Source organism: Mesorhizobium oxytropidicola (assembly GCF_056174625.1).
On the sequence record NZ_CM149692.1, the window covers coordinates 2,903,096 to 3,343,783 of the forward strand.

Here is a 440,688-nt window from a genome sequence, read left to right on the forward strand (position 1 = left end):
GGCACGGCAGTTTTCGAATGCCCGGCGCGGCGGGCTGGCCGCCGACCAGGGAAAGCAGGGTCAGCCCGGCCTCGCGCCCGAGGGCGGCGAGGTTCATGTCGACCGAGGTCAGCGGCGGGCGCGTGGCTTCGGCGACAATCTCCCAATTGTCGAAACCGATGACGCCGACATCGCCGGGAACGGCGAGGCCGCGCTCGCGCAAGGCATCGATGACGCCGCGCGCGATCTGGTCGTTGCCGCAAAAGACGGCGTCCGGGCTTTGGCTTTTGCCATCGAACAGCTGCGCCACCGCTTCATGTCCCCAGGCTTCCGACCAGGAGCCGAGCAGCGGCTCGGTCACCGGCAAGCCGTTTTCGGCAAGCACGTCGCGATAGGCCTGTGCGCGGGCATGCACCACGGCAAAGCTCGCCGGGCCGCTGACATGGGCGATGCGCCGGCGGCCAAGCCGGCAGAAATGTTCGACGGCCAGCCGCGCGCCGCCGGCATCGTCCGAGACGAAGGCGACGGCGTCGGGGTCGGGCTGGGTGAAAGCATAGATCACCGGGATGCGCAGATTGGCGAGATCGACGGGCAGATGGCGGTCGATGCGTTTTCCCGTGGCGATGATGCCGTCGACGCGCTTGTCGAGCATGGCCTCGACATGCAGCTGGCCGAGACGCGGATCCTCCTCGACATTGCACAGGAAGACCGAGACGCCATTGTCGACCAGCGCGTCCGAAATGCCCGACATCAGCGGCAGCGAGAAGCGGCCATAGGTATCGTTGGTGAGCAGGCCGACGGTGAAGGAGCGGCGCCTGAGCAGGCTCTGCGCCAGGCTGTTGGGCCTGAAGCCCAGGCTGCGCGCCGTCTCGCGGATGCGCTCGCGCGTCTCGGCGGTCATGCGCCCCTGGTCGTTGAGCGCCTTCGAGGCTGTGGCAACGCTGACGCCGGCCCGCGCCGCCACGTCACGCAAGGTGACGGGCTTGGGAAAGACCGGAACAGGGTGATCGTCCGCTGCCATCGCGCCGAGGAATCCTTAGTTGGGAAAAGGTTTTCTCTTACAGGCCGGAACAAGGCCCGGCCACTGGCCGAGCCCGATCGAAACTGTTTGGAAAAACCTTTTCTCAAGTCAAGCTAGGCCAGATTGGGGGAGTGTTCAAGGGGAAAAGTGGCGAAGGTCTGTCTGTGGGAAGAGAAAGGGCTGAGGCTGGCAAGGCCCGGGGGGCCTCGCCCCCACGGGACTGGCTTCGGCATGCACACATTTCCAGGCAGCTGGTCTTTGGCGATAGCGTGCATGGCGGCTTGGCGCATGCATTGTCTTATGCTGCGCTGGTCGACCCCCACTCCGTCTCGGCTTCGCCGAGCCACCTCTCCCCGATCGACGGGGTAGAGGAAAGGCGCCAGGCTTTTTTGCCGTCAACGCTCGTCCAGCAAGGCTCCCTTCCTTTCCCTCCGGAGGGGGGAAAGGTGGCGCTGCGAAGCAGCGACGGATTGGGGGAACCACGTGGCAATCAAGCCTCGGGCCGATCAGTCACGCCAATCACAGAAGATGCGTGCATTCCGTAGCCACTCCCGTGGGGCGAGGAACCCAGGGATTGTCAGCGAAGTCTTAAGGGCTGTTGCGCCATGGTGGTCGCCCGCCAGGAGTCCCACCATGCCCGATACCTCATACGCCCCGAAAGGCCCGGCACGGCCCGGCAAACGGGCAGGGCACGACAGCGCCGACAAACGGCACCCCGATGCTACCGCCATCGCTCGCCTCAAGGCGGAACTCGCGGCCCAGGCCGCCCTCATCGCCAGGCAGGAGGTTTCGCTGGCGCATAGCCGCAAGATCTTCGACCGCGCCTCGGCCGCCGCGCGGATCGGCGTGTGGGAATGCAGCCTGCCCAGCGAACAATTGCACTGGACCGATGTGGTCTACGATCTGTTCGATTTGCCCCGTGGCGCCACGCTCGACCGCAGCGAAATCATCAAGTGCTATCCGGCAGAGTCGCGCAAGGCGCTGGACAGTTTGCGCAGCCGCGCGATCGCCGAGCGCAGCGGCTTCACGCTCGACGCCGAGATCACCACCTTTGCCGGACACAGCCGCTGGATTCGCATCACCGCGACCGTCGAGTGCAAGGCTGATGTGCCGGTGCGCATCTTCGGCATGAAGCAGGACATCACCGAGGAGAAGATCCTGTCGGACCGGATGCGCTATCTCGCCGAATTCGACGCCATGACCGGGCTTGCCAACCGCGCGCGCTTCCAGGCGCGGCTGGCGCAGGCGGATGCCAGCCGCCCGCTCGGCGCGCTGCTTCTGATCGACCTCGACGGCTTCAAGGCGGTCAACGACACGTTCGGCCATGTCGTCGGCGACGAGTGCCTGAAGGCGGCGGCCGAGCGGCTTGCCGAAGGCTGCGGCGCGGCGGATCTGGTGGCGCGCGTCGGCGGCGACGAGTTCGCGGTGCTGCTTGGGTCGCATCTCGACCGGGCTGCCGTTTCCGGCGTGGCCCGCGAGATCATCGAGAGGGTGGGCAAGCCGGTCGTGGTGCGCGGCCAGTCGCTGCGGCTGGGTGCCTCGGTCGGCATTGCCTTTGCCGGGTCGGGCGCGCCCTGCGATCTGTTCGCGCAGGCCGACACCGCGCTCTATGCCGCCAAGGCGGCGGGCCGCAACACGTTCCGCATCTTCAAGGCCGAGGCCGGCGCGAAAGGCCGCAGTGCCGCGGCGTGAGGGGCTGCAGGCTTTCAGGAAAGCCGGAGCGGCTTCCCGCCCTGAAGTTCTTGAGAACAAAGAGTTAAGGCTGAGGGTTGATGTTTTGCATCACCCGTTGGGTCGCGGCTTGCCGGTCACCTGTGCCCGCGCGGATCGGCGTTTCAACTCCCGTGGCGCCGCGCGTTCCTTTTGGGTTTCGGTGGCGCAGTGCCTGCCGAACAGCGGTGCCGCGACGACGCCAGGCGACATTTCGCAAAGTGCCGACAGAAGAACCTTCGGGCTTAACTTTTCCGCAACCATTTGCCCGTTAGGTCGACCGCAATGGCCTCGTGGCGGAGCGGCTACGCTGGAGACGGCAAATCTCTGAAGCCTCGGTTCGATCCCGAGGCGAGGCCTCCAAAATCATTCAGCTGAGAAGCTGCGTCGAACCTTCGAGAGCGAAGGCGACGACCTGCGGACTTGCATCTTTGGTGGCGTGGGCCGGGATATCTCGGCGCCATCGTCTCAGGCGGCGCAGAGCCGACGTTAAAACCACCTATTTGCATTTGGCATGCAGGGCGCCCGCGAAAAGAGTGCTATGGAAGGGCGCGAGCTTGCTCGCTCCGATTTTCCCCGACATTCGAGGTTATTTCGTGCGTGAACCGCCACTGCTGCCGGTCTTTGGAAAACTCGGTGTCAAGACACGTGTGGCTGTTCTGGCCGCACCTGCCTCGTCGGCAAGCATCGTGCCGCGTTTGCGTGAGCTTCTGGCCACGCATGGCGGCATGGCGCTGAAGCTGTCGGTGATCGCCTGGACGATGCTGGTCCTGGGTGCGGTGTTTTTCATGATGCAGGGCTGAAACGCATGGCCAACCGCTACGCGCTGCGCATGGATCTCCCCCAGAGCTGGGCCATCATCGATGTCTTCACCGGCCAGCCGGTCGAAGTCCGGCAAAGAGTGATGGTCGGCATGACCTCGCGCGACGCCAACGCCATGCTCGATCAGATGAATGTCCGCGACATCAAGCGCCGGGAGAGGGCGGAGCGCAAGGATTGAACGTTCCGGCTGCCGGCTCAAAGGGTGCGCCAAGACCCACCGAACCAAAACCAGAGGATTCCCGTGAGAGCGAGCCTGAGGCAAAAGATACTGGAGGTTTGCGACCGCAAGATCTCCGAGAAAGGGCCCGCCGTCGGCGTGTCGTTCTACGCGTTTTTCGCCAACAGGAATGACGACCCCGAACTGCTGATGGAAGCAGCGGAATGGTGGATCAGAACCCACCGCCTCGATCATTTCGAAAAGGCCGCGAAGATACGCACGATGATCGAGGGCATCGAGGTTTAATCTTTGTTTCTATGCATGTCGTTGTCTCAAAACCGGGGTCACTTTTGAGCGACATGCATTGGGCTGATCAGCCGAAGTCGGCGGCCGTGAGCACATACATGCTCTTGCGGGTGCGGTCGTAGGCCTTCGACGCCACGCCGCGGATGACGCTGCTCTCGGTGTCGAATGTCGCGAGGTAACCTGCCTCGTTGGCCGCGGTTGCCGGCTGCATCCGGGTCATCGCGTCGGCGGCGACCGAGAAGGAAATCTGGAACATGCCGTCATGGCCGACGAAACGGATGCGCTTGCCGGCTTCGTCATAGCTGCGGCTGCGGTTGGGGAATGTCAGGCTCATGTCTTGACCTCCGTTGTGGCGGCCTTCTTGGTCGCCCGCTTCTTCTTCGGCGTCGGGTTCAAGGCTTCGGCGACACGGTCGGCCTCTTCCTTGGCCAGCCGCAAAATCCTGAGCTTCGCCGTTTTGATCTCCCTGGCCTTCGCTTCGGACATGTATTCGGCGGTTGCCTTGTTTTTCTCCGCCGTCTTCTTCTGCTTGTCGACGAAGCGGGCTTCAGCTTTTTCCATGATCGTCTGATTGCCGTCGGCCATCGAACAAATCTCCCTTGCGTTTGAAATCGTGAAAGTGAACTTGTCCGATAAATAGGCGCTTGATCGGCAAAATTCAATTTTTTGAATTATTTATGCCATTCGCGATATCACGAAATCGCCGGTCGAAATAATACTTTTCAATATTTCATCGGGTCCGCGAATAATTTTTGGCACTCCTATCTATCGAGTGCCAAAGCGCCTATATGGGGGAAGCGGCCGCCTAAGCTGGCCCCAGAAAGAAGTTTTCATGAAGTTTCGGCCACTCCACGACCGCGTCGTCATCCGGCGCGCCGAAGGCGATATCAAATCCAAGGGCGGCATCATCATTCCCGACAATGCCAAGGAAAAGCCGCAGCAAGGCGAAGTCATCGCCGTCGGTCCCGGCGCACGCGACGAAAACGGCGCGCTTGTGCCGCTTGACGTCAAGGCCGGCGACCTGATCCTGTTCGGCAAATGGTCGGGCACCGAGGTCAAGATCGACGGCGAGGACCTGCTGATCATGAAGGAAGCCGACATTATGGGTGTCATCGACAAGAGCGAGGCAGCCACCGAGAAGACTGTCGCCGCCAAGAAGGCTGCCTGATCAGCGCGCCGCGTGTCCTTCGGGACGCGCAAGGACGCTCAGAGATTGATCATGGAGGCTCTGCCTTCATCAACCGAACTGGATAAAAATCATGTCTGCCAAGGAAATCAAATTCGCCACCGACGCGCGTGACCGCATGCTGCGCGGCGTCGAGATCCTCACCAATGCGGTGAAGGTCACGCTCGGCCCCAAGGGCCGCAACGTCATCATCGACAAGGCCTATGGCGCGCCACGCATCACCAAGGACGGCGTCACCGTGGCCAAGGAAATCGAGCTTGCCGACAAGTTCGAGAACATGGGCGCGCAGATGGTGCGCGAAGTGGCCTCGAAGACCAACGACCTTGCCGGTGACGGCACCACCACCGCCACGGTGCTGGCCGCCTCGATCCTGCGCGAAGGCGCCAAGCTGGTTGCCGCCGGCATGAACCCGATGGACCTCAAGCGCGGCATCGACCAGGCGGTCGCCGCCGTCGTCGTCGAGATCAAGGCGAAGGCCAAGAAGGTCAAGTCGTCGGCCGAGATCGCCCAGGTCGGCACCATCGCCGCCAATGGCGACGCCACCGTCGGCGACATGATCGCCAAGGCGATGGACAAGGTCGGCAATGACGGCGTCATCACCGTCGAGGAAGCCAAGACCGCCGAAACCGAACTCGACGTCGTCGAAGGCATGCAGTTCGACCGCGGCTATCTCAGCCCGTATTTCGTCACCAATGCCGACAAGATGCGCGTCGAGCTGGAAGAGCCCTATGTGCTCATCCACGAGAAGAAGCTCGGCAATCTGCAGGCAATGCTGCCGATCCTCGAAGCGGTGGTGCAGAGCGGCAGGCCGCTGCTGATCATCTCGGAAGACGTCGAAGGCGAGGCTCTGGCCACGCTGGTCGTCAACAAATTGCGCGGCGGCCTCAAGGTCGCGGCCGTCAAGGCGCCTGGCTTCGGCGATCGCCGCAAGGCGATGCTGGAAGACATCGCCGTGCTGACATCGGGCCAGATGATTTCCGAGGATCTCGGCATCAAGCTCGAAAACGTCACCATCGAGATGCTCGGCCGCGCCAAGCGCGTGCTGATCGAGAAGGACACCACCACGATCATCGACGGCGCCGGCACCAAGGCGACGATCCAGGCACGTGTCGCCCAGATCAAGGGCCAGATCGAGGAGACGACCTCCGACTACGACAAGGAAAAGCTGCAGGAGCGGCTCGCCAAGCTGTCGGGCGGCGTTGCCGTCATCCGCGTCGGCGGCGTCACCGAGTCGGAAGTCAAGGAAAAGAAGGACCGCATCGACGACGCGCTGAATGCAACACGCGCGGCGGTCGAGGAAGGCATCGTGCCCGGCGGCGGCGTGGCGTTGCTGCGCGCCAGGTCGGCGCTTGCCGGCCTGAACGGCGCCAATGACGATGTCACCGCCGGCATTTCGATCGTGCTGCGCGCGCTCGAAGCGCCGATCCGCCAGATCGCCGAGAATTCCGGTGTCGAAGGCTCGATCGTCGTCGGCAAGCTCACCGACAGCAAGGACCACAATCAGGGCTTCGACGCCCAGAACGAGACCTATGTCGACATGATCAAGGCCGGCATCGTCGACCCGGCGAAAGTGGTGCGCACCGCGCTGCAGGACGCCGGTTCGATCGCCGCCCTTCTGATCACCGCCGAAGCTATGATCACCGACATTCCCGCCAAGGATGCCGCACCGGCGGGTGGCGGCGGCGGCGGCATGGGCGGCTACTAACGATTCAGCCGGTCTGCGGGGTGGCTTCATCGAAGCCGCCCTCCAGGCCTGATCTGAATCAGCCACGCCGGCTGCTCACTGAAGTTAGTTATTATCGCCGGGGGATTTCTCCCGGCGCGCAGGCCTCTAGCCCAGGAGACGGATCCATGATCACGTTCGTGCAGAAGCCACAGACGGTCGTAACGACCGAAACCACCGAGGAAAGCCGCTTCGACCGCATCCGCAGGATTGCCGCCGACAAGCACAAGAAATCCGATTCAGACACGGCGACGCCACCAAAGAGCGAGCCCAAACGCCCGATGTAGGGTGGTTGGCGGCGCCCCGATCAGGGCGCAACCTCCGATCGGCGGAAGCAGCCGGTGGCGTGATCGTTGACGACCGAAGGCCTGCATCCATCCTGCCTCTCCGTCAACCGATACTGCGGCGAACCGGCGCCACGGTCCACAGTGCGCTGGTCGATCATCGCATGCCCCGGGGAATGCCCCATCTCGGTCACGATGCCGCCTGCAGCCTTGCGGCCGGCCTCGGCGTGCCGGATCGAATCAGCCAGAAGATGCCATTCAGCACGCGCCGATGATTGACATGCGGCGCGGGCGCATCCGGCGCACCTGCGAGAGTGCGCTGGCGGCACCGGTCGATCCCGTGTCAAACCGCAAGATCGGTCGAGCGTGACATGTGCGGCAGCGCCTATCTGGTGTTGCCACGGAGAAGAGACGTTGAAGGCGGCGCTTGAAAACTACCATGCCAGGATGCAGCGGGTGATGGATTACATAGACCAGCACCTGGATGGCGATCTGGATCTGGAAGCGTTGAGCGGCGTCGCGGCGTTCTCGAAATACCATTTCCACCGGCAGTTCACGTCAACCTTCGGGGTGTCCGTGCATCGCTATGTCCAGCTCGCCCGCCTGAAGCGCGCTTCGTACAGGCTTGCCGGGAGCGAAAGCGTCACCGACATAGCGATGGATGCCGGTTACGACGCACCGGATGCCTTCGCCCGCGCCTTTCGGCAACGGTTCGGACAATCGCCTTCGTCGTTTCGGAAGTCTCCCGACTGGGGAGCGTGGCTCATGGCCTTCGGGCCTTTCGACAAAGCAAGGAACACGCTCATGCAGATAATCTTTGACCACGACGACGTGACGATCCGCGAAGTGCCGCCCACACCGGTGGCGATCATGGAGCATCGGGGTGACCGGGCAACACTCCAGGACACCATCCAGCGGTTCATCGCCTGGCGCAAGGCGGCGGGCCTGTCGCCCGAGACAAGCCCGACCTTCAACATTTTCCGTTCCGAAAGGGAGCCGGCGATCCCTGCCGATTACAGCATGGATATTTGTGTCGGGACCGATCAGCCGATCGATCCGAATGACAAGCAGATGAAGGCCGGTGTGATCCCCGGCGGACGCTGCGCGGTGCTGCGCTACCCCGGCAACACCAACAATCTCGAGCCCGCCGCCCTTTACCTTTATCGTGAATGGCTTCCGGCCAGCGGCGAGGAAGTGCGCGACTTTCCGGTCTATTGCCAACGACAGCTATCCCGCCTCCCGGACGGGCCGATCCACGAAGTGGTCGTTGAGCTTTTTCTGCCCCTGAAATAGCTCCAGCACCACATAGCGGGTCAACGGCGCGAGTTCGATGTCGCGGGCCGAGCCGGAATCGAGCCAGACACCTTCCTGTCGACAGCATCGGCCTGTCCGGTATTGTCATTATATTAGCCAAAGCGCATATTCGTCCGGCAGTGGGCCCTTGGCCGCCAACGCGTCCAAGGGCGCCTGCAATTGTTCCGAAAAATAAATCGCTCCGTGCCGCTCGAATTATGGAGCAGCACGAGACAATGACATTTGGAGGAAATACCCATGAAAGTGACGATCTTGGCAAACTATGCGCCTCATGCCGCCAAAGGATTGATGCAAGGTTCGGACAGGCAGGCTGCGGTCAAGGCGCTTTTTGAAAGCGTTGGCGGCAAGATGACCAGCGTGATGTTCACGCGCGGCATCTATGACGTCGTTGTCAATGGCGAGGTGCCGGACCAGTCAGCGGGGATTGGCATGTCCCTTGCGGTGCGAGCGAGCGGCTCGCTGACAGAGATGGTTGTCCTGGAAGAACTCGACATGAAGGCAGTGCTCGCGGCCGCCAAGAAGGCTGCCGGCGCGTACAAACCCGCCGGCTGATGGACTTGCCTTCTTGATCAAGGCAGCACGGTTCGATGCCGTGCTGCCGAGTGTCGGACAGGGCATGTTCTTCCGACTTTCGCGGCGACTGGAATTCAAGCTAGTATCGTCCGGTGGTCGTTTGGTGCAGAGAGCTTGCTGAAACGCAACCGCGATTCTGAACACGGAGACAAGCCATGTTTGCGGCCAAGGCCATCGACACCTCGGACAAGGCCGCATTCTACCGCGACCTCGCTGCTCAGCTGAAAGCACTGCTGGAGGGCGAGAGCGACTCGATCGCCAACGCCGCCAACACCGCGGCGCTGATCTTCCAGATGGTGCCCGACCTCAACTGGGCCGGCTTCTATTTCCTCGCCTCGGACGAGGAACTGGTGCTGGGACCTTTCCAGGGCAAGCCGGCCTGCGTGCGCATCGCCGTCGGCAAGGGCGTGTGCGGAACGGCGGTCGAGCTCGGCACCTCGATGCTGATCAAGGACGTGCACGATTTTCCCGGCCACATCGCCTGCGACGCCGATTCGCGCTCGGAACTGGTCGTGCTGCTCGAAGATGATGAAGGCGTCTTTGGTGTGCTCGATCTCGACAGCCCGCTGCCTGGGCGGTTCGACCAGGCCGACCAGGCGGGCATCGAGACGCTGGCGGCGATCTATGCGGCGGCGAGTTCTTTCGAGGATTGAGCGCTCGCCATTGAGATAAAGCGTCGGCGCCGTAGGGCGCTGCCTCGCAAGCCTACCGCTCCGCCTTCAGCGCACGATCGAACGCCACAGCCGCCATATCAATCAACTGCGCGTGAATCTCGCCACGCGATCGACCACCACCGTCATCGCACAGGGGATCACCGATCTCTTCGGACACGATGATCGCCGCCGCACCGGGCTTGCACGCGCCGAACATGCTGTAGTGGCTGGCATCCTCGATCGTCGCGTAGCTGGCATTTGAAACCGCTTTCGCGATCCCGGAGGCGTCGGTGGTCGCCGGGATTTTTCCCGGCCGGCCGAGATTGACGATGGCGACCGGAATGCTGATGCCGGCGAAGCTTTTGGGGTCAAGGACATCGACCGGGGCGGGATCGATCGCCATGGCGAAGCGGATGCGGTGGTCTGCGTTGTCGCGGCCGGCGCGCCGCAGATCCATGGCGTGGAGATCGACGCCGCTTTGCCTGACCCACTGGCACAGCGAAGCATTGAGCTGGTCCGTATCGCAATAGGCCGCCAGCAGCTCGGGGTCGACACGGGCGCCGGCGATTGCGAGTGCCGTGTTGCCACCCATGGAAAGGCCGAGAACGCCGACTTTGCCTTGCTCGAGGTGATCGCCGAAAAAGCCGTCCTTGCCGATCGCGTCCAGCGTTGCCGTAAGGTCGGCGGGTCGCAGCCAGAGTTTCATCGTCTCGACGGCGGATCTGTTCTTCCCGCCATTTCCCGAGTGCGTCGGCGCGGCAACGATAAAACCCTGCCTGGCCAAGGGCGTTGCAATCCAGCTCAGCGCCTGCGGGGTCCCCGCCAGGCCGGCGCCGTGCGACAGCAGGATCAGCGGAAATTTTCCACCTGATATCGGCGCATCGCGCATGGCTGACGTGCCGATGAAAAGCTTGCTGTCGCCAAGGTCGACCGCCTCGCCACCTGGCTGCGCCGGGTACCAGACCGTCACGTCGAGATCGATGCCGCGCTCCTTGGACGGGGCGGCGAAGTGGCGAACGCCGACGGTGTCGCCGGCGATGCTCGCGTTCAACATCAGCATCGTCGAAACGAGAATTGTGCAAAGCATGGTCCAGAACTTCATTGAGATCTCCGTTGCCGAAACGCCTGCGCCAAGGCTGAGGGCTGGAGGTTTGGCGCCCGGGCGGTTCGGTACTGTGTTCATGCCGCGATATCGGCGGATACGAACGCAGGAGAGACCTCGATCATGATCGAGGACGTGCTTGATCGCGATTGAGGACCACCGCGGAACGGCGTTGCCGTGGAGCGCTGCCTCCAAGTCTTAAGCGAACTTCACCAGCATCAGGCTGAAGCAGCCGATGAACAGGAAGGCGGAGAAGGCGAGCACCAGCGGCCGCAGGCCGCGCGAGCGTAGCTGCGAAATGTCGGCCTGCAGGCCCATGGCGGCGAGCCCCATGGTCAGCATGATGGTGGTGGCGAGAGCCATCGCCGACTTCACTTCGGCTGGCACGGTGACCAGGCTGTTCAGCGCCACGACGGCGACGAAGGCGGCGACGAACCACGGCATGGGCGGCCGTGCAGCAGACTGGTCGCCGCTCGTCTTGCGCCGCGCCATCAGGCCAAGCGCGATGACCATCGGCGCCAGCATGGCGACGCGCGTCAGCTTGGCCACGGTGGCGATCTCGCCGGACTGGGTGCCGTTCTGGAAGCCGGCGCCGATGACCTGCGCCACCTCATGGATCGAGGCGCCGGCCCACAGGCCGAAGGCGTGCTGGTCGAGGCCAAGCGTAGGGGCCAGCAGCGGGAAGCCGAGCATGGCGACGGTGCCGAACAGCGTGATCGAGGCGACGGCATAGGTGACGTCCTCGTCGCGCGCATCGGTGACGATGTTGGTGGCTACGATGGCCGAGGCGCCGCAGATCGAGGTGCCGGCGGCAATCAGCTGCGCAAGCTTGCGGTCGACGCCAATCAGCCGGCCGAGGGTGATGGTGAAGAGGAAGGTGGCGCCGAGCGTCGCCGCCACGATGCCGACGCCGCCGGCGCCGATCGAGACGACCTGGCCGAGCGTCAGCTGGAAGCCGAGCAACACGATGGCAAAGCGCAGCAGGCGCTTTTGCGAGAAGGCGATGCCGGCCTTGGCGTGCGCCGGGGTGCCAAGTACGTTGGAATAGACCATGCCGGCGACGACGGCGAGGATCATCGGGCTGAACAGGGCGAAGCCGGAGACATTGTGCGCCGAGAAGGCGACGGCCGTGATCATCGCCACCAGCACGATGCCCGGAATGACGCCGTTCCACATCGAATCGAGGCGCTTGCGGCCTGCGGCCAGATCGGCCGGTATCAGGCTTTTCGGAATATCGTTCGCGATGTGGGTCAGGGAAGACAATGCAATTCTCCAAGCGAGCACCCCGGGAGAATGCCATTCCTGAAACGATCTTTCCAACGAATTGTTGTGGTTGGAATGATCGATTTTTACGAACGATTGGGGCTAAAGGTCGTACGAACCCTCCGGCTACAGCAATTCTTGCCACCGTCGCGCGCCATGAACCACGCGTACAATTTCCGCGCCATCGTCGATCTGGCGATAGAGGATTAGGTAATTTCTTACAGGGAAGGTGCGTAAGCCCGGCCGCACTTCTGGTCGGGCAACACCCATTCCCGGCATATCGGAGATGCGCTGGCAATGGGCATGGATCTCATCATACCAACGCAACGCCGCCGAGGGACTGTCCTCGGCGATATAGAGCGCGATGGCTTCGATATCCGCTTCGGCTTCCGGTCGTAGGCGAAGCGTCATCGCGACGTGCGCTCGGCGATCCTTGCATCGAGCTTGCTTTTGATCCGGGCGAAAGCCTCGCCACTGTCGACGGCGTTGCCGCTTGCCATTCCTTCATCCCAAAGCCGGCCCAACTCGTCGACGGCCCGGTCACGCTGCATCCGACGAAATTTCCATTCGCGCAGCGCCTCGCGCATGACTTCGCTCGCCGAGGCGTATTCGCCCGCCGCGACAACCTCGCGCATCATGGTTGCCATTTCAGGGGTGAGGGCAACGCTCACTTTCTCGACATTGGCCATCTGTGTGTTCTCCTACTGCGCAAAGTAGGCAAGTTTACCACCGCCTGCAAGAAGGAGGCATTCACCTACATCAAAGCTGGGCTTCGATCGCCGCCTTGTCGATGACCGACCAGACATTCCTGATCCTGTCATCCAGAAATTCATAGAAGACATTCTCGCTGAAAGAGACCTTTTTGCCGTTGATGGGGAGATCGAAGAAGGTCCCCTTTGGCGTACAGTTGAACTGCAGGCGGCTGGCGATGAAGGGTGGATCGGCGATCAGCAGCTGGACGTCGAAATAGAGGTCCGGAATTTCGCGAAAATCCCGTTCCAGCATGGAGCGGTAGCCCGATAGCCCGACGCGGTCGCCATTGTAGTGTACCTCGTCATGAACGAAGCGATGCAGTCGCGCCCAATCCTGATTGTTGAGACAGTCGATGTAGCCTCGATAGAGGTCGGTCTCGGTCACGGCGATGGCTCCGCATAGATCAGGCTTGATCGCGAAGATAGAACGACCGCGAATACAGTCCAGACGTTCTAGCCCCGATAGCGCAACGCATCGACCAGCAGCGAGAAGGCAGGCGTCGCTTGGCGACGGCTGGGGTAATAGAGGTGGTAGCCGGGGAAGGGCGCGCACCAGTCGGCCAGCACCCGCACCAGCCGGCCGTCGGCCAGCGGTGCGCGCACCTGGTCCTCGGGCAGATAGGCGAGGCCGAGGCCTGCGAGCACGGCATTCATGCGCAGCCCTGCCGTGTTGAAGATCAGCTGGCCCTCGACGCGCACTTTCAGCTCGCGGCCGGCTCTTTCGAATTCCCAGGCATAGAGCCCGCCATAGGTCGGCAGGCGCAGATTGATGCAATTGTGGGTGGTCAGGTCCTGCGGCACGCGCGGCTTTGGCCGCCGGGCGAAATAGGCCGGCGCGCCGACCACCGCCATGCGCATGTCGGGGCCGATGCGCACCGCGATCATGTCGTGCGCCACCTGTTCGCCGAGCCGCACGCCGGCATCGTAGCGCTCGGCGACGATATCGGTCAGGCCGTAGTCGACGATGATCTCGACCTTGATGTCGGGATAGTCCGGCAAAAGCCGGGCGATCGCCGGCCACAGCACCGCGTCGGCGGCATGCTCGCCGGCGGTGATGCGGATGGTGCCGGCGGGCTTTTCACGCAAGGCGCTGAGCGCGGTGAGCTCGGCCTCGATCTCGTCGAGCCTTGGCCCGACGGAGCGCACCAGGCGCTCGCCGGCCTCGGTGGGCGACACGCTGCGCGTGGTGCGGGTGAGCAGCCGCACGCCCAGCCGCTCCTCCAGCGCGCGCACCGTGTGGCTGAGCGCCGATTGCGAGACGCCGAGCTGTGCCGCCGCCCGGGTAAAACTTTTTCGCGCGCAACCGCCAGGAAGGCGGTCAGCTCGTTGAGATTGTCTCGCGGCATTGATGAGAATTCCTCATAAGTACATGCCGGATATAGCACCTAATCCAGACCAATCGCAGGGGCTAAATAGACGCCATCACATAGACACCATCATGGGCGGCTGCCCGAAGTCGGCGGCCCCTCAAGCCAGTGGCAGCGTCCTGCCCGGCGTGAAGAAGGAAAAAGACCATGGATATCAAGCGAAGCGGCTCGCAAGCCTCTGGCAAGGGCCCCGGCGACTGGTTCACCGGCACGGTGCGCATCGATCCGCTGTTCGCGGCCATTGCGCCGGCCCGCGCCGCCGGCAATGCCGTTACCTTCGAGCCCGGCGCGCGCACCGCGTGGCATACCCATCCGCTCGGCCAGCTCTTGATCGTCACCGCCGGCTGCGGCCGCGTGCAGCGCGAGGGCGGGCCGATAGAAGAAATACGGCCGGGCGACGTGGTTCGCTTCGAGCCCGGCGAAAAGCACTGGCATGGCGCGGCCCCCACCACCGCCATGACCCACATCGCCATCCAGGAAGCGCTCGACGGCAAGGCCGTCGACTGGATGGAGCATGTCAGCGACGCGCAGTACAAGGCCTGATCGCCGGAGCCAGAAAAATGTCCACGCCCGCCACCGCACCGCACAAGACAGCCATCCTGGCGATCATCCTCGTCAGCTATGTGATGATCGTGCTCGACACCTCGATCGTGCTCACCGGCCTGCCCAGGATCCACCAAGGCCTCGGCTTCACCGATGCCGGGCTGGCCTGGGTGCAGAGCGCCTATACGCTGACCTTCGGCGGCTTCCTGCTGCTCGGGGCGCGGGCGGGTGACATTCTGGGGCGCCGGCTGATGCTCATCGTCGGTCTTGGCCTGTTCACGCTTGCTTCGCTGGCGATCGGTGCGGCGCAATCGGCGGCCTGGATGATCAGCGCGCGGGCGATCCAGGGCCTAGGTGCCGCCATCCTGGCGCCTTCGACGCTGGCGCTTCTGCAGACCACCTTCGCGGAAGGTCCCGAGCGCACCCGCGCCGTGTCCTACTACAGCGCGGTGGCCGGTGTAGCGGCCAGCGTCGGCCTGGTGCTGGGCGGCGTGCTTGCCGACTGGATCTCCTGGCGCGTCGGCTTCTTCATCAATCTGCCCATCGGCATTGCCATGATCATCGCCGCGCGCAAGTACATCGTGGAAACCGAGCGGCGCGCCGGCGAACTCGACGTCATTGGCGCCCTGACCTCGACCGTCGGCATGACGGCACTTGTCTATGGCTTCATCCGCTCGGCCGACACCGGCTGGACAAATGCCGGTACGATCGCGTCGCTGGCAGGTGCCGCGCTGCTGCTTGGCGTCTTCGTCGTCAACGAATGGAAGGCGAAGCAGCCGATCATGCCGCTCAGGCTGTTCGTCAGCCGCGAGCGTGCCGGCGCCTATGCCGCCCGCATCCTGTTCCTGGGCGCCATGATCGGCTTTTTCTTCTTCACCACACAGTATCTGCAAGGCGTGCTCGACTACAGGGCGGCGCTGACCGGCATGGCCTTCCTGCCGATGACCATGGTCAATTTCGCCGTCGCGATGGTTGTGCCGCAGTTGACGCGCCGGTTCGGCAATGGCCGGCTGCTGGCCGGCGGCCTTGCGCTCTGCCTGCTTGGCATGGCGTGGCTGAGCCGCGCCTCGTTCGACACGGCCTATTTGACCGGGGTGGCGCTGCCGATGGTGCTGATCGGCGCCGGGCAAGGCCTGACGCTCAGCCCGCTGACCACATCAGGCATTGCCGGTGTCGCGCCTGGGGATGCCGGTGCCGCCTCCGGCGTCGTCAACGTCGCCCATCAGCTCGGCAATTCGCTCGGCCTCGCCGTCCTGGTTGCGGTGGCGGCGGTTGGCGCCGGTGCACTCGATGGCAGGGAGCTGCTTGCCTATCGCTTCGGCACCGCGCTCACCGCCGGCTCGGCCATGCTGGCGCTGGCGCTGCTGTTCGTCTGCGCCCTGATCGTGCGGCCCCGCAAGGCGGTGCAAGCGGTGGCGACCGGGGCGAACGCCTGAAGGCTGGACGCGGGCCGGCGACCCTCAACAAGAATCGAAAAGGATCAAGACAATGCAAAAGCGCACACTTGGAACAAGCGGCCTCGAAGTCTCGGCCATCGGCCTTGGCTGCATGGGGATGAGCCAGTCCTACGGGGCTCCGATGGAGACGGCGGATGCTGTCCGCTTGATCCGCTCCGCCTTCGAGCGCGGTATCACCTTCTTCGACACGGCGGAGGTCTATGGACCGTTCAAGAACGAGGAGGTCGTCGGCGAGGCGTTGCAGCCGATCCGCGACCAGGTGGTGATCGCCACCAAATTCGGCATCGACATCACCGGCACAGCCGGACATGAGGGCATGGACAGCCGGCCGCAGCATATTCGCGACGTCGTCGAGGCCTCGCTCAAGCGGCTGAGGACCGATCGCATCGACCTTCTCTACCAGCATCGTGTCGATCCGGTCGTCCCGATCGAAGAGGTGGCGGGCACGGTGAAGGAGTTGATCAGCCAAGGCAAGGTCAAGCATTTCGGCCTCTCCGAAGCCGGCGTGCGCACGATCCGCCGCGCCCATGCGGTGCAGCCGGTCGCGGCCCTGCAAAGCGAATACTCGCTGTGGTGGCGTGAACCCGAGGAGGCGATCCTGCCGGTGCTCGAAGAGTTGGGCATCGGCTTCGTGCCCTTCAGTCCGCTGGGCAAGGGTTTCCTGACCGGCGCCATCGACGCCAGCACGACGTTCGACAGCAGCGACTTCCGCAACACGGTCCCGCGTTTCGCAGAAGAGGCCCGCAAGGCCAACCAGGCGCTGGTCGATGCGATCGTCGCAATCGCGGCGCAGAAGAAGGTGATCCCGGCACAGGTCGCGCTCGCCTGGCTGCTGGCGCAAAAGCCCTGGATCGTTCCGATCCCCGGCACGACGAAGCTCAATCGCCTCGAGGAGAACATCGGGTCGACCGCTGTCGCGCTGACGGCGGACGATCTTGCCGACATCGAAAACGTGGTCTCGGCGATTGCCGTGCAGGGAGAGCGCTATTCCCCGCAACAGGCGGCACGGATCGATCGCTGAGGCGCAACCGGAAGGAAAATCCCATGACCGACAACATCAAGGACAAGGTCGTCGTCATCACCGGCGCCAGCAGCGGGCTTGGCGAAGCCGCCGCACGGCTTTTGGCGAAAGAGGGTGCGAAGCTGGTGCTGGGCGCGCGCCGCCTCGACCGGCTCGAGGCGCTGGCCGCCGAGTTGTCGCTTGGCAAGGACGCGATCCTTTCAACCGACGTCACCGATATCGGCCAGGTCCGGCGGCTCGTCGACCACGCGGTCAAGACGCATGGCCGCGTCGACGTCATCATCAACAATGCCGGGCTGATGCCGCATTCGCCGCTGGAGCGCGGCAAGGTCGAAGACTGGGACCGGATGATCGACGTCAACATCAAGGGTGTGCTCTACGGCATCGCCGCCGCACTCCCGCATATGAAGACGCAGAAGAGCGGCCACATCATCAATGTGTCGTCGGTCGCCGGCCACAAGGTAGGGCCGGGGGGCGCCGTCTATGCCGCGACCAAGCACGCTGTGCGCATCATCTCCGAAGGGCTGCGGCAGGAAGTGAAACCCTACAACATCCGCACCACCATCATCTCGCCGGGCGCCGTGGCGACGGAGCTGCCCGACAGCGTGACTGAACCCGATGTCGCCGAGGGCGTGCGCGCGCTCTATGACCGCGTGGCCATCCCCGCCGATTCCTTCGCCAGGACGGTGGTGTTCGCCATGAGCCAGCCCGACGAGGTCGACATCAATGAGATCCTGTTTCGGCCGACGGCGCAGGAGTATTAAGGCCAGCTCGACCGCTGGCTTGACAGCAGCGCTCCTGCTGCTCCAGCTTGGCGTCATGTTCGCCCTCGCGCCCACCCACACCAAGCGACGCCGCCGCCCAGTGCGGAGCGGCAAGCTGATTGCGTGACGACGAAGGCCGGCAGGATAGATCCGGTTCGTTCGTTTCCAGCCTCGCCCGCGACAACGCCGGCGGGGTTTTTCATGCCTGGAGTCTTGTGATGACAAACAATTCCATCCGGTTTCGGCCGGCCGAACCCGCTGATGCCCCGGCCATCAGGGACATCGTTCGCGCCGCCTATGGCAAATGGGTGCCGGTGATCGGCCGCGAGCCGCTGCCGATGCGCGCCGACTACGACAAGGCCGTTGCCGAGCATCCCTTCGAGCTCGCAGTCGCGGACGGCCGCATTGTCGGGATGATCGAAACCATGCTGGCCGACGATCACCTCTGGATCGAGAATGTCTGCGTCGCGCCGCAGGCGCAGGGCAGGGGTATCGGCCGGCTGCTGCTGGAGCGGGCCGAGCAGAAGGCGCTAGAGGCCGGCCGCCCGGAGTTGCGCCTGCTGACCAATGGCGCCTTCGCCGCCAATGTGTTGTTGTACAAAAGCCATGGCTATACGATCGACCGGGAGGAGCCATTCATGGGTGGCATGACGGTCTATATGAGCAAGGGATTGACGCGATAGCGGGCAATCGGAGGCATGGATACGACGATGGCGGCCAGGGTCAAATTGAAGCAACTTCCCGGGCCGTACGCGATTTCGCGGCTCGGAGCGGGCGACAGCATTCCCGGCTGGGCGGACGGGCCGGGCTTCGTCAGCATCACCAGGACCGACGACGAGCTTTCGATCACGTGCCTGCAGGATCGTGTTCCAGGCACGGTCAAGCACGATGGTGACTGGGTCGCCTTCAAATTGCAGGGGCCTTTTGCTTTCGACGAAACCGGCATCGTGCTGTCGGTCATCCAGCCGCTGTCAGAAAACGGGCTGGGCATCTTCCTGGTGTCCACCTTCGATGGCGATCATTTGCTGGTGAAGGCGGCGGATCAGGATGCGGCGAGACAGCATCTGGTCGAGGCGGGACACACGGTGCTGTAATTCATCCCACGCCATCGAAAACGGCTGGGTTCTCTGGCCCAACGCCTCTGGCTCAATCACTGGCGCGCTGGCTCAACCACTTCGGGGGTTGCGTTTGACAGCGGCGTTTGTGCATCGTTATCACTAGCTGGATATCACGGCCGCCGGAACGGCCACGCGGCACCCCCAAGGAGAAAACCATGTCACACAATTTGCAGTTCTATATCGATGGTGCGTGGGTCGATCCTGTTGTGCCCAACACGCTCGATGTCATCGATCCGTCGAACGAGGATGCCTTCGCGCAGATCTCGCTCGGCTCCAAGGCCGATGTCGACAAGGCGGTGGCCGCCGCCAAGCGCGCTTTCCAAACATTCGGCTTCACTTCGGTGGAAGAGCGCCTCGATATCCTGAGCCGCATCATCGCCGTCTACAAGAAGCGCAGCAAGGACCTGGCGCTTGCCGTGTCGCGCGAGATGGGCGCGCCGCGCCAGATGGCGCTCGACAGCCAGGTCGGCATTGGTCTGGCGCATCTGGCCAAGATGGCGGAAGTGCTCAAGACTTTCCAGTTCCGCCACGTCAAGGGCAGCGCGCTGATCGCCAAGGAGCCGATCGGCGTCGTTGGCCTGATCACGCCGTGGAACTGGCCGTTGAACCAGATCACCTGCAAGGTGGGTCCCGCGCTCGCCGCCGGCTGCACCATGGTGCTGAAGCCGTCCGAGATCGCGCCGCTCGACGCCATCATCTTCGCCGAGATCATCGACGAGGCCGGCGTGCCGAAGGGCGTGTTCAACCTCGTCAACGGTGACGGCCCCGGCGTCGGCCAGGCACTGTCCAGCCATCCCGACGTCGACATGATGTCGTTCACCGGTTCGACCCGGGCCGGCATATTGGTGGCCAAGGCCGCCGCCGACACGGTCAAGCGCGTGCACCAGGAGCTGGGCGGCAAGTCGGCCAACATCCTGTTCCCGGATGTCGACCTGGCCACCGCCGTCACCAAGGGCGTCGCCGGCTGCTTCAGCAATAGCGGCCAGTCCTGCAACGCGCCAACCCGCATGTTCGTACCGCGCGACCGTCACGACGAAGCGGCGGGCTATGCGAAGGCGGCAGCGGAGAAGTTCGTGGTCGGGCCGGCCGACGGCGCCAACACCAAGCTTGGCCCTGTCGTCAGCCAGGTCCAGTTCGACAAGATCCAGGACCTAATCCAGGCCGGCATCGACGAAGGTGCGACGCTGGTCGCCGGCGGCCCCGGCCGCCCGGCCGAACTCAACCGCGGCTATTACATCAGGCCGACCGTGTTCGCCGACGTCACGCACGACATGCGCATCGCGCGCGAGGAAATCTTCGGGCCGGTGCTGGCGATCCTGCCCTACGACACGGTCGAACAGGCGGTCGAGCAGGCCAACGACACTGTCTACGGCCTGGCCTCCTACATCCAGGCCAAGGACATCCAGAAGGCGCGCGACGTGGCGGCACGCATGCGCTCGGGCAATGTCTACATCAACTACCCGACCTGGGACGCCGGCCTGCCCTTCGGCGGCTACAAGCAGTCGGGCAACGGCCGCGAATACGCCGAGTATGGCCTCGAGGATTTCCTCGAGATCAAGGGCATCGCGGGGTACGAGGCGGCGGAGTAGGCGCGACGCGGTTCGGGCCGGCGGTAGTGCCGGCCCACTTCATCTGTTTGGCATCCGAGGCCGCCATCTAGGAATTGACGTGGCGGCTTTATCGAACTTTGCTTGCGGCCAACTGCCGAGCATTTATGATGGTGTCGCGGAAATTCTTGGTTTTCCACACGAACCGCGGATGAGCCGGAAGCTGGAAAAGTCAGAGCCCGACGAGAGTCTCTACCAAGTCTTTGTCGACGATAATTTCCATTATCGTGACGAGAGCCATCGGTATTTGGACGGACAATTCGCAACCTATGATGAGGCGGTGGCGCACTGCCGTGCCATAGTCGACGGCGAACTGGAAAATGCTTTCAAACCGGGAGCAACTGCCGAACAGCGGTTTGAGACATACAGTCTGTTTGGCCTGGATCCGTTCATCAAGACGCCGCCCGGGCGACGGGTCGATCCGCCTTTTTCCGCTTGGGATTATGCAAAGGAGCGGTGCGGAATCCTGCCTCGCGACGCTGCCATTCCAGAAGCCTGATTTTCAGCGCTTCTTGCCAATTGGCAAATACATGCTATATCTCTGCCAATAGCAGAGGTGAGCAGCATGCAGCTTCAGTCCATCGTCACCACGCCGGCCACGGTTGGGTCAGCCATTTCGGAAGAAGAGGCGGGCGCACTGGCGCGTACCACGGTCAATCTGTTCAAGGCGTGGAACCTCACCGATCTGGAGGCCTGCATCCTGCTCGGCGGCATGTCGGCGCGCACCTGGGCGCGTTGGAAGGAGGGCGGCATCGGCCGGATCGACCGCGACCTGCGCACACGCATGGCGCATCTGATGGGTATCCACAAAGGCCTGCGCTATCTTTTCACCGAGCCGGCGCGCGGCTATGCCTGGATCCGCAAGCCCAATGCCATTTTCGGCGGCCAGTCGGCGCTCGACCTGATGCTGCGTGGTGAAATCTCCGACCTTGCGGCGATGCGCGAATGGCTCGATGCGGAGCGTGGCGCATGGTGAGTGGGCTCGCGGTCCGGCGCCGCGTCCACTGGCAGCAGACGTTTCGCATCATCCGCTCCATCCATCCGCCGATCGACCTGTTCGAGGACATTGCCGATCCGCGCGACTGGGAGGCGCTGGCCTCGGTGGAGGAGAAGACCAATCCGCGCATCCGGCTGGAGATCGGCGACCTCGGCAAGGTTACGGCCGCAAGGCGGGTGTCCGGCCCCGGCGCCAGCTTCGTCATGGCGCCTTTCGTGCATTGTTCGACGCTGCGGCCGGGCCGTTTCTCCGATGGCAGCTACGGCCTCTATTATGCCGGCGACAGCGAGGATGTGGCGCTGGCCGAAACCATCCACCATCACCAGAATTTCATGCGCGCCACCAATGAAGATCCGGGCTGGACGGCGGATTTTCGCGTGCTGATCGGCAGTGTCGACCGCGACCTCGACGACGTCAACGCCGTGCCCGGCGTACTCGAACCCGATGATTACACCGCCTCGCAGGCGGAAGGGCGGGCACTTCGTGCCGCCGGCAGCGACGGGCTGGTGTGGAACAGCGTGCGCATGCCTGAGGGCCAATGCATCGGCATCTTCTGGCCCGACGTCATCCCCGTCCCGGTGCAGGGCCGGCACTACAGCTACCACTGGGATGGCAAGCGCGTGGATTTCGTGCGTCAGCACGATACCGGCAAGGTGCTGGCGGTCGTGTGACTGCGAGTGCTTCGTCGCCGATCTCAGCTGCGACCTCGCCAGCGGCGACGACGCTTGCGTTCTATATCTTGCTCCGTTGCGAGACCTTCTGCTGGAACTCGCCGCGGGGGCAGTCTGTATCGAGCCAAATGGACCGAGGATATTCATGACGAATGGACGCGGAACCTCGCTAAAGACCGGCCAGACCTTAAGCCGGAGCAGATAGCGAGGACGCGCGACCTGATGAACCGCTCCGTGCCGGATTGCCTGGTCGAAGGCTATCAGGAACTGATACCAAGTTTGACACTCCCCGATGAAAATGACCGGCATGTCCTGGCAGCAGCTATCGTTTCGGCAGCCGATGCCATTGTCACTTTCAATCTGAAGGACTTCCCTAAGCCGGTTCTCGACAAGTACCTGTTGGATCTGATCCATCCCGACGAGTTCATCTTCAATCAGTTCGGGATCAATGATGCCGCTGTTCTGGTGTCGGTACAGCGATGCCGTCTCCGTCTCAAGAATCCACCGAAAACGGTTTCCGAGTATCTGGATACGCTGGAGATGCAGGGTCTGCCAAAGACTGTGAGCCGTCTCCGCACCTATGCGGGAGTTATTTAGCCCGCTTGCTGCCAACGTGCCTTGCGGTCTGGCAGCGCTCGAACAGACGCAGCCTTTTCCATTCTCGTTCGCTGCGGGCGCATATTCAGATTCTGCGCCATACAGGATAGCGGCTTTCTAAGATCACCCCAAAAATGGCATAGATTTCCTGCCATATCGGCTCCACCCGATCTATATATCGGTTGAGATCGATGCAGGATGTAGATGGACAACGACATCATATTGAAGGCGCTGGCGCATCCGTTTCGGCGCGATGTGCTGGCGTGGCTGAAGGAGCCTGAACAGCACTTCGCCGCGCAGGCGCATCCGCTCGAAATGGGCGTCTGCGCCAGCCAGTTCGACAATCGCGGCCTGGCGCAGTCCAGCGTCTCGGCGCATCTGGCGACACTGGCTTCGGCCGACCTCGTGACCACGCGGCGGGTCGGCCAGTGGGTGTTCTACAAGCGCAACGAAGAAACCATCGCCGCCTTCCAGGCCGCCTTGTCCGATCTCTGACGATCCTCCCCCATCCTACCCCCGAATGTATGAAAGGCATTTCTCATGGCTACCCTCTTTGATCCCCTGCGGGCCGGCGATCTCGCGCTGGCGAACCGCATCGTCATGGCGCCGCTGACGCGCAACCGCTCGCCCAATGCGGTGCCCGGCGACCTCTCGGTGACCTACTACGGCCAGCGCGCCACGGCCGGGCTTATCGTGACCGAAGCCACCGCCATCAGCCATCAGGGCCAGGGCTACGCCAACGTGCCCGGCCTCTATGGCGCGGATCAGCTTGCCGGCTGGAAGCGTGTCACCGACGCCGTTCACAAGGCCGGCGGCAAGATCGTGGTGCAGCTCTGGCATGTCGGACGCATCTCGCACACGACGTTGCAGCCCGGCGGCGGCAAGCCGGTGGCGCCGTCGGCGATCAGGGCAAACTCCAAGACTTTCCTGGTCAAGCCGGATGGCAGCGGCGAGTTCGCCGAGACCTCCGAACCGCGTGCGCTCGATGCCGCCGAACTTCCCGGCATCGTCGAGGATTTCCGCCGCGCCGCCAAGGCGGCGATCGAGGTAGCGGGTTTCGACGGCGTCGAGATCCATGGCGCCAATGGCTATCTCATCGACCAGTTCCTGCGCTCGGGCACCAACCATCGCACCGATAATTATGGCGGCTCCATCGAGAACCGGACGCGATTCCTGTTCGAGGTGGTCGACGCGGTCACGGGCGCCGTTGGCGCCGGCAGGACCGGGATCAGGCTGTCGCCGGTGACACCCGCCAACGACACTTCGGATGCCGATCCGCAGCCGCTGTTCAACCATGCGGTGGCGGGCCTGGGCAGCCGCGGCCTGGCGTACGTCCATATCGTCGAAGGCGCGACCGGCGGCGCCCGCGACTTCAGCCAGGGCGACAGGCCGTTCGACTACGAAGAACTGAAGGCCGCCTATCACAAGGCCGGAGGAAACGGCGCCTGGCTGGTGAACAATGGCTATGACAAGGAACTGGCCGAAAAGGCTGTCGGGGACGGCTATGCCGACCTTGTCGCGTTCGGCAAGTTGTTTATCGCCAATCCCGACCTCGTCAGCAGGCTGAAGCGGAACGCCGGACTGAACGATCCGGACAAGACGACGTTCTATGGCGGCGACGCCAAGGGCTATACGGATTATCCGACGGCGGCCTAAGCCGCTCTCCCCAAGTAGCCTACCCACAAGGCAGCCGGCTCCCGACGGGGGAGCCGGCCAGCCATCGCGCTATGCGCGATCGGATGAACATCTGGCCGGGACGCACGGGCGTGGAACCGGGCCTGGCTGAGCGGATTTCTTTTTTGCGGTGACTTGCGGCGATCAGGAATTTGCCTGATCAAGTCGGTAGAGGGCCAACAACCGGCAATTGTGCTTCAAAACTGCTGACATGATGCTTCCCAGATTCCTGCGATCGATTGTAAAGGCGCGGCAACCTCTCGCGGGTCTGGCCATCCTGCTGTCGCTCGGCGCTCCCGCCCTGGCTGCCGACAGCCGTATGGATGTCTGCGCCAATGACAAGCTTGCCGCGCCCAACCGGATCGTCGCCTGCACCAATGTGATTGAGGACAAGGCGACCTCGGCAAGCGATCGGGAAATTGCCTATTTCGATCGCGGCAACGCGTTGGACGCGGCCGGCGAATATGATCGCGCCCTGTCGGATTACGACAAGGCGATCGAACTCGATCCCAAGGACGCCGATGCCCTCAACAATCGTGGCCTGACCTGGAGCCACAAGAAGGACTATGACCGGGCGCTCGCCGACTACAGCAGGGCGATAGAGCTCAATCCGCAATTCGCTCTCGCATATGGCAACCGAGGCCTGATCTGGCACAGCCAGAAGCGCGACGAAGACCGCGCGATCGCCGATTTCAAAAAGGCGATCAGTCTCGAACCGCAAACCAGCGATGTCTACAACCTTCTCGGCAATGCGTATCTGCGCAAGGGCGACTATGACAGCGCCATCACCAGCTACAGCCAGGCGGTGTTTCTCGATCCCGAGAATCCCGACCAGTATTTCAACCTTGGACTGGCCTGGACCTCCAAGGGCAATCCGGAACGCGCCATAGCGGACTACAGCCAGGCGATCAGCCTCGACGCGAAGCATGTCGATGCCTATCGCTGGCGCGCCGACGCCTGGGTCAAGCGGGGCGACACCGATCGCGCCATGGCAGACTACGACGAGGCCATCAGGATCGATCCGAGTGACGCCGAGACCTTCCGCAATCGTGGTGATTTGTGGTTCGGCAAGAAGAACTATGATCGTGCCATCGCGGATTACGGGCAGGCCATCGATGCCGATCCCCGGGATGCGGTAGCCTATAATGATCGTGGCTGGACGTGGTCGCAGAAGAACGACGCCGAACGCGCCATAGCGGATTTCGACAAGGCGATCAACATCGATCCGACCTATGCCAAGGCCTACAACAATCGTGGCCTGGCGTGGTCGGACATGGGCGATCTCGACCGTGCCATATCGGACTACGATCAGGCGATAGCCGCCGATCCCAAATATGCGCACGCCTATGACAACCGGGGCCTGGCCCGGGTTGCGAAGGGGCAATACGACCTCGCCATAGCAGACTACAATCTGGCGATCCTCATCGATGACGGATATGCCATAGCCTACAAGAACCGTGGCTGGGCCTGGGCCCGCAAGCGCCAGTTCGACTATGCCATTGCCGACTACGACAAGGCCATCACCCTGGTTCCGGACTATGCCAGTGCCTGGACTGGGCGGTGCCACGCCTGGATTTACAAGGGACAATATGATCGCGCCATCAGAGACTGCGATCAGGCGATCCATATCTTGCCCGACAGTGCCAGCGCCCACGACACGCGAGGCCTCGCCCGGCTCTACAAGGCCGACTTTGCCGGCGCTTTCGACGATTTCGATGAAGCGGTGCGCCTCGAACCGAAATTCGCGGGCGCCTACCAGAACCGCGGTATTGCCGCGTTATACTTTCGCTCGGCCGCCAGCGCGCAGGCCGATCTCGAACTGGGCGCCCAGATCCGGCCGAGGGATGCCTATTATGCGATCTGGGCGGATCTTGCGCGGCGGCGCCACGGGCAGCCCAGCATCCTTGCGGACGCCAAGCTCGACATGACCAAATGGCCGGCGGCAGTGGTTCGTCTGCTGCTCGGCCAGCAGACGCCGGAGGCCACGCTGCTGGCCGCCGACAATCCGGACGCGACGAAGGAAAGCGAGCAGGTCTGCGAGGCGAATTTCTACACGGCGGAATTCTTGCGGCTGCAACATCGCGACGAGGAGGCCTTGCGGCTCTACCGCCTCGCGCTCGCCGGGTGTCCTCGGGATTTCATTGAGTATACCGCCGCCACCAACGCGCTGCGCGTCATGGGCAAGGCGCGGTGAGGGCGGTTCACCGCTTCATGGACGCGCGCCGCGCTGTGGCATCTGGCCGAGGAAACATACCTAGTCCCCATGGCGGGCCAAGTGAGGCAATGACAGACCACCTTGTCGGCGACTGGAAGGTCCGCCGCACCATGATCGATTTCCTGACCGGCGCGACCCACCGCTTCGCCGGCGACGCCGTGGTCACGGAAGATGCCTTCACCGAGCGTGGGCTCATGCGGATCGGCGCCCATGAAATGCCGGCAAGCCGGCGCTACCGGCTCGAGCCGGGCGAGGCTTCGATGCGCATCCTTCATGCCGATGGAAGCGACTTCATCGAACTGGAGCCGAAGGCGGCGCAGGCCGTGCGCCATCTCTGCGGCGCCGATCTCTATGTCGGGCGCTTCTTCTTCGCGGACGGGACGAATGGGCCGAGGCGTGGCGCGTCAAGGGGCCGCGCAAGAACTACGCAAGCCTTGGGTGGTTTTATCGACAGCACGATCCATCGTGTCGCCTGCGCGAAGAGCATGGGGTAAAAGTTCGCGCGCTGGAGAACGCTCTCATTGCCGGGGAAGAATTTGGGCACCCATTGCGTTCGACAGCACTGCATTCCTGAGCAAGATGCGAGCCAAGCATGCCAGGTGAGCGCCGCTAACATAGGTTCGAGGGCGCAGAAGGGAAAACCCTAAGCCGCACGCCCTCAATGCCTGAGAATCTTGCTCAGAAACGCCCGGCTGCGGTCGGTCCTGGGATGTGAGAAGAATTCGTCGGGCGTGCCACTTTCGACGATGGCGCCGGCGTCCATGAACACCACGCGCTGGGCGACCTTGCGGGCAAAGCCCATCTCGTGCGTCACCACCATCATGGTCATGCCTTCCTCGGCGACGGCCACCATGACGTCGAGCACCTCGGAAATCATCTCGGGATCGAGCGCCGAGGTCGGCTCGTCGAACAGCATGATTTTCGGCCGCATGCCGAGGCAACGCGCGATCGCCACGCGCTGCTGCTGGCCGCCGGAGAGCTGTGCGGGATAGGCATTGACCTTGTCGGCCAGCCCGACCTTGGCCAGCAAGTCGCGCCCGGCCTTTTCAGCTTCGGCGCGCGGGATTTTGCGGACATGGATAGGGGCCAGCGTGACGTTTTCGAGCGCGGTCTTGTGCGGATAGAGGTTGAAGGACTGGAAGACGAAGCCGATCTCGGTGCGCAGCTGCGTCATGTTGGTGGCGGCGTCGCCGAGGCGCTGGCCGTCGACGACGAGGTCGCCGTCCTTGATCGTCTCCAGGCCGTTGATGCAGCGGATCAGCGTGCTCTTGCCCGAGCCGCTCGGCCGCAGACGACGACCACTTCGCGCGGCTCGACGCTGAGCGTGATGTCCTTCAACACATTGAGCGCGCCGAACCATTTGTTGACGCCGCGAAAGTCGATCATGCCGGTTTTGGCTAAGCCGGCTTTGGTCTGGGTTGGTTTGGTCATGTTGGCCGCACCTCTGGGGTTCGATGTCACAGCTGCACCTCGCCATGCGCCGCGCCCATGCGGCGTTCGAGCCGGCGGGCCAGCATGATCAAGGGATAGCAGACGATGAAATAGCCGACGCCGACAAGGAAGAAGACCAGCAGGCCATTGGGCACACGTTGCACCACCAGCCAGCCGACGCGGGTGAGGTCGGTCAGGCCGATGGCCGAGACGACGGAAGAGTCTTTGATCAGCAGCACATATTGCCCGACCAGCGGTGGCAGCACGATGCGCATCGCCTGCGGCAGCACCACCTGGCGCATGCGCTGCCAGCGCGACAGGCCGGATGCCAGCGCTGCCTCGACCTGGCCTGTCGGCACCGAGCGGATGCCGGCGGCGACGATCTCGCAGATGAAGCAGGCGGCGAGATTGGTCAGCGCGATGATGCCGGCGGTGAAGGCATCGAGCTCGATGCCGAATTCCGGCAGGATGAAGAAGATCAGGAAGATCTGCACCAGGAACGGCGTGCCGCGGATCAGGTCGACCCAGGCGCCGATGACACCCGAGAGCAGCCGGTTGCCACCGGTGCGCAAGATGCCGAGGCCGAAGCCGAGCAAGGTGCCCGCCACCAGGCTGATCAGCGACAGCACCACCGTCATGCCGAGGCCGCGCAAGGCGAGGGGATAGGAGCCGGCGAGGCTGAGGAATTGTTGCCAGATCATGTGCGCGCCCCCGCCGTGCCGAGCCAGCGGCTGGAGAGAACGGCCAGTCCCTTCAGGCAATAGTAGAGCAGCAAATAGAAGGCGGCGATGGTGACAAAACCTTCCGCCGGCATGAAGCGGTCGGAGGCGAGCAGTTGGCCGGCGCGCGTCAACTCGGCAACCGAGATCAGCGACAGCAGCGCGGAATCCTTGACCAGCACGATCGCCTGGCCGAGCAGCGGCGGGATCGTCACCTTGAAGGCTTGCGGCAGGACGACCAGGCGCATGCGCTGGACATAGGTCATGCCGGAAGCGACGCTCGCCTCGACCTGGCCGCGCGGGATCGACAGGATGCCGGCGCGAATGATTTCAGCGATATAGGCGCCGCTGTTCAAAGATAGTGCGAGGATGCCGACGACGAGTTCGGGCAGGACGAAGCCGAGCCGGGGCAGGCCGAAATAGAGGAAGTAAAGCTGCGCCAGCAGGGGCGTGGCGCGCACGGCGTCGATATAGGCCTTGGCCGGCGCGCGAAACAGCCAGCCGCGCTGCAAGTTCATGGCGCACAGCACGATGCCGACGACGAGTGCGCCGACAAAGGACAGCGCCGACAGCCAGACGGTCGTGACCAGGCCCTGCCCGAACAAAGGCAGGTATTCGACGATGGTGCGGAAACTGAAATTTTCGAGCATGGCTGTGCGGCGGTGAGAGGTGATAGCGAATAGGGAATAGCGAATAGCGAGTAGGGAGCAGCGAAGCGTGGCCGGAACGGCCATTCCCTATTCGCTACTCCCTATTCGCTACTCGCTAATTCCTCAGTGATCTTTCTTCCAGGCGTCGGAATTCACCCAGTAGTCGAGGTTCTTCTGCAGGCGGCCGTCGATCGTGACCTGGTTGAGGAACAGGTTCATCCAGACCAGCAGGTCCGGCTCGTCATAGCGGGTGGCGAAGGCAAGCGGTTCCTTCGACAGCAAGTCCGGCATGATGGTGAAGCTGCCGGCCGGATAGGCTGTCGACTGGCCCTTGACCGCCGAGACGTCGTTGACGCCGCAATCGGCCTGGCCGTTGTTGACGGCGTCGAGCAGCAGCGGGCCGCCGCCCTTGTAGCTCTTGATGTCGGCATCGGGGAAGGCGGTCTTGGCTTCCTTCTCGCCGGTGGCGCCGAGCAGCACGGCGATCTTGGTGCCCTTGGCCTTGCAGTCCTCGGTGGTCTTGAACTTGCTGTCGGCCTTGGTGAAGACGGTGCTGCCCGTATACATGTAGGGCGTGGTGAAGGCGACCTTCATGCCGCGCGCCAGCGTCGGCGTCATGTCGGCGACCAGCAGATCGGCCTTGCCGGACAAGAGCGCCGGGATCAGGCCGTCCCAGTCGAAGTCGAGGAATTTGATTTTAACGCCCATTTCCTTGGCCATCAGCTCGGCCAGTTCAACCGAACTGCCGGTGCGTTCGCCATTGGCGCCGACTAGCGAGAAGGGCGGTCCCTGCGTTTGCACGGCGACGCGCAATTCGCCGCGCTTGGTGATCTCGTCCAGCGTTCCGGCACTGGCGGCAGCGGTCAAGCCCGCGAGCGCAAGTCCGGCGATGAAAAGTCTGGCAATCTTCATTTTGGCATTCCTCCCTGTTGTCGTTTTGTTGTTTTGCCCGAGGGTTTCCTTGGGCGCTTTTTGAGCGGCGGCGCCGTTTGGCGGCGGGCCGTTCGAAAATCCTCAGTCCCAGGTCACCGTCTCGGCAACCTTGATGCCGCGTTTGGCCAGCGCGTCGAAAAAGGGTTCGTCGGGCACATGCAGCAGCGGGTTCAAAAGGCCCGGTGTGGTGATCTCGCGCCGCGCGAGCATCTGCGCCACGATGCTGGCGGGGTAGCCGACGCCGAGGCTCATGCCGAACAGGCCGGACACCAGGTCGCGTTCGATGATCAGATCGGATGTCACCGTCTTGGCACGGCCATCTTCGAGGCCGGAAAAGACATTGCGCATCACGCACAAATCCTTTTCGCCGGGACCGTATTGCAGTTGCGGGCCGAGCAGCCGGCCGAGGAATTCGCGCGGGCTGTTGGAGGTGCCGGGCACCTTGTCCTCGGACAGGAAACCGAGCTCCTTCAGCGGCGCCCAGAAGGCCGACCATCCCGGCCAGCGCAGCGTGTAGCGGCCGGAGCGCTGTAGGCCCTTGGCGGCCGGAAGCATCTCGACATAATGCAGCGCGTCGCCATTGGGGAAGGCTTCCAGCCGGCCAAGGCCGGCGACCTCAATCTCATGGATGAAAGCACTGTCGTGCTGGCGGGCGGCGGGCACTTCGACGCGCTTGCCGTCCTCGATCATCACGCTGTCGCGGTTCTGGCTGACCAGAACCATGTCGAAGTTCCAGCTCACCTTGTAGCAAAGCGGCTTGGCCATCGCCTTCGGCTCGGGAATGCCGCCGCAATAGGAATCGATTGACGTGATGGCGTCGAACTGCCTTGCGGCGCGGGCGTAGAGCACGAGGTCGATGCCGGGGTCGAGCCCGCATTCGGTCATGATCGAGACACCGGCCTGTTCGGCTTCCGGCGCCAGGTCGGCGATGGCCTTGCCGTAATTGGTGGTGACCAGCGGTGTGCGGGTGGCGATGGCGGCTTGCACTGCCTCGCGCATCAATGGCTGCGGCAACAGATCGATGACGGCGTCGGCGTTAGCCAGCACGCTCACAAGTGCCGGTCCGATCGCGCCTTCAGGCACGACGAAACGCACGCGGGAAAGGTCGGTCAGATCAGCCAGCCGGGCCGCACCATCCGGCGCGGTATCGACGCAGGTCACCTCCTCGACACCGCTGGCGACGAGATCGGCGATGGCCGCCCGGCCTTGCAGGCCGAGGCCGCCGAGAACCGCGATCTTCATGCCGGCTCCTTGCGCGCGTCTTCAGACCAGCAGCCTTCCGGCAGGCTGACCCATTTGTTGCAGGACGCCATGACGACGAAGGTCTCGCTGCGCATGACTTCGCCCGGCTCGCCGGCACCGGGGATCAGCTCGCTGGTGACACGGTAGAGATCGGCGACGTCACCGGCCACCGTCACGTCGACGATGATGTCGAAGCGCCCGGTGACCACCGAAGCCGAGTTGACGAAGGGCAGTTCGGAAATGCGCTGCGCCAGCTCGCGGGCCCGGCCGCGGCCCTGGGCATTGATGCCGACAATGGCCGAGATCAGTTCGGGACGCTCGGTCAGGTTCAACAGCCCGACGATCTTGAGCAGGTTGCGGTCGAGCAGGTTGCGCAGCCGCGAGCGCACCGTCGGCACCGAAATCGCCAATGTCTCGGCGAGGCGGTTGATGCCCGGCTGGGCGTCCTGCGACAGCTGTTTGACCAGCCGTCGATCGGTCAGATCGAGATGTTCCCGCAAAGTTCCTGTCTTTCACAAATGAGAAAAATTGAACGATTTTTCTTTCTTATGTGAAAAGACCTTATGGTGTATTTTTAATAACAGCAAGAGAGAGTTGCTGAGAAGCACGATCAGGCTTGTGCGGTGGGCCGAATGACGATCTCGCCCACATCGACCTCGGCCGGTTGCTCGATCGCGAAGGCGATGGCTCGGCTGATCGCATCGGGGGTGATGGCGATTTCGCCCATGCGTTTTTCGATCTCCGCCTTGACCTTGGGATTGGTCATCGAGTCGGCGAAGTTTGTCTGGACGATGCCCGGCGATATGTTCGTCACGCGCAGCTTGGGGCCGGCTTCAAGCCGCAGGCCTTCGGCGATCGCCCGAACCGCATTCTTTGTTCCGGCATAGACCGCCATTGTCGGGCTGATCGTCAGCCCGGCTGTGGAAAGAAGGTTGATGAAGTGGCCAAAGCCCTGGCGGCGGAACACCGGCAGGGCGGCAGCGATGCCATAGAGCGGACCCTTGATGTTGATGTCGATCATCTCCTCCCAATCCTCGACGCGCAGTTCATCGAGGAGCGAGATCGGACCGATGCCCGCATTGTTGATCAGGACATCGATCTTGCCGAACCTGTCGCAGGCAAGGGCAACGAGCTTGGTGAGATCCTCACGGTTCTTCACATCCATTGCCAGGAATGCCGCCTTGCCGCCCGCGCTCTCGATACGATCGACGAGCGCCTCAAGGCGATCGGAACGCCGGGCCCCGAGCACCATCCTGGCCCCACGCCCGGCCAGCAGAAGCGCGGTTGCCTCGCCCATGCCGCTGCTTGCACCCGTGATTGCGATGACTTTTCCCTTTATTCCAGACATGATTGTCTCCTTTCACGATCTAATATTGTGAAAGGCGTCTGGATTATCTATGCTTGAAACTCCATTGTTTCGTCGCGATCGTCCAATCCTGCCATGATCGATCCCCTATCCGACGTGCTCTCGCTTCTCGACATCGCGAGCGCGCGTTGCACGCGTCTCGAAGTGGGCGGGCGATGGTCGTTTCGTTTTCCGGCGAAACCCGCGCTGAAGTTCGCGGCTGTTCTTCGTGGTCGATGCTGGATCGCATTGCCGGAGGAGCAACCTTTTCCGCTCGGCCCCGGCGATACTTTTCTGCTGGCCAACGCCCCTGCCTATGTGATCGCCAACGATCTTTCCATGCAGCCCGAAGACGGGATGTCGTTCTTCGACTGGGAGCATTCGAATGTCGCCCGGCACGGCGGTGATGAAACGGCGCTGGTCGCGGGAAGCTTCGTGTTCGAAGGCGGCAATGCGCAGCTCCTGCTCGATGCCCTTCCCCGATTCATGCACATCCCTGGAAGCGATCGGGCAGCGACGATCCTGCGCGGCTCGCTGGCGGTGCTCGACGAAGAACTCGATGCGGCGTCGATGGGCGCGACGCTGATGACACGCCGCATGGGCGACATCCTGCTCGTGCAGACGTTGCGGGCTTACGTCGCCAAGGAAGGCACAAGCAGCATGGGCTGGGTCGGCGCGTTGACCGACCGACGCATCGGCGCTGCCCTCAGCCTGATCCACAATGATCCCGGCCATGGCTGGACAGTCAATGAACTTGCCACGTCCATCGGCATGTCGCGCTCCGGCTTTGCGCGTTATTTCAAGGAACTCGTCGGCATGGCACCGCTCGACTATCTGACTCGTTGGCGGATGCATCGCGCACGGGACGCCATGCGTCGGTCCGGGGCTTCGGTTGGCAGTCTGGCGCAATCGCTCGGCTACGCCTCCGAAAGTGCTTTCGGCAATGCATTCAAGCGCGTGTTCGGGCGTTCCCCGACGCAGCTCCGGCAGGCCGAAAACGCGGAGTAAACGTCGAGCTGTAGTTGGGTCGCCCACTGCTCGTCCTCGAGCTGCCGGGTTCAGGCCATGGCCGCGGCCAGCAGCTTTGCCTGCGGCGTCAGCTCGTCGAAGCTGCGGGCGCAGAGGTTGAGCTGGCGCGTTGCCCAGTCGTCGCTGAGCCGCAGGCTGCGAAGCCGGCGGGCCGAGCGGCACTTTCCGGCACGATGGCGATGCCGTTCAGGCGAGCTCAGTGGGCTCTGGCGTGGCGCGCAGGCGGCCGATATCGCGCAGGGGTGGCGCACCGAACAGGCGGGCATATTCACGGCTGAACTGGGAAGCGCTTTCATAGCCGACGGAGAAGGCGACGCCGGCCGCATCGCCTGACGTGGCGAGCAGGCGCCGGCGCGCTTCATTGAGGCGGATGCGCTTCTGGTACTGGATCGGCGTCATTGCCGTGACCGCCTTGAAGTGGCGGTGGAACACCGAGGCGCTCATGCCGGCTGTCCGGGCGAGATCCTCGACGCGGAACGGCTCGGCATAGTGGGCGCGGATCCAGCCCAGCGCGCGGCGAATCTGTGACAGGCGGCTGTCGGCGCCGGCAATCTGGCGCAGCATGGCGCCTTGCGGTCCCTGCAGCAGCCGAAACAGGATTTCGCGTTCGAGCAACGGCGCCAGCACGGGGATTTCGGCCGGATGATCGATGAGCTCAATCATGCGTAGCCACGCATCGACCAGCGCCTCGTCGGCCCGGCTGACGGCAAAACCATGGCCGATCGGCGCCTCGGCCACGGGCGGCATGTCGAGCAGCAGCGAGGCGATGAGCGTGGTGTCGAAGGCCAGGCTGACGGAGAGGTAGGGATGTTGCGGGCTGGCCTGCACAACCTTGCCGACAGCTGGCACCTCGACCGCGGCGATGAAGTAGCGGCCGGCATCGTAATGCAGCAGCTGATCGCCGATCATGACGGATTTGGCGCCCTGCAAGACCAGGCAAAGCCTTGGGTCGTAGAGCCCCGGCAACGGCCCGGTCGTCGCCTCGCCCTTCATGATGGCGACGCGGGGAATGCCGGTTTCGGTCAGCCGGCCGCGCGCATGGCGCATCACCAGCGCTTTGAGGTCGTCGAGCGATTTCATCACAGCCTGTAGATCGCATCGGCGCGGCCGGCAATCAAGCTTCCGGCAGGAATAGGCAAGAACTCACCAGTTTTCGGCACGCGGCGGCCAGCGGTCCGCACCATCTCTGCCGCAGACCAACCACGGATCAAACTGGAGATGGAAATGACCGACAAGACCGCATTGGTGACCGGTGCCAACAAGAGCATCGGCTACGAAACCGCGCGCCGGCTGGGCGAAGCCGGCTACAGGGTTTGGCTCGGCAGCCGCGACAGGGAGCGCGGCGAAGCGGCGGCAGCCGAGCTCAGGCAGAAGGGCCATGACGTGCGCGTGCTGGATATCGACGTCGCAAGCGACGCCAGCGTCAAGGCGGCCGCCACGCGCGTTTTGCAGGAGGACGGACGTCTCGATGTGCTGGTCAACAATGCCGGCGTCCTCGGCTCAATGCTCGCTCCCAGCGAAGAGCCCATAGCCATCATCAAGGACGTCTACGAGGTCAATGTGTTCGGCCCGATCCGCACCACTCAGGCCTTCCTGCCGCTGCTCAAGGCAGCTCCGCGCGCCAATGTGGTGATGGTTTCCAGCGGGCTGGGGTCACTCGGCGGGTTGACCGATCCGGCCAATGAATTTTATGCGATCAATATCCTTGGCTACAACAGCTCCAAGACGGCGCTCAACGCCGCCACCGTTGCGTTTTCGAAGGAGCTTGCGGCGGCTGACATCAAGGTCAATTCGGCCGATCCCGGCTATACCGCGACGGACTTCAACGGACACACTGGCTACCGCACGGTGGAGCAGGCGGCCGAGATCATTGTTCGCCTGGCGACCCTGGACGAGAACGGTCCGACCGGCGGCTATTTCTACGATGAGGGTCCGTTGCCCTGGTGAAGGCCCGGCAGGCCATCCGCCTCGGTTCAGACCAGGGCCGCGGCCAGCAGCTTTGCCTGCGGTGTCAGCTCGTCGAAGCTGCGGGCGCACAGATTGAGCTGGCGGGTCGCCCAGTCGTCGGCAAGCCGCAGGCTGCGCAGTTTGCGGGCCGAGCGGCGCGCCGCACTTTCCGGCACGATGGCGATGCCGGCGCCTTGCGCGACCAGCAGGCAGACATTGTCGAGGCCAGGCACGCGGATGCGGATGTGCAGGTGGCCGCCGAGGCGGGCGGCCTGGCGGGTGATGTGCTCCTGCAGCGCGTGGCCGAGGCTGAGGCCAACAAAGGATTCGCCCAGGATGTCGGCGAGGTTGACGGCATGGCCTTCGAGGCTGGGCCAGTTCCGCGCGGTGATCACCACCAGCCGGTCGATGAAGAACGGTTTCTGTTCGAGATGCGACAGGCCGGCCCAGGTGGCGGCAATGCCGAGATCGGCGGCGCCGCCCGCCACCGCTTCGGCGATTTCGTGGCTGGGGCGTTCGTCGAGATCGATGTCGATGCCGGGATGCGCGACGAGGAAGGCGGGCAGGATGTCGCGCAGCAGCTCGGCCGTGGCGGCGGTGTTGGCCATCAGCCGTACACGCGCCCGCAGGCCGCCAGCATAGGCGCCGAGATCGCCGGCCATCGCCTCGATCTGGTTCTGCACGGCGCGCGCATGATGCAGCAGCGCCTGGCCGGCAGCCGTCGGCACCACGCCGCGGCGGCGGCGCTCCAGCAGCGGCGCGCCGAGCCGATCCTCCATGCCCTTGATGCGGGCGCTGGCAGAGGCCAGCGCCAGCCCGGCGAGTTCGGCGCCATGGGTGATGCTGCCGCGCTCGGCCACCAGCAGGAACAGCCGGAGATCGGTCAGATCGAAGCGCATCTTTTTGTTCCCTGCAAACAGTCTCGCAGCTCGGAAAGCCGACTGACTTCGACAAAACAGCCTTCGCCCTAGCCGAAGGCTGACAGCGCAACTTCCACATTGTGCGTGAGCCGCATGTCCGTCAAATCTTTTGCGATGGAGATATGCGATGAGTGACAAGGCCTCAGGCCGGCAAGGGCTCGGTATTCTTGAAAGCGCGGCGATCGTGCTGGCCGTCGCTGTGGCTTCGCTTGCCATGGCGCAGGCACAGCTCGGGTTGCGGGGATGTACGAGAACGGCGGCTTCAATTAGCCCCGATGCCGCGCCGGCGAAACCCCGACCAGATGCCGACGCGACGGACATGCTGCTGCATGACTGATCCCGTGGTGAAGGTGCGGTCATGCTGAGTGCCGGCATCACCGCCTGGATCGGCGCCGTCTTCTTCGCCGCCGGCTTCGTCAAGGGCGTCGTCGGCATGGGGTTGCCGACCGTGGCGATGGGGTTGCTGGCGGTGACGATGCCGCCGGCCGAGGCCGCCGCCTTGCTGCTGATCCCGTCGCTGGTCACCAATCTCTGGCAGTTGTTTACCGGTCCATCTTTCGGCGGCCTGTGCAAGCGGCTGTGGACGATGATGGCCGGCATCATGCTCGGCACCGTCGCCGGGGCAGGGGTGCTGACCGGCGCACATGCGGGCGCGGCCTCTGCGGGGCTCGGCGCAGCACTTGTGCTTTACGCCATTCTCGGCCTGCTCAGGCTTGGCTTCATCACGCCGGCGCGCCACGAGACCTTGATGTCGCCGCTGGTCGGCGTGGCGACCGGGCTGGTCACTGGCGCCACCGGCGTCTTCGTCATCCCGGCGGTGCCCTATCTGCAATCGCTGCGGCTGGAGAAGGAAGATCTCATCCAGGCGCTCGGCCTGTCTTTCACGGTCTCGACGGCGGCCCTTGCCATCGGCCTGTTCAGGACGGGCGCGCTGACGTCGCCGACGGCGCAGCTGACAGGGTCGATCCTGGCGCTGCTGCCGGCGCTGGCCGGCATGTTCATCGGCCAGGCGCTGCGCCAGACGATGAGCGTCGAGACTTTTCGCTCGGTGTTCCTTGGCGGGCTGCTGGTGCTGGGGGCGTATCTCGCGTTGGAGGCGCTGTGGTGAGGTTGCCCTCACTCGGCAATCGACCTGATAACCCGCGCCGGGTTTCCACCCACAAGCGTGTTCGGGGGAACGTTCTTCGTGACCACCGAGCCCGCCGCGACAACAGAGTTTTCGCCCACCGTCACGCCACCGATCACCGTCGCGCCGGCGGCGATCCAGACGTTGCGTTCGATGACGATCGGCTTTGCGGTGGTGAAGGCGCGCCGCCGTGACGGTTCGAGCGGGTGGCCTGAGGTGATGAGGCTGACATTCGGCCCGATCAGCACATCGTCGGCAATGTCGAGCCCGCCAAGATCATAAAACGTGCAGTTTTGGTTGATGAAGACATTGCGGCCGACGCGGATGTCAGCCCCGCCGGTCGTGTAGAAGGGCGGGATCAGCAGAAAGCCGTCATCCACTTGTCTGCCGATGAGCTCGCTGAACAGGGCGCGGATCTCGTCCGCGTCGCTGAACGTCAAACGGTTGAGGCGGGCGGTGATCGTCATCGCCCGTTTGACGTCCGCCAGCATGGCTGCCGATTCCGGCGTTCTCCCGGCGATTATCCTGGTGCGACTGTCATCCGCCATTCGTTATTTTCCTCCGGGCGCGGTCGAACGAATGGCGAAGGCGGCACGGTTGTGTTGCTTCCCGATCGGCACTTCTTGCCACGTGATGGAGATCACGCGAGGGTCTGACCGGCCTTGGCGGCGCGGATAAGGCGATTGGTCGGGGAGGGCAGGTTTTCAAGCAGGTCGAGGATGCGCAGGCTGTCCCGTTCTGACAGCGTAAGATGTTCGGCTCGTTCGATCGCAGCCTGGGCGTCACGCAGTGCGGAGCGCGTAATGAACTCGGTCAGGCCGACATTCGACAAGGCCGCCGCACGGGCGATCATGGCTTTCGCTTCGGGCGCAATCCGGAAATCGATTCGACCGTTGTCACTGACGTTGCGGGGCATTGGTAGCTCCTTTGCCTAGATACGCAGTATGGATTGAATCCGTACAATATGAACCCCGTCGCCTTGACCTTCGGGCATATGAAGAGCGCCGGGTCTATTACCGAACCACCAGCACCGGGATTGTGGTGTAGGACAACACTTCCGCCGTCTGGCTGCCGAGAAGCAGCTTGCCCAGCCCGCGGCGGCCATGCGAGGCCATCACGATCAGGTCGCAGCCTCGCGCCTGCGACAGTTCCAGGATCGCCTCGGCGGGCCGTTTGTCCTCGACATGGATCACCTCGGCGGACACGCCGGCCGCGTCGGCTGAAGCCTGGCACTTGGCCAGAACCTCCTTGCCGTATTTGCGCGCCTCTTCCTGATAGGTGGCCAGTTCATCGCCCGCGGCAAAGCCGGCCATGGCGCCGCCCCAGGCGAAGATCGGGAATTGTTCCGAGACCGTGACGAAGGTGACGGTGGCGCCAATGCTTTTTGCCAATGTGAGGCCATGGGCAACGCCCTTGTCGGCCAGTTCCGATCCGTCGGTGGCGATGAGCAGATGTTTGTACATGATGGTCTGACCTGTTGTGCAAGGGCCGGTGCCCTTGGGGTGGCGGGAGCCTTGATGCGGCTCATCCTGATATAGTTGCGCTGCCGGTCTGCTCACAGGGCCAGCTTGATGCGGATGAAGGCCAGGCAAGGACAGTTTGGGAACTCGCGCCAATGTGAGGCCATTCCGGTGCAGCCTGCCATCAGCGATGCGGTCACCGGTCTGCAAACATTGCCGATCGCAAACGATTGGCCGCCGAGCATGCCCGGCGGCCAATCGTGAAACGCTATGATCCTCGGTTTAGATCGGCTTAGAATGGTGCCGCCGGCAGCTCCTGGGTGCCTTCGAGCTTCACGGCCTGGAGTTCGTTCGTGTCATAGCCAAGAGCCCGCAGGATGGTGGGAGCTACCTGCGTCGTCTGCACCAGAGCCGGCACCGACTTCGGCGTGAGCGAAGGAGCGCTGATGAGAAGCGCCACGTTGCGGTCGTTCGCATTGGCGCCACCGTGCTCGGCAATCTTCGAGCCGGATGTGTAGACCACGCCCGGATTGACGGTGGCTATGAAGTCGGGCGTACGGCTGTCGGTGGCCGGATCCTGATAGGCGAGAGCAAGCGCATTCGGCGGCTGGATCTGGGCGATGCCTTCAGCCTTGCTCGATTTCTCGAGATAATCCTGCGCGGCCGCGAGGTTTTTCACCCTGTCTTGCGGTCTGAGCCAGATCAGCGCGGCGTCGTCGGCGATGTGGAAGGCATAGCCCGGTGTCTTCGTATAGGGATCATCGTCCAGAGGCTGGAACGTTGTTGGGTCGATGGGCGACTGGCCATGCTTCGAGGCAAGTATGATCAGGGTCGAATTGGCGAGTTTGTTGTCCTTGAGTGCGACCATCAGTTCGCCGAGAGCACCGTCGACATAGGCGAGTTGCCCGGCAAGACCATTGCTCGGCGCGCCGCTCGCGTCCAGATAGCCGCCGACCAGACCGGCCTCGTCGCCAGGACCGGCCTTGGGAAGCTTCTGGCCTACGCTCACCGCCTGGAAATTCATGCCGAAAAGCGTCGGAACCGCCGCGGGATGCGCGCCGGTGCTGTCGAGGCCTTTGATTTCGTTGATCACCGCATGGACCCGCGCTTCATCGAAGTCGCGCTCGGCCTTGAAGCTGCCCGTCGTCTTGACCTTCGTGCCGGGAATCAAGCTGTCCTGTTCCAAGGCGTAGAGATCGTCGACGCCTTTGCCCGAAGGTCCGTTCAGCCATTCGTAGGCCGGGTGCTTGTCGGACCAGGCCGTGCGGCCGCCATGCGCTTTCACGATTTCGAAGACATTGTTGACCCGCACGAAATCATGCGGATAGACCACCGAGCATTTGCCGTTGATCAGCGTCATCGGCAGCTTTGCCGGGTCGATCTGACTGCGGTAATCGCCCGGCTTGCCACCACCATCAAGGCGCGTCGAATCGACGTCGATGTTCTCGGCGAAAGCCACCTCGGCGCCCGGCTCGCCCTTGCAATCCGAGGCCGGTGCGAAATAGGTGCGGTCGTAGCTGTCGTCGTAGAACACGCCCGTCGATTTCGGTGTGCCGCCGGTTACCTGTGCCACAAGGCCAGGAAACGAGTCGGACGGGGCGCTGGCGAGCGCATTCGGATAGAAGATCCCGGTATGGGCGAGCGCGGCGAGCGAGCTTGTCGGATTTGCGGCGACATAGTTTGCCAGATCGAGCGCATGAAGCCCGTCGACGCTGATGAGCAGTACATGCTTGTAAGGCGCGGCGACGGCGCTGGTATCAGACAGCGCGCCAGCCAACGCCGCCGACAGCGTACCCGCAGCCAGCGCCAGAGATAGCATTTTCATTGAAGTGTCCCTCGTCTCGCGACCCCCGCGATGGATCAAGGTAGGCGAGCGGACATGACAGGTTCATGAAAACTCGGTGGCAGGGACCTTACGGATTGGTAAGCCAGCGGTGATGCACCTGTGATGGCCGGGTGGGTCTTTCGCAGTGTTGTGCCGATCGCTACAGCTTGGCCTGACACCAACGAAAGGCCGAGCGTATGAGCAACGCATTACCCCAAATCCACCTGGTCCGGCATGGCGAAACGGCGTGGAGCCTTTCGGGGCAGCACACCGGGCGCACCGACATGCCGCTGACGCCGGCCGGCGAGGCGGCCGCGCGGGGCGTGGCGGAGCGGCTCAAGGGCCTGTCGTTCTCGGCAGTGTGGTCAAGCCCCTCGCAGCGCGCCTACAACACCAGCGTGCTGGCCGGCTTTGGCGCGACAAGCGTCAGAAACGACGATCTGCAGGAGTGGGACTACGGCGCCTATGAAGGGCGCACCACCAAGGAAATCCTGGCCGAGCGGCCGGGCTGGAACGTCTTTCGCGACGGCTGTCCGCAAGGCGAGATGGCGGCCGATGTCGGCGCCCGCGCCGACAGGATCATCAGGCAGCTTCGCGACGCTGGTGGCTCGATCCTGATCTTCTCCAGCGCGCATTTCCTGCGCGTGCTCACCGCCCGCTGGCTCGGCCTGCCGCCGGAAGGCGGGGCGCTGTTCGTGCTCGATACGGCGAGCACCAGCGTGCTCGGCTACGAGCATGATCCGAGCGAGCCGGTCGTGCGCAAATGGAATATGAAATAGCGGCAGCGGCGCGCAGGCTCGGCGCGGAAACGCCCGTCCCTTCGTCATCCACGGGCGGAGCAAGGAGCGAAGCGACGCGGCGCAGACCCGAGGATCCATGCCGGGACTCTGAAGCGCTGCAACGGTGCAGAATTCTGCTCCGCTGAACCACTCGATCAAGGTCGCGGCATGGATCCTAGGGTCTCCGCGACGGAGCTTCGCTCCTGCTTCGCCCTAGGATGACGAACACGGGGGAAGGCTCCCGCTAATTTCAGACGTCTGGCGCTGCACGAATTTGCGCCTTGTCTCTATTTATCGAACTTCCGGATCGCCTCGGCGGTGACCGGCGTGAAGAAATTCACCAGATTGCCGTCGGGGTCGCGAAACAGCAGCGAGCGGTTGCCCCAGGGCATGGTGGTCGGCTTCTGCACAGTCGTGTCCCTGATGAAATCCGACAGCCTGGCGAATTCGGCATCGACGTCGCCGACGCGGAATTCGAGGATGGCGGTGTGGTTGTCCGCGGGGCGGGCTATGTCGCCGCCGAACAGCATCAAGGTGCGCGTGCTGCCGATCGCCAGCGTGCAGGAAGGTGTCGCCAGTTCCGCGAAGTCCTCCGTGTAGACCGTCACCGGCATGCCGGTGATCTCACCGTAGAAGCGCACGAGGCGCTGAACGTCTGACGTGATGATGCGGATAGAGACGAAATTCATCGCAGGGCTCCTTGATCGCTGAAGCCGCGGCCGGGCTTCCCGACCGCTCTATAGGCCAGGCCTCCTGCCAGCTTTCTGTCAGGAGAGAGATGCAATGATTACGCCTCCGGTTCGGACCAGCTCTCCTGCACCATTGGCGGCAGGCCGAAGGCGGCGAACAGGCCAGGGCCGAGCGGGGCGACATAGACCGTCAGCGAGGCGATGCCGCCAGCGGCCGGCTCGATGACATGCAGCGATTGCGCGCGCCATTCCAGCTCCTCATGGCGCCGCGCATAGATGGCGACGGCGGGCTGGCCATTGGCCCGTGTCGCCACGGCGCGGTAGCCGGCGTAATTGCCCCACACGGTCCTGAAGAAACCGTGGATCGCCTGGCGGCCCTGGTACCAGTCGCGCCATGGCGGCATGTGGTAGGTGGCGTCCTCGCGCAGCAGGGCGACGAAGCCGTCGAGATTGGCAGCCTGCCAGGCCCTGATATAGCGTTCGAGCAGCAGGCTTTCCTCCGGGTTGGGCTGCGACCGCTGCAAAGGGCGTCCCCCGGGATAGCGCTCGCCGAGCGTCGCGCGCGCCCGCTGCAGGGCGCTGTTGACCGAGGCGGTCGAGCCGCCCAGCAATTGCGCGGTCTCCAGCGCCGACCAGCCCAGCACGTCGCACAGCAGAAGGGATGCGCGTTGCCGGGGCGGCAGAAGCTGGATGGCGGCGACGAAGGCAAGGCGGACGGCCTCGTTTGTCTCGTAGCGCGCGTCCGGGCCGGGCTCGCTATCGGCGATATCAGGCAGCTCGGCGTCGGGGTATGGCTCCAGCCACGAAAGCTCGGCGGCCGGCCCGGCGGCGGCACGCCCTTCCGTTGGCGGCCGTGCAGGTTCTTCGAGGATGCGAGGCGCCGTGGCCCGTGCCTTGATGGCGTTGAGGCAGGCGTTGGTGGCGATGGTGTAGAGCCAGCCGCGCGGCGAGCCGCGCCCATCGAATTGCGCGCGGCCGCGCCAGGCTTTGAGGAACGTCTCCTGGACGAGATCGTCGGCCTCATGCAGCGAGCCCATCATCCGGTAGCAATGCAGTTTCAGTTCACGGCGGTGGGCCGCCGTCAGGCGCTCGAAGGCAGGCCGATCGAGGATCGGCCTGCCTGTCGGGCTCAGCGGCTCAAGCGGGCCGGGAGCGTCTGTCATGTCGAGCCTGCCAAGCGCGCAATTTGCCGGAATTCGCCTCGCATCCTGCGCGCCTCATGCCGCCGCGGCAAGGCCGCTGCCGCTCACCGTGAAGGCGGTGCCCTGCACCTTGCCGCCGGCCAGCGCGACCACGGCGCGTCCGACATCGGCGGGCGTCTGCACATCGCTCAAGCTGGCCAGGAAATCCGCCGGGCTGATGCCGAGATAGGCGGAAATGCTCGAAATGCCGCGCTGGCCGACGCCGGTGCCGGCCATGATGCGCATCGGCGCCAGCGCCATGAAGCGCAGGCCAAGGCCAAGCCGGTCGGCTTCCTTCTGGCTGTGGGCGGCAAGGAACATCTGCATTTGCTTGGCGCCGGAATAGCCGCCGGAGTTCGGCGGTCCGCCGCTGAATGCGGCGCCGCTGGAGATCAGCACCACGCGGCTGCCCGGCTTTAAACGGCCCTGCAGCGCTGCCCTGCAGAACAGGAACGATGCCTTGACGTCCGTCTCCCAATTCGCCGAAAAATCGTCCCAGCTCTGGTCCTGGATGCAGGCCGACGGAGCGAAGGCGCCGGCGCAGATGACCAGCACATCCGGCGGCAGCGCGGCGAACACCGCGTCAGGCGCGGCCTCCTGCGTGGCGTCGGCGGCAAGCGTCTTCACGCCTGACGCTTCCCAGGCGAGCTCCTTCAACGCTTCCATGCCGCGCGCGATGGCAAGCACGGTTGCGCCTTCGCCGAGCGCAGCTTCCACGATCGAACGGCCGACACCCCGGCTGCCTCCGACCACGACGACATTTTGACCTTTCAACGATTGCATGGCTCACCTCGCTTCTCCGGCTGCCGGAACCATTCCAGCGCCTAATGATCAGGACAGCGCGGGCGGGTGGAAATCATCGGTGCGGGGGTAAAATCTTTCGCGGGGCGCCTGTCAGGCGGCTCTCATTCGTTGGTAGTGTCTCGGTTTGAATTTCGGCTGTGGGTGGAAGGCGTAGCCAAGCAATTCAGCGATTAACTGGGATTTGTGGCGGCGTCTGCGTTTTGGAAGATTTGACGCACACTGGTCCGCCTTTACCGGGCCACGCACAGTCCCATTCCGGTCCGAAGCCGAAATTTCCTTGCGTCTGTATCTCTCGCGTTTGCATCGGAAAAATCGACAGCGCAATAACTACGACTGCCAACAACACCAACACCAATAGGATGCCAGTAGCGTCTCCTGGTCGTAGCGGAGGCAGATAGATTTCGCGCCCAAGTACCTTCACGTCGATTCCTACCGACCGAAATTTGCCATCTATAGCTGGGACCTGCCGAAATAAGCTTCAAGAAATAAGATCGCATTTGAACTGCCGCAAAGGCTTGTGGGGGTGAGTCTTTTCTAGGTCACAGTCTTCGTTTGTATGGCCCACGCTTGCCCGGCTTAGGCGCAACAGGGTCGCTTCTGGCCCTTAGGCCCGGTGGGCATTTAGGAGGCTTTCTTCCGCTTCAAGAGAGTCACCAGCACTGTGCGCATTGACGAGTGCTCTGCGCTGTCGAGATCAACAATCCAATCATCATTGAGCTTGTGCCAAGGGAAGTTCGCGTTTCGCAACGCCTGTCGAAACGCTTTCGGATCGACACCGACGGCTCGGGCCATATCTGCGGCATTTGTCGGCTTGGCCATGAAACCTCCCATGCTTTGCGCTAAGCATATAGGTGTATGGCGCGGATCGCGACAAGCGCGGCGTCAAATTTCAAACTGAGACACTACCCATTCGTTCGCTGGTTTGCCAAAGATCTGCTTGAGGCGATAAACTGGACGGCCCATCGCCGATCTCTTGGGCGCACCAATAACCTGGGAGGAATGTACGATGACGACGCTGTTCGTGAGACATACCGTGTCCGACTACAAGGCCTGGCGCAAAGTCTATGACGGGTTCGCGCCGGTTCAAAAGGCCAACGGCGTGAAGGCCGAGACCGTCTATCAGGCGGCGGACAACCCCAATGACGTCACCGTGACGCATGATTTCGCCAGTGTCGGCGAGGCGCAGGCCTTTATCAAAAACCCAAAATTGAAAGAAGCGATGGCGAGCGCCGGCGTGGTCGGCGCGCCAAGCATGTGGATCACCAACAAGGCCTGATGGGCCGCTCCATCTCCTGTTCCGCCGCAATTCCAGACGGAAAATGAGCCGGGCCGCTTGCGGCCTGGCGGGCGGGACGCTTGTTCATCCGGCGAGCAGCGCCAGTTCCTCCGGCGTCAGATGCCGCGCCGTGCCCTTGGCGAGGTCGCCCAGTGGCAAGTGGCCGATGGCGATGCGGATGAGGCGCTTGACCTCGATACCGTGCGCGGTGAGCAGGCGGCGGATGTGGCGGTTGCGGCCCTCGTCGAGCACGATCTCCAGCCAGGCGGTACGGCCGCCGCTGCGCAAAAGCGCGATCGAACTGGCGGTCAGGGTCTCGCCATCGACGGTGACGCCCGCGCGGAGTTTGTCCAGCATCGTTTCATCGGGCACCGTGCCGACCTGGACGTGATAGGTCTTGGGCAGATGCGAGGCCGGGTCGATCAGCCGGTTGGCGAAGTGCGTGTCATTGGTCATCAGCAGCAGGCCTTCGCTGGCCTTGTCGAGGCGGCCGACGGGCGAGACAAAGGGCAAATCGAGCCCTTCGAGGCAGGCATAGACGGTGTCGCGCTGTTGTGGGTCGTCGCGGGTGGTGACCAGCCCGCGCGGCTTGTTGAGCATGACATAGACCTTGCGCTCGGCGACCAGCTTTTCGCCATCGACGACGATACGGTCGCAGTTCAGGTCGACGCGCAGCGTGGCATCGCGCACCACCTTGCCGCCGACGCGCACACGGCCGTCGGCGATCAGCACCTCGGCCTGCGTGCGCGAGCACAGGCCGAGCTTTGACAGCGCGCGGTTCAGGCTGACGCCGGGGGACTTGCCGGGCCTGCCGGTGGGTGGTGGTCTTGATGCCATGCTGATCCGGTCGGTTGCATCAGACAGATGACACGGGCCGCGATGGCTCTGCAAGCCGTACACTGATTGCACTGAGGCGGCTGGCCGCTCAATCCCGCCCGTTGAAAAACGCCGTCAGCACCGGCGCATGCGCGGCGGGTTTCAGCATGTGGTTCTGGCCTGCCAGTGTCTTGTAGCGGGCATTGGGCAGCGCCTGCGCCAAGGCCTTGTTGCCATGGCGCATCCAGGGCGGGCTTTTGCCACCATCGGTCACCAGTGTCGGCACACTGAGCGCGTTCCAGCGGGCGGGGTCCAACGGCTTGCCGAGCTGGTCGCCGGCGACGATGGCGCCGTCATAAGGCAGCGTATGCGCCACCGCTTTGAGTTTGCGCCAGATCGGCGTCAGTCTCATGACCGCGATCAGCAGGCCGGGCATGCCGACCGATTTGAGAAAGGCGCTCACGGCGTCGCCGCGCCTGTTGTCGACGATGGCCTGCCGGATCGATACCCAGTCGCCTTGCGTGGTCGCGCGGCTGTCGTCGACGATCAGCGGCGCTTCGTAGAGCGCGAGCCTGCTGATGCCGGGCAGGCGGGCTGCCGCCATCAGCGCCAGCATGGCGCCGGAAGACATGCCCCAGACATGGGCTTCACCGCCGGCCGCCCGCAGCACGGCCGCGATGTCATCGACCTCGCGCTCGACCGCGTAGGGCGCGGTGTCGCCGCTGTCGCCACGGCCACGGCGGTCGTAGCGAAACACGGTGAAATCGCCTTCCAGCGCCTTGGCCAGCGGGCCGCTCGGCCCCATGGCGCGCGAGCAGAGCGCGCCGTCGATGAGGATGAGCGGATGACCCTGGCCCCGCCGCTCGCAGGCGATTGGCGTGCCATCCCGCGACAACACGGCTTGCGTCGTCGGTTTCGCGTTCTCAGCCAGCATGGTTTACTCCCTTGCCTATCAACTGTTCCAGCCGGTCGAAGCTCTGCACCCAGCCGCCGCGCATGCCGAGCGCCAGCAGGCGTTCGCGGTCGGCGGCAGTCGCCAGCGTCACCTCGAAATGGACATGGGTGCGTGCGCCGCTGGCCGTGAAGCTCACCGTGTGGCGGCTCTGGCCCGGCGGCTTGCCTGCCCATTCGCGGATTTCAGGATCCGGTTCGTCGCAATAGCTCAGCCTGACATTCTCGACGATCTCGAGATAGCTGCCCTGGTTGCGGTAGAGCGCGCCACCGGCGGTCAGCATGTCGATGCGCCAGCGGCCGCCGACGCGCAAATCGAGCGCGCAATGAGAGATGGTGCAGCCCCTGATGCCCCACCACTGCGCCACCAGAAGCGGATCGGTCCACAGCCGGAAGACGCGTTCGACCGGCGCGTTGAAAATCCGCTCGATGGCAAAGCTGCGGTCGGCGGTTGCGGGCGCGCTCATTCCGGCCTGTCCGCGCCGCGCCGCAGGAGGTCCTCCATGCGGTCGAAACGGTCTTCCCACAGCTTGCGATAGTCATCCAGCCAGCGGTCGATGTCGCGCAGCGGTTTGAGTTCGATGCGGCTGAGATGTTTTTGCGCCGCCCGGCTGCGGGTAACCAGGCCGGCCTGTTCCAGCACGCCGACATGTTTGGAGACGGCGCGCACGGTGAGCGCGAAAGGCTGCGCCAGCTCGGCAACCGACGCTTCGCCGTCGAGCAGCCGGGCAAGGATCGCCCGGCGCGTGGGGTCGGCGAGGGCGGCGAACGTGTCGTCGAGGGAGATTTGAGTGGCCATTATGGAACCATCTAGTTCTGGAACTAAGTGGTTCTATAAAGGAGTAAGCCCACTACGTCAATGGGTTCTGATTGGCCTATGTTGTTGTGCGCAATGCGTCCCCTTGCCGGGAAAAACTGTCGCCCGGCAATGGGGTGTTCAAACGCTCAGGCGGCTGCCTTCTCGTCCGCAATGCCGTTCAGCACGGCGAGCGCGTCGGCCGGCAGGTCCAACTCCGCCGCCGCGAGGTTCTCGCGGAGATGCCCGACCGAGGAGGTGCCGGGGATGAGCAGGATGTTGGGCGCGCGGCGCAGCAGCCAGGCGAGCGCCACTTGCATCGGGGTCGCGCCGAGTTTCCTGGCAACATTGGCCAGCGTGTCCGACTGCAGCGGCGTGAAGCCGCCGAGCGGGAAGAACGGCACATAGGCGATGCCGTCGGCGGCAAGAACATCGATCAGCGCGTCGTCGTCGCGATGCGCGATATTGTACTGGTTCTGCACGCAGACGATGTCGGCGATGCCGCGCCCCTCAGCGATCTGGGCGCGGGTGACGTTGCTCATGCCGATATGGCGAATGAGGCCCTGGCGCTGCAATTCGGCGAGCGTGTTCAACTGCGGCTCGAGTGATCCTTCGGCGGGGCCGTGGATGCCATGCATGGAGCGCAGGTTGACCACCTCGATCACATCAAGCCCGAGATTGCGCAGATTGTCGTGCACGGCCTCAGTCAGTTCCTTGGGCGACATTGCGGGAAGCCAGGATGCATCGGCGCCGCGCCGGGCGCTGACCTTGGTGACGATGGTGAGGCCGGCAGGGTAGGGGTGCAACGCCTCGCGGATGATCTGGTTGGTGACGTGCGGGCCATAGAAATCCGATGTGTCGATATGGTCGACGCCGCTGGCGATCGCCTCACGCAGCACGGCAAGGGCTGCGTCGCGGTCCTTCGGCGGGCCGAAGACGCCGGGTCCCGCCAGCTGCATGGCGCCGTAGCCGAGGCGTTTTACGGTGCGGTCGCCGAGTTTGAAGGTTCCGGCCTTGCTGATGTCGGTCATGGTCTCATCTCCTGTGGATCGGCCCAATGTAGACAAAGCGCGCCTGCGCGATAATATGGTGCAATCGGCACAGCCTGTGCGGAAAGGCGAACAATGGCGACGGATCTCGGCGACCTCCAGGCGTTCATGGCGGTGGCGCGCGCCGGCGGTTTTCGCGAAGCCGCCCGGGTGGGCAGCGTCAGCGCCTCCAGTCTCTCAGAGACGGTGCGGCGGCTGGAAACCGGGCTTGGCGTGCGGCTCCTCAACCGCACCACGCGCAGTGTCGCGCCGACCGAGGCCGGCGCGCGGCTGCTGGAACGGCTTGGCCCGGCGCTCGGCGAGGTCGAGGCGGCGCTCGACGTGGTCAACGGCTTTCGTGGCCGCCCGGCCGGCACGCTGCGGCTCAACGTGCCGGTCGTCGCGGCCAAACTGGTGCTGCCGCGCCTGTTGCCGCCCTTCCTCGCCGCCTATCCCGACATCCGGATGGAAGTGACCGCCGAGGACAGTTTCGTCGACATACTGGCGAGCGGTTGCGACGCCGGCATCCGCTATGACGAGCGGCTGGAGCAGGACATGATCGCCGTGCCGATCGGCCCGCGCCGGCAGCGCTTCGCCACCGCCGCCGCGACGCTCTATCTCGACCGGCACGGCCGGCCCGAGCATCCGCGCGACCTGCTCGATCACGCCTGCCTGCGCGGGCGCTTCGCGAGCGGCCTGACGCCGGCCTGGGAGTTCGAACGCGGCGGCGAGGTGGTGAGCGTCGAGCCGAGCGGGCCGCTGCTGGTCAGCACCGGAACGGCCATGGCGCTGGCGCTTGAGGTGTCGATCGCCGGCGGCGGCATCGTCTCGCTGTTCGAGGACTGGCTGCGGCCCTATTTCGACGATGGCCGGCTGGAGCCGGTGCTCGAACCCTGGTGGCAGGAGTTTTCCGGCCCGTTCCTCTACTACCCCGGCCGCCGCCTCACGCCGGCGCCGCTGCGCGCCTTCATCGACTTTGTCGGCACGATGCGCTGGGGGTGAGGTGTGGAATGGTAGCGAAGCGCCTCGAGAACCAGAGCGAAGGCAGGTGAGGGCTGGCGGCGGCTGGGATAGTAGAGATGATAGCCCGGGCGTGGTGCGCACCAGTCGTCCAGCACGCGCAGCAGCCGACCGGCGGTGATCTCAGGCTCGACCAGGTCCAATGGCAGGTAGGCAAGCCCCAACCCGTCGAGCGCTGCTTGTCGTATCAAGCTTATGGAATTGAACACGGCGCGACCTTGGACGCGGGCCTTCAATTCTCGGCCATCGTTGCGAAACTCCCAGATATAGAAACCGCCATGCGTCGGCAGACGCAGGTTGATGCATTGGTGTTCGGTGAGCTCCTGCGGTGTGTCCGGCAACGTCCGGCCTTCGAAGTAAGCCGGTGCCCCGACCACCGCCTGTTGGAAATCAGGACCGATGCGCATCGCGATCATGTCCTTGTCCACCTGTTCGCCAAGTCGCACGCCGGCGTCGTAGCGCTCCGCCACGATGTCGATCAAACCATAGTCCGAAATGATCTCGACATTCACATCCGGGTATTGCGGCAGCAACCGCGCCATGGCCGGCCAGAGGATGGTTTCAGCGGCGTGCTCGACGGAATTGATCCTGACCCTGCCGGCCGGCTTGTCGCGCATCTCCGCCAGTGCCTGGATGTCGCGCTCGATCTCATCGAACCTTGGCCCGATGCTGCTCAGAAGCCTCTCACCGGCCTCCGTCAGGCCGACGCTGCGGGTCGTGCGGGTCAGAACCCGAAGGCCGAGCCGCTCCTCCAGGGTGCGGATGGTATAGCTCAATGCGGACTGTGACACGCCGAGCCTGGCGGCTGCCCTGGTGAAGCTCTGCTCCCGGGCGACCGCGATAAAGGCCAGCAGGTCGTTCACGTTCTGCCTTCGCATTCATCAATCCCATTTCTAAGTCCATGCCGATAATACCATCTAATCCCATTCGTCAGCAGGGGTTATCTAACCCCGGCAACGAAGGGATTTCGCAACATGAGCAAAGTTTGGTTCATCACGGGCGCCGGGCGAGGCATGGGCCTGCATATTGCCAAGGCTGCCCTGGCCGCCGGCCATCAAGTTGTCGCTAGCGGCCGCAATACAGACAAGGTGGCCGGGGCTGTCGGCCAATCCGACAGGCTTCTGGTCGTCAGGCTGGACGTCACCAGCATCGCCGACGCCGAGACGGCGGCAAAGGCCACCATCGAGCGCTTTGGCCGCATCGACGTCCTGGTCAACAACGCGGCCAGCTTCCAGGCCGGCTATTTCGAGGAACTGTCGCCTCGGCAGATGGACCTGCAACTGGCCACGAGCCTGGTCGGCCCGATGAATGTCACCCGCGCTTTTCTGCCGGCGATGCGCAAGCAGGGATCGGCAGGATCATCTCGATCTCGTCGACGGCGGGCCTCGTGGGTTACGAATTCTGCACCGCCTATTCGGCGTCCAAGTTCGGTCTCGACGGCTGGATGGAAGCGCTGCAGATCGAGGTCTCGCCGTTTGGGATCGAGACCATGATCGTCAATCCAGGCTTCTTCCGCACCGAACTTCTCACCGAGGCATCGACCAGATATGCCGATCTCGCCGTCGCGGATTACAGCGCGCGCCGTGCGCAGCAGGAGGCCTTCTGGACAGGGGCGAACGGCACACAGGGTGGCGACCCCGCAAAACTGGCGCAGGCGCTGATCACGCTGGACAAGGAGGCCGCGCTTCCCCGGCGCTTCCTGGCCGGCGCCGATGCTATCGCCACGGCTGAACAGAAGATTGCGACATTGCAGCAACAGATCGAAACCTATCGCGCGCTTTCAAGCTCACTGGCGATCGACGGATAATCGCTGCTGCGGGCGTCAACCGCGTCGGGTCGAAATCGATTCAACCGACGCGCTTAAGTGTCTGTTTTATGGATGAATCTATGCCATTGTGGAAAGTCTTGGCCCGCTTCTGGCGGCGGTGGGCTACCCCTGGAGACACTCACCCGTCCGCACATCCAAACAATCCAAACCCGGTCCGTAACACTTTGTTTTCTTGCCCGGCGTATCCACGAGGGCAGCGTCGCTGATTGCCGACGCACCCTCGACGCATGAAGGAAGGGGGACGAAGCATGGGTTCGCCCTGGTCTGAATTGCTGGCCAATCTCGCGGTCGTTGCGATGTTCGTTTCGGTCTGGATCCACACGCATGTGTGGCTGGACCGCAGGCCGGCCGCGGTAAAGGCGGCGGCCTTCGGCCTGCTGATGGGCGCCGGCGCCATCGTCCTGATGCTGACACCAATGCAGTTGCAGCCAGGCGTTTTTATCGATCTCAGGGCGACGATGGTTGGCCTTGCCGGCTTCTTCGGCGGTCCTGTCGCCGGCATCGTCGCGGGCGTGACGGCCGGCGCCTTCCGCACTTTCGAGGGCGGCATCGGCGCTTTCGCCGGCGCGGTGGGGATCGCGGCGACCATGCTGGTCGGCATTGCCGGCAATCTTGCGCTCAGGGGCCGCGCCCCCGCCATGCGCGATATCATGATCCTGGGTGCCGCGACGGCCTGCGGATCGCTGCTTGGCCTCAGTGTCCTGCCGCGGTCCGTTATCGAGACGGTCCTGCCAAAAGTGGTGTTTCCCTCGACATTGCTCATCTTTGTCTCCGTGGCGATGTCGGGGCTGGCGATCTACCAGGAGCGGCGGCGCCTGGAAGCGCTGCAGTCGCGGCGCATCTTCAAGGCCGTGGTCGAGACCTTGCCTGATTGCCTCAACGTCAAGGATCTTGAGGGCCGGTTCATCGCCGCCAATCCGGCGACCGCCGCGCTGATGCAGGCGGCCAACGCCAAGGCGCTGATCGGCAAGACGGATTTCGATTTCTTTCCCAGCGAAACAGCGCAGGGATTCCGCGAGGACGAGCTTGCGGTGCTGGCGTCCGGCGTCTCCTCCACCATCGAACAGCACGTGCACCATGCGGACGGCACCGATGCCTGGCTGGCGACGCTGAAGGCGCCGTTTCGTGACAGGACCGGGGCCGTCATCGGCCTGATCACGCACAATCGCGACATCACCCAGCGCAAGCAGCTGGAAACCGAACTGGCCGAAAGCCAGGCCAGGCTCGGAGACGCGCTGACGCATATGGCCGACGGCCTGGTGATGTTCGACCCCGAGGACAGGCTGGTGCTGTGCAACGCCCAGTACCGCGCCATGTTTCCGAAGACGGCGGACTTGAGGGTACCCGGTGCTCACCATCGCGACATCCTGCGCGCCTCGGTGGCGCGCGGCGAAAGTGTCACCCCGCCCGACGCGGTCGAGGCGTGGATCGCGGATATCATGGCCCTGCAGACATTATCCAGCCACCGCCAGGTCCAGCTTGCCGACGGGCGCTGGCTCGATGTGCGGACCCGGCCGACCGGCGATGGCGGCAGCCTGAGTGTGTTTTCCGACATCACCGAGGCCAAGCAGGTCGAGGCCGAATTGCTGGCGGCCAATGAGAAGCTGAACCTGCTGGCGCATCGCGACGGGCTGACCGAACTGTTGACGCGGCGGGCCTTCGACGACGCGCTGGCGCGCGAATTCGCGCGTGGCCGGCGCAACACGACGCCGCTCAGCCTGCTGATCATCGATGTCGACTGGTTCAAGCGCTTCAACGACCATTACGGCCACCCGGCGGGCGATGAATGCCTGCGCGCCGTCAGCCGCTGCATCGAGGCGACGGCCCGCCGGCCGGCCGACGCGGCGGCCCGCTATGGCGGCGAGGAGTTCGCGCTCGTCCTGCCGGAAACCGATGCGCGGGGCGCCTTCGTCATCGCCGAAAGCCTCAGGGGCAAGGTGCGCGACCTCGGGCTTGCGCATGCCGGCAGCGAAAAGGGCATCGTCACCGTCAGCATCGGGGTCGGCACTTTTGACGGCAGTGCCGCGATCGAGATCGCCGATCTCTTGCGGCGCGCCGACGAGGCGCTCTACGGCGCCAAGGCCGCGGGGCGCGACCGCGTGCATGGCTGGCGCCCGCACCTCAGCGAACCACGCCCGACCGCTTCCCGGCGCAAGGCGTGAGCCCTGGCTGTCACGGCAGCGTCATGGTCGGCTGCCATTAATCCATAAATCTGGATAGATGGATTGATGGACAAGACAATTGCATTGCTGGCGCTCGCCGCGCTCGGCCAGGAAACCAGGCTGGAAGTGTTCCGGCTGCTGGTTCGGGCCGGAGCCGAGGGCGTGCCGGCGGGCGAGATCGCGACAAGGCTGGGTACGGTGCAGAACACCATGTCGGCGCATTTGAAGATCCTCGGCCAGGCTGGGCTGGTGCACGCCGAACGCGAAGGCCGCAGCATCCGCTACACGGCCGACATGACCGGGTTTCGCGATCTGCTGGCCTATCTGATGGAGGATTGCTGCAACGGCGCGCCGGAGCTTTGCCAGCCGATCCTCGGGGCGGTGACCTGCAAATGTTGAGGTTGACATGACAGACCTTCGACGCCGTCTCGCAGCCGAAGCGCTGGGCACCGCCATGCTGGTCGCAACGGTGGTCGGCTCGGGCATCATGGCCAGCCGGCTGACGGGTGATGTCGCATTGTCGCTGCTCGGCAACACCATTCCAACCGGCGCCATGCTGGTGGTGCTGATCACCACGCTGGGGCCGGTCTCCGGCGCGCATTTCAATCCGGCCGTCACGCTGGTTTTCGGGCTGCGGCGCGACATCGGCTGGCCGGCCGTGCTGGGCTACATCGCTGTCCAGATTCTCGGCGGCCTCGCCGGCACGCTGGTCGCGCATGCCATGTTCGACCTGCCCTTGCTGGAGGTCTCGGCGACGGTGCGCAGCGGGCAGGGGCTGTGGCTGGCCGAACTGGTCGCGAGTTTCGGACTGGTTTTCACCATCCTTGCCGGCCTGCGCTTCCGCAGCGACGCTATCCCCTGGCTGGTCGGGCTCTACATCACATCGGCCTATTGGTTCACGGCCTCGACCTCGTTTGCCAATCCGGCGGTGGCGATTGCCCGCGCCTTTTCCAACACGTTTGCTGGGATCCGGCCGCTCGATGTGCCGGCCTTCATCGCCGCGGAACTGGCGGGCGCGCTGCTCGCCATGGCGCTGGCCGGCTGGCTGCTTTCCGAACCCAAGCCCGTGCCAGAAATGAGAGCCGCGCAATGACCATCACCATCTACCACAATCCCGCCTGCGGCACCTCGCGCAACACGCTGGCGATCATCCGCCAGTCCGGCGAAGAGCCGGAAGTGATCGAGTATCTGAAGAACCCGCCGTCGCGCGAAAAGCTAATCGAGCTGATCGCGGCAATGGGAATGACGCCGCGCGAGTTGCTGCGCGAAAAGGGCACGCCCTATGACGAACTCAACCTCGGTGATCCCAAATGGAGCGACGACGAGATCCTCGATTTCATGCTGGCGCATCCGATCCTGATCAACCGGCCGATCGTGGTGAGCCCGCTCGGCGTCGTGCTGGCCCGGCCGTCCGAAGCAGTGCTCGATATCCTGCCCAATCCGGATATCGGCCCGTTCACCAAGGAGGACGGCGAGGTCGTTGTCGACGCGAGTGGCAAGCGGGTCGTCTGAAGGCTATTTCGATATTATTCGAAATAGGGCTTGACGATTCCCGCCGCCGGCCGCATGCTATTTCGATGAAACTCGAACAAGCAGCGAAGCAATTGGAAGCGCTCGGCAATCCGACGCGGCTGAACCTCTATCGTATCCTGGTGCGGGCGGGTGAAGCGGGCCGGCCGGTCGGCTTCCTGCAGGAAAGCCTCGGCATCGCCGCCTCGACGCTGTCGCACCATCTGCACCGCCTGATCCTGACCGGACTGGTCAGCCAGGAGCGGCAGGCAACGACGCTGATCTGCCGCGCCAACTATCCCATGATGAACGATCTCATCGGCTTCCTGGCCGACGAATGCTGCGCCGATGCCGCTTGCAACCCGGCAACAGGTGACGCAGCGGCCTGATTTTTTGCCTGTTATTTCGATAATACCGGAAGGATAGAAGCTATGGCCAAGCACAACGATCTGCCCATCGCCGTCATCGGCGCCGGTCCGGTTGGCCTGGCGGCCGCCGTTCATCTGATAGCCCGGGGCCTGCCGGTAAAGCTCTATGAGGCCGGCAGCGGTGTCGCCGCCAATTTGCGCGATTGGGGCCATGTCCGGGTGTTCACGCCTTGGCGCTATTGCGTCGATGAGGCGGCCAGGACGTTGCTCGAAAGCCATGGCTGGCGGATGCCGGACGCGGAAGCCTTTCCCACCGCCGACGAACTCGTCGCGCACTATCTCGAGCCGCTCGCCAGCCAACTCGCGCCGGCGATCGAAACCAATGCACGCGTCATTGCCATATCGCGCTGGGGCGCCGACAAGGTGCGCGGCAGCGAGCGCGCGACGCGGCCCTTCATGCTCGTGGTCGAAACCGCCGATGGCACAAGACGCGATAGTGCCCGCGCGGTCATCGATGCCTCGGGGACATGGCGCACGCCCAATCCGCTCGGTGCCGGCGGCATCGCGGCGGAGGGCGAGGCGGAGTTCGCCGACCGCATCGCTTACGGCATCCCGGATGTTCTTGGCCGCGACCGCGCGCTTTATGCCGGCCGCACGACGCTGGTTGTCGGTTCCGGCCATTCGGCCGCCAATGCCTTGCTCGACCTTGCCAGGCTGACGGATGAAGTGCCCGGCACGGCCTTCATCTGGGCGGTGCGCGGCACCGACCTCGTGCGCATCTATGGCGGCGGCGATACCGACCAGCTGCCGGCGCGCGGCGAACTCGGCGCCGACGTCCGCGAGCTCGCCGAAAGCGGCCGCGTCCAGCTGGTGACCGGCTTTGCGACCCTTGCCATCCGCGAGCATGACGGAAGGCTGATCGTCGAAGGGCAGGGCGAAGAGGGCTTGGCTCAACTCGGTCCTGTCGACCGCATCATTGCCGCGACCGGGCAGCGCCCGGATCTGTCGCTGACAAGGGAGCTCAGGCTCGATCTCGATCCTTGGCTGGAGGGCGTCAAGGCGCTCGGTCCGCTCATCGATCCCAACGAGCATTCCTGCGGCGACGTGCCACCGCATGGCCACCGCGAACTCAGCCATCCGGAGCCCGGCTTCTACACGGTCGGCATCAAGAGCTATGGCCGCGCGCCGACCTTCCTGCTGTTGACCGGCTATGAACAGGTGCGCTCGGTCGCGGCGGCGCTCGCCGGCGACATGGCGGCGGCCGACGCCGTGCAATTGGTGCTGCCCGAAACCGGTGTCTGCACGGTGCCGGCGGGCCGCGCTTCGCAGGGTTGTTGCGGCGGGCCGGCGCCGGCGGCGATCGATGCCTGCTGCGTGGCGGATGCCGATGCCAAGGCAGCCGGCAAAGGCGGCTGCGGTTGCGCTGGCAAGATGGAAGCAGCGGAGTGAGTGACGCCAAGATTTCCCGCTTCCGCCATCTGGGCGCTGGGCGCCACGCAGATCGTCGGCTACGGCACGCTGTATTACAGCTACAGCATCCTGGCGCCGGCAGTGGCGGCGGAACTTGCCTGGTCGCAGCAATGGGTGTTCGCCGTGCTGTCGGTGTCGCTGCTGGCGAGCGCCATACTGGCGCCGTTCGCGGGCAGCCTGGCGGACCAGGTCGGGGCAGGGCGCCTGATGGTGCCGGGATCGCTGGCGGCAGCAGGCGCGTTGCTGTTGTGCGCGCTGGCGCCCGGGCGCGCCGGCTTCGCGCTTGGCGTGCTGGCCATGGAGCTTGCCTCCTGCTTCGTGCTCTACAGCACGGCCTTCGTCGCCATCGTGCAGCTCGGCGGCGCGCGCCGCGGCATCACCCATCTCACCTTGATCGCCGGCTTTGCCTCGACCCTGTTCTGGCCCTTGACGACGCTGCTGCATCATCACCTCGGCTGGCGCGAGGTGCTCATTCTCTTTGCCGCGCTCAACGCCTTTATCTGCCTGCCGATCCATTGGTGGCTGGCTCGCCTTTCGGGCCGCATCGGCAAGGCACGGGAGCGGATCATCCCGGTCACATCAGGCCTGTCAGGGCCGGTGCCCGGCCGGCGATGGTCGCTCCTGTTCGTCCTGGTGCTGGCCGGATTTGCCATAGAGGGGTTCATGCTTTCGGCAATCCTCGTGCAGATGGTGCCGCTGCTCACTGGTCGGCCTCGGCGGCGCCTCGGTGCTGGTCGCAAGCCTGTTTGGCCCGTCGCAAGTGGCGAGCCGGCTGGTCAACATGCTGTTCGGCCGGGGCCTGACACAGACATCGCTGGCGCTCGGCGCGACCGCCGCCCTGGCCGGCGGCCTTGCGGTGCTGCTTGTGGTGGCGCCCTCCGTTCCCGGCGCCATGCTGTTTGCCGTGCTTTTCGGCTTCGGCTCGGGCCTGATGAGCATTGTCGGCGGCACGCTGCCGCTCGAATTGTTCGGCCAGGAGCGCTACGGGTCCTATGTCGGCTGGATCACGGCGGCGCGCCAGTTCAGTTCCGCTTTCGCCCCGTTCGGCCTGACCTTGATAATATCGGGCATCGGCGTTTTCCCGGCCTTGTGGCTCAATGTCGTGGTCGGCCTGTTCGGCATCGCCGCTTTCGCCGCCGTCGCACTGATCAGCCGGCAATCGCGCAAGGGTGAGGAGAGCGGCACGGCCGCGGTCGCGCCGCACGCGGCTGGATGACCGTTGCCGGTGCTCCGTCGGTAACGGAGGCGTTGCCTTTGGCGGCCTGCCGGTCAAAGCTGCCCCGCAGCGCAATTTCTAGAGCGTCCGCCCATGACTGGAATGTTTCCCGCCACCTCCATGCCTGACCGCGATTGGTGGGAGGCGCTTTGGCCAGACCCGTCGGGTCTCTTGCTGTCGTTGGGCGCCGAGCCCGGCATGACGGCTCTGGATCTGTGCTGCGGCGACGGCTATTTCACCGCTCCGCTTGCGAAAATCGTCAGTGGTCGCGTCTATGCGCTCGACCTCGACCCGGAAATGATCGTGGCGGCCAAGGCCGAGGTGAAGCAGCTCGGCGTTTCGGTCCTGAAGTGGATTGTCGCGGATGCCGGCGAAGTCGCGGAACTGATCCCTGAAAAGATCGATTTCGTGCTGATCGCCAACACCTTCCACGGTGTGCCCGATCAGCCGGCGCTCGTCCAAGCCGTGGCCCGTACGCTCAAGCCGCGCGGCCTGTTCGCGCTCGTCAATTGGCATCAGCTGCCGCGAGAGCAGACGACCGTGCTGGGTCAGCCGCGCGGCCCCAGGACGGAGATGCGCATGTCACCCGAAGCTGTGTCGGTGGTTCTGGAAGCTGCTGGTTTCCGGCTTCTGCGAATGGTTGATCTGCCGCCGTATCACTACGGGGCGGTGTTCGAACACAAGGGATGATGCGGAAGCCCGGATCGGCCGCTACCCCAGGGTGAACGCGCCGATGCTCCGGTAGAGGACATAGCCCGCAACGACAAAGATCAGTGCGGCGAAGATGCGGTTGAGCGCGTTCTTGTAGGACGCCAGGCGCGTCGCCGCCAACATGCCGATCAAGCCGCCGCCGATGCCGCCAAGGATGAATTCCCCGGCCAATTGCCAGTCGACCATTCCCGATTGTGCGTAGTTGAAGGAGGCCATGCCCGCCATCGCAACCGCCACGGCACCGCCCAGCACGAAGGCCAGGCTCGGATCCCACGCGCCAAAGACATCGAGAAAGCCTTGGACGCGGACAGGATCGAGCATGCCCGACACGGCCAGGCCAAATCCGAAAAGCGTGCCCGCGGCCAAAGCGGCGACAGGCCGTAGTTTGCTGTGTCTCACAAGACGGCTCCGCGAAGAAGCGCGACGGCCGCGATGCCGTTCGCAAGGAATGTCAGGACCGCGGCGATCGAACGTGGCGAGAGCCGGGCCAGCCCCATCACGCCATGACCGCTGGTGCAACCCGAGCCCATCCGGGATCCGAAGCCGACCAGCAATCCCGCAAGCATGACCAATGGCAGCGATGCCGTCACGGCCACGGTTGGCCAATGATGAAAGGCCGCGAAGTACACCATCGGGCCAAGCAGCAATCCGGCGACGAAGGCGGCGTTTGTCCGGACATCGATGCCCTGGACCATCCTGCCGACAATCCCGCTTACGCCGGCGATCCTGCCGTTCAGGATCAGCAGGATGGCGCAGGAAAGACCGATAAGGGCTCCGCCAAGAAGGGATACGAGATAAGAGGTCATGGCCGGCCGTCCGAACAGAAGATCGTGTAAAGTGCTGCAACCAGTTGAGCGGCCTTCTCGGCGGTCAGCCGGTAGAAGATCTGTTTGCCGTCTCGCCGCGTTTCCACGATGTTGGCGTCGCGCAAAACCGTCAGTTGCTGGGAAAGGCTCGGCTGGTGGATGTCGAGCATTTCTTCCAGCCGGCTGACCGAATACTCGCCTTCGACAAGGGTGCAGACGAGCATCAGCCGCATTGGATGCGCCAGTGTCTTCAGCAAGGCCGCCACTTCGCCAGCGCGCGATTCCATGGCGGCGGGCGACATCTTCACCGCATCAGACTGGATCTCGCTCACCACACGGCTCCTTGCAACGCATCGAGGGGAAATTTTAGATAGCGCATACCGTTTGCTTCCGGCTCCGGCAGACGCCCCGCCTGAATGTTGACCTGCAAGGCATGCAAGATGAGTTTCGGCATCGGCAGCGTTCGGTCACGCGCCACGCGCAATCCGGCAAAGGCCTCTTCGTCCACATCGGCCAGGTGTGCATTGGCGCGCTTCTGCTCGCCGACCGTGCTTTCCCACTTCGGCGCGCGTCCGCCTGGCTGGTAGTCATGGCCTGTAAACAGGCGGGTTTCATCCGGAAGCTCCAGGATCCTCTGGATCGATTTCCACAGGATGCGCGCGTCCCCACCTGGAAAGTCGGCACGAGCCGTGCCGCTGTCAGGCATGAAGATGGTGTCGTGAACAAAGGCCGCGTTGCCGATCACGTAGGTGATCGACGCCAGGGTGTGACCGGGCGAAAACATGACGCGCGCGGCTATGGAACCGACCTTGAACGTGTCGCCATCCGAGAACAGCCTGTCCCATTGCGAGCCGTCGACACGAAGTTCGGGCCAGTTGTAGATGCCCCGCCACAGGCGCTGGACATCGACCACCGGCGCTCCGATCGCGGTCGGGGCGCCCGTCTTCTGCTTCAGATACTGCGCGGCCGACAAATGGTCGGCATGAGGATGGGTGTCGAGTATCCATTCGACACTCAACCCGTTCTCCGCAACATAGGAAAGCAGCGCGTCGGCGTTGCGCGTCGTGGTCGCTCCGGACTTCTCGTCGAAATCGAGAACCGGATCGACAATGGCGCATTTTCGGGTGCCCGGATCCGAAACCACATATTGTACGCTTCCCGTCCGGGGATCGAAGAACCCCTTCACCTCCGGTCGCAGTTGCCTGTGCGCTTCGAACCATCGCGACGCCGCCGACAGGTCGATGCCGAGTTTCAAGCCGAGAGCCGCGATATCCTGGGATGACATACGGCCATCGAGTGCCTCGCTCAGTACATACAGGGTCAGGGCGCGCGTGCCGGTCTTGCAATGCGCAAAGACCGGGCCGCCGGCATCGGCCATGGCCGCCTGGAAGGCCCACATGTCCGCCTCGGTGATGGTCGGCATGGTCACGGGTATGAAGGCGTAGGAAACATCGGCGTGACCAGCCGCTTCCCGCTCGGCGGCGTTTCCGGGCTGGGAGGCCTCTTCCTCGTCAGGACGGGCGTTGATCATTCCCGCAAAGCCATGGAAGGCAAGCGACCGGATTTCGGAGATCGAGGGCTGGGGACCGACGCTCAACACGTCATTTACACGGATCATGGTCATCTCGGGCACCTGTATTCCTATCAATATACAATTGCATATAATGTATAATGAAAGCTCGCACAAGGTGCCTGCCTGGAAATTCGCGGCCGGGTTGCCGGCCTGACGATCTTCTGTCATATTCGCCATATGCAAAAAACTTTTTTGCATATGGAAAATGTGGATCGTGATCGGAGACTTCGAATGACCCAAGCCCAAGCCAATCCGGCGACCGCCGCGCTGGCCGAGCGTGGTCGCGGCCGTGTCGCCTGGATCCGTTCGCGCATGGCGATGCTGGCCACGCTGCGTGAAGAGTTCCGTGCCAGCCGCCCCTTCGCCGGCAGGCGCATCGGCATGTCGCTGCATATCGAGCCGAAGACGGCGGTGCTGCTCGAAGTGCTGGCCGAAGGCGGCGCCGAGATAATCGGTACCGGCAATCACGGTTCGACGCAGGATGATGTCGTCGCCTTCCTGCAAAGCCAGGGTATCGGCGTGTTCGGCCGCCGCGCCGATACGCTCGCCGACCATCACGCCAATCTGGCGCGGGTGCTGGATGCGGAGCCCGACATGCTGCTCGACAATGGCGCCGACCTTGCCGCCGGCATTGTCGAGCGGGGCAGGGCGGCGTCCATCCTTGGCGGCACCGAGGAGACGACGTCGGGCGGCGACCGGCTGCGTGGCGAACTGGCCGGCAAGGTGCCGTTCGCGTCCATCGTCATCAATGACAGCCCGCTGAAGGCGATCGGCGAGAACAAGCACGCGGTCGGCCAGTCGGTGGTCGAAAGCTTCATGCGCGTCACCAATCTGATGATCCCAGGCCGACGCTTCTGCGTCATCGGCTATGGCTGGTGCGGGCGCGGCATCGCGCAGTATCTGCGGGCACTCGGCGGCCGCGTGGCGGTCGTCGAGGTCGACGAGATCAAGGCGCTGGAGGCCGCTCTCGACGGCTACCGGGTGGCGCCGCTGGCCGACCTGGCGCCATGGGCGCAAGTGTTCATCACCGCCACCGGCCGCGCCGGCGTGCTTCCCGCCGAGGCGATCGCCGCCATGCAGGATGGCGCGGTGCTCGCCAATTCCGGGCATTTCCCGTGGGAGATCGACACTGAGGGTCTCGCCGCCATGACCACCGCCACCACCGATCTCGACGGCACGTTGCGGCGGCTCGATCTCGCCAATGGAAGGCATGTCATCCTCGTCGCCGAGGGGCGCATGTTCAACCTTGCCGGCGTCGAGCCAAAGGGCAATTCGATCGAATCCATGGATATCGGCTTCATGCTGCAGGCGCTGTCGCTGGAGCGGGTGGTGAAGGGCGAAAACCTGGCGGTGGGCGCGCAGCCGGTGCCAGACGACATCAACCGGCGTACCGCCCGGCTGATGATGGCTACGATGGGGGCGGCACGCTGACTATACTTGCCCGTAATTCCTGATTCTGGTGCTGGAAAGCTTGCATGGCTGGCAAAATTGCTGACGCGCCGGACTATTCGGTACCGGCCCTGGACAAGGCGTTCGACATCATCGAACTCCTGGCCGAGCAGAAGGACGGGCTGAACCAGGGTCAGATTTCCGAGGCGGTCGGCCGCTCGATCCACCAGATCTACCGCGTGCTGCAGGCGCTGGAGCGGCGCGGCTACATTTTCGCGATCGCCCGGCCGGGCTCTATTTCCTGTCGCCGCGCCTGTTCGAGCTGGCGCACCGGCACGAGCCGCTGCGCGGCCTCGTCCAGGCGGCGCTGCCGTCGATGCGGCGGCTGTCCGACGCGACCCAGCAATCCTGCAATCTCGGCGTCAACAATGCCGGACGGGTGCTTATCCTGGCGCAGGTGGAAAGCCCGGCGGCGTTCGGCTTCCGGGTGCGCGTCGGCGCCGAGTTTCCGCTGTTTGCCACCGCCACCGGCCGCACGCTGATGGCGTTCCAGCCGCAGGACAGAGTCAATCAATGGCTGCAAGCCTCTGGTATCCCTGATGAAAAGGCCGACATGCGTGAGGCGCTTGCCCGCATCCGCGCCGCCGGCCATGAGGAGGTGGCGGACGGGCTGCAGCCGGGTGTCATCGATCTTGCCTTTCCCGTCATCGGGCCGTTCGGCCAGTCGGTCGCAGCACTCACCGTGCCCTATGTGGCGACCAGCTACAGCATGCTCGACCTTGCCACCGTACGCCGCCACGCGGCGCAGGCGGCGCAGGAGATCGCGCTGGTGCTGGCGCCCGAGCCATCAGGCCAAAGCGCGCCGTGACCGATCCATCCGCACCGATAGTCAAAACCATCGCAATCGATACCGAACCGGCCAGAGTCTGGCAGGTGCTGACGACGCCCGCGATGATTCCGCAATGGATGTCCGACGAGGACCTGACCGTCAGCCTTGAGGGACATGAAGGCGGCGCGATCGTGATCAGCGGCCTGCTGCACGGCACGCCGTTCGAGAACCATGGCACTGTCCGGGCCTTCGAGCCGCAGCGGCTGTTCGCCTACAGCTACTGGAGCACGCTGTCGGCCTCGCGCCTCGCGGACGCGCCGGAAAACCACACGCTGGTCAGCTTCGCCCTGACGCCGGCTGACGGGGGCACGCAGCTGACCCTGACGCTCAGCGACTTCGCCGAACCGGCAATCCGCCCGCATGCCGATCTCTACTGGGGGCCGACCTTGCAGATCCTGAAGGCGGTGTGCGAGCGGCCTTGAAGAGGGGCGCCATCGCAGCGCCGCAGCCCAGCCTTTACGCCCTGGGGCGCTTTGCCAGCGCGCGGATACGGTCGGCGACCTTGCTGTCGACCGGGTTGTAGACCGTCAGGTTCAAATCCGGCCTGCCGTCGACCGCGAAGGACGAGTATTCCAGCTCGATGTCACCCAGTTCCGGGTGCTTCAGGAGCTTTGTTCCGTCGCCATGGGCAAGCACGTCGTTCTCCTGCCACAGCTTGGCGAACTCGGGGCTGCCGCTGCACAGTTCGTCCACCAGCTGCGTCACCTCGGAGACCGCGCCGGCGCGCGCTGCATCGGCTCGGAAGGCGCCGACCACGAAACGGGCGAGGTTTTGCCAATCGTGCTGCTTGGCGCGGATGTGGGGCGTGAGGAACATGAAGCGCAATATGTTGCGCCGGCCGGCGGGGATGGTGCCATAGTCGGTCAGCACGATCTCGGCGGCGCGGTTCCAGGCGACGACGTCCCAGGTCGCGGTCTTGACCAAAGCCGGGCTGGCCTCGAGCGTGTCGATGAGGCGCTGCAGCCGGGGGCTGACGCCCTCGTCGCCCCGGTAGCGGACCTCGGGCGGACGGCCGAGCCCCAGCATGAAGAGATGTTCGCGTTCCGCCTCGGTCAGCAGCAGCCCCTTGGCGATGCGGTTCAGCACATCGGCCGAGGGCGCGCCGCCACGGCCCTGTTCCAGCCATGTGTACCAGGTCGGGCTGATGTTGGCGCGCTGCGCGACCTCTTCGCGGCGCAGCCCCGGCGTGCGCCGGCGCCCGGAAAATCCGAACGAGGCGGGATCGAGCCGGGTGCGCCGGTCTTTCAGGAAGGCTGCGAGCGAACCGGGGGAAGGCATCTGTCAGGCACCCTGTTAAAGATTATACCATGATAAGATCACTACTTTAATGGAATAATAGACCGTCGATATTACGCAGGCAACCGCAGGAGATTTGCATGCGTATCTTTCTCACTGGCGCGACCGGCTTCATCGGCTCGGCCATCGTTCCCGAACTCATCCAGGCCGGCCATCAGGTGGTCGGCGTCACCCGCTCCGACGCCGGCGCCGAAGCGCTGGCTGCCGCAGGCGCCGAGGTGCATCGCGGGACGCTTGAAGAGCCCGAGGGTCTGCGCGACGGCGCGGCCAAGGCGGACGCCGTGATCCACACCGCCTTCGACCATGATTTTTCGCGCTTTGCCGAGAATTGCGAAAAGGACAAGCGTGTCATCGCCGCCCTCGGTGCCGCCCTTGCCGGATCCGACCGGCCGCTGGTCATCACGTCGGGTGTCGGCATGGGCAGCCCCGGACATGGCCAGCCGGCGGTCGAGGACGTCTTCAACGCCAGCCATCCCAATCCGCGCATCGCCTCGGAACTCGCCGGCAATGCCTTGCTGGAGGCCGGCGTCAATGTGTCGGTGATGCGCCTGCCGCAGGTCCACAATCCGGTCAAGCAGGGGCTCATCACGCCGCTCATCGAGATCGCGCGCCAGAAAGGGGTCTCGGCCTATGTCGGCGAGGGCCGCAACCGCTTCTCCGCGGGCCACCTGCTCGACGTGGCGCGGCTCTACCGGCTTGCCGTGGAAAAGCGGCAGCCCGGCGCACGCTACAACGCCGTCGGCGAGGAAGGCGTCGAGGTGCGCGCCATCGCCGAGGCGCTTGGCCGGGGCCTCAATTTGCCGGTCGTTTCGATCGCGCCGGAAAAGGCGGCGGAACACTTTGGATGGATGGCGATGTTCGCCCCCGTGGACCTGCCGGCCTCCAGCGCGCTGACCCAGGCCCGGCTCGGCTGGCACCCGACCGGCCCGACGCTGATCGCCGATCTCGACGCCATGCGCTATTGAGGCGCCGCGGCCTCAGCCAGGGCTGACGGCGTAGCGCAGGTGGATGAGCCCATGCGCCAGCGTTTCGCAGCTTGTCAGCGACAGTTGCATCTTGCCGGCGAGGCCGCTTTCGCCGAACTCGACAAAACCCTGGTTTGCCGCCCGCGCGTCGAGCGCGGGCGCGACGAGCAGGCTGAGTTCATCGACAAGCCCCGCCGCGAAGAAGGAGCCGTTGATGCCGGCGCCGCCTTCGAGCAGCAGCCGGCGGATGCCGAACTCACGCCCGAGCACGTCGAGCATGGCGGCGAGATCGATCTCGGCCGTCTCCGACACGATGTAGGACACGCCGTCGGCGGCGAGCTCGGCCAGATGGCTGTCGGCAACGTCACGCCCAAGCAGCACCACGACATGGTCGCCGCCGACATCGGGCTTGGCGAAGTGCAGCTTGCCGGAAGCATCGAGCGCCACGGCATAGGTTCCCGCATCGCGTTGCGCGAAATGATGCGGCCGCTCGACCTTGCCGGCATGCGCCGGTGGGTGCGCGGCGGCCTTGCTCATCTCGGCCATGGTGACGCGGCCGACGATCCAGGCGTCGCCTTCGAGGTCCCCATGGATCTGCTCATAAAGACTTGACCACTCGGCCCGGGTCCCGTCCGGGCTGGTGGTGTAGCGGCTGGGGTGGAGACTGCCGTCGAGCGAGGCGAGCATATGGCAGATGATGTGCGGCTTCATGCAATTCTCCAGGGATGGGCTTGGGCGTGGTTCAAACTAGGGCCGTGGCCGGAGAATGGAAGCCAGATAGCCCGGCTCCATCAAAATTCCGACAATTCCGATAATTGGCTCCCCAGCTCTGTTATATCGATGTTGCACAAATGGTTGACCCTGGGTTAGCATCCTCAGGCTGATGCCGATGGGAGGCAGTTTTTGCAACGGCGGTCAGCTGGAGCGGCATGCGCGGTCCCGCGCAAGGAGGATGCTCCAACACTTTGAACCGACGCATGATCCCTTCCCAAGACCGATCCGGTCTTGGGGATTGTGCGTTCTTGTGGAGGAGGATCAACCATGAACAGACGTGAATTCCTGATGACGTCCGTGGCCGCGGGCGCGATGGTGCTGGCCGCGCCTTCGGCATTCGCCGAGGACAAGCTCACCATACTGGGCTCGGTGCCCAATCTCGGCTTTCCGTTCTTCGTGCACATGCTGAACGAGATCAAGGCGGAAGCCGCCGCCCAGGGCGTCAACTTGACCGAGAGCGACGGCCAGAACTCGGCCACCAAGCAGACCGCCGACATCGAGGCGGCGCTGGTGCAGAAGGTCAACGCCATCGTGATTTCGCCGCTCGACGTCAACGCGCTGGCGCCGGCCATCGAGGAAGCGGTCAAGGCCGGCGTTCCCGTGGTGACGATCGACCGCCGCGTCGACGGTGTCCAGGGCATCCTCGCCCATGTCGGCGCCGACAACGTCAAGGGCGGCGAGGCGGAAGCCAGCGCCATGGTGGCGGCGTTTCCCAATGGCGCCAAGCTGTTCCATCTGCAGGGTCAGCCGGGTGCCGGTCCCGCCATCGACCGCAACAAGGGCGTGCACAATGTGCTCGATCCGCTGAAGGACAAGTACCAGATCATCTTCGAGCAGACCGCCAACTTTGCGCGGGCCGAAGCGCTGTCGGTGACGGAAGCCGGGCTCGCCGCCAACGGCAAGCCTGACGCCATCATCTGCGCCAATGACGACATGGCGCTCGGCGCGCTCGAGGCCTGTGCCGCGCGCAACTTCACCGACGTCAAGATCTATGGTTTCGACGCGCTGCCGGAAGCGCTGGTTGCCGTGCGCGACGGCAAGCTTGCCGGCACGGTCGAACAGTTCCCCGGCCAGCAATCGCGTACCGCCGTGCAGATCGCCGTCGCCTACGCCAAGAACAAGACCGAGCCGAAGGAGAAGCTGGTGCTGTTGACACCGATCGTCATCGGCAAGGACAATCTCGACAAGGCGGAGAGGTTGAGCGAGACGAAGTAGGACTGATTGGTAAGGCCGGCGGGACAGCGCCCCCCTCAGGACAGAGGGGGGCGCTGTCCCGCGACCTACCACAATCCGGGGAGCAACCCTTGCAAGCTGAAGCCGCCCTGCTCGCCGTCGAAGGTGTCACCAAGCACTTCTCCGGCGTCACCGCGCTGAGCGATGTCTCGCTCGATATCCGTCCCGGCGAAATCCTCGGCCTGCTCGGCGAAAACGGCGCTGGCAAATCGACGCTCTTGAAAATCCTGTCCGGCGTCATGCCGCCGTCCAGCGGGCGCATCCTATTCGACGGCGCCGATTACGCGCCGTCCAGCCCGCAGGATGCCAAGCAACTCGGCATCGTCACCATCTACCAGGAGCTCAGCCTGATCCCGACGCTGACGGTGGCCGAGAACATTTTCATCGGCCGCGCGCCGACAGGTCCGCTGGGACTGGTCAACTGGCGGCGAATGGAGGCGTCGTCGCGAGAAATCATCGCTCGCGTCGGCCTCTCCATCGATCCGATGACGCCGGTGTCGGCGCTGTCGGTGGCCGAGCAGCAGCTGGTTGAGATTGCGCGTGCGCTGTCGCTGAAAAGCCGGCTGATCATCATGGACGAGCCGACCTCGGCGCTGACCGAGACCGAGGTGCAGCGGCTTTTGTCGATCATGGGCCGGCTGCGCCAGGACAACGTCGCCATCATGTTCGTCACCCACCGGCTGGAGGAGGCCTCCGCCATCTGCGACCGCATGACGGTGCTGCGCGACGGCCGGCTGGCCGGGCATCTCGACCGCGACAAGGGACGACCGATCCAGTTGCCGCGGATCATCGAAAAAATGGTCGGCCGCGCGGCTTCCGAACTCTACGCAAGGCCTGCGCAGCGCGCGGTGGCGGGCGATATCGTTTTGTCGGTGCGCGGCTTGCGCACCGTGCGCGATCCCGAGGCGCCGCATGCCATCGTGCTCGACGGTGTCGACATCGACCTCAAGGCCGGCGAAATCCTCGGCGTGGCCGGGCTTGTCGGTTCCGGCCGCACCGAGTTGGCGCGTGCCATCTTTGGCGCCGACCGCATTGCAGCGGGATCGATCACGCTGGACGGCAAACAAATCGCGCCGGCCTCGCCGGCCGATGCCATCGCGCTCGGCATCGGCCTGGTGCCGGAGGACCGCAAGCACCAGGCGATCTTTGCCGCTTTGGGCATCCTGCCGAATTTCTCCGTCGCCTCGCTGGGGCGCTTCAGCAATGGCTTCGGCTTCATGGCCGAGCGGCGCGAGCGCGATGCGCTGTCCGGGTTCCGCAAGATGCTGTCGATCCGCATGGCCTCGGCCGAGCAGGCGATCGAGGGCCTGTCGGGCGGCAACCAGCAGAAGGTGATCCTGGCGCGCTGGTTGGCGCGCGATCCGAAAGTGCTGATCGTCGATCAGCCGACGCGCGGCGTCGATGTCGGCGCCAAGGCGGAGGTGCACCAGATCCTGGTGCAGTTGGCGGCACGCGGCATTGCGGTGATGATGATCTCGTCCGAACTGCCCGAAGTGCTGGCGGTGTCGGACCGTATCGTCACCATGCGCCGGGGCCGCATCACCGGTGAGATGCCGGGCGTCGAGGCAAACGAGGAAAAACTGATGGAACTGATGGCGCTCGACAAGCAGGATGCTCTTGGGCAAGACGCGCTTGGGCAGGATGCGGAGGGATAGGCACGATGAGCATCGCCGAAGAGCAGAACCAGCGCGGCGGCGCGACGATCGCGCGGTTGCTGATGAGTTTCGGGCCGCTGCTGTTCCTGGCGGCGCTGGTTGTCGTCTTCACCGTGCTGAAGCCGAGCTTCATCGACCCGATCAATCTGTTCAACATCACCCGGCAAATCTCGATCACCGGGCTGATCGCGCTCGGCATGACCTTCGTCATCCTCACCGCCGGCATCGATCTCTCGGTCGGCTCGCTGCTCGCCTTCTGCGGCATGGTCGCCGCCGTCGTCGCCAAGGGCGGCACCGCCAACACGCTGTCGCTGTCGACCTCAGGCACGCAGGGCTATGGCTGGTTCGCCGCGCTGCTGGCCGCCGTCATCGTCGGTGCTGCCGCCGGCGGCGTGCAGGGGCTCGCCATCACCAGGCTGAAAGTGCCGCCCTTCGTCGTCACACTGGGCGGGCTGACGGTGTTTCGCGGGCTGACGCTGACCATCTCCAATGGCGGGCCGATCTCCGGCTTCGACGCCTCGATGCGCTGGTTCGGCACGGGGCTGATCGGCCCGGTGCCGGTGCCGGCAATCATCTTCGCCATCGCCGCGATCCTGTGCCACATCGTGCTGCGCTACACGCGCTATGGCCGCGCTGTCTACGCCGTCGGCGGCAATGCCGAGGCCGCGCGGCTATCGGGCCTGCGCGTCGACCGCATCCTGGTTTCGGTCTATGTCATCGTCGGCTTCTTCGCCGGGCTCGCGGCCTTCGTGCTGTCGGCGCGGCTCAATTCTTCCGAAGCGGTCGCCGGCATCGGCTACGAGCTGACGGTGATTTCGGCCGTGGTCATCGGCGGCACCTCGCTGTTCGGCGGCATCGGCTCGGTCGGCGGCACGGTGGTGGGCGCGGCGCTGATTGGCGTGCTGCAGAACGGGCTGCAGTTCAACAATGTCTCGTCCTACACGCAAAGCATCGTGATCGGGCTGATCCTGATCCTGGCGGTGGCGTTTGACCGGTGGTTGAAGTCGCGGGTGAGGCGGTAGGACAGAGGGGGGTGCCTCGCATCAGCGTAGGTCATTTTAACCCGGCAACTTCTCCTCAATCACCCGCGCCGAATCCGGCTCCAGCTGCCCGGTATGATCATACCGCAGCACCACCACCCAGTTGAAGACATCATCAGGCCATTTGCCGTTCGGCAGCAGCGCCTTTGGGTCGGCGCCGAAAGCCTTGATGAGTTTGGCCAGCTGGCCGTGATGCCAGGCGATCAGGATCGACTTGCCGTGGCTTTCAGTCGACAGCGCGGCGACGAGGTTCTGGACTTCGTGGTCGGCGAAGCGCTGGTCGATCGGCAGTTTCAGCGCCTGGCTGAGCGGCGTCAGCGTCAGCCGTTCGCGCGCGCTGCTCTTGGAATCGGCACTGGCCACCAGCATATCGGGCCGGAAGGCGACGCCGTCGAGTAGGAAGGGCTGGAAATAGGCGACATAGGCCTGGGCGCGGGCTTCGCCCTCGGGCGACAGGCCGGGGCCGCTGTCGGGCTTTTCGCCATGGCGCACGATCAGCACCGTGATGTCGGCAAGCCCGGTGGTTGTGTCGCCGGCGGCGTGCGCGGACAGAGCAAGCGCCATGATCCAAAGGGCGGCGAGAACAAGGCGTTTCATGGTGTGTCCTTCCGGCGGGTTTCGAAGCACCAATCAGCGCAGCAATCCGACGGAATCAGGGCCGGTCAGGCCAGCCGGATGGTCAATTGCAGGCGGCTCAAGCCGCTTCGAGCGCCCACAGGCGATGGCCGTAGCGGCGGAAGAAGCGCGCCACGAGACGCTGCTGCCTCGCCCTGACGAGGTCGGGCAGGCGCCGCTCCTGGCGCCAGCGCGGCATGTTGCGCCAGCAGGCGATGAAGCGGGCGGTGTCCTCGATGGCTTCGTCCGCCGACAGCGCCGGGCCGATCGCGGCCAGGAACAGCGGCTCCGACTGCTTCAGCGCGTCGATGACGGCCTTGCGCCGGAAATGATCCTGGCGGGCCTGCGCGATGCCGTTGCGGCGGATCGCCTCGAAGGCTTCGAGCAGGGCAGGGCTGTCGCCGGTGTAACCGCAGGCGCGGGCGAAATCGGCGGCATCCATCGTGGCTCCCGGGTCTGATGCGGCAATTCCTTGCCGACTCACATTTGCGAGTTCATATAAGCGTAACTCAAAAATACATTGAAGGGAAACTTCTGGAAAAGTGTTGAAACTGCGACTCGACTCCCAGCTCAAAACGCAGGAATATACGAACAAATCAGGAACAAACGGGGTGGGGGCAATGGCATTGCCGGGCAGGAAACCAGTTATCGCGCATGTCGTCTCGATATCGGTCGAATGCGCCGATTGCGGCCGCAACAGGTGGTGGAAACCGGATGAGCTCCGGCGTTTCGGGGTGACGGGCAACACGCCGCTGGCGGAACTTTCGGGCCGCATCGTCTGCTCGGCCTGCCGCGCCGACGGGCTGCCGGGCACGGCGATCTCGATCCAGGCCGCCTTCGTCGACGAGCGCCAGCGCGTGCGCAGCGAGGCGCAGATGCTGAGCGACCGGGAGGTGTTGGTGGAGGGGGCAAGGCGGGCTTGAGGGGCATGCGCCTTGGCCACGCTCGGATCTCAATAGGCTCTGCCACGTCGTTGCCGGAAGCACTAAAAGACTAACTTAATGCTGGCTTAGAACTCTCGAGAAGAGAGATCTGATATCATTCTGCCGCCTTACTCCTCGCGCACACCGGTCTTTGCGGCTAAGTGTTCAGAGATGTCGAGGAAACCAAAAAACAAGACCGGATGGATTCGCCCACGTAAGGAGTTAGAGCAGGCCTTGACTGACCAGATCGCCTTGTTGCGGTCGTCCTGCTCTGCTTACGACCAGGGCCAACATGCGGAAGCGGGGAGACTTGCCACTTCGGTGTTTATGATTGTTCACGACGGATCTCCACAACAATGCTTGCTGACACAGCTTTCGCTCCGCGCCGGACTCGGATTCTCAAGCTATGCCACTCCCATAAACCTCGCAAACCAGCTTCCGGACGAGCCTTTGGCGATGATCAGGTTTGTCGGTGGTGCAAAAAGCAGCTGGATACCGACTTTGGACGAAGGCCCAATGGCAGAAAAGAAACTGCAATTTCATGAGTGGTGGGAGAAGGAGCTGGTGTTTCGCTCCCCGAGCGGCGCTTCAATGAATCGACGGCGATTGGTCTTCGCGTTGCGAAATCAAGATGGTGGCGGACACCTTGACCCACAGTTGACCGATGAAGCCTATGTCGAATTCTCTCGCCATCCTGTTTGGTTTGAAAATCCTGAAGAGATGACGATAATGATGAACCAAGCGGGAAGGCCGGGATACACTCCGCTCCGCCCACTCCCGCATCTGCCCTCAATGCGGCAGATTGCTTTCGAGCTCGACCGCACGCTTACTCTGGCGGGAATTGCCTAGTGCACTTGGCGCCAAGTGAAGGTGCGGAGACATATCAATGATTTTGCGCGCCATGGTGGGGCGCTGGCGCCGTTTTTTACCGTCTCTCCCTATTGGAGAAGGAAGAGGCACCCCCTAATACCCAGCAGTTCCTTCAGCGGTATAACCCGCCAGACATGCTTGATCGCGTAGCGGTTGAAGGTCAGCGTTTTCGGCGGATTGTACTGCTCGACCACCAGCTCGCCCGCCGTGCGTTTGACCAGCTTCTTGACGAAGGCCTTGCCGTTCTTCTCGTTTTCTTCCGGGAACGTCTCGATCACCACATGGTCGCCGGGCACGGCGTCGCGGCCGCCGCAATAGATCAGGTCGCCGGGTTCGTAGCGCGGCACCATGGAGTCACTCAGCACATGCAGCGCGAACACCTTTGGCAGGTTGCGCACGCCCGGCGGGCGCTGGACGTAGCCGGCGGGCTCGCCGTTGAAGGTGAAGTCGCCGTCGTCGCCGCCGACCGCGGCACCCAGCACCTCGATATCCATTGAGCCGGCGGGCATCGGGCCGGCATCGGTGACGATCTCGGCATCGGCCACCGGGCCGGCATCGTCGAGGAAGACGACCTCGCCTTTGCCCAGCGCAACCGGGTCGACGCGCAGGAAGGCGGCGGTCTTCAACAGGTTCTCGGTCTTGGGCAAATTGCGCCCGGTTTCCCAATTGCCGACGGCAGCGACATCGGTGTCGTTGTGCTCGGCAATGTGGCGCATGACCAGGCCGCGCTGCTTGCGCGCCTGGCGTATCGCCGCCCCGACCTTGATCGACAGTTCCGTTTTGGCCATGGCGCCCATGTGAGCGATGAAAGCGGCTCTCGTCTATGAAAGAATGGCTTGCATCTATTTTTGAGTTATGCTTATATCTGGCCATGCAAAACCTGTCCAGCTTTGATGGCGCGGTAGCGCCAGCCTCCCGTGAGGCAAACAGGGCGACCGAAGTCGCCAGCCATTCCCTTCCGTCCCGGCCGTCCTCCCCGGCCGGGACGAAGCCCGAGCGCTTTGATGCCTCGGGTCCGGTCCGCCCATCAGCGGCGGCCGGAACGGCCGGAGCCGCCGCTCCCCTCGGCTCCGGCCCCCCATTCGACCGGCACGCTGCCGGTCCCTATGCGCGCTCCTGCATCCGCACGCAGACCGTCATCCTGTTCGAGCCGATGACGGGCAGGGCGGTTTCCGCCCCCGACAGGAAGACCGCCGAGGCGCGGCTGGCGCGCCTGGCCGCCGGGCACTCGATCCGCTCCGGCTGATCCGGCCCGCGCGCCGGTTTCCGAACCGAACACCCTGACCGTGGCCCGGACCGGGCACGAACCCTGACGCCTGGCCGACGGCGCGCTCTCGAGTGCTGCCGAAGGCGGACCCCTGGATGGAGCCTGGACATGGCAAGCTATAGCGACGCCGAACTGCAAGAGATCGCCCGCTGGCTGAAGGAGGGGCTTTCGGCCTCGAGGATCGCCGCGGCGTTCAGCGCGCTGCGCGGCAGTCCGGTCTCGCGCAACGCCATCATCGGCATCGTCCACCGCAACGCCATGCTGGGCGCGATCGGCTTTGCCAATGGTCGGGGGATGCCGCCGGCCGCGAGACAAGCTGCCGGCGAACGGACAGTGCGCAAGCCGGCGGGAGCAAAGCGGGCAAAGGACAAGGCCAACGGCAAGGCGGTTGCGGAAAAACGCACCGGCGTCCATGCCGCCGAGGACACCATCCCGCGCAAGAACAAAGCCCGGGCCAGGCGCGACGCTTCGCCGGCCTGGCTGCCGCCGCGTCTGTTCGTGCGCGAGGTGGGGGTGCTGATCGCCGATGGCGAAGCCTACCGTTTCAAGGTGCCGGCACCGCAGCGCGGACCGATCGGCCGCCAGCCGCATGGCGTGGCGATGCGCCTCATCGACTGCCTGTTTTCCCGCTGCCGCGCGCCGCTGGACCTGACGCTGGAAGAGGATACGGACAATTCGGTTGCCGAAGAGGGGGACGCGCCAGGCGGCCGGCCCGGCGCCGACATGCTGTGCTGCGGCATGCGCACGAAGGCGCTGAAAAGCTACTGCAGCTACCACCAGGCGCGGTTTCAGAGGCGGGTTTGCGCGTGAGCCTATTTCGGTATCTGCCGGCCCTGTTTGGGCATGCGGCTTTGCACGCTGCGTGGCTCCAGCCGCATGGCCGGGCCAGCTTCGGCAACCAGGATGCCTGCGACGCGGGCAAAGCCGGTGAACACTTTCATCGCGTCGGATTCGGAAATCTGCGCCGCGATCGCGGCACTGCAGGCGTTGAGCGCGCTGCGATAGACATGGCCGCGCCGATCGATCGGCCAGCGTTGCAGGAAGTCGGCGGCATCGCTGACGCTGTCGATCTCCTCGACATGTCCGTCCATGCTTACTTTGAGCGGCGTCTTCATCGTACCCACGGCGTTCACCCTCGATCTCGGCGCGGCTTTCAAGCCGACGCTTATAAACGCGCGAGGCCGCCAAGCGGTTGCATCGCCTTCGCGCGGGCTTCACGGGTTGGCGGCGGCGTCGAGCCAATCATGCGCCCGGCTTCTGCGCTTGGCCACCAATATTCCCTGTTGCCGGGCGGCCTTGCTGAAGGCTTCGAAGGCAGTGCGCGGGCAGCAACTGCCCTCGACGACCGCCAGCCTGACCAGCCTTGCAGCTTCGATATAGGCGGGTGCCGTCTTGTCGGGCCACTGGTGTCGCAATGCCGCCTCGGCGTCGGCCACCGAGCCGACCAGCATGGTCTTGTTGTCGCAAAAGCGCAGCGTAATCGGCACGAACGCCGTCATCGGCAAACCTCCCTCTGGCATGGTCGCGTCATAACGTGCGGGTCTGCGGCTGGTTCCATTAGCGTGCGTGCAAGCAAGGGGCAGACATGAGCGAGCGGCCCTTCATGCAGCTCTACGTCTCCGATTTCGTCGGCGACACGTTGCAACTCTCCACCGAGCAGATCGGCGCCTACATGCTCATGCTGATGGCGATGTGGAACGCCGGCGGCCGGCTGCCCGACGACGACGCCAAGTTGGCGCGTGTGGCGCGGCTGTCGCTCAAGAGATGGCGTGCCATCAGCGGCGATCTGTTGACCTTCTTCGAGCGCGAGGCGGGCGAGATCGGCCACAAGAGGCTGACCAAGGAACTGCACAAGGCGCTGGTCAAAAGCGAGGCGAGGGCCGCCGCTGGCGCCCGCGGCGGCGCCGCCACCGCCTTGAAAACAAAGGCGCCTGGGGCGGCAAATGCCGGCGCTTTGCCGCGGCATTTTCCAGACTCCAGAAACCAGAGTGAAAAAGCTTCCGCTTTTTCAGGCGAAAACAACCGGCATCTTTCGGCGCAAGGAGAACGAGAGGCGCTCTCTCGCGACAACACGCAGCGTTCCTCATCGCGTGCAGCCAGTCCGAAAAAACCGCCCGGCTGGCAGCGGCCGAAAACCCATACCGACGCCGCCAACGCCATCATCGAGGAGATCCGCAGCCATGACCGCAGCCGAACTGCAGCAGGCGACGAAGGCGCTGGCCGCGATGTTCGCATGCTTCCCGCAATCCGCCCTGACTGACGTCGAGATGCAGATGCGCGGCTATCTCAGTGCTGTGCGCGACGCCGAACTTGCCGATCTGCAAACCGCCATCCAGCGCTTCGTGCGCGGCGAGGTGAAGAGCGGCAACGCCCAGTTCTGCCCATCGAGCGCCCAGCTTTGCATCGAAGTGCGGGAGCGGAAAACGATGCGCGAGCTGATGGCGCGGCGGGGAGCGCAAGTACCGACGAAGCAGGTGACGGGATGATCGGACAGGTCGGCGGGACAGCGCCCCCCCTCTGGCCTGCCGGCCATCTCCCCCACAAGGGGGGAGATTGGCAGCGTCGCCCGCGCCGCTCTCCTTGCAACGCTGGCGATTGGCGAAGGCCGCGAGGCATTTCGATCTCCCCCCTGGTGGGGGAGATGGCCGGCAGGCCAGAGGGGGGCGCTGTCCCGCGGCCCTCTCCAACCAAAACCACCACACCCCAACCCAAGGAGCCTCCATGCCCAAACAGGCCAAACCCGCCAAACCGCAGGCCCCCAAACTCCCCAAGGGCGAGGCAGAGCAGGTGCGCATCCGCCGCGAGGTCGGCCATGATTTCGCGCTCAGCGACGACGCCTTCGGCCGCAAGCGGCTCAACGCCGGCACGGCCGAAGCAAGGCGCGTCTACGAAGTGTCGAATGACGGTTACACCTCCACCGGCGGCATCGTGCGGGTGCGCAATGTGGATCCGTTGCTCGGCATCACCTCGCTGTCGCGCCAGCAGCGCGAGGCCGGCCAGCGCTACCGCGACGACTTTCAGTGCAGCCAGCAGGCCAGCGTGAAACCGATGCGCTGGAGCGAGCGCGTCGACGGCGGCCGCCTTGGCGGCGGCATCGCCGACAGCGTGCTCGACGCCGGCCGCGCGCATGCCGCGGCAACGAGGGCGCTATGCCATTGGGAGGTCGCGGCGGTGGTGCAGAAAGTTTGTTGCGCGGGTGACTCGATCAAGAGCCTGGCGGAACAGATGGGCGAGGGAAGGGATGTGGTGACGAAGCTGCTGAAGGTCGGGCTCGACCTGCTGGCGGTGCATTATGGGATGATGATGGGGCGGTGAGGGGCCCGCGAAACAATCCGACCGGCAATGCCGGCCGGATCAGTTCACAAGTTCAGTTATCCGCAGACGCGGACTTCCTCGATGATCCTGTGATGATGGCGCCAGTGATTGATCACTTCGATGTGGCAACGGTGGTGGTGCCGGTGGAAATAACGCGGCCTGTAGCCGTCATCGTAGGGGTCGTAGGGGCTGTAGACGTAACGGCCGCCATAGTCCCCATAGCCATCATAATAGTCATTGCCGTAGTAGTCGTTGTAGCCGCCGCCGATGCCGATAAAGACGTGACTGCGGGCGTTGGCCGGGGCGATCATCGCCGCCGCCGAAGCAATGGCGATAACCGAGGCAAGCAGGAGCTTCTTCATGGCTACCTCCTTCTCAAGGTCGATCTAATATAACCCCCGAGGGGCGGTCCCGTTCCATGGATTTGCAAATGGACTGGCTACCGAGCCCAATCCACGTCGATCTCGGTAGGTTTTGGTAGCCGAAACCGGCGCAGCACCAAGAGGCCGGCCACGAAGGTTATGATGTGCATCAACAAGCCGATATGCAGCCAAGGTTTGGCCGCCTCCAAATTTCCACTCCAGTAGTGCTCTAAAAGGAACAGCATCGTATTGGTAAAGACGACGTACAAGGCAAGTTCCAAGAGGAAAATGCCGGTGAACACGAGAAACCTTGGCCAGAACGCTGTCCTTGGCGCAATCGCGGCTACGATAAGCGCAATGAGGAATCCTAGGACAAGCGGAGCCATCGGGTTCTTTGCCACATGGACGTGAAACACATAGGCGACCTGGGTGACGGCGACTGATCCGATAAACGGGGCCAGCGCCAAGGCAACAAGATTGACCGCCAGCCGCTTCAACAAGTCTATCCCGCCCATCCTAGACACCTATTTTGATCCCAGACGTGTTGAAATTTTTCAGAATTGATTCCGGCCCGAAACTGCTCCCAATCAATCGCAAAACCAAAAACGTCTCAAGGTCATCAGTATAAAGCGCATGCGTTTCGAAGAGCCTACTACCCGCCAACCCGGCCCGAGCGTGGTGACGCTTGAGCGCTATGTGGCGAAGTTGGCTAGGGGTGGCTGAGCGGCTCTTGCCTTCTCCCCCTGTGGGAGAAGGTGGATCGGCGCGCAGCGCCGAGACGGTTGAGGGGTGGGTGACGGAGTGCCGTCCTCGCCAAGCTGGAGCACCCCTCATCGGACCTCGCTTCGCGAGGCCACCCCGGGGCGAGCCACGGGTCTCGCCCGCCCTTCAGGCCCCGCAAGGGGAGAAGGAAGGGCGCTCACCCCCTAAAACAGCGCCTTCTCCAGCGGCGCCTCCAGCGTCTCGGCAAATGCCGTCGCCAGATGGTGTCGGTCGCGAAACGCCAGCCTGCCGCCGATGAAGACGTGGCACTGGGTCGGGCCGCAGAAGCGGTCGGTGAGGTCGACATAGAGCGTGTCGGGCACGCTTTTGACCACGGCGCGCTCTTGCGCGGCGGCGCTGTCGTTGGCGGCCTGCGCCCGCGGCGTGTCGCAGCGCGAGGGAGCGTCGCGCCACCATAGGGCACGCGCCACGCAGGAGTCCGCAAAACTGTCGCCGATCGGCGTGTCGCGGATGACGGCGGTCTCGACGCCGGCCTGGCTGAAGGCCTGCAAGGTGGAGCGCAGGCCGGCTTGCCAGCGCGCGGTTTCGGCCTTGCGGCCGGCGGCGGGCATGTCGCGCGTCAGATTGCCGATCGAGAATTCCGAGATCACCACCAGGCGAGGCTTGCGGCGGATGATGTCGGCGATTGCCTGTTCGCGCCAGGCGTCGCATTCGGTGTAGTCGCGCTTCAGCACCGCGCTGAAGGTCGGCAGGCGCGAGGCGCGGCATGAGGATTTGAGGTAAGTGACCACTTTGGTGTCGTTGCGTCTGGCCGCCTCGACCAGCGGCGTCGACCAGTGGTCGGCGTGCGAATCGCCGAACAGCACGATGGTGTGGGCGGCGTCCGCCGCGCCGAAGGTGCAGGGTTTCGGCTTCACCGTGTGGAAGTCGAGCAGGCAGTTTTCGTCGGTGGCGCGGGCGGTGGAAGGCTGTTCGGCCGCCTGTTCGATGCCGCGCTGGGCCGAGTCGATATTGCCTGTGGCGAGATGCGCATTGGCATAGGCCACCGCCATGCCGACGCCGGTCAGCGCCAGCGCTGGAACCAGCGCCCGAACGCCAACGGTCAGCCAGCCGCCGCGCCGCGCCGGGTTCTCGATCAGACGATAGGTGAGGAAGGCCAGCGCCAGTGCCAATGCGCCGCAGCCAAGGCGCTGCGGAATGGTGAGATCCGGCGCCAGCATGCCGGCATAGACGATAACAGGCCAGTGCCAGAGATAGAGCGAATAGGAGAGCGCGCCGATCCATTGCAGAGGCGGCAGCGACAGTGCTGCGGCGGGCGTGATGGCCTGCCAGCTGGTCGGGCTGGCTGTCTGCTTATCGTGTTCTTCGCCGGCGCCGCTCAGCAGCACCAGCACCGTGCCGGCGACCGGCAGCAGCGCGTACCAGCCGGGGAAGGGCAGGTCTTCGCTCAGGCAGAGATAGGCGACGGCGATCAGCGCCAGGCCGAGCCAGCCCTGCGCTGCGCGCAGCCATGCGCGGTTCCGCAACAAGGTCGCCGGCGCCAGCGTCGCCAGGCCGCCGGCGGCGAACTCCCAGGCGCGCAGCGGCGAGAAATAGAAGGCCCAGGCCGGCGAGAGGCTGGTCAGCCACAGGCAGGCGGCGAAGGAGGCGAGGCCGGCGACGCCGATCACCACAACCGCCATGCGCCGGCCGGGATGCAGCCAGGCGGCGAACAGCAGCAGCGCCGGCCAGACGAGATAGAACTGCTCCTCCACCGACAGCGACCAGAAATGGATGAAGGGGTTGCTGGCAGCGTCCGAAGCAAAATAGTCGAACGACCAGCGCAGCAGCCACAGATTGATGGCATAGGCCGAGGCGAACATGGCGCCGCGCGAATAGAGCGCCTGCTCCTGCGGCGCCAGGATGAAAGTGCCTGCGGCGAGTGTCGCCAGGATGACGAACAGGGCCGCCGGCAGAAGGCGCCGGGCGCGCCGCGCATAGAAACGCCAGAGGTCGAGCCGGCCGGTCTCGGTGATCTCGTGCATCAAATGCGTGGTGATCAGCCAGCCGGAAATGACGAAGAAGATGTCGACGCCGGCAAAACCGCCGGGCAGGGCGGTGAGGCCGAAATGATAGGCAACGACGCCGCCGACCGCCAGCGCGCGCAATCCCTGTATATCAGGCCGGAACGATGCCGCCACGATAGCTCCTTCGTTGTGCCCAGCCCGCCGCGCATGTCGGCCCGGTCAGCCGATATCGCAATGCAGCATTTCTTTCGCAGTGCAACATGGCCAGAACAAGGAAGCGGACAAAATCGCAGGATGTCTCGACCCACGACGGTGGCACGGCCGCGAATGCGGGCCGACGATCACGAAACCTTGTCGGGCGTTTGCTTGACAAGCAAGGGCTTCCATAGCGACCTGCGCGGGCAACTCCTGGGGCATTGGGGCATTCCATGAAGAAGACTTACGAAAAGCCGGTTCTCGTGAAGCGCGAAAAACTGTCCGCCGTCGTCGCGTTCGTTGCGTCCGGCCCGGTCTGAGCGGGGATTTTCGCCGGCCCGTTCGTGGTGACAATGCGACAGGGCGGGCTTTCCGGTCGCCGCCACCCGGCTGACATCTCGATCGCGGCTTGGCGCATGCCGTCCAGCCGGCCTGCAAGCTGCGGCTCTATGCGCTTCCGGGCCGCGATTCTCCACGCATGGGCGGCGCTGCCGCCCGTGCACCGCGCGCGGCATAGAGGCCGGCGGCGGCCGCCGCCATGACCAGGCCGGCAAAGACCATCAGCTTTTTGTGGCGTCGCGCCCTGTGGGCCGAAGGCGACGGCATACATGGTGCGGCCGGGAATGAAGGTCAAAAGCCCGGTAATGATCAGGCCGAAAATGTAGGTGCCCTGCATGATGCGGCGGTGGGCGGCAATGTTGCCGCCGCGCGCGGCGCGCACGCCGCGCCACAGCATCACCAGCACCAGAACCGACAGAAGGTGGATCGGGCTGAACGGCCCCCAGAGCCGGATCGTCCAGATGAACAGGCCGGAGGCGGCGACCGTCGCCATCAGCGCCACCCAGACGCGGCCAAGCGCCCGGTGCAGCCGGTCGCCCTTGGTGCGCCGGAGTTGCACGGCGCCGAGCAGCAGCGCGGCGATGGCGATCAGCGCATGGAGCTGGATGACGGGCGAAGCGTGGAGCAAAGGGCTGAGCGACATCGGTGTTCTCCGCGAGAGGGCGGATTATGGCCGAGAGGGCGCCGGAGCGGCAAGGGCGCCGGGAGTTGACCAGAGGTGCCGGGGTCCGGCCGATTTGAAACTTCCCCGGCTCCGTGATTGCTCCGCGCCGGCTGCCTCAAAAAAAAGCCCCACCAGCAGGGGGCCGGCGGGGCATGATCGGAGGTCTGCGATCGCCTTGGGAAGGCGATGCCGGCAGCAACGAGAACGCCGCGCGAAAAGTTTCACTGTTTCCGCGCCGGATTGCCGATGGCTGTCGAAACCGGCCTCAGCCGGCTGCTGCCCGTCGGCCCTGGCCGCGCCGGGCCAGAAGGTTCGCCACCACCAACAGCACGATCGACAGCGCCATCATCAGCGTCGCGGCGGCGGTGATGGCGGGCGAGAGTTTTTCACGCAGGCCGATGAACATTTCGAGCGGCATGGTGCGCTGGCCGGCACTGGCCAGGAACTGCACCACCACCACCTCGTCGAAGGAGGTGACGAAGGCGAAGGCCGCGCCCGAAAGCACGCCGGGCAGGATCAGCGGCAGCATCACGCGGAAGAAAGCGGTCAGCGGTTTCGCGCCGGAGATGGCGGCGGCGCGCATCAGATTGCGGTCGAAGCCGGTGAGGCTGGCGCCGACGGTGACGACGACGAAGGGGCTGGCAAGGGCGGTATGCGCCAGGATGATGCCGGCATAGGTGCTGGCGAGGCCAACGCGGGCGTAGAACAGATACGAGCCGACGGCGGTGATCACCACCGGCACGATCAGCGGCGAGAGCAGCAGCGGCATGACGATGCGGCGGCCGGGAAACTTCTCGTTGGACAGTGCGATGGCCGTCAGCGTGCCGAGCGTGGTGGCGATCAGCGTCGTGCCGAAGGCGACGATCAGGCTGTTGCCGATCGCCGACTGCCAGCGCTGCGTGCCCAGCACCACCTCGTACCAGCGTGTCGACAGGCCTTCGAGCGGGAAGATGAAGAAGGCGCCGCTGTTGAAGGAGAGCGGCACGGGAATGAGGATCGGCACCAGCAGGAACAGGATGACCAGTCCGCACCACAGCCAGAGCAGCGCGACGCGGATGCGTTCACCAGGGGTCGGATAGGGCGACAACAGCATGGCTACACCATCTTCAGGCGGTCGAGGCCGAGGATCCGGGCGAAGATGCCGAACAGGGCCAGGGTGAAGACGAGCAGGATGAAGCTCAGTGCGGCCGCCATCTCCCAGTTCAGTTCGACATTGACGTAGTTGGCGATGAAATTGCTGATCAGCTGGTCGCTGGCGCCGCCGATCAGGGCGGGGGTGATGTAGTAGCCGAGGCACAGGATGAAGGTGAGCAGGCAGCCGGCCATGACGCCCGGGAAAACCTGCGGGAGATAGACGCGCCGGAAGGCGGTGAAGGGTTTTGCGCCGAGCGAATAGGCGGCCTTCATCTGCGAGGGCGCGATGGTGCGCATGACGGAGTAGATCGGCAGCAGCGTGAACGGCAGCTGGATATGCGTCATGGCGATGATCAGGCCGATACGGCTGTACATCAGGTCGAGCCGCTCGGAGGCGATGCCGAGCCACAGAAGCAGGTCGTTGACGAGGCCGAATTTCTGCAAAAGCACCGTCCAGGCCGCGGTGCGCACCAGGATCGAGGTCCAGAACGGCAACAGCACCGCCACGATCAGGATCGCCGCCAGCCCCTTCGGCACGCTTGATATGAGATAGGCCAAGGGGAAGCCGAGCAGCAAGGTGGCAAGCGTCACCGCTGCCGCGACGAAGAAGGTGCGCAGGAACACTTGCAGGAAGATCGCCTGTTCGGGTGGCACGCGCTCGATGCCGCCATCGGCGTTCCACCTGAGATCGAGCGCGCTCAACAGATAGAACGAGGTGATGGCGTGGGTGCCGTTGGCGATCACCGGCCAGGTGCCGGGCGCCGACCAGAAGGGCACGGCTTTCATGATGTCGAGCGGCGGCTTGCCGCCGGCGGCTTCGAGCTGGCGTACGGTTTTCAGCACCTGGCTGCGGGCGCCGGGCAGGCGGGCGTTGAGCGCCTTGGCCAGTTCGTAGGCGGCGCCCTTGGCCTGGTTTTCGCTGAGATCGGCGGCGAGCGCGATGAAGGCGGCATCACCGGGCAGGCCCTGGCCGTTCCAGTCGGCAAGGGCCACGCTGGTGCGCGGCAGAGCGTCGGCGATGGTCGGGTCGTAGACGGCGCGCGACAGCAAAAGCACGATCGGGATGCCGAAGCTTAAGGCGAGAAGCAGGAGCAGGGGGGCAGCCAGCGCCAGCGTGCGCAGCCGGTCGCCGAATTCGGCGCGCCGCAGCGCCGCCGACACCGACCTTGGGTCAGCGTCGGCGGCTGACCGGCCGCGGGCCAGCGCGGGCCGGTCGAGTTCGCTGGGCAGCAAGGCCGACATCCTTACTGGGCCAGCCAGGCGTTGAAGCGCTTGACCAGGTCTTCGCCATAGTCGCCCCAGAACTCGGTGTCGGCGACGAGATAGGCGCCGGCAAGATGGTCGGGGGCATTGGGCAATTTCGGCAAGGCATCGGCCGCGACGAAGGAGGCAGCGTCGGTGCGCACCGGCCCGTAGGTGATGTAGCTGGCGAGCTTGGCGTTGTTTTCCGGCTTCGAGATATAGGCGAGGTATTTGTAGGCGAGATCCGGGTTCTTGGCGCCCTTCGGAATGGCGATCATGTCGTATTCGAGGATCTGGTTGTTCCAGACGATCTTGAACGGCTTCTTGTCGGTGTCGATGGCGTTCTGGATGCGGCCGTTCCAGGCGGTGGTCATCACCACTTCCTGCGAGGCGAGCAATTGCGCCGGCTGCGCGCCGGCATCCCACCAGACAATGTCCTTCTTGATGGTGTCGAGCTTCTTGAAGGCGCGGTCGACGCCTTCCGGCGTCGCCAGAACCTTGTAGACGTCGGCGGGTGCGACGCCATCGGCCATCAATGCCCATTCCAGGTTCTGCGCCGGGAATTTGCGCATGGCGCGCTTGCCCGGGAATTTCTTGGTGTCGAAGAGGTCGAGCACCGAGGTCGGCGCTTCCTTCAGCACGGTCGGGTCATAGGCGAGGATGTCGCCGTAAGCATCGAGCCCGACACCGCAATCCAGCGCCGAGCCTTCGATGAATTTGTCGCGCGGTCCGATCTTGGCATAGTCGAGGCGCTCCAGGATGCCTGCGTCGCAGCCTTGCAGCACGGTCGCGGTTTCCACCGTCACCAAATCGATCGGCACGTTGCCGGTGTCGACCATGGCTTTGACCTTGCCGAGATCGCCGAGATATTCCTGCTCGAGGATTTTTGCGCCGGTCTCCTTGCTGAACGGCTCGAACCAGGCCTTGCGCTGGGCGTCCTGCCAGGCGCCGCCGCTGGCCATGATCGACAATTCGTCGGCGAAGGCATGGCCGATGGTGAAGAGTGCGGTGGCCGCTGTGAATACGAGCAGCCGGGTCTTTGCGATTTTCATTTTTTCTTCCCCTGTTTTTGAGATGGACCTGTTCTTGAGATTGCTGGTTCAGGACGGCCCCGCCTTGGCGGCCGAGGAATCGGCAGGAAAGGCGCGGCAGTCACCCGGCGCGCAGGACACTGTGACGGCCTCGCCATTGGCCATGGTTGCCTCGGGGCCGACCTTGACGGTCAGCACCTGGTCGTTTCCGAGCCTGGCGAGCAGGCGCAGATGGTCGCCGAGATAGATGCGGCCATCGACGGTCGCGGGCAGGGCGTTGCCGCCGGCCGGCGTCAGGCTCAGCCGCTCCGGGCGGATGGCGACGTGGCAGGCAGTACCTTGCGCCACGCCGATGGCGAGCGCGGTAAGCTCGCCGCCGCCGGTCAGCCGCACGCGGCATTGCTGGCCGGAGACGCGGTCGACGACGCCTTCCAGCGTGTTGTTCTCGCCGATGAAGCTCGCCACGAAGGAGCTTTGCGGGGCGTTGTAGAGATCGTCGGGCGAGCCGAGCTGGGCGATGGCGCCATTGTTGAAGACGGCGACGCGGTCCGACATGGTCAGCGCCTCGCTCTGGTCGTGGGTGACGTAGACGATGGTGACGCCGAGCATGGTGTGGATCTGCTTGATCTCGAGCTGCATGTGCTCGCGCAGTTTCTTGTCCAGCGCACCGAGCGGCTCGTCCATCAGCACCAGGCTCGGCTCGAACACCAGCGCGCGGGCCAGCGCCACACGCTGCTGCTGGCCACCGGAAAGCTGCGCCGGCTTGCGGTCGCCGAACTGCTTCAGCCGCACCATGTCCAGCGCGCGCGCCACACGGGCCGCGATATCGGCCTTGCTGACCTGGCGCACGGACAGCGGGAAGGCGACATTCTCCTCAACGGTCATGTGCGGAAACAGGGCGTAGTTCTGGAACACCATGCCGATGTTGCGCTGGTAGGGCGGCAAGCGGTCGACCGGCCTGCCCTCCAGCGTGATGGTGCCGCTGGTCGGCCGTTCGAAACCGGCCAGCATGTTGAGCGTCGTCGTCTTGCCCGAACCGGAAGGGCCGAGCAGGGTCAGGAATTCGCCGCGCGCGACGCCGAGGTTGAGCCGCGTCACCGCGAAGGCGCGGCCGTCATAGGATTTCTCGACATCGACGAAATCGACGAAAGCCGGGCCGGCGGCAGGCGCTGGCGATAATGCGGCCAGGGCGCTCATTGGACGCGATCCCGAAACGCAGCGGCTGAAACACTATGCGGCTTGTGATGCATGGTTCCGTCCCATTGGATGCCCGCGTCTCGGCGGGTCATTCAAACTTGTATGCTCACACAATCTATCTGAAATCGAGCATAGATGCATACAACTTTGACCGTCAAGCCGGTATTTGCCGCGATTGTGTGATATTTTCAGCTGGGAAAGCCGAATTCATGTCACACAAGTGCTATTGTCCGGCGAATTGTCTTATGCTAAGCCCACGACGAAGCCGAAAGCCCCGAATCCATCCAGCATGCTCAGCGATCTCCGCCTTACCGAGGATGAAAGTCCGGTCTATCGTCGTCTGGCCGACGCGATCGCCGAGCGCATTGCCACGGGCACGCTGGCGGTCGGCGACCGGTTGCCGCCGCAGCGTGACATTGCGCGCGCGCTCGGCATCAACGTCACCACGGTGACGCGGGCGCTGGCGACGCTGCAGCAGCGCGGCCTGCTGGAGGCGCGGCCGGGGCGGGGCACGACCGTGGCGGCCAGGCAGGCGGCCGAGCGGCCCGGCTTCGTCTCGGCGCCGAGCGACGAGAGCGGCATCATCGACCTCTCGGTCAACCGGCCCGCCACCTCGGCCTATCTCGACGCGCTGGCGGTGTTGTTGCCGCGCCTGCCCAGGGATCCGCACTATGCCTCGCTGCAGGACTACCATCCGCCGGAAGGGCCACTGTGGGCGCGCGTGGCCGTCGCCGACTGGCTGAAGACCGTTGCCGGCGATGGCGACCCCGGCCGCGTGGTGCTGGCGGCCGGCGCCCAGCACGGGCTCGACTGCCTGCTTGGCGCGGTGACCAGGCAGGGCGAGGTGGTGCTTGCCGACGAGGTGACCTATCAGGGCATCAACGCGCTCTGCCGGGTGCATGGGCTCGATCTCAGGGGCGTCGCCATGGATCGCGGCGGCATGCGGCCGGATGCTTTCGACGCCGCCTGCGCGCAGCTGCGCCCCCGCGCGGTATTCCTGGTGCCGACGCTGCACAATCCGACGACCATTACGCTGAGCGAAGCGCGCCGCCACGAGCTTGCCGCCGTCGCGCGCCGCCACAATGTCCTGATCATCGAGGACGACGTCTACCGGCCGCTGGCCGACGAGGCCTTGCCCTCCTTCGCCAGCCTGGAGCCGGAGCTGACGGTGCATATCGGCGCGCTGTCGAAATGCCTGGCGCCGGGCCTCAGGCTTGGCTTCGTCATCGCGCCACGCGCCATTGCCGGCCAGGTCGCGGCGGCGCTGCGCATCAATTGCTGGAGCATCAGCCCGCTGACGGCGCTGATCGGCGCACGGATGATCGAGGACGGCGCGGCAGCGCGCATCATCGAGGTGCAGAAACACGAACTGCGCCAGCGCCAGGCGATCCTCAGCGAAATCCTCGGCCGCTACGATGTGCAGAGCCAGCCGAGCGCCACCCATGCCTGGCTGCGCCTGCCCGAGCCTTGGCGCGGTGCCGGCTTTGCCCGCACCTGCCTGGAGCGCGGCGTGGCGCTGCTGCCGGGCGACGCCTTCGCTGTCGGCCGCGAACCGGTCCAGCATGGCGTGCGCATCAATGTGGGTGCTGCGCGCTCGCAGGACGATCTGCGCACCGCGCTGACCACCATGGCCGAGCTGCTGTCGGCCGGGCACCTGCAGCTGCCGGGTTTTGTCTGATGCCTGCCGCCCAAAAGTGCGCAGCGGTTTTGGGACAAGGACAGGCATGGGGGAACAGCAAGTGACAGCTTCGAAGAGTGTCGAGATCGCCGTCATCGGCGCCGGCGTGGTCGGGCTGGCGACGGCGCTGCGCCTGGCCAGCGACGGCCGCGAAGTCCTGCTCATCGATCCCAACGAGCCGGGCTCGGGCGCCTCATCAGGCAATGCAGGCACGCTGGCCGAATATGCCTGCATGCCGGTCGGCAATCCCGCGGTGCTGCGCGCGTTGCCAAAATTGCTTCTCGACCCCGACAGCCCGTTTTCGCTGCGCTGGACGGCGCTGCTGCATCTGGCGCCATGGCTGCTGCGGTTCGTCAGGCAATCGCTGCCTGCCGCCACCCATGCCAATGCCGTGGCGATGGCCGGCCTGCTGGCCGATTCCCTGCCGGCGTGGGAGGAGATGGCTGACGAGGCCGATGCCGGCGATTTGCTGCGCCGCAATGGCTGCCTCTACCTCTATCGCCGCCTGAATGATCTTGCCGGCGGCGCGTCGAGCCGGGCGTTGCGCGCCGAATTCGGCGTCGACCAAGCGGTGCTGAGCCCCGGTGAAGTGGCCGCGCTGGAACCGAACCTGCCGGCGGTGCAGGGCGGCGGCCTGTTCTTTCCGCAATCGATGAACCTGACCGATCCCCGAACCATGATGGCGCGGCTGCTCAAGGCGGCGACGGACCGGGGTGCCGCCTTGCTGCGGGGCGAGGTGACAAGGCTGCGCGCCGATGCCGGCGGCGTCGAACTCAGCGGCCCCGGCCTCAGCCTGCGCGCCAGCAAGGTGGTGATCGCCGCCGGAGCCTTTTCGCGGCCGCTGGCGGCACAGGCCGGCGACCGCATCCCGCTCGAAACCGAGCGCGGCTATCACCTTGAATTCGCGACGCCGACGCCGGTGTTGACGCGTCCGGTGTGCCCGGTCGATCTCGGCTTCTACATGACGCCGATGGCCGGCCGGCTGCGTGTCGCCGGCACGGTGGAACTCGGCCGCCTGGCCTCGCCACCCAATCCGCGCCGGCTGGCGCTGCTCGATCGCGGCGTGCGCCAGTTCTTCCCCACGCTCGGCCCGCCGTCGTCGCGATGGCTGGGCTTCCGCCCTTCGCTGCCGGATTCGAGGCCGGTCATCGGCCAGTCGCCCGGCAATCGCAACGTCATCTACGCCTTCGGCCACGGCCATCTCGGACTGACGCTCTCGGCCGTCACCGCGCGGCTGGTTGGCGACCTCATCGCCGACCGGCGGCCCAACAGCGAAAGACTCGCGCCGTTTTCAGCTGGGCGGTTCTAACTAGCGCCACCCGCCGGCGCTGTCTCGATCTCCTGGAGATAAAACACCTTGCTCGGCTGCAGATGGTCGACGCAGAGCTGCGCAAGCACCCAATTGTCCCGGCGCTTCAGCGCCTCGATCATCATCCAGTGGTGCTGGCGCGAGACGTCGAGCTTTTCTCGGTCGGCCAGCGAATTGGCCCGCACCGGCAGGCTGAGCCGCATATAGTGTTCGATCGAGGAGACGAGGTAGGCGTTGCCGCAGGCCGAGAACATTGTGAGATGGAAGCGGTCGTTGGCCTCGTGGATGCCTCTGAGATAGCCTGCATCGACATGGCCGCTGTAGATGCGGTGGATCTCCTCCAGTTGCGCGATCAGCGCGTCGCTGACCGGCAGGCGGATCATCAGCGCGGCCTGGCGCTGCAGCATTTCGCGCACTTCGTAGATCTGCCGCACTTCGTCGGGCGAGAGCCGGCGCACCATGGCACCCTTGTTGCGCTCGCGGGTGACGATGCCGAGCTTTTCCAACTGGTACAGCGCCTGGCGGATGGTGTGGCGCGAAACCGGGAAGCGGGCGAGCAGCACGTCCTCGACCAGCCGTTCGCCCGGCGCCAGCCGGCCGAAGATGATGTCCTCCTCCAGCGCGTGCACGGTGTCGGCTTCCTTGCCGCCATAGTCGAAACTGTTGAGCATCGCGAACCCTTGCATTCCCAAGCCGACCCTTGTCGGTCCCGGCCGACCTTGTCGACCCGGCCAACCTCTTGTTGGCCAAAGCTAATCTTTGTTGACCTGGGATGCCACTCTAGCCTTCGCGGAAAAGGCTGGCCACGAGCTGGTCGAGGCGCGGGTCGTCGAGGCTGACGATCCCCGACATTTGCAGCGCCTGTCTCAGGCTGATCCGGCGGACCTCCTGGCGCATGATGACCTTTACGCTGACCGGCCCCGCGTGGGTCAGGATGAAGGCGTTGCCGACCAGGACCGGCTCCGAGAACGGCGCCCACTGCACGGCCACGATCGACGGCTCGCCGGTCTGCCGGCGGTTGATCCCGGCGAAATAGATCCAGTTCAGCCGCGAGATCGCCACGCCATAGTGCCAGCCCGGCGCCCGCGCTCCGCCCTGGCGATGGCCGTCGGCCCAGCGGGTCACGCGCCTGAAGGTCACCTGTTCGGCCTCGCGCCGCACGAAGGTGACCGACCGCATCACAAGATCGGGACGGTCGGGAACCGCAAAGTAGGTGAAATAGGTGCCGCCGGCGATGGCTGGAGCCGGGCCACGCACCATGTTCTCGTAAAGCCTCTGGTGGATCGGCAACAGGGTCGGGTTTGCGGGCGCGGGGGCTTCCGGCGCGCGGTACAGTTCATCCTCGTCGATGCGGAAATAGGCGCAGATCAGTTTCGCCGTGGCCCGGTTGGGCACGCTCTTGCCTTGCAGATAGCGCTCGAACTGCGTGCGGCTCATGTTCAGTCCGCGGCATACGGCGGCCACCGACGCATGGCCGGAGACCAGCCGTCGCAGATTCGCGGCAAGATTCTTGCGGATTGGCACGACACCGCCCCTCGACAGCCGTCCGGACCATTATTCAGCAATTGCTTATATTCAGCCAATCTCGCACAACATCGCGCTGTCGCGAATGGGACCTTTGGCCAATAGCGTGGCCGGCGCACAGGCGCGTGAATTGTACGATTTCGTACATATCGCCTATGCAAGCCATGCGAATGGGCGTAGCTTCAGGCCAAGAGCGACCCTGGATCGGCCTCTCGACATCGAATGATGGAGAGTGCTTTGGACCACGCAGAGCTGATCGATATTCTCGACTATACTTACACTCAATTGAGCAAGATCCGCCAGGCGGTCGCGGCAAGCGATCACGCCGGCACCATGTTCGCCATCGATTGCCTGATCGGCGCGGCGGCCGAGCAGACCAGGTGCAAGCTCGCTGGCCTGGAGCATGCCGGCATGCCGGTTGGCAGGGATGGGCCAGTTGGCGCAAACGGCACGGTTGCCCACTTCCAGACGAGGGCGGTCAAGCCGGGCGCGGGCAAGGCAGCGACGCGCGTGCGGCGCCTGCCTTGAGCCTTTTCGCCAGACTTCGCGCCGGCAGCCGCGCGGCGGTCCTGGTCCCTTACAGATATGTCAGGTTGGGCCTGTCTCTCATGGACGGCTGCGACGCGCATGAGAACGGCAATGATTTTGTCGCTGAACATCCGGACTGGCGGGTGGTGCGCGGCTGGCTGATGTCTCCAGGCGACATTCTCGACAAGCATGTCGTCGTCGAGAGCCTCCTGACCGGGCAGCGCTTCGACGTGACACCGCTCGATCCGCGTGTGCCATTCTTCGAGCGTCCGGGCACGGCGGAAGAGTTCGACGGACTGTGCATCAGATCAGCATGCCTGCCTATTCGCCACCAGCGCGGCTGGTCGTCATGGAGGCAAGCGACGAGACCGGGCGCGGCGCAAGTGCCGTGGCTTCGGATGCGGGGACGTTCGGCGAGGATGCCGACGCTTGATGTGTCGGCCGGCGACGATCTCACCCATCAGCCCGGCATGATCTTTCCGATCAGCCTGGCATGATCTTTCCGATCAGCCTGGCATGATCTTTCCGATCAGCCTGGCATGATCTTTCCGATCAGCCTGGCATGATCTCGCCGATCAGCCTGGCATATTCGGCTTCGGGTTCGCCGTAACTGCCATTGGCGAGTTCCAGCAGTCCGGCGCGGTTGCGAATGACGATCTCGCCACGGCGCGAGCGGATCAGCGCGCGGCCTTCCAGCAATTGCAGGGCGACTGTGACGCCAGGCCGCCGCACGCCAAGCATGATGGAAAGAAATTCGTGGGTGATGGCAAGGCGTTCGCCAGGCACCCGGTCGTCGCACATCAGCAGCCAGCGTGCCAGACGCTCCTCGAGTTTCAGCCTTGCATTGACCAGCGCGGTGCAGCCGGCCTGGGTGTGCAGCGTGTTGACGAAGCGCAGCAGGAACAGGCGCAAGGTCGGGCTCGCCGCAAGGGCCGCGTTGAACGGGGCGGCATCGATGCGGATGGCCTCGCCTTCGAGCTGCACGAAACAGGCATGCGCGGCACGGTCGTCGCCCATCACCAGGGTGGACCCGGTCATGCCCTCGAAGCCGATGAAGCCCACCTCCGCGTCTCGGCCGCTCGTCGTCCTGGCGACAACCGAACCAATGCCTTGTTCGATAAAGTAGACGGCCTCTATCGCGACATTGGGCGTGACAAGCATCATGCGCAGCGGTAATTCGCAACGCTGCATATGCGGCTCCAGCAATGCGAGATCATCCGCGCTCATGCGCAGCAGCAGCTGGTTTTGGTATTGATTTCGGTCGGGATCAAATTCAGTCATGGCGCGGCCCAATGCAGGGCAAGAGCCATCCGATCTCCCAGCCGTCCGCGCCCGTATCAACGTGCCGACGATTGCATGGATATGGGGAACTCGGGACCAAGAAACCTAGGAATGCGGTCTGGAATTCGATGCACGGCGTCCCCTCTCACCGTTTCGCATACGAGAAGATCGACCGCAGCGTTAGTGTCGGAAACGTACCAAACTCAGCTTGGTACGAAACCGACATATCTCTTGGGCCACATATCTCTTGGACCCTTGCCTTGAAGCAGGGCCATCGTTCCCACCGCGAATTGACTCGCTATTTTTGTACGAAAGCGTACGCTTCTTATGTCGTCCGCCTCACACGGCACACGGACGCTTGGTAGCCAACTCAGGTGCTCCCGCCATCGACGCGGAGGCTGAAATGGCAGAGGACCATTCAGGCAAAAGGGTAACGGCGTTCGACTGCGAGATTTCTCGCGGCGCCTTCAGGAAATTGGTCGTGGAAAATCGCATCACCGAACGCGAATGGCGCATGCACGCCCGGGTGCTGGCGCGCGAATTGACCGAACTTGACGAGATCGACCCGGACATTGTGGAGTGGATCGTGCGCAGGTAGGTCTTGCCGATTTACGCCTGGTCAGTGGCGGTTCGCGCCGCCTCTTCTTCGAGCTTGACGAGCTTGGCCTTGATTTCCTCCGGGTCGGCATGTTCCAGCCCGACAACATCGTTTCTGGCGTCGTTGAGCGCGACGATAATCTCGTCGAGCTTGGCATGGATGGCGGCGGTGTCGCGGTAGCCCTGGATCAAGACGACGCCGGTGATGACGATGGCCGCGACCGATAGCGCATAGGTGACGGCGTTTGTCAGACCGAAAGGCACCAAAGCGGTACACACCACCATGGCGATGATCATGACGTAGAAACCCGGCGGGCGAGACAGGAAATCTGCGGCGATGAAAAGGAATTTGTTCATGCCACCCACCAATGGTCGTGACGCGCACCGAGGCCCATAATGCCAGCAAGTTCGTCGAAGGAATTTCGTTCCAGGAACCTAGGTGACCTCTCGAAGTTTGGCTGAGAGGAAGGACAGCCATGCCACGCTATCAGATCCACGAAATGGACGGCGGTGAGCCTTCGGCATCGCATCTCGCCAGCGGCACAACCGCTCTTGAAGCCCTGCAGAAGATCACCGGCAAAACGATTTGGACGCCGGCCTTGCAGAACCGCTGGTTCAGAGTGGTCGACGAAGACGAGGGCGACGTGTTCGAATACAGCGTCGAGCACGAGTTCATCTCGCGTCGCTAGTTTTGTGCGTCGCCTTTCGGGCGCCGGGCTTGCGTTTTGCCGCAGTGGCGCCGGCAGAAGCCGGGGCCTCCGATGAAAGCCGCTGCTCTCGCAGCCGGGCGGTCTTTGCCTCACGCGCCTCGCGTTCGATGGCAATGATCGATTGAGCTTCGCGGGTGGCGCGTTCAATCCGGTCCTTGTCCTGAGGCAGTCGGGCCACGGTATTCTCCTTTGCTTCGGTGGCACTCAAAATGCGAGCCGGCAGAAAACGTTCCAGCAACCGGGCCGCTCGGTACGAAAACGACACCACATTTGTTGTTGCGCGCGCTCGCAATCGCCTTAGAGGTCAGGGGTCACCGGCCACGAAACGGGCGCTGGTGCTTGAGAGCGAGTGGATCAACCGCAAGTGAAGAGGCCTCTCACCGCCAGGCTGGCGAACGACAATTGCGAGGCTGAAGATCACCTTGTTGTGGTGACATTGGGCATACGTGCCACCCTCGAGGGCCTGGTCGCGCCTGTCGAAATGCTGATCGAGGTCTTAAGCTTCGAAGACCCGGCGGACGCCATCGATCCGCCGTCGGCGCGGTAGCCTGATATCCTCACCCATCCGCACGCTTGGTCTTGCTGGCGCCCTGTTCGCCGCTCAGAAGACCGAAGTCGGCTGAACGGGTGCCGCTGTTGGCATGCAGAAAGCCCTCGGCGGCCAGGCCGCGGCGCAGCAGCTCACGCACCGCAGCCGCGCGGCTCGGCATGCGCTTATCGAAACGCCATGTGTCGAGCGCCGCGAATTCCTCTTTGTTCAGCATGACCTGCAGTCGTTCGGGGCGTTCAAGATTGTCGGTCATCATGGCCTCCTGCTTCCGGCAATCCAGCCGGTGAGCCGAATGAGTAAGTGACTTATGTGCCTCACAATCTGCCAATGGCCTGTTTGGTTCCGAGGTAGCCAAATGCATTTGTTGCATCTGCTACTCAAAGGGCCTCGGTCACGTCACTGGCTAAATATACTAACTAATTGATTTTATTAATATTTTTTTGACAATTGTCTTGCTTTGGCGAAACGCCTGGCGCATAGTGAAAGTGAGGGAAAACCCAGTCCTGCGGACAGGAGTTTGCCATGCACAACCACCCGATCGAACTGCGCGACGACCTGAATTACACCTTGGTCAAGACAATCTATGAGTTTGGAATTGTGAACGTTCCGATCCTGGCCGCTCAATTGGCCGACCGCCACGGCGACCTGTCGTTCGCCGACGCCGAACGGCTGGTGCTTGGCTTCGCACAGCTCTATTCGGCACCGGTCGTTTTCGACCGCTCGGGGTGCGATTGGCGACTGAAAGAGCCTGTCGGTTGGGACAATGACGGCCTGCTTCTCGACATCGTCCAAAACGAGTTTGGCCGCGCCGCCTGAATCTCGATTGTACGTTTCCGACAATTCATGGGTCATTGCCTGACAATGGGCCCAGGCTTTGACAAGAGCGGGCCCGTTGATCGGACCGGCCTCTCGACCTTGTGCGATGAGAGAAGCCTGTGAAACTCACCGACCTGTTGGAACTGCTCAACATCTGCAATCCCTGTTCGCAACAGCCCACAAGGCGATTGCCGGCAGCGGGCATCATGAAACGATGTTCGAGATAGATGCGCTGGTCGGCGTTGCAAAATGAAGAGGTCCGCAGGAAGGTCCGGTCACTCGAGACCGAGCGAAACCGGGCATTCCGATCCAAGTCAAACGCGCACGATGCCGCGGACTGATCCCGGCTTTTCAAGCCGGCTCTACTTGCGGATGATCCGAAGGATAATCTCAGGGTCGACAACACTCGATCCGGTCAGGTGCCTGACCATTTCCTCGGCATGGCTAACCCACATGGCTTCAGGCAGCAAGCCTTCGGCGACCAGACTTTTGAATGCGCTGCGAAGGGTATGGAAATCGAGGGCAGAGACTGGGCTGTCGGTGTCGTCGTTCATCGTCTCAACTCCCTCAGGGCGGGAGTACGATGTACACTCTCAAGCGCCAGCGCCCGTTCAGTGGCCAGCGACAACGACACTGTACGCTTCCGACAATCGGATAGCGAGCCTTGGTACCGACAAATGTAAGCCCGCCACCGAGGGGGCAGTGGCGGGCTCAATGAAAAGTTGTTTGACTAACTTTCCGGCGCCTTGTCGGCGGGGGCTTCCGAGACGCTACCAGGAACGGGTTGTCATGCAAAAGGTTCCGTCCGCGCACAGCACGAGCGGCTCAGAGGTTAGGCCGTCGCCCGGTCTTCAATACCGGGGCCTTTTATCGGAAACGACGACCAATCTCCCTCCAACATTCTGGCACCGTTTGCAGACGAGCTTCGATGCCAGCCGCCTTTCGGTGTTGAAATCATAGTGGGTGCCGTAGGTCTCGATCAGGCCATCGAGATCCAGCGAACGCAGATGACCGCAGCGTGGATTGCCGCAATAGGCGCTGAGGCCCATGCCTTGGTCCCGAAGCTCGCCAAGGTTCTTCGGCCCCGCAATCGGCAGAACAATACCTGCCGGCTCCGCCGGATGTGCGACCGCAGCCAGGACAGGCGTTCGAATCTCCGTCCGGTCAATGGTGCCGATCGCGTGGACTGCCTTGTCTTCTGCGACCCCTATGAGGGAGTCGATCTCTTCCATGGCGTCGATATGCCCACGGACATACAAAGCCTGTCGCAGCACATGCAACGCATCTCTCGTTTCGCAAAGTGTCGTGCGCAGGGTGATGGGCATTTCGCGTTCACTCCTTCATGTAGCTGTCGGGAGCGGCAAGTGCCGCCAGAAACATGGGGCCATCGGATGGCCAGCCGTCTGCCAAGGCGTCGGCCATTTGAGGAAGTGTACAAAGCACCGAAATGGTGCCGCCACTTCGCTCTATCGGAATTCTGGAAAACATGTTTGGCCGGTTGACGGTCACTGCATAGCTCCCGCTTGGGCGGGAGAATGTTAAGCGCTCTCAAGCACCAGCGCCCGTGCAAAAGCTGATGACATTTTGATTAAGCACTTAAACAAGGCGCCGTCTATTAACTATGTCGTATCGGTCGAATAATATTAAATTTTAATAAACTTCGATGTTTACTTGGTGAAAACCGTACGGTTCCGACATTTCTTTGGTTGGTATTGGTACCAAACCGACAATCTGGCGCAGGCAATTCGCACTAAAGGCGTGACGCGAGCCGGGTCAGCCCTACGCGCATGCGCTGGCTATCGGCAAAGGACCGGGCGTAGGATTCCACATCAAACGTGCTCAGATGCGCTTTGCCGTTGATGACGACCCGAACACGCCATTCGCCCATGGTCTCGGTGACTTCGACGCCATCTGGAATAAGATTGGGCGGCAGAATGTTTGGTTGTTCTGCTTCAGTCATGACTTTCCTCCCGAAAGGGCGAAAGCACCTGATTTGGCTCCCAAGCGTCCGTGTGCCGTAGACGGCGGACGACTTGAGAATTGTACGCTTCCGACAATCCGTTAGCCAGTCAATTCAGACTCCGAACCGACCTCTCCCAAAAGCCTGGCATATTCAGCTTCCGGTACCCCATATCCGCCGCGCGCCAGCGCAATCAGCCCAGGCCGGTCCAGGATGACAACCTCACCCCGGCGCGATCGGATCAGAGCGAGACCTTCCAATTCCTGCAAGGCGATGGTGACGCCTGGCCGTCTTACGCCAAGCATCGTGGCGAGGAATTCGTGGGTAATGGAAAACCGCACGCCCACCACGCGGTCGTCGCACATCAGCAACCACCGAGCCAGGCGACCCGCCAACTTCAGCCGCGCGTTGACAAGTGCGGTATACCCGGTCTGGATCTGCAGAGAATTGACGAAGCGCAACAGGAACAATCGCAATGTGGGGCTGGTCGTCAGAGCCGCGTCAAAGCTGTTTGCATCAATGCGCATCGCTTCGCCTTCGAGTTGCACGAAGCAGGCTTGCGGCGAGCGGTTGTCGGCCATCACCAGCGAATATCCAGCCATTCCCTCAAAGCCGATGAACCCGATCTCCGCCTCGTGGCCGCCGGACGTGCGCGCGACCACCGACGCAATGCCGTGCTCGATGAAGTAGACGGCTGCAATCGGCACGTCGGGCGTCACAAGAGGCATTCTCAGCGGCAAAGCTGTCCGGTGCAGACCGGGCTCAAGCAGCGCAAGGTCCTGCCCGCTCATCTTGCGCAACAGTTCATTTCGGAATCTTGGCTGAGCGGAGGTTTCGTCAGCCAGTGCTTGGCCGGTGACAGTCGATTTTGGAATTTCGTAATTCATCGCGTAGCTCCCGCAGGGGCGGGAGTACGATCGACACTCTCAAGCGCCAGCGCCCGTTCAGTGGCTAGCGACAGACGAACTGTACGCTTTCGACATTCCGATAGCGAGTCATTCCGTTCAGGGACGGTAGCAGAGCCAAGGAAAACACAAGCGGACCCGCAGCTGGATGCGCTGCTTGCTTACAACTCTTCTGTGGAGGGGTGTGGCGACGAATTGGCGGAGTGCTCCACCGCATCAGCTTGAGGGAAGCGCAATGCTCCGCCGCCACCTGAATCAACAGTCTCGGCAGAGGATGGTTCCGTGATTGCAGGGTCGATCGCCCACAAGACAGGCTGTTGCGAAGATGAAGGCAGGCGATCGACCTCGCCGAGCCATTCGGCGTAGCTGGAGTTCATGGCGGCATGCAATTCCGCGGACTTGTCCATGCCGCCCTGGAACAGTTCCATGACGCGGCGGCCAAGCCGCTCCCGCGCAGCGTGACCGTCACCAATGCCGGCCTGGCGACAATACTCGTCGAGCACTTTGGCCAGGATCAAAAGCTGATTTGAGTCCGCCGAACCGTTTGGCATCATCGCTTTCCCATCGGTGGGGCGAAAGCGCGATCGGCTCTTTCAAGCGCCAGCGCCCAGTCAACGGCCAGCGACAGAGAGACTGTACGCTTCCGACAATCGGTTAGCCAGTCCCGCGAACTGTCGGAAACGTACCAAGCGACCTCCTTCATTGTTCGGCCAACTCGCTAGCCTCGCGTCGCGGTGGACCTCCGGGTGGAACCGCTCGCTTCCAGAAGGGTTTATTTGTGAAGCGAGGAACCGCACCATGGTGGTAAGCATCGAACAGGCGATGGCCGAAGCGATCCTGGCAATCCGGATGCTGCGGAAATCCATCGCCGACCATGGCCATCTCGAGGCGATGATCGATTTCGACAGGGTTATGGCCAACGCTGTCGAAGAAGCCGAGAAGCAACTGACGAGACTGCAGGCCTCCGGACCGTCCTGAATTGCGCCGGCGAGGGCGTCTATCTCGCAGCGGGCTTCGCAATCGCCAGGGATATGCGGCTGGATCTGACTGCGCCGGCAGTGCCGTGAGCGCAGCCAGACCCAGTCGAAGTCAGCCCAGCTTCACCTTCGGCTCGCGCGCCCAGAAGCGCAGGTCGCCGAGCCTGGTGATGAAGCCCGCGACATCCCTGGCGGATGCAAGCGGAATGACCGCCTCATCCTCGGCGACGCCGGCCTTGTCCAAGAGGGGTACCGCCGCCTCGACGAAGCCGATGAATTTGCAATGCGCAAAGGCGTCGGCGACGAAGTCGCGGGCGGTGGATTCCTTCAGCAGGTCGGCCATTGCGGGCTTCGCCGGTAACAGCGCGACCGCGTCGTAGAGCACCGACGGCGCGCCTGCGATCATCTGCTGCGCGTCGATCCAGCTGCCGTCGCTGGCCTTGGCGCCGCCGACCTTCGGCGCGATGATCTCGAATTTCGCGCCGGCTTTGGTCAGTCCCTGTTTCAGCGCATTGAGCAGGGCGGCGTCGGTGCCGTCGGTCACCAGGATGCCAAGCTTGCGGCCCTCGAAGCGGCCGGGGCCGTTCTTGAGGATGCTCAGCGCGTCCGACGCGGGAAGATCCCGGCGCGTCGGCACCGCCGCATCGGCAGGCTTCGGCATTGCCTTCAAGCCGAGCGCATCCGCCACCTTGCGAGCCAACGCATCATCGATGTTGAGAAGATGGGAAACGATGCGCTCGCGAATAACAGGTGTTTGCACCTTGCTCAGCTCGAAGGTCAGTGCCGCGGCGATGTGGCCCTGCTCGACAGGCTGCTGGCTGATGTAGAACTGGCGCGCCTGGCTATAATGATCGGCAAAGGTTTCCGACCGCAAACGGGCCTTCGGTCCGGTTTCGGCTTCGGCAAAGGAGCGGAATCCCTTGGCGGGCGATTCACGCGGGCCTTCATCCCATGAATTGGGCTGATAGTTGGCCCGGCCGACCGGGTTGCGCATCGCCATCTGCCCATCCTGCTGGAAATTATGGAAGGGGCATTTCGGCGCGTTGATCGGGATATGGGTGAAGTTGGTGCTGCCCAGCCGTTTGATCTGCGTGTCGAGATAAGAGAAATTGCGGCCCTGCAGCAGCGGGTCGTTGGAGAAGTCGACGCCGGGCGGCACGTTCTGCGTCATGAACGCGACCTGCTCGGTCTCGGCGAAGAAATTGTCGGGCATGCGATCGAGCACCAGGCGGCCGACCGCGATCGGCGGCAGCACCTCCTCGGGAATGAGCTTGGTCGGATCGAGGATGTCGAAGTCGAAACTGTCGGCGAAGGCCTGGTCGAACAGCTGCAGCTGCAGCTCCCATTCGGGGAAATTGCCGGCGTGGATCGCGTCCCAGAGGTCGCGGCGATGGAAGTCGGGATCGGCGCCGTTGATCTTGACCGCCTCGTTCCAGGCGACCGACTGCAGGCCGAGCTTCGGCTTCCAGAGGAATTTGACGAAGGTCGATTCATCCTTGGTGTTGAGCAGCCGGAAGGTGTGGACGCCGAACCCTTCCATGAAGCGCAGCGAGCGCGGGATGGCCCTGTCCGACATCGCCCACATGATCATGTGCATGCTTTCAGGCGTGAGCGAGATGAAATCCCAGAAATTGTCGTGCGCGGTCTGCGCCTGCGGGAAGTCGCTGTTGGGCTCGGCCTTGGCGGCATGGATCAGGTCGGGGAACTTGATCGCATCCTGGATGAAGAACACCGGCATGTTGTTGCCGACAATGTCCCAGTTGCCTTCCTGCGTGTAGAGTTTGACGGCGAAGCCGCGCACGTCGCGGGCAAGATCGGCGGAGCCCTTGTTGCCGGCGACGGTGGAGAAGCGCACGAAAGCCGGCGTCTTTTCGCCGGCGCGCTGGAAGATGTCGGCACGGGTGTACTTGGCCAGCGATTCATAGGTTTCGAAATAGCCGTGCGCGCCATAGCCACGCGCATGGACGACGCGCTCGGGAATGCGTTCGTGGTCGAAATGGAAGATCTTTTCGCGGAAGTGGAAGTCTTCGAGCACGGTCGGGCCACGGGCACCGATCTTGAGCGAGTTCTGGTCGTCGGAGACCGGCCCACCTTGCGCGGTGGTCAACACCGGCGCCGGACCCGACGCGGTCTGGTGCAGTTCGCCGCCTTCGCCGCGCTGCAGTTTCTGATCGTGGATGGTCGCGGCCGTCCCGGCCAACTTGGATGCTTGCTTCGCCATGACTGAAAATCCCTGGGGTCAATGCGCGGGCTGCGCTGATTCCTCAATCTCTGGGATGGCAATGCGTTCCCTGCCGTTTTGAAATCCGCAAATGCAGAAGGCCGCCGATTCGCACGGCGGCCTTCGATTGTCTTTAAAGAGTGAAGAACCCTCAGAGGTTCTTGTTGATCGCGGCGGCGGTCTTGTTGGTCGCGTCCTTGACGGCGGACTTGGCGTCGCCGACGGCCTTCTGGACCTTGCCCTTGGCTTCCTGTGCCGCGCCTTCGGCGCGCAGGCGGTCATTGCCGACGGCCTTGCCGACACCTTCCTTGGCCTTTCCGACGGCCTGATTGGCGAGACCCGAGGCCTTATCGCTGGTGCTTCCCATGGGATTTCCTTTCGCGGATTGTTGCGGAGACCAACGTCGCTTTGTTTGGAAAGTTCCGCTCCTCGTGGGGAGGCGCCAAACGAAAAGGCCCGCCACCGACGCGAATCGTGACGGGCCTTCTGGAGTAGGCCGGGCGTCCCACCGCCCGGCCGTTTGCAAAACCTGTCAGCGAGATGATCGTTCCATCACGACAGGAAGCCCACCATCTCGGTGCGAGGGCTTTCGAGGCTTGCGGATTGTCCAGTTCTCCCCGCGCGAGGTCGCAAGACCTCGTCTATGTCTGAAGCCGCAGATCTTCGATGCCTGCCGGAAGGTCTCCAATCACTCAAAATCGAGAAACTAACCGGCCGGGCCGATTGGGCCGCCCGAGACCGCTTCCTGCGCTGTCACCGCCGACAGTTTCTGCCGTTTGACGAATGTCGGCTTGTCATAGGTCTTTCGCATTCGAGTCCTCCGCCCGTTCGAATGGCTGAGGGTCGTTGCATGCCGACTCATTGTCAAGCGCGCGAGCAGGGCGGCGCAATGCCGACGCGTCTTTCCGCTCTTCCATCAGTTCTTGTCCATCGGCTTGGAGCGCATGCGCGACGCCGTCTCGCGCTCGGCGGGCTTGGAGTGCAGCGGCTGCAGGCCGCGGTCGATCAGGTTCATGTCTTCCAGCACCATGTCGACCATGCTTGTCGAATCTGTCGCCGAGCGTGCGTCCGATGGTTTCGATGATCGCCTGAACAGCAGGCGAACGACCAGGCCGAAGTAACCGGCCTGCAGGATGACCAGCGTCAGCACGAACCAGCCAAGGGTCGCCCAGATCGACCCGGTCGCCAAATAAGCCCAGATCGCAACGCCGATGGTCGTTGCAGACATCCCGACCAGAAATTGCGGAAAGTACATGTCGCTTTCCACCTCCATTTCCAACCCGTGGGTTGGAATCCGTCCTATGCCAGCATCCTTTAGTTAAGTTGTCACTAAATTAGCAATAGTGCAATTGCCTGACCGCCAACCGCCAACACGGTCATGGCGCGGCCATCGCGGGTGTGAGCCTGTGTATGGTGTGCGGGGCTTCTCCAGCCACGGACAAACCAGCGAAACGGCCGCCTTCCGTCAGTTCCGGTCCACCGGCTTGGAGCGCATGCGCGACACCGTCTCGCGCTCGGCGCGCTTGGAGCGCAGCGGCGGCAGGCCGCGGTCGATCAGGTCCATGTCTTCCAGCACCATGTCGCCCATGCGCTTGAAGGCAATGTCGAGCGCGCCGGCGCGGTGGGCCGAGCGCAGGAAGCCGGGCAGGGTGCGAACCGGATGGTCGCCCGCCAGCGGCTCCTCGGGGAAGACGTCGCTGGCGGCGACGATGTGGCCGCTCTTCACCGCCGCCATCAAGGCGGGGAAATCGACGACGCCGGCGCGGCTGAGCAGGATGAAGGCAGCGCCTTTGCGCATCGAGGCAAAGGCGTCCGCGCCGAGAAAGCCCTGGTTCTCGGAGGTCACCGAAGCAACGACGAAGACGAAGTCGCTCTGCGTCAGCACCTCATCCAGCGAGGCCGGCTCGACGCCATTGTCGATCAGGATCGATGGCGGCAGCCAGGGATCGAAGACTTTGGTGCGGGTGCGGAAGCCGGTGAGCAGCCGGTTCAGCGCGCGGCCGAGATCGCCGAAGCCGATGATGCCGACATCGGCGCCCGAAAGCAGCCGCGCCGTCAGATTGCCGTCGCCGCCCCACAATTCCTCGCCCTTGCGGAAGGCGAGGTCGGCGTCGACGATATTGCGGACAAGGTTGAGCGCCATGGCAAGGCCAAGCTCGGCCACCGGCTCGGCAAAGACGAGACCGGTGGTGACAACATGGATGCCGCGGGCGAACAGCGTCTCGTAAGGCATGTTGTTGAGCAGGTTGGACTCGACATTGAAGACGCAGCGTAGCGCTTTCATCTCAGCCAGCGTTTCCGGCGAGATCGGCGGCTGGCCGACGATGTAGCGGGCTTCCGCCAGCACATCGGCCGGCAGCTTGGCGACGCCATCGGGCGTGGTTTCGACGATGCGGTATTTCGCCTTGAAGCACGCCAGCTGCGGCGGCGTGAAGATCAGCTCCAGCGAGCGCGGTTCCGGCGCGCTGATGACCAGCGGCAAGGTCTTGTTTGGCATGACGATTCCTCCCGGCGCGACGCTGCCGCGCAATTTTGCTTTGCCCACCTCGTTATCCCAAAACCGTTCTACAGTTTCGGGTGATATGCGGCTCGGCGGTTAAAATACCGCCGGTGAACCGATTTACAACTGCGAAAAATCGATTTACTCATTTCGTCAGCGGACGGAAAATGCCTCTGTCCGCGCCTCGGGAGGAGGAACAATGGCGCATAGGCAGGACCAGCAGCGGCGTGCGTCGATCCACGACGTGGCAAGCCGTGCCGGCGTATCCGCCGCCACCGTCTCCAAGGTCATGGCCGGCGTCACCACGGTCAAGCCCGAGAATGCGCAACGCGTCCTGGATGCCATCGAACAGCTTGGTTATCGCGTCGATCCGCTGGCCTCGGACATGCGCCGGGCCAAGCGCCGCATCATCGGCGCCATCATGCCGGAATTCGAAAGCGAGTTCTTCGGCCAGATGGTCACCCAGCTCGAAAGCCTCGCCGAACAGCGCGGCTACACGCTGGTGGCGGCGTCGAGCCGTGAATCGGAAGCACGCGAAACGGAGATCCTCGCCCGCATGCATGACTGGCGGGTAGCCGGCGTGGTGCTGGCGCCGGTGCGCAACGAGCATGGCCCGGCGGCCGCCTTCATGAAGGCCAATGGCATGACCGGCGTGCTGATCGACCGCGTGCTGTCCGACGACGCCTTCGACACGGTGTCGGCCGACAGTGCTGCCGCCAGCGCCGAAGTGGCGGGCCAACTGATCGGCAAGGGCCATCGCCATATATTGGTGGTCGGCCTTGGCGAACAGGCGGCGACGGTGCGCGCCCGCCTTGACGGGTTTCGCGCCACCGCGCTGCACCTGGCGCCGGATGTGCGCATCGATGTCGTGCTTGCCGAAACCGATGTCGAACCGCTCAGGGCGCAGTTGCGCGACTATTTTGACAAGGGCGAAAGGAAGGGTGGGAGCGGGCGCCCGACGGCGGTCTATTCGCTGTTCCTCAAGGGCACGCTGGTGGCGCTGTCGGAATTCCGCCGCCGCGGCTGGCATTGCCCCAACGATATTTCGCTGGTCGGCTTCGACGATGCCGAATGGATGCAGGTGACCTGGCCGGCCATCGCCGCCGTGGTGCAGCCGGTGCGCCAGATCGCAGGCCACGCCATGGAGGCGCTGTTTGCCAGGATTGAAGGCGAGGAGGGCCCGCCGAGAGCGCGGCTCGAACCTTGCCGGGTTTTGATGCGGGAATCCGTTGGCTCGCCAGGCAGCGGCCCGCATTCCGGGGGAGGAAACCGACAATAGCCCCCATTGTCGACGCAGTAGCGCTGCGCCTGGCCACGGCTCGCGGCATCAGACATCAACAGGAGGAGAAACAGATGACCTCGTTCATCCCGAAGATAAATCGATTTACTCTCGCTTTTGGCGTCGCCATGGCGCTGTGCGCCGCGAATTCGGCGAGGGCTGACGACGCCGAATACGGCGTGCTGATGAAGACGCTGGCCAACCCGTTCTGGGGCGCGATGAGCCAGGGCGTCGAGGCCGGGGCCAAGGGCGCCGGCGTCAAGATCTTCGAGCAGGCGGCCGAGAGCGACCAGGCGGCCGAGCCGCAGCTGAACCTGTGCAACACCATGCTGGAGCGCAAGCCGGCGGCGATGATCACCGCGGCCATCAACTCGACCAACCTTCTGCCCTGCCTGAAGGTGGCGCAGGAGGCCGGCGTCAAGATCGTCGACCTCGACAACAATCTCGACCAGGCGGTGCTCGACAAGGAAGGCATCAAGGTCACCTTCCATATCGGCTCCGACAACAATGCCGCCGGCGCGCAAGGCGCCGAATATCTCGTCTCCAAGCTCGGCAAGGACGCCAAGGGTCCGGTGCTGGTGATCGAGGGCCTGTCGGGCAACATCACCGGCGAGAAACGCGCCAAGGGTTTTGCCGACAAGCTGAAGGAACTGGCGCCCGGCCTGGAGATCGTTGCCTCGCTGCCGGGTGACTGGGATCGCGGCAAGGCCGCATCGATCGCTACCGACACGCTGACGGCGCATCCCGACCTCGTCGCCATCTTCTGCGCCAATGACGGCATGGCGCTGGGCGCCGTGGAATCCGTCTACGCCGCCGGCAAGGGTCCGCAGGTGACCATCATCGGCGTCGACGGCAATTCCGATGCGGTGAAGTCGATCAAGGAAGGCCGGCTCAATGCATCCGTGGCGCAGCTGCCCTACCTCGTCGGCAAGCAGGCGGTCGAAAACGTCAAGAAGGCGCTGGCCGGAGAGAAGGTCGAAGACAGCATCGCCGTGCCGACCCTGGTGCTGACCAAAGAGGTCATCGACGCCGGCAAGGAGCCGATGCTGGAGTACGTCAAGTAGGAAGGGAAGGGAGTAGGGGAGTAGGTCAGTAGGGGAGTAGGGAAGAGGATGTAGGCGGCAAACGCCTTTACTTCAGAATGCCTCCCGCTCTTAACCTACTCCCCTACTCCCCTACTCCCCTATTGCCCTCTTTAAAGGTGCAACCAAATGTCATTCTGGTCCCGGGTGCAGCGTGCATCCGTCGAACGGCTTCATATCAGGCTGGAATCGCTGCTGGTGCTGGTGGCGCTCAGCGCTGTCATGGCGGTGCTGTCGCCGTATTTCCTGTCGCTGAGCAATTTCCTCAACATCCTGCTCGCGACCTCGACGATCGGCGTGCTGGCGATCGCCGCCACTTTCGTCATCGGCTCGGGTGGGCTCGATCTGTCGCTCGGCTCGGTGATGGGCCTGTCCGGCGTCGCCGGCGCTTTCGTCGCAGTCAATCTTGGCTGGTGGTCGCCGCTGGCGGTTCTCGCCTGCATCCTCGCCGGCGGCATTGCCGGCTACATCAATGGCCAACTGGTCACCCGCGCCTTCGTGCCGGCCTTCATCGTCACGCTCGGCATGCTGGGCCTGGCACGCGGGCTGGCGCTGGTCATATCGCAGGGCAGGGCGATCTACGGCCTGCCGCCCGAAATCGTCTATATCGGCCAGGGCCGGCCGTTCGGCGTGCCGATGCCGGTCATCCTTTTGGTGCTGACGGCTGTTGTCGCGCACTGCCTGCTCGCCTATACGCGCTTTGGCCGCCACACGCTGGCGCTCGGCGACAGCGAGGGTGCCGCACGCGCCGCCGGCATCCGCGTCGAACACCACCGCCGCATCATCTACACGCTGTCGGGCGCGCTCGCCGGTCTTGCCGGGCTGTTGTTCACCGCCCGCGTCAATGCCGGCGATCCGACCGCCGGCATCAATTACGAGCTGACAGCCATCAATCACCGCGGCGATCATCGGCGGCACCAATCTGTTCGGCGGCCGCGCCTCGATCCTCGGCACCATGATCGGTGCGCTGATCATGGGCGTGCTGCAGAACGGGCTGACGCTGCTTGCCGTGCAATCCTATTACCAGCAGATGGCGATTGGCGCGGTGCTGATCCTGGCCGTCTTCATCGACCAGTACCAGGTGCGCAAGGAGTCACGCGTATGACCCTCCTTGTCCTCAACGGCATCCGCAAGAGTTTTGGCGCGGTCGACGTGCTGCATGGCGTCGACCTCTCGGTCGAGGCCGGCGAGGTGATCGGCCTGGTCGGCGACAATGGCGCCGGCAAGTCGACGTTGATGAAGACCATCACCGGCATTTATCGCGCCGATTCCGGCTCCATCCAGCTCGACGGCCGGGATATCTTGCCGCTCGATCCCGGCCAGCGGCGCCAGCTCGGCATCGAGATGATCTACCAGGACCTGTCACTGGCCAAGCAGCAGGACGTGGCCGCCAACATCTTCCTCGGCCGCGAACCGGTGAAGAAGCTGTTCGGCCTGTTTCCATGGTTTGTCGACAAGGCCGAGATGGACCGCCAGGCGGCAAAGATGATCGAGCGGCTCGGCGCGCATCTGCCGTCGATCAACCGCTCGGTCGGCTCGTTCTCCGGCGGCCAGCAGCAGACGGTGGCGATTGCCCGCGCACTGACCTTCAATCCCAAGCTGGTCATCATGGACGAGCCGACGGCGGCGCTCGCCGTGCGCGAGGTGCAGAGCGTGCTCGACCTGATCCGCCGGCTGAAATCGGAAGGCATTGCCGTCATCCTGATCTCGCACCGGCTGAACGACGTGCTGGCGGTCACGGACCGCATCGTGGTGCTGCGCCATGGTCGCGCCGAGGCCAATCTCACCACGGCGAAAACCAATATGAACGAAGTCGTCGGCCGCATCGTCGGCGGTGGCGACACCAGCGCCGCGGCGGCCCACGAACAGAGAGGCTGAAATGAACACCTTTGGACTGCACACTTTCGCCATTGCCCCGGTCTGGGACCTCGACCTGATCGAGCCGCAGATGGAGCGGCTGAAGGGGCTCGGCATCGGCCTGCTCGAAATCCCGCTGCTGCGTCCGGAAGAGATCGACACTCTGCGCACGCGGGCTTTCGCTGAGAAGTGGAATGTCGAGCTTATTCCGTCGCTTGGCCTGCCGGCTTCACTTGACGTGGCAGTACGGCCGGACGAGGCGCTGGCCTTTCTCGAACCGGCCTTTGGCGTCTGCGAAGCGGTGGGCAGCAGGGCGCTGGGCGGCGTCACCTATGGCACGATCGGCAAGACATCCGGACGCGCGCCGACCGAAGAAGAGATCGACGGCATGTGCCGCTTCCTGGTGCGCGCGGCCAAGGCCGCCAAGGCGCATGGGCTGAAGCTCGGCATCGAGCCCTGCAACCGCTACGAGACGCATCTGATCAACCGCGGCATCGACGCCACGCGCATCATCGAGCGCGTCGGCGCCGACAACATCTTCATCCACCTCGACACCTATCACATGCATATCGAGGAGGAGAGTTTCGAGGTCGGTTTCCGGGCGGCGGCGCCCTATCTCGGCTATGTCCACGTCTCGGAAGCCAATCGCGGCGTGCCTGGGCGCGGCATGCTCAACTGGGCGGCCTGCATGAAGGCCATCGCCGACATCGGCTACACCGGGGCGATTACGCTCGAAAGCATGAACCATGTCGACGTCGACATCGCCGGCGGCCTCGCCGTGTGGCGGCCGGTGGCGGAGAATCCCGACGATGTGATCGGTGTAGGGTTGCCGTTCCTGCGCGAGGCGGCGAGGAAGGCCGGGCTGCAGTTGGGGTGAGGGGGAAGGCCGAGCCACCTCTCCTCCATTTCATCTCCGCTATGCATTCTTGTGTGATTGGCGTGACTGATCAGCCCGAGGCTTGATTGCCACGTGGTTCCCCCAATCCGTCGCTGCTTCGCAGCGCCACCTTTCCCCCCTCCGGAGGGAAAGGAAGGGAGCTTTGCTGGACGAGCGTTGACGGCAAGAGCTTGGCGCCCTTCCTCTCCCCCGTCGATCGGGGGGTCCGAAGGACGGGCGAGACCCGTGGCTCGCCCCGGCAGGTGGCTCGGCAAAGCCGAGACGGAGTGGGGGTCGACGAGCGCAGCATAAGACAATGCATGCGCCAAGCTGCCATGCACGCCATCGCCAAAGACCAGCCGCTTGGAAATGTGTGCATGCCGTAGCCCATTCCATGGAGCGAGGAACCTAAATCCTGCGAGGCCGGCGTCCCGAGACAAGGTAGGCGCTTCCCTTCTCCTCGGGGGGAGGAGAAGGGAGGACGCCTCTGCCTTCGATGGCGGGAAGAGAGTGGGAGGACCCTCACGCCATTCCGGGCTCCCGCCGCGGTCCCAAATGGCGCACCTTGCGGCCGATGATCATCAGCTGCCGCGCCGTGTTGTTGCGCAGGCGCCGCACGCGCCATTCCAGCCCGGTTTCGGTGGTGATCTGCTTGGCGTAGACGCTTACACGCATGCCTTCCTCATCCGAAGCCACCTTGACCGGGTCGTCGTAGAAAGCGCCGATCTTGTCCGCCGCCATGCCTGGTGTTTCGAGCCAGCGCGGAATGTGAACCGAATGGAGCTGATCGACATCGATCATGACCCGCCCGATGCCGACGCCCGGCGTCGGGCATGTCGTCACGAATGCATCGCCAATGAAGACAACCCCGTCGCGACGATGGCCTTGCGTCGTGGTCAGATTGACCTGCCTGACCTCGACGGGACTCGCCACTTCGAAATTGCCGCACTGCGCCGCTATTTCCGGCATCAGTTCGCAAAGCATCTTTTGCGGATCGGCGCGGAAATCCCGCGTCCACTGGTCGGCGACGGTGCGATAGACGAACATGTTCGCCCGCATCCTGTCGCCGATGGGAAAGACGGTGAGATAGGCGACGCGGTCCGAGGCCCGCTTGCCGTAGCAGGTGACGGCCCGATAGGCGCAATCACGCGGCGCAATGGCGAGGTCGAATCCCATCGACAGCGAATGCGCCTTCGACAGTTCGATGCGCTCGACACCGATGGCGCGCCGAACCAATTCGCTGTAGCCGGTGGCCACCACCAGCAGGCGGGCATTGATGACGGTGCCGTCGGCCAGCACGAGCCGCTGCCGGTCCGGTCCGGTCGAGACCTCGGTTACCTTGCCGACCGTCAGCGGTACCTGCGACGGCAAGGCATCGCGCAGGCCATTGATCAGCGCGCCGTAGGAGAACGCGTATTCCCACTTCTTTTCACGTGCGAAGAATTGACCGAGGCGGAAGACATCGATGTCGGTAAACGGGGTGACGAGAGGCATGACCATCTTGTCGAGACCGAGCTTCTCGAACAGTCGCATCTGGTTCGCGCCGATCTTCTCGGCCCGGAACTCGTCGTGATGGGTGCGGTGCGGGTCGATCAGCGCCACCTTGCGGCCGGCGTTTCCCAAGACCGTTGCCAAGGTGGTGCCAGCCATTCCGGCGCCAATGATCGCCACGTCGACTTCAGCCGGGGCAGGCTCAGCGGGGGTCATGTCACTGCCCTTTCTGCTGGTCATGTTTCTCTCCACAATCTGTGGTGGAAAATATCTTCCAGCCCTTTATCAACCTCAAGCAACCCATGCGCGTGCCCGGTAGTAACACTTGTTTACCTTAACGGCGGACCTGTTGTTTCCAGCGCGGCGCGATCGCCGAGCCATCGATGAATTCCAGGCCGCCCGCCTCGTTGAGCGTGTGCAGCTTGCGCCCATTCCATAGCGCGCCAGGAGTTAAGATGGTCTCGACGACCTGCTCCATGCCGTTCAAATCAAGGTGAGCGACGCGTGCGATGCCAAGGGCGGCGCCATAACTCCTGCGGCAATCCTGCACCGGACGCAGCAATTGGCCGTTGCGTTCGACCATGCGGCCGGCCGGCCGCGCCGAGGCGATGTCGACCAGCACGGGATTTTTGGGATGCGGCGTCCACGGCCCGCGAAAATCCGGCGCCGACCACAGATGCAGCGCGTCGGAGAAGGCGCCGCCGCCGTCGCGGACGGTGGCGAACAGCCACCAGCGTTCGCCATGCTCGACCAAGGTGGCGTCGCTGGCGACGACGTCGGACAAGAGCGTCGCTTCCTTGACCCAGCCGCCGGGGAAGGCGGTGGCGCGGTAGAGGTCGACGGTGCGGTTGGCGCAGCTTTCCGGCACCATCCAGACCTCGCCGTCGCGCTCGAAGACGAAGGGGTAGGAAAGGTGATAGGGCAGGTCGAGCACCGGTTCGGGACGTCCGATCGGTCCCGATGGACCGAAAGGCACGGCGGAGATGATGGCCCGGCCCAGACGGTGGATATAGTCCTCCACGAACAGCGTCACCTGTCCCTGGTATAGGATCGGGAACGGATCGGCGTAGAAGCGGCTGCCGTCGTCGGGCAGCACCTGCCAGCCCGTTGCCGGATGCGCGCGCAGGTCGAACAGGTCGCGGCCATTGGTCTGGCGCCAGCCGACCTTCCAGTGCGGGGCGTTGTAGCAGAGGTGGTAGATCTTCTGGACGACGCGCCGCGCCAGCGCCTTGCCCGCCCTGATGCCGAGCTTGGTGGGCGAGGGTATCTGCGGCGACCCTCCGGCTTGCGCCGGCTCAGGCAGCAAGGGCAGGGTCCGCGCCGCGCCGGTCATTGCCGCGACGATCAGGCTTGCGGTGCGCGCCAGCATGTCCTGGAAGGCTGCGAGCGCGATGCCGCCATATTCGGTGCCCAGGCGTCCTTCGGCGACGGTGGCGCCGTTCTCCTCGATGCGGGCAATCGGCGTGCGGCCGTCGAGGATCAGCGCCAGCAGGGCCACTTCGCCGGCGGCGCCGTCATAGGTGACGCGCCAGACGCGCGTTCCTTCCGAGCTCACATCGCCGCAGAGGTCGATCACCAGGTCCGGAGAGGCGGGCGGCTGCGTGCGGTAGGGCGCCAGCGCCGACAGCGGCAGCCGCTTGGCGAGCCCCTCCGCCGGCAGGCCATGGAGGACCGTCTCAAGCTGGAACAATGCCGCGACGCTGCTGGGAATGCCGCCCCCGGCAGGCCTGGCGTCGACGGACATCTCGACCTGCGCCAGTGCCGCCAGCCGCTGCAGCAACAGCAGGTGAAAAGCACGGACGCACTCGCTGTCCAGGCGCAGGCTCACTTGCATGTCGCACCCCTGGCGTTTTGATGTTCGGTATCTGGCCGGTGTTCGATATCAGGGCAGGGGAGATGGCGGCACGGGAGGGCTGGACTCGAGTGCTGCCCCATTTCCATTCGTCTCCTGCTCGCTCGCGCCCGTATCAGCGCCTGTGCCTAATATTACGCAAACTCCGTGCCAAAAATGCGTAAACTCCCAGCCGAAAATCAGACGAGCTCTCAACATAATTAACAGTGTTTTAACAGTTGAAGGAATAGCTAGGCTGAGGCCGCAATTTATTCTTTTGGGGCACATGGAGTGTTGTCGGAGCGACCTTTGCAATCATCCCTGCTCTCGTTGCCGCAACAAAACGCTCCTGAGGCGATGCAATATGCTGCCCCGGAGCCAGTGCCGACGGCGTCCTATGCATCCTCGACCGTCGAGCTGGGTGACCTGAAGCGCATATTGGTGCGCCGCCGTTTCCTGATCTTCGCCACCGCCGCGCTGCTGACCCTTGTGACGCTGGCCTATGGCTTGCTGACGCCGGCGCTGTACAGCTCGGTGGCGGAAATCATCATCGATCCGCAAGACCTGCAGGTGGTCACCAACGACGTCAATCCGAGCCGCGTTCCGCCCGATGGCGGCATTACCATGGTGGAAAGCCAGGTCAGCGTCGTCCAGTCGACGGGCGTGCTGCTCAAGGCCATCGAGGCAACCAAGCTGACCGAGGATCCGGAATTCAACGGGCAGGGCGGGTTGTTGAGCCGCTTGCTCGGCGGCGTGCTGGGCTCGGGGTCGGCCGAAACCGACAGGACGGGCAAGACACTCGATGCGCTGCGCCGGGTGCTGGCGGTGAAGCGGGCCGACAAGGTGCTGGTCCTCGACGTGATCGTCACCGCCAAGAGCGCCGACAAGGCGGCGAAGCTCGCCAATGCCATCGCGCAAGCCTATCTCGCCGACCACGCGAGCGCGCGCGCCAAGATGGCCACGGATGCTTCCGATTCCATCACCGCGCGGCTGGACGAACAGCGCAAGCGCGTGCAGAAAGCCGAGAACGCCGTCGAGGCCTACAAATCCGCCAACAACATGGTGATGGCGGCGGGCAACCTGGTCAGCGACCAGGAACTGACCGAGATCAACACGCAGCTCTCGGCCGCGCAAAGCCGCACCGCGGCGCTGAAGGCGCAGGTCGACCAGCTGCGCCGGTCCGGCGGCGCGCCTGATGCGACCTCGGAAGCGATGCGCTCGTCGGTGATTTCGAGCCTTAGGGCGCAGGAGGCGACGCTCGTCGACCAGGTTTCGCAGCTCGGCACGGAACTCGGGCCGCGCCACCCCTCGATGATCGCCGCCCAGCAGCAGCTGCGCGACACGCGCGCGCTCATCGCGCGCGAACTCGGCCGCATCGGCGCCGCCGCCGAGACCGATTACGAGCGGGCGCTGGCCAACCAGCAGGCGCTGGAAGCCAAGGTCGCCGGCATGAAGAGCAAGTCGCTCGACACCGACCAGGCCTCGGTCAAGCTGCGCGAATTGCAGCGCGATCTCGAAGCCGTGCGCTCCGTCTATGCCACCTATCTGCAGCGGGCGCAGGAAACGCGCGAGCAGATCAATGTCGACAGCACCAATGCGCGCATCATCTCCGAGGCCATGCCCGCCTTGAAGAAGAGCTGGCCGCCTTTGCCGCTGCTGCTGTTCGGCGCCCTCTTCGGCGGGCTGGGGCTGGGCACCGCGCTGGCGCTGATCGCGGAATATTCCTCGCCGACCGTGCTTTCCAGCGCGCAGATGCAATCGGCCATCGACGCGCCGGTGTTTGGCGTGCTGCCGGCAAGGTCGGGCGGTGGCCGCCGCTGGTGGCCTTTCGGCGGCGCCACCGCCGCGGCCGGACAGAAGACCGACGCGGTCGCGGGCCTGGCGCTGCGGCGCCTGTTCGCCTCCAGCCGGCGTCCGCCGAACTGGCCGCTGGTGCCGTCCGTCCTGCTGACGTCGCCGCCGGAAGACGCCGCGCATCGGGGCCGGGTGGCACGCCTGCTCGCCAATGCCGCGGCTGCCAGGGGCAGCCGTGTCCTGTTCATCGACACCACTGCCAGCGGCGGCAAGAAGGAGCCGCAGCCCGGTCTCCTCGACGTGCTGCGCGGCGAATACGCCTTCGAGGCGCTGAGCCACTACACGGCCGGCAGCAATGTCGCGGTTCTGGGCAGGGGCCGGCAGACGGCCGTCTTCTCCGAGGCGCAGGGCGTCTATTTCACGCAGCATATGCTGGCTCAGGCGGGCCGCAACTTCGACCTCGTCGTCGTCGACGGCGGCGCGCTGGCCGACAATCTCAACGCCTCGCCGCTGGTCGCCATGGTCGACGAGATCGTCATGGTCGCGACGCTCAACTCGACGCCGATGGCCGACGTCACGGCGGCCTCGCAGGCCATTTCCGTCATGGGGCGGTTGCCGACCGGCGCCTTGCTGGTCGACGAGGCGGCCTGACATGGCTGCTGTCCGGGCCACCAACCCGGCAGCCGGCTGGGCCGGTTCGGGTCAAGTCGCTGTCCGCCCGGGCAGCTCCGTCGACTGGCTGACCAGCTTTGGCCTGGTCGCAACGGTGGCGTTGCTGTTCGGCATCTCCGGCGGCATGCTGTGGCTGGTGGGCTACAATTACGATGGCCTGACCGGCAATCCGGCGACCAAGATCCATCCTTCGACCTACCTGCTCGTGCTGGTGTTTGCCTGGCGCGCCTGCACCTTCGGCAATCCGATCGGCTATATGGTTGCCGTCGCCGACCGGCGGCCGGCCAGCACGCTGATGGCGGTCATGTCGATCGTGCTGCTGGTCGTCGTCATCGCGCGCCAACGCCCCGGCATGGCCGGCATGATCGACACCTTCGTGGCGCCGGCGCTGCTGGTGATGATGCTGGGCGAGGACGACGAGAAGACATTCGCTCGGATGCAGACAGTCGTGCATGCGATCATGACCGTGAACGCTTTGCTCGCTTTGTTCGAGTTCGCCAGCAAGACGCTGATCTTTCCCTATCGCCTCGACGGCGAGGTGTTCATGGCCGACCTGCGCTCGACGGCGCTTCAGGGGCATCCGCTGTCCAATGCCACGGTCACCTCGGTCTATGTGCTGGCGCTGCTCTCCGGTTCGCGATCGCTGTCCATGCCAGTGCGGCTCGGGCTGATCGGCCTGCAATTCGCGGCGCTGGTCGCGTTTGGCGGCCGGTCCGCGATGGTGACGACGATCGTGCTCGGCGGTTGCTACTTGCTTATCCAGGGCCTGCGTAGCCTGCGCACGGGGCGTGTCAACCTGCTTGGCGCGGCCCTCGGCCTCATCCTTGCCGCGCTGGTGCCGGTGGTCATCGCGGTCGCGGCGTCATTCGGTTTCTTCGACGCGCTGCTGGAGCGCTTCGTGTCGGACAGTGGCAGCGCCAATGCCCGCGTCGAGATGTTCGAGCTGTTCAACCATGTGGAACTGCGCGACCTGATCGTCGGGCCGGACATCGACCTTATCGAAAGCCTGCGCCGCATCAGTGGTCTCGAGCAAGGCATCGAGAACCCGATCATCCGCCTGGTCCTCTACCAGGGCGCCTTCTTCACCTTGCTGTTGTTTGTCGGCTTCGCCCTGTTCATGCACGAAGTGGCGCGCCGCTGCCATTCCGGCATCTGGCTGACGATGCTGGGCTGGCTGATCCTGCTCAACACCTCCGAGAGCCTTGCCTCGAAGACGACGCTGATGACCAAATTCGTGGTGATCGCGCTGGTGCTGTATCGGCCGGCAAGGGGTGTGGGGCGAGGGGCGCAAGCCGGGCGAAGCTAGCGCTCTACGAGGCCCCCCTCTGCCCTACCGGGCATCTCCCCCTCAAGGGGGGAGATCGGATGCCGCATGGCCTTCGCCAATCGCCTATGTTGTAAAGGACGAGCCGGCGCCAAAACTGCCAATCTCCCCCCTTGAGGGGAGATGTCCGGCAGGACAGAGGGGGGCGACAAGGAACTCGACCGCACCCGGAAGGCGACCTACTGCGGGCATCCTCAACCCAAGCGCTTCGACCATAGCCGGGCCCAGCGCGCGTGGTGTCGTCCATCATGCCCATGCCGTCGAAGAGGTCCCAGAACGCCCATGGGAAATCGGCCGCGCCAGCGCTTCTCCCAGCGGCCATTGTCAAGCGCAACACGCCAGGTTTGGACCGTTGCCTCATCTGATCTTCGCGACATGGATACCAGGCACTTAGTCGCAAAAGTCCTCCCAGAAAAAGTCGGACGCGGCTCTCTGGAATGAGAAGATTGCGCAAAGGATTCATGGCAAGGGTGGGGCAATTTGGTTCCAGCCATCGAGACCCGCCCAGTGAAGATGAAGCCGTTTCTCCTCGCCTCCGCATCGATCCTCGCGCTCCTCGCCGCGCCCGCGGTGGCGCGAGCCAGTTGCCCCCAGTTGTCCCTCAGCAACCAGACCTACACCAATGCGACGGCGATCTGCCTTGTCAGCACGAGCGGCGTTGTCGACCTGACCAACACCAATACGGGCATGATCGGCAGCGTTCGGGATACGGCGAGCACCGACACCACCACGATCGACAATGCCGGCTCGATCAACGGCTCCTCGGCAATACGGTTGCAAGGAACGCTGACCCTGACCAATCGCTTGGGCGCCACCATCTTTGGATCGAGCGGAGCCATAAACGTGGGCTCTGGCGGCATCACTGCGATCGTCAACGATGGCAGGATCGAAGGCGCGTACGCCCTCGATGGGGACCACTACCTTGACCTGACGAACACAGGGATCATGGCGGGGCAGGCATTCGGCATCGACGGCTACACGGTGAAGGCGACCAATTCCGGCACGATCTCGGGCGGCTACTTCGCCCTCAGGGCCATCGGCGACCTGACCCTGGACAATTCGGGCGACATCGTCACGGACACCGACCCATCGACCAACAGCACGGCTGTCAGGGCCTGGGGCGGAACCACCGTGATCACGAATTCGGGGCGCATCTGGAGCGACAGCGGCTATGGGATCCACGCCGAAGTCTACATAAAAAACACGCCGGTCGGCTCTTTCAGCCTGACCAATACCGGCACGATCGGCGGCGACATCGGAGTCTATACGGTCTTCAACGGTTTCACCACTGTCGGTGCGACTATTGTCAATTCCGGCACGATTTCGGGCGCTTCGGCGGCTATTTGGACCGGCGGCGACCTGACACTCGACAATTCGGGCTGGATCTCCGCCATCGGCAACTCGGGCAATTGGAATGGTGTCGCGGCCCACGGCGTCACCACGAAGATCACCAATTCGGGCAACATCTACAACTCAGGCGTCTATGGCACGGGCATCGTCGCCGACGGCACCGACGCCAACACGTCCCTGGCGTTGACCAACAGCGGCACGATCACCGCAACATTCGGCGTTTCCTCGCAGGTCGTCACGACGACGATCGACAATTCGGGAAGCATCACCAGCACGGGGGGCGCTGGCGTCTACGCGGACAGCCCGGCCGCCAACGCGTCCCTGGCGTTGACCAACGGCAAGAGCGGCACGATCACCGGCGAGTACGGTGTCGATTCGCTGGTCGACAAAACGACGATCGGCAATTCGGGCACGATCACCGGCGTCTACGATGCCGGCGTTTATGCCGAAAACGCGGCCGCCGACGCATCTCTGACGGTGACCAACAGCGGCACGATCACCGGCGCGTACGGTGTCCATTCGCGGCTCGCCACGACGACGATCGACAATTCCGGGACCATATCCGGCACGTTCGGCCAGGCGTATGGCGTGTATGCGGAAGACGCTGCCGCCGACGCGTCCCTGGTATTGACCAACAGCGGCTCGATCACCGGCGACATCGGCGTCGTCTCGCTGGCAACGACAACGATCGCCAATTCCGGCACGATCGCCGGCGCGACCTATGGCATCGAAACTTACAACTTGGTCGCCAACGCGTCCCTGGCGCTGACCAACAGCGGCACGATCACTGGCCCGTCCGGCGTCTTTTCGCAGGTCACCACGACGATCGACAATTCGGGGACGATCGCCGGTACGGGTGGCTTTGGCGTCTTTGCCGCCTACGCACCCGCCAATGCGTCTCTGGCGTTGACCAACAGCGGCACGATCACCAACGAACTCCGGCGTCTATTCGCGATTCGCAACCACGACGATCAGCAATTCGGGGAGCATTACCGGCACGAATGACGATGCCATCTCTGCTAATTCCGCGGCCGCCAATGGGTCCCTGGCATTGACCAACAGCGGCACGATCACCGGCTTGCACGGCGTCTATTCGCTGGCTGCCACGACGACGATCGACAATTCGGGGACCATCGCCGGTTCCGATTCCGGAATCTACGCCAATGGCATGCTCGCGCTGACCAATAGCGGCCTGATCTCCGGTGCCAACGCGGCGGTCCTGTTGAACAGCAACGGCAATAGCATCGGCCTGGACAAGGGCGCTCGCTTCGATGGTGTCATCGACTATGCCGGCACCACCGGCAACACCACCCGCTTCGGCCGTGGCAGCTGGGTCCTCGACGTCGCCAACTACGATGCCGCGGACAACGCGATCGTCACCGCCGGCAGCGCCTATGTCGTGAAGGAAAACCAGATCATCGTCGCCGATGGTTCCGCGGTGCAGGCCAGCGCGCGCAGCGCGCTCGACATCACCCGCTCGCTCTCGGGCATCGCCAGCGACGCCCTGTCGCTGTCGTCCTCCTCCCTGCCGGTTGCCAGTTCCTCCGGCGGTGCGCTCGCCTATGCCGACGACAATGCCGTCGACAGGGCATTTACCTCCGCGGCGCTGACCGGCTCAGGCCAGGAAAACGCGTTCTCGGGCTTCTCGAACGGCGCCGTCGGCGACGCCGCCGGCAACATCGTCTGGTCGCGCGTCCTGGCCGGGCGGAGCGTCGCTTCGCAGGACGCGGCCAGCGCAGCCTCCTGGATGAATTTCGTCGGCGCTGCCTTCGGCGGCGATCATCGCTTCTCGGACACGCTGCGCCTCGGCGGCTTCTTCGGTCTCGCGGACAGCCGCACCGAGACCGACGGCAATTCCTCGCTCAAGTCCAAATGGTACTATGCAGGGCTCTATGGCAGCTGGTCGCCCGGTGCCGCCTTTGTCGAGGGGAATGTTACTGGCGGCTATGCCAAGAACCGTTCCGAGCGCATGGTCACCAACGGCCTCGCCACGGAAACGGCCAGCGGCGACTATGGCTCGACTTTCGTCTCGCCTGAACTCGCCCTTGGCTATCGGGTCGCCCTGCAGCCCGGCGTCAGCCTGACGCCGCAACTGCGCGTCCGCTATCTCGGCGTCGACGCCGAGGGCTACGGCGAAACCGGCTCCAGCGCCGACATGACGGTGTCCTCGCACTATACCGGCTTCCTGGAGGAGCGGGCGCTGGCCAAGCTTGAATTCGACAATGAGCGCTGGAGCCTCTCCACCACCCTCGGTGTCGTCGCCCTGCAGCGCGTCCAGGGCTCGGGCACGGATGTCAGCCTTCTCGGCATCGCCTCGACAGTGGCGGAAGGCGACAGCAACCTCTTCGGCATCAGCTTTGGTCTTGGTGGCAACTGGAAGATGACCGACACCGTCTCGCTCTACGGCGCCATCAACGGCACGGCCTTGAACAACAATGCCAGCATCGACACCAATGTCGGGGTGAAGATGGTGTTTTGAGGGGCGGCGGGCTGCTCTAAAGTGTGAGCTTTCGGGAGGTTGTCCATTCGGACCGGACCGGGGAGACTGGAGTTACCAGGCTTCAGCAGGTAGCGCTCTACGGCGCCCCCCTCTGCCCTGCCGGGCATCTCCCCCACTTGGGGGGAGATTGGCAGTTTCGGCGCCGGCTCTCCCTTGCAGCATAGGCGATTGGCGAAAGCCGGCGCGTGTTCGATCTCCCCCCTTGTGGGGGAGATGTCCGGCAGGACAGAGGGGGGCGCGAAGGAACTCGACGATAGCCTGTATGGAGCGGTGCCTACTGCGGCATCCTCAACCCAAGCGCCTCTACCATCGCCGGGTCCAGCGCGCGCGTGGTGCCGTCCATCATGCCCATGCCGTCGAAGAGGTCCCAGAAGGCCCAGGGGAAGCCGGCCGCCTCGGCGCTCTGCCTGACATCTGATATGTAGCGGGCGCGGTCGGGGTTTGGCGCGGCGACATAGTGGGCGTCGGTGCGCAGGGCGCCGAATTCGCCCATGATGACGCGCTGCGGCGCGATGCCGTTTCTGTCGGCCCAGTCGCGCGCCTGGCTGAGATATTTGTCGATGAACCAGCGGTCGGGCTTAGCGTCGAAATAGACTTTCAGCACGCGCTCGGTTTCCGCATAGGCGGCCTTCTTGTCGGCTTCGGAGGTCTCGGTATCCCCGGCCATGCGTGCCTTGACGGAGGTCAGCGTCTGCTCAAGCGAACCGGCGGAGGCCGGCCATGGCACGTTGTTCAGCGCGTGATAGACCGGCTCGCGCATCCACGGCGCGCCCTGATGGCTGAACAGATAGGGCTCATAGAAGTGGAAGGTGAACAGGATCGGCTCGAAGGCAGCCAGCGGCGCCGGATCGAGTGCCAAGAGCCCCCTCACCATCGAGCCGCAGCCGCCGGTGACGACCAGCGGCAAGGTCCGGGATGACGCCCTGGCCGCCGTCAGCAGGGACGCCTGGACTTGCGACCAGACGTTGGAATCGCAGGATTGCGCCGGTTCGTTGACCGGTTCCAGCGCCACCATGCCTGGCGTGAACCGGTCCAGCCTGCCGGCAAGCTCGCCGACCAGCCCGCGATAGGCCGCGAATTCGGGTGCTTCGGTGCTGGAGACCATGCGATCGGGGTTCCAGTAGTGGGTGGCGCCATTGGCCTGGACGTTGACGATGATGCCGAGACCAGCGTCGAGCGTGGCGCTGACAGCGGCATCCAGCATGTCCAGCAACTTGCCCGCGGGTAGTGGCGTCTCCGGCCAGGAATGGGCCGGGATCGACGGGCAGGCGGATGAAGTCGAGCCCTGTCTGGCGCAGCCGGCGGAGGTCGTCTGGGGTTGGCACCGGCCGCTGCGACTGGAAGGGCGGCCAGTCATAGTCGGTGCGCGGTGCCGGAAATTCGCGCGTCAGCGCAAACCAGGGCCAGGCGTTGACACCGCGGCGGAATGGCCATGCGCCGACGGCGGCATGAGCGGATGGCACGGAAAGCGGCGCCAGAGCAGCGGCGGCAGGCACCAGCGCCGTTGACAGCGCGGTGCCGAGAAGCCGCCGTCGCGACCAGTCCGTCATACGGCGCCGGGCGAGGGGCGGTCGATCGCGGCCGTTCTTGGGGCGCTCACGCCGAGAAGCCGGTAGGCTTCGTTCTCATAGGCAAGCAGCACATCGTCCCAGCGGAAGGCTTCGCGGGCGCGCGTCCTGGCGGCTTCGCCGCAGGCCTTGACCAGCGCGTCGTCCTCCATCGCCTGCTGCATGCGCTCGGCGCAGCTTTGCGTGTCGGTGAAATGGATGGCGGCAGCACCCGCGACCCACCTGTTGTAGGGATTGTCGTGCGCGATCACCATGTTGCCGGCGGCCAGCGCCTCGACCAGCGACGGGTTGGTGCCGCCGACCGTGTGGCCATGCATATAGGCGCGCGCGTGATATCTCAGTGCCTTCACCGCCGCCTGGTCGTAGATGGCGCCCGGCAGGACCACCGAGGCGTTCGCCGCCTTGCGGACCGCGACATGATAGGGGATCTGGTCGGACAGCGTGCCCAGCACCACCAGCTTCATGTCGCGCTTGCGGCTGCAGAAGGCTTCGACGATCGGCAGGATGTTGTTGTCGGGCTCGATGCGCGCGATCGAGATCAGGTATTTTCCAGGCTCGAGGCCGAGCGCGCGCACCGGCGCCTCGGGGGCCGCCGTCACCGGGTCGGCGCCATAGGCGATGGTGGAGATGGCGCTGCGCGGCCGGCGCGTCGCCAGGTGATCGGCAATCACTGGATGGTCGGCGACCAGGCGGTGCGAGGCCCAGGCGCCGATCCACTCGTTGAGCCAGAACCATGTGCGCGCCGCGCGCCCCCATTTGGGGCGGCGCCACTCGATGCCGTCCATATTGGTGATGATCTTGCGCCGCATCAGCCTGAGCCAGGTCAGGAAGACCGCGCCATTGTAGCCGAGCACGAGGCAGACGCCGGGCCGGCGCGCGGCGTCGAGCACGCATTGCCAGTCGAATTCCAGCGTCGCGCGCGGGCCTTTCGAGGCGACCTGGACGTGGATGAGGTCGATGCCGCGCCATGTGTCGAGGCGCACCCTCTGGTCGACCCGCTCCACCTCGTCCTGGCAGTAGACGCCGACCTTCCAGCCGCGCCCGACCAGAAACAGCGCCAGCTTCTCGGCGAAGGTTTCGAAGCCGCCATGGGCCGCGGGGATGCCGCGCGTTCCCAGGATCAGGATGGAAGGCTGTTCCGATTTCATGTCTGCTGGCGCTTTCAGGTCCGCTCGATCCGCTGAGGAAGGCTGTCTCATCTTAAAACCGCAGCCTTGCAATATGCTTGCCAGGCGCGATTCCAGCCATTGTCGCATCCGGGTTGTAAAATATTTGTTCCAACCGTCGTGGTTGTTTCACTATCGGTCAACCTTCCCAACGTATGTGTATCGAAACGAGGCGATGCCGGGGCTTGTTGACCCGCAAATGGATATATTAGCCCGGCATAATCCTTGCAAATGGACTTCTGCGCGCCAGAATCGGCGGAGGGCGTGCAGCATTGGTGTGGTGACCCGGGTTCAACATCCGTTTCATGTCCACACTGGCAACGAGGGAAGTCCAAAGGGGTGTTGGCTTGAAGTTTCCGGCCGCCGATAGCGTCAGGCGGCGGAATCGTCCCACCACCCTGACAGAAAGATGCATGTGAAGATGCGGATTGCTTGCATCCATCAGGGCTACGAACTCTACGGTTCCGACCGCAGCTTCGCGGAGAGCGTCGCCGCGTTGCGCGCCGCGTTTCCGTCCGCCGACATCGAAGTGGTCTTGCCGCGCAGCGGACCGATCGTCGAAATCCTGGAGCCTCATGCCAGCCGCATCGTTTTCGAGCCGCTCTGGGTGCTGCGGCGCCAGGCAATGCTGAGGCTGGCGACCATCGAGATGGCGCGGCTGCCGGTGGCGCTGTGGCGGGCCTGGCGGCGGTTGCGCGATTGCGACCTCGTCTATGTCAACACCTCGATCGTCGCCGACTATGCGCTGGCCTCGCGCCTGTTGCCCAGCAAGGCGCTGCTGCACATCCATGAAATTCCCGAAGGCGTGCTGCGCCGGATCCTCGTCGGCCTGATGCACTGGAGCCATGCCGACCTCATCTTCAATTCGAAAGCGACGCGCGCCACGTTCGGCGAGCCCAGATCCGCGCGCTCCTACGTTGTCTACAATGGCGTTGCCGGTCCGGCGGCTGCGCAAGCGATGACCTATGACGGCCAACGCCCGCTGCGGGTGCTGCTGCTTGGCCGCATCAACCGGATCAAAGGCCAGGAAGTGCTTTTGCAGGCGATCGCCTCGCTGCCGGCGGAACTGAAGTCGAGGATCGAGGTGCGGCTGGTCGGCGGCGCCTTCGAAAGCGTCGAGCGCGAGCGCGCGCTCGCCGAACTGGTCGAAACGATGGGGCTCACCGGACAGGTCAGGGCCTTGCCGTTCATATCAGACCCTTCGGAGCATTATCGCTGGGCCGACATCGTCACCGTGCCGTCGCGGCGTCCGGAATCGCTCGGCCGCGTCGCCATCGAGGCGATGGCCTATGGCCGTCCGCCGCTGGTGTCGGCGATCGGCGGTCTGGTCGAGGTGGTCGCCGACGGCGAGACCGGCTGGCATGTTCCGCCGGGCGATGCACCAGCGTTGGCCGCGAAGTTGCGGGAGATCATCCTCGCCCCCGAGGCCTGGCGCGGTTTTGTCGCCGCCGGGCGCAAGCGCTACGAGACGATTTTCAGCGAGCCGGTTGCCGCCGCCGCGATCGCGGCGATCGCCGCCGACAAGCTGAAAGCCGCAATCGCAAGGCCGGGCAGGGTGGCAAGCACCCGCCAGGCGGAGACACGGCCGTGAAGTTCCCGATCCATCTGGTACGACGCCTCGTGCTGATGATCGGCGGCGAGGCGATGCAGAGCGGCTTTCACTTTGCCCTCAACATCGCGCTGCTGCACATGCTGTCGGCGCAAGGCTACGGCCTTTTCGCCATCGCCATGGTGATGGGCGGCGTCGGCCTGTCCTACATCAGGTCGCTCACCGCGGTTCCCGCCTCGATATGGATGGGCAAGAGCACCAACAGCGCCGGCGTCGATGCCCATGACGTGGCCTTCGGAACGGCGGCCCTGGTCGTGGCGCTGCTGATGGCCGTCGGCACGGCTGTCCTGATGCATCTCCTGGGCGACCCGAGCGGCATTGCCGCCGGCTGCTTCGTCGGCGCATGGTCGCTGCGCAGCCATATGCGCACGGCATTCTTCGCGCGCCGCCAGCAGGTGATCGTCTCCATCAGCGATGCCGCTTTCACCATCGCCGGCACCGTGCTCGCGGGGCTGGCGATCTGGTTCGCCGGGGCCGCGCTGCAGACCGTGTTCTATGCCCTTGCCGCGGCCAATGTGATTGGGATCTTCGTCCTGGTCCGGCTGGCGCGCCGGACGGTCCGCATCTCCTTCCGCATGCCGACGCGCCGGCGCTATACCAGGCTGTGGCGCCAGCTGTGCTGGTCGGCGTTCAGCGCGACCACCACCAACATCCAGGGCCAATGCCTGGCGCTGCTGGTCGCGGGCATTGCCGGGCCTGCCGCCTATGCACCGCTGGCGGCGGTGATCGTGCTGTTCGCCCCGTTGCGCATCATCAGCCTTGCTTTCGTGAACATGACGCAGCCGGAGCTGGCCAAGCTGATGCGGCTGGGCGAAACGCGCCGCGTCTGGGCGCAGGCGAAGATCTGGTCGGTGGTCATGGGGCTCGGCGGCCTGGCCTATGGATGCGCCATCCTGTTCGTCCTGCCGATGATCAAATCCCAGGCTCTCCAGGATGCCTCGGTCGGGTTCATCGGGCTTTTCGTGACAGCGAATTTTATCCCGATCATGCTCTACATCATGCCCCGCATCGTGCTTGAGATCCTCGGCGATTTCCGCATCGTCGCCTTCATAACCTTGGGCGGCGCGATCGTCGGGCTGGCGCTGATCGCCGTGCTGCTGGCAATCGCGTCCCCGCCGTGGGCGCTGCTGGGTTCCGCGGTCTCCGAGATCTTCGTGCTCGCGGCATCATGGTATTTCGTGCATCACCGTATGTGGAATATCGAGCACCCGGACCAGCAGCGTAACAGCCGCTTGGGTTCCTGGCGGCGGGCGGTCACGTTCGCCGCGGCGAGGCGATAGGAGATGGATTTGGCAGGCCAGGCAGTGCAAATTGCTGCGGTGGACGGCTTGCCCGAAGGGGAAGCCTCCCATCCTGTGGCCGTTCTCGCGAACGACGCCTACACGGCGCGATTGCACACAAGTCTCGAAGCGGTCAGGCCGCTCTGGCTGCGCTTTCAGGAAAGCGGTGTGTGCACCGGTCACCAGAATTATGCGTGGGCTGCGGGGATCGTCGCGCGGCTGATGCCGCAAGGTGCCGAACTGCTCATCGTTGAAGTGAACAACGCGGTGACGGGTGCGCCCTTAATGCTGGTGCCGCTGATGCTGCGGCCAGCCTTCAGCCATCGGGTGATCGAATGGCTGAGCTGTGGCGTCTGCGACTATTCGGCACCGCTGCTGGCCGATGCGAGCGCGTGGACCGCACAATCCGCGCAGGCTGCGTGGGCGGCGGTGCGTTCCGTGCTGCCACCGGCGGACCGCTTCCATATCACGGGAATACCGCAGCGGATCAGCGGCGTCGCCAATCCGCTGGCCTTGCTCGCGGCCGCGCGCGATTCCATCCAAACCACTTTTGGTCTTGCCATCGACGGCGACCCGGAAACCGTCCTCAAGCGCCTTTGCAAGCCCTCCTTCGTCAAGGAATTCGGCAAGGACTGGCGTCGCCTCGAACGGCTCGGTGGCGTGGAACTGGTCGAGGCCGGTACGCCGGCCGAGGTGGAGCATATCTTCGGCGAACTGGTGCGGATGCGGCTCAGCCGGTTTCGCGAGCTTGGCCGCTTCGATCTGCTGACGCAGGAGGCCGTTGTCGAGTTCTACCGCAACGCAGCTCTGCAGGGCCTGACGGACGGTTCGGTGCGGCTGTTCGGGCTGCGCGTCGGCGAGGCGCTGATCGCGGTTCAATATCTGCTGGTCCATCAAGGGACTGTTCATGCTCTGCTGATAGCTATGGACCAGAGCGTCGTGCCCAACGTCTCACCGGGCCTCTTGATCATGGGCAGGTTGATGAGCTGGGCACGCCAGCAGGGCTTTGGCTATTTCGACCTGTCGGTCGGCAACCAGAGCTACAAGGGAAATATGGGCGCCAAGGGTTCGGTTCTTGTGGAACTCTGCCACGGCTACACGATGCGGGGCAGGGCGGCGAACACCGCAATCGATGTCCGCAACCGGACCGAGGCCTTCGTGCGATCCAAACCACGGCTGCTCAATGTGGCCCAGGGACTGATGCGAGGTTTGCGGCGTTCGCGTGGAGGACGTTGAAGGCAGGCCTGAACGACAGGAGAGTACGTGGCAGGCCAGGCAATGCGAATAGTCGCGGTGGGGGATGCACCGGACCAACCACTTTCCTCTGATGTCGGCGGTTTGGGCGCCGTCGCGGGCTATGCGGCGCGGCTGCACACCAGCTTCGACACCGTAAAGCCCCTATGGTTGCGCCTTGAAGAGACTGGCCTGTGCACCGGCCACCAGGGCTTTGCCTGGGTGGAGGGGATCGCCAAACGGCTGATGCCCGAAAACGCTGAGCTGCTCGTCGTCGAGGTGAATGACGTCGCCACGGATGCGCCGGTCATGCTGCTGCCGCTGATGCGCCGCCGGGCTCGGGGCCACACTGTGATCGAATGGCTGAGCGGCGGCGTGTGCGACTACGCAGCGCCGCTATTGGCCGATGCGAGACCCTGGACCAGGCAGAGTGCGGACGCCGCCTGGGCGGCGGCGTGCGCCGTGCTGCCGCCAACGGACCGCTTCCACATCGCGGGAATCCCGCAACAGATCCACGGCGTCGACAATCCGCTGGCGCTGCTTTCGGCGGTGCGCGACTCCATCCAGATCGCCTCGGGCCTGGCCCTGGATGGCAATCCGGAGACGCTGATCAAGCGCATCTGCAAATCGTCATTCGCCAAAAATTTCCACAAGCACTGCCGCCGCTTCCAACAGATGGGCAAGCTCGATCTGGTCGAAGCCGAGACGCCTGACATGGTGGAGGAGCAGTTCGCCACGCTTCTGGAGCTCAGGCTCAACCGCTTCCGCGAGCTCGGGCGTTTCGACCTCCTGACGCAGGCGCCAGTCGTCGAGTTCTACCGCAACGCCGCCCTGCAGGGCCTGTCCGACGGCTCGGTGCGGCTGTTCGGGCTGCGTGTCGGTGAAGCCTATCTCGCCGTCATCTACGTGCTGGTCATGAAGGGCACCTTGCACGCGCTTCTGCTCGGGATTGACCAGGACGCGGTTCCCAACGTCTCGCCAGGCCTGACGACGATCGGCAAGCTGATGGTGTGGGCACGCGAGCAGGGGCTCGGCTATTTCGACCTCTCGGTCGGCAGCCAGGGATACAAGCAGCATATCGGCGCTTCGAGCGCGGTGCTGGCCGAGTTGTGCGAGGCGGTGACGCTGAAGGGCAGGGGCTCGACCGCCTATATCAAGCTGCGCGGCAAGACCGAGCTCTTCGTGCGCTCCAAGCCGGGGCTGTACAAGGCCGTGCAGGGCGTGATGCGGCGATTCCGGCGATTGAAGAACTGAGGCTGTCATCCAGCCGATTGACAAGCTCCCGGCAAAGTCATCACGCTCCCGCAGCGCAATGATTGCAGGAGGCAATGATGGCAAGCCTGGTGGTGATGTACGGCACACCCAGCGATCCGGCGGCGTTCGATGCCTACTATCGCGAAAAGCATATCCCGCTGGCCAAGACCATCCCGGGGTTGCGGCGCTATGAAATCAGCCGCGGCCCGGTGATGACGCCGGCGGGACCAGCGAAGGTCCATCTGATCGCCACCTTGCAGTTCGACGACCTGGCCGCCATCCAGAATGCGTTTGCCAGCGCCGAAGGGCAGGCGGCCGCGGCCGATCTCCAGATCTTCGCGACGGGTGGCGCCGATATGCTGATCTTCGACAGTGAGGATGTCTGAGACAAGGGCCGCTCGGCGATGGCGTTCCCGCCGAGGTATTTCAGCCACAGCTTGACGGCGCTAGAGCGTTTCACCGTTTCATGGAAACGGCGAACCGCTCTAACTCTTTGTTTTGACGCAATTCCCAAGGCAAAGCGCTTGCGCTTTGCCTTGGAAAACTGTTTCACACTTTTCCTGAAATTGCGCTAGCGCTCCCGTCCACGTTCTGACATCAAACAGTCGTTCGACGTGGACCATCAAACCCGCCGCCGCAAGACGGCGGGTTTTTCTGCCCCTGAGGCCTGCCCGCGAATTAACGATTCACATCGCCTTGGAATCGAAAAGCAGCATCGTCACACGGTCGTCAGGCGCGTATTTGCGCCGGTCGACGGCGCAGGCCTTGCCGATCTCGGTGGCAAAGGCCGCACGCATGGCGTCCAGGCTGTCGAAATAGAGGGTCGCCACGATGTAGGGCGTCTCGCCTGGTAGCATGTTCACGATCGGCTGTTTGCTGACATCGTAGCGCCGCAGCCCGGGAAGCTGTTTTGCGAGCGGCAGATGGATGTCGAAATAGTGCCGGTCGAAGGCCGCCGGATCGGCGGGGGTTTTGTAGATGACAAGCATCTTGGCCATGATGGTGCTCCCTGTCGTTTGACGTGATCGCGCCTCGTCGGCGCCGCACCAATGTCGTTCGCAGGGAGCGGATTTCGACAGGGATGCGGGGTTTTTGGCATGACCAAGGGTTGGCCCGGCACCGCCAAATTGACAGGACGGCGCGTCTCCGTCATCCTTGAGGGCAGTCGCCGGCGTGCCAGGGCGACCGAGGGCAGCGTCATGTTCAGTCCCGTCATCGGCCAGAATGCCAAGCGCGCCGCGGTGCGCAAGGCGCTCGACGCCCACAAGGTCTACATCACCGCGCAAAGCTTCTCGGACGGCGCCTACCGGGCACGCGTGCTGGTCGACGGCGAGGCCTACTGGGTCGATGAATTCCGCCTCGCCCAGCTGCGGCAGGGGCTTACGCCGGCCGAGCTCGAGCTGACGCCGGCCGCCGACGATTGAGAGCGTGACCGCCGTTTCCGCGCACCATGCTGGCGCACCTGCCACCGCCGCCTGACCCATGCCCGCTCCCGCCAAACTCAAGACCTATCGCGCCAAGCGTGAATTCTCGAAGACGCCGGAGCCGGCGGGCGGGCTGATCACTGGCGACGGCAACCGCTTCGTCGTGCACAAGCACCATGCCACTGCGGATCACTATGACCTCAGACTTCAGGTCGGCGACGTGCTGAAGAGCTGGGCGGTGCCGCGCGGGCCTTCGCTCAACCCGGCCGACAAGAGGCTGGCGGTCGAGACCGAGGACCATCCGCTCGAATATATCGACTTCGAGGGCGTCATTCCCGAGGGCGAGTATGGCGGCGGGCCGATGATCGTCTGGGACACCGGCACCTGGGCACCGATGGACGATGTCGGCAAAAGCCTTCGCACGGGCGCCTTCAAGTTTCGCCTCGCCGGCGAAAAGCTCAATGGCGGCTGGATGCTGACCCGGCTGAAGCCCAAGCCCGGCGAGGATGAGAACAAGAAGAACTGGCTGCTGTTCAAGGAGCGCGATCTCGCCGCAGATACGGCCCTGAACATTCTGGAAGCGCGGCCGGAAAGCGTGAAATCCGGGTTGCGCATCGAGGAACTGGCGGCAGCCGCGAAGCCGATCGCGAAGCCCGCGCCCAAGCCGGGTTCCTTGAAACCCGGTATGCTGCCAGGCGCGGTGAAGGCGCCGGCGCTGAGCCGCATCGAGCCGCAGCTGGCGACGCAGGTGCCGAAGCCGCCGGGCGGTGAAAGCCCTGCCGAGAACACGAACGAGCTCTGGCTGCACGAGATCAAATTCGACGGCTACCGCACCATGGCGCATCTCGGCGACGGGCAGGTGCGGCTGATTACCCGAGGCGGCATCGACTGGACGAAGCGCTATGGCGACCTGCCGCATGCCTTCGCCAAACTGCCGTGCCGCGAGGCGATTGTCGACGGCGAGATCATGGTGCTGGATGCCAAGGGCATCAGCCGCTTCGCGCTGCTGCAGGATGCGCTGGCCGAGGGCGCCGGCAGCAAGCTGCATTTCTACGCCTTCGACCTGCTGCACCTCGACGGCTGGGACCTGATGAAGGTGCCGCTCATCCGGCGCAAGGCGCTGCTGGCCGAACTGCTTGGCGGCCTTGGCGCCAGTTCCGCCATCCAGTTCTCCGACCATGTCGAGGGCTCGGGGCAGGGACTTTACGACCAGGCGACGGAGCTCGGGCTTGAAGGCGTCATCTCCAAGCGCGCCAGCGCGATCTACCAGAGCGGCCGCACCAAGAGCTGGACCAAGTGCAAGGCGCTGCAGAAGGACGATTTCGTCATCGCGGGTTACACGATTTCGCAAGCGGCCGAAGGGCTGGCCGCACTCGGCATGGCCGAGTGGGAGGATGGCGAACTGCACTATCGCGGCAAGGTTGGCACCGGCTTCGATGCCGAGACGGCGGCCGACCTGCTCGCCCGGCTGGAGCCGCTGACATCGGGTGCGACGCCGCCCGAAGGGGTGCCGCGCGAAATCATGCGCGAGATGCACTGGGTGAAACCGCTGTTTTCGGCGCGCATCCATTATGCCAACCGCACGGCGGACAATGCGCTGCGCCATGGCGTGTTTCGCGGTCTCAGGGATGTCGGCCTGTCGACGCCGGTCTCGGCCAAACGCAAGCGGCTGATCTCGGAGGCAGACCTTGCCACCATCTGGGTGACCAATCCGGAGCGGCGGCTGTTCGGCAAGACCGGGCCGACCAAGCTCGATATCGCCGTCTACTACGCGCTGGTCGGCGACTTCATGCTGCCGCACATCCTTGGCCGCCCGGTGTCGCTGGTGCGCTGCCCGACCGGCCTGCCAAAGGACTGTTTCTTCCAGCGCCACACCTTCACCGGCATGCCGCCTTCGGTGGTGACGTTCCAGGCGACCAACTCCGAGGGCGAGACCAAATCCTATCTCTCGGTCGAGGGGGCAAAGGGCTATCTGGCGCTGGCGCAGTTCGGCGTCGTCGAGTTCCACACCTGGGGCACGCACCGTTTGAGCCTCGACAAGCCTGACCAGATCGTCTTCGACCTCGACCCGGGCGAGGGGATTTCCTGGCGCGAGGTGGTCGAGGCCGCCGTCCACATCAAGGGCGAGCTGGAAGGGCTGGGTCTGGTGCCTTTCGCCAAGACGTCGGGCGGCAACGGCATCCACATCACCGTGCCGGTGACGAAGAAGCAGAACTGGAAGAAGCTGCATCAGGCGACCAGCGCCATATCAACCCATCTGGCGGCAACCGCGCCCGACACCTTCACCACCACGATGGGCAAGGAGAACCGCAAGAAGCGCATCTTCATCGACTATCACCGCAACGCCCGCGGCCACACCTCAGCAGCGCCCTATTCGCTGCGGGCGCGGACCAATCTGCCGGCCTCGACGCCGGTGAGCTGGAGCGATCTGGAGGCGATCGATGCGCCGCAGGATCTGAACTATTCCTCGCTGCCGGGGCTGCTGGAGACGTCGGGCGATCCGTGGGCGGATATTGATGAGTTTGCGCGGGATTTGCCGGCCTTGAAGACCTAGGGTTCCTCGCCCCCGTGAAACGGGGGAGAGGTGGCCGCGAAGCGGTCGGAGATGGGGCTGCGCCGACGGTTGGAATATGGCTCCCCGAGCCCGCCCAAGGACAGGTTCGCGCCATTCCCTCTCTCCGTCTCGGCTTCGCCGAGCCACCTCTCCCCCGCCTTCGCGGGGGCGAGGAACTGGCGCTCCGCCATCGACGCTTCCGACAATTTGAATTATCTTCCTCCCCGCGACCTTCCGGCGGCCTAAAACATTTCGTCAGGGATTTGCCGGTATTGTGCGGGGTCGGTGTAGGATTTGCGCAGGCTTGATCGTCCTTCGGACGAAAAGCGCTGCAGAGAGCATGATCCCAAAAAGTGGGAACCGGTTTTTGGGTAAGATCATGCTCAGTCAAAAATGTCAGTGCATGGCCGCGTAGGAGTGTATCATGGCGCCCAGGGCAAGTTGGAAAGGTTACCTCAAGCTCAGCCTCGTCAGCTGTCCGGTGCGGCTATACCCCGCAACGACGACCAGCGAGCGCATCTCGTTCAATCAGCTGCACAAGAAGACCCACAACCGCATCAACATGAAGCCGGTCGATCCCGAACTCGGGCTGGTCGAGCGCTCGGATCTGGTCAAGGGTTACGAGTACGAGGACAAGCAATACATCATCATCGATGATGCCGACCTCGACGCGGTCAGGATCGAATCCAACCACACCATGAACATCGAGGCCTTCGTCGACGAGGGCGAGGTCGATGTCATCTACCAGGACGCGCCGTATTACCTGGCGCCCGATGGCGCGATGGCCGAGGAAACCTTTGCCGTGCTGCGCGAAGCCATGCGCAAATCCGGCAAGCTGGCGATCGCGCGGCTGGTGCTGTCCAGCCGCGAGCGGGTGGTGACGATCGGCGCGCGCGAGAACGGCATGTTCGTGTGCACGTTGAGGAATCCGAACGAAGTGCGCGGCACGGCTGAATATTTCGGCAACATCCCGGCCGGCAACCCCGACGAGGAAATGCTTGAACTGGCCGAAGCGCTGATCAAGCAGAAGGAAACCACCTTCGACCCGAAGAACTACGAGGACCGCTACGAGATCGCGCTGATGGCGATGATCCGCGAGAAGCTCAAGGGTCACAAGCCGATCATCGCGGCCGCGCCCGAGCGCGGCAATGTCATCAATCTGATGGACGCGCTGAAGGCGAGCCTTTCGCAGTCGAAGCCGCCGGCCAAGTCGAAGAGCAAGGCCGACGAAGTGGCGGCAAAACCCGCCGCCAAGAAAGCGGCAGCGGGCGGTGCGCCTGAGAATCCGCTGAAGGCCAGTCTGCTCAAGGCGGTCGGCAAGAGCAAGAAATGACGGCACCGGCGGTCTCGGTCGCGGGGGCCGTCTTCGGCACGATCGGCGCGCTGGCGGCGTTTCCGCTGAGGCTGGCGGCTCGCGAGGTCGAGCGCCAGCACGGCCAGCTCAGGCGGGGCATCACGCGGCGCACGACACATGTCGTGTTCGGCCGCACACTTCTCGCCAAGGCTGGATTGACGAAAAACGGCGATGCCGACATCGAGCGTCGCGTCGCCGCCGAACGTGCGGCCCGGCGCACGTTGATCAGCGAGAACGGTTTTTTGCGCCTGCTCGGCCTGATGAAGGGGCCGGAGGCGTCGTCACTGTCCAGGCAATCGCTGATCGACCAATCCAGGCTGTCCGGCGCCGATCTCGATCTGCTCTCGCTGTTCGATGCCTTCGAGCATGACGCGGAACCCTATTCCTTCCGCGACCTGATCCTGGCGCGCAAATATGCCGGGCTGGTGGCCGGCGGTGCGACCTGGGGCGCGATCGCGCGCTCCGTGCACCGCTCCGGCCCGGTCGCCTCGCTCACCGCCAAATCGCTCAATGTCGGCTCGCAGCACGGCCGGCCCGACGCGATCTATCTCGAAGGCGGCCAGAGCGAGCTTGACGGCCAATTGCTGTTCGATCTGGGCAGCGCGGTACAAGGCGACGACACGCTGGAAGAGCTGTTTTCCGAGGCCGAAGCGGTGGAGGAGGGCGGCGATCATGATGGCGCCGCCGCGCTTTACCAGCGCTGTCTCGCCATCGACCCGAGCGACGCCATCGCCGCGTTCAACCGGGCCAACTGCCTGCGCGCCGGCGGCCACGCGGCGGATGCCGCGCATGATTATGCCAGGGCGATAAAGCTCGATCCGGCTTTCGTCGAGGCCTGGTTCAACCTCGCCGGACTGATGAGCGAGCAAGGCCGCGACGCCTCGGCGCGAAGGCATCTGCAGAAGGCGATCGCGCTCGACAAGAGCTATGCCGATCCGGTGTTCAATTTGGCCAGGCTGGAATTCGACGCCGGCAATCTCGCCGAGGCGCGGCGGCTTTGGGTGCGGTATCTGGAGCTCGATCCGGAGTCGGAATGGGGCGGGGTGGCGGCCAAGGGCGTGCAGTTCGTCGATATGCAGCTGGCGCGGACGGCGGGGTAAACGTCTTCCTTCTCCCCTTGTGGGAGAAGGTGGATCGGCGCGTCAGCGCCGAGACGGACGAGGGGTGCGTGAAGGAATGAGAGATTGACGAGCTTGTTGCTTGCCGAGGCGTCGATGAGCGTGTGCGCCAAGCTGGAACACCCCTCATCCGACCGAGCTTCGCTCGGCCACCTTCTCCCACAAGGGGAGAAGGGGTCGCCAACGCTGGAGTTTCCATGACCCACTTCCTCTTCGACGGCTTCGACACCGCCCCCGTCACCATCCTGCTCGCGCATGGCGCCGGCGCGTCGATGGATTCCCCTTCGATGACCGCCACCGCCAAGGCTCTGGCCACCGGCGGCTTCCAGGTGGCGCGCTTCGAATTCCACTATATGGCCGCCCGCCGCTACGGCCACCGCAAGCCGCCGCCGCGCGCCGAGACGGTCAATCCGGAATATATCAAGGCGATCGCGGACCTCAGGGCCAAGGGCGTGACCGGCAAGCTCATCATCGGCGGCAAGTCGATGGGGGGGCGGGTCGCCTCCATGGTCGCGGACGAGATGTTCGCCAAAGGCGAGATTTCGGGTCTGCTGTGCCTCGGCTATCCCTTCCATCCGCCCGGCAAACCTGACCAGTTGCGTACCAAACATCTGACCGGGCTGAAGACGCCGACACTGATCTTCCAGGGCACGCGCGATGAGTTCGGCACGCGGGACGAGGTGGCGGGTTATGGATTGTCCGATGCGATCGAGGTGATCTGGCTCGAGGATGGCGACCATGATTTGAAGCCGCGTAAGAGCATTTCGGGATTCTCCACCGCCGATCATCTGAAGACGCTGGCCGAGACGGTGAGGGGTTGGGCGGGCAGCGTGGCCTCCTGATCCATCGATGAAACTCGCCACCTTCAACATCAACAACATCAACAGCCGGCTGGACAACCTGCTGGCCTGGCTGGCGCTGGCGAAACCCGATGTCGTCTGCCTGCAGGAACTCAAGGCGCGCGATATGCAGTTTCCGCGCACCGCGCTGGCCGGTGCCGGCTACAGCGCGGTGTGGAAGGGCGAGCCGACCTGGAACGGCGTTGCCATACTCGCGCGCGGCGCGGAGCCGGTGCTGACCCGTGATGCGCTGCCTGGCGACGATGCCGACCGGCAGAGCCGCTACATCGAGGCGGCGGTCGACGGCATCGTCATCGCCTGCCTCTATGCGCCGAACGGCAACCCGCAGCCGGGGCCGAAATTTCAGTACAAGCTCGCCTGGCACAAGCGGCTGGAGGCGCATGCCGAACAGCTTCTCGACACGGGCCTGCCGGTGGTGCTGGCCGGCGACTACAACATCGTGCCCGAGCCGCGCGACATCTACGCCACCCGCTCCTATGACGACAATGCGCTGGTGCAGCCGGAAAGTCGTGCTGCCTTCGCGGCCCTCCTCGATCAGGGCTGGCTTGATGCGCTGCGCAAGGTCTATCCGAAGGAGACGCTCTACACCTTCTGGGACTACCGTCGGAACCGCTGGCCGCGCGATGCGGGCTTGCGGCTCGACCACATATTGCTGTCGAAGACGCTCGCCCGCCGGCTGAAGGGGGCGGGTATCGACCGCGACGTGCGCGGGCAGGATGGCGCCAGCGACCACGCGCCGGTCTGGGTAGAGCTGAAATAGGGGGATGGAACACCGGTCTGTCTCAAGCTCGGCATCCAGATCGAAGAAAACCGGATTGGTGGTTCTTCCTTGTCCGTCCTGAGGGCGTCGGTGAGGTCACCAGTGATCGCCGGAATGCCACAGCATTGCAACCGGTACAACGGGTTTGAATAAAAGCCTGTTTGTCGGTTTTTTGATCGGCCGAAGCAGGTTTTGAGAACCTCACTGGAGAGGGCGCCTAGTCCAATGCCCAGCAGCAACTCTGTGAAAATGCAATGATTCCCTAGAGTTGTATAATACGATAGATTTGTTGGCATCAATTATCAAGTTTACTGATCGGTATCTTGACTGTCGTCATATTTTATTGTGATATTAGCATGGACTGAAAAGCATAGGCCAATCCCAGAGTTAAAATGCGGAACGATTGGCCATTCCGTTGATCTTGATCATGAAATGGTGCCGAGGGCCGCTGCATGCGCGTGGCTCAGCACTTATGCGCGCGTATTTCCTATCAGCGAAATGATTTGCGGAGGCAGCCATGGAATCCAGTGCAGCCAAAAGTTCGTTCAGCCCACATGGTGGCGGCATCAGAGGCGCCGATGTCTCGCGCCGGTCATCCTTGTTCGAAGGCCGCTTCGGCCGGATGTTCAGGGAGCTCGCTCCAGCGGTTCATTCCCAGAGCGCGCTTCTGGCGTTGGGGAACGCGATGACGGCCGATCCCGAGAAAACCGCGGACAACAGGCCTACGGCCGCGGCGGAGACAGACAAGCATATTCAGGATGACGAAGAAAACACCGGCATCGCGGCTGGATATACCTATCTCGGTCAGTTCATCGACCACGACATCACTTTCGACCCTTCGTCCTTGCTGATGCAGATGAATGATCCGGACAGCCTGGTGGATTTCAGGACGCCCCGCCTTGACCTGGACAGCGTCTACGGCCGTGGGCCGGCAGACCAGCCCTATTTGTATATCGACGGCAAGTTTCGGCTGGGGAAACAGCTGCTCGAGCTGAACAAGCCTTCACCGTCGCGGGATCTCCCGCGCTACCGCGATCCGGAAAATCCCGCTACCGCGGCCCGCGCACTCATCGGGGACAAGCGCAACGACGAGAACGTCATCGTCTCCCAGTTACACGGCATATTCATGCGCTTGCACAACCGGCTGATGGACGAGCCAAAACTGAAAGGAGCCACCTTCGATGAAGTCCAGCGCATGGTGCGTTGGCACTATCAGTATGTGGTTCTCAACGACTTCCTGCCGCGTATCTGCGGTGCTGAGTTGATCGACGAAATCCTCCCCCACCGCCGGTCAGTTGCCAGTGCCGCCGAAAAGAAGCCCAAGCTTCAGTTCTTCCACTGGCGCAACGCGCCCTACATGCCCCTGGAATTTTCGGTCGCCGGCTACCGGTTTGGCCATTCGATGGTGAGGCCGATCTATCGGCTGAATACCGAGCTGAATGGGGGCGACGATCCGTTGTCGGCAACGCCTGACGAGAAGGCTCGCGGACTTGCCGGCCGCTTCTTCATATTCGCGGGCGTCGCCAACAGAGGCCTGAACGGCTTCGACGAATTTCCAACCCAATGGGCCATCGACTGGAGCTTGTTCTTCGACATTGACGGGTCAGGTAAAAAGGGCGGCAAGCATCGGGCTCAGCCGGCGTACAAGATCGACACGTCGCTGGTGAATCCGCTTGGGTTCCTTCCCGAGTTTTCAAAGACGGTGCCGGCTTCACCACCGCTCACGCTCGAACAACTGCAAGCCAAGCCGATCGATCCGAAAAACGACCCGGCCAACCTCGCGGCGCGGAATCTGCTCCGCGGCCTCGCCTTGCGCATGCCAAGCGGACAGAGCGTGGCGCAGGCGATGGGGGTGCCTGTTATTCCCGATGCCGATCTGAAGATAGGAAAAGCCGTCCTCGACGAGATGAAAGGTGCAAAGAGCGTAGTCGACATCGATGGGGAATTCGCTGGCAATGCGCCGCTTTGGTACTATGTGCTGGCGGAGGCGCAGCACGACTGGTTCAAGCGCGCTTCGAAAAAGGGCAGCAAGGGCGACGAGGAGCCGGTCCATCTGGGCCCGGTGGGAGGTCGTATCGTTGCGGAAACGCTGGTCGGCCTGGCCTATGGAGACGGTCATTCGTATCTGATCCAGGATCCGAACTGGGAACCGCCTATCGGAGGCAGGTCCCTGACCATGGGCCATCTGGTGAAATATGCGCTTGGTGGTTGACCCGGTCCGGTCGGACTTGTGAGAAAGCTCCTGGTCACGGACCAGGTCACTGCACCGCCGAGGCCGGGCACGTGATGGCGCTGGCGATGCCTTGACGGCTACGCGGCCGATCGCCAGCGCCCATCTGTGCAGCGGCTGTATCGCAAGCTAGGCTGCGACAAAGCAATCGCGCAGCCAGATTATCCATGAACGCCGTTCCCAACAGCGACCGTCGATCACTATCGAGACTCTCCCGCCATGCATGATTTCGGCCTGGTCGAAATCCTGCTCGCGGCCGCTGCCATTCTTGTGGTCGCGGCATGCGTCGTCTGGCTGTTGCGCAAGGCGCGAGCCCGGCGCCGCGCGGCTCGCCGGGCGGATCCGACCAACGACTATGCGGTGCGCACCGACTGGGAGCGCAGCACCGGTACCGTCAACTACTCGTCCTTCGTCTATTTCGATGTCGACCGCGACGGGACGTACGGCGTGGGCGACCGGCCGATGGCCGGCATCATGGTGCGGCTGTTCGACGAACAAGGCGGCTTCGTCGCTTCAACCAGGACAAACAATGGCGGCTTTGCCAACTTCGCTATGTCAGTGTCTTCGGTCAATGCCGTGATCCGCGCGCCCGGCACCTACCGGTTCGCGGTTTCGGTGCCGCCGGGCTGGCGCTCGCCCAGCGCCAACGAGATACAATCGCAGGAGTTCCGGCTGGCGGCGGGCTCGCCCGCCGGGCTTGTGTCGCAGGACCTGCCCCAGCCGGTCGGCCTGGCGCCGGCGCGCAGCCTGGCCGGCCGGATGGTGGCAGACGGCACCGCGACACTGTCGGTGATGGCGGACGGGCAAGAGCTGGAGAGCCTGGCGCTGGCGCCGGGTTTACCCTTCCGGCTCGACCTTGCCGGCGAGGCCGACATGGTGGTGATTTCTGGCGGCGGGCTTGACCGGCAGCTTGCGCTTTCGCCCTATCCGACCGATCTCGGGCTGGTGTCGTCGCAAATATTGCCGGGCGGGGCCCCGCTGCGGACGATCGGCTTCGACGACGTGACCGGGCGTGGCTTCCGCAAGATCCCGTGCGGCCATGCCGGACTACAATGGCGCAACCTCAACGCCATGGCGCAGGACCACACCAAGGGCAGTGAAGGCTATGTCAACGGCAATGTCTCGGGCGATCACGTCGCCTATACCAGCAGCGGCTACCCGGCCGAGTTCAGCCGCGAGACCCCGTTCGGGTTCCACTCGGTGCTGCTGAGCGCAGCGTGGCTGAAGTCTGAAGGGGAGATCGCGCTGATCGAGTGTTGGCTGGGCGTGCAACTGGTCGCCAGCGATCAGTTGGCGCTGTCGGCGCTGACGCCGCTGCACTACGCGCCGATGCTCAAGGCAGTAACCCGTGTCCGTCTCTCGACGAAACACTCTTGGCAAATGGTGCTGGACGACCTGATGCTGACGGGCTGACTTATTGCGGTATCGGAGGATTCGAGGTCACGACCGGGCCGTTGGTCGCGGCCGTGATCGATTTCAGATTGCCCTTCTTGATCAGAGCCGGCCGCTCGTAGATCTTCTTCATAATGCAAGCTCTCCACTATATCCCGTCGCGAGTGTGACACATCGTGATCTTCTGTCAATGTTGGGCTGGGGATAGTCCAGATTATCCCAACCAGAGCATCGAAGATCTTGGCATCAGGATTGCCGATTGCTTCGGTCCGATCGGGCATAAATCGGCAATGTAGAGCGCGCGCCCTCACGCTTAAGTCATTGTTTCTATGCGTATCCCCAGCCCAAACCAGGATATATCAGGCGATATACATGAGGGCAGGAGGCGAGGCTGGCGCTTTGCGGTATACAGCCGGCGCTGCTAACCTCATCCAAATCCGCGGGCGGAGAGCGCGATGAACAGATTGGCTGACAAGGTGCTGGCGCTTGTCCTGGCTGCGGCTGCCGTGGCCTGCCTGGTGCGGGTCTATCCGCTCGCCGGTGCCTTTGCCTGGCATGGCGTTTCCGGGCTGCTAGCGGATGCGGCCTCCTTGCGGCTTCTGGTTTTTGCCGTGGCGGCACTTGCCTGCGTGGCCGGCGCCTTGCTGTTCTGGGCCGGGCTGTTGCCGGGGCGCCCTGCGCATCTGGCCGGAGCACTGCTGTTCGGCCGCGCTGCCGAAGTGCAGGAGACCGGCAGGCCCGGCCTGCGCAAGGTCTTTCTCGCTTTGCCATTGATTGTGCTGGCGGCACTGGCCGTCGACCGGTTCGGCCCGTGGCATGAAGGCAGCGGCGAGATTGCCAGCCGGCCCAGCGAGCCCAAGGCAGCCGAACCCAAGGCGGTCGAACCCAAGCCCGATGAACCGAAACTTGCCGAACCCAAACCCGCCGAGCCGAAGGGCCAGGATGTCGCCAGTGCGCCGCCGGCTCCGGAGCCGGCACCGGCGCCAGCCCCGCCAGAGGCGCCACCCACTCCGCCATCTGTAGCCGCCAACCCGCCGGCCGCGCCGGTGCCGCCTGCGCCGCCCGTGGCCGTGCCTGTGCCGACGCCCGTCGCCCCGTCGCCGCCGGAGGTCGCGGTCATTCCGCCGCCCACGGTGGCGCCATTGCCGCCACCGCCGCCGGCGGCGCCGACGCAGCCCGACGGCCATCGCGAAGCGGTCGTCTGGCTGGCGGTGGCGCCGGACGGCCGATCGATCATGAGCGCCAGCACCGATCGTGTGATCAAGCTGTGGGACATTGGCGGCAAGCACCTGATCCGCAACCTCGGCGTCCACAAGGACATGGCGCGCACCGCGCTCTATATGCCTGACGGCGTCAGCGCGCTGACGGGCGGCGACGACGGCGAGATCGTGCTGCGCAAACTTGCCGATGGCGCTGTGCTGCATGTCTTCCAGTCCGGCCAGAATGGCGGCGTCAGGCAGCTGGCGATCAGCCCGGACGGCAAGCGCGCCGTCAGCGGGCACGACACCGGCAATGTCATCGTCTGGGACCTCGTCAACAATTCCGTGCTGCACGTGCTGACCGGGCACGACTGGTCGGTCAATGCGGTCGCCGTCTCGCCCGACGGCAAGCAGGCGCTCAGCGGCAGCATTGACGGCACGCTGAAGCTCTGGGACATCGAAAGCGGCAAGCAGCTGCGCAGCTGGCATGGGCACGAGCAAGGCACCTATGGCGCCGTGTTCACCGCCGACGGGCACTATGTGATCACCGGCAGCGGCGACCTGACCATCAAGGTCTGGGATCTCGACAGCGGCCGCGAGGTGAGGCGTTTCGAAGGCCATGAAGGCACGGTCTATACGCTGGCGCTGTCCGCCGACGGCAAGCGCCTGCTGTCGGGTTCGCTCGATGGCACGGCACGGCTGTGGGACATGGAAACCGGCAACCAGATCGCCATGTTCGACAGCCAGACCGGCCCGATCTACGCCGTGGCCTTCGCCCCAGACGGCACGGTGCTGACCGGCGGCTACGACCGCACCATCAGGGATTGGCCGGCGGCGGGCGGGGATGGCGTGGTGCTGTTTGCCGGCGCGCCAGGGTGAATGCTGGAGAGCTCAGCGCTCACCGAATTGTCAATGTATAAGTTGACATTTATGATAATTTTGTATATGTGAATATTTACAGTATGTATCTTCCTGTCAACTTATGAGTTTACAATGAGCGTTAAGCAGGCCGTTCGCCTACAATACCAGTCGGTGGTGAATCTCGCCCAAGGCCGTAAAATCCAGGTTCCAGCGGAGGGTTGGATACGGACTGTGCGGAAGGCGCTCGGCATGTCGGGCGCCCAGCTTGCAGGGCGGATGGGCGTAACCCGCGCCCGCATTGCCCAGGTAGAACAGGCCGAACTCGAAGGCGGCGTCACCCTGAAGTCGATGCAGGCCACGGCCGAGGCGATGGGGTGCCGGTTCGTCTATGCGTTCGTCCCGCGCGACACCATCGAGGCCATCATTGTCGCTCAGGCACGGAAAAAGGCGCAGGCGATTGTCGCCACGGCCGGCAAACACATGGCACTCGAAGACCAGGCGGTGGTCGGCAACCGGACGGATCAGGAAGTGAGCCGCCTGACGAGCAAACTGATGTATGAAATGCCGTCCGATTTCTGGCAGGACAAATGACGATTGCGCCCGATTATCCCGAGGGCGCGACGCCACTTGATCCCAACGAGCTCGGCGGACTGAAGCATAGGCACATCACCACCCAGGCCGAGCTCAACGAGCTGGAGCAGGCCAACATCACGTCCGGCCTGCTGTGGCTTTCCCGGACACGAAGAAAGGACATCCTCACCGACGGTTTCGCCATCGAACTTCATCGGCGGCTGTTCGGCGAGGTGTGGAACTGGGCAGGAACCTTCAGGACCACCGGCAAGAACATCGGCGTCGATCCCATGCAAATCGGGGTGCAATTGCACGCAGCGCTGGATGATGCGCTCTACTGGATGAACCGGGGCACATATGCGCCTATCGAAGCAGCCGTGCGGCTTCACCACCGGTCGTGTTCATCCATCCGTTTGCGAATGGCAATGGGCGCCATGCCCGTATCCTGGCGGACGCCATGCTTGAGAAGCTCTACGGCGTCGATCCGATCGATTGGACCGCTGGGGCGGATCTGCTGAAAATGAACGAAAGGCGGGCGGCCTATATCTTGGCATTGAAGGCAGCCGACCGGCACGACATTGGTCCGCTGCTGACTTTTGTCGGACTGGCAGGTCGGCTACAGTCGTGACCGGCACCGCTATCACGCCACCCCAACCTTGATCGGTTGGCCCGCCGTGCTATGTAAAAATCATGTCAGCACCTAGCCTTACAGACAACGCGCCGCTCATCGTCATCGATCTCCAGACCGGCATGTTCGACGGCGTGCACGAGCCGCCGATCCATGACGCGCCCGTCATTGCAGAGCGGACCCGGGCGGTGATCGACTGGGCAAGGCGGGGTGGGCGCAAGGTTGCCTTTGTCAGGCATGATGGACCCGAAGGCGATCCGTTGGCGCCGGGTGAACCGGGCTGGCCGGTCTGGCCCGCCCTTGGCCAGGCCGATGATGAACCGACCTTTGCCAAATCCGTGCGCGATGCCTTCAGCAATCCTGCCTTCGGCGACTGGGTCGCCGGGCAGGGGGCCGGCGCTGTGGTGCTCCTTGGCGCGCAGACCGATTTTTGCGTCGCGGCAACCGTCACGGGCGCGATCGCCAGAGGGCTCGGCGTCACCGTGGTTTCCGATGCCCACAGCACGCTGGACAGCGCCAGCGAGAGCGCTGAGCAGATCATTGCCCGGCACAATGGCGAATTCGCAGAAGCCGGTGTCAATCTGATGACAACGAAGGTGCTGGTCGGCGGCTGAAGCGGCAACGCCCATCATAGCAGCCCGGCCTGCCCGGACCGGATCACAAGTCCAGGCACGTGCCATGGTCGACGCGGGCGGGGGGGCGCATTGTTGGGGTGTGCTCGGCGCCCGCGTCAACCAGGGCGGCTCGTACCGCCGCAACAACACCATTGCATATTGCCGGGCCGCCGAAACTTCCGTGAAAGCGGAATAGGCAGGACCCGCGGTGCGGATTCGAGATGCCGGTCCGCCCGGGCAATTGTGTGAAACAGTTTTTCGTCCCAGCCGCATTGACCCGCGGCGGGCGGGCGGCGAGGCCTGGCGCTTGCAACGGGGATGGCGCCCATGGGCGAGCAGACAATTTTGAGCGAACAGACGATTTTCCGCAACGCGAAACTGGCCGATGGGTCGCTGGCGGATTTTTTCGTCACAGGCGGCCGCTTCAGCGCCATCGCGCCGGCCGGCAAGGCGCTCCCATCTGATCACGCCACCATCGATCCCATCATTATCGACCTTGGCGGCCAGCTTGTCGTGCCGGCCTTCGTCGAGGGGCATATCCATCTCGACACCTCGTTTTATGGCGACGCCTGGCGCCCGCATATTCCCTGCACCAATGGGTTCGACGTGCGCGAGCGTGTCGCCTTCCAGGCGCAAAACCTGGCCGCCGCGGCGCCGATGGCGGATCGGGCGAAGAACCAGCTCGAACTCTGTATCGGCCACGGCAGCCTGGCCATGCGCAGCCATGTCATGGTCGACAGCTCGGTCGGGCTGAAACATGTCGAAACCATCCTGGCCGTGCGTGAAAAATACCGCGACCTCATCGACATCCAGCTCGTCGCCTTTCCGCAAAGCGGCATTCTGTCCTCGCCCGGTACGGCGGAGCTCCTCGATGAGGCGTTGAAACTTGGCTGCGACCTCATCGGCGGGCTCGACCCCGCCAGCTTCGACCGCGATGTTAAGGGCCATCTCGACGTGGTGTTCGCCCTGGCGCAGAAACATGGCGCCGGCGTCGACATCCACCTGCATGATGGCGGCACGCTCGGCCTGTTCCAGGTCGAGGAGATCGCGGGGCGGGCAAAGGCGCTCGGCATGGCAGGCCATGTCGCCGTCAGCCACGCCTATGGGCTGGGCGACATCCCGGCCGATGCGCTCAAGAAGGCCGGCGCGAGGCTGGCGGCGGCTGGCGTGGCGATCATGACCAACGCGCCCGGCAACCATGCCTTCCCGCCGGTGGCGGCTCTGCGGCAGGCCGGCGTCACCGTGTTCAGCGGCTCCGACAACATCCGCGATTCCTGGTGGCCCTATGGCGATGGCGACATGCTGAACCGGGCCAAATATGATCGGCTACCGCTCCGGCTTCTACGAGGACCACGAACTGGCGGCCACCTTCGATGTGGTGACCCATGCCGGCGCCAAGGCGCTGGGGCTGGAGGACTATGGCATTGCCGTTGGCGCCAACGCCGACTTCGTCGCCATGCGGGCGCAGCACGTGCCCGAGGCGGTTGTGGCCGTGCCGAAAGACCGGACGGTCTATCGCCGGGGCAGGGCGGTGGCCAGGGATGGCAGGATGATGGGCATCATCCAAGCCTGACCCGTCCCGATGAACCCGGGATGGGTCTTCGCAGGCGATGACCGCCCAGGTATCAGTAGGCCTTGGCTGCCGTCTTGTGCTTCTTGGAATGCTTCCTGTGTTTCTTGTGCTTCTTGGCGGCGACCTTTTGAACGGCGGCCGGGGCAGCCGTCGTGACCCCAGCGGTCACGGCGGCAGTGGTGGCAGCCGCATTGGCTTCGACAACCGGCATGGAGACGACCAGCGCGAACGCGAGGCCGAGAGCCGCGAGGATGGATTTGTTCATGGATTTATTCCTTTTAGATCACGCCGAACCGAAACGGAAACCGGTTTCGGAAAAGATCATGTTCGAGCAAGAGGCTTCGATGGCGCACGCGGCGCCATCGGGCATTTCTCGGGAACCCTACTTTTTCTTGCAGTCGGCGGCTGCCTTCATTGCTGCCGTCGCTTCGGCCTCGGTTTTGTAGGACGTCTTGCCGACCATCATGACGGTCTTGCCGTCAGGCTTTGTCGTGGCGACGGAACACGTCTTATCGCTCGCCTTCTGGGCGACGAAATATTCTGTCGCCGCAAGCGCTGGAGCGGTCGCGAGCGCGACCAGAATCGCTGCGGAAAGAAGCTTCCTGTACATTTCATTTTCCTCCACTTGGCCCCTCTCGCCGGTGGACACTGTGACGAAGCGATCTGTCTGACGTCTTGCCGCTACATTACGGTTTGGTAATGTTGCGTGCGGTCGACATGGAGGGCGGCATCGCCGGTGCTTTTGCGAGTCAACATGATTGCTACCGCTCCGTCTTCAACGAGGGGCAGCCGTCGCCGCAATCTCTGATGTTTGATGTGTGATGGCTGGCCCATCAATTCGCCGCCCTGCTATCGGCTGCCTGGGCCGATCGGGCAGGCATGGAGGAGAGAGCGTCTTGGTTCGACGGCTGCTCGCCGAAATACAGCGCGCCGCCGAGCACGAGGAATACAATCCCCACCGCCACAAGTCCGACCATCAACACGGCGATCGCCGTACCCGGGCCGTGGCCTGTTCTGGTGATGATGGACCGATGGTGCATCGCTCTTCCTCCGAAATCGAGTCCGGTCCGGAGACCTTGCGGCAAACGACGGCAGAGGCGGGATGTTCCCGATGAAGAGCTGCATCGGCCCTTTGCGTTTCCTTTTGGGACCAAGGTCTTAGGTGACTGAAGCAAAGGTCCGGTGAGTCCTGTTCGGTTCCGGCAATGTCCATTGGATGTTCCACTATTTTAGCCAATTGAGATATAATTCCTTACCCTCTCGAGGGGCCAAGGCGGGCGCCGAAAAGAGCAAAATGGTGCCGTCCGACATGCCCACAGTGATGTGCCATTCTCCACATTTCATCGGACCAAAGGCCGTTTGTGAGGAACTTCGTTCAGTCCGGGCGGCGGAGCAAACAGGCTCATGCCAAACGCCAGGAATTCGAACTTGTAGACCTCGCGCCGGCTGAGCGGCTCTGCCATGTCGCGGCTGCGCACCGGCATGGCAAAGCCGAATTCGCCGCCCTGCCATCCGCCGCGGTCGATCCAGTACTGGTCCATGCCGGCACGCTTGCCGGTCCTTTTTCGGACGAGCGGAAGTTGATGGTGTGTCGCGGGGTGGCTATCCCCGAGGCATTGCGCGGACATTGCGCTGGAGCCACGAGGCCAGAGAGGCGCTCATGCCCAATGTCTCCCTTGACGGGCTCGCTCCAGCGACATCGAACCGCTCGGTTTTCCTTGTGGGACCAAGGTCTTAGGTGGTGTCCGTAAAAGGTCCGATAGGCCCTGTTCGGTTCCGGCAATGTCCATTGGATGTTCCGCTATTTTAGCCGGATGAGATATAATTAGGCAGCCATAGTGCCGTGGGGAAGGTGCCCAAGCATGCCTCTGACGCGGCTTCCTGGGAAGGTCTACCAGCCCATCCATTCGCGCGTGCGCCAGGCAAGGCCGGCAAAGGGCGCCATCAACGCGATAACGACAAACATCAGCATGAACGGGTGCTTGGTGGCGGAGGGTCTGGGTGCCATGTCTCGATCATCCTTGCTGGAGGTTCATCGGGGAAATGCGGGGAACAACGTCGCCACGGCGGCATGGTTGCATCCGATGCAGGCACGCCGCTCATGGCTGGAACCGGATGCCGGCGCCGGCGTTTTCCCGATGTGACCGGTGAGGCTGCCACCTCCGCCGGCACCGTTAAAGGCTCGCTCTGCTCCCGGCAAAGCGGGCCTTTTTCGTGGCGTCGGACGACGCATTCGGGAACGACACCGCGCGCTCTACGTTAGCCGTTCCTAAGCAATGGCGGGTCGAGTTCCCCTTCAGAAAGAAGCACGCCGATGCTTCTTTCCGAAACAGGTGGGATTTTCAGCGAAATTCTCATGAAATTATGCACAATTAGTTGCGGAATTTCCGAAGCATATAAGGCTGTTGCCGTTAGCATGCGACGGAAATATAAATTGCCATTTGGTGAACAATCCGCATATTTATTCCATGAATTAAGATGGAACCTTGGGATGACGGGCGAGTTCTCCTCCAGGGCGGCGGAATCGAGACAGCTATCAAGGAGGTTACTATGAAACATTATCTTTCGAGCGCAGCAGCCGCGATCGTTCTGATGGGCGGCATTGGTGCGGCCATGGCGGACACCATCGTCGTTCAGCCCGAGCAGGAGACGGTGGTTCGCGAATATGTCAAGAAGCAGCCGCTGGCGTCGGTCAATCTGCTCGGCCTCGAGCTCAAGCTTGGCTCGCCGGTGCCCGACAAGGTCGAACTGCGCGAAGTGCCCAACGTCAAGTACCGAGTCGCCGTGATCAACGACCAGACTGTCCTGGTCGACCCCGAGACCCGTCAGATCGTCGAAGTGCTGCACTGATCCATGGTGTGGCAGTGAGTGTGACGTCAGTATAGCGTCGAGAAAAGCCCGCCACGGGTCGTGGCGGGCTTTCTTGTGAGGTTGGCGTTGCCGCCTCTTATTCGGCGGCCAGCTTGTCCTGCGTGTTCGTGTCGAAATCGCTGGCGTCGTGGCGCTCATGCAGTTGCATGGCCGGCTCGCCGAAGGCGCGGTTGACCATGCGGCCGCGCTTGACCGCGGGGCGGGCGTCGATCGCCTTGGCCCAGCGCTGAACGTGCTTGTACTCCTGGACGGACAGGAAGTCGGCGGAATCATTGTACATGCGGCCGAGCGCCAGCCCGCCATACCAGGGCCACACCGCCATATCGGCGATCGTGTAATCCTTGCCGCCGAGATATTCGGTCTCGGCCAGCCGGCGGTCGAGCACGTCGAGTTGCCGCTTGGTTTCCATGGCGAAGCGGTCGATGGCGTATTCGAATTTCTGTGGCGCATAGGCATAGAAATGGCCGAAGCCGCCGCCCAGATACGGCGCCGAGCCCATCTGCCAGAACAACCAGGACAGGACTTCCGCACGCGCCGGTTGTTCGGTGGGCAGGAATTCGCCGAATTTTTCGGCGAGATAGACCAGGATCGAGCCGGATTCGAAGATGCGCACCGGCGTCGCACCGCTGCGGTCCATCAGAGCCGGGATCTTGGAGTTGGGGTTGACCTCGACGAAGCCGCTGCCGAACTGGTCGCCATCGTTGATCCTGATGAGCCAGGCGTCGTATTCGGCGCCCTTGTGGCCGCGCGCCAAAAGCTCTTCCAGCATGACCGTCACCTTAACGCCGTTCGGCGTCGCCAGTGAATAAAGCTGCAGCGGGTGCTTGCCGACGGGCAATTCCTTGTCATGCGTCGGTCCGGCGATCGGCCGGTTGATGCTGGCAAAGGCGCCGCCATTTGCCTTGTTCCAGGTCCATACTTTCGGCGGGGTGTAGTCTGTCATGTCGGGCCTCGGGTTGGGGAGGAGAGAACGGGATTGAGCGGATCCATCTACAGCTAGGGCTGCGGAGGCGGAAGTTCAACTTGCGTTGAACTATTGTCAATGTTGGCGATGACGTTGGCCCTTCCTTCTCCCCTTGTGGGGCCCGAAGGGCGGGCGAGACCGTTGGCTCGCCCGGGGGTGGCCTCGCGAAGCGAGGTCGGGGGTGTTTTAGGGAACGCCAACGCCTCACTCCGCTGGAACACCCCTCAACTGTCTGGCGCTAACGCGCCGATCCACCGCCGGGGGCGAGCCACTTGTCTCGCCCCGTCCTTCGGACCCCACAGGGGGAGAAGGAAGAACTAGCGATACGCACCTTGCACCATCCCCTCCAAGGCATACGTATAGAAGAAGCCGCCGGACATTCGCATCGCAGGACAAAATCATGGCCATCAATCCCAATCCGCGCTCCGTCGTTGCCGTGCGCGCCACCGTTCCCGAGGATGCCTTCACCGCCGGCGCGCTGGGCACGCTCAGGGAAGGCAGTGGCGTCGTCATCCGCAATGACGGGCTGGTGCTGACCATCGGCTATCTCATCACCGAGGCCGAGGAGGTCTGGCTGACCGCGCATGACGGCCGCGTCATCCCCGCGCATGCGCTGGCCTATGACCAGGAATCGGGCTTCGGCCTTGTCCAGGCGCTGGCGCCGACCGGCCTGCCGGCCGTGGCGCTTGGCGATGCCGGCAAGGCCCGGATCGGCGACGCGGTGGTGCTTGCCGACGGCGTCGGCCGGGCGGTCGAGGCCAAGATCGTCACCAAGCAGGAATTCGCCGGCTATTGGGAGTATCTGCTCGACGAGGCGATCTTCATCGCGCCGGCGCACCCGTCCTGGGGCGGCGCGCCGCTGTTCAGTGCCGATGGCGCGTTGCTCGGCATCGGTTCGCTGCGCCTGCAGATCAGCCGCGCCGGCGAGGTCGCCGATATCAACATGGTGGTGCCGATCGATCTGTTGCCGCCGATTCTCGACGATCTCTTGACGCGTGGCCAGGTGGCCAAGCCGCCGCGTCCGTGGCTCGGCGCGCTGTCGGCCGAAAGCGACGGCAAGGTGGTGGTGATGAGCGTGACCGAAGGCGGTCCGGCCGCTAAGGCCGGCCTGCGCCAGGGCGATGTCATCTCCGAGGTCCGCGACGGCGCGGTCGACGGGCTCGCTGATTTCTATCGCAAGCTGTGGGACAGCGGTTCGGCCGGCGCCGAGATCCCGATGCGGGTGGTGCGCGACGGCCGTGAGACCTGGCTGCGCGTCAAATCGGCCGACCGCGGCAGTTTCTTGAAGAAGCCGCAGTTGCAATAGGCCGGTGTCGGCCAGGCGATGCATCCAAGACTGCTCAAAACCTTCCTCGCGGTGGCGCGCAGCCGCAACATGACGCGCGCCGCCGAGGCGGTTCACCTCGCGCAATCGAGTGTCAGCGATCAGATCCAGGCGCTGGAGGCTGAGCTTGGTGCTGCACTGTTCACACGCTCGAAGTTCGGCCTGGAGCTGACGCCGGCAGGACTCGCGCTGCAGCCGATCGCCGAAGAACTGTTGCGGCTCGATGGCGAGGCGCGCGCGGCGGTGCTGTCGGCTGCCGGGCGCACCAGCGGGGCACTGACCATAGGCGCGCTGGAGACGATCGCCTCGGCCCGGCTGGCGCCCTGGCTGCCGGGATTCCAGGCCCGGCATCCCGATATCACCGTGCGGATGAAGGTGACCGACAGCGGCACGCTGCGACGCCTGCTGGAGGACGGCGATATCGACGTCGCCTTCTGCTTCGAGCGTCGCGATGGTGCGAAGGACGCCGATGCGCGCCTGGCCAGACGTGCGATAGGGAGCGAACCGCTGGTTCTGGTCGCGGCCCCGGGACAAGGCACCGCGCCGCGCGACCTGGCAGACCTTGCCGCGCTGCGCTTCGTGGTGACGGAGCCCGGATGCATCTACCGGCACATGTTCGACACCGCTTTTGCCGAGGCGGATATGGCTCCGCCCAAACCTGCCGCCGAAGTTGGCAGCATCGGCGCCATTGCCCGGTTGGTGGCGACGGGTGCTGGGCTCGGCCTCATTCCCCGTCTCGCCGTCAGCGATGCGCTGGCGCGCGGTGACCTCGTCGAACTACCATGGCCCGGCCGGGCGCAGGCGGCACCGCTGATGATGATCTGGCGACGCCGCCGCATCCAGCCGCCGGCGCTCAGGCAATTGCTCGCCGCCGCGCGCGACACGCTGGTGCCGGAACGCCTCGAGACGGGTTCAGAACTTGAATCGGCGGATAGCTCCAAGGCATTGTTTTCAAACAACTCCCTGTCGAATGCCGTCACCGGCTAAACCAGCCGGTGCCCGCCTTCGACATGCAGCGTCGTGCCAGTGGTAAATCCGTTGCCGATGAGGAAGAAGAGAGCGTCGGCGATGTCTTCGGGTTGGCCGACCCTGCCGACCGGCAACCGCTCGGCCATCGCGGCAAGCATTTCGGCCTTCCGGTCGCCGGCGACCTGCGCCCAGATCTCGGTGTCGACCCAGCCGGGCGAGACGGCGTTGACGCGGATCGGCGCGAGTTCGACGGCCAGCGCCCGCACCAGCCCTTCGAGCGCGGCGTTGACGGCGGCGACGACCGAGCCGCGCGCGGCCGGCCGGTAGGCGGCGATGCCGGAGACGAAGTTCATCGAGCCGTTCGCGGCCAGCCGTGGCGCACCGTGCTTGGCAAGCAGCAATGGGCCGAAGAGCTTGCTGTCGACCGCGCGTTGCGCCGCCGCGAGGTCAAGCTCCGGCAGCAGCCTGTAGGCGCCTTCGATGTCGGCCGCCGTGCTGACGATGTGGTCGAGCCCGCCGATCTCGGCGAACAGCGCCGCAACCTGGTCTTCCCGGGCGATGTCGACAACGGCAACGTGCAGGTCGGCGGGATTGCCAAGTGTCTCGCGCGCCTGTCGCAGCCTCTGCTCACCGCGCCCGGCGATGATGACTGTGGCATCGGCCTCGACGCAACGCCTGGCCAGCGCCAGGCCCATGCCGGAGCCGCCGCCGACGATCAGGATCCTTTGGTTCGAAAGGTTCATTTCGCTCTGCCTTTGCTGGATTGGGACAAGGGCAGGGGATTGGCAGGTCGGCGTGCCCGGAGGAAACGGAAGAAACCGATAACGCCATCGGAAATGCCGATGATGCCGTACACCAATGCGGTTTCGGTCAGCGCACCAGCGGGCTGTCCCAGACGACAAACAGCAGCGCTTTCAGCTGGTCGAAGCGCTCCGGCCCGAGCTCGCTGCGCCACTCCTCCTCGATGTCGCGTAATATATCGACCATTTTCCAGAAGGCGGCGTGGCCGCGTTCGGTGGCGTGCACCACGCGCGCGCTGCCTTCGCCGTCGGAGCGGACGATATAGCCGTAATTTTCGAGGCTGCTGAGCAACTGGTTGATGGCCTGTTTGCTCATGCCGGCACGTTCGGCGATGGTGCCGGGGCGCGCGCCGTCCGGGCCGGGAAACTGCAGCACCGCCATGTGCGGCAGGCGCAATTCGTCGAAACCGGCGGCGTTGAGCTCCTTGATCAGCCGGCGCTGGATAGCCTGCGCCGGCACGCGCAGCAGGGCGCCGATCAAAAGGTCCGTGGTCTTGGTCTGGAGAACTTCGGTGGAGGTGGCCATTGACGATCCGGTAAATTGAGTTTACTGACTGCTAGTAAATGTAATTTACCGGAAGGGTTTGCGCAATGTCAGCCATGGATCTTCAGGTCAACCCAGCCAATGAGATCATCGGCACCAAGGGGCTGTCGGTCCGCTTCCTGGTGTCGGGCGAAAATTCGAACGGCAGTGTCGCCGCTTTCGAGCTGATGGTGCCAGGCGCCCAGCGCTTGCCCGCGCCGGCGCACAGCCACGACCACTACGAGGAAACGATCTACGGCATCGATGGGGTGTTGACCTGGACCGTCGACGGCAAGCCGTTCGAGGTTGGGCCGGGGGAGGCGCTGTGCATTCCACGCGGCGCCGTCCACCGCTTCGACAACAATGGCACCCGGGATGCCAAGGCGCTGTGCGTCATCACGCCGGCGGCGATCGGTCCGGACTATTTTCGTGAGGCATTCGGCTTGCTCAACGCCGCTGCCGGCGGGCCGCCTGACAAGGCTGCGATGATGGAGATCATGCGCCGCCACGGCCTGACGCCGGCAATGCCGCCACCGGCCTGATGCCGGCCGCAGGGGCAGGGCGCCAGTTATTCCTGGCAAGCGGCGAAGGCGTCGCCTGAATTCCAGTCCTTGAAGGCAACGATCTGGCCTTCAGCCGACACGGTCTTGTGCTTCGTGCTGCCGTCCGGCTGCTGCTTCGAGCTGGTGCCCTTGCCGGTCAGCACATTGTAGTCACAGGCGCTGGCGACATTCTCCTGCAGGTAATCCACGGACTCATAGGCGAAGCCGGCAACGATGAAGGCGCCGTTGCGGTAGGCGATGGTCAGCGTCTGGTTGGTGCGCTCGCTGCCGATCTCCGGCGCCGGCAGATAGAATTTGATCGAGCCGTTGGGCAGCATCGTCAGCTCCGGCTCGGCGTCGGAGTTCTCGTAGCCCGGCCGGTCGTAGCCGTTCCAATCGCCACCGATCTGCTCGCGCACGATTTCGACGGGCTTGAGGTAATTGTGCTCGATATCCCTGAGGAAGAAATGGATGTCCATCGGGTCTGTCGGCCCGGTCTCGACCACCATGGCAAGGTCGGGAGCACCGTCGCCGTTGAAGTCGCCGGTCAGCGCGGTGATGATTTTTTGGGTTTCGATCGGCTCGGCGAGGGCGGTTGTGGGGAGCGCGAGGGCAAAGGCGAGGAGCAGAGATTTCATAGCGTGTTCCCCGAATGCGGCACCCGCTGTGGTACAGCAGAGCGCGGGGAGGCGCCAGCGCTTGTCCTTCCCGCCGCAGGGAGAGAAGGGAGCGTTAGTCGCGCTCAGCACTCGCAAACACCACCAGGTTCCCGTCGGGATCGCGCATGCGCATGATCCAGAAATGGTCGGCTTCCTCGATCGGGCCGGGTTGGAGGCCCGCATCCACCAGCCGTTTGCGTTCGGGCGCCAGCGGCAGCACGCCGAGCGTCAGCGTCGAGGTGCCGGCCTTGTCCTTGTCCTCGAACAGCTGCACCTCGGCGCTGTCGGTGAACTGCCACTCGGCCAGCCCCGGCATCGGTCGGCGCAGCGGCGGCTTGCCGAAGAGCTTTTCGTACCAGCCGATGCTGGCCTCGAGGTTGGAGCAGCTGACATGGGCGAAAATGGTCTCTATTGCCATCGGGACCCTCCATCGGGCGGTTGCACTCTTGCGGCAACGCGGCGATGGATAGTGTGTTCCCTACTTTGCGGCAGCGTGTCCCATTGCTGACGAAAACTGGCAGTGGACCATGCCATGATTCCGGGAATCGCGGGATGACGGAGGCAAGATGACAGGGACGCCAGCAACAATTCTGAACCGGCAGGCCCGCTGATGGCGCCGGTCAAGGTCGATCCCGACAAGGTCCGGGAATTTCCGGACGCGGCGAGTTTCTACGCCTGGCTCGGCCAGCACCACGCCTCGGAAAGCGAGGTGTGGATCAAGGTGCACAAGGTCGGGTCGAGGCTGAAGTCGATCACGCCGAAGGAGGCCATCGACGTGGTGCTGTGCTTCGGCTGGATCGACGCGGTGCGCAAGGGGCTGGACGAGAACAGTTTTCTCCAGCGCTACACGCCGCGCGGCAAGAAGAGCATCTGGAGCAAGATCAACATCGACAATGTCGCGCGGCTGGTGGAGGAGGGCCGCATGACCGGGCATGGGCTGAAGCAGGTCGAGGCCGCCAAGGCTGACGGGCGCTGGGCGCGCGCTTATGGCAGCGGCAAGGAGATGAAAATCCCGACGATTTGCAGGCGGCCATCGATGCCGAGCCGGCGGCCAAGGCGATGCTGGAAAAGCTCAGCGCGCAAAACCGCTTCTCGCTCGCCTTCCGCACCCACAACATGAAGACCGAGGCGGGACGCCGGAAGAAGATCGAGACCTTCGTGGCGATGCTGAAGCGTGGCGAGACGATCTATCCGCAGGGCAAGAAGTAGGAGCCTTCGGACGCGGGAATGAGGGGCGATGGTTCGGCCTGCGAGGGGGCTGATGATGCCATCAAAATATCGCTGCGGACGGCCTGGACAAGAAAGTCGAGGACCGTCGTCACACGCAGCGGCACGTTCTTGCGCGAGGGGTAGACGACGTTGATCGGCAGGCGCGTCGGCGGAAAGTCCGGCATCAGCCTGACCAGCCTGCCTGCTTCGATGTCCGGCCCGGCCAGAATGTGGGAGAGCACCGCAAGCCCGGCTCCTGCCAACGCCGCGCGATGGACGGCCATCGAATTGTTGGCGACAAGGCGGGGCTCGATGCGCAGGACAACTTCATCCGCTCCACTGGAGAACGACCATGACCGGCCATCGCCGCCACGGCTGTAACAAATGCAGGCGTGATCTCTGATGTCTTGCGGCACTCGCGGTGTGCCGCGTCCCTCGAGATAGGCTGGCGAGGCCACGAGAAAGGCGGTTGTCCAGCCGATCCGGCGGCACATCAGGCTGCTGTCGCCGACCGGCCCGAGGCGTACCTCGAGATCGATTGCGTTGGCGACCAGGTCCGACGGCTGGTCGCGAAGGAGCAGATCGACTTGCAGGTCCGGATGGCGCTCCAGCAGGCTTGTCAAGCGGTCGCTGATGAAGAAGCCGAGCGGCGTCGGCAGGCTGAGCCTCACCTTTCCGGATACGGCCGCCGCTTCGGCGCCGCCGGCCTTGTTGAGCGCTTCGACCGCTTCGATGACACGCAGCGCCATCGGCAGCATCTGTTCGCCCTCCGCCGTCAGGGCAAGCGCGGTCGTCGTGCGATGCAGAAGGCGGGTCTTCAGATGCGCCTCCAGCGCGGAGACCTGCCGCGACACGGCCGGCTGCGTCAGATCAAGGTCGATGGCGGCCGCCGAGAAGGACTTTGTCTGCGCCACGCGCAGGAACGTTCGCAACGCCGATACGACATCCATCCTCGCCCTCATACTTTTCGACATAAGCCTTATGTCCGCATCCTAGGCGGGTGGCGCTTTACTGTCCAGCTATTATGGATATTAAATATCCTTAAGGACACAAGATATCCTCAAAACGGGAAAAGCCATGACACAACGCCTCAACGCCGCGCAGCAATCGCCTGAATTGTTCAAGAAGCTCATCGATCTCAGCATGGCCGAGACACATGGCGCCATCGAAGAGAAGATCCGCGATCTGGTCCACATCCGGGCCTCGCAGATCAATGGCTGCGCCTTCTGCCTCGACATGCATGTCAAGGAAGCAAAGATCCACGGCGAGAGCGAGCTGCGGCTCCATCACGTCGCCGTCTGGCGGGAATCGACCCTTTTCATTCCGCGTGAACGTGCCGCCCTTGCTTGGACCGAAGCCATCACGAAGCTCCCCGAAGGTGGTATCCCGGACGAGCTCTACGAGCGCGTGCGCGGGCAGCTTTCGGAAAAGGAAATGTCCGACCTCACCTTCTCGGTCATGTCCATCAACGCCTGGAACCGCGTCAACGTCGCCTTCAGGACCGTGCCGGGCTCCGCGGACAAGGCTTATGGCCTCGACAAGGCCGGCCTGAACTAAACCTTTCCTCGGCCCATCAATCGAAGCGGCGCGACCGCAAACGGAGACATCTTATGAAAATCGTCATCATCGGAGGCACCGGTCTCATCGGTTCCAAGACCACCGAACGCCTGCGCAAGCAGGGCAACGAGGTGATTGCGGCCGCGCCGAATACCGGCGTCAACACCATCACAGGCGAAGGCCTGCGGGAAGCGCTCGAAGGCGCGGAGGTCGTGATCGACCTCGCCAACTCACCCTCCTTCGAGGACAAGGCGGCGATGGACTTCTTCGAGACGTCGGGCCGCAACCTGCTCGCTGCGGACAAGGTCGCCGGCGTCAAGCACCATATCGCACTCTCGGTTGTCGGCACCGAACGCCTGCAGGACTGCGGCTATTTCCGCGCCAAGCTCGCCCAGGAGAATCTGATCAAGGCTTCCGGCATTCCCTACACAATCGTGCATTCCACGCAGTTCATGGAATTCCTGGCCGGCATCGCCAAGTCGGGGACGGTTGGCGAGGCCGTGCATCTGTCGCCGGCCTATGTGCAGCCCATCGCATCCGACGACGTCGCCGACGTGATGGCCGGGGTCGCGCTCGCCGCGCCGATCAACGGCATGATCGAGATTTCGGGTCCCGAGCGTGTGCGCATGAGCGAACTCGTTGCCCGCTACCTCAAGGCAGTCGGCGATCCCCGCGAGGTCGTGGCCGATCCGGAGGCGCTCTACTTCGGCGCGCGGCTCAACGACACGTCGCTGGTCTCCGACAACGATCCCCGCCTTGGCCGGATCACCTTCGAACAGTGGTTCGCCGCCTCGGCGCGGAAATGACCGGCAGGCGCGGCCATCGCTCAACCCACTGGAGTTTTCAAATGATCAAGTCAATCGCCGCCGCTCTCGTCGTGACGGCAGCACTGGCCGGCCCGGCCGGAGCCACAGGGGCCCATCATGCGGGCGAGAAGGCGGCCAAGGTCACCCTCGTCTATGAGCATGAACTGCCGAATGTTCCGGGCAAAAGCATTAGGGGTATTCTGGTCGAGTATGGCCCCGGCGGCACCTCGCCGGCGCATACGCATCCAAGCTCCGCCTTCATCTACGCGACGGTCCTGGAAGGCTCCATCCGCAGCCAGGTCAATGACGGCCCGGTCAAGGTCTACAAGGCCGGCGAGAGCTTCTCGGAGATGCCGGGCGATCGCCACAGCGTGAGCGAGAACGGCAGCAAGACGAAGCCCGCAAAGCTGCTGGCGGTGTTCGTGGTCGATACCGCTCAGAAAGAACTGACCTATCCGGCCAAGAAGTAGGCTGAAAGGGCCGGACGCCTTGCTGGCGTCCGGCCGTTCCTGTGAACCCGGATCATGCCGGGTTCTATCCGCGACGAGAGGCCAGTCGCGCGCCGCTACCGGGCATGGTCATCCGGCACGCTCCAGCACCCATTCGAAGCTGCTTTTCCAAAGGTCCGCCGGAATGTCGAGGGCCAGCGCTTCAGTGAGGTCGGAAAGCCTGACGGCGCGCAATTTTTCACGCCAGGCCTCGTCGGCTTCCCACATGATGCGCGCCACCGGGCAAGGGCCGCTTTCGCAATAGCCCTGGGGACGACACGGATTGTTCTCGCGGATATTGTTGCAAACAAACGTCCGCGCCTTGCTCTCTACGGCTTCCACGATGTCGAGGAAAGTCAGCTCGGCCGGTGGCCGCGCCAACCGGTATCCACCTGACGGACCCAGCGTCGTATCGACCAGTCCCGCCTGCGACAGGCTTTGCAGTGCCTTGGAAAGGTACTCCTTGGGAAGGCCGTGGAACTCGGCAAGCGCTTTTGTGGAGAGATAGCGCCCCTCGGGCAGGCCGGCGAGGATGGCGCAGCAGTGCAGCGCCCATTCGACTTGGCTTTTCAGGATCATCCACGGATTCCGGCCGACCGAACTCTATTAAGGATATGAAATATCCCTATTCTCCCGCAGTGTAAACAGACAGGTTCTGGCGCGTGGGATTGAGCCAGTTCTCAGGCGCCTGAGTGCGGATCGATGCTGTAGGGGTGGACGGGATAGCCCTCGCCGATAGCGTGGCGCACGCGGCCGGTCCAGGCGAGGAATGCCGGGTAGTCCGTTGGAGAAAAGCCACAATCCCCGGCGCGGTGGCTGTAGGCATAGACGGCGATGTCGGCGATGGTGAGGTCGTTTCCGGTGAGGAACGGCGTCTCGCCAAGGCTGCGGTTCAGGACGGCGAGTGTGCGGGCGCCGGCGTCGCGCTTGCCGGCAACCATGGCCTGGTTGCGCTCGAGCCGCCCGGTCAAGGTCCAGAAACGCAACGAGCCGATGACAGGCTCGACATTGTACTGTTCGAAGAACAGCCACTGAATGATCTTGGCGCGCCGGTAGCGATCCGCCGGCAGCTGGGGCGTGCCTTCGGCGAGGTAGGTGAGGATCGCATTGGATTCGGCGATGGCGCCGCCGTCTTCGAGCTGAAGCACGGGAACAGCACCGGCCGGGTTGAGCGCAAGGAAGGCATCGGTGTGGCTCTCGCCCTCGAAAATCGAGACGATGCGGGTCTCGTAAGGGATCTCCAGCAGGCCGAGCAGGACCCGGACTTTCCAGCCATTCTGCGATGGCAGATAATCGTGAAGCGTGAGCATGGACCGTCCTCGTGATGGCTGGACGATCGCATGGCGCGATGCCGGACGACACCCGATTCCTGCGCAATCAATTCATGCATTCCATCGCGCAATGATTGCGATCTCCACCGCCTAATAAATCAATTCCGCCTATGCCATCTTCCCCCGAGACGACAAACTGAGGCATCCCTCAATGACCACGCATCCCAACAAAGTCGCCCTCATAACCGGCGCCAATCGCGGCATCGGGCTGGAGACCGGCCGCCAGCTGGCGAAACTCGGCTTCACCGTGCTGCTCGGCGTGCGCGATCTCGCCAAGGGCGAGGCGGTGGCGAAAGGGCTCGATGGCCATGTCGAGGCGATCGCGCTCGATGTCGCTGCACCGGAGGCCGCAGCGAGGGCAGCCGAAGAGGTGCAGCGCCGGTTCGGCCGGCTCGACGTGCTGATCAACAATGCCGCCATCCACTACGACAGCGGCTCGCGCGCCTTGCAGCCCGACTGGACCGTCATCCGCGAGGCATTCGAGACCAATGTCTTCGGCGCCTGGCGGGTGGCGGCCGCCTTCGCGCCGCTGCTCAGCGCGGGCGGGCATGGCCGGCTGGTCAACGTCTCTTCCGAAGGCGGTTCGCTGGCCTCGATGGGGGCAGGCGCCCCGGCCTATTCGACATCGAAGGCGGCGCTCAATGCGCTGACCTGCGTGCTGGCGGCGGAACTGCGCGGCGCCGGCGTGCTGGTCAACGCGATCTGCCCGGGCTGGGTCGCCACCGACATGGGCGGGCCGGGCGGACGCCCGGTGGCGCAAGGGGCGGCCGGCATCGTGTGGGCCGCGACCTTGCCGGATGATGGCCCGACCGGCGGCTTTTTCCGCGACGGCAAAAGGCTGCCGTGGTGAGCGTGACTGTCAAGCAGGAGGCGACGATGAGGATAGGCATTCTGGGCGCCGGCATGATCGGCGGCACGGTCGGGCGGCTGTGGGCGCAGGCCGGACATGAGGTGAGTTTCGGTGTCAGGCATCCCGAGCGGCTGCGCTCGATGCTTTCCGGATTTGGCGGCAAGGCCACTGCGGGCTCTGTCCACGATGCCGTTGCCGGCGCGGACGCCGTGCTGGCGGCCATCCCGTTTCGGGCCTGGCCCGATGTCGCGGCCGAGATCGCGGCAGCACTCGGCGACAAGGTGCTGCTCGACGCCACGGTACCCGACCCGCCGCGCGACGGCGCCTTCGGCGACGCAGCGCTTGCCCGCAAGGACGGCGTGGTCTTTTCCGTCACACCGCTCCTGCCGCGCGCGAAACTTGTTCGCGCCTTCAGCACGGTGATGTGGACGACGCTGCAATCGCAGGCGCATCGCGCCGGCGACAGGATCGGCATTCCACTTGCCGGCGATGACGAAGAGGCTGTCGCCCTGGCCGTGCGGCTGGTGAGCGACGCCGGCTTCGATCCGGTCGTGGTCGGGCCGCTGTCGCAGGCCAGGCGCTTCGATCCTGGCACCTCAGTCTTCGACAGCGGCATGAGCGGGCGGGAGGTTCGGGCGGCGCTCGGCGAGGCTTGAGGCGGTTCACGATCTGAATCGTGGAATTGCTGTATGCGCCTGTTTTCGCGCACTTTCAGCTAGGCAGTCTCGCCATTTGCACACAGAAAAAGCCGCCCTCGCTTTCTAGCGAGTGGCGGCCTTTTCCCGGGAGGAAGTCAGAAAGAAAGTTAGCGATCAAGCCGCCTTGGCGTGCTTGTGACCGTGCTTCTTGTGGGTGCGCTTGTGGTGGTGCTTCCTGGCGACGTGCATGTGGCCGTGCCTCTTGCCCGCGTGCCGGTGAGCGTGCTTGCGCACATGCCCGTGGTGCTTCTTGTGGTGCCGGTGACGCTTGTGCGCGGGCGCCTTGACCAGCGTCTTCGCCGCGTCCACGGCAGCCGGAGCCGCCGGAGCGGTTGCGGCCGTCGTCGCCGGAGCGGTCGTCGTGGTCGTGGACGCCGCATTAGCGGTGCCGACAACCGGCATTGCCAGACCGAGGGCGATGGCGAGACCGAGGGCGGAGAGGAGGGGCTTGTTCATGATGGGCTTTTCCTTTGATGACTGCTGTCACTGGTCCAGGTCGACCGGTGTCACTCCAAGAAGTTTCAGGGCGTTGGCGTAGGTCCGGATGCCTTGCGCCTGCTTGCGCTCGGCACAGAACCGGTTCGCCTTGTCCTGCAGTGCCGTTGCCTGCGCGATCTGGCTCGCACTGGCACCGGGTTCGGCTTTCGTCCGGATGGCTCCGTCGAGTTGAAGACCGAGCCGGCTGCAATATTCGCTCCGGGTAACCGCCGCCTCCGCGCCCGACTGCGCGACCGCAAGCATGGCGAGCGAAATGCCGGTCAGGGCAGCCATCCATCCGGTTGAACGTCGTTGCATTGTCGGGACCATCCCTTTGCGTTGATGTGGCGACCGCTGTTCGGTTGCTACGAGGATGGTTATCGCAGACGATCTTTTCGCCAGTTTTTCCCGCATGTTGAATCTTGTTTCTGAAGTGTGTCTGGAGCTTTTTTCCTTCTCCCCTTGTGGGGTGAGAAGCGGTCCGCACAGCGGACGAAAAGCCAATTGCTTGGCTTTTCGAGCTTCGAACGCCCTGAGCCATGCGAAGGGCCGGGGGTGGCCGATCCACCTGCCGGGTCCCCGCTTCTTCGCAGCGTCCCGGCGTTCGCCGGCCTTTCATCGTGCCACTGGCACGATGAATTCGCTTCGCGAACCGGCTGCTCACCCCACAAGGGGGAAGGAAGGGCGCACCGCCTGCTGCGGCGCTTGCGCCTCTTCCTCTGGCGGCCGCCATCGCGTATGGCCCCGGGGAAAATCCTCCCAAGTTCCAATTCGCCGGAAACCGCATGATCAGACTTGAAAGCATCAGCAAGCAGAACGGCCGTCAGCTTGTCTTCATCGAGGCGTCGGCTTCCCTGCAGAAGGGCGAGAAGGTCGGCCTTGTCGGGCCGAACGGCGCCGGCAAGACGACTTTGTTTCGCATGATCACCAGCCAGGAGCAGCCCGACGAAGGCCAGGTCCAGGTCGATCGTGGCGTCACCATCGGCTATTTCAGCCAGGATGTCGGCGACATGGCGGGCCATAGCGCTGTCGCCGAAGTGATGAACGGCGCTGGGCCGGTGAGCGATGTGGCGGCCGAGATGGCGGAACTGGAGGCGGCGATGGCCGATCCCGACCAGGCCGACCGGATGGACGAGATCATCGAGAAATATGGCGAGGCGCAGCATCGCTTCGAGGAACTCGACGGCTATGCGCTGGACGGCCGGGCGCGTGAGGTGCTCGATGGTCTCGGCTTCAGCCAGGAGATGATGGACGGCGATGTCGGCAAGCTGTCGGGCGGCTGGAAGATGCGCGTGGCGCTGGCCCGCATCCTTCTGATGCGGCCCGATGTCATGCTGCTCGACGAACCGTCCAACCATCTCGATTTGGAAAGCCTGATCTGGCTGGAGCAGTTTTTGAAGGGCTATGACGGCGCGCTGCTGATGACGTCGCACGACCGCGAGTTCATGAACCGCATCGTCAACAAGATCGTCGAGATCGATGCCGGTTCGCTCACCGCCTATTCCGGCAATTACGAATTCTACCAGCAGCAGCGGGCGATCGCCGACAAGCAGCAGCAGGCGCAGTTCGAGCGCCAGCAGGCGATGCTGGCCAAGGAGATCGCCTTCATCGAGCGCTTCAAGGCGCGCGCGTCGCATGCGGCCCAGGTGCAGAGCCGGGTGAAGAAGCTCGACAAGATCGACCGCGTCGAGCCGCCCAAGCGCCGCCAGATCGTGAATTTCGAGTTCCAGCCGGCGCCGCGCTGCGGCGAGGATGTCGTGACCTTGAAGAACGTGCACAAGGCCTATGGCAGTCGCAGCATCTATGAGGGGCTCGACTTCCAGGTCCGCCGCCGCGAGCGCTGGTGCATCATGGGCGTCAACGGCGCCGGCAAGTCGACACTGCTCAAGCTGGTGGCGGGCGCGTCCGATCCCGATACCGGCACGGTGGCGCGGGGACCGAGCGTGAAAATGGGCTATTTCGCCCAGCACGCCATGGAGCTGCTCGAAGGCGAGCGCACCGTGTTCCAGACGCTGGAAGACAATTTCCCGCAGGCCGGCCAGGCGCCGCTCAGGGCGCTTGCCGGCTGCTTCGGCTTTTCCGGCGACGAGATCGAGAAGAAATGCCGGGTGCTGTCAGGCGGCGAGAAGGCGCGGCTGGTGATGGCGCTGATGCTGTTCGACCCGCCCAACCTCTTGGTGCTGGACGAGCCGACCAACCACCTCGACATCGCTACCAAGCAGATGCTGATCGAGGCGCTGTCGCAATATGAAGGCACCATGCTGTTCGTCTCGCACGACCGGCATTTCCTGGCGGCACTGTCGAACCGCGTGCTGGAACTGACGCCCGAAGGCATCCACACCTATGGCGGCGGCTATACGGAATATGTCGAGCGCACGGGGCAGGAAGCGCCGGGGCTGAGGAGCTGACAACAAGGGCGGTCGTCGAGCTGACGCCGCCCTCTTTGGTGTCCAGCGTGCCCCCGAAAGGGCGGAGGCCATTACTTCAGCGAGATGGCAAAGCCGCTGAGATCGGCGTTGACCTGCAGGCCAACCTGCTTGCCGGTGAGTTCGAGCTGGGCACCCTTGTCGTTTGTCATGACGATTACCTGGGCGCCCTTGCCGATCGTGCCGCCGCCACCCGCCGCGCCATAGACCCCCGTCACATCGCGGGCGCGCCTGATATGGCGCACCGTGCCGTGGAAATAGGTCTTGGAAACGCCGAAGGCGAGGCCGCCCGAAACGGCGCCGATGGAGATCGGATAAGACTTACCGTGGAAGGTGAACGTGCCTTCGCCGCCGGAGCCGCCGACGAAGAAGGCCGCCTTGTAAACGGCGAAACGGATCGTGCCGCTGTCGGCGTGTGCTGCGCTGGCAAAGCCAATGCCGGCAGTGGCGATGGCGGCAACCGCGATGGAACGAAAACTGGACGAAATCTTCATATGAGAACTCCTCAAGGTCGCCGCGTGCCCAACCGGCTGGGCGTGTCAGCGCTGTGTCAAAGTTACAACTGAACAGTCTCGCCTGTCATTTGGTTCCCGGCACACAGCCCGAATCTGGCTTCGGGAAGATCGACATGAAGCGAGGCCTATGGCAAGCGCAGGGGCGGGACATCGCGGATACGTGATTGGCATGGCGGGGACGCCGGCCAGGTCTGCGGAGACCGGGAAGGGCTTCAGAGATGAGAATTGCGATGCGCATTGCAATGTCCACATTGGCCGCGACGGTGGCGGGATGCGCGACCTCTCCGGTCGACTACGGCGCGTCGCTGTCTCCGCAGGACCCAAAATGGGTGTCGCCGCAATGCCAGCAGGCGCGGGCGGCTGCTTCGGACTACGCGGTTCGCGAGAAACAGCATCCGGGTTGGGAATTCGCGGCACTTGGCCCGTATGGGCTGGGCATCATAGCGGCCACCAAGGAGGCCGAGCAGAAGCATCGGAAGTTCTACGCCCGCAACGTGCACCTGCAATGCTCGAGCCTGCCGCTGCCCAAGGAATTGCAGGGTGATCTGAACCCGGCGGTCGCAAAGGCGAAGTATCCGTAGCCGTCTCGCCTGGGCAGGGAGGCGGCTGTTGACAGCGCTGGTCCTCACCGTTGCGGACTTCTGGTCAACCTGCAACCATATCGTCATGGAAAAACCTGCCGCGCCATGGCCTTTGCTGCAAATCGCGATCGAGGCGAAATCGAGAGCCGATGAGGGGAAGCTGCGTATCGCCCTGTCGAGGCTGGCGGACGAGGATCCCTGGCTCCACGTCAGGTGGGACGAGGAATCCGGTCAGACGATCATCGCCTTCATTGGCGAAGTTGAACTCGAGGGCGTCATCGACCGCGTGCGCCGCGAGTTCAACGTCGATGTCAACGTCGGCGCTCCGCAGGTGGCCTATCGCGAGACGATCACCCGCAGCCATCAGCAGGACTACACCCACAAGAAGCTGTTCGGCGGCACGGGTCAGTTCGCCCGCGTCAAGATCACGTTCGAGCCGAACGCATACAATCCGGACTTGGTGTTCGCGTCCAGGATCCCCGGCGGTGCGATTCCGGGCGACTATGTGGCGGGGGTCGAAAAGGGGCTGCGCAGCGCCCTGTCGCAGGGGCCGTTCGCGGGCTTTCCGATGATCGGCGTCAAGGCGACGCTGGTGGACGGCGCCTGGCACGAGACCGAACTCTTCGGCACTGGCTTTCGAGGTTGCGGGCCGCGCCTGCTTTCGCGAAGCCGCGCCGCATCTCGGCGTGCAACTGCTCGAGCCGATCATGAAGGTCGAGGTGGCGACGCCGGCGGACTATGCCGGCAGCATCACCGGCGAACTGAAGAGCCGCCGTGGCCGGATCGGTGACCAGGAGACCCGCGACAGTGCAGTCGTCATCAACGCGATGGTGCCGCTCGTAAACATGTTCAAACTGGAGGACATACTCCGGTCGCGTTCGAACGGGCAGGCGCGCTTGAGCGCCTCCTATGCCCGATACGTTCCCGTTCCAGGGCCTGACGGCCGTGATCCGCCGCCCGCAGCGGCCGCGTTCGCCTGACGCCCGCTCACCGCCGCTGTGGTCGCGCCGAAGCGCTCAAGTTGCTGTCGGCTCAGCCTTATGATGAGGCGTTGATGGCAAATTGCGCGGCGAAAGCCCTGGCATAGGCAGGCCGCGCTTCCCCGCGCGCCACATAGGCGGCCAGATTTTGATATTCGTCCAGAATGCCTGACATTCTCAGGCGCAGCAGCACCGATACCATCAACAGATCGCCGGCACTGAACGCGCCATCGAGCCAGTCGGCGGCGCCCAAATGAGCCGAGAGCCTCTCCAGCCGCGCGCGAACACGGTCCTTTACCAGTGGCAGGCGTTCCTCGCTCCAGGACTTGTCAGCCTCGAATATTCTTGCCGTCGTCAACTCGAGGATCGGCGGCTCGACGGTGTTCAATGCGGCAAACATCCAGGTGATCGCGCGGGCGCGGGCATCGCGATCCCTGGGCAGCAGGCCGGCATGCTGCTCGGCAAGATGAAAGACGATCGAGCCGGTCTCGAACAGGCACAGAGAGCCTTCCTCATAGGTGGGGATCTGGCCGAAGGGATGGATGGCCAGATGGCCAGGCGCCTTCATCCCGGCAAAGGAAACAAGCCGAACCTCATAAGGCTGCCCCACCTCTTCGAGCGCCCAGCGAACGCGCGTATCGCGCGCCAGTCCCTTGCCGCCATCGGGCGAGCGTTCAAAGGCTGTGATGATGGGGGTCATGGGAGGCTCCGGGTGGTTGGTGGGGTGTGTCTGTGTTTTGCATCCAGAGGACGAACGGCGGGCGTCATACCCGACACCCTACCTTGTTTTTCAGTCACGGGAGGGTAGGGGCGGCGCCGAAGCTGCCCGATCTCCCCCCTCGTGGGGGAGATGTCCGGCAGGACAGAGGGGGGCGTGAAGGAACGCGGCTTTATCTCAGCTTGGGTTCCTCTCCCCCGTCGATCGGGGGAGAGGTGTCGAGCGAAGCTCGACGGAGTGGGGGTCGACCTGGCTCGGGCGTATTATTTCAGGCCGGGGCGATGCCCTCGCTTTGATGAGACCGTTTTATGAGTTGCCGGCGGCGGCGCGATTGACGAGCGGCTTCCCCCACTCCGTCGCTGCTTCGCAGCGCCACCTCTCCCCATGTATCCGGTTCAAACTGTTACCCATCTATCCGGTTCGGACAGGCGCCCTTCCTCTCCCTCCGGAGGGGGGAGAGGTGGCGCTGCGAAGCAGCGACGGAGTGGGGGAAGGCGGTTCTCAAAGTCACTGCCGCTAACAACTCGCCACGGAGCCTCAATCTGGCGAGGCATCGCCCCGGCTTGAAGTAACGATGGCCGAGCCAGGTCGACCCCCACTCCGTCGAGCTTCGCTCGACACCTCTCCCCCGATCGACGGGGGAGAGGAAGGGCGCGAGTTCGCCGCCCTTGGCGTCTTTCCTTTCCCTCCAGAGGGACCCACAAGGGGGAGATCACAGCGTCGCCGCCTCGCCTAACCACTTCGACGCGGCCTGAGCAGCCTCCTCAAGATCAGGCTCAGTATCGGCAGCCCAGGCGACGAAGCCATCCGGGCGCACGAGCAGGGCGCCCAGGCCGAGCCGCTCCCTGGCATTCTCGGCGACATAGCTGATCCGGCCGCGCCAGCGGCTGGCCAGCGCTTGCAGGGGAGGGTGGGCATCGAAGTCCAACAGCAGGCCTTGCCCGGTCCTCAAGCGTTCGCCGAGCCTCGTCCCGTCGGCCAGCTCGAAATCGGGCGCGCTGCGGCCGACCAGTGGGTGGCTGCCGCCGAGATCGTAGCGCAGCGACACGCCCCAGACGCGCTCGGCGAAATAGGTCGCGCCGTCGCGCGTGTCGATGAGATCGCGGATGATGGCTTCGAGCGCGCGTGAACTGCGGCTTGGCCGCATCAGCGCGACCTGGGCGCGCGACCAGTCGAGAACCTGTGCGCCTATCGGATGCCGTTCATCGAAATAGCTGTCGAGCAGGCCGGCCGGCGCGTCGCCGCGGATGGTGGCGGCAAGCTTCCAGCCGAGGTTCATCGCGTCGCCGAGCCCGAGATTGAGCCCCTGGCCGCCGAGCGGTGAATGGATGTGGGCGGCGTCGCCGGCAAGCAGCACCCGCTTGTTGCGGTAGGTGGTCGCCTGGTAGGCGCGATCGGTCCAGGTCGTGGCGAGGCGCAGCGCCGCCAAGGTGACGTCCGCGCCCGACACGCGGCGCAACACCGCCTGCACATGCTCCAGCGTGATCGGCTCTGTCCGGTGGAAAGCGGCCCCGTCGAACTCGACCATCGCGATGGTGCCGGGCCGGGAGTAGGTATACATGCCCGTCGGCGTGTAATGGCGGCCGGGGCTCAGCGTGTCGGGATCGGCCAACTCGACTTCGACGGAATAGCCGGTGAACTCGGCATCGGTGCCGGTGAAGGCAAAGCCGCCAAGCTTGCGAACCGCGCTGCGGCCGCCATCGCAACCGACGAGCCAGCGGGCGCGAAAAGTCTCGCCGCCGGCGCGGATGGTCACATCCTCGTGCGACTGGTCGAAACCGTCGACGCCGACGCCGCGCCTGATCTCGACGCCCATCGCGGTCGCGCGGGTGGCGAGCATGGTTTCCAACTGCTCCATCTCGACCGCCATGCTGTTGCCCGCCGGGCTTGGCAGGCGATAGGGCCATTTCGAGTTGTCGACGGCGTCGAGGTAGAACTGGATGCCGGCGAAATGGCCGCCCGGGCGGCGCGGCTGCTGCATCCAGTGCGCGTCGGCCAGCTTGCCGTCACCCGAGCCGTCCTTCGCGGGCGGCGGCGCAATGGCGTCCAGCAGGCCGCGGCGATGGAAGGCCTCGATGGTGGGCACGTTAAGGCCGCGCATGCCGAAGGGAAGCCGCTTCAGCGGCGAGCTGGGGTTCTCGGCCTTTTCCAGCACCAGCACGGAGAGGCCCGCCGAGCGCAATTCGCAAGCGAGAAACAGGCCGACCGGGCCGGCGCCGGAGATGATAACGTCATAGGAAATTGGGTGGTGGCTGTGCATGAACTACTCCTTGGTCGATGTGTTCGACCGGAGCGTTCCTCGAGTTTGAGAGCCACACGGACGAACGATTGGACGCTCGATCAGCGTCCGATGTTCGTCGTGGGGATCTCGTGCACGAAGCCAAAGACCAGAGCTCTCGTTACCGAGAGGAGTTGGGCTTACCAAACCAACTCTGCCTTTTCCGACAGCGGCTATATAGCGATGCGGCGATTGGTCTGCAACAGGCACGGCGGTGGCAAAGGGCAACGCTATCGACTAGGGGCCAACTACCCCGCGGCCAGCCATTTGCGCGACTGGGCGAAGGCCTTGAAGGCCTTGGCCTCCATGGGCCGGCCAAAAAGGTAGCCTTGCAAGATATCGCAGCCAAGTTCCTTGAGGATACGCGCGTGCTCCATCGTCTCGACGCCCTCGGCAACCACTTCGATGCCGAGCGATTTGCCGATCTCGATGATCGACGCCACAAGGTGCCGTTGCGCCATTGAACCGGCAATGGGTGTGATCAGTTGGCGGTCGATCTTGAGGCGACGCGGCCGCAGCTTGAGCAGCGAGACGATCGAGGCGTGGCCGGTGCCGAAATCGTCGATCTCGATGTCTATGCCGAGCTCCTTGATGTGGTCGATATTCCAGGTGACCAGATCGTCGTTTTCATCGAGGAAGATGGACTCCACCAGCTCGAACGACACGGTTCCCGCCTTGATGGCGAGCTTGCGCAGGCCCTCGATCAGGTCCTTGTCCTCCAGCCGCCTGGCAGAGACGTTGACCGACACGCGCGGGATGTTGAGATGACTGCGCGACCAGCGCTCGAAATTCTCCAGCGCGTGTTTGAGGACAATGCGGTCGATCAGCGCCACGACGTTGAGTTCGTCGGCCACCTTGAGGTAGGCGTCGGGGGCCAGAATACCCCTTCGCGGATGCTTCCAGCGCGACAACGCCTCGACGCCGACGATCTCAAGCGTGCTCGCGTCGAACTGCGGCTGATAGTAGGCGACGAATTCGTGCCGCTCCAGCCCGCCGAGAATCTCGTCGGCGATCTGCTTGGTCCGCACGATCTCGCTCTGCAATTCCTCGTTGAAGAATTCGTGGCGGTTGCGGCCACGGCTCTTCGCCCGGTAAAGCGCGAGATCGGCGTTGACCAGCAACTGCTTCACGTCGACGCCGCTGTTGGCCGCAATGCCGATGCTGACCCCGAAACGGCATGGATGGCCGCGATAATCGACCGGCTGGCGCATCTCCTCGATGATGCGGCCGGCAAGCGCCGAGAGCTGGTCGTCGTCAAGTCCACGGCTCACCACGACGAACTCGTCGCCGCCGATGCGCGCAACGAAATCGTCACGGCCCGCATTGGCCTTGATAACCTTGGAGGCATGCATCAGCATGGCATCGCCCGGCGGCGTGGCCGAGCGTGTCGTTGATCTGCTTGAAGCGGTCGAGGTCCAGATGCAGCAGTGCCGTGCGCCGGTCCGGTTCGCCGTTTTCGGCCAACAGCTCATCGAGATAGCGGCGGTTGGGAAGGCCGGTCAGCGAATCGTGCAGCGCCGCATACTCGATATGTGCCTTGGCGAGATTGAGCTCGGCGTTCTTCGATTCCGTCAACTGGCGCTCGCGAATGAGGTTTTCGTTGAGCAGCACGTCGCTGCTCACGTCCCATTCGGCGCCGATCAATTTGGGTGTGCCGCCGATGTCCTGGAAGTAGGTTGCGCGCGTGCGCACATGGCGGACGGTGCCGTCGGGGCGCAGGAGCCGGTATTGTGAAGAGTAGGGGCCTTTTCTGGCCGAGGCCGAATCAAAGTCCTGTCTTGCCCGCCCGAGATCTTCAGGATGGATCGCATGCGCCCAGTCATCATAGCCGCGCGGCTTGCCGTCGGCTGACTTGCCGTAGATCTCGTTGACGCGGTCATCCCACACCATTTCGTTGCTGGTGAGGTCATGTTCCCAGACGCCGATGCCGGAGGCTTCAAGTGCCAGCTCCAGGCGCCCGGACAGGCGCCTCAGCTCGGCGTAGTTTTTCTGCCTCTCGCCGAATAGCCGGCCGGCCACCATGATCGGCAGCACCACCAGCGCTCCGGCCAGCAACATCAGCGACCGCAAGGTCCACTCGTTCTTCGGAGCCGCCGGCCAGCCGCCCTTGGGAATGGCCGAAAATCTGCCAGGAGCCCGATGGCAGCTGCACGTCGGCCGATACGGGATTTCCGGCGATGACCTGGTCGCCACCGAAAAAGCGTTCGCCGCCGCCGCCCAGCGCATCCTTGCCCGTGAGCGCGACATCGATGTCGAGATCCGGATCGGTCAGCCCGCTCGCCGCGTAGAGCCGGTCGACATCGACAACCGCCGAGACGATGCCCCAGAAGCGGTCGCCGCCGCCTGCGGTCGGCACAAAGACCGGAATGCGGCCAATGAAGCCGCGCCCGCCCTGGGCAAGGTCGACCGGGCCGGCAAACACCAGCACCCGCTGGTCGCGTGCCCGCAGCGCTGCCGTGCGCTGCGCTTCGTTCTTGCGGTAATCGAGCCCGATCGCCTTCTCGTTGCCCTGCATCGGATACATCAACGAAATGACGAGGTCGGGCGCGCCGGCAATGTTGCGCAATTGCGATTTCTGTTCGAACAGATTGCGGGCCAGCGAGGCAAATCTTTGCTGGCCCATATAGGGGTTCGGTATCGATGGCCGAAACCAACCCCTGAACAAGCTGGAGATTGCCGTTTATATTGCCTTCGAGCTTGGCGCGAATGATGTTGACCTTGGCCAGCACGTCGGCGCGGGCCAGTTGATCGGAGACCCTTCTGTTTTGCTGGTCGGCAACGACGGCGCAGATCAGCAGCACGACAAAAGCGATCGCCGCCGGCAAGTTGGCGGTAGAAAAAATGGCCCGGCTCGCGCGGCCAAGACTGAATCTTGTTGTGGTCAATTCGACCCGGATAGCTGTCCTGAACAATAGCTCATCGGTCCAGCCTAGTAGCAAACGCTTAAATTTGCCCTTCCAGGTTGGCGGGAAGTTTCGGCATCCGCCTATGCGGGGCATTTCAACTTGCCGAGCGGAGTAGTGCTTAAACGACCGGCGTCGCCGGCACGTCCGGACGTGTCAGGGCCAGATACTCGACGAAGCGCCTATGTGGGTACTGGCTTTGCCGAGTCGGGATAAACTACCTCGCGTTTTCCCGATATCGATCACGTTCGAAGCGATCATGCCGGCAGGCCGGCCACCCGCATGGCGTCGGTCACCTCGCCGACAATCTCCGGCGCCAGCCCCACCGCCGCCGACCAGCCGCCAATCGTGAAGTGCGGGTCGAGGGCCATGAGCCGCGCGGCCGACGCCTTTGCCTCTTCGATCCGGCCGAGCCTGGCAAGCGGTGCGGCCAGCCATCCGTGCAGGATGCTGAAGCCGGGGTTCATTTCCACCGCCCGCCGGCCGGCAGCTATGGCCTGCTCATGCCGGCCGGCGAGAAAATTGCCGAAGCCGATCATGCCTTGCGGCACGCAGTTCATGGCGTCCAGAGGGCTCAGTCGTAACGCCTGCTCGCACCAGTCGATGGCGCGGGCCGCCTCGCCGCCATAGGCCACCGGCACGCAGCCGAACGTATAGACGAAGGCGCAGGACGCGCTGAGCGCCAGCGCTTGCGAAAACGCCTCGTCGGCCAGCCTGCGGTCATGCTCGACGAGACCGATGGTGAAGCCGGCCAGCGCCAGCGCCATGGCATCGCCCGAGCCGTGCTCGATCGCCGCATGGGCATGGCGGGACGCCTTCTCGCGGTGCTCCGCCAGCATGCCGCCGCGGATGAAAAGGGTTTGATGCGCCCAGGCGGCAAAGCCGTGGACGAGTGCATAGCTCGGTTCGATGGCCAGCGCCTGGTCGAGCAGCGGCAGACCCTTGGCGGCGCCCTGCGGCATGAAGGTGTAAACGTCGGGCAGCGCGCGTAGAAAAAGATCGTAGGCGTCGAGACTGTCGGGCCGCTTGCGCTTGACGCGCTCGATCTCGGCCCGGCGCAGATTGGGCTCGATGGCCGCGACCACGCTGATGGTGATCTCGTCCTGCAGCGCGAACACGTCGGTCAGCTCGCGGTCGTAGCGTTCGGCCCACAGATGGCTGCCGTCCTCGGCGTCGATGAGCTGGCCGGTGATGCGCACGCGGCTTCCCACCTTGCGCACGCTGCCTTCCAGCACATAGCGCACCCCGAGTTCGCGCCCGACCTGCTTCACATCCACCGCGCGGCCCTTGTAGGTGAAGGAGGAATTGCGCGCGATCACGAACAGCCAGCGGATGCGCGACAAGCCGGTGATGATGTCCTCGACCATGCCGTCGGCGAAATAGTCCTGATCCGCATCGCCGCTCAGGTTCACGAAGGGCAGCACGGCGATGGAGGGGCGGGCGGGAATACCGAGGCCAGGCTTCGCCTGCTCGACCGTTGCGTTCGCCTCGGCGCCGGCCTCCTCGCGCACCGTGCCGACGAAGCGAAAGCCCCGGCGCGGGAAGGTGCGGACGAGGCGCTGCTGCTCGCCATTGTCCTGCAGGGCGCTGCGTGCGGCGTTGACGCGGCTGGCCAGCGTGGCGTCGGAGACGATGCGTCCCTGCCAGACCGCATCGACCAGATCGTCCTTGCTGACCACCCGTTCGCGGTTGCGGATCAGATATTGCAGGAGGTCGAACACCTGCGGCTCGACGGAAATCAGGTCATTGCCGCGACGCAGTTCGCGCCGGTCGCCGTCCAGGGCGAAATCCTCGAAAAGATACGGCAAATTGCTGGCTCCGGAACGCGGCTTATAACGGCACTGGACACTGTAGCCGTGTCGTGGCCGCAAAATCAAAGCCATCTCAAGGGAAAATCAAGCGGTCCTGAAGGTCGCCTCAAAGCGGGCGCGGCGGCCGCGTCGCATAGTCCTCCTGCAACCAACGCAAACAACACTTTGAAACGGAGAACTCAAATGTCGAACAATGCAGCAAATTCCATCGTCCTCGTGCATGGCGGCTTCGTCGATGGCTCCGGCTGGGAAGGCGTCTACCACCAGCTCAAGAAGGACGGCTACGACGTCACCATCGTTCAGAACCCGACCACCTCGCTCGCCGACGATGTCGCGGTGACCAAGCGCGCCATCGCAGAGGCGAAGGGCGATGTCATCCTGGTCGGCCACTCCTATGGCGGCGTCGTGGTGTCGGAAGCCGGCACCGACCCCAAAGTGGCTGCTGTCGTCTATATCGCGGCTTTCGCGGCGGATGCCGGCGAGTCGGTCTCGACCCTGATCGCCAACCCGCCTCCCGGCGCTTCCGTGCCGCCGATCCTGCCGCCCGTCGACGGCTTCCTGATGCTCGACAAGGCCAAGTTCGCCGCTGCCTTCGCCGCCGATGTGCGTCCCTCGCTCGCTGCCTTCATGGCGGACTCGCAGGTTCCGTGGGCATTCCGGCGCTCGAAGGTAAGGTCACCAAGCCGGCCTGGAGGGTGAAGCCGAGCTGGTATCTCGTCGCCACCGACGATCATATGATCCCGCCGCCGGCACAGCGCCAGATGGCGACCCGGGCCGGCGCGACAACGGTCGAAGTGCCCGGCAGCCACGCGGTCTATGTCTCCGATCCCTCGGCTGTCGCCAAGATCATCGAACAGGCGGCGACGAGCGTCGGCAAGAAGTGAAGCGAGCCTGCCTCTGCTTTGAAGGACAGCCCGGACGTTGGTGCGTCCGGGCATTTGCTGTTTTGACCCGGAGACACTCTTCAGTTTAGCTTTAGGAAATGAAACTGGTATCCATATTTGGCTGCGAAGTTGAGTGGATAATAGATAGAATAATAGGTTGCGGGTTGGGCAAATGGATTTGATCAGTGACTAAGCGCGAGGATGATGGCCACAATGAGCATATGCGGACTTATCGCGGATATTTGAGGAGTCTAAATCGGCCCTTGGCGGAGGAATACATACGCCAGCAAAGGCCGAATGTATCCACAGCCATCGATGCGTTGGCCAAAGCTGTCCCCGTCGCTCAGGCTATTGCACAGCTTCACGAAGCAATTCGCCGTTCACCCGCGAGAAATTTCTGGCCGGTAATCCGCGAGACCAAGGGTGTGCTTCTCGTTCGACCGACTGACTCGGACCAAGATTGCCCTTGGCCGTGGAGGCGAACAAAAAGTGGCAATATGAGCTACAAACTGCCCGGCCATCTTCTGTTCTCACCTTGGCCACCAAATTTCCATCGCATGCTCCTGAGTTGCATGGGCGGACTTCAGCGAGTGATGGCCGATATCGATGACCTGGAAAGCAAGAGTGATTTTTCGATCACGTTCCTCCCTTATAGAATTTGGTCAGCAATGCTGCGACCAAAATTCCTCATTCCCGAGATCCAACTGTTTCAAAGGTTTGCCGTGCCGGACAGCATAGCGGCCCTGGATAGGTGGTCCAATGAACCCCAGCGTGGTTCGAATATTGCGCTACGGATTTCGCAAGGAGCGCTGGTCTACAACGACGGGTCAGATCGTTGCGAAATTGAAATTCCCGAGGCGCTGACCAAACCTCTCTTTGTCCCATCGGCGCCTCGACCGCTGGAATTGCACGTGGTCCGAGCCGGAGGGCGATCCTATGACCCTTAAAGCCGTGACGGCACGTGTCGAGGGAAGGCGCTATGGACTGCGTGGCCGGCAACAAGCAAGAAGTCCGATGCCGCTTTTGGCAAACACATCGTCCGGTGTTCCAGGATAATGTGCTGGCTGAATAAGCTTAAGACAGGCGGTTCCGGAAACAAATGGCAAGGCGGTTTGCGTTTCTCCTGGTTCGCGACTTCACGCTGTCGCCGCTGTCGCTGTTCATCGACACGCTGCGGCTGGCGGGCGATGAGGGCGACCGCAGCCGCAGGATCGAGTTCGACTGGGAGATCGTCGGCGAACGCGGCCTGCCGATCCGGGCAAGCTGCGGCGTCGAATTGCTGCCGACCAAAGGGATCGGCAATCCGGAGGATTTCGACAATGTCGTGGTGGTCGGCGGCCTGCTCGACACCAACCGCAGCCTGAGTTCCGACAAGGAGGCGTTCCTGTTGCGGGCCGCCGAGAAGGGTGTGCCGCTGACGGCGCTGTGCACGGGAAGCTTCGTGCTGGCGCGCTATGGCCTGCTCGACGGCTATAGCGCCGCCGTCAGCTGGTTCCACATCAAGGATTTCCGCAGCCAGTTCCCCGATGTCAACGCCCATGCCGACAGCCTGTTTTCCGTCGACCGTGGCCGCTCGACCTGCGCCGGCGGCACGGGTGCCGCCGACCTCGCCGGCTATTTCGTGTCCCAGTTCATCGGCCAGAAGGCGGCGGAAAAGGCCGCCAAGATCCTGGTGCTCGACCGGATCAGGAGCAGCCGCGACGTGCAGCCCGTCGGCGACCTGTTTCCAGCGGCGTCGAGCCGTGCGGTGAAGCGCGCGCTTCTCTTGATGGAAAGCAATCTGCAGGAGACGCTCTCGGTCAGCGAGATCGCGGACCGCCTGAACTGCTCGCGCCGCCAGCTCGAGCGTCTCTTCGGCACCGAGCTCGGCATCGGGCCGATGGCCGCCTATCTGGCGCTGAGAGTCCATCATGCCAAGTCGCTGCTGGAAGGCAGCGACCTGCAGATCGGCGACATCGCCTATCGCTGCGGCTTCACCAATGCCGGCCATTTCAGCCGCGTGTTCCGCCAGCAGACCGGCATCACGCCAACCCATCTCAGGCACCCCAACCGCATGCCGCCGGCGCGGCCGCGCAATGAAGCTCGGCCGCTAAGCGCGGCCTCAGCCCTTCGAGATGCCGCGCCCGATCAGCCGGGCAAGGCGCTGCGAAAACGCCCTGGCATCCGCCGGCTTGTCGCCGTCGAGCACGCGCGCCTCGTCGTAGAGAAGGTGCGCGGCGTCGTCCTTGAAGGACTGGTCCTCGTCGCCGAGGCCGGCAAGTGCCAGCACGCGTTCGTGGCGCGGGTTGATTTCGAGGATCGGCTTTGCCGCCTTGTCGAGGCGGCCAGCGGCGTTCATCAGCCGCTCGAACTGCCGGTCGGGGCCGTGCTCCGGAGCGACCAGGCAGACCGCGCTTTCGGTCAGGCGGTCGGAGGCCTTCACATCCGAGACGGCATCGCCGAGCGCTGATTTGACGAAAGCCAGGAAGCTGTCGACCTCAGGCGTTGCCGCCGCATCCGGCTTGTTGGCGTCGTCGAGCAGCGGGATATCGGACAGTTCAGCCACGCCCTGCGTGACCGACTTGAACGGCTTGCCGTCGAAGTCCGGCGCCATCGTCACCCAGAAACTGTCGACGGGGTCGGTGAGCAGCAGCACTTCGATGCCGCGCGCTTTAAAGCCTTCGAGCTGCGGCGAGGCTTCGAGCCGGGCGCGGTCGTCGCCAGCCATGAAGAAGATCGCCTTCTGGCCTTCCTTCATTGCGCCGACATAGTCGGCGAGGCCGCGCCAGCCTTCGCCTGATGTGGTCGAGTGGAAGCGGGCGAGCTTCAGCAATTGCTCGCGCCGCTCGTAATCCTCGTAGAGCCCTTCCTTGAGGACGACGCCGAAATTCTCCCAGATCTTGGTATATGCCTCGGCCTCGTTCTCGGCCAGCTTGGTCAGATCGCCGAGCACGCGGTTGGTCAGGCCCTTGCGGATGGAGGCCAGCAGTGGGCTTTCCTGGATCATCTCGCGCGAGACGTTGAGCGGCAGGTCGGCGGAATCGACCAGCCCGCGCACGAAACGCAGATAGCGCGGCAGAAGGTCGGCATCGTCGGTGATGAAGACGCGGCGCACATAGAGCTTCATGCGGCCCTTGCGGTCCTGGTCGAACAGATCGAACGGACGCGATCCCGGCACGAAGGCGAGCACCGAGTATTCCTGCCGGCCCTCGGCGCGGAAATGGATGGTGGCGGCCGGCTCATCATACTGGCCGGCGACGCTGCGGTAGAAGTCGGTGTATTCCTCGGGCTTGATCTCGCTCTTCGGCCGCACCCAAAGTGCCGTGCCGTCGGCGATGTCGCGCGCCTCGGCGCCGGGTTTTTCGATGAGCGTGATCGGCACCGGCACATGGCCCGACTGCGACTTGGCCAGTTGCTCGAGCCGGTAGGAGCCGGTGTAGGACACGGCGTCGTCCATGAGATGCAGCACGACACGGGTGCCGCGCTTCGGTGCGGCTTCGAGCGGGGCGGGCGCGATCTCGTAGGAACCCTTGCCGTCGGAGGACCAGCGCCAGGCCTCATCGCTGCCGGCCAGGCGGCTGATGACGTCGACCCGGTCGGCGACCATGAAGGCGGAGTAGAAGCCGACGCCGAACTGGCCGATGAGCTGCGTGTCTTCCGTGCCCGAGCCGACGCGCTCGATGAAGGCGCGTGTGCCCGAGCGTGCGATCGTGCCCAGCGCCTCGGCCATGTCGTCGCGGCTCATGCCGATGCCGTTGTCCTCGACGGTGATCTCTTTGTTGTCCGGATCAGCCGAAATCGAGATGCGCGGCTTGGGGTCGTCGCCCAGCAATTCAGGACGGCTGACGGCCTCGAAACGCAGCTTCTCGCAAGCGTCGGCGGCGTTGGAAATCAGCTCGCGCAGGAACACGTCCTTATCGGAATAGACCGAGTGCACCATCATGTGCAGCAGCCGCGAGACATCCGCCTCGAATGCCCTGGTTTCCGTCGCTTTCGTATCCGTCGTCATTCCGATTTTCCCATGCTGTTCATCCGCCCGCCGCGCCGGGGGCGCGGGCAGGACTTCCTTTCAACCATTTTTAGCGGTGCTGGCAACTGCGTTTAAGCAAGCCAGCGCGCCGACAATATTGTGATGGGATGCGAGGGTGACAAGGGGGTAGGGTGCGGGCGCCGCGCCTACTTTCCCGCCATGTGATCCGCCAGCGCCTGCGCCTGGGCGAGCAGCGCGGGGAAGGCCGCGTCCGCCGGCAGGCTCTTGCCCAGGCAGGCGCGGAAGTCGTTGTCGCCTTTGGTCCAAGCGGCGTTGGCGGCGTCGGATGTGTTCTCGTCGCTGTCGTCGGTGGCCTGCTTCGGCCAGTTTCTGGGCGGCGGCGTCGGCGGCGGTCCATACGGCGTCGCAGGCCGCGATCTTCGGGATGGAGGGTGTCGCCGGCGCTTCAGCGATCAGGACGCTGTTGCCCTTGACGACCGTGACGACGACCTCCTGGTCGTAGTTCGGCCCGACATCCTGTGCCCAGCCGCCGAGCCGGGCGATCACCATGTCGGCGCCGTCGGGCTTCTTCAGCGCAAAATCGAGCGTGCTGGTGAAGGCGGCGTCGCTGCCGATGGCCTGGGTGTAGAAGGCATCGAGCTTCAGCGCCGCATCGAAGCTGGTCGGCAGTTTGAGATCGGCATCCGTCTCGGCGGCGCGCGACTTGAGCCAGCGCTCGACCAGCCCGCGTGTCGAGGCCACGATGCTCGGACCATCCTCGGTGCCGTGGCGCAGCCCGTCCAGCATGCCGAAGCCGACATCGGAGGAACTGAGGCTTTCGATATTGATCGTGCCGGCCGCCGGAAAATCCTTGACCGTGAACGGGCCAAGCAGGGTGGTGAGACGCTTTTCGAGATCGGCGCGGGCCTTTTCATTGGCCGCGTCGAGCGTTTCGATGGGGGTATTCGCGCTGTCCATCGCCGCGATCTCGGCAATCGCCTTGTCGCGTGCGGCGATGTAATCATCCTCGGGCGTGGCGGCGAAAGCCGCACTGCTTACAAGTGCAAACATGACCGTCCAGACCAACCGCATGACAGAACCTTTCTTCGTGGCGATCAACAGGCAAGGCAGCCATCGGGCAGCTTTGCGGCGATTGCGCGGCAGGAAACGTCGAGACGAAACATCCTGATCGGGGAGGGGTAGCAAGCGCCGCCATTAACCATCGATTAACTATCCGGTCGCCTTTGACTCAAATTTGACGGATACTGTTTTTGGCCAAACGAGGCTGATCGAGGGACCCGGAGAAGACAGTAATTTCTAGACTAGCGCGCGGCTTTCGGGAGCGCGCGGCAGCTTGAACTTTAAAAAGAGCGACGGACCACCGTCGCCTTGTGGGGAGGCGTCAGCATCATTCTTGATGAGGATCGCCAGAATGAAGATCGAAGACGCGGTTACTGCTGTAACAGCCGAGGCCAGCGCACTGCTGTCGTGCCTCGGCCATCCCGTCATCGCCTACCACGTGACGGCAATCATGCGGGAGGCAGACCGGGAACACGCCCGGCGAATGCAGTTTGCCCTGATGCGGCGAAGCATCGAGGCGCTGGTCGATGACGGCCTGGAGGATGTCGCCGCCGAGCATTTTGCGGCACAGTTCGATGGGCGGGTTGGTTTGACTTGGAGACTGCTGCACGCCTCAGATGGCGTGGCGCACTGACCTCGGCCAGACGGGCCTCGATCGAGCGCTGATTGTCCGTGTTGCCAATGGCGGACTGATTAATCAAGTCGGCTCCCGCCGGCTGCGTGAGAGAAGCCGTTTCAGGAAATATGAAAATCCCAAGGCAAGTTGCGGACGCCTGGCGCGCCCTATCAGCGTCGTGAGGACCCCGTGTGGAGGCCTGCTCAACGTTTCATAGCGAGCGCATAAAATCCAAGGAGCAGAAGGGCGGAAAATGCGTCGTCGGCCAGGTCGGTCACGGTTTCGATAGGTTGAGCTGGGAACCGTTCCGATTTGACATCTGCTTTCAGCAATCCGTGGCGATCTGCCCCACCCATGAAATCGCTGAATCGTATTGCTCTCGGCCGCCTTTGAAACCCTTTCAGCGATATCGTCGGCGATTATAGGATCGTCGCAAAAATGATGTCTCGTGACACTCGACGCCAAAAATAGAGCACGATCCGTGCGGCCTCCGGCTTTTGAGGGGTTCATCACCATCTCTCGCGAAACGGCTTCTGTCGTTCGGATGGGTACAAGTTTTGGTGGGCCGTTACGGTGTCGATCTCGACGATGACTCGAGCGCTAATCTTGACCGTTATCTTACCGGCCTCATCATCGACGCGCGTTACGTGCCCCGTTATTGGCACCTTGTCGCCGGGCTTCGCTTTCCGCGGAGGCTCAATGGCAAAAGGGAGGCTGTGGCTTGGAATGCTCACACACGCTCGGCCACTCCGACGAACCATCAGGATAGTCGCCGTCAGTGCCACCTCATCGCCGATATCTATGCTCCGTTCCATACTTAGATTCCGGCGCCGATGATGAGTTGATCAATCACTGAACCCTGTTCCGCGTCAGGCGGGCGGGCGTCGAGAAGCGTCGAAGACGAAGTACATTCCGATGGCAGACGCTATTTCCATCTGCTTATTTGAGTGCCCGCCTGCTGGAGGAACCGACCGAGCCCCCTGGCTCTTAATGCATCTGCTATTTGGCTGATCTTTCTGATCGCCTTATGGCCGTCAGATGCTGTCCGCTCCAACGGCGGACAGGGCAGCCCAAGGCGTATGCGTTGTCTGTCCGCGAAGGCAATCGCATCGCGCTCGCGCCTAAATTGATGGAAAGTTTCCTGCTCGTTCTCGCATACGCGGACAAACCAACCACCAAAACCCTCCGAAAGCTCCACGGAGGCTTTGAGCCAATCGCCATCATACTGAGGATGAACAAGCATGGCGCTTCCTGCATCGCAGCCGAAAACGGCGTCCCAACAAAAATAACCGTCAACAATGAATGTGCTGTGACAGGCGCAACGGCCCCGTAATGCGCGAACGGCTCTGGATCCACGTCCAGGCCCGCGCTTGGACGGCATTGAGGGCGAAGCGACCGGCCACGCGAAGGGTCAACGGGGGATCTTCACCCAGCTTGGCCAGATGCGACGAAGCATCGAGGCGCGCGTCGATGACGGCCTGGAGGATGTCGCCGCGGAGCACTTTGCCTTGCAGTTCGACGGGCGTCTCGGCTTGGCCCTGCATGCACCCGATGGCGCGGCGCTTGGCCAACCGGCCTCGGGTGAGTTCTAATTAACCGATTTGCCAATGGCTGCAGTGCGCCGCAAAGCGGTCGTTCACAGCGCCGTGCGAAAGGGAATGGGCACGCAATCGTGTCTATCCCCGCATTATGCGATAGACAGTAGCGTCACCCTCCACACCTCGAAGAGGCGCGTCAAAAGCCACGACACGATGGCCGGCGAGCATTTCGCGAACCCCGGGCGCGGAATAGAGCGCCTCGGAAATGCAGACCTGTCCGGCTTCCGCCAAGGACTGCACGCGCGCGGCGACATTCACGGTCTGGCCGAAATAATCGAGGTTGTCGTTGAGCGTCACGGCAATCGACGGTCCACAGTGGGCGCCGATCTTGAGGATGATCCCCGGCCCGTCATGGTCGCCGTTGAAGCGATCGATTTCTTCAAAGATGTGGAGTGCGGCCGAAATCGCATCCGACGGCCGCGAGAATACAGCCATCACCGCGTCCCCAATCGTCTTGACCACCGCTCCGGAATGCTGCTGAACGGCCACGTTGACCAAAGCGAAATGCTCGCGGACCAAAGCATAGGCGTTGAGGTCACCCAGGCGCTCATACAGGGCGGTCGAACCCTTGAGGTCCGTGAACAGGAAGGTGATCTGCCGGATGCCGAGCCCCTCCTTCTCGTCGACACGTTCGGACCGGAACAGCTGGCGGAAGGTTTGCCGCGCAAGCAGCGCTCCACCGGAAACATAAGGGTCGAAATCGAGCGCCGGCTTAGTGGTCAGCGCGACAAGCTCGGGCGGCCAGTTGATGACAAGCAACGAACCTCGCACCGTCCCCCTATTCGCGACCTCGATGACAATCGGACCAGGTGGCACGGCGGGCAACGCCGGCAAGAAGCGTTTGCCGTCATAGTCGATCTTCAGACGTGTCGGAGCCGACACCGGATCGCCTGATATCGGCACAGCGAATGCGGCCTGCGTCTGCACGTTGACGCCTGAAAGGGCGCCCGGTCCCAGGTCGGCGCGCAGCACTGTGGTGGTGCCGGGCGGCAGAAACGTCATGCCCCGAACGAAGCCGCGCAGAACGTCAAGAAAGCGAACGTCTTGCCCCGGCAGCCGCCCGTCATGCCCGAAGTGGAGCTTCCAGTGAAAATCCTCGACAGGGAGCGTCTCGGGATCGTGGTAGGGCAGGCGCCGTAACTTCGGCGATACCGAGAAGGTGACCTCGATGAAGTCGTCGAGGTCGGTGTCGCCCGACACGTCGCACAGGCCACAGACGTAGTGGGTCTTCAGCGTGCGCAGGGCGCCGAAACTATCGAGCACCATCCCGGACTGGGGACAGAGCACATCCCAGCTCATGTCGAACAAGCCACAGCGGGCGGCGTGCAGGAAGAGGTCGATTGCTTCAGGCTCGGCGATTGCGCGGTCGCGGGCAAAGGACCGCGGATTAACGCGATAGAGCGAGTGGTCGTCGGCACTCCTGATCAGCGTCTCGAATTTCGAGATGACGCGTGGGCTCCAGGCTCGCGCCTGCTCCACCTTGGTCATCTTGCTTTCAAGAAGACGATCGTTGACTTCCGTCACGCCGGATCCTCGACCTTGCCTCACGACAGCCTACTAAAAAACCGGCGCGATGCGAATGGAAAGAATTCCCTGTTGTACGCGGTTTGTCCAGGAGGCCCAGAACAGCACGCCGCGCACTGGAGCAGACGCGCTGAAACAGCGGCAGTTCTCGCTGCCACCGTTTCATGAGCTCAATGGCCGCGACATTCAGGATTGCATCCTTAGGCCCAGACCTGCAGCACGGCTGCGTCCGCCAGGATCATGACAGTAAGGCCGATCGCCGGGGCGAGGTGCTTGAAGCCCTCGCGTGCCTTGATCAGCGTGCCCAGCGCGGCGAGGATCAAAAGCGTGAGGCCGACCAGCGCGATGACGCGCGTCGATGGAAACAGCAAGGCCGCTGCCCCTGCGACCTCCAGACCCGCCGTCAACAAACGCCACCCTTTGGGATAGCCCCAGCGTTGGAAATCCGCTTCGGCGTTGCCGGCATTGATGAGGTTGGCCAGGCCGGCGCCGGCGAACGCCAGCGCAATGATCCCGTTCAAAACCAGGGCGATGCTCATCGCGGAGCTCCTTGCGTCGGGTTGGCACCCGTGGGGTTGGCACCCGTGGGGTAGGCACCCGTGGGGTAGGCACCCATCTGGTGTAGAACCTCCTGCAGATTGAGCTCGTCCCAGTGCTCGACGAACCGATCGCCTTCGATGCGCCAGATATCGATCGAGCGCATGGTAATTTCGGCGCCCGATGCCGGAACACCAATGAACGGTCCGGTGTGGCGGGCCGTGTAGGTGTAGCGGCCGACGACGCGGTCGCCGACGGCAAAGGCGCCCTCGACGACGACGTGGGTGTCGGAAAGGGTTTCGAACCAATGTCCCATGAACTCAACGACACCGGCCAGGCCGGGCCGGACGCCGGGGTTGTGGTTGACGTAGTCTTCAGAAACCAGTTCGGCGAAGCGTTCAGCGTTGTGGCTGTTCATGATGTCGGCGAACAGGTGGGCCAGATCGGCGGGGTTGCGCATGTTGACCTCAATGGGCTATAAGGCGATACACAATCGTATCGTATAAAATCATATAAGACGGAATCGTATCGTATGCAAGAAGGAAGCTCTAGAAAGTGGCGAGACGACGATCCGCGCAGGCTGCGGATGGCCGAGACGAGGGCTTCGATCCTGCGCGCGGCGCGTCCCATTCTGCTGAGGGATGGCCTCGGCGGCACGACGCTGGACCGGGTCGCGGCGGAAGGGGGGGATCGCGAAAATGACCCTCTATCGTCACTTCCCAAGCAAGGAGGCGCTGTTTGAGGGATTGGTCACCGCGATGTGCGAGTACATGCGCGAGGAGATCGAGAACGCCGCGCCCCCCGACATCAACAAGCCCAGGGCGGACCGGCTTGCTGAAGAGCTGCACGCCTTCATTACGGCCCTTCTTGAGCCGGACGCGCTGGCGCTCTATCGCTTGATCGTCGCTGACGGATGGCGCTTTCCCGCCCTGTCCACGGTGTTTGACCTGTCCGGCATGCGCGTTATTCGGCAACGCATAGCGGGGTTGCTCGAGCCTGGCGCGGTCCCTTCCAGCGGGTCACTGACAATCGCTGGCGGGATCGTGGCGCTGGCACTAGGGGATGCCTATCAGCGCGCGATCATGGGCATCGTCGAAGAGGGAGACGCCGAGGTGTTTGAACACCAAATCGAAGATGCCATTGCTTACGGGCTCAGCCGCCTTAGCCCTTCTTGAACGTTGCTATCACCATTTGATTGTCACGCCTTCTGCCTGGTCAAGCGCTCCAGCGTATCCACGATCAGATCGCAAAATTTTGCATGGTCGAGCTTCATCGCCACGGTGTGGCGGAAGTCGCTCTGCTCGCTCGCCGTGTCGCCGAAATGGCGCATGCCGCCCATCCTCTCGGAATTGCAGACCGTCATGCCCTTGGTCCACCGGGCGGTTCTCGACATTGTGGTTGCCCGAAACCGTGGTGATGCCGAGGAGATCGATCTTCGGGTTTCCGGCCGCGAGCAGAATAGCGATCGCGTCGTCATGCCCGGGTCGCAGTCCAGGATGATCTTTTCCATGGTGGGCACCTCCCTTGTCGGCCTCACTCACGTGGACAAGAGGCCACAGCAACGGCGCCGTCAAGGTTTTGGCGCTCGACCGATCCGGGCCGCAGCCTTGCCTGCGTAAATCTGGTCGCCCGCCCGCCGGGGCATGCTTAAGCGCCGCTGATTTCGGACAGAGCTGTCTCCCGGCATTGAGCAGGGGAAACGTTTCGTTCGTTCGAATGACAACAGCCGAGGAAATAGAAGATAGCGTCCAGGTGACGCGGCATCCAGCGCCGTGGCTCGAACTAAGTGGAGAATACAATCGCGGGTGAGGGTCGCGCCAGGTGAGGTCAAGTGATGGATCATTTGCAGGGTACTACGTCAAAATGTCTACGCTGTGATCTCACCTTTAAACGACGGCCTTTGATTTCCCTTCACGGGATGCGCATGGGGTGCAACGCCATGCTGTCCTCGTTTCGTCAATCCTCATTCTGCTGTTGGCGTCTCCGGCAAATAGCCAGCAGACGCCCGATGCGTCCGCGACTGCCGCGGTCTACGGCCGTTCGTCGGCCGCCGTTTCGGACAACACTGATATCGCGAAAGAACCTGAAAAGGTGCAGCCCGGCGTGGTCGGAACCGATATATTCAATCTGACGCTCAGCGAAACACAGGCCCTCAAGGGCTTGCAGACGGTGCCCAGCGAGGAGGAGCAGGCCCTACGCCGCGAATTGGCCGCGGCACGGGCTGAACTGGCAAGGCAAGCGCAGGCCCTGAAAGAGCAGCAGCAAACGGACGAAGCTCTCACGCTCAATCTGGAGACAGCACAGCGTGCCATCGAAAATTTCAGGGCGGAGGCCGGTCTCTGGGACAGCAAGAAAGGCGCGATGCCTGAAGCGCAGCCCCCCACGGATGCCTCCCAGGCTGCTGCGACGCCGGCGCCTGATGAGGAGCGCCATAAGGTTGAGCTCCTGGAACAGGAACTCGCCACGGCGCGTCAGACGATCGATGCTCTCAAGACAAGCGCAAATCTGGCCGTAGAGGAACAGGCCAAGGGCGTGAAGGACCGGCAAGTGGCCGACGCCGCCGCGACGCAGGCGCTTGATGAGGAGCGCCATAAGGTTGAGGTCCTGGAACAAGAACTCGCCACGGCCCGCCAGACGATCGATGCTCTCAAGACCGGCGCAAATCTGGCCGCGATGGAACAGGCCAAGGGCGTGAAGGACCGACAAGTGGCCGACGCCGCTGCGAAGCAGGCGCTTGATGAGGAGCGCCATAAGGTTGAGCTCCTGGAACAAGAACTCGCCACGGCTCGTCAAACGATCGATGCCCTCAAGACAGACGCAAATCTGGCCGCGATGGAGCAGGCCAAGGGCGTGAAGGACCGACAAGTGGCCGACGCCGCTTCAAACCAAGCCAGAGATGCACTCGAGCTGGAACGTCAACGAGCAGATTCAACCATGCGTGACCTCGACAGTGCTCGCAAGGAACGCGACGCCTTGAAGCAGAGCTCGATGGACTTGAGTGCGGCGCTGGACCAGGAGCGTGAGAGGGCCAACGGCTTGGCCCGCAGCCTCAGTGCCGCGCGCGAGGAAATCGACGCCATCAAGGAAAAACGTCGGACGGCGGCCGTGGTGCGCGCGCCTAAGGCAGGGACCTCCAAGAGTGCGCTCGCAAGTTCACCATCGCGTTCGGTCGCCGCCCGTAAACCCGGCCTGCCGAAAAAACGTAAGGTGAAGGGCCCAAAGTCACCACAGCCTGTTCAACTGGCAACCATTGCTCTGCCCCCCGCATTGCTGCCAATCCGACCACTTTCGCCGTGAAAGACAGGTGAGCGAAATGTATGGCGCAGGAGGATGACGGTGAAAAAATACTTCGCAGCCGCGCTGACCATCGGTATCGCAACCGGGCCTGCCTCGGCGCTCGATGCAGGTTTGGGCGGCAAGGTTGGCGGTCTCGGGGTCAGTGCTGGCGTGAGCGCCGGTTCGCAAGGCGCATCCGTAGGGGTCGGCGCAAGCGCCGGCGGCGTTGGCGGAGCAAACGTCGGAGCTTCTGTCGGCGCAGGCAACGGGTCGGTCAACGCAGGCGTTAGCGCCGGCGGCAACGTTGGCAACGCAGGCGTCAGTGCCAGCGGCAACGTTGGCACCCCAGGCGGAGGCCTTTCGACCGGTGTCGGCCTGGGCGCCGCTTCGTCCGCCGAAAACGGATCGGCAACCGCTCCAGGTGGTCAGACGGCTGCCACGGCAGGCACTGGCTCTGCCACCACAGCCACCACCTCTGCCACGACAGCGACGGCCTTTACCAAGACCACCAGGCAATCGATCGTCCTGCCACCCGTCCTCAGGCCTTCCAAAGACGGCCAGGGCGACCTCACCAGGGGATACCCCTTTGCACCCCTGGAAGGGCTGACAGCGAAACCCGGCACGCCGGCCGCGGTCGTACAAGCCTGCCGCGCGGCGATCACGTCCGCCGCCAAGCCGCTCGGCGCCGTCCGTGTCCGCGCGGTCAGCGCAGGTGTCCTGCATCGACGTGGAGGTGCACTGACGGCGCCGATCAAGGTGCGAATAGACTATGCGAGACGAGGCGGCATCGAAGTCCGGCAAGCGCAAGTCGGTTGTCGCCTCAATAAGGCAGGCAGGGTCATCGCGGTAATCTAGAACCAACCTGCAAGAGGACAGGCGGCGCTCCGCCGACGTCGCTCGAGTTGGTCGAGGCGGCGATAGACATTCTCAGAAGCCGACGTTCATTCAACTTTGCCAGCAGTATCCGTTATGCCACCGTGTCGGTCGCTCGACACAATGATTTTGTCTTCACTTTCCGGAGAACGCAGGTTCTAATCTTATGGGAGCCGCGAAGTCGGTCCTGGATGCGCAAGGGGACCTGACATGGTGGATTCTGATCGGATCGACAGACTGATCGCAGCGGTGCCCTCCGCCTTGGCGCTTCGAGCCGGGCTGGACCTCGGCGTCTTCACCCGGCTCGGTGGCGATGCCGCGACTGCCGACAGCCTTGGGACCGTGCTCAACGTCGATCCCGATCGTCTGTCGCGGCTGCTCTACGCGCTCGCCAGCATCGGTCTCCTCGACGTCGAGGATGGTCAATTTCGCAACGGAGCCGAAGCGTCGGCCTTCCTCGACGCGTCCAAGCCCGCCTATCGCGGCGGCGACCATGCGCTGCTGCGCGAGCTATGGGGAGCCGACCTCTTGACCGCGGAGTCGCTGCGGCAGAACCGGCCGGCCGCGTTGCACGACTTTTCCGAAGCGGGGCCTAAGTCCGCGGCGGCCTTCAGCCGCATGCTCGCGCCGGGCGGGGTGATTTTCGGCCGACATCTGGCCCGCGAGTTGGACCTCTCGGCGATCGGTTCGGTGATCGATATCGGCGGGGGCGCCGGGACCATTCTCGTCGGACTGCGCGAGCGGTGGCCACAGATTGCGGCGACGCTGATGGAACTGCCGACGGTCGCGGCGGTCGCGCCAGCTATCCTTTCAGAATACGGCGCCGACGACGTGATCGTCGAGGAGGGGGACATAACGGTCGCGCCATCGATCGGTCGGCACGATCTGGCGATCCTGAAGGCCGTCGTCCAGGTCCTTCCACCGGACCAGGCGCGCAGTTCGATCCTGAACGCGGCGCGTTGCCTCACACCAGGAGGCGAGATCGCAATTGCGGGGTGGGGTGTCGTCGATGACGACCGCCTCGGCCCGCCCGAGGGTGTCTTTCTCAATCTCACCTTCCTGAACCTTTATCGCCACGGCGAATCCTACACGGAAGGTCAGTATCGCGCGTGGATGACCGAGGCTGGATTCCGGGATATCTCAAGGTCCCGGCTGACGGACGGCTGCACGCTGTTTCGTGCGCGCCTCAGCTGAAGATCAGATTGGCCATGGAATTCGCGGCCTGATTGCGGGGAAAGCTGAAAATTTGGCTTTTGGAGCATTTCACCGTTTCACGAAACGGCGAACCGCTCTGGATCTTGCCGCTCGGCGTCCTTGGTAACTCGCTGACGAAATCGATTTCACGCGGGTAGGCATGCGCCGAGAGCCGCTTGCGGACGTGCCGGACTAGTCCGGCCGGCCTGCTTCCACCCATTCGCGCATCGCGGTAACGACCTGAACTGTAGGATAGGCTTTGATGTCGTCGTCTGAAGCACCGCGCGCTGTCTCGCGCTCCCAATACCACTCTTGAAAGGTCAGATAGTCACCTTGGATTTTGGCCGGACCGACTGGATCGGCGCCTGCCTGGCGGATCAGCCAGCTTGAAACGATCCGCACCACCTTGATGTAGTCTGCCTCGTGGGCATGGATGTCCCATCCCGAAATGTCAGAGAGACCTTTCTGGTAGTCGTAGCGAGTCTCTTCGAGAATCAGGATGGTCTTCTCGCTCATCTGACCGTTGCCAAATCGTGCGCAGCCGTGATCGAGTCCCAGTTCGAATGGCATGTTTAGCCGCGCGTATTCTGCCGCTGCGGTCGACCTGCACCGGCTTAGGTCGTGTATGCCGTACTTCGATCCGCGAATCAGTTCGAGAATGCGGTCAAGCCGATTGGCGGCATTGTCCGCATTCTCGGGGGCCAGCCGGGGGAAAAAATCAAGGTCGGTGATACAAAAAGCGATCGCCTGGAGAAGTGGGGCGAAGGCCTCGTCAAAAGGACAGTTGACGAAAACCGACCGCTCGAATGGCGGCGCGGTCATCCCTTCGGGGGATGGGGATCGTTGCCATAGGAATTGCGCTCACGGATGCGTCCGTCGCGCCCGTGAATGTAAAGCTCGGTCCGCTGATTGCGGGCAATCTGCGTTGCTGCGGCGATTGCCTCCTGCTGAGTGGCGTGAGTGCTCGATGCGCGCGATGCACCAGCTTTCTTAACGCTCCATCCGCTCGCAGCCGGAACGACGTGCTGACCTTTTCTGGACATCCTCAAACCCTCGCTTCGACGCCAATATATGTGCTTGAGGGCAATTCGGCTAGAGGAGTGTGTTTGGCATGCGGCCTAATATTCTGTTTTCGTTCCAATCCAAACGTCGGCCTAACGTCGCCCGCGTCGTGGCAGCCAACGCCTAAGTCATTCCGAGGCTTGGAAGATGACTTGCTGTCTTTGGCGCAAAGGGAAATTTCTGCCCTTGTGACCCTCTCAGCCCTGCCGTTTCTCCACCTCCGCCTTCCTCAGCAAGAACCGCTGGATCTTGCCGCTCGGTGTCTTCGGCAGCTCCGCCACGAAGTCGATCTCGCGCGGATAGGCGTGGGCCGACAGCCGCTTGCGGACGTGTTGCGCCAGTTCCTCGGCCAACTCCGGACTGCCCTGGTAAGCGGGCGCCAGGATGACGAAGGCCTTGACGATCTCGGTGCGCTGCGGGTCGGGCACGCCGACCACGGCCGCTTCGTTGACGGCGGGATGTTCGATCAGCGCGCTTTCGACGTCGAAGGGGCCGATGCGGTAGCCCGACGAGGTGATGACATCGTCGGCGCGGCCGATGAAGGAGACCGAGCCGTCCGGCTCGTACTCCACCGTGTCGCCGGTGCGGTAATAGCCGCCCGCGATCGCCGGTGTCTCGGCCTGGTGATAGCCGTCGAACCAGCGCAGCGGCGAGTTGGCGATGTCGACGGCGAGGATGCCGGGTTGGTTGGGGCCGAGTTCTTGGCCGGTCTCGTCGAGCACCACCATGCGGTAGCCCGGCATGGCGAAGCCGGCGGAGCCCGCGCGGACGGAATGCGCGAGGCCATGGTGGTTGTTGACCATCATGCCGTTCTCGGTCTGGCCGTAGTGGTCGTGGATCGGCGCATTGAGGTGGGTGTCGAACCAGCGGATCACTTCCGGGTTGAGCGGCTCGCCGGCGCTGCTCACCACACGCAGCCGGCCCTTGATGCGGGCGGCGGCGTCGGGTCCTTCGGCGAGCAACAGGCGGAAGGCGGTGGGTGAGCCGGCAAGGCTGGTGACACCGAGCCGCTCGATGATTTCGTAGGTGCTTTTGGCGGTGAAGGCGCCTTCGTTGAAGGTGGTGGCGATGCCGAGCATCAAGGGCCCCGTGATGGCGTAATAGAGGCCGTAGGCCCAGCCGGGATCGGCTATGTTCCAGAAGACGTCGTCGGGGCGCAGCCCGATCGCGTCGCGCATATAGGCGCCGAAAGCGAGCAGGGCGCTGAGCGGCACCGGCACGCCCTTGGGCAGGCCCGTGGTGCCCGAGGTCGACATCATCATGAACAGGTCGTCGCCCTTGCGCATCACGGGTTCGCAATCGAGGGAGGCGGCGGCGAGGGCGGCGCGGAAATCGATGTCGCCTTGGGGCAGCGCATCGCTGGCGCCAAGAATGATTGCCACGCGTGGGCAGGTCTCCATCTCGTCGAGCTTGCCGCGATTGGCCGGATTGGTCACCACCAGTTTGGCCCCGCTGTAGCCCAGGCGATGCTCGATCGCCTTCGGGCCGAAGGCGGTGAACAGCGGCTGGTAGACGGCGCCGATGCGCCAGGTGCCGAGGATGAGCGCTATGAGTTCGGGAATGCGCGGCAGCATGCCGGCGACGACATCGCCGGGGCCGACACCCAACTCCTTGAGCAGGTTGGCGACGCGGCCCGACATATCAGCAAGATCGTCGAAGCTGAGCAGCCGGAGTTCGCCGCCGGCCGAGATCGCGCGCAGCGCCAGCCGGTTGTCGCCGGTGTGGCGGCCGCAGCATTCGACATAGGCATTGATGCCGGTTGCCGGGTTGCCGTGCAGCCTGGCGATTTCGTCCTCGATGCGGAAGCGCGCAACGGCATCCTCATAGCGCGGCAGGCTGGCTGCAGGCGTCCTGGTCATGGCTATCCTCCCTCGGCGGCGCATCTTCTCCCCATGGATGCGCCGTCGGGAGATTGCCCGAAAACGCAGCGCGGGTCGATTGCGGCGAAAGTCCAGAGGTGAGCCAGCATTGGCCTCGCCGGCGCCAGGCTGTACTGTTTGTCGGGTGAATGCACGGAGGGGAGGCGCGAGCATGCGGCTTGATCGGAATCTCCGCCACTGGCGAATCTGGACCTGCATCGCCGTACTGGCGCTTTGGCCGCGTGCCGCGTCGGCCGACACCATTACGCCGGAGCGCATCGCTGTTGCCCTGTCGAAGCTGGAAGTGCTGGCGCAAGCCGCCGTCTCCGACGGTGGCGTGCCCGGTCTCGCCATCGCGGTCGTGCATGATGACCAAGTGGTCTTCCTGAAAGGGTTCGGCCATCGCGAGGCAGGCAAGCCTGAGGCGGTCGATCCGGACACGGTGTTCCAGATTGCCTCGCTCTCCAAGCCGGTCTCCGCCACCGTCGTGGCGGCGCTGGTCAGCGACGGGATCGTGTCCTGGGATTCGAAGATCGCCGACCTCGATCCGGCCTTCCGGCTGGCCGATCCCTATCCGACCAGCCAACTCACCGTCCGCGACCTGTTTTCGCACCGCAGCGGACTGCCCGGCACCGCCGGAGACGACCTCGAGGACATAGGCTACGACCGCGCCGAGATCCTGCATCGCTTGCGGTTCGTGCCGCCATCGTCGAGCTTCCGTGCCGGCTACTCCTACAGCAATTTCGGACTGACAGAGGGCGCCATCGCCGCAGCCATGCCGACAGGCAAATCCTGGGAGGACGTCGCCGAGGAGAAGCTCTACCGTCCGCTTGGCATGGCCTTGACCAGCTCCCGTCATGCGGATTTCGTCAAGCATGCCAATCGGGCAGCACTCCACATCAAGGTCGACGGCGCCTGGGCCGCCAAGATAGAGCGCAATCCGGATGCGCAGGCGCCCGCTGGCGGCGTCAGTTCCACCGCACGCGATCTCTCGCAATGGGTGCGCCTCATCCTCGGCGACGGGGTCTATGCCGGCAAGACGCTGATTGCCGCCGATGCGCTGGATCAGACGCATGTGCCGCTGATGACGCGGGGCAAGAACCCTGTGTCGGGCGGCGCATCGTTCTACGGCCTCGGCTGGAATGTCGAATTCGGTCGCCATGGCCTGAGGGGCCATGCGGGTGCCTTCAGCGTCGGCGCACGCACGCTGGTGACGATCTTCCCACAGGAGAAGCTTGGCATCGTCATCATCGCCAACGCCTTTCCGACAGGCGTGCCGGAAGGGCTGTCCGACAGTTTTGCCGATCTCGTTTTCGAGGGGTCAGTTGAGAAGGACTGGATCAAGGCGTGGGACGGCATCTACAACGGCATGTTCGGCCCGGTGGTCGAGGCGGCCAAGGCCACCTATGCCAAGCCGCCGTCTCCGGCAAGGCCGGCCAGGCCGGCAAGTGCCTATGCCGGCCGCTACGCCAACGACTTCTTCGGCGACGCGGTCGTGGCGAATGCGGGAGACGGCCTCGTGCTCAAGGTCGGCCCGGCCGGCGCCCGGTCCTATTCCCTGGCGCATTTCGACGGCGATCTTTTCCTGACCTTCCCCGATGCCGAGACGCCGGACAGGCCAACCGGCGTGAGCTTTGTCGTCGGCCCCGACGGCAAGGCGTCGGCGATGACCATAGGCTTCCTCGACGACAATCATCTCGGCACGCTGCGGCGCGTGGGTGACTAAGGGCTGACAGGGGCAACAGGGCGAGGTTGGCACGCAATCGCCAACGGCTCCGCCATCACTCGCAAGATTTCTACCCCACGCGTGGTTAAGCTGGCCTGGGTTTGACCACGGTGGCGAGTATGATGCCGACGACAATGAAGGCCGCACCGACCAGATCGTAATCGTGCAAGCCCTCGCCGAGCAGCAGATAGGCGAGCATGGCGACGAACACCGTCTGCAGGTAGAGCAGCATGCTCGCCCGGCTCGCGCCGAGCGTTTCCACGCTTTTGTTGTAGAGATAGTACATCAAGGCGCCGCCCGGACCTGCCAGATAGGCGAGCGCGAGAATGCTGTGGACGTTCATGGCGGAGCGTTCGTCGTTGAACAATTCCCACAAATGGAAAGGCAAGGCGACCAGCGCACCGGCGCCGAGCAGCAACACGACCATCGGCAGGAGTTCGATGCCGAATTTGGCACGGCGCAAAAGCACGGTGTACAGGCCCCAGCAGAACGCGCTGCCGACGATCCAGAGCTCGCCGGCGTTGAACTTGAGTTGCAGCAGCGCCGTCAGGTTCCCATGGGCGACGATGAAAATCATCCCGGCGAGCGCAACCAACGCGCCAAGCGACTTCCACAGTCCGAGCGGTTCGCCAAGCACCAAACGGGCGAGCACCATCGTCATGACAGGCGACAGCGCCATGATGATGCCGGCCGTGGTGGCGTCGGTGTCGTTGAGGCCATGGTAGATCATACCCTGGCAGAGGGTGAGGCCGATCGCGCCCACGGCGACGACCTCCACCGCGCGCGTTCGCAAAAGCCCGATCATCGCGTCGTGATGACGGTGCACAATCGGCAGCAGGATGGCGCAAGCAAGCGTCAGCCGCCAAAAGCAGAGACCCAGGGCGGCATTTCAGGCGCCACCCATTTGGCCGCGATATAGACACCAGCCGAAAGCAGCCAGCACAGGACGGCGGCCGGATAGCCGGTCACCGAAGATACGGGGCCGACCGCGGGTTGCGCGGCTTGATGCGCTATCGGCACTGCCTGCATGTCATGTCCTCCCCTTGGATGACGTCGGCCCGATGGGGGCAGCATAGCCTGGGGCGTTGGGTCGTGCATCCGTTTTGAAAGGGCGGGGAATCTGCGCTCAGCCGCCATATGTCTTCGATGGAGCGAGGAGGTTCTTTCCGTAAGGTGAGGGGGGTGCGACGGCCGGAATGGGTCAACTCACGACATCGGCCATTGGAAGTTCAACGTCCGCTTTCTCGCTCCGGCTCAGGACGCGTGGCCGAATTGGAGCAGTTTGAAGCAATCGCCGCTGCCCGACTTCGCCTGCGTCAGCACCGGCTTCGATCTGTCGATCCATTCCTGATGCGACCTGGCATCGGCCTCGATCGCATCGATCGGTCGAAGGCTGACGAAGCCGCGCCCATTGCTGAAGAGCCAGCACGCACGGCCGAGAAATCGCCTGCTGCGCAGGCGCAGCAGGTCGGCATCGTAAAAGATGTCGAGCACCTCATGCTTGATCTTGCGCTGCTTTTCGGGATTGGCGACCGCGACCTCGACCGGATCACCGCCGATCGCGTCCTGCAGGTCCTTGTAATCGAGGGCGATCTGGGTTGTGGCATATTTGATCTCGCTCTCGTCGCGCACGATGTTGAACCACAGTGTCGGATCGAGCTCGTTGACGACGAACGACGATTCGAAATCGCGCGACAGGTTCAAGATGTCGAAGTCCCTGATATCGACGTCGCGCTCGACCAGCAGGATCTCGGCGACCTGTTTGCCGAGCCCGGTTCCCTGCGCGCTGACCGCGGCGTTCGTTCCTCCAAGCTCCGGACCGACATAGGGTCCGCCTTCATCCAGCAGCGTGTCGAATTCGCCAAGCGAACCGACGACGGGGGCGCCGCGGGCAATGCGCGCCGCCAGCTTGGCGAGAACCTGCTGCAGTTCCGTCTCGCGTCTGCGCTGGTCCTGATAATTCTGCTGGAAGAAGAAGATGAACAGCGACACGCCGATGCCGATCAGGATCACGCCCAGCTGTGAAAAGATGTTGCGATAATATTCGAGCAGCTTTTCGCGATGGCGCACGTCGTTGCGCACGCTGTGGGCGACGCGAAGATTGACGATCAGCGACAGGATGAGCAGCCCGGCGCCGACCAGGATAAGGCCGCCGATGAGGAGGTAGCCATGGCCCGTGCTGAAATCCATCCGCTTGTCCCAAGACCCCAGACTGCGCAGAATAGTGCCATTTTGCTTCAATACCTACGGTTTCGTCGGCGATGGGGTCGATGGCGGCGTTTTCCCCTTGTCTGCTCGCGGCAGGACAGAGGGCGCGCGAAGGAATGCGACGGGTCCGCCTGCAAGAAGTGTCGGGGGTAGGAACGGCTGCCTGTCGCTCGGGCGGCCTGTAGCGGAGAACCTTTCGTCCCCTACTTTTTCAACGGAACGTTGAGCAGGGCGAGCGACATCCCTCCCAACAGGTCGAATGCCCTTTGCATTTCGGCTGTCCCTTCATCCGTGGCTTTCACGCCGCCCGGATCGCGATTTGGCGATGGCGGCGCCACGGTCGTCATCAAGCCGATGCTTTTCGTGACTTCGATATAGCAGATGCCGTGCGAGACCCGGTATCCGAAGCGCTGCACGCAACCGAAATCGACCACCCGTTTTTCTCCATCCTTGGTCTTGAACGTCGCCTGCGACCTCCTGTCGAGGTGGTCGGCGCCGCCTTCCTCGCGCGCCCTCTTGTCGGCCATTGCCTCCATCTGGGCGAATACGTCCGATCCATCGACATGGTAGAGATCGACCACATCCGCTTCCGGACTGGCTGGATCGGTCACCGCCGCCGTGCACTTGATCTTGCTGTCGCCCGCCAGGCGGCCACAGGTGAACGTTCCCTGGAAACTGAAATTATTGCCCGTCTGGCCATTAATGTTGCCGACACCTTCCGACAGGGCTGCGTTCAGGGCTTCTTCATTCACGCCGAATGACTCGAGCGGGGAGGCCGGTATGTCCTGCGACGTCGATGCCTGCACAGCCTCGACGCGCGGGGCCGCCGTCTTCGTGTGCCAGTCCGAAGTATCGATATCGCGATTTCCCTCAAGGATGGCCGTTACGAGCGCGCCGGCGCCGCCGAGCTTGGCGGTCAGCTGGTCGAGCGTTTTCTCGTCAGGTTCGCCGGTAGCCGGCAAGCCCGCCTGGCTTTGAAACGACCTCAGCGCGCTCTTTGTGTCCGATTTCGCGTTGGCGTCGATCAGGCCCTTGTAGTAGCCCAGCCTGGTCAGCAGGACCTGGGCGAAAACCGTTCGGTCAAACAGCGCGTTGTCCTCTTGGCTGATGGACTGGTTGCGCTCGGAGAAGGTGGTTTGCGTATGGCACAGGCCTTTCACCGCGAAGATGCATGCCAGCTGGGCCTGAATGCGTGCATTGACCTCCGAGGAGGCCTCACAGACCATGCCATAACCGCCATTGTCGCCGATGGCGACCGCCCCCCATCCGCCCTGGCATTCCAGGGCCAGCTGGCAATTGACGCCTTCGGCGTCCTTGCACTGCGTGAGCGCGCATTTGCGCGCGGCTTCCCTGCTTGTGTAGCCGGAGCACCATCCGTAGGACTCATCGTCGCCGAAGAAGATCGCGCCGGCGGCCCGAGTGCTGCCGGCCGGCAAGAGACCAAGCAGAAGACAGCCTAGCATGAGGTAGAGGCGCTTCATCGCAGCCTCCGATCTCCGTGTTTGCCATGCCGGGCACCATTTCACGGCCGCCGGCTTGCGTCCCCCTTCATAGTGATGAAGACGGCTGCATTTGCGGCACCAGGGAGCCGATGTCGTTGGAGGTAAACCGCTTTATCCCCTACAGGTTCGCCTCGGCGAAGATGCGCGCGGCCCAATCCAGGAAGACGCGCAGGCGCGGCGAGAGTTGCCGGTTCTGCGGGTAGAGCGCCGACAGCGGCGTCGGCGAGGGCGGGTAGTCGGCCAGCACCTCGACCAGCATGCCCTGAGCAAGGTCCTTCTCGAAACGATAGCGTGGCGCCTGGATGAGGCCGAGGCCGAGCCGTGCGAGGTCGGCGGCGGTGTCGGAATTGTTGGCGGCGACGCGGCCCGGCAGCCGGACCTCGCGCGTCTTGCCGTTGACGGTGAATTCGAAGGGCAGCACCTCGCCGGTGCGCGACGAGACGAAGCCGACCGCCTGATGGCCGTCGAGCGCATCGGGGGAGGCGGGTGTGCCGTGGCGAGAGAGATAGGCGGGGCTGGCGCAGGTCATCTCGCGGATGACTGCGAGCCGGCGCATGATCATGCCGCTGTCGGGCGGCTCGCCGACGCGGATGACGCAGTCGACGCCCTCGCGCACGAGATCGACCAGCCGGTCGCTCTGGCCGATCTGCAGGTCGATCCGGGGGTAGCGCCCAAGAAACTCCGGCAGGCGCGGCAGCAGGAAGGTGCGGGTGAGCAGCGTGCTGGCGTCGATGCGCAGCAGGCCGAAGGGCTCGGCCTTGCGGAAGGCAGCCTCGGCATCCTCGATCTCGGCCAGGATCGACAGGCAGCGCTGGTAATAGGCCTCGCCGTCCTGCGTGGCATTCACCTGCCGCGTCGTCCGCTCCAGCAGCCGCGCGCCGAGATGTTCTTCGAGCCGGCGGACGGCTTCCGTCGCGGTTGAGCGCGGCAGGCCGAGATCGGCGGCGGCAGCGGTAAAACTGCGCCGCTCGAGAACGCGAACGAAGAGCCGCATCGTGTCCAGGCGATCCATGGGCTTTGTTCGCAGTTTCCGAATAGTGATGTCAAGGATCGACTGATTATCCGGAAGGTGGCGACGTCTATATCCGTGTCACTGACAATACGGAGAGACTTCCATGACAAATCAAACCAGAACCGCGATCGTGACCGGCGCCTCCAAGGGCATCGGTGCGGCGATCGCACAGCGGCTCGCCCGCGACGGCGTTGCCGTCGTCGTCAACTATGCACGGGGCCGCGCCGAGGCCGAAGCGGTGGTCGGCGCGATCGAAGCCGAAGGCGGCAAGGCGATCGCCGTGCACGCCGATATTGCCGATCCCACGGGCATCGCCACCCTGTTCGACGCCGGCGAGAAGGCCTTCGGCGGCGTCGATATCCTGGTCAACAATGCCGGCATCATGAAGCTGTCGCCGATCGCCGCGACCGACGACGCCTCCTTCGACACGCAGATCGCCATCAATCTCGGCGGTGTGTTCCGCGGGCATGCGCGAAGGCGCAAAACGCCTGCGCGATGGCGGCCGCATCGTCAATTTTTCGAGCAGCGTCGTCGGCCTCTACCAGCCGGGTTACGGCGTCTATGCCGCCACCAAGGGGGGTGTCGAGGCAATGACGCATATCCTCGCCAAGGAGCTTGGCGCGCGCCGCGTCACCGTCAATGCGGTGGCGCCCGGACCGGTCGAGACCGCCCTGTTCACGGATGGCAAGAGCGAGGCGCAGATCGAGGCGATTGGCAAGATGATCCCGCTCGGCCGGCTGGGCCAGCCCGACGACATTGCCGGCGTGGTCTCATTCCTGGCCGGGCCGGATAGCTTCTGGGTCAACGGGCAAATCATCCGCGCCAATGGCGGCGTGATCTGAAGGAGACTGATATGCAACATACAATTCTGATCACCGGCACCTCCAGCGGCTTTGGCGCGATGACGGCGCGGGCGCTCGCGAGAGCTGGCCACACCGTCTATGCCTCGATGCGCGACCCCTCGGCGCGCGGTGGTGCGGTAGCCGAGATGGAAAAGTTCGCTCGTGACGAGGGCCTGGCGCTGAAGACCATTGCGCTCGACGTCACCTCGGATGCCTCCGCCGAGGCGGCGATCCAGCAGATCGTCACTGAGGCCGGCCGGCTCGATGTGCTGATCCACAATGCCGGGCATATGGGGTTCGGGCCGGCGGAAGCCTTTTCGCCCGAACAGCTGGCGCAGCTCTATGATGTCAACGTCGTCGGCACGCAGCGCGTCAACCGCGCGGCCCTGCCGCATATGCGGTCTCTCGGCCGGGCCCAGATGATCTGGGTCGGTTCGAGCAGCACGCGCGGCGGCACGCCGCCCTTCCTGGCGCCGTATTTCGCCGCCAAGGCCGGGATGGACGCACTGGCGCAGAGCTATGCGCTGGAGCTCGCCCGCTTCGGCATCGAGACGACGATCGTCGTGCCGGGCGCCTTCACCAAGGGCACGGAGCATTTCCACCATGCGGCGGCACCAGCCGATGCGGAGCGCGCCGACGCCTATTGGTCCGGCCCCTATGCCGGTGCCGATCAGCAGGCGCTGAAGGGGCTGGCGGCGCTGGAGCCGGCGGATGCCGATCCGGCCGAGATCGCGGCGGCCATCGTCGACCTCGTCGCCATGCCGCACGGGCGGCGTCCGCTGCGCGTCCACATCGATCCCTCCGACGACGGCGCAGCAATCGTCAACGGCGTTGCCGACCGCGTGCGCGCGCAACTCCTGGAACGGATCGGCCTTGCCGACCTGCTCCATCCCAAAGCCTGAAACCCAACCTCAAACAGAAGGAATACGACTATGCCGTTCGCCAACATAAAAGTACCGCAGGCCGCACTCTCCAAGGCGCAGAAGGAAGACCTCATCCATCGGACCACCGCCATGTTCGTCGACTTTTTCGGCGAGGTCGCGCGCCCCACCACGATGGTGCTGGTGGAAGAGATCGCCGACGGCGGCTATGGCCGGGCCGACGAGGTGTTTGTCGTGCCGGAAGCCTATCGCGCCAAGGAGTAACCGCTCTGAGCTGATACCCGTCATATGACGACTGGCCGCAGCGGACGCCAACGTTCACTCTGTCCGCGGGCCTGCATGTCGGTTCCCTGAAAACCGATGCCCCCTTTGGGGCGACATGCATCAGACGGGGGCCAGGTGGACAGCCCCGAGCTGTCCACCTGTCTTGCTTGTGCTTGCTTCCGGTCCGCAGGGGAGGAACCAGATTTTTTGCGCCATATGGCAGCTTGGCGCATGCATTGTCTTATGCCGCGCTGGTCGACCCCCACTCCGTCTCGGCTTCGCCGAGCCACCTGCCGGGGCGAGCCACGGGTCTCGCCCGTCCTTCGGACCCCCCGATCGACGGGGTAGAGGAAAGGCGCCAAGCTTTTTGCCGTCAACGCTCGTCCAGCAACGCTCCCTTCCTTTCCCTCCGGAGGGGGAAAGGTGGCGCTGCGAAGCAGCGACGGTTTGGGGGAACCACATGGCAATCGAGCCTCGGGTCGATTGCTCACGCCAGTCACAGAAGATCTGTGCATAGTGTAGACGAAAGGGGGAGAGATGGCTCGGCGAAGCCGAGACGGAGAGGAGGCGTTCGCGCAACCGGTTGCCTATTGGACCGGTGTGCTGGGAGCTCGAAAAATGGCCCTATCTCAGGACACCAGGCTCAACGACTGAGCCTCCGTATCCTCCGACCGCTCGGCTCTCCCCGCGGTCCGATAGCGCTTGGGCGCGGTGCCGGTGGCGCGTTTGAAGGCGTTGCTGAAGGCGCTTTCGGAGGTGTAGCCGAGCGAGCGGGCCAGCACCGCCACGGGCGTATCTTCCTCGCGCAGAGCGCGCTCGGCCAGATGCATGCGCCATTGCGTCAGGTAGGTCAGTGGCGCGACGCCGGCTGTCTGCCTGAAATGGAAGGCAAAACTGGTGCGCGACATGGCGGCAGCCCTGGCGAGTTCCTCCAGATGCCAGTCACGGCCGGGGTCGCCATGCATCAGCCGCAGCGCCGGTGCCAGTCGCGGATCGGCGAGCGCGCGCAGCCAGCCGGCGGGCATCAGGCTCGACGTCTGCAGATGCGCGCGCAGCACCTGGATGAACAGCAATTGCGCTAGCTGTGCCGAGGCAAGGCTTGCGCCCGGCTGGCCATCCGCCTGCTCGCGCACCAGCTGGTCGAGGATCCAGCGCAGGATCGTCGCTTGCGGCGACGAGGCCTGGATGTGGATCCATGGCGGCAAGACGTCGGCCAGCAGCCGCCCGCTCGCTTGGTCGAGCAGCACATGGCCGCCAATATGGGCGAAATCCCCGCCGTTGCCGAGCTGCGCGATCTTGCAGCCGGAAAACACCGCCATCGCGTCCAGCGGTGGGACCGACAGGTCGCTGGCGAGGATGAAGGAGCGTCTTGAGGCGAGCAGCAGCACGTCTCCGGTTTGCGCATGCACCGGCTCGTCCTCGCCTTCGAGGCGGATCCAGCAACTGCCCTTCACCACGGCGAAGAACTTATCTTCTCGGGCGCGGGAAAGCGCAACGCCCAAGGCCCGCCGGCGGTGAAGCCGCCTGTCACCATGGTTTGCGCGCTAGTGAATTTGAGGATGTCGGAGAAAGGATCGCCGGTCATTTCGTACTCTCGCGCAATTTATGCGGATTTTCAAGCATTCACAATCCGGGAAGCGGGGCATAGCTGATGGCCAACGAACATCAGGAGACTGACATGACTGACGATTTAGTGCTGGTGACCGGCGGCTCCGGTTTCATCGCTTCGCACTGCATCCTGAAGCTGCTCGACGCCGGCTACCAGGTGCGCACGACGGTGCGTTCGCTGAAACGCGAAGCCGAGGTGCGCGCGATGCTGAGGGAAGGCGGCGCCGAGCCCGGCGATCGGCTGTCCTTCGTCGCCGCCGACCTGACTGCGGGCGCCGGTTGGGCGGAGGCGGCCGCCGGCTGCACCTATGCCATGCATGGCGCCTCGCCGACGCCCTCCGGCAGCCAGACGCGCGAGGAAGACTGGGTGAGGCCCGCCGTCGACGGCGTGCTGCGGGTGCTGCGCGCCGGGCGCGATGCCGGCGTGAAACGCGTGGTGCTGACCTCGGCCATTGGTGCCGTCGCCATGGGTCATGCGCCGCAGACCAGGCCATTCAACGAGACTGACTGGACTGACCTTAGCGGCGCTGTCGCGCCCTACCAGAAATCGAAGACGCTGTCGGAACGCGCCGCGTGGGACTTTATTGCCCGGGAAGGGCACGGCCTCGAACTCTCCGTCGTCAATCCGGTCGCCGTGCTCGGCCCTGTGCTCGCCGCCGACTTTTCGCATTCGATCGGGCTGATCAAGCGGCTGATGGACGGCATGCCCGGCTGTCCCCGGGTCAATTCCGGCTATGTCGATGTGCGCGACCTTGCCGATCTGCACCTGCTGGCGATGACCAGCCCTGCGGCCAAGGGCGAGCGCTTCATCGGCATTTCGGGCCACAGCCTGTGGATGGCGGAGGTCGCGAAGGTGCTGCGGCGCAGGATGGGCGCGGCCGCGGCCAAGGTGCCGACCAGGGAGATTCCCAACTGGGTGATCCGCCTGCTGGCGGTGCGCGGCGATCCGACGACCAAGATGCTGGCCAGGCATCTCGGCGTGATGATGGACGCCACCAGCGAAAAGGCGACGCGCCTGCTCGGCTGGACGCCGCGCCCGGCCGAAGAGGCGATCGTCGCCACGGCCGAGAGCCTACTGCGGCTGGGGCTCGTGGGTGGGAAGAGAGGTCACGGCTGAGGACCCCACCCCGCTGCTTCGCAGCGACCCTCCCCACAAGGGGGAGGGTAAGGCAACGCCGTGCCCGCCTATTCGACAGTGCGCGACGGGCACATTGGCGCTGCCGCAAGTGGTTGACCGCGCCGCCCATCCGGCCGATAGGTCCGCGCGACCACTCCGAGACCTGTCATGACCGACCTCAAAGATGCAACCCGCGCCCCCGACTGGCAGGACGATGTCCGCCAAGGCGTTCGCCATGTGCGCGACCTTGCCGCCCTGCCGCTGTCGCCGGCCGAGCGCGCAGCCGCACAAGCTGCCGCCGCGCTGCACAAGGTGCGCGCGCCGAAAGCCTATCTCGACCTGATCGACTGGAACGACCCGGCCGATCCGATCCGCGCGCAGGTCATTCCGTCACCGGATGAACTGGTGGAGACGGAGGGCGAGCTTGGCGATCCGATCGCCGACCATGATTTCAGCCCGGTGCCCAGGCTGACGCATCGCCATGCCGACCGGGTGCTGCTGTTCCCGACCTATCAATGCGCGGTCTATTGCCGGTTCTGCTTCCGCAAGGAATCGCTGACCTCGATCGGCCGCGGCTATACGCGCGAGGCGCTGGAGCCGGCGCTGGCCTATATCGCCGATCATCCCGAAATCCGCGAGGTGATCCTGACCGGTGGCGACCCGCTGTCGCTGCCCGACAAGGCACTGGCCGAAATCCGCGCCCGCATCGAGGCCATTCCGCATGTGCGTTTGCTGCGCATCCACACGCGCGTGCCGGTGGCGCTGCCGTCGCGTGTCACCTCGGGGCTGGTCGAATCGCTGCAGGGCCGGCTGATGGTCACCGTCGTCACGCATTTCAACCATTCGCGCGAGATCACCGATGCCACCGAGACAGCCTGCCGGACGATGCGGCAGGCGGGCTTCGTGCTGCTCAACCAGAGCGTTCTGCTGAAAGGCGTCAACGATACGGTCGAGGTGCTGGAGGAACTCTGCCGCGAGTTGATGTATCGGCTCGGAGTAAAACCCTACTACCTGCACCATGGCGACCTGGCGCGCGGCATGGCGCACCGGCGCACAACAATCGCGCAGGGCCAGGCGCTGGTGGAAGCGCTGAGGGCTCGCCTGTCGGGCATCTGCAATCCCGTCTATGTGCTCGACCTGCCGGAAGGCGGCGGCAAGGTGCCACTCGGGCCGTGCCCTATCGAGAGCCGCGATGGCGAGGTCTGGCGCATACGCGGGCTGGATGGCGCGGTGAGGGAATATACAGAGGTACTGGGCGAATAGGGCGGTGCGCTATTCCCCAACAAACGCCAACACCACCACGCGCGGGGCGACGCAATAGGCGAGGCTGACCTTGCGGCCGGTCTTCGTCGTCGCGCGGCCGGCATCGAGGTCTACGGCGATATCCTCGTAGCCCAGCACCTCGCGATCGAGCGGATAGGCCGCCTTGTAGACCGCTTCCTTGGCAGCAAAGAGAATGCGGCCGGCAAGCCGCCGGTTCGCCGCGCCTGTCCGATCCGCGGTGGTTGCAACGATCGCGAAAATCTCGTCCGGCAAGGGTTCGGCGGGCTCGACGTCGATGCCGAGGGAGACGATGTGGCCAACGCGCGCGACCGCCGCCACGGCCATGTCGTCGTCATGGGCGAGCGAACCAATTATCCCGTCCGGCCAGACCGGAGCACCGGATGGCGCGCGCGGGATGGCGACGTTCTCGATGCCGATATCGGCTAGCAGCCGGTGCGCGATCCAGCGGGCCGCACCGCTGGCGCGCCGCATGGCCGGCTGGCGCGCGGGGATCGAACGCGCTTCCTCGGGCAGCAGATGGGTCTCGTCGCCTTCGCGGATTATCCGGCATGCGGAGCGGACCCCATTCGGGGCGATGGCGGCCAGCGCCTGCGCGAGCGAGATTTCCCCGGAAGGATTTGCGGGAGGTGTCATCGATCGCCCATCGATGCCGGCAGGACGAGGTCGGCGATCATTTCGCCATCCTCGTCGAGCCCTTCTTCGACGAAACCGGCACTGCGATAGAGCTGGCGTGCCGCTTCGTTCTCCGGTTCATAGCAAATCGAAACGTGCCTGATGTGGCCAAGTCCCTGGATTTCGGCCAGCGCCTCGTGCAACGCGGCCTTGCCGTAGCCTCTGCCCTGCCAGGCGCGGTCGATCATGAAGCGGTAAATCCGCGCCTCGTCGTCATCCCGTGGGGCTTCGTACATCAGGAAGCCGACGACACGATCCCCGGCCATGATTGCGCGCGGCCGCGCGTCCCTGTCGGATTTGGCCTCGCGCAGCGAATCCGCGTTGCTTGCGACGAAATCCATCTGCTCCGGGGCCAGCTGCAGTGCAGTGACCAAGGCGCTGTTGGCCGGGGTCACCGGAGCGATCCGGATGTCGATGGTGCTTCCGGATCGCTCTGTCACGTGACCTCCGATGCTATCGGGCGTCAGGACGACGCCCTGGTGCCGTCCTCTACGATCGGCTCGACGAACCGATGCAGCTTGGCCGGGTTGCCGCGCCAGATCGAGTTGGGCTCCAGCTCTTCGCCCTTCATCACGAAGGAGTCCGTATCGACCACCGATCCTTTGCCCATGACGACGCCGTAATGGACAAAGGCGGAAGGTCCGAGCGTACAACCGTCGCCGATGCGGATGAAGTCCGACTTGAACGCACCTTCTTCCAGCGAATGGGCCTGGATAACGCAGCCCTCGTTGAGCGTGACGTCGTCGCCGATCTCGACCAGCGAACGTTCGGTCAGGTTGCTGCCGCCATCATAGACCCGTTTGCCGACCTTGACGCCCAGCATGCGCAGGATCATCGGCCGGAACGGCGTGCCGGCGAACAGGCGCACGATCGGCGAATCCGCCAGCTTCCAGTGGCGTTCGTGGCGCCAGAAGGCGACGTCGTAGATCGTCGTCATCTGCGGCTTCAGCCGGCCGAAACCAAGGCTTGCCCGCTCGACAAAGATGTAGAACGGAATGGTGATCGCCGAGGTCAGGAGCACGGCGACGAAGAGGGCGACCTCGTTCCATTCGGTGTAGTAGTTCAGCGCCCGGTCCCAGATCGCCAGCGTGGCGAACAGCATGACCCATTGCGTTGCCATGAACAGGAGGATCGTCACCAGATTGTGACGGTTCTTGAACGGGATGCGCTGACGCCGGTCGGCCTCGTCGACGCCGGCGATGAGTTCCTTGTCGCGGTTGACCATGCGCGGGATTTCAAAGGCAGGCGAACCAAGCAGGCCGACATTCTCGCGCAGCGGGCCGTCGATGGGGATCATCACCTTGGTGCCGAGCAGGACGTTGTCGCCCGTGCGGCCATCCGGCGGATAGTAGATGTTGTTGCCGAGATAGTTGCGCTCGCCAATGCGGGTTGGCTCCAGCCTGAACGCCGAGGCGGACTTGTGCACATTGATCATGTACAGGCCGTCCGACACCATGGTCTCGGTGCCGATCTCGCACAGAAGCGGGTTGTCGTGCTGCTGGTTGGAGCCGAAATTGGAGCCGGTCTGCACCACCTTGTTGAGGTTCCAGCCGATGGCGCGCATGTAGTGCACGATCGCCGAGCTGTCGCCGAACAGCAGCCCCAGCACACGCGAATTGCTGGAGAATTCGGAGACCGTCTGCAGCCAGTAGCGGAAGCCATAGAGCGTATAGGTGCGGCCAGGCTTCAGGATCAGGCTGAAAACGCGCGGCAGGACGGTGGCGGCGAAAAAGGCCACGGCGATATAGCCGAAAAGCGTGACCGTGGTGCCGATGGCGACAAGACCGATCGTCTCCTGATAGTCGTCGCCGACATATTCCCAATAGCTGTGGAACAGGAACGGCAGCGGGGTGATGACAGCGAACAGCAGGAACAGCTGAACGGCCTCGTAAAGGAAGCGCCGGACCTCATAAGGGTTCGCGGTGCGCACCTTGCAATAGTCGGCCGTGGTCGGCACGGCCGGCGATCCATGCCAGTGCTCGCCATCGGGAATGCTTTGCCCGCGCTGCAGCGAGGACGAATGGCCGAGCTGGCCGCCGTCGCCAATCGAGGTGTCGATGTCGAGCGTCGAGCCGACGCCGACGAAGGCATCGCGGCCGATGGTCAGCGGCCCGGTGTGGATATAGCCGGCCTGGGCCCGATAGCCGAGGATCATCGATTCCTTGCGCAGGATCGTGTTGGCGCCGATCGAAATCAGATCCGTGCAGACCGGCACGGATTTGGATTCGATGACGGCGTTGTGGCCGAGTTTGGTACCCAGCAGCTGCAGATAGATGCTGTAGAGCGGGCTGCCCCGGAACAGCACGACGGGCGCCGAGCGGATCAAGGTCTTGACGATCCAGAAGCGATAGTAGCGCCATCCCCAGATGGGGAACGCCTCGGCCTTCCAGCGGCCGATGAGCAGCCATTTCGCGGCAACGGCAAAGCCGGACATGCCGAAGAACACGCCGGCCGACAGTGCCACGCACCTGATATACAGCTGCAGCGGCTCGTCGAGTGCGTCATAGACCCAGTCGAGGCCGTGGTCGAGGACCCAAAGCGCGGCATAGCTGTAGAGCAGATAGAACGAAAGCTGGCCCGCTCCGCAGCTCCAGTAGGCAAGATTCGATGCCTGGCGGGTGAGAACAGGCTCATTGGTGGCCGTCGTCATCTCTTCCGCCACGCTCAGATGCTTGGCCAGGCGCGCGACAGTTGGATAGAGATAGATGTCGCGCATGGACGTCGTCGCCCATTCCTTGCGGGTGCGCACGCGGGCGCAGAAATGCGCCATCAGCAGCGAGTTGGCGCCGAGGTCGTCGAAGAAATTGTCCTCGACCGACACCGCGTCGAATTTCAGCACGGCGGCCAGCGCGTCGGCGAGGAAACGTTCGTCGTCATTGCCGGGCGCCACCATGGCGCGGTCGGCCGAAAGCCTGGTGCTTGTCGGCTTCGGCAACTGGCGAAGATCGACCTTGTTCGACACCGTCATCGGGATTGCCGGCAGTTCCTCCAGATAGGAAGGCACCATGTAGTCCGGCAGGCGCCGCTTCATCGTCTGGGCGAGATCGGCGCGCGAGAGCGCCGGCGCTCCGGCCTTGGCTGCGTAATAGGCGACGAGCTCGACGCGGCCAGGCTCGATCTCCCAGGTGGTGACGGCGGCCTGCGCGATCTCGGGCTGTTCGAGCAGCACCGCCTCGATCTCGCCGAGTTCGATGCGGTAGCCGCGGATCTTCACCTGGGTGTCGATGCGCCCGGCATACTCGATCTCGCCATCGCCGTTGATCCGGCCAAGGTCGCCCGTGCGGTAGATGCGCTGCGACGGGTTGTTCGGCAGGCCGAGGAAATCGGGGATGAACTTCTGTTCCGTCAGGTCCTGCCGGTTGAGATAACCGACGGCGAGCCCGATGCCGGCGATGCCGATCTCGCCCAGTTCGCCAGGCTCGGCAAGCTCCGGCAGCGAAGCGTCGAGAATGACGATGGAATAGGTGGGCAGCGGCGCACCGATGGTGACGGGCCTGTCCGGCGTCAGCGCACCCATCGTTGCCGTGACGGTCGCCTCCGTCGGGCCATAGGTGTTGAGGATCTGCCGCCCCGGCTTCGACCAGCGCACCACCAGATTGTGCGGGCAGGCCTCGCCGCCGACCAAGAGCGTGCGCAGGCTGGGCACATCAGATGTCATCGATGACAGCAGCGTCGGGCTGCAGGCCATGCAGGTGATGTCATGAAGCCGCAGGAAATCCGCGAGTTCCTCGCCGACGAGCGGCATCTGGCCGGGTGCGGGCACCACGGTCGCGCCGGCAACGAACGGCACCCAGATTTCTTCGGAGGAAAAGTCGAAGGCGATCGTCATGCCCTGGTAGACGCGATCGCCCGGCCGGTAGCCGTAGGATGCGGCGGCGACCCGGATGAAGTTGACGAAGCTCTGGTGGCGGATGGCCACACCCTTCGGCCTGCCGGTCGTGCCCGACGTGTAGAGGATGTAGCAGATGTCTTCGGCCGCAGTGGGGGCCGGCGCCTTGTGCGGCTTCAGCGGTGCGTCGGACTGTTTGGAGATCTCGGCGGCGGCGCTGTCGATCAGCACATGCGGAACCGGCAACTGGTCGGCCCGCGACGCATAGGTGGCGATGGTGACGATCAGGCTGACGCTGGCGTCGTCGATGATGAGCGCCATGCGCTCCTGCGGAAAGGCGGTGGCCAGCGGCACGAAAGCCGCGCCCGCCTTCACCACGGCGAGCAAGGCGACATAGGTTTCCGCCGACCGGTCGAGAATGAGCCCGATGCGGTCACCCGGCCGCACGCCGCGCTTGACCAGCAGGCGGGCGAACTGGTTGGCCCGCTTGTCGAGCTCCTGATACGTCCAGACACGTCCTTCGGAGATCACCGCCGGCAGCGTGGCGAATGTTTCGGCGAGCTGTTCGAAGACGGCATCAAGCCGCTCGCCTGGCTGACCTGCCCGGGCGAAGTCGGCGCCGGTCAGGACCTGGCCGTGCGCGGCCAGGGACCGCTGAGCACTCCTGATAAGCGCATCGACCCCTGTCACGCCGGTTTCGGGCTCTGCGTCCAGTCTTGCCGTGTCCCTGTCGAGTGCGGCGATATCGACACCGTGATCCATTTCCAAACTTTCTCGTCCTGGCCGGGCATCGCCCGGCTGTTCCTGCCGTTCGAGCGGGCATTTTCGGCTGTGCCGCCGCTGCAATTTTGACCCTTGTTGGTGGCGGACCGAAGCTTCCGAAAAGGAAGTCCCGCAGTCCCCCGCAGGATGATTATGCCATCCGATCTTTTCGCCAGTTTTTCCGAACTGTTGAATATTGTTTCTGAATTGTGTCTGAGCGCTCTTCCTGCTTCCTCCTCGCGGGCCCCTTCGGGCCTTTGGGATCCCTGTTTCATGGGGCGAGGACCCGAGTTCAGCGGGTCCAAACCCCTTGAATCCCGCCCTTCAAAAAAATCTCACCACCCCCGGGAATAAACCACCGCCTTGCCGGGTCTTCCCTTCAGCGGGGCCAATCTGCCGGCCCGCGACCTGAGGAAACGAAACAAGGATTACTAGAAATGACCAAGCTCGCTCTCAGCGTGGCCGCGATGGTGCTTGCCTCGAGTGCTGCCTTTGCCGGCAGCGACCATTTCAGCGCCGACAATGCCAACCAGCCTGTCGCTTCCGTCGACACCAATGCCACCGCCTCGATCCCCTACACGGCACGTCCTGACGGCGTCGACACCAAGGTGACGACCGGGCCGAGCCAGGGATCGGTGCAGGACATCATCAACCGGCACAACGACGAAGGCCTCTGGGGCCGCTGAGCCCACCTTCAAGCAATCTCTCAACAACAGGAACCATCGACATGAAAAACATTGCTCTCACCGCCGTTGCCATCCTCGTGGCCACCACCAGCGTCTTTGCCGGCAGCGACCATTTTGGCGACCGCACCGTCAATCCGACGACCGTCACCGTGGACAACACCTACACCGCCGCGATCCGCAAGCCGGACATGGTCCGGCACGGCATGCAGGCAACGACCAAAACTGATGCGGATGAACCAGGCCAGGGCATCTGGGGCAACTGAGTTCGGGGGTCGGGACAGCCTCGAGGTCCCGACCCGGTCCGCAATCAGGACGGGGGGCCATGTGGCGTGGCCCTCCGTCGCTCCTTCCGCGATTTCTTGACGCCACCGCAACCCACAGGAGACCACACAATGTTCAGCATGACACGCCGCACAGTGCTTCAATCCGCCGCCGCCGCTGCCGCTTTCGGCCTCGCCGGCAAACTTGAGTTCACCCGCCCCGCTTTCGCCGAGACACCGGTGGAGCCGACCGTCGGCTTTTACAAATACACGGTCGGCGATATCGAGGTGACCGCCATCTATGACGGCATCTGGAAGAAACCGCACGACCCGGCCTTCATCAAGGATGTGTCGGTCGAAGACACCAAGGCGGCACTCGCCAAGGCGGGGCTGACCACCGACTTCATGCCCATTCCGCTCACCGTCGTCGTGCTTAAAATGGGTGGAAAGCTGATCATGATGGATGCCGGCTCTGGCGTCGGCCAGTGGCAGGCCAACGCCACGCACCTGCCGGCCAACATGGCCGCCGCCGGCATCGACTACAAGGCGATCGACACCATCATGATCTCGCATTTCCATCCCGACCATGTCTGGGGCCTGATGGAGAAGGGCACCAACACGCCGGTGTTCCCCAATGCCGAGCTGATCGTCAACGCCACCGAATACAATTGGTGGACCGACCCCAGCCGCCTGGCCAAGCTGCCCGATGGGCGCAAGCCGGCGGGCAAGCGCATCGCCGAGAATTTTCCGAAATGGAAGAACTGGAAGCTGGTCGAGGACGGCGCCGAAGTGGCGCCCGGTATCCAGATCATCGCCGCACCCGGCCACACGCCTGGACATTCGGTGTACCTCGCCAATTCCGGCAAGGAGCAGCTGATGATCTCGGCCGACACCATGTATGTGCCCGCACTTCTCGCGCCGCATCCGGAGTGGCAGGGCGCCTACGACCAGGATGGGCCGACGGCGATTGCCACCCGCCACAAGATCATCGACCGGGTGATCGCGGACAACATCCGCATTTCCGGGTCGCACTTCCCGTTCCCCGGCACCGGCGTTTTCGTCAAGGACGGCAGTGCCTATGGCTTCACGCCGGTTCAAGTTTGAACGCGGCAACCCAAACCAAGCGAGTAAGACAATGAAACAGCTTCTCTTGGGCAGAAACGCCCTGTTCGGCCTGCTCGGCGCCATCGCCGTGCTGACCGTGGTTCCCGTCGCGACAATCATGCCGGCCTATGCGGTGGATGACATAGAGGGCGCCGACGCGCCGACCTCACCGCCGTCCAGGCCAAGATCGCCGCCAAGGACTACAAGGGCGCGCTGGCCGATCTGCGCGATCTCGCGCAGGACAACCAGCAGGCCGACGTCTACAATCTGCTCGGCTTCACGCTGCGCAAGACCGGCGACTTCACCACCGCGCTGACCTATTACAACAAGGCGCTGGAGCTGAAGCCCGACCACAAGGCCGCCCGCGAATATCTGGGCGAGCTCTATATCGAGACCGGCGACATGGACAAGGCCAAGGCGCAGCTGGCCTCGCTGCAAAAACTCTGCCCTGCCGGCTGCGAGGAACTGGAAGACCTGCAGAAAGCCATAGACACCAAGGTGACGCAGTAGGCCGTGACCCATTTCCTCTCCCCTAAGAACGTTGGGGGAGAGGTGGCTCGGCGAAGCCGAGACGGAGTGGGGGGCTGGCACTGACCCATCCCTTACCAGTTTGGGCGCTCGTGGCTGGCGCCCATTGCCGGAGCCGGCGCTCTCCCTCGAGCCGGCTCCGGCCTTTTCGAGCATCACATCCGTCAGGCGCCGTTCTCGCGCGTCCCACGGCGGGCGACGCTTGCCTGTGCCCAAAAATTGGAGGCTGACCCATGACACCGAACGACATCGCCGCGAAGCTCACCGGCCTCGCCACGAAATACCACATCAGGGACGTTACCCTGCTTGCCGGCCGCCTGCTTATGTCCTTCATCTTCCTGCATGAGGGCGTGACGCTGGCCACCCATTTCGACGGCGCCGCCAAGGCGATGGCAGCCCAAGGCGTCGGCCTGCCGCTGTTTGTCGCCACCATCGCGCTGCAACTGGGGGCAGGGCTCTCGGTGGCATCAGGCCTGCTGACGCGGCTGGGCGGCATCGGGCTCGGCCTGTTCTGCCTGGCCACCGCCTTGCTGTTCCACACCAACTTCGCCAGCCAGAACGATCTGCTGCATTTCGAAAAGGACCTGGCCATATCAGGCGGCATGTTCGTGCTGGCCGCCGTCGGCGCCGGCCGGCTGTCGCTGGACTGGCTGCTGGCCCGCGCCCTGCAAAAGCGTAAGCGCGACAAGGAGATGGTCAAGGCATTGCTGGCGGTGGAGAACGAGTTCACGGGGGATGTGCGGTTGCCGGTTTGAGGCACCCCTGCCAAACGCTCGCTCGCTGGAACCAGTCCGGGTGCTCCGCATTCTATTAGCAGGGGCTCAAGGAGTGTGTGATGAAAGCGGTTTTGGCACTGGTCGCAGGCTTTGTCCTGACCCTTGCGGTCTTCGCCAGCGGGCTGGCCTTCGCCGCCTGGCTGATTGTCGCCAAGCCCGCGCATCAAGCCAGGCCAGCCGACAGTGTCTCGCAGCTGTGGACCAAGGACGCACAGCCCGTGGACAAGACCGCGCCGGGTCTGGAGCGCGTGGCCGCCGCGCAGCCCGCCGCACCCGATGCCGCAGCCAGGGTGCAGTCGCCCGAGCCGACCAATTCAGTCGCGGTGGCACCCGACGCCGGCGAGCAACAGGCCAGGCTGCCGCCTGCCCATGTCAGCTGGTGTGCCGACCGCTACCGCTCCTACAATCCCGACGACAACAGCTATATGTCCTACAGCGGCCAGCGGCGGCCCTGCGTGTCGCCCTATCTCGACACCACTGCCGCCGCCGACCAGGCCGCGCCCGCCGAGGTCAGCTATGTCGAAGGCGGCGCGGCACCCCTGGTTGCGTCGGCCGACCTTTCGGACGACCACGTCCAGTCCTGCTTCAGCCGCTACCGCTCCTACCGTCCCGAAGACAACAGCTACCAGCCTTATTCCGGTGGGCCGAGGCGCCAGTGCGAGTAGGGGGCGCAGGCTGCTTGAATCGCGTGCGATCCCTGGCCATTTCGATCACGCAAAATTTTTGGATCAATCCCGCCGGCGCGGCGTTCCTCCCTGACACGAAGGGAGAACCACCATGACCGACGACCGTAACGACAAGATCCGGGACCGTGCCTACGCAATCTGGCAACGCGAAGGCGGCGCCCATGGCGACCACGAGCGCCATTGGCACCAGGCCGAAATGGAGATCGACCGGGAAGCCGCCTTGCCGCTGACGGCCGACGACGCCTTGCCGCAAACCCGTGAGATCGCCAGCACCGATGTGCTGGAGGTCGAAGCGCTGGCCATGCGCACCGGCATATCGGGCGACGAGGCGCAGGCGCTGCTCGACCGCCTGGGCACCGACCGCGCGGCAGTGGAGCAGGCAGCGCGCAGCCTCAAGGACAGGAAGGGCGCCAAACCCTGATCAGGGAGAGCGAGATGATCCGCAAACTCAAGGACGGAAAATACCGGCTTTATTCGCGCAAGAAGGACGAGAAGACGGGGAAAAGGCGCAATCTGGGTACGTTCGATAACCGCGAGGCGGCGGAGAAGCATGAGCGCGAGGTGCAGTATTTCAAGCGGCTTTAAGGAGGAGGTGTTTGGTGCTTGCCTCTAACTGTCGCGATGGCGATACATCAGCCGCTGCCGTGACCGGTTTAACCATAATCCGTCTAAGTACAGCGGCAGCAATGCGCCTAATGTCGGACGTTGAAGTTGATCTTGCCGTTGCCCAGAAGCGGACTCTAGCTATGATAGGAGAAAACGCCTCACTTCATCAAAAAACTGTAGGCAAGCCGCCTCATTCTTCAGAAACAGGTGATTCTTGCCATCGAACGCAACGAAGCGAGCACCGGGAATAGCAGCAGCCATTTGTCTGCCCGCCTCGAGCGGGCAGACTCGATCATCGCGAACGTGCATGACAAGTGTTGGTACCTTCCTTCGGAAGAAGTTCGCGAACATCGAGATCACCGACGACTTCAAAATACTGTGCTGCGCACTCAGGCGAGATCGTCCGTCGTTGCAGCTCGTTGAAGGCTTCGATCTGCTCTTTGGTGCCTTCAGGGAGAAACTGTGACGAAAACAATTGACGAAACGTCGGTTCGTCCGATCCCCATCCTAAACGCATCAAGGTCGTCATAGCATCGCGTTTCTGGCGCTCCTCGGGCGAACGCTTCCGTCCACCCAATGCAAAGCCGCCGTAGAGGATGAGATGTGACACCTTTTTGGGGTGGCGCACAGCGTAGGCAATCGAAACGGCACATCCCTGGGATGCGCCGAACAAAGGGAAGCGCGTGAGACGTGCCGCATTAGCAACGGCTTCCAAATCGCTCACCCAGTTTTGAAGTGAAAGCTCGTCCACATTCCTATCCGACATTCCATTCCCTCGCGCGTCATAGCGGATAAGGGTGTGTTCGCTTGCAAGCCCCTCTAGTAAGTGATGCCAGACGGGACTCTCCCAATCATACTCCAAGTGGTTCAGCCAATTAGCGGCCTTCATGAGAGGTGGTCCGCTCCCAACCTTGGCCCAGGCAAGCTGAACACCGTCTTTCGCGCGGCAATACGCAATCGACTGGGTTAGTTCGTGGGTTACTTGCCGTTCAAGATCAGCCGATCGCTTCGTTGCAACAGAATACCCGCCGCCGACGCGAAGCAAATAGACCCGGATGGGCTCGGCGATGTTCTTGAGCTGTGTGCTGCCGAGATCGCTGACTGAAAGGTCAAGCCTGGCCTTGACCTGACGATAGGCATCCTCGGACAGGCAAATGGTGCCCGGCGACGCGACGCCTTCCAGGCGTGAGGCGATGTTGACGCCGTCACCCATCAAGTCGCCGTCGCTTTCCTCGACGACATCCCCCAGATGGATACCGATCCGGAATTCGATGCGGCGGTCCTGCGGCACACCGGCATTGCGCTCGACCATGCCGTTCTGCACCTCGATCGCACAGCGCACGGCATCGACCACGCTGCGGAACTCGACCAACGCCCCATCCCCTGTGCGCTTGATTACGCGCCCGTTGTGCACGGCAATCGCCGGATCGATCAGGTCGCTGCGCAGTGCCCGCAACCTCGCCAGGGTGCGATCTTCGTCGGCACTGGCAAGCCGGCTGTAGCCGACCACGTCAGCAGCAAGGATCGCCGCAAGTTTGCGGATCTCGTTCACCTTGCCCCTCCTTCACTATCCGACATAGCACAGACGCAAGGGAAAGACCGCTCCATTTATCTGGACGCCTTGCCTGGCATTCGCCCAGGTCGACGTTCCAGGGCACGGGACCGGGCGGCGGTTGTTGGTGCGGGACGGGTGCCAGGTGTGGGTGCCGGAGGCCGTGACATCGCGGCCGCAGAACACCGCCCGAAGCGACAATGTTTCCCGTTTGCGCCCATTCGGCTAAGCTGCGACGGACGCAAAAACCGATCTGGAGAGAGGCCGCCGGGGGAATTCGATATGCGGACCAGCTGCGCAATCCTGATGGGGCTTCTATTGATCGCTCCCGCAGCCGCGGAGGACGTGCAGTGCCCGAAAGGCATTCAATTGGAGCAGGACATCCAGGCCGCGCCCGGTTGCCTGGCAGCTCACAAGTTGCACCAGGCCTGCGCCTGGGGATCGAGCGGCGACGAATTCATGTCGGAGGACGTGATCGACAAGTGCAAGGCTGGATTCTTCGATCGACTGACCCGCAAGCAAATGCGCCTGTATGAAAAGCGCCTCGATGCATGCGGCGAACGCTACCCGGTCACCCAGGATGGTGGGTCGATCCAGATATACTTGTCCTCGATGTGTGACGAGGATCTCGCGGCGACCTATTTCAAAGCCGCAAAGGGTGGGCAAATTGTGGGAACGCCACGCTGGAGGGTGCCCAACATATCTCAGTGAACCGATTGTCCGTTTCGGGAGACTGGACCATCCGCAACTCATCCCTCGGCCGGCTCTTCGTAGATGCCGGTGATGAGGAGCCATGCGCCTGAAATCAGGAAGGCGAACAGCACGATGGTTCCAAGGGCCGCGATGTAAAGGCCCACGCCGCGCCCGAGAATAAGGAAAATCGCGCCTGCAACCTCGGCCAGGTAACACAGCGTGCCGCCCGCCAGCCGCGGCCCGGTCAGCCCGATGGAACTCATCCCCGCCATGATGGCGACGACATAGCCTCTGACGAATATGAATGTTGCTATGTCCCAGAGGAAAAGCCATTCGAAGCCAAGTGCCGGAAGATATTGACCTCCCAGAAGCGCAAGGCTGCATGCCATGAAAATCGCGCTGAAGCCCGACAGCATGTTGATTGCCCGGTTCTTGTGCGTCGTGTTGCGGACAAGGCGTTCGGGATTGATCGAGATCGCGACGAAGATCAACCCGGCAAGCCCCGCCGCGCCGCCGCCCACCATGACGAAGAAATTGTTCCATTGATCCAACATGACGTGCCCCCGAGCTTCAGCCGGCTCGATGGAGGCTAGCATGGCTGCGTTCTCGAACTCCACGGGGCGAGACAGCCGATCCGTGGGGTTTCGTCGTTTGGGCGACAGGTCCGGGATCTTGCCGGCGCCCATCATCGAGCAATGATCAAGACCTGTGGATCATCATCGGCGGTTGGGGGGCGCACCTTCCCGGGGGAAGACCGATAGCCTTGGTCAGGCGGAAATTCTGATCGAGGCCAAATCCTGGCTGGCGAGGTGATACGCAAACTCGAGGACGGTAAATGCCGGCTTTATTCGCGCAAGAAGGATGAGAAGACCGGGAAACGGCGGAATTTTGGGCGTTTGAGACGCGCGAGGCGGCGGAGAAGCATGAGCGGGAAGTGCCGTATTTTAGGTGGCATTGAGACGGGGCGGTGGCGATGCCCGAAGGCTACAGCGGCCACACTGTCGATCAATGATTTGCGGCAGCCGTTTCGACTGTGCCGCAATCGCCAGATAAGCCGTTATCCCCGTCCCAGAAGCCATGATTTCCTATCCTAGTGGCGATCCCACTTCAGTGGCGCGACGCGTCAACCTGGCTTGCCATTTGCAAATCGGCCCAGTTCCACCACAGCACGATTGAAGCCCAAGATCTGGCGGCAAACCGTGTCGGCGACCTTCTGGATGGCAGGGTCCGAAATGTCCATGCTGGTGACAGTCTCGATGCCCCTCCGGATAGTCATTTTGTCGAAGTCGCTGTGCAAGACCGTGTCCAGCGCATGAACAAACTCAATGCTACCTGGCTCGTCGACAAGTTTATCGAATGCTATGCGCAGCGACTGAAGGATGTCGGCGACCTCAGCATTGCTTTCAGCCAGCTGTTCCCTGAGCACCAGCAGATCATGTGTCTGGCCCGATCCGCGGGCGATGCGCATTAGAGATCGAAGCATCCCTCCGCGAAAGAAGGAAAGCCGCGCGGCTGAGCCGATGTAAGGTTGATAGGTATTGGCGCGAATATACCCAGCGAAGGCTTGCTTGATGTGATCAGCCATCTCTGCCAGCGCGGCTGTGTTGTCGTTCGTCCGTTGAGTAATCTGCTCCTGCCATTCTTCTTGTTCGCGCTGCTCGCGAGGTGGATGGGTTAATTTCCATATTTTCGTAAGGAGCCCGCCAAGTGGTATTTCTTCAACAGCGCTTTCGGTAACCGCGCGACCAATTGCCCGTCCAGATCTTGGTGGTGGCAAACGTAGCCGATCGTCCTTAGCCAAAGTCCCCTCCTGAATATATGATGAAGGACATTATTACATACGGGTTTAATTATATACAGGTTGGGCGATCGGCCAAACTATCCAACTGCTGGGAGCAGCGAAGCGAAGGGAACTACCGCGTTCCACTGCCCTAGGTTAAAACAGCCCGTCTGCTCTCGGCCAATTTTGTACTTCACGTTCGCGTCTCCTTTCCAGCCGTTCGACGCGAACGACAGGGCCTCGATGCCGGCATCGAGGCAGCCCGGCAGAGAAACGCTCAGTTCACGCAGCCCAATGGATCGTGTGTGCCGCCTGAAGACGCGCGAGACGGCGGAGAAGCATGAGCGGGAGGTGCAGTATTTCAAGCGTGATTGAGGGGTGGGGCGCTTGCAAGGCGGATGCGCTTATCGCTGGTGGGACCTGAGTTTCAGCCTGTCACAAGCCGTCGCGAAGCCACTTCGGCTTGCCGGGGCAGGTAGCCGTTACGGGTATTTCAACGTGACCAATCAACATTATTGAAATCCCTATAGAGCTTGGCAGCATAGGCCTCGTCTACTTGATGCGCAAAAGAGATCAGACCGGCGATGTGTTTTCGCATGCCGATTAGAGAGTCGAAGCCACGTCGCTGCATGTGAGCTTGGGCGCCAATTTTGTCGTGGTTGAGCGCGTAGAGATGTGTCTCAACATTTACTTTGAAATCCTTTGTCAGGTTCGGTTCATCTCGATCGACGAGTACCCCTAGAAGCAGCTTGCGTGCGCCTGGAGGGACGATGCGCGTTTTCGAAGGATTGTATGTCAAACCTACCGATTTAAGCTCCCCCGTTGCCCACGTTACTAATCTCAGTGCCTGCTCGCGCGAAGCCTTGCCGGAAGTGGAAAAAGCGAGATCGTCGGCGTATCGCGTGTAGGTCCAACCATTGCTGCTAGCAAATTTTGACAGGCGTTCATCCAATCTTTGCACGGCAAGATTTGCGAGCATCGGGCTCGATGGTGCTCCTTGGGGAAGATGACCAGCAGGAAGTCGTGTATGCGGAAGTATTCCATTGTTGCCGATCCTGCCTCGTGGCTGGTTCAGTATCGTTCTTGTGCACAATCTAGTGATCTGGAATGCTATCAAAGCGCCATATCCCAGTGATCTAAAGACACGGTAGACGTCTCGCTCAGTAATCGATTCGAAGAAATTAACGACGTCCATTTTCACAAGCCACTTGCATTCTGCGTGCAGGCGACAAGCCTGGACTAGATCGCGGTGGGGAGTAAAGGCGAAGCTAGCAGGGTGTGGCTTCACCGCGTTGAGAATATTTTGTGCGATCCATCGTTGAACTCTCATCAAAGCTGGCACGGGAACGCAAATCGTTCGATAGCGTCTGGTCGCAGCCGTCTCCCCTGGCAACACGCGCTTCTTTAGCCTAAAAACCCTATAGGCCTCTGCTTCTCGGTTAACAAATTCGATGAGGGTCGGAAGGCTGACATCTGTTAGGTGTGCGAGGTGACCAAGAGACAAGATTACTGGCAGATCACGGTTTTTCCGCTTGATCCTTCGCCCGGCCGCTATCGCCGCCTCAATTACGACGTCGGGTCTGCCGGCTGCGTGTGCCCCCTCGCGAAATTGTTGAGAGTCCCAATGGTGACGCATCTACATTCCACCCCGGTTGGGGTGATACCTGTCGATGCCAAACTCGCCGCCTGCCGAGTGATGTCGCTTGCGACTGGGATCGACAGGTAACAGACTACAATCATCAGCTCTATCAGCGGCGATCGGAAACCCGATCGCCCATAACGACATGCAGCAGCACATCATTTTGGCCATCCCGAAGGACGGCTAGGACTAGATGCAACCGTCGGGACTCTCAACGACCATGGATAGTATGGTTCCATGTTCGAGGGAATGACTTTTTTTCGTTTCTCAGATTTTACTGCTGCTTCGATAAGGGCTTGGCCTTTGTCTGTCAGCCGCTTGTTGCTGGACAAAAGCCCTTGCTGATCGGCTTGCGCAACGGCTTCTTTAACCTGTTCTGTCGTCAGATTTGTTCTCTCGGCAAGTTCAACCAGAGCATCTCTTCGCAATCTGCCGCGGATCGCTGCAAGTACTAAGACGATACGAGCCTCTAATGGAGAAATTAATTTGTCAAAAACAATTCCAGCCGCCTCAGCAGTATTCGCGATCTGCTCTTCCTCTGACAATGGCATGAATGCCAGTTTTCCTTCTCGCGGAACCGGGCCAGAATAGAGCGCTCGCCAGCCGCCTTCGGACCTATGAATAATTGCGGGTGTATTATTTGGAATTCTATAGGTAAAAGCCACTAAGGCCTTGGTGTCGAAAAACCCTTGTGCGGGCGCGCCACGACCGGCGTCAGGTCCATAGTTTGTGATAAGATTGTTCCACCTCGCCGCTTGTGCAGGTTCAGCGGTGTCGACAGTCGGGACTAAGTGCTGCATGAAGACCTGGGGCTGCGTTTTGTGCGCGATCACTTTCTCAAAGCCTGCTTTGGTGCCGGCGGCAGAGACGACCCCAAATCGAATCCATCCAAGCGACCACCATGCCCGGACAGACGGTACTCGCCAGAATTTGTCCAACATTGCAGAGACACGGGTCCCCGAGCCTATGAAATCAGTGACGATTCCGATTATCGTTGCCCCCCGCTTTCTAATAAACTCAGGACCTGGGTGGTTTAGAAATCTCCCCGGCCGCTTCTCGACCATCTGGGATATTACAAATGCCCCTGATCCTTCACTTCCGACGCGACTTGATCCGCGGCGAGGTGCCACGGGCTTAACAGATCTAGGTTCGACAGCTCGGCGGCGAACTTTGCCTCTCTTGTCAGCTAGCTTCTTGGATTGAAAAATTGCGCTTTCGGCGAATTCACGCTCAGCGTATAGCGCGATAGTTTTCTTCTTGAGTGGCCCAGTGGCAGCTCGAGAAGCGTAGAGTTGATCAATACCCCAGCGCTGTGCCTCAAAAACCTGCTCACTATCGAGCAAGACCATGGCATCGAGCATTTCTGCCGCCGCCACCCTATCTGCCAAATCATTGAACTGACGAACCCAGGCTCGCCCGGCTTCGGTTTCTGATAAGCGCGTGATGTGCCTCAATTTGTTCAATCGCCTTTTCTATCTCGATACTGAAAAATATCAAACGTTCTTGGCGGCAATCGCGTGACGGTGGGCGTTGAGCTAGGAAGAAGGAGTTAGTCCCAAGTCCCCGAGGGCGAATCTTTCCCCTGAGGCGCATTAGTCTATGATTGATGTTAACATAATAACGAAACGCGATGGAATCGACGCTTGTCCCGTTCTTAACAACACTTGTGTAGCACCGACCGCCGACCAAACTGCCAGCTCTGTCTGTAGCACCTAACAAACTCTTGAACTCCCGTCTGGCTCTGTCAGGAACCTTAATTCCGACGCTCCTCCACTCCACCCCCATTAACCATTCGTTAACCATTCCCTCGCTAGCGTTTACCTCTCAGTAAGGATTCGCCAGCCGTGACCTTTGCCGCTCCCCTCGAGGCCAAATCCATTCGCTTTCGTGCCCGCTCTTTCGTCGCTTTCACCTTGACCCCGGAAGCGCCCATGGCGGAGTGGCTGCAGGGGCTGGATCACTGGATCGGCAACTCGCCGGGCTATTTTGCCGGGCGGCCGGTGTTGCTGGATTTGAACGTGCTGAAGCCGCGGCCGAGCGAGATCGCCGCGTTGGTGGCGGAACTCGGGACGCGCGGCATCCGCATCTATGCGATCGAGCTCGACGGGGCTTCGCTCGGGCCGGAACTGCCGCCTCTGCTGGTCGGCGCCAAGGAGGCGACGACGGATGGGCTGCTGCCGGGCCGCAAGGGTGGGCAAGAGGTTTCCGGCACATCAGAGGGCAAGGCCGCCGAGGGCAGGGCGCCGGACCACCGCATGGACGCGCGTGCCGATGCCGGCGGCGTTGCGAAGGGCAAGGCTGGCGCAAGCAAGACTGACGAAAGCGAGCCGCAGGTTTCGCATTACGATTCGGGCACGCTGATGATCAAGGCGCCGATCCGCTCCGGCCAGGCGATCATGCATCCGCATGGCGATGTCATCGTGCTGGGCTCGGTCGCTTCCGGTTCGGAGATCGTCGCCGCCGGCTCGATCCATGTCTACGGCACGCTGCGCGGGCGCGCTTCGGCGGGTGCGCTCGGCAACACCGGCGCGCGTATCTTCTGCCGCCGCAACGAGGCCGAGCTTCTGTCGGTCGACGGCTGGTACATCACCGCCGAGGAGATGGAAGGGGTGTCGCGCGGCAAACCGGTGCAGGCCTTCCTCGACGGCGAGGGCCTGCGCGTCGAAACACTGAGCTGATGCGGCTGACTGAATAACAACGGATAACAACGGAGGCTTTTTCGATGGGCAAGGTAGTGGTGGTCACTTCGGGCAAGGGGGGCGTCGGCAAGACCACCTCGACGGCGGCGCTCGGTGCCGCCGTGGCCAAGACCGGCAAGAAGGTGGCGCTGGTCGATTTCGACGTCGGCCTCAGGAATCTCGACCTGATCATGGGCGCGGAACGCCGCGTGGTGTTCGACCTCGTCAACGTCATCCAGGGCACGGCAAAGCTGTCGCAGGCGCTGATCCGCGACAAGCGGGTCGACACGCTGTTCCTGCTGCCGGCCTCGCAGACGCGCGACAAGGATGCGCTGACCGAGCAGGGCGTCGGCGAAGTCATCGACAAGCTGCGCTCGGTGTTCGACTATGTCTTCTGCGACAGCCCGGCCGGCATCGAACGCGGCGCGCAGCTCGCCATGCGCTTTGCCGACGAGGCGGTCATCGTCACCAATCCGGAAGTGTCGTCGGTGCGCGATTCCGACCGCATCATCGGCCTGCTCGACGCCCGCACCATGCGCGCCGAACAGGGCGAGCAGATCGCCAAGCACGTGCTGGTCACCCGCTATGACGCGGGGCGGGCCGCGCGGGGTGAAATGCTGTCCATCGACGATGTGCTGGAAATCCTGTCGGTGCCGCTGCTCGGCATCATTCCCGAAAGCCAGGATGTGCTACGCGCTTCCAACCTCGGTTCGCCGGTGACGCTGTCGGAGCCGCTCAATTCGGCGGCCAAGGCTTACATCGAAGCCGCAAGGAGGCTTGAGGGCGAGGAATTGCCTGTCATCGTGCCCTTCGAGCGCAAGGGCTTCCTCGATCGTCTTTTGGGAAGGAGGGCGGCATGAACCTGCTCGACATCTTCAAGCGGCGCTCCAGCGCGCCGGTGGCGCGCGAGCGGCTGCAAGTGCTGCTCGCCTATGAGCGCCGCAACCGCAGCCAGCCCGACCTCGTCTCCATCCTGCGCGAGGAGATCATGGCGGTGATCGCCAAACATGTGCAGATCGACCAGGATTACCTGCAGGTCTCGATGGAACGCGGCGAGACCATGTCGACGCTGGAGATCGACATCCAGATCCCCAACAAGAGCCCGGCGCCGATGGCGATCGCGGGGTGATCTTCACCCTCCCCCTCGTGGGGGTCTGGGGGACCGGCGAGACCCGTAGCTCGCCCCGGTAGGTCGATCCGCAAAGCGGATCGGGGTGGGGGGCAGCGCGACGCCCAAGACTCGGGTTCCTCGCCCCCCGCAAAGCGGGGGAGAGGTGGCCGCGAAGCGGTCGGAGAGGGGGCCGCGCGACGCTGGCGGGTTCCCTCTGAATTTCGTTGAGGTCGAGCCATTCCCCCGCTCCGTCTCGGGCTTCGCCCGAGCCACCTCTCCCCCACATTCGTGGGGCGAGGAACCCAAGTTCTGCAAAGCTTGCGCCAGCCCCCTCACGCCGCCGCGAACACAACCATTTGCGCGAGGCGGCGGATGACCAGCACGAGGGCCAAGAGGGGAGGCCGGCGCCGCATCTGGAGAGTGAGCGATGGGCACCGGCCCGGGCGGATCGACAGGTCCGCCGCGAAGGAACGGTAGCGAGTCCGGGCGCCGCGTGGCATTGGTGCGATCGCGCAGGGTGCGAGCGGCAAGCACGGGCCACTGATTCGGACGGCCGAGGGTCGCACCGAGAATCGCTGCCCGAACCCATGTCAGTCAAGCGGTTCATGCTGGTAAAGCTCGTCCATCGAGAGCGATGCCAGGGCGCCGAAAGGGGCCTGCTTCTTCACCCGGCCGCCGCTCAGGATCACCACGTCGTCGCAGAACGAGATGGTGCTGTGATGGTGGCTGATGACGATGGTCGTGCGCCGTCCCGCCCTCGACTTCAGGGTCTCGACGATGGCCGCTTCCGACAGCCCGTCGACCGCATTGGTGGCTTCGTCGAGGATGAGCAGATCGGGATCGCGCACCAGGGCCCTGGCCAGTGCGATCCGCTGCCTCTGTCCGGCCGACAGATTGACGCCCCTGTAGCCAACGAGCGTCTCGTAGCCCTGAGGCAGCCGCTCGATGAATTCATGCGCTTCGGCCAGTCTTGCGGCGCGCTCGGCGTCGCCGATCGTCGCCGCATCCTGCCCGTAGCTTATGTTCTCGAAAATGGTGCCGTCGACCAGTTCCAGCTCCTGGCTGGCCAGTGCGATGTGGCGTCGCCACTGGCTGGCGTCGATCCCATCGAGGGGTGATCCATCGACGAGGATCCTGCCGCTGTCCGGCTCCACGAAGCGGCACAGAAGATTGACGATCGTCGTCTTGCCGGCGCCCGAGCGGCCGATCAGCGCCGTCGAGCGGCCACTGTTGATTGCGAACGTCGCCGCATGCAGCACCACCTCACGCTGGTCCGTGCCGGAATAGGTGAACGTTACGTCATCGAACTTGATGCCCTGGCGCAAACCGTGGAACGGTCCGTCGCCTTGCGGCGGCCTGGGCTTGCCCGCGGGATCCAGCATCCATGTCACCTCTTCCAGCGATCCGCTGAGGCCCTGCAACTGGCTCCACGACCCCTGCAGGGCGCGCATATGCGGTTGCAGTCTGTAGAGCAGGATGACGAAGGCGATGATCATCGGGAAACTCACCTGCGCCAGCCAGGCGCCGATCACCACCGCCAGGAACAGCATGGCGTGGAGAACCTCCGTCAGCGGCGGCAACGCGCCCTGGCGGACCTGCAGGACGAAGGAGGCGTGGCGAACCGCGTCGGACGCGGTGTCGAAGATCGCCTTCTCCCGGCTCTCCTGGCCGAAGATACGGATCAGGCGTCCGGCATGCACGAGATGCAGCATCTGCGAGGCGAGGTGGCTGTTGCGCGAAGCGACGCTGCGGCTGGGGCCTTTCAGATTGGCCGAGAGGATGGCGTGCGCGATCTGGACGAGCGCCAGTCCCAGCGTGACCAGCAGCGTCATGCGCCATGACAGCAGCAGCAGAAAGGCCAGGAGGATGATGGCGGCCGATGCGCTGATGATCGCCGACAGCATGATCTGGATCGCATCGGACGCCCGCCAGGATTCGTTCGAGATGATGTTGAGCAGCCGCCCGGGACTCTGCCGCAGGAAGAAGGGGTAGCCGACCCGCAGGAGCTGCTCCGACAAAGCGCTGCGGATCGAATGGCTGGCCTTGCCGGAGATGAAGGTCGTCAGCAGCGTGTTGGCGAAGGCGAAGACGTTCTTCAGGATGATCGAGCCGAGTATGGCGGCCGAAATGACGACAAGCCGGTCGCGCTCGCTGAAGCCCGATCCGACCTGCTGGAGGACAGCGGAGAAACCGGCCATTCCCGTCGCATCGCCGTGTCCCATGATGATGCCGAGCAGGGGGATGATCAGGCCGATGCCGAAGCCTTCGAGGGCGGCGCTGACCAGACCCAGAGCCACCACGGCCGGAACCAGGCGCAGTTGCCGCTTTCCGAACGCGCGGAACAGCATCGGCAGGCTGGGCGGGAGCAATGGCATCAGAGCGGTGCCTCGGCGTTGGCTTGTTGATCCTGCGGCACCGGCTCGGCCTGCGGCCGCCTCGCCAGCAGGAGAGCCGCGTATCTGGCCGCGCCGAGCAGATTCATGCCGATGATCGGCCAGTGCGACAGGTCGAGTTCGCGATCGAAGGCAGGCCTGCCCGCCAATTCCCGGAAAGCCCCTCTCACGGCCCAGTAGAAATGGCGCAGCAGCCAGGGCGCATGGCGAATGTGTTTCAGGCAGAGCCCGCCATTGCCCAGGCTGTAGTCGCGGTGGAGCTTTTCGATGGCTTTGCGATCCCGCCGGCCGTGATGATGGAATATCGTCATATCAGGCACATACTCGACCGCGATGCCGAGCAGCACCGCCCGAACGAGGTAATCGGTATCCTCCGCCGACCGCAATGGCCCGCCCGCGCCGAAGCGCTCGTCGAAATAGCCGATGCGGGCCGCGACGTCGCGGTGCATCGTCATGTTGCAGCCCAACACGAAGCCGCCGGGATGAATATCGGGCGTCAGTCGCTCGCGCACCCGCGATCGCTTGATCGTGAAAGGCAGGTCCCTGGGATCGCCAAGCTCGACACGGCCTCCCCGGATGAGCCACTGTTCCCCGGAAGAATAATGTCGCTCCAGGTCGGCGAGATAGTCGCGATGCACCGCGCAATCATCATCGACGAAGACCAGCACACGGCCCCGCGCATGCCGCAATCCGGCGTTGCGGGCCGCCGCCAGTCCGCGGCGTGGCTCGCAAACGGGCGTGAATGGAATGTCCGACATAGCGGCGATGCTGGCCAGGCGTTCGGCCGTGCGGTCGCTCGAGCCATTGTCGACGACCACGAGCTCGGCCGCGTAGCCGGCATGGGCGCGGCACGCGGCCTGCACAGACTGGATGCAGGCCTCGAGCACGGCGACGCGGTTGCGCGTGCAGATGATGAAGCTGACTTCCGGGCCTGATCGCTCCGCTCGCAGACCGGCCGGGGCGGCGCCAAGCGCCGTCGAACGATCGCGCTGTAGAGGTTGGTGGGCTTCGATGGTCATGCCTCTAGCCCACCTGATGAGATGCCAGAACCGCCGCGGCGGGCGCGGATTTGAAGAAGTATTCCACGGCGTCCGCCTGCTTGCCGGCCGACAGCGAGGCGCGGCTGAGCCACGGCGCCCAGGCGCCCGGACGCAGCGCATATTTCTCGCGCCGCCGGATGGCGTTCCACTTCGCGGTCCGTGTCAGCAATTCATGCGTCAGTGGGGGCTGCTTTTCGTCGGCGACGAGTTGATAAAGGAAATAGAACAGGTTGAGCGCGCCGGCCTCGAAGCTCGGCCGCGTCTCGTCCGGCAGCGAGCAGATCCGCTCCTCCAGCGCGAGAATGAAGTCGGCCGCGCGGGTAACCGTGTCGAGGCTGACCGCTTCGCCGATGTCGCGCAGGTCCCGCGTGGCTTCCGCGAGGCCCTCGCGCTCGAGGTTCTCGGCCACGATGCGCAAATGCGTCCTGCGCATCTCCTTGCTGTGCCGGTGGGTCACGCTCCCCTGATGAGTACGGTAGACGAGCAGGTTTTCGGGCATCATGGCTGCCGGGTAGCGGCCGGCCAGCCGTCTGAAAAGATCGAAATCCTCGGCGTGCCGGTAGGTCGGGTCGTAGTTGAGAGCGGCGTCTTCGATGACCTTCCTGTTGTAGACGACCGTCGGGTGCATGAAGATGGTGAAGAACATCGCCAATATGGGCATGCGGCCGAACTGGAACACCGGATCGGGCTTGCCCCTGGCGATGCGGCCGCGGATCAACATGTCGACGCCGGCACCGCAGAAGCCGAGCTCGGGCCGCTGTTCAAACAGCGCCACCTGGCGCGACAGGCGCCAGGGATAGGCAATGTCATCGGCGTCCATCCGCGCGACCAACTCGCCTCTTGCGACCGCCAGCCCTTCGTTGAGCGTCGCGACGAGGCCGCGATTTTCGCGCGAGATGATCGAGACGCGGCTGTCGGCCTGTCGGTATCGCTCGAGGATTTCGAGCGAATTGTCGCTCGAGCCGTCATCGATCGCGATGACCTCCAGGCGGCCGTAGTCCTGCCGCAGGATGCTTCCAAGCGCCGCGGCGAGATAGGGTCCGGCGTTGTAGACCGGCAGCAGGACGGAGACGAGCGGCGCGGCGGTCATGGTCTTGCATCCGTTCGCGGGAGGTCGAGGGATGGCGTGCGGCCATCGGGCGACCCGCCGGGATAGGCTTCCGCCGGCCTCGCAAACCAGCCGGCATGACCGGCGGGCGCTTGCCGGACATACGGGAAGTGGCGCTTGAGGCTGTTGAGCGGCCTTTCGAAAACCAGCCAGGAAATCGAGGCCAGGACGATCGTGGCGGTGCTTGCAACCAGGAACCGTCCTGGCCCTTGTTGCGAGACATTGAGCGGAATCCAGGGCTGCGACTTGACGGCGAGCGACAGCAATATCGGATGATAGAGATAGACGCCGTAGCTGATGCGGCCGAGGGCCAGCAGCGGCGGCAGCTCCGCAAGCCTGCCAAGGGTGCCGCCGAGGCCGCGCGAACAGGCGGCGACGATGACTATCAGCGGCACCAGGGGCAGGACCTGCAGCAGCAGCCAACGGGCCCATTCCAGCGTCGGATCGGGAGGTGCCGGGACAAACCACTCGATCATCAGGAACGCCGCCGCGAAGGCAGGCCAGCTCAGCCGCATCCATTGCGGCAGGCCGGCGCCCCTTGACCGCCAGCAGGCCAGCAGCGCGCCTGAGGCTAGCGCATCCATCGACGCCGGCGGCAGCAGGTCGCGCGCCAGCGCCGGCGTGGCGGTCACCGGCCAGTAGAAGCGATAGGCCAGCGACAGCGCGATGACGCCGATGCAGATCTGTTCAAAGCGCCGCCTTGGGGCAAGCAGGACGACCAGCGGCCAGGCTAGATAGAACTGCTCCTCGATGCTCAGGCTCCAGAAATGGCACAGCACCCAGGGCGTCCAGTCATTGCGCAGCGCATACCAGAAATTCGACAGATAAAGCGCATGCCAGACCAGCGATCCCCTGGACTGTTCCAGGTCGACCAGCCAGACGAAACCAAGGACGGCAAAATAGGGAGGGAATATGCGCAGCGCCCGCCTGATGTAGAAGGACCGCAGCGCGGGGCCGGTCTCAAACGCGGCGGCCGCGCGGGCTTCCAGCAGCAGGCGCGTGATCAGGAAGCCGCTCAGAACGAAGAACAGCCGCACACCAATATGGCCCCAAAAGGAAGATCCTCCCGCCGCGAAGAAATGGGAGTACAACACCATCGTCACGGCGATGGCCCTCAGTGCATCCAGTTGGATGTCGCGGGCGTTTGCCATCAGCTTGCGCCCCTATGATGTCCGTGCCGTCTGGCCGCTTCGAGCCGGGGGCCAAGATGGACGGTACCTGTCCTCGGCCCGGTACCGTCAAACCCGAGCCTTGCGGGTCCATCCGAGCCAGGAACGAATTCGACGGATGGACAGCTCAAGTTGGTCAAGCTGGCGAAATCCTCCACGGCGTATGTCCAGTCGCAAATGAGTTCCCCAGGCGATGGTTCGGTCACGGCATTGTGCGGTGCAACACAAAAAATTTAGCGAGCTGAAATACTTGCGTGAGCAAGGCTAGAAATTGGCAAAAAGCCGCCATTTTTTCGGTTTCTTGCGATTTTCGATAGCACTTCAACCTTTTTGGTTCGAGTTGTATCGGTATACCCGCTTTGGTTGATTGGAAGCGCTTCTGCCCCGGAGACAGGAGGCGTTAGAATCTCTGTAAAAAAATCTTGAAATTTGAGAAATCTACATTTTATCTATTTTGGTTCATACCGATTTACCCGCGAATGAATTGGAATCATTGGCTTTTCGCGATGCAGCATAGTCGCCGCCTTTTGTCGGCTGACCAGACGGCTTGCTTACGCCTCACACAGCCTTGAACACCACCGTCTGCACCAGCCCGCCACCTCAGGTCGGGCGGGATGCCGGGGCCGTCGTCGGCAATGGTCAGCATGGCGCGCTTGTTGGCGACACCGCCCTCGGATCATTGGCAGCCAGACGTCAGTACTTCTAAATTAGCAGTTTCTTAAATTTTAATTGACACAAGACGCCAATTGTTGGTTTACTGTGCGCTTGCAGTATAAATCCGGTAAAATCTCCGGGGGAAAACTTGCGCCTGTATCGAGCGATTTGTCGCGGGGCCGCTTTGTTGGCCGCCGCCCAGGTTTTATTTGCCTGCGCCGTGCGTCCAACGACCCAGCAGGTTACCGGGGGATTGGACACATCCCGCATCGCCCAGGCGATCCGGTGCGAAATGCGCGATGCCTTTATCACTTTGCTGATCGGTGCGCTTTCCCAAGGCAGGGACCAACACAATATGGAAGTCGCGGCCAGCCTCAGCCGCGACCGTCTGGCGCGATTCACGCCGCCCAACAGTGCTTTGCTCAGCAAGGACGAAATCGCGATGGCGAGGGCAAGGAACGAGTCCCAGGTATTCCAGACTCTCCTCACGTCCGGCTACAAAAATCTTCATGACGAACACAAGCAACTCGAGTATGTCGTGAAGACATACTCCCCCGTCTTCATCGTCTACAAATATGTATTCGATATGACCCAGACCAATAAACTGGGCGGCAGTGTCGATCTTTTGAGTGTGCTTACTCGTGGGAGCCTGACCACCCCCATCGAAGGATCATTCGAAGGCAAGCGGCAGGCGAAGCGGGAGTTTGTCCAGGCGGACCGGGTCGATGAATTGCTGACCAATCTTCCGACGATCCGCGTGTGCAACAGGCTCCGTGCCGAGCTTGCCGGCGCTGAGCCTCTGCCCAATGGCGCCTACCCGATAGCCGGTAAACTCGACCTGATCGAGATCGTCAGGAGTTTCATCACGGCCAACCAGTCGGGAAACCTGATCGGTCAGGTGTCCGAAGCCGATGTCTTGACAGATCAGAATCCGAAACCCGTGCCTTCCATGAGCGAGACTTCTCGTTTTCACCACGACACTCCATGCCGGCGTCAACCCAAAGCTGGAACTGGCCCAGCGGTTGAGCGGTACCGATGTCAAGGGCAGCACGCTGCTAGCCACCTCGGACAGGGTGGATATCCATACGCTAACGCTGGTCATGCAATTGCCCGCTCGAAAGGAAGGACTGACCGTGGCTGAGGAACGAAGCAAGGCGGAGCAGCAAGAAATTAGCCGCCAGGTGGAGGCCGGGGTGCGCGAGCTTCAGCGCGTGGACGACAATAATTTTCGCGACAGGAAGTCAAAAGTGCTGGAGCTGATCACCGGGGAGTGACGTCGCGGGGCGGCAGCATCGACAGCTGGATCAACCGAAGGAGGAACCCATGGCAAAAGCGACCAAAACGACGGCGGGCGCGAGTTCATCCAAACCCAAGAATGGCGCGGCCACGCGGCACACCAGAAAGCTCTCTGTCGAGGGGGTTGTGCTTCACGTACGCGCGATCATTGAGCAGGGCCGCACACAGGAGTTTCTCGATGCCTGCAAGAAGCAGGGTTTTACCACAATGAAGGGACCGCCGGGGCTTGTGGCGTTTACGAGAAATTTCATCTCGGCCGCGCCTGTGGGGGCGACGAAAGGCAGGGACGGGGGCGGCGAGAAGGTCGCCGCCGCGGTCCGGACAATGGCTGTTGCGAAGGCTGCCGCGAACCCGGCGCAGTTCGACACGTGCGATTGTTAGGCAACAATCGGCTTGGTGATATCGGGCTGGCTGGCTTGGCCGCCATCCCCTTTTTCACACCGCCTTGAACACCACCGTCTGCGCCAGCCCGCCACCCCTGCGGTTCTCCAGCGTCACCGTGCCGCCATAGCGCTCGATGATCTCCTTGGCGATGGCCAAGCCGAGCCCCGCGCCGGGGATGAATTGCTGGCGGCCGGGGTCGACGCGGAAGAAGGGTTCGAAGGCCTTGTTGATGAGGTCGGGCGGGATGCCGGGGCCGTTGTCGGAAATGGTCAGCACGGCGCGCCTGTCGGTGGCCGCAAGGGCAATGGTGCAGGCCTTGCCGTGGGTGGCGGCGTTGACGATCAGATTGCGCAGGGCACGGCGCAGGCCGAGCGCGCCGGCGCGCACCGACACCTTGTCCAGAGGGCCGATCGAGACGGCATGGCCGAGCGTGACCATTTCGGCTTCGATGTCGCGCACCATCTTTTCCAGGTCCAGCGGCTCGACGGCGTCCTGGTTCACCTCCTCGCGCACCAGGCGGATGGCGCTGTCGGCGATGCGGTCGAGCTCGTCGAGGTCGTGAAGCCATTTGTCGCGCTCCTCGTCGAGGAATTCGGCGCGCAGCCGCATGCGCGTCATCGGCGTGCGCAGGTCATGGCCGGCGGCGGCCACCAGCCGCATACGGCTCTCCATGGCCGTGCGCAGCCGCGAGGAGAGCTGGTTCAGCGCATGCGCCGTCGCCCTGACCTCGGCCGAGCCCTCTTCCGGCAACTGCGCCAGCAAGCCGTCCGAGCCGATCTTCGAGACGGCGGCCTCCAGCATCTCCAGCGGCCGCACCAGCACGCTGGTGAAATAGACCGACACGGCAGTGGCGCCGAGCGCGATCAGCGTGATCCAACCGGCGAGAACCAGCCAGACATCCCTCGGCGGATCGAAGTCGGGGACGTCGATGATCATCCAGCGTTTGTCGGGAAGCGCCACCGACGCGACCATGCCGGGAGTGCCCGGAGTACGGCTGACAACGGCCGAGAGGCCGAGGCCGTCGTCACGCAGGATGTCGTTGAGCACGCGCGTGTGTTTGCGGTCCACCGGACCATCGGCGGGGTGGTCGCGGATGGTCAGCGGAGCATCGCCCGCGCCAGGCACATGGCCGGGAACCAGCTGCACCATGAATTGGACCTGACGGGCAACCGCCCCCATGATCAGTTCCGGCGATGGCCCGCCGAGCACCTTGATCGCCACGGTCGTGGCGAGGCCGACGACGCCGATGATCGAGGCCACCAGCAGGATGATCAGCCTTCGGCGCAGCGAGTTCACGCCGGGATCTCCACCGTCTCGACACGCGCGGTGAGCTGGTAGCCGCCATTGCGCACGGTCTTGAACAGCGGCCCGTCGCCGGTGTCCGAGAATTTGCGGCGCAGCCGGCTCATCAGCACGTCGACCGAGCGTTCGAGCGGGTCGCGTTCGCGGCCTTGTGTGAGGTCAAGCAGCTGGTCGCGCGACAGCAGCCGGCCGGGGCGGTCGAGGAACACCTGCAACAGGTCGAACTCGGCGCCGGTGAGGTCGATGAGCTCGCCCCGCCCGTCCGTCACCTTGCGGGTGTCGGGTTCCAGCCGGTAGCTGGCGAAGCGGTAGATGCGGGGGCGGGGAGCCGGCGCCTCCTCGGGTGCCGCGCGCCGCAGCACGGCGCGGATGCGGGCGGTCAGTTCGCGCGGGTTGAAGGGTTTGCCGAGATAGTCGTCGGCGCCGAGCTCCAGGCCGATGATGCGGTCGACATCCTCCTTCAGCGCCGTCAGCAGAATGACCGGGACATGCGGCTTGCGGTCGCGCAAGCCGCGGCAGATATCGAGGCCAGACCCGTCCGGCAGCATGACGTCGAGCACCACGAGGTCGAACTGGCCGGCGCCAAGCTTCTGCTCGCATTCGCGCCGGTCCGCCGCCACCGAGACGCGAAAACCCTGGCCGTCGAGATAGCGGCCGAGCAGCGTGCGGATCTCGCGGTCGTCGTCAACGACGAGGATATGGGGTTGTGATTGCATCATGCGTGCCCTTGCTTGGCGCTGATTATAGGGACCGCACACGCGAGCGGCATGGAAAATTGCAACGCAATGTTTCTGGCCGGGGGCGGGAAACATTCGGAAACAAATTGCCCCTTTGCGGAAACCTTCGGCAACACGCCGACGCGAAGCGGACAAACAGGCTTCCTATCCTCAGGGATGTCCGATGCATGAGAGAAAGGAACACCGTCATGCGAAGCAGACTTCTTGCGCTCGGCCTGTTTTCCGTCGCCGCAATCCACCCGGTGCTGGCGGCACAGCCCGATGCCGGCGCCGGCGAGCCGCCGGTCATCGCTCAGGATGGACCGGACCATGGCCCGATGCCGTGGTTCGGCCAGAATGGCCCGCATGGGCCGATGCGGCACGGTCCGCAGGGTTTTGGCCCGCAGGGCTTTGGCCCCGAAGGCTTTGGCGCGCACCGCATGGGACCGCCGCCGGAATTCATGCTGGCCGCCCGGCTGGCGGCGCTGGAGACGCGCGTCGGTATCCGCAGCGAACAGCTCGACGCCTGGCGCGACTACACCAGTGCACTGCAGGCCGTGCTTGCGCCGCCACGGCATGATCGCGGCCCCGGCGGCACCGGTGGCCCCGGCCCGGGTGGCGCCGAGGCCAAGGGGCCTGATGCGGCTCCGGGCGGCAAGCCCGATCCCTTCGCCTTCCAGGAAAGGCTGGCCGACGAGGTTACCGCGCGCGCGGCTTCGGCCGCCAAACTGAAGGAGGCTATAGCCGAATTGCGCACCAAGCTGTCGCCTGAACAGCTCGAAATCCTGGCTTCGGCGGAACGACCCCACGGACCACCCCCCGGTCCCTGGGGCGGCCCGCCGGAAGATGCAGCCGGACCTGGAGGTCCGCCCGACCAGGGCGGACAGCTTCCGCCACCCCAGCCCGGGAACGGCTGACAACTCCGTCCGGCTGCTCCGGCCGGCCCGGTGTCCAACCCGTTCTCGGGCCGGCCGGTCTCGTGGGATGGCGGCATGCTCCGCCATCCCACCTTTGAAAATCATCCACAATGGAAGCACGGCAATGTGGGAAGCCATGATGATGCTGCGGCTGATCGCATCGATGAGCCCGAGGCTCTCGCTCGGCCAGCGCGCCAGCCATGCCGCCACGCCGGCGGCGCTGCCGGCCGATACGCTGAAGGGCGCGGTGCGCTTGCATTTCGCCGCCTGGCGCCTGTCGCTGCCGGTTTCGCAGCAGCCCAATGACCACGGACATCATGACCGCAAGATCGCGTAAGACCTATCTTGTCCTGGCCGGCGTGCTGATCGTCCTGGGGGCGATGGCGGCGCTGAGAGCCTATGGACGCGCGACCGTTGAACCGGCCACGCAGACTGTCGCGGCGCCGCAGGCCAGCCTGACGGTTGCGGTCGAAAAGGTGCGATCCGAGGCGGTCGCCTCGTCGATCAGCGCCACCGGCACCGTCTCCGCATGGCAGGAAGCAGCCATCGGCGCCGAGACCTCCAGCCTCAAATTGACCGAAGTGCTGGTTGGCGAAGGCGACCATGTGCGGGCCGGCGACGTCGTCGCGCAGCTCGACGCCTCGGTGCTCAAGGCACAGCTGGCGGAGCAGAAGGCTGCCGTCGACCAGGCGCAGGCGACGCTGGACACGGCGATCTCCGCCGCCGGCCGCGCCGACAGGCTGCTGGCCAGCAAGGCGATCAGCGCTGAGACGGCGGAAGACAAGGCGACCGCCGTCAAGACCGGCCGGGCCGCGCTCGAGCAGGCCAAGGCCGCTACTGAGCGGCTGCAGGCCCAACTCGACCAGGCGACCATCCTCGCGCCCTTCGACGGCGTCGTCTCCAACCGGCCGGCGGTCGCCGGTTCGATCGTCCAGGCCGGCACCGAGCTGATGAAGATCATCCGCGACGGCAGGCTGGAAGTCGGTGTGCTTCTCCCCGAAAAAGACCTTCCATCGGTCTCGGTCGGGCAGGGGGCCAACGTCGTCGACGCTTCGGGCCGGACTTTTGCCGGGCAGGTGTCCTCCATTGCCGAGACGGTCAGTTCGACGACGCGGCTCGCCACGGTCTATGTCGGGCTGGGCGAAGGCTCGGGCCTGAAGCCCGGCATGTTCGCCCGCGTGTCGATCGCGGGAGCGGCCTCGCAAAGGCTCAGCGTTGCCGAGGCCGCCCTGGTCTGGCAGGACGGCAAGCCTGTTGTCTTCGTCGTCGACGACGCCGGCAAGGCCGCCACGCGCGCCGTCACCATAGGCGCGCACCAGAACGGCCGGGTCGCCATAGAAAGCGGACTGTCGGAGGGTGACAGCGTCGTTGTCGCCGGCGCCGGTTTCCTCAGCGACGGCAATCTGGTGCGTATCGCCGACGCGCAACCCGGCGCCGCCGGCAAGGTGACGGAGGCGGCGCGATGAACGCCATTTCCTCCTGGTCGATCCGCAATCCGGTGCCGACCATCGTGCTGTTCCTGTCGCTGACCATCGCCGGCCTCTACGGCTTCATGCAGCTGCGCACCAACAATATGCCCGACATCGACCTGCCGACGGTCACCGTCACCGTCTCGCAGCCGGGAGCGGCACCGAGCGAAATGGAAGTGCAGGTGGCGCGGGTGATCGAGAACGCCGTGGCGACGCTGGAAGGCGTCGACGACGTCTCGACCTCGATCAGCGAGGGCTCGTCCGTCACCACGGTCGAGTTCACATTGGGCATCGATCCCGAGACCGCCGCCAACGATGTCCGCAACGCCGTGTCCGAAGTGCAGTCGAGCTTGCCGGCGGCCGCGCAGTCGCCGGTCGTGGCCAAGATGAACGCGACCGGCAATTCGGTGCTGACCTATGTCGTCGAGGCGCCCTCGATGTCGCCGGACGCGCTGAGCTGGTACATCGACAATGATGTCGCCAAGGCGCTGCTCGGCGTCGACGGCGTCTCCAAGATCACCCGTTCGGGCGGCGTCGACCGCGTCATCCGTGTCGAGCTCGATCCGGACCGCCTCGCCGCGCTCGGCATCAGCGCCGGCGATGTCAGCCAGACACTCGCCTCCAACAATGTCAACCAGCCGGGCGGCCGCACCAGCGTCGGCGGCCAGGAGCAGTCGGTGCGCACGCTGGCCAGTGCCGGCTCTGTCGAGGCGCTGGCCGACACAGACATCGCGCTCAATGGCGCTGGCGGCGTCAAGCTCTCCGATCTCGGCAGCGTGGTCGACAGCTGGGAAAAGCCGCGCCAGGCCGCCTATCTCGACGGAAGACAGGTTGTCGCCTTCAACGTCTACCGCTCGGTCGGTTCGAGCGAGATCGACGTGGTCAAGGCCGCGCGCGCCGCGATCGCCGACATCGGCGCCAAGACCGATACCGCGAAATTCACCGAAGTCACCTCGTCCTCCGGCTTCGTGCAGGAGAGCTATGACGCCGCGTTCGAGGCGTTGTGGCTCGGCGCGTTGCTGGCCATTGGCGTCGTCTGGCTGTTCCTGCGCGACATCAGGGCGACGCTGGTGTCGGCGGTCGCCATGCCGCTGTCCTTGATCCCGACCTTCGCCGTCATGGCGGCGTTCGACATCTCGCTCAACAACATCACCTTGCTGGCGCTGTCGCTGGTGGTCGGCATCCTCGTCGACGACGCCATCGTCGAGATCGAGAACATCGTGCGCCATATGCGCCAGACCGGCGCCAGCGCCTATCATGCTGCCATCGAGGCGGCCGATGAGATCGGGCTTGCCGTGGTGGCGACCACGGCGACCATCATCGCGGTGTTCCTGCCTGTCGCCTTCATGCCCGGCATTCCGGGAAAATTCTTCTTCTCCTTCGCCGTCGCCGTCTGCGTGTCGGTGCTGTTCTCACTGCTGGTGGCGCGCATGCTGACGCCGTTGATGGGCGCCTATCTGGTGCGCGCCGGCGGCCACAGCGAGGACGACCTGCCGGCCTGGGTGCCGACCTATCTGTGGCTGCTGCGCAAGGCGCTCGACCATCGCTGGATCACGCTTGTCGCCGGCATCGCCTTCTTCGCCGGCTCGATCGGGCTGGCAACGAAACTGCCGACCGAATTCATGGCGGCGACCGATCGCGGCCGCTCGATGATCTCGGTCGAGCTGCAGCCGGGCTCGACGATCGAACAGACGACCGCCGTCGTCCAGGACATCACAAGGCGCCTGAAGGCCGAGCCGGCCGTCGACAGCATATTCGCCACGATCGGCACGGCGGCTTCATCCGGCGGTGGTCCGAACCGCGGATCGACATCGGCCGAGGTGCGCAGCGCCAATGTCACCGTCAATTTGAAGCCACGCGGCGAGCGCAGCGTCAGCCAGCAGCAGTTCGAGGCCGAGGCCTCGCCGAAGCTCAACGACATTCCGGGCGGGCGCATCCAGTTCGGCGCCGACGGCTTTGCCGGCGCCAAGGTCGCCATCACGCTGGTCGGCGACGATGGCGAGGCGCTGCAGAAGGCAAGCGACGCGCTGGTCGACGGGATGAAATCCGTGCCCGGCCTCATCAATCCGAAGTCGACCGCGGCGACGACCAAACCGGAACTGATCGTGCGCCCCGACAGCGCCAGGGCAGCCGAACGCGGCGTCACGCCAACCGAGATCGCGGCGACGGTGAAGATCGCCACCATCGGCGACACCGACACCAGCCTGGCCAAGTTCAATCTCGGCGACCGCCAGGTTGCGATCGTCGTGACCTTGCCCGACGGCGCCATCGACGATCCGGCGAAACTGGCGGTGCTGCCGCTGATCGGCAGCAAGGGCACGGTGCCGCTGGGTGCGGTGGCCGATATCGGCTTCAATGCCGGGCCAAACAGCATCACCAGGGTGGGGCGCAGCCGCAGCGCCACGGTCGAGGCGGATCTTTCCGGCCTGACGCTCGGCCAGGGGACCGCTTCCATCCACGCCTTGCCGGCGATGCGCAATCTGCCGGCCGGCGTGCAAGAGCTGGCGCGCGGCGACGCTCAGCGCATGCAGGAGCTGTTTTCCGGCTTCGCCACCGCGATCGCCGCCGGCATTCTCTTGATGTACCTGACGCTGGTGCTGCTGTTCCGCGGCTTCGTGCAGCCGGTGACCATCCTGGTGGCGCTGCCGCTTTCGATCGGCGGTGCGCTCGGCTTCATACTGATTGCCGGCAAGGCGCTTGGCATATCGCCGCTGATCGGCATACTGATGCTGATGGGCATTGCGGCCAAGAACTCGATCCTGCTTGTCGAGTACGCCCTGGTCGCGCAGAAGGAGCGTGGCATGAGCCGCTTCGACGCACTGCTCGACGCCGCGCGCAAGCGGGCACGGCCCATCGTCATGACATCGATCGCCATGGGCGCCGGCATGTTGCCGATCGCGCTCGGCATCGGCGCCGACGCCGAGACGCGGGCGCCGATGGCGATCGCCGTGATCGGCGGGCTCATCTCCTCGACCGTGCTCAGCCTCGTCTATGTTCCGGTCGTCTACACCTTCATGGACGACATCCAGCGCTTCCTCGGCCGGCATCTCGCCCGGCTGCTGGTGGAACGCTCCGATCCCGACAGCCAGACGGCGACCGCAACTCCAGCGAAAGATCATCCAGGCCATGTCTATCCAGTCTAGCCCGTCCTCCCTGCCGGTCCGCCGGCTCGCGGCGATACTCATCACCACGGTTCTTCTGGCGGCCTGTTCGCAGGAGGGGAGCAAAGCTCCCGCCGGCATGGCCGGTGCAAGCAAGCCGGAAGTCGGCGTCGTCACGCTGCATCCGCAATCGGTGGCGATCACGGCCGAACTGCCCGGACGCACGTCAGCCTCGCTCACCGCCGATGTGCGCCCGCAGGTCAACGGCATCATCCAGGCACGGCTGTTCAAAGAGGGCAGCGAGGTGGTGGTCGGGCAGCCGCTCTATCTCATCGATCCGGCGAGCTACCAGGCCGCCTATGACAGCGCGCAGGCAGCCCAGCAGAAGGCCGAGGCGGCGGTGCCGACGGCGCAGGCCAAGTTCGACCGCTATGCCGGCTTGTTGAAGCAGAACGTTGTTTCCAAACAGGATTATGACGATGCCGCGGCAACGCTGGCCCAGGCCAATGCGGATGTGGCGTCCGCCAAGGCCAGTGTCGAAACCGCGCGCATCAATCTCGACTACACCAAGATCACCGCGCCGATCGCCGGCCGCATCGACAAGTCGTCGCTGACGCCAGGCGCCCTGGTCACCGCCAATCAGGATACCTTGCTCACCACCATCCGTTCGCTCGATCCGATCAATGTCGACGTCACGCAGTCGAGCACCAATTTGCTCAATCTGCGCCAGGCCATCAATGAGGGCCGGCTGAAGTTCAGCGGCCCCAATGTCAGCGTCAAGCTGAAGCTCGAGAACGGCACCATCTACAACCAGACCGGCAAGCTGGAATTCGCGGGTGCCAATGTCGACCAGACCACCGGCACCTTTGCGCTGCGGGCCGAGTTTCCCAATCCCGACCGTCTGCTTCTGCCGGGCATGTATGTGCGGGCGCTTGTCGAAGAGGGCGTCGCCCAGAACAGTTTCCTGGTGCCGCAGCGCGGCGTCACCCGCAACACCAAGGGCGAAGCGACCGCCATGGTCATCAACGCGCAAGGGAAAGTCGAGACGCGCGTGCTGGCCGTGCGCAACAGCGTCGGCAACAACTGGCTGGTGGATTCAGGCGTTGGCGACGGCGACCGCGTCATCGTCGAGGGCCTGCAACTGGTGCGCCCCGGCGGCGACGCGACGGGCGTCGAAGTGACGATCGACGAGACGACCGGCGAGGTCAAGGACCGGGCACAGACCTCTTCTTCCATATCTTCCACGCCCAAGATGGCCGATAGCAGCCAGTCGACCGGGAACTGAGGCGATGTCAGCATTCTTCATCAACCGGCCGATCTTCGCCTGGGTGATCGCCATCGTGATCATGCTGGGCGGCCTGCTCGCGCTCACCACGCTGCCGATCTCGCAATACCCACAGATCGCGCCGACCACGGTCAACATCAGCGCCAACTATCCGGGCGCCGATGCGCAAACGGTCGAGAATTCGGTGACCAAGGTCATCGAGCAAGGCATGACCGGCATCGACAATCTCGACTACATGACGGCGACCTCGACCTCGACCGGTGCGGCCACGATCACGCTGACCTTCACCAGTGCGGCCGATCCCGACACCGCCCAGGTGCAGACGCAGAACAAGCTGCAGCTGGTGCAGTCGCAGCTGCCGCAGGTGGTGCAGAGCAACGGCATCACCGTCTCCAAATCCTCGACCGGCTTCCTGATGGTCATCGGCTTCGTCTCCAGCGACGGCAAGATGAACTCGACCGATCTTGCCGACTATGTCGACTCGACCATCAACGACACGCTGAAGCGCGTCGAGGGCGTCGGCTCGACACAGCTGTTCGGCTCCAGCTATGCCATGCGCATCTGGCTCGATCCCGACAAGCTCGCCAAATATACGCTGATGCCGAGCGACGTGGCTTCGGCGATCGAGGCGCAGAACACGCAGGTCTCGGCCGGCCAGCTCGGCGGCATGCCGCAACGCAAGGGCCAGCAGCTCAACGCCACGGTGACGGCCAAGAGCCGGCTGCAGACCGCCGAACAGTTCCGCAACATCATCCTGAAGAGCCAGACGGATGGTTCGCTTGTGCGCCTTAACGATGTCGCCACCGTCGAGCTCGGCGCCGAAAGCTATACGACGCAAGCCAGATACAATGGCCAGCCCGCGGCCGGCGTCGCCGTGAACCTCGCAACCGGCGCCAACGCCATCAGCACCGCGGAAGCGGTGCGCTCGACGATCAACCGGCTGAGCTCGACCTTCCCGCAAGGTGTCGAGGTCGTCTATCCCTACGACACCTCACCCTTCGTGCGGCTGTCGATCGAGGAGGTGGTCAAGACGCTGGCCGAGGCGATCGTGCTGGTGTTCCTGGTGATGTTCATCTTCCTGCAGAATCTGCGGGCGACGATCATCCCGACGATCGCCGTGCCGGTGGTGCTGCTCGGCACGTTCGGCGTGCTGTCGCTGTTCGGCTATTCGGTCAACACGCTGACCATGTTTGCCATGGTGCTGGCCATCGGCCTTCTGGTCGACGACGCCATCGTCGTGGTCGAGAATGTCGAGCGCGTCATGCAGGAGGAAGACCTGTCGCCGAAGGAGGCGACGCGAAAATCGATGAACGAGATCACCGGCGCGCTGGTCGGCATCGCCACCGTGCTGTCGGCGGTGTTCGTGCCGATGGCCTTCTTCGGTGGCTCGACCGGCATCATCTACCGGCAGTTTTCGGTGACCATCGTCTCGGCCATGGTGCTGTCCGTGCTGGTAGCACTTGTGCTGACGCCGGCGCTGTGCGCCACCATCCTGCGGCGGCCCAAGGACCATGCCACGCAGACCGGTCCGTTCGGCTGGTTCAACCGCGTCTTCGATCGCGGCACGACGGCCTATCGCGACGGCTCGCATGGCATCATCAACCGGTCCTGGCGCTTCCTCGCCGTGTTCCTGGCCATCGTCATCGCCATGGGCTGGATGTTTGCCCGGCTGCCGAGCTCGTTCCTGCCGGAAGAGGACCAGGGCATCCTGATCACCAGCGTGTCGCTGCCGGTCGGTGCGACGCAGGACCGGACCGAGCGTGTGCTGGCTGAGGTGACAGACCACTATCTCAAGGAGGAAAAGGACGCTGTCCAAGGCGTCTTCACCGCTTCCGGCTTCGGCTTCGGCGGCGCCGGGCAGAATGTCGGTATCGCTTTCGTGCCGCTGAAGGAATTCAGCCAGCGCTCATCGCCGGCCTTGGCGGCGCAAGCGGTCGCCGGCCGTGCCATGGGTGCCTTCCGCAAGATCAGGGACGCGCAGGTCTTCGCGCTTGCCCCGCCCGCGATCCAGGGTTTCGGCAACACCAACGGCTTCGATTTCTACCTCCAGGACGTCAACGGCGCCGGCCATGACGCGCTGATCCAGACGCGCAACCAGCTTCTGGGCCTCGCGGCACAGAGCAAGCTGCTCACCGCCACAAGGCCGAACGGCCAGGAGGACCAGCCGCAATTCTCTGTCGACATCGACCAGGAAAAGGCCAGCGCGCTCGGCGTCAGCCTCGCCGACATCAACAACACACTGTCGAGCGCCTGGGGCAGCGACTACGTCAACGACTTCATCGACCGCGGGCGGGTGAAGCCGGTCTATATGCAGTCGGACGCGAATTTCCGCATGCAGCCGGAAGATCTGGACAAATGGCAGGTGCGCAATGCCAGCGGTGCCATGGTGCCGTTCTCGGCCTTCACCTCCAGCCACTGGACATTCGGTTCGCCGCGACTCGAACGCTACAATGGCTCGGCGGCGGTCGAGATCCAGGGCGCGGCGGCCGCGGGCGTGAGCTCGGGTGCTGCGATGGACGAGATCGACAGGCTGGTGGCACAGCTGCCGGCCGGCTATTCGCATGAGTGGACCGGCCTGTCGCACCAGGAACGGCTTTCGGGTAACCAGGCGCTGTCGCTCTATGCGATTTCGGCGCTGGTCGTGTTCCTGTGCCTGGCGGCACTTTACGAGAGCTGGTCGATCCCGTTCGCGGTCATGCTGTCGGTGCCGATCGGTATCTTCGGCGCGCTCGCGGCGGCGACGCTTTTCGGCCAGACCAACGACGTCTATTTCAAGGTCGGCCTGCTGACCACGATCGGCCTCGCCTCCAAGAACGCCATCCTGATCGTCGAGTTCGCCATCGAGCGGCAGGCGGCTGGCATGGGGCTGGTCGAGGCGACGCTGGAGGCGGCGCGACAACGACTGCGGCCGATCCTGATGACGTCGCTGGCCTTCATCCTCGGCGTCACGCCGCTCGCGATTGCCAGCGGCGCCGGCTCCGGCGCGCAGAATTCGGTCGGCATCGGCGTCATGGGCGGCATGATCGCGGCGACGGTGATCGGCGTGTTCCTGGTGCCGCTGCTGTTCGTCACGGTGCGGCGCATCTTCAAGGGCGGCGCGGCCAAACAAGATTCTGGGCAGGGCAGCGACGAGAAGCCGGCGACGGCCAACCAGCAATAAGGAAACTTTCCATGACAGGTTTTGAACGTGGCCCGGTGGCCGCGGGGCGGCTCATTGTGCCCATGATTACGGCTGTTCTGCTCGCCGGATGCGTCGTCGGCCCGGATTATCGCACGCCCATCCTGCCGATGCCGGCGAACTGGAGCGGTGAGAAGCCGACCAAATCGGTCCAGCCGGCGCAGCTGTCGCAATGGTGGCAGCGGCTGCGCGATCCCACGCTCAACACGCTTGTCGCGGAAGCCGTCGCCGGCAATCTCGATGTCGCCACGGCCAAGGCCAAGATCCGCGAAGCGCGCGCCAGCTATCGCCAGAGCGCCGGCACATTGCTGCCGTCCGTGGACGGCTCCGGCTCGGTGACGCGCAACAAGTCGGCCGAGACCACATCGGGCACCAATTCCATCTACGCAGAATACCAGGCAGGCTTCGACGCCAGCTGGGAGCTCGACCTGTTCGGCGCCAATCGCAGGGGCGTCGAGGCCGCGCGCTACGGCGTCGATGCGGCGCAAGAGGAATTGCGCTCGACGCTGCTGACCCTGGTCGGCGATGTCGCGTCCTATTACACGCAGGCGCGCGGCTACCAGGCCCGCATCGCGCTCGCCCGGCGCTCGGCGGTGTCGCAGCGGCAGACCGCCGAACTCACCCGCACCATGGCTCTGGCGGGGTCGGCGACAGCCGCCGACGTCGCCAAGGCGATGGGGCAGGCGGCCAGCACCGAGGCTGCCGTGCCGACGCTGGAAGCGAGCTATGCCGAGGCGGTGCATCGTCTGTCGGTGCTCACCGGCAGGCCACCGGCGGCACTCAGCGAGCGGCTGAAGCGCAGCAAGCCGATCCCGTCGCCGCGCCTGCCGATGCCGACCGGCATCCCCAGCGACATCCTTCTATCGCGCCCCGATGTGCGCATGGCCGAGCGGCAGTACGCGCAATACACCGCCAAGGTCGGCCAGGCCGAGGCGGCGCGCTATCCCTCGGTCAGCCTGACGGGAAACATCAGCACGGCAGCGCTTAATCTCGGCGATCTCGGCAAGAACTCGTCGATCGGCTGGTCGTTCGGGCCGTCGCTCAGCGTGCCGCTGTTCAATGCCGGCCAATTGCAGGCGGCCGCCGACGTCGCCCGCGCGCAGCGCGACCAGTATTTCATCGCCTACCGCGCCTCGGTGCTGACCGCGCTCGAGGATGTCGAGAATGCGCTGGTGCTGATGGCGCAGGAGCGCATCCGGATCGGCAAGCTTGCCGCGTCGGCGAAATCCTATGGCGAGGCGGCAAATCTCGAAGGCACGCTCTACAAGGCCGGCGAGACCAGCCTGCTCGACGTGCTCGACGCGCAGCGCTCGCTATACTCGGCCGAGGATTCCCTGCTGCAAAGCCGTGTGCTGCTGGCCACCAACTACATCGCCCTCAACAAGGCGCTCGGCGGCGGCTGGGATGGCACGGTCGACAGCACAAAACCCGAGATCGTCGACGTCAAGACCGGCACCGCGGCTGGCGGCGACGATGACGCCACAGTGAACAAGATGTGTAAGCAAAACCGGGGGCCGTCAGTTTATAATGTCGTGGAGGCAATGCGATGTCCCGTACCTACGATCTTGCATCCGATGTGATCCGGCGTGTCTATGAAAAGCGCATAGACGCGCCGCCGATCCTCGATACCGCCACGGAATTTCCGAACGCGGCGAAATTCACCAATGCCTGGCGCGACATACGCGACGAAGCGCTTGGCGTGCATCTGGGCAAGGTCCCGCGCTTCCACGACATCATGCCCGAGCAGGCCGATATCTCGGCCAATGACGGGCTCGACTGGCGCATGTTCGTGCTCAAGGCCTATGACATGGTGGTTCCGGAGAACCTTGCGCGGATGCCGGTTCTCAGCCGCTTGCTTGCCGAATGCCCGGAAGTCAAATCGGCGGCGATTTCGTTCCTCGCGCCGCGCAAGCACATACCCGCCCACCGCGGGCCTTTCCGCGGCATCATGCGGTTTCATCTTGGCCTGGTCATCCCGCGGCAGGCCGATGGCCGCCCGGCGACCATCATGATGATCGACCATCAGGAGAAGCGGATCACCGATGGCGAAGGCATGTTGTGGGACGACACCTACCCGCACGAGGTGATCAACAACGCCGATGAAGGTCGCATAGCCCTGCTGCTCGATGTCTGGCGCCCGGGCATGCCCTGGGACATGGAAATGCTGTCCAGGCTGATCGTGCGCGGCGTGCAGGCCGGAATGCGCCGCCGGGGCGTGTCGTTCGGCGGCTGAAACCGACGGTGCGCGTCTTGGCGGACTGGGGCGAGCGAAACCGATTTGGCGCCCTGACGCGGAGGCAGGTGCCAGCCTCCTCCTGCATTGTGATGGCAGGCGCACCCTATCGCTGATACTGATGGCGCTCACGCACAGCACAGGCGCCGCAGATGACATCCGATACACAGAAGGCCGAAGCGGTAGAGCAGTTGCTCGATACGCCGGACCTTGCCAGCGCGCTGGAAAGCGAACAGTTCAAGAAGTTCCTCGACCAGGTGCCGATCGCCATTGCCGTTTCGGACCTCGGCGCGAAGGAGCGCGTCGTCTATGCCAACCCGGAATTCGAGAAACTGTCAGGGCTGAAGGCGGCCAGGCTCGCCCAGAAGCAGTGGGCGGCGCTTTCCGGAACCGGCCTGCACCAGCAGAAGGACCGCGCGCTGTTCGAAGCGTTGGTCGAGGAGACCGATTTTGTCGGTACGTTCCGGCTGGAGCGGGCCGAGCATACGCCAGCGATCGTCGACGCCTATTCCAACGTCATCGAGGACGACAATGGCAAGCTCTGCTTCCGGCTGGTGGCGCTGGTCGACGTCTCGGCCCATGGCGAGACCGAGGATGCAGGCTCCGTCGAGGAACGCGTGCGCGAGAAGGACACGCTGCTGCGCGAACTGCAGCACCGGGTGAAGAACAATCTGCAGATGATCACCGCGCTGATCCGGCTGGAGACGCGCAACGCGATGGAGCCGGACCAGAAGCGGTTCGAGAGGCTGGCCGGCCGCGTCGACGCGCTGGCGATCCTCTACCAGACGCTGTCGGGCGACGATCACAAGGACGAGATCGATCTCGGCGTCTATCTCAGCCAGATCGCATCGGCGGTGATGAATTCGCATGCGGTCGAGGGCATTCGCCTCGACATGAAGGTCGATACCTATCCGGTGTCGGTCAACGTCGCCATGCCGACCGGGCTGGTGGTGAACGAGCTTTTGACCAATGCGCTCAAGCATGCCTTCAAAGGGCGCGACGGCGGCACGATCACACTGCACAGCATCGTCAACGGCGATGGCTGCCGTATTGTCATCGCCGACGACGGCATCGGCCTGCCCGAAGGCGAGACCTGGCCCAAGCCCGGCAAGCTCGGCGCGCTGATCGCGCGTTCGCTGACCGAGAACGCCAAGGCGGAATTCGACGTGAATTCGAGCGCCGGCGAGGGCACGCGGGTCACCATCGTCTTCAAGCGCTCTGTTGCCGCCGCCGCTTAGGCAGGCAGCCCAGCCGATGCCGTGAGTGGCCGGAAGGGTGTTCCCCGACTTCCGGGACCTATCCCAGCGCTTGCCCCAGCCGACTGTCTTCCCGTGCCTCACGACAGGCCCTCCCGGGGAGGCCATAGGTGCCAGCCATGCCGCCGGGTCGCGCGGATGCCCGGCACGGCAGGAAAGGATGAACCAAAGTGACATCGACGCCAATTGCCCATCGTGAAGCGGCGCCTTTGCCCGTCGCGGCGCTGATGGGGGCCATGGTGTCGATCCAGATCGGCGCCACCTTCGCCAAGACCTTGTTCCCGCAGATCGGTGCGCAAGGCACGACGACGCTGCGGCTGGTCATCGGCGCGCTGATGCTGATCGCGGTGCTGCGGCCCTGGCAGATGCGGCCGTCGCGCGCCACCTTGCCGTGGCTTGTCGCCTATGGCGTGACGCTCTGCGCGCTCAACCTTTTGTTCTATGCAGCCCTTGCCAGGATTCCGCTCGGTATCGCGGTGGCGCTCGAATTTTCCGGGCCGCTGCTGGTGGCGACGCTGACCTCGCGGCGCGCCAGCGATTTTGCCTGGATCGCGCTTGCGGTGGCCGGCATCGTCCTGTTGTCGCCCTTCATCCATTCGCTGCAGCCGCTCGATCCGATCGGCGTGATGCTGGCGCTGGCGGCCGGCGGCTTCTGGGCGCTCTACATCGTGCTGGCGCAGAAGGCGGGGGCCGAGCTCGGCACCCGCACCACCGCCTATGGCATGGCGATCGCCGCCGTGCTGGTGCTGCCCTTCGGCGTGGCGCAGGCGGGAACGGGGCTGCTGGCACCGTCGATCCTGGTCAGCGCGCTGCTCGTCGGGCTGTTTTCGAGCGCATTGCCCTTCTTCCTGGAGATGGTGGCGCTGACCCGCATGCCGGCCCGCATCTACGGCACGCTGACCTGCCTGGAGCCGGGGTTGGGCGCGCTGGCCGGTTTCCTGTTCCTGCACGAGAGCCTGACCCCGCCGCAACTGGCCGGCATCGCCGCCGTCATTGTCGCGGCCGCCGGCACCGCGCTGACCTCGAAGCCGCCGGTGCCGTCGCCGGAGTAGGGCGGCGGCGATGCTGCTGCCGAACCGCCCGGCCGGGGGAAGTCCCGGCCGTAATGCTTTCGACAGATCAATTCTGATCGGGCGGCGCGGCCGGCGCTTCCTGCCATTTGAAACCGACATACATGCTCTGTGCCACACCGATCAGCAGCAGCAGATTGGTGTCGAAGTTGACGAAGGTGAAGCTCCAGACGACGTTCCAAATGAACAGGATTCCCAGGATGCAAGTCCACGCCACCGCCTGGATACGATGCAGCACGGGTCCTTTGCCATCGCTTAGAATATCCAGGAAGAACGAGTTCGAGGTGCTTGTGTCGTCGTTGCCATCGTTGAGGCTGATGGCCGCCATTCCGGATGTCGCATTGATTCCCAAAAGCACAAGAATGCCGCTGGTGATCAGCCCGAGATAGATGCCCATGGTCAGCCAGATGAACACGAACCCGGCCACCGTCAGGAACATCCAGAAGGCCATTTGCGTGCGGGCGAGGCTGTAGGGGCCTATCGGCCGTTCGACATTGCCAGTCTTGGCCGCCTCATCGGCCTTGGCTTGGGCCGCCTTCAACGTGCTGGCCGCATCGTTGGCGACAGCCGTTGCGGTGACCACGGCTGTCTGCGCGCTTTCGGATTCGGCGGCAGCCTTTGCCACGGCTTCAGCGGCGGCGGCTTTGGCGGCATCGTCGGCGGCTTTGGCGGCCGCGTCGTTTGCGTTGGCGACACCGGTCTTTGCCGCCGCGGCGGCATCGACGGCGTCCTTCAACTTTGCCTTTGCATCCTCATCCGCCGTCTGCGCCGCCGTCAACGCGTCGGTCGCGATCTGCACGTCGTTCTGGGTGCGCTTGTTGTCGCGCAGCATCGTCGTCTGCCTGGCCAGTCCGCAGAAGCAGACGGTAAAGCACAGAAGCGAAAGGGTGCCGACCGCCAGCGTCAGGAGATCGTAGACCATGACCGTGACGGTCTCGGTCTTCGTATCCTGCAAGGTGGTTGCGCTCCGAGACAGACCGATGGCGAGGGCCTTCTGACCAATTTTGGTCCAGTCCTTGCCCGGCGTCGGGGCACTCAGCAGTTCGCGCCAGAAGGTTGCGCCGCTTTTTTCTGCATCGTTGGGGACCTCCAGGCCGAACAGAAGGGCCTGCGGGCCTGACTTGGCTTCGGCCTGGACGGTCAGCTCGGGAGCGGTCTTGCCATTCAGGAACACCGACAAGGTGATCGGTTGCGGCTGGGTGGCGGCAGCAGTGAGCGCCTTCTGCAGAGCCGTGTCGGTCTCTTGCAGCGTGTTCCACGCCCCATCCCGCGCCGATCCGCTTGCGGCTTCGTAACCGGCTTGCGCTTCATCACGCGTTTTGCGCGTCCGGATGATGTCGTCCGCCAGACGCGCCTCGGCGACTTGTGGCACGACACCGCCGACAATGATGCAGACGTGGTGGTTTATGGCCGTCGGCGTCGGCCGGACCGCCAGCAACTGCAAGGCACCATTGGCCATCGCCGCCTTCTGGTCCTCTGTCGGCGTCCCAGGCGGAACCTTGCCGTCAGGCGGTGTCTCAGGCGTAACCTTGCCGGCTGGCGGTGTCTCAGGCACAACCTTGCCGTCAGGCGTAACCAGGCCGTCGCAAGTGACAAGGTCGGCAACGGCAAACTGCTCCAGCCATGCGGTCCGTCCCAGGCATAAAATCAGCAGCAGGCAGCCGGCGACTGCGAACCATTTGGCCGCAAACCGCGACGTCAATTTGTCCCTGAACCCCGTCAATCCTTCAAGCATGTCCCGTCCCCCCAGTTACAACTCGATGTTTGCAAATCCCCTGTTTCAGGCATGGGTGCTCTTTACGGCTTCCATGACCATCGGATCGATACTATACGCGATAACTTTTTTTCGGGAAATCAACAGAAGTTATGTGTCGAAGGTATTTATTTGCAGCAGAGAACTGTTCTCCGACGATTACACATTGACGGAAGTATCTTTTGCGAGTCCGCCCTGCTTTTTTGAGAATACCGTCCCTTTGGCTGATCGGCTGTTTGCGCCGGACTCCGATCTGGCGGATAGAAGTCTGGATGCCGCGCTTATAGGCCCAGTTCATGGAAGCAGCCGGCGGGATCGGGCCGGCTGCCGTTCTTCCTGGAGATGGTGGCGCTGAGCCGCATGTCGGCCCGCATCTACGGTACGCTGACCTGCCTGGAGCCGGGGCTGGGCGCGCTGGCCGGCTTCCTGTTCCTGCACGGAACGACCGCCGGCGCCACGCTGACCTCGAAGCCGCCGGTGCCGTCGCCGGAGTAGGGACGGACGCATCGGCCGCACGGCGACGTCAATCTGGCGGTGACCCGGTGGCCTGCTGTCGTCAGAACTTGACGCTGAGGTTTGCCCTGGCGCCGTTATCGACCGTGCCGCCGCCGAATTGCCCGGTATAGGACAGGCCGAGCGTCGCATTGGGCGACATTTTCATGTCGATACCAGCCTCGATGATCGCGCTGTCCCTGGCGATCGGCACGCCGGCGATGGTGAAGGCGTTGCCGCCAGCGAAGGCGAAGCTGGTCGGCGTGACATCGCCAAAGGCATGGCGCCAGCCGAGCGTGCCGCGCGCGGTGGCGTCGATGCCGCCCAGCGCGAAGTCGGTCGAGCCCCGCAACCCGAGCGTGGTGAAGGTCGCGTCGGTGGTCGAACCGGCACTGGTCAGTGCGGCAGCGCCACCTGTCTCGGTGAAGCCGTCCGTGTGCACGCTGACATAAGCGAGATTGGCGAAAGGCTCGAACTTGAAGCGGCCCGCATCGGCCTTGTAGGCGAGTTCGCCAAAGACCTGCGCGGTGCCGGCATCGTAGTCGGCCGACAGCGCATCCGCGAAGCCGTTGAAGGCAACGGAGCGATGTGTCGAGAGGCTGCTCCAGCTATAGGCCGCACCGGTGCGGAAGGCGATGGCGCCCCAGTTGGTGCCGCCATAGAGGCCGAGATGGTAGTTGTCGCTCTTGCCGGAGGAATTACGATCGTCGGCGTTGAAGGAGGAATGGCTGTAGCCGCCGAGCAGACCGACGCGCCAGCCGCCGACCAGCGTGTCGGCGCCGGCCAGCAGGCCGCCGGTCGAGCGGTCGAAGGCGGCGGCGTTGCCGTCGGAATCCGTGTTGCCCCAGGAGCCGAAGGCCTGGCCCCAGACGGCGAAGCGGTCGGTGTCGGCGGCGACCATTTCCGGCCCGCCTTCGCCATAGGCCATGACCGGCAATGCGGCGGCACCAGCATCGCCGAAGGCTGCAGCGATGCGGTTGCTGGCGGCGTCGCGGATGAAGCTCGAGTCCTCCACCAGCATTCCCTTGGCCGAGGCATGGATCTCACCCGACAGTTGGTCGAAGGCGGCGCGTGCCTCGGCGTCGGTGGCCAGGCCGGCGACGGCATTGAACAGTGATCCGGATGCCGGAATGCTGTCGAGCCCTTGGCCGGTGGCGATCTGGTTGGGCGTCAGCCCGGCATCGGCGAAGTTTTGCGTCTTCAACACGTCGAGATAGGCGTTGTTGAAGTCATAGGTATCGATCACCGACAGGAACGCGGTGTTGGTGATCCCCGTCACGTCGGCGAAGTGGCCGGCCAGTCCGAGATCGGCGGTCAGCACCGTATAGTGGGAACCGAACTGCAGGCCGCCCTGTATCTGACCGCCAGCGTCGAGCCGGTGATGTCAGCGGTGCCGGAGGCATGAAGCAGATCCGACTGAGCCCCGCCGATGTCGATGGCGTAGGTCGAGCCGGCCGCCAGCGTCACACTGCCCGAAACCAGGGTGCGGTCACCGGCGCCGCCGTCCTGCATGGTCAAAAGTCCGGAATTCGACAGGGATTCGAGGCCGCTGAAGGTCGTGGTCTCGAGTGATGCGCCATTGCTGGCGGTGACGAGCGTTGCCGAGGCCGCGTTGATCAAGCTGTCGAAGCCGGCGCCGAACTGGCTGGTGCCGCCGGTCGTCCAGGTGGCGTTGTTGGTCACCTTGTCGACGAAGTCGCCAAGCGTCACCAGGCCAAGCAGCGCGCCGTCATTGGTGAGCGTGGTGGCGCCGCCGGCGGTGTTGATGACCAGCGCCGTGGCCGTCTGAGCGCTGTTGTGCGTCGCGCCGGAAAGAGTGATGCCGATCGCGTGGCCGGCGTTTGATTGTGCGTCGATCGCCGCGAGGCTGCCTTCGACGGTGCCGCTGGTGCTGATGGCGATCGCGCCAACGCCGGTCTGTCGTGCGACGATGGCGGTGGTGCCGGTGGAGGTGACATCGCCGGCGTTGACCGTCACGTCGCCGCCGCTCGACCGCGCGAAGATGCCGTTGCCGTTGGTCGTGGTCACCGGGCCGACCGTGGTCACCTTGGTCGAGCCCGAGCCGAAGTTCTCGGCGTCGATGCCGAACCGCGCATCGATCGATCCGTTGGCGGTCACGTCGATGTTGCCGACGGCCGCAGCGTTGAGGAAGGCGGCCACCATGCCGGCATTGCCGGCCTTGATGTCGCCATTGGCGACCTCGGTGATATTGCCGATCACCGAGTGGCTCTGGACGTCGATGCCATCCTTGCCAGCCGTCAGCGCGGTGACCGCGCCGGTGGTGACGCTGATCTTGCCGCCGGCCGAAGTGTCGCGCACGAAGATGCCTTCGCCGCCGGTCGAGCTGCTGGCGCCCGAGATGTCGACCGTGACCGTGCCCGAGCCGCCATTGAGGATGTTTGCCGCGTCGCCGGTGCCGCCGACGAACCCGCCGGTGCCGGTCACAGAGATGTCGCCCGAACCTCCGGTGCCGCCAATCAGGCTGAGGCCGCGCGTCGCGCCGGTCACCGTGTCGGCGACCGATACGCTCACCGCGCTGTTGCCGGTCGCCTTGATGCCCTCGGCGAGCGTGCCGGTCACCGTGCCATTGGCGGTGACGCTGGTCGCGCCCGTGCCGAAGTTGTGCGCATCGATGCCCGTCGTGCCCGAGACGTTGCCCGCGGTCACGTCGACCAGGCCCGTGCCAGCGACCTTGGTCTGCTGGGCGATGATCGCGGTGTTGCCGGTCGAGGTGACATCCCCCGCGATCACGACGGCGGTGCCGCCGGTCGTCAGCGCAAAGATGCCGTTGCCGGTGGTCGCGGTAACGGGACCAACCGTGATGACACTGGTCGAGCCCGAGCCGAAGTTCTCGGCATCGATGCCGAACCGGGCGTCGAGCGACCCGTTGGCGGTCACAGAGATATAGCCGGTCGCCGCAGCGTTGAGGATCGCGGCCACCATGCCGGCGTTGCCCGCCTGGAGATTGCCGTTGGCGACCTCGATGACATTGCCTGTCAACGACTGGCTCTGGACGTCGATCGCGTCCTTGCCCGCCGTCAGCGCGGTGACCGCGCCTGTGGTCACGCTGATGCCGGTGCTGGTCGCCACGTCGCGCACGAGGATGCCTTCGCCGCCGGTGGAACTGCTCGCGCCCGAGATGTCGACCGTGACACTGCCCGAGCCGTTGTTCTTGATGTTTGCCGCGTCGCCGGTGCCGCCGACGAACCCGCCGCTGCCGATCACCGAGATGTTCCCCGTGCCGCCGGTCCCGCCAACCAAACTCAGGCCAAGCGTCGCGCCAGTCACCGTCTGGTTCACAGACACGAACACGCCGGCGTTGCCGACAGCCTTGATGCCCTCGGCGGCAGTGCCGGTCACCGTGCCATTGGCGACGATGCCGATGTCGCCCGTACCGAAGTTGTGCGCATCGATGCCCGTCGTGCCCGAGACGTTGCCCGCGGTCACGCCGATCAAGCCCGTACCAGCGACCTTGGTCTGCTGGGCGATGATCGCGGTGTTGCCGGTCGAGGTGACATCGCCCGCGTTCACGATGGCATTGCCGCCGGTCGACAGCGCGAAGATGCCGTTGCCGGTGGTCACATTGACCGGGCCGACCGTGGTGACGCTGGTGGAGCCCGAGCCGAAGTTCTCGGCATCGATGCCGAAGCGGGCGTCGAGCGACCCGTTGGCGGTCACGTCGATGTTGCCGGTCGCCGCGGCGTTGAGGATCGCGGCCACCATGCCGGCATTGCCCGCCTGGAGGTTGCCGTTGGCGACCTCGACGACATTGCCTGTCAACGACTGGCTCTGGACGTCGATCGCGTCCTTGCCCGCCGTCAGCGCGGTGACCGCGCCTGTGGTCACGCTGATGCCGGTGCTGGTCGCCACGTCGCGCACGAGGATGCCTTCGCCGCCGGTGGAACTGCTCGCGCCCGAGATGTCGACCGTGACACTGCCCGAGCCGTTGTTCTTGATGTTTGCCGCGTCGCCGGTGCCGCCGACGAACCCGCCGCTGCCGATCACCGAGATGTTCCCCGTGCCGCCGGTCCCGCCAACCAAACTCAGGCCAAGCGTCGCGCCAGTCACCGTCTGGTTCACAGACACGAACACGCCGGCGTTGCCGACAGCCTTGATGCCCTCGGCGGCAGTGCCGGTCACCGTGCCATTGGCGACGATGCCGATGTCGCCCGTACCGAAGTTGTGCGCATCGATGCCCGTCGTGCCCGAGACGTTGCCCGCGGTCACGCCGATCAAGCCCGTACCAGCGACCTTGGTCTGCTGGGCGATGATCGCGGTGTTGCCGGTCGAGGTGACATCGCCCGCGTTCACGATGGCATTGCCGCCGGTCGACAGCGCGAAGATGCCGTTGCCGGTGGTCACATTGACCGGGCCGACCGTGGTGACGCTGGTGGAGCCCGAGCCGAAGTTCTCGGCATCGATGCCGAAGCGGGCGTCGAGCGACCCGTTGGCGGTCACGTCGATGTTGCCGGTCGCCGCGGCGTTGAGGATCGCGGCCACCATGCCGGCGTTGCCCGCCTGGAGGTTGCCGTTGGCGACCTCCGTGATATCGCCTGTCAACGACTGGCTCTGGACGTCGATCGCGTCCTTGCCCGCCGTCAGCACGGTGACATCGTTGGTGGTCACCGAAATGCCGGTGCTGGTGGTCACGTCGCGGACAGTAATGCCTTCGCCTGCCGCGGCAAAGACATTGCCGGAGACGTTGATGCTCACCGAACCGGCGCCGGCCGTTTGCGACACATCGAACGCGTTGCCGGCGCCATGGTTGATGATGTTTCCACCCGTGTAGGTGACCGCGCCGCCGGCCGCCGAGATCGACAGCGCCGCCGTGCCGCCCGCGGTCGGCGTGTTGCCGGTATCGACGCTGATCGTGCCATTGTTGGTGACTGTGACGCCGCCGGTGCCGGTGTTGGTGGCCGCAAGGCCATTCCCGCTTATCGTCGTTCCCACATCGACGGTCACGTCGACCGGCACGGGCAACAAGCCCTGATAGGCGCGGTCACTGGGTGCGTTGGCGGGAAATGTCGTGTCGGTGGTGGAGGTCGTGTCGCATTGGACAGTGGTCGCGCCGACGAGACAATCCGCCCAGGCCTGGGCGGGTGCCAGCAGGCTCACGCCCGCAGCCGTGGCGATGCCGATTGCGGATCGCAGCGCAAGCCGACTCGCCTGCGAGCGCAGGTTGAGGTAACTCGTCGGCGCGACCAAAGTCAGCGACGCCTTGCGGCTTTCGAACATATTCTGCTGCATTCAATCCCCCGACGCGACAGTCGTTTGCCCACAGCCGACATGTCATTACGGCCAGGCGTTGTCTTGGGCAGGACCGCACTGGAATTGGACTGGAAAGAGGTGTCGAGCGCATTTCTGCGCACTTGTGGTGAATTTGCACCATCGATCGCCCCAGGCGCTTTGGGGATCGGCTTCTGACGGAGAGGGAAACCGGAAATCGCGTCGCCTGGCCGTTGTCGGACGTGCGTAAGTCTATCTGGCGCCCGTTGGCGTATAGCCGAAGCGACGACGGAAGCAGCGATTGAAGTAAGACACATCGCTGAATCCGCTTGTCATGGCGATTTCGCCGACCCGCATCTCGACAGTGTTCCTCTGCGACAGCATCCTATGGGCGCTCTGCAAGCGCAGTTCGAGAACGCGCTCGGAGAAGCTGAAGCCTGTCTCCTGAAGCAAATCCTGGACATAGCGCGCCGACAGGCCGAGTTCCTTTGCGACGCCTTGCGCGGAGATGCCGGGACTGGCGAAATTGTCCGCGATCTTGGCCAGGACTGCCTGCAGCCTGGCTGCCCGCAGGCCCCGCGGGCCGGCCAATTCGGCGGCCTCGCCCTTCGCGCCTGTCACCAGCCCGATCAGATCGACGATCGTTTCTGTTGCGTGCGATATGAGATCGGGTGAGACAAGGGGGCGGCCGGTTTCAAGCAACTGGCAATACCGTTTGAGAAGATCGAGAGCTTCATTGTCGGCGCCGATCTTCAACGCCAGCCTGTCATCGATCTGCGGGAAGGTCTGTATGAGGGCAGCACGTGGGACCACCACGGTCGTCCACACATTCCAGTCGGCGCCGGCCATTTTCAGCGCTTCCGATTTCAGCGCTTCCGATGCTGTGACCAGGACCGCTTCTCCTGGGCCGACACCATATTCGCGGCCGGCTTGTGCCCCACTCAACACGGTGTCGGTGTTGTTGATCAGCAGGAGATATCCATCATCGTTGTTATCCATTGCTGTCACGGGCGATGTTGCTCGCCTTCCTCGTCGCGTGCCTGATCGTCCCGGACATCTGCTGAAGAACCAGTGATCCGACAGCCGTGGCTTCGATCGCAGCTTCGAAAGGCAGGTCTTCCGATATGCCGTATTCGACCGGCAATCTCCGCGACATGGATGTCTTGCCAGAGGGGAAATCGATCGCGTTCGCTGAGATGCGACGGCAAATCAGTCGACGAAAACCCCGTCTCTCGCGACAATCGAAGACCCCGGCAAAGCCCCCACGGCTTCAAAAAAATCGAACGCGATGCTTCCCATTCCCGGAACAACCAGCAACATTAGTCACCTGGTGTTCAGCTTATCAGCTTAACCCCTTAGTCGAGCTCAATCACGCGTGGCGTCACCCGAAAGTATGACGCCGCGAAATCTTGAGCAGCGAGATCGGGGCATGTTAGGGAGAGGGGTGGTGGTGGAAGGGCTGGGGATCGAAGTACTTTCTTCGATTATCGCTGATATATATGATTGTGTTTTGAATCCGGAGGGCTGGTCAGGAGTAATGACCCGTATCACAGAAGCTGTCGATGCGGCCTATTCTACAATTGCTCTTGCCAGAACTGCCGATAATCATGGTCGTTTCATGGCCCAGTCGCCTTGGGATCCTGCGCAAATGCGGGTTCTCCAGGAAGACTATGACTTTGATGGAATTCCTGGACTGAAGGCGGCGGTCGTCGGCGACATCGACACGCCCGTTACGACGCTTTCGCTAATGAGTGAAGCCGAGCTCCAGCTGACGTCGTTTTTTCGGAATTGGGCCGGACCGCAGGGATTGCGCGAAGGCTGTATCGTCAAATTCGTTCATACGCCGGACCGAATCGGGCTCCTGGGCTGCACCACGCGGGCCAGCAGGGGGGCAATATCAGTTGAAGAACAGCGTTTCCTGGCCTTGCTCTCGCCGCATCTGCGCCGTGCTTCCCTGATCGGAGATCTGTTCGATCAAACCCGCATTACCGCCAATCTCTATCGCCAGACGCTCGACCATTTCGCTGTGCCTGTTGTTCTTACTGGCGCCGACGGAGCAATCCTCCATGCGAATGGGGCTGCCGATCGGATGTTTTCCGAGCAAGGTCCCATTCTTTCCAGGAAGGGCCAGCTCCAGCCGCAGAATCCAGCGGTGGCCCGCGCCTTGCTGGAAGCGATCGCCAGTGCCGGGCATGCGGATGCCTCGCTTGGCGCCCGCGGCATAGGCCTGCCGATTTCGGCTCCGGGCCAGCCGCCCGCGGTCGCCTATGTGCTGCCGTTGACCGAAGGCACCGCGCGCGCGGCTTTCCGGCCCGCCTGTGCCGCCGTCTTCGTGTCGACCACGACATCCTCCTCGCCACTGCCGGAGGCCGTTCTGACCACGCTGTTCGACCTTACGCCCACGGAGGCGCGGGTGCTGCTGCGCATCGGCAGCGGATTGTCCGGGTCGCAAAGCGCGGTGTCGCTCGGCATCGGCGAAAACACCTTGAAGACCCACCTCAACCGTATTTTCGCCAAAACCGGCACGAGACGCCAAGCCGATCTGGTCAAACTCGTTTCGGACATACGCACGCCGCTGGTGGCTCCCGGATCATAGTGGTGAGCCGGCTGAAGCTGCCAATCTCCCCGACGAGGGGAGATGCGCGCCCGGCCGTGGTCGCCAATCACCAACGTCAGCTCCCCATTGGACTTCGCCCCCATTGGACTTCGCCAAGACACCACCCATATTGAGTCCATGGAGCTTTGAGCGTGTCCTTCGCGCGGGTGGCCCTTCTCGCCGTGGCTTTTGTCGCCGTGGCTGCATTTTCTCCCTTCTCGTCGGCCGGGAGCGAGAGGGTTGCGCTGAGCGTCGCCATTGACGGCGCCATCGGGCCGGCGAGCACCAGGCAGCTCGAGGAAGCGCTTGATGTCGCCGCCAAGCGGGACGCCGAAGTCCTCATCCTGCAACTCGATACGCCTGGCGGGCTGGTCACCTCGATGCGCGAGATGATCGCCGACATCCTGGCTTCGCCGGTGCCTGTCATCGGCTATGTCGCGCCGGCCGGCGGCCATGCGGCGAGTGCCGGCACCTACATCCTCTACGCCACCCATGTCGCGGCGATGGCGCCCGGCACCAATATCGGCGCCGCGACACCGGTCGAGATCGGCGGGCTGCCGTCGCTTCCGGGCGGCGACAAGAGTGACAACGGCGACCAGAAGGACCAGGGCGACCAGAAGGACCAGGGCGATCAGAAGGGCCAGGGCGGGCGGCCAGCAGGCGACGCGATGATGGCCAAGGTGACCAATGACGCGGTCGCCCTGATCCGCTCGTTGGCCGAACTGCGTGGGCGCAATGGTGACTGGGGCGAGAAGGCTGTGCGCGAGGCGGCAAGCCTGTCGGCCAATGCGGCGCTGCAGGAGCATGTCATCGACTTCGTCGCCCACGACACCACCGAGCTGTTGCAATTGGCCGATGGGCGCACCGTCGATGTGGCCGGCAAGAAAGTGGTGCTGGCGACCAGGGGGCTGCCGGTCGAGACGCTGGAACCCGGCTGGTTCATCCGGCTGCTTGCCGTCATCACCGATCCGAACATCGCGGTCATCCTGATGCTGGTCGGCGTCTATGGCATCGTCTTCGAGTTCACCAGTCCCGGCGCGGTCGCGCCCGGCGTCATCGGCACCATCTGCCTCGTGCTCGGCCTCTATGCGCTCAACCTCTTGCCGATCAACTATACCGGCCTTGCGCTGATGCTGCTCGGCATCGCCTTCCTCGTCATCGAGGCCTTCAACCCCACCGTCGTGCTTGGTCTAAGCGGCGTGGCCGCCTTTCTGTTCGGCGCCGCCATGCTGCTGCGGGCAGAGGGGCCGGGCTTTGCCATGTCCTGGGCTGTCATCGGTCCCGCCGCCGCGCTGACGCTTGGACTGGCGCTGTTGACCGGCACCTATGTCTGGGCGGCGCGCAAGAACCCGCCGCGCGTCGGCGGCGAGGCGATGCGCGGCCTGCCCGTCGAGATCCTCGACTGGCAGGGTGGCGAGGGCCATGTGCTGGCCCTGGGCGAGCGCTGGCGGGCAAAGGCCGACGAACCGATCGCGGCCGGCGACAGCGCCGAGGTCACCGACATCAGCGATCTCGTGCTCACCGTGCGGCGGCGCGATCCGGGAAGGAATGGAGCAAGACAATGAGCATCGGTTACGTGGCCTATCTGCTGCTTGCACTGGTCGTGGTCGTGTTTCTGTCGGCGGCCATTCGTATTCTCAGGGAATATCAGCGCGGCGTGGTTTTCACACTCGGCCGCTTTACCGGGGTCAAGGGGCCCGGCCTCATCCTCCTCGTCCCCTTCGTGCAGCAGATGGTCAAGGTCGATTTGCGGGTGGTGGTGCAGGATGTGCCGCCGCAGGACGTGATTTCGCGCGACAACGTCTCGGTGAAGGTCAACGCCGTGCTTTATTTCCGCATTGTCGACGCCGAGCGGGCGATCATCCAGGTCGAGGATTACATGGCCGCCACCAACCAGCTGGCACAGACCACGCTGCGCTCGGTGCTCGGCAAGCACGAACTCGACGAGATGCTGGCCGAGCGCGACAAGCTCAACAGCGACATCCAGGAGATCCTCGACCAGCGCACCGACGCCTGGGGCATCAAGGTGTCGAATGTCGAGATCAAGCATGTCGACCTGAACGAAAGCATGATCCGCGCCATCGCCAAGCAGGCCGAGGCCGAGCGGCTGCGGCGCGCCAAGGTGATCAATGCCGATGGCGAGCAGCAGGCGGCGGCGAAACTGGTCGAGGCGGGCCGGATGCTGGCGGCCGAACCGCAGGCCATGCAGCTGCGCTATTTCGAGGCCCTGCACGACATCGCCGGCGAGCGCTCGTCCACTGTGGTGTTCCCGCTGCCGGTGGATCTGCTCAGCCAGTTCATGAAGGCGCAGGGGAAGTGAGGCTGCGGCCTTCCCTTCTCCCCTTGTGGGAGAAGGTGGATCGGCGCGCAGCGCCGAGACGGATGAGGGGTGCGTGAAGGATCGCCGTCGGCGCCAAGCTGGAGCACCCCTCATCCGTCGCCTACGGCGACACCGCCCGGGGGCGAGCCGCTTGTCTCGCCCCGTCCTTCGGACCCCACAAGGGGAAAAGGGGAGCGTTGCAGCAACGTCACCCTCGCCACGGCGGCTCCGGCGCGAAGCGCTTGCCGATCCAGTCGGCGAAGGCGCGGGTCTTGGCGGCCTGTCCCTTGGCTGAGGGCACGACGACATAGACCGCGCCTTCGTCGGCCAGCGTCCACTCCTCGAGTACTGGCACCAGCCGTCCGTCGGCGAGCTCGCGGCCGATCAGCCAGTCGGTGCTCATCATCAGGCCGAGGCCCTGCACGGCGGCCTCGACGAGCACCTCGGCATCGTCGCTGACCAGCGGTCCGGAAACCTCGACGCGTGCGCGCCGGCCCTCGCGATCGGTCATCTCCCAGGCCGGAAAGGTCTGGAAGCCGCTGAAGCCCAGGCAGGAATGGTCGAGCAGCGCCTGCGGTGTCTGCGGCCGACCGTTTCGGGCGAGGTAGGCGGGGGCGGCGCAGAGCAGCCGGCGCCGTGTCGCCACCTTGCGCGCCACCAGGCGCGAATCCTCCAACGCGCCGAGCCGCACGGCGACGTCGAAATTCTCGGCGACCAGATCGGCGAAACGGTTGGAGAATTCGGCCTCGATGCGGATATCGGGAAATTCGGCAAGGAATTGCGGCAGCAGCGGTCCGATCCACATGCGCCCGAACGTGCCGGGCAGCGCCAGCCTGAGCAGGCCGCGCGGGCCGCCGCCGGCATGCGCCGACGCGGCGGCCTCGGCCTCGTCGACGGAGGCGAGGATGGCGCGCACGCGCACCAGGAATTCGGCGCCCGCTTCGGTCAGCGACACGCTGCGCGTCGTGCGATGGAGAAGCCTGACCCCCAGCCGCTCCTCCAGCGATTGCAGGCGCCGCGACAGGATGGTCGCGTCGCGCCCGACGCGCGCTGCCGCCCTGGTGAAGGAGCGCGCCTCGGCGATGGCCGCGAAGGCCGCCATTTCGGCAAGGGCCGCAGGTTCGTGAGATTGCTGCATATTTCGCAGTACTCAAATGCAAAATGGAATGATTATCCAGAAATAGCGCAGCAGATAGGTTCACTCAACCCTCAATCGTCCCACCGGAGTGAAACCATGAAAGCCATCGAACTGAGCCAACCCAGGCTCGACGCCTTCCGCGCCGCCACCGTCGCCACACCCGAACCGCAGCGCGGCGAGGTGCTGATCCGCCAGCGTGCGGCGAGCCTCAATTTCGTCGATGTCGCGGTGGCGAGCGGCAATTATCCCGGACCGAGCTTTCCGCTGATTCCCGTCGCCGATGGCGCCGGCGAGATCGTCGCGCTGGGCGAGGGCGTTGCGAATTTCGCCGTCGGCGATCGTGTCGTCGCCCATGCCAAGCCGCGCTGGATCGGTGGCCGGCCGCGACCCTACGAGATGACGCAGATGCGCGGCATCTCGCTGCCGGGGTCGCTGGCCGAATATGTCGCGTTGCCGGCCAATTCGCTCGTGCCGGTCCCGGCGCATCTCTCCTTCGAGGCGGCATCGACGCTGCCGATCGCCGGCACCACGGCATGGAACGCCATCCGCGCCGCCAATGTCGGGCCGGGCTCGGTCGTCGTGCTGCTCGGCACCGGCGGCGTCTCGATCTTCACCCTGCAGCTTGCCAAGGCAGCCGGCGCCACCGTCATCATCACCTCTTCGTCGGACGAGAAGCTGGAGCGGGCGAAGGCACTCGGCGCCGATCATCTCATCAACTATCGCGCGACATCAGACTGGGACGGCAAGGTGCTGGAGCTGACCGGCGGGCTCGGCGCCGACCTCGTCGTCGAAACCGGCGGCACCGCCACCTTCGCCCGCGCCATCAACGCCACCGCACCCGGCGGCACGCTGTTCACCATCGGTTTCGTCACCGGCGCCGAGGCCACGGTCAACCTGCTGCCGATCATCATCAAGGCGCTGAAAATTGTCGGCAACAACACCGGGTCGGTGTCCGATCTTCGCGACGCCGCCCGTGCCGTCGGTGCAGCGGGGATCGAGCCGGTCGTCGACAAGGTGTTTTCACCTGATGATGCGGCCGAAGCCTACGCCCACATGGCCGCCGGCGGCCTGCACTTCGGCAAGCTGGTGTTCGGGTTGGAGTGGTGATCGGCGAAGCGGCCATCTCCCCCCTCGAGGGGGAGATGGCCGGCAGGCCAGAGGGGGTCGGTCCGACTGGGCTCGGACTGCTGCGCTTCAGACGAGGTTGGCGCTTTACGCGCGGCGACCCCCTCTGTCGCCTTTGGCGACATCTCCCCCTCGAGGGGGGAGATCAGCCACCGCCCTTCAGATCAGCTTCTCCAGCGTGATCGGCAAATCCCGCACCCTTTTCCCCGTCGCGTGGAACACCGCATTTGCAATCGCCGGCGCCACACCAACAATCGCCAGTTCGCCGACGCCCTTGCCGCCGAGCACCGAGGAGTGCAGGTCGGGAATGCCGACCGAGATCACCTCGATGTCGGGAATGTCGGCATTGGTCGGTACGAGATAATCGGCGAGGTTGTTGTTGACGATGCGGCCGTGGCGGCGGTCCATGATGCCTTCCTCCAGCAGCGCCTGGCCGATGCCCATGATGATGCCGCCCTTCCACTGGCTTTCGGCGAGCTTCGGATTGTAGAGCCGGCCGGAATCCAGCGCCGACACCACACGCGACACGCGCACCGTGCCGAAGTCCTCATCGACGCGCACCTCGATGAAATGCGCGCACCAGGAGTGGCGCGAATAGTCGCCCTCGGTGTGCGGCAACGCCATGGCGATGGTGGTGTAGTTCTTGTAGCGGTCCTCGGCGGTCGAATTGGCCGGCATGGTGTCGCCGGTGGCCTCGATGTGGGTGCGGCCGACGCTCTTTAGCAGTTCGGTGATCGAAAGATCGGGGCCGTCGCCGCGCGGTGAGCCGATGCGGCCATTGGCGACGACCAAAGTGTTGGCTTGCAGCGCATGGAAGGGCGAACGCGGATCGCTGATCGCCAGGCCGACCAGCTGGTCGAGCGCCGAGGTCGCCGCCTTGTAGACGGCCCCAGTCATCACGCCGGCCAGCCGCGAGCCGCCGCTGACGCCGGCGCGGGCAAAGCGGGAATCGCCGAGCTTCACTACCACGTCGTCGGCCGGCACGCCGACCGTCTCGGCGGCGGTCTGCGCCAGGATGGTGTAAGTGCCCTGGCCCATGTCGATCGAGGAGCTTTCGACCTCGACCGAGCCGTTGGCCAGGATGCGCACGACAGCCTCGCCATAGGCGCGCCGCACCGGATAGGTGCCGGCCGCGACGCCCCAGCCGATCAACTGGTTGCCATCGCGCATCGAGCGCGGTTTTGGTGTCCGTTTCGACCAGCCGAAGCGTTCGGCGCCCGCGGCAAAAGCCTCGCGCAACTGTCTGGTCGACCACGCCTTTTTCGCGTGCGGGTCCTGCTCGGCATAGTTCCTGAGGCGAATCTCCAGCGGATCGATGCCGACCTCATAGGCGAGTTCATCGATGGCACTTTCGATGCCGAAGGCCGAGGGGTTTTCGCCCGGCGCGCGCATGGCGCCCGGCACCACGGAATTCACCCGCACGACATTCTGCTTGGAGGAAAAATTCGGCGTCGCGTACATGATCGAGGTGACCGATCCAAGCGGCTCGACCCACATGCCGTCGATCGACGTTTCATTGACGCCGCGATGCACGATCGACTGGATCACGCCGTCATGGTCGGCGCCGATCGTCACCGTCTGGCGCGTCGCGGCGCGGCCGCCATAGCCGGTAAAGGTCTGCGGCCGTGTCATCACCAGCTTCACCGGCCGTCCCAGCATTTTGGCGGCACTCGCGGCCACCGCGCCATGGCTGAGCGCCAGCGCCTTGGAGCCGAAGCCGCCGCCAATATAGGGCGAGACCAGCCGCACATTCTCGAACGGCACTTCGAACCATTCGGCATAGGTGCGGGCCATGCCGTCGAGCCACTGGCTCGGCTCCCATACCGTAAGCTTATCACCTTCCCAGCGGGCGATCAGGCCGTGCGGCTCCATCGGCGCCTGGTATTCGCGCGGCGTGTTGTAGGCGGCGCAGATCCGCACCGGCGCCGAAGCGAAGGCGGCGGGCGCATCGCCCCATTCCTTGGTCATGGCGTCGATCGGAATGCCGTCGCCGGCCTTGCCGTCGCTGAGGTCGACGATGGAAGGCGTCTCGTCATAGCTGACCTTGACGACCGCGGCTGCAGCGACCGCCTGCTCGAAGGTTTCGGCGACGACCGCGGCGACATGCTGGCCCGAAAAAGTGATGTCGCGCGCCAGTGGGCAATAGGGCTTGTCGGGCGGCGGCGTGCCGAACCAGTCGGATGCGGTCCTGAGGCTGATGATGGTGTCCGGTGTCAGCACCTTGAGCACGCCCGGTGCCGCCTCGGCCTGCGCGGTGTCGATCGCGCGCACCTTGCCGGATGCGATCGTGCTCTCGACCAGCACGGCATAGGCGAGGCCTTCGAGCTGTTGCTCGACGGCGTATTTGGCCGCACCGGTGATCTTGGCCGGGCCGTCGACGCGCGACAGCCGGCCGCCGACGGCCTCCGCCAGTGCGCCGTCTGACGCGTCACCATGTCTGATGTTGTGAACGGTCATGCCGTCTCTCCCAATTTGAGGATGGCGCGCGCGATGACGCGCGGCGCGAGCTCGATCTTGTAGTGGTTGGCGCCATGGTCGACGGCGCCTTCGACGGCGAGCTGGCTGGCGGCACGGACGGTTTTCGGCTCCAGCACCTTGCCCTTTAGCGCGTCTTCGACAGCGCGGGCCCGCCACGGTTTTGTGGCAACGCCGCCGAGCGCGACGCGCAGGTCGCGGATGGTGCGGCCATCGGCTTCCAGTTCGAGTCCGACGGCGGCACTCGCGGCGGCGAATTCATAGGATTGCCGGTCGCGGATCTTCAGATAGGTCGAGCGGCGGGCGGCGGCGGAGCCGGGGATTTCGATGGCGGTGATCATCTCGCCCGGCTCGATGGCGTGTTCCCTGTCGGGCGTGGTGCCCGGCAACAGGAAAAAGTCGTCCACCAGAAGCCTACGCTCGCCGAGATGAATTGTTGCATCGAAGGCGACCAAAGCGGTGGCGAGGTCCCCGGGATACATGGCGATACAGGCGTCGCTGGTGCCGAGCACGGCGTGGCCCCTTGTGACGCCGCCGATGGCCGAACAGCCAGAGCCGGGCTGCCGCTTGTTGCAGGCGGAAAAATTCGCGGGATCACGGAAGTACGGGCAGCGCGTGCGTTGCATCAGATTGCCGCCGATGGTTGCCATGTTGCGGATCTGCGCCGACGCCGCCTGCCAGAGCGCTTCGGAGATGGCGGGGTAGCGGCTCTTGATGTCGGCATGGTCGGCGACATGGCCCATTTTGGCGAGTGCGCCGATGGTGGCGCCGCGCTCGTTCAGTTCGATCCGGTCGAGCCCTTTGAGATGGGTGATGTCGACCAGCGTGTCGGGCTCGACAACGCCGCATTTGGCGAGGTCGATCAGCGTGGTGCCGCCGGCCAGCAGCATGGCGGCGGGCAGGGCCGCCGCCTGGCGTGCGGCGTCGACCGAGCCGGCGCGCAGATACGAAAAATCCCTCATGATGCGACCTCCAGGGCTGCCTGGCGGACAGCGGCGACGATGTGCGGATAGGCGCCGCAGCGGCACAGATTGCCGGCCATGTATTCGCGGATTTCCTCGTCAGAGCCGGCATGGCCCTCGCGGATGCAGGCCACCGCCGACATGATCTGGCCTGGCGTGCAATAGCCGCACTGGAAGGCGTCCTGCTCGAGGAAGGCAGCCTGCACGGGATGCAGTTCGCCCTCCCGTGCAAGCCCCTCTATGGTGGTGATGGCGCGGCCTTCGGCTTGCGCGGCAAGCGTGAGACAAGCCAGCACGCGCTCGCCATCGACATGTACGGTGCAAGCGCCACACTGGCCGTGGTCACAGCCTTTCTTGGTGCCGGTCAGGCCGAGCCTGTCGCGCAAGGCGTCGAGCAACGTGACGCGGGGTTCGAGTTCCAGGTGATGATGTGTGCCGTTAATGTCGAGATGTACGGGGATTTTCGTCATGGGCGTCGGGCTCCAGTTGCTTGACGCTGGTGGGATTATTTCATGTTGGACAGGTGGAGGCCCACCTGTCCGTCCGGCGCTTTCGCTCCGGGCGTTCGCCACTTCTCAGCCCAGCAGATCCTCGATGCGGATCGGAAAGCGGCGGGGCCGCACGCCGGTTGCATGCCAGACCGCGTTGGCAACCGCGCCGGCGGTGCCGGTGACGCCGATTTCGCCGACGCCCTTGATGCCGAGCGCATTGACGTAAGGGTCGTCCTCATGGACCAGGATCGCCTCGACCGACGGCACGTCGGCATTCACCGGGACATGGTATTCGGCGAGGTTGGCATTCTGGATCCGGCCCGAGCGCCGGTCGGTGATGGCTTCCTCGTGCAGCGCGAAGGAGACGCCCCAGATCATGCCGCCATAATACTGGCTGCGCACAAGTCTGGGGTTGATGACCCGCCCTGCGGCGAAGGCGCCGACCAGCCTTGTGACGCGGATCTGGCCGAAATCGGGATCGACCTTGACCTCGGCGAAGACGGCGCCATGCGCGTGCTTGGCATAGGTCTCCTGGGACGCCGGGTCCGGGGCGCCCTTGCCATGGCCTTCGATCTCCGTCAGGCCGGCGCGTGTGAGGATCTCGGCATAGCTTTCACCGCGGCTTTCGTCGTCGCGGCGATACAGCCGGCCGCCGCGCGCCACAACGCCTTCATTGCCGGCGCCGAACAGCGGCGAGGCCTCGTTGCCGGTGGCGAGATCGGCGAGCCTGGCGATCACGGCGGCACCGGCATTGTGGATCGCCATGCCGGCCGTCGCCGTATGGCCGGAGCCGCCGGCAATGCCCGCATTGGGTAGGTCGGAGCTGCCGGCCCTAAAGTCGACCCGGTCGATGTCGAGCCCCAGCCCATCGGCGGCGATCTGGGCGAAGGCGGTCCAGGCGCCTTGCCCCATGTCCTGCGCGCCGGTCTCCATCAGGCCGCTGCCATCGGCCTTGAGCACCGCTCGCGCTTCGGCCTGGAACATGATGGCCGGGAAGGTCGCCGTGCCCACGCCCCAGCCGGTGAGGAAACCGTCGGCGTCGCGCATCAGTCGCGGCTGCAGCGGGCGGCTCGCCCAGTCGAATGCCTTCGCGGCTTGGCTATAGCATTCGCGCAGCGCCTTGGAGGAAAACGGCTTGCCGGTCATCGGCTCGACCTCGGCATAGTTCCTGAGCCGGAATTCCAGCGGGTCCATGCCGCAGGCATGCGCCGCCTCATCGATGGCGCTTTCGAGCGCAATCGAGCCGGTGGCTTCGCCGGGCGCGCGCATGAACAGCGGCGTCCCGGTGTCGAGCCGCACCGCCTCGTGCGAAGTGGTGATGGCCGGGCTGGCATAGAGCGTGTGCGAGGCGTCAGCCGCCGGTTCGAAGAAATCGTCGAAGGTGCTCGACGTGGTCTTGGCGTGATGGTCGATGGCCGTCAGCCGCCCCTCGCCATCCATGCCCATGCGCAGGGTCTGGCGCGTCGGCGCGCGGTGGCCGACCGGCCCGTACATCTGCTCGCGCCGCAGCACCAGCTTGACGGGACGGCCAACGAGACGCGCCGCCAGGATGCCCAGCACCTGCGGCCCGGAAATCATGCCTTTCGACCCCGAAGCCGCCGCCGAGGAAAGGGCTGCGGATGTGGATGTTTTGCGGCGCGATGCCGAACAGGCCGGCGATGCGGCCCTGCGCCATGGCCAGGCCCTGGCTCGGCGTGTCGATCGACAGCCGGTCGCCATCCCAGGCGGCGACGATCGCGTGCGGCTCCATGGCGTTGTGGTACTGGGCCGGCGTCTCGTAGGTGGCCTCGATCCGCGTCTTCGCCGATTTCAGGCCGGTCTCGACATCGCCCTTATGCTGGACGGCCGGATTGCCGACGCCGACCCCACGCGGCACGAAGCTTTCGGCACCGTCGAGACCGACGCGCGCCGGCAGCGCTTCATAGCGCGGCGAGAGCAGCGCCGCCCCCTCGGTCGCCGCCTCCAGCGTTTCGGCGATCACCACGGCAATGCTCTGGTTGGGGTAGCGAACCTGGTCGTTCTGCAGCAGGTCGAGCCGGAACATGAAGGGATGGTCCTTGGCGTCCGGATCGGCGGCGAGCGCCGGCCGGTTCTTGGGCGTCATCACCTCGACCACGCCCTTGTGCGCCTTGGCTGCCTCGATATCCAGCGAGGCAACGCGGCCGCGCGCGATGCTGGAGACAGCAAGCACGGCGTAGAGCATGCCGGGCGGATGGTTGTCGGCCGCGTAGCGCGCGGCTCCGGTGACTTTCAGGAGGCCATCGCGACGGGTCAGCGGCTGGCCGATGCTGGAGCCCTGCCTGATATGGGCGGGCTGCTGGTTGAGGCTGAGTTCAAGCGTCATGGCGCGCTCCGGGATTGTTTGAGAACGGGGAGGCAGGAAGGGCCGGCAGCCGCTCGGGCGTTCCCGCCAGGGCAGATTTCAGCGCCCTGACCACGATGCGGCGGGCAAGCTCGATCTTGAACGCATTGTCGCCGGAGGGGCTGGCATCGGCCAAGGCGGCGTCCGCCGCACTGGCGAAGGTCGCCGCGTTGGCATCGGCGCCAAGCAGGACGGCTTCCGCCGAGCGCGCCCGCCACGGCTTGGCCGCGACGCCGCCTAGCGCCAACCTCGCGGCGCGGATCTTGCCGCCATCGACGACAAGTGCCGCTGCGGCCGAGACGACGGCGAAAGCATAGGAGGTGCGCTCGCGGACTTTCAGGTAACGGGCATTGGCGGCGAAGGAGGCGGCCTCCGCCGGCAGGCGCACCGCCACGATCAGGTCGCCGGGCTCCAGCGCATTCTCCCGCTGCGGCGTTTCGCCGGGAAGCCGGTGGAATTCCGCCAGCGTGACGTGGCGCCGGCCCTCCTTGCCTTCGATCTCGACGACGGCGTCGAGTGCCACCAGCGGCACGCAGAAGTCCGACGGATGGGTCGCGATGCAGGCATCGCTCCAGCCGAGTACTGCGTGCAGGCGGTTCTCGCCACCCAGTGCATCGCAACCGGCGCCGGGCTCGCGCTTGTTGCAGGCGCTGGCGGTGTCGTAGAAATAGCTGCAGCGCGTGCGCTGCAGGAGATTGCCGCCGACAGTGGCGGCGTTGCGAAGCTGCGCCGAGGCTCCCGACAGCAGCGCTTCGGCTACCGCCGGATAGGCTTTTGCGAACGCCGCGTCATGAGCGAGATCGGCATTGCGGACCAGCGCACCGATGCGCAGGCCGCCATCGTTCAGCCGTTCGATGCGGTTGAGCTCCGGCAGCCGCGAGATGTCGACGATGCGCTCGGGGCTGGTGATGCCGCCCTTCATCAGGTCGAGCAGATTGGTGCCGCCGGCCAGGTAGGCCGAACCCGGTCCGGCCGCCGCCGCGATGGCGTCGGGAATGCTGGCGGGCCTGATATAGTCGAAGTCTCTCATGCCGCTGCCCTCCGGTCGGCTGTGGCAAGTTTCTCCTGGGCTTCCAGGACGGCCTCGACGATGCCGCCATAGGCCGCGCAGCGGCATATGTTGCCGCTCAGCCCCTCGCGGATGCGTTCGGGATCGTCGCCGGCCTGTGCCTCGGCGATCAGGCCGAGCGTGCTCATGATCTGGCCGGGCGTGCAGAAACCGCACTGGAAGCCGTCATGGGCGATGAAGGCGGCCTGCACCGGATGCAGCTCTTCACCATGGGCCACGCCTTCGATGGTCAAGACATCGGCGCCGTCATGGCTGACCGCCAGCGCCAGGCAGGAGTTGATGCGCTTGCCGTCGACCAGCACCGTGCAGGCGCCGCACTGGCCGCGGTCGCAGCCTTTCTTGGTGCCGGTGAGGTCAAGCCGCTCACGCAAGAGGTCGAGCAGGGTTACGCGCGGGTCGACCTCCAGCTCGTGTCGGTGTCCGTTGATGGTGAGGGTGATGGGAAGGCTGGTCATGGGCGTCTGGCTCCAGTTTGCTTGACGCGGATGGGACGTGAACTGGTGCCTTGCCGGAGAAGGGCAAGGTAACCTTAAGGTCAGGTGTGGGCGGAGGTGGAGATGACAGCGGATGTCCCGGGAAACAGGCGGGCAGGGGAGATGTCGGCTTGCAGGTTCGAAAGACGTGACATACCGCTTCCCCTTCTTATATGATAAAGGCACTCCACTAAAGCGGAGGCGCCTCCGTTTATTAAGTGGGAGCTGACCCGGCCGGGTTCAAGCCCCCATATTTGGTCCGTGGAGAAAAAATTGGCAGACGCCGACATCGCCGCAGAGAAGGCCGCAGTGGAAAAACCGCTGCGCGCGGATGCACGGCGCAACCGCGACCGGCTGGTCGAGGTGGCGGCGGCCGTGTTTGCCGAGCGCGGCATCGATGCCTCGCTGGAGGAGATCGCGCGGCGCGCCGGCGTCGGCATCGGCACGCTCTACCGGCATTTCCCGACGCGCGAGCATCTGGTCGAGGTGGTCTACCGCCGCGAGGCGGAGGGGCTGTGCGCGGCCGCCGGTGATCTCGCGGCAAAACATCCGTCCGATGTCGCGCTGGAGCAGTGGATGCAGCGCTTCGTCGACTACATCGCCACCAAGCGCGGCCTGGCGACCAGCCTGCGCATCCTGCTCAGCACCAATTCGACGCTGTTCTCGGACACGTCGGCCGAGTGTCGCAGGCCTTGCGGCAACTGGTCGAGGCGGCGGTGGCCGACGGCACCATCCGCGGCGATGTCGACGCCTCCGACGTGCTGCACGCGCTGTCGGGCATCTATTCGGCGCCCGACACCCCGGAATGGCGCGACCGCTCGCGGCGCTTGGTCAGGCTGTTGATGGACGGGTTGCGGTTCGGGGCGGTCGCCAAGGCCTGACGGTTTCCGCGACCGATCCCAGCCAAGCAAAACCTCGTAGACAGGCGCGTCCGTTAGCCATTGCAGCGCGAACCTGCACACCGGCCTTGCATCTGAATGAGAGCGGTTGTTAAAATCCTCACATTTCACGGGATGCACAGGCCCACGCATGACGGCTCGCAAGGCGCAAAGGACGGCACGGCTGATCGATCTGCTGTCGCAGCGGCGGGTCATCCATCTCAGTGAAGCGGCAGCACTTCTCGGCGTCTCCGAGATGACGGTGCGGCGCGACATCGCCACCAACCCGGGGCAGATCGCCTATCTCGGCGGTCACATATTGGCGGCGGCCGAGATCGAGGCCGATGTTCCCTACGAACTGGCGACCGCGGCCGACAGCCATGCGGCGGCGAAGCGCGAAGCCTGCGCGCATGCAGTGCGCAAGATACGGCCCGACGAGACGATCTTCATCGACTGCGGCACGACGCTGATCCATCTGATCGATCTCATTCCCGACAATTATCAAATAACGGCAATATGTTACGCCATGAATGTCGCGGAACGCCTGAGCCGTAAGCCTAACGTCACGATCATCATGCTGGGTGGCGTCTATCATCCGGCGTCGGCGTCTTTCTCGGGCACGCATGATTTCGACATTTTGAACAGCGTCGGCATCAACGCCGCCTTCCTGTCCGCCGCCGGCGTCGATGCCAAGCGCGGCGCCACCTGCGAGCATTTCCACGAGGCGGTGGTGAAGCAGAAGGTGATGAGCCTGGCGCGCGAAAACTACCTGGTCATCGACTCCAGCAAGATCGGCAAGCTCAAGCGCGCCTTTTTCTCAGCCATGGACGGCTTCGACGCCATCGTCACCGAACATGGCGAGGTCGGGCCGGATTCATTCCGGCCGCCAGCCTGACTCCGTTTGACATTTCCCCAAGGTGATGGAAAAGTCACAAAAAAAGTAAGAGAAGTCTCAAAAGAGACTCTCGACAGTCTGGGTAGGGGACGCGTCAAAGGGAGGAAAGTGCAGGCGTCATGATCGAACCGGGTTCGATTGCGCCACTATCCGAGGCCCCCTTGCTGCGCGTCGAGGGCGTCAGGAAGCGGTTCGGCGGTGTCAATGCGCTGCGCGGCGTCAGTCTTGAAATCCAATCCGGTGAAGTCCACGCGCTGCTTGGTGAAAACGGCGCCGGCAAGTCGACGCTGATCAAGATCCTGAGCGGCGTGCATGTGCATGATGGCGGCTCGATCGAGATCGACGGCAAGCCGGTCTCGTTCACTTCGCCCGCCCAGTCGCGCGATGCCGGCGTGGCGGTCGTCTACCAGGATCTGAGCCTGGTCGAGTCGCTCTCGGTTGCCGACAATCTGCTTTTGGGACGAGAACCGAAGACGCGGCTCGGCTTCCTGACAAAGCGCCAGCTGGTGGCGCAGGCCGAAGCCTTCCTCAAATCGCAGAACATCCCGCTCGATGCCCGCGCCATGGTCGGGTCGCTGGCTTTCGCCTATCGCCAGATGACCGAGATCGCCAAGGCGCTGATGGGCGATGTCCGCCTGCTCATTTTGGACGAGCCGACCTCGGCGCTGACCGATGACGAGGAAAAGATCCTGTTCGAGGCGATCCGGGCGGTCGCGGCGCGCGGCGTCGGGGTGATCTATGTCACCCATCGCCTCAACGAGGTCTTCCGCATTTCGAACCGGGTGACCGTGTTCCGCGACGGCCAGAACGCCGGAACCTTTGTCACGGCGCAGACCAATATGCGGCAATTGGTCGGCGCGATCGTCGGCCGGATCATGCTGTGCTGAAGACGGACGGCGCCGGGCAAAGCACGCCGTCATCGGCTTCCCCTGGTTCATCTCAAAAGCCCGTGCTTGAGTTGAAGAACGTCAGCAATGACAGGCTCGACGGGGTCAGCCTCGAATTGCGCGCTGGCGAAATCCATGGCCTTGCCGGGCTGATCGGCAGCGGACGCACCGAAATCCTGCAGACCATCTTTGGACTGCGGCCCGTTCAGTCGGGCGAGGCTACGCTGGACGGCGTCTCGTTGAAAGACATCGATCCGGCAGCGGCGATTGGGCTGGGCATCGCGCTGGTGCCGGAGGACCGGCACGTCCAGGGCCTGGTTCTCGAACATTCGATCGAGCGCAACCTGACCTTGCCGCGTTTGCCGTATTTCTCCCGCCTTGGCTTTCTGCAGCGGCGGCCGGCGAGCGAGCATGCCAATGCCGCGATGCGCCGGCTGGCCGTGAAGGCACCAGGCGCGTCGACCCTTGTGAAGAACCTGTCGGGCGGCAACCAGCAGAAGGTGGTGTTCGGCAAGTGGAACGAGCCGCGGCCGCGCGTGCTGCTGCTCGACGAGCCGACGGTCGGGTCGATGTCGGCGCGCGCGAGGAGATCTACGGCGTCATTCGTGCCGCGGCAGTGGCCGGCAGCGGTGTGCTGCTGGTGTCGTCGGATCTGTCCGAACTGCTGCAGCTCTGCGACCGCATTTCAATCGTCGTCGACGGCCGCATCACCAGGACGATCGCGCGGCCGGAATTCGGCAGCGCCGAGGATCTCCACCACCTCATTCAACTTTCGCAGCCATCGGAAGAGCACGCGGCATGACCAACACGCAAAACCCGGCAAAAGCCGGCGCCAACCAACCGGGCGGACGCTCGGCGCTGCAGCATCTGCTGCAGGGCGAGCGGCCCTACATGCTCTACGTCGCCTTCGCCATCATGCTGATCGTCTTCAGCCTGGCGTCGCCCTGGTTCCTGTCGATCGACAATTTTCTCAACATCGGCCGCCAGACGACACTGGTCTCGATCATTGCGGTCGGCATGACATTCGTCATCATTTCCAGGCAGATCGACCTGTCGGTCGCCTCGACGCTGGCGCTTTCGGGGATGAGCGCGTCGCTGGCCATGGCGTTCGTCGCCAACAACTGGGTCGTCGGCGCTGTGGCGGGGCTGGGCACCGGGGCGTTGATCGGGCTGATCAACGGCGTCTTGACCACGCGGCTCGAAATCCCGTCCTTCCTGGTGACATTGGGCACGCTGAGCGGCGCGCGCGGGTTGGCGCTGATGGTCACCAACACCAAGCCGGTGATCATCACCAACGAATATTATTTCGCGATCTTCGGCGAGGGCTCGGTGCTCGGCATCCCGGCGCCGATCCTGTGGACGCTCGGCGTCACCATCGCCGGCATCTTGCTGCTGCATTACAGCGTCTACGGGCGGCGGGTCTACGCGGCGGGCGGCAACCCGACGGCGGCACTCTATTCCGGCGTCCACATCAAGCAGGTTACGACGCTGGCCTTCGTGCTGACCGGGACGCTCGCGGGCCTCGCATCGCTGATCCTGTCGGCACGTTCGCACGCGGCGCGGCCCGACGTCGTGCAAGGCATGGAACTCGACGTCATCGCCTCGGTCATCCTCGGCGGCTGCAGCCTGTTCGGCGGCCGCGGCTTCGTGCTCGGCACGCTGCTCGGCAGCCTGATCATCGGCACGCTCAACAACGGTCTGGTGCTGCTCGGCGTCAGCTCGTCGCTGCAACTCGTCATCAAGGGAGCAATCATCGTCGCCGCGGTCGCGTTCACGAGGAGGTAAGGCGCGCACGCGGAAATCAGCAGAAAACCGCCGGCTCCAAACGGCAAAACAAACATCAATATCAACGGAGGAAAGTCATGAACCACTCGGCACGAATCCTGTTCAGCACATTGAGCCTCGCCGCCAGCGCCTTCGCGCTATCGACATCCCCAGGTTTTGCGCAAACGCCCGATACCTGCGTGACCGGCGTCGACCTCGCGACGCTCGGCCCCAAGGGCATTGTCGGGCAAGGCCCGCATGGCGAAAAGGCAGCCTCGCCCGACGAGCTGAAATTGACCGACGACGAAGCCGGCAAGGTCAAGGCCGGCAAGTTCAAGGTCGGCATCTCCATGCAGACGGTGAACCTCGACTGGTCGCAGCTGCAAGTGGCGGGCATCAGCGAAACGCTGGCCAAATACGGCGTCACCGTCACCGGCGTGGCCTCGGCCGAATACCAGGTCGACAAGCAGATCGCCGATATCGAAAACACCATCCAGCAGCATCCCGACGGCATCATTTCCATCCCCGTCGATTTCACCGCGACGGCGCCGACCTACAAGAAGGTGGGCGAGGCCGGCATCAAGCTGGTGTTCATGGACAGCATTCCGGTCGGCCTCTCATCGCCAAAGGATTTTGCCTCGATGATCTCGGCCGACAGCCAGGGCAATGGCCAGATCGCGGCGACGATCCTGGCGTCCTGCATGCCCAAGGGCGGCACGATCGGCCTGGTGAATTTCGGTGTTGACTATTTCAGCACCAATGAGCGGACCAAGGGTGTCAGCGAGTGGATGAAGAAGAACCGGCCCGACATCGTCATGAAGCAGGTCGATTTCACCGATCCCTCGAAAGTGTCGCAGATCGCCGGCGACTTCCTCACCGGCAACCCCGATGTGAAGGGCCTGTACGCGGTGTGGGACCAGCCGGCGCTCGACACGCTGTCCTCGATGCGCGCGCAAGGCATCGATATTCCGATCACCACGGTCGATCTCGGCCTGCAGTCGGCGATCGAGATCGCCAAGGGCGGTCCGCTCAAGGCAACCGGTTCGCAGCGCCCCTATGACCAGGGCGTCGCCGAGGCGATGGCCATGATGAAGGCGCTGATCGGGCAACCCACGCCCGCCTGGGTCGGCGTGCAATCGCTGCCGGTGGTGCAGTCCAACGTGCTGGAATCCTACAAGACCGTCTTCCACAAGGATCCGCCGGCCGAACTGGTCGACGCCTGCAACAGCGCCAAGCCGAAGTGCAATTGAGGTAGCAGCTTGGGCGCGGGAGAGATCCCGCGCCCACTGTATCGGGAACGGCATTCATCCCAGGCGCGCGGTATGCTAGGCGTCACAGCGAGATAGCTTGATTTGCCTGTTATCCATGTTTTCGAGGGGATGCGATGTATGTGGGCCGTTCCTACAAGGTGACTGATTTTGCGCTGTGGTCGCGGCGCAGCGTCATTTACATGGTGGTGGTGAGCGGACTGGCGGTCGCGGCCTATCGTCTTCCCGGCATTGCAGGGTTCTCGGTGCCATGGTCGGTCGTGCTCGTGCTCGGCACCACCGTGTCGCTGGTCGCCGGCTTCAAGAATTCGCAGGTGTTCACCCGCAGCGGCGAAGCGCTGCAGGCCTTCACGCAAATCACCGCCAGCAGCCGGGTGTGGTCCAATTTCTGCCGCGACTTCCTCGACGTGTCGACGGCCAGGCAACTCATCTACCGCCACATCGCGTGGATGACGGCACTGCGCTTTTCGCTGCGGCGGCCGATGCCTTGGGAATCCATGGGCAAGGCCGCCAACATCGAATACCGGCGGCGCTACCATATCCGGGAGGACAAGGGCTCGATCGCCGACGAATTGCGGCCGCTGCTGGCGGAACAGGCCGACAAGGTGCTGAAATCGCCGCAGCCGGCGTTGGCCTTGCTCGAAATGCAATCGGTCCAGGTCAACACGCAGTTCAAGGACGCCAAGCTTCCCCCGCAGATTTACGTCGAACTGACGAAGCTGATCCGCGATTTCCATGATCAGCAGGCGCGCTGCGACCGCATCAAGAACAATCCCTATCCGCGCCAATACGCCATCGTCAGTTCCATGTTCGTGATGATCTTCTGTACGCTGTTGCCGTTCGGCGTCGTCCCGGTGTTCGCGGAGATGGGCAAGCTTGGCGGCGTGCTCGGCACGATCGGCATCTGGCTGACGATCCCGTTCAGCACGCTGCTGGGCTGGGCCTACATGTCGCTCGACCAGGTCGGCGAGAGCAGCGCCAACCCGTTCGAGGGCAACGCCAACGACGTTCCGATCTCGCAGATCTGCCGTGACATCGAGATCGAACTGCGCGCCGGACTTGGCGAAGCTGACCTCCCCAAGCCCTTGCTGCCGGTGAACAATATCGCTACCTGAAGTGCCTGATCTGGCGCGGCTACGCCTTCGCCTCGACCAGGATCACCAGCGATTCCGGCACCACGCCATCATGCGCCATCGCGTCGGCGGCCGCCTTGCTCTGCATCAATGCTGCCATCTTATCCATGTCAGGGACGTCCATCATCACGGCCACCCGTTTCGGGTTCTGCGGATCGACGAAGGTGCGGATGTTGGTGATCCCCAGCGAGCCGAAAAGCTCCTTGCGCTTGGGTGAGCTCAACCAGTGCTTGCTGTCTTTCGTGATGTTGTGATGACCGATGACTGTTGGCATGGCATCCTCCCCAAGGTGACGCCGGCGGTTGATATCGCCCGCCTATGCTGCGATCCACCTGTACGGGCCAATGAGCGCCGTTTCCCGCGGGCTGTCAATTAGCTGTTGCTGATGGACTTCCTAAAGCTCGAGGCAGACTTTCCCAAAATGCTTCTGGGCTGCGTAGTGCGTGAAGGCGGCGGCGATGTCGCGCAGCGGGAAACGGCGGTCGATGACGGGCTTTATGCCGTTGACCTCGATGGCGCGGATCATGTCCTCTTGATCCGCCCGGCTGCCGATGGAAATGCCGCTGATGCGGATCTGGTTCGAAAACACGGCCGGGATCGAGACGTCGGCGGCAAAGCCGGTCAGCACGCCGATCAGGGCGATGTGACCGCCTGTGCGGCAGGCGGCTATCGACTGTGCCAGCGTCGCGGGGCCGCCGACCTCGATCACGTGATCGACGCCGCGTCCGTCCGTCAGCTCCCGGGCCTTGCGGCCCCAATCCGGCACGGAATTGTAGTTGATGACGGCGTCGGCGCCGAGGCGGCTTAACCGCTCCAGTTTTTCCTCGTCGGACGAGGTGGCGATAACCCTGGCGCCGGCGGCCTTGGCGAATTGCAGCGCAAACAGCGACACGCTGCCGGTGCCGAGCACCAGGACCGTATCGCCGGGCTTCACCTTGCCGCAGACGACCAGGCCTCGCCAGGCTGTGACGCCGGTGCAGGTCAGCGCTGCGGCTTGCGCGTGCGTATAGCCCGCTGGAGCTTTGGTGAAGGCCTGCGCGGGCATGCAGACATACTCGCTGGGGAAGCCGTCAAAACTGTCGCCTGGAATGTCGCGCCTTGTGGCGGGCGTCATGTCGCCGTCCAGCCACCATGGATAGAAGGTGCTGACGACGCTGTCGCCGGGCTTGAGCGCATCGACGCCGCTGCCGACGGCGATCACTTCGCCCGCGCCGTCGGACAGCGGCACGCGGCCATCGGCCATCGGCGTCTTGCCCTGCACCGCGAAATCGTCGCGCATGTTCAGCGAGCAGGCGCGGATCCTGACCATCACGTCGCCAGGCCCTGGCTGGGGCGGATCTTCCTCGACCAGGTCGAGCCTGTCCAAGCCACCCGGCGCTCTCAGCCTGACGAGCTTCATTGTCTTCTCCAAAATATGGGGATGTTTGATGCTGCGGCGGTGAACAGGCGCTATCGGATCTGGCGGCCGGAGATCACCCGCAGCCAAGGCGCCAGGTGAAAGGCGCTCATCAAGAGATACATGGCCGGCATCCCGGTTAAAGACGGGCCGGTCAGCGGCGAGGCGCCCATGCACAGCATAGCCGCGTCACTGCCCTGAAGGCAGGAGAGCAGTGCCATCACCGCGAAAGTCGGGGCGGCGGCGAGGCAGAGCCAGTCGACTGTGCCGAGGGCGGCTGTGTTTTCAGGGGTTGCGCTACCGGTGCCAGAATGGATATCGCTCATAATCTTAATCCCTTAATGGTTGCGGCCCGTCAGAATCTGCGTTCCTCGCCCCACTTTCGTCTAGGCTATGGGTGATTGGCGTGACTGATCAGGGCCATGCTTGATTGGCAGGTGGTTCCCCCAATCCGTCGCTGCTTCGCAGCGCCACCTTTCCCCCCTCCGGAGGGAAAGGAAGGGAGCGTTGCTGGACGAGCGTTGACCGCAAAAAGCCTGGCGCCTTTCCTCTACCCCGTCGATCGGGGGGTCCGAAGGACGGGCGAGACCCGTGGCTCGCCCCGGCAGGTGGCTCGGCGAAGCCGAGACGGAGTGGGGGTCGACCAACGCGGCACAAGGGGGCTTCGCTCTCGTCAGTCCCAGCTACTCGCCCTTGTCGCGGAACGCGGCTTCGCCGGCGGCGGCCACTTCGGCCCATTTCTTGTCGGCGCCGGCTTCGTAATTGTCGTGCCAGTTCCACCAGCTGTAGAGCGGCGTCTGGGGATAGCCTTCGGGCGAGTCCTCCCAGATTTCCTGGCGGCCAAGCGGGGTGGCGTCGAGATAGCTCCACACCGTGCCCATCGCCTCGTCGCCGCGGCTGTTGATGAAATAGGTGCGGAAGACGCGGTCGCCGTCATGGATGAAGACGTTGTGCCCGTGCCATTCGTCGACGCCGAAATCCTTGTCGAAGCTGTCGGTGATTGTGTACCAGGGTATGTCCCAGCCCATTCGCGTCTTCAGCCGCGCAATGTCGGCCTGCGGTGCGCGCGAGGCGTAGGCAAGTGTGGTGTTGCGGGCATTGAGATGAGCGAGGTGGCCGACCTGGTCGGCGCCGAGCGAGCAGCCGCGGCAGGCATGATCGGGCCAGCCATAGACGCCCGGCTCGAAGAAGGCGCGGTAGACGATCAGCTGGCGGCGGCCTTCGAACAGGTCGAGCAGGCTTGCCTTGCCGTTGGGGCCTTCGAACACATAGGCCTTGTCCACTTCCATCCACGGCATGCGCCGGCGTTCGGCGGCGAGCGCATCCTTGGCGCGCAGCGTCGCCTTCTCCTTCACCAGCATCTTTTCGCGCGCGGCGTCCCATTCCTGCCTGGAAACGATCGGCGGGGTCTGCATTGTCATGTGCTTGGTCATTGGTCTTCTCCTTTGCCAGTGGTGCCGTCGCGGGCCACCTGGGGATCCAGGCTAGAGCGGTGAAGCGGGGTGGGGTGAGTTACATCTGCGACGGGATTTGAATCCTCCGGCCCGGCGCAGCAGGGGTGGCGGGGCCGTGCGGTGTGTTCGAGATTGTCGGTTGCAGGCATTTTCAACTACCTCTAATGAGATGCTTACTAGTGATACCTGAGATGCTCAGGCTAGCGAGTGCCGGAATTGACGTCAATCGTGCCGGTGGTGCCTCAGCCACATGGCTAGGTCTCCCTTGGCTCGATGCGGCTTGCTGGCCGGCAGTGGTGATTTAAGTTAGGGCGGTGTTGGGGTGGGAGTTACAAGTGTGACGGGATTTGAATGGACTCGCTGATCACCGCGGCAGCACTGGCGCTGGCGGCGGGCGATCCGCTCGGCGCGCTCGACCGCGTTGCCTTGCGTGAGGATGCGCCGGCGCTGGCGCTGCGCGGCATCGCCATGGCGCAGCTCGGCGATTTCGACCGCGCCAAGCTGTTGTTGCGGCGGGCGGCGCGCGCCTTCAGCCCAAAGGAGGCCGTCGCGCGCGCCAGATGCGTCGTCGCCGAGGCCGAGATCGCGCTGGTCTCGCGGGACCTCGGCTGGCCGGCCAAGGCGCTCGACGCGGCGCGCACGACGTTGGAAAAGCATGGCGACCGGCTGAACGCGGCACATGCCGGCCACCTCAAGGTGCGGCGCCTGCTGTTGATCGGCCGGCTCGACGAGGCCGAGCATGTGCTGGCCGGGCTCGACCCGACGCCGCTGCCGCCGGCCGCGCGGGCCGCGCATGAGCTTGCCGTCGCCGGCATCGCCATGCGGCGGCTCAGGACCCGTCCGGCGCGGGCGGCACTGGAATGGGCACGCAACGCCGCCCGCCAGGCCGGCATTCCCGGCCTCATGGCCGAGGTCGCCACCGCATCGCTCGCGCTGGAAACGCCGGCGGCGCGGCTGATCACGCAAGGTGCTGAACGGCCGCTGCTGCTCGAAGAGGTCGAGGCGTTGCAGGCGTCGCCGGCGCTCGTCGTCGATGCTTTTCGCTACGCCGTGCGCGCCGGGGACAGAACCGTCTCGCTGGCGAGCCGGCCGGTGCTGTTCGCGCTGGCGCGGGCGCTCGCTGAAGCGTGGCCCGGCGATGTCTCGCGCGAGGAGCTCGTGGCGCGGGCCTTTGGCGGCAAGCATGCCGATGAATCGCACCGCGCCCGCCTGCGCGTCGAGATCGGCCGGCTGCGCGCCGAGCTTGCCGCGCTGGCCGACATCAGCGCCACCAAGCGCGGCTTCACGCTGGCGCCGCGCCAGGCGCGCGCGGTGATGGTGCTGGCGCGGCCGATCGAGGAGCGCCACGCGGCGGTGCTCGCCTTGCTGGCCGACGGTGAGGCCTGGTCGAGCTCGGCGCTGGCGCTGGCGCTCGCAACCGGCCAGCGCAGCGTGCAGCGGGCGCTCGAGCCGCTTGCCGAGGCCGGAAAGGTGCAGTCTTTCGGCCATGGAAGGGCGCGCCGCTGGATGACGCCGCCTGTGGCAGGATTCACGACCACCTTGTTACTCCCGGCGCCGCTGCCAAGTAGTTAGGAAGGGTGGACGACCACTATTGAGGATCAAGACATGAAACATTCACCGGCCGAAATCCTGCGCGAATACGGACCCTTTCCCGGCGTGGAGCGGATACATGGGGTGAGCTTTGACGGCGAGAACGTCTGGTTTGCCTCGGGCGACAGGCTGAATGCCTTCGATCCGCAAAGCGGACAGCCACTGCGTTCGATCGATGTCGCCGCGCATGCCGGCACCGCCTTTGACGGCCGGTATTTCTACCAGCTCGCCGATGACCGCATCCAGAAGATCGACCCCGATACTGGTGCGGTGCTCTCCACCATCCCGGCGCCCGGTCGCGGCCGCGATTCCGGGCTGACCTGGGCCGAAGGCACGCTCTGGGTGGGGCAGTACCGCGAGCGCAAGATCCACCAGATCGATCCCGAGACCGGGAAAATCCTGCGCAGCATCGAATCCAGCCGTTTCGTCACCGGAGTGACCTGGGTGGACGGCGAGCTGTGGCACGGCACCTGGGAAGGCGACGAGAGCGATCTGCGTCGTGTCGACCCCAAGACCGGCAAGCTCCTGGAACGGCTCGACATGCCGGCCGGCATGACCGTCTCGGGACTGGAATCCGATGGCGGCGACCGCCTCTACTGCGGCAGCACATCCACCGGGGTGGTGCGGGCGGTGCGCCGGCCGAAATGAGCCGGTTCCCCTGACGCAGACATCGGGGCTGTGAATTTGTCCACCGGCGACTGGCCGTAGTCCCAACGCGTGCCTAGATAGGCTGCGTTGGGCGACCGCCCGGACATCTCTTCGCAAAGGACCCGATCATGCCCGCACGGATCACGCTGAACGACGGCGCCACCATTCCCCAGCTTGGCCTTGGCGTGTGGCAGGTCGATCATGGCATCACGGCTGATGTGGTGGGCTGGGCGATCAAGGCCGGCTACCGGCTGATCGACACGGCCGAAGGTTATCAGAACGAGGAGGGCGTCGGCGAAGCGATCCGCGCCGCAGAGGTGCCGAGAAACGAACTGTTCATCACCTCGAAGCTGCGCAACGGCGCCCACCAGCGTGATAAGGCCTTGCGCGCTTTCGACGAGACGATGGAGAAACTCGGCGTCGAGCAGATCGACCTATTCCTGATCCACTGGCCGGTGCCCAGCCGGGACAGATATGTCGAGGCCTGGAAGACCCTCATCGAGCTCAAGCAGGCGGGCCGCATCAAGTCGATCGGCGTGTCGAATTTCAACAGGGATCACCTGGAGCGCATCATCGGCGAGACCGGCGTGGTTCCGGTGGCCAACCAAATCGAACTGCATCCGCGTTTCCAGCAGCGCGCGCTCAGGGAATTTCACGCCCGCCACAACATCCACACCGAAAGCTGGAGCCCGCTGGGCAGCGGCCGGCTGCTCAGCGACCCGATCATCGCGGGCATTGCCGGTAAGCACGGCAAGTCGGCGGCGCAGGCGATCATCCGCTGGCACCTGCAGCAAGGGCTGATCGTCATCCCGAAATCGGTCCGCCAGGATCGCATATCAGCCAATTTCGATGTCTTCGATTTCGAGCTAGACGCGCAGGACCTGAAGACGATCGCCGGCATGGATTCGGCTGATGGACGCGACGGCCCGAACCCGGCCACGGCGTCGTTTTTGTTTTGAGGGTTAGACCTGAAGGAGCCGGCGGCGAAGCTGCCAATCTCCCCCCAAGTGGGGGAGATGTCCGGCAGGACGAGGGGGGCGCTGTCCCGCCGGCATATCAGGATCTGGGTTCCTCGCCCCCGCGAAGCGGGGGAGAGGTGGCCGCGAAGCGGTCGGAGAGGGGGCCTTCGTAGGGCGCAGGCGCTCATGCCGGAGCATTCCAGCACAGGTCAGCGCCATTCCCCTCTCCGTCTCGGCTTCGCCAGCCACCTCTCCCCACTTCGTGGGGCGAGGAACCCAAGCTGGACTTCTGTCCTGCCGGACGTTCGTCGTTCAGATAGCCAAGCAATTGGCTTTCTGTCCGCTATGCGGACCACTCCTCAACCCCCACGAGGGGGGAGATCGGCAGCTGCGCCCTTTTTGCTAAATCCCCGACCCGTCGAGCTGCTGCGCGTCGTCGCCCTCCCACGGCGCCGGCATCGAGCCGCCGCGGCTGAGATTGGCCGAGGGCAGGGGCATCCAGCATTTAAGCTCCGGCTCGGCATATTCGACGACGCGGCCGGGCGAGGAATCCGACGCCCGCCAGCCTTCACCGGCGAACTGGTCGCCGCGCGCCCAGTAGGCGAGGTCGACTTCCGCCGGTCCCTGTTCGGAGGGACGGACCGTGACCAGGATCCGGCTGCCGTCCTTGGGCGCCGTCGACATGTGGCGCCACCGTTCGGGCTCGTCCATCGCAAATCCTCCTGCCTTGGTGCGAGATGAAGTGTCGCCTCGCCATCGATGGTGGTCAACCCACACTTTGTCGGATTAGATCGGCCACCTCCGTCCTAGGTCTGGCGATGTGTTCGCCAGGACAAGGAGAGGCATTTATGCGTGACAGGGTCGAGCCGATGCCGGCTGGAAGCGAAGTGAAACTGTACTTCAGCCGCAATCCCAATCCGCGCCTGGCGGTCGCGGTGGCGCGTCACCTCGAGGCGCAGGTGACTTTCGAATTCGCGTCGCCTTTTGCGCCGGGGCAAGCGGAGCGATTCCGGCCGCTCAATCCCAACCTCTCCATTCCCATCCTCGCATGGCCCGACGGCAGCCTGTGGGAGGCGGACGCCATTGCCTGCCGGCTGTCGCGCGCGGCGCGTTCCGATTTCTGGCGCACCGGTGATGACGAGCCCGACATGATCCGCTGGCTGAGCTGGGGCAAGGAGAATTTCGTGCGGGCCTGCGACATGGTGCATTTCGAGCGTGGCACCAAGCAGCGCTATCATTTGGGTCCAATCGATCATCAACTGGTCGAGGAGGGGCTGAAGCTGTTTCACTCGACGGCGGCAATCCTGGAGGCAGCGCTTGGCAACCGGCAATGGCTGGTCGGAGATCGGGTCTCCTATGCCGATTTCCGCATGGCGACGTTCCTGCCCTTCAACGAAGTCGCCGGCCTGCCGCTCGAGGACTATCCCGCGCTCATCAGCTGGTATCGCCGGCTCGAAGCCATCGACGCCTGGCGCGACCCTTTCGCGGGGCTGGATGCGCCGCATTTGCCGCCGGTGCCGCAGCAAGGCGCGTAAGCTGAGAGCGTTGGGGAAAAACTGACGACCGGCGCATACACAAAGGAAACTTGAAGGCGCCGGCCGCCATTTGGGGCGTTGGGGTGCATCTCGTTGGGGCGCGATGCAAGCTCAGGCTAAACGGATGGCCGGCCTCTGCAATCGCAACGCCGGCCTATGGTGAACAGGTGGTTACTATCCACAGGCGCCGGGCGGCGCGGCCGCTCTTGCCGGCGCTTCACCCTCGCTCACAACTGTGCGCAACACCCGCTGGTTGGCCATCGGTGCTCGACGGGCCGCGCCCGGGTTGGTAAGCCCCATGCCGCGCAGGAGACCTTTTTGAGTCGAGACATGACCGTTGCGATCGAGATGGGACACACCACGGCGGGCGCCCCAGCGAACCTCGATCTCGAGGAGCTGCTGGCGACCCGCCTTCTGGTGCAGGGTAATTCGGGCTCCGGCAAGTCGCATCTCTTGCGGCGGCTCCTGGAACAGAGCGCGCCCTGGGTGCAACAGACCATCATCGACCCCGAAGGCGACTTCGTCTCGCTCGGCGAGCGTTACGGCCATCTGGTGATCGATGCCGAGGAGCACACCGAGCGTGGCCTGCAGGCGGCCGGCGAGCGCGCACGCATCCACCGCGTTTCCACCGTGCTCAACCTCGAAGGGCTCGACGCCGAAAACCAGATGCGGCGGGCTGCTGCCTTCCTCGGCGGGCTGTTCGAGGTTGCCCGCGACCATTGGTATCCGATGCTGGTGGTGGTGGACGAGGCGCAGCTGTTCGCGCCGGCTGTGGCCGGCGAGGTTTCGGACGAAGCGCGCAAGCTCTCGCTCGGCGCCATGACCAATCTGATGTGCCGCGGCCGCAAGCGGGGACTCGCCGGCATCATCGCCACGCAGCGGCTGGCCAAGCTTGCCAAGAATGTCGCGGCGGAAGCCTCCAATTTCCTCATGGGCCGCACCTTCCTCGACATCGACATGGCGCGCGCCGCCGATCTCTTGGGCATGGAGCGCCGCCAGGCGGAAGCGTTTCGCGACCTGGAGCGCGGCCAGTTCATGGCGCTGGGGCCGGCGCTGTCGCGGCGGCCGCTCGGACTGCGCATCGGCCCGACCGATACAAGCCCGCGCAACGGCACGCCGCGGCTGATGGCAATGCCGGAATCAGCCCTTGAGGACGCCCGCGCCATCATCCTGGCGGCACCGCCGCCCGAGACGATGCGCGCGCCGCGCCGGGCGGCGTCGCCGGACCTGCTGGACCAGCTGATGGCGGCGAAATCGGCGGCGCTGGAAATCCGCCCCGAACCGGCGGAGCCGCAAATCAGCGCCGAGGATCTGGCGGAGCGGCGCGAGCGGGTCGACCGCGTGCTGCGCGCTATTCTGGCGCAGCCCGATGCGGGTTTTCGCGTGATCGGCGTGCTCTACCAGGAATTCGTGGTGCGCTGCCGCATCGAGGGCCTCGCCTCGGTGGTGCCGGACCTCGCCGAGTTCCGCCGCATGCTGACGCGCGCCCGCGCCGGCCTTGGCTCCGAGACGACGCAGGACGACGCGTGGCGCGACGTTTCCGTCCGCGCCTCGCTGCTGCCCGACGATATGCAGGGCGTGTTCATGATGATCGCGCGGGCGGCGAAGGAGGGCTGGCCGTGCCCGAGCGACGCCGCGATCGCCCGCGCCTATGGCTCGCACTCGCTGCGCCGTGCGCGGCGTCTCCTGACCTATATCGAGGAGCAAGGCCTGATCGTCTGCCAGCTCGACGGCACGGGAAAACGCACCGTGACGCTGGTCGAGCTCGCCTGGGCCACGGCGCCCGGCGACCCCAATGCCGAGGAGGCGGAGCAGGGGAGCCTGGCGCTGTGAGGGGGCCGCCGCTTCCGGCCGGCTATTTTGATTTGCGGCCCAACCCCATGGATTTGGCGAGTTTCGAGCGCGTCGCGGAATAGTTTGGCGCCACCATCGGGTAGTTGGAAGGCAGGTTCCACTTCTTGCGATACTGGTCCGGCGTCAGGCCATAGTTCGTCTCGATATGCCGCTTCAGCGATTTGAAGCGCTTGCCGTCCTCCAGGCAGATGATGAAATCGGGCGTCACGGATTTTTTGACGGGGACGGCATATCTGATCTCGTCGGGGCCGCCATCGGCAACACCATCCGAAATATTGCGGATCGACGCGTGTATTTTGCCGATGAAGTCAGGAAGCTCGGCGGCGGGAATGGGGTTGTTCGAGACATAGGATGAGACAATGTCGGCGGTTATCGAAATAACCGGATCGATAGTCTTTCCGTTTCCGGCGTACGTGCTGGCGCCGTCCGTAACTTCAATCGGCGTTTCTTCGAAAATTCCTCCGGCCCGGACTATGGTTGGTCTGACATAAGGCTTCTTCAAAAGGTTTCTCCTTGACGAGCATGGGCTGGCTGATGCATCTGTCGGATCATATTTGTGGGAAAATTTCACACGTGTCAACTGGTGTGAAACTCGTCCCTGGATGATTTCGGCCAAGTCGAAGCGTTGTTCCCCGCCAGAGTGCGGGTAACTGGACTGACGTGACAGAAGGACCGTCGATGTCGCTTCTTTGGCCGGCGCCCTTGTGGAAGCATTTCCCACGAGCTATTTTCGTCAGGAATTTCCGAGGGATGGATGACCGATTTCACGATTGGCAAGTGAAGGACGACGATGAGCAAATCGGGGGGACAATATCTGGATGCCGCAGGGGTCCAGAACGCGTTGAACCGGGTCCTTCGCCCTTTGGTGCGGTTGGCCATCAAGTGCGGCGTGACCTTTCCGGCCTTCGTCGATCTGCTGCGCCAGCTCTACGTCAATGTGGCCGAGCATGAATTCGCGCTGCCGGACAAGCAGCAGACCGACTCCAGGGTCAGCCTGCTGACGGGCGTGCACAGGAAGGAAGTCAGCCGGCTGAGAGGGGCGGGCGCTCCGGTGCGGGTGGTGCCCGATTCCGTTTCCAGGACCAGCGCCATCGTCGCGCGCTGGCTTGCCGATCCGCAGTTCGTCGACGCCAAGGGCGTGCCGTTGCCGCTGGCGCGAACGAGTGAGGCGGGAGAGCCATCCTTTGCCGGCCTGGTGGAATCGGTAACCCGCGACCTGCGGCCGCGAGCAGTTCTCGACGACTGGCTCGACCGAAAGCTGGTCGAAATCGACGGCAAGGACCGGATCGTGCTGATGGAAGGGGCAATGGTGCCGCGCGGCGACGGCGAGGTCCGGCTCTACTATTTTGCCCGCAATCTCGGGGATCATGCGGCCGCCTCGGTCCAGAACGTCCTGGCCGACGCGCCGCCCTTCCTCGAGCGCGCCGTCCACTATGACGGGCTGTCGGAAGAGCTGGCCAGGTCGCTCGAGGCCTACAGCCGCGAGATCGCGGTGGAGACGCTGCTGCGCCTGAACAAATACGCAAACCAGGCCATTCAAAGCGATCCGGGCGGGACCAGCCGGTGGAACTGGGGTGTCTATATCCTCACCTCCGACGGCACGTCGCTCGTTGCCGAAGAAACGCCCGAGAACAAGGATGCCGGCGGAGAGACGGCATGAGCGGGAGGCCGACGAGACGGGGTTTCCTGACGCTCGCAGCCGCCGTGCCGGCGGTGTTTTTCAGTCTGCTTGCGCGGGCGACCGAACCGTCGAAAGACCAGGGCATTGGCGGCACCGGCTGGACGGCCGGGACCGACGGCGACCAGGGCATCGGCGGCACCGGCATCGTCGGAACGATCCAGCGCTTCGGCAGCATTTTCGTCAACGGTGTGCGGGTTCAGTACCAGCCTGACGTGCCGGTCTGGATCGACGACGTCCGCGTCGCCCCGAACAGCCTGAAGATCGGGCATGTCGTGCGCGTCGCGGTGGTGCAAAAGGCCGATCGCATCGTGACCTCAGCCATCCATGTCACCAGCGAGGTGGTGGGGCCGGTGGAGCACAAAACAGCCAAATCGATGCGGGTGCTGGGACAGCAGGTCGACATCAGCCAGCTTGCGGAGGGATTGAAGGTCGGGGTGGGCGATATCGTTGCGGTTCACGGCATTCGCCGGCCCGACGGGAAAATCGTCGCCAGCCTGGTGGAGGCGAGGCCGGATGAGCAGACCTATCTGCTTCGCGGCCTGGCGATGGTGCGGTCGGGCGCGTTGCTGGTCGGGCAGCTCAAGATCGGAGCCGGTTCGTCGCCGCTGGCAAATCGGCGCGTTCAGCTGACCCTCTCGAAGGCCACGGGCGGATACAGAGTGGTGCATCTGGAAGCGGAAGCGCCGGTTCCGCAGGCCAATGTCGCGGATGTTCTCTACGAGACGTTTCTGCAGCGCCGCGGGCAATTGCTGGAATCGGGTCTTGGCGTCGCCGTCGACAATCAGAATGGCGACGTGAAATCGACTGGTGCCGTCAGGGCGTTTATCGAGGTCGGGTTTGATCGCGAGGGCAATATCGTGTCGGCGTCGCGTGGTCGCGGTGCCGGCGGACCGTCGCCGAACCAACCTGGGCCGAACCCACCGGGTCTGCCCGGTCAGCCTCCCGGCGGGCTGAATGGGCCAGGTACTCCGGGTGGACCCGGCGGACCGAATGGGCCAGGCGGCCCGGGAGGGCCTGGTGGACCTGGGGGCCCCGGTGGCCCAGGCGGGCCTTAGTCCAACATGATTTCTCTCGGCGGAACGCGGCAGTCTTCACCGGTTGGCGCTGCCCCTCACTGTCCTCCCGGACATCTCTCCCCGTATAGTGACGGGAGAGAGGGGCTGGCCGCAACGGCGGCGCCTTTTTTGCAACACTGGAGATTGGCGAAGCCGCCGATGACAGCGTCACTCTCCCCGTCACTATATGGGGAGAGGATGCCGGCAGGCAGGTGAGGGGCAGCGCCAACGGCTGGCCGTTATTGCGCAGTGGAATTGGAGCGGTTCATCGCTTCACGAAACGCTGAGCGCCTCCATTTCCTATAGCTTTGCGCATCTTCGGATGGGGGGAAGTCCCTCGCACTTCCTGTGCGGAAGCAATAATCCGGCCGGTCCGTCCTTTGCGATAGACGGAACCGGCCGGCGCAGCCGTACGGGGCTCGTTGGGTAGGGGTATGAGCTTTTTTGGGTACGGCTGCTTTCCGCGGACCATGCGGGGGGCGGACGGTCCGCTGAATCCTATGGAATGTCTCGGTTTCCTTCCTCTCACAGTCGCTGATAGTCAATATGTGGGAAAATTACCCACAAGTCAACTCTGTGTGCTTGACGTGGGTAAATTTCCCACGTAGAAGAAATCAACACCTGAGGACGATCATTTGCAACCCTCGGGCCTCGGAACAAAGGCAAACAATCCGAAAGGATGCGGCTTTGACCGCCACGGATTTTGTTGCCTCCGGATTGATTGATTTCGGTGAAGCAACCTCGAAGGTAAATCATTGAAAAAACTGTATATTGATGCCTCCCTGCCGTTTCGCTGGGGGCCGCATCCACCAGTCGGTATCCCGCGCGTCGAAACAGCGCTCATTCGCCAGGCGCTTCGTTGGAAGGGATCGCCGGTCGGCTTCTTCATCGTCGACGCGTGGGGGCAGGGTCAGAGGCTCGATGAAACCGAGCTTCGGTATCTGAAGCGGCTCGTCGACGGTGATCTGCCGCAGCCGATTGGCGGCGAGGGCAGCTCCTATCTGACGCGGCTGTGGAAAGTGCTGGCGATCATGCGGGAGGCGCCCTTTGCCTGTGGGCGCGAGTTCGATCGCGTGGCGGCGATCTTCCTCTCGGGTTCGGAGAAGAGGCGCGGGCTCAAGTTTCAGCTGTCCAAGACGGCCATTCGGCTTTTTAAGATCGTGAAGTCGGCGCTCCGCCCAAGCAGGCTCGACACCGGAGATCCGCTGAAAGACGAAAACGCCATCTGCTTTCTGTCCAGCGCAAGCGTGCACGAGTTCGCCGCCAAGAAGCTCACGAGAAAGGCCAAAAGCGGCATCTTCACCCTGATGCACGACCTCATTCCGATCGACTTCCCGCAATTCGTCGGTCCGCATCACGCGCGCGGTTTTGTCCGCAACACGGCATGGCAGCTGGAAAATGCGCAGCTGCTCGTCTGCGTGTCGAGATACACCGCCGACAGGGTGAAATGCCATGCGAAGGCCTCCGGCCTGCGCCAGATTCCTGAGGTCGCGGTTGCATCGCCTGGCGCTTTCCTGAGGGAAAGCGTCACCGACCCGGAGATGTCGGTCGAACGGCAAAACCGGAACCGCAAATTCGTCCTCTACTGCTCGACGATCGAGATCCGGAAAAACCACATCCTGCTGCTCAAGGTCTGGCACCGGCTTTTGCCGCTGCTGGGAGACCGGCTGCCGACGCTTGTCCTGTGCGGTCGATGGGGCTGGATGTATGAGGAACTCACTGCCTTCATGGCGCAGCATCCGGAGCTTGCTGAGCATGTCGAGTTCCGCTCCAATCTCAGCGACCGGGAGCTTGCGGAACTCTACCGGGATGCCGAATTCAGCGTCTATCCTTCCGCGGTCGAAGGCTGGGGCCTGGGTGCCGCCGAGTGCCTCGATTTCGGGCTTCCGGTGCTGATTTCGGACGCGCCGTCGCTGACGGAGGCGACGCAAGGGCTGATGCCGACCATCCCCGCGCGCGACGTTGAAGGCTGGTGCGCCGCGGTCGCCAAGGCCTGCACGGATCCGGTCTGGCTGGCGGAATTGCGCCACATCATCGCGACACGATACCGCCCGATCCGTGAGCGCGCGTTTTTCGCCACCATAGTCGACCACGTGGCGGCAATCGACCACGCCGCAGAAGCCGACCACGCCGCGGCCGTCGACCCTGTCGCAGGCATCGCTTCAGATGATCTAGCGCCGAGGATTTATGGGCCGAACCGGGTGGTGGCCGGGCAGGCCAGGGGGCCTGGCCCGTTGGCGGCCGAACAACCAGTTTTTCGCAGGGCGTGATGGGAACCATTGTGGATATGTCGACGCTCGGCGGGGCGCGGGAGCGGCCCGGCAATATTGCCGTCCGGGTGATGGGGACGCCGCGATCCGGCACCAACCTGGCGAAGCACCTTATTGAACGCTACCTCGAAATCCCGGTCGTCTTCGATCAGGGGTTCTGGAAACACGGGGTCTTCCCCGCGTTGATGAGCGGGCGCGAGATCGACCATGGCGGCTTGCCCATTGTCGTCATGAGCAAGGATCCCGTCAGTCAGATTCTGTCGTGGTATCGCCTTGCCAGGAACGACACGATCTTCAAGCCGAACGGAAATCTCGGCTCGTTTCTCAGCAACCCGTTCGAGGTCAGGCAGGATTTTACCGGAGCAAGGCGAATGGAATACAGGTTCCGGTCGCCAGCCGATTACTGGAACCAGTTCTATTTCGCCATGGATGCGCTTCGCAGCGCCGGCGCCCCGGTGCATTTCATGTGCTATGAGCAGCTCGTCTCATCGGCGGCCACGTCGCTGTATCTGATCTCTGATTTCCTCGGCTTTGCCAGGCCTTTCGACGTCCGTAGCGTGGTGGAGATCCCGCGGCACACGCTCGACGCGAGCAATGATCTCGACCAGGTTGCGGGCATGATGGATGAGCGCGCCGCGTTTGATCCGGCGCGCGCCGAGCTGGCCTCGGCGCTGGCCAGGATCGGCTGGCGCAATGCGAGCACCATCCTGCGCGCCATCGACGACGATGTGCTCGATGCAACGGGACGGGCCGGCTTTCGCGAGATGTGCCGCGAGGCGGTTGGCCCGGTTGCGATGCTTAGATCGCTGGTCGGGTTTTGGTGAGGGGGCTTGTCGCACCGGTTGTGCGACACGGCTTGGCCATGTCCCCGATGCCATTGAAGCTGGCTGGACCCTCAGCCTGACGTCACCGGCGCATGGTGGCGGCCTTCGGCTGGTCGCCGACAGCAAAGACGGCGCTTGCCTCGCTGACGATGGAGACGTGGTCGCGCGCGGCCTTGCCTGCGGCGGCGCCGTCGCCACGCAGGATCGCGGTGACGATGGCATCATGCTCCTGCCAGGATTTGGCCAGGCGTCCGGCCAGCCTGAACTGGGCGCGGCGGAAGGGGGCCAGCCGGCTGCGCGTCGTCGCCGTCAGCTCCTGGATGTGGGTGCTGTGGGCGCCGCGATAGAGCCGGCTGTGGAACTCGGTGTTGAAATATTCATAGTCTTCCTCGGCGCCCAGCCGCACCAGCCGCGCCGAGGCCTGGTGCTCGGTCTCGAGCGCGCGGCGCTCGCTGCCGGTCATGCGCTCGGCGCAGAAGCGCGCGCATATGCCTTCCAGCTCGGCCATGCTCTCGAACATCGAGGTGAGATGCTCCTGGGTAACGACGGCGACGATGGCGCCCCTGTTGGGTCGCCTTTCGACGAGGCCCATGGCGCTGAGCTGGCCGAGCGCCTCGCGCACCGGCGTGCGTGACACCTCGAAGCGGGCGGCCAGCGAAACCTCGTCGAGTTTTTCGCCCGGACGCAGCACGCCGGTGACGATGCGGTCGCCGATCGCCCGCACCATCTGATCGACGGTCGTGCCCGACCGGATCAACCCGCGCTTTGCCGACAAATCCGCTTCGCCTCCCGTGCTCCGGCGTCCCAAGCCATGAAATCCAGCGGCCAGACGGCGCGATCCCGACTCAGGTCGCACCCTCTATGCCTATGTTTTAATCTGCATGTCAAATTGGCTGTTTTCAAGGCAAAAAGTGCATGCAATTGCCTCTCGCTTGTGCATGGCGTGTTGCAACTGTCATTGATTTTATTGGATAAATTTATAAATTTGAACTGGCATGGCGATTGCATGCACTTTCTTGAGAAGGCGTTAACCGACCCGGAAAGGGTCCTACAGGGGAGCATTCAGATGACCGACAGATTCATGCTTAGCCGCCGCCAGTTGCTCAAGACCTCCGCCGCCGGGGCGGCATTCGGGCTTGCCTCGGCGGCCCTTCCCATCTCGCGGGCCTTTGCCGCCACCGCCACAGTCGGCTTCATCTATGTCGGGCCGAAGGACGACTATGGCTACAACCAGGCGCATGCCGAGGGGGCGGCGACACTGAAGGGCATCGAGGGCATTACCGTCGTCGAGGAGGAGAACGTGCCGGAAACGGTCGATGTCCAGAAGACGATGGAATCGATGATCAATCTCGACGGCGCCTCGCTGATCTTCCCGACCTCGTTCGGCTATTTCGACCCGCACATGCTGGCGATGTGCGCGAAATTCCCCGACGTGCAGTTCCGCCACTGCGGCGGCATGTGGGACAAGGCCAAGCATCCGATGAATGCCGGCTCCTATTTCGGCTATATCGGCATGGGCCAGTATCTGAACGGTGTCGTTGCCGGCCACACCTCGAAGACCAAGAAACTCGGCTTCGTCGCCGCCAAGCCGATCCCGCAGGTGCTGCTCAACATCAATTCCTTCCTGCTCGGCGCGCGCTCGGTCGATCCGGCCATCACCTGCCAGGTCATCTTCACCGGCGAATGGTCGCTGGCGGTCAAGGAAGCGGAAGCCACCAACGCGCTGGTCGACCAGGGCGCCGACGTCATCACCTGCCATGTCGACAGCCCGAAGGTGGTGGTCGAGACCGCGGCCGGCCGCGGCGCCTTCGTCTGCGGCTATCACGCCAACCAGAGCCCGCTGGCGCCGGAAAAATACCTGACCGGCGCCGAGTGGAACTGGGCCAAGGTCTACAAGATGTTCGTCGACGACCTCGTCGCCGGCACGCCGCTGCCCAACTTCACCCGCGGCGGCCTGGCCGACGGCTTCGTCAAGATGAGCCCGCTCGGCCCCGCCGTCGGCGAGCCGGCGCGCAAGCAGTTCGACGCCACGCTGGCTGAAATGATGAAGGGTGGCTTCTCCGTCATCAAGGGGCCGCTGAAGAGCAACAAGGGTGCCGTCGTCGCCACCGCGGGCCAGGCCTTCGTCGAGACCGCCATCGAGCTCGAAAGCATGGATTATCTCGTCGAGGGCGTCGTCGGCTCGACCGCCTGATCTGAGGGGAGTGGGGCGATGACGGATACGGTGACAGAAGCCGGCGTGCCGGCACTCTTCGGCGCCAGGTTCTATCCGGCGGCGCTGGAATGGATCGCGCGGCGGGCGGAGGCTTTCGTCATTCCGCTGGCGGCACTCGTCGTCGGCATGGCGCTGTTCAGCCTGTTCATTGCGCTCGTCGGCAAGTCGCCGGTCCTGCTCTATGAAACCATGTGGCGCGGCGGTTTCGGCTCCTGGTTCTCCATCCAGAACTCGCTGTCGCGGGCCGCACCGCTGCTTCTGGCGGCGCTGTGCGTGGCGCTGCCGGCGCGGCTTGGCCTCGTCGTCATCGGCGGCGAGGGCGCCATCGTGCTCGGCGGTGTTGCCGCCGCTGCCATCGGCGTGACGCTGAGCGGCGCGCCTTCCCCAATCGTCATTCTTGCCATGGGCGTGGCGGGCCTGGCCGCCGGCGGCATCTGGATCGGTGCCGTCGGCGCGCTGCGCCACTACCGGGCTGTCAACGAAACCATCTCCAGCCTGCTGATGGCCTACATCGCCATAGCGCTGATGAACCAGCTGGTCGAAGGGCCGCTGCGCGACCCGGCCTCGCTCAACAAGCCGTCGACGCAGCCGCTGGCGGAGATCTACCGTATCGGCAACATACCGGGCATGGACGTGCATTGGGGGCTGGTCGTCGGCGTCGTCGCCTGCGTCCTGTCCTGGGTGCTCATCGAAAAGACCCGCTGGGGTTTTGCCGCCCGCATCGCCGGTGGCAATGTGCGGGCAGCGCAGGTTCAAGGGTTGGCCGTCGGGCCGCTGATCGTCGGCTTCACGGCGCTGGCCGGTGGCTTCGCCGGGCTTGCCGGCATGCTGGAGGTCGCCGCCGTGCAGGGCAGCGCCAATGCCTCGCTCGCCGCCGGCTATGGCTATACCGGCATCCTCGTCGCCTTCCTGGCCCGCCACAATCCGCTGGCCATCATCCCGGTCGCCATCCTGCTTGGCGGCATCGACGCCTCGGGCGGGCTGATCCAGCGCCGCCTCGACCTGCCCGACGCCACCGTGCTGGTGCTGCAAGGCATGATCTTCATCGTCATCCTGTTCAGCGAAACCTTTTACGGCCGCTTCAAGGCCTTCAATCCCGATCTGTGGAAGAGGCCCGATCTCTTGAAGGGGACTGCCTGATGGACGCCACCGAAATCGGCCTCTGGGGCGTGCCGCTGGCCATTCTGGGCGGCGCCATCCGCGTGTCGACGCCGTTCATCTTCGTCTCGCTGGGCGAGGCGATCACCGAGCGGTCCGGCCGGGATCAATCTGGGGCTCGAAGGCACGCTCGTCTTCGGCGCCATGACCGCCTATGCGGTCGCGGTGATGACCAACTCGCCCTGGATCGGCCTGCTCGCCGCGGCCTTCGCCGGCCTGTGCTTCGGCCTGTTCCACGGCTGGATCTGCAAATTCCCCAAGGTGAACGACATCGCCATCGGCATCGCGCTGATGCTGTTCGGCTCGGGGCTCGCCTTCTTCTTCGGTAAGCCGTTCATCAAGCCGAAGGCGCCCAATCTGCCGGCCATTCCCTTCGGCGGCTGGTCCGACATTCCGCAGGTGCAGGCGGCACTCGACGTCAACGTGCTGTTCCTGATCGGGGCGGTGCTGTCGGTCATCCTGTGGTGGGCGTTCCGCAACACGCGCGCAGGTCTCATTGTGCGCGTCGTCGGCGACAGTTCGGACGCGGCACGCGCCATGGGTCTCAACCCCGACACGGTGCGGCTCGCCGCCACCGGCGTCGGCGGCGCGCTCGCCGGCATCGGCGGCGCCTATCTGTCGCTCTATTATCCCGGCAGCTGGACCGAGCGCATTTCTTCGGGGCAGGGCCTGATGGCGGTGGCGCTGGTCATCTTCGCGCGCTGGAACCCGCTCGGCTGCTTTGCCGCCGCGCTGCTGTTCGGCGGGGCGGGCGCGCTCGGACCGGCGCTGCAATCGGTCGGCGTCACGCAAGGCTACTACCTGTTCTACGCCGCACCCTACATCCTCACCCTCATCATCATGATCGCCACCTCGTCGCCGACACGCTCGCTTGCCGGCGCGCCGGGCGAATTGTCGATCACCAAATGACTGGCACCAAATGACTGGAGTTTTGCCTATGAACGCCAGAGCCGAATTCACCCAGCACACGATCGATGCCGAGCCCTATCCGTGGCCCTATAATGGCGACCTGCGACCCGACAACACGGCGCTGATCATCATCGACATGCAGACCGATTTCTGCGGGCCGGGCGGCTATGTCGACCATATGGGCTACGACCTCTCACTGGTCCGGGCGCCGATCGAGCCGATCAAGGCGGTGCTGTCGGCGATGCGGGCCAAGGGCTACACCATCATCCACACGCGCGAGGGGCATCGGCCCGATCTCGCCGACCTGCCGGCCAACAAGCGCTGGCGCTCGCGCCGCATCAATGCCGGCATCGGTGATCCCGGCCCGTGCGGGCGCATCCTGGTGCGCGGCGAGCCGGGATGGGACATCATCCCCGACCTCTATCCGATCGAGGGCGAGCCGATCATCGACAAGCCCGGCAAGGGCTCGTTCTGCGCCACCGACCTGGAGCTGATCCTCAACCAGCGCGGCATCGAGAACATCGTGCTGACCGGCATCACCACCGATGTCTGCGTGCACACCACCATGCGCGAGGCCAATGACCGCGGCTATGAATGCATGATGCTGGAGGACTGCTGCGGGGCGACCGACTACGGCAACCATCTGGCGGCGATCAAGATGATCAAGATGCAGGGCGGCGTCTTCGGCACGGTGTCGAATTCGAAGGCGCTCGTCGCGCAACTGCCGTGAGGAGGCCGCGATGAGTGACAGGAAAGCGGTCGGCGTCGAGACCATCGGCATGACCATGCGTTTCGGCGGCTTCACGGCGCTGGACGCCGTGTCGGTGAAGGTGCCGGCAGGCTCCTTCCACGCGCTGCTTGGCGAGAACGGCGCCGGCAAGTCGACGCTGGTCAAATGCATGATGGGTTTTTATCACCCGACCTCAGGCGACATCCTGGTCGATGGCCGCGAGGTGGCGATTGCCAGTCCGCGCGACGCTTCGGCGCTTGGGCTCGGCATGGTCTACCAGCATTTTACCCTCGTGCCGTCGCTGACCGGGGCTGAGAATCTCGTCATCTCGCGCGAAAAGGTTCCCGGCATCATCGACTGGCGCAAGGAGCGCGGCGAGCTTGCCGTGTTCATGGAGCGCATGCCGTTCAAGCTGCCGCTCGACGTCAAGGTGGCGGAGCTCGCGGCCGGCGAGAAGCAGAAGCTCGAAATCATCAAGCAGCTCTATCTCGGCCGTTCCTTCCTGGTGCTGGACGAGCCGACCTCGGTGCTGACGCCCGGCGAGGCGCAGGAGGTGCTGGGGCTGGTGCGCGACATGACCAAAGCCGGCGACCTCACCGTGCTGATGATCTCGCACAAATTCCATGAGGTGACCGCCTTCGCCGACGATGTCAGCGTGCTGCGCAAGGGCAGACTGACGGGAACCGGACGCGTCGCCCATCTCGACCACAAGGCGATGGCGGCGATGATGATCGGCGACCAGCCGATCGCCGCTCTCGACAGCCGCGCAGCACCCAAGGCCGATGCCGAGATCGTGCTCAAGGTCAAATCGCTGAAGGCGCCGGATCGCACCGGGCTGAAGTCGATCCGCATCGAGGATCTCGGCGTGCGTTCGGGCGAGATCGTCGGCATTGCCGGCATTTCCGGCAACGGCCAGAAGGAGTTTCTGGAAGTGCTGGCCGGCCAGCGGCCGCGCGACGCCGGCGAGGTGCTGGTGCGCGGCTCCGCCTATGCGGCGACGCGCGCCGAGGCGCGCGCGCTCAATGTGCGGCTCATTCCCGAGGAGCCGCTGAAGAATGCCTGCGCGCCGAAAATGACGGTGGCCGAGAACATCTCCTTCCGCACCTTCGACATGGACGGCAAGGGCAAGCCGGTGAGCTGGATCAATGCCAGCGCCATCCGCGCCTTCAGCGCCAGGCTGGTCGAGCAGTTCAAGGTCAAGACCGCATCGCTGTCGTCGCCCATCGCCTCGCTGTCGGGCGGCAATGTGCAGCGCGCGGTGCTGGCGCGCGAGCTGACCGGCGAGGTCGACCTGCTGATCGTCTCCAACCCCTGTTTCGGCCTCGACTTCTCGGCGGTGGCCGAAATCCGTGCCCGCATCATGAAAGCGCGCAATGCGGGTGCCGCGGTGCTGTTGATGTCGGAAGACCTCGACGAGCTGCTGGAACTGTCCGACCGCATTTTCGTCATGTCGGATGGCGCGCTGGTCTACGAGACGCCGATCGCCGGGGCGATCGTGCAGACAATCGGTGAGCATATGGCGGGACATCACTGATGGCGGAAATCGATGCGCTGCCTTTCGCCTTTGCCTTCAAGCCGGATACGATGGCGCTGGTCGTCATCGACATGCAGCGCGATTTCGCCGAGCCGGGTGGCTTCGGCGCCAGCCTCGGCAATGATGTCAGCCGGGTCACGGCGATCGTGCCGACGGTGAAGAAATTGATCGAAGGGTTCCGTGCCGCCGGCCTGCCGGTGATCCACACCATGGAGTGCCACCGCGCCGATCTGTCCGACCTGCCGCCGGCCAAGCGCAATCGCGGCAATCCGTCGATCCGCATCGGCGATGTCGGGCCGATGGGCAGGGTGCTGATCGTCGGCGAGCCGGGCACGGCAATCCTCGACGAACTCAAGCCGCTGCCGGGCGAGATCGTCATCGAGAAGCCCGGCAAGGGGGCCTTCTATGCGACCAGCTTCGGTGACGAGCTGAAGCGGCTCGGCGCCAGGCAGCTGGTTTTCGCCGGTGTCACCACCGAGGTCTGCGTGCAGACGACGATGCGCGAGGCCAATGATCGCGGCTATGAGTGCCTGCTCGCCGAAGACGCGACGGAAAGCTATTTCCCCGAGTTCAAGGCGGCGGCCATCGCCATGATCCGGGCGCAAGGCGCCATCGTCGGCTGGACGGCGACGACCGACCAGGTGCTGCAGGGACTTGCCGATGGCTAATCTGAGTTTTGCCGGCCTCGTCGGTGGCGGCTGGCGCGACCTGGCGTTCGAGCCTTTTCGCGAGGGCATCACGGTGCACTGGCTGCTCAAGGGCGGGCCGGTCGAGCCGTCGGTGGCGATCCTCGACTACCGGGCCGGCGCCGGCGTGCCGCGCCACCGCCATGTCGGGCTGGAAACCATCGTCGTGCTCGCGGGCACGCAGAGCGACGAGAATGGCGACTATTCAGCCGGCAGCGTCATCCTGAACCCGGTCGGCACCGAGCATTCGGTGTGGACGAAGGACGGCTGCGTCGTGCTGATCCAGTGGGATTTGCCGGTGATCATTCTGGGGGAGGCCACATGAGCGAGATCCGTTTCGACATCGGCAGTCTGCACGCGGCCTATGCGGCTGGTGTCAGTGTCGCCGACATGATCGATGCCGTGCATGCGCGCATCGCGGCGGCTGACGATCCCGGTATCTTCATTCATCTGGTCAGCCGGGCGGAGATGCTGGCGCAGGCGCAAAAGCTCGGGCCGTTCGATCCGGTGGCCAAGCCGTTGTGGGGCGTGCCGTTCGCGGTCAAGGACAACATCGACGTCGCCGGCATGCCGACCACGGCCGCTTGCGCCGAATATGCCTATGTGCCCGACAAGGACGCCACCGTGGTGGCGCGGCTGAAGGCCGCCGGCGCGCTGGTGGTCGGCAAGACCAATCTCGACCAGTTCGCAACCGGCCTTGTCGGCGTGCGCACGCCATACCCGATCCCGAGGAACACCGTCGATGCCAGCCTCGTGCCCGGCGGCTCCTCGTCGGGGTCGGCGGTGGCGACGGCGCGCGGTATCGTGTCCTTCGCGCTCGGCACCGATACGGCCGGGTCCGGCCGCATCCCCGCCGGCCTCAACAACATCGTCGGGCTGAAACCGACGGTCGGCGCGCTTTCGGCCGCCGGTGTGGTGCCGGCCTGCCGGACGCTCGACTGCGTCTCGGTGTTCGCGCTGACCGTCGACGACGCCTATGCGGTATTCGCTGTTGCGGCCGCCAAGGATGCCGCCGATGCCTATTCGCGCGCGATCAAGGTGCCGGCGCTGGCCGCGCGCCCGCCGGTGCTGAGCGTCGGCGTGCCGGCGAAGGCGGATCTGCAATTCTTCGGCGATGCCTCGATGCAGGCGGGCTTCGAGGTGGCGCTTGGCCTTCTGGAAAAGCTCGGCTGCCGGCTGGTGGAAATCCCGTTCGGCGATTTCTACGCCACCGCCAATCTGCTCTATGAAGGCGCCTGGGTGGCCGAACGCTACGCCGCGATCCGCGATTTCATGGATGCCAACGAAGCGGCCATGCATCCGGTGACGCGCAAGATCATCGGCGGCGCGCGCGGCCTGTCGGCGGCCGATGCCTTCAAGGGGCTGTACGCGCTGCAAACCTACAAGGCCATGCTCGCCCCGGTCATCGCTTCGGTCGATCTGTTCTGCGTGCCGACCGCGCCGACGCATTATGCGCTCGACGCCGTGCTCGCCGACCCGATCACCACCAACAGCCGGCTCGGCACCTACACCAATTTCGTCAATCTGCTCGACATGTGCGGCATCGCCGTGCCGACCGGCAAGCGCTTCGACGGGCTGCCGATGAGCGTGACGTTGCTGGCCATGGCGGGCAGGGACTGGCTGACGGCGGCACTTGCCCGCGACATCCATGCCGCGAGCGGCCTGCCGCTTGGCGCGACCGGCTGGGCGCAGCCGGGCATTGCGCCCGCAGCGTCGTCAGCTGACGACGGCATGATCGATCTCGTGGTTGTCGGCGCGCATCTTTCGGGGATGCCGCTCAACGGCCAACTCACGCAGCTTGGCGCGCGGTTTTCGCGCGCGGCAAAAACATCCGCCGCCTACAGGCTTTATGCGCTGGCCGGCCAGTCCGTGCCCAAGCCTGGCTTGATCCGCGTCGCCGAAGGCGGCGGGGCCGTCGAGGTCGAGGTCTGGCGGCTGTCGGCCGACGCGTTCGGCCGCTTCGTCGCCGCCATCCCGCCGCCGCTCGGCATCGGCACCATCGAGCTCGAGGACGGCAGCTCGGCCAAGGGTTTTCTGGTCGAAACCGTTGGGCTCAGCGGTGCGTCCGACATCTCATCCTTCGGCGGCTGGCGGCGATTTGTCGAGCGCAGCGCGGCGCTGGCCGAGCAGGGCGGACAGCGAGCGAAGAGACCGGCCGGGGTGCCGGGCTGAGTGGCGGCAAAGGCCGGTCAGCCTGCCGCCGCGATGCCGGCGTGGTGGCTGCCCAACTGCCAGAAGGGCAGGGGGAACCGCCCGTGCTGCACTTCGAGCAGGCGGAAGCCCGCGCCACCGATCAGGCGCAGCGGATCGCGGTTGAGGTGGCAGCCGCCGGCGATCGATCCCCACAGCCGGTTCAGCCGCTCCTGCCACCGGCGGCAGCGCGGCCCCTCGGCCTGGCCGTGCTCGATGAAGATCAGCCGGCCCGTCGGCTTCAGGACGCGGCGGATTTCGCCGAGCGCCGCCTCGGCGTCGGGAATGGTGCAGAAGGCATAGGTGACGACCACCGTATCGGCGACGCCATCGGCCAAGGGCAGGCTTTCACCGCCGGCGCGGATGCATTCGACCGGAAATGGTGAGGCGCGGCTCTTCGGCGCGGCGAGGCCGAGCATAGTTCCGTCGGGATCGACGCCGATCAGCCGCTGCACCCTGGTTGCGTCGTAATAGGGCAGGTTGAGGCCTGAGCCGAAGCCGACCTCGACGACGACGCCTTCGGCCCGCGGGACGACGCGCCTGCGCATCTGCGAAAAGGCGCCGGCCGAGCAGCCGGCATGGACGAAATAAGGGGCAACGCAGCGCGCATACCAGGAGAGGCAAGTCTGGCACATGGTTCAGCCTCCATGCCCGGTGTTGGCAGGGGCGGCGCCCATGGCAAGAGGGGTGCGATGGCTTGATGTATTGACCGGTGACATTTCTCGCTCCAAGGGAGTTGATCGGGCCTGATCGCCCGACATCGCGGGGATGGATAGACGGCCGGCGTCCCCTCAACGTCCTCTCCTTGCGCGGCCGCGTGCGGATCGATGGAGCTGATACAACTCAGGCTTCTGGGTTTTCCGGAGTTCCGGCTGGACGGGCGGCGGATAGAGCTTGCCTTGCGCAAGGCGGCGGCGCTCGTCATCTACCTGGCGGAGGCCGGCGGACCGGTGGCGCGCGACGTCGCCGCCACGCTGCTGTGGCCCGAAGCCGATGCGCAAGCCGCCCGCGCGCGCCTGCGGCGCACGCTCTACAAGATCCGCGTCGCGTTCGGCGAAGAGGTCATATCAGCCAGCGCGACATCCCTGATGGTGCGCCCGCCGTTGTTCGTCGCGGCTGACTCGCAGGCCTTCGATTACGCCTGCGATGCCGGCCTGCTCGACGATGCCGCCGGCCTCTACACCGGTGACTACCTCGCCGGCTTCGCGCTGCCGGATTGTCCCGAATTCGAGGAATGGGTGTTCTTCCGCCGCGAGGCCTTGCGCAGCCGGCTGGTGCAGGCACTGGAGCGGCTGGTGGAGGCCAGGATCGCCGGGGGCGATGCGCGCGGCGCGGTGCTGCACGCCACGCGCCTTGTCGCCCTCGATCCCTTGAGCGAAAGCGCGCACCGGCACCTGATCCGCGCCCATCTGGCCGCCGGCGACCGGGCCGCGGCCGAGCGCCAGGGCGAGGCCTGCGCGCGGCTGCTGCGCGAGGAACTCGGCGTGGCGCCGGACCCCGCCACGCTCGCTCTGCTGCGCGCGAGCGATGCCGAACCGGAGGTGCCGAGAACCCGTTATGTCGCGGTGGACGGCATCCATATCGCCTATCAGACCGTTGGCAGCGGCCCGGTCGATATCGTGCTGGTGCCCGGCTTCATCTCGCATGTCGAGCGCATCTGGGAAGACAGGAGCTGCCGCGCCTGGCTCAATGCCGTGTCGCGGCTCGGTCGCCTGATCCTGTTCGACCGGCGCGGCATGGGCCTGTCCGACCGCGTCGGCGCCCGCCCGACCGTCGAGGCGACCGCGCGCGACATTCTGGCGGTGATGGATGCCGCCGGCAGCCGCCGCGCCGTGCTGGTCGGCGCCTCGGAGGGCGGGCCGGGCTGCATCCGCTTTGCCGTCGACCACCCCGACCGCCTGAGCGGCCTCATTCTGTGGGGCTCGCTGGCCAAGGGCAGCCACGCACCCGACTATCCCTTCGCGCTCACAGCGGCGCAATATGATCTCTGGCAACAGCGCCTGCTCGCCGGCTGGGGCGGCCCGGCGGAAATCGAAACCTTCGCGCCAAGCATCGCCTCCGACCGCCAGGCGCGCGCCTGGTGGGCCGGCCTGCTCCGGGCCGCCTCCAGCCCCGGCGCCGTCGCCGGCCTGCTGCAGGCGCTGCGCGACGCCGATGTGCGGCCGCTGCTGTCAAAAGTCGCGGCCAAGACGCTGGTCCTGCACCGCAGGGGTGACCACGCCGTGCGGGTCGAGGCCGGGCGGTACCTGGCCGCGCGGATTGCGGGGGCACGGTTTGTCGAGGTGGAGGGGGAGGATCACTGGTTCTGGGTGGGGGAGCAGGGGGCGTTGCTGGAGGGGATTGCGGGGATGACGAGCGGGCGGTGAGGCAGGCGCCGCTGCCTTGCGTTTCGGCCAGAACAGGCATTGGTCACGGTCGAGCTTGCGAGGCCGGCCGCCGTGCTGGTCAACGTCAATTACACGTCGTAGCGTTCCTCAGTGCCTCCGCACGGGAAGGCTCGGGCAATGCCGCGATCCGCCGAACGGAAGCATAGAACCTCGGATAATCGCCTGCGCACAAATCATACAGGCGAAGGAACGCCGGAACCTGTTCGCCGTAGACGGAAGTCGCGGCGAGCTTTGCGTTGTTGATGGGGTTATTGAACCAGGCGTCGTATCCGCGATATCCGGCCCAGCGCCTGTCGCGCATTTGCCGGTAGCGCACCCGCAGCCTGTCGATCGCGGCTGTTTTGGCGGCAGCCATCTGCTGCGAGGTGCGGGGGCTGGCATAGACCTGCCTCAACTCGTCCCGCGTTTTCGCTATCAGTCCGAGAAAATCCGCTTTGCGCTGGCGATCGATTTCGTAACTGCGCAATCCGGCGCGATTGCCGGTGGCGCGCAGCCATTTCCTCACCCCGGTGGTTTCGACGGCGACCGCGAAAGCCTCGTTGAACGCGGAGTCGCCGTTCACATAGATTTCCTGATGCGCCAGTTCATGGAAGATGAGGCCTGCGAGATATATGACGTCCTGACGCAGCATGGTGCTGAGCAGCGGGTCGCTGAACCAGCCCAGCGTGGAATAGGCGGTGACGCCCGAGACGTAAACGTCCAGGCCTTGTTGCTGCAGTTCGGCAGCACTTTCAGCCGCGGATTTCTGGGAAAAGTAGCCCCGGTACGGAACGCAGCCGAAGACCGGAAAGCACCATGTTATCGGCGTGAGCGAGAACTGCGGCGCGGCAAAAACGGCAAAGGTCACGTTATCTCGACCGATGTCGACATAGCTGCGGTAGCTGCTGTTATCGGGCAGCGCCAGCTCATCCGTGGCAAAGCGACGTATGGCGCTCGCCGACGTCAACTTCGTGCGCAATGCCACGGGCGTCGCGGGATCGTGGATGAGCCTTCCGACATTTTTCCGCGCGGCCATGATCTGCACATGGCCCTCCAGCGACTGCGCGTAGTAGGAGACGCTGGTGCACCCGGCCACGCCGGACGCCATTATCACAGCGGCAAGCAATCGAAAAAAGCGCTTCACAGCTTGCCCACCGCCTGCTCGTCGTCCATGGCGCGAATGCCCCATTTGCCCTCGTGTCAGGCGCACCGATTTTCGTCAAGACCTGGCAGCAGGTCGGACTTTCGAATTGGCGGGACTAGCAAGGCGGCCATTCGCGACCTTCGCGCCGGGCGTCGCCTCCGACCGCCAGGCGCACGCCTGGTCGGCCGGCCTGCTTCGCGCCGCCTCCAGCCCTGGCACCGTCGCCGGCCTGCTGCAGGCGCTGCGCGACGCCGATGTGCGCCCGCTGCTGTCAAAAGTCTCGGCCAAGACGCTAGTCCTGCACCGCACCGGCGACCGCGCCGTGCGGGTTGAAGCCGGGCGGTATCTGGCGGCGCGGATACCGGGGGCGCGGTTCGTCGAGGTGGAGGATCACTGGTTCTGGGTGGGGGGAGCAGGGGGCGCTGCAGGAGGGATTGGGGCGATGGTGCGGGGTGAGTGACGCGCGGATAAGGCGACATAACGAGTGCGCTGTCACTGCATTCGTCTGGATCGCTCGTCGGGTTTTGGTGAGCGCGGACTGCCGGAGGCCGATGTAAGCGTAGCCGATGCTGACCTCCGCTGCGGGGCGGTCACTAAACACTATTGCCTGCTATAGCGAAAGCAGTCAGGTGTGCCACGTCAGGTCCTTCGAACCAGGCCGGCGAACCCAGCCACGGCCAATGTTGTAATGACCCAGCCCAAGGCGATGTAGAACCACAGCCCGATGCGCAGCGCCAATCCGCACGGCCACGGCGGGGTCCCGCATTCTTTTTCGGCGATCGGGCGCCAGGCATCCCTTTGCTGCAGCGACAGGATGGGAACCAGCATGTCCACCGAATAGGCGATCGGGTTGAAGCGCGGATATCCCATTGGAAGCGGGCGGTGCGCGGCCCATTCGTTTCGCGCCTGATCGTTCGTCGGCACCATCAGGGCATCGGCGCCCTGATAGAAGAACGCCGACATGATCGCAACCAGCGGTACGACCGCGACTAGGGCGCGTTGCGGCTGGTAGCCATATCCCATGGCCCAGCCATAAAGCCATGAAAGCCATCGGCGGATGCCGGGTTCGATCTTGCGGGTTGCCGCGCGCTCCTTGGCCAGCAGAACCGTTCGCGCGTCGCGCTCGCGCCCCTGTTGACGCAGGATTTTGGTCAGTTGCTCGAACGGCTGCCAGGACGGCGCCGGTGCGCCCGAATCGGGCTGTAGCGTGATCCATCGCAGGCGCTCATGCGGCGTTAGCGGCATCAAGCGCGTATAGCTCAGGCCATCGAGAAGCAGCCGTGACGGCCGAGGCCAGGAGGCCTCATCGTCCTCGATGCCGTGCACCTCGGCGCCGCGCAGGTCCACTGTCCCATTGGCACGAAATCTGTCGTTCAAGTAAAGCGAGCCCCTTACGCTCGCGCGGTGAAGTGATAGCGCGGTTCCGCGCCGACGGAAGAGCTGTGCCTCGGATAGGTCGACGTCGTCTCCGATACTTGCATTTGAAAGATCGAGTGTTCCAAGAAGGCGTGTGCGGCCCCGGATCGAAGAGAAGAATTCGCCGCCAATCTTGGCGGCCCGCAACGACAGTGCGTACCCAGTGCGACTAAGTATCCGACAAGGGCCCAGTTGGAAGTTGCCGGCGATTGACACGCGATTGAGCGCGACCTCGCCACGCGAGACGAAGCCGTCGGCGAGGCTGAGTCCTCCACCGATGGTCGTGTTGTCCGCGTTGAGAGCCGTTCCGCCTTCGACCGAGATTGTCGATCCCGAGAGATCAAGGTTTCTGGCAATCAATGCCGAGGCAAGACTGAATCGACCCGAGCATGTGAAGTCTCGTGCGGCGATCGAACCGTTGCAGCGTCCATTATCGAACACCAAAGCGGCACCGGTCGAGGCGGTAAGCTCCGCGCCATCCAGCACGATATCCGATCCGGTGGTGCCGTATGGAAAATCGATGCCGTCAATCTTGGCGTTTCGCAGATTGGCGAAGCCGCCGATCCTGGCGGAGTGCAATGCCAGGGCGGTGCCTTTCGGTACCCGGATGGTCATGGATTCAGCTTGAAGATCGCTGGCGAGCGACAGATAAGCGAGGTCGACTCGGCCGGTGATATCGGCGCCGTTGAGATACACCGACCCTCCGCAATCGAGCGCAACGCCAAGCAGCGTGGTGTCTTGCTCGGAGACCAGTTTCGCGTTGGCGAATTCAATGTCGTTGGCGATTTTGGCTCGGGTCAGCACTACGCGACCCGTCAGGTCGAGTCCATTCGCTTTCAATCGACCTCGAACCGTCGCATCGAAAAGATCCAGGGCGTTCTTGCGGGATGCGCGGATTTGCGTGCCGGTGAGATCGAGATTGCCGCCGACGACCGAGTTCTGTATCACCACGGCACCGACGACCTTGGCGGTTCGGCCATCCACCGTCAAAGTGTCCCGCCGCAGCAGAACCGACTTGGCGATCGACGATCCGTAGATGAGCAAAGCGGGTGCATCGCCGCGCGACACGAGCCGCGCCGCTTGCATGTCGAGTGAGCCGGCGATCTCGGATTCATAGATCCGTACGCCGCCGATCGCCCGGAAGCCTCGGCGAAGGAGTACCGCTCCACCAACCTTGGTGAGTTCTATGAGCAGGGAATCCCTTTTGGCTAAGATTGTGCCTTCCGCTTCGAGGTTTCGCTGGATCGAGGCTCCGAAAATGCGGACCCCATCGAGTGCCAGGAACTTTCCGGTCATGGTGACCGCGCCGCCGATGGATGCGCCCTGGAGATCGAGCGATGCGCCGCCGCGCCATCGAAGTTGCGACCCGATCAATCGAAGATTGCCCGTCAGGCGGCAGCCGCGCAGGGCCACGCGTCCTTCGAATCGCGTTGCACTGAGAACAAGCGATCCAGATATCTCTATCTGGTCCGCGGTTAGCGCGTGCATCCGGCAGCTAAGGAAGCGTAGATGCGGCAGCTTTGCGTTGGTAAGGTCGACGTCATGGTCAAAAGAGCAATGCTCGAAGACGACCGGGAAGTCGATCTTGACGAACTGAAGCTCGAGAGCGCCTTCGATTTCACTCTTGAACATGCGGATGCCGCGGGCATGGACATATTTCGCGCACGCGCCGTCGGTGCAAAGCCAGCGAATGACCGCAGCACGGATGGGACCCGTCGGGCCAGGTGGATCGTCGCCGACAAAGTCTGTGCCTGCCGATACGGCTTCGACAAAACGGAGTTCGACTTCCGACAATTCATCGACCTGCTTGCGCGCCAATTGTTGCAAAGATGCGGCCACGACTTTCCCCCGACAATGGTCAATCCAGGCGCTAGTTCACATGTAAGATGTACGATCGCCAGGTGCGATTGAACAGAGGAGGCAAATGCCGCATTCGTTCTTTTTCATGCGATGTGCCGAGAGCGGTACGAATATACCTGAAGCGTCAGGCAACTTCCCGAGCTGAACTTGAAGAGCAAGCAGCAGCTATCGGCTCGTGCCTTTTGGAGCAGCGATGCGCAAGCATGCCCGACAAGGCCCCCTCGCTCCTCCACGATCCTTAAATAAAGCCGCCGTCAGGAACAGCACGATCAGCCCGAACAAAATCCGCCGTGCCCCCTCCGGCATCTGCAGCGTCGTCAGCACGGTCAGGGCGCCGATGATGGTGCCGGTGTAGCCGCCGCGGCCGCCGAAGATGGAGGTGCCGCCGATGACGGCGGCGGCGACCGAGGCAGGACGAAGGGGTTCGGCGAGCGACAGGGAAGGGGGCTTGATCAGGCCGATATGGAGCAGCCGGGCGATCTACCGTGCACCCGGGAGGGATGGCGGCAGGCCGAATGTGGGGAGGGCCGTGTTTTCGAAGACGGTCATGGCGCCGATCCGGTCACCGGCGAGAGCGAGGACGAAGAGACCGGATCCGTGGATGCCGGTGGGCGTGTGCCGGTAGATGCCGAATGCCGGCTGACCGTTGGCGCGCGTCGGTACCAGTTCGAACCTCTGTCCCGAGCCGAAAATGGGTGCGAAGAAGCGGCCCACAATGTCTCTGCCCTGGTATTCCAGCGGCATCGGCGGCATCGACAGGAAGACGTCGTCGGTCAACAAAGCCACCAATGCGTCGATGTCGGCGGATTCGTAGGCGCTGACGAACTTCGCCACGATCGCGTCCTCGGCGGGTGAGGTGCCGGCAGGCGGCTGGTCCCGGGCTGTGGTCACCGGCAGCCGATGCTGCATTCCCCGCACGCGCGCGTTTGAGCGCGCTTTTGATCGATTCGACTGAAGCGTCCAGCATGTCGGCGACTTCGTCCGCGTGGAATCCCAGCACGTCGCGCAGGATGAGGACGGCGAGCTGGTGCGGCGGCAGGACCTGCAGGGCGGTCACAAAGGCCAGGGAAATGGATTCAGTCTGTTCGTAGCGCGCCTCCGGGCCGAGCGGCACGCTGATGGCACCGTCCAGAAGGGCGTCTGGATAGGGCTCGAGCCAGGGGACTTCGCCGAGGCGAGTGGGTTCCGGCGGTTCGATTCCCGGAATGTCCCACTGCTTTGCCGGGCGGCGGCGAGCAGAGCGCAGCGCGTCGAGGCACCGGTTGGTGGCGATGCGGTAGAGCCAGGTGCGAAGCGAGGCGCGCCCGTCGAACCGTTCGAGACCTCGCCAGGCGGCGAGCATCGTGTCCTGGAGAGCGTCCTCGGCATCCTGAAACGATCCGAGCATCCGGTAGCAGTGCACCTGCAGTTCGCGACGGTGTGGCTCGGTCAACGCCCGAAATGCCTCGCCGTCGCCGGCCTGCGCCCTCGACATCAGGTCCGTTCTCGCCAACGCCACGCCTCCTTGTGTGCGGTTCCATACCGTATGGACGCCGGCCAAGGCGCAAAAGGGGCGGTCGCCGAGTGCCCCCTTTTGCGATGCCGCGGCGTCTACACCCGTGACAATATCGTCAAAGGAGCACGGAAATGGGCAAGATCGTCATCAGCACAAATACCACACTCGATGGAGTGGTCCAGGACCCGGACGGCGAGGAAGGCTTTGAACTGGGCGGCTGGTTCCGCCAGTCCGCAGGGGGCAAGGACCTCGAAGACTGGACCGCCAACGAGACGGAGGAAGCGCTGGGCGCCGAGGCGCTGCTGCTGGGCAGGCGGAGCTTCGAGTGGTTCGCGTCCCGGACGCCCTTTATGGAGGTCCGCGTGGGCAGCAAATGGGCGGCCAGAATGAACAGCATCCCCAAATACGTCGTGTCGTCGACACTCGACCGTCCTCAGTGGAGCAACACCACGGTCCTCAACGGCGATGCGGTCAAGGAGATTTCGGAGCTGAAGCGGAAAGTGGACGGGGAAATCCTGGTCTACGCCAGCTATCAGCTCGTGCGCACGCTGATAGAACAGAACCTGGCCGATGAACTTCGGCTCATCGTTTTCCCGGTGGTGCTGGGAACCGGCCAGCGTCTGTTCGACGAGACCAGCAACAAGCCGCTGCACCTGCTCAACACACGAAAGATCGGTGACGGCCTGGTGTGCCACGCCTACGAATTCGTGCAGGGCTAACGGCTGTAGGTGGCGATTTGGCGTCGGGGCTGTCGCAAAAGACCTGCCGATCACACTCTCACTTTGCTTCACAAGCGGACGTCGGCGCTACGACACGTTCTTGCCAAGGGTGCATCAAATCTGAAACAAGCCCTTGATTGCTTGAAGGCCCGATGCGTCTGGAGCGACCGTCGCCATTGCCTGGCTTGAGAGTCCAAGATGGTCTTTCAACACCGCGTTGATGATCGAGCGGACATCGGTGGTGACCGCCAGGTCGGCCCCCTCGTGAAGCTGATCTGCCGCCAATCCGGGCCAGCGACCCGTGATCCGTCCCCCGGCTATCGCACCACCCATCAAGAACGCCACGCTGGCACCACCATGGTCGGTGCCGCCTTGTTCGTTGAAGCGGATGGAGCGCCCGAATTCCGTAATGCCGAGCACAACGGTTTGACGCCAGATCGCGGCTGCCGCTTCCGAGAACGCAACGACACCATGCGCCAGTGTCCCAAGGGTCGCCGAAAGACGCTCTCCCTGAGCAACGTGGGTATCGATGCCGTCCAACTGCAGCAGGGCCACGCGCGGACCGTCCGGCCTGGACAGCGCCTGCGCCGCCGAGGTCGCCGCTGCGGCAAAGCCGGCAGCACTCAGCGCATGTCGCCGTGCAAGCAACGTCTGCACCGCGTCTCCGGCTGAAGCGGACGCCTCGCCGAGGCAAAGGCGGGCGATGTCAAATCCCGGATTGGCCAACACAAGATCGAAAAGCAGATCATTCGAGAGGTCGGCCGGCGCTGCACGCCAGATAGTTTGCCTTCCCTGCGACAGGACCGAAGCGGCTCTTCCCGGCCAACCAAAATCGCCGCCGTCGACATCGCCGTCGAACAAGACCCTCTGCGCGGCGCCATGCGATTTCCCGATATCCGGGATGCCCGTCGCGGGCAGGATCAGCAATTCGCCGGCCGATAGAACGGAGCAAGGGGCTCCAGCGCCGGATGAAGCGCAAACAGCGGATCAAGCTTCACACCGAACGCGTCGTCGGAGGCATCAACTTCTCTCGCCCTGCCTCGTCCCCGCCGGAAACCCGGATCACCATGGGGCGGCAGCGCGGCCAGCGCATCAAGCCCGCCCCGAAGATGAACGATCAGCAGCCGCGGATGGCTGTTGCCGGCAAAAACCGCCGAAGTAAGCCCTGCGCTCGTCGCAAACAGCGAGGTAAGACCCAAACACTGGAGGGCCGCGCGGCGCGTCAATTGCATTTCGGATATTCCGGAACGGTGACGTCCGGCGTTCCGGCCGTCGAAAATCCAAGCTGATCGGCATTTGGGATCACGCCCTTTTTGATCTGGGCCTTCTGCAAATTCGCAGTGGTCCGAGCCAGCAGTCCCGCCAGGACTGGAGCGGCAAGGGATGTCCCCGAACAGATATTCTGTCTTAGCTTGTGATTGTTTGTGCTCCGCCAAAGCACCTGGACGCCAACGCCGGGCTCGGACATGGCCGCGCCAAAAGCGCCGCCATTCCAAAGCACATCACACCACCCGTTTGAAACCGTGCTGCACGCTCCAGTGCCGGTGCCGGTCGCGACATAAGCGCTGTCGGATGCCGAGACACTTTGGATGAAGCCTTGCGTCGGGTTTGAAGAAAAATATTCCGACGCATTGGCCGGGAAAAAGGACTGTACCCACGACGCCTCGTCGTCTTCCTGCGCATTGCCCGCCGCAATCACAATGCGGACTTTCTTGTTTGCGATCTCAAACAGCAGCTTATCCATCTGACCAAGCAGGTCCAATTGGCCACCATTCCTCGCAGTCTCCATGAACTGCGCGCCCCAGCTGATGTTCAGGATTTGGCCGGCGGACGCATGATCACTGACATATTGCAGGGCGGCAAGCGGCGGTCCGACGATCTTCGACTTCTCACCCTCAAATGCCTTGACAATCTTGAGTGGCACCCCCGGACTGACCCCAACGATGCCAAGGTATTGATTTCCACTTGTTCCACTTGGCACACGCATTCCGCCAATGATGCCTGCAACCATCGTGCCGTGACCTTGAGTGTCTGGCAGGCTGGTGACCGTGCTGCATGGAGTGACCATACAGTTGATCCGTTCCGAAATATTAAGAAGCCCTTTTGTGACGACGTCGTCGTCGACGCCGCTATCGATGATCCAGACCGCGGACCCGTTGGTCACAGGACTGGGCGACCCGACGACTCTGCAAACGCTCGGCGGCACGAGCTTGTCACCCGTCACATCCGCTAGCGGACTTCGTCCTTCGCAACCGCCATCCGCGAACAGGCTGACTTCGAGTGAGTCCGGCTCCTGATATCCTTCCGACAGAAGCTTGTCCGCTTCCTCGTCGGTAAAGCTTCCCGTGACCAGGCTAAATCCCAGATCCGGCATGTCGACAGCCTGCAGGGCGTCCCCCGATAGATTGGTCTTCTTCAGGCTGGCGATAGCCGATCCAAAGCTATCCTTGTCCGCAAGTGGCGCGATGAATGTGTGTTGCGTAACTTGCGGCTCGCCGGGGGCTTCGTCCGCGTGCACGATCGTGGCCGCGGACAGTGTGGTGGCGAGAAAAGTCACAAGCCAGGCGAACCTCATGGATCCCTACCGTATGCTGGTTGACTGACGGGCAGCATGCTCCCAATACCTCTGTCTGTCCACGGCAAAGCATCGGAGGCGAACCGCTCGAGGGCTCTTCTTGCAGCCGAAGAAAAAGCGGCCTAGGTTGTTTTCGTACGCCTCAAAGCGCGAGGAGCAACGCTTGTGCCCAAGGTGAAACTCAAGCAAGGCCGACAGGCTCAGGAGATTGGCGCGGCGCTCGTGGGGGCCTGGCTGAAGGCTTTGCCCCCTGCGTTCACGGCGACCATATCAGCAGCGGTAGTTTCGACCACAAATTTGCGGATAACCGTCGACATGCCGAACGCATTCGCGTTCAAGGACGTCATAGCTCTGCGCACTAAAGACAAGACTGGCGGCCTTCGAAGTGTGATGGTAGGGCAGATCATAGACACTGCGGGAAAGACCTTTGACGTTGTCGATCTTGCCGGTGCCAATATCGTCTACAAAGGCAAAGATTTAAAGAATGGCGTAGTGTCGAAAGTAAAAGATCTGAATGATTCTACTTTTCGCGACGAACTTAAGATTGTGCTGGAGCAGATCGTCGACGCGAAAGTGAACCTGGTGTGCGATGCGCCAACGGAGCTGACCGTGGTCCTGCCAGCCCTGCCGGAAGGCGTCGTCACGCGAGAGGACCTGCTGGATTACCTGGGGACGTACCACAAGAACGCGCAGGGTCGGCACTATCATGAGGAGCTTGCGTCTGCGGTCCTTTTCGGCTGCCGATAGCAAACTTCAATATCAGTTCGGCAGCCCTGCGGCGAGCAGCCCCTTGAATAGCGTGGCCCGATCCTCCTCCAGGCGATAGGGCTCCTTGGCCACGAATCGACTGCTGGAAAAGCTGGGCGTACCCGCCAACACGCGAGCCGCAAAAACCTTTGCGTCGCTGTCCCGGCCAAGCGCCGAACTCGAAGCGGCCATGTAGGCCGTAACCCATGTCGGCATTGTCGACGAACGGCTCAAAGCGACCAATGCCGGTTCGGGCCGGCCCGCAATGAAATGGACGATGCCGCGAAACGGCCAATACCAGGATGGTTCGTAGAGTGGATCGAGCACCTGCGCCCGCTCGAACCATTGCATGGCGCGATCCGGCTCGCCGCCGAATGTGTGGAGGGTGCCGAGATAAGAAACCTGCTCGGGATCGTTAGGATTGAGGTAGAGGGCCCGTGCGTAGAGCTGCGCGGCGACGTCGAAGTCTCGCAAGTGCAGCAGCACCCAGCCGAGAATGTTGAGGCAAACCGGATCGTTGGGGGACAGCGCCACCGCCTTCTTGGCAATTTTATGCGCCTCGTCGAGCAGGGCGTCGGAAGATCCCATGTCGCGAAACCATTCCAATTGCTTGAAGTGAGCCAGCTTGGCGTGGGCGCGCCCATAGGTCGGATCGAGGTCGATGGCGCGCTGATACCATTGCCTGGCTTCCGCTTCGGACGCGAGGTCGCCGAGCGGCAGGGCATTGCCGCGCAGCACGCACTCATAGGCCGCCAGGTTGGCCGGCGGCTTGCGCCGCGCCTTCTCCGCACCCGCTGCCTTGAGGCGCCCGATAACCGTGCCCACGATCTTGCGGACCAGTTCGTCCTGCACATCGAATATGTCCTGATCGTCGCTGTCATAATGCTCGGCCCAAACGTCACCGCCGGACGTGGCGTCAACCAGTTCGCACGACAGGCGGATACGCTTCCCCATCCTGCGGATCCGCCCCGCAAGCTCGAAATCGAGCCCCATATCCGAGACCAGCTTCGGCAGTTCCACATCCTTGAGCCGCAACGAGGTATGATATGACGCGACGGAGAGCTGCGTGAACCGCGTCAGCTCGGTGATGACGTCTTCGGTGAACCCTTCGCTGAAATAGGGTTCGACGCCGCCGGTGCTGACAAATGGGCGGACCAGGATCGATGGCGTATTCGAGCCCGAAGTCCCGGCGCCGATGCTCGGAGCGTGGCCGTCGGGTCTGTGACCAAGCGAGTAGACTGCTACGGGTCGGGGAATGTTCTTGAGCTGAAACTCGCCGCAATATTCGAAGGGCAATTGCAGCCCTGCGCGGACCTCCTCATGCACTTTTGCCGAAAGGCAAATGCCTCCGGGGGCTGCGATCTGTTCAAGGCGTGCAGCCACGTTTACACCGTCTCCGAACACGTCTCCGTCGCCGTCGACGATAATATCGCCGAAATTTATGCCCATTCGAAGCAACAGACCGGGCGACGATCGCTCGGGGCTGGCGAGATAGGCCTGAATAGCCACGCTACACCGGACCGCTTCGACCGCGCTGAGGAACTCCGCTACGATACCGTCGCCGGTGTTCTTTACAACGCGGCCGTCATGCCGATGAACGTAGCTTGGGACCTCGTCGTGCATCAGCGCTCGGACGCGGGTAAACGTGCCTTCCTCGTCTTCCGCCATTTGTTGCGAATAGCCGACCACGTCGGCGACCACGATCGCAGTCAGGCGCCGCTTCAAGGTGCCGTTGTTTGCGGTCAATCCATGCTTTGCGGTCAATCCATACCTCGGGTCGGACGTCCGAACCTACTTTAGCACATTTGCATGATGCTATCGCACATGGCAGCGTGTAAACTGCTGCACGAAGAGCTTCGGGCGTATGACAAGCGAAATCCGTCCAGAAGCGCTCGCAATGCGAAAGATCCGCACATTCGAGGTCTGCGTGGGGTCAAGTCTTCTTTATGGCCCGGTGGTGATCTCGGACCCATTGCTCGGCTGTCCTCTGACCGTGGCGGCCGGCCGCGTTCGCGCCGCCCGAGATGGCGATGAGAGCACTTACTTCGTGTCTGGTTGGGGCACGACGGTCGAGCAGGCGCTGCAAGGCTGCCTTTATGAGGCGGACGAGACCTACTTCGCCCAGATCATTCCCGAGGGGCGAATTTTCCGGTCGTGTGCCAACGCGATTCATGGGCGGCTCGTCGAGCCGCCGGGCATCCTTCTTTTCAGCGAAGAGCAATATGATCAGCGAGAGGCAGGGAACCGACAGCCAGCGCTTCGCAACATGGTTCCGGCCCGCTGGGATAGATCCGCGCCCGAAGACTGGATCCTGAGTGACGACAAGCTCGGGACGGAGCAGGCCTGGGTGCCCGCGGGGCTGTGTTTCCTCGGATATGATCCCGGCGGCGAGGAATCATCTTTGCCGGCTGCCGACTCGAACGGCCTTGCGCTGGGCATCAACCTTGAGGACGCTGCGACGCGCGCACTTCTCGAGCTGATAGAGCGAGATGCGACCTCTATCTGGTGGTACAATCGACTTGTTCTGCCTCGGATCGATCCGAAGTCGATGGCAAGCGACATCGTATCTTCGTACGAGGACTGGCTTCGGCACCGAGGCCGCGAATTGAGGCTTCTGCGACTTACGTTGGATTTGGCGGTGCCAATCGTTGCCGCAATCTCCAGCGACAGTTCCGGCCGGTGTCCGGCGATGGGGTTTGCGGCAGGCGCATCGTGGTCGGAGGCTGCCATAAGGGCGGTCGGCGAGCTTGCTCAATGCGAAGCGAACCTCGCTCTGCTCTCGCAGCAGGCGCAGCAACAGGGAACGACCCGCTTTACGCCCGGGGCACGGCAACTTTATCGCTGGCATCAAGAAACGGATCTTGGGCTGTGTCCACATCTGCAGGGCGGGAATGGCGGCCCTGCCTGCACGGATGAATCGACACTTGACTACGCGTCATGCGTCAAACTCTGCCACGAGCGAGACCTGGAGGTATTCGCCGTCATCCTGATGCAGGATGAGCAGCGGTCCCTTGTCCGCATTTTCGCTCCGGGCTTGCGTTCGACCAAACCAAGGTTTGGTCCGGGCAGGCTCTATTCTGTTCCAAGCACTCTTGGCCTCAGGACTGCGGGCTCAAATCCCATATGCCCTTTCCCGTTTTAGCGCCGTTCTAGAGCGGTTCGCATTTAGGTTGACTTGTATCCGGCGCTTTCGATGTAGTTGTTACATTCATTTGAGGTGACGACGTCGAGGGTGCTGGCGATGGCGCTGTGTACGGCCTGGATGCTTCGCTTGGCGGCACGTCGCATGCAGTGCTTGAGCTTGGCGAAGAGCTTCTCGATTGGATTGAGATCTGGACTGTAAGGCGGCAGGAAGAAGAGCCGCGCACCGGCGGCCCTGACGATGTCGCGGACGGCTTGGCCCTTGTGAGATCCGAGATTGTCGAGAATGACGATGTCACCCGGCTTCAGGGTCTTGATGAGTTCGGTTTCGACATAGACACGGAAGGCCTGCGCATTGATGGGTCCGTCAATGACCCAAGGCGCCTCTACCCGATCATGCCGCAGTGCGGCGATGAAGGTCATCGTCTTCCAATGACCATATGGCGCGTGAGCCATCAGCCGCTTGCCGCGCACACCCCAGCCGCGCAACGGCGCCATGTTGGTCTTGACCCACGTTTCATCCAGGAAGACCAGGCGCGTTGGGTCAATGCGGGTCTGATAGCGCATCCATTGCGTCCGCCGACGCATCAGCTTTGGCTTGAGTTGCTCAGCCGGCAGAACGGTTTTTTTTAAAACTCTTGCCCTCGCGATGCAGGAAGCGACCGACGCTGGCAGGGTGGATGATGAGACCCCGGTCAGCCAGTGCGGCCGTCAATTCATGAAGCGTTATGTTGGCATCCCGCTCGACCTCGCTCAGGACGAAGGCACGATGCTCCCCGTCAATCAGATAGGGTCGATGACCGCCCATCTTGCCGGGTGCCGCACTGCCCAGCCGACGCTTGCGCGCCGCCCACTTGATCACGCTCGAAACTGCCACCTTCAGTGCCGCGGCCACCTCTCGGCTCGTCTCGCCTTCTTCAAGGCGAGCCAACGCCCGTTCCCGCAAATCCATCGAATAAGGCTTGGCCATCTGTCCCGACCTCCAACGGTCAGAACATCGAATCTGATTTGCTCAGTCTTGGGAATCCCGATTCAGACAAAACGCGAACCGCTCTAAATTGCGACCGAAGACCGGGGTCATGCTCTACCGCGTCAGCTTCCGCAAAGCGGCAGTTCTGCTGTCGGCCCCACTGCGGCCAGCCAGCTCACCCGTCTATCTTTCCTCCACAATCCGCAAATACGCCGCCGTCACGAACAGCACGATCAGTCCGAACAGGATGCGCCTTGCCCCCTCCGGCATCTGCAAAATCGTCAGCAGTGTCGTCAGCACTGTGAGGATGAGGGCGCCGATGATGGTGCCGGTGTAGCCGCCGCGGCCGCCGAAGATGGAGGTGCCGCCGATGACGGCGGCGGCGACCGAGGGCAGGACGAGGGGTTCGGCGAGCGAGAGCGATGGGGCCTTGATCAGGCCGATATAGAGCAGGCCGGTGATGCCGGCGAGCAGGCTCGATGTGACGTAGAGTGCTGTGATGACCTGCCAGTATTGCACGCCGGAGAGGCGGGTGGCGCGCTCATTGTCGCCGACGGCGTAGAGCAGGCGGCCGAAGCCGGTGCGGGCCAGCGTGAAGACGATGAGGGCTGCCAGCGGCACGAACAGCAGCAAGGCGTTGGGGAAGCCCCAGGTGACCCCGGTGCCGAGCCAGGCGAGGAAGTCGGGGATTTTCGCGCCCGACGCGATCACCGTGCGCTGGTAGACCTGCAGGCAGCCGGTGCCGATCAGGCTGGTGCCCAGCGTCATGATCAGCGGGTGGACGCGGAAGACGCCAACGCCGATGCCGTTGACGAGGCCGATCAGCACCGCCGGCATCATCGCCAGCAGGAAGGCGATAGAAGGGTCCTGGTTGACGATTTGCGTCGCCATGATGAAGGCGCTCATCGTCGCCACCGTGCCGACCGAGAGGTCGATGCCGCCGGTCAGCATGGTCATGGTCTGGCAGCCGGCGAGGATGGCCAGCGGAATGGCGAACTTTATCGTGTTGGCGATCCAGCGCTCGTTGACGATGCCGGGGCGCAGGATCTGCAGGATCACCACCAGGATGACCAGCAGGATGACCAGCGGGACGAGCGGCCGGTCGGCCATGAAGCGTTTTACGCGGCGGCCGATGGGGACGGGGGTGATCGCGGTGGTGCTCATGGGTTTTGCCCGATGTTCTGGGAGGATTGTGCTCTACGGCGCCCCCCTCTGGCCTGCCGGCCATCTCCCCCACTTGTGGGGAGATTGGCTGTTGTCGCGGCTTTCGCCAATCTCCAACGTTGCTGAAAAGAGTGGGGCGCCAAAGCCGCCAATCTCCCCCCTTGTGGGGGAGATGTCCGGCAGGACAGAGGGGGGCGCCGTAGAGCGCTACTTTCGCTCATTGCCGCCCCCGCATCGTGATAAACGCGCCGAACATCACCACGGCCACCATGATGGCGCCTTCGATGATGGCGGTGACGTTGGGGTCGATGGCGAGCAGGGTCAGGTCGGTGCGCACCAGGCGCAGCACGAAGACGGCGACGATGGGGCCGAGCAGGCCGCCCTTGCCGCCGCCGAGCGCGACGCCGCCCAGCACGACGGCGGCGACGCTGGCCAAGAGATAGGGGCCGGGGATGGGTGCGCCGATGCCGGTGCTCATGGTCAGCGCCAGCCCGCCAAAGGCGGCGAACAGGCCCGACAGCGCATAGGCGATGATGCGGGTGCGCTTGACCGGCACGCCTGAGCGGAACGCCGCCAGTTCGCTCGAGCCGATGGCGTAGATGGAGAGGCCAAGGCGCGAGCGCCGGAGCGGGATCCAGATGACGCAGAGGCAGACGATCAGCACCAGCAGCGCCTTGGGCAGCCAGGCGTCGATGGCGTCGGGCAGGCCGGGGATCGGCACGGTGCCCGAGATCAGCGCCTTCAGCCATTCGGCAGCGGCGCCGCCCGGCGCGTCGAGCACCAGAAGGGCGGCACCTTGCAGCACGAACAGCATGGCGAGCGTGACGACAATGTCAGGCACGCGGGTGACGACGATCAACAGGCCATTGAGCGCGCCGAGGACAAGACCCATGGCGAGCACGAAGGGCACCACGAACAGCGCGTATTCTTCGGAAGCACCCGCCATCATCGAGGCGGCGGTGACGCTGGTCAGCGCCATCATGGCGGCGACCGACAGGTCGATGCCGCCGGCGATGACCACAACCGTCTGCGCGGCAACGGCAAAGGCGTAGGGCAGAACGGCGCGCGCCAGCGAGCCGAAATCGCCGCTGCCATAGCCGGGCTGGATGATCCTGGTGGCGATGAACAGCAAGATGAGCAGGGCGAACAGGCCAATGACCCAGCCCTGGCGGCGCAGGAAATGGTTCATGGCGTCGTTCCCAAGGCGTCGGAAGAGGGCGCATCGGAGGCGGTGGGGGCCGCCAGAATGCCGATATCGGCCTTGGCGCCGCGCGGCAAGCCGTAGGCGGCGCGCATCAGCGCCGGCTCGTCGGCCTCCTCGACCGGAAAAATGTCGACCAATCGGCCGCCGAAGATGACGATAACGCGGTCGCAGACGCGCTGCACCTCTTCCAGTTCCGAGGTGTAGAACAGCACCGACTTGCCGTGGCCGGCGAGCTCGCGCAGCAGCTTGTAGATCTCCTGCTTGGTGCCGACATCGATGCCGCGCGTCGGGTCGAAGCACAGGATGGTGCGGGCGTCCGCCGCGATCCAGCGGGCAATCGTCACCTTCTGCTGGTTGCCGCCGGACAGGCGCTGCACTTCGCCCTGGGCGCGGGTGTCGATCTGCAGCCGCTCGATGGCGCTGAGCACGGTGGCGCGCTCCTTGCGCATGTTGATCGGCCCCCAATTGCGCAAGGCGGCGCTGAAGGGCAGCGCGATGTTTTCACGCACCGAGCGCTGCATGGCGAGCGCCTCGGAACGGTCGCCCGGCACATAGGCGATCCCCGCGCGGATGGCGTCGATCGGGTGCGAAAATTTCACTGGGCTGCCGTCGACCTCGATCGTGCCGCCCGAGGGCCGGATCGAACCGGCAAGCGCCGCGAACAGCTCGTCCTGGCCCTGGCCTTCCAGCGCCACGACGCCGGCGACTTCGCCATCCCTGAGATCGAAGGAGACGTCGTTGAGCTTGGTGCCGACGCGCAAATTGTGCACGGCCAGACGCGGCCGGGCAGGGGCGGGCGCTGCCTTCTCGGCGGCACTGCGGGCGGCGACGTGGGTCTTGACGATGCGTGTGCCGAGCATCAGCTCGACGATCTTTTCCTCGACGCCGGGCACAATGTCGACGACGCCGACGGTCTCGCCGTCGCGCAGCACGGTGGCGCGGTCGCAGAGCGCCGATATTTCGACGAAACGGTGCGAGATGAAGATCACGGCGCGGCCGGCATCGCCCTGGCGGCGCACCACTTCCAGCACCTTTTCAGCGAGGTTGGCGGGGAGCGCGGCCGTCATCTCGTCGAGCAGCAGCACGTCGGGCTCGACGGCCAGAGCGCGCGCCAGGTCCAGCACACGCAGCACAGCCAGCGGAATGTCGCGCGCGGTGTCGCGCAAATCGAGGTCGGCTATGCCGAGTTCGCGCACCCAGGCGCGGAACGGCTCGACCGGCGTGCCGGTCAGCCGCAGATTGGACAGAACGTCGAGATCGGGGATCAGCGACGGCTCCTGGTAGACGGGCAGCAGGCCGGCGCGGCGGGCGGCGGCGGGCGAGCGGATGTCGCGCGCCTCGCCCCGGATCAGGATGCGCCCGGCATTGGCCGAGATCGCCCCGGTCAGGATTTTTACCAGTGTCGACTTGCCGGCGCCATTGGCGCCCATCAAAGCGTGGACTTCGCCGGGCAGGACGGAGAGCGACGCGTTGCGGAGCGCTGCAACCGCGCCATAGTTCTTGGCGACACCGGAGGCGTCGAGGAGGGGGCTTTGCGGCAACGGGTTTGTTGTCAAAATTTGTGGTTCTCGATCTCTGCGGTGGTGCGGCAAGTCGGACGAAGCGGCGACTTTCCCTTCCCCCTTGTGGGGGAAGGTGGATCGGCGCGTAGCGCCGAGACGGATGAGGGGTGTTCCAGCGGAGTGAGACGTCGGCATTCCCTGGAGCACCCCTCATCCGACCTCGCTTCGCGAGGCCACCTTCTCCCACAAGGGGAGAAGGAAGAAGCGCGCCCAGCCCTTACTCCCCAGGCCCCTTGCACGCCACGATCTGGTCCTTGGTATACGTCGTCCAGTCCGGGATCGAGATCGAGACCGGCCATTCGGGGCTGAGCGACGGGTCGGCGGCGGCCTTCAGCTTGGCCTTGCCTTCCTCGGTGGCGTTTTCCCAGAGCTGCGGCTGCACCAGCACGGTCTGCTGGGCCGGCTTCTTGCCGTCGAGGATCTGCAGCGCCAGCGTCACACCCGCACCGCCGATCGAGCCGGGGTTGGTGACGGCAGCGCCGACGAGGCCCTTGACCGAGCTCAGCTGGCCGACGAAGCCGGCATTGTCGGCACCGACGATCGGCACCAGCGGCGCCTGCGATTCCACCAGCGCGTCGACGATGACGTTGTCGATGCCGGACGTCCAGATGCCGTTGATCGGCGTTCCGGTCGACAGGAAGGAGAGGATCTGCTGCTTGGCCTGGTCCTGCTGCCAGCCGGTGAAGACTTCCTGCGCGACCTTCACGTCGGGGAATTCGGCCAGCGCCTTCTTGAAGCCTTTGTCGCGGTCAGAGTCGGCGGAAGCGCCGGCGGCGCCGCGCATGTAAAACACCTCGCCCTTGCCGCCCATCTGCTGGAACAGCCATTTGGCGCCGAGATAGGCATATTCCTCCTGGTTGTTGGAGATGATGTAGGCCGACGGTTCGGTGACCGCCTGGTCGACGGCGACGACGACGATGCCGGCCTTTGTGGCTTCCTCCAGGCCCGCCTTGATGCCGGCCGGATCGGCGGGGTTGACGACGATGGCGTCAACCTTGGCGCTGATCAGGTTGCGGATGTCTTCCAACTGGCCGGCGGCATCGGTGTTGCGGTGGGCGATGTTGAGCTTTGCCACCTCGCCGGAGGCAAGCGCCTGCGCCTTCATGGCGCACACCATCTCCTCGCGCCAGCCATTGCCTTGCACGGTGTTGGAAATGCCGATCGTGTATTTGCCGGCGGCGGCCGAGACGCCCACCGAGGCCAGCAAGGCAGCACCCGCAAGCAGTGGAATGGTGGGCAGCGGGACCATGGTCAGGATTTTCTTCATTTCAGTCTTCCTCCACATTGTTTTTCAGTTTCAGTTCCAAGTCGTTGAACCGTGTCGCTCACAAAGAGATTCAGGCAGCTCAACTCGTTGTCCTCCGCATGTCGTTGCCGACATGCTTTCCCTGGGCATGTCGTTGCCCCAAAACCGCTGGGCACTTTTGGGCGACATGCTCCTTTCCTCACTTGACGAACGGACGCAGAACGTCGCGGGCGAGCAGGAAACCACGCTTCACCTGCTCGTCGCTGCCTTCAAATCGCCTGTCCTCGTGTTCGATGATGACCGATCCGTCATAGCCGGCGCGGTAGAGGCCGGAGAAGAAGCCGCTCCAGTCGACATCGCCCAGCCCCGGCATGCGCGGCACCTGCCAGCCTATCCCGGCCGAGAGGATTCCGCGCTCGTACAAACCATCATGATCAATTATCAAATCCTTGGCGTGGACGTGCAGCATGTAGGGGCCGAACTCCCTAATGAAACGGGCCTGGTCGATCATCTGCCAGACCAGATGCGAGGGGTCGAAATTCATGCCGACCTCGCCACCCCAGGCTTCCAGGATGCGGCGCCAGACCTGTGGCGAATAGGCGATGTTGTGCCCGCCCGGCCATTCGTCATAGCTGAAGATCATCGGGCAGTTCTCGAAGGCAAGCTTGATGCCGTGGTCGCGTGCAAAAGCGACGATTTCGGGCCAGACTTTCAGCGCGTCCTGCCAGTTGACGTCGACGGTCTTCGAGGCATCGCCGCCGCAGAAAGTGTTGACCACGGGCACGCCCATATTGGCGGCCAGCACGATCACCTTCTTCAGATGGCCGATCACCGCCTCGCGGTGCGCGGCATCGGGATGCAGCGGGTTGGGATAGTAGCCAAGACCGGAAACGGTGAGGTTCTTTTCCGTCAGCGAGGCGACGATTTCTTTCGCCTGCGTGACGGAGGTCGAGGCAGCGTCGATATGGCTGGTGCCGGCATAGCGTCGGGTCGCGCCAGACGTTTTCGGCCAGCAGGCGATTTCCAGCGCCTCGAAGCCGGCAGAGCCTGCCCAGTTGGCAACCTCGCCAAGCGGCGTCTCCGCGAAGGGCGCGGTGAGCAGTCCAAGTTTCATAGTGCCTCCCCTGGTCGTGGCTTCACGGCCGATGTTCATAATGACGATTGTTTGGATCGTTTCAACCTTGCGATCTCATCTTGTTCCAGACTGTGCCGGACAGCCGCCATCGGATCGTCCGAAAGCAATCCATCCAGCGCCGATGTGACGGTCGCGCGGAATGTCTCGTTCGCGGCAAGGCCGGGATCGAAAATCGTATCGATCGCCAGGATGGCGGAGGCCAGCGCCGGCGCATCGTGGCCGGTTGCGTCGGCGATATCAGCAACCTTGCCGGCATAGGGGTCCGACACCGGCCAGCGTTTGCCGAAGCGCGCCGAGGCCAGGATCAGATAGGCCATCCAGCCGGCAACCGGCACCGACAGCAGGCCGATGCTCTTGTCCTGCCGCAAACGGTCGCGGATCGGGTTGAGCAGGCGCTGGACGATCTTTTGCGAACCGTCGGTGGCGATCTGGTGGTTGCGGTGGCGGATCGCCGTGTTCTTCAAGCGGCCGAGGCTTTGCTCGACATAGGCGAGAGGCAGGACACCGGGCACCGGCATCAGCGTCGGCAGCGTTTCCTCGACCAGCATGCGCCTGATGAAGACCGACAGCAGCGGGTCGGCGATGGCATCGAAAGTGTGTTCGAGGCCGGCCAGCACGCCGAGCGTGGCCAGTGTCGTCTGGGCGCCGTTCAGCACCCGCATCTTGAGATGCTCGAACGGCGTGACGTCGTCGACGAAGGTCGCCCCGACGAGATCCCAGCGCGGCATGCGGCCGGCGAATTTATGCTCGATCACCCATTGCCGGAACGGCTCGCCGACGGCGACGGCGCCATCGCGGTAGCCGAACCATTGCTCGACGCTGTCGAGGTCATTCTGCGTCACCGCCGGCGCGATGCGGTCGACCATAGCGGACGGGAAGGCGGCGTTGGCCGCGATCCACTCGGCAAGACCATTGCCGCGCCGTTCGGCAAAGCTCCGCACGGCAGTTTCCAGGATGGTGCCGTTGGTCGGGATGTTGTCGCAGGAGAGCAGCGTCATCGACCGGCCATGCGTGGCCCGGCGCAGCTCCAGCGCCCGGGCGAGAATACCGGGCACGCTACGCGGCGCTTGCGGGTTGGCGAGATCATGGACGATGTCCGGATGATCGAGATCGAGCGCGCCGCTCGACGGGATGTGGCAATAGCCTTTTTCGGTCACCGTCATCGTCACCAGTTCGATGTCGGATGAGGAGAGCACGCCGAGCGCCGGCGCGGCGCTGTCCTGGCTGTCCACCACCTTCACGATGCTGCCGATGACGCGGGCTTCGATGTGGCTGTTTTCGCGGATCAGCCTTGTGTAGAGCCCACTCTGCCGGCCAAGCGTTTCGGCGAGGTGAGGTGGGCGGATGTTGATGCCGACAACGCCCCAGCGGTCGAACTGGAGCGCGAGCAAATCGTCGGTGTATTCGGCCTGGTGGCAGCGGTGGAACGCGCCGACGCCGAGATGCGCCATGCCGGGTGCGAGGGTTTTCCGGTCATATCCAGGTGTCTGGACAGCGGCTGGAAGCCGGTCCAGCAGGTCCGGCCCGAGTGTTTCCGGCGATGCCGAAGCGGCGTTCACCGGTTCGCTCCGATCACCGACTGCTCCTGATCGATCACGGCGCCGGTCATCGGGCCGGCCGCGTCGGAAAGCAGGAAGACGGCAAGGTTGGCGATGTCATTTGGCGACAGCAGCCTGCCGAAAGGCTGCGCGGCGTTGGCGGCGTCGAGCCAGCCGGGGCCGTGGCCGAGCGTCTCTGACTGCATCACCCGTTCGGCCGGCGTGTCGGTCCAGCCGACATTGATGCCGTTGACGCGGATGCGGTCGAAGCGGTGGGCGTTGGCAGCGTTCTTGGTCAGCGTCGCCAGCGCGCCCTTGGTGGCGGAATAGACGGCAAGCTCAGGCGAGCCGCAATGGGCGTTGATCGACAGGATGTTGACGATGGCGCCGGGCTCCCCGCGCTTCCTCATGTCGGCGATGGCAGCCTGCATCAGGAAGAACGGCGCGCGCGCATTGACGGCGAACAGCGAGGCCCAGTCGTCGAGGCTGGCATCGAGGAAGGAGGCGCGGTCGGTCAGGCCGGCGGCGTTGACCAGGCCGTCGACGCGGCCGAAGCGCTCGATACAGGCCTGCGCCAGAAGGGCAGGGGTTTGCGGGTCTCCAAGGTCGGCGGCAACGAAGATGGTCGGCGTGCCGGTTGCCGACAGTTCCGCCGCCACGGCATCGCCGCGTTTACCGTCGCGTCCGGTGATCAGCAGCCCGCCGGCGCCGGCGCGCGCGAGCGTCTCGGCGATGGCGCGGCCGATGCCTTGCGTCGCGCCGGTGACCAGCACGACCTTGCCTCTGAGATGAAGCTCCATTCCTCCTCCCGGAACAAAGTTTCTATTTTTCGAAATATGGAACGGCAATTCCCGATAGTCAATTGTGCCAGCATCACCTTATGTGCCACGCCGTGCCGCGACGCCTTGGGCCAGCGCCATGCCGACCGCCAGCGATGCCGCCAGCGAGCGGAAGCCGGCGAAGTCGGATTCCACCACTTCCAGCCAGCTGTCCGACAAAGGGATCAGCGGGCTGAAGGTGCTGTCGGTGATGGTGACGATGCGGGCCTTGCGCTCATGCGCCACGGCGACGAGGTCGGGCGTGATCGAATTGTAGGGGCTGAAGGAGACGGCCAGCACGGCATCTCGGCCGCCGATGCAGCCGACCTGGTCGAGCGCGGACGAACCGACATTGTCGACCAGCACATTGCGCACGCCTTGCTGCGACAGCGTCAGCGACAGATAGGCGGTGACCGGGAAGGCACGTTTGGAGCCGATGACATAGATCAGGTCGGCGGTCGCCAGCAGTGTCACCATCGTCTCGAAACGCTCGACATCGAAGCCGGCCTCGATGCGGCCAAGCGAAGCCTGCGAGGCGCCGACCATGCCATGCAGGAAATGCATGGCGGCATGGGGCTCGGCTTCGGTGCGCGGCTCGCCGCGCGCTTCGGGCCACGAGCCCTTGACGTGCTCCTTGAACAGGCCCTGGAAATCGGAAAAGCCGGAATAGCCGAAGATCTGGGCGAAACGCACCAGCGTCGAGGGCTGCACGCCGGCCTGCGCGGCCACCTGTGCGATGGTGCCGAGCGCGACATCGCTCGGATGCTGCCACATGAAGATCGCCACCTGGCGCAGACGCTTGGGAAAATGCACGGTGCCGGAGGAGAGCACCGCGCGCAGTTCCTCATAGGTTTGCGGCTGGATATAGCCCAACGCCGCCAGCGAGCGCCCACGCTTGCGCGTCGCCGCCTCGTCGCTGAGAGATCGTCCCGATGATTTGCCCGCCCCACTCATGATCTCAGGCTAGCGCGGCACGATCGTATTACAATATGGAAATTGGAAATCGTGTTCGAAAGTGGTAGCCGAGCTAGAGGCTTGGCGCGTCGCCAATGATCTGCCCGGAGGAGAAAACATGGTCTACGCAACGTCGGATGGGTCGGCGGGCAAGCGGCTCAGGGTCGGCATGGTCGGCGGCGGCCGCAATGCCTTCATCGGCGCGGTGCATCGGCTCGCCATGCGCCTCGACGACCAGATCGCGCTGGTGGCCGGCGCGCTGTCTTCCGACCCTGAAAATGCCGCCGCTTCCGCCGCCGAGATCGGTATCGCGCCGGAACGCAGCTATGCCGATTACCATGCCATGGCGCTGGCGGAGGCCGTGCGGCCTGACGGTATCGAGGCGGTCGTCATCGTCACGCCCAATCATCTGCACGCGCCGATCGCCACCGCCTTCCTCGAGGCCGGCATCGACGTGATCTGCGACAAGCCGCTGTCGACCACGCTCAGCGACGCCGAGGCGCTCGTGGCGCTGGCGAAGGCGAAAAACCGCCGCTTCGTCGTCACGCTGAACAACACCGGCTACGCCATGGTGCGGCAGGCGCGCGAGATGGTGGCGGCGGGCGAGCTCGGCCGGATCGTGTCGGTGCATGGCGCCTATATCCAGGACTGGCTGACCAGGCCGATTGACGCCGAGGGCCAGAAGCAGGCGGAGTGGCGCACCGATCCGGCGCGGGCAGGGCAGTCTGCGGTGCTGGCCGATATCGGCGTGCATGCTTTTAATCTGGCGAGCTATATTTCCGGCCGCGAGGCCGAGGCGGTGTCGGCCGACCTGTTCACCGCCGTGCCTGGGCGCCGGCTCGACGACAATGCGCATGTGATGGTGCGCTGGACGGATGGAGCGCGCGGCACGATCCTGGCCAGCCAGACCTCGCCCGGCCACTACAATGATCTCTCCGTGCGCATCTATGGCGACAAGGCCGGGCTGGAATGGTCGGGCGGTCGGCCGGAGGAACTGCGCTTTTCGCCCTATGGCGAGGAAACCCGCACGCTGGTGCGCGGCGGCCATGGTTCGACGGCGGAGGCCCGGCGCGTATCGCGAATGCCGGCGGCGCATCCCGAAGGCTATATCGAGGCCTTCGCCAATTTCTACCGCGACGCCGCGGATATTATTCGGGCGCATCGGTCCGGTGGGGTGGTGGATGCAGCAAGGGCCGCGCAGGTGCCGGATGTGGTCGACGGCGCGCGGGGTGTGAAGTTTGTCGCCGCAGCGGTGGAGTCGAACGCGGCGGGCGGGGCGTGGACGGCGGCAAGGTTTACGGTCAACGGACACTAGGGCCTTTCCATCCCGATGGAATCGGGACAGGTCCATTCAGCAGGCCCTTCGGTGAAGAAACCCCGCCGGAATTACTGTCGCGGGGAAGTTGGATTCAAATGGATTCGGATCGCGTTTTGCCATATACTCTCCATAGCTAAACAAAGGGGGAGACGATGGCTCGAATTCGGCGAAACGTCTGGAGTCTTGCGCAGCCCTGGGATCCTGTTTTGCTGTGGTATGCTCGTGGCGTGCAGGCCCTTAAGGCGCGGCCCTTCCCGGATGTCACCAGTTGGCGATATCTTGCTGCAATCCACGGTATCGAAGAACAGATCTGGCGTGAGTTCGGCTGGCTCAAACCTGCCGAACACCTGCCGCAGACGCCTGAATTCAAGAACCAGGATCAAGGCCAGTGTCAGCATCATGGCTGGTATTTCGTCCCCTGGCACCGCGGCTATCTCGCGGCTTTTGAAGCCATTGTCCGCGCCGCCATCGAGAAATTGCCCGGCGCGCCGACGGACTGGGCGCTGCCTTACTGGGACTACAACAGCAAGGCCGTCGCCAACCCCCGCGCTCTTCCTGAAGCTTTCGCAAAGAACGTCTGGCCCGATGGTGGCGACAATCCGCTGTTTGACAAACGACGCTATGGCCGCGGCGACGGCGTGGTGGTCATCCGGCCACAGGACGTGGATACCAAGACCGCGCTGACCGATGGGCAGTTCGAGGGCGTCACCAACGGTTCACCCGGCTTTGGCGGTGTGCGCACGCCGTTCCAGCATGACGCGGATCGCGATCACGAAGGCTGGCTCGAGCAGGTGCCGCATGATGTGGTGCATGGGCGAGTGGGCGGAAGCCAGGCCGGTCAAGACCCAAACGACTGGCGTTTCGCGGGCCTCATGTCGATGCCGGAGACGGCAGGGCTCGATCCCATCTTCTGGCTGCACCATGCCAATATCGACCGGCTGTGGGAGGTCTGGCGCAAGCGTGACGCGCGTCACAAGAACCCGACCCTCTCCTCATGGCTCAATGGCCCGGCCGGGCGGCACAAGTTCATTCTTCCGCAGCCCGATGGAACGCGCAAACGATTTGCGCCGAAAGATATGCTCGACACAACCGCACCAGGGCTCAACTATGTCTATGAAGACATCAGCGATCCCTTTGCCGGGCAACAGCGCCTCGGCATCAGGCTGAGAACGTTGAGTGCGATGATACCAGGCGCCCAAGGCGTTGCAGGTCCGGAGGTCAGTTCCGTGGCTCGTCGAATTGCTTGGCGCCAACGCCAAGGCCGTCACGCTCTCCAACGCGCCGACGTCAACGACAATCAAGGTCGACAAGCCGACCGCCCGCAAAGTCACCAACAGCTTCAAGCTGAACGAGTTCGCGGCGCGGCCTGTCCCTGAACCGGACCGCGTGTTTCTCAACCTGGAGAATATCACCAGCGACAACAATGCCGCCGTGTTCGACGTCTATGTCGGGCTGCCCGAAGGCGCCGACCCGGCGGCGCATCCCGATAACCGGGCAGGGGTGGTGTCGCTGTTTGGAGCGCGCGCCGCGACGAACATGGCCAAACCGCATGGCGGTTCGGGAATGACGAAAGTATTGGAGATCACCGACACAATCGACCGGCTGCATCTGTCCGGCAATGCCGACCTCAGCAATCTGTCCGTGCTGTTCGTGCCGGTGAGTTCCGTCGGAGTGGGAGGGGTCTCGATCAAGCGCGTCAGCATCTATCGTCAGTCGAGCTGATGCTGAGACAATGGCTCCAGGCACGCGGTTTCGGCCCGCTCGGGCTTCTGCTCTGGAGCGTCAGCCTGTGTGCTTGGCTGCTGATTGTTGGGGGTGACCGGCTTCATGTCGCGCTGCCGCTGCTGTGCGGCGGTCCGCCCAACGCCACAATTCCTCAAGGCGTGTTCGCTCTCGAATTCGCGATACAAACAGTCGGCTGGCCGGCGCTCGCTGCTGGATCGGTGCTGATGGTGATCGCGATGATGGCGCCGGCGCTCGCCGGACCATTTCTGCATTTGTGGTATCGCTCCCTGTCACGGCATCGCTGGCGAGCGATCCTGCTCTTCATCGCCGGCTATCTGTCAATCTGGACGGTCGTCTGTGTGTTCCTGATCTTGACGGCCTACCTCCTGCACGGCTCGACGGGCTCGGAACTGGGCGCCGGGTTGGTGGTTGCCGCGGCAGGCCTGGCCTGGCAGGTCAGTCCGGCACGGGCACGTTGCCTTGCCCGATGTCACTTGCGTCCGCGGCTGTCGATCTTCGGCGTGGCGGCGTTCACCGATCCGCTGCTGTTCGGCCTCACCCTGGCCTGCTGGTGCGTGGCGACCTGCTGGGCGCTGATGCTTTTGCCGCTCTGCCTTGCCGATGCCCATTTGCCGTTGATGGCAGCGGGCGCGCTTCTCGTCGCCATCGAACGGACCAGGCAACCAAGGCCCGGCCGATCGGGTCTGGTTTTTCGATAGAAGTGGCGGCCTTGATCTAACAAGCCGGGAACAAATGAAAAGTCACCCGGCATCCAATTGCCTCGCCAAGTCAGCCAGCATGGGGCGCTGCCCGACAAGGATCTTGACCTCGGCCTCGGGTCGGCTGAACCAACCGGCTCTGTCGACCTCCGGAAATTCCTTCATCGACCCGGACCGCGGCGGCCATTCCATGGTGAAACTGTTGCTCTTGATGGTGGCGACATCGATCTCGGCTTGGGCCTCGACGGACCAGGCGATGACGATCTTGCCGCCCGGCTGCTTGTAGTCGCCGAGGCGCGCGAAGGGGCCGTCGATTGTGATGCCGAGCTCTTCCCCGGTCTCGCGCCGCGCGGCTGCCAGTTCGTCCTCGCCCTCGTCGACGAGGCCTTTCGGGATCGACCAGGCGCCATCGTCCTTCTTCGCCCAGAACGGGCCGCCGGGATGAACCAGAAGCACCTGGATATCCCCATCGTTTCGACGATAAATCAGCAGGCCCGCACTGCGTTTTGCCATTTTTGCATGCCCGTTTGCGGCGCCGGTGCGAGATCGGCTGATTCTCCAGGGATGATGGGCCGAACTTGCACCGGGAAATTGCGACGCTGTTTCAGATGCATCTGCATTGCACCTCACCCGCGAGTCCGGCAATCTGGTAGCATCGTTTTTTGGGCGGCGTCGAGAATCAGGTGGGCGTCCGGAATGCAACTCAGTCTGATCGGCTACTACAGCGACTTCGTGGTCTATCCGCTGGTGATCGCCATTTTGGGGGTGGCCGGGCTGATCGAGGCCGGGGAAGAGAGCGCGCCGGAATGGATCGGCACGGTGGTGATCTGTCTCGGCCTGTGGACGTTGATCGAATACGTCCTGCACCGCTTCGTCCTTCATCACGTGCCCTACATCAGGGATCTGCACGACCGTCATCATGTCGAGGAGCGCAGCCCGGTGGGCACGCCGACCTGGCTCAGTCTCGGCGTGCATGCGTTGATCGCACTGCCCGTTTGGCTGATCTCGGATTTCGCGACTGCCAGCGCCGTCGGCTGCGGGCTGATGCTGGGCTATCTCTGGTACATCTCAGTCCACCACATGATCCATCACTGGCATCCCGCCCATCCCAGCTATCTCTACACGCTCAAGCGCCGCCACGCGGTGCATCACCATATCGACGACAACGCCAATTTCGGCGTGACGTCGCTGCTCTGGGATCGGATTTTCGGCACGGCGCGGCTTTGAGGGCAGGGCAGTAGGGCGGCAGGGCAGTAGGGCGGTCTTATGTAGCAAACGCACCAAAGGTGGCGCGGTGATCGCGCTACTCGGTGCCGCTCTCTTGTCTGGCTCGCCCTTCTTGATAACTCGGCGGCCATTGCCCACTGTTCGCCGGTACTCATGAATCCAGCCAGCGGTGAAACTGGTCATCACAGCAACGGGATGCCGTGGCGGCTTGGTCTGGTTGAGGTCAGGCCCAGTCCACTTTGGGACATTGGGGATAAACAATCTGACTGCCGTGTCCATGTCGATCCGCGCGCGCTGCCGGTCAAAGACCGTCATATATTCAAGGATCAATTCGACCATGGCGAAATTCTTCCCCGGCGCACCCTTGCCAGTCGGGTCAACAACATCGTCGGGATGAACTCCGAAGGACAACATTTCATCGGCACCAGCGGGCCACAAATCAGTCAACGGAAAGGAACTGACCTTGAGGGGTTTAAGGGGTGGCTCAACATTTATCGGCTCTGTGCAGGGCCGATAGATCGCCTGCAGGTCGTATGCGGGGCTTTGGCCCGAATTCCGCACTTGGATTATAATTTTGGGCAGCGCATTCGCGTTGTTTTCGTACCAAGCTTTGGTAACGGAGATGTAGGCACGGGCTTGAGCCTCACCGATTTCGCGGCTGGCAACGATAGCGTCTTCCGCTGCCTTGGCGCTTCGTTCGGCCTGCTTGGCCCCAGCTTCGGTATGGATTGCAGCGTCTCTAGCAAACTTGGCAGCAGCACCGGCAGCGATGAGGGTACATGCGCCGACAATTGTTCCAGCGAGCACAAGCCAATAGGAGCGCATGGTCCAATCGGCCGACTCCTTGGCGGCGTCCGCAGCCTTCCACTGGGCGCAAAGGTCGGAATTGCGATTGTCTTGTCCTGCCTCGCAGGGTGGGTTGGGGTTTTCGGGTTTGTCGGCGTTCTCGACTGGCGGTTGGCTTATTGGCGGCGAAGTGGCGGGGGTCTGTTGGTGTTGTTCGGGCCTAGCCTGTTCTGCCTGCCCGCCGCTTTCTGGTGGTGAGGCGGCAGCGGCGAGTTGTGGAATTAGCACCATGAACAGCGCAAAGAATAGAACCCGCATCCCAATCCCCCCAGAATGCACAAGCATTCATCTTGCGGGAGAAGTGGCGACTCCACAACCGGAAGGATTCCTGCTTACCTGCCGCCCATGGGGTGGGCTGAGCGACACTGGCGGAAAATCATCGGCGGGTTTTTTCTCCTTTGGGAGGCCGCTCGCCGCTTGGTCAGCTTGGGCGGTGACGTCGACTTCCTCGTTTCGCTTGCCCACGGCATCGGCTGGGTCGGCTTCATGATAGCCTGGCTGTTAAACCCTCCGATATGGTTTGGGTTCGCGGTCATATTTGCCGGCCTAGCACTTATCTATTGGGACAATAAGCGGCAGGCTGTTAGCGCAATATCAGCCCAGCAACCCACCGCGCTAGAAGCGTCTACGGAGGCCAAAAAGTCTGCGGCCGAAAGCGCGCCCAATCCCCCGACTGGCTTTCTTGATTTGCCGCTTGTTAGCGAAGCAAATCTCGGCGCCTACATAAACTCAAGTCGGCTCGTGAATAGCGCAGCCAAACAAATTGCAGACATGACGGGCAACACGTTACGGGAGGAGGTCGGCCACTACGGGCTCTTTGAGCATGTAGCGGCGCTCGGTGTTAAAAAATCCCGTGATTTGGAGGAATCTCTCCAAAAAGAGTTTGAGATTGTTGTTCAGTTGCCTCACTTTATGACGTCTATGACAAAGGTTCGGCGGTCAACCGTGATCTCCTTTCTTTTGCACGTATTAGAGTACCGGCGGTTTACCCTAGAAGAAAATTCTGCTTTCCGTCAAGGATTGAAGGCGTCCTCAACCAGTTTCGGATTTATACAGACCATAAGAGATGCAATTAGAGATATTGAGAACAATCTAAAGTCGTAATTCTTTCACCTCGATAGCCTCTAGGCACTGGAGGAGGAACGCGGCGGGAAACCCCCCGACTTATCTTGTTATTCAGGTTCCGCTCCGTTGCGTGAATGTCCATAGCCGCCAACTAGGCTGCCCCATGCCCGGATTTTATGGGAACCCACCCTTTAGGTCGTGCGGGAAGTTGGTGCGTTTGCTACATAAGACCGCAGTAGGGCAGTAGGGCGGTCGTTCAGCGCCGTTTGCCACGACCGCCGGGGGACTTGGCGCCGCGAGGTCCTGTTTGAACCGGCGTGTTGTGCGTGTTTTCGTCGGACAATTTGCGCCAGCGGGCAAGGCGCTCCGGATCGAGCGTGCCGGCCTTCAACGCAGCCTGCACCGCGCAGCCCGGCTCATGCACATGCGTGCAGTCGCGGAACTTGCACAGCGGTGCCAGTTCGGTGATCTCAGCAAACAGCGTGTCGATGCCGTAGCCGACATCGCTGACCTGCAGCGTGCGCATGCCCGGCGTGTCGATCACCCAGCCGCCGCCGGCAATGGCATGCAGCGACCGCGCCGTGGTGGTGTGGCGTCCCTTGGCGTCGTGCTCGCGAATGGCTCCGGTCTGCTGCGGCGCCTGCTGCGCCGATCCGGCCAGCGTGTTGACCAGTGTCGATTTGCCGACGCCGGAGGAACCGATCAGCGCCACCGTCTGCCCGACGCCGCACCAGGCGGCGAGGGCGGTCGCGGCGCCCGATATGCGCGGGTTCAGCGTCACCACGGCCAGGCCGCGCTGCAGCGCGGCGGCCTGGCTTTGGTACGCCTCGGCGTCTTCAGCCGTATCGGCCTTGGTCAGCAGGATCACCGGTGTCGTTCCGGCCTCGTTGGCCAGCGCCAGATAGCGCTCGAGCCGGGCGATGTTGAAGTCGGCATTGCAGGAGGTGACGATGAACAGCGTGTCGACATTGGCCGCGGCCAGCTGCGGCACCCGGCCACCCTGGGTGCGGCGTTCCAGCACCGTCTTGCGGGTCAGGCGGCGCTTCACAAGCTGATCATGCGGCTCGACCAGCACCCAGTCGCCGACGGCGTAGTCGCCGGTGGTGGCCTGTGGCGCCAGAGACAGGTCGGTTTGTCCCGTCTGGGACAGGCCGCCCAGCCGATCTCGATGCACCATGGCAATACGGACCGGGATGAGGTTTGCCTCGCCCGGTTCAAGCTGGTCGCCGAAAAACTCCGACCATCCAAGGGTGGCAAGCGATAGGGACGGGGCGGGGGAGGAGGCCGTCACGGCTTCGACCAAGGGTACGGCGTCGTAGGCATCGGACAGTATCTCTGGCAAAAGAGGGGGGCGCGGACCTCTCGACAGGCGATCCACCCGAGCCGTTGTATGGGCGGCATGGCGGGATTTGGCAAGCATTTCACGGCGAAAGGGCCGGGCTCACCCGTCAGTGACCTCGATTGTCGCGTTGATCCCCAGGAGAGCCTCAGGACAAGAAGCGGCTCGCCAGGCCGAAGTCCGCATTTTCTTGACAAGCCGCGCTGGCCGGATGTTACTGCCGCCAGCCGCTTGGGCTGGGGGACTTTGCCGTGAAGAAGACATATCAGAAGCCGGTGCTGGTGAAGCGCGAGCTGCTGTCCGCCGTGACCGCCGCGCCTGCCACGTCCGGGCGTTGATCGGGAAGCCGTAGGGCGAGGGGCTGACGCCTCCCGTTCTCACAGTTCCTTTTCCGCCAGTTCCCTGAATTCGTCGGGCACCGAGCGCGCCGCTTCCAGCGCCACCGTGCCGTAGCCGACGGCCTGTTTGCCGAAGCGTTCGCGGATCTTGTCGATGGCGCGGTCGGCGCCGAAGCGGGCGAGGCCTTTTTGGCTGCCCGGGCGGCGCTTCTCGTCGGCGAGGCCGAGCGGCAGGTCGAGCTGCAGCTCGGCACTTTCCTCGAGATGCGAGACCGAAATCGCGAGCAGCGAGATGGTTTTTTCCCCGGGATGGTCGGCGAGTACACCGCGCACCAGGTCGCCGGCGATTTCGGCCAGCATGGTCGTCGCCGAGATCGGCTGGTCGAGCGTGATCGAACGCGTGACGGCGCTGAGATCGGCAAAGCGCACGCGCACCGTTACCGTGCGGCCAGGCCGCGCCTTGGCGCGCAGCCGGCTGGCGACGCGGTCGGCCAGATGCAGCAAGGTCGGCACGATCACCCGCGCCACGGCGGGCTTCTGCCCAAGTGCCGATTGCGCGCCGGCCGAGTGCGCCCGGCGCTTGGTCTCCAGTTTCCTTGGGTCGCGGTTCCAGGACAGGGCGGCCAGTTTTTCGCCGGCGGCGGGGCCGAGCAGCCGCGTCAGCGCGCCGCTATGTGTCCTCGCCAGCTCGCCGATGGTCTCGACGCCGATCTCGGCCAGCCGCGCCTTGGTCGCCGGACCGACGCCCCACATCAGCGAGACCGGCAGATCGTGCAGGAAGGCGAGCTCCGTGCCGGGATCGACCACCACCAGCCCGTCGGGCTTGGCCACCTGCGAGGCGATCTTGGCCAGATGCTTGGTGCGGGCCACGCCGATCGAGATCGGCAGGCCGAGTTCGGCCCGCACGCGCCGGCGGATCGCCGTGGCGATCTCTTCTGGCTGCCCGAACAGATGCGTGCAGCCGGCGACGTCGGCGAAGGCCTCGTCGATGGAGATGCGCTCGACCACCGGCGTGAAATCGTCGAGCACTTTTATCGCCGCGTCGCCCAGCCGCTGGTAGTGGCTGAAATTGCCGCCAACGAAGATCAATTGCGGGCAGAGCTCGCGCGCCTTGCGCCCCGGCATGCCGCCGCGCACGCCAAAGGCACGCGCTTCATAGGAGGCGGCCAGCACCACGCCGCCGCCGACCGCGATCGGCTTGCCGCGCAGCGACGGGTCGAGCAACTGTTCGACCGAGGCATAGAAGGCGTCGAGATCGGCATGCAGGATGGTGGCTGTCGTTTCCATCCGGCTGCATATCCATGGTTGCTGATGGATTGGAACGAATAGAGAACAAATCGTGCACATATGTCAAGCGCCATGTCCGCATCCGCCTGTGTCATCGGCGCTCTTCCCGCGAAAATTGCACAACCAATGTCGGATCGCGGTTTTCAACAACGTCTTAAAGACGGGCAGCAAGGCTGTCAGCATACGCCTGAGTGCGGAAGGAGCACGACATGACCGACCACATCATCGCGCCTTACTCGGACTGGTTTGAAGCGCACAAAGCGCATCTCGCAAAAGAAAAGGCGTTTACGCGCCAGCGTCAACAACTCGCGGCGGAGCGGCGCTCACTGCCGTGGCTGCGCATCGACAAACCCTACGTTTTCGATACGATCCAGGGACGGAAATCTCTGGCCGATCTCTTTGCGGGGCGCAGCCAGTTGATCGTCTATCACTTCATGTTTCCGCCCAATGCGGACTATCGCTGCACCGGCTGTTCGTTCCTTTGCGACCACATAGACGCCGCCAACCAGCATCTCAGGCATCACGACGTCTCCCTGGTCGTCTGCGCGCGCGCGCCTCTGGCCGAGCTCATGGATTTCAAGGCACGGATGAATTGGCAGTTCGATTGGGCTTCGTCCTTCGGAAGCGATTTCAATTTCGACTTCCAGGTGTCGTTCACCGAGGACCAGATCAGTTCGGGCAAGGTGCTGTTCAATTTCGAAGAGGTCGCGATGACAGGCAAGGATCGCGGTGGCACGACCGTCTTCTACAGGGATGACGATGGCACGATCTATTGCACGTTCCAGGTGCGGGGCCGGGGCGGCGAGAACCTGATCGGGACGTATAGCTATCTGGACCTCACTCCCATCGGCCGCAATGAAAATGGCCCATCGCATACGCTGGGCGATTGGGTCCGCCTTCACGATGAATATGATGATCGCTGATGATCCGCCGCGCGGTTGGGCGACGCCCCTCGGGGCATCCTCCAAGAGCTTCGGCGATCAAGTTTTTGCCAGATGCTCGGCCCGCAGCGCTGCCTTCAACCGTTCCAGCGCCGGTTCGCCGCCGGCCGCCAACTCGTCGGCGATGCGGGCGAGATGATCGTCGGCCTTGCGGTGCTTGCTGCCCCAGGCGCCGAGCGCGGCCAGCACCGGCAGAAGGTCGATGCCGGCTTCCGTCAGCCGGTAGATCGCCTTCAGCCCGTGGCTCGGATCGTCGCTGCGGGTGAGGATGCCTTCGTCCTGCAGCGTCTGCAGCCGTTCGGCCAGCGTGCGCGAGGAGATGCCTTCATCCGACTGCAGGAATTCGCGAAAATGCTTTTTCCCGGCGAAGACCAGGTCGCGGATGATGAGCAGCGTCCAGCGGTCGCCGAGCAGTTCGAGCGACAGGCTGATCGGGCAGCCGGATCTTTCGCGGGTCGACATGTCTATGGTTCCATTTTTAATCACTTTACTATTGACATCATTTTTCCCACACGTAAATGGTTCCAAAAGTAAAGCTATTTCCCATGGGCCTGACAACGAGGAAACGATGATGAAGAAGCTGATCCTGCATATGCAGATGTCGGTCGACGGTTTTGTCGGCGCGAACGAAGACCATCGCTGGCAGCTCTGGGAATGGGGTGACGACATTGGCTGGGACGAGGAACTGAAGCGGGATTTCAACGCCGTCTTCGCCGGCATCGACACCATCCTGCTTAGCCGCAAGATGGCGGAGGAGGGCTATCTCAGCCATTGGGGCAATGCGGCGAAGAAGTTTCCCCGCGATCCGTTCTACGCCTTCGCCCAGCGCATCGTGGAGGCACGGAAGGTAGTGCCGAGCGACAGGTTGAAGGCTTCGCGATGGGAACGCACGACGGTGGTGAGCGGCGACCTGCCGCGCGAGGTCGAGGCGCTGAAGACGGGCGAGGGCGGCGACATCGCCGTCTTCGGCGGCGCCGGCTTCGCTTCGTCGCTGATCGCGGCCGGGCTGGTCGACGAGTTCCAGCTGTTCGTCAATCCGGCCGTGCTGGGCGCGGGACGCCGCATCTTCGACCAGGGCGGTTTTCAGAACCTCCGGCTGGTCGGCTCGAAGGCCTATGCCTGCGGCATGGTGGTCAACCGCTACGCGCCGGCGGGGTGAGGAGAGAGAAAATCCTGATCTGACGTATCCTTTTTGTCAGCCCATCCGTCTCTGGCTTGGAAGGTCGCAATCCGCGATCCGCAACCCTGGGAGACCGTCATGGCGAGCATCGAGAGCGAGGCAAACAGGAACCACTACGCGGCGATCGCCGCCAATGCCGGCAAAATGAGCCCGCAGGCGTTCGTCGAGTTCAACGATGCCAGTTGGACGGCGCTGACCGGCGAACCCGGCGGCGTCGACTATATCGAGGTGGATGCCGGCGGTGTGCCTGCCCTATGGATCGTGCCGAAAGGCGCCGACGAGCGGCGCGTGCTGTTTTATGCGCATGGCGGCGGCTTTCTCGGCGGCTCGATCTACACCCACCGCAAGCTGGTCGGCCATCTGGCCAAGGCCGTCGGCTGCCGGGCCTTGCTCTACAACTATCCGCTGGCGAACCAAGGCAAGTATCCGGCCCAGCTCGAGGCGGCGATGGCAGCCTGGAACTGGCTCATCGACCAAGGCTTCGACGCAAAAGCGATCGCGCTTGCGGGCGATTCCTGCGGCGCGGTGCTGACCTATGGCCTCCTGCAGCGCCTGCGCGCGCAAGGTCGGCCGCTGCCGGCCGCCACGCTGATGATGTCCGGCTGGTTCGACATGGCGCTGACCGCTGCCAGCTACGAAACCAACCGCGAAAAGGATCCTTTCTTCGCCAAGGGCGGCGTCGACTGGCTGGTGACCAACTTCATCGGCGACTACGATCGGCTCGATCCGGAGGTCAGCCCGCTCTATGCCGATTTGAGCGGCTTTCCGCCCGTCTTCCTGCAGGCCGGCGCCGACGAGACGCTGGTCGACGAAAGCCGCATGTTCGCCGAGCGCGCGCGGCAGGCTGGCATCGAGACGCGGCTCGACGTCTTCGACGGCATGCTGCACACGTTCCAGATGATGGCCGGCCGGGCGCCGGAAGCCGACGACGCGATCGGCCGCCTCGCCGCCTGGGTGCGGCCGAGGCTTGGGCTGCCGGATGCTGGCGACAATGTCGCCGACAGCAGAGCGGCCTGACCATGGGCCGACTTGTGGATGCGCGGCGCTTGCGCGATGCTGTGGCAATGCCGAGCGACGTGCTGTGATGAACCAGCAAATCCGCAATTCCCATGAGACCAGGCAAGGCATTGAGCCGCGCCTCGATCCCGAAGGCCTGTTCGACCTGCGCTACAGGGCGTTCCTGGAGACGGTCTCGCATCTGCGCGTCCGTCTCCACCGCTATTGCGCGCGCATGACCGGCTCGGCTCTCGACGGCGAGGACATCATGCAGGAGGCTTTGTTCGAGGCCTATCGCAAGATCGGTCTGCTAGACAATACCCAGGCGTTGCGGCCGTGGCTGTTCCGCATCGCCCATAATCGCTGCATCGACTTCATCCGCACCCGCCGCACGCGGCTCAAGGCCGAGGCAGGCTATGCAAGCGATGAGATCGTGCTGCCGGTCGAGCCCGCCGGCCCTGGCGCCGGCCGCGCCATCGAGCGACTGGTGATGCACCTGCCACCGAAGGAGCGCGCCTGTGTGTTGCTCAAGGATGTCTTCGACCATTCGCTCGACGAGATCGCCGACCTGGTCGGCTCGACATCTGGCGGCGTCAAATCGGCGCTCAATCGCGGCCGGGCCAAGCTCGCCGCTCTGCCGGCGCAACCGGTCGCGGCGCCTGCACATGACCCGGAACTGGAGCGGCTGCTTGGCCGCTATGTTGAACTCTTCAATGCCAGGGACTGGGACGGGGTGCGGGCGCTGACCAGCGCCGACGCCCGGCTGCGGGTCTCGGATTGCTACAATGGCCTGCTCTCCCGCTCGCCCTATTTTGTCGAATATGAGCGCGGCGAGCCATGGCGCATGCGGCCAGACGTGGTCGAAGGGCAGGCCGTGCTGGTCGTCGACAGGCTGCATGGCGGGGAATGGCGGCCGGCCTATCTCGTGCGCATTCATGCCGAGGGCGGCGTCATCGACCGCATCGCCGACTACTATGCGTGTCCGTGGATCCTGGAGATGGTCGCCGCCGATGGATGACCGGCGGCGTCCTATTTCACCAAGTTCGCGGCCGCCAGAATAATATCGGCCACTTCGCGCGGTTATTTGGCGAGGAAATCGGTGATGAGCTTGACCGTGGCGTCCGGGTTTTCTTCCATGATCCAATGGCCGGAGGCGGGCACGATGGCGCCGGTCACGTCCGACGCGACGAACCGCAAAGTGTCGGCCTGTGTCGTGCCTGCCGATTTCTCCGCGCCGACTGCCAGCACCGGCATGGCCAGTTTGCCGCCGGTGGCAAGCATCGCCTGGTTGTCGATAGCGTCCTGGTCGAATGCCTTGAACTGTTCGAAGGCGTCATGCATGGCATGCGGCCGCGCATAGAGTTTCGCATAGTGGACACGCGTCGCCTCGTCGATCTTCTTCGGATCGGCCGACAGTTCGTTGTAGAAGCGGTCGAGGTAGATGCGTTCGCGGCCCGCGACAAGCCGCTCCATGTCGGGCCGCGGAAGTTGAAGTGCCAGAGCAGCGGGCTTTGCTTGATCTTGTCCCAGTCGCCAATGCCCGGCAGCGGTGCGTCGATGACGACCCATTTCGTGATGCGCTTGGGATACTGCGCGGCCAGCGCATAGCCGACCATGTTGCCGATGTCGTGCGTCACCAGGTCGGCCTTCTCGATCTTCAGCGCGTCCATCACGCCGGCGATGTCGGCCGCCTGGTTCTTCTTGGTGTAACCGCCGTCCGGGTGCGCCGAAAGGCCCATGCCGCGCAGGTCCGGCACGATCACCGTGTGATCCTTCATCAGCTTTATCGCGGCCCGCGCCCACATGTCGCCGGTATCGGCGAAGCCGTGCAGCAGCACGACAGCCGGTCCCTGTCCGCCGACGCGCACATAAAGCTTGGTGCCGTTGGTCTCGATCGACTGCGTCTTGAAGCCGGTCGGAAACGGGGTCACGCGCGCGGAGGCCGGAGCGGCGAGTGACAACAGACCGAGCACGATGACCAAAGGACGAAACATGATGCACTACCCCGAGCTTTTATTCTGTCGCCGCCATATCGCGGTGTTTTCGACTATGGCACCATGCCCTTGATTTCGTTAGGCACCGGTCGCCTGATTGTGAATTCGGGAAAACCGAACAATGCTGAAGCTTGAATCCGCCGCCGCCTTTGTCGCCGTCGCGGAATCCGGTTCGATCACCGAAGCGGCCAGGCGCATGAACCTGTCCAAGTCCGTCATCAGCGAGCGGCTGTCGGAGCTTGAGCGCAGCCTCGGCGCAAGGCTGCTGGACCGCACCACCCGCAAGCTCTCCATCACCGCAGCGGGGCGCGGTTTTTACGAGCGCGCCAAGCGCATCATGCAGGAGGTGGCCGACGCCAGCGCCGAAATCGCCGAACATCGCGGCGACCTCGCTGGACCGCTCAGAATATCGGCGCCGACAAGTTTCGGCATCCTCCACCTCGGCCCGGCGCTGTATGGCTTCCTGGCCAGGCATCCGAGGATCGAACTGACGCTCGATGTCGACGACCGTTTCGTCAACGTGGCGGCCGATGGCTACGATGCCATTGTGCGTCACGGACCGGTCGTCGATGACGGACCAGTCATTGTCAGGAAGCTGGCTTCCAGCCGTCGCTTCCTGGTGGCTTCACCGGACTATATCGAGCGCTTCGGATTGCCTGCGACCACCGACGAGCTGAAACGCCACAAGGGCATCATCTATTCCATCCGGGGGGCCGCCGACTGGCGGTTCAAGATTTCGCGGCGGCTGGTGACGATCCGCCCGGAAGCCGCGCTGCGCGTCAACAATGGGATTTTGATGCGCGACGCAGCACTTGCCGGCCTCGGCCTGGCGCTGCTTCCCGCCTACTTCATCCGGACCGAGATCGCCGACAAGCGATTGACGGTCGTTGATGTCGGTGCCGAGCCTGAAGGGGCCACCCTCTATATCGCCTGTCCCGAGGACAGGCGCGGATCCGCCAAACTGCGCGCGCTCACCGCATGGCTGCGCGATGCCTTTGGCGATCCGCCCTATCGGGAGGCGTGAGCCGGCGCTCACTTGGCATCGTGAAAAATGATGCCGACCGTGTGGCGCATGCCTGAGCGCAAGCGGCTGACGCCGTGGCGCAGGTTGACGCGGTAATTGCCCTTGGTTCCCTGCACCGGCCGGTTGTGGACGGCGAAGGCCACCGCATCACCCTGGCGCAAGGGCACCACTTCGACCCGGCTCTGCATGCGCGGCCGCTGCTCGGTCAGCGCGAATTCGCCGCCGGTGAAATCCTCGCCCGGCTTGGAAAGCAGGATCGCCACCTGCAGGGGAAAGGCGAGATCGCCATAGAGGTCCTGGTGCAGGCAGTTGAAATCGCCAGGCACATATTGCAGCAACAGTGGCGTCGGCCTGACCTGGCCGGCGGCGTGGCACTGGTCGAGAAACTCGGCATGGGCTGGGGGGTAGCGCAGGGCGATGCCCATGCGCTCGTTCCAGCGGTTGGCGACCTCGGCCAGCCTGGGGTAGAGCGCGCTGCGCAGGCCGCCGAGCAGGTCCGGCAAGGGATAGCGGAAGTAGCGGTACTCGCCCTTGCCGAAACCATGCCTGGCCATGTGGATGTGACTGCGGAAGTGTTTTTCCTTGATGTAGAGGCCGGCGATCTGCCGGCACTCTTCGGGCGAGAGCAGCTTCTCCATCACGGCGCAGCCGAAGCCGTCGAGTTCGGCGGCAAGGGTTGGCCAATCGTAAGTGGCGATGCGCGTCTCGGCGGCTTCGACCACGGATGCGGCAACTTTGGCAGGGGCGTTCATATCTGGGCCTCCCGGTTCAGCAGCGCACGCTTGCGTTCGATGCCCCAGCGGTAGCCCGACAGCGTGCCGTCGGCGCGGACAACGCGGTGGCAGGGAATGCCGAGCGCAATGGCGTTGGCGGCACAGGCCGTCGCCACGGCGCGGGCGCCATTCGGTTGGCCAAGCCGCCGGGCAAGCGCGGTGTAGGTGATGGTGGCGCCGCAGGGGATGGTGCGCAGCACCTCCCAGACCCGTTGCTGGAACGGCGTGCCGTGGCGCATGTCGAGCGGCAGATCGAGGCCGGCGCCGGGCGTTTCGACGAAGCGGGCTATCGCGGCGAGATCGTCGCGCAAGGCGGTCTCGTCTTCGACCAGCACCTTGCCGGGGAAACGGTCGGCGAGGTCCTGCTCCAATATTTCGGCCTTGGAGCCGATCAGGATGGCGCAGACACCGATCGGGCTGCGCGCTGCCAGGATGGTGCCGATCGCGGACTGGGCGGTGGCGTAGGTGATGGTGTCGAGGGCGTTGTGCGCCGTCGTCATTTGAGTTTGCATGAGGTTCATTGCCTTCACTCCTTCTGTATGCCTGAACCCTAGCCAGGTGCCGGTTGGCGCTCACTCCGGTGCTTGCTTTCAAATTCAAATCGTCGCTTCCGAGGATGAAGGACGCCAAGGTAAGCACTCTACGGCGAGTTTGGTCAGGCGACACGCGTGACGGTGACTTCGCCGAACAGGAACACCTCGCCCGACAGCAGCCGCAGCTCAACCTCGCCAGTCGCCGCGCGGCTCCACTCGGCCTTGCCGGCATCGACTAGTTCGCCGATAGCGGCCAACACGCGTGACTTCGCGTCGATGGCTGCGCCGTTGGCGTTCTCGATCTTCGCACCGGCGACGGAAGGCCTTGCCATCGTGCGCATCGCCGGTCCTCGTCAGGCCGGCGAAGGCTGATTGGCCTTCGTCGACCCTTCGGCCTCACGGTCGAGCAGCGCGCGCTTGCGCTCGGCGCCCCAGGCGTAGCCGGACAGCGCGCCGTCCTTGCGGATCACGCGGTGGCATGGAATGGCGACGGCGAGACTGTTGGCGGCGCAGGCGGCGGCGATGGCGCGGATTGCCCTAGGCGTGCCGATGCGCTCGGCGATCGCGGCATAGGAAACCGTGCCGCCGACCGGGACGTCGCGCAGGGCCTGCCAGACGCGCTGCTGGAAGGCGGTGCCGCGCACGTCGAGCGGCAGGTCGAGACCGAGCTGTGGGGCCTCGACAAAGCCGACGACGCGGGCGACCAGCGCCTCGTAGTCGCTATCGTTGCCGATCAGTCGCGCCTTGGGGAAACGGTCCTGCAGGTCGCGCACCAGGGTGTCCGGATCGTCGCCGAGCAGGATCGAGGCGACGCCCTTGCGGCTCGACGCGACCAGTATGGCGCCAAGCGAGGTCTCGCCGACGGCAAAGCGTATGTCCTCGTTGGCGCCGCCGGCACGGTAGCGCGTCGGCGTCATGCCGAGCATGCCGGTCGATTTCTCGTAGAAACGCCCGCTCGAATTGAAGCCGGCATCGTAGATCGCCACTGTGACGCTGGCGCCGTCTTCGAGACCCTGGCGGACCTTTGCGGCGCGGTTTGCCGCGGCATAATCCTTCGGCGTCAGCCCGGTGATCGCCTTGAAGACGCGGTGGAAATAGCCGGCGCTGCGGCCGGCGGCATCAGCCAGTTCGGCGAGCGAGGGTTCTTCCTCGCTCTGCTCGATCCTGCGGCAGGCATCGGCGACCATCGCGGCATTGCCGGCCTCGAGCGAGGGACCATCCGGGTTGCAGCGCCGGCAGGCGCGAAAGCCGGTTGCCTTCGCCTGAGCCAGCGTGTCGTGCAGCTGCACATTGGCGGGGTTGGCGCGCCGCGACGGGCAGGAGGGCCGGCAGTAGACGCCGGTCGTCGCCACCGAATACCAGAATTGCCCGTCCGCCGATTTGTCGCGCGCGACGATGCGCGCCCAGCGCGGGTCGTCAGGGACCAGCAGCGGCGTGGATTTCAGGTCTTTGGCCAGGGTGATGAACATGCCGCATTGAAGCCGCCGAAAGCCGGCCGCGCCACCCGTTTCCTGCCAACTGTCAGGAGGCCCAAGCCGGGTGCGGCTGAGCCGTGAGGGAGACGCAGCGTGCTTGCCACGCATTTTCCCAACATGGGAAATTCCTCTTGTTCCCAATTTGGGAACTTGCTACATCTGGTCATGCAAATAATCGCCAAGAAAGCGCTGAAGGATTTTTGGGCCAAACACAATCAGGCCGAAGCTCCCTTGACGGCCTGGTATGTGGCTGTCGGCAATGCTGATTGGAGAACCCCGACCGACATCAAAGCTGCCTTTGGAGCGACCGTCGATTTCGTGGGCGACAATCGCGTCATTTTCGACATTGGCGGCAACAAGTACCGCTTGATTGTCCACGTCGCCTACAAATTTCACCGGGTCCTGATCAAATTCGTCGGGACACACAAAGAGTATGACAAGATTGATCCGGAGAAGGTGTGATGGAAAACATTCGACCCATTAAGACCGAAGCCGACTACGATTGGGCGATTGCCGAAATCACCAAATATTTCGAGAATGAGCCGGAGGTCGGCTCTCTCGACGGTGACCGCTTCGATGTTCTCGCAACTCTGATCGAGGCTTATGAGGACAAGCACTACCCGATTGAAACACCCGATCCCGTTGAAGCCATTCAGTCGCACATGCAACTGTTCAACCTGTCGCGAAGTGCTCTGGCCGAGGTGATCGGATCATCGCCCCGGGCAACCGAGGTGCTGAACAGAAAGCGCGCCCTTACACTGGATATGGTCTTCAAACTGAACAAGGAATGGAACATTCCCGCCAGATCCTTGTGCAACCCTATCACCTTGCAGGTGATAGGGGCCGAAAGCGCGCCTAAGCCGTCAGAGTTCGTCGGCATGAACCGGTTCTCCTATGCCGCGCGCTTGGGCTCCACCGCGAACGGGCTAAGCCCGAGCCAGGTCTGCATCTTCTTGCCGATAGTCTGGTCGCCGGTCAGGGAAACCTTTGCGCCGGCCTTCTCGACGGTCAGCAACCCATCCAGATCGCCGTCATCGTGTGCAGGTCTGTCGAGACGTAGAGGTCGACGTCGAAGCCCGGATCGTACCAGCACAGGTCGACCTCGCCGTGCTTTTCGACGATCAGCCACCACGAGCGCTTGGAAGCCGGCAGCTCCTGATACAGAAATTGTATCACCGTGCGTCCTTCGGGGAGCGGCGAGGGGTTCAGATTGCGCCGCATGTCCCACATCAGCAGCGACGGATCGAGGTTCTTCAGCGACAGCCGGGACTCGACCCATTTCTGCCCCCAGAACTCCATCGCCTCGACGACCGGGCGCAGATCGCGGCCGGCCTCGGTCAGCCGATAATCGAAGATCCCTTTCTCGCCAGGCACCTCCTTGCGCTCGACGATCCCCGCCAGCTCGAGCTCCTTCAGCCGTTGCGACAGAAGGGTTGGCGACATCTTTGGCACGCCGCGGCGCAGGTCGTTGAAGCGGGTCGAGCCCGCCACCAATTCGCGCATCAGCACCATCGTCCAGCGGGTGCACAGCACCTCGGCGGCCATCGATAGGGGGCAGAACTGCTTGTATCCGTGCTGGCTCATGATTGGCGTTCCTCCCTCGAAGCTGGGTCGAACATTAGGCCTTCATGAATGAAGCGGCCAGTACGGAAACTGTACCACCCCAGTACAGATCGCGGACTGGTTGGCGAGGGTCCCGCCATGCGAGCCCTTTGGCCGGTTGCACGGGATACCCCTGTGCGCCGCAACCAGGAGACGACCATGACTGCCTACGTTATCGCGGACATCAAGATGAACGACCCGAAATGGGTGCCGGCCTACGCCGCCTCGGTGCACGACATCGTCCACAAGCATGGCGGCAAATATCTGTCGCGCAGCGGCAATGTGAAGACGCTTGAAGGCAAGCCGCTCGATACCACGCTGATCGCCCTGATGGCGTTCCCGTCGGAAGCGGCGGCGCGCGCCTTCACCAACGATCCGGCCTATGCGCCTTTCGTTTCGGCGCGTCAGGGCGGCAGCGACAGCCGTTTCCAGCTGATCGACGACACCGATCTGGCCGGAACGATCCCGTATCTGCCGAAGGGATGATCCTTCCCGGCAGTCGTCACATCGATTTCGGGATCTCCAAGCAGCAACAGCCACAGCGCTTGCCTGCCGGGCCTCCGTATTTCCGGCGGCCGGCCAGCTGTGCTTTTTCAAGAAGAATGGAATGGATATGAAATCAAATCTCCGCAACAGGCTCGTCATGGCGGGGGCCATGCTGGCCGTCTGCGCCACCGTCGCACAGGCGCATCAGGAAGCGGCTGAAACCGTGTCCGGCCCCAATCCGCTGGCGGACAAGGTGCGGGCCGCCAACAGCCGGTTTCTCGACGTCAAGGCGGCGACAGAAGAGGGCTATGCGCCCATTCCCTGCGCCAGCGGCATCACCGGCGGCGCCATGGGCATCCACTACGTCAACGGCCAGTACCTGAAGGACGACAAGATCGACATCGCCCGTCCCGAGGCCGTGATGTACGAACCGATGGCCGACGGCCGGCTTAAGCTGGTGGCGGTCGAATACATTACCTCGAAGGGGCCGGCGTCGCTGGACGGACAGCTGTTCAACTTCAACAGCGCGCCCAACCGCTACGGCCTGGGTGAATTTTACGAACTGCATGTCTGGGCCTGGAAGGGCAACCCGACCGGCACCTTCGCCGACATGAACCCGAAAGTGTCGTGCGAACACGCGATGGCGCCGAGCCAGTAACCGGCAAGGCCAGGCGGCGCCAATGCCGCCTGGCTCTCCCAAAGGGCAATGGAGGGACGGTCTGCCCCCGGCTTCAGCCTGGTCCGGTCATTGCGACGCCGGTTCGGGCAGCGGCAGTCCTATCACGGTGGTGTCGCGGCTCGCCTGCGGCAGAACGAAACGGCCCGTCAGGTACCAGAGCACGGACACGACAAGGATCGAAAGGTAGCCGTCAACGGCATAGTGCCAGCCGGTGTAGACCGAGCCGAACAGGATGAGTGCTGCAAAGGACCAGCCGGCGACAGCCCAGCGGCGGCCGAAACCGCTCAGGAAGAACGCGTTGAGCGTAGCGAAGGCGACATGCATGCTTGGCATGGCGGAGATACCGCCGCCCAGTTCGGGGCGGCCGCTTGCGTAGGCTGTGAGCAGATAGCTGGCATAGGTGTGGACCGGCGCGGCGTAGTCGTTCTGCGCTAGCGCGTCCTGCAATGCGGCAAACCGATCGCCGCCGTAGAACTGGTCATGAAATATCGGGCCGGCGGATGACAGCGCCATGGCCAGGACGGTGCCGCACAGGATCGTGGTCAGCGCCAACGTCCAGAGGTAACGCAAACGCCCTGCCGGGTTGTTCCAGAAGGCGACGAACAGCAAAGTGCCGAACCATTGCACGTGCCAGGCATATCCGTAGCCGATGAAAATGACGGCCGAGATGGGTTCGGGAATGACGCTGTGCGCCCATATCCAGGGATCGGCGCCATGCAGCCCAAGATCAAGCTCCGCCAGCATGCGGTCGGCATAGAACGGAACGATCTCCGGGATGGCGATCTTGAAGGTGGTGAAGGCGGTGATGCCGAGAAAGAACAGAAGGATCACCGGTGCGGCGCCCAGCCAGCGCTGCCTGAGCATATCAAGCATGAACCGTGTCGGGCTATGCCTGGCAAATGTCAGCGCCAACAGGCCGAGGCCGGCGACAAGGAGCGTGGGCAGGAAGAAGATGAAGGGCTGGGCGTAGGATTGCGCCAGGTGCAGATAGCGGCTCGGCTGCAGGCAAAGCGCGGCCAGGGCATAAGCCAGGCACAGGGCAGTCAGCAGCCAGCCGCTCCTGGTCGCCGCGATGTCCAGGTCAAAAACGGCAAGCGAGCGGCTTTCGCCGTCCCGCTGCCCGGTATGCGCACTCATCGAGGAAAACCCGCTAGCCGCCCAAAGCCTTACTGAGAGTACTTTGAGGATTAAGTATTACGATTCAGTTTCACTTTTAAATTGATAAAATCTCCAAATATTAGATGTGAATAATTCTTCCCTTTTCATCAAGGATCCGTTGACGACGATGTCGTCGTCAAGTGCATGAGTATTGATGACGGCGGAGTCGCGCTTCCAACTGCCCCGATAGGTTGCCGGGCTTCGGCCGCGGTCGAAGGGGGCCATCGCCTGAGCGGCGATGGCCCTGCAAAATCAGGCGGCCTTGATCAGGCCGAGCTGGGTCAGCGCCGCGACGCCGTCGTCGAGACCGATCTCCTCGACGATGCGGCCGTCGATCACCTTCAGCACGGTGGTGCCGGTGAAGCGCATGGCGCGGCCGGTGGCGGCGGGAAGCGAACCGGCGAGGAAATCGCCGAAGGCCGGGCCGGTATGCGTGCCGCCGCCCTCCCACTGGCCGACGACATAATCGCCCTCGGCAATAAGATCGGCCGTGGCCCAGAAGTTGAGATCCGGGAAGGCGGCGCGGAAGTCGGTCATGAAGGACTTGATGTCGTCGCGGCCCCGGCGCGGCTCATGCAGTGAATATTTGAGCAGCATGTCGGGCGCGGCGATGTCGTCGACGACGGACAGATCGCAGGTTTCACCCCAGAAGTCGGTGAACCATCTGACGACGACGGCCTTGTTGTCTTCCTGTTTGGTCATTGGGAGCATCCTTTTGTGTTTGGCGGGGGGCATCGGTGTCGCCGATGACCTGAGCCATCCCTAGGACGATCGGGGATGCGCAAAACTCCGGTTCTTGCCGGCCAATCGAAAGACGGGGAGGGTGCCAACCCTACGGCTCAAGAGGCAATAAACAGACTGGTTGGATTGTTTTTGCCATGATTCAGGTCTATCTGACCGACGCGGAGAGCGGTTCGCCGTTTCCGTGAAACGGTGAACTGCTCTAGGCGATGGGCAGCGATCTTCGCTGACCTGCTAGTCTTCGGTCTTGCCGGCCTTGGCGCGCGCGGCCGCGTCGGTCATTTCGCGCGGGGTCGGCTTGCCGGCAGACTTTCCGCCTTTGGCGATTTCGGCGATCTCGCGGCGGAGCTCCTCGGCGCGCTGGATCTGCGCCGGCGTATTGCCGGCGCTGGGGGGCTGGTCGGTTGTTCCTGGTTTCTTCGCCATCTCGGGCAACTCCTTTGCAATGGCCGGGACCCGAGCAACCGAGGCGGATCACTTGGGCCTTTTCGTCACCGCGGCGGCCGTTTTCGTCACCACCGCGATCGTCGCGCGAAGGTCCGCGGCGTGGTTGGCAAAGGCCATGTCGGGCTTGCGCGCCGCCATAGCCGCCTTGCCCGGCGGCTTGGCGCCTCGACGTTGCGCCTCTGCCTGCTTGGTTTGCGTCAGCCGGTCGATCGCCTGCCGCAGATTGCCGTTGCCGACCTTCAAGTTCTGCAGCGCTCCATCAGCGGCCTTTGTACCCCCGAACCAGGTGCGTTGCCACCATTGTCGCGACGACGGATCGTACCAGCTGAGATAGCCGCCCTTCAGCACCTGCCTCGGCTCCTTTATCGCACCGGTATAGCTGTAGCGGACACCGGCAGAGGCCACCGGGTCGAGATAGTGCGGCGTGTAGAAGTCGGACACCGTGATGCCGTTCACTGTGTAGGCGAACTGCTCCGCCTCGCAGGGATCGCAGACCTCGACCAGGAACTTGACGCGGCCTTGGGTGGCGACCGGAGACTGCCCGGCCACCAGTCGCCGGCCAAAGGGATCGCCCAGCATTTCGAGGAGTTCATGGCTTGCCGTCAGGTGCCAGCCCTCTGAAAACTGGACCAGCGAAAAAGGCTGCCCATGTTGGTCCTCATGGTAGCCGGCCGCATTGGGATCGCCGATATCGTCCTTGATGATGATCGGCCAGTAGTCGAGCGGCATGTCTTCAAGCTTCTCAAATGCCGAGACGTCGGCCTGAATTCCCCATATCGGACCAAAATCCCGCGTCACCTGCTTCTGCAGGGCGCCCGCGACCGCAACCAATTCCGAATTCGTGATGCTGGAATCGTCCGAAACCAGCGCGACATGTCTTGTCAACATGGCAATGCCTCTCCCAGGTTAGTTTCGTTCAAATGATCCGAGGTAACTTCGAGATGGATTGCTGTTCGCAAGCAAACACATCTCGCACCAGCCCGGCCAACCGCGCCAAGCTGGGTCATGCTCGCCTCTGTCCAAGGTGTGCTTGGTGATTTCCCCGCCAGCAGTTTTGTTTCGCACTTTGAGTTGCTCTGCTGGCCCGGTGAAAATAGACCTGACAGCTACTTTTTTCAACTAAAGAAAACTTTACTTAGGCACGTGGCCGTACCGCTCTTTTCTAACACCCAAACGAACCCATCAAGTGGCTGCCGGGGCAGGATGATTTTGATGTGCGTAACCGCAGAGCGTTCCGCTTCGAAGGCAAATATTATGGGTCTGCGGATTGTCTCAGGGTATCAAGATTGCTTTTACGAAAACTTGACACGCAGAATCTTGATTTGCGATTGCTGACGATCGGTGGGGCGAGTTCCGGCAATCGAGCGCCTGCTTTCGGGAGAGGCATGACGAGCAGCATGTGTCGCTGCGCAGGGACCGGCTACCGGCCGTTTTCCGCTCGGGATGATCTTTAGCCGCGTCAGCCGTCTGTCACGCGATCGGTAACGGTTTCTTCTCTGGTTTTGCCGCAGATTGCCCGCGGGTGGAGCAGGCGAAAACAGACGATGGCACGTCGGGCAAGAAAAGTCGCAATGGAGCGTTCTGGGCAAGGCCTTGGAGCGCGCCCATCTTGGCGTCTGGGACTGGGATCTTCGCACCGGCGACTGCTTCTATTCGGCGACCTGGGCGCGAATGCTGGGCTATGAGGAAGATGAACTCGCCAACACCAGCGACCTTTGGCTGCAGCTCACCCATCCCGACGACCGCGAGCGGGCGCTGGCCAGCGGCGACCGCCACATTGCCGGGCTGACCGATGCCATCGAAACCGAACTGCGGCTGAAGCACAAGCAGGGCCACTGGGTGTGGGTGCTTGACCGCGGCGGCATTGTCGAGCGCGGCGCGGACGGGCAGCCGCTCAGGCTGATGGGCGTGCAGACCGACATTTCGAAGCAGAAGGCGGCCGAAGCCGCGCTCGAACAGGTCACGATGCGCTTCCGCCTGGCGCTCGCCGCCAGCGGCACCGGCATCTGGCACTACGACATCGCCACCCACAAGAGCTATTGGGACGCCCGCACCAGGGAGATGTTCGGCCTCGTCGCCGATACCGACGAGGTGCCGGCCGATCTGTGGCACAGTTTTCTGCACCCCGAGGACAAGGAAGCCACCGAGCGCGCCCACCAGCCGGCACCCGGCTCGAACGGCGTTACCGCCTCGCAATACCGCATCATCAAGCGCGACGGCGAAATCCGCCACATCGAATCGCTGGTGCGCTACGTCGCCGCCGCGGGGGCTGCCGGCCAGATCCTCGGCACGGTGCGCGACATCACCGAGGACAAGCTGCGCGAACAGGAGCTTGCCTTCGCCGCCCGTCACGACGCGTTGACCGGTCTGTGGAACCGCACGGCCTTCGACAGGCTGCTTGCCGACCATATCGCCACGGGCGTGCCGCTGGCGGTGTTCTATGTCGATCTCGACTACTTCAAGGCGCTCAACGACTTCGCCGGCCATGCCGCCGGCGATCTGGCGCTGAAGAGCGTGGCGGCCGGCATCGGCCGCTGCCTGCCGCCATCGGCGCATGCGGCGCGGCTCGGCGGCGACGAGTTTGCCCTTTTGGTGCCGCATTGCGACGCCGCGCAGGCCGAGCGGCTGGCCGGCGCCATACTGGCGGCCGTGCGCGGCGCCGATCTCGGCCTTGCCGCGACCGCGCGCCGGCTCGCGGCAAGCATCGGCATCGCCATCGTCAACGACCGGGCCACCACGGTGGCCGACGCGCTGGCCTGCGCCGATGACGCCTGCTACGCGGCCAAGGCCGCCGGACGCGACCGCTTCGCGATGTTTTCGGCCGAGGCCAATTCCGGCGGCCTCAACGCGGCGCGGCTCGCCGCCGACACCGTCGACGCCATGGAGGACGGCCGGCTGAAGCTGTTCGGCCAGGAGATCCACCGGCTGGGTCGCCCCTGGCAGGAAAGCCGCCATGTCGAGGTGCTGGCGCGGCTTGCCGGGCGCAGCGGCACGCTGATCCCGCCCAGCGAATTCATCCCGGCGGCGGAGCGCTTCGGCATTGCCGCCCGGCTCGATCGCTGGATCATCCGCACCGCGCTGTCGCGGCATGGCGCGGCGATGAAGTCCGGCGCGATCACGCTCGGCTTCAACCTGTCGGCGCAGACGCTGAGCGATCCGGGACTGTGGGAGTTCGTCGACAGCATCATCGAGCAAACCGGGGCGCCGCATTCCTGTATCGGCTTCGAAATCACCGAAACCGCTGCCGTCACCAATTTCGACGCCGCCGAGACATTCGTACGCAAGGCGCGCGAGCGGCGTTGCCGGGTCAGCCTCGACGATTTCGGCGCCGGCATGAGCTCGTTCGAATATCTCAGGCGCTTTCCGGTCGATGCCATCAAGATCGATGGTTCCTTCATCGAGCACATCGCCGAGAGCCGCTTCGACCGCGAAATTGTGTTGGCCATCACCAGCATCGCCCGCAGCCTCGGTTGCGACGTGGTGGGCGAGAAGATCGAACGCCAGGACACGCTGGCCATGCTCAGCGATATGGGCGTCGATTTGGGCCAGGGTTTTCTGCTGCACCGGCCCGAACCGCTGGAGCAGATCGTGGCGCGCGCAACCGGGTCGGCAAGCGCGGCACCGGCCCGCAGAGCATCATAATCAGACCGGGTGCCGCGCCGTCGCTTGCGGAAAGTCCAGCACCCCGGCCTCGGGCCGCCTGTATTGTGCCTCCGCCACCATTTCGATCAGCAGGTCGAGGGCCTCGCATGCCGCGCGGCTCGTCTCGTCACTGCCGCGCAGGTAGTGATAGGCGCGTTCAAGATGGATACGGGCGGCTGAAAAATCGCTGGTCAAGGGTCCCTCCATGATCCCGCCCTAATGTATCTTGGCGGGCCTGGCGGAACGCGGGGTAAATATCCACAGGCAGGTTTTATTCAAATGCCGTCGAAGCCGCCGAACGAAGGCATGGCAGGTCAATCTGTCGACAAGGCAAGATCCCTGCTTGTCCAACCGTGCCCGAATGACGCGTCCTTGCGATTTTCGGCCGGGAGCCGCAGGTCGAATATTATTGGAAGGAAAATTTCCAGGGCTACTTGAATGTGACGTGGATATAGAATTACTGTCAGTACAGTAATCGAAGAATTCTTGCTGCGTTCAAACCACTGCAGGTGGCACATGAGCAATGCCGTCGAATTCGATCCCGGTCCGCCCGCGGCTTTTGCCCAGCACTTCGCCAGCGTGCCCGACTACGCCCCCTTCAAGAACTTCTTCTGGTATGATTGGGGGCCGGTCTTCTATCGGGGCAGGCTGGACGGGTCGGCGCGGGTGCTGTGCATCGCATCCGATCCCGGGGCGACCGAGAGGGTGGCGCTGAGGACATTGGTCGGCGATGCCGGCCAGCGGGTCCAGGGCTTTCTCGCCAAGCTCGGACTGGTCCGGTCCTATCTCTGCCTCAATGCCTTCGCCTATGCGCTGATCCCCAGCCAGAGCGCCGGCGGTGACGATGTCCTTGACGAGCCGGCGCACCTTGCGTGGCGCAACGCGCTGTTCGACATGGCGAAGGGGCCGCAAGTGCAGGCGGTCATCGCTTTCGGCGCGCAGGCCCAGCGCGCTGTCGCCAAATGGCCTGGCAAGGCTGGAACCCAGGTGTTCAAGCTTCCCCATCCCAGCAGCCACGATCCGCAAGTTCTTGCGAACGACTGGCGGGCGGCGGTCGTCACGCTGCGCGGCATCGTCACCGCCGACGCCGGCGGCAATGCCACCGGGGCGAACTATGGCGCGCAACTGGTCGAGGCCGACTATGCGGTGATCCCGCGACGTGACCTGCCGTTCGGGGTTCCCGCCTTCATGGGCGACGACCGCTGGCTGCGGGCGATGGCGCCGCCGCAGTTCGCCAGCGTCAGCCGGCCTCAGCCCGACGACCGGCATACGCTGATCTGGAAGGCGCCGAAGTCGAATTAAGGTATGTTGAGATTCAGGTGATGCCGGCCTGCAAACGATGGCTTTCTGCGCTTCCGGTGCTCACGGACCCGAATGTCCGCTCCGCTCCGGTTCTCGAAAACCACCATTTTCGGCTCGGCCTGACCTGAATCTCAACACACCTTAGACCGATTGAGAAATTGAATCGCCGAACAGGTCTAACCATATGTTTTTGTGGGGTTTTGACCTTTCCTGACGAATTGCGCCGTGGCGCGATCTGCCGGCGTTAGCCCGGTATTGCGCCTTCATCCGGGTTTGAAGAACAGGGGGGTTCCATGCAAGCCAGCAAACGTGCCTATCGCGGACGTGTCGTGCAGATGGACGCGGCATTCACCGTGCTTGCCGACGCTATCATCTGGATCGAGGCCAACCGCATCATCGGCGTGACGGACGCCTCGGTCGCGCCGCCACCGGGCTTCGAACATCTGTCGCCGGTCGTGACCGGCGGCACGTTCTTTCCTGGCCTGATCGAGCTTCACAATCATCTCGCCTACGACATACTGAAACTGTGGGCGGTGCCGAAGCTCTACAAGAACCGGGGTGCATGGCAAGGCAAGCCCGAATACCAGGCGCTGGTCACAGAGCCGATGAAGGTGCTGGGCAAGGCGCCGGGCATCGCGCCGGCGATCGCGCGGTTCACCGAGGCAAAGTGCCTGGCCGGCGGCACGACCACCTCGCAAGGGCTGACCCTGTTCAGCGCCGCCGGCATCAAGCGCAAATATCGCGGCCTGGTACGCAATGTCGAGGAGAGCCTTGACGCCAACCTGCCGATGCGCAGGCGCAGATCCCCGATTTCGCGGCCGACAAGAAGGACATTTTCCTCAACTATCTGAAGACGCACAAATGCATGCTGCTGCATCTCAGCGAGGGAATCGACGCCAGCGCCCGCAAGCATTTCCTCGATCTCAAGATCGGGCCGGACGAATGGGCGATAGCGCCGTCCCTGACCGGCATTCACTGTAACGCCCTCAAACGCGAGGATTTCGACCGGCTGGCACAGGCCGGCGCCGGCATGGTGTGGTCGCCGCTGTCCAACCTGATGCTCTACGGCCAGACCGCCGACATCGCGGCGGCAAAGGCCGCGGGGCTGCGTATCGGCATCGGCTCTGACTGGTCGCCGACCGGCAGCAAGAACCTGCTGCACGAGATGAAAGTGGTCTGGCAATACAGCCAGGCCAATGGCGGGCTCTTCAGCCAGCGCGACATCGTCGCCATGGCGACGATCAACGCGGCGGGTCTGTTGCGCTGGGATCGCTATCTCGGCTCGATCGAGGCCGGGAAATATGCCGACCTGATGCTGGTGCGGGGCAATGGCGGCGACCCTTATGCCAGCCTCTTCGCGGCTGACGAGACCAAGATCGACCTTGTCGTCATCGACGGTGTCCCGCGCTACGCCACATCGGGACTGGCGGCGGGGTTTTCAGCCACCGCCGAGGAGATTTCCTTCGCCGGCGAAAGACGCCTGATCAATCTCGACGACGCTTCGGCGGACGAGGCGGTTGCCGGGCTCGGGCTGGCGAAAGCGCAAGCACTGCTTGCGGAGGCCATGGGCAATCTGGCTGGGGCCGCCGAGCGCGCCATCGCGTTCGAACGCATGTCGCCGACCTTGCGGGCGCAGGCCATGCCCCGCCAGGCGCAGTGGACGCTCGTTCTCGACCAGGACGAGCCGCACGACCTTAATCTTCGGCCGCGCTTCAGCGACGAGGCGCACATGCCGTCGCTGGTCCGCCTGTCGGCTGCTGCGAAGCCGCTCGCGGCGATTGCGCCGGCGACGCTGAAACCGCAGAAGCTCGATCCGCTGACGGTCGCCGGCGATCCCGACTATTATCCCTCGCTGCAGGCGCAGATGAACATTCCGGCGGCGATCAAGCAGGGCCTGCACGGCTGATCCCTGTCAGCAGTCTCGAGGTCCGGCTCTTTGCCGCGCGACATGGTGAGGGTAGGGTTGGATTTTGAGGGTGGCACCCGATGATCGTCCAGGCCTGCATCAATGGCGCGCGTCCGCGTGATTTCCACCCGAAGCTGCCGCTCGATGCGCAGGCCATGGCCAGCGATGCCGCGGCTTGCGTCGCCGCTGGCGCGGCTGAACTGCATATCCATCCGCGCGGCGCCGACGGGCGCGAAAGCCTGGCCGCCGTCGACGCGACGGTGCTGGTGGTGCGCCGGGCCTGTCCGGGTACGCTGGTCGGCGTGTCGACCGGCGCCTGGATCGAGGATGATGTTGCGCGGACCCGCGCGGCGATCGCCGGCTGGCGCGAGCTGCCCGACTATGCCTCGGTCAATCTGTCGGAGCCCGATGCACCCGCCGTGATGGAGCTGTTGCGCCAGCGCGGCGTCGGCATCGAGGCCGGGCTCGCCACGATAGCCGACGCCGAGCGGTTCGTTAGCCTTGCCGATCACAGCCAAGTGCTGCGCATCCTCATCGAGATCGACATCCAGGATTTGTCTGCAGCGCTTGACGAGGCGCACGGCATCGCCGCCGTGCTCGAACGCGCCGAAGTGCAGCGGCCGATCCTGTTGCACGGCGTCGACGCCACGGTCTGGCCATTGGTTCAGCTGGCGCACCAAAAACGCTGGTCGACGCGGGTCGGACTGGAAGACGGCAAGACGCTGGCCGATGGAACGGTGGCCAAGGACAATGCGGAAATCGTTGCGGCGGCGGTCGCGATTTTCCGCTCCGCGTAGGCCGACTGAATGGCTCAGTCCTGCCCGCCGGCGGGTGCTGTCCATGTGCGAAGGATGTGCTTCTGGATTTTGCCGGATGCGGTGCGCGGCAGCGCGTCGGCGAGCAGGAACTCTTTCGGCACCTTGTAGCGGGCGATGCGGGCGCCGCAATGGCTTGCCAGATCGGCCGGATCGACGACGCATCCGGGTTTGACCACGACGAAAGCGCGCCCGACTTCTCCCCAGCGCGCGTCGGCGATGCCGATCACGGCGGCTTCGGCGACGCCGGGGTGGTCGAGCAGCACGGTTTCGATTTCAACGGGATAGACGTTCTCGCCACCGGAGATGAACATGTCCTTGCGGCGGTCAACGAGGGTGACAAAACCTTCCTCATCGCGCCGCGCGATATCGCCGGTGCGCAACCAGCCATCGGCGGTGAAGGCGCGGGCCGTCTCTTCAGGCCGGTTCCAGTAGCCTGATGTGATCGAGGGACCGGACAGCCATATCTCGCCTGCTTCGCCGGCGGCGACGTCGCGGCCATCGTCGTCGACAATGCGCAGGCCGATCGTCGGCGCCGGCAGGCCGGACGAGCCTGCCTTGGCTGCGATTCGGTCTGCGTCGAGCGGCATGCAAAGCACGGTTCCGGCTTCGGTCATGCCGAAGCCGTCGGCCATGCGCACGCCCTGCGCCAGCCACCAGCTGATTTCGGCGGCCGGGTTCGGCGCGCCGCCGGTGAAGATCGCGGTCAGGGTGGTCCAGCGCGAAGGCGCGCAATCCGGATGGTCGCGCAGCATCCTGGCCATCTGCGGCACGCAGAAATAATGGGTGACGCCAAGCGCCGGATCGGCGAGGCGACGGTTGGTGGTAGCGGCGTCGAAGCCGGGCGAGATCAGCACCGTGCCACCCTGCAGCAGTGGCGGGCGCAGGCTGGTGACGAGGCCGATGACATGAAACATCGGCGCGTCGCAGAGGAAGATGCTTGCGTTGCCGACCCGGCCCAGCACGCCGAAATTGACTGCCGTGGCGAAGGCGTTGCGCTCGGTGACGATGACGCCCTTTGGCCGGCCCGACGTGCCCGACGTATAGAGGATGATCGAGGGCGCATCGTCGGCGGGCAGGGGACGGCGCGGCGCCGGCGTCTGTGCCTCCACCGTTCTCGCGAAGGCAGCGACTTCGACAGGCTTGCAACCCTTGGGCAACGCCGTCTGCGGGACGGCGTCATGCAAAAGCAGCAGTGGATCGCAATCGGCCAGGATCACCTGCTGCTCCACACGGGCGAGCCGCCAGTTGAGCGGCACGAAGATGGCACCAAGCCGCATCGCTGCCTGTTGCAGAATCAGAAGGTCGGCGCTGTTGCGGGCAAGCGTGGCGATCCGTTGCCCCTGTTCGACGCCGTAGCCGGTTTCGAGGACGCCGACGGTGCGCTGGATGGCCTCGTCAAGCGCGGCATAGGTCCAGCGCCGGCCGGAGGCCAGGTCGACGCAAGCAACACGGTCCGGCTGCGTCCTGGCGTGCAGGGCCACGGGATCGGGCGTTGTCCAGGCGGGCATGCGCATCTCCTCCCAGATTGCGTCGGTGGCTTATCGCGTCATCTGGCCTTGTCGTAGGCGCCTAGACCCGGCTTGTAGCTCTTTTCGTCGATGAACTGGCGGATGCCTTCCTTGCGGCCCTCATTGTCGTGGGAGTTCGCCGCCTCCTGCGCCCTCACAAGATAGTCTTCGGCATTGTCGTAGGTCATTTCGGCGACGCGTCGGATGGCGTCCTTGGTTGCCTTCAACGCAATCGGGTTCTTCTTCAAGAGGATGTTGGCAACCTCTGTGACCCGCGCCTTCAAGTGCGCCAGCGGCAGGCTTTCATTGACCAGCTTCCAGGCGGCGGCCTTCCTGCCGTCGATGAGTTCGCCGGTCAGCGCGTGGTACATGGCATCGCGCATAGACAGGAGGTCGACCACCACCTTGGTGGCGCCGCCGCCGGGCAGGATGCCCCAGTTGATCTCGGACAAAGCGAACTGCGCCTCGTCGGCGGCAAAGGCAAGATCGCAGGCGAAGAGCGGGCCATAGCCGCCGCCAAAGCACCAGCCATTGACCATGGCGATGGTCGGCTTGCCGTACCAGCGCAGGCGCCGCCACCAGCCATAGGCTTCCGCTTGCGCCTTGCGGACGGCGCCGAGACCCTTGGCTTCGGTCTCGCGGAAATACTCCTTGAGGTCCATGCCGGCCGACCAGGCGCTGCCTTCGCCCGACAGCACGAGCACGCCGACATCGCCACGGAACTCGAGCTCGTCGAGAACCTCCATCATGCGCCGGTTGAGCGCCGGGTTCATGCAATTGCGCTTGTCCGGCCGGTTGAAGCGCACCCAGGCGATGCCGTTCTCGACATCGAAGGCAACGGTCTCATCGGTCATGGTCGGTGTCCTCCCGTTCCACTTTGAAAATTGCTATGGAGCATAGCTATCTTGATTGCTATGTCGCATAGTCTTTTTCGCTTGACAAGAGCCGGTATCGCGGCGATCGGTTGCGGCATGGACGAAACCCAGATTCACACCGGGCCAGAAATGATGTCCGAAGACGCGCTCGATGCGCAGATCGGCTACAATCTCAAGCGCGCCTCGGCTGTCGCGCTCAATGATTTCGCGGTCGAACTGACCGATGCGGGCCTGCGCCCCGTCACCTATGGCATGCTGGCGCTGATCGATGAGCGGCCGGGCATACGCGCGGCGGAACTGTGCCGTCTTCTCGGCATGAAGAGCGCCAACATGGCGCCGCTGCTGGCCGAACTGGAAGAGCGTGGGCTGGTCGAACGCGACGACCATGCCGAGGACAAGCGCGTGCGGATGCTGACCCTGACGCAAGCAGCCAGACAGGCCATGCCGGGCTGGCGGCGACAGGTTCGCCGGCACGAGGACAGGTTTCTGCAGAGGCTGACGAAGAAGGAGCGGGCGACGCTGCTGCGCCTGCTGCGCCTGATCTGGACGGATGAAGGTTGAGGGCTCGGCAGCGGCTAAGGTCGTTGGCGGGCGCCAGTAGCTCGTGCCCCGTCACTCAATCCCAATCCACGAGAAATTTCAATCCAATAGCTCGTACTTCACCAGCAAATCGCGCCAAATAAGGATCAATATCGGATTTCCTCTGAGTTGAGACCGATAAACAGAATCATTGGCAAAAAGTGGAAATGCCAAACTGAGCATCAGGCTAACAATGCTGACGGGGAAAAGAAGTATGCAGGCTACGACGAAGATATTGAAAACTGGCGAAAGGGTTGCTGCATAGCTCGATTGTCCAAGACCGCTGATCGCGAGAAATACGATGGAACTAAAGCAGATCGTGAATAGGATAAGGCACAGTAAGCATGTCCTTCGCGTCACGGTCATCTCGCCTTCATCAGCATGCCAGATAACTTCTATAACGCGTTAAGGAAGCATTGCAAAGGGCGATCGGTTTTTCCGGTCCCGTTGTTACCCAGGCCCTCGCGGCACTAGGGCTAGCTTGCACGAGGATTCCGGCGAGCCAGAGCTGATCGACTGCTACCTGGTTTCCGCCTCCGGTCCCGCAAGCCGCAGCAGCAGCGCAATCAGCGCGATCACCGGCGGGACGACGAAGCACCAGACATTGGCGAAGGCATAGCCAAGCGCGGCGGCCGCGCAGCCGGCGGCGAAGACGGCGACCGCCGCCGCCATGCGCCGCAGGCGGGCGATGAGCGCCGGGCGGGCCTCCGGGGCCGTGCCGCCGATGAGGTCGGCGAGGTCGATCATGATCTGGGTGGTGGTGCCGGTCATCAGCGTCGAGGGCGGGGCTGCCGCCAGATGGACCCGGTGCACCGCGTTCTGGATCGCCATCGCGGCGACCAGCACCATGCCGGTGACGATCGCGGCCGCGCTGTCGCCGCTGGCGAAAGGGCCAAAGCGGATCGCCAGGGCGGCGCCGATGACGAGCAGCGCCAGCTTGGTCGCCAGCAGAACCCCGAGCGCCTGATGTCCGCGCCGGCGCAGATGCTCGCCGGCCAGCCGGGTCAGGATGACGACGATGCAGAACACCGGCAGCGCCAGGAGCTTTGCCAGCACGCCCGAAATGCCGAGCACCAGCGAGGCGCCGAGCGTGACGAAATTCCCCGTCACATGCGCGGTGAACAGCCCTTGCAGCGCCAGGAAGCCGGCCGTGTCGACATAGCCGCCATTGAGGCTGAGCAGCAGCGGCAATGTGGGTTTCATGGCGTCGTCGCCGGAACCAGGAAACGGTCGGGCGCCAGCGCTGCGGCGGTGACGCCGAGCGCCGTCACATCTTCCGGCAGGGCCTCGCCGCGCATCAGCGCCGCGCTCAGCCTGGCCAAGGTCAGCGATACCTGAAATCCGTAGCCGCCCTGGCCGCCGAGCCAGAAGAAGCCGGGTAGCCGGGGGTCGAAGCCGGCGACCGGCGTGCGATCAGGCGCGAAGGTGCGCAGGCCCGCCCATGGCGTCGACGGACGGCCGATGCGCATCGAGGTCGCCTGCTCGATGCGGTCGACGGCGATGGCGATATCGATGTCTTCCGGATAGGCGTCGCAAGGCTCGGTATCGGTCTCGTCGGCGAGCGAGCCGATCAGCCTGCCGGCGTCGGGCTTGAAGTAGAATTGTTCGTGCAGGTCGACCACCAGCGGCCAGCTGGCAATGTCGGTGCCGGCAGGCGGGTCGAACAGGAAGGCGGTGCGGCGTTTGGGCTGGAAGCCGAGACCGGAAAGCCCGGCCAGGCCAGCGACGACATCGACCCAGGCGCCGGCGGCGTTGACGACGATGTCGGCCGGGTAGACACCGGCGCTCGTTCCCACCCGCAGGCCGCCGCCGTCTTGCGAGATGGTGCGCACTTCCTCGCCGGTGCGGATCGAGCCGCCGCCGGCCTTCAGCGCCGAGGCGCAGGCAGCCAGCATCTGGCCTGTATCGACATCCACCGCGTCCGGCTCATAGACGCCTCCGCAAGTGGCTTCAGCGGCAATGGCGGGAACCAGCGCGTGCAGCTCGGCCGCCGACAGGCGGCGCACGCTGGGCACCAGCGCCTGCAATTCATCGGCCAGCTTGTCGATCGCGGCTCCGTCGCCTTTCCAGCCGACATGCAGCGCGCCGCGCCGATGGGCGACGAAGCCGCCCTCGACGATCGCCTGCCGGCTGGCCAGCGTCAGCGCGCGCACCGGCCGGTTGCCGTAGGTCTCGGTGAACAACGCGGCAGAGCGGCCGCTGGCGTGATAGCCGAGATGTGGCTCGCGCTCGAGGACGATGACTTCGGCCCAGTCCCGGACGGCGGCAGCCAGTGACAGGCCGGCAATGCCACCACCGATGACGACGATTTTTTCGGGGAGGATTCGACTGCATCCAGCAGTCGTAAAAATGATTTCGTATCCAGTCAAACGGCGCGACCTTGCCTCGGTCGCTTGCGCATCCTCTACAAGGCCACAACCCGTCCCAATCCTCGCTGAACTGCCTCGCGATAAGCAAGGTCCGCCGCCACCAGGTCTTCCATGGCAACACCCATGGCCTTGTAGACGGTGACCTGGCCGGCGCCGGTCCTTCCCGGCCGCAGCCCAAGCAGCATTTCGCCAAGCTCGGTTCCGGTTTGCGGATCGAAGCCATCGAGTTCGCAAGAGCCGACCGGAGTAGGCGCGAAGGCGTCCCTGGTCTCGACGAACAGGCTGGCGCGGCGGACAAGCTGTACCGGCAATTCGCCGCCGGGCGGCGCGACGCCGACCGACGAGACATGCGTGCCGAGCCGCACCCATTCGGCCGAAATCACCGGCTGGTAGGAATGCGTTGCCAGGCACACGACATCCGACGAGCGCACCGCGGCCTCGAGATCACTGACGGCGACGACGCCGGGATGCTGCGCGGCAAGTGCCTGCGCATCCGCGAATTCTTTCGAGACGACGCGGATTTCGGTGAAGTCGCGGACCAGCGGCAGAAGGTGCAAGTGCTGGCCGGCCTGCACGCCGGCGCCGACCACGGTCGCGACCCTGGCGTCGCGGCGGGCGAGTTCGCGCACCGAGAGCACGGCCGAGCCGGAGGTGCGCACGGCGGTGATATAGGTGCCGTCCATGACGCAGACCGGCATGCCCGTTTCCGGGTCGAACAGATGGATGGTGGCGAGGTGGCTGGGGATGGCCCGGGCGATGTTGCCTTCGAACACGTTGACGATCTTCACGGTCAGATGCCTGCCCGCCATCCAGGCCGGCATCGCCAGCGAATAGCCGGCCTGCGGAATGTCGAGCTGTGGCCGCGCCGGATTGATCACCTTGCCGCCGGACAGCGCCTTGAAGCCGTCGGCCAGCGCGTCGAGGAGTTGGCGCAGGTCGATGCACGTTTTCACCTCGGCTTCGCTCAGGATCAGCACTGGTGTGTCGCCCTTGGCAAGGGCATTGCGGGAGGTCGGTATGGTCGATGTCATGGATTGCGCCTTGATCGGGTTGCGTTGCCCGTCAACGGTATTGCCACTCGACAGCGTGATGAAATATGCTGTTTTCACGATTTTTGCGTGATAATCACGCTATCTGTGGCCAAAAAGTGTGAATTCAGAATGGACGATCTTGACCGCATCGACCGCTCGCTGTTGCGCTTGCTGCAAGAGGATGGCCGCCGCACGACGCTCGATCTCGCCCGCCGCGTCGGCCTGTCGCCGACCGGGGCGGCGCAACGCATCAAGCGGCTGTTCGCCGAAGGCTTCATCCGGGCGGTGCGGGCCGTTCTCGACCCGGTCCGGATCGGGCAGGCACAACTGGTCTTCATCGAGGTGCGGCTCGATCATACGGCGCCGCATGTCTTCGACCGCTTCGCCGAGGCGGTGCTGCGGGCGCCCGAGATCATCGAATGCCACATGGTGGTTGGCGGCTTCGATTATCTGGTCAAGGCGCGCATCGCCGAGATGGCGATGTTCCAGGATTTCCTGCAGCGGGTGATCCTGCCGCTGCCCGGCGTCCGGGAGACGCATACCTACGCCTCGATCGCCAATGTGAAGCCGGACGCGTTGCTGCCGATCTAGACCGGCGGTCCATCTCCCGCATCCAGCAGCCATTGCCGCACGGCTTGCGTCGGCTCGGGATGGCGCTGTTTTCTGGGCATGACGACATAGAAATCCTGGGTGCCGCGCATTTCGCCGCTGACCGGCTGGACCAGGCGGCCGGCGGCGAGATCGGCGGCGACCAGGAAGCGGCTGGCCAGCGCAATGCCCTGGCCGGCGATGGCGGCGTCGATGGCGAGGCTGGTCTGGTTGAAGCGCATGCGTTTGAGTTCAGCGGTCATCTTCAGACCGACTGCCTTTTCCATGAATTCCGGCCACAGATTGTGCGCGTCATGCAGCAGGACGTGATGCTGGATTTCGGCCGCCGGGATTTCGATCGTGCCGGCCGGCAGCAGGGCCGGGCTGCAGATGGCGACGATCTGCTGGGGAAACAACAGGTCGACGATCAGGCCGGCGCCGAAGGGCGGGCGGCCCTGCCGTACCGCAATGTCGACGCCGTCGGCCTGGAAACTCGACAGGCTTTCGCTGGCCAGCACGCGCAGGTCGACCAGCGGATTGTCGGCCATGAAATCCTGCAGCCTTGGGATCAGCCATTTGGTGGCGAAGCTCGGCGTCACGCTGATCGTCAGCCGCGCCGGCTCGGGACGCAGCAGCAGCGTCGCCTCCGAGATCAGGTCGAAGGCGCGGCGGATGTTGGGCACATAGGCGCGGCCCTCGTCGGTCAGCGCCAGGCCGCGCGGCAGCCGCTCGAACAGCTTCGTGCCGAGATGGGTCTCCAGGCCGCGAATGTGCTGGGCCACCGCGCCTTGCGTGACATTCAGCTCCTCGGCGGCGATGCGGAAGTTGAGATGGCGCGCCGAAGCCTCGAAGGCGCGCAGCGCATTCAGCGGCGGCAGGCTCAGGAAGGCTTCGGGCATGCAGGAGTTTTTCTACTGGTTGATTTCAGGCATTCTGGTTCGAACCGAGTGGAAAAACCAGCTATATCAGCGCTCATAACCCGAAATCACCGCTTGCGGTGTCCGCGAAAAGGAAAATCCAATGAGTGTAGAAAAAGTGGCTGTCGTCGTGGCCGGTGGCAGCGGCATGGGGGCGGCGGCGGCCAAGCGCCTGGCGGCGGACGGGTTCAAGCTCGCCATCCTGTCGTCCTCCGGCAAGGGCGAGGCGCTGGCCAAGGAGTTGGGCGGGCTCGGCGTCACCGGCTCCAACCAGTCGAATGACGATCTGCAGCGCCTCGTCGACCTGACGCTGGAGAGTTTTGGCCGCATCGACGTGCTGGTCAACAGCGGCGGCCACGGCCCGCGCGCGCCGATCCTGGAGATCACGGACGAGCAGTGGCACACTGGCATGGACGTCTATCTGATGAACATCATCCGGCCGGTGCGCATTGTCGCGCCGCAAATGGTCAAGCAGAAGGGCGGCGCCATCATCAACATCTCGACGGCCTGGGTGGCCGAGCCGAACGTGATGTTCCCGACCTCAGCCGTGTTCCGCGCCGGATTGGCCGCCTACACCAAGATCTTCGCCAACACTTACGCCGCCGACAATGTGCGCATGAACAATGTGCTGCCAGGCTGGATCGACAGCCTGCCGGCCACCGAAGAGCGCCGCGACAACGTGCCGATGCAGCGCTATGGCACGATGGAGGAGATCGCCGCGACGATTGCTTTCCTGGCTTCGGAGGGCGCAGGCTACATCACCGGCCAGAACATCCGCGTGGATGGGGGTGTTATCAGGGCATTGTGAGGCGTCGACCGGGAGGAGCGGCAATGTCCGACAATTTTCTGCGTCTTGTGCCTTATAATCCGCACTGGCACCCCGATGCGCCGGCTGCCGCGGCAGCCATGAAGATTGCCAGCGGTTTGTTCCCGCTGGCCGAGCATGTCGCCGTCGAATACGAGGAAGGCGTGACGTTCTTCGACGCCGGAGCAAACACGGAAAGTGTCCATTGCCCATTCTGCGGCAGCGATCTGGAGGATTGGTGGGGCGAAGCGATGGACCGGGCCGCGGCGTCACGCTTCGAAGACCTTTCGGTCACCACGCCGTGCTGCCACAAGGCCTCGTCGCTGAATGATTTGCTGTATGTCTGGCCGGCGGCGTTCGGGGTCTGCGCGCTGACCGTGGTCAATCCGGCGTGGCATCGCTGGCCAGCGAGCACTTGCGGACGATTGAGCAAGCCATGGGTTCGCCGCTGAAGGTGATCTGGCAGCATCTCTGAGGCGATTGTTCTCGCGGCCCGCGCGCAGTTCTTTCAATCATTTCTTGAAACCGGCCGCGGCCGTTTCATGATTTGATGGCGCCGGCCAAGAGGGGAGGCGTCAGTGACCGACTTCATCGGACTGCCGAAAGCCGAAGTGCACATCCATATCGAGGGCTGCTTCGAGGCCGACGATGTGATCCGGAATTGCGAGGAAGCCGGCATTCCGCTGCGCGCGCCGCGGGACAGGCTGTTCGAAGCCCATGACCTCAAGAGCTTCCTCGAAATGCTCGACTGGCTGTGCGGAACTTTTCGCACGCGCGAGCAGCTCGCCACGACCGCCTACAAGTTTGCGCAGCGCATGGGCCGCAGCGGCGTGCGCTACGCCGACGTCATCGTCAACCCGACGCACTGGCCGCATTGGCACAAGAACATTCCGGGCATGATCGACGCGTTCGATGCGGGTTTTGCGGCCGCCGAACAGGATGGGCACCCGCCGGTCGGGCTTTGCGTCAGCCTGCTTCGCACCCAGTCGGCGGCGGAATCAATCGAGCTGGTGGAGTTGCTGAGCGACATCAGGCACAGGCGTGTCGTCGCCCTGTCGATCGACGGAAACGAAGCGGCTGCCGGCCGCACCGGCCCGCGCTTCGCCGAGGCGTTTCGCCGGGCCGGCGCGGCGGGTTTGCGGCGCACCGTTCATGCCGGCGAGTCGAGCGGCCCGGAAGGTGTCCGCGACGCCATCGAACTGCTGGGCGCCGACCGCATCGACCACGGCGTGCGGACGATCGAGGATCCGGATCTCGTCGACTTGCTGGCGCAAAGGCAGATTCCGCTCGGCATCTGCCCAGTCTCCAATCTGGCGCTCGGCGTCTATCCCTCGCTTGCCCAACATCCGCTCGATGCCTTGCGCAAGGCCGGTGTCCCGGTTTCGATCAACACCGACGACCCGTCGCTGCTCGACACCACGCTTGAGGCATCCTACGCCGCTTGCGCCGAAACTTTCGCCTGGGACGGCGAAACCATCCGCCAACTCGCCGCGACATCGGTGCAGGCGAGCTACGCCGACCCGGCGCTGAAGGCGCGGATCCTGACCGATCTGGCGGCCTGGCGGAGCTGACAGATTACGCGGTCAGGGCTTCCGGCTGTTCGAAAAGCGCATGAAGCTCGGAGACCGGCATTGGACGGCCAAAATACCAACCCTGGACATCCGTGCAGCCATTCTCCTTGACCAGCCTGTACTGGTCCTCGGTCTCGACGCCTTCGGCGGTCGTCGTCATGCCGAGCGTGGTGCCGAGTTCGGCGACGGCCTTGACGATTGCCCGGCTTTCGCTGCTCTCGCACATCAGGCTGACGAAGCTGCGGTCGATCTTGATGCGGTTGAACGGGAACGACCTGAGATAGCTCAGCGAAGAATAGCCGGTGCCGAAATCGTCCATGGCTATGGAGATACCGAGGTCGCGCAGGCTGTGCAGCGTGTTTAGCGTGTTTTCGTTGTTCGCCAGCAGCACCGACTCGGTGATCTCCAGCTCGAGCCGTGACGGCAACAGGCCTGAAGCCGCAAGCGCCGCTGCAACCTGGAGCGGCAGCCCCTGCTGTTTGAACTGGGCCGGCGAGAGATTGACCGCGACCTTGACGGGCAGGGGCCATTTCACGGCGTCGGCGCAGGCACGCCGCATGATCCACTCACCAAGCGGGTCGATGACGCCCGTCTCCTCGGCCAATTGGATGAATTCCGCCGGCGGCAGCAGGCCGAGGCGCGGATGGTTCCATCGCACCAGCGCTTCGAAGCCGGTGAGCTGCGAGGTCTTTGCGTCGTGCAGCGGTTGATAATGCAGGACGAACTGTTCTTTTTTCACGCCGAGCGCCAGTTCGGATTCGAGTTGGCGCCGCTCCTGCAGTCTCGCGTCCATTCCTGGCTCGAACGACCTGCAGGTTCCGCGGCCTTCCATCTTGGCCTTGTACAGAGCAAGGTCGGCGTTGCGGATAAGGGTTTCCGAATTTTGCCCGTCGTCGGGGAAGACGGCGATGCCGATGCTGCCGCCGATGTTGATCTTGTGACCCTGGATGGAGAATTCGTCGGACAGGGCATGAATGACGCGGCTTGCCAGCACGCCGGCCTCGTCGTTGCCGTCGAGCAGAAGCTGAAGGATGACGAACTCGTCCCCGCCAATTCTCGCCACCATGGCGGTTTCGCCGGCATGGTGTTTCAACCGCTTCGCCACCGCCCCGAGTAGCTCGTCGCCGATCGGATGGCCGAGCGTGTCGTTGACCGGTTTGAAACGATCGAGATCGACGCAATGGACGGCCAGCTTCTCGCAGTCCCTGAGGCTTCTCAATGCCTCGTCCATCGTTTCGGCCAAGAGGCCCCGGTTGGGCAGGCCGGTGAGAATGTCATGCGTGGCCAGGTGCTGGATCTCGGCGGTGCGCTCCTCGACCCGCCGCTCCAGGGTCTCGGCAGCCTCGACCTGCATCGTCATCGTCCGCCCGATCGCATACCAGCAGGCCAGCGCCAGCAGCGTGACCACCGCGACCGCCGCATAACCGGCCAGTTCGAATTGACGCACGGACTGGACGTCCAGATTGCTGTCGAACCGGCTGTTGGGAAAACCGGCCCAGAGACGCCATGCGCTCCTGGGATCGTTGAGCGAGAGCGGGATGACTTCGGAATAGATCAGATTGGGGTCGGCCGCCGTGAAGGCACGGGAGTCCGCCGCCAGCGCCGTCGACATCTTGTGCTGGTCGGATTCGAAACCGTAGCCTGAATTGACGATGACATAGTCGCTGCTCGGCAACAGTTTGCGCAGCGCCGAGGTGAGCATGATCGCCGAGACGGAGCCGCGCAGGCTGCCATCCCCGCCGAAGACGGGAACCGAAAGGATGAAGCCTGAGCGATCGGCGTCATTGCCGGTGTGGATGAAATCGGTGTTGTCGCAAGTGATGAGCTCTTTCGTGCCGATGATCGGCACGTTCAACCCGTCAATGGCGCTCGAATTCGGATAGTTCGTCTTCAGCCAGGCGAGCTGCTTGACCAGCTCATGGTATTCATAGGTTTCAACCTCCTCGGGGGGCCGGATCAGGGCATTCTGGTCCAACTTTCCGGCCTTCGCGTCCGCGGCGGCCTGGGATCTCGCCTTGGCGTTCACGATCAGCTGGTCGAATTGGAGGATCGGCTCCTCGAGCTTGCCGGTCACCGCATCGAAGCGGTCCGGGTTGAAATCCAGCGGCAGGAAGTAAACCTCGGAAATGGAGACGTTGTTGGCGAGGTTGTCGTAGATCTGCTGGATTGTCGCGCGGCCTTCGTCGCCCAGATTGGTGCCATGCCGGTCGAGGTTTTGGACGCTGGGCAGATAGGTCAAGGTCCGGACATTTTCATAGACGGCCCGCAAGGCGTCTTCGACGGTCTTGGCGGTCGCTCTGGAAGCTGCCTGGGAATTCTCGAGATAGCGTTCCTTGGCCAGCGCGAAGTTTCGCTGGGCATCGATATGCAAGGCCGCCAGCGTCGCCGCGCCGGTCAACAGGATCACAACAAATCCGGCCGCTCGCCTGAATGCGTTCATTTGCGTCCACCCTCGAGTGGCAAGGGATACCGTAAGGCGGTTTAGGAAGCGCTAATGGAATAGGTCTTTTCTTGACGACTCCCGCGTGCTGGCGAGCATCAGATCCGGTAAGATCGAGACCCCCCTTCTTTTCGCGGGCGGGCAGGCCGGGACTGAGCAAGGCGCGAGGGCTCAGTTCGCTGGCACCGCCTGCTGGTCGGCGTCGGTAAGCGTGCCCAGAAAGGCGACGATGTCGTCGATCTCGGCATCACTAAGCGCCGGTCTGTCGCCGGGTTTTTTGCCGTTGAAGGGCGGATCCTGATTCAAGTTTCCCCAGTAAGCCTTTGGCAGGTCGTCATATTGCCTGACCGTGCCATCGGCATTCTTGGGGTACCAGTGGCCGGGATCGGTGTCGCGGCTGGCGTAGAAGGCGACCGCGTCGCGCAGCGTGTGGAAGGTGCCGTTGTGGAAGAAGCTTTTGCGCAGCGCGACATTGCGCAGCGTCGGCGTCTTGAACAGGCCGCAGATCTCGGTCCGGCCCTTGAAGTCGGTGCGCAGCGGGCCGCAGAGGCCAAGATCGACATAGGCGGGATCGGCATTGGTCGGGATGGCGGCATTGCGCGGCACGGCGATGGCGATCAGGCCGAAATCGGTGAATTGCGGCGGCTCGCCGTCATTGGCGGGTTCGCTGAGATGGCAGCTGGCGCAGTTGCCCTTGGCCTCGTCCTCGAACAGCACCCGGCCGCGCAGTTCCTGCGCCGTCAGCTCAGCCTTGCCGGCGAGGAAAGCGTCGTAGCGGCTGGAATAGGGGTAGAAATCGGCAGCGCTCTGCTCGAACGTGCCCAGCGCCTCGGCGGCGGCGTCGAAGGCATCGCCCGGATGGTCGAACACGTCGTCGCCGAAGGCCGCTTTGAATTCGCCGGCATAGGCGGCCTTGCGCAAGGCGGCGGTGACGGCGGCTTCATCCTTGTTGGCCATCTCGAAGGGCGAGAGCAGGGGGATTTTCGCCTGGTCCTTGCCGTGGTCGGCGCGGCCGTCCCAGGTCAGGCCGCCGGTCGGGCCATTGTCGACGCTCTCGTCGCCCTCGTCCTCGGAATCGTAGAAATGCTCGGTGAAGGCGGGCGCCGCCTGGAGATAGCGCAGCGACGCCACGGCGCGCACGCCCGGCCGGTCGAGGTTCGGGCCACCCATTTCGACCGGTGCTGCCGAGGCCGGACCGAAGGCGTGATGCGGATCATGGCAGGACGAGCAGGCCTGCTTGCCGGAAGCCGAAAGCGCCGGGTCGAAGAACATTTTTCGGCCGAGGGCGGTCAGCGTCTGCGCTCGGGCGAAGGCATCGGCGCGCGACAGGGGGCCGGGTGGACGGTGCCGGTTCCGGCGCGGACGAAGGTCGCCGGCAAAGTGATGGCGAAAGCGAACAACGATGCGGCGGCGGCCGCGACCATCAGGCGTCTGCCTCGTCCTGTCGTCATGAATTCAGTCCGTTTTTTTGGCATTAGGTGCCCACTGCAACGGATTGATGACTGGTTCGGCCCCTCACGAAAGCGTGTTCGCCGGAACGCCAAATGTCACAAAGGTTACAAGGCATCGACTTACCGTTTTCGGACATGGCCCGTTGCTCCCCGCCATGCACGACGCCTCCAGCCATCCCCTTAGCCATGAGGATTTTCATGACGCGGCTTCTCACTTCGCTTTTCCTGGCCAGCACGGCCTTGGTATCGGTCGTCACCGCTGCCAACGCCGCCCCTCCCGGCTACGACAAGATCGACACCGTCGTCGTCATCTATGCCGAGAACCGCAGCTTCGACAATCTCTATGGCGGCTTCCCCGGCGCCAATGGGCTGGCCAACGTCTCGGCCGATCAGGCGCGCCAACTCGACCGCGACGGCAAGCCGCTTGCCGAACTGCCGCCGGCCTGGGGCGGGCTGACCGCCAAGGGGGTGACGCCCGTGGTAACCGAGGCACAGTCGGCGCATCTTGCCAATGCCAGCTTCGCCATCGACGACGCCAGCGGCTTCAACGAGAAGACCTCCGTCATCACGCGCGACCTCTGGCATCGCTTCTACCAGGAGCAGATGCAGATCGATGGCGGGAAAAATGACAAGTTTGCCGCCTGGGCCGATTCCGGCGGCCTGGTGATGGGCCATTATGACGGCTCCGGCTTGCCGATGTGGGTGGTGGCGAAGAAGTACGTTCTCGCCGATAATTTCTTCCAAGGTGCCTTTGGCGGCTCCTTCCTCAATCACATCATGCTCGCCTGCGCCTGCGCGCCGGTCTATCCGCATGCCGACACCAGCCCCGTGAAGGCGCAGATCGCCGTCGTCGAGGCCGATGGCAAGACGCTGAAAGTCGCCGACAATTCGCCGGCCTCGGCACTTGGCGGTGCGCCGAAATTCGTCAATGACGGCGCCATCACGCCCGACTTCCACGCCGTCAACACCATGCAGCCGCCGTACCAGCCGAGCGCCAACAAGCCGGTCGAGGGCGGCGACAAGGCGCTGGCCGATCCGACGCAGCCGACGACGCTGCCGCCGCAGCACGACATCACCATCGGCGACCTCATGTCGCTGAAGGGGATCGACTGGGCCTGGTATGCCGGCGCCTGGCAGGCCGCGCTCGACGGCAAGAACGCGACACCGGTGCCGAACTTCCAGTTCCACCACCAGCCGTTCAACTATTTCGCGGCCTATGCGCCGGGCACTGCCGCGCGGACCGAGCACCTCAGGGATGGCGGACTGGACGGCGCCGAATTCATCAAGGCGATCGACGACGGCAAACTGCCTTCTGTCAGCTTCTACAAGCCGCAAGGCAATCTCAACGAGCACTCAGGCTATGCCGACGTGACATCGGGCGACCAGCATCTGGCCGACCTCGTCGCACATCTGGAGAAGAGCCCGCAATGGAGCCACATGCTGGTGGTCGTCACCTATGACGAGAATGGCGGCTACTGGGACCACGTCGCGCCGCCCAAGGCCGACCGCTGGGGTCCGGGCAACCGCATCCCGACCTTCATCATCTCGCCCTATGCGAAAATGGGCACGGTCGACCACACGCAATATGACACGACGTCGATCCTGCGCTTCATCACCGCGCGCTACGACCTTCCGGTACTCTCGGGCATAGTCGCCCGCGACAAGGCGCTGGCCGCCAATGGCGAGCCGCCGATGGGGGATCTGAGTGCGGCGCTTGATCTGAGCCGGTAGGCTGCGCTGGTTCGCCGGTCTTGGCACCTTTCCTCTCCCTCCGGAGGGGGGAGAGGTGGCGCTGCTAAGCAGCGACGGAGTGGGGGAAGCCATCTCTCAAACGCGCTGCCGCTGACACCCAGGCCTCAGTCACAGCGAGATATCGCCCCGGCTTGAAATAACAGCGGCCGAGCCAGGTCGACCCCCACTCCGTCTGGGCTTCGCCGAGCCACCTCTCCCCCGATCGACGGGGGAGAGGAAAGGCGCGCGTTCGCCAACCCCGCCGCCCTTCCTCTCTTCCGTGTTGGGAGGGGTGAGGTGGGGTACGTGCTGGGTAAACGTCTCAAACCATCTAACCGCCTGATCTGCGGATCAGCTCACGGCCGATCGGCTTCGGCGTCTCGCTGCGCAGCACCAGTGCCGTGGTGACCGCGCCATGGCGCGCCACGGCGTCGACGATGGTTTCAAGGTGGGCGGGCGAGGGCACGACCACTTTCAGGATGAAGCAGTCCTCGCCGGTCAGCCGGTGCACCTCGGAAATCTCGGGCATTTCGGCGAACTGCTTCAGGCAGGGGCGGATGTGCTCATGCGTGGTGCGCACGCGGATGATCGCCATCATGCCGAGGCCAAGGCCTGCGGGATCGATCACCGCGGTGTAGCCGGCAATGATGCCGCGCTCCTCCAGCCGCTTGACCCGCTCGGAGGTGGCCGGCTGCGACAGGCCGACCCGCCGGCCAAGCTCGGATATGCCGATGCGGCCGTTCTCCTGCATGGCCTCGATGATGGCTATGTCGGTCGGGTCGAGCGGCGTGCGCTCATCGCTGGTCTTCATGGTCACCTTGAATCCATCGGCAAGGACGTGATTTTTCCGATCGTTTCCCATTCTCGATGCCAGTGCAAGACGCCACCATGCCCCATCAATCGATAGGAGCAAGGCGACATGACGCATTTCATCATCCTGCCGGGGAGCGGCGGTTCTGGTCCGGCGCATTGGCAATCGCGCTGGGAAAGCGCCAATCCGGCGATGCGGCGCTTCCAGCCGTCAAGCTGGGACCTGCCCGATTTCACCGACTGGCTGGCGGCGCTGGAGGCTGCCGTGATCGCGGCGCCGGAGCCGCCGGTGCTGGTCGCGCACAGCCTGTCCTGCCTGCTGATCGCGCACTGGCAGAAGATTTCGCAAAGGCCGGTCAAGGCGGCTTTGCTGGTCGCCGTTCCCGATCCGGCGTCGGCGGTCTTTCCCGGATATGGCATGGCTTTCGCCGGAATTCCCGAGGGTCGGTTGCGCTTTGCCTCGCTGGTGGTGACCAGCACCGACGACCCCTATGGCTCGGCGGAGTATGCGCAGGCGCGGGCGACGCAATGGGGCAGCCGCCTGGTCGTCATCGGGCCGTTCGGCCACATCAATGCCGATAGCGGCCAGGGCGATTGGCCGGAAGGTCTTGCGCTACTCGAGGGTCTGGCGTCCGAGGCCTGAAGGCGCTCAGCCGCCATTCACGAGGGCAAGAATGAGTTTTTGCAGATTGCCCCCCTGGCCGAACTCGACGCGGTCGAAATCGCGGCTGGCCTGTATCCTCGCCTTCGAGATCGCGTCGAGCCGACGGACCACCTCGGCCCTGGTCTTGCTGCATTTGGGATCGTCGGCGACGGTCAGCCCGTCTGTCGCGGCTTCGATGTCGTGGACCATCTGTATCATGCTGGCGCCGTGCACCTTCTCATGGGCGCTGACGCCGGCGATGAACACCTCCCAGTTCTTCTGGACGGCCGGTGGCAGCGGCGCGGAAGGGCTTGGCAAGGTGTAGGTGATGACCAGTTTCGGCTTCCCAGCGGTCAGCACGCAGTCCTTGCCTCTGGGCTTGTAGTCCCTGACCCCCCAGGTCAGCTTGAAATTGGTGTAGGCGATGGCGCGGGTAATGCCGACATTCGGCCCGTTCTGGCCGATCGAGCGGTAGAGTTCCGGTCCCGACTGACCCGAAATGGCATAGGTCTCGACCTTTTCGACCGGCTTCCATTCGGCATGGGCTGTGAGCGGCAAGGCCACCAGGGCGGCCAGCAGAAAACACAGACGAACGCAGGCTCTCAACACCGCTCTCTCCAAACCCGGATCATACGACCTTGCCGCAACGGGCAATGTCACGGGATCGCTTTTCCTATATGCTGCCGACGGGTGCTGCAATTGTCGGAGGGGAAGTCATGAAAGTTCGCTATCTCGTCGTCGCCGGTGCCGTGGCCGCATTGCAGGCCGCGCAGCCGGCCTTTGCCGCGTCCTGCGGCGGCTGGAGCGCCAAGATGGAGGAAGACGAGGGCGGCAGCGTGCTGACCGCCTCGGTCTGCGGTGGACCGAAGGGCGATGCGCATCTCATGCTGGCCTGTTTCGACACGCCGGTGCTGAGCTACGATCTCGGTGCGAGCGGCCAGCAGCTGGAGCCCGGCATCAGCGGCGCTTTCGACTTCAAGGCCGACGGCAAGACGGTGACCAAGACGCTGCAGCTCGAGGAAATGTACGGTTATTTCACGGTGGATTTGGCGAAAGCCGATCCGCTGCTGGATTTGTTACGTTCGAAGGGGGATGTGTCGGTCAGCGCGGCCAAATATGGCGCGAACAGTTTTCCGCTGAAGGGCTCGAGCGGGGCTATCGGCAAGGTGCTGGCGCAATGCGGCAAGGCGAAACCTGCCGGTGATGCGGATTGAGGGCGTTCCAGGAGCCTGGCTTCGACCGTTTGCGCTGCCCCTCATTGCCCTGCCGGGCATTTTCTCCCGTATAGTGACGGGGAGAAAGGGGCTGTCATCGCAGATTTCGCCAATTGTCAGCGTCGCAGAAGAGGCGCCGAGGCTTGCGACAGCATTCTTCTCCCCGTCACTATACGGGGAGAAGGTGCCGGCAGGCGGATGAGGGGCAGCACTGTGCTCGCCCATTGTCACTCAATGCCGAAGCACCCGCCCAGCCGAACCGTCGCCCCCATCAATTCCGCATCCGAAAACCCGGAAAAGCCCAGCACCAGCCCATGCTTCGGCGCCCCCTCGACAAACATGGCGGACAAGGCCCGGGCGCCGACGCCCACCGCTTTTGCCGCTTCGACAATTGCCGTGTCCAGCCCGCCGCCCTTCAGCATGGCCATCAGATGCAGCCCCTGTTCGGGGACCGTCACGTCGAGCCTATCGCCGCAATGCGCTTCGAGGCCGGCCACCAGCACGTCGCGCGCGGCTTGCACACGACGTCGCACGCGTCTGAGATGGGCGGCGAAATGGCCTTCGTTCAAGAGATCGGTCAGGGCGCCTTCGGCCAGTGTCGAGGGGTAGCGGTCGGAGCGTGCGCGGACCGCCATCACGGCATCGAGCAGCGGCTCCGGCACCACGACATAGCCGATGCGCAGGCCGGGGAAGAGCACTTTGGAGAAGGTGCCGAGATAGGCGACGCGGTTCGCGCCATCCATGCCTTGCAGCGAGGTCAGCGGCGGGCCGGCATAGCGGAACTCGCTGTCGTAATCGTCCTCGATGATCCAGGCCTCGTTTCGCCGCGCCCAGTCGAGCAGGGCAAGGCGACGGCGCATCGTCATCGTCACGCCGAGCGGATATTGGTGCGAGGGCGTGACATAGGCCGCGCGTGCGTTCGGGCAAAGGCTTTCGCCGATTTCGGGATCGAGCCCTTCGGCATCGACCGGTACGCCAATGATCCTGGCGCCGCTGCCGGCCAGCACGGCGTGCGCCATGAGGTAACAAGGGTTTTCGATCCACACGGCGTCGCTGGGACGCAGCGCCGCGCGTGCCAGCAGATCGAGCCCTTGCTGTGTCCCCGAAGTCAGCACGATCTGGCCGGCGTCGCAGCGTACGCCGCGGGCTGTCCTGAGATACGTGGCAATCGCGGTGCGCAGCGGCAGGCCGCCGCGCGGATCGCCATAGCGGAAATGCTCAGGCGCGGGGCGGGCGAGGTGGCGCGACAGAAGGATGCGGAACACATCAAGCGTGCGCGGGTCGGACACCGCGACGCCGAGACCGCAAGGCAGCGACGTGGCAACATCGATCTCCGGCGGGCGCGGCTTCATCAGCGTCACCGGCAGATGCGGCACATTGGGCGCGACGAAGGTGCCGGCGCCGACCTTGGCTGTTGCAAAGCCTTCCGAGATCAGCATTTCGAAACAGGCGACCGCAGCCGAGCGCGACAGGCCGAAACGCCGGGCAAGATCGCGGGTGGTCGGAAATTTGGCGCCGGCGGGCAGCGCGCCGGTCTCGATCAGCCGCCGCAGTGCCGCATAAAGCTCGCGGCTGCGCGGGCCGTCGCCCGGCAGAACCGGGATCAGCGCCGACCAATCCGGCATATTGGTCTGATTTTTATCCATTGGATTGGTCCTTTTGTCGACCAATGTCATGGCGCATGGTTGCCAGACAACAATTGAGGATGCAAGCCGTGAACGACGTCGCCGCCAGCTTTCCGACCACCAGCCGCAACCGGGTCAAGCGCCTGCATGAGCGCGGCAGCTATGACCACGAGGCCGTCTTCGCGGTGCTGGATGCCGGGCTGCTGTGCCACGTCGCCTACACGTTCGACGGCCAGCCCTATTGCACGCCGACCATCCATTGGCGCGAGGGCGACATGCTCTACTGGCACGGCTCGTCGGCCAGCCGCATGCTGCGCCAGCTGCGCGGCGGCACGCCGGCCTGTCTCACCGTGTCGCATCTCGATGGGCTGGTGCTGGCGCGCACCGGCTTCAACCATTCCGCCAACTACCGCTCGGCAATGTGTTTTGGCACCGCGCGGATTATCGACGAGCCGGAAGACAAGATGAAGGCGCTGGCCGGCGTCGTCGACCGCTTCTACCCCGGCCGCAGCGAAACCTTGCGGCCGATCTCGGCGCAGGAAGCCAAGGCGACGACGGTGATCGGCATGCGCATCGAAGAGGCATCGGCCAAGGTGCGCGCCAAGGGCGTCGCCGACGATGAGGAAGATTATGGCCACCCGGTGTGGGCCGGAGTCATCCCAGTGCGGACAGTGATTGGCGCGGCCGAGCCGTGTCCAAGGATCTTGCCCGGCATCGAGCGGCCGGGGAATTTGGATGGTTATGCAGAGGGCGAGAGGCTGGATGCGGCGTTGATGCAGGCGCAGAGGGTGTATGAGGGCGAAGTTTAGCGATCAAAGCCGCTGGGTTCGCACGAAGATGCGGCCGTAATCCGGATCGTCGATCTCGGCGAACTCATGGGTGCGAAGGAAACGTTGCAGACGCGGATTGGGCTTGGCGCATGTGGCGGCATGCACATTCCAGCGGACTGTGCTGAACTGTCGTTCGATGGCAAAGGCGCGGGTATGCTTCCAAAGGACGAGCAGAACGCCTTCGCCGCCACCGTCGATATGGGCAAGGTTGACCAGCAGCGTGCCGTCGCGCCGGTTGAATTCGGCGAGCACGGTGGCGCTGCCCATGGTGAACGAGATAGGCCGACCGAAGGCCAGAAGTGCGTCCTGGTCTGCATGTGGCATGGTGCGCAGGTCCTCCAGGGAGGTGCCTTCGATTTCGATCCGGGCTGATTGGCTCATAATTGCAGGCCGTTGTTCGTGAGGTCGTACTGATACCGGTAGTGCCATGACGAGAGCAATGCGGACCATAGCGATCTGTATTGACAAGTCACCCGCCGGCTCTGTTCTGTCGCACCCATGATTTACGATCGTTCCGCACTCGAAGACGCCTTCCGGGCAAAATCCCGGCTCAAGTTCCTGTTCTTCTGGGGACATCAGCCCTCCAAGGACGGCAGCATCACCGCGTCCTGTTTCAGCCAGTGGTGGCAGGCGCCCTTTACAATGGCGGGGCGGAGCTATCCAACAGCGGAACATCGGATGATGGCCGAGAAGGCGCGGCTGTTCGGCGATGACGAGACGGCCGCGCAGATCCTGCAGGCGGGAAGCCCGAAGCAGGCAAAGCAGTTCGGCCGGCAGGTGCGCGGTTTCGACGAAGCCAGATGGGACGCCGAAAAGCGGCGCATCGTAGGCGAGGGGAGTTTCGAGAAATTCCGGCAGAACGCCGCCCTGCGCACATATCTGCTGTCGACCGGCGAGCAGGTTCTGGTCGAGGCGAGCCCGATGGACCGTGTGTGGGGCATCGGGCTGGCCGCCGACGACCAGAAAGCCGCGAACCCGCTTTTGTGGCGGGGCGACAACCTCCTGGGGTTTGCGCTGATGCAGGCACGCGACCGATTGCGTTGAACAATGGCCGAAGCTGGTCGGCTGTGTCGAGGGCGAGGAACTGATCCGGCGCTGGACGCAGGCCTGCATGGAGGGCGCCATGCTTGCGAGGTCGGCGCCGCCCCTCATTGTCCTGCCGGACATTTCTCCCCGTAAACGGGGCGAAAGGGGCTGGCCGTAACGCCGGCGCCTTTTCCGCAACGTTGGCGATTGGCGAAATCGGTGACAAGAGCGTCCCTCGCCCCGTTTACGGGGAGAGGATGCCGGCAGGCAGATGAGGGGCGGCGCCTACTTTCGCCGGTTTACCGCCATCGGCTTGGCGTCCAAAGGCTGTCGTCTCGATACCGCATTGCCGCCACCACCGCCGCGCGCTATCCCGGCACCATGATCACCTTCCGCAAGGCGCAAGCCTCCGACCTGCCGGCCATCGTCGCGATGCTCGCCGACGATCCGCTGGGTGCTGCCCGCGAGGATGCCTCCTTGCCGCTGGCGCAGGGCTATGTCGATGCCTTCGACGCCATCGATGCCGATCCCAACCAGCTGCTGGCGGTGGCCGTGGATGGCGGCGAGGTGATCGGTACGTTGCAGATCACCTTCCTCGCCGGGCTGTCGCGCAAGGGCGCCTGGCGCGGGCAGATCGAGGCGGTGCGGGTCGCCGGCCATCGGCGCTCGGGCGGCATCGGCCGGCTGATGTTCCAATGGGCGATCGATCAGTGCCGGGCGCGCGGCTGCAGTCTCGTCCAGCTTACCACCGACAAGGGGCGGGCGGACGCGCACCGCTTCTATGACAGCCTCGGCTTCACCGGCAGCCATCTTGGCTACAAGAAAGCACTGTAGGCGTTCCGCCCCCGCAGCGACTGGCGTATACCGCAAGAGCTTCAGGCACTATTCAAATTGCCTGACAAAGCGGATATAGGTCAGCTACATTGACCTATATGAAAATCGTCCGGGGAGGCGTGACTTGACCCTTTTGAACCTGTTGGCTTCGCGCTCGTCGCGCATGAAAGCCTCCGAAATCCGCGAGCTCTTGAAGCTGCTCGACCAGCCTGACATCATCTCCTTCGCCGGCGGCATTCCCGATCCGGCGCTGTTTCCGGCCGATGCGATCCGCGATGCCTATGCCGAGGTGCTGGGCGGCGCGGAGGCGGGAGCTGCCCTGCAGTACCAGGTGTCGGAAGGCTATCTGCCGCTGCGGCGCTGGATCGCCGGGCAGATGGGCAAGCTCGGCGTCGCCTGCGACGAGGCCAACATCTTCATCACCTCCGGCTCGCAGCAGGCGCTGGATTATCTGGGCAAACTGTCCCTGTCGCCCAATGACACCGCGCTGGTGACATGGCCGACCTATCTCGGCGCGCTGCAGGCCTTCAACGCCTATGAGCCGCGTTATGACCGGCTGCGGCCCGAGGGCGGCAACATGACGCCCGATGCCTATCGCGCGGCGGCAGCCGCGAATGGCGGCAAGGTCAAGTTCGCCTATCTGGTGCCCGATTTCGCCAACCCGACCGGCAACACGCTGGGCAAACAACAGCGCGAGGCGGTGCTCGATCTTGCCGGCGAACTCGACATCGCCGTCATCGAGGACGCCGCCTATCGGGCGCTGCGTTATGACGGCGAGGGCGTGCCGCCGATCCTGGCGCTCGACTGCGCGCGCTCCGGCGGCATCGACAAGGCGCGCACGCTCTATTGCGGTTCGTTCTCGAAAATCCTGTCGCCGGGCATGCGCGTCGGCTGGGTCTGCGCGCCGCGCCATGTGGTGGAAAAACTGGTGCTGATGAAGCAGGCGTCCGACCTGCACAGCCCGTCGATCAACCAGCTGGTGATGCACCGCGTCGCCGAATCCGTGTTCGAAGGCCAGGTGGACAAGCTGATCGGGGCTTATCGCGAGCGCCGCGACGGCCTGCTTGGCGCACTCGAAGCCAACATGCCTGACGGCGTGACCTGGAGCCGCCCGGAAGGCGGCATGTTCGTCTGGGCGACGCTGCCGGAAGGGGCCGACGCCACCGAACTCCTGGCACGCTCGGTGAAAGAGGCACGCGTCGCCTTCGTGCCCGGCAATGCTTTTTACGCCGACGGCACCGGACGCAACACGCTGCGGCTATCCTTCACGCTGGCCGACCGTCGCGCGGTGACCGAGGGCATTCCACGGCTGGCTGCCCTGTTGAAGGGGTAAACTCGCCGCCCCCGGAGAGGGTAGAGGTTCAGGGGCCGTTGTGCGTGCCCTTGATGGCTTCGCCTTCGAGCTTGGTGAAGGGCACGAAGGACAGCGTGCCGCCATTGTAGATGTCGGCGCGCGTGACCTGGAACGTTCCGTCCGCTTCCTGATGCTTGGTGACTTTCAGCACATGCTGGGCGCCGGGCGGGCCGACCGGGATGACCATCATGCCGTTCGGCTTCAGCTGCTGCAGCAGCGGCGGCGGGATGTGGTCGATGCCGCAGGTGACGATGATCTTGTCGAACGGCGCCTCCTCCTGCCAGCCATAATAGCCGTCGGCGTTGCGGGTGGCGATCGCCTTGTACTCGGAATAGCCCCTGGCGATCAGCGCGTCGTACAGCGCGCGCGTCCTTGCCGCCAGCAGCTTGATGATCTCGATCGAGAACACCTTGTCGGTGAGGTTCGACAGATAGGCCGACTGGTAGCCCGAGCCGGTGCCGATCTCCAGCACCTTGTCGCCGGGTTTTATCTCCAGCGAATTGGTCATGCGCGCGACGCTGTGCGGACCGGTGATTGTCACGCCATAGCCGATATCGAGATAGTGCCATTCATAGGCGCGGCCGAGATTGGCCTTGGTGACGAACTCCTCGCGCGGCGTCATCAGATAGGCGCGCTTGTCGCGCTGGTCCCAGACATCCTTGTGGGCGAGCAGGGCCTGGAAGCGGTCCCAGCGCTGGCCGAGGAAGCCGGCATCCTCGCCCCGGTTCTTCTTCATCCAGTCGATGAAGCCGGCGCGGCTGTCCATCGGCGGCATGGCGTCGGGATCATAGGGTTCAGGCACATTGGCCATGGCCAGCAGCGTGCCGGCGATGCCGAGCAGGACTTGCCGGCGGTCCATGCGCAAGCGCTTGCCCCTGACCTCGATGCGCATCTGTCGATCCTTCATGGCAGCGTACCGGGCGGCTGACAGGCTCCGCCGAGCATCATCCCGATCCGACGGTTTGACAATCGGGCGGTCCATACAATTCGGTAATGTCACTGAAAGGCGGGGTTCACGGCCAGGGTCAACGTCCGCCATGCTGGGCGTATCGGTCGGCGTGATGGAGCCGCTGCCGAAGGTTTCCTATGCCGGTACGTTCACCAGTTGCCGGAGCCTGGAAAGCCTGGCGCGCGCCAGCTGGCGGACCGGTTTCTCGAACTCCTCCTCGCCGGCCTCGACGACGAAGACCAAGGTCTTGAAGTCGAGCATGAAGTCGTCGATGGCTGCAGTCACTTCCTGCGATTTGCCCTCGAACCGGCGCAGCAAGGCGTTCGCTTCGTCGATGCCATCGCCGCCGGCGCTATCGAGAAGCGCTTCGAGCCTCTGAAAACTGTCCAATTCAAGTCCTCCCGACCGCGCCACAAAACTCGGCCGGCAGTGGAAGGTTCCAGTGGGACGTGGTCCCGCGAAAAGAAATCGCTGTTACCGTTTGAATTCCGTGGAATTGAACGAGCCGCTGGCATTCTTTTGTTTCGGGTGGAACCTCCGCGGTCAATAAAAGTTGTCACCACGTCTGATCCCCCGTCAGACATGTGAAAGCTGGAAATCAGCTTTCCAAAAGCCCGCCGGAACCCCCCTCCCGGCGGGCTTTCGTTTGCAAGGTGAGACTCCGGCGGCCGGACTTGTGGGGGATGGTGCTTTGCGTTGCCAGATTGGTGGCCCCAATGCTAACCGTGCAAATGACGGCGGGAATCGGCATCGAGGCAACGCGCGTAAAAAAATTGCTCAATAGAACTCCCGAACTGACATCCATTACCCTACCGTCGAGGAATGGTTTTTATGCAAAACCCGACCAGGGCGATCTGTGCGGCCGCGCTTCTACTTGCGGTCGGGGCCACGGGTCTGCCTAATATATCATCTGTTGCTTATATTTCGTCGGCACGGGCTCAGGAGGAATATCTTCCGACCGAGAAGGACTTTGTCGGCAAATGGACGCTCAGTGGCTCAGCCATCCGGCCGCCGCGCGACATGACCGATGCGCCGACGCACGAACAGGAGGCTACCGCCACCGAGTTCCAGCAGACAGTGACCGCGTTTTACGGCGCGTTCGACTATCTCGAGATCACGGCCGACGGCCGCTACAATTTCCATCAGCCCGGTGATCCGGGATCGGGCGCCTGCGTCTGGTGCGGAACCTGGTCCTTCAGCAAGAGCTCGCTATGGCTCAAGCTGGACACAGTGCCCCGGCTCGACATCTACGCCAAGGACGGCGACATCCAGATGACCTACACCGCCGAGCCCGACGAAAAGTCGAAATACGCCTGGCTGGTCTTCGGCTGGACGAAGGCCGAGTAGGCGCCGCGCAACACACCATTGAACTTCGACAGGCTCTAAGCCGCTTTTCATCAGTCTCGTATTCTCGTATACGAGACTGATGCGAGCATCCGAGAACCCGTATGAGCCCGTTGCCTGAAGCCGTGCCGTTTTTCAGCCAGTGGGAAACGCCCGACATGACGCTGGCCGTGCTCGCCGATGGCGCCGAGGCCGCGCTCAGGCGCGATCCGTTGTGGCGGGGCTCAGGCGCAGAAACGCTCGACGAATATGCGGTCTGGGCCGCCAACGTCTGCGGCATGGCGTGCCTGAAAATGATCCTGGCGACGCGCGGCGAGATCGTGCCGACGATCCAACTGGCGAGACGCTGTACGGGATATGGCGGCTATGTCGTCAATGAAGGCTCGATCAAGGGGCTGATCTACGCGCCCTTCGTCACCTTCGTGCAGGCGGAATTCGGCCTGGAAGCGCAGGTGATGACCAATGTCGCGACATCGGACATTCCGGCGATCCTCGCCCTGTCAAGCTTCTTCATCGCTTCGGTCAGCAGTTCAATCCGCTGGCCAGAGCGCGAACCGCCGTCGAAGGGTGGCCATCTGGTGCTGGTCACCGCGGCGTCGGATGAGGGGTTTCGCTTTCACAACCCGTCCGGCCATACCAGCGCCACACAGGCCAACGCAGTGTTGGCGCCAGCCGATTTCGATCGTTTCTTTGCCAATCGCGGCATTGCCGTCACCATTTGATTTCGAGGGGTTTCGATGACTGGGAAGACTTTTCAATGAAGGATAGGATCAGGGTCGCCATCCTCTATGGCGGGCGCTCGGCCGAGCATGACGTGTCGCGGCTGTCGGCGGCCAATGTGCTGAAGGCGATCGACCGGACGCGCTACGAGGTGGTGCCGATCGCCATTACCAGGGACGGCAGATGGCTGCTGCAACCGTCGTCCGAGGTTGGCGGCGATGGGGCAGGGGCTTCGGTGTCGGAGGATGGCATGGAGGTCGCCCTGCTGCCAGGCGGCAAGGGCCGGCTGGTGGCGGTGTCGAACCGTGCGACGCAGCCTGACCCTGTCGACGTCATCTTCCCCGTCCTGCACGGGCCGTTCGGCGAGGACGGTTCGGTGCAAGGCTATGCCGAGGTCGCCGATGTCGCCTATGTCGGCTGCGGCATCCTGGCTTCCGCCGCCGCCATGGACAAGGACGTCGCCAAGCGACTGCTGCGTGAGGCGGGGCTTACGGTCGCCCGCTCCGTCACCGTGCATCGAGGCAATGTCGGTTCGTTCCAGGAGATTGCCGGGGTGCTTGGGCTGCCTTTCTTCGCCAAGCCGGCGCGCCAGGGCTCGTCCTTCGGCGTGAGCAAGGTGAATGATAGGGATGGTTTCGAGCAGGCCGTCGAAACGGCTTTGCGCTTTGACAGCAAGGCGCTGATCGAGGAGTTCGTCGAAGGCCGCGAGATCGAGTGCTCGGTGCTGGAGCGGGCCGATGGTTCGCTGACGGTCTCGCTGCCCGGCGAGATCATCCCGGCCGGCAAGCACGGCTTCTACACCTATGAGGCGAAATATCTCGACGCCGACGGCGCGCTGGTCAAAGTGCCCGCCGATGTCCCGGCGGATGTCGTTGCCAGGACGGCGGAGATGGCCGCGCAGGCTTTCCGGGCGCTCGGCTGCGAGGCCATGGCGCGCGTCGACTTCTTCCTGCGCGCCGACGGTTCCCTGCTGGTCAACGAGGTCAACACGCTGCCCGGCTTCACCGACATTTCCATGTACGCCAAGGCGCTGGCGGCGATAGGCATCGGTTACAGCCAAGTCATCGACGTGCTGATCGAGCATGCGCTGGCGAGGCATGGGGCGCGGTGAGCCAAAGCCCGCATTAGGCCGTCGCACCCGGCCACCTCACGCCGGTCAAATCCTGCGACACGTCCCACAGCCTTGCAGCGACAGCGGTGTCGCGCGCGTGCCTGCCGATCCTGGCCTCGCCGACCTTGCCCTTCATTTCGAACAGACCTTGCGGACCGTAGTAGCCACCCGCTTTCGCATCGGGCGCTGTCGCGGCGAACAGCGTCGGCAGCGAGCCTGCGGCGGCCGATTGCGAAAGGACCGGCGCGAGCAGCACGCCAAGCCAATCGAAGGGTGACGACCTGCCATTGCGGCCCAGGCGCGGGCCGCTGGTCTGCAGGTCGGTGAGGGCGTAGCCGGGATGCGCTGCGTTGCTCAGCAGGCCCCAGCCATTGGCATCGCTGCGGCGCTGCAGTTCGAAGGCGAACAGGATCATGGCGAGCTTGGATTGCGCGTAAGCCGCCCAGGGCCGGTAGCGCTTGCGCCATTGCAGGTCGTCGAAATGGATCGCCGCCTGGATGCGATGGGCGCCGCTGCTGAGATTGACGACGCGCGTCTTGTTCCCGTTGCGCAGCATCGGCAGCAGGCGGCCGGTCAGGGCGAAATGGCCGAGATAGTTGGTGCCGAACTGCAGTTCGAATCCGTCGGTGGTTTCGTGGCGCGTCGGCGGGGTCATCACGCCGGCATTGTTGACCAGGAGGTCGATCGCCTCCCATTCGCCGGCAAGCTGGCCGGCGAAGGCTTCGACCGAGGCCAGGTCGGCAAGGTCGAGATGGGCATAGCGCACGGCAGCACCAGGAACCGCAGCCTGGACGCGGCTCAGCGCATCCTTGCCCTTGGCTTCGTTGCGTCCGGTCATCAGCACGTCCGCACCGGCCTTCGCGAGCGCCAGAGCGGTCTCGTAACCGAGGCCGCCTGTCGCGCCGGTGATCACCACCTTGCGTCCATGCTGGGGCGGGATGTCATGCGTGGTCCAGGTGCTCATGACTGGGCCACCCGCGACAGGAATGACAGGTCGACGCCTTCGATATCGATGGAGGTACTGACCGGCGCCCATTCCTTCGCAGCCTGCTGGCGTACCGCCTCCGCCTGGCCAAACACATGCAAGGCGTCGCTGCCGAGGATCAGGTGGGCGGGCAGCGTATCGCGCGTGGTGAGATCGACGACGACATCGGCAACCTTGCGCGGGTCGCCGATGGCATTGCCGACATAGGCCTTGAGCATGCCGAGCACGGCACCGACGGTTGGCTCATAATCGGGCAGCAAGGCCGGGGCATTGGCCATGGCGGTGGCGCCCCAGTCGGTGCGCATGCCGCCCGGCTCGACCGAGATGATCTTGACGCCGAAGGGGGCGAGTTCCAGCGCCAGGACTTCGGTGAGACCGCCCACCGCCCATTTGGCCGCCTGATAGGCGCTGAGGCCCGGCGTGGCCGTCCGGCCGCCAACCGAGGAGATGTTGATGATATGGCCCGAACGCTGGCCGCGCATGGCGGGAAGCGCGGCGCGGGTGAGGTTGACGACGCCGTAGAAATTGGTGTCGATCTGCGCCCGGAAATCGACCGCTTCGGTCTGCTCGAAGGGGCTGATATGGCCGAAGCCGGCATTGTTGACGAGAACGTCGAGGCGGCCGAACGTGTTGATCGCGAAGTCAACGGCGGCCTGCGCGGCGGCGGGGTCGGTGACATCGAGCGCGAAGCTGCGCAGCTGCCGGGGTGGCGGCTTTCGAGATCGGCGAGGCGGGTGACATCGCGGGCGGTCGCCACGACGCTGTCGCCGGCGGTAAGGGCCGCCTCGGTGATATCGCGCCCGAGTCCGCGGGCGCTGCCGGTGATCAACCAGATTTTTGGCATTGTCTTGTCCTTTCAGGGAGTTGTCACATAAAAGAGTGAGTAGTCACTCATTTTTGCGGTTGAATTGATGATGTCTTTCGGTGGGTTGCTTCGGTGCCGTTTGAGATTGTGCCTGGGCCGCTACTTCGAGATGCCGTTCCAGAAGAAGGTGAAGCCGGCCTGTTTGTAGTGTTCGCGCTGCCGTAAATCCTGGGCGATGAATTCGAGCGTTGTCTCCGCCAGCGCCTCGAAAATGCCTCCGGCAAAATTCATCGAGCAGCCCTTCAGCTCGCCGTCGACAAGGCTTTCCTCGATCATCGCGTTGATGTCGCCGAAGGCCGCGTTGCCCTGCTGCCTGCTCTGCTCGGTGATCCGCTCGGAAACGCTGAGCTGGCGCATGGTCTTGCGCTTCATCGGATATTCCGCGCCCCAGTCGATGAAGTTGTTCCAGACATGGCGGCAGCGTTCCCTCAGGCTGGCCTGCGACGGATACGAAGTCAGCAGCGCCTTGCCGAGATCGGCCTTGATCTCGAGGTAGAGCTGGTTGAGCAGCTCATCCTTGCTGGCGAAATAATTGAAGAGCGTGCCTTCGGAGAGGCCGGCATCCCTGGCGATCTTCGCCGTGGCCGCACCTGTTCCAAGCATCGCCACCAGGGCGGTAGCCGATGCCAGGATTGCGTCGCGCTTTTCTTCACTGAGGGGGCGGGCCATTTCCAAACCGTTTGAGTGAGTGATCACTCATTTATGGAGGCGAGCACTAAATGTCAAGGGTGTGGGAGCCATCCGGATTGTTGCCCGTTGAGTATCAGCGCCTTGCCGTTGGCGAAGGTTGCACGCCGGCTCAATATATCAGACCATGCTGTTGGCAGGGGGAGACATCAAAGAGTGGCCAATCGTCGAAACGGCACGGCGTCGGCGCCTCAAGGGCTGGACGACATTCTTGCGGCCGCCGCGCCCCATCCGCGAACCGTGTTGCCCAATGTGGCGACCACCGTCACGACGGTGGCGGCGCTGTATTTCGGGCGCGAGGTTTTCCTGCCGATCGCCATAGCGCTGCTCTTGACCTTCGCACTGGCGCCGCTGGTCTCGGCGCTCAAACGGGTCGGCATTCCCCGGATCGCCGCGGTCATCGCCAGTGTGCTCGGCGCCTTCGCGGCGCTTGCGCTGTTCAGCTTCATTGTCGCCACGCAGGTCAGCGAACTGGCGCAGAACATCCCGGTCTATCAGACCAACATCCTAACCAAGATCCGCTCGCTCAAGCAAACCGGCGTCGGGGGCGGGATCATTTCGCGGTTGAGCACCGTGGTCGAGCGTGTCGGCCAGGAGATCGACAGGCAGGACGCCACGCTGCCGGCTGCCACGCCGGACAAGCCACCGCGCGAGCCCGTGCCCGTCGAGATCGTTGCGCGTGAAAGGCCGCTCGAAGTTCTGCAGAACATTGTCGGCCCGCTTATCAGTCCGCTCGGGTCCGCAGGCCTGATCATCGTTGTCGTCATCTTCATGCTGCTCGAGCGGGAGGATTTGCGCGACCGCTTCATCCGCCTTGTCGGCTATGGCGACCTGCACCGCACCACCGAGGCGCTTCGCGATGCCGGCAAGCGCGTCGGTCGCTATCTCTTGATGCAATTGGTCGTCAACATCGTCTACGCCATACCGATCGCGATCGGGCTGTGGATCCTCGGCATCCCCAATGCCTTGCTGTGGGGGCTGCTGGCGCTGGCGCTGCGTTTCGTTCCCTATATCGGCCCGGTCATCGGCGCGTTGCTGCCGTTGTTCCTGGCGCTGGCCGTGGCCCCCGGCTGGGAGCTCGTCGCGTGGACGGCCGCCCTGTTCGTGGTGATGGAGCTGGTCACCGGCAACGTCGTCGAACCCTGGCTTTACGGGTCGCGAACCGGGCTGTCGCCGCTGGCGATCATCGTTGCGGCGATCTTCTGGACGTGGCTGTGGGGACCGCTCGGGCTGGTGCTGTCGACGCCGCTCACCGTCTGCCTGGTGGTGCTGGGCAGGCATGTGCCGCAGTTTGAATTCCTCGACGTGCTGTTCGGCAACGAGCCGGTGCTCGAACCGCATGCGCGCCTCTACCAGCGGCTGCTGGCCGGCGATCCGGACGAAGCCACCGACCATGCCGAAGAGATGCTCGAGGAAAAATATCTGGTCGAATTCTACGACGAGGTGGCCATCCCGGCGCTTCTGCTGGGCGAGCGCGACCGCGTGCGCGGCGTCATGGGCGACCTGCAGAGGCGGCAAGTGGCGGCCAGTGCGCTGACGCTGGTGACCAATCTCGAAGACGATGCGAAGGAGGAAGCGGCCGAGGATGAAAGCCCGCACATCTCCGGGGAGGCGGACGAGCCCGGCGATGCCGCTGGCGAGGACGCGGCCGAGCTGCCCGACGGCACTGGTATGTCGGTGCTTTGCGCCGGCGGGCGAGGGGAACTCGACGATGCCGCCGCAGCAATGCTGGCGCAGGTGCTGGAAGTCCAGGGCGCGACCGCGTCGAAAGTTGGCTTTGCCGACATGGAACCCGCCAGCATCCGCCGGCTCGAGCTCGAAACCATCGACGCCGTGGTGGTCGGCTTCCTCAACCGCGATTCCGTCAAGCACGCCCGCTTCCTGGTTCGCCGGCTGAAGCGGGCGAAGGCCGCACTTCGGGTGGGGATCGTGTTCTGGTCGGAGACCGGCAACGACGACAAGGAAGCGGCGGCCAAACTGGCCCAGGACATCAACGCGGATTTCGTCGCGCATGGCATGGTCGACGCCGTCACGGGCGCGCTGTCGACCGAGCCGCCGGTTGCCCTCAAACTCGTCGCCAAACGCCGCATGCGCCGGCAGCGAGCTGCGCCGAGGAAGGTGGCGGCTGCGGCGGCGGGTTAGGGGCGAAACCTGATCCCTGCGAGTGCGCTGGTGGGGATGCGTTTCACCGAAGACGTCCGCCGCAAGGTCCCGTCCGACTTCAGAAGCCGATATTCCGATCTCTGTTGCGCATTCGGCGCTTTTGCCCTTGATGTCGAGTTCGGCAGGACGAGAACTCATGATGCATGACGATCAGGTGAATATCGACATCGATATCGCCCGCCAGATGATCCACGATCAGTTTCCCCAGTATCGTCATGAGGACATCACCTCAGTTGGATCGTCGGGAACCGTCAACGCCATCTTCCGCATTGGCTCTAAGAGCGCTGCGCGGTTCCCGCTGCGAGCGATGAAGCGGGCCGAATGCGCCGATATGCTTCGGTCGGAGGCCGCTGCCATGGTCGAGATCGGAGAACATTGCTTATTTCCGACACCGCAACCGATTGGGCTCGGCGAGCCCGGTCCTCGATATCCAATGCCATGGGCATTGCAGACGTGGATCGAAGGCGAGGTTGCCACGCCACACGGGCTAAGTGGATCGACGGCGTTCGCCCTTGACCTTGCACACCTCGTGGCATCGTTGCGCCAGGCCGACACGCGAGGTCGACGCTTCGACGGGCAAGGACGTGGTGGACATCTCCCCGATCATGACGATTGGATGGCTGTTTGCCTTGAAAACAGCGAGGGCCTTCTTGATGTGGCTCGACTGCGCGATCTGTGGGCCCGGTTCCGGGAGTTGCCCTCCGCTGGGCCTGTCGTGATGAGTCATAAGGACCTTATCCCACCAAACCTTCTCGTGCGGGGCGCGCGTCTTGTCGGAGTGCTTGATGGCGGCAGTTTCGGACCAGCAGATCCGTCGCTGGATCTGGTGGCCGTGTGGCATCTTCTCGACCGCGAGCGAAGGGCGACCTTTCGGAGCGGTCTTCAAGTCGAGGACCTCTTGTGGAAGCGCGGTGCTGCCTGGGCATTCCAGCAGGCCATGGGTCTCGTCTGGTATTACCGTCGCACCAACCCCGCCATGAGTGCGCTGGGGCGCAGCACGCTCTCTCGCATTCTCGACGATCCTGACATCTGAGCCCTGGTTGTCGGCGCGCGCCGGGCACGCCGCGGCCATGCTGGTCGCTCTATATGACAGCGAAGCTGCAACTGGCCACCAGGCTCTCGCCAGGGCCAAGCACCGACAATCCGTTCCACTTGTCGACCGAACCGCGATTGTGGGCATCCACGACATGACTGACCGGCTCGAAACAGACGAAGTCGCTCGCCTGCGATGGCGAATAGATGAGATAGAAGCTCAGAGCCGGGGATGCTTCGATCCTGAGGCCGCGATTTTGCTCTGGCCAAAATAGGGAAGCGACGCCGGCCCAGCCGGCAAAAGCATTGTTGATCCAACCGCCGGGCAAGGCGGCCGGCGTGGCGAAATCCCAATCGGGACAGGTTGCGACATCCTCGAACCTGTCGGGGAGATGGCTGGGCAGTTCGAGGCATACCTGTGACGCCGGGGCGTGAAGCGTTGTCAGGGCTGTTCTTGGCAACCACGGATGGATGCCAAGCCCGAACGGCAGCCTGACCGGCGCCCCGTTGCGGACCTGAAGCTGCACATCGAGCGCCCGTTCGGTCAGGGCGTAAGCCACCTCGGCGCGATACCGATATGGACCGGGCCCTTCGCTGACGAGCGACAGCCTGGCTTTGTCCGGCATCAGGCTATCGACGTCCCATGCGCTTGAAAATCCATTGCCGTGAATGGGAAAGGGCTCGCCGGCAACGTTGGGGACAATTCGTGGAATGTGTTGTCGAAGGCGAAGCCGCCGCCCGAGATGCGATTTGACCATGGCACGAGCAGGTTGCAGGCGAGATCGAATGGGTTCGTGCTGCCGCCGTCAGGCCATGGCCTGAACAGCGGCGTGCGGCCATGGTCGAACCGCGCCAGACCGGCGCCAAGCGACGGAACGATTTCGGCGGACAGGTCGCCATTTCGAATTTCAATGGTCCGGATCATCGAACTCAGATGGGATCGGCACCGGCAGCGGGGACCGGCTGTTGGTGGCGGCCCTTGCGCGCGACGGCGAGAAGGTCGTTCGAGGCGATGCCGATCAGCGCCTTCATCTGGTTGTGAGCGTCGTCGACCCTGCGCATGCGGATTGCTTCCAGCACATCGCCATGGGCGCTGAGCGTCTGCTGATAGTTGGCGGTGGCCGATGTGGTCAGTCGGAAAGAGAAGCTGAGCGCGGCTGCCAGCATGTTGCCGAGATTGGCGAAAACCGGGTTGCGGCTGGCGCGCAGGATGGCGGTATGAAAGCGGACATCGGCATCGAGACAGGCTGCGAGGTCGTCCTCCGGCGCAATGCGCATGGCCTCATAGGCGGCTTCGATCACCGCGAGATCGCCCGAGGTCGCCATCCTGGCGGCAAGCTGGGCGGCGGCCGGCTCGATGACCAGCCGCGCCTCGATCAAGCCGCGGACGAAATCGAGATCAGGCTCGATATCGCGCATCCATTCGAGAACCTGCGCATCAAGCCTGTTCCATTCGCTCGACACGCGCACACGCGTGCCGGCCCGCTTGCGCGCCTCGATCAGGCCCTTGGCCGAAAGCGTCAGCAGCGCATCGCGAAGTGCTGTGCGGCTGGCGCCGTAGATGACGCACAGTTCAGCCTCCGTCGGCAGGACCGCGTGCTGTGCGTAGGTGCCGGCGAGGATGCGTTGTCCGAGATCGCGTGCGATGCGATCCTTCAGGGACAAGGTGGCGCCATCCCCGGCAGGAAGGTCCTGCTTGCCTTGATCGATTGCAGCGGTCGCCGCGCCCATCGTCATGTCCTGTTCAAGTGGTATTCGGCAATGACCACAGCAAGGATCAGCAGTGAGCCTTTTGCAAGCAATTGATAGAAGGTTGGCACGGACGTCAGTATCATTCCGTTGTTGAGCACGCCAATGATGGCGACGCCGAGCAGCGCGCCGACAATCGTGCCCTTGCCGCCCTGCAAGGCACAGCCACCCAGCACGGCCGCGGTGATGGCCTCGAGTTCCAGGCCCTGGGATCCGGATACGGGCTGACCCGAACCGGTACGGGCAGCCAGCAGGATCCCGGCCAATCCGGCGGCAACGCCACTCATGATGTAGATGCCGACGCGGTAGCGGTTGATGTTGATGCCGGAGAAGCGAGCGACCACGGGATTGCCGCCGAGCGCATAGATGTTGCGGCCGACAATCGAGCGCGCGAGGAAGAGGTGGAATGCGATCGCCGTCAGCACCAGAATCCAGACCAGCAACGGCAGGCCGAGGATGCGTCCGATGCCGATGAACCGGAACGTGTCGCTGAAGATGGCGATCGACTGGCCGTCGGACATGATGAAGGCGATGCCGCGAAAGATCGCCATGGTGCCGAGCGTGGCAATGACCGCGTTGACCCGCCCATAGGTGATGATGATGCCGTTGACGAGACCGGCAAGACCGCCAAGCACCAGGCCGGCAACGATGCCGGCCGCCGGCGACCCGGTCGCCTGGATGGCCATTGCCGTCGAGACCGTGGTCAGACCGACAGTGGCGCCGACGGCGATATCGAGACCGCCGCCGACGATGACCACGGTCTGGCTCATCGCCAGCACGCCGAGAATGGTGATGCCGAGACCGATGTTGAGCAGGTTTCGGCTGGAGAAGAACACATCGCCGCGCAGCGAACCGAAGATGACAACGAGAATGGCGAGCGCCACCAGAAGGCTGATGTTGTGAACGCCAAGGCGCTCCACAAGGCGCGTGGAAACGCCCCTGGCGTCGGTCTGCGCTTTCGATGCGCGAAGCTCGAGGCTGTTCATTGAAAGTGGTCTCCGGGCGCTGGTGCGGATTGCGGCATGGCGTGTTTGAGGATCGTCGCCTCGTCGATGCCGGGGCGGGCAAGTTCTGCCGTGATGCGGCCTCCCGCCATGACAAGAACCCTGTCGGCGAGGCCGATCAGTTCCGGCATTTCCGAGGAAATCAGGATGATGCCGATGCCGCTTGCCGCGAGCTCGTCGATCAGCCGATAGATTTCCACCTTGGCGCCGATGTCGATGCCGCGCGTCGGTTCGTCAAGGATGAGCAGCATCGGCTGCCGGGCAAGCCAGCGCGCCAGAACGACCTTCTGCTGATTGCCGCCCGACAGTTTCGAAACCTGCTCGTCGAGGTTGGGTGCCTTGATCGACATCTTGGCTGCCAGCGGCGAGACAATCTCCAGCGCCTTGCGCCGGTTAAAGAAGCCGAAGCTCGACGTCTTGTCGGGCACGCAAAGTGCTGCGTTGTCGAGAATGCTTCGGAACAGCAGCAACGCCTCGTGCTTGCGGTCTTCGGGAGCAAAGCCGATGCCGGCGACGATCGCCGCATGCGGACTGTTGGGGAGAACGGGCACGCCGTTCATGGCTATGGTGCCGGCGATGCGCCGGTCATAGCCGACAATCGCCTTTGCCAGTTCGGAGCGGCCCGCACCCATAAGGCCGGCGATGCCGAGCACTTCGCCGCGACGAACCCTGAGGCTGACATCGCTGACGCGGTCGGTGGTCAATCCCGCCACATCAAGCAATTGTTCCCCGGACCGCCAGGTCTCGCGTGTGAACAGATCGGCGATGTCGCGGCCGACCATGAGCTTGGCGATGGTCTGCTCGCTGGCGCCGGCCGCCGGCGAATCGTCGACCAGCCTGCCGTCGCGCAACACGACAATGCGGTCGGCAAGGTCGATGACCTCGTTCAGCCGGTGCGAGATGTAGATGATCGACGTGCCGTCCTCGCGCAGCCGGCGGATGACGGAAAACAGGCGACGCGCTTCATCATCGGTCAGCGACGAGGTCGGCTCGTCGAAGGCGATCAGCCGGCCGCCGGCACGGATGGCGCGCATGATCTCGATCATCTGGCGTTGCGCCGGGCCGAGCGTGCCGCAGAGTTGGCGTGGCCGCATGTCCTGCTGCATGCCGAAGGTCGCAAGCACCCGGTTGGTCTGCTCCTCCAGCTTGCGCCAGTCGAGCAGGACGCCTGCCAGGCGCGGCAATTCGCCGACGAAAATGTTCTCGGCCACGGTCAGGTTCGGCACGATCTCCGGCTCCTGATGGATGACGCGTATTCCGGCCCGGTGGCTGTCGCGCGGTTCGCCGAAAACGATCGGCGTGGAACCGTGCCGCACGGTGCCGGTGTCCGGCCCGAACACGCCCTCGAGAATGCGCATCATCGTCGATTTGCCGGCCCCGTTCTCGCCGACCAAAGCGAGCACCTCGCCTGGCCGGAAAGCGATCGAGACGTTGTCGAGCGCCTGCACGACGCCGAAGCGTTTCGATATGCCGTCGAGCGAGAAGAAGTCCGATTGCATCAAGGCTCACTCCCAAGGATCGATCCGTGTTCGGTGGCATTGCAGCCAGCGAACCTGCCGACTGGAAAGCGTCATGCGCCCCTGGGGACGCATGACGCAGGTCCGGCTCAGTGGCAGAGCTTGGCCTTGTAGTCCGACGCAAAATTGCCGGCGGTGATGTATTCCGGGTCGGTGAAGGACTGAACGGGCAGCTTCGTTCCGTCCTTGATCGAGGCCAGCAGAATCTTCACCGCCAACGCGCCATGGTTCGCCGAATTGAGCCACATCGTACCACGGAATGCCGAAGGCTTGCCTGATCCGAAGGCTTCGCAGGCGCGGCTGCCGTCAATGCCGATGCCCATGCCCTGGTCCGCTGCATAGCCGGCATTTTCCAGCGCTCGCGACGCACCCAGCACGCCGTCATCGTTGCAGGAATAGAAGATCCAGTTGGTGACGCCGGGATTGGCCGTCAATGTGGTGGTCATGACGTCGATGGCGTTGACCATCGTGTTGTCATAGGGGACGCGAAGGATGTTTGCCGGCTTGAAATCGGGCACCGCCTTCAGGAACGCTTCCTCGGCACCCTTGTTGCGCTGCATGCAGGTGTCGGCCTTGCGGTCCTCGATCGAGGCGATACGCACCTCCTTGCCGGCCCAGCCGTCGGCCTTGTAGAGCTTGGCCAGTTCTTCGCCTACCCGCGCACCGATATTGTAGGCATTCATGCCGACATAGGGGACCTGGGTGCCGTCCTGGTAGTAGATATCGTCATCGACCGCCACCAGCGGGATTTTCGCCGCCTTGGCCTTCTCGGCGATGACCGGTCCCAGCGCCTTGTCGGGAACGACGATGGCGATGCCCTTGACGCCGTCGCCGACCATCGTGTCGAAGGTGGTGATCGTCAGATTGGAGTCGAACTGGACGTCTTGCGACACGAAGGTGGCGCCGGCCGCCTCGGCCGCTTTCTTGGCGCCGCCGACTTCGGCGACGAACCATGGATGCTCGCCCATCTTGTTGATGTAGCCGATCTTGATGTCGTCGGCGCTTGCCGCGCCAGCCATCAGTCCGGCAGCCAGTATCGCCAATGTTGCCAGAGCCTTTGTCGTCGTTTTCATGTGGATCCTCCCTGCTTGGTTGTCAGTCGTGGTAGAGAACCGAGCGTCCACCATCGATGGTGATCGTCTCGGCATTGATGAACGGCGCTTCGTCCGAAGCGAGGAAAACCGCCGTCATTGCAACTTCGTCCGGCCGGCCAATGCGCTTGGGCGGATGAAGATCGTAGGCCCGCCGCTTCTCCTCGGCCGGGTCTGGAAAGGTGTTCCAATAGGCTTCCGCGATCGGTGTCTCGATGTAGCCGGGGGCGATCGCATTCACGCGGATGCCGCGCGCCGCATATTCGATGCCGAGCGAGCGGGTCAGGCCGACCAGCGCATGCTTGGCGACCGGATAGGGAAATGTGTGGGGAATGATCTTGAAGGCGTGGCAACTGGCTATGTTGACGATCGACCCCGAACCCTTCGCCAGCATCGTCGGCAACACCGCCCTGCTGCAGAACCACGCGGCCTGGAGATCCAGCCTGAGACAGCGGTCCCATTCCTCGTCCGGCATCAGCAAAGGTTCGTGGAAGACATTGGCGCCGGCATTGTTGACGAGAACATCGACGCCGCCATAGGCCGCGATCGTCTTTGCCACCATGTCGGCCACTGCCGCTGTGTCGGTGACATCGGTTTCGACGAAAAGGGCATCAGTGCCCTTGGCACGCAATTCGTCGGCGAGCGCCTTGCCGGTTGCCGCATTGAGCTCGGCAATCACGGTCTTTGCCCCCTGCATCGCGAAGGCCCGGGCGGTGGCGGCGCCAATGCCCTGACCGGCGCCGGTGACGATTGCGGTCTTTCCCTGAAGCCTGCCTGTCATGGCGCTCACCAATCGACCACGGTGCCGTCGGGCATGACGGCGTTGCGGGCATGCAGCACTTCCTGCTTGAAGGGGTGGCGCGCGATCACATCTTCATTCACGGTGACGCCAAGGCCCGGCAGATTGGGCACGTCCCAGCGGCCGGGTTTGCGATCGATCGGCCAGGTGACGACGTCGTCGTACCAGGCGACCGCGCCCGACATCTCCTCCTGGATGATGACGTTCGGCGTCGATATGCCGAAGTGAAGCGCCGCGACGCCGGCGATCGGGCCGAGCGGGTTGTGCGGCGCAAGGCCGATGCCGGCGGTTTCCGCTAGCGCCGCGATCTTCTTAGTCTCGAGCAGACCGCCAGTATGGCAGATATCGGGCTGGGCAATGTTGAACGCGCGCGCCGCGATCGATTGCGTGAACTCGCGGCGCCCGATCAGCCGCTCGCCGGATGCGATGGGTATCGCCGATCGCGCGGTGATATGCGCCAGGCCGGCGACATCTTCGGGCGGCACCGGCTCTTCGGCGAACATGATGCGGGCCGGTTCGATCGCCTTGAGATAGTCCATCGCCGCGTTGACGGAGGCCGGGCGTCCGTGAAAGTCGACCATGATGTCGATATCGGGACCGACGGCCTCGCGCAGCGCGCCAACCATGTTGGCGACGGAGTCGACCGCTTTCGCCGGCGAGACATAGTGGGTGTAGGGAATGCAGACGACCTTGACCGCGTCGTAGCCGGCCTGCGTGACGATGCGTCCGCGTTCGACGATCGTGTCCGCCGACCCGCTCTCATAGACCGCCTTCATGTCGCCGAGGCCGAGATGCGTGTAGGTGCGCAGATGGTCGCGGACCTGGCCGCCGAGAAGCCGCCAGACCGGGACGCCCAGCGACTTGCCCAGAATGTCCCAGAGCGCGATCTCGATGCCGCTGACGGCCGACATTCCCTCGACGCCGAGACGCCAGAAACCGTGGCGCGTCAGGATTTGGTAGCACTGCTCCACATTGCGCGGATCCTGCCCGACGAGCAGTGCCTCAAGATCCTGAAGCGCGCCGACGACGGCACGTGTCTTCCATTCCAGCGTTGCCTCACCCCAGCCAAACAGACCGGGCTCATCGGTTTCGACCCGAACGAAAACCCAGTTGCGCATTTCCGCATTGCAGACGAGCGCCTTGATGGCCGTAATTTTCATAGATGCTCCCAGACGCGTCGTCTTTTTTAAGCTTATTATGTATGATTTATTATGAAACATATGAGCAAGTCAAGCGCGGCATCGGGTTGCCCTCGGGACAATCCTCGGCACGCTTGACGTCACCGGTGCCGATCATGTGGAACCGATCGAGCTTCTTCGTGGCGACGCAAATCGCCGGCGCTGGACCTGCGTTACTCCGTTGGGCGGTAGGTTAGCGATTGCTAATTCGCTGGGAACAATGCAGCCTAGCCTGAGGCTCGAAAGGCCATTTCCCGGGGCGGGACCATGCAGGAAGGGTACGCGGCACAGCAACTGGTGCAGAAGCCATGACACGCGCGCAGTTGGCTGGCGTCATCCTGGGCTTGTCGCTGGTCGCGGCGCTTACCATTGTCCGGGCGAGCGACCCGCAGCCGTTGCGGCTGGCCCGCGAAGCGACGTTCGACCAATATCAGAGACTGGCACCTCGCAGGTTCGAGCCGATGCCCGTCCGCGTGGTCGACATCGACGAGGCTTCCTTGCGGCAGTTCGGGCAGTGGCCGTGGCCCAGGGATCGCATGGCGGCTCTGGTCGACAAACTGACGGAGCTTGGTGCGGCTGCCATCGCATTCGACATCGTTTTCGCCGAGCCCGATCGTCTGTCGCCTCGCACTGTCGTCCGCGCCGTGCCAGGCGTCGATCCTGCCTTGCTCGATCGCTTGCCCGACAATGACGAAATCTTCGCCCAATCGATCGCCGGCAAGCCAGTTATCCTGGGTTACGGCATCTCCAACGAAGGCAACTATCGGCCGCAAGTGAAGGCTGGCATTGCCTTTACGGGGGAGAGTCCGGTCGATGCTCCTCCCCATGTCAGGGCAGCCACACCGCTGCGGCCGCAGCTTGAGGCCAATGCCGCCGGCATCGGGCATATCAGCCTCAATCCGGGCAGATCGACCGCCGTGGTGAGGGCAGCTCCGCTCTTTCTGACGGATGGCGAACAGCTTTATCCGGGTCTTGCCCTTGAAGCCATAAGGGTAGCGCAGGGCGCCTCCACCTACGTCATTGCCGGCGCGCCGGACCGGCCGGGTATAATGACCTCCGTCAAGATCGGCGACTTCGTTGTCCCGGTGACTTCGGCCGGCGAACTCTGGCTCTATGTCAGCCCCGACAGGGCGGAACGGTATGTTTCGGCAAAGGACGTGCTCGCACCCGGCGGCGTCTCGCCCGAAACAAAGGCCGCGATAGAGGGCAGCATCGTGTTTGTCGGCACTTCCGCCGCCGGGCTGCAGGATATTCGTGTCACGGCACTCGGTGAGAACGTGCCGGGCGTCTCGCTCCACGCGCAGATGGTTGAACAGATACTGTCCGGCCACTATCTGTCGCGGCCCGATTGGGCAAACGGGCTGGAAATAGCGTCGATCGCGACGCTGGGCAGCCTTCTGGTGGTTCTCACGATTTTCGTAAGCCCCGCGATTGCGCTCGCCTGCGGCCTGGCGATCACGGGCCTGGCGCTCGTCGCATCATGGCTTGCCTTTTCGCTTGCGGGACTGCTGTTCGACCCGTTTGCGCCGATCGTCATGGGCACGATCACGCATTTCGCGACAACCTCTTTCCGCTTCCTGGTGACTGACCGGGAGCGGCGCGCGATCCGGCGGGCCTTCGGCCAATATTTGTCGCCATCGCTTCTCTACCGCATCGAGCACACGCGCGACGCACTTCGTCTTGGCGGCGATGACCGCGAGCTGACCGTGATGTTTGTCGATGTGCGAAACTTCACCCAGATCAGCGAAAGACTGCCGCCCACAGCCGTCGTGCGGTTTCTGAACACGCTTCTCGACGCGCTCAGCCGTCATGTCACCGCCAATGAAGGCACACTCGACAAGTTCATCGGCGATTCGATCATGGCCTTTTGGAATGCCCCGGTCGATGTCGCAGATCATCCTGCCAAGGCCGTCCGCGCGGCATTGGCCATGCGCGAGACGATTGCTCGCCTCAACGAAAGCGATGCATTCGGATTCGGGGCCGAGCAGACGGTTCGCATCGGTATCGGAATCCATACCGGCATCGCCTGCGTCGGAAACATGGGGGCGGAGTCACGATTCAACTATTCGGCTGTTGGCGACGCGGTGAACGTCGCGGCGCGTATCGAGACAGCGTGCAAGATGGTGAATTTCGACATCCTCGCGTCCGACGACACAGTACGATCGCTGGCAGGCTGGGCCGTGCTCGACGCGGGATCGCTGGAGCTCAAGGGAAAGAGCGCGAGGACGAAGATCAACGCCGTCGTCGGCGATGAAAATGTTGCCTCGTCGCCGGATTTTGCGGAGTTGCGGCTTCTCCACGGCAAGATCGTCGAGGCGTTGCGTTCGCGCTCGCCACGCAGCCGAAAGATCATTGCGGCGGCCAAAGCCAAGGCCGCGAGCCTGCCGGCAGGCTTGCACGACTTCTATGGCCGGATATCGCGCAGACCGGATGATTTTCTTGCCAAACGGGCGGGAGCGGCGGTGGAAGCGAATGCCGGATATGCGGAGCAACAATTCGGCTCCGATTCCTGACCGTCGAATACCGGACGCGCCGAGAAAAAAGAGTGGCTATCCCCTGCCATGGCCATTGCCGTGGCCTCTTCCGGGATTGCTTGGATCGTGGTGACCCGGATCGTTTCCATTGCCGTTGTTGCCGTCATCCGTGTCGCCTGGCGGGCTCGGCGGGCTCGGCGGGCTCGGCGGGCTCGGCGGATCCGGCGGGCTGGGCGGGCTCGGCGGATCGGGTGTGCCCGGACTGGGTGGGCCGGGCGGATTGGGCGCCGGTGAGGCTCGCCTTTGCTGCGGCGCGGTGCCCTCACGCTGACTGGAGGCCGTAAGCCCGCAACCGGTCGCGCTAAAGCTGCCAGAAAGCTGCTGGTTGCCGGTCAGAAACGGCAATGCCCGCGAGGTGCCGAGTCTGGTGAGCACAGATTGATTGACCTTGACGACGTCGGTCATTGCGCCTGATGGCGTCGCGACCACACAATCGCAGCGCCGCTTCAGTTCCCTGCAGCCGCCGCCGTTGCAGAAACGGGCCGACCCCTTCAGGAGCACGACGGCGGTTGTGCCGTTGGGCGCGATGTGGACATCGAATGCTGTTCCCCGCACGCCTATTGTGCCTGCAGGCGTCACGATCTGGTAGGCCGACGAAGGCGAGCTTCCGCTTATCCAGCGAAACGTTCCCTTGGCGGCGCGGACGGTAAGGTTCTTCACCGAATTCTCACCGCTGAACACGTACTTGTCGATGACGACGGAAGAACCCCACCCCACCGCCAGCTTGGTGCCATCCAGGAACACGAACTGGCCAAGCCCGGTATTGGATGTCCTGATACGTTCGTCGCGATGAACGGGTGCGCTGACCACCAGCGGTCCGGTTGCGCCGGTAACGGCAGTCTTGATCACGACTGCCTGGCCCACTGTTTCGGCGGCCATTATCGGTGTCGCATTGTTGAGCGTCACGGCAAGCGCGACAACAACAGCCCATCTAAAGGACGGCATGGCATCCCCCGTGATGCTTTCATTAGGACATTCTTAACTATCACATGCTTACGTTGGGGAATACATCAATTTGAATGGGACCTAGCGCGCTCGCTCAGGCGACGCTCGAGGGCACGAACTCGACCGCATCGCTCGTCGGCCAGTCGTCCTCCAACTACATTGGCAATGGCGCTGCGGGGGGCTAAGGCAAAATCCGAGCGCTCAGATCGAAGCCGACTCTCTCCCAGATGAAGCGAAGCAGTCGATGGGACCGTTCACATCTCATATTTCGCCGTGAAGACAACCGGGCTGCTGCCTGATTGCATGCTACGGGTCAGTGCGAATTTCCGTTCGCACCCTCTGTGGCGTCTTTCCGGTCCAGGCATGAAACGCCCGGGCGAATGAGTTAGAATCCTCAAAACCTAACAGGAACGAAATCTCCGCACTCGACATTTGGGTGGTACGCAAATAATGGCGCGCCAAAGAATCGCGCAAGGTGTCCAGCGTCTCCTGGAACGTGGTTCCCTCGTCGTGCAGTCTGCGCTGTAGCGTGCGGGTGCTGACCCCGAGTTTTCGGCTGACCACCTGCATCGATACCTCACCGGCCGGCAATGTCTCGAGCAGCGTGCTGCGCACCCGTTCGATCATGCCGGCCGTCCTATCCAGGTCCGCCAATCGCTGGCGCAAGGCGGGCTCGAAGAACGACCACATATTGTTGTTTTCCGTCAGGAAGGGACGCTCAATGTCCCCCGCCGCGAATACAAGGGTGGCCAATGGCGTACTGGTCACGGGCACACCGAAGTAGGTCCTGTAAAGACCTGACTCTGATTCACTTTTTGGCGGCGACGGCCAACCCACTCGCAACGGCTGCACAGGACTGCGCGTCGCCAACCGTGCCAGCTGAACAAAAAATACCAGCTTGAACGCCAAAAAGACGCTTGGCGGGTGCTTGGTGTGGTCCAGGAAATCGATCGTGACGATGACTTCAGCCGTCTTGCGTTCTACCTTGATCGCCATGGGTGCGATCAGCCGCACATACTTCGCAATGCGATCGAGAGCATTGCCCATATTAGCGCTGCACAACGCAGCGAACAGTTCTGGATCGAACCAGTCGGAAGACATCACTTTGGCAATGCGCAAGGGGGCCGGCAAATCCGGATCAACGAATCCAGCCTCAGCCCCAATTGCCTCCCAGAGCCTGTAGAAGGTCTCCGAGTCCAGGCGAACGTTTTCTCGCGCAAACAAATCGCCCGGTAACTGCGCCCGGCGCAACACAGGTGACGTCGCCAACCCGGCGTCTTGCATCAACAACCGCCAGCCCGGCCAAACCGCGTATTCTAAAACCGAGCCGCGTCGGCCATTCGCTGCAGATCTGTTTTTACGATTCATAGTCCGATTCTATGAAGCGGATCACGCCACGACAATAGCAGATGGCGTCAAAGGCCTCAGCATCAGGTTGGCGCGTTCCGCTGAAAGTTGGCGCGTTCGGCGAGTGCGGCTCGCCAAGTTCGGTGGCAAATATGCGGCCTGTTCAGAAGAGAGACATGAAATGAGCAAGACGGTTTTGATAACGGGCGCATCGTCAGGTTTTGGCTTGATGCTTGCCAACACACTCCACAAGCGGGGCCTTGATGTCATTGGCACCAGCCGTGATCCGGAAAAATATGCGGCCAAGGTGCCCTTCAAACTTATGCGCCTGGATATCGACGATGACAGCTCCATCCGGTCGTTTGCCGACGAGCTGTTTCAGCATGGCAAGCAACTTGATGTGTTGGTCAACAACGCTGGCTACATGCTCACAGGCATAGCCGAAGAGACGCCTATTGATCTTGGCAGACGGCAATTTGAGACCAATTTCTGGGGCACGGTGAAGGTTACGAATGCCATTTTGCCTTACCTCCGGAGGCAAAAGAAAGGTCAGATCATCACCGTCAGCTCTGTTGTGGCCTTGATCGGCCCACCGAACCTTTCCTACTACTCGGCCTCAAAACACGCCGTTGAAGGTTATTTCAAGTCGCTACGGTTCGAACTCGCTCAATTTAACATCAAAGTCAGCATGGTCGAGCCGGTCTGGTTCAAAACCAACCTCGGTCACAATGCAATCTCGTCAGCCGCCGGCAACATCGCGGACTACAATGTCTATCGCAAACAAGTACAAATTGCGACGCAGTCCGATATAGATGCGGCGGAAGAGCCCGATGCGGTTATCCATACCATCACCAAGCTTATCGGGACGAACGAGCCAAAGTTCAGCAACCCGGTGGGGAAGATGATCTGGATGATACTTTTCCTGCAAAACTACGCGCCGAAAATGTTTGAAAGCTCAATAATGAAGCGTGTGGCGACGGCCAAACAAAGAACCTGATACATAATCGAGAGTCAAGCACACCCGACAGGTACCTCTGCCCAGATCGCGGCTTTCATCAAAGGCACACAGAAAGCCTGACAGCACCCGCGTCGCAGGATCATGAATCGCGTTCTGCTCGCTATCCCCCTTTATCCGGCATCGCACGGCCGTCAAATGCTTTGCGATGCCATCCTGCCAGGAGACAAAGATGAAGTACTACCTCTGCAAATACATACCGCCGCGTGCCGATTTTCTGACAACGTTGACCGCCGCCGAGCGTGAATGGATGGGCCAGCATGGCGCTTTCTTAAACAGGCTACTCGATCAGGGCCTTATCGTCGCCCACGGCCCCGTCATTGACGATACGGGAGGCTACGGGGTGTCGCTTTACCAAATCGCCGACGATCAAGATATCGCTGCCCTCACATCGGAAGATCCGATCGTGAAGAATGGCGTCGGCCACTATGAGCATTACACCATGCTTAGTCTCAAGGCGCGTGGCTAATATTTCCGTCTCCCAACAGACATGCACGGCTCACCAACACGCCCTGCAGGTTATCGGCTGTGACAGCCTAACTTAGGAAAACACCATGAGTACCGCACTTATAACCGGAGCCTCCAGCGGCATCGGCGCCACCTATGCACGCCGTCTAGCCGCTCGCGGCCACGACCTTGTCCTGGTCGCTCGGGCGACCGACCGTCTGAACGGGCTGTCCGCCGAACTGCGTGACGCGTACGACGTTGGTGTCGAGGTGATCACTGCTGATCTGACCGACAGCGCTCAACTTGAACCGGTCCTGCAACGCCTTCGCGCGGACCCGCCGATCGACATACTCATCAACAATGCCGGCGCAGCGTTGAGCGGCGATTTCGCAGCCGCCGCCCCCGCAGATATGGACAAACTGATCCGGCTCAATGTTGTCGCCCCTACCTTGCTCACATCAGCTGTCATCGGCGGCATGGTCGCACGGGGGGATGGCGCGATCGTCAACATCGCATCCGTCCTGGCACTGCTGCCCGAATACGCGCACGGCGTCTATGCGGCAACGAAGTCCTATGTGATGACCCTGACGCAGAGCCTTGCGGCCGAAGTGGCTTCGAAAGGCGTTTATGTGCAGGCTGTGCTGCCGGCCGCCACGCGAACGGAAATCTACGATCGCGCCGGTGGCGACATCAACAACGTCCCAAACGTCATGGAGGTTGAGGATCTGGTGGATGCAGCACTCGTCGGGTTTGACCGCAAGGAACTGATCACGATCCCGCCAGTGCCTGACATTGCGGCCTGGGAGGCGTTCGAGCAGGCGCGTGGGATTCTCGCATCTGGCTTTAGCAATTCCCAGCCCGGGCCCCGCTACCGCCCCTGAACGAAGAGCGTCGAAGCCCAAATGTGGGGCGCCGCCGCGACTTAGCAAGCTGCACTTTAATCACCTTGAAGGGCCCAGCCTCGGCGTCCGGCTCTGAGGCTTCGTTGCGCTCACGCGTCTATTCGACATCCAAAGGAGAATTCGATGGCTTACAGAACCCTCAACCCCTTCACAGAGCAAAAAGTTCAAGAATTTCCCGAACATACCGACGCCGAAGTTGAGGCAGCGCTGGCCAAGGCACACGCTCTTTTCAAGTCTGACTGGTCCACCGGTGATCGCGCGCCCCGCCTTGCGATTCTCGACAAACTCGCGGGGTTGATCACCAAGAAACGCGACAGGCTTGCCAACACGATGGCCGAGGAAATGGGCAAGCCATTGCTCCAAGGCCAGATGGAGGCCGATCTATGTGCCGATATAGCACGGTATTATGCTGATCGAGCCACCGAGATGCTGAAGCCGCAGCCGGTCGACAGCAATGTCGGTGAAGGCTGGGTTGAGTTTCACCCAGTCGGCGTGCTGCTTGCGGTGGAGCCATGGAACTTCCCCATCTACCAGCTTATCCGTGTTGTCGCGCCGGCGATCGCGGTCGGCAATCCCGTGATCTACAAGCACGCCAGTATCGTGCCTCAATGCGCCGCCGTGTTTGCAGATTTGGTTCGTCAGGCCGGTGCACCCGAAGGCGCTGTGACCAACCTGTATATCTCTTCCGCGAAGGTTTCCGAACTGATCGCAGATGACCGGATCCAAGGTGTCGCTCTTACTGGCTCAGAGGGGGCCGGCAGCCAGGTCGGGGCGCGCGCCTCCGAGAAGCTGAAGAAATCAACCCTTGAATTGGGTGGAAGTGACGTTTTCGTGGTTCTTGACGATGCCGACCTCGGCAAGGCGGTTCAAAGTGCCGTTATCGGACGATTGGCCAATGCTGGCCAGACTTGCAGCGCAGCCAAACGCTTCATCGTCCAGCGCTCGATCGCGGACGTCTTTACCGACGCCTTTGTTGGGGCGATGCGCGGGGCAACCATGGGCGACCCGAAGGACCCGCAAACGCTCCTCGGGCCAATGGCCTCGCGTGAAGGGCTGGACGGGCTCAGCCGTCAGGTTGAGGAAGCAGTTGCGAACGGCGCGACCGTTCTGACTGGTGGCAAGCGCGCGGACTATACAGGATTCTTTTACGAACCGACGGTCCTGACCGATGTGAGCCCGGACAACCCCGCCTTCTATCAGGAGTTCTTCGGCCCAGTCGCACAGCTTTTCGTGGTCGACGACGACGATGCGGCGGTGGCGCTTGCCAATGACTCGAACTTCGGCCTCGGCGGGAGCATCTTTTCGGCGGATATCAAACGCGCGCGCAGAATGTCATCACGGATCGAGTCCGGCATGGTCTTCATCAACATGTGGACAACGTCGCGACCCGAGCTACCGTTCGGCGGGGTCAAGCGGTCTGGCTATGGCCGCGAACTCGGCGACGCCGGGATCAAGGAGTTTGTCAACCGCAAGCTGGTCGTTGTGAGCGCTGAGTAGGCCATCAAAGCCGCGTCAATCATGGAATGATGCCCAGGCTGATCAAATCCACGACGTCAAGCGTTGGTTCGCATGACTGCGAACCAACGCGCGGCAGCCGCGGCAGCGATAAAGCCTCAAACTGTCCGCCCCGAAACGGAAAGCAACCTTTCGGCGAAAACTTTCCCATCGATCTCGGAAATCGAAGCAACCAGCTGATTAATCCTGTCCCTACGGCCTGGCCAATCGCGATATTAATCGGGATCGGCCCTTCTCAGCGTTTGATTGTGGTTTTTTCAGAAAACCGGCTTCACTTTCGGAATCAAGCTCCGAGCGCGCTACCGGTCGACCATCGCCATGCCGCGTTCGCCATAGCGGGGGCCGGAGATTTTTCCTGGCGCGAGCGCCTCGTCGAGCGCGGCCATTTCGGCGGCGTCGAGTTTCAGGGAGGCGGCGGCGATGTTCTCCTCCAGATATTGTCTGCGCTTGGTGCCGGGGATCGGCACGATGTCGACGCCAAAACCGTTGCCCTTCCCAAGCACCCAGGCCAGTGCGATCTGTCCAGGCTTGACGCCCCGGGCAGCCGCGATGTCGCGCACCTTGGTGGCCGCTTCGACATTGGCGTCGTAGTTTTCGCCCTGGTAGCGCGGGTCGTTGCGGCGGTAGTCGCTCTCGGGATAGTCCTCGGCGCGCTTGACGTCGCCGGTGAGAAAGCCGCGGCCGAGGGGTGAGAACGGCACCAGGCCGATACCGAGCTTTTTGAGCAACGGGATGATCTCCGGCTCCAGGTTGCGTTCCCACAGCGAATATTCGCTCTGCAGCGCAGAGACTGGAAAGACGGCATGCGCCCGGCTTATGTTGGCGGCACCGGCCTCCGACAGTCCGAAGAAGCGCACCTTGCCTTGCGCGACCAGTTTGCCGACGGCACCGGCGACATCCTCCATCGGCACATCAGGGTCGACGCGGTGCTGGTAGAGCAGGTCGATATGGTCGGTGGCGAGCCGGCGGAGCGAGGCTTCGACAACCTCTCTGATATGTTCGGGCCGGCTGTCGACGCCGCCGACCTGCTTGCCGTTTTCGATGCGGAAGCCGAATTTGGTGGCGATCGTCACCTGGTCGCGCTTGCCCTTCAGCGCCCGGCCGAGCAGTGCCTCGTTGGTGTGCGGGCCATAGACCTCGGCGGTATCGAGGAAGGTGCAGCCAAGTTCGATGGCGCGGTGCAGCGTGGCGATGGATTCAGCCTCGTCGGCCGGACCGTAGGACTGGCTCATGCCCATGCAGCCGAGACCGATGGCAGAGACTTTCAGTCCCTGGCTGCCGAGTTTTCGTGTGGCGAGGGTCATTGTGGAGGCTCCGGTTGGGGTTTTGCCGCACCATATAGCGCGCGCGCTCAATTCCCAAAGGTGTTCGGAGCTGTCTCAATCGACTGTGATCGGGCGACTGTGATCGGGCGACTGTGATCGGGCAATGTGATCGAGGCGCGAGCCAGCGGGTCGGTCCCCGGCCGGAAAGCGGTCCGGCGTTTATTCACGTGTTGGAAGCGGCGCAGCGGTTAGGAGCCGGGTCAGAGCGGCACTACTGGATCGAGACCGGCTGTGAGAAGGCGGGCGCGCTGATTGCAGGTTCCTCAGCATCAATGCCATTTCCTGGCAGCGCCAACCCATTGCTCAAGGCGTCGAATTCGATTGCCGCGCCAAGCAGCTGGGCAGCCTGGAGAACTAGATACTCTATGTCCTCGAGGGCGACATTTTCGGCCAGATTTTGGACCCTGACCTGTTCGGCGGTCACCGTGATGTTGACGATGCCTGCCGTCTTGAATGCCCTCTGGACCGCTGAATTGACGTCATCGCGCAGGCGCTTGGAGTAATCGTACCGCATCGAAACCTCCCGAAGGGAACGGTTTTCTGTTCATGCGCCCGGCGCGCCGGCCTGGCAAGTGAAAATTTCATAATACCCAAATAAAATCAGTTAGTTAGGATAGTTACAGGAATGTGCATCAGGCATTCGATACGCATCCTGAGTTTGATGCGTGGAGCGCTCACTGGCAGGTCTTGACGCGTAATGAGCGCTATCCTAATTATAAGGTAAATGAGTTAGATACTAACTCACTGTATTTTTAGTCCTGAGCGAGGAGCGCGCACATGGCTGAACTCGAACGCCCCGAACGACTGCAGATCATGCTCACCACCGACGAATTGGCGGCGCTGGAAAACTGGCGCTTCGAAAAGCGCATGCCAAGCCGCTCGGCCGCGGTCAGGGAGCTGTTGCGGCGCGGTCTTTCCTCGGACGGATTCCTGACGGCCGAGCAAGGCGTCAAATCGCAGGAGTTCGGCGTGCTGCCTGACGATGAAGGTGCGAAGCCGGCCAGCCGATGAGGTGCTCGCGGGCATGATGCGCTGCCTCGTGGCGCATCGCCCGCAGCAATTCTTTTGCCGGCGATTGCCTTCATCCGCCAGCGCGCTAGCTAGTGGTGATGGCGGAATTCCGGGCGGTGATGACGGATACCAAGGGCAGTGACAGACTGGACACGCTCGCCGACGGGCGGCTCGCCGCGATTGTCGATTCCTCCTTCGATGCGATCATCAGCAAGGATTTGAACAGCATTATCACCAGCTGGAACATGGCGGCCGAACGCATGTTCGGCTACAGCGCCGAGGAGGCGGTGGGCCAGTCCATCCTCATGCTCATCCCCGACCACCTCAAAAGTGAGGAGACCGAAATCATCGGCAGGGTACGCGCCGGCGAGCGGGTGGCGAGCTATGAGACGACGCGAAGGCGCAAGGATGGAGCGCTTATCGCCGTCTCGCTGACGGTTTCGCCGATCAAGAACGCCGATGGCAAGATCGTCGGCGCCTCGAAGATCGCCCGCGACATTTCCGCCGCCAAGGAGAGCGAGCGCCGCATCAGGCTCTTGATGCGAGAGGTCAACCATCGCGTCAAGAACCAGTTCGCGGTCATCCTGTCGATGGTCAGGGAAACAAGCAAGCGCTCGAGCGACCCGCGTGAGTTCGAGGAACTGATCCGTGCCCGCATCATGGCGCTGTCGCGCTCGCACGATCTGCTCGTCACCTCGGAGTGGGCCGGCGCCAGTCTGTTCGACCTGATCCAGGAGCATTTGAAGCCGTTCGGCCGCGAGGAGCAGATCCTGCTTTCCGGCCCGGTGCTGACGCTGCAGTCGAATGCGGTGCAGAATCTCGGCATGGCTTTCCACGAGCTCGGCACGAATTCGTCCAAATATGGCGCGCTGGGCAGCGAAGACGGCCGGGTCGAGATCACCTGGACAATCAACTCCGGCGCCCAGGGTGCCGGCGTCAAGACTGCCGGTGCACAGGGTTCTGGCGTTTCGGGTGGGCGCGAGTTCCAGCTGCTCTGGAACGAGACATCCACGCCTCATCCCGCCGAGCAGCGCGACGAGACCACGCGCCAGGGGTTCGGTACCGTCGTCCTGAAGCGTGTGGCGCCGCAGTCGCTGGGTGGCTCTGCCGAGCTGGAGCGCTCGCCCGGCCGTCTCAACTGGCGCCTCAACGCGCCGCTGGCATCGATCATCGTGCCGCAAGCCGGCGTCGATGCCGATGCCGACGCCGCGCTGGGCTTCGGCATCTGAATGCCGCGTGGGCGGCGGGTTTTCCGCCGCCCCCGGCTTACCAGTCACCGATGATGCGGGAGATGCCTTTCGGCATCGACTTCTCCAAGGGTGAAGCTCTGGAAGCCCGGCATGAGCTGCCATATGGCTGCAAGGCCTATGATCACATAGGCCAGGCGGGCCAGCATGGCGCCCCCAAAGGCTGTGCCGATTACGTCATAGCCGGTCACACCCATTGACAGAAAGTTGAGACCGCCAAGGATGATGAGGGCGAGCGTGACGAGGTTCATGATGCGCATAAACGCCTCCTGATGTTGCCTGACAAAAAGACGTCTGCAAAAAAACGCTTGCCGTTTCAGACGGTTCCGTTGATCACGAAATTGTGAACAGCGGTTGCGGTGCGTGAATACGGCTCGGCCTACTCGACCAGTATGTGTGCCTCGCGCGCGGCCTCGATGAAAGCCTCCCTGGCGATATCGGCAGGCACGTCGCCGCTTGTCGCGCGGCGGCAGGCGCGCAACGCGGATTGATGTTTCAGGCTGCCGGCGTCGCGCCAGTGTGTCGTCAGCAATTCGATGGCCTGCTGTGTGTTGGACAGATTGCGGGTGGCACCGGCCACACCGACCGAAAACCACCACGGGTTTGGAAAACCAAGCTGTTTGCATTGGAACCTCGGCAGCGTGAGGACAATAACGCCCGCGTCAGCGCACAGTTCCATCTCCGCCGTCACTGTCGCGCGAGGCTGAGGGAGCTTGTCGGCGGCGAAGGCATCCGATGTGCCGCAGGCCCGCGGGCGCCGGTCCGTTCGATCGGAGCCGGCTTGATGGAACATTAGTCATCTCTAATAGTTATGTTTGTCAGCAGGGCAGGGGCATCCCCTGCTGAAGATCGGGTCTCCGATCGGCCCGCGCACCTCTGGCCGAGAGCGCGAGTTTTCGGCCCGACTTGGGGGCGGCCCGGCGCACACTTCGTTGGGAAAGCAGTGCGCCGGGCCTAGCCGGCGTGGGGCGGCTGCCGGCTGATTGTTATATGCGGTATTGCTAATATAGCTGAAGCATTCAAATGAAGGAGGTGAGAGCCATCGATGTCTGAAAAGCCGGCCACAACCTATGTTGTGAGCGTCTTTGAAAAGCCGATGTGGCGTACGGTCTTGACCACGAAGGACAAAACCAAGGCTTTCGCCCTCGCGAAAGAGATTGGCGACAAGGTGCGGGTCGAGGAGATCACGCCGAAACCAAAGGAGCGCTGAGGCGCCCGCCAGGGACCGGCCTCGGAACATGAGCCGGCGCCGACAGTTGCTTTTGCGGCAGGGGTTCCAACGCCCCGGCAAGTCCCGCGATCCCTAAGGGCGCGCCTGCCGCCGCCATGAATGGGGCGGAGGGTCTCTACCCCGCCAAGCCTGATCCACCCATATATTGCGATTGGCTAAAGTAACGGAACGTCCAATGGACGATACCGGAACCAAAGCGGTTACGTCAGACCTTTGCGTGGAGCGCCTAAGACCTTGGTCCCAATAGGAAAAGCCCGCCACAGGAGCGACCTGCGGCGGGCTTTTCAAGTGGCTACATCCCAAAGGAATCGACCGCTTGTGGTGGTACTGTGAACCAAGTGACCGCGTTGGCCTATGGTGTGATCGCGGAAGCCAGGCCCAGGACCCGGATTACAAATACGGTGGGGCGCTTGCGAAGGCGGCGATCCGCGAATCCGTTCAGGCAATTCGCAGACGTTTGTTCAGTGGGTATTCGGCAGAAAGGCAGATTTGGAATCCAGCGATCTGGTTTTTCTGGTTCCCGCTCATGGGCTCGAACCACGATTCACGCCTTCAAAGGGCGCTGTCCTACCATTAGACGAAGCGGGAGAAGCTCGGATGGTTATGCCGTCAGTACGGCGAGGCGTCAATTCGGGAAGTTGTTGACCGGCTCTTCGCAGCGGTAAACCGGGCAGTGCCCATCGCGGGCCGGGATATAGGCTGACATCGGCACTTCCGGCCAGTCGCATTCATTGCCGAACTGCCTGACATAGCGGTCATAGGTGTTCGGGCCGGTGGTCAGCACCACAGCGCGATGGCTCTGGATCATGGCCTGGATCCCGGCGCAGCTGATGCTGCGGCTGTCGGGCCGGGCCTCGGCCAGACCGGTCGCCGCAAGCACGGTGGCCAAGGTTATCGACAGGATTCGAAGGCGAGCGGACATGACGGTTCTCTTGGTTTTGACGCAGCCTCATTGTTCCACAAAACCCGCCACCTGTCCGCCGGTTCCGCGACAGCCGGCGCGTTGCGCAGGGCAAGACGCAACCAAACCACGTGTCGCGCATTGCTGGTCATGGACAGTAGGAAGCCTTACGAAACGCCGCAATGGTGGCCCGGAAACGAAGACCGCGAAGCCATGTGCTGTTCCTTCTGCGGCGGCCGCGACCACCGCTACGAGGCGTGCCCGCAAAGGACCGATCCGCCTGTTCCTCCGACCGACAAGGGCGAGGGGACATCCCGCTGACCCGGGCGCCGGCCCGTCAGGACCGTTTCCATGGCGCCTCCGCTACGCATAGCGGCCGAGGCGTCATGCCGCCGGGACAAGGGGCCAACCCTTTTTGTCGCCAATAGAGGGGCCGGGGCGCCGGCCGGCGGTCACGATCAGCGGACCAGCAGGCCGGCGTGATCGCAGAGCGCCGTGAAGGCCTCCTGTGCCTGAGCCGTGCCGTCCTTGTTTTCCAGCGCCGCCTCGATCTTTTCGCGCGCGGCCTGGTAGAAAGGGCCGCGGCTGGCATGCGGCCAGTCGATCAGGATTTCACTGGCGTCCTGAAGGGTCGCCACTTCGCGGATCGTGTCCGAGCCATGCGGCTTGATCCGCATCGGTGTCGACAGCATCACATCGGCCATTGGATTTCCCGCTATTGGAGGATGTGGGCTTCGCGTGCGGCGTCGATCATCGCCCGCATCGCCTTTTCCGGCGGCGTCCAGCCGTCCAGTGCATCGCGACAGCAACGCAGCGCCGCCTGGTATCGCCGGCCTCGGCCGGCCGGCCAGTCGCCGAGGCATTCCAGCCCCTCCCAGGCGCTGCGCACCACGCGCTCGCGCTCGGGGGCAAATTTCAGGCGGATCGGTCGGGGGAACATCTTGTCGTTCAACTGAAGTCTCCGTGGCATGCCGCCCCAGGAGTGAACAGCGGTTGTGAAACAACGCACTCGCAAGGGGCGCCGGATAACGCCGCCGGCAGGGGAGGGTTCCGGACCCGGAAGATCAATTTTCAATCGTGGGCGACGGCGTCCGACAAAGGTCTCGGCGGCGGCGGAACGGCGTCTTCCGACGTTGGCCGGTCAAGGGACCGGTCATGCTCGAACTGTTCGGTGCCGGGCAAGGCATGCAGCCAGGTCTCGCGGCGGCTGGTCCACAATTCGTATTGCGGCTCCAGGTCGGTCGGCGCGACGTCGAGGCTGCCGAGCATCACCTCGACCTCATCATCGCCGATCCAGGCGACGCGGCCGCCGCAGGTCGGGCAGAAGCTGCGCGTGCCATAGCTGGCGACTTCGCCCGATGTCTCGAAGGCATCGCGCGGCCAGATGGCGAAGGCTGAATAGACCGAGCCGCTCGCCTTGCGGCAGTCCTTGCAATGGCAGAGGCCGACCCGTATCGGCTGGCCGGTGACGACGAACTGCACGCCGCCGCACAGGCAGCTACCGGTCCTGCGTGTGGTGTCGGACATGATCGCGGCCCTCCCTCGGTCTGGCTCTTGTCAGTCTGGCACGCTACGGGCGGGGGCTCATCTGCCATTTCGTTGGCCAGAAACCAGGAAAAGACATCCTGTCCATCGTACCGCCGAGCCCGGCTGGCAGCACCAACCGGGCCGACGCGGCCCGCAGCATCCTTCAACGCCATAACGGCGAAATGGTTGCGGCTCGCGGCTGCTATCCGCGCGCGGCCATGTGGTTGTCGAGCTTCTTGCGCGACGGGCCATAGCGCTTGATGATGGTCTGGGCTTCGCTCTGCGGGATGCCGTATTTGCGCGCGAAGGCGGCGACCTCGTAGGTCTCCTCGCTCGAAACCAGCTTGCGGTCCTGCTTGATCTTGGATTTATCGTCGGGCATGGCGGACCTCGCTTTCTGTGAGCCGCACGGTCGTGCGGACATCGCTATATAGGATGCCGCGATCAGACATAACAGCGATCGGCGCTACTGGTTCCATGGCAGATGGCGGACAGAAGCCTGCCCGACGCGGATTGCAGGCTTTCAGGCCGATGCAGGGGCCAGGCCGGCGCCGTGCTGGTCGGTCTCGCCGCAATCGGCGCAAGGCGCGCTGGCGCCGGGACAGCCGCGCTGGTGGGTGCCGGCAGGACAGCAAAGGCCGTTGGAGCGTGTCCAGCGCGGGCATTGGAAAACCTGCCCGGTGCCGCCGCAACCGCTGCACTCGAGGACCGGAGACCCGACCATATAGGACATCGTCCCGAACTTGACGCTCGCGCCCAAAACCCAACCCACCCAAATTGCTGCACAGGACGGACCTGTGCATTAGCCCCAGCTAACGATACCACGTTGCTGGTTACGGACAAGTTTCAGGATCATTAATTGTTCGTGAACGCCTCGGCCCAAGGCCCGGCACCGACCTCAGGCTGGCGTCAGCCGCCTGGCGGCGAGGTACATGAGCGCCGACGCGGCCTGGCCGCGATCCCAGCCGGCGGCCTCGACCTTGTCGAGCAGCGCGTCGAGGTGGGGGACGAGCATCTCCCGGCAGTGCTGTCCATAGGCGGCGCTCATCGCCGGATGCTGCGGCGCGCCGATGGTCAAGGCCTTGGCCATGTTTGATTCCCTCCCCGTGGGCGAGAGCGATCATACCATCAGCCGGCAAACCGAAATAATCCGATTTCACCGGCGCGGGAGCGCCGCGCCGACAGCGCCAAGGCGGAAGCCGAGGCCAGCGACCGGACTTCGGGAGGGATCATGCTCTCGGTTCAAAAAGCTCGACGACGTTGCCGGACGGATCCTCGCAAAGGATCTGGCGGCCGCCGGGGCCGTCGATGATCTCGTTGCGGAACGGCACGCCGGCCTCGCGCATCCGGGCGGCCAGCGCCGGCAGGTCCTCCACCTCCAGCACGATGCGGTTCCATCCGCCCGGTTCCGGCGTCCGGCCATCCGGCATCGGCCTCGCCGCCGACGCCATCGGGCCGGCAAGCCAGAGCGTCAGGTCGTCGCGCCTGAGGATGGCCATCGCCGGACCGAACTGCTGCTGCAGCACGAAACCCAGATGCTTCGTGTAAAATGCTATCGCCAACTCGACATCGCTGACGAGATACCGGACCGTCGCCATATGCTGGCTCTCCTCATAAACTGATCAAGCGCCCCTTTGTGAGGGTAGCTTTCGGGGCAGGTCGCGGCAAGGTTTCAGGCCCGGCGACGGCGTCCTGTCCGTGCGCGCCGGACCGGTGCCGATATCCAGAGCTCCATCGCTATCGTGCAAAAAATTCCAGGCCGGTGTCGGAACTGCGCAGGGTCGCTCGTCCTTGGGTCGACATCCATTGCAAACCCTGGAGAGACAGCATGCCGGACATCACTCAATCGCCGTGGCAGACCGCGGCCCTTCTCATCGCCCGCCTGATCTTCGCCGCCGTCTTCCTGATGGCGGTGACCTTCAAGTTCATGGGCATGGGTGCCACCGCGGGCTTCATCGCCGCCGCTGGCTTTCCCTTCCCGCTCTTCCTCGCCTGGTGCGCGGCGATCCTGGAGGTGGCGCTGGTGCTGTGTTTCCTGAGCGGCGCCTTCTTCACCCAGGCGGCTCTCGTCGCGGCGGCCTATGTGCTGTTCCTGGGCTTTGCCTTCCACGGCCCCAGCCACTGGGCCGGTAACCAGGCCGAGTTCGGCTTCTTCGTCGACCATTTTTCGTTCCTGGCCGGCCTGCTCTTCGCCGCCGTCCACGGACCGGGACGGACGCTGGCGCTGAACCTGGGCTGGCCGGGCAGGGCGTGAGGCTGGCCTCACAACTGGTCGTTATAGGGTTCCTTCATCTGGCCGACCATGCGGGCCAGTTTCGAGAATGACGGCATGTCGGCCTCCGGCTGGCACTGGTTGGCAAGCTCAAGCAGCCGGATCGGAAAATTGACGGCGTCGCGGCTCGACGCCGACATGCCGTTGGACCGCTCCTCACCGGTTTCACTGGCCTCGGCCTTGCGCAGCGCAATGTCGATCTCCTCCGATGTCAGCACCCCCTTGCGAACCAGCACGTGGTTGATCGATGCGACGGCCATCAGCAGGCCTTCGAGTTGCAGATTGGCGACGTTCATGGCGATTGCTCCCTCCATTGACCAAAACTAAAACGCGCCAGCGGCGTTTCCGATCCGAGGGCAGGCGTTTGGCCAGCTCGCGGACGTCTTGCCCGTCGGTCGCGAGCCTCGCCGCGATGCCTTGCGTGCGAAAAGAGACTATGATCGCCAGGGCCGGGTGCGAAGCAGGGAGGTCGTTTTGCGTCTTGTACTAGCCTTTGGTTTTGCCGTGGCGATGACGACGGCCGCGTCCGCCGACATGGCGATGAACTTCGAATGGGGCCCGACGGTCAAGTGTTTTGATCCGAAGTCGCCGCCGATCACGCTTTCCGGCGTTCCCGCCGGGACGAAGACGCTGGCGTTCAAGATGGTCGATACGGACGCGCCCGACTTCAAACATGGCGGTGGCACCGTGGTCTTCGGCGGCCAGAAAACCTTGCCCTATGGAGCCTTCAGCTATCGCGGACCCTGTCCGCCCAGGCCGCATATGTACGAGATATCGGTGAAGGCGCTCGATGGCAGCGGCAAAACCATCGCGACGGCAAAAGCGCGACGACGTTTTCCGTGACGCTATCGGGTAATGGCGCGGATGAAGCCGGATTCCACCTTTCGGGACCGTGCTCTATTCCTGCGTCAGGCGCTCGCCATATTCGCGCCACACCGCCTTGACCTCCAGGCTGCCGAGGCGCGGGATCGAGGGATCGCCGCAATGTATGGCCACGGCGCTGATGTCGTAGTTGGGGTAGGCGTTGGCGACGAAGCGGATCGCGTCGCCGAGCGAGTTGACGCGGATCACCGGGTCAGCCTGGCCCTGGCCGGTGCTGCGCACACCGGAAACCGAGGCTGGAGCATGCCGCATCCTGAACACGGATGCCATGGCTGGTCTGTCCATCGTCCTCTCCTAAAAGGCCGTGCGACGCGAATCATTCCATGAGCTTCAGCTGATGATCCCACAGCTGCCGGTCGATGAAAAGCCGGCTAGGCAATGCAGGTTTCGGATGGTCTGATGTCGCCGATCCGATTGTCGGGTGAGGGCCGTTGTGCTATGATTTTGCCCATGGTGTTGATTTGCGCCGATGACCCGCCGCGAGGCGGGTTTTTGTTTTTTCAGCTTCCCCTCAAGCGATGCCGGTTGCGTCTCCGCATTGGTGCCGAAAGATGGAATAGGAATTTTTTCTTAGAAAATCGTTGACCGGGTGAGGGCAGCCATGCTACATATTTGTCCATGGTGCTGATTTGCGCCAGCGACCCGCCGCCGAGGCGGGTTTTGTTTTTCTGGCGCCTTGTCTGGTGACGGCGCTGAGACTGCCGATTTTGAACGCTGGCGGGACAGCGCCCCCTCTGTCCTGCCGGACATCTCCCCCACGAGGGGGGAGATCAGCAGCTTCGGCGCAGCGCCTTTCCTGCAACGTCTGTGATTGGCGAAAGCCGGGATGACAGCCGATCTCCCCACCTGTGGGGGAGATGTCCGGCAGGACAGAGGGGGGCGCCGTAGAGCGCGACCTTTGCGAGAATCCAATGACCCAACGCTACGCCACCATCATCACCGACGATGACGGCCGTGAGGTCGTCAGCGCCATTGGCGCGTTCGAGGGCGCGGCGCCCCAGCCGCGTCTTGGCCGGGTCGAGTTGGTCGCGCCCGGCGTGTTGATCGGCATGGTGCGGGACGCGGCCGGTGGCTTTGGTTTTCCGCAAGCCGGCATCGGCGGCCACGCCATCGGTCTCGTCTTGGCGCGTCTCAGGGCGCAGGCCAGCGTGGCAAAGCGCGTCGGTGCGCCAAAACCTGCCGCGACCTCAAAGCCGAAGCGCAGCAAGAGGGCAAAGAAGAAAACCGTCCGTAGACGGAAGCCGGCCGGATCGGCGCCGAAGGCGGGCAAGGCGGCCAGCGATGCCGCTGCTACGGTGATGGACCAGGTCGATGGCTGATGACACCGCCGCCGGGCCGGTACGCCGCAAGGCGAGGCCGACGAGGCGCAAGCCCGTTCGTGAGGCTGCCGCGCAGGCGCCCCGTCCGAAACGGACGAAGAAGACGCTGGGCGATGATTTTTTGGCCGCCGTGCGCGCGGACTTCCGCGCGTATGGCGCCGGCGTCATCGCCGAGGTGCGGGCCGACAAGCCGGACCAGTATCTGAAGATCGTGCTGTCGGTTCTGCCCAAAGATTTCGATGTCGCCATCAACCATCTGGATGCCCTGAGCGATGAAGAGATCCGCAGCCGTATCCGCAGCCTCGAAGCCGTCGTCAAACCGTTCCTCGAAGAGCCCGCCGATCACCGCGAAGACGGAATACCTGGCGCTGCTGGCGGAGCTTGACCGCCGAAGACGCGCCAACCAGTTGGCGGCCTACAAGCCGTATCGGCGCCAGGCTGAATTTCACGCGGCAGGAGCGGTCAACCGCGAAAGGCTGTTCATGGCCGGCAACCAGCTTGGTAAGACCAGGGCCGGCGGCGCCGAATGGGCGATGCACCTGACCGGCCGCTATCCCGCGTGGTGGCAAGGCAAGGTTTTCGACACGCCCGTGCGGCTGTGGGCTGCCGGCGTCACCGGCGAGGGCACGCGCGACAACCCGCAGCGCGTGCTGGTCGGCCCGCCGCAGCAGCAGGCGGCCTGGGGCACCGGCATGATCCCGGCCGATGCTATTCGTCACACCATCATGGGCCGCGGCGCGCCCGGCGCCCTCGACAGCGTCGTCGTGCGCCATGGCGGTGGCGGCGACGTCCAGGCCGGCGAGAGCGTGCTGTCCTTCAAGAGTTTCGAGAAGGGCCGCGAGAAATGGCAGGGCGAGACGCTGCACGGCGTCTGGTTCGACGAGGAACCGCCGCTTGACATCTATTCCGAAGGCCTGACCCGCACCAATGCGACCGGCGGGATTACGATCGTCACCTTCACGCCGCTGCTTGGCATGAGCGATGTGGTGCTGCTGTTTTTGTCGGCGGGGGAGGTGGAAAAGTTGGCGAAGGGGTGAACCGCCGCGAAACCATGATTTGCAATGCCGCTTTTGCAGCAACCGGTGGTCGAGTAGCGTCCGGCGCGACGTTCGAGGTCTGACATGCGCCAAATCGCAAAACTGCTCCTGCTCTCTGCCCTGCTTTCAGCCTGCACCGGAAGCGGCGATTGGCGCGCCGATGCAATCACCGCCGCCGAAGGCAAGATGCGCAGTCTGGTGAGCGATCCTTCCGCCACATTCTCACATGTCCAGCTTACCGGCGACAGTTCATCCGGCCAGACCTGCGGCGTCATCACCGCCAAGGTTGGCACCTTCACCAAGGAGGCGCGCTTCATCGTCTATATCGACAACACCGCCGGTCCGTTTGTCGAGCCGGGCATGGGCCAGTCCATGTCTCGGGCCGACTTCGACTGGGCCTGGAAGAATGATTGTTTGAACGAGGGGTATAAGAGCTAAGTGGGTCTGGTAACTCGGGTTCTGAACTTGTTCACTCCGTCTCCCGCGCCACCATCCGATCGAGGTTTTCGTTCAGCCGCCTGAGCAAACCCAGCAGCGTCGCCACTTCATCTTCGCTGAAACCTGCCAGCGCCCGTTCCGAGCCTTCATGCAGCGCCTCGCGCGCGGCGGGCCACACCAGGACTTGCTCAAGCAGCGCCGCCCCGTGACGTTCGCATCGGCTGATCAGGCCTGGGCGTCAAAAAAGCTGATTGAAGTCGAATTAGGGGTATTGGCTGCCCGCAAGCTGTCTGGCGCGGGCCTTGGGATCGGTCGCTTTCCGGGTGAGCGGTTGGCACCATATCCTTTCGTCACCGGAAATCGGATTGAACCAGACATTGCATACTTTGTTCGGTGTGTCCGGGGCACAAACTTTGTGTTGGTACCCGTGGAGATCGTACATCTTGCAAGTCTGCTTACTTGTATCATATGGAACGTTCGATTGGCATGCTGATGCACTGGCTGCAATGGCCACAACGATTGCTATGCGGATCATGTATCTCCCCCGAGTCATCAGCTACTTCGCATTGATGAACAGTATTATCAATGGCAATAGCTCGTCACGGCAGGTAATTAGGGCAGGCTCATATGTCCCGTCACGTCACCTTCATGACCATCGACGATGCCGCGCATTATTCGCCCGAAGAACGCGCGGCGATCGTTGCCGCCTATCCCGCGCATGAGCGCGAGGCGCGCGCCCGGGGCATTCCGGTGCTGGGCTCGGGCCGCATCTTTCCGGTGGCCGAGGCGTCGATCGCCTGCGCGCCGTTCCGGCTACCAGGCTACTGGCCGCGCATCGGCGCGCTCGATTTCGGCTGGGACCATCCTTCCGCCGCCGTCGAGCTCGCCTGGGATACGGAGGCCGATGTCGTCTATGTCACAAAAGCAGTGCGGGCCTCCCAGCAGACGCCGGCGATGCAGACGCTGACCCTGAAACCCTGGGGCGAATGGCTGCCCTTTGCCTGGCCACGCGACGGCCGCCGCGAGACGCTGGAAGGGGCGGGCGTGGCGCTGGCCAAACAATATTCAGCGCACGGGCTGAACATGCTGTCGCGCCATGCGCAGTTCGCCGACGGCTCCGTCTCGGTCGAGGCCGGGCTGATGGAAATGCTCGACCGCATGCAATCCGGCCGCTTCAAGGTGTTTTCGACGCTGACCGACTGGTTCGAGGAGTTTCGGCTCTACCATCGCAAGGACGGCCAGGTTGTAAAACTGCGCGACGACCTGATGGCGGCGACACGCTATGGCGTGATGATGCTGCGCGAGGCGGTGGTCGATCCGGCGGAGTTCAAGGCGGCGCGGCGGCCGGCGGGGCAGAGCGACCCGCTGGGGGCGTTTCGGTGAGGGGTCTAGCATTGCGGGCGGAAGGGCTTCAAGACTCGAGGGAATTGCCGACCTGAAGCGGGGAGGCACTCGTATATGGAGCGGAGTGGCGGCGATCGGATAACTGCCGGAGTCTACCAGGCAAACGAATCGTAAATTTCCAGGAACGTGTGGGCTGTCAAGACTGTTTATAAATGCGTGAACGGATAAGGTGAGGCGATCGAACGCCAGAGGGAGAGCATCTATGGCCAGGCAATCGACATTTGTGGATTCAGCAGGTTTGCACGGAGCGCGGGCCTATGCGGCGGAGCGGCTGTCGTCCGTATCGAGTGTCAAGATAGCCGGTTCGAAGGGGGAAGTGACGCTAACTGTCTCCACAAAAGGGGGCCGGATAGTCACGTCGCATACAGAACGGGGTGGGGGGAATGCCAGCAAGGACAAAGCTGTACACAAAAAATGACTGGCTGAGGGAAGCGGTTATTACCCCGAGTGCAACGCTCGGGGTTGAAAAATACAGGGACCAGTCGAGACGCGACTTCGCGCGCCTGATTCATTGCCCGTCATTCCGTCGCCTGCAGGGCAAGACACAGCTATTCCCTTCTCATGAGAGTGATTTTTTCCGAAACCGGCTGACGCACTCTTTAGAGGTTGCGCAGATAGCAAAATCTATCGCTATCCGAATTAACAGCACTGACCCCTTCTTCAAGCGAAACCCGCTCAACCTTGATATGGTGGAGTTCGCTGGGCTGGCGCATGACCTAGGGCACCCGCCGTTCGGCCACAACGGGGAGGCGACGCTGGACAGGCTCATGCTCCGGCACGGCGGGTTTGAGGGGAACGCGCAAACACTGAGACTCATCGCTAGGATCGAAAAGAAAACCACTACAGAGTTCCCAAGCGCATCCCGAGGCCCTCGGGCTGTGGATCCGGCGTCCCTAACCGACCTAAGGCTTGGGTTAAACCTAACTTATCGATCCCTTGCGTCAATCCTAAAGTATGACCGGGTTATACCGCAAACCGAAGCGGCCCGCGTTACTCAAGGCTCGGAAAAGAAACCGGTCAAAGGATACTATGCGTCGGAAGGAAAACTGGTCGAACGAATCAAGGCGCACGTAGCGCCAGACTTCGGTGAGAAATTTCGAACGATTGAATGCCACATCATGGATGTTGCGGACGACATCGCATACTCGACCTACGACATTGAGGACGCCTTCAAAGCCAATTTTCTGACCCCGCTGGCTATGATGGCGAAGGACGACGAGTTCAAGGAAAAAATTGCCGCCAAAGTACGCGAAAGCCTGGCGACAAAGCTTCCAGGCGCGTCTGGTGTGGATGCCTCGTTTACGGTTTCCGACGTCAACGATATTCTGGGCGAGATATTCAAACCACTTCTTCAATTCAATGACGCTACGCTCAAGAAGCTGAATGAAGGCGCCACCGAAGCAGAATTATCTTTCCTAATTGGCACCCACACCTCAGCAGGGTCTCAAGCCTTAGCTGAGAAGGGATATCTTCGAACCTCGTTCACCTCAGATTTGGTTGGGCGATTTATCCGCGGGGTCAACGTGACCCCAATTCCCTCCTGCCCATCTATGTCATCGGTGCAGCTCGATGTGGACACCTTCAAAAGCGTAGAGACCCTTAAGCATTTCGCGTTTGAACTCTTGATCGTTTCCCCCATGTTGAAGATAGCGGAGAAGCGCGGAGACCAGATAATAAAGACGCTGTTCGAGTGCTTCATGGGAGACCGAAGTCTGCTGCCAACCGACTGGAGAGAACTCTACGGAGCTATTGACAGTGAGCCTTGGCAAGCTCGCGTGGTCTGTGACTACATATCCGGGATGAGCGACCGCTACTGTGTCGAAATGTATGCTCGGATCACCAGCGAGAATCCGATCACAATTTGGAAGCCACACTAACGGGATTGTTACGGCCACTGGGCCTTATTTTGCGTTTCCATTGCGACTCAGCTCTAGTCCCTCAAGGAGGGGCTAATATGACTGCTGAAATTGCAATATTGAACAAAATGGCTGTTGCTCTTGCGACCGATAGCGCGGTCACCATTTCGGCAGGCAGCGAAGAGCAAAAGATCTATGACTCTGCTGACAAGCTATTCGATCTATGCGGCCCCACGCCGATCGGTGTGATGATTTACCACGGCATGCAGTTCATGCAGGCCCCGCTGCCGATGCTGATTGCAGACTACAGGCAGCGCTATCAAGAGTTCGATCGGCTTCCAGCCGCGGGTTTTGACCTTCTTCGGTTCCTCTGTGAGTGGGGCGCGAAATCTCCGAAGAAGGTTCTTGAGGCTTCTCTATCGAACATGATCGAACCGGTCCTGGACCGAATTAAGGGACGCGTGCAGGAGAAATTGGAAAAGTTGGTCAACGCGCCGCCGCTAGCTCAGCAAGACGATTTCATGAAAAATCTTCGGGCTGTTTTTGAAGAATCGGTAGCATTGTTCGAGCGCATTCTCGCAAAACGGCCGGACGGGAAATTCTGGGCCCGGACGGCTCCAAAGGCCCTCCGGCCATTGGCGATGCCGAGATGGCGACCATGACTTCGATAGTGGCAGCGAATTTCCACGGCGAGTCCGAGGCGATGATAGCCCGACTTGTTGGTATCGCGAGAAACGCGGTCCTGAAAGATTGGCTGTCCGGGGGCGAGACCGGTGTCGTGGTAGCCGGATTCGGGAAGAAGGATATCTTTCCGAGTCTTGCTTCGTTCGAGATTGACGGCATGGCCTTCGGCCGTCTGAAATATATCGAGACGAACACGGTCGACATCGATCGCGACGGGGATCGTGCCCGCGTTATACCTTTTGCCCAAAAGGAGATGGTCGAGCGCTTCCTTTACGGGTTGGACGAAGGCATCGAGCGTTACATCATGCAGTTCTGCATAAACACGGTGCCGTCCATCAGCACGCACATTTTGGCTAACCTCGAAATGAGCGAAGAGGATAAAGCGGCGCTCGGCGCGAAGGCAGAGCAGGCGCAGAACGCCTTTTTAGGCGAACTTGCAAATTCTACCTTTGCTGACATACGGTCGCAGTCAAAGTCCGCTATTGAAGATATGGTGGAATTCATGCCAAAGCCGGAGCTGGCCACGATGGCCGAGGCATTGGTGAACCTGACGTCGATAAAGAGGAAGGTTTCGAGGGGGATGGAAACCGTCGGCGGCCCGATAGACGTGGCTGTCATATCCAGGGCAGACGGCTTCATCTGGGTCAAGCGAAAGCACTATTTCGTTCCCGAGTTGAACCCAAGGTACGTCAGTCGCGTTCAGCACCAACCATCTCGTAGGGAGAACAGTCATGAATCGCAGCCAGATCCAAGACCCAATCGCCCGGCGAAAGCTCGATCACCTCGCCGATCGGCTGAATGAGCCAAATTCCCACGAACTGAATGCAGCAATCGACAAAACCAAAAAGAAGATTGCAGCGGCGTTTTCTGATACAAAGAAGGTCCAAGCGACCTTCAAAACCGTGCATTCGAAGGAGCAGCCGGCTGGCTGATTAGGACTTAGGCACCTTTGCTAATTGAGCCGGACGGCGCTGGGCCTGGCTGCGCTGTCCCAACTCCTACTCCACGATCTTCCAGTACGAATCCTTGCGGATCACCTTGCCGTCGCGAAACGTGTAGAAGTCGCAGCCGTGGACTTCCTTTTTCACGCCCTCGCGGGTGGTGCCGGTGAGGAGCCATTTCGACATGCCGGTGTCGGCTGCCTCGTCCGCAAAATGCTCTGATTTGCCGTAGTGGACATCGGGCAAGCCTTCAAAGCGGGACGCCAGCGCTGCTCGTACGTCTGCTTTGCCCTCGAGACGAGAACCCCAGGGCTTGCTTCCTCTCGGCATCTCCAGAACGCAATCGTCGGCAAAAAACGCCATGATGCGATCGAGATCGTGGGCGTTGAAGGCTTCGCATAGCTCCGTCAGTGTCGATCGAATGTCCATTCCCGCCTCCGTCGACCCGGATGGTCGATACTCGTTCGTGCGCGTTCCGAAGTAGGTCATTGGCGACTTGGTCGGTCAAGGCCGCCGAGACCCCACCCAAGGCGGGAAGTGCACCACGATGGCCTCGCCCATGACCCTCCGCATCATTCCCGCCACTTTGCGCGACCTCTCCTACATCGCCGCCAACCTCCGCCCCGAAGACCGCGCCGAGATCGACTGCCAGCTTGACCATTGGTCGCCGGCGCTGCTGGCGCTCACCGCATTGCAGGGCTTTGCCTATGTCGCCGAGCTGGACGGCAATCCGGAGGCCGGGTTTGGCGCGGCCGAGCAGCGCGGCGGGCTGTGGATCGCCTGGAGCTGGGGCACGCGCCGGATGAAGCGCTGCGTGCCCGGGATCACCGAATTCTTTCACGCCGTGCTTGGACCTCGGGTCGCGGCGCGCGGCGCCTGGCGGAATTACGGTGGCACTATTATCGGTTACCCATGGGATTGGAGCGAACCTCCTCACTGCGGCGTGGAAAACAGCGCAGTGTCACTGTAATTCACACTCGCACCTTAATTTGTAGTTCGCTTCAGTGAGGACTGGCCGCGGACTAGATGCCGACCGGGTCCACGCCGCCCTTGGCTGTTAGCTCCTTGATGGCTGCGGTGACCGAGGCGGCATCCCATTTGCTGTTGGTCGACAGGATGTCATCCCTCACACGCTTGGCATCGAACATTCTTGGTTCGTCGGTTGGTGGCAGCCGATCCAGGTGGCGCATTACCGTGTCGATCAAGTCCTGGGGGAAGTCCATCCGTGGGTTCTCCTCGTTTGATTGAGTATAGCACGAGTGACCTGCTTTGACCCCCCACATCGTCCCTGCCACACTGCGCGATCTCTCCTAAATCGCCGCCAATCTGCGCCCCGAAAACCGCGCCGAGATCGATTGCCAGCTCGACCAGTGAATTTCCAACATTCTTGAGTTCCGGACCTGGTTGGTTTCGCCCAAGTCGCCAAACCCACGATATTGCGCGGCCTCTTTCAGAATGAGGCGTATGATGATCCGTTAGGTTTCGACAGCAAGGGAGGAACAAATGCCAATCGGAGCAGCGGTGGAGTACCTGCATAAGTTGCGCAGAGAGGCGATCCATGCGGAAGCAGGCAACGTGAAAGGGATTACGCGTCATTTGCAGCTGAACATTGGGAAGTCGCGCGACCTTTTGGAAACGAGCCAGGCAACGGATGCAGCTCTGGCTCACCTGCTGGAGGCAGGCAACGCGCTCATTTGGGAACTCGCGCCTATTTCAAAACAAACAGCTGCGCTGAGGAAGGACAAGATCTCTGGCTTAAGGCACGCCTTTGAAACGGCGTTAAACATGGCCATTGAGGAAGTCAGAAAGGCGAAGCCAAAAGCCTAGACTGGCACGGCCTCTGAACCGCCTTCAAGGGGCGGGACGCCTACCGGTTCGTCATCCTCGGGCTTGACCGCCTTGACCCGGGGATCCATTCCGCGACATCAGCCGACGAACGGAATTGCCGTGACAGTGCACTCATTCTCTGATGCGACTCCGCTTCTCGAAGTCCGCTATTGCTTCAGGACGATCGAGCGGAAGCAGTGCATTGTCATCGTAATTTTGGCCCGGAACGGCACCAAATGGGAATTTTTTCCTGCGGTCCATTGACCGCGTGAGGGCAGCAATGGTACATTCTTATCCATGGTGCTGATTTGCGCCAACGACCCGCCCTTGAGGCGGGTTTTGTTTTTGCGCGATGGTCGGTGCGGATGCGGCGACGATTGCGAGGGAACGCGACGCCTCCACATCGTCGCAACGCCTTGATGTCACGGAATGGATCCCTTGGGCTGCCGAGCAGCTCCAGGGGTTTGCGCTGCGTCGCTGCGCTCCTTGCTTCGCTCTGGAATGACGAAGCTGGGATCGCCGGCGCTTTCTCTCGCTTGAACGATGACTTCGCTTCCCGCGGAGGAAAGTCCATCCATGGCCATCCGCATGGTCCCCGCCACGCTGCGCGATCTCTCCTACATCGCCGCCAATCTGCGGCCCGAAGACCGTGCCGAGATCGACTGCCAGCTCGACCATTGGTCGCCGGCGCTTTTGGCGCTCACCGCGCTGCAGGGGTTTGCCTATGTCGCCGAGCTCGACGGCAATCCGGAGGCCGGATTTGGCGCGGCCGAGCAGCGCGGCGGTTTGTGGATCGCCTGGAGCTGGGGCACGCGCCGGATGAAGCGCTGCGTGCCCGGGATCACCGAATTCTTTCATGCCGTGCTCGGGCCTCAGGTCGCGGCGCGCGGCGCCTGGCGGGTCGAGGCCCGCGCCCTGGCCGCCAATGATCTGGCGTTGCGCTGGCTTGGCCGGCTGGGCGCCACGCAACGCTGCCTGCTGCCGGGCTACGGCCGCAACGGCGAAGACTTTTTCCTCTACGACTGGACAAGAGAAGGCTGGAACCATGTGTCTGTTTCAAAAACCACCGGAACTGAAGCCGCTGCCGCCGGCGCCGACGATCAAGGACGAAGATGTCAAGGCTCGCGAGGCGGCATTGCGGGCTGAGCTCGAACAGCGCCAGGGCACGCAGAGCACCGTCAAGACCGACCTCGCGCCGTCGAGCCTCACCGGCCAGCGCCGCGTGCTCCTGGGGCTTTAGACCATGACCGCGATGAAGCGCAGTTTTCGCAAGCGCGTGCTGGACTGGTGGTACTGGCGCCGGCACGGGCGACTGGTGAAGCGACGCGGGTAATCTCCCCCCTTGAGGGGGAGATGTCGCCAAAGGCGACAGAGGGGGTCGGTACGACCGGGCGCCAACCTTCATCTGCCGCAAGAGGCCGCGCCCAGTCGAACCGACCCCCTCTGGCCTGCCGGCCATCTCCCCCTCGAGGGGGGAGATTACGCTCTCCCACGTCACCCCCTTTCCACATCCCAGCGAGGCACCCATGACCGATTCCCGCGCCCGCGATATCCTGTCCCGCCAGTCCGAGCTCGAGACCGAGCGCAGCCAGTATGAGGCTGTGTGGGAGCAGGTGGCGGAGTTCTGCGACCCCGATGCGCCCGATGTCTGGAACGGGCGCCGAAGCGGCGGGCCGGACTCGCAGGCCGAGCGGCAGGAGCGGCGCGGCAGCCGCGTCTATGCCAACACCATCAACTCGGCCGCCAATCGCCTCGCCGCCGGGCTCGAAAGCCTGATCATCCCGCAGTCGGAAAAATGGCATGGGCTGTCGACGGCGGCGATGAATGATGAGGAGACCGACGAGGAAAAGGAATGGGCGGAAAGCTTGCGCGATTTCCTGTTCTCGCTGCGCTATTCCGCCAATTCGAACTTTGTCCCCGCCACGCAAGCCTGCCTGCGCAATGTCGTGCGCTACGGTCCGGCCTATCTCTATGCCGAGGAAGGGTTTGGCTCGACGCTGATCCACTATGCCTCGATCCCGGTGGTCGAGGGTTATCTCAGCCGCAACCGCTGGGGCCAGGTCGACATCTTCCATCGCCGTTACGAGCGCACGGCGCGGCAGGCGGCGCAGCTGCTCGGCTATGACAAGCTGCCGGCGCGCATCAAAATGCTGGTCGACGATCCGGTCAAATGCGAGAGCAAGATCTCGCTGGTCCAGTGCATCCAGCCGCGCGACGAGCGCAGGATGTATCGGCTGGGCGATCAGTACCAGTATCTCGACACGGCGTTTGCCTCCTACCACGTCATCGAGGACGAGGAGGAAATCGCCAGGGAAAGCGGGTTCCGTACCTTTCCGGTGTCGACCTTCAACTGGCGCCGCTACGAGGGCGACCCCTATGGCATCTCGCCGGCCATCGAGGCGCTGACCACGGTGCGCGAGGAAAACGCGGTGCGCCGCTCCGGGCTCCGCGCGTTGCAGCAGATCACCGATCCGGCGACCGCCTCGAAGGCCAGGCTCGACTATGTGCCGGTGCTCAATCCCGGCGAGAATTATCCCGGGCTGATCGACGACAATGGCCGGCCGTTGATCGCGCCCATCACCACCGGGCAGAACCCGACCTATGCCTTCAATTATGCCCAAAGCCGAGCCGACGAGATCCGCGACATGATGTTCGTCAATTTGTTCCAGACGCTGGTGCAGAACCCGCAGATGACGGCGACCGAAGCGCTGATCCGCCAGGAAGAGAAGGGCGCGCTGCTCGGGCCTTCCGGCTCGATCATCCAGGCGGGCTTCGCCACCAATCTCGACCGCGAGCTCGGCATTCTCGTGGACAAGGGCCTCTACGAGGAGGACAGCCGCTTCGTGCCGCCGGAAAGCCTGGCCGGCAAGACGGTGCGGCCGACCTTCACCGGCCCGCTCGACGTGCTCAGACGCTCGGCCGAGGCGCGCGACACCATCCAGGTGGTGACGACGGCCATGCAGATGGCGCAGTTCGATCCGGGCGTCATGGACAATATCGACAGCGACGAGGCGATCAAGATCGTGCAGAGCGCCGGCCGCAGCCCGCAGCGCATCTTCCGGCGCAAGGAAGAGGTCGACGGCATGCGCGATGCGCGGGCCAAGGCCCAGCAAGCCCAGGCCGGCATGGCGGCGATCGCCAGTGCGGGCAAGGCCGCCAAGGATGCGGTGCCGGCGGCGGTGCAGGCGCGCGACAGCGGGCTGCTCGACGGCCTGCAGAACATGCTGCAGGGCGCGGGCGGGCAGGGCGGTGGCCAGGCTGGGCAAGCCATGCCCGGTGGCCAGGCGCCGGCGGGAGGCGGCGCATGAGCGGCAAACGCTTCGCCCACGCCGGCCAGGCCGGCGGCCCGGCCAGGGCGCGGGATGCGCTGACCAAGGCATATCTGCGCGTGTTCTCCGGCGAAGACGGCGAGATGGTGCTGGCCGACCTCGCGGCGACCGTCGGCTACTACAGGCGGCCGTCCTATGGCGAATGGATGGCTCGGACGCGGACGCCCGAAGGCTTCGAGCTGCACAGCGCGCTCAGCAATGCGCGTGCCGAAGTGGTGCAGCATATTATGGGGTTTTTGACACTCGACGAGACACAGCTGGCGGCGCTGGAGAAAGCGGCGCGGGCGGAAGGGTAGGCGGAGTCCGCGAAGCTGCGCCCCCTCCCTCGTCTCTACGGGGAGGGGATGCCGGCAGGCAGGTGAGGGGCGGCGCCAGCATTTCGGAACTTAGCGCTGCCCCCCATACCGTTCCGTGACCCTCTCCCCGCGCACTGTGAGAAGGAGCCAGTCGCGGTCGCCGCGGCCGTGCCGTGATCGCCGGCGCCGCGCGCCCTTTGTTCAAAGCCATTCGAGCAGGAAACAGCCAATGGTCCACGTCATCCCGCTTTCCATCGCCCAGCGCCGGCTTGATACCGGCAACGCGCCGCAATACCCCCAGGGATCGCCGATCGGCGGCGCCATGCAGGGTTTTGGCGAACACCTTTCCGCTGTCGCCGAGCGCTACCAGCAGATGAAGGACCAGCAGGAGGCGTTCGACGCCGAGCTGGCACGCCGCCGGTTCAACGGCCAGATCGCGCAGGCGGAAGACGAGGTGACGGCGAACGCGCCGGCCGACGGGGCCGGCCTGCATGACACCATGTATGGCCAAGTCGATCCGTACAACGGCCGGGTGGTGAAGACCGGGCTGTTCGACAAGCTGTTTGCCGCTGCCTTGCCCGGCATGCCCGAAAGCCAGCGCGCCGCTTTCGCCAGGCAGAAGAAGCGCTGCGTCAAACCGGCGCGCTGCGCATGGCGGCACGGCAGCTTCAGCGGCGCAAGGATTATGAGCAGGCCGAGGTCGACACGGCGCTGAAGACCAGCGCTATCGCCATTGGCAACGCCAACCCCGACGATCACGTCACCTTCGAAGCGGCACGCCAGCAAGGGCTCGACCTGATCGACAAGATGGGTCTCGACCCGGGGATCAGACAGCAGAAGGTGAGGGACTGGTTCGGTACCGCCGCGAAGATGCGGTTCGAGGCGCTGATCGCCAAGGACCCGAAGCGCGCGCTGGAGATATTTGGTGTCGGGACGCCGGCCTCCGGCAGCGGGGCTACGGGCGACAGCGCGCAAGCCGCCGACAGTTCCTTGTCGAGCAGCCCAAACATGGCTGCGGGGAAAGACGACCGTGTCGGCACGCAGACACCGGATGAGCGTATAGCACAGGCGTTCAGGGACGACCTTCCGCAGGCGCAACAGGAAGCGCTGGTTCGAAAGGCGAGAGCGGCCAAGCTCGCTCAGGAGATCGAGATCCGCGCTGCCATCGGTCGGGCCAGACAGAAGCGCCGGACGAGATTGCGCGCACCGGCGCCTATTCCGGCACGATGCCGGGCAAGGATGCTTACAGGATCATCTATGGCCTCGACGAGGGCGACAGGCGCCGGAAGGGTCTCGAGTGGCAGGTCGGCGTCAACAAGCAAGTCTTCGACATGCGGACCATGACGAACAAGGCGGTCAATGCCGCCCTTCTTGATGCCACTTCGGAGTCCGGCCGATCGCAGGAAGATAATCTGCATCGCCTGGCAACCGCCGTTGCCGCTATGCGGGGTTCTCACCGGAAGACGAACCGACGCCTGGGGCTCCGTCGCGGAGTCGGTGCCGGCAATCGCCACAGCCTGGAAAGCCGTGATCGGTGGCGGGCTCGAAGATCCCGACGGGTATAACAAGGAAGCTTACGACAAGGCGATAGCCATAACACTTGCCGCGCAAGAAGGACTGGGCATCGAGAATTCCCAGCTCGTGCCGCAGCACATCATTCAAGAGCTTTCGGACAATCGTAATAGTCCTAGTACGTACCAGCAGGAAAAGAACGCGAAAATAGGCGCGCTGCTTGCGAAAACGTCCGGCCCTGTTGCCCGGGCAGCCGTGGGTAAGCAACTGGCTGCCGCTGATCTGGGTTGGATCATGCCGGTCGAGGCTGGCTATCAACCGCCATCCACGAGTTCAATATTTGCATCGGAGGCCAAAGCGCTTGGCAAACTCGCTGCCAATACGGGGATATCGTTAGGCAGGGTCAGTGACCAGATTGGCTACAACCTTGCTTCACTGGGCGGAGCCAACATCGAAATCTCCGAAAAAGGAAGACGATTACTACGAGCCGGCGAACGACGTTGAAGATTTGATGATGCGTCAGGGATCTGATGCGGCGACCTGGGGCTTGGGTGAAGGTATTGGCAAAGGAATAGCGCGAGCGGCTGAATGGGCCGGTTCCGGGGCGGCCGGGCAAGCAGAACGATCTGCCGGTGTTTCGGCAGTGGCTAAAGCTCGGACTTCCGAAGATGCCACCGGACCGGTTCAGGAACCGGCCGCCGGACAAAACGCAGCGGCAAACACGCCGACCAAGCCACAGCCTGATGATTTCTCGAAGCAACCCGCGACGTCGCTGGATGGTCTGTACTCGGTCGCGCCCAAATGGCAGGCAAATCTTGAGGGCACCGGCCATGAAATTGCTGATTCAGTCGGCGCAGAGTTCGTGACCAAGGGTATTAAGAAGAGGACTACAGCGGACGAAAAGATTGGACGCAAGGGATACGAGGATGCGTCGGGGCTGACTGACGTGGTCAGAGCCGGGTTCGTGGTCAAGACACCCGCACAAGCCGATGAGATCGTCGCCCGGCTCGCTCAGCGGTACGAAATTCTGGATGAAAAGTGGGCTGGAAAAGACAACGGTTACTTCGATCGAAAAGTAATGGTCCGCTTTGATGACGGCACGCTGGGCGAAGTTCAAATGTGGGAGCCGAACATCTACAAGGCTAAGTACGAACTCGGGGGGCAGGATTTTTATACGCGTAGCAGGGGCTTAGAAGAAGGTAGCCCTCAGCAGATTGATCTTGAGGGGCAGGAGGCTGCACTTTACGCTGCGGCTCGTCGCGATACTGATCCACTCTGGAGGGAGGTGTTCGCCAGATTGAAGGGCGGATCAAGTTCGTCGACGTCGAAATAGCTTCGTCAAACCGATTTATCGACCCAGTGCCGCAGACAATATCCTTTGGCAACTAATCGGAGCGGCCTGGAAATAACGGGCTTGCGCTAATGTTCCTCCATTTCTGCATGAATATTCTGGAAGTCAGTGCTATAGTGCGGGAACATTGATTCAAGGAGTCAAACATGACACCACTACCAGACAATAGACCACCACGGTTCGTTGATTGGGACCATCGCCCCGCGATTATTGGCGCGGGAGGCGCGTATGCCAAGCTTAAGCCCAACTCCCCTTGGATTCGGGTTAGTGCTGCGGATGTCCGAAATTCCGCCAACGTGCTTGACGAGCAGGAATGGCGTGAACGCTTCGAAGGGAAGTACGGCGAACTGGAGCCACCCCTGGAACTGGCCAATACACCCTCCAATGTTCCATGGCATTGGCGAGACGGTCAGAAATGACAGGTTGGCATCGGCGAATGTCCTGGATGCCTAGACTTCGCTCAGATCCACCGTGATGCGCATCGGGCTGGTTTTGACGCCCGGCGGCCAACATCGCTGGACCGATCTCGAAAGTTGCCGGGCCGCTTGTGCCGCCGGTTCGGAATGCGGCTCGTAGGATACGACGGTGACCGACTTGACCTTGCCGGCCTTGTCCAGGGTCACTTCGAAAATGGCTTTGATGTGATTGTCGACGGCGTCACCCGGCAGGACCAGGCAATCGCTGATCTGGTCAATGTTCATGGCTTCTTTGGCCTGTGCGGAGACCGAAAAGGCAACCAGCAGTGAGGCTGTCAGAAGTCGCATCGTCACCCCCTTTGGAGAAGAGACGATAGCGTCGAAATGCTTTGGGGGTAAGGGCAGTGCCAGCTTTTCAGGCCTCGGCGCTGCCCCTCATCCGCCCTTCGGGCACCTTCTCCCCGTGGAACGGGGAGAAGGGAGCTGAGGTCTCAATAATTGCCGTTGTAGTAGCGGTCGTCGCAGGGCGCGGTGTAGATGCGGCCGTAGCGGTCCTGGTAGCGGCACATCTCGTCGCCGCGGCGCTGCGGAGTGGTGGCCGAGCCGACGACGGCGCCAAGCAGCGCGCCGCTGGCCGCACCGATGACCGTGCTCTTGGTGTTGCCGCCGATCGCCTGGCCGACGAGAGCGCCGCCGGCGCCGCCGATGAGCGCGCCGGTCGTGGCGCGCTGCTGGCCTTCGGTCTGCGACTGGCAGCCGGCAAGTGCGGCGGTCATCAGCACGGCGGCCATGGCTTTGTGAAAGGTCATGCGAGGTCTCCCTTAAAGGTCTGAAATCCCTATGGATCGTCCCGTGCGGTCGCATTGCGGCGGAACGGGGGCATGGACGCTCACGATATAAGACATGGTTTCTCGGGCGTTGATAGACCGGGGAGGCCAAAACACCTCTTTCGAACAAGGCGCTAGCTCTCGTCCTTGTCAAAATGATTCAGCCTATGACGGCTCGGCCGGATTGAAGTCCGGCCCTTCGCCATCGCTCCGGGCGCTCTTCGTTCGGGAGGCCAAGCAATTGGCTTCCCGTGCGCCGTGCGCACCACTTCTCGCCCCAAAAAATGGAGAAATGCCATGACCCGAGGTCTTCCCCGGACGCTTGTCCGTGCCGCCGCCCGCGAGGCCGGCCTTGCCCCGCCCAAGCTCGGCCTGAAGGCCGTCACCACCGGGCAGGGCGGCGCGTTCCGCACCGTCTTCAGCTTCGCCGGCATGCAGGTGCCGGTTGCCGATGCGCAGGCCTATGCCGCCCAAAAGCTCTTCGATTTCACCGACGGCAAGGTGCGCATCAAGGGCGGCACGGCACGGTTGCAGTTCGCGGTGCTCACCACCCGCGCCTCGACCATCAACGACAATGCGGCGCTGACCTGGTCGCTCGGCTCGGCGGCGGCGTCGAGCGCGACGCTCACTGGGGCCATGGTCAACGTGCTGGCCTCGACGGCGCGCCCGCTGGATGGCGCCGGCGCCGCGCTCTCCACGGCCTCGACCGCCGACATCGCTGCCGCCGCGACACTGGATGGGACGACGACGCCTGTCGACCTCTATCTCAACCTGGCGTTTGCCACCGGCACGGATATCGATGCCGACGGGACGATTGCCGTGACCGGGACGGTGACGCTGCTGTGGGAGAACTGGGGCGATAATGTCTGAACGTGTTGAGCCGAGAGACAGTGCCAGCGCATCGCTACGCCAACAGTGATGTGCTGAGACTCCTTTCCAGCAAGATATGCGATGCGCGGCAGGCAGCAATGTTCTCGACAATTTGATGAAATTGAAAGCCGATCTTTGCGTCTTGTTGCTATTAACGCGCGATGAAAGTTTAATATCTCATGCAGTGGGCAGTTGCCGAGAAATCTGTTATAGTTTTCAGGCGGAGAATTGAGCTGTTCGCCAAGGGGGAGCGACATGGACACGGCGATGGGTTTTCTGAAATTTGGAGCCCTCAGCATTGGCGTCCTGATTCTCGGCTATACAGCCGCGATGTTGAATACCGAACTCAAAAGACCAGTGCCGCGGCCGGAAGCCCGTAATCTCATCTTGATGTTCATGGCCTTCAGCCTTGTGGCGTTCGCCGGTGCCGGTTATCTGGAATACCTCAAACAGGCGTCCGGCCGCGACGTCGAGCGAAATCAGATCGCTGGAATAGTCGGGGAACTTGATACCCGGCTGGACGACAAGGAACGCGCCGAATTCTCCCAAGGGTTCACCAAGGATCAGCAGGACCTGTTCACGCACTACACCGACACTTTGTGCGGGAAAATCAAAGAACTGCGAAAGATACTGGATCCCGACCGGCCAACCACCTGCCGGGTGTCGCAACCGTAACACCGTTCGCTTCCCAGTTGAGTTGACCGCGCTTGAGGGCATTCCCCTTTCTGGCGGGGTGAGAAGCGATCTGCATGGCAGGCGCTGACGCGCGCCGGCATTTCACCTCTATCCGAAACCTTTTTGAGGAACATCACATGACAGATCTGGCAGACGCCGGGTCCGTGGCGGCGCGTGCGCTGCCGGCGGGCAACCCAGTACGGCCACCGGCCAACGGGGAC

Annotated in this window: 440 protein-coding genes, 1 tRNA gene and 33 pseudogenes (2 of these 474 only partly in view); 249 read left to right on the plus strand and 225 right to left on the minus strand. The window is 63.8% G+C overall.

The features are described from left to right. On the minus strand, positions 1-1,000 hold the 5' portion of the coding sequence (locus AC0V8S_RS14385; RefSeq protein ID WP_475438090.1) for a LacI family DNA-binding transcriptional regulator. 44 nt of this gene lie to the left of the window's left edge; the window shows 1,000 of its 1,044 coding nt (coding positions 1-1,000); its start codon is at positions 998-1,000; the stop codon falls past the left edge of the window. A gap of 633 nt (positions 1,001-1,633) precedes the next feature. Here AC0V8S_RS14385 and AC0V8S_RS14390 point away from each other — a divergent pair. From AC0V8S_RS14390 to AC0V8S_RS14405, 4 genes are all read left to right on the plus strand, one after another. After that, on the plus strand, positions 1,634-2,692 hold the full coding sequence (locus AC0V8S_RS14390) for a diguanylate cyclase domain-containing protein (protein WP_475438091.1): 1,059 nt from the start codon (positions 1,634-1,636) through the stop codon (positions 2,690-2,692). 614 nt (positions 2,693-3,306) lie between these two features. Continuing rightward, positions 3,307-3,513, plus strand: coding sequence for a hypothetical protein (locus AC0V8S_RS14395; RefSeq protein WP_475438092.1), 207 nt, complete (start codon positions 3,307-3,309; stop codon positions 3,511-3,513). A 5-nt stretch (positions 3,514-3,518) separates the two neighbouring features. Continuing rightward, the gene (locus tag AC0V8S_RS14400; protein WP_475438093.1) at positions 3,519-3,710 is read left to right on the plus strand and encodes a hypothetical protein; all 192 of its coding nucleotides are present in this window, start codon (positions 3,519-3,521) and stop codon (positions 3,708-3,710) included. A gap of 63 nt (positions 3,711-3,773) precedes the next feature. Then, entirely contained in the window at positions 3,774-3,995 is a 222-nt protein-coding gene (locus tag AC0V8S_RS14405; RefSeq protein ID WP_475438094.1) for a DUF6500 family protein, read from the plus strand. 67 nt (positions 3,996-4,062) lie between these two features. Here the strand turns inward: AC0V8S_RS14405 and AC0V8S_RS14410 are convergent, their stop codons facing one another. Together AC0V8S_RS14410 and AC0V8S_RS14415 are read right to left on the minus strand one after the other, a co-directional pair. Then, positions 4,063-4,329: a DUF1488 family protein gene (locus tag AC0V8S_RS14410; RefSeq protein WP_095200469.1), complete on the minus strand. Its 267-nt coding sequence runs from the start codon at positions 4,327-4,329 to the stop codon at positions 4,063-4,065. After that, positions 4,326-4,580, minus strand: coding sequence for a hypothetical protein (locus AC0V8S_RS14415; protein ID WP_095200470.1), 255 nt, complete (start codon positions 4,578-4,580; stop codon positions 4,326-4,328). Before AC0V8S_RS14415 ends, AC0V8S_RS14410 begins: the two co-directional genes overlap by 4 nt. Before the next feature lie 247 nt (positions 4,581-4,827). Between AC0V8S_RS14415 and AC0V8S_RS14420 the strand changes: the two genes are divergently transcribed. The 6 genes from AC0V8S_RS14420 to AC0V8S_RS14445 all read left to right on the plus strand — a co-directional run bounded on the left by AC0V8S_RS14420 (position 4,828) and on the right by AC0V8S_RS14445 (position 9,728). Beyond that, the gene (locus AC0V8S_RS14420) at positions 4,828-5,163 is read left to right on the plus strand and encodes a co-chaperone GroES (protein WP_183461853.1); all 336 of its coding nucleotides are present in this window, start codon (positions 4,828-4,830) and stop codon (positions 5,161-5,163) included. Between the two features lie 91 nt (positions 5,164-5,254). Further along, entirely contained in the window at positions 5,255-6,886 is a 1,632-nt protein-coding gene (gene groL, locus AC0V8S_RS14425) for a chaperonin GroEL (protein WP_183461851.1), read from the plus strand. A gap of 146 nt (positions 6,887-7,032) precedes the next feature. Beyond that, positions 7,033-7,191, plus strand: a complete 159-nt coding sequence (locus AC0V8S_RS14430; protein ID WP_475438095.1) for a hypothetical protein — start codon at positions 7,033-7,035, stop codon at positions 7,189-7,191. A 411-nt stretch (positions 7,192-7,602) separates the two neighbouring features. Beyond that, the gene (locus tag AC0V8S_RS14435) at positions 7,603-8,481 is read left to right on the plus strand and encodes an AraC family transcriptional regulator (protein ID WP_475438096.1); all 879 of its coding nucleotides are present in this window, start codon (positions 7,603-7,605) and stop codon (positions 8,479-8,481) included. A 258-nt stretch (positions 8,482-8,739) separates the two neighbouring features. Beyond that, on the plus strand, positions 8,740-9,054 hold the full coding sequence (locus AC0V8S_RS14440) for a GYD domain-containing protein (protein WP_010910761.1): 315 nt from the start codon (positions 8,740-8,742) through the stop codon (positions 9,052-9,054). Positions 9,055-9,230: 176 nt separating this feature from the next. Continuing rightward, positions 9,231-9,728 carry a GAF domain-containing protein gene (locus AC0V8S_RS14445; protein WP_183461849.1) on the plus strand — a complete coding sequence of 166 codons (498 nt, stop codon included), beginning with the start codon at positions 9,231-9,233 and terminating at the stop codon, positions 9,726-9,728. 52 nt (positions 9,729-9,780) lie between these two features. Here the strand turns inward: AC0V8S_RS14445 and AC0V8S_RS14450 are convergent, their stop codons facing one another. From AC0V8S_RS14450 to AC0V8S_RS14475, 6 genes and pseudogenes are all read right to left on the minus strand, one after another. After that, a complete protein-coding gene (locus AC0V8S_RS14450; protein WP_475438097.1) occupies positions 9,781-10,830 on the minus strand; it encodes an alpha/beta hydrolase family protein in 1,050 nt (349 codons plus the stop codon). Between the two features lie 198 nt (positions 10,831-11,028). Next, positions 11,029-12,093: a YeiH family protein gene (locus AC0V8S_RS14455; RefSeq protein ID WP_475438098.1), complete on the minus strand. Its 1,065-nt coding sequence runs from the start codon at positions 12,091-12,093 to the stop codon at positions 11,029-11,031. 126 nt (positions 12,094-12,219) lie between these two features. Further along, positions 12,220-12,504, minus strand: coding sequence for a type II toxin-antitoxin system RelE/ParE family toxin (locus AC0V8S_RS14460; protein ID WP_183461843.1), 285 nt, complete (start codon positions 12,502-12,504; stop codon positions 12,220-12,222). Continuing rightward, positions 12,501-12,782, minus strand: a complete 282-nt coding sequence (locus AC0V8S_RS14465) for a type II toxin-antitoxin system ParD family antitoxin (protein WP_183461841.1) — start codon at positions 12,780-12,782, stop codon at positions 12,501-12,503. The genes AC0V8S_RS14460 and AC0V8S_RS14465 overlap by 4 nt, the downstream gene beginning before the upstream one ends. A gap of 70 nt (positions 12,783-12,852) precedes the next feature. Continuing rightward, positions 12,853-13,230 (minus strand): ester cyclase, encoded by a 378-nt coding sequence (locus AC0V8S_RS14470; RefSeq protein ID WP_475438099.1) that lies wholly within the window; start codon positions 13,228-13,230, stop codon positions 12,853-12,855. A 68-nt stretch (positions 13,231-13,298) separates the two neighbouring features. Next, positions 13,299-14,191: pseudogene (locus AC0V8S_RS14475) on the minus strand (LysR family transcriptional regulator). 168 nt (positions 14,192-14,359) lie between these two features. On the opposite strand from AC0V8S_RS14475, the gene AC0V8S_RS14480 reads away from it, so the two are divergent. The 15 genes from AC0V8S_RS14480 to AC0V8S_RS14550 all read left to right on the plus strand — a co-directional run bounded on the left by AC0V8S_RS14480 (position 14,360) and on the right by AC0V8S_RS14550 (position 27,370). Then, positions 14,360-14,755 carry a (R)-mandelonitrile lyase gene (locus AC0V8S_RS14480; protein ID WP_183461838.1) on the plus strand — a complete coding sequence of 132 codons (396 nt, stop codon included), beginning with the start codon at positions 14,360-14,362 and terminating at the stop codon, positions 14,753-14,755. Positions 14,756-14,772: 17 nt separating this feature from the next. Continuing rightward, positions 14,773-16,191, plus strand: coding sequence for an MFS transporter (locus AC0V8S_RS14485; RefSeq protein ID WP_475438100.1), 1,419 nt, complete (start codon positions 14,773-14,775; stop codon positions 16,189-16,191). Between the two features lie 52 nt (positions 16,192-16,243). Beyond that, a complete protein-coding gene (locus AC0V8S_RS14490; protein ID WP_475438101.1) occupies positions 16,244-17,233 on the plus strand; it encodes an aldo/keto reductase in 990 nt (329 codons plus the stop codon). A 23-nt stretch (positions 17,234-17,256) separates the two neighbouring features. Beyond that, on the plus strand, positions 17,257-17,997 hold the full coding sequence (locus AC0V8S_RS14495; protein WP_475438102.1) for an SDR family oxidoreductase: 741 nt from the start codon (positions 17,257-17,259) through the stop codon (positions 17,995-17,997). A gap of 215 nt (positions 17,998-18,212) precedes the next feature. After that, positions 18,213-18,680, plus strand: a complete 468-nt coding sequence (locus AC0V8S_RS14500) for a GNAT family N-acetyltransferase (protein ID WP_475438624.1) — start codon at positions 18,213-18,215, stop codon at positions 18,678-18,680. 27 nt (positions 18,681-18,707) lie between these two features. Then, the gene (locus AC0V8S_RS14505) at positions 18,708-19,091 is read left to right on the plus strand and encodes an ACT domain-containing protein (RefSeq protein ID WP_183461832.1); all 384 of its coding nucleotides are present in this window, start codon (positions 18,708-18,710) and stop codon (positions 19,089-19,091) included. 179 nt (positions 19,092-19,270) lie between these two features. Then, a complete protein-coding gene (locus AC0V8S_RS14510; protein ID WP_183461830.1) occupies positions 19,271-20,704 on the plus strand; it encodes an aldehyde dehydrogenase family protein in 1,434 nt (477 codons plus the stop codon). A 79-nt stretch (positions 20,705-20,783) separates the two neighbouring features. After that, positions 20,784-21,221 carry a hypothetical protein gene (locus AC0V8S_RS14515; protein ID WP_183461828.1) on the plus strand — a complete coding sequence of 146 codons (438 nt, stop codon included), beginning with the start codon at positions 20,784-20,786 and terminating at the stop codon, positions 21,219-21,221. A 66-nt stretch (positions 21,222-21,287) separates the two neighbouring features. Further along, complete coding sequence (locus tag AC0V8S_RS14520; protein ID WP_183461826.1) at positions 21,288-21,698, plus strand: MbcA/ParS/Xre antitoxin family protein; 411 nt, start codon at positions 21,288-21,290, stop codon at positions 21,696-21,698. Next, entirely contained in the window at positions 21,692-22,390 is a 699-nt protein-coding gene (locus AC0V8S_RS14525) for an RES family NAD+ phosphorylase (protein ID WP_475438103.1), read from the plus strand. The genes AC0V8S_RS14520 and AC0V8S_RS14525 overlap by 7 nt, the downstream gene beginning before the upstream one ends. 222 nt (positions 22,391-22,612) lie before the next feature. Continuing rightward, entirely contained in the window at positions 22,613-22,987 is a 375-nt protein-coding gene (locus AC0V8S_RS14530; protein ID WP_475438104.1) for a VapC50 family PIN domain-containing toxin, read from the plus strand. 204 nt (positions 22,988-23,191) lie between these two features. Next, the gene (locus AC0V8S_RS14535; RefSeq protein ID WP_475438105.1) at positions 23,192-23,482 is read left to right on the plus strand and encodes an ArsR/SmtB family transcription factor; all 291 of its coding nucleotides are present in this window, start codon (positions 23,192-23,194) and stop codon (positions 23,480-23,482) included. Between the two features lie 45 nt (positions 23,483-23,527). Beyond that, complete coding sequence (locus AC0V8S_RS14540) at positions 23,528-24,643, plus strand: alkene reductase (protein ID WP_183461820.1); 1,116 nt, start codon at positions 23,528-23,530, stop codon at positions 24,641-24,643. Positions 24,644-24,872: 229 nt separating this feature from the next. After that, positions 24,873-26,855 (plus strand): tetratricopeptide repeat protein, encoded by a 1,983-nt coding sequence (locus AC0V8S_RS14545; protein WP_475438106.1) that lies wholly within the window; start codon positions 24,873-24,875, stop codon positions 26,853-26,855. 89 nt (positions 26,856-26,944) lie between these two features. Further along, entirely contained in the window at positions 26,945-27,370 is a 426-nt protein-coding gene (locus AC0V8S_RS14550; RefSeq protein ID WP_475438107.1) for a DUF6314 family protein, read from the plus strand. A 164-nt stretch (positions 27,371-27,534) separates the two neighbouring features. On the opposite strand, the pseudogene AC0V8S_RS14555 reads toward AC0V8S_RS14550, so the two are convergent. The 7 genes and pseudogenes from AC0V8S_RS14555 to AC0V8S_RS14585 all read right to left on the minus strand — a co-directional run bounded on the left by AC0V8S_RS14555 (position 27,535) and on the right by AC0V8S_RS14585 (position 33,199). Further along, positions 27,535-28,262 (minus strand): annotated as a pseudogene (locus AC0V8S_RS14555) (amino acid ABC transporter ATP-binding protein). Between the two features lie 71 nt (positions 28,263-28,333). Continuing rightward, positions 28,334-29,008, minus strand: coding sequence for an amino acid ABC transporter permease (locus tag AC0V8S_RS14560; protein ID WP_183461810.1), 675 nt, complete (start codon positions 29,006-29,008; stop codon positions 28,334-28,336). Continuing rightward, on the minus strand, positions 29,005-29,676 hold the full coding sequence (locus AC0V8S_RS14565) for an amino acid ABC transporter permease (protein WP_183461808.1): 672 nt from the start codon (positions 29,674-29,676) through the stop codon (positions 29,005-29,007). The genes AC0V8S_RS14560 and AC0V8S_RS14565 overlap by 4 nt, the downstream gene beginning before the upstream one ends. 123 nt (positions 29,677-29,799) lie before the next feature. Continuing rightward, positions 29,800-30,588, minus strand: a complete 789-nt coding sequence (locus AC0V8S_RS14570; RefSeq protein ID WP_010910742.1) for an ABC transporter substrate-binding protein — start codon at positions 30,586-30,588, stop codon at positions 29,800-29,802. A gap of 102 nt (positions 30,589-30,690) precedes the next feature. Beyond that, positions 30,691-31,851 carry a saccharopine dehydrogenase family protein gene (locus AC0V8S_RS14575; RefSeq protein WP_183461806.1) on the minus strand — a complete coding sequence of 387 codons (1,161 nt, stop codon included), beginning with the start codon at positions 31,849-31,851 and terminating at the stop codon, positions 30,691-30,693. After that, entirely contained in the window at positions 31,848-32,351 is a 504-nt protein-coding gene (locus tag AC0V8S_RS14580) for an Lrp/AsnC family transcriptional regulator (RefSeq protein WP_183461804.1), read from the minus strand. The genes AC0V8S_RS14575 and AC0V8S_RS14580 overlap by 4 nt, the downstream gene beginning before the upstream one ends. Before the next feature lie 110 nt (positions 32,352-32,461). Further along, positions 32,462-33,199 (minus strand): SDR family oxidoreductase, encoded by a 738-nt coding sequence (locus AC0V8S_RS14585; RefSeq protein WP_183461802.1) that lies wholly within the window; start codon positions 33,197-33,199, stop codon positions 32,462-32,464. Positions 33,200-33,292: 93 nt separating this feature from the next. Here AC0V8S_RS14585 and AC0V8S_RS14590 point away from each other — a divergent pair, with 93 nt between their 5' ends. Next, positions 33,293-34,204: an AraC family transcriptional regulator gene (locus tag AC0V8S_RS14590; RefSeq protein WP_183461800.1), complete on the plus strand. Its 912-nt coding sequence runs from the start codon at positions 33,293-33,295 to the stop codon at positions 34,202-34,204. A gap of 207 nt (positions 34,205-34,411) precedes the next feature. Here the strand turns inward: AC0V8S_RS14590 and AC0V8S_RS14595 are convergent, their stop codons facing one another. After that, positions 34,412-35,308 carry an AraC family transcriptional regulator gene (locus tag AC0V8S_RS14595; RefSeq protein WP_183461798.1) on the minus strand — a complete coding sequence of 299 codons (897 nt, stop codon included), beginning with the start codon at positions 35,306-35,308 and terminating at the stop codon, positions 34,412-34,414. A 135-nt stretch (positions 35,309-35,443) separates the two neighbouring features. Here AC0V8S_RS14595 and AC0V8S_RS14600 point away from each other — a divergent pair, with 135 nt between their 5' ends. Then, on the plus strand, positions 35,444-36,172 hold the full coding sequence (locus AC0V8S_RS14600; protein ID WP_475438108.1) for an SDR family oxidoreductase: 729 nt from the start codon (positions 35,444-35,446) through the stop codon (positions 36,170-36,172). A 26-nt stretch (positions 36,173-36,198) separates the two neighbouring features. Here the strand turns inward: AC0V8S_RS14600 and AC0V8S_RS14605 are convergent, their stop codons facing one another. Then, positions 36,199-37,071 (minus strand): LysR substrate-binding domain-containing protein, encoded by an 873-nt coding sequence (locus tag AC0V8S_RS14605; protein WP_475438109.1) that lies wholly within the window; start codon positions 37,069-37,071, stop codon positions 36,199-36,201. A gap of 148 nt (positions 37,072-37,219) precedes the next feature. Here AC0V8S_RS14605 and AC0V8S_RS14610 point away from each other — a divergent pair, with 148 nt between their 5' ends. Continuing rightward, on the plus strand, positions 37,220-37,429 hold the full coding sequence (locus AC0V8S_RS14610; protein ID WP_475438110.1) for a hypothetical protein: 210 nt from the start codon (positions 37,220-37,222) through the stop codon (positions 37,427-37,429). A 21-nt stretch (positions 37,430-37,450) separates the two neighbouring features. Then, complete coding sequence (locus AC0V8S_RS14615) at positions 37,451-38,200, plus strand: sulfite exporter TauE/SafE family protein (RefSeq protein WP_475438111.1); 750 nt, start codon at positions 37,451-37,453, stop codon at positions 38,198-38,200. Between the two features lie 8 nt (positions 38,201-38,208). Here AC0V8S_RS14615 and AC0V8S_RS14620 read toward each other — a convergent pair whose 3' ends face one another. From AC0V8S_RS14620 to AC0V8S_RS14635, 4 genes are all read right to left on the minus strand, one after another. After that, a complete protein-coding gene (locus tag AC0V8S_RS14620) occupies positions 38,209-38,766 on the minus strand; it encodes a sugar O-acetyltransferase (RefSeq protein WP_475438112.1) in 558 nt (185 codons plus the stop codon). Positions 38,767-38,858: 92 nt separating this feature from the next. Further along, positions 38,859-39,134 (minus strand): type II toxin-antitoxin system TacA family antitoxin, encoded by a 276-nt coding sequence (locus AC0V8S_RS14625; protein WP_475438113.1) that lies wholly within the window; start codon positions 39,132-39,134, stop codon positions 38,859-38,861. A gap of 97 nt (positions 39,135-39,231) precedes the next feature. Then, positions 39,232-39,681, minus strand: coding sequence for a universal stress protein (locus AC0V8S_RS14630; RefSeq protein ID WP_475438114.1), 450 nt, complete (start codon positions 39,679-39,681; stop codon positions 39,232-39,234). A gap of 289 nt (positions 39,682-39,970) precedes the next feature. Further along, entirely contained in the window at positions 39,971-41,503 is a 1,533-nt protein-coding gene (locus AC0V8S_RS14635) for an alkaline phosphatase family protein (protein ID WP_475438115.1), read from the minus strand. A gap of 197 nt (positions 41,504-41,700) precedes the next feature. Between AC0V8S_RS14635 and AC0V8S_RS14640 the strand changes: the two genes are divergently transcribed. Next, the gene (locus tag AC0V8S_RS14640; protein WP_475438116.1) at positions 41,701-42,282 is read left to right on the plus strand and encodes a histidine phosphatase family protein; all 582 of its coding nucleotides are present in this window, start codon (positions 41,701-41,703) and stop codon (positions 42,280-42,282) included. A gap of 287 nt (positions 42,283-42,569) precedes the next feature. Here AC0V8S_RS14640 and AC0V8S_RS14645 read toward each other — a convergent pair whose 3' ends face one another. From AC0V8S_RS14645 to AC0V8S_RS14660, 4 genes are all read right to left on the minus strand, one after another. Then, positions 42,570-42,971, minus strand: a complete 402-nt coding sequence (locus tag AC0V8S_RS14645) for a VOC family protein (protein ID WP_096448511.1) — start codon at positions 42,969-42,971, stop codon at positions 42,570-42,572. Between the two features lie 98 nt (positions 42,972-43,069). Next, a complete protein-coding gene (locus AC0V8S_RS14650; protein ID WP_475438117.1) occupies positions 43,070-44,134 on the minus strand; it encodes a sigma-70 family RNA polymerase sigma factor in 1,065 nt (354 codons plus the stop codon). A gap of 54 nt (positions 44,135-44,188) precedes the next feature. After that, positions 44,189-44,935 carry an SDR family NAD(P)-dependent oxidoreductase gene (locus AC0V8S_RS14655; protein ID WP_475438118.1) on the minus strand — a complete coding sequence of 249 codons (747 nt, stop codon included), beginning with the start codon at positions 44,933-44,935 and terminating at the stop codon, positions 44,189-44,191. A 642-nt stretch (positions 44,936-45,577) separates the two neighbouring features. Further along, a complete protein-coding gene (locus tag AC0V8S_RS14660) occupies positions 45,578-45,775 on the minus strand; it encodes a hypothetical protein (protein ID WP_183461770.1) in 198 nt (65 codons plus the stop codon). A 187-nt stretch (positions 45,776-45,962) separates the two neighbouring features. Between AC0V8S_RS14660 and AC0V8S_RS14665 the strand changes: the two genes are divergently transcribed. Then, entirely contained in the window at positions 45,963-46,232 is a 270-nt protein-coding gene (locus AC0V8S_RS14665; RefSeq protein ID WP_475438119.1) for a cyclase, read from the plus strand. 84 nt (positions 46,233-46,316) lie between these two features. Here the strand turns inward: AC0V8S_RS14665 and AC0V8S_RS14670 are convergent, their stop codons facing one another. The 5 genes from AC0V8S_RS14670 to AC0V8S_RS14690 all read right to left on the minus strand — a co-directional run bounded on the left by AC0V8S_RS14670 (position 46,317) and on the right by AC0V8S_RS14690 (position 49,826). Then, on the minus strand, positions 46,317-47,069 hold the full coding sequence (locus AC0V8S_RS14670) for a pseudouridine synthase (protein ID WP_475438120.1): 753 nt from the start codon (positions 47,067-47,069) through the stop codon (positions 46,317-46,319). 88 nt (positions 47,070-47,157) lie between these two features. Beyond that, positions 47,158-47,982, minus strand: coding sequence for an alpha/beta fold hydrolase (locus tag AC0V8S_RS14675; protein WP_475438121.1), 825 nt, complete (start codon positions 47,980-47,982; stop codon positions 47,158-47,160). Beyond that, complete coding sequence (locus tag AC0V8S_RS14680) at positions 47,972-48,466, minus strand: SRPBCC family protein (protein WP_475438122.1); 495 nt, start codon at positions 48,464-48,466, stop codon at positions 47,972-47,974. Before AC0V8S_RS14680 ends, AC0V8S_RS14675 begins: the two co-directional genes overlap by 11 nt. Further along, positions 48,463-48,798 carry an ArsR/SmtB family transcription factor gene (locus AC0V8S_RS14685; RefSeq protein ID WP_475438123.1) on the minus strand — a complete coding sequence of 112 codons (336 nt, stop codon included), beginning with the start codon at positions 48,796-48,798 and terminating at the stop codon, positions 48,463-48,465. Before AC0V8S_RS14685 ends, AC0V8S_RS14680 begins: the two co-directional genes overlap by 4 nt. A gap of 146 nt (positions 48,799-48,944) precedes the next feature. Beyond that, on the minus strand, positions 48,945-49,826 hold the full coding sequence (locus AC0V8S_RS14690) for an aldo/keto reductase family oxidoreductase (protein ID WP_475438124.1): 882 nt from the start codon (positions 49,824-49,826) through the stop codon (positions 48,945-48,947). Between the two features lie 93 nt (positions 49,827-49,919). Between AC0V8S_RS14690 and AC0V8S_RS14695 the strand changes: the two genes are divergently transcribed. Then, the gene (locus AC0V8S_RS14695) at positions 49,920-50,825 is read left to right on the plus strand and encodes a LysR family transcriptional regulator (protein WP_475438125.1); all 906 of its coding nucleotides are present in this window, start codon (positions 49,920-49,922) and stop codon (positions 50,823-50,825) included. An 11-nt stretch (positions 50,826-50,836) separates the two neighbouring features. Here the strand turns inward: AC0V8S_RS14695 and AC0V8S_RS14700 are convergent. Next, positions 50,837-51,721: pseudogene (locus tag AC0V8S_RS14700) on the minus strand (LysR family transcriptional regulator); the annotation flags it as partial. A gap of 96 nt (positions 51,722-51,817) precedes the next feature. Between AC0V8S_RS14700 and AC0V8S_RS14705 the strand changes: the two are divergent. From AC0V8S_RS14705 to AC0V8S_RS14750, 10 genes and pseudogenes are all read left to right on the plus strand, one after another. Next, positions 51,818-52,650 (plus strand): annotated as a pseudogene (locus AC0V8S_RS14705) (SDR family oxidoreductase). Between the two features lie 269 nt (positions 52,651-52,919). Next, positions 52,920-54,833, plus strand: a complete 1,914-nt coding sequence (locus AC0V8S_RS14710; protein ID WP_475438126.1) for a diguanylate cyclase — start codon at positions 52,920-52,922, stop codon at positions 54,831-54,833. Between the two features lie 66 nt (positions 54,834-54,899). Further along, entirely contained in the window at positions 54,900-55,232 is a 333-nt protein-coding gene (locus tag AC0V8S_RS14715) for an ArsR/SmtB family transcription factor (protein ID WP_475438127.1), read from the plus strand. A 7-nt stretch (positions 55,233-55,239) separates the two neighbouring features. Further along, positions 55,240-55,926, plus strand: coding sequence for an aquaporin (locus AC0V8S_RS14720; RefSeq protein WP_475438128.1), 687 nt, complete (start codon positions 55,240-55,242; stop codon positions 55,924-55,926). Further along, positions 55,923-56,345, plus strand: coding sequence for an arsenate reductase (glutaredoxin) (arsC, locus tag AC0V8S_RS14725; RefSeq protein ID WP_475438129.1), 423 nt, complete (start codon positions 55,923-55,925; stop codon positions 56,343-56,345). Before AC0V8S_RS14720 ends, arsC begins: the two co-directional genes overlap by 4 nt. A 65-nt stretch (positions 56,346-56,410) precedes the next feature. Beyond that, a complete protein-coding gene (locus tag AC0V8S_RS14730; RefSeq protein WP_475438130.1) occupies positions 56,411-56,731 on the plus strand; it encodes an ArsR/SmtB family transcription factor in 321 nt (106 codons plus the stop codon). A gap of 42 nt (positions 56,732-56,773) precedes the next feature. Next, positions 56,774-58,159 (plus strand): NAD(P)-binding protein, encoded by a 1,386-nt coding sequence (locus tag AC0V8S_RS14735; protein WP_475438131.1) that lies wholly within the window; start codon positions 56,774-56,776, stop codon positions 58,157-58,159. A gap of 102 nt (positions 58,160-58,261) precedes the next feature. Beyond that, a pseudogene (locus AC0V8S_RS14740) lies at positions 58,262-58,819 on the plus strand (MFS transporter); the annotation flags it as partial. Positions 58,820-58,907: 88 nt separating this feature from the next. Next, a complete protein-coding gene (locus AC0V8S_RS14745) occupies positions 58,908-59,396 on the plus strand; it encodes an MFS transporter (protein ID WP_475438776.1) in 489 nt (162 codons plus the stop codon). Positions 59,397-59,576: 180 nt separating this feature from the next. After that, positions 59,577-60,086 (plus strand): class I SAM-dependent methyltransferase, encoded by a 510-nt coding sequence (locus AC0V8S_RS14750; RefSeq protein WP_475438132.1) that lies wholly within the window; start codon positions 59,577-59,579, stop codon positions 60,084-60,086. A 21-nt stretch (positions 60,087-60,107) separates the two neighbouring features. On the opposite strand, the gene AC0V8S_RS14755 is transcribed toward AC0V8S_RS14750, so the two are convergent. From AC0V8S_RS14755 to blh, 4 genes are read right to left on the minus strand one after another with little or no spacing between them, the layout of a single operon-like run. Next, positions 60,108-60,506 (minus strand): DUF6691 family protein, encoded by a 399-nt coding sequence (locus tag AC0V8S_RS14755; RefSeq protein WP_475438133.1) that lies wholly within the window; start codon positions 60,504-60,506, stop codon positions 60,108-60,110. Beyond that, positions 60,503-60,913 (minus strand): YeeE/YedE family protein, encoded by a 411-nt coding sequence (locus AC0V8S_RS14760; protein WP_475438134.1) that lies wholly within the window; start codon positions 60,911-60,913, stop codon positions 60,503-60,505. Before AC0V8S_RS14760 ends, AC0V8S_RS14755 begins: the two co-directional genes overlap by 4 nt. After that, entirely contained in the window at positions 60,910-61,215 is a 306-nt protein-coding gene (gene bigR / locus AC0V8S_RS14765) for a sulfite-sensing transcriptional repressor BigR (RefSeq protein WP_475438625.1), read from the minus strand. Before bigR ends, AC0V8S_RS14760 begins: the two co-directional genes overlap by 4 nt. A 26-nt stretch (positions 61,216-61,241) precedes the next feature. Then, positions 61,242-62,537: a bifunctional sulfur transferase/dioxygenase Blh gene (gene blh, locus AC0V8S_RS14770; protein ID WP_475438626.1), complete on the minus strand. Its 1,296-nt coding sequence runs from the start codon at positions 62,535-62,537 to the stop codon at positions 61,242-61,244. A 180-nt stretch (positions 62,538-62,717) separates the two neighbouring features. On the opposite strand from blh, the gene AC0V8S_RS14775 reads away from it, so the two are divergent. The 4 genes and pseudogenes from AC0V8S_RS14775 to AC0V8S_RS14790 all read left to right on the plus strand — a co-directional run bounded on the left by AC0V8S_RS14775 (position 62,718) and on the right by AC0V8S_RS14790 (position 65,186). Beyond that, complete coding sequence (locus AC0V8S_RS14775; RefSeq protein WP_475438135.1) at positions 62,718-63,917, plus strand: adenosylhomocysteinase; 1,200 nt, start codon at positions 62,718-62,720, stop codon at positions 63,915-63,917. Between the two features lie 44 nt (positions 63,918-63,961). Then, positions 63,962-64,087, plus strand: a pseudogene (locus AC0V8S_RS14780) (hypothetical protein); the annotation flags it as partial. Positions 64,088-64,251: 164 nt separating this feature from the next. Then, positions 64,252-64,743 carry an IclR family transcriptional regulator gene (locus AC0V8S_RS14785; protein WP_475438136.1) on the plus strand — a complete coding sequence of 164 codons (492 nt, stop codon included), beginning with the start codon at positions 64,252-64,254 and terminating at the stop codon, positions 64,741-64,743. Next, positions 64,740-65,186: an SRPBCC family protein gene (locus tag AC0V8S_RS14790; RefSeq protein WP_475438137.1), complete on the plus strand. Its 447-nt coding sequence runs from the start codon at positions 64,740-64,742 to the stop codon at positions 65,184-65,186. Before AC0V8S_RS14785 ends, AC0V8S_RS14790 begins: the two co-directional genes overlap by 4 nt. A gap of 34 nt (positions 65,187-65,220) precedes the next feature. On the opposite strand, the gene AC0V8S_RS14795 is transcribed toward AC0V8S_RS14790, so the two are convergent. Continuing rightward, positions 65,221-66,042: a helix-turn-helix transcriptional regulator gene (locus AC0V8S_RS14795; protein WP_475438138.1), complete on the minus strand. Its 822-nt coding sequence runs from the start codon at positions 66,040-66,042 to the stop codon at positions 65,221-65,223. Positions 66,043-66,140: 98 nt separating this feature from the next. Here AC0V8S_RS14795 and AC0V8S_RS14800 point away from each other — a divergent pair, with 98 nt between their 5' ends. Continuing rightward, positions 66,141-67,025, plus strand: coding sequence for an SDR family oxidoreductase (locus AC0V8S_RS14800; protein WP_475438139.1), 885 nt, complete (start codon positions 66,141-66,143; stop codon positions 67,023-67,025). Between the two features lie 12 nt (positions 67,026-67,037). Here AC0V8S_RS14800 and AC0V8S_RS14805 read toward each other — a convergent pair whose 3' ends face one another. Next, on the minus strand, positions 67,038-67,736 hold the full coding sequence (locus tag AC0V8S_RS14805; RefSeq protein ID WP_475438140.1) for a RibD family protein: 699 nt from the start codon (positions 67,734-67,736) through the stop codon (positions 67,038-67,040). 330 nt (positions 67,737-68,066) lie between these two features. On the opposite strand from AC0V8S_RS14805, the gene AC0V8S_RS14810 reads away from it, so the two are divergent. From AC0V8S_RS14810 to AC0V8S_RS14825, 4 genes and pseudogenes are all read left to right on the plus strand, one after another. Continuing rightward, positions 68,067-69,014: a substrate-binding domain-containing protein gene (locus AC0V8S_RS14810; RefSeq protein ID WP_475438141.1), complete on the plus strand. Its 948-nt coding sequence runs from the start codon at positions 68,067-68,069 to the stop codon at positions 69,012-69,014. Between the two features lie 167 nt (positions 69,015-69,181). Beyond that, positions 69,182-69,562 (plus strand): annotated as a pseudogene (locus tag AC0V8S_RS14815) (ATP-binding cassette domain-containing protein); the annotation flags it as partial. A 42-nt stretch (positions 69,563-69,604) separates the two neighbouring features. Further along, complete coding sequence (locus tag AC0V8S_RS14820; RefSeq protein WP_475438627.1) at positions 69,605-70,687, plus strand: sugar ABC transporter ATP-binding protein; 1,083 nt, start codon at positions 69,605-69,607, stop codon at positions 70,685-70,687. A gap of 5 nt (positions 70,688-70,692) precedes the next feature. After that, complete coding sequence (locus AC0V8S_RS14825; protein ID WP_475438142.1) at positions 70,693-71,709, plus strand: ABC transporter permease; 1,017 nt, start codon at positions 70,693-70,695, stop codon at positions 71,707-71,709. 36 nt (positions 71,710-71,745) lie between these two features. Here the strand turns inward: AC0V8S_RS14825 and AC0V8S_RS14830 are convergent, their stop codons facing one another. Then, positions 71,746-72,324, minus strand: a complete 579-nt coding sequence (locus AC0V8S_RS14830; RefSeq protein WP_475438143.1) for a flagellar basal body-associated protein FliL — start codon at positions 72,322-72,324, stop codon at positions 71,746-71,748. A gap of 97 nt (positions 72,325-72,421) precedes the next feature. Then, positions 72,422-72,784: a hypothetical protein gene (locus AC0V8S_RS14835; protein ID WP_183461712.1), complete on the minus strand. Its 363-nt coding sequence runs from the start codon at positions 72,782-72,784 to the stop codon at positions 72,422-72,424. Between the two features lie 178 nt (positions 72,785-72,962). Here AC0V8S_RS14835 and AC0V8S_RS14840 point away from each other — a divergent pair, with 178 nt between their 5' ends. Continuing rightward, positions 72,963-73,265: a hypothetical protein gene (locus tag AC0V8S_RS14840; protein ID WP_475438144.1), complete on the plus strand. Its 303-nt coding sequence runs from the start codon at positions 72,963-72,965 to the stop codon at positions 73,263-73,265. Between the two features lie 234 nt (positions 73,266-73,499). Then, entirely contained in the window at positions 73,500-74,114 is a 615-nt protein-coding gene (locus AC0V8S_RS14845; RefSeq protein WP_475438145.1) for a hypothetical protein, read from the plus strand. A gap of 89 nt (positions 74,115-74,203) precedes the next feature. On the opposite strand, the gene AC0V8S_RS14850 is transcribed toward AC0V8S_RS14845, so the two are convergent. Further along, positions 74,204-74,932, minus strand: a complete 729-nt coding sequence (locus AC0V8S_RS14850; RefSeq protein ID WP_475438146.1) for an XRE family transcriptional regulator — start codon at positions 74,930-74,932, stop codon at positions 74,204-74,206. Positions 74,933-75,006: 74 nt separating this feature from the next. Here AC0V8S_RS14850 and AC0V8S_RS14855 point away from each other — a divergent pair, with 74 nt between their 5' ends. Both AC0V8S_RS14855 and AC0V8S_RS14860 read left to right on the plus strand, forming a co-directional pair. After that, positions 75,007-75,381, plus strand: coding sequence for a hypothetical protein (locus AC0V8S_RS14855; protein WP_475438147.1), 375 nt, complete (start codon positions 75,007-75,009; stop codon positions 75,379-75,381). Positions 75,382-75,510: 129 nt separating this feature from the next. Further along, positions 75,511-76,212: a GcrA cell cycle regulator gene (locus AC0V8S_RS14860; RefSeq protein ID WP_475438148.1), complete on the plus strand. Its 702-nt coding sequence runs from the start codon at positions 75,511-75,513 to the stop codon at positions 76,210-76,212. Between the two features lie 2 nt (positions 76,213-76,214). On the opposite strand, the gene AC0V8S_RS14865 is transcribed toward AC0V8S_RS14860, so the two are convergent. Together AC0V8S_RS14865 and AC0V8S_RS14870 are read right to left on the minus strand one after the other, a co-directional pair. After that, complete coding sequence (locus tag AC0V8S_RS14865; RefSeq protein WP_095200549.1) at positions 76,215-76,517, minus strand: DUF982 domain-containing protein; 303 nt, start codon at positions 76,515-76,517, stop codon at positions 76,215-76,217. Between the two features lie 99 nt (positions 76,518-76,616). Next, the gene (locus tag AC0V8S_RS14870) at positions 76,617-76,901 is read right to left on the minus strand and encodes a DUF982 domain-containing protein (protein WP_475438149.1); all 285 of its coding nucleotides are present in this window, start codon (positions 76,899-76,901) and stop codon (positions 76,617-76,619) included. Between the two features lie 86 nt (positions 76,902-76,987). Between AC0V8S_RS14870 and AC0V8S_RS14875 the strand changes: the two genes are divergently transcribed. The 3 genes from AC0V8S_RS14875 to AC0V8S_RS14885 all read left to right on the plus strand — a co-directional run bounded on the left by AC0V8S_RS14875 (position 76,988) and on the right by AC0V8S_RS14885 (position 78,717). Continuing rightward, positions 76,988-77,662 carry a YdaU family protein gene (locus AC0V8S_RS14875; RefSeq protein WP_475438150.1) on the plus strand — a complete coding sequence of 225 codons (675 nt, stop codon included), beginning with the start codon at positions 76,988-76,990 and terminating at the stop codon, positions 77,660-77,662. Next, entirely contained in the window at positions 77,583-77,888 is a 306-nt protein-coding gene (locus tag AC0V8S_RS14880; RefSeq protein WP_475438151.1) for a hypothetical protein, read from the plus strand. Before AC0V8S_RS14875 ends, AC0V8S_RS14880 begins: the two co-directional genes overlap by 80 nt. A 235-nt stretch (positions 77,889-78,123) precedes the next feature. Next, positions 78,124-78,717: a DUF6456 domain-containing protein gene (locus AC0V8S_RS14885; RefSeq protein ID WP_475438152.1), complete on the plus strand. Its 594-nt coding sequence runs from the start codon at positions 78,124-78,126 to the stop codon at positions 78,715-78,717. 56 nt (positions 78,718-78,773) lie between these two features. Here the strand turns inward: AC0V8S_RS14885 and AC0V8S_RS14890 are convergent, their stop codons facing one another. From AC0V8S_RS14890 to AC0V8S_RS14925, 8 genes are all read right to left on the minus strand, one after another. Further along, positions 78,774-79,079 carry a hypothetical protein gene (locus AC0V8S_RS14890; RefSeq protein ID WP_475438153.1) on the minus strand — a complete coding sequence of 102 codons (306 nt, stop codon included), beginning with the start codon at positions 79,077-79,079 and terminating at the stop codon, positions 78,774-78,776. A gap of 77 nt (positions 79,080-79,156) precedes the next feature. After that, entirely contained in the window at positions 79,157-79,576 is a 420-nt protein-coding gene (locus tag AC0V8S_RS14895; protein WP_475438154.1) for a hypothetical protein, read from the minus strand. A gap of 429 nt (positions 79,577-80,005) precedes the next feature. Further along, the gene (locus AC0V8S_RS14900; RefSeq protein ID WP_475438155.1) at positions 80,006-81,982 is read right to left on the minus strand and encodes an acyltransferase family protein; all 1,977 of its coding nucleotides are present in this window, start codon (positions 81,980-81,982) and stop codon (positions 80,006-80,008) included. Between the two features lie 265 nt (positions 81,983-82,247). After that, the gene (locus tag AC0V8S_RS14905; protein WP_475438156.1) at positions 82,248-82,985 is read right to left on the minus strand and encodes a DUF2306 domain-containing protein; all 738 of its coding nucleotides are present in this window, start codon (positions 82,983-82,985) and stop codon (positions 82,248-82,250) included. Positions 82,986-83,271: 286 nt separating this feature from the next. Next, on the minus strand, positions 83,272-84,099 hold the full coding sequence (locus AC0V8S_RS14910; RefSeq protein ID WP_183461690.1) for an ABC transporter permease: 828 nt from the start codon (positions 84,097-84,099) through the stop codon (positions 83,272-83,274). Between the two features lie 2 nt (positions 84,100-84,101). Continuing rightward, on the minus strand, positions 84,102-85,382 hold the full coding sequence (locus AC0V8S_RS14915) for an ABC transporter permease (RefSeq protein WP_183461688.1): 1,281 nt from the start codon (positions 85,380-85,382) through the stop codon (positions 84,102-84,104). 2 nt (positions 85,383-85,384) lie between these two features. Next, positions 85,385-86,434: an ABC transporter substrate-binding protein gene (locus AC0V8S_RS14920; RefSeq protein WP_183461686.1), complete on the minus strand. Its 1,050-nt coding sequence runs from the start codon at positions 86,432-86,434 to the stop codon at positions 85,385-85,387. A 48-nt stretch (positions 86,435-86,482) separates the two neighbouring features. Beyond that, positions 86,483-87,610, minus strand: coding sequence for an ABC transporter ATP-binding protein (locus AC0V8S_RS14925; protein ID WP_475438157.1), 1,128 nt, complete (start codon positions 87,608-87,610; stop codon positions 86,483-86,485). 289 nt (positions 87,611-87,899) lie between these two features. On the opposite strand from AC0V8S_RS14925, the gene AC0V8S_RS14930 reads away from it, so the two are divergent. Beyond that, a complete protein-coding gene (locus AC0V8S_RS14930) occupies positions 87,900-89,288 on the plus strand; it encodes an aminotransferase-like domain-containing protein (RefSeq protein ID WP_183461682.1) in 1,389 nt (462 codons plus the stop codon). A gap of 61 nt (positions 89,289-89,349) precedes the next feature. Then, positions 89,350-90,597, plus strand: a complete 1,248-nt coding sequence (locus AC0V8S_RS14935; protein ID WP_475438158.1) for an NAD(P)/FAD-dependent oxidoreductase — start codon at positions 89,350-89,352, stop codon at positions 90,595-90,597. On the opposite strand, the gene AC0V8S_RS14940 is transcribed toward AC0V8S_RS14935, so the two are convergent. Together AC0V8S_RS14940 and AC0V8S_RS14945 are read right to left on the minus strand one after the other, a co-directional pair. After that, positions 90,594-91,268 carry a GntR family transcriptional regulator gene (locus AC0V8S_RS14940; RefSeq protein ID WP_475438628.1) on the minus strand — a complete coding sequence of 225 codons (675 nt, stop codon included), beginning with the start codon at positions 91,266-91,268 and terminating at the stop codon, positions 90,594-90,596. The genes AC0V8S_RS14935 and AC0V8S_RS14940 overlap by 4 nt on opposite strands. A gap of 109 nt (positions 91,269-91,377) precedes the next feature. Beyond that, positions 91,378-92,121: a helix-turn-helix domain-containing protein gene (locus AC0V8S_RS14945; protein WP_475438159.1), complete on the minus strand. Its 744-nt coding sequence runs from the start codon at positions 92,119-92,121 to the stop codon at positions 91,378-91,380. A gap of 237 nt (positions 92,122-92,358) precedes the next feature. On the opposite strand from AC0V8S_RS14945, the gene AC0V8S_RS14950 reads away from it, so the two are divergent. After that, positions 92,359-92,649 (plus strand): hypothetical protein, encoded by a 291-nt coding sequence (locus AC0V8S_RS14950; RefSeq protein WP_475438160.1) that lies wholly within the window; start codon positions 92,359-92,361, stop codon positions 92,647-92,649. Then, on the plus strand, positions 92,646-93,146 hold the full coding sequence (locus tag AC0V8S_RS14955) for a hypothetical protein (protein ID WP_475438161.1): 501 nt from the start codon (positions 92,646-92,648) through the stop codon (positions 93,144-93,146). The genes AC0V8S_RS14950 and AC0V8S_RS14955 overlap by 4 nt, the downstream gene beginning before the upstream one ends. A 55-nt stretch (positions 93,147-93,201) precedes the next feature. Here AC0V8S_RS14955 and AC0V8S_RS14960 read toward each other — a convergent pair whose 3' ends face one another. Then, a complete protein-coding gene (locus AC0V8S_RS14960; protein ID WP_183461672.1) occupies positions 93,202-93,930 on the minus strand; it encodes a Crp/Fnr family transcriptional regulator in 729 nt (242 codons plus the stop codon). A gap of 403 nt (positions 93,931-94,333) precedes the next feature. Here AC0V8S_RS14960 and AC0V8S_RS14965 point away from each other — a divergent pair, with 403 nt between their 5' ends. Next, the gene (locus tag AC0V8S_RS14965; RefSeq protein WP_475438162.1) at positions 94,334-94,528 is read left to right on the plus strand and encodes a hypothetical protein; all 195 of its coding nucleotides are present in this window, start codon (positions 94,334-94,336) and stop codon (positions 94,526-94,528) included. A gap of 11 nt (positions 94,529-94,539) precedes the next feature. Here the strand turns inward: AC0V8S_RS14965 and AC0V8S_RS14970 are convergent, their stop codons facing one another. After that, positions 94,540-94,884, minus strand: coding sequence for a low affinity iron permease family protein (locus AC0V8S_RS14970; protein WP_183461670.1), 345 nt, complete (start codon positions 94,882-94,884; stop codon positions 94,540-94,542). Positions 94,885-95,003: 119 nt separating this feature from the next. Here AC0V8S_RS14970 and AC0V8S_RS14975 point away from each other — a divergent pair, with 119 nt between their 5' ends. Continuing rightward, entirely contained in the window at positions 95,004-95,216 is a 213-nt protein-coding gene (locus tag AC0V8S_RS14975; protein WP_475438163.1) for a hypothetical protein, read from the plus strand. Here the strand turns inward: AC0V8S_RS14975 and AC0V8S_RS14980 are convergent. Beyond that, a complete protein-coding gene (locus AC0V8S_RS14980; RefSeq protein WP_475438164.1) occupies positions 95,200-95,475 on the minus strand; it encodes a hypothetical protein in 276 nt (91 codons plus the stop codon). The two genes, AC0V8S_RS14975 and AC0V8S_RS14980, sit on opposite strands and share 17 nt — an antisense overlap. Positions 95,476-95,601: 126 nt before the next feature. Here AC0V8S_RS14980 and AC0V8S_RS14985 point away from each other — a divergent pair, with 126 nt between their 5' ends. Further along, positions 95,602-95,784 carry a hypothetical protein gene (locus tag AC0V8S_RS14985; protein WP_183461666.1) on the plus strand — a complete coding sequence of 61 codons (183 nt, stop codon included), beginning with the start codon at positions 95,602-95,604 and terminating at the stop codon, positions 95,782-95,784. A 10-nt stretch (positions 95,785-95,794) separates the two neighbouring features. Here the strand turns inward: AC0V8S_RS14985 and AC0V8S_RS14990 are convergent, their stop codons facing one another. Further along, complete coding sequence (locus tag AC0V8S_RS14990) at positions 95,795-96,040, minus strand: hypothetical protein (RefSeq protein WP_183461664.1); 246 nt, start codon at positions 96,038-96,040, stop codon at positions 95,795-95,797. A gap of 269 nt (positions 96,041-96,309) precedes the next feature. On the opposite strand from AC0V8S_RS14990, the gene AC0V8S_RS14995 reads away from it, so the two are divergent. After that, positions 96,310-96,603, plus strand: coding sequence for a hypothetical protein (locus AC0V8S_RS14995; protein ID WP_183461662.1), 294 nt, complete (start codon positions 96,310-96,312; stop codon positions 96,601-96,603). Between the two features lie 362 nt (positions 96,604-96,965). Here AC0V8S_RS14995 and AC0V8S_RS15000 read toward each other — a convergent pair whose 3' ends face one another. From AC0V8S_RS15000 to AC0V8S_RS15025, 6 genes are all read right to left on the minus strand, one after another. Continuing rightward, entirely contained in the window at positions 96,966-97,157 is a 192-nt protein-coding gene (locus AC0V8S_RS15000) for a hypothetical protein (protein WP_183461660.1), read from the minus strand. Between the two features lie 297 nt (positions 97,158-97,454). Further along, complete coding sequence (locus tag AC0V8S_RS15005; RefSeq protein WP_475438165.1) at positions 97,455-97,928, minus strand: hypothetical protein; 474 nt, start codon at positions 97,926-97,928, stop codon at positions 97,455-97,457. Between the two features lie 7 nt (positions 97,929-97,935). After that, the gene (locus tag AC0V8S_RS15010) at positions 97,936-98,112 is read right to left on the minus strand and encodes a hypothetical protein (protein WP_183461656.1); all 177 of its coding nucleotides are present in this window, start codon (positions 98,110-98,112) and stop codon (positions 97,936-97,938) included. A 241-nt stretch (positions 98,113-98,353) separates the two neighbouring features. Beyond that, complete coding sequence (locus tag AC0V8S_RS15015; protein ID WP_183461654.1) at positions 98,354-98,563, minus strand: hypothetical protein; 210 nt, start codon at positions 98,561-98,563, stop codon at positions 98,354-98,356. A gap of 101 nt (positions 98,564-98,664) precedes the next feature. Then, positions 98,665-99,354 carry a Crp/Fnr family transcriptional regulator gene (locus tag AC0V8S_RS15020; RefSeq protein WP_475438629.1) on the minus strand — a complete coding sequence of 230 codons (690 nt, stop codon included), beginning with the start codon at positions 99,352-99,354 and terminating at the stop codon, positions 98,665-98,667. 275 nt (positions 99,355-99,629) lie between these two features. After that, positions 99,630-100,019: a hypothetical protein gene (locus AC0V8S_RS15025; RefSeq protein WP_183461652.1), complete on the minus strand. Its 390-nt coding sequence runs from the start codon at positions 100,017-100,019 to the stop codon at positions 99,630-99,632. 247 nt (positions 100,020-100,266) lie between these two features. On the opposite strand from AC0V8S_RS15025, the gene AC0V8S_RS15030 reads away from it, so the two are divergent. Continuing rightward, positions 100,267-100,446 (plus strand): hypothetical protein, encoded by a 180-nt coding sequence (locus tag AC0V8S_RS15030; RefSeq protein WP_475438166.1) that lies wholly within the window; start codon positions 100,267-100,269, stop codon positions 100,444-100,446. Positions 100,447-100,557: 111 nt separating this feature from the next. Here AC0V8S_RS15030 and katE read toward each other — a convergent pair whose 3' ends face one another. The 5 genes and pseudogenes from katE to AC0V8S_RS15055 all read right to left on the minus strand — a co-directional run bounded on the left by katE (position 100,558) and on the right by AC0V8S_RS15055 (position 105,163). After that, positions 100,558-102,666 carry a catalase gene (gene katE, locus AC0V8S_RS15035; RefSeq protein ID WP_475438167.1) on the minus strand — a complete coding sequence of 703 codons (2,109 nt, stop codon included), beginning with the start codon at positions 102,664-102,666 and terminating at the stop codon, positions 100,558-100,560. 151 nt (positions 102,667-102,817) lie between these two features. Continuing rightward, positions 102,818-103,033: a CsbD family protein gene (locus AC0V8S_RS15040; RefSeq protein WP_019859538.1), complete on the minus strand. Its 216-nt coding sequence runs from the start codon at positions 103,031-103,033 to the stop codon at positions 102,818-102,820. Positions 103,034-103,372: 339 nt separating this feature from the next. Continuing rightward, on the minus strand, positions 103,373-103,477 hold the full coding sequence (locus AC0V8S_RS15045) for a putative RiPP precursor (protein WP_183461646.1): 105 nt from the start codon (positions 103,475-103,477) through the stop codon (positions 103,373-103,375). 105 nt (positions 103,478-103,582) lie between these two features. Next, positions 103,583-103,705, minus strand: a pseudogene (locus AC0V8S_RS15050) (hydroxyacid dehydrogenase); the annotation flags it as partial. A gap of 426 nt (positions 103,706-104,131) precedes the next feature. Then, positions 104,132-105,163: a hydroxyacid dehydrogenase gene (locus tag AC0V8S_RS15055; protein WP_475438168.1), complete on the minus strand. Its 1,032-nt coding sequence runs from the start codon at positions 105,161-105,163 to the stop codon at positions 104,132-104,134. 202 nt (positions 105,164-105,365) lie between these two features. Here AC0V8S_RS15055 and AC0V8S_RS15060 point away from each other — a divergent pair, with 202 nt between their 5' ends. The 4 genes from AC0V8S_RS15060 (at position 105,366) to AC0V8S_RS15075 (ending at position 110,261) form a co-directional block, all read left to right on the plus strand. Next, positions 105,366-106,445: a LacI family DNA-binding transcriptional regulator gene (locus AC0V8S_RS15060; RefSeq protein WP_475438169.1), complete on the plus strand. Its 1,080-nt coding sequence runs from the start codon at positions 105,366-105,368 to the stop codon at positions 106,443-106,445. 74 nt (positions 106,446-106,519) lie between these two features. Beyond that, a complete protein-coding gene (locus AC0V8S_RS15065) occupies positions 106,520-107,509 on the plus strand; it encodes a sugar ABC transporter substrate-binding protein (RefSeq protein WP_475438170.1) in 990 nt (329 codons plus the stop codon). Positions 107,510-107,656: 147 nt separating this feature from the next. Beyond that, on the plus strand, positions 107,657-109,405 hold the full coding sequence (locus tag AC0V8S_RS15070) for an ATP-binding cassette domain-containing protein (RefSeq protein ID WP_475438171.1): 1,749 nt from the start codon (positions 107,657-107,659) through the stop codon (positions 109,403-109,405). Position 109,406: 1 nt separating this feature from the next. After that, entirely contained in the window at positions 109,407-110,261 is an 855-nt protein-coding gene (locus tag AC0V8S_RS15075; RefSeq protein WP_475438172.1) for a sugar phosphate isomerase/epimerase family protein, read from the plus strand. A 522-nt stretch (positions 110,262-110,783) separates the two neighbouring features. Here the strand turns inward: AC0V8S_RS15075 and AC0V8S_RS15080 are convergent. Next, positions 110,784-111,992: an FAD-dependent oxidoreductase gene (locus tag AC0V8S_RS15080; RefSeq protein ID WP_475438173.1), complete on the minus strand. Its 1,209-nt coding sequence runs from the start codon at positions 111,990-111,992 to the stop codon at positions 110,784-110,786. 94 nt (positions 111,993-112,086) lie between these two features. Then, complete coding sequence (locus tag AC0V8S_RS15085; RefSeq protein ID WP_475438174.1) at positions 112,087-113,586, minus strand: glucosamine inositolphosphorylceramide transferase family protein; 1,500 nt, start codon at positions 113,584-113,586, stop codon at positions 112,087-112,089. 354 nt (positions 113,587-113,940) lie between these two features. On the opposite strand from AC0V8S_RS15085, the gene AC0V8S_RS15090 reads away from it, so the two are divergent. The 4 genes from AC0V8S_RS15090 to AC0V8S_RS15105 all read left to right on the plus strand — a co-directional run bounded on the left by AC0V8S_RS15090 (position 113,941) and on the right by AC0V8S_RS15105 (position 121,202). Then, positions 113,941-116,028 (plus strand): GumC family protein, encoded by a 2,088-nt coding sequence (locus tag AC0V8S_RS15090; RefSeq protein ID WP_475438175.1) that lies wholly within the window; start codon positions 113,941-113,943, stop codon positions 116,026-116,028. A 1-nt stretch (position 116,029) separates the two neighbouring features. Beyond that, positions 116,030-117,355, plus strand: a complete 1,326-nt coding sequence (locus AC0V8S_RS15095; protein WP_475438176.1) for a VpsF family polysaccharide biosynthesis protein — start codon at positions 116,030-116,032, stop codon at positions 117,353-117,355. Positions 117,356-117,886: 531 nt separating this feature from the next. Next, entirely contained in the window at positions 117,887-119,728 is a 1,842-nt protein-coding gene (locus AC0V8S_RS15100) for a beta strand repeat-containing protein (RefSeq protein WP_475438177.1), read from the plus strand. Positions 119,729-119,774: 46 nt separating this feature from the next. Further along, positions 119,775-121,202, plus strand: coding sequence for an autotransporter domain-containing protein (locus AC0V8S_RS15105; RefSeq protein WP_475438178.1), 1,428 nt, complete (start codon positions 119,775-119,777; stop codon positions 121,200-121,202). A gap of 295 nt (positions 121,203-121,497) precedes the next feature. Here the strand turns inward: AC0V8S_RS15105 and AC0V8S_RS15110 are convergent. Both AC0V8S_RS15110 and AC0V8S_RS15115 read right to left on the minus strand, forming a co-directional pair. Then, positions 121,498-122,773: pseudogene (locus AC0V8S_RS15110) on the minus strand (glycoside hydrolase family 5 protein). Continuing rightward, a complete protein-coding gene (locus AC0V8S_RS15115; RefSeq protein ID WP_475438179.1) occupies positions 122,770-123,939 on the minus strand; it encodes a DUF1972 domain-containing protein in 1,170 nt (389 codons plus the stop codon). The pseudogene AC0V8S_RS15110 and the gene AC0V8S_RS15115 overlap by 4 nt, the downstream one beginning before the upstream one ends. A gap of 439 nt (positions 123,940-124,378) precedes the next feature. Between AC0V8S_RS15115 and AC0V8S_RS15120 the strand changes: the two genes are divergently transcribed. From AC0V8S_RS15120 to AC0V8S_RS15140, 5 genes are all read left to right on the plus strand, one after another. Then, positions 124,379-125,548, plus strand: a complete 1,170-nt coding sequence (locus AC0V8S_RS15120) for a glycosyltransferase (protein WP_475438180.1) — start codon at positions 124,379-124,381, stop codon at positions 125,546-125,548. Beyond that, entirely contained in the window at positions 125,545-126,846 is a 1,302-nt protein-coding gene (locus tag AC0V8S_RS15125; RefSeq protein WP_475438181.1) for an MATE family efflux transporter, read from the plus strand. The genes AC0V8S_RS15120 and AC0V8S_RS15125 overlap by 4 nt, the downstream gene beginning before the upstream one ends. A gap of 3 nt (positions 126,847-126,849) precedes the next feature. After that, positions 126,850-128,082 carry a GNAT family N-acetyltransferase gene (locus AC0V8S_RS15130; protein ID WP_183461617.1) on the plus strand — a complete coding sequence of 411 codons (1,233 nt, stop codon included), beginning with the start codon at positions 126,850-126,852 and terminating at the stop codon, positions 128,080-128,082. 27 nt (positions 128,083-128,109) lie between these two features. Then, the gene (locus tag AC0V8S_RS15135; RefSeq protein ID WP_475438182.1) at positions 128,110-129,333 is read left to right on the plus strand and encodes a GNAT family N-acetyltransferase; all 1,224 of its coding nucleotides are present in this window, start codon (positions 128,110-128,112) and stop codon (positions 129,331-129,333) included. A gap of 77 nt (positions 129,334-129,410) precedes the next feature. Further along, positions 129,411-129,719: an EthD family reductase gene (locus AC0V8S_RS15140; protein WP_183461615.1), complete on the plus strand. Its 309-nt coding sequence runs from the start codon at positions 129,411-129,413 to the stop codon at positions 129,717-129,719. 300 nt (positions 129,720-130,019) lie between these two features. On the opposite strand, the gene AC0V8S_RS15145 is transcribed toward AC0V8S_RS15140, so the two are convergent. Beyond that, the gene (locus AC0V8S_RS15145) at positions 130,020-130,331 is read right to left on the minus strand and encodes an EthD family reductase (RefSeq protein ID WP_475438183.1); all 312 of its coding nucleotides are present in this window, start codon (positions 130,329-130,331) and stop codon (positions 130,020-130,022) included. A 99-nt stretch (positions 130,332-130,430) separates the two neighbouring features. Here AC0V8S_RS15145 and AC0V8S_RS15150 point away from each other — a divergent pair, with 99 nt between their 5' ends. The 8 genes from AC0V8S_RS15150 to AC0V8S_RS15185 all read left to right on the plus strand — a co-directional run bounded on the left by AC0V8S_RS15150 (position 130,431) and on the right by AC0V8S_RS15185 (position 141,046). Continuing rightward, positions 130,431-130,757, plus strand: coding sequence for a hypothetical protein (locus AC0V8S_RS15150; protein WP_244661800.1), 327 nt, complete (start codon positions 130,431-130,433; stop codon positions 130,755-130,757). A 58-nt stretch (positions 130,758-130,815) separates the two neighbouring features. Next, positions 130,816-133,311 (plus strand): DNA ligase D, encoded by a 2,496-nt coding sequence (gene ligD / locus AC0V8S_RS15155; RefSeq protein ID WP_475438184.1) that lies wholly within the window; start codon positions 130,816-130,818, stop codon positions 133,309-133,311. Positions 133,312-133,735: 424 nt separating this feature from the next. Then, positions 133,736-134,644 carry a non-homologous end joining protein Ku gene (gene ku / locus AC0V8S_RS15160; protein ID WP_475438185.1) on the plus strand — a complete coding sequence of 303 codons (909 nt, stop codon included), beginning with the start codon at positions 133,736-133,738 and terminating at the stop codon, positions 134,642-134,644. After that, the gene (locus tag AC0V8S_RS15165; protein WP_475438186.1) at positions 134,641-135,765 is read left to right on the plus strand and encodes a tetratricopeptide repeat protein; all 1,125 of its coding nucleotides are present in this window, start codon (positions 134,641-134,643) and stop codon (positions 135,763-135,765) included. Before ku ends, AC0V8S_RS15165 begins: the two co-directional genes overlap by 4 nt. A 215-nt stretch (positions 135,766-135,980) precedes the next feature. Continuing rightward, positions 135,981-136,625: an alpha/beta hydrolase family protein gene (locus AC0V8S_RS15170; protein WP_475438187.1), complete on the plus strand. Its 645-nt coding sequence runs from the start codon at positions 135,981-135,983 to the stop codon at positions 136,623-136,625. Positions 136,626-136,632: 7 nt separating this feature from the next. Further along, on the plus strand, positions 136,633-137,403 hold the full coding sequence (locus AC0V8S_RS15175) for an exodeoxyribonuclease III (RefSeq protein WP_475438188.1): 771 nt from the start codon (positions 136,633-136,635) through the stop codon (positions 137,401-137,403). A gap of 517 nt (positions 137,404-137,920) precedes the next feature. Continuing rightward, positions 137,921-139,615, plus strand: a complete 1,695-nt coding sequence (locus tag AC0V8S_RS15180; protein WP_183461604.1) for a peroxidase family protein — start codon at positions 137,921-137,923, stop codon at positions 139,613-139,615. Between the two features lie 237 nt (positions 139,616-139,852). Beyond that, positions 139,853-141,046 carry a hypothetical protein gene (locus AC0V8S_RS15185; protein WP_475438189.1) on the plus strand — a complete coding sequence of 398 codons (1,194 nt, stop codon included), beginning with the start codon at positions 139,853-139,855 and terminating at the stop codon, positions 141,044-141,046. Between the two features lies 1 nt (position 141,047). On the opposite strand, the gene AC0V8S_RS15190 is transcribed toward AC0V8S_RS15185, so the two are convergent. Then, positions 141,048-141,158: a putative RiPP precursor gene (locus tag AC0V8S_RS15190; protein ID WP_192021935.1), complete on the minus strand. Its 111-nt coding sequence runs from the start codon at positions 141,156-141,158 to the stop codon at positions 141,048-141,050. A gap of 322 nt (positions 141,159-141,480) precedes the next feature. On the opposite strand from AC0V8S_RS15190, the gene AC0V8S_RS15195 reads away from it, so the two are divergent. From AC0V8S_RS15195 to AC0V8S_RS15215, 5 genes and pseudogenes are all read left to right on the plus strand, one after another. Next, positions 141,481-143,103 carry a WD40 repeat domain-containing protein gene (locus AC0V8S_RS15195; protein ID WP_475438190.1) on the plus strand — a complete coding sequence of 541 codons (1,623 nt, stop codon included), beginning with the start codon at positions 141,481-141,483 and terminating at the stop codon, positions 143,101-143,103. Between the two features lie 114 nt (positions 143,104-143,217). Beyond that, the gene (locus tag AC0V8S_RS15200) at positions 143,218-143,676 is read left to right on the plus strand and encodes a mobile mystery protein A (protein WP_475438191.1); all 459 of its coding nucleotides are present in this window, start codon (positions 143,218-143,220) and stop codon (positions 143,674-143,676) included. Continuing rightward, positions 143,673-144,283: pseudogene (locus AC0V8S_RS15205) on the plus strand (mobile mystery protein B). The gene AC0V8S_RS15200 and the pseudogene AC0V8S_RS15205 overlap by 4 nt, the downstream one beginning before the upstream one ends. Positions 144,284-144,345: 62 nt before the next feature. Next, positions 144,346-144,897 (plus strand): isochorismatase family protein, encoded by a 552-nt coding sequence (locus tag AC0V8S_RS15210; protein WP_475438192.1) that lies wholly within the window; start codon positions 144,346-144,348, stop codon positions 144,895-144,897. Between the two features lie 327 nt (positions 144,898-145,224). Further along, positions 145,225-146,470, plus strand: a pseudogene (locus tag AC0V8S_RS15215) (amidohydrolase family protein). Positions 146,471-146,522: 52 nt separating this feature from the next. On the opposite strand, the gene AC0V8S_RS15220 reads toward AC0V8S_RS15215, so the two are convergent. The 4 genes from AC0V8S_RS15220 to AC0V8S_RS15235 form a co-directional block, all read right to left on the minus strand. Then, complete coding sequence (locus AC0V8S_RS15220; protein ID WP_183461590.1) at positions 146,523-146,735, minus strand: hypothetical protein; 213 nt, start codon at positions 146,733-146,735, stop codon at positions 146,523-146,525. A gap of 117 nt (positions 146,736-146,852) precedes the next feature. Further along, on the minus strand, positions 146,853-147,080 hold the full coding sequence (locus tag AC0V8S_RS15225) for a hypothetical protein (protein ID WP_475438193.1): 228 nt from the start codon (positions 147,078-147,080) through the stop codon (positions 146,853-146,855). 223 nt (positions 147,081-147,303) lie between these two features. After that, positions 147,304-147,510, minus strand: coding sequence for a hypothetical protein (locus AC0V8S_RS15230; RefSeq protein ID WP_475438194.1), 207 nt, complete (start codon positions 147,508-147,510; stop codon positions 147,304-147,306). 300 nt (positions 147,511-147,810) lie between these two features. Beyond that, positions 147,811-148,011: a hypothetical protein gene (locus AC0V8S_RS15235; protein WP_475438195.1), complete on the minus strand. Its 201-nt coding sequence runs from the start codon at positions 148,009-148,011 to the stop codon at positions 147,811-147,813. Between the two features lie 1,009 nt (positions 148,012-149,020). On the opposite strand from AC0V8S_RS15235, the gene AC0V8S_RS15240 reads away from it, so the two are divergent. Next, positions 149,021-149,320 (plus strand): DUF1236 domain-containing protein, encoded by a 300-nt coding sequence (locus AC0V8S_RS15240; protein ID WP_095200610.1) that lies wholly within the window; start codon positions 149,021-149,023, stop codon positions 149,318-149,320. A 97-nt stretch (positions 149,321-149,417) separates the two neighbouring features. Here AC0V8S_RS15240 and yghU read toward each other — a convergent pair whose 3' ends face one another. Beyond that, the gene (gene yghU, locus AC0V8S_RS15245) at positions 149,418-150,284 is read right to left on the minus strand and encodes a glutathione-dependent disulfide-bond oxidoreductase (RefSeq protein ID WP_183461583.1); all 867 of its coding nucleotides are present in this window, start codon (positions 150,282-150,284) and stop codon (positions 149,418-149,420) included. A gap of 421 nt (positions 150,285-150,705) precedes the next feature. Here yghU and AC0V8S_RS15250 point away from each other — a divergent pair, with 421 nt between their 5' ends. Next, positions 150,706-151,611 carry a S1C family serine protease gene (locus tag AC0V8S_RS15250; RefSeq protein WP_475438196.1) on the plus strand — a complete coding sequence of 302 codons (906 nt, stop codon included), beginning with the start codon at positions 150,706-150,708 and terminating at the stop codon, positions 151,609-151,611. An 18-nt stretch (positions 151,612-151,629) separates the two neighbouring features. Beyond that, complete coding sequence (locus tag AC0V8S_RS15255) at positions 151,630-152,616, plus strand: LysR family transcriptional regulator (protein ID WP_475438197.1); 987 nt, start codon at positions 151,630-151,632, stop codon at positions 152,614-152,616. Here the strand turns inward: AC0V8S_RS15255 and AC0V8S_RS15260 are convergent. Next, entirely contained in the window at positions 152,613-153,341 is a 729-nt protein-coding gene (locus AC0V8S_RS15260; protein ID WP_475438198.1) for an SDR family oxidoreductase, read from the minus strand. The two genes, AC0V8S_RS15255 and AC0V8S_RS15260, sit on opposite strands and share 4 nt — an antisense overlap. A gap of 127 nt (positions 153,342-153,468) precedes the next feature. Next, positions 153,469-153,924, minus strand: a complete 456-nt coding sequence (locus AC0V8S_RS15265) for a MarR family winged helix-turn-helix transcriptional regulator (protein WP_475438199.1) — start codon at positions 153,922-153,924, stop codon at positions 153,469-153,471. A gap of 65 nt (positions 153,925-153,989) precedes the next feature. Between AC0V8S_RS15265 and AC0V8S_RS15270 the strand changes: the two genes are divergently transcribed. After that, positions 153,990-154,463 carry a cupin domain-containing protein gene (locus AC0V8S_RS15270; RefSeq protein WP_475438200.1) on the plus strand — a complete coding sequence of 158 codons (474 nt, stop codon included), beginning with the start codon at positions 153,990-153,992 and terminating at the stop codon, positions 154,461-154,463. Between the two features lie 26 nt (positions 154,464-154,489). On the opposite strand, the gene AC0V8S_RS15275 is transcribed toward AC0V8S_RS15270, so the two are convergent. Both AC0V8S_RS15275 and AC0V8S_RS15280 read right to left on the minus strand, forming a co-directional pair. Beyond that, positions 154,490-155,101: a hypothetical protein gene (locus AC0V8S_RS15275; protein ID WP_475438201.1), complete on the minus strand. Its 612-nt coding sequence runs from the start codon at positions 155,099-155,101 to the stop codon at positions 154,490-154,492. 94 nt (positions 155,102-155,195) lie between these two features. Further along, the gene (locus tag AC0V8S_RS15280; protein WP_475438202.1) at positions 155,196-155,540 is read right to left on the minus strand and encodes a VOC family protein; all 345 of its coding nucleotides are present in this window, start codon (positions 155,538-155,540) and stop codon (positions 155,196-155,198) included. Between the two features lie 192 nt (positions 155,541-155,732). Between AC0V8S_RS15280 and AC0V8S_RS15285 the strand changes: the two are divergent. Continuing rightward, positions 155,733-156,331: pseudogene (locus AC0V8S_RS15285) on the plus strand (YdeI/OmpD-associated family protein). Here AC0V8S_RS15285 and AC0V8S_RS15290 read toward each other — a convergent pair. Next, on the minus strand, positions 156,310-157,281 hold the full coding sequence (locus AC0V8S_RS15290) for a LysR family transcriptional regulator (protein WP_475438203.1): 972 nt from the start codon (positions 157,279-157,281) through the stop codon (positions 156,310-156,312). The pseudogene AC0V8S_RS15285 and the gene AC0V8S_RS15290 overlap by 22 nt on opposite strands. Before the next feature lie 127 nt (positions 157,282-157,408). On the opposite strand from AC0V8S_RS15290, the gene AC0V8S_RS15295 reads away from it, so the two are divergent. Genes AC0V8S_RS15295 through AC0V8S_RS15305 form a run of 3 tightly spaced genes read left to right on the plus strand, consistent with a single transcriptional unit; the run spans position 157,409 to position 159,164 of the window. After that, positions 157,409-157,888 (plus strand): carboxymuconolactone decarboxylase family protein, encoded by a 480-nt coding sequence (locus tag AC0V8S_RS15295; RefSeq protein WP_475438204.1) that lies wholly within the window; start codon positions 157,409-157,411, stop codon positions 157,886-157,888. A gap of 53 nt (positions 157,889-157,941) precedes the next feature. After that, positions 157,942-158,694 carry an SDR family oxidoreductase gene (locus AC0V8S_RS15300; protein WP_475438205.1) on the plus strand — a complete coding sequence of 251 codons (753 nt, stop codon included), beginning with the start codon at positions 157,942-157,944 and terminating at the stop codon, positions 158,692-158,694. Positions 158,695-158,735: 41 nt separating this feature from the next. Further along, positions 158,736-159,164 carry a cupin domain-containing protein gene (locus AC0V8S_RS15305; RefSeq protein ID WP_475438206.1) on the plus strand — a complete coding sequence of 143 codons (429 nt, stop codon included), beginning with the start codon at positions 158,736-158,738 and terminating at the stop codon, positions 159,162-159,164. 108 nt (positions 159,165-159,272) lie between these two features. On the opposite strand, the gene AC0V8S_RS15310 is transcribed toward AC0V8S_RS15305, so the two are convergent. Further along, positions 159,273-159,761, minus strand: a complete 489-nt coding sequence (locus AC0V8S_RS15310; RefSeq protein ID WP_475438207.1) for an RrF2 family transcriptional regulator — start codon at positions 159,759-159,761, stop codon at positions 159,273-159,275. Between the two features lie 101 nt (positions 159,762-159,862). Beyond that, on the minus strand, positions 159,863-160,492 hold the full coding sequence (locus AC0V8S_RS15315; protein ID WP_475438208.1) for a glutathione S-transferase family protein: 630 nt from the start codon (positions 160,490-160,492) through the stop codon (positions 159,863-159,865). A 172-nt stretch (positions 160,493-160,664) separates the two neighbouring features. On the opposite strand from AC0V8S_RS15315, the gene AC0V8S_RS15320 reads away from it, so the two are divergent. Together AC0V8S_RS15320 and AC0V8S_RS15325 are read left to right on the plus strand one after the other, a co-directional pair. Next, positions 160,665-161,363, plus strand: a complete 699-nt coding sequence (locus tag AC0V8S_RS15320) for an SDR family NAD(P)-dependent oxidoreductase (protein WP_475438209.1) — start codon at positions 160,665-160,667, stop codon at positions 161,361-161,363. A 26-nt stretch (positions 161,364-161,389) separates the two neighbouring features. Continuing rightward, complete coding sequence (locus AC0V8S_RS15325; RefSeq protein WP_475438210.1) at positions 161,390-162,019, plus strand: NADPH-dependent F420 reductase; 630 nt, start codon at positions 161,390-161,392, stop codon at positions 162,017-162,019. 156 nt (positions 162,020-162,175) lie between these two features. Here the strand turns inward: AC0V8S_RS15325 and AC0V8S_RS15330 are convergent, their stop codons facing one another. Continuing rightward, positions 162,176-162,517 (minus strand): hypothetical protein, encoded by a 342-nt coding sequence (locus AC0V8S_RS15330; protein WP_475438211.1) that lies wholly within the window; start codon positions 162,515-162,517, stop codon positions 162,176-162,178. A gap of 27 nt (positions 162,518-162,544) precedes the next feature. Beyond that, positions 162,545-162,832 (minus strand): hypothetical protein, encoded by a 288-nt coding sequence (locus AC0V8S_RS15335; protein WP_475438212.1) that lies wholly within the window; start codon positions 162,830-162,832, stop codon positions 162,545-162,547. Between the two features lie 491 nt (positions 162,833-163,323). On the opposite strand from AC0V8S_RS15335, the gene AC0V8S_RS15340 reads away from it, so the two are divergent. Next, complete coding sequence (locus AC0V8S_RS15340) at positions 163,324-164,946, plus strand: ABC-F family ATP-binding cassette domain-containing protein (protein ID WP_027052319.1); 1,623 nt, start codon at positions 163,324-163,326, stop codon at positions 164,944-164,946. A 71-nt stretch (positions 164,947-165,017) separates the two neighbouring features. Here the strand turns inward: AC0V8S_RS15340 and AC0V8S_RS15345 are convergent, their stop codons facing one another. Then, positions 165,018-165,458: a lipid-binding SYLF domain-containing protein gene (locus tag AC0V8S_RS15345; RefSeq protein ID WP_096448255.1), complete on the minus strand. Its 441-nt coding sequence runs from the start codon at positions 165,456-165,458 to the stop codon at positions 165,018-165,020. 251 nt (positions 165,459-165,709) lie between these two features. Here AC0V8S_RS15345 and AC0V8S_RS15350 point away from each other — a divergent pair, with 251 nt between their 5' ends. Together AC0V8S_RS15350 and AC0V8S_RS15355 are read left to right on the plus strand one after the other, a co-directional pair. Further along, entirely contained in the window at positions 165,710-166,060 is a 351-nt protein-coding gene (locus AC0V8S_RS15350; RefSeq protein WP_475438213.1) for a hypothetical protein, read from the plus strand. A gap of 79 nt (positions 166,061-166,139) precedes the next feature. Then, positions 166,140-167,040 (plus strand): annotated as a pseudogene (locus tag AC0V8S_RS15355) (translation factor GTPase family protein); the annotation flags it as partial. Positions 167,041-167,098: 58 nt separating this feature from the next. On the opposite strand, the gene AC0V8S_RS15360 reads toward AC0V8S_RS15355, so the two are convergent. The 6 genes and pseudogenes from AC0V8S_RS15360 to AC0V8S_RS15385 form a co-directional block, all read right to left on the minus strand. Then, positions 167,099-167,740 carry a glutathione S-transferase family protein gene (locus AC0V8S_RS15360; protein WP_475438214.1) on the minus strand — a complete coding sequence of 214 codons (642 nt, stop codon included), beginning with the start codon at positions 167,738-167,740 and terminating at the stop codon, positions 167,099-167,101. 730 nt (positions 167,741-168,470) lie between these two features. Beyond that, positions 168,471-170,018, minus strand: a complete 1,548-nt coding sequence (locus tag AC0V8S_RS15365) for an FAD-dependent monooxygenase (protein WP_475438215.1) — start codon at positions 170,016-170,018, stop codon at positions 168,471-168,473. Positions 170,019-170,284: 266 nt separating this feature from the next. Then, positions 170,285-171,508, minus strand: a complete 1,224-nt coding sequence (locus tag AC0V8S_RS15370; RefSeq protein WP_475438216.1) for a putative bifunctional diguanylate cyclase/phosphodiesterase — start codon at positions 171,506-171,508, stop codon at positions 170,285-170,287. A gap of 232 nt (positions 171,509-171,740) precedes the next feature. After that, a pseudogene (locus tag AC0V8S_RS15375) lies at positions 171,741-172,058 on the minus strand (PAS domain-containing protein); the annotation flags it as partial. Then, positions 171,973-172,659, minus strand: a complete 687-nt coding sequence (locus AC0V8S_RS15380) for a CHASE domain-containing protein (RefSeq protein WP_475438217.1) — start codon at positions 172,657-172,659, stop codon at positions 171,973-171,975. The pseudogene AC0V8S_RS15375 and the gene AC0V8S_RS15380, both read right to left, overlap by 86 nt. Positions 172,660-173,196: 537 nt before the next feature. Beyond that, entirely contained in the window at positions 173,197-174,747 is a 1,551-nt protein-coding gene (locus AC0V8S_RS15385; protein WP_475438218.1) for a winged helix-turn-helix domain-containing protein, read from the minus strand. Positions 174,748-174,795: 48 nt separating this feature from the next. Between AC0V8S_RS15385 and AC0V8S_RS15390 the strand changes: the two are divergent. From AC0V8S_RS15390 to AC0V8S_RS15400, 3 genes and pseudogenes are all read left to right on the plus strand, one after another. Beyond that, a pseudogene (locus tag AC0V8S_RS15390) lies at positions 174,796-175,634 on the plus strand (alpha/beta fold hydrolase). 497 nt (positions 175,635-176,131) lie between these two features. Then, positions 176,132-176,581 carry a hypothetical protein gene (locus tag AC0V8S_RS15395; RefSeq protein WP_143748297.1) on the plus strand — a complete coding sequence of 150 codons (450 nt, stop codon included), beginning with the start codon at positions 176,132-176,134 and terminating at the stop codon, positions 176,579-176,581. A gap of 152 nt (positions 176,582-176,733) precedes the next feature. Continuing rightward, a pseudogene (locus AC0V8S_RS15400) lies at positions 176,734-177,627 on the plus strand (GlxA family transcriptional regulator); the annotation flags it as partial. 108 nt (positions 177,628-177,735) lie between these two features. Here the strand turns inward: AC0V8S_RS15400 and htpG are convergent. Then, positions 177,736-179,622: a molecular chaperone HtpG gene (gene htpG, locus AC0V8S_RS15405; RefSeq protein ID WP_475438219.1), complete on the minus strand. Its 1,887-nt coding sequence runs from the start codon at positions 179,620-179,622 to the stop codon at positions 177,736-177,738. Positions 179,623-179,682: 60 nt separating this feature from the next. Then, positions 179,683-180,654, minus strand: a complete 972-nt coding sequence (locus tag AC0V8S_RS15410; protein WP_475438220.1) for a hypothetical protein — start codon at positions 180,652-180,654, stop codon at positions 179,683-179,685. A gap of 361 nt (positions 180,655-181,015) precedes the next feature. Between AC0V8S_RS15410 and AC0V8S_RS15415 the strand changes: the two genes are divergently transcribed. Together AC0V8S_RS15415 and AC0V8S_RS15420 are read left to right on the plus strand one after the other, a co-directional pair. Continuing rightward, positions 181,016-181,297, plus strand: coding sequence for a VHS/ENTH/ANTH domain-containing protein (locus AC0V8S_RS15415; protein WP_244661796.1), 282 nt, complete (start codon positions 181,016-181,018; stop codon positions 181,295-181,297). A 1,352-nt stretch (positions 181,298-182,649) separates the two neighbouring features. Further along, entirely contained in the window at positions 182,650-182,871 is a 222-nt protein-coding gene (locus AC0V8S_RS15420; protein ID WP_475438221.1) for a hypothetical protein, read from the plus strand. Positions 182,872-182,955: 84 nt separating this feature from the next. On the opposite strand, the gene AC0V8S_RS15425 is transcribed toward AC0V8S_RS15420, so the two are convergent. From AC0V8S_RS15425 to AC0V8S_RS15435, 3 genes are all read right to left on the minus strand, one after another. Next, positions 182,956-184,401, minus strand: coding sequence for a DUF5939 domain-containing protein (locus AC0V8S_RS15425; protein ID WP_475438222.1), 1,446 nt, complete (start codon positions 184,399-184,401; stop codon positions 182,956-182,958). Positions 184,402-184,601: 200 nt separating this feature from the next. Further along, positions 184,602-184,940, minus strand: coding sequence for a DoxX family protein (locus tag AC0V8S_RS15430; protein ID WP_475438223.1), 339 nt, complete (start codon positions 184,938-184,940; stop codon positions 184,602-184,604). Continuing rightward, complete coding sequence (locus AC0V8S_RS15435) at positions 184,937-185,398, minus strand: ester cyclase (RefSeq protein WP_475438224.1); 462 nt, start codon at positions 185,396-185,398, stop codon at positions 184,937-184,939. The genes AC0V8S_RS15430 and AC0V8S_RS15435 overlap by 4 nt, the downstream gene beginning before the upstream one ends. 238 nt (positions 185,399-185,636) lie before the next feature. On the opposite strand from AC0V8S_RS15435, the gene AC0V8S_RS15440 reads away from it, so the two are divergent. Next, positions 185,637-186,113 carry a TetR/AcrR family transcriptional regulator gene (locus tag AC0V8S_RS15440; protein WP_183464983.1) on the plus strand — a complete coding sequence of 159 codons (477 nt, stop codon included), beginning with the start codon at positions 185,637-185,639 and terminating at the stop codon, positions 186,111-186,113. Positions 186,114-186,136: 23 nt separating this feature from the next. Here the strand turns inward: AC0V8S_RS15440 and AC0V8S_RS15445 are convergent, their stop codons facing one another. Beyond that, entirely contained in the window at positions 186,137-186,268 is a 132-nt protein-coding gene (locus tag AC0V8S_RS15445) for a hypothetical protein (protein ID WP_475438777.1), read from the minus strand. A 67-nt stretch (positions 186,269-186,335) separates the two neighbouring features. After that, positions 186,336-186,448, minus strand: a pseudogene (locus AC0V8S_RS15450) (nucleoside hydrolase); the annotation flags it as partial. A gap of 419 nt (positions 186,449-186,867) precedes the next feature. Between AC0V8S_RS15450 and AC0V8S_RS15455 the strand changes: the two are divergent. The 3 genes from AC0V8S_RS15455 to AC0V8S_RS15465 all read left to right on the plus strand — a co-directional run bounded on the left by AC0V8S_RS15455 (position 186,868) and on the right by AC0V8S_RS15465 (position 190,281). Next, positions 186,868-188,235, plus strand: a complete 1,368-nt coding sequence (locus tag AC0V8S_RS15455; RefSeq protein WP_475438225.1) for a hypothetical protein — start codon at positions 186,868-186,870, stop codon at positions 188,233-188,235. 39 nt (positions 188,236-188,274) lie between these two features. Beyond that, positions 188,275-189,069, plus strand: a complete 795-nt coding sequence (locus AC0V8S_RS15460) for a hypothetical protein (protein ID WP_475438226.1) — start codon at positions 188,275-188,277, stop codon at positions 189,067-189,069. Between the two features lie 228 nt (positions 189,070-189,297). Next, the gene (locus AC0V8S_RS15465) at positions 189,298-190,281 is read left to right on the plus strand and encodes a methyltransferase (RefSeq protein WP_475438227.1); all 984 of its coding nucleotides are present in this window, start codon (positions 189,298-189,300) and stop codon (positions 190,279-190,281) included. Here the strand turns inward: AC0V8S_RS15465 and AC0V8S_RS15470 are convergent. The 4 genes from AC0V8S_RS15470 to AC0V8S_RS15485 form a co-directional block, all read right to left on the minus strand. Then, positions 190,274-190,501, minus strand: a complete 228-nt coding sequence (locus AC0V8S_RS15470) for an AMP-binding enzyme (RefSeq protein ID WP_475438228.1) — start codon at positions 190,499-190,501, stop codon at positions 190,274-190,276. The two genes, AC0V8S_RS15465 and AC0V8S_RS15470, sit on opposite strands and share 8 nt — an antisense overlap. Then, positions 190,474-191,103, minus strand: coding sequence for a hypothetical protein (locus AC0V8S_RS15475; RefSeq protein WP_475438229.1), 630 nt, complete (start codon positions 191,101-191,103; stop codon positions 190,474-190,476). The genes AC0V8S_RS15470 and AC0V8S_RS15475 overlap by 28 nt, the downstream gene beginning before the upstream one ends. Then, on the minus strand, positions 191,100-191,324 hold the full coding sequence (locus AC0V8S_RS15480) for a DUF2188 domain-containing protein (protein WP_475438230.1): 225 nt from the start codon (positions 191,322-191,324) through the stop codon (positions 191,100-191,102). The genes AC0V8S_RS15475 and AC0V8S_RS15480 overlap by 4 nt, the downstream gene beginning before the upstream one ends. A 216-nt stretch (positions 191,325-191,540) precedes the next feature. Continuing rightward, positions 191,541-193,202 (minus strand): acyl-CoA synthetase, encoded by a 1,662-nt coding sequence (locus AC0V8S_RS15485; RefSeq protein ID WP_475438231.1) that lies wholly within the window; start codon positions 193,200-193,202, stop codon positions 191,541-191,543. A 172-nt stretch (positions 193,203-193,374) separates the two neighbouring features. Here AC0V8S_RS15485 and AC0V8S_RS15490 point away from each other — a divergent pair, with 172 nt between their 5' ends. Then, positions 193,375-194,928, plus strand: coding sequence for a serine hydrolase (locus AC0V8S_RS15490; RefSeq protein WP_475438232.1), 1,554 nt, complete (start codon positions 193,375-193,377; stop codon positions 194,926-194,928). Between the two features lie 85 nt (positions 194,929-195,013). Here AC0V8S_RS15490 and AC0V8S_RS15495 read toward each other — a convergent pair. From AC0V8S_RS15495 to AC0V8S_RS15510, 4 genes and pseudogenes are all read right to left on the minus strand, one after another. Beyond that, positions 195,014-195,957 (minus strand): annotated as a pseudogene (locus tag AC0V8S_RS15495) (DMT family transporter). Between the two features lie 225 nt (positions 195,958-196,182). Then, positions 196,183-197,118, minus strand: coding sequence for a hypothetical protein (locus AC0V8S_RS15500; protein ID WP_183461517.1), 936 nt, complete (start codon positions 197,116-197,118; stop codon positions 196,183-196,185). A gap of 221 nt (positions 197,119-197,339) precedes the next feature. Next, positions 197,340-198,617, minus strand: coding sequence for a peptidoglycan-binding protein (locus AC0V8S_RS15505; RefSeq protein ID WP_475438233.1), 1,278 nt, complete (start codon positions 198,615-198,617; stop codon positions 197,340-197,342). Between the two features lie 139 nt (positions 198,618-198,756). Beyond that, positions 198,757-199,650, minus strand: a complete 894-nt coding sequence (locus tag AC0V8S_RS15510) for a LysR family transcriptional regulator (RefSeq protein ID WP_475438234.1) — start codon at positions 199,648-199,650, stop codon at positions 198,757-198,759. Between the two features lie 103 nt (positions 199,651-199,753). Here AC0V8S_RS15510 and AC0V8S_RS15515 point away from each other — a divergent pair. The 3 genes and pseudogenes from AC0V8S_RS15515 to AC0V8S_RS15525 all read left to right on the plus strand — a co-directional run bounded on the left by AC0V8S_RS15515 (position 199,754) and on the right by AC0V8S_RS15525 (position 201,637). Beyond that, a pseudogene (locus AC0V8S_RS15515) lies at positions 199,754-200,492 on the plus strand (SDR family oxidoreductase). Positions 200,493-200,503: 11 nt separating this feature from the next. Further along, complete coding sequence (locus AC0V8S_RS15520) at positions 200,504-201,394, plus strand: SDR family oxidoreductase (protein WP_475438235.1); 891 nt, start codon at positions 200,504-200,506, stop codon at positions 201,392-201,394. 30 nt (positions 201,395-201,424) lie between these two features. Beyond that, positions 201,425-201,637, plus strand: coding sequence for a tautomerase family protein (locus AC0V8S_RS15525; RefSeq protein ID WP_183461508.1), 213 nt, complete (start codon positions 201,425-201,427; stop codon positions 201,635-201,637). A gap of 629 nt (positions 201,638-202,266) precedes the next feature. On the opposite strand, the pseudogene AC0V8S_RS15530 reads toward AC0V8S_RS15525, so the two are convergent. After that, positions 202,267-203,222, minus strand: a pseudogene (locus tag AC0V8S_RS15530) (AraC family transcriptional regulator). 93 nt (positions 203,223-203,315) lie between these two features. On the opposite strand from AC0V8S_RS15530, the gene AC0V8S_RS15535 reads away from it, so the two are divergent. Further along, complete coding sequence (locus AC0V8S_RS15535) at positions 203,316-204,362, plus strand: SDR family oxidoreductase (RefSeq protein ID WP_244661794.1); 1,047 nt, start codon at positions 203,316-203,318, stop codon at positions 204,360-204,362. Positions 204,363-204,530: 168 nt separating this feature from the next. Beyond that, a complete protein-coding gene (locus AC0V8S_RS15540) occupies positions 204,531-205,625 on the plus strand; it encodes a KamA family radical SAM protein (RefSeq protein WP_475438236.1) in 1,095 nt (364 codons plus the stop codon). Between the two features lie 9 nt (positions 205,626-205,634). Here AC0V8S_RS15540 and AC0V8S_RS15545 read toward each other — a convergent pair whose 3' ends face one another. The 3 genes from AC0V8S_RS15545 to AC0V8S_RS15555 are packed head-to-tail and all read right to left on the minus strand — an operon-like array spanning position 205,635 to position 210,909. Beyond that, a complete protein-coding gene (locus AC0V8S_RS15545; protein ID WP_475438237.1) occupies positions 205,635-206,279 on the minus strand; it encodes a 4'-phosphopantetheinyl transferase family protein in 645 nt (214 codons plus the stop codon). Next, on the minus strand, positions 206,276-206,758 hold the full coding sequence (locus AC0V8S_RS15550) for a GNAT family N-acetyltransferase (RefSeq protein ID WP_244661793.1): 483 nt from the start codon (positions 206,756-206,758) through the stop codon (positions 206,276-206,278). Before AC0V8S_RS15550 ends, AC0V8S_RS15545 begins: the two co-directional genes overlap by 4 nt. Before the next feature lie 23 nt (positions 206,759-206,781). Beyond that, entirely contained in the window at positions 206,782-210,909 is a 4,128-nt protein-coding gene (locus AC0V8S_RS15555; RefSeq protein ID WP_475438238.1) for a Pls/PosA family non-ribosomal peptide synthetase, read from the minus strand. A 437-nt stretch (positions 210,910-211,346) separates the two neighbouring features. On the opposite strand from AC0V8S_RS15555, the gene AC0V8S_RS15560 reads away from it, so the two are divergent. The 8 genes and pseudogenes from AC0V8S_RS15560 (at position 211,347) to AC0V8S_RS15595 (ending at position 215,534) form a co-directional block, all read left to right on the plus strand. Further along, positions 211,347-211,595 carry a DUF680 domain-containing protein gene (locus tag AC0V8S_RS15560; protein WP_183461498.1) on the plus strand — a complete coding sequence of 83 codons (249 nt, stop codon included), beginning with the start codon at positions 211,347-211,349 and terminating at the stop codon, positions 211,593-211,595. A 41-nt stretch (positions 211,596-211,636) separates the two neighbouring features. Continuing rightward, on the plus strand, positions 211,637-211,858 hold the full coding sequence (locus tag AC0V8S_RS15565; protein WP_183461496.1) for a DUF680 domain-containing protein: 222 nt from the start codon (positions 211,637-211,639) through the stop codon (positions 211,856-211,858). 129 nt (positions 211,859-211,987) lie between these two features. Next, entirely contained in the window at positions 211,988-212,959 is a 972-nt protein-coding gene (locus tag AC0V8S_RS15570; RefSeq protein ID WP_475438239.1) for an MBL fold metallo-hydrolase, read from the plus strand. A 31-nt stretch (positions 212,960-212,990) separates the two neighbouring features. Further along, a pseudogene (locus AC0V8S_RS15575) lies at positions 212,991-213,469 on the plus strand (tetratricopeptide repeat protein). A 251-nt stretch (positions 213,470-213,720) separates the two neighbouring features. Beyond that, positions 213,721-214,242: a DoxX family protein gene (locus tag AC0V8S_RS15580; RefSeq protein ID WP_475438240.1), complete on the plus strand. Its 522-nt coding sequence runs from the start codon at positions 213,721-213,723 to the stop codon at positions 214,240-214,242. A gap of 80 nt (positions 214,243-214,322) precedes the next feature. Further along, a complete protein-coding gene (locus AC0V8S_RS15585; protein WP_475438241.1) occupies positions 214,323-214,928 on the plus strand; it encodes a BA14K family protein in 606 nt (201 codons plus the stop codon). A 112-nt stretch (positions 214,929-215,040) separates the two neighbouring features. Next, positions 215,041-215,370, plus strand: coding sequence for a DUF2934 domain-containing protein (locus AC0V8S_RS15590; protein ID WP_475438242.1), 330 nt, complete (start codon positions 215,041-215,043; stop codon positions 215,368-215,370). Between the two features lie 14 nt (positions 215,371-215,384). Next, the gene (locus tag AC0V8S_RS15595) at positions 215,385-215,534 is read left to right on the plus strand and encodes a hypothetical protein (RefSeq protein WP_095200665.1); all 150 of its coding nucleotides are present in this window, start codon (positions 215,385-215,387) and stop codon (positions 215,532-215,534) included. Positions 215,535-215,693: 159 nt separating this feature from the next. On the opposite strand, the gene AC0V8S_RS15600 is transcribed toward AC0V8S_RS15595, so the two are convergent. Together AC0V8S_RS15600 and AC0V8S_RS15605 are read right to left on the minus strand one after the other, a co-directional pair. After that, a complete protein-coding gene (locus AC0V8S_RS15600; protein ID WP_475438243.1) occupies positions 215,694-215,906 on the minus strand; it encodes an alpha/beta fold hydrolase in 213 nt (70 codons plus the stop codon). Then, positions 215,848-217,107 carry an alpha/beta fold hydrolase gene (locus AC0V8S_RS15605; protein ID WP_475438244.1) on the minus strand — a complete coding sequence of 420 codons (1,260 nt, stop codon included), beginning with the start codon at positions 217,105-217,107 and terminating at the stop codon, positions 215,848-215,850. The genes AC0V8S_RS15600 and AC0V8S_RS15605 overlap by 59 nt, the downstream gene beginning before the upstream one ends. A gap of 282 nt (positions 217,108-217,389) precedes the next feature. Here AC0V8S_RS15605 and AC0V8S_RS15610 point away from each other — a divergent pair, with 282 nt between their 5' ends. Further along, on the plus strand, positions 217,390-217,818 hold the full coding sequence (locus tag AC0V8S_RS15610; protein ID WP_475438245.1) for a hypothetical protein: 429 nt from the start codon (positions 217,390-217,392) through the stop codon (positions 217,816-217,818). 38 nt (positions 217,819-217,856) lie between these two features. Here the strand turns inward: AC0V8S_RS15610 and AC0V8S_RS15615 are convergent, their stop codons facing one another. The 4 genes from AC0V8S_RS15615 to AC0V8S_RS15630 form a co-directional block, all read right to left on the minus strand. Next, entirely contained in the window at positions 217,857-218,489 is a 633-nt protein-coding gene (locus tag AC0V8S_RS15615; RefSeq protein WP_475438246.1) for a hypothetical protein, read from the minus strand. 434 nt (positions 218,490-218,923) lie between these two features. Then, positions 218,924-219,601 (minus strand): hypothetical protein, encoded by a 678-nt coding sequence (locus AC0V8S_RS15620; protein ID WP_475438247.1) that lies wholly within the window; start codon positions 219,599-219,601, stop codon positions 218,924-218,926. Between the two features lie 472 nt (positions 219,602-220,073). After that, positions 220,074-221,216 (minus strand): reverse transcriptase family protein, encoded by a 1,143-nt coding sequence (locus AC0V8S_RS15625; protein WP_475438248.1) that lies wholly within the window; start codon positions 221,214-221,216, stop codon positions 220,074-220,076. Positions 221,217-221,377: 161 nt separating this feature from the next. Next, positions 221,378-222,682 carry a phosphoribosyltransferase-like protein gene (locus tag AC0V8S_RS15630; protein WP_475438249.1) on the minus strand — a complete coding sequence of 435 codons (1,305 nt, stop codon included), beginning with the start codon at positions 222,680-222,682 and terminating at the stop codon, positions 221,378-221,380. Between the two features lie 381 nt (positions 222,683-223,063). On the opposite strand from AC0V8S_RS15630, the gene minC reads away from it, so the two are divergent. The 3 genes from minC to minE are packed head-to-tail and all read left to right on the plus strand — an operon-like array spanning position 223,064 to position 225,026. Next, complete coding sequence (minC, locus tag AC0V8S_RS15635) at positions 223,064-223,897, plus strand: septum site-determining protein MinC (protein ID WP_475438250.1); 834 nt, start codon at positions 223,064-223,066, stop codon at positions 223,895-223,897. Positions 223,898-223,941: 44 nt separating this feature from the next. Further along, positions 223,942-224,757, plus strand: a complete 816-nt coding sequence (minD, locus tag AC0V8S_RS15640; RefSeq protein ID WP_475438251.1) for a septum site-determining protein MinD — start codon at positions 223,942-223,944, stop codon at positions 224,755-224,757. Beyond that, entirely contained in the window at positions 224,754-225,026 is a 273-nt protein-coding gene (gene minE / locus AC0V8S_RS15645; RefSeq protein WP_183461473.1) for a cell division topological specificity factor MinE, read from the plus strand. The genes minD and minE overlap by 4 nt, the downstream gene beginning before the upstream one ends. 572 nt (positions 225,027-225,598) lie before the next feature. Here the strand turns inward: minE and AC0V8S_RS15650 are convergent. The 4 genes from AC0V8S_RS15650 to AC0V8S_RS15665 are packed head-to-tail and all read right to left on the minus strand — an operon-like array spanning position 225,599 to position 230,700. Further along, complete coding sequence (locus AC0V8S_RS15650) at positions 225,599-227,383, minus strand: ABC transporter ATP-binding protein (RefSeq protein WP_475438252.1); 1,785 nt, start codon at positions 227,381-227,383, stop codon at positions 225,599-225,601. Then, complete coding sequence (locus AC0V8S_RS15655; RefSeq protein ID WP_475438253.1) at positions 227,383-228,420, minus strand: glycosyltransferase family 2 protein; 1,038 nt, start codon at positions 228,418-228,420, stop codon at positions 227,383-227,385. The genes AC0V8S_RS15650 and AC0V8S_RS15655 overlap by 1 nt, the downstream gene beginning before the upstream one ends. A gap of 4 nt (positions 228,421-228,424) precedes the next feature. After that, positions 228,425-229,531, minus strand: a complete 1,107-nt coding sequence (locus AC0V8S_RS15660) for a glycosyltransferase family 2 protein (protein ID WP_475438254.1) — start codon at positions 229,529-229,531, stop codon at positions 228,425-228,427. Beyond that, positions 229,528-230,700 carry an acyltransferase family protein gene (locus AC0V8S_RS15665; protein WP_183461465.1) on the minus strand — a complete coding sequence of 391 codons (1,173 nt, stop codon included), beginning with the start codon at positions 230,698-230,700 and terminating at the stop codon, positions 229,528-229,530. Before AC0V8S_RS15665 ends, AC0V8S_RS15660 begins: the two co-directional genes overlap by 4 nt. Positions 230,701-231,559: 859 nt before the next feature. On the opposite strand from AC0V8S_RS15665, the gene AC0V8S_RS15670 reads away from it, so the two are divergent. From AC0V8S_RS15670 to AC0V8S_RS15680, 3 genes are read left to right on the plus strand one after another with little or no spacing between them, the layout of a single operon-like run. Next, the gene (locus AC0V8S_RS15670; protein WP_475438255.1) at positions 231,560-232,513 is read left to right on the plus strand and encodes a hypothetical protein; all 954 of its coding nucleotides are present in this window, start codon (positions 231,560-231,562) and stop codon (positions 232,511-232,513) included. Next, complete coding sequence (locus AC0V8S_RS15675; protein WP_475438256.1) at positions 232,506-232,646, plus strand: hypothetical protein; 141 nt, start codon at positions 232,506-232,508, stop codon at positions 232,644-232,646. Before AC0V8S_RS15670 ends, AC0V8S_RS15675 begins: the two co-directional genes overlap by 8 nt. Positions 232,647-232,695: 49 nt before the next feature. Beyond that, positions 232,696-233,049, plus strand: a complete 354-nt coding sequence (locus tag AC0V8S_RS15680; RefSeq protein WP_475438257.1) for a hypothetical protein — start codon at positions 232,696-232,698, stop codon at positions 233,047-233,049. A 54-nt stretch (positions 233,050-233,103) separates the two neighbouring features. Here AC0V8S_RS15680 and AC0V8S_RS15685 read toward each other — a convergent pair whose 3' ends face one another. Both AC0V8S_RS15685 and AC0V8S_RS15690 read right to left on the minus strand, forming a co-directional pair. Next, positions 233,104-234,348, minus strand: a complete 1,245-nt coding sequence (locus tag AC0V8S_RS15685) for an ATP-binding protein (protein ID WP_475438258.1) — start codon at positions 234,346-234,348, stop codon at positions 233,104-233,106. After that, positions 234,345-235,070, minus strand: a complete 726-nt coding sequence (locus tag AC0V8S_RS15690; protein WP_183461461.1) for a response regulator — start codon at positions 235,068-235,070, stop codon at positions 234,345-234,347. The genes AC0V8S_RS15685 and AC0V8S_RS15690 overlap by 4 nt, the downstream gene beginning before the upstream one ends. 209 nt (positions 235,071-235,279) lie before the next feature. Here AC0V8S_RS15690 and AC0V8S_RS15695 point away from each other — a divergent pair, with 209 nt between their 5' ends. The 10 genes from AC0V8S_RS15695 (at position 235,280) to AC0V8S_RS15740 (ending at position 249,561) form a co-directional block, all read left to right on the plus strand. Beyond that, on the plus strand, positions 235,280-235,987 hold the full coding sequence (locus AC0V8S_RS15695; RefSeq protein ID WP_475438259.1) for a hypothetical protein: 708 nt from the start codon (positions 235,280-235,282) through the stop codon (positions 235,985-235,987). Positions 235,988-236,111: 124 nt separating this feature from the next. Continuing rightward, positions 236,112-236,324, plus strand: coding sequence for a hypothetical protein (locus AC0V8S_RS15700; protein ID WP_183461459.1), 213 nt, complete (start codon positions 236,112-236,114; stop codon positions 236,322-236,324). Further along, positions 236,305-237,453 (plus strand): efflux RND transporter periplasmic adaptor subunit, encoded by a 1,149-nt coding sequence (locus AC0V8S_RS15705; protein WP_475438260.1) that lies wholly within the window; start codon positions 236,305-236,307, stop codon positions 237,451-237,453. The genes AC0V8S_RS15700 and AC0V8S_RS15705 overlap by 20 nt, the downstream gene beginning before the upstream one ends. Further along, a complete protein-coding gene (locus AC0V8S_RS15710; protein ID WP_475438261.1) occupies positions 237,450-240,599 on the plus strand; it encodes an efflux RND transporter permease subunit in 3,150 nt (1,049 codons plus the stop codon). The genes AC0V8S_RS15705 and AC0V8S_RS15710 overlap by 4 nt, the downstream gene beginning before the upstream one ends. After that, positions 240,583-241,842, plus strand: coding sequence for an efflux RND transporter periplasmic adaptor subunit (locus tag AC0V8S_RS15715; RefSeq protein WP_475438262.1), 1,260 nt, complete (start codon positions 240,583-240,585; stop codon positions 241,840-241,842). Before AC0V8S_RS15710 ends, AC0V8S_RS15715 begins: the two co-directional genes overlap by 17 nt. A gap of 4 nt (positions 241,843-241,846) precedes the next feature. Further along, positions 241,847-245,002, plus strand: coding sequence for an efflux RND transporter permease subunit (locus tag AC0V8S_RS15720; protein WP_475438263.1), 3,156 nt, complete (start codon positions 241,847-241,849; stop codon positions 245,000-245,002). Between the two features lie 11 nt (positions 245,003-245,013). Continuing rightward, on the plus strand, positions 245,014-246,600 hold the full coding sequence (locus AC0V8S_RS15725) for an efflux transporter outer membrane subunit (RefSeq protein WP_475438264.1): 1,587 nt from the start codon (positions 245,014-245,016) through the stop codon (positions 246,598-246,600). After that, on the plus strand, positions 246,567-247,253 hold the full coding sequence (locus AC0V8S_RS15730; protein WP_475438265.1) for an aspartyl/asparaginyl beta-hydroxylase domain-containing protein: 687 nt from the start codon (positions 246,567-246,569) through the stop codon (positions 247,251-247,253). Before AC0V8S_RS15725 ends, AC0V8S_RS15730 begins: the two co-directional genes overlap by 34 nt. A 152-nt stretch (positions 247,254-247,405) precedes the next feature. After that, positions 247,406-248,491 carry a histidine kinase dimerization/phosphoacceptor domain -containing protein gene (locus AC0V8S_RS15735; RefSeq protein ID WP_475438266.1) on the plus strand — a complete coding sequence of 362 codons (1,086 nt, stop codon included), beginning with the start codon at positions 247,406-247,408 and terminating at the stop codon, positions 248,489-248,491. Positions 248,492-248,679: 188 nt separating this feature from the next. Continuing rightward, positions 248,680-249,561: an EamA family transporter gene (locus AC0V8S_RS15740; protein WP_475438267.1), complete on the plus strand. Its 882-nt coding sequence runs from the start codon at positions 248,680-248,682 to the stop codon at positions 249,559-249,561. Positions 249,562-249,628: 67 nt separating this feature from the next. Here AC0V8S_RS15740 and AC0V8S_RS15745 read toward each other — a convergent pair whose 3' ends face one another. Then, on the minus strand, positions 249,629-251,314 hold the full coding sequence (locus tag AC0V8S_RS15745; RefSeq protein WP_475438268.1) for a hypothetical protein: 1,686 nt from the start codon (positions 251,312-251,314) through the stop codon (positions 249,629-249,631). A 378-nt stretch (positions 251,315-251,692) separates the two neighbouring features. Here AC0V8S_RS15745 and AC0V8S_RS15750 point away from each other — a divergent pair, with 378 nt between their 5' ends. Next, a complete protein-coding gene (locus AC0V8S_RS15750) occupies positions 251,693-251,827 on the plus strand; it encodes a hypothetical protein (RefSeq protein WP_475438269.1) in 135 nt (44 codons plus the stop codon). A gap of 61 nt (positions 251,828-251,888) precedes the next feature. On the opposite strand, the gene AC0V8S_RS15755 is transcribed toward AC0V8S_RS15750, so the two are convergent. The 3 genes from AC0V8S_RS15755 to AC0V8S_RS15765 all read right to left on the minus strand — a co-directional run bounded on the left by AC0V8S_RS15755 (position 251,889) and on the right by AC0V8S_RS15765 (position 258,049). After that, a complete protein-coding gene (locus tag AC0V8S_RS15755; RefSeq protein WP_475438270.1) occupies positions 251,889-253,145 on the minus strand; it encodes an autotransporter outer membrane beta-barrel domain-containing protein in 1,257 nt (418 codons plus the stop codon). Then, positions 253,139-257,071 carry a beta strand repeat-containing protein gene (locus tag AC0V8S_RS15760; protein ID WP_475438271.1) on the minus strand — a complete coding sequence of 1,311 codons (3,933 nt, stop codon included), beginning with the start codon at positions 257,069-257,071 and terminating at the stop codon, positions 253,139-253,141. Before AC0V8S_RS15760 ends, AC0V8S_RS15755 begins: the two co-directional genes overlap by 7 nt. A 231-nt stretch (positions 257,072-257,302) precedes the next feature. After that, the gene (locus AC0V8S_RS15765) at positions 257,303-258,049 is read right to left on the minus strand and encodes an AraC family transcriptional regulator (RefSeq protein WP_475438272.1); all 747 of its coding nucleotides are present in this window, start codon (positions 258,047-258,049) and stop codon (positions 257,303-257,305) included. A gap of 448 nt (positions 258,050-258,497) precedes the next feature. Here AC0V8S_RS15765 and AC0V8S_RS15770 point away from each other — a divergent pair, with 448 nt between their 5' ends. The 3 genes from AC0V8S_RS15770 to AC0V8S_RS15780 all read left to right on the plus strand — a co-directional run bounded on the left by AC0V8S_RS15770 (position 258,498) and on the right by AC0V8S_RS15780 (position 261,966). Next, positions 258,498-259,646 carry a helix-turn-helix transcriptional regulator gene (locus AC0V8S_RS15770; protein WP_475438273.1) on the plus strand — a complete coding sequence of 383 codons (1,149 nt, stop codon included), beginning with the start codon at positions 258,498-258,500 and terminating at the stop codon, positions 259,644-259,646. 152 nt (positions 259,647-259,798) lie between these two features. Then, positions 259,799-261,211, plus strand: coding sequence for an NfeD family protein (locus AC0V8S_RS15775; RefSeq protein ID WP_475438274.1), 1,413 nt, complete (start codon positions 259,799-259,801; stop codon positions 261,209-261,211). Further along, positions 261,208-261,966, plus strand: a complete 759-nt coding sequence (locus tag AC0V8S_RS15780; RefSeq protein ID WP_475438275.1) for a slipin family protein — start codon at positions 261,208-261,210, stop codon at positions 261,964-261,966. The genes AC0V8S_RS15775 and AC0V8S_RS15780 overlap by 4 nt, the downstream gene beginning before the upstream one ends. 208 nt (positions 261,967-262,174) lie before the next feature. On the opposite strand, the gene AC0V8S_RS15785 is transcribed toward AC0V8S_RS15780, so the two are convergent. Further along, the gene (locus tag AC0V8S_RS15785; RefSeq protein ID WP_475438276.1) at positions 262,175-263,104 is read right to left on the minus strand and encodes a LysR family transcriptional regulator; all 930 of its coding nucleotides are present in this window, start codon (positions 263,102-263,104) and stop codon (positions 262,175-262,177) included. Between the two features lie 96 nt (positions 263,105-263,200). Between AC0V8S_RS15785 and AC0V8S_RS15790 the strand changes: the two genes are divergently transcribed. Beyond that, positions 263,201-264,211, plus strand: a complete 1,011-nt coding sequence (locus AC0V8S_RS15790; RefSeq protein ID WP_475438277.1) for a zinc-dependent alcohol dehydrogenase family protein — start codon at positions 263,201-263,203, stop codon at positions 264,209-264,211. Positions 264,212-264,388: 177 nt separating this feature from the next. On the opposite strand, the gene AC0V8S_RS15795 is transcribed toward AC0V8S_RS15790, so the two are convergent. The 6 genes and pseudogenes from AC0V8S_RS15795 to AC0V8S_RS15820 all read right to left on the minus strand — a co-directional run bounded on the left by AC0V8S_RS15795 (position 264,389) and on the right by AC0V8S_RS15820 (position 272,043). Then, entirely contained in the window at positions 264,389-266,686 is a 2,298-nt protein-coding gene (locus tag AC0V8S_RS15795; RefSeq protein ID WP_475438278.1) for a xanthine dehydrogenase family protein molybdopterin-binding subunit, read from the minus strand. Continuing rightward, entirely contained in the window at positions 266,683-267,666 is a 984-nt protein-coding gene (locus AC0V8S_RS15800; protein WP_475438279.1) for an FAD binding domain-containing protein, read from the minus strand. The genes AC0V8S_RS15795 and AC0V8S_RS15800 overlap by 4 nt, the downstream gene beginning before the upstream one ends. Next, complete coding sequence (locus tag AC0V8S_RS15805; protein ID WP_475438280.1) at positions 267,663-268,136, minus strand: (2Fe-2S)-binding protein; 474 nt, start codon at positions 268,134-268,136, stop codon at positions 267,663-267,665. The genes AC0V8S_RS15800 and AC0V8S_RS15805 overlap by 4 nt, the downstream gene beginning before the upstream one ends. 105 nt (positions 268,137-268,241) lie before the next feature. Then, positions 268,242-270,501: pseudogene (locus tag AC0V8S_RS15810) on the minus strand (xanthine dehydrogenase family protein molybdopterin-binding subunit). Continuing rightward, positions 270,491-271,549, minus strand: coding sequence for an FAD binding domain-containing protein (locus AC0V8S_RS15815; RefSeq protein ID WP_475438281.1), 1,059 nt, complete (start codon positions 271,547-271,549; stop codon positions 270,491-270,493). Before AC0V8S_RS15815 ends, AC0V8S_RS15810 begins: the two are co-directional and overlap by 11 nt. Beyond that, complete coding sequence (locus tag AC0V8S_RS15820) at positions 271,546-272,043, minus strand: (2Fe-2S)-binding protein (protein ID WP_475438282.1); 498 nt, start codon at positions 272,041-272,043, stop codon at positions 271,546-271,548. Before AC0V8S_RS15820 ends, AC0V8S_RS15815 begins: the two co-directional genes overlap by 4 nt. A gap of 279 nt (positions 272,044-272,322) precedes the next feature. On the opposite strand from AC0V8S_RS15820, the pseudogene AC0V8S_RS15825 reads away from it, so the two are divergent. From AC0V8S_RS15825 to AC0V8S_RS15860, 8 genes and pseudogenes are all read left to right on the plus strand, one after another. After that, positions 272,323-272,942, plus strand: a pseudogene (locus tag AC0V8S_RS15825) (TetR/AcrR family transcriptional regulator). A gap of 148 nt (positions 272,943-273,090) precedes the next feature. Continuing rightward, entirely contained in the window at positions 273,091-273,834 is a 744-nt protein-coding gene (locus tag AC0V8S_RS15830) for a DeoR family transcriptional regulator (protein ID WP_475438283.1), read from the plus strand. Positions 273,835-273,953: 119 nt separating this feature from the next. Then, a complete protein-coding gene (locus AC0V8S_RS15835; protein WP_475438284.1) occupies positions 273,954-274,721 on the plus strand; it encodes an ATP-binding cassette domain-containing protein in 768 nt (255 codons plus the stop codon). A 62-nt stretch (positions 274,722-274,783) separates the two neighbouring features. Next, positions 274,784-275,221: pseudogene (locus tag AC0V8S_RS15840) on the plus strand (ATP-binding cassette domain-containing protein); the annotation flags it as partial. Between the two features lie 14 nt (positions 275,222-275,235). Further along, the gene (locus tag AC0V8S_RS15845; RefSeq protein WP_475438285.1) at positions 275,236-275,523 is read left to right on the plus strand and encodes a hypothetical protein; all 288 of its coding nucleotides are present in this window, start codon (positions 275,236-275,238) and stop codon (positions 275,521-275,523) included. Beyond that, positions 275,520-276,506 (plus strand): ABC transporter permease, encoded by a 987-nt coding sequence (locus AC0V8S_RS15850; RefSeq protein ID WP_475438286.1) that lies wholly within the window; start codon positions 275,520-275,522, stop codon positions 276,504-276,506. Before AC0V8S_RS15845 ends, AC0V8S_RS15850 begins: the two co-directional genes overlap by 4 nt. Before the next feature lie 77 nt (positions 276,507-276,583). After that, the gene (locus tag AC0V8S_RS15855) at positions 276,584-277,735 is read left to right on the plus strand and encodes a substrate-binding domain-containing protein (RefSeq protein ID WP_475438630.1); all 1,152 of its coding nucleotides are present in this window, start codon (positions 276,584-276,586) and stop codon (positions 277,733-277,735) included. 134 nt (positions 277,736-277,869) lie between these two features. After that, complete coding sequence (locus tag AC0V8S_RS15860; protein WP_475438287.1) at positions 277,870-278,868, plus strand: bestrophin family protein; 999 nt, start codon at positions 277,870-277,872, stop codon at positions 278,866-278,868. A 19-nt stretch (positions 278,869-278,887) separates the two neighbouring features. Here the strand turns inward: AC0V8S_RS15860 and AC0V8S_RS15865 are convergent, their stop codons facing one another. The 4 genes from AC0V8S_RS15865 to AC0V8S_RS15880 form a co-directional block, all read right to left on the minus strand. After that, the gene (locus tag AC0V8S_RS15865; protein ID WP_032930995.1) at positions 278,888-279,160 is read right to left on the minus strand and encodes a hypothetical protein; all 273 of its coding nucleotides are present in this window, start codon (positions 279,158-279,160) and stop codon (positions 278,888-278,890) included. Between the two features lie 120 nt (positions 279,161-279,280). Beyond that, entirely contained in the window at positions 279,281-280,285 is a 1,005-nt protein-coding gene (locus AC0V8S_RS15870; protein ID WP_475438288.1) for a zinc-dependent alcohol dehydrogenase family protein, read from the minus strand. 50 nt (positions 280,286-280,335) lie between these two features. Next, positions 280,336-280,608 (minus strand): hypothetical protein, encoded by a 273-nt coding sequence (locus AC0V8S_RS15875; protein ID WP_183461417.1) that lies wholly within the window; start codon positions 280,606-280,608, stop codon positions 280,336-280,338. Positions 280,609-280,965: 357 nt separating this feature from the next. Next, the gene (locus tag AC0V8S_RS15880) at positions 280,966-281,715 is read right to left on the minus strand and encodes a DUF899 domain-containing protein (protein WP_475438290.1); all 750 of its coding nucleotides are present in this window, start codon (positions 281,713-281,715) and stop codon (positions 280,966-280,968) included. A gap of 372 nt (positions 281,716-282,087) precedes the next feature. Here AC0V8S_RS15880 and AC0V8S_RS15885 point away from each other — a divergent pair, with 372 nt between their 5' ends. From AC0V8S_RS15885 to AC0V8S_RS15895, 3 genes are all read left to right on the plus strand, one after another. Beyond that, entirely contained in the window at positions 282,088-283,308 is a 1,221-nt protein-coding gene (locus AC0V8S_RS15885; RefSeq protein WP_475438291.1) for a helix-turn-helix domain-containing protein, read from the plus strand. Between the two features lie 33 nt (positions 283,309-283,341). Next, positions 283,342-283,974 (plus strand): Vgb family protein, encoded by a 633-nt coding sequence (locus AC0V8S_RS15890; protein ID WP_475438292.1) that lies wholly within the window; start codon positions 283,342-283,344, stop codon positions 283,972-283,974. Between the two features lie 128 nt (positions 283,975-284,102). Continuing rightward, on the plus strand, positions 284,103-284,933 hold the full coding sequence (locus AC0V8S_RS15895; protein WP_475438293.1) for an aldo/keto reductase: 831 nt from the start codon (positions 284,103-284,105) through the stop codon (positions 284,931-284,933). 402 nt (positions 284,934-285,335) lie between these two features. On the opposite strand, the gene AC0V8S_RS15900 is transcribed toward AC0V8S_RS15895, so the two are convergent. Next, the gene (locus AC0V8S_RS15900; protein ID WP_096448074.1) at positions 285,336-285,644 is read right to left on the minus strand and encodes a hypothetical protein; all 309 of its coding nucleotides are present in this window, start codon (positions 285,642-285,644) and stop codon (positions 285,336-285,338) included. 176 nt (positions 285,645-285,820) lie between these two features. Between AC0V8S_RS15900 and AC0V8S_RS15905 the strand changes: the two genes are divergently transcribed. After that, the gene (locus AC0V8S_RS15905; protein WP_475438631.1) at positions 285,821-286,468 is read left to right on the plus strand and encodes a glutathione S-transferase family protein; all 648 of its coding nucleotides are present in this window, start codon (positions 285,821-285,823) and stop codon (positions 286,466-286,468) included. A 330-nt stretch (positions 286,469-286,798) separates the two neighbouring features. Then, positions 286,799-288,301: a helicase HerA domain-containing protein gene (locus AC0V8S_RS15910; protein WP_475438294.1), complete on the plus strand. Its 1,503-nt coding sequence runs from the start codon at positions 286,799-286,801 to the stop codon at positions 288,299-288,301. Between the two features lie 22 nt (positions 288,302-288,323). On the opposite strand, the gene AC0V8S_RS15915 is transcribed toward AC0V8S_RS15910, so the two are convergent. Continuing rightward, complete coding sequence (locus tag AC0V8S_RS15915; RefSeq protein ID WP_475438632.1) at positions 288,324-288,761, minus strand: Ros/MucR family transcriptional regulator; 438 nt, start codon at positions 288,759-288,761, stop codon at positions 288,324-288,326. Positions 288,762-289,112: 351 nt separating this feature from the next. Between AC0V8S_RS15915 and AC0V8S_RS15920 the strand changes: the two genes are divergently transcribed. The 4 genes from AC0V8S_RS15920 to AC0V8S_RS15935 all read left to right on the plus strand — a co-directional run bounded on the left by AC0V8S_RS15920 (position 289,113) and on the right by AC0V8S_RS15935 (position 294,152). Then, the gene (locus tag AC0V8S_RS15920; RefSeq protein WP_475438295.1) at positions 289,113-289,982 is read left to right on the plus strand and encodes a DUF6502 family protein; all 870 of its coding nucleotides are present in this window, start codon (positions 289,113-289,115) and stop codon (positions 289,980-289,982) included. Further along, positions 289,979-291,058, plus strand: a complete 1,080-nt coding sequence (locus tag AC0V8S_RS15925; RefSeq protein WP_475438296.1) for a DUF5666 domain-containing protein — start codon at positions 289,979-289,981, stop codon at positions 291,056-291,058. The genes AC0V8S_RS15920 and AC0V8S_RS15925 overlap by 4 nt, the downstream gene beginning before the upstream one ends. Positions 291,059-291,813: 755 nt before the next feature. Further along, entirely contained in the window at positions 291,814-293,328 is a 1,515-nt protein-coding gene (locus tag AC0V8S_RS15930) for a glycosyltransferase (RefSeq protein ID WP_475438297.1), read from the plus strand. A 17-nt stretch (positions 293,329-293,345) separates the two neighbouring features. Then, on the plus strand, positions 293,346-294,152 hold the full coding sequence (locus tag AC0V8S_RS15935; protein WP_475438298.1) for a hypothetical protein: 807 nt from the start codon (positions 293,346-293,348) through the stop codon (positions 294,150-294,152). Positions 294,153-294,234: 82 nt separating this feature from the next. Here AC0V8S_RS15935 and AC0V8S_RS15940 read toward each other — a convergent pair whose 3' ends face one another. After that, on the minus strand, positions 294,235-294,879 hold the full coding sequence (locus AC0V8S_RS15940; RefSeq protein WP_244661956.1) for a GntR family transcriptional regulator: 645 nt from the start codon (positions 294,877-294,879) through the stop codon (positions 294,235-294,237). A gap of 339 nt (positions 294,880-295,218) precedes the next feature. On the opposite strand from AC0V8S_RS15940, the gene AC0V8S_RS15945 reads away from it, so the two are divergent. The 8 genes and pseudogenes from AC0V8S_RS15945 (at position 295,219) to atzF (ending at position 303,556) form a co-directional block, all read left to right on the plus strand. Beyond that, positions 295,219-296,346: a BMP family ABC transporter substrate-binding protein gene (locus AC0V8S_RS15945; RefSeq protein ID WP_183461399.1), complete on the plus strand. Its 1,128-nt coding sequence runs from the start codon at positions 295,219-295,221 to the stop codon at positions 296,344-296,346. 18 nt (positions 296,347-296,364) lie between these two features. Next, complete coding sequence (locus AC0V8S_RS15950; protein ID WP_183461397.1) at positions 296,365-297,507, plus strand: ABC transporter permease; 1,143 nt, start codon at positions 296,365-296,367, stop codon at positions 297,505-297,507. Further along, positions 297,507-298,434, plus strand: a pseudogene (locus tag AC0V8S_RS15955) (ABC transporter permease). The gene AC0V8S_RS15950 and the pseudogene AC0V8S_RS15955 overlap by 1 nt, the downstream one beginning before the upstream one ends. Positions 298,435-298,462: 28 nt before the next feature. Beyond that, a complete protein-coding gene (gene biuH / locus AC0V8S_RS15960) occupies positions 298,463-299,164 on the plus strand; it encodes a biuret amidohydrolase (RefSeq protein ID WP_475438299.1) in 702 nt (233 codons plus the stop codon). Between the two features lie 10 nt (positions 299,165-299,174). Then, the gene (locus tag AC0V8S_RS15965; protein ID WP_475438300.1) at positions 299,175-300,698 is read left to right on the plus strand and encodes an ABC transporter ATP-binding protein; all 1,524 of its coding nucleotides are present in this window, start codon (positions 299,175-299,177) and stop codon (positions 300,696-300,698) included. Continuing rightward, complete coding sequence (locus AC0V8S_RS15970) at positions 300,698-301,366, plus strand: cysteine hydrolase family protein (protein ID WP_475438301.1); 669 nt, start codon at positions 300,698-300,700, stop codon at positions 301,364-301,366. The genes AC0V8S_RS15965 and AC0V8S_RS15970 overlap by 1 nt, the downstream gene beginning before the upstream one ends. Beyond that, a complete protein-coding gene (locus tag AC0V8S_RS15975) occupies positions 301,359-301,709 on the plus strand; it encodes a cupin domain-containing protein (protein WP_475438302.1) in 351 nt (116 codons plus the stop codon). Before AC0V8S_RS15970 ends, AC0V8S_RS15975 begins: the two co-directional genes overlap by 8 nt. Next, positions 301,706-303,556 carry an allophanate hydrolase gene (atzF, locus tag AC0V8S_RS15980; RefSeq protein WP_475438303.1) on the plus strand — a complete coding sequence of 617 codons (1,851 nt, stop codon included), beginning with the start codon at positions 301,706-301,708 and terminating at the stop codon, positions 303,554-303,556. Before AC0V8S_RS15975 ends, atzF begins: the two co-directional genes overlap by 4 nt. A gap of 17 nt (positions 303,557-303,573) precedes the next feature. Here the strand turns inward: atzF and AC0V8S_RS15985 are convergent, their stop codons facing one another. Continuing rightward, entirely contained in the window at positions 303,574-304,209 is a 636-nt protein-coding gene (locus AC0V8S_RS15985) for a class I SAM-dependent methyltransferase (RefSeq protein ID WP_475438304.1), read from the minus strand. A gap of 192 nt (positions 304,210-304,401) precedes the next feature. On the opposite strand from AC0V8S_RS15985, the gene AC0V8S_RS15990 reads away from it, so the two are divergent. After that, a complete protein-coding gene (locus tag AC0V8S_RS15990) occupies positions 304,402-305,940 on the plus strand; it encodes a bifunctional AfsR/SARP family transcriptional regulator/alpha/beta hydrolase (RefSeq protein WP_475438305.1) in 1,539 nt (512 codons plus the stop codon). Between the two features lie 85 nt (positions 305,941-306,025). On the opposite strand, the gene AC0V8S_RS15995 is transcribed toward AC0V8S_RS15990, so the two are convergent. Next, a complete protein-coding gene (locus AC0V8S_RS15995) occupies positions 306,026-307,048 on the minus strand; it encodes an aminopeptidase (protein WP_475438633.1) in 1,023 nt (340 codons plus the stop codon). A 142-nt stretch (positions 307,049-307,190) separates the two neighbouring features. Between AC0V8S_RS15995 and AC0V8S_RS16000 the strand changes: the two genes are divergently transcribed. Then, on the plus strand, positions 307,191-307,544 hold the full coding sequence (locus AC0V8S_RS16000; protein WP_475438306.1) for an alpha/beta fold hydrolase: 354 nt from the start codon (positions 307,191-307,193) through the stop codon (positions 307,542-307,544). Positions 307,545-307,723: 179 nt separating this feature from the next. Here the strand turns inward: AC0V8S_RS16000 and AC0V8S_RS16005 are convergent, their stop codons facing one another. From AC0V8S_RS16005 to AC0V8S_RS16020, 4 genes and pseudogenes are all read right to left on the minus strand, one after another. Next, positions 307,724-310,339, minus strand: a complete 2,616-nt coding sequence (locus tag AC0V8S_RS16005) for a hypothetical protein (RefSeq protein WP_475438307.1) — start codon at positions 310,337-310,339, stop codon at positions 307,724-307,726. 242 nt (positions 310,340-310,581) lie between these two features. After that, positions 310,582-310,840, minus strand: a pseudogene (locus AC0V8S_RS16010) (ABC transporter permease); the annotation flags it as partial. Next, the gene (locus AC0V8S_RS16015; protein WP_475438308.1) at positions 310,841-311,269 is read right to left on the minus strand and encodes a nuclear transport factor 2 family protein; all 429 of its coding nucleotides are present in this window, start codon (positions 311,267-311,269) and stop codon (positions 310,841-310,843) included. Between the two features lie 52 nt (positions 311,270-311,321). Then, positions 311,322-311,834: pseudogene (locus tag AC0V8S_RS16020) on the minus strand (RNA polymerase subunit sigma-70); the annotation flags it as partial. A gap of 152 nt (positions 311,835-311,986) precedes the next feature. Here AC0V8S_RS16020 and AC0V8S_RS16025 point away from each other — a divergent pair. Then, complete coding sequence (locus AC0V8S_RS16025; RefSeq protein WP_475438309.1) at positions 311,987-312,574, plus strand: dihydrofolate reductase family protein; 588 nt, start codon at positions 311,987-311,989, stop codon at positions 312,572-312,574. Between the two features lie 114 nt (positions 312,575-312,688). On the opposite strand, the gene AC0V8S_RS16030 is transcribed toward AC0V8S_RS16025, so the two are convergent. Genes AC0V8S_RS16030 through AC0V8S_RS16040 form a run of 3 tightly spaced genes read right to left on the minus strand, consistent with a single transcriptional unit; the run spans position 312,689 to position 315,149 of the window. Further along, positions 312,689-313,501 (minus strand): DUF1501 domain-containing protein, encoded by an 813-nt coding sequence (locus AC0V8S_RS16030; RefSeq protein ID WP_475438310.1) that lies wholly within the window; start codon positions 313,499-313,501, stop codon positions 312,689-312,691. Further along, complete coding sequence (locus tag AC0V8S_RS16035) at positions 313,495-313,806, minus strand: hypothetical protein (protein WP_475438311.1); 312 nt, start codon at positions 313,804-313,806, stop codon at positions 313,495-313,497. Before AC0V8S_RS16035 ends, AC0V8S_RS16030 begins: the two co-directional genes overlap by 7 nt. Next, complete coding sequence (locus tag AC0V8S_RS16040; RefSeq protein WP_475438312.1) at positions 313,797-315,149, minus strand: S8 family serine peptidase; 1,353 nt, start codon at positions 315,147-315,149, stop codon at positions 313,797-313,799. Before AC0V8S_RS16040 ends, AC0V8S_RS16035 begins: the two co-directional genes overlap by 10 nt. A 165-nt stretch (positions 315,150-315,314) precedes the next feature. On the opposite strand from AC0V8S_RS16040, the gene AC0V8S_RS16045 reads away from it, so the two are divergent. Continuing rightward, entirely contained in the window at positions 315,315-315,896 is a 582-nt protein-coding gene (locus AC0V8S_RS16045) for a hypothetical protein (RefSeq protein WP_475438313.1), read from the plus strand. A 12-nt stretch (positions 315,897-315,908) separates the two neighbouring features. On the opposite strand, the gene AC0V8S_RS16050 is transcribed toward AC0V8S_RS16045, so the two are convergent. Continuing rightward, a complete protein-coding gene (locus AC0V8S_RS16050) occupies positions 315,909-317,660 on the minus strand; it encodes an adenylate/guanylate cyclase domain-containing protein (protein WP_475438314.1) in 1,752 nt (583 codons plus the stop codon). Positions 317,661-317,760: 100 nt separating this feature from the next. Between AC0V8S_RS16050 and AC0V8S_RS16055 the strand changes: the two genes are divergently transcribed. After that, positions 317,761-319,038, plus strand: coding sequence for a YcaO-like family protein (locus tag AC0V8S_RS16055; RefSeq protein WP_475438315.1), 1,278 nt, complete (start codon positions 317,761-317,763; stop codon positions 319,036-319,038). Positions 319,039-319,061: 23 nt separating this feature from the next. Here the strand turns inward: AC0V8S_RS16055 and AC0V8S_RS16060 are convergent. The 9 genes from AC0V8S_RS16060 to AC0V8S_RS16100 all read right to left on the minus strand — a co-directional run bounded on the left by AC0V8S_RS16060 (position 319,062) and on the right by AC0V8S_RS16100 (position 329,628). Continuing rightward, positions 319,062-320,007 (minus strand): IS630 family transposase gene (locus AC0V8S_RS16060; RefSeq protein ID WP_183458765.1). Its coding sequence is split into 2 segments (ribosomal slippage): positions 319,062-319,667 and positions 319,669-320,007, totalling 945 coding nucleotides; the frame shifts between segments, so codons are not numbered across the junction. A 183-nt stretch (positions 320,008-320,190) separates the two neighbouring features. Next, positions 320,191-321,171 (minus strand): ABC transporter permease, encoded by a 981-nt coding sequence (locus tag AC0V8S_RS16065; RefSeq protein WP_475438316.1) that lies wholly within the window; start codon positions 321,169-321,171, stop codon positions 320,191-320,193. Positions 321,172-321,388: 217 nt separating this feature from the next. Beyond that, positions 321,389-322,360 (minus strand): ABC transporter permease, encoded by a 972-nt coding sequence (locus tag AC0V8S_RS16070; protein ID WP_475438317.1) that lies wholly within the window; start codon positions 322,358-322,360, stop codon positions 321,389-321,391. Continuing rightward, on the minus strand, positions 322,357-323,916 hold the full coding sequence (locus AC0V8S_RS16075; protein WP_475438634.1) for a sugar ABC transporter ATP-binding protein: 1,560 nt from the start codon (positions 323,914-323,916) through the stop codon (positions 322,357-322,359). Before AC0V8S_RS16075 ends, AC0V8S_RS16070 begins: the two co-directional genes overlap by 4 nt. Positions 323,917-324,154: 238 nt before the next feature. Beyond that, positions 324,155-325,204 carry an ABC transporter substrate-binding protein gene (locus AC0V8S_RS16080; protein WP_475438318.1) on the minus strand — a complete coding sequence of 350 codons (1,050 nt, stop codon included), beginning with the start codon at positions 325,202-325,204 and terminating at the stop codon, positions 324,155-324,157. Between the two features lie 178 nt (positions 325,205-325,382). Further along, positions 325,383-326,297, minus strand: coding sequence for a sugar phosphate isomerase/epimerase family protein (locus AC0V8S_RS16085; RefSeq protein ID WP_475438319.1), 915 nt, complete (start codon positions 326,295-326,297; stop codon positions 325,383-325,385). A gap of 35 nt (positions 326,298-326,332) precedes the next feature. After that, the gene (locus AC0V8S_RS16090; RefSeq protein ID WP_475438320.1) at positions 326,333-327,877 is read right to left on the minus strand and encodes a mannitol dehydrogenase family protein; all 1,545 of its coding nucleotides are present in this window, start codon (positions 327,875-327,877) and stop codon (positions 326,333-326,335) included. Beyond that, on the minus strand, positions 327,874-328,656 hold the full coding sequence (locus AC0V8S_RS16095; protein ID WP_475438321.1) for an SDR family oxidoreductase: 783 nt from the start codon (positions 328,654-328,656) through the stop codon (positions 327,874-327,876). Before AC0V8S_RS16095 ends, AC0V8S_RS16090 begins: the two co-directional genes overlap by 4 nt. Before the next feature lie 78 nt (positions 328,657-328,734). After that, positions 328,735-329,628: a MurR/RpiR family transcriptional regulator gene (locus tag AC0V8S_RS16100; RefSeq protein WP_475438322.1), complete on the minus strand. Its 894-nt coding sequence runs from the start codon at positions 329,626-329,628 to the stop codon at positions 328,735-328,737. A gap of 118 nt (positions 329,629-329,746) precedes the next feature. On the opposite strand from AC0V8S_RS16100, the gene AC0V8S_RS16105 reads away from it, so the two are divergent. The 4 genes and pseudogenes from AC0V8S_RS16105 to AC0V8S_RS16120 all read left to right on the plus strand — a co-directional run bounded on the left by AC0V8S_RS16105 (position 329,747) and on the right by AC0V8S_RS16120 (position 333,390). Next, a complete protein-coding gene (locus AC0V8S_RS16105) occupies positions 329,747-330,943 on the plus strand; it encodes a Gfo/Idh/MocA family protein (protein ID WP_475438323.1) in 1,197 nt (398 codons plus the stop codon). Positions 330,944-331,098: 155 nt separating this feature from the next. Then, positions 331,099-331,845, plus strand: a pseudogene (locus tag AC0V8S_RS16110) (tyrosinase family protein); the annotation flags it as partial. 340 nt (positions 331,846-332,185) lie between these two features. Next, positions 332,186-332,668 (plus strand): DUF7868 domain-containing protein, encoded by a 483-nt coding sequence (locus AC0V8S_RS16115; protein ID WP_475438324.1) that lies wholly within the window; start codon positions 332,186-332,188, stop codon positions 332,666-332,668. Continuing rightward, the gene (locus AC0V8S_RS16120) at positions 332,668-333,390 is read left to right on the plus strand and encodes a copper chaperone (protein ID WP_475438325.1); all 723 of its coding nucleotides are present in this window, start codon (positions 332,668-332,670) and stop codon (positions 333,388-333,390) included. The genes AC0V8S_RS16115 and AC0V8S_RS16120 overlap by 1 nt, the downstream gene beginning before the upstream one ends. A gap of 42 nt (positions 333,391-333,432) precedes the next feature. On the opposite strand, the gene AC0V8S_RS16125 is transcribed toward AC0V8S_RS16120, so the two are convergent. Then, positions 333,433-333,903 (minus strand): NUDIX hydrolase, encoded by a 471-nt coding sequence (locus AC0V8S_RS16125; protein ID WP_475438326.1) that lies wholly within the window; start codon positions 333,901-333,903, stop codon positions 333,433-333,435. Positions 333,904-334,086: 183 nt separating this feature from the next. Between AC0V8S_RS16125 and AC0V8S_RS16130 the strand changes: the two genes are divergently transcribed. The 3 genes from AC0V8S_RS16130 (at position 334,087) to AC0V8S_RS16140 (ending at position 336,567) form a co-directional block, all read left to right on the plus strand. Next, complete coding sequence (locus tag AC0V8S_RS16130; protein WP_475438327.1) at positions 334,087-334,617, plus strand: sterol desaturase family protein; 531 nt, start codon at positions 334,087-334,089, stop codon at positions 334,615-334,617. A 153-nt stretch (positions 334,618-334,770) separates the two neighbouring features. After that, positions 334,771-335,661, plus strand: a complete 891-nt coding sequence (locus AC0V8S_RS16135; RefSeq protein WP_475438328.1) for a hypothetical protein — start codon at positions 334,771-334,773, stop codon at positions 335,659-335,661. A gap of 219 nt (positions 335,662-335,880) precedes the next feature. Then, positions 335,881-336,567, plus strand: coding sequence for a hypothetical protein (locus tag AC0V8S_RS16140; RefSeq protein ID WP_475438329.1), 687 nt, complete (start codon positions 335,881-335,883; stop codon positions 336,565-336,567). Positions 336,568-336,784: 217 nt separating this feature from the next. On the opposite strand, the gene rsgA is transcribed toward AC0V8S_RS16140, so the two are convergent. Together rsgA and dinB are read right to left on the minus strand one after the other, a co-directional pair. Further along, positions 336,785-337,831 carry a ribosome small subunit-dependent GTPase A gene (rsgA, locus tag AC0V8S_RS16145; RefSeq protein ID WP_475438635.1) on the minus strand — a complete coding sequence of 349 codons (1,047 nt, stop codon included), beginning with the start codon at positions 337,829-337,831 and terminating at the stop codon, positions 336,785-336,787. Positions 337,832-338,244: 413 nt separating this feature from the next. Continuing rightward, positions 338,245-339,492 (minus strand): DNA polymerase IV, encoded by a 1,248-nt coding sequence (dinB, locus tag AC0V8S_RS16150; protein WP_475438330.1) that lies wholly within the window; start codon positions 339,490-339,492, stop codon positions 338,245-338,247. Positions 339,493-339,701: 209 nt separating this feature from the next. On the opposite strand from dinB, the gene AC0V8S_RS16155 reads away from it, so the two are divergent. Further along, positions 339,702-340,415, plus strand: a complete 714-nt coding sequence (locus tag AC0V8S_RS16155) for a DUF899 domain-containing protein (protein ID WP_475438331.1) — start codon at positions 339,702-339,704, stop codon at positions 340,413-340,415. 57 nt (positions 340,416-340,472) lie between these two features. Here the strand turns inward: AC0V8S_RS16155 and AC0V8S_RS16160 are convergent, their stop codons facing one another. Next, the gene (locus tag AC0V8S_RS16160) at positions 340,473-340,895 is read right to left on the minus strand and encodes a winged helix-turn-helix transcriptional regulator (RefSeq protein WP_475438332.1); all 423 of its coding nucleotides are present in this window, start codon (positions 340,893-340,895) and stop codon (positions 340,473-340,475) included. 109 nt (positions 340,896-341,004) lie between these two features. Between AC0V8S_RS16160 and AC0V8S_RS16165 the strand changes: the two genes are divergently transcribed. The 3 genes from AC0V8S_RS16165 to AC0V8S_RS16175 all read left to right on the plus strand — a co-directional run bounded on the left by AC0V8S_RS16165 (position 341,005) and on the right by AC0V8S_RS16175 (position 343,627). After that, positions 341,005-341,592 (plus strand): dihydrofolate reductase family protein, encoded by a 588-nt coding sequence (locus tag AC0V8S_RS16165; RefSeq protein WP_475438333.1) that lies wholly within the window; start codon positions 341,005-341,007, stop codon positions 341,590-341,592. Positions 341,593-341,691: 99 nt separating this feature from the next. Beyond that, entirely contained in the window at positions 341,692-342,630 is a 939-nt protein-coding gene (locus AC0V8S_RS16170; protein ID WP_475438334.1) for an alpha/beta hydrolase, read from the plus strand. A gap of 67 nt (positions 342,631-342,697) precedes the next feature. Beyond that, positions 342,698-343,627, plus strand: a complete 930-nt coding sequence (locus AC0V8S_RS16175; protein ID WP_475438335.1) for a sigma-70 family RNA polymerase sigma factor — start codon at positions 342,698-342,700, stop codon at positions 343,625-343,627. Positions 343,628-343,689: 62 nt separating this feature from the next. On the opposite strand, the pseudogene AC0V8S_RS16180 reads toward AC0V8S_RS16175, so the two are convergent. Next, positions 343,690-344,603 (minus strand): annotated as a pseudogene (locus AC0V8S_RS16180) (alpha/beta fold hydrolase). Positions 344,604-344,724: 121 nt separating this feature from the next. Here AC0V8S_RS16180 and AC0V8S_RS16185 point away from each other — a divergent pair. Beyond that, complete coding sequence (locus tag AC0V8S_RS16185) at positions 344,725-345,627, plus strand: LysR family transcriptional regulator (protein ID WP_475438336.1); 903 nt, start codon at positions 344,725-344,727, stop codon at positions 345,625-345,627. An 8-nt stretch (positions 345,628-345,635) separates the two neighbouring features. Here the strand turns inward: AC0V8S_RS16185 and AC0V8S_RS16190 are convergent, their stop codons facing one another. The 4 genes from AC0V8S_RS16190 to ada all read right to left on the minus strand — a co-directional run bounded on the left by AC0V8S_RS16190 (position 345,636) and on the right by ada (position 348,402). Then, positions 345,636-346,379, minus strand: a complete 744-nt coding sequence (locus AC0V8S_RS16190) for a 2OG-Fe(II) oxygenase (protein ID WP_475438337.1) — start codon at positions 346,377-346,379, stop codon at positions 345,636-345,638. Further along, complete coding sequence (locus AC0V8S_RS16195) at positions 346,376-346,921, minus strand: methylated-DNA--[protein]-cysteine S-methyltransferase (protein WP_475438338.1); 546 nt, start codon at positions 346,919-346,921, stop codon at positions 346,376-346,378. Before AC0V8S_RS16195 ends, AC0V8S_RS16190 begins: the two co-directional genes overlap by 4 nt. 134 nt (positions 346,922-347,055) lie before the next feature. Then, a complete protein-coding gene (locus AC0V8S_RS16200) occupies positions 347,056-347,265 on the minus strand; it encodes a hypothetical protein (protein ID WP_475438339.1) in 210 nt (69 codons plus the stop codon). Positions 347,266-347,286: 21 nt separating this feature from the next. Further along, complete coding sequence (gene ada, locus AC0V8S_RS16205; protein ID WP_475438340.1) at positions 347,287-348,402, minus strand: bifunctional DNA-binding transcriptional regulator/O6-methylguanine-DNA methyltransferase Ada; 1,116 nt, start codon at positions 348,400-348,402, stop codon at positions 347,287-347,289. A 171-nt stretch (positions 348,403-348,573) separates the two neighbouring features. Here ada and AC0V8S_RS16210 point away from each other — a divergent pair, with 171 nt between their 5' ends. Next, positions 348,574-348,870: a type II toxin-antitoxin system HigB family toxin gene (locus tag AC0V8S_RS16210; RefSeq protein ID WP_475438636.1), complete on the plus strand. Its 297-nt coding sequence runs from the start codon at positions 348,574-348,576 to the stop codon at positions 348,868-348,870. Beyond that, positions 348,870-349,267 (plus strand): annotated as a pseudogene (locus AC0V8S_RS16215) (helix-turn-helix domain-containing protein). The gene AC0V8S_RS16210 and the pseudogene AC0V8S_RS16215 overlap by 1 nt, the downstream one beginning before the upstream one ends. A 33-nt stretch (positions 349,268-349,300) precedes the next feature. Here AC0V8S_RS16215 and AC0V8S_RS16220 read toward each other — a convergent pair. Then, positions 349,301-349,992 (minus strand): annotated as a pseudogene (locus AC0V8S_RS16220) (winged helix-turn-helix transcriptional regulator). 177 nt (positions 349,993-350,169) lie between these two features. Here AC0V8S_RS16220 and AC0V8S_RS16225 point away from each other — a divergent pair. Then, a complete protein-coding gene (locus AC0V8S_RS16225) occupies positions 350,170-350,496 on the plus strand; it encodes a DUF1330 domain-containing protein (protein ID WP_027046421.1) in 327 nt (108 codons plus the stop codon). Positions 350,497-350,617: 121 nt separating this feature from the next. Next, positions 350,618-351,154 (plus strand): hypothetical protein, encoded by a 537-nt coding sequence (locus AC0V8S_RS16230; protein ID WP_475438341.1) that lies wholly within the window; start codon positions 350,618-350,620, stop codon positions 351,152-351,154. An 87-nt stretch (positions 351,155-351,241) separates the two neighbouring features. On the opposite strand, the gene AC0V8S_RS16235 is transcribed toward AC0V8S_RS16230, so the two are convergent. The 4 genes from AC0V8S_RS16235 to AC0V8S_RS16250 all read right to left on the minus strand — a co-directional run bounded on the left by AC0V8S_RS16235 (position 351,242) and on the right by AC0V8S_RS16250 (position 354,409). Next, positions 351,242-352,312 (minus strand): phosphatase PAP2 family protein, encoded by a 1,071-nt coding sequence (locus AC0V8S_RS16235; RefSeq protein WP_475438342.1) that lies wholly within the window; start codon positions 352,310-352,312, stop codon positions 351,242-351,244. Between the two features lie 273 nt (positions 352,313-352,585). Continuing rightward, the gene (locus AC0V8S_RS16240) at positions 352,586-353,035 is read right to left on the minus strand and encodes an ester cyclase (RefSeq protein ID WP_475438343.1); all 450 of its coding nucleotides are present in this window, start codon (positions 353,033-353,035) and stop codon (positions 352,586-352,588) included. Positions 353,036-353,308: 273 nt separating this feature from the next. Next, a complete protein-coding gene (locus tag AC0V8S_RS16245; RefSeq protein ID WP_475438344.1) occupies positions 353,309-353,500 on the minus strand; it encodes a hypothetical protein in 192 nt (63 codons plus the stop codon). Between the two features lie 48 nt (positions 353,501-353,548). Continuing rightward, entirely contained in the window at positions 353,549-354,409 is an 861-nt protein-coding gene (locus AC0V8S_RS16250) for a hypothetical protein (RefSeq protein WP_475438345.1), read from the minus strand. 634 nt (positions 354,410-355,043) lie between these two features. Between AC0V8S_RS16250 and AC0V8S_RS16255 the strand changes: the two are divergent. Next, a pseudogene (locus AC0V8S_RS16255) lies at positions 355,044-357,163 on the plus strand (EAL domain-containing protein). Here AC0V8S_RS16255 and AC0V8S_RS16260 read toward each other — a convergent pair. Then, positions 357,164-357,358: a hypothetical protein gene (locus tag AC0V8S_RS16260; protein WP_475438346.1), complete on the minus strand. Its 195-nt coding sequence runs from the start codon at positions 357,356-357,358 to the stop codon at positions 357,164-357,166. Positions 357,359-357,679: 321 nt separating this feature from the next. Between AC0V8S_RS16260 and AC0V8S_RS16265 the strand changes: the two genes are divergently transcribed. The 4 genes from AC0V8S_RS16265 to AC0V8S_RS16280 all read left to right on the plus strand — a co-directional run bounded on the left by AC0V8S_RS16265 (position 357,680) and on the right by AC0V8S_RS16280 (position 361,168). After that, entirely contained in the window at positions 357,680-358,465 is a 786-nt protein-coding gene (locus AC0V8S_RS16265; protein WP_475438347.1) for a uracil-DNA glycosylase family protein, read from the plus strand. Between the two features lie 293 nt (positions 358,466-358,758). After that, complete coding sequence (locus AC0V8S_RS16270; protein WP_475438348.1) at positions 358,759-359,316, plus strand: hypothetical protein; 558 nt, start codon at positions 358,759-358,761, stop codon at positions 359,314-359,316. 14 nt (positions 359,317-359,330) lie between these two features. Then, a complete protein-coding gene (locus AC0V8S_RS16275) occupies positions 359,331-360,371 on the plus strand; it encodes an amidohydrolase family protein (protein ID WP_475438349.1) in 1,041 nt (346 codons plus the stop codon). An 80-nt stretch (positions 360,372-360,451) separates the two neighbouring features. Next, positions 360,452-361,168: a 3-keto-5-aminohexanoate cleavage protein gene (locus tag AC0V8S_RS16280; protein WP_475438350.1), complete on the plus strand. Its 717-nt coding sequence runs from the start codon at positions 360,452-360,454 to the stop codon at positions 361,166-361,168. A 14-nt stretch (positions 361,169-361,182) separates the two neighbouring features. Here the strand turns inward: AC0V8S_RS16280 and AC0V8S_RS16285 are convergent, their stop codons facing one another. Next, positions 361,183-362,703: an AMP-binding protein gene (locus AC0V8S_RS16285; protein ID WP_475438351.1), complete on the minus strand. Its 1,521-nt coding sequence runs from the start codon at positions 362,701-362,703 to the stop codon at positions 361,183-361,185. Positions 362,704-362,735: 32 nt separating this feature from the next. Then, positions 362,736-363,551 (minus strand): p-hydroxycinnamoyl CoA hydratase/lyase, encoded by an 816-nt coding sequence (locus AC0V8S_RS16290; RefSeq protein WP_475438352.1) that lies wholly within the window; start codon positions 363,549-363,551, stop codon positions 362,736-362,738. Between the two features lie 117 nt (positions 363,552-363,668). Here AC0V8S_RS16290 and AC0V8S_RS16295 point away from each other — a divergent pair, with 117 nt between their 5' ends. Then, complete coding sequence (locus AC0V8S_RS16295) at positions 363,669-364,133, plus strand: MarR family winged helix-turn-helix transcriptional regulator (RefSeq protein WP_475438353.1); 465 nt, start codon at positions 363,669-363,671, stop codon at positions 364,131-364,133. A 537-nt stretch (positions 364,134-364,670) separates the two neighbouring features. On the opposite strand, the gene AC0V8S_RS16300 is transcribed toward AC0V8S_RS16295, so the two are convergent. From AC0V8S_RS16300 to AC0V8S_RS16310, 3 genes are read right to left on the minus strand one after another with little or no spacing between them, the layout of a single operon-like run. Beyond that, complete coding sequence (locus tag AC0V8S_RS16300) at positions 364,671-365,354, minus strand: YoaK family protein (RefSeq protein ID WP_475438354.1); 684 nt, start codon at positions 365,352-365,354, stop codon at positions 364,671-364,673. Beyond that, complete coding sequence (locus tag AC0V8S_RS16305; RefSeq protein ID WP_475438355.1) at positions 365,351-366,520, minus strand: NAD(P)/FAD-dependent oxidoreductase; 1,170 nt, start codon at positions 366,518-366,520, stop codon at positions 365,351-365,353. The genes AC0V8S_RS16300 and AC0V8S_RS16305 overlap by 4 nt, the downstream gene beginning before the upstream one ends. A 35-nt stretch (positions 366,521-366,555) precedes the next feature. Then, positions 366,556-367,629, minus strand: coding sequence for an ornithine cyclodeaminase family protein (locus tag AC0V8S_RS16310; protein WP_475438356.1), 1,074 nt, complete (start codon positions 367,627-367,629; stop codon positions 366,556-366,558). 51 nt (positions 367,630-367,680) lie between these two features. Between AC0V8S_RS16310 and AC0V8S_RS16315 the strand changes: the two genes are divergently transcribed. Further along, on the plus strand, positions 367,681-368,142 hold the full coding sequence (locus tag AC0V8S_RS16315) for an Lrp/AsnC ligand binding domain-containing protein (RefSeq protein WP_475438357.1): 462 nt from the start codon (positions 367,681-367,683) through the stop codon (positions 368,140-368,142). On the opposite strand, the gene gcvA is transcribed toward AC0V8S_RS16315, so the two are convergent. Then, on the minus strand, positions 368,139-369,038 hold the full coding sequence (gene gcvA / locus AC0V8S_RS16320) for a transcriptional regulator GcvA (protein ID WP_475438358.1): 900 nt from the start codon (positions 369,036-369,038) through the stop codon (positions 368,139-368,141). The genes AC0V8S_RS16315 and gcvA overlap by 4 nt on opposite strands. A gap of 121 nt (positions 369,039-369,159) precedes the next feature. Between gcvA and AC0V8S_RS16325 the strand changes: the two genes are divergently transcribed. The 3 genes from AC0V8S_RS16325 to add all read left to right on the plus strand — a co-directional run bounded on the left by AC0V8S_RS16325 (position 369,160) and on the right by add (position 371,432). Then, positions 369,160-369,864 carry an SDR family oxidoreductase gene (locus tag AC0V8S_RS16325; RefSeq protein ID WP_475438359.1) on the plus strand — a complete coding sequence of 235 codons (705 nt, stop codon included), beginning with the start codon at positions 369,160-369,162 and terminating at the stop codon, positions 369,862-369,864. Between the two features lie 23 nt (positions 369,865-369,887). After that, a complete protein-coding gene (locus AC0V8S_RS16330; protein ID WP_475438360.1) occupies positions 369,888-370,313 on the plus strand; it encodes a hypothetical protein in 426 nt (141 codons plus the stop codon). Between the two features lie 126 nt (positions 370,314-370,439). Continuing rightward, on the plus strand, positions 370,440-371,432 hold the full coding sequence (gene add / locus AC0V8S_RS16335) for an adenosine deaminase (protein WP_475438361.1): 993 nt from the start codon (positions 370,440-370,442) through the stop codon (positions 371,430-371,432). Between the two features lie 4 nt (positions 371,433-371,436). Here the strand turns inward: add and AC0V8S_RS16340 are convergent, their stop codons facing one another. From AC0V8S_RS16340 to AC0V8S_RS16350, 3 genes and pseudogenes are all read right to left on the minus strand, one after another. Beyond that, the gene (locus AC0V8S_RS16340) at positions 371,437-373,872 is read right to left on the minus strand and encodes a putative bifunctional diguanylate cyclase/phosphodiesterase (RefSeq protein ID WP_475438362.1); all 2,436 of its coding nucleotides are present in this window, start codon (positions 373,870-373,872) and stop codon (positions 371,437-371,439) included. A 171-nt stretch (positions 373,873-374,043) separates the two neighbouring features. Further along, a pseudogene (locus AC0V8S_RS16345) lies at positions 374,044-375,210 on the minus strand (cytochrome-c peroxidase); the annotation flags it as partial. Beyond that, the gene (locus AC0V8S_RS16350) at positions 375,162-375,323 is read right to left on the minus strand and encodes a hypothetical protein (protein WP_475438363.1); all 162 of its coding nucleotides are present in this window, start codon (positions 375,321-375,323) and stop codon (positions 375,162-375,164) included. The pseudogene AC0V8S_RS16345 and the gene AC0V8S_RS16350, both read right to left, overlap by 49 nt. 198 nt (positions 375,324-375,521) lie before the next feature. Between AC0V8S_RS16350 and AC0V8S_RS16355 the strand changes: the two genes are divergently transcribed. Then, positions 375,522-377,054, plus strand: coding sequence for an acid phosphatase (locus AC0V8S_RS16355; protein ID WP_475438364.1), 1,533 nt, complete (start codon positions 375,522-375,524; stop codon positions 377,052-377,054). 331 nt (positions 377,055-377,385) lie between these two features. On the opposite strand, the gene AC0V8S_RS16360 is transcribed toward AC0V8S_RS16355, so the two are convergent. Continuing rightward, on the minus strand, positions 377,386-377,865 hold the full coding sequence (locus tag AC0V8S_RS16360; RefSeq protein ID WP_475438365.1) for an Lrp/AsnC family transcriptional regulator: 480 nt from the start codon (positions 377,863-377,865) through the stop codon (positions 377,386-377,388). 108 nt (positions 377,866-377,973) lie between these two features. Between AC0V8S_RS16360 and AC0V8S_RS16365 the strand changes: the two genes are divergently transcribed. Beyond that, on the plus strand, positions 377,974-378,507 hold the full coding sequence (locus tag AC0V8S_RS16365; protein ID WP_183461263.1) for an RBBP9/YdeN family alpha/beta hydrolase: 534 nt from the start codon (positions 377,974-377,976) through the stop codon (positions 378,505-378,507). 6 nt (positions 378,508-378,513) lie between these two features. Here the strand turns inward: AC0V8S_RS16365 and AC0V8S_RS16370 are convergent, their stop codons facing one another. Beyond that, positions 378,514-379,113: a DUF922 domain-containing Zn-dependent protease gene (locus AC0V8S_RS16370; RefSeq protein ID WP_475438637.1), complete on the minus strand. Its 600-nt coding sequence runs from the start codon at positions 379,111-379,113 to the stop codon at positions 378,514-378,516. 110 nt (positions 379,114-379,223) lie between these two features. Here AC0V8S_RS16370 and AC0V8S_RS16375 point away from each other — a divergent pair, with 110 nt between their 5' ends. Continuing rightward, positions 379,224-379,721: a hypothetical protein gene (locus AC0V8S_RS16375; RefSeq protein WP_475438366.1), complete on the plus strand. Its 498-nt coding sequence runs from the start codon at positions 379,224-379,226 to the stop codon at positions 379,719-379,721. Positions 379,722-379,948: 227 nt separating this feature from the next. Here the strand turns inward: AC0V8S_RS16375 and pdxR are convergent, their stop codons facing one another. Next, positions 379,949-381,367, minus strand: coding sequence for a MocR-like pyridoxine biosynthesis transcription factor PdxR (gene pdxR / locus AC0V8S_RS16380; protein WP_244661780.1), 1,419 nt, complete (start codon positions 381,365-381,367; stop codon positions 379,949-379,951). A 35-nt stretch (positions 381,368-381,402) separates the two neighbouring features. Between pdxR and AC0V8S_RS16385 the strand changes: the two genes are divergently transcribed. Beyond that, positions 381,403-382,155: a pyridoxamine 5'-phosphate oxidase family protein gene (locus AC0V8S_RS16385; protein WP_475438367.1), complete on the plus strand. Its 753-nt coding sequence runs from the start codon at positions 381,403-381,405 to the stop codon at positions 382,153-382,155. 3 nt (positions 382,156-382,158) lie between these two features. Here the strand turns inward: AC0V8S_RS16385 and AC0V8S_RS16390 are convergent, their stop codons facing one another. Then, complete coding sequence (locus tag AC0V8S_RS16390; RefSeq protein WP_183465332.1) at positions 382,159-382,752, minus strand: hypothetical protein; 594 nt, start codon at positions 382,750-382,752, stop codon at positions 382,159-382,161. Between AC0V8S_RS16390 and AC0V8S_RS16395 the strand changes: the two genes are divergently transcribed. From AC0V8S_RS16395 to AC0V8S_RS16405, 3 genes are all read left to right on the plus strand, one after another. Beyond that, positions 382,675-383,220, plus strand: coding sequence for an NADAR family protein (locus tag AC0V8S_RS16395; RefSeq protein WP_475438368.1), 546 nt, complete (start codon positions 382,675-382,677; stop codon positions 383,218-383,220). The two genes, AC0V8S_RS16390 and AC0V8S_RS16395, sit on opposite strands and share 78 nt — an antisense overlap. A 363-nt stretch (positions 383,221-383,583) precedes the next feature. Further along, positions 383,584-384,036 carry a GNAT family N-acetyltransferase gene (locus AC0V8S_RS16400; RefSeq protein WP_183464969.1) on the plus strand — a complete coding sequence of 151 codons (453 nt, stop codon included), beginning with the start codon at positions 383,584-383,586 and terminating at the stop codon, positions 384,034-384,036. A 163-nt stretch (positions 384,037-384,199) separates the two neighbouring features. Continuing rightward, positions 384,200-385,369 carry an aminotransferase-like domain-containing protein gene (locus tag AC0V8S_RS16405; protein ID WP_475438638.1) on the plus strand — a complete coding sequence of 390 codons (1,170 nt, stop codon included), beginning with the start codon at positions 384,200-384,202 and terminating at the stop codon, positions 385,367-385,369. A gap of 28 nt (positions 385,370-385,397) precedes the next feature. On the opposite strand, the gene AC0V8S_RS16410 is transcribed toward AC0V8S_RS16405, so the two are convergent. Beyond that, entirely contained in the window at positions 385,398-386,297 is a 900-nt protein-coding gene (locus AC0V8S_RS16410) for a protein-L-isoaspartate O-methyltransferase family protein (RefSeq protein WP_475438369.1), read from the minus strand. Positions 386,298-386,474: 177 nt separating this feature from the next. After that, the gene (locus AC0V8S_RS16415) at positions 386,475-386,729 is read right to left on the minus strand and encodes a hypothetical protein (protein ID WP_244661778.1); all 255 of its coding nucleotides are present in this window, start codon (positions 386,727-386,729) and stop codon (positions 386,475-386,477) included. Between the two features lie 441 nt (positions 386,730-387,170). On the opposite strand from AC0V8S_RS16415, the gene AC0V8S_RS16420 reads away from it, so the two are divergent. The 3 genes from AC0V8S_RS16420 to AC0V8S_RS16430 all read left to right on the plus strand — a co-directional run bounded on the left by AC0V8S_RS16420 (position 387,171) and on the right by AC0V8S_RS16430 (position 389,514). Continuing rightward, a complete protein-coding gene (locus tag AC0V8S_RS16420) occupies positions 387,171-387,686 on the plus strand; it encodes a hypothetical protein (protein WP_475438370.1) in 516 nt (171 codons plus the stop codon). A 101-nt stretch (positions 387,687-387,787) separates the two neighbouring features. Then, positions 387,788-388,405 carry a C39 family peptidase gene (locus AC0V8S_RS16425; RefSeq protein WP_475438371.1) on the plus strand — a complete coding sequence of 206 codons (618 nt, stop codon included), beginning with the start codon at positions 387,788-387,790 and terminating at the stop codon, positions 388,403-388,405. 35 nt (positions 388,406-388,440) lie between these two features. Then, a complete protein-coding gene (locus tag AC0V8S_RS16430; protein ID WP_475438372.1) occupies positions 388,441-389,514 on the plus strand; it encodes a D-alanine--D-alanine ligase family protein in 1,074 nt (357 codons plus the stop codon). Positions 389,515-389,527: 13 nt separating this feature from the next. On the opposite strand, the gene AC0V8S_RS16435 is transcribed toward AC0V8S_RS16430, so the two are convergent. The 3 genes from AC0V8S_RS16435 to AC0V8S_RS16445 all read right to left on the minus strand — a co-directional run bounded on the left by AC0V8S_RS16435 (position 389,528) and on the right by AC0V8S_RS16445 (position 392,033). Continuing rightward, the gene (locus tag AC0V8S_RS16435; RefSeq protein WP_475438373.1) at positions 389,528-390,478 is read right to left on the minus strand and encodes an oxidoreductase; all 951 of its coding nucleotides are present in this window, start codon (positions 390,476-390,478) and stop codon (positions 389,528-389,530) included. Then, complete coding sequence (locus tag AC0V8S_RS16440) at positions 390,475-391,359, minus strand: SDR family NAD(P)-dependent oxidoreductase (protein ID WP_475438639.1); 885 nt, start codon at positions 391,357-391,359, stop codon at positions 390,475-390,477. The genes AC0V8S_RS16435 and AC0V8S_RS16440 overlap by 4 nt, the downstream gene beginning before the upstream one ends. A 104-nt stretch (positions 391,360-391,463) precedes the next feature. Beyond that, the gene (locus AC0V8S_RS16445; protein WP_475438374.1) at positions 391,464-392,033 is read right to left on the minus strand and encodes a TetR/AcrR family transcriptional regulator; all 570 of its coding nucleotides are present in this window, start codon (positions 392,031-392,033) and stop codon (positions 391,464-391,466) included. Between the two features lie 174 nt (positions 392,034-392,207). Here AC0V8S_RS16445 and AC0V8S_RS16450 point away from each other — a divergent pair, with 174 nt between their 5' ends. Next, on the plus strand, positions 392,208-394,193 hold the full coding sequence (locus AC0V8S_RS16450) for an AI-2E family transporter (protein ID WP_475438375.1): 1,986 nt from the start codon (positions 392,208-392,210) through the stop codon (positions 394,191-394,193). 157 nt (positions 394,194-394,350) lie between these two features. Further along, positions 394,351-395,247, plus strand: a complete 897-nt coding sequence (locus tag AC0V8S_RS16455) for an aminoglycoside phosphotransferase family protein (protein WP_475438376.1) — start codon at positions 394,351-394,353, stop codon at positions 395,245-395,247. A gap of 49 nt (positions 395,248-395,296) precedes the next feature. Here the strand turns inward: AC0V8S_RS16455 and AC0V8S_RS16460 are convergent, their stop codons facing one another. The 8 genes from AC0V8S_RS16460 to dgoD all read right to left on the minus strand — a co-directional run bounded on the left by AC0V8S_RS16460 (position 395,297) and on the right by dgoD (position 402,566). Beyond that, positions 395,297-395,959: an aldose 1-epimerase gene (locus tag AC0V8S_RS16460; protein WP_475438640.1), complete on the minus strand. Its 663-nt coding sequence runs from the start codon at positions 395,957-395,959 to the stop codon at positions 395,297-395,299. Then, positions 395,872-396,171, minus strand: coding sequence for a hypothetical protein (locus AC0V8S_RS16465; RefSeq protein WP_475438778.1), 300 nt, complete (start codon positions 396,169-396,171; stop codon positions 395,872-395,874). Before AC0V8S_RS16465 ends, AC0V8S_RS16460 begins: the two co-directional genes overlap by 88 nt. Before the next feature lie 5 nt (positions 396,172-396,176). After that, a complete protein-coding gene (locus tag AC0V8S_RS16470; protein ID WP_475438377.1) occupies positions 396,177-396,977 on the minus strand; it encodes a FadR/GntR family transcriptional regulator in 801 nt (266 codons plus the stop codon). Between the two features lie 2 nt (positions 396,978-396,979). Continuing rightward, positions 396,980-397,981, minus strand: a complete 1,002-nt coding sequence (locus tag AC0V8S_RS16475; protein WP_095203569.1) for an ABC transporter permease — start codon at positions 397,979-397,981, stop codon at positions 396,980-396,982. Next, the gene (locus AC0V8S_RS16480; RefSeq protein WP_475438378.1) at positions 397,978-399,498 is read right to left on the minus strand and encodes a sugar ABC transporter ATP-binding protein; all 1,521 of its coding nucleotides are present in this window, start codon (positions 399,496-399,498) and stop codon (positions 397,978-397,980) included. Before AC0V8S_RS16480 ends, AC0V8S_RS16475 begins: the two co-directional genes overlap by 4 nt. Before the next feature lie 107 nt (positions 399,499-399,605). Further along, positions 399,606-400,589: a substrate-binding domain-containing protein gene (locus AC0V8S_RS16485; RefSeq protein WP_095203567.1), complete on the minus strand. Its 984-nt coding sequence runs from the start codon at positions 400,587-400,589 to the stop codon at positions 399,606-399,608. A gap of 22 nt (positions 400,590-400,611) precedes the next feature. Beyond that, positions 400,612-401,388, minus strand: a complete 777-nt coding sequence (locus AC0V8S_RS16490) for an SDR family oxidoreductase (RefSeq protein ID WP_475438379.1) — start codon at positions 401,386-401,388, stop codon at positions 400,612-400,614. 5 nt (positions 401,389-401,393) lie between these two features. Next, positions 401,394-402,566, minus strand: a complete 1,173-nt coding sequence (gene dgoD / locus AC0V8S_RS16495; protein ID WP_183461230.1) for a galactonate dehydratase — start codon at positions 402,564-402,566, stop codon at positions 401,394-401,396. Between the two features lie 326 nt (positions 402,567-402,892). Here dgoD and AC0V8S_RS16500 point away from each other — a divergent pair, with 326 nt between their 5' ends. Beyond that, on the plus strand, positions 402,893-405,097 hold the full coding sequence (locus AC0V8S_RS16500) for a CHASE2 domain-containing protein (RefSeq protein ID WP_475438380.1): 2,205 nt from the start codon (positions 402,893-402,895) through the stop codon (positions 405,095-405,097). Positions 405,098-405,133: 36 nt separating this feature from the next. Here the strand turns inward: AC0V8S_RS16500 and AC0V8S_RS16505 are convergent, their stop codons facing one another. After that, the gene (locus AC0V8S_RS16505) at positions 405,134-406,063 is read right to left on the minus strand and encodes a FecR family protein (protein ID WP_475438381.1); all 930 of its coding nucleotides are present in this window, start codon (positions 406,061-406,063) and stop codon (positions 405,134-405,136) included. A 306-nt stretch (positions 406,064-406,369) separates the two neighbouring features. Further along, a complete protein-coding gene (locus tag AC0V8S_RS16510; protein WP_210308060.1) occupies positions 406,370-407,431 on the minus strand; it encodes an AraC family transcriptional regulator in 1,062 nt (353 codons plus the stop codon). 160 nt (positions 407,432-407,591) lie between these two features. On the opposite strand from AC0V8S_RS16510, the gene AC0V8S_RS16515 reads away from it, so the two are divergent. From AC0V8S_RS16515 to AC0V8S_RS16530, 4 genes are all read left to right on the plus strand, one after another. Next, a complete protein-coding gene (locus tag AC0V8S_RS16515) occupies positions 407,592-408,407 on the plus strand; it encodes an SDR family oxidoreductase (protein WP_475438382.1) in 816 nt (271 codons plus the stop codon). Between the two features lie 190 nt (positions 408,408-408,597). Beyond that, positions 408,598-408,894, plus strand: coding sequence for a YciI family protein (locus tag AC0V8S_RS16520; RefSeq protein ID WP_475438383.1), 297 nt, complete (start codon positions 408,598-408,600; stop codon positions 408,892-408,894). An 85-nt stretch (positions 408,895-408,979) separates the two neighbouring features. Next, positions 408,980-409,753, plus strand: a complete 774-nt coding sequence (locus AC0V8S_RS16525; protein WP_475438384.1) for an SDR family NAD(P)-dependent oxidoreductase — start codon at positions 408,980-408,982, stop codon at positions 409,751-409,753. A gap of 144 nt (positions 409,754-409,897) precedes the next feature. Beyond that, a complete protein-coding gene (locus AC0V8S_RS16530) occupies positions 409,898-411,271 on the plus strand; it encodes an NAD-dependent succinate-semialdehyde dehydrogenase (RefSeq protein ID WP_475438385.1) in 1,374 nt (457 codons plus the stop codon). Positions 411,272-411,588: 317 nt separating this feature from the next. Here the strand turns inward: AC0V8S_RS16530 and AC0V8S_RS16535 are convergent, their stop codons facing one another. Both AC0V8S_RS16535 and AC0V8S_RS16540 read right to left on the minus strand, forming a co-directional pair. Beyond that, positions 411,589-412,593: an aldo/keto reductase gene (locus AC0V8S_RS16535; RefSeq protein ID WP_475438386.1), complete on the minus strand. Its 1,005-nt coding sequence runs from the start codon at positions 412,591-412,593 to the stop codon at positions 411,589-411,591. A gap of 232 nt (positions 412,594-412,825) precedes the next feature. Then, on the minus strand, positions 412,826-413,128 hold the full coding sequence (locus AC0V8S_RS16540; protein WP_183461217.1) for a hypothetical protein: 303 nt from the start codon (positions 413,126-413,128) through the stop codon (positions 412,826-412,828). A gap of 263 nt (positions 413,129-413,391) precedes the next feature. On the opposite strand from AC0V8S_RS16540, the gene AC0V8S_RS16545 reads away from it, so the two are divergent. Together AC0V8S_RS16545 and AC0V8S_RS16550 are read left to right on the plus strand one after the other, a co-directional pair. After that, positions 413,392-413,625, plus strand: a complete 234-nt coding sequence (locus tag AC0V8S_RS16545; protein ID WP_183461214.1) for a hypothetical protein — start codon at positions 413,392-413,394, stop codon at positions 413,623-413,625. 119 nt (positions 413,626-413,744) lie between these two features. Beyond that, on the plus strand, positions 413,745-414,854 hold the full coding sequence (locus AC0V8S_RS16550; RefSeq protein WP_475438387.1) for a PAS domain S-box protein: 1,110 nt from the start codon (positions 413,745-413,747) through the stop codon (positions 414,852-414,854). A gap of 44 nt (positions 414,855-414,898) precedes the next feature. On the opposite strand, the gene AC0V8S_RS16555 is transcribed toward AC0V8S_RS16550, so the two are convergent. After that, the gene (locus AC0V8S_RS16555) at positions 414,899-415,132 is read right to left on the minus strand and encodes a DUF378 domain-containing protein (protein WP_183461203.1); all 234 of its coding nucleotides are present in this window, start codon (positions 415,130-415,132) and stop codon (positions 414,899-414,901) included. A gap of 119 nt (positions 415,133-415,251) precedes the next feature. After that, a complete protein-coding gene (locus AC0V8S_RS16560; RefSeq protein ID WP_475438388.1) occupies positions 415,252-415,665 on the minus strand; it encodes a DUF982 domain-containing protein in 414 nt (137 codons plus the stop codon). Between the two features lie 252 nt (positions 415,666-415,917). Between AC0V8S_RS16560 and AC0V8S_RS16565 the strand changes: the two genes are divergently transcribed. After that, positions 415,918-416,082, plus strand: a complete 165-nt coding sequence (locus AC0V8S_RS16565; protein WP_183461200.1) for a hypothetical protein — start codon at positions 415,918-415,920, stop codon at positions 416,080-416,082. 535 nt (positions 416,083-416,617) lie between these two features. On the opposite strand, the gene AC0V8S_RS16570 is transcribed toward AC0V8S_RS16565, so the two are convergent. From AC0V8S_RS16570 to AC0V8S_RS16605, 8 genes are all read right to left on the minus strand, one after another. Next, positions 416,618-416,691, minus strand: a tRNA-Gln gene (locus AC0V8S_RS16570). A 37-nt stretch (positions 416,692-416,728) separates the two neighbouring features. Beyond that, positions 416,729-417,025 carry a hypothetical protein gene (locus AC0V8S_RS16575; RefSeq protein WP_475438389.1) on the minus strand — a complete coding sequence of 99 codons (297 nt, stop codon included), beginning with the start codon at positions 417,023-417,025 and terminating at the stop codon, positions 416,729-416,731. 437 nt (positions 417,026-417,462) lie between these two features. Beyond that, positions 417,463-417,708: a DUF982 domain-containing protein gene (locus AC0V8S_RS16580; RefSeq protein WP_475438390.1), complete on the minus strand. Its 246-nt coding sequence runs from the start codon at positions 417,706-417,708 to the stop codon at positions 417,463-417,465. Between the two features lie 11 nt (positions 417,709-417,719). After that, positions 417,720-417,956: a DUF982 domain-containing protein gene (locus AC0V8S_RS16585; RefSeq protein ID WP_095205020.1), complete on the minus strand. Its 237-nt coding sequence runs from the start codon at positions 417,954-417,956 to the stop codon at positions 417,720-417,722. A 119-nt stretch (positions 417,957-418,075) separates the two neighbouring features. Beyond that, positions 418,076-418,531, minus strand: coding sequence for a GFA family protein (locus AC0V8S_RS16590; protein ID WP_475438391.1), 456 nt, complete (start codon positions 418,529-418,531; stop codon positions 418,076-418,078). 202 nt (positions 418,532-418,733) lie between these two features. Further along, positions 418,734-418,913: a DUF3606 domain-containing protein gene (locus tag AC0V8S_RS16595; protein ID WP_027052489.1), complete on the minus strand. Its 180-nt coding sequence runs from the start codon at positions 418,911-418,913 to the stop codon at positions 418,734-418,736. A gap of 516 nt (positions 418,914-419,429) precedes the next feature. Next, positions 419,430-419,621 carry a hypothetical protein gene (locus AC0V8S_RS16600; RefSeq protein ID WP_475438392.1) on the minus strand — a complete coding sequence of 64 codons (192 nt, stop codon included), beginning with the start codon at positions 419,619-419,621 and terminating at the stop codon, positions 419,430-419,432. Between the two features lie 139 nt (positions 419,622-419,760). After that, on the minus strand, positions 419,761-420,129 hold the full coding sequence (locus tag AC0V8S_RS16605; protein ID WP_475438393.1) for a VOC family protein: 369 nt from the start codon (positions 420,127-420,129) through the stop codon (positions 419,761-419,763). A 230-nt stretch (positions 420,130-420,359) separates the two neighbouring features. On the opposite strand from AC0V8S_RS16605, the gene AC0V8S_RS16610 reads away from it, so the two are divergent. Next, complete coding sequence (locus AC0V8S_RS16610; RefSeq protein WP_475438394.1) at positions 420,360-420,785, plus strand: DoxX family protein; 426 nt, start codon at positions 420,360-420,362, stop codon at positions 420,783-420,785. An 8-nt stretch (positions 420,786-420,793) separates the two neighbouring features. Here AC0V8S_RS16610 and AC0V8S_RS16615 read toward each other — a convergent pair whose 3' ends face one another. Continuing rightward, the gene (locus tag AC0V8S_RS16615; RefSeq protein ID WP_010910423.1) at positions 420,794-421,099 is read right to left on the minus strand and encodes a hypothetical protein; all 306 of its coding nucleotides are present in this window, start codon (positions 421,097-421,099) and stop codon (positions 420,794-420,796) included. A gap of 178 nt (positions 421,100-421,277) precedes the next feature. On the opposite strand from AC0V8S_RS16615, the gene AC0V8S_RS16620 reads away from it, so the two are divergent. Then, positions 421,278-421,646, plus strand: a complete 369-nt coding sequence (locus tag AC0V8S_RS16620) for a phospholipid-binding protein (RefSeq protein WP_244661773.1) — start codon at positions 421,278-421,280, stop codon at positions 421,644-421,646. Positions 421,647-421,700: 54 nt separating this feature from the next. Here AC0V8S_RS16620 and AC0V8S_RS16625 read toward each other — a convergent pair whose 3' ends face one another. Then, a complete protein-coding gene (locus AC0V8S_RS16625) occupies positions 421,701-421,970 on the minus strand; it encodes a hypothetical protein (RefSeq protein WP_475438395.1) in 270 nt (89 codons plus the stop codon). A gap of 626 nt (positions 421,971-422,596) precedes the next feature. On the opposite strand from AC0V8S_RS16625, the gene AC0V8S_RS16630 reads away from it, so the two are divergent. The 4 genes from AC0V8S_RS16630 (at position 422,597) to AC0V8S_RS16645 (ending at position 424,479) form a co-directional block, all read left to right on the plus strand. Continuing rightward, a complete protein-coding gene (locus tag AC0V8S_RS16630) occupies positions 422,597-423,004 on the plus strand; it encodes a hypothetical protein (protein ID WP_475438396.1) in 408 nt (135 codons plus the stop codon). After that, the gene (locus tag AC0V8S_RS16635) at positions 422,997-423,389 is read left to right on the plus strand and encodes a hypothetical protein (protein ID WP_183461144.1); all 393 of its coding nucleotides are present in this window, start codon (positions 422,997-422,999) and stop codon (positions 423,387-423,389) included. The genes AC0V8S_RS16630 and AC0V8S_RS16635 overlap by 8 nt, the downstream gene beginning before the upstream one ends. Then, entirely contained in the window at positions 423,277-424,041 is a 765-nt protein-coding gene (locus AC0V8S_RS16640) for a terminase large subunit domain-containing protein (protein ID WP_475438397.1), read from the plus strand. The genes AC0V8S_RS16635 and AC0V8S_RS16640 overlap by 113 nt, the downstream gene beginning before the upstream one ends. An 84-nt stretch (positions 424,042-424,125) precedes the next feature. Continuing rightward, positions 424,126-424,479, plus strand: coding sequence for a hypothetical protein (locus AC0V8S_RS16645; RefSeq protein WP_096447815.1), 354 nt, complete (start codon positions 424,126-424,128; stop codon positions 424,477-424,479). A gap of 31 nt (positions 424,480-424,510) precedes the next feature. Here the strand turns inward: AC0V8S_RS16645 and AC0V8S_RS16650 are convergent, their stop codons facing one another. Continuing rightward, positions 424,511-424,657 carry a hypothetical protein gene (locus AC0V8S_RS16650; RefSeq protein WP_475438398.1) on the minus strand — a complete coding sequence of 49 codons (147 nt, stop codon included), beginning with the start codon at positions 424,655-424,657 and terminating at the stop codon, positions 424,511-424,513. Positions 424,658-425,106: 449 nt separating this feature from the next. On the opposite strand from AC0V8S_RS16650, the gene AC0V8S_RS16655 reads away from it, so the two are divergent. The 4 genes from AC0V8S_RS16655 (at position 425,107) to AC0V8S_RS16670 (ending at position 429,225) form a co-directional block, all read left to right on the plus strand. Beyond that, positions 425,107-425,862 (plus strand): phage terminase large subunit family protein, encoded by a 756-nt coding sequence (locus tag AC0V8S_RS16655; protein ID WP_475438399.1) that lies wholly within the window; start codon positions 425,107-425,109, stop codon positions 425,860-425,862. 404 nt (positions 425,863-426,266) lie between these two features. Beyond that, positions 426,267-427,760 carry a deoxyguanosinetriphosphate triphosphohydrolase family protein gene (locus AC0V8S_RS16660; RefSeq protein WP_475438400.1) on the plus strand — a complete coding sequence of 498 codons (1,494 nt, stop codon included), beginning with the start codon at positions 426,267-426,269 and terminating at the stop codon, positions 427,758-427,760. A gap of 77 nt (positions 427,761-427,837) precedes the next feature. Then, positions 427,838-428,401, plus strand: coding sequence for a hypothetical protein (locus AC0V8S_RS16665; RefSeq protein ID WP_475438401.1), 564 nt, complete (start codon positions 427,838-427,840; stop codon positions 428,399-428,401). Continuing rightward, positions 428,389-429,225: a hypothetical protein gene (locus AC0V8S_RS16670; protein ID WP_475438402.1), complete on the plus strand. Its 837-nt coding sequence runs from the start codon at positions 428,389-428,391 to the stop codon at positions 429,223-429,225. Before AC0V8S_RS16665 ends, AC0V8S_RS16670 begins: the two co-directional genes overlap by 13 nt. A 196-nt stretch (positions 429,226-429,421) precedes the next feature. On the opposite strand, the gene AC0V8S_RS16675 is transcribed toward AC0V8S_RS16670, so the two are convergent. Continuing rightward, on the minus strand, positions 429,422-429,793 hold the full coding sequence (locus AC0V8S_RS16675) for a nuclear transport factor 2 family protein (RefSeq protein ID WP_475438403.1): 372 nt from the start codon (positions 429,791-429,793) through the stop codon (positions 429,422-429,424). Positions 429,794-429,923: 130 nt separating this feature from the next. Between AC0V8S_RS16675 and AC0V8S_RS16680 the strand changes: the two genes are divergently transcribed. After that, positions 429,924-430,334, plus strand: coding sequence for a hypothetical protein (locus AC0V8S_RS16680; protein ID WP_475438404.1), 411 nt, complete (start codon positions 429,924-429,926; stop codon positions 430,332-430,334). A gap of 52 nt (positions 430,335-430,386) precedes the next feature. Here AC0V8S_RS16680 and AC0V8S_RS16685 read toward each other — a convergent pair whose 3' ends face one another. Beyond that, complete coding sequence (locus AC0V8S_RS16685) at positions 430,387-430,587, minus strand: hypothetical protein (RefSeq protein WP_475438405.1); 201 nt, start codon at positions 430,585-430,587, stop codon at positions 430,387-430,389. 280 nt (positions 430,588-430,867) lie between these two features. Between AC0V8S_RS16685 and AC0V8S_RS16690 the strand changes: the two genes are divergently transcribed. From AC0V8S_RS16690 to AC0V8S_RS16725, 8 genes are all read left to right on the plus strand, one after another. Continuing rightward, positions 430,868-431,191, plus strand: coding sequence for a hypothetical protein (locus tag AC0V8S_RS16690; protein ID WP_095203833.1), 324 nt, complete (start codon positions 430,868-430,870; stop codon positions 431,189-431,191). Positions 431,192-431,767: 576 nt separating this feature from the next. Continuing rightward, the gene (locus tag AC0V8S_RS16695; protein WP_475438406.1) at positions 431,768-432,337 is read left to right on the plus strand and encodes a hypothetical protein; all 570 of its coding nucleotides are present in this window, start codon (positions 431,768-431,770) and stop codon (positions 432,335-432,337) included. A gap of 380 nt (positions 432,338-432,717) precedes the next feature. Further along, entirely contained in the window at positions 432,718-434,499 is a 1,782-nt protein-coding gene (locus AC0V8S_RS16700) for a portal protein (protein WP_475438407.1), read from the plus strand. Continuing rightward, on the plus strand, positions 434,496-434,816 hold the full coding sequence (locus tag AC0V8S_RS16705) for a Bbp19 family protein (protein ID WP_475438408.1): 321 nt from the start codon (positions 434,496-434,498) through the stop codon (positions 434,814-434,816). The genes AC0V8S_RS16700 and AC0V8S_RS16705 overlap by 4 nt, the downstream gene beginning before the upstream one ends. A gap of 229 nt (positions 434,817-435,045) precedes the next feature. After that, positions 435,046-435,531 (plus strand): hypothetical protein, encoded by a 486-nt coding sequence (locus AC0V8S_RS16710; RefSeq protein ID WP_475438409.1) that lies wholly within the window; start codon positions 435,046-435,048, stop codon positions 435,529-435,531. After that, entirely contained in the window at positions 435,468-436,160 is a 693-nt protein-coding gene (locus AC0V8S_RS16715) for a hypothetical protein (RefSeq protein ID WP_475438410.1), read from the plus strand. The genes AC0V8S_RS16710 and AC0V8S_RS16715 overlap by 64 nt, the downstream gene beginning before the upstream one ends. Before the next feature lie 153 nt (positions 436,161-436,313). Further along, positions 436,314-436,832, plus strand: coding sequence for a hypothetical protein (locus tag AC0V8S_RS16720; RefSeq protein ID WP_475438411.1), 519 nt, complete (start codon positions 436,314-436,316; stop codon positions 436,830-436,832). Beyond that, complete coding sequence (locus AC0V8S_RS16725; RefSeq protein ID WP_475438412.1) at positions 436,756-437,661, plus strand: nucleotidyltransferase family protein; 906 nt, start codon at positions 436,756-436,758, stop codon at positions 437,659-437,661. The genes AC0V8S_RS16720 and AC0V8S_RS16725 overlap by 77 nt, the downstream gene beginning before the upstream one ends. Before the next feature lie 467 nt (positions 437,662-438,128). On the opposite strand, the gene AC0V8S_RS16730 is transcribed toward AC0V8S_RS16725, so the two are convergent. Then, positions 438,129-438,443: a hypothetical protein gene (locus AC0V8S_RS16730; RefSeq protein WP_475438413.1), complete on the minus strand. Its 315-nt coding sequence runs from the start codon at positions 438,441-438,443 to the stop codon at positions 438,129-438,131. A gap of 143 nt (positions 438,444-438,586) precedes the next feature. Continuing rightward, the gene (locus AC0V8S_RS16735; protein ID WP_096447789.1) at positions 438,587-438,904 is read right to left on the minus strand and encodes a YMGG-like glycine zipper-containing protein; all 318 of its coding nucleotides are present in this window, start codon (positions 438,902-438,904) and stop codon (positions 438,587-438,589) included. 315 nt (positions 438,905-439,219) lie between these two features. Between AC0V8S_RS16735 and AC0V8S_RS16740 the strand changes: the two genes are divergently transcribed. The 3 genes from AC0V8S_RS16740 to AC0V8S_RS16750 form a co-directional block, all read left to right on the plus strand. Then, positions 439,220-439,792, plus strand: a complete 573-nt coding sequence (locus AC0V8S_RS16740) for a hypothetical protein (protein WP_475438414.1) — start codon at positions 439,220-439,222, stop codon at positions 439,790-439,792. Positions 439,793-440,047: 255 nt separating this feature from the next. Next, positions 440,048-440,467, plus strand: coding sequence for a hypothetical protein (locus AC0V8S_RS16745; protein ID WP_183461121.1), 420 nt, complete (start codon positions 440,048-440,050; stop codon positions 440,465-440,467). A gap of 137 nt (positions 440,468-440,604) precedes the next feature. Continuing rightward, positions 440,605-440,688: the 5' portion of a hypothetical protein gene (locus AC0V8S_RS16750; protein WP_475438415.1), read on the plus strand. The gene runs 828 nt beyond the window's last position; 84 of the gene's 912 nt are visible here — the first part of the coding sequence; its start codon is at positions 440,605-440,607; the stop codon falls past the right edge of the window.

What these genes read in the sequence shown, in the direction of transcription:
- AC0V8S_RS14390 (WP_475438091.1), top strand. Translation starts at nt 1,634, where the DNA reads ATGCCCGATACCTCATACGCCCCGAAAGGCCCGGCACGGCCCGGCAAA.
- AC0V8S_RS14400 (WP_475438093.1), top strand. Translation starts at nt 3,519, where the DNA reads ATGGCCAACCGCTACGCGCTGCGCATGGATCTCCCCCAGAGCTGGGCC.
- AC0V8S_RS14410 (WP_095200469.1), bottom strand. Translation starts at nt 4,329, where the DNA reads ATGAGCCTGACATTCCCCAACCGCAGCCGCAGCTATGACGAAGCCGGC.
- AC0V8S_RS14415 (WP_095200470.1), bottom strand. Translation starts at nt 4,580, where the DNA reads ATGGCCGACGGCAATCAGACGATCATGGAAAAAGCTGAAGCCCGCTTC.
- AC0V8S_RS14420 (WP_183461853.1), top strand. Translation starts at nt 4,828, where the DNA reads ATGAAGTTTCGGCCACTCCACGACCGCGTCGTCATCCGGCGCGCCGAA.
- groL (WP_183461851.1), top strand. Translation starts at nt 5,255, where the DNA reads ATGTCTGCCAAGGAAATCAAATTCGCCACCGACGCGCGTGACCGCATG.
- AC0V8S_RS14430 (WP_475438095.1), top strand. Translation starts at nt 7,033, where the DNA reads ATGATCACGTTCGTGCAGAAGCCACAGACGGTCGTAACGACCGAAACC.
- AC0V8S_RS14440 (WP_010910761.1), top strand. Translation starts at nt 8,740, where the DNA reads ATGAAAGTGACGATCTTGGCAAACTATGCGCCTCATGCCGCCAAAGGA.
- AC0V8S_RS14445 (WP_183461849.1), top strand. Translation starts at nt 9,231, where the DNA reads ATGTTTGCGGCCAAGGCCATCGACACCTCGGACAAGGCCGCATTCTAC.
- AC0V8S_RS14450 (WP_475438097.1), bottom strand. Translation starts at nt 10,830, where the DNA reads ATGAAGTTCTGGACCATGCTTTGCACAATTCTCGTTTCGACGATGCTG.
- AC0V8S_RS14460 (WP_183461843.1), bottom strand. Translation starts at nt 12,504, where the DNA reads ATGACGCTTCGCCTACGACCGGAAGCCGAAGCGGATATCGAAGCCATC.
- AC0V8S_RS14465 (WP_183461841.1), bottom strand. Translation starts at nt 12,782, where the DNA reads ATGGCCAATGTCGAGAAAGTGAGCGTTGCCCTCACCCCTGAAATGGCA.
- AC0V8S_RS14480 (WP_183461838.1), top strand. Translation starts at nt 14,360, where the DNA reads ATGGATATCAAGCGAAGCGGCTCGCAAGCCTCTGGCAAGGGCCCCGGC.
- AC0V8S_RS14485 (WP_475438100.1), top strand. Translation starts at nt 14,773, where the DNA reads ATGTCCACGCCCGCCACCGCACCGCACAAGACAGCCATCCTGGCGATC.
- AC0V8S_RS14490 (WP_475438101.1), top strand. Translation starts at nt 16,244, where the DNA reads ATGCAAAAGCGCACACTTGGAACAAGCGGCCTCGAAGTCTCGGCCATC.
- AC0V8S_RS14495 (WP_475438102.1), top strand. Translation starts at nt 17,257, where the DNA reads ATGACCGACAACATCAAGGACAAGGTCGTCGTCATCACCGGCGCCAGC.
- AC0V8S_RS14505 (WP_183461832.1), top strand. Translation starts at nt 18,708, where the DNA reads ATGGCGGCCAGGGTCAAATTGAAGCAACTTCCCGGGCCGTACGCGATT.
- AC0V8S_RS14510 (WP_183461830.1), top strand. Translation starts at nt 19,271, where the DNA reads ATGTCACACAATTTGCAGTTCTATATCGATGGTGCGTGGGTCGATCCT.
- AC0V8S_RS14520 (WP_183461826.1), top strand. Translation starts at nt 21,288, where the DNA reads ATGCAGCTTCAGTCCATCGTCACCACGCCGGCCACGGTTGGGTCAGCC.
- AC0V8S_RS14525 (WP_475438103.1), top strand. Translation starts at nt 21,692, where the DNA reads ATGGTGAGTGGGCTCGCGGTCCGGCGCCGCGTCCACTGGCAGCAGACG.
- AC0V8S_RS14530 (WP_475438104.1), top strand. Translation starts at nt 22,613, where the DNA reads ATGAACCGCTCCGTGCCGGATTGCCTGGTCGAAGGCTATCAGGAACTG.
- AC0V8S_RS14535 (WP_475438105.1), top strand. Translation starts at nt 23,192, where the DNA reads ATGGACAACGACATCATATTGAAGGCGCTGGCGCATCCGTTTCGGCGC.
- AC0V8S_RS14540 (WP_183461820.1), top strand. Translation starts at nt 23,528, where the DNA reads ATGGCTACCCTCTTTGATCCCCTGCGGGCCGGCGATCTCGCGCTGGCG.
- AC0V8S_RS14545 (WP_475438106.1), top strand. Translation starts at nt 24,873, where the DNA reads ATGATGCTTCCCAGATTCCTGCGATCGATTGTAAAGGCGCGGCAACCT.
- AC0V8S_RS14550 (WP_475438107.1), top strand. Translation starts at nt 26,945, where the DNA reads ATGACAGACCACCTTGTCGGCGACTGGAAGGTCCGCCGCACCATGATC.
- AC0V8S_RS14560 (WP_183461810.1), bottom strand. Translation starts at nt 29,008, where the DNA reads ATGATCTGGCAACAATTCCTCAGCCTCGCCGGCTCCTATCCCCTCGCC.
- AC0V8S_RS14565 (WP_183461808.1), bottom strand. Translation starts at nt 29,676, where the DNA reads ATGCTCGAAAATTTCAGTTTCCGCACCATCGTCGAATACCTGCCTTTG.
- AC0V8S_RS14570 (WP_010910742.1), bottom strand. Translation starts at nt 30,588, where the DNA reads ATGAAGATTGCCAGACTTTTCATCGCCGGACTTGCGCTCGCGGGCTTG.
- AC0V8S_RS14575 (WP_183461806.1), bottom strand. Translation starts at nt 31,851, where the DNA reads ATGAAGATCGCGGTTCTCGGCGGCCTCGGCCTGCAAGGCCGGGCGGCC.
- AC0V8S_RS14585 (WP_183461802.1), bottom strand. Translation starts at nt 33,199, where the DNA reads ATGTCTGGAATAAAGGGAAAAGTCATCGCAATCACGGGTGCAAGCAGC.
- AC0V8S_RS14590 (WP_183461800.1), top strand. Translation starts at nt 33,293, where the DNA reads ATGATCGATCCCCTATCCGACGTGCTCTCGCTTCTCGACATCGCGAGC.
- AC0V8S_RS14600 (WP_475438108.1), top strand. Translation starts at nt 35,444, where the DNA reads ATGGAAATGACCGACAAGACCGCATTGGTGACCGGTGCCAACAAGAGC.
- AC0V8S_RS14605 (WP_475438109.1), bottom strand. Translation starts at nt 37,071, where the DNA reads ATGCGCTTCGATCTGACCGATCTCCGGCTGTTCCTGCTGGTGGCCGAG.
- AC0V8S_RS14610 (WP_475438110.1), top strand. Translation starts at nt 37,220, where the DNA reads ATGAGTGACAAGGCCTCAGGCCGGCAAGGGCTCGGTATTCTTGAAAGC.
- AC0V8S_RS14615 (WP_475438111.1), top strand. Translation starts at nt 37,451, where the DNA reads ATGCTGAGTGCCGGCATCACCGCCTGGATCGGCGCCGTCTTCTTCGCC.
- AC0V8S_RS14620 (WP_475438112.1), bottom strand. Translation starts at nt 38,766, where the DNA reads ATGGCGGATGACAGTCGCACCAGGATAATCGCCGGGAGAACGCCGGAA.
- AC0V8S_RS14625 (WP_475438113.1), bottom strand. Translation starts at nt 39,134, where the DNA reads ATGCCCCGCAACGTCAGTGACAACGGTCGAATCGATTTCCGGATTGCG.
- AC0V8S_RS14630 (WP_475438114.1), bottom strand. Translation starts at nt 39,681, where the DNA reads ATGTACAAACATCTGCTCATCGCCACCGACGGATCGGAACTGGCCGAC.
- AC0V8S_RS14635 (WP_475438115.1), bottom strand. Translation starts at nt 41,503, where the DNA reads ATGAAAATGCTATCTCTGGCGCTGGCTGCGGGTACGCTGTCGGCGGCG.
- AC0V8S_RS14640 (WP_475438116.1), top strand. Translation starts at nt 41,701, where the DNA reads ATGAGCAACGCATTACCCCAAATCCACCTGGTCCGGCATGGCGAAACG.
- AC0V8S_RS14645 (WP_096448511.1), bottom strand. Translation starts at nt 42,971, where the DNA reads ATGAATTTCGTCTCTATCCGCATCATCACGTCAGACGTTCAGCGCCTC.
- AC0V8S_RS14650 (WP_475438117.1), bottom strand. Translation starts at nt 44,134, where the DNA reads ATGACAGACGCTCCCGGCCCGCTTGAGCCGCTGAGCCCGACAGGCAGG.
- AC0V8S_RS14655 (WP_475438118.1), bottom strand. Translation starts at nt 44,935, where the DNA reads ATGCAATCGTTGAAAGGTCAAAATGTCGTCGTGGTCGGAGGCAGCCGG.
- AC0V8S_RS14660 (WP_183461770.1), bottom strand. Translation starts at nt 45,775, where the DNA reads ATGGCCAAGCCGACAAATGCCGCAGATATGGCCCGAGCCGTCGGTGTC.
- AC0V8S_RS14665 (WP_475438119.1), top strand. Translation starts at nt 45,963, where the DNA reads ATGACGACGCTGTTCGTGAGACATACCGTGTCCGACTACAAGGCCTGG.
- AC0V8S_RS14670 (WP_475438120.1), bottom strand. Translation starts at nt 47,069, where the DNA reads ATGGCATCAAGACCACCACCCACCGGCAGGCCCGGCAAGTCCCCCGGC.
- AC0V8S_RS14675 (WP_475438121.1), bottom strand. Translation starts at nt 47,982, where the DNA reads ATGCTGGCTGAGAACGCGAAACCGACGACGCAAGCCGTGTTGTCGCGG.
- AC0V8S_RS14680 (WP_475438122.1), bottom strand. Translation starts at nt 48,466, where the DNA reads ATGAGCGCGCCCGCAACCGCCGACCGCAGCTTTGCCATCGAGCGGATT.
- AC0V8S_RS14685 (WP_475438123.1), bottom strand. Translation starts at nt 48,798, where the DNA reads ATGGCCACTCAAATCTCCCTCGACGACACGTTCGCCGCCCTCGCCGAC.
- AC0V8S_RS14690 (WP_475438124.1), bottom strand. Translation starts at nt 49,826, where the DNA reads ATGACCGACATCAGCAAGGCCGGAACCTTCAAACTCGGCGACCGCACC.
- AC0V8S_RS14695 (WP_475438125.1), top strand. Translation starts at nt 49,920, where the DNA reads ATGGCGACGGATCTCGGCGACCTCCAGGCGTTCATGGCGGTGGCGCGC.
- AC0V8S_RS14710 (WP_475438126.1), top strand. Translation starts at nt 52,920, where the DNA reads ATGGGTTCGCCCTGGTCTGAATTGCTGGCCAATCTCGCGGTCGTTGCG.
- AC0V8S_RS14715 (WP_475438127.1), top strand. Translation starts at nt 54,900, where the DNA reads ATGGACAAGACAATTGCATTGCTGGCGCTCGCCGCGCTCGGCCAGGAA.
- AC0V8S_RS14720 (WP_475438128.1), top strand. Translation starts at nt 55,240, where the DNA reads ATGACAGACCTTCGACGCCGTCTCGCAGCCGAAGCGCTGGGCACCGCC.
- arsC (WP_475438129.1), top strand. Translation starts at nt 55,923, where the DNA reads ATGACCATCACCATCTACCACAATCCCGCCTGCGGCACCTCGCGCAAC.
- AC0V8S_RS14730 (WP_475438130.1), top strand. Translation starts at nt 56,411, where the DNA reads ATGAAACTCGAACAAGCAGCGAAGCAATTGGAAGCGCTCGGCAATCCG.
- AC0V8S_RS14735 (WP_475438131.1), top strand. Translation starts at nt 56,774, where the DNA reads ATGGCCAAGCACAACGATCTGCCCATCGCCGTCATCGGCGCCGGTCCG.
- AC0V8S_RS14760 (WP_475438134.1), bottom strand. Translation starts at nt 60,913, where the DNA reads ATGACCTCTTATCTCGTATCCCTTCTTGGCGGAGCCCTTATCGGTCTT.
- bigR (WP_475438625.1), bottom strand. Translation starts at nt 61,215, where the DNA reads ATGTCGCCCGCCGCCATGGAATCGCGCGCTGGCGAAGTGGCGGCCTTG.
- blh (WP_475438626.1), bottom strand. Translation starts at nt 62,537, where the DNA reads ATGACCATGATCCGTGTAAATGACGTGTTGAGCGTCGGTCCCCAGCCC.
- AC0V8S_RS14775 (WP_475438135.1), top strand. Translation starts at nt 62,718, where the DNA reads ATGACCCAAGCCCAAGCCAATCCGGCGACCGCCGCGCTGGCCGAGCGT.
- AC0V8S_RS14785 (WP_475438136.1), top strand. Translation starts at nt 64,252, where the DNA reads ATGCGGCGGCTGTCCGACGCGACCCAGCAATCCTGCAATCTCGGCGTC.
- AC0V8S_RS14795 (WP_475438138.1), bottom strand. Translation starts at nt 66,042, where the DNA reads ATGCCTTCCCCCGGTTCGCTCGCAGCCTTCCTGAAAGACCGGCGCACC.
- AC0V8S_RS14800 (WP_475438139.1), top strand. Translation starts at nt 66,141, where the DNA reads ATGCGTATCTTTCTCACTGGCGCGACCGGCTTCATCGGCTCGGCCATC.
- AC0V8S_RS14805 (WP_475438140.1), bottom strand. Translation starts at nt 67,736, where the DNA reads ATGAAGCCGCACATCATCTGCCATATGCTCGCCTCGCTCGACGGCAGT.
- AC0V8S_RS14810 (WP_475438141.1), top strand. Translation starts at nt 68,067, where the DNA reads ATGAACAGACGTGAATTCCTGATGACGTCCGTGGCCGCGGGCGCGATG.
- AC0V8S_RS14820 (WP_475438627.1), top strand. Translation starts at nt 69,605, where the DNA reads ATGGACGAGCCGACCTCGGCGCTGACCGAGACCGAGGTGCAGCGGCTT.
- AC0V8S_RS14825 (WP_475438142.1), top strand. Translation starts at nt 70,693, where the DNA reads ATGAGCATCGCCGAAGAGCAGAACCAGCGCGGCGGCGCGACGATCGCG.
- AC0V8S_RS14830 (WP_475438143.1), bottom strand. Translation starts at nt 72,324, where the DNA reads ATGAAACGCCTTGTTCTCGCCGCCCTTTGGATCATGGCGCTTGCTCTG.
- AC0V8S_RS14835 (WP_183461712.1), bottom strand. Translation starts at nt 72,784, where the DNA reads ATGGATGCCGCCGATTTCGCCCGCGCCTGCGGTTACACCGGCGACAGC.
- AC0V8S_RS14840 (WP_475438144.1), top strand. Translation starts at nt 72,963, where the DNA reads ATGGCATTGCCGGGCAGGAAACCAGTTATCGCGCATGTCGTCTCGATA.
- AC0V8S_RS14850 (WP_475438146.1), bottom strand. Translation starts at nt 74,932, where the DNA reads ATGGGCGCCATGGCCAAAACGGAACTGTCGATCAAGGTCGGGGCGGCG.
- AC0V8S_RS14855 (WP_475438147.1), top strand. Translation starts at nt 75,007, where the DNA reads ATGCAAAACCTGTCCAGCTTTGATGGCGCGGTAGCGCCAGCCTCCCGT.
- AC0V8S_RS14860 (WP_475438148.1), top strand. Translation starts at nt 75,511, where the DNA reads ATGGCAAGCTATAGCGACGCCGAACTGCAAGAGATCGCCCGCTGGCTG.
- AC0V8S_RS14865 (WP_095200549.1), bottom strand. Translation starts at nt 76,517, where the DNA reads ATGAAGACGCCGCTCAAAGTAAGCATGGACGGACATGTCGAGGAGATC.
- AC0V8S_RS14870 (WP_475438149.1), bottom strand. Translation starts at nt 76,901, where the DNA reads ATGACGGCGTTCGTGCCGATTACGCTGCGCTTTTGCGACAACAAGACC.
- AC0V8S_RS14875 (WP_475438150.1), top strand. Translation starts at nt 76,988, where the DNA reads ATGAGCGAGCGGCCCTTCATGCAGCTCTACGTCTCCGATTTCGTCGGC.
- AC0V8S_RS14880 (WP_475438151.1), top strand. Translation starts at nt 77,583, where the DNA reads ATGACCGCAGCCGAACTGCAGCAGGCGACGAAGGCGCTGGCCGCGATG.
- AC0V8S_RS14885 (WP_475438152.1), top strand. Translation starts at nt 78,124, where the DNA reads ATGCCCAAACAGGCCAAACCCGCCAAACCGCAGGCCCCCAAACTCCCC.
- AC0V8S_RS14890 (WP_475438153.1), bottom strand. Translation starts at nt 79,079, where the DNA reads ATGAAGAAGCTCCTGCTTGCCTCGGTTATCGCCATTGCTTCGGCGGCG.
- AC0V8S_RS14905 (WP_475438156.1), bottom strand. Translation starts at nt 82,985, where the DNA reads ATGTCGCTCAGCCCTTTGCTCCACGCTTCGCCCGTCATCCAGCTCCAT.
- AC0V8S_RS14910 (WP_183461690.1), bottom strand. Translation starts at nt 84,099, where the DNA reads ATGCTGTTGTCGCCCTATCCGACCCCTGGTGAACGCATCCGCGTCGCG.
- AC0V8S_RS14915 (WP_183461688.1), bottom strand. Translation starts at nt 85,382, where the DNA reads ATGTCGGCCTTGCTGCCCAGCGAACTCGACCGGCCCGCGCTGGCCCGC.
- AC0V8S_RS14920 (WP_183461686.1), bottom strand. Translation starts at nt 86,434, where the DNA reads ATGAAAATCGCAAAGACCCGGCTGCTCGTATTCACAGCGGCCACCGCA.
- AC0V8S_RS14925 (WP_475438157.1), bottom strand. Translation starts at nt 87,610, where the DNA reads ATGAGCGCCCTGGCCGCATTATCGCCAGCGCCTGCCGCCGGCCCGGCT.
- AC0V8S_RS14930 (WP_183461682.1), top strand. Translation starts at nt 87,900, where the DNA reads ATGCTCAGCGATCTCCGCCTTACCGAGGATGAAAGTCCGGTCTATCGT.
- AC0V8S_RS14940 (WP_475438628.1), bottom strand. Translation starts at nt 91,268, where the DNA reads ATGCTCAACAGTTTCGACTATGGCGGCAAGGAAGCCGACACCGTGCAC.
- AC0V8S_RS14960 (WP_183461672.1), bottom strand. Translation starts at nt 93,930, where the DNA reads ATGACTGAATTTGATCCCGACCGAAATCAATACCAAAACCAGCTGCTG.
- AC0V8S_RS14965 (WP_475438162.1), top strand. Translation starts at nt 94,334, where the DNA reads ATGGCAGAGGACCATTCAGGCAAAAGGGTAACGGCGTTCGACTGCGAG.
- AC0V8S_RS14970 (WP_183461670.1), bottom strand. Translation starts at nt 94,884, where the DNA reads ATGAACAAATTCCTTTTCATCGCCGCAGATTTCCTGTCTCGCCCGCCG.
- AC0V8S_RS14975 (WP_475438163.1), top strand. Translation starts at nt 95,004, where the DNA reads ATGCCACGCTATCAGATCCACGAAATGGACGGCGGTGAGCCTTCGGCA.
- AC0V8S_RS14990 (WP_183461664.1), bottom strand. Translation starts at nt 96,040, where the DNA reads ATGACCGACAATCTTGAACGCCCCGAACGACTGCAGGTCATGCTGAAC.
- AC0V8S_RS14995 (WP_183461662.1), top strand. Translation starts at nt 96,310, where the DNA reads ATGCACAACCACCCGATCGAACTGCGCGACGACCTGAATTACACCTTG.
- AC0V8S_RS15000 (WP_183461660.1), bottom strand. Translation starts at nt 97,157, where the DNA reads ATGAACGACGACACCGACAGCCCAGTCTCTGCCCTCGATTTCCATACC.
- AC0V8S_RS15005 (WP_475438165.1), bottom strand. Translation starts at nt 97,928, where the DNA reads ATGCCCATCACCCTGCGCACGACACTTTGCGAAACGAGAGATGCGTTG.
- AC0V8S_RS15015 (WP_183461654.1), bottom strand. Translation starts at nt 98,563, where the DNA reads ATGACTGAAGCAGAACAACCAAACATTCTGCCGCCCAATCTTATTCCA.
- AC0V8S_RS15020 (WP_475438629.1), bottom strand. Translation starts at nt 99,354, where the DNA reads ATGAGCGGGCAGGACCTTGCGCTGCTTGAGCCCGGTCTGCACCGGACA.
- AC0V8S_RS15025 (WP_183461652.1), bottom strand. Translation starts at nt 100,019, where the DNA reads ATGCCAAACGGTTCGGCGGACTCAAATCAGCTTTTGATCCTGGCCAAA.
- AC0V8S_RS15030 (WP_475438166.1), top strand. Translation starts at nt 100,267, where the DNA reads ATGGTGGTAAGCATCGAACAGGCGATGGCCGAAGCGATCCTGGCAATC.
- katE (WP_475438167.1), bottom strand. Translation starts at nt 102,666, where the DNA reads ATGGCGAAGCAAGCATCCAAGTTGGCCGGGACGGCCGCGACCATCCAC.
- AC0V8S_RS15040 (WP_019859538.1), bottom strand. Translation starts at nt 103,033, where the DNA reads ATGGGAAGCACCAGCGATAAGGCCTCGGGTCTCGCCAATCAGGCCGTC.
- AC0V8S_RS15045 (WP_183461646.1), bottom strand. Translation starts at nt 103,477, where the DNA reads ATGCGAAAGACCTATGACAAGCCGACATTCGTCAAACGGCAGAAACTG.
- AC0V8S_RS15055 (WP_475438168.1), bottom strand. Translation starts at nt 105,163, where the DNA reads ATGCCAAACAAGACCTTGCCGCTGGTCATCAGCGCGCCGGAACCGCGC.
- AC0V8S_RS15060 (WP_475438169.1), top strand. Translation starts at nt 105,366, where the DNA reads ATGGCGCATAGGCAGGACCAGCAGCGGCGTGCGTCGATCCACGACGTG.
- AC0V8S_RS15065 (WP_475438170.1), top strand. Translation starts at nt 106,520, where the DNA reads ATGACCTCGTTCATCCCGAAGATAAATCGATTTACTCTCGCTTTTGGC.
- AC0V8S_RS15070 (WP_475438171.1), top strand. Translation starts at nt 107,657, where the DNA reads ATGTCATTCTGGTCCCGGGTGCAGCGTGCATCCGTCGAACGGCTTCAT.
- AC0V8S_RS15075 (WP_475438172.1), top strand. Translation starts at nt 109,407, where the DNA reads ATGAACACCTTTGGACTGCACACTTTCGCCATTGCCCCGGTCTGGGAC.
- AC0V8S_RS15080 (WP_475438173.1), bottom strand. Translation starts at nt 111,992, where the DNA reads ATGACCAGCAGAAAGGGCAGTGACATGACCCCCGCTGAGCCTGCCCCG.
- AC0V8S_RS15085 (WP_475438174.1), bottom strand. Translation starts at nt 113,586, where the DNA reads ATGCAAGTGAGCCTGCGCCTGGACAGCGAGTGCGTCCGTGCTTTTCAC.
- AC0V8S_RS15090 (WP_475438175.1), top strand. Translation starts at nt 113,941, where the DNA reads ATGCAATATGCTGCCCCGGAGCCAGTGCCGACGGCGTCCTATGCATCC.
- AC0V8S_RS15095 (WP_475438176.1), top strand. Translation starts at nt 116,030, where the DNA reads ATGGCTGCTGTCCGGGCCACCAACCCGGCAGCCGGCTGGGCCGGTTCG.
- AC0V8S_RS15100 (WP_475438177.1), top strand. Translation starts at nt 117,887, where the DNA reads ATGAAGCCGTTTCTCCTCGCCTCCGCATCGATCCTCGCGCTCCTCGCC.
- AC0V8S_RS15115 (WP_475438179.1), bottom strand. Translation starts at nt 123,939, where the DNA reads ATGAAATCGGAACAGCCTTCCATCCTGATCCTGGGAACGCGCGGCATC.
- AC0V8S_RS15120 (WP_475438180.1), top strand. Translation starts at nt 124,379, where the DNA reads ATGCGGATTGCTTGCATCCATCAGGGCTACGAACTCTACGGTTCCGAC.
- AC0V8S_RS15130 (WP_183461617.1), top strand. Translation starts at nt 126,850, where the DNA reads ATGGATTTGGCAGGCCAGGCAGTGCAAATTGCTGCGGTGGACGGCTTG.
- AC0V8S_RS15140 (WP_183461615.1), top strand. Translation starts at nt 129,411, where the DNA reads ATGGCAAGCCTGGTGGTGATGTACGGCACACCCAGCGATCCGGCGGCG.
- AC0V8S_RS15145 (WP_475438183.1), bottom strand. Translation starts at nt 130,331, where the DNA reads ATGGCCAAGATGCTTGTCATCTACAAAACCCCCGCCGATCCGGCGGCC.
- AC0V8S_RS15150 (WP_244661800.1), top strand. Translation starts at nt 130,431, where the DNA reads ATGACCAAGGGTTGGCCCGGCACCGCCAAATTGACAGGACGGCGCGTC.
- ligD (WP_475438184.1), top strand. Translation starts at nt 130,816, where the DNA reads ATGCCCGCTCCCGCCAAACTCAAGACCTATCGCGCCAAGCGTGAATTC.
- ku (WP_475438185.1), top strand. Translation starts at nt 133,736, where the DNA reads ATGGCGCCCAGGGCAAGTTGGAAAGGTTACCTCAAGCTCAGCCTCGTC.
- AC0V8S_RS15165 (WP_475438186.1), top strand. Translation starts at nt 134,641, where the DNA reads ATGACGGCACCGGCGGTCTCGGTCGCGGGGGCCGTCTTCGGCACGATC.
- AC0V8S_RS15170 (WP_475438187.1), top strand. Translation starts at nt 135,981, where the DNA reads ATGACCCACTTCCTCTTCGACGGCTTCGACACCGCCCCCGTCACCATC.
- AC0V8S_RS15175 (WP_475438188.1), top strand. Translation starts at nt 136,633, where the DNA reads ATGAAACTCGCCACCTTCAACATCAACAACATCAACAGCCGGCTGGAC.
- AC0V8S_RS15180 (WP_183461604.1), top strand. Translation starts at nt 137,921, where the DNA reads ATGGAATCCAGTGCAGCCAAAAGTTCGTTCAGCCCACATGGTGGCGGC.
- AC0V8S_RS15185 (WP_475438189.1), top strand. Translation starts at nt 139,853, where the DNA reads ATGCATGATTTCGGCCTGGTCGAAATCCTGCTCGCGGCCGCTGCCATT.
- AC0V8S_RS15190 (WP_192021935.1), bottom strand. Translation starts at nt 141,158, where the DNA reads ATGAAGAAGATCTACGAGCGGCCGGCTCTGATCAAGAAGGGCAATCTG.
- AC0V8S_RS15195 (WP_475438190.1), top strand. Translation starts at nt 141,481, where the DNA reads ATGAACAGATTGGCTGACAAGGTGCTGGCGCTTGTCCTGGCTGCGGCT.
- AC0V8S_RS15200 (WP_475438191.1), top strand. Translation starts at nt 143,218, where the DNA reads ATGAGCGTTAAGCAGGCCGTTCGCCTACAATACCAGTCGGTGGTGAAT.
- AC0V8S_RS15210 (WP_475438192.1), top strand. Translation starts at nt 144,346, where the DNA reads ATGTCAGCACCTAGCCTTACAGACAACGCGCCGCTCATCGTCATCGAT.
- AC0V8S_RS15220 (WP_183461590.1), bottom strand. Translation starts at nt 146,735, where the DNA reads ATGAACAAATCCATCCTCGCGGCTCTCGGCCTCGCGTTCGCGCTGGTC.
- AC0V8S_RS15225 (WP_475438193.1), bottom strand. Translation starts at nt 147,080, where the DNA reads ATGTACAGGAAGCTTCTTTCCGCAGCGATTCTGGTCGCGCTCGCGACC.
- AC0V8S_RS15230 (WP_475438194.1), bottom strand. Translation starts at nt 147,510, where the DNA reads ATGCACCATCGGTCCATCATCACCAGAACAGGCCACGGCCCGGGTACG.
- AC0V8S_RS15235 (WP_475438195.1), bottom strand. Translation starts at nt 148,011, where the DNA reads ATGGACCAGTACTGGATCGACCGCGGCGGATGGCAGGGCGGCGAATTC.
- AC0V8S_RS15240 (WP_095200610.1), top strand. Translation starts at nt 149,021, where the DNA reads ATGAAACATTATCTTTCGAGCGCAGCAGCCGCGATCGTTCTGATGGGC.
- yghU (WP_183461583.1), bottom strand. Translation starts at nt 150,284, where the DNA reads ATGACAGACTACACCCCGCCGAAAGTATGGACCTGGAACAAGGCAAAT.
- AC0V8S_RS15250 (WP_475438196.1), top strand. Translation starts at nt 150,706, where the DNA reads ATGGCCATCAATCCCAATCCGCGCTCCGTCGTTGCCGTGCGCGCCACC.
- AC0V8S_RS15255 (WP_475438197.1), top strand. Translation starts at nt 151,630, where the DNA reads ATGCATCCAAGACTGCTCAAAACCTTCCTCGCGGTGGCGCGCAGCCGC.
- AC0V8S_RS15260 (WP_475438198.1), bottom strand. Translation starts at nt 153,341, where the DNA reads ATGAACCTTTCGAACCAAAGGATCCTGATCGTCGGCGGCGGCTCCGGC.
- AC0V8S_RS15265 (WP_475438199.1), bottom strand. Translation starts at nt 153,924, where the DNA reads ATGGCCACCTCCACCGAAGTTCTCCAGACCAAGACCACGGACCTTTTG.
- AC0V8S_RS15270 (WP_475438200.1), top strand. Translation starts at nt 153,990, where the DNA reads ATGTCAGCCATGGATCTTCAGGTCAACCCAGCCAATGAGATCATCGGC.
- AC0V8S_RS15275 (WP_475438201.1), bottom strand. Translation starts at nt 155,101, where the DNA reads ATGAAATCTCTGCTCCTCGCCTTTGCCCTCGCGCTCCCCACAACCGCC.
- AC0V8S_RS15280 (WP_475438202.1), bottom strand. Translation starts at nt 155,540, where the DNA reads ATGGCAATAGAGACCATTTTCGCCCATGTCAGCTGCTCCAACCTCGAG.
- AC0V8S_RS15290 (WP_475438203.1), bottom strand. Translation starts at nt 157,281, where the DNA reads ATGGATGTCGTATCGGCGTTGCGAACGTTCCTGCGCGTGGCGCAGACA.
- AC0V8S_RS15295 (WP_475438204.1), top strand. Translation starts at nt 157,409, where the DNA reads ATGACACAACGCCTCAACGCCGCGCAGCAATCGCCTGAATTGTTCAAG.
- AC0V8S_RS15300 (WP_475438205.1), top strand. Translation starts at nt 157,942, where the DNA reads ATGAAAATCGTCATCATCGGAGGCACCGGTCTCATCGGTTCCAAGACC.
- AC0V8S_RS15305 (WP_475438206.1), top strand. Translation starts at nt 158,736, where the DNA reads ATGATCAAGTCAATCGCCGCCGCTCTCGTCGTGACGGCAGCACTGGCC.
- AC0V8S_RS15310 (WP_475438207.1), bottom strand. Translation starts at nt 159,761, where the DNA reads ATGATCCTGAAAAGCCAAGTCGAATGGGCGCTGCACTGCTGCGCCATC.
- AC0V8S_RS15315 (WP_475438208.1), bottom strand. Translation starts at nt 160,492, where the DNA reads ATGCTCACGCTTCACGATTATCTGCCATCGCAGAATGGCTGGAAAGTC.
- AC0V8S_RS15320 (WP_475438209.1), top strand. Translation starts at nt 160,665, where the DNA reads ATGACCACGCATCCCAACAAAGTCGCCCTCATAACCGGCGCCAATCGC.
- AC0V8S_RS15325 (WP_475438210.1), top strand. Translation starts at nt 161,390, where the DNA reads ATGAGGATAGGCATTCTGGGCGCCGGCATGATCGGCGGCACGGTCGGG.
- AC0V8S_RS15330 (WP_475438211.1), bottom strand. Translation starts at nt 162,517, where the DNA reads ATGAACAAGCCCCTCCTCTCCGCCCTCGGTCTCGCCATCGCCCTCGGT.
- AC0V8S_RS15335 (WP_475438212.1), bottom strand. Translation starts at nt 162,832, where the DNA reads ATGGCTGCCCTGACCGGCATTTCGCTCGCCATGCTTGCGGTCGCGCAG.
- AC0V8S_RS15340 (WP_027052319.1), top strand. Translation starts at nt 163,324, where the DNA reads ATGATCAGACTTGAAAGCATCAGCAAGCAGAACGGCCGTCAGCTTGTC.
- AC0V8S_RS15345 (WP_096448255.1), bottom strand. Translation starts at nt 165,458, where the DNA reads ATGAAGATTTCGTCCAGTTTTCGTTCCATCGCGGTTGCCGCCATCGCC.
- AC0V8S_RS15350 (WP_475438213.1), top strand. Translation starts at nt 165,710, where the DNA reads ATGCGCATTGCAATGTCCACATTGGCCGCGACGGTGGCGGGATGCGCG.
- AC0V8S_RS15360 (WP_475438214.1), bottom strand. Translation starts at nt 167,740, where the DNA reads ATGACCCCCATCATCACAGCCTTTGAACGCTCGCCCGATGGCGGCAAG.
- AC0V8S_RS15365 (WP_475438215.1), bottom strand. Translation starts at nt 170,018, where the DNA reads ATGCACAGCCACCACCCAATTTCCTATGACGTTATCATCTCCGGCGCC.
- AC0V8S_RS15370 (WP_475438216.1), bottom strand. Translation starts at nt 171,508, where the DNA reads ATGAGCTGTTGGCCGAAAACGGCGAACCGGACCGGCGCACGGCACTGC.
- AC0V8S_RS15380 (WP_475438217.1), bottom strand. Translation starts at nt 172,659, where the DNA reads ATGGGCCAGCAAAGATTTGCCTCGCTGGCCCGCAATCTGTTCGAACAG.
- AC0V8S_RS15395 (WP_143748297.1), top strand. Translation starts at nt 176,132, where the DNA reads ATGAGCTACAAACTGCCCGGCCATCTTCTGTTCTCACCTTGGCCACCA.
- htpG (WP_475438219.1), bottom strand. Translation starts at nt 179,622, where the DNA reads ATGACGACGGATACGAAAGCGACGGAAACCAGGGCATTCGAGGCGGAT.
- AC0V8S_RS15410 (WP_475438220.1), bottom strand. Translation starts at nt 180,654, where the DNA reads ATGTTTGCACTTGTAAGCAGTGCGGCTTTCGCCGCCACGCCCGAGGAT.
- AC0V8S_RS15415 (WP_244661796.1), top strand. Translation starts at nt 181,016, where the DNA reads ATGAAGATCGAAGACGCGGTTACTGCTGTAACAGCCGAGGCCAGCGCA.
- AC0V8S_RS15430 (WP_475438223.1), bottom strand. Translation starts at nt 184,940, where the DNA reads ATGAGCATCGCCCTGGTTTTGAACGGGATCATTGCGCTGGCGTTCGCC.
- AC0V8S_RS15435 (WP_475438224.1), bottom strand. Translation starts at nt 185,398, where the DNA reads ATGCGCAACCCCGCCGATCTGGCCCACCTGTTCGCCGACATCATGAAC.
- AC0V8S_RS15440 (WP_183464983.1), top strand. Translation starts at nt 185,637, where the DNA reads ATGACCCTCTATCGTCACTTCCCAAGCAAGGAGGCGCTGTTTGAGGGA.
- AC0V8S_RS15445 (WP_475438777.1), bottom strand. Translation starts at nt 186,268, where the DNA reads ATGCGCCATTTCGGCGACACGGCGAGCGAGCAGAGCGACTTCCGCCAC.
- AC0V8S_RS15465 (WP_475438227.1), top strand. Translation starts at nt 189,298, where the DNA reads ATGGTGGATTCTGATCGGATCGACAGACTGATCGCAGCGGTGCCCTCC.
- AC0V8S_RS15470 (WP_475438228.1), bottom strand. Translation starts at nt 190,501, where the DNA reads ATGGGTGGAAGCAGGCCGGCCGGACTAGTCCGGCACGTCCGCAAGCGG.
- AC0V8S_RS15475 (WP_475438229.1), bottom strand. Translation starts at nt 191,103, where the DNA reads ATGACCGCGCCGCCATTCGAGCGGTCGGTTTTCGTCAACTGTCCTTTT.
- AC0V8S_RS15480 (WP_475438230.1), bottom strand. Translation starts at nt 191,324, where the DNA reads ATGTCCAGAAAAGGTCAGCACGTCGTTCCGGCTGCGAGCGGATGGAGC.
- AC0V8S_RS15485 (WP_475438231.1), bottom strand. Translation starts at nt 193,202, where the DNA reads ATGACCAGGACGCCTGCAGCCAGCCTGCCGCGCTATGAGGATGCCGTT.
- AC0V8S_RS15490 (WP_475438232.1), top strand. Translation starts at nt 193,375, where the DNA reads ATGCGGCTTGATCGGAATCTCCGCCACTGGCGAATCTGGACCTGCATC.
- AC0V8S_RS15500 (WP_183461517.1), bottom strand. Translation starts at nt 197,118, where the DNA reads ATGGATTTCAGCACGGGCCATGGCTACCTCCTCATCGGCGGCCTTATC.
- AC0V8S_RS15505 (WP_475438233.1), bottom strand. Translation starts at nt 198,617, where the DNA reads ATGAAGCGCCTCTACCTCATGCTAGGCTGTCTTCTGCTTGGTCTCTTG.
- AC0V8S_RS15510 (WP_475438234.1), bottom strand. Translation starts at nt 199,650, where the DNA reads ATGGATCGCCTGGACACGATGCGGCTCTTCGTTCGCGTTCTCGAGCGG.
- AC0V8S_RS15520 (WP_475438235.1), top strand. Translation starts at nt 200,504, where the DNA reads ATGCAACATACAATTCTGATCACCGGCACCTCCAGCGGCTTTGGCGCG.
- AC0V8S_RS15525 (WP_183461508.1), top strand. Translation starts at nt 201,425, where the DNA reads ATGCCGTTCGCCAACATAAAAGTACCGCAGGCCGCACTCTCCAAGGCG.
- AC0V8S_RS15535 (WP_244661794.1), top strand. Translation starts at nt 203,316, where the DNA reads ATGACTGACGATTTAGTGCTGGTGACCGGCGGCTCCGGTTTCATCGCT.
- AC0V8S_RS15540 (WP_475438236.1), top strand. Translation starts at nt 204,531, where the DNA reads ATGACCGACCTCAAAGATGCAACCCGCGCCCCCGACTGGCAGGACGAT.
- AC0V8S_RS15545 (WP_475438237.1), bottom strand. Translation starts at nt 206,279, where the DNA reads ATGACACCTCCCGCAAATCCTTCCGGGGAAATCTCGCTCGCGCAGGCG.
- AC0V8S_RS15555 (WP_475438238.1), bottom strand. Translation starts at nt 210,909, where the DNA reads ATGGATCACGGTGTCGATATCGCCGCACTCGACAGGGACACGGCAAGA.
- AC0V8S_RS15560 (WP_183461498.1), top strand. Translation starts at nt 211,347, where the DNA reads ATGACCAAGCTCGCTCTCAGCGTGGCCGCGATGGTGCTTGCCTCGAGT.
- AC0V8S_RS15565 (WP_183461496.1), top strand. Translation starts at nt 211,637, where the DNA reads ATGAAAAACATTGCTCTCACCGCCGTTGCCATCCTCGTGGCCACCACC.
- AC0V8S_RS15570 (WP_475438239.1), top strand. Translation starts at nt 211,988, where the DNA reads ATGTTCAGCATGACACGCCGCACAGTGCTTCAATCCGCCGCCGCCGCT.
- AC0V8S_RS15580 (WP_475438240.1), top strand. Translation starts at nt 213,721, where the DNA reads ATGACACCGAACGACATCGCCGCGAAGCTCACCGGCCTCGCCACGAAA.
- AC0V8S_RS15585 (WP_475438241.1), top strand. Translation starts at nt 214,323, where the DNA reads ATGAAAGCGGTTTTGGCACTGGTCGCAGGCTTTGTCCTGACCCTTGCG.
- AC0V8S_RS15590 (WP_475438242.1), top strand. Translation starts at nt 215,041, where the DNA reads ATGACCGACGACCGTAACGACAAGATCCGGGACCGTGCCTACGCAATC.
- AC0V8S_RS15595 (WP_095200665.1), top strand. Translation starts at nt 215,385, where the DNA reads ATGATCCGCAAACTCAAGGACGGAAAATACCGGCTTTATTCGCGCAAG.
- AC0V8S_RS15600 (WP_475438243.1), bottom strand. Translation starts at nt 215,906, where the DNA reads ATGTTCGCGAACTTCTTCCGAAGGAAGGTACCAACACTTGTCATGCAC.
- AC0V8S_RS15610 (WP_475438245.1), top strand. Translation starts at nt 217,390, where the DNA reads ATGCGGACCAGCTGCGCAATCCTGATGGGGCTTCTATTGATCGCTCCC.
- AC0V8S_RS15615 (WP_475438246.1), bottom strand. Translation starts at nt 218,489, where the DNA reads ATGATGGGCGCCGGCAAGATCCCGGACCTGTCGCCCAAACGACGAAAC.
- AC0V8S_RS15625 (WP_475438248.1), bottom strand. Translation starts at nt 221,216, where the DNA reads ATGCGTCACCATTGGGACTCTCAACAATTTCGCGAGGGGGCACACGCA.
- minD (WP_475438251.1), top strand. Translation starts at nt 223,942, where the DNA reads ATGGGCAAGGTAGTGGTGGTCACTTCGGGCAAGGGGGGCGTCGGCAAG.
- minE (WP_183461473.1), top strand. Translation starts at nt 224,754, where the DNA reads ATGAACCTGCTCGACATCTTCAAGCGGCGCTCCAGCGCGCCGGTGGCG.
- AC0V8S_RS15650 (WP_475438252.1), bottom strand. Translation starts at nt 227,383, where the DNA reads ATGCCATTGCTCCCGCCCAGCCTGCCGATGCTGTTCCGCGCGTTCGGA.
- AC0V8S_RS15655 (WP_475438253.1), bottom strand. Translation starts at nt 228,420, where the DNA reads ATGACCATCGAAGCCCACCAACCTCTACAGCGCGATCGTTCGACGGCG.
- AC0V8S_RS15660 (WP_475438254.1), bottom strand. Translation starts at nt 229,531, where the DNA reads ATGACCGCCGCGCCGCTCGTCTCCGTCCTGCTGCCGGTCTACAACGCC.
- AC0V8S_RS15665 (WP_183461465.1), bottom strand. Translation starts at nt 230,700, where the DNA reads ATGGCAAACGCCCGCGACATCCAACTGGATGCACTGAGGGCCATCGCC.
- AC0V8S_RS15680 (WP_475438257.1), top strand. Translation starts at nt 232,696, where the DNA reads ATGGCAAAAGCGACCAAAACGACGGCGGGCGCGAGTTCATCCAAACCC.
- AC0V8S_RS15690 (WP_183461461.1), bottom strand. Translation starts at nt 235,070, where the DNA reads ATGCAATCACAACCCCATATCCTCGTCGTTGACGACGACCGCGAGATC.
- AC0V8S_RS15695 (WP_475438259.1), top strand. Translation starts at nt 235,280, where the DNA reads ATGCGAAGCAGACTTCTTGCGCTCGGCCTGTTTTCCGTCGCCGCAATC.
- AC0V8S_RS15700 (WP_183461459.1), top strand. Translation starts at nt 236,112, where the DNA reads ATGTGGGAAGCCATGATGATGCTGCGGCTGATCGCATCGATGAGCCCG.
- AC0V8S_RS15705 (WP_475438260.1), top strand. Translation starts at nt 236,305, where the DNA reads ATGACCGCAAGATCGCGTAAGACCTATCTTGTCCTGGCCGGCGTGCTG.
- AC0V8S_RS15710 (WP_475438261.1), top strand. Translation starts at nt 237,450, where the DNA reads ATGAACGCCATTTCCTCCTGGTCGATCCGCAATCCGGTGCCGACCATC.
- AC0V8S_RS15715 (WP_475438262.1), top strand. Translation starts at nt 240,583, where the DNA reads ATGTCTATCCAGTCTAGCCCGTCCTCCCTGCCGGTCCGCCGGCTCGCG.
- AC0V8S_RS15720 (WP_475438263.1), top strand. Translation starts at nt 241,847, where the DNA reads ATGTCAGCATTCTTCATCAACCGGCCGATCTTCGCCTGGGTGATCGCC.
- AC0V8S_RS15725 (WP_475438264.1), top strand. Translation starts at nt 245,014, where the DNA reads ATGACAGGTTTTGAACGTGGCCCGGTGGCCGCGGGGCGGCTCATTGTG.
- AC0V8S_RS15730 (WP_475438265.1), top strand. Translation starts at nt 246,567, where the DNA reads ATGTCCCGTACCTACGATCTTGCATCCGATGTGATCCGGCGTGTCTAT.
- AC0V8S_RS15735 (WP_475438266.1), top strand. Translation starts at nt 247,406, where the DNA reads ATGACATCCGATACACAGAAGGCCGAAGCGGTAGAGCAGTTGCTCGAT.
- AC0V8S_RS15745 (WP_475438268.1), bottom strand. Translation starts at nt 251,314, where the DNA reads ATGCTTGAAGGATTGACGGGGTTCAGGGACAAATTGACGTCGCGGTTT.
- AC0V8S_RS15750 (WP_475438269.1), top strand. Translation starts at nt 251,693, where the DNA reads ATGTCGGCCCGCATCTACGGTACGCTGACCTGCCTGGAGCCGGGGCTG.
- AC0V8S_RS15760 (WP_475438271.1), bottom strand. Translation starts at nt 257,071, where the DNA reads ATGCAGCAGAATATGTTCGAAAGCCGCAAGGCGTCGCTGACTTTGGTC.
- AC0V8S_RS15765 (WP_475438272.1), bottom strand. Translation starts at nt 258,049, where the DNA reads ATGGATAACAACGATGATGGATATCTCCTGCTGATCAACAACACCGAC.
- AC0V8S_RS15780 (WP_475438275.1), top strand. Translation starts at nt 261,208, where the DNA reads ATGAGCATCGGTTACGTGGCCTATCTGCTGCTTGCACTGGTCGTGGTC.
- AC0V8S_RS15785 (WP_475438276.1), bottom strand. Translation starts at nt 263,104, where the DNA reads ATGCAGCAATCTCACGAACCTGCGGCCCTTGCCGAAATGGCGGCCTTC.
- AC0V8S_RS15790 (WP_475438277.1), top strand. Translation starts at nt 263,201, where the DNA reads ATGAAAGCCATCGAACTGAGCCAACCCAGGCTCGACGCCTTCCGCGCC.
- AC0V8S_RS15795 (WP_475438278.1), bottom strand. Translation starts at nt 266,686, where the DNA reads ATGACCGTTCACAACATCAGACATGGTGACGCGTCAGACGGCGCACTG.
- AC0V8S_RS15800 (WP_475438279.1), bottom strand. Translation starts at nt 267,666, where the DNA reads ATGAGGGATTTTTCGTATCTGCGCGCCGGCTCGGTCGACGCCGCACGC.
- AC0V8S_RS15805 (WP_475438280.1), bottom strand. Translation starts at nt 268,136, where the DNA reads ATGACGAAAATCCCCGTACATCTCGACATTAACGGCACACATCATCAC.
- AC0V8S_RS15815 (WP_475438281.1), bottom strand. Translation starts at nt 271,549, where the DNA reads ATGAGAGACTTCGACTATATCAGGCCCGCCAGCATTCCCGACGCCATC.
- AC0V8S_RS15820 (WP_475438282.1), bottom strand. Translation starts at nt 272,043, where the DNA reads ATGACCAGCCTTCCCATCACCCTCACCATCAACGGACACCGACACGAG.
- AC0V8S_RS15830 (WP_475438283.1), top strand. Translation starts at nt 273,091, where the DNA reads ATGACGGCTCGCAAGGCGCAAAGGACGGCACGGCTGATCGATCTGCTG.
- AC0V8S_RS15835 (WP_475438284.1), top strand. Translation starts at nt 273,954, where the DNA reads ATGATCGAACCGGGTTCGATTGCGCCACTATCCGAGGCCCCCTTGCTG.
- AC0V8S_RS15850 (WP_475438286.1), top strand. Translation starts at nt 275,520, where the DNA reads ATGACCAACACGCAAAACCCGGCAAAAGCCGGCGCCAACCAACCGGGC.
- AC0V8S_RS15855 (WP_475438630.1), top strand. Translation starts at nt 276,584, where the DNA reads ATGAACCACTCGGCACGAATCCTGTTCAGCACATTGAGCCTCGCCGCC.
- AC0V8S_RS15860 (WP_475438287.1), top strand. Translation starts at nt 277,870, where the DNA reads ATGTATGTGGGCCGTTCCTACAAGGTGACTGATTTTGCGCTGTGGTCG.
- AC0V8S_RS15865 (WP_032930995.1), bottom strand. Translation starts at nt 279,160, where the DNA reads ATGCCAACAGTCATCGGTCATCACAACATCACGAAAGACAGCAAGCAC.
- AC0V8S_RS15870 (WP_475438288.1), bottom strand. Translation starts at nt 280,285, where the DNA reads ATGAAGCTCGTCAGGCTGAGAGCGCCGGGTGGCTTGGACAGGCTCGAC.
- AC0V8S_RS15875 (WP_183461417.1), bottom strand. Translation starts at nt 280,608, where the DNA reads ATGAGCGATATCCATTCTGGCACCGGTAGCGCAACCCCTGAAAACACA.
- AC0V8S_RS15880 (WP_475438290.1), bottom strand. Translation starts at nt 281,715, where the DNA reads ATGACCAAGCACATGACAATGCAGACCCCGCCGATCGTTTCCAGGCAG.
- AC0V8S_RS15885 (WP_475438291.1), top strand. Translation starts at nt 282,088, where the DNA reads ATGGACTCGCTGATCACCGCGGCAGCACTGGCGCTGGCGGCGGGCGAT.
- AC0V8S_RS15890 (WP_475438292.1), top strand. Translation starts at nt 283,342, where the DNA reads ATGAAACATTCACCGGCCGAAATCCTGCGCGAATACGGACCCTTTCCC.
- AC0V8S_RS15895 (WP_475438293.1), top strand. Translation starts at nt 284,103, where the DNA reads ATGCCCGCACGGATCACGCTGAACGACGGCGCCACCATTCCCCAGCTT.
- AC0V8S_RS15900 (WP_096448074.1), bottom strand. Translation starts at nt 285,644, where the DNA reads ATGGACGAGCCCGAACGGTGGCGCCACATGTCGACGGCGCCCAAGGAC.
- AC0V8S_RS15910 (WP_475438294.1), top strand. Translation starts at nt 286,799, where the DNA reads ATGACCGTTGCGATCGAGATGGGACACACCACGGCGGGCGCCCCAGCG.
- AC0V8S_RS15920 (WP_475438295.1), top strand. Translation starts at nt 289,113, where the DNA reads ATGAGCAAATCGGGGGGACAATATCTGGATGCCGCAGGGGTCCAGAAC.
- AC0V8S_RS15925 (WP_475438296.1), top strand. Translation starts at nt 289,979, where the DNA reads ATGAGCGGGAGGCCGACGAGACGGGGTTTCCTGACGCTCGCAGCCGCC.
- AC0V8S_RS15935 (WP_475438298.1), top strand. Translation starts at nt 293,346, where the DNA reads ATGTCGACGCTCGGCGGGGCGCGGGAGCGGCCCGGCAATATTGCCGTC.
- AC0V8S_RS15940 (WP_244661956.1), bottom strand. Translation starts at nt 294,879, where the DNA reads ATGGTGCGGGCGATCGGCGACCGCATCGTCACCGGCGTGCTGCGTCCG.
- AC0V8S_RS15945 (WP_183461399.1), top strand. Translation starts at nt 295,219, where the DNA reads ATGACCGACAGATTCATGCTTAGCCGCCGCCAGTTGCTCAAGACCTCC.
- AC0V8S_RS15950 (WP_183461397.1), top strand. Translation starts at nt 296,365, where the DNA reads ATGACGGATACGGTGACAGAAGCCGGCGTGCCGGCACTCTTCGGCGCC.
- biuH (WP_475438299.1), top strand. Translation starts at nt 298,463, where the DNA reads ATGAACGCCAGAGCCGAATTCACCCAGCACACGATCGATGCCGAGCCC.
- AC0V8S_RS15965 (WP_475438300.1), top strand. Translation starts at nt 299,175, where the DNA reads ATGAGTGACAGGAAAGCGGTCGGCGTCGAGACCATCGGCATGACCATG.
- AC0V8S_RS15970 (WP_475438301.1), top strand. Translation starts at nt 300,698, where the DNA reads ATGGCGGAAATCGATGCGCTGCCTTTCGCCTTTGCCTTCAAGCCGGAT.
- AC0V8S_RS15975 (WP_475438302.1), top strand. Translation starts at nt 301,359, where the DNA reads ATGGCTAATCTGAGTTTTGCCGGCCTCGTCGGTGGCGGCTGGCGCGAC.
- atzF (WP_475438303.1), top strand. Translation starts at nt 301,706, where the DNA reads ATGAGCGAGATCCGTTTCGACATCGGCAGTCTGCACGCGGCCTATGCG.
- AC0V8S_RS15985 (WP_475438304.1), bottom strand. Translation starts at nt 304,209, where the DNA reads ATGTGCCAGACTTGCCTCTCCTGGTATGCGCGCTGCGTTGCCCCTTAT.
- AC0V8S_RS15990 (WP_475438305.1), top strand. Translation starts at nt 304,402, where the DNA reads ATGGAGCTGATACAACTCAGGCTTCTGGGTTTTCCGGAGTTCCGGCTG.
- AC0V8S_RS15995 (WP_475438633.1), bottom strand. Translation starts at nt 307,048, where the DNA reads ATGGCGTCCGGCGTGGCCGGGTGCACCAGCGTCTCCTACTACGCGCAG.
- AC0V8S_RS16015 (WP_475438308.1), bottom strand. Translation starts at nt 311,269, where the DNA reads ATGCAGCATCGGCTGCCGGTGACCACAGCCCGGGACCAGCCGCCTGCC.
- AC0V8S_RS16025 (WP_475438309.1), top strand. Translation starts at nt 311,987, where the DNA reads ATGGGCAAGATCGTCATCAGCACAAATACCACACTCGATGGAGTGGTC.
- AC0V8S_RS16035 (WP_475438311.1), bottom strand. Translation starts at nt 313,806, where the DNA reads ATGCAATTGACGCGCCGCGCGGCCCTCCAGTGTTTGGGTCTTACCTCG.
- AC0V8S_RS16040 (WP_475438312.1), bottom strand. Translation starts at nt 315,149, where the DNA reads ATGAGGTTCGCCTGGCTTGTGACTTTTCTCGCCACCACACTGTCCGCG.
- AC0V8S_RS16055 (WP_475438315.1), top strand. Translation starts at nt 317,761, where the DNA reads ATGACAAGCGAAATCCGTCCAGAAGCGCTCGCAATGCGAAAGATCCGC.
- AC0V8S_RS16065 (WP_475438316.1), bottom strand. Translation starts at nt 321,171, where the DNA reads ATGAGCACCACCGCGATCACCCCCGTCCCCATCGGCCGCCGCGTAAAA.
- AC0V8S_RS16070 (WP_475438317.1), bottom strand. Translation starts at nt 322,360, where the DNA reads ATGAACCATTTCCTGCGCCGCCAGGGCTGGGTCATTGGCCTGTTCGCC.
- AC0V8S_RS16080 (WP_475438318.1), bottom strand. Translation starts at nt 325,204, where the DNA reads ATGAAGAAAATCCTGACCATGGTCCCGCTGCCCACCATTCCACTGCTT.
- AC0V8S_RS16085 (WP_475438319.1), bottom strand. Translation starts at nt 326,297, where the DNA reads ATGAAACTTGGACTGCTCACCGCGCCCTTCGCGGAGACGCCGCTTGGC.
- AC0V8S_RS16095 (WP_475438321.1), bottom strand. Translation starts at nt 328,656, where the DNA reads ATGGAGCTTCATCTCAGAGGCAAGGTCGTGCTGGTCACCGGCGCGACG.
- AC0V8S_RS16100 (WP_475438322.1), bottom strand. Translation starts at nt 329,628, where the DNA reads ATGAGTGGGGCGGGCAAATCATCGGGACGATCTCTCAGCGACGAGGCG.
- AC0V8S_RS16105 (WP_475438323.1), top strand. Translation starts at nt 329,747, where the DNA reads ATGGTCTACGCAACGTCGGATGGGTCGGCGGGCAAGCGGCTCAGGGTC.
- AC0V8S_RS16120 (WP_475438325.1), top strand. Translation starts at nt 332,668, where the DNA reads ATGCTGAGACAATGGCTCCAGGCACGCGGTTTCGGCCCGCTCGGGCTT.
- AC0V8S_RS16125 (WP_475438326.1), bottom strand. Translation starts at nt 333,903, where the DNA reads ATGGCAAAACGCAGTGCGGGCCTGCTGATTTATCGTCGAAACGATGGG.
- AC0V8S_RS16130 (WP_475438327.1), top strand. Translation starts at nt 334,087, where the DNA reads ATGCAACTCAGTCTGATCGGCTACTACAGCGACTTCGTGGTCTATCCG.
- AC0V8S_RS16135 (WP_475438328.1), top strand. Translation starts at nt 334,771, where the DNA reads ATGAATCCAGCCAGCGGTGAAACTGGTCATCACAGCAACGGGATGCCG.
- dinB (WP_475438330.1), bottom strand. Translation starts at nt 339,492, where the DNA reads ATGGAAACGACAGCCACCATCCTGCATGCCGATCTCGACGCCTTCTAT.
- AC0V8S_RS16155 (WP_475438331.1), top strand. Translation starts at nt 339,702, where the DNA reads ATGACCGACCACATCATCGCGCCTTACTCGGACTGGTTTGAAGCGCAC.
- AC0V8S_RS16160 (WP_475438332.1), bottom strand. Translation starts at nt 340,895, where the DNA reads ATGTCGACCCGCGAAAGATCCGGCTGCCCGATCAGCCTGTCGCTCGAA.
- AC0V8S_RS16165 (WP_475438333.1), top strand. Translation starts at nt 341,005, where the DNA reads ATGAAGAAGCTGATCCTGCATATGCAGATGTCGGTCGACGGTTTTGTC.
- AC0V8S_RS16170 (WP_475438334.1), top strand. Translation starts at nt 341,692, where the DNA reads ATGGCGAGCATCGAGAGCGAGGCAAACAGGAACCACTACGCGGCGATC.
- AC0V8S_RS16175 (WP_475438335.1), top strand. Translation starts at nt 342,698, where the DNA reads ATGAACCAGCAAATCCGCAATTCCCATGAGACCAGGCAAGGCATTGAG.
- AC0V8S_RS16185 (WP_475438336.1), top strand. Translation starts at nt 344,725, where the DNA reads ATGCTGAAGCTTGAATCCGCCGCCGCCTTTGTCGCCGTCGCGGAATCC.
- AC0V8S_RS16190 (WP_475438337.1), bottom strand. Translation starts at nt 346,379, where the DNA reads ATGAACGCCCCTGCCAAAGTTGCCGCATCCGTGGTCGAAGCCGCCGAG.
- AC0V8S_RS16195 (WP_475438338.1), bottom strand. Translation starts at nt 346,921, where the DNA reads ATGAACCTCATGCAAACTCAAATGACGACGGCGCACAACGCCCTCGAC.
- AC0V8S_RS16200 (WP_475438339.1), bottom strand. Translation starts at nt 347,265, where the DNA reads ATGGCAAGGCCTTCCGTCGCCGGTGCGAAGATCGAGAACGCCAACGGC.
- ada (WP_475438340.1), bottom strand. Translation starts at nt 348,402, where the DNA reads ATGTTCATCACCCTGGCCAAAGACCTGAAATCCACGCCGCTGCTGGTC.
- AC0V8S_RS16210 (WP_475438636.1), top strand. Translation starts at nt 348,574, where the DNA reads ATGCAAATAATCGCCAAGAAAGCGCTGAAGGATTTTTGGGCCAAACAC.
- AC0V8S_RS16225 (WP_027046421.1), top strand. Translation starts at nt 350,170, where the DNA reads ATGACTGCCTACGTTATCGCGGACATCAAGATGAACGACCCGAAATGG.
- AC0V8S_RS16230 (WP_475438341.1), top strand. Translation starts at nt 350,618, where the DNA reads ATGGATATGAAATCAAATCTCCGCAACAGGCTCGTCATGGCGGGGGCC.
- AC0V8S_RS16235 (WP_475438342.1), bottom strand. Translation starts at nt 352,312, where the DNA reads ATGAGTGCGCATACCGGGCAGCGGGACGGCGAAAGCCGCTCGCTTGCC.
- AC0V8S_RS16240 (WP_475438343.1), bottom strand. Translation starts at nt 353,035, where the DNA reads ATGACCAAACAGGAAGACAACAAGGCCGTCGTCGTCAGATGGTTCACC.
- AC0V8S_RS16245 (WP_475438344.1), bottom strand. Translation starts at nt 353,500, where the DNA reads ATGGCGAAGAAACCAGGAACAACCGACCAGCCCCCCAGCGCCGGCAAT.
- AC0V8S_RS16250 (WP_475438345.1), bottom strand. Translation starts at nt 354,409, where the DNA reads ATGTTGACAAGACATGTCGCGCTGGTTTCGGACGATTCCAGCATCACG.
- AC0V8S_RS16265 (WP_475438347.1), top strand. Translation starts at nt 357,680, where the DNA reads ATGAGCAATGCCGTCGAATTCGATCCCGGTCCGCCCGCGGCTTTTGCC.
- AC0V8S_RS16270 (WP_475438348.1), top strand. Translation starts at nt 358,759, where the DNA reads ATGCAAGCCAGCAAACGTGCCTATCGCGGACGTGTCGTGCAGATGGAC.
- AC0V8S_RS16275 (WP_475438349.1), top strand. Translation starts at nt 359,331, where the DNA reads ATGCTGCTGCATCTCAGCGAGGGAATCGACGCCAGCGCCCGCAAGCAT.
- AC0V8S_RS16280 (WP_475438350.1), top strand. Translation starts at nt 360,452, where the DNA reads ATGATCGTCCAGGCCTGCATCAATGGCGCGCGTCCGCGTGATTTCCAC.
- AC0V8S_RS16285 (WP_475438351.1), bottom strand. Translation starts at nt 362,703, where the DNA reads ATGCGCATGCCCGCCTGGACAACGCCCGATCCCGTGGCCCTGCACGCC.
- AC0V8S_RS16290 (WP_475438352.1), bottom strand. Translation starts at nt 363,551, where the DNA reads ATGACCGATGAGACCGTTGCCTTCGATGTCGAGAACGGCATCGCCTGG.
- AC0V8S_RS16295 (WP_475438353.1), top strand. Translation starts at nt 363,669, where the DNA reads ATGGACGAAACCCAGATTCACACCGGGCCAGAAATGATGTCCGAAGAC.
- AC0V8S_RS16300 (WP_475438354.1), bottom strand. Translation starts at nt 365,354, where the DNA reads ATGAAACCCACATTGCCGCTGCTGCTCAGCCTCAATGGCGGCTATGTC.
- AC0V8S_RS16315 (WP_475438357.1), top strand. Translation starts at nt 367,681, where the DNA reads ATGGACGATCTTGACCGCATCGACCGCTCGCTGTTGCGCTTGCTGCAA.
- gcvA (WP_475438358.1), bottom strand. Translation starts at nt 369,038, where the DNA reads ATGCCCGAAGCCTTCCTGAGCCTGCCGCCGCTGAATGCGCTGCGCGCC.
- AC0V8S_RS16325 (WP_475438359.1), top strand. Translation starts at nt 369,160, where the DNA reads ATGAGTGTAGAAAAAGTGGCTGTCGTCGTGGCCGGTGGCAGCGGCATG.
- AC0V8S_RS16330 (WP_475438360.1), top strand. Translation starts at nt 369,888, where the DNA reads ATGTCCGACAATTTTCTGCGTCTTGTGCCTTATAATCCGCACTGGCAC.
- AC0V8S_RS16340 (WP_475438362.1), bottom strand. Translation starts at nt 373,872, where the DNA reads ATGAACGCATTCAGGCGAGCGGCCGGATTTGTTGTGATCCTGTTGACC.
- AC0V8S_RS16350 (WP_475438363.1), bottom strand. Translation starts at nt 375,323, where the DNA reads ATGACGACAGGACGAGGCAGACGCCTGATGGTCGCGGCCGCCGCCGCA.
- AC0V8S_RS16355 (WP_475438364.1), top strand. Translation starts at nt 375,522, where the DNA reads ATGACGCGGCTTCTCACTTCGCTTTTCCTGGCCAGCACGGCCTTGGTA.
- AC0V8S_RS16360 (WP_475438365.1), bottom strand. Translation starts at nt 377,865, where the DNA reads ATGAAGACCAGCGATGAGCGCACGCCGCTCGACCCGACCGACATAGCC.
- AC0V8S_RS16365 (WP_183461263.1), top strand. Translation starts at nt 377,974, where the DNA reads ATGACGCATTTCATCATCCTGCCGGGGAGCGGCGGTTCTGGTCCGGCG.
- AC0V8S_RS16375 (WP_475438366.1), top strand. Translation starts at nt 379,224, where the DNA reads ATGAAAGTTCGCTATCTCGTCGTCGCCGGTGCCGTGGCCGCATTGCAG.
- pdxR (WP_244661780.1), bottom strand. Translation starts at nt 381,367, where the DNA reads ATGGATAAAAATCAGACCAATATGCCGGATTGGTCGGCGCTGATCCCG.
- AC0V8S_RS16385 (WP_475438367.1), top strand. Translation starts at nt 381,403, where the DNA reads ATGGTTGCCAGACAACAATTGAGGATGCAAGCCGTGAACGACGTCGCC.
- AC0V8S_RS16395 (WP_475438368.1), top strand. Translation starts at nt 382,675, where the DNA reads ATGATTTACGATCGTTCCGCACTCGAAGACGCCTTCCGGGCAAAATCC.
- AC0V8S_RS16390 (WP_183465332.1), bottom strand. Translation starts at nt 382,752, where the DNA reads ATGTCCCCAGAAGAACAGGAACTTGAGCCGGGATTTTGCCCGGAAGGC.
- AC0V8S_RS16400 (WP_183464969.1), top strand. Translation starts at nt 383,584, where the DNA reads ATGATCACCTTCCGCAAGGCGCAAGCCTCCGACCTGCCGGCCATCGTC.
- AC0V8S_RS16405 (WP_475438638.1), top strand. Translation starts at nt 384,200, where the DNA reads ATGAAAGCCTCCGAAATCCGCGAGCTCTTGAAGCTGCTCGACCAGCCT.
- AC0V8S_RS16410 (WP_475438369.1), bottom strand. Translation starts at nt 386,297, where the DNA reads ATGAAGGATCGACAGATGCGCATCGAGGTCAGGGGCAAGCGCTTGCGC.
- AC0V8S_RS16420 (WP_475438370.1), top strand. Translation starts at nt 387,171, where the DNA reads ATGCAAAACCCGACCAGGGCGATCTGTGCGGCCGCGCTTCTACTTGCG.
- AC0V8S_RS16425 (WP_475438371.1), top strand. Translation starts at nt 387,788, where the DNA reads ATGAGCCCGTTGCCTGAAGCCGTGCCGTTTTTCAGCCAGTGGGAAACG.
- AC0V8S_RS16430 (WP_475438372.1), top strand. Translation starts at nt 388,441, where the DNA reads ATGAAGGATAGGATCAGGGTCGCCATCCTCTATGGCGGGCGCTCGGCC.
- AC0V8S_RS16435 (WP_475438373.1), bottom strand. Translation starts at nt 390,478, where the DNA reads ATGAGCACCTGGACCACGCATGACATCCCGCCCCAGCATGGACGCAAG.
- AC0V8S_RS16445 (WP_475438374.1), bottom strand. Translation starts at nt 392,033, where the DNA reads ATGGCCCGCCCCCTCAGTGAAGAAAAGCGCGACGCAATCCTGGCATCG.
- AC0V8S_RS16455 (WP_475438376.1), top strand. Translation starts at nt 394,351, where the DNA reads ATGATGCATGACGATCAGGTGAATATCGACATCGATATCGCCCGCCAG.
- AC0V8S_RS16465 (WP_475438778.1), bottom strand. Translation starts at nt 396,171, where the DNA reads ATGATCCGGACCATTGAAATTCGAAATGGCGACCTGTCCGCCGAAATC.
- AC0V8S_RS16470 (WP_475438377.1), bottom strand. Translation starts at nt 396,977, where the DNA reads ATGGGCGCGGCGACCGCTGCAATCGATCAAGGCAAGCAGGACCTTCCT.
- AC0V8S_RS16475 (WP_095203569.1), bottom strand. Translation starts at nt 397,981, where the DNA reads ATGAACAGCCTCGAGCTTCGCGCATCGAAAGCGCAGACCGACGCCAGG.
- AC0V8S_RS16480 (WP_475438378.1), bottom strand. Translation starts at nt 399,498, where the DNA reads ATGCAATCGGACTTCTTCTCGCTCGACGGCATATCGAAACGCTTCGGC.
- AC0V8S_RS16485 (WP_095203567.1), bottom strand. Translation starts at nt 400,589, where the DNA reads ATGAAAACGACGACAAAGGCTCTGGCAACATTGGCGATACTGGCTGCC.
- AC0V8S_RS16490 (WP_475438379.1), bottom strand. Translation starts at nt 401,388, where the DNA reads ATGACAGGCAGGCTTCAGGGAAAGACCGCAATCGTCACCGGCGCCGGT.
- dgoD (WP_183461230.1), bottom strand. Translation starts at nt 402,566, where the DNA reads ATGAAAATTACGGCCATCAAGGCGCTCGTCTGCAATGCGGAAATGCGC.
- AC0V8S_RS16500 (WP_475438380.1), top strand. Translation starts at nt 402,893, where the DNA reads ATGACACGCGCGCAGTTGGCTGGCGTCATCCTGGGCTTGTCGCTGGTC.
- AC0V8S_RS16505 (WP_475438381.1), bottom strand. Translation starts at nt 406,063, where the DNA reads ATGCCGTCCTTTAGATGGGCTGTTGTTGTCGCGCTTGCCGTGACGCTC.
- AC0V8S_RS16510 (WP_210308060.1), bottom strand. Translation starts at nt 407,431, where the DNA reads ATGAATCGTAAAAACAGATCTGCAGCGAATGGCCGACGCGGCTCGGTT.
- AC0V8S_RS16515 (WP_475438382.1), top strand. Translation starts at nt 407,592, where the DNA reads ATGAGCAAGACGGTTTTGATAACGGGCGCATCGTCAGGTTTTGGCTTG.
- AC0V8S_RS16520 (WP_475438383.1), top strand. Translation starts at nt 408,598, where the DNA reads ATGAAGTACTACCTCTGCAAATACATACCGCCGCGTGCCGATTTTCTG.
- AC0V8S_RS16525 (WP_475438384.1), top strand. Translation starts at nt 408,980, where the DNA reads ATGAGTACCGCACTTATAACCGGAGCCTCCAGCGGCATCGGCGCCACC.
- AC0V8S_RS16530 (WP_475438385.1), top strand. Translation starts at nt 409,898, where the DNA reads ATGGCTTACAGAACCCTCAACCCCTTCACAGAGCAAAAAGTTCAAGAA.
- AC0V8S_RS16535 (WP_475438386.1), bottom strand. Translation starts at nt 412,593, where the DNA reads ATGACCCTCGCCACACGAAAACTCGGCAGCCAGGGACTGAAAGTCTCT.
- AC0V8S_RS16540 (WP_183461217.1), bottom strand. Translation starts at nt 413,128, where the DNA reads ATGCGGTACGATTACTCCAAGCGCCTGCGCGATGACGTCAATTCAGCG.
- AC0V8S_RS16545 (WP_183461214.1), top strand. Translation starts at nt 413,392, where the DNA reads ATGGCTGAACTCGAACGCCCCGAACGACTGCAGATCATGCTCACCACC.
- AC0V8S_RS16550 (WP_475438387.1), top strand. Translation starts at nt 413,745, where the DNA reads ATGACGGATACCAAGGGCAGTGACAGACTGGACACGCTCGCCGACGGG.
- AC0V8S_RS16555 (WP_183461203.1), bottom strand. Translation starts at nt 415,132, where the DNA reads ATGCGCATCATGAACCTCGTCACGCTCGCCCTCATCATCCTTGGCGGT.
- AC0V8S_RS16560 (WP_475438388.1), bottom strand. Translation starts at nt 415,665, where the DNA reads ATGTTCCATCAAGCCGGCTCCGATCGAACGGACCGGCGCCCGCGGGCC.
- AC0V8S_RS16565 (WP_183461200.1), top strand. Translation starts at nt 415,918, where the DNA reads ATGTCTGAAAAGCCGGCCACAACCTATGTTGTGAGCGTCTTTGAAAAG.
- AC0V8S_RS16575 (WP_475438389.1), bottom strand. Translation starts at nt 417,025, where the DNA reads ATGTCCGCTCGCCTTCGAATCCTGTCGATAACCTTGGCCACCGTGCTT.
- AC0V8S_RS16580 (WP_475438390.1), bottom strand. Translation starts at nt 417,708, where the DNA reads ATGGCCGATGTGATGCTGTCGACACCGATGCGGATCAAGCCGCATGGC.
- AC0V8S_RS16590 (WP_475438391.1), bottom strand. Translation starts at nt 418,531, where the DNA reads ATGTCCGACACCACACGCAGGACCGGTAGCTGCCTGTGCGGCGGCGTG.
- AC0V8S_RS16595 (WP_027052489.1), bottom strand. Translation starts at nt 418,913, where the DNA reads ATGCCCGACGATAAATCCAAGATCAAGCAGGACCGCAAGCTGGTTTCG.
- AC0V8S_RS16600 (WP_475438392.1), bottom strand. Translation starts at nt 419,621, where the DNA reads ATGGCCAAGGCCTTGACCATCGGCGCGCCGCAGCATCCGGCGATGAGC.
- AC0V8S_RS16605 (WP_475438393.1), bottom strand. Translation starts at nt 420,129, where the DNA reads ATGGCGACGGTCCGGTATCTCGTCAGCGATGTCGAGTTGGCGATAGCA.
- AC0V8S_RS16610 (WP_475438394.1), top strand. Translation starts at nt 420,360, where the DNA reads ATGCCGGACATCACTCAATCGCCGTGGCAGACCGCGGCCCTTCTCATC.
- AC0V8S_RS16615 (WP_010910423.1), bottom strand. Translation starts at nt 421,099, where the DNA reads ATGAACGTCGCCAATCTGCAACTCGAAGGCCTGCTGATGGCCGTCGCA.
- AC0V8S_RS16625 (WP_475438395.1), bottom strand. Translation starts at nt 421,970, where the DNA reads ATGGACAGACCAGCCATGGCATCCGTGTTCAGGATGCGGCATGCTCCA.
- AC0V8S_RS16630 (WP_475438396.1), top strand. Translation starts at nt 422,597, where the DNA reads ATGACCCAACGCTACGCCACCATCATCACCGACGATGACGGCCGTGAG.
- AC0V8S_RS16635 (WP_183461144.1), top strand. Translation starts at nt 422,997, where the DNA reads ATGGCTGATGACACCGCCGCCGGGCCGGTACGCCGCAAGGCGAGGCCG.
- AC0V8S_RS16640 (WP_475438397.1), top strand. Translation starts at nt 423,277, where the DNA reads ATGAAGAGATCCGCAGCCGTATCCGCAGCCTCGAAGCCGTCGTCAAAC.
- AC0V8S_RS16645 (WP_096447815.1), top strand. Translation starts at nt 424,126, where the DNA reads ATGCGCCAAATCGCAAAACTGCTCCTGCTCTCTGCCCTGCTTTCAGCC.
- AC0V8S_RS16655 (WP_475438399.1), top strand. Translation starts at nt 425,107, where the DNA reads ATGTCCCGTCACGTCACCTTCATGACCATCGACGATGCCGCGCATTAT.
- AC0V8S_RS16660 (WP_475438400.1), top strand. Translation starts at nt 426,267, where the DNA reads ATGCCAGCAAGGACAAAGCTGTACACAAAAAATGACTGGCTGAGGGAA.
- AC0V8S_RS16665 (WP_475438401.1), top strand. Translation starts at nt 427,838, where the DNA reads ATGACTGCTGAAATTGCAATATTGAACAAAATGGCTGTTGCTCTTGCG.
- AC0V8S_RS16670 (WP_475438402.1), top strand. Translation starts at nt 428,389, where the DNA reads ATGGCGACCATGACTTCGATAGTGGCAGCGAATTTCCACGGCGAGTCC.
- AC0V8S_RS16675 (WP_475438403.1), bottom strand. Translation starts at nt 429,793, where the DNA reads ATGGACATTCGATCGACACTGACGGAGCTATGCGAAGCCTTCAACGCC.
- AC0V8S_RS16680 (WP_475438404.1), top strand. Translation starts at nt 429,924, where the DNA reads ATGACCCTCCGCATCATTCCCGCCACTTTGCGCGACCTCTCCTACATC.
- AC0V8S_RS16685 (WP_475438405.1), bottom strand. Translation starts at nt 430,587, where the DNA reads ATGGACTTCCCCCAGGACTTGATCGACACGGTAATGCGCCACCTGGAT.
- AC0V8S_RS16690 (WP_095203833.1), top strand. Translation starts at nt 430,868, where the DNA reads ATGCCAATCGGAGCAGCGGTGGAGTACCTGCATAAGTTGCGCAGAGAG.
- AC0V8S_RS16695 (WP_475438406.1), top strand. Translation starts at nt 431,768, where the DNA reads ATGGCCATCCGCATGGTCCCCGCCACGCTGCGCGATCTCTCCTACATC.
- AC0V8S_RS16700 (WP_475438407.1), top strand. Translation starts at nt 432,718, where the DNA reads ATGACCGATTCCCGCGCCCGCGATATCCTGTCCCGCCAGTCCGAGCTC.
- AC0V8S_RS16705 (WP_475438408.1), top strand. Translation starts at nt 434,496, where the DNA reads ATGAGCGGCAAACGCTTCGCCCACGCCGGCCAGGCCGGCGGCCCGGCC.
- AC0V8S_RS16710 (WP_475438409.1), top strand. Translation starts at nt 435,046, where the DNA reads ATGGTCCACGTCATCCCGCTTTCCATCGCCCAGCGCCGGCTTGATACC.
- AC0V8S_RS16715 (WP_475438410.1), top strand. Translation starts at nt 435,468, where the DNA reads ATGGCGGCACGGCAGCTTCAGCGGCGCAAGGATTATGAGCAGGCCGAG.
- AC0V8S_RS16730 (WP_475438413.1), bottom strand. Translation starts at nt 438,443, where the DNA reads ATGCGACTTCTGACAGCCTCACTGCTGGTTGCCTTTTCGGTCTCCGCA.
- AC0V8S_RS16735 (WP_096447789.1), bottom strand. Translation starts at nt 438,904, where the DNA reads ATGACCTTTCACAAAGCCATGGCCGCCGTGCTGATGACCGCCGCACTT.
- AC0V8S_RS16740 (WP_475438414.1), top strand. Translation starts at nt 439,220, where the DNA reads ATGACCCGAGGTCTTCCCCGGACGCTTGTCCGTGCCGCCGCCCGCGAG.
- AC0V8S_RS16745 (WP_183461121.1), top strand. Translation starts at nt 440,048, where the DNA reads ATGGACACGGCGATGGGTTTTCTGAAATTTGGAGCCCTCAGCATTGGC.